The 461373-nt window shown below is 40.2% G+C and carries 371 protein-coding genes, 17 tRNA genes, 3 rRNA genes, 3 pseudogenes and 1 riboswitch (2 of these 395 running past the window's edge); of the genes and pseudogenes, 348 read left to right on the top strand and 46 right to left on the bottom strand.

What is annotated here, in order from left to right:
- Positions 1–645 carry the 3' portion of a hypothetical protein gene (locus tag BV60_RS0115365; RefSeq protein WP_029323135.1) on the top strand. It extends 507 nt beyond the left edge of the window, so the window shows 645 of its 1152 coding nt (coding positions 508–1152); its start codon lies off the left edge, out of view; its stop codon occupies positions 643–645.
- Here the strand turns inward: BV60_RS0115365 and BV60_RS0115360 are convergent.
- A complete protein-coding gene (locus tag BV60_RS0115360) occupies positions 626–2530 on the bottom strand; it encodes a hypothetical protein (RefSeq protein WP_029323134.1) in 1905 nt (634 codons plus the stop codon). The genes BV60_RS0115365 and BV60_RS0115360 overlap by 20 nt on opposite strands.
- Positions 2531–2677: 147 nt before the next feature.
- Here BV60_RS0115360 and BV60_RS0115355 point away from each other — a divergent pair, with 147 nt between their 5' ends.
- The 34 genes from BV60_RS0115355 (at position 2678) to BV60_RS0115190 (ending at position 43190) form a co-directional block, all read left to right on the top strand.
- A complete protein-coding gene (locus BV60_RS0115355) occupies positions 2678–3673 on the top strand; it encodes a radical SAM/SPASM domain-containing protein (protein ID WP_029323132.1) in 996 nt (331 codons plus the stop codon).
- A 65-nt stretch (positions 3674–3738) separates the two neighbouring features.
- Complete coding sequence (locus tag BV60_RS0115350; RefSeq protein ID WP_029323130.1) at positions 3739–5496, top strand: DUF6044 family protein; 1758 nt, start codon at positions 3739–3741, stop codon at positions 5494–5496.
- A 14-nt stretch (positions 5497–5510) separates the two neighbouring features.
- On the top strand, positions 5511–6455 hold the full coding sequence (locus BV60_RS0115345; protein WP_029323128.1) for a glycosyltransferase family 2 protein: 945 nt from the start codon (positions 5511–5513) through the stop codon (positions 6453–6455).
- Entirely contained in the window at positions 6455–7660 is a 1206-nt protein-coding gene (locus BV60_RS0115340; RefSeq protein WP_029323126.1) for an SGNH/GDSL hydrolase family protein, read from the top strand. The genes BV60_RS0115345 and BV60_RS0115340 overlap by 1 nt, the downstream gene beginning before the upstream one ends.
- Before the next feature lie 196 nt (positions 7661–7856).
- A complete protein-coding gene (locus tag BV60_RS0115335; RefSeq protein WP_197029577.1) occupies positions 7857–9161 on the top strand; it encodes an MBOAT family O-acyltransferase in 1305 nt (434 codons plus the stop codon).
- 12 nt (positions 9162–9173) lie between these two features.
- Positions 9174–10679: a hypothetical protein gene (locus tag BV60_RS0115330; protein WP_029323123.1), complete on the top strand. Its 1506-nt coding sequence runs from the start codon at positions 9174–9176 to the stop codon at positions 10677–10679.
- 26 nt (positions 10680–10705) lie between these two features.
- The gene (gene udk / locus BV60_RS0115325; protein ID WP_029323121.1) at positions 10706–11332 is read left to right on the top strand and encodes a uridine kinase; all 627 of its coding nucleotides are present in this window, start codon (positions 10706–10708) and stop codon (positions 11330–11332) included.
- A 2-nt stretch (positions 11333–11334) separates the two neighbouring features.
- Positions 11335–12516 (top strand): DUF6077 domain-containing protein, encoded by a 1182-nt coding sequence (locus BV60_RS0115320; protein WP_029323119.1) that lies wholly within the window; start codon positions 11335–11337, stop codon positions 12514–12516.
- 60 nt (positions 12517–12576) lie between these two features.
- On the top strand, positions 12577–13338 hold the full coding sequence (locus BV60_RS0115315; RefSeq protein WP_029323117.1) for a hypothetical protein: 762 nt from the start codon (positions 12577–12579) through the stop codon (positions 13336–13338).
- A gap of 138 nt (positions 13339–13476) precedes the next feature.
- Positions 13477–14799: an MBOAT family O-acyltransferase gene (locus tag BV60_RS0115310; protein ID WP_197029576.1), complete on the top strand. Its 1323-nt coding sequence runs from the start codon at positions 13477–13479 to the stop codon at positions 14797–14799.
- Between the two features lie 83 nt (positions 14800–14882).
- On the top strand, positions 14883–15962 hold the full coding sequence (locus BV60_RS0115305; protein ID WP_029323114.1) for a hypothetical protein: 1080 nt from the start codon (positions 14883–14885) through the stop codon (positions 15960–15962).
- A 27-nt stretch (positions 15963–15989) separates the two neighbouring features.
- Entirely contained in the window at positions 15990–16970 is a 981-nt protein-coding gene (locus tag BV60_RS0115300; RefSeq protein ID WP_029323112.1) for an SGNH/GDSL hydrolase family protein, read from the top strand.
- Positions 16971–16974: 4 nt separating this feature from the next.
- Positions 16975–17382 (top strand): transporter, encoded by a 408-nt coding sequence (locus BV60_RS0115295; protein WP_197029575.1) that lies wholly within the window; start codon positions 16975–16977, stop codon positions 17380–17382.
- Positions 17379–17717 carry a multidrug ABC transporter gene (locus BV60_RS0115290; RefSeq protein ID WP_029323109.1) on the top strand — a complete coding sequence of 113 codons (339 nt, stop codon included), beginning with the start codon at positions 17379–17381 and terminating at the stop codon, positions 17715–17717. Before BV60_RS0115295 ends, BV60_RS0115290 begins: the two co-directional genes overlap by 4 nt.
- A 103-nt stretch (positions 17718–17820) precedes the next feature.
- The gene (gene rfbB, locus BV60_RS0115285; protein ID WP_029323107.1) at positions 17821–18909 is read left to right on the top strand and encodes a dTDP-glucose 4,6-dehydratase; all 1089 of its coding nucleotides are present in this window, start codon (positions 17821–17823) and stop codon (positions 18907–18909) included.
- Between the two features lie 132 nt (positions 18910–19041).
- A complete protein-coding gene (locus tag BV60_RS0115280; RefSeq protein ID WP_029323105.1) occupies positions 19042–19968 on the top strand; it encodes a glycosyltransferase in 927 nt (308 codons plus the stop codon).
- 143 nt (positions 19969–20111) lie between these two features.
- Positions 20112–20981 (top strand): glucose-1-phosphate thymidylyltransferase RfbA, encoded by an 870-nt coding sequence (gene rfbA, locus BV60_RS0115275; RefSeq protein WP_029323103.1) that lies wholly within the window; start codon positions 20112–20114, stop codon positions 20979–20981.
- The gene (locus BV60_RS0115270; protein ID WP_029323101.1) at positions 20971–21411 is read left to right on the top strand and encodes a hypothetical protein; all 441 of its coding nucleotides are present in this window, start codon (positions 20971–20973) and stop codon (positions 21409–21411) included. Before rfbA (BV60_RS0115275) ends, BV60_RS0115270 begins: the two co-directional genes overlap by 11 nt.
- A gap of 21 nt (positions 21412–21432) precedes the next feature.
- A complete protein-coding gene (rfbC, locus tag BV60_RS0115265; protein ID WP_029323099.1) occupies positions 21433–21999 on the top strand; it encodes a dTDP-4-dehydrorhamnose 3,5-epimerase in 567 nt (188 codons plus the stop codon).
- The gene (locus BV60_RS0115260) at positions 22000–23022 is read left to right on the top strand and encodes an ABC transporter permease (protein ID WP_029323097.1); all 1023 of its coding nucleotides are present in this window, start codon (positions 22000–22002) and stop codon (positions 23020–23022) included.
- A gap of 20 nt (positions 23023–23042) precedes the next feature.
- The gene (locus tag BV60_RS0115255) at positions 23043–24392 is read left to right on the top strand and encodes an ABC transporter ATP-binding protein (RefSeq protein ID WP_029323095.1); all 1350 of its coding nucleotides are present in this window, start codon (positions 23043–23045) and stop codon (positions 24390–24392) included.
- Positions 24393–24395: 3 nt separating this feature from the next.
- On the top strand, positions 24396–26519 hold the full coding sequence (locus tag BV60_RS22820) for a class I SAM-dependent methyltransferase (protein ID WP_081846717.1): 2124 nt from the start codon (positions 24396–24398) through the stop codon (positions 26517–26519).
- Positions 26520–26530: 11 nt separating this feature from the next.
- On the top strand, positions 26531–28615 hold the full coding sequence (locus tag BV60_RS0115245) for a glycosyltransferase family 2 protein (RefSeq protein WP_029323091.1): 2085 nt from the start codon (positions 26531–26533) through the stop codon (positions 28613–28615).
- Positions 28615–30678: a glycosyltransferase family 2 protein gene (locus BV60_RS0115240; protein ID WP_029323089.1), complete on the top strand. Its 2064-nt coding sequence runs from the start codon at positions 28615–28617 to the stop codon at positions 30676–30678. Before BV60_RS0115245 ends, BV60_RS0115240 begins: the two co-directional genes overlap by 1 nt.
- 186 nt (positions 30679–30864) lie before the next feature.
- Positions 30865–32604 carry a phospho-sugar mutase gene (locus BV60_RS0115235; protein WP_035777284.1) on the top strand — a complete coding sequence of 580 codons (1740 nt, stop codon included), beginning with the start codon at positions 30865–30867 and terminating at the stop codon, positions 32602–32604.
- A gap of 57 nt (positions 32605–32661) precedes the next feature.
- Positions 32662–34047: a glycosyltransferase gene (locus BV60_RS22235; protein WP_051656783.1), complete on the top strand. Its 1386-nt coding sequence runs from the start codon at positions 32662–32664 to the stop codon at positions 34045–34047.
- 26 nt (positions 34048–34073) lie between these two features.
- Complete coding sequence (locus BV60_RS0115225) at positions 34074–35057, top strand: glycosyltransferase family 2 protein (protein WP_029323084.1); 984 nt, start codon at positions 34074–34076, stop codon at positions 35055–35057.
- A 27-nt stretch (positions 35058–35084) separates the two neighbouring features.
- A complete protein-coding gene (locus BV60_RS0115220; protein ID WP_029323082.1) occupies positions 35085–36488 on the top strand; it encodes an undecaprenyl-phosphate glucose phosphotransferase in 1404 nt (467 codons plus the stop codon).
- Between the two features lie 77 nt (positions 36489–36565).
- Positions 36566–37657 (top strand): LCP family protein, encoded by a 1092-nt coding sequence (locus tag BV60_RS0115215; protein WP_051656782.1) that lies wholly within the window; start codon positions 36566–36568, stop codon positions 37655–37657.
- Between the two features lie 57 nt (positions 37658–37714).
- Positions 37715–38644: a glycosyltransferase family 2 protein gene (locus BV60_RS0115210; protein WP_029323079.1), complete on the top strand. Its 930-nt coding sequence runs from the start codon at positions 37715–37717 to the stop codon at positions 38642–38644.
- A gap of 23 nt (positions 38645–38667) precedes the next feature.
- Positions 38668–39306 carry a GTP pyrophosphokinase gene (locus tag BV60_RS0115205; RefSeq protein ID WP_029323078.1) on the top strand — a complete coding sequence of 213 codons (639 nt, stop codon included), beginning with the start codon at positions 38668–38670 and terminating at the stop codon, positions 39304–39306.
- 321 nt (positions 39307–39627) lie between these two features.
- Positions 39628–40203: a hypothetical protein gene (locus tag BV60_RS21265; protein ID WP_035777283.1), complete on the top strand. Its 576-nt coding sequence runs from the start codon at positions 39628–39630 to the stop codon at positions 40201–40203.
- Positions 40204–40206: 3 nt separating this feature from the next.
- On the top strand, positions 40207–41784 hold the full coding sequence (locus tag BV60_RS0115195) for a M23 family metallopeptidase (RefSeq protein ID WP_029323076.1): 1578 nt from the start codon (positions 40207–40209) through the stop codon (positions 41782–41784).
- A 113-nt stretch (positions 41785–41897) separates the two neighbouring features.
- Positions 41898–43190, top strand: coding sequence for a UDP-N-acetylglucosamine 1-carboxyvinyltransferase (locus tag BV60_RS0115190; protein WP_029323074.1), 1293 nt, complete (start codon positions 41898–41900; stop codon positions 43188–43190).
- A gap of 85 nt (positions 43191–43275) precedes the next feature.
- Here the strand turns inward: BV60_RS0115190 and BV60_RS0115185 are convergent, their stop codons facing one another.
- Positions 43276–44355 (bottom strand): HD-GYP domain-containing protein, encoded by a 1080-nt coding sequence (locus BV60_RS0115185; protein ID WP_029323072.1) that lies wholly within the window; start codon positions 44353–44355, stop codon positions 43276–43278.
- 134 nt (positions 44356–44489) lie between these two features.
- Entirely contained in the window at positions 44490–45257 is a 768-nt protein-coding gene (locus BV60_RS0115180) for an ECF transporter S component (protein WP_029323070.1), read from the bottom strand.
- 114 nt (positions 45258–45371) lie between these two features.
- A riboswitch (FMN riboswitch) is annotated at positions 45372–45501 on the bottom strand.
- Between the two features lie 92 nt (positions 45502–45593).
- On the opposite strand from BV60_RS0115180, the gene tsaE reads away from it, so the two are divergent.
- From tsaE to BV60_RS0115065, 22 genes are all read left to right on the top strand, one after another.
- A complete protein-coding gene (gene tsaE / locus BV60_RS0115175) occupies positions 45594–46034 on the top strand; it encodes a tRNA (adenosine(37)-N6)-threonylcarbamoyltransferase complex ATPase subunit type 1 TsaE (protein WP_029323068.1) in 441 nt (146 codons plus the stop codon).
- Between the two features lie 3 nt (positions 46035–46037).
- Positions 46038–47282: a tRNA (adenosine(37)-N6)-threonylcarbamoyltransferase complex dimerization subunit type 1 TsaB gene (tsaB, locus tag BV60_RS22815; protein WP_029323067.1), complete on the top strand. Its 1245-nt coding sequence runs from the start codon at positions 46038–46040 to the stop codon at positions 47280–47282.
- Positions 47275–48204, top strand: coding sequence for a ribonuclease Z (locus BV60_RS0115165; RefSeq protein ID WP_029323065.1), 930 nt, complete (start codon positions 47275–47277; stop codon positions 48202–48204). The genes tsaB and BV60_RS0115165 overlap by 8 nt, the downstream gene beginning before the upstream one ends.
- Positions 48205–48257: 53 nt before the next feature.
- Positions 48258–48848, top strand: a complete 591-nt coding sequence (locus BV60_RS0115160; RefSeq protein WP_029323063.1) for a DUF6715 family protein — start codon at positions 48258–48260, stop codon at positions 48846–48848.
- 64 nt (positions 48849–48912) lie between these two features.
- Positions 48913–49995, top strand: a complete 1083-nt coding sequence (gene tsaD / locus BV60_RS0115155) for a tRNA (adenosine(37)-N6)-threonylcarbamoyltransferase complex transferase subunit TsaD (protein ID WP_029323061.1) — start codon at positions 48913–48915, stop codon at positions 49993–49995.
- The gene (gene ispD, locus BV60_RS0115150; RefSeq protein ID WP_242840988.1) at positions 49982–50707 is read left to right on the top strand and encodes a 2-C-methyl-D-erythritol 4-phosphate cytidylyltransferase; all 726 of its coding nucleotides are present in this window, start codon (positions 49982–49984) and stop codon (positions 50705–50707) included. The genes tsaD and ispD overlap by 14 nt, the downstream gene beginning before the upstream one ends.
- A gap of 107 nt (positions 50708–50814) precedes the next feature.
- A tRNA-Ser gene (locus BV60_RS0115145) sits at positions 50815–50900 on the top strand.
- Positions 50901–50938: 38 nt separating this feature from the next.
- Positions 50939–51027, top strand: a tRNA-Ser gene (locus BV60_RS0115140).
- A 183-nt stretch (positions 51028–51210) separates the two neighbouring features.
- Positions 51211–52755 (top strand): 16S ribosomal RNA (locus BV60_RS0115135).
- Positions 52756–52818: 63 nt separating this feature from the next.
- Positions 52819–52936 (top strand): 5S ribosomal RNA (gene rrf / locus BV60_RS0115130).
- Positions 52937–52950: 14 nt separating this feature from the next.
- Positions 52951–53024 (top strand) — tRNA-Ile (locus BV60_RS0115125).
- A 23-nt stretch (positions 53025–53047) separates the two neighbouring features.
- Positions 53048–53120, top strand: a tRNA-Ala gene (locus tag BV60_RS0115120).
- Between the two features lie 228 nt (positions 53121–53348).
- Positions 53349–56206, top strand: a 23S ribosomal RNA gene (locus BV60_RS0115115).
- Together the 16S, 23S and 5S rRNA genes with 8 tRNA genes alongside form the textbook arrangement of a ribosomal RNA operon.
- Positions 56207–56275: 69 nt before the next feature.
- Positions 56276–56348, top strand: a tRNA-Asn gene (locus tag BV60_RS0115110).
- Between the two features lie 53 nt (positions 56349–56401).
- A tRNA-Glu gene (locus BV60_RS0115105) sits at positions 56402–56473 on the top strand.
- A gap of 10 nt (positions 56474–56483) precedes the next feature.
- Positions 56484–56557, top strand: a tRNA-Ile gene (locus BV60_RS0115100).
- Between the two features lie 39 nt (positions 56558–56596).
- Positions 56597–56682 (top strand) — tRNA-Leu (locus tag BV60_RS0115095).
- A 166-nt stretch (positions 56683–56848) separates the two neighbouring features.
- Positions 56849–58621, top strand: a complete 1773-nt coding sequence (locus BV60_RS0115085) for an MATE family efflux transporter (RefSeq protein ID WP_029323058.1) — start codon at positions 56849–56851, stop codon at positions 58619–58621.
- A gap of 26 nt (positions 58622–58647) precedes the next feature.
- On the top strand, positions 58648–72036 hold the full coding sequence (locus tag BV60_RS0115080) for a non-ribosomal peptide synthetase (protein WP_029323055.1): 13389 nt from the start codon (positions 58648–58650) through the stop codon (positions 72034–72036).
- A gap of 75 nt (positions 72037–72111) precedes the next feature.
- Positions 72112–72402, top strand: coding sequence for an STAS domain-containing protein (locus tag BV60_RS0115075; RefSeq protein WP_029323053.1), 291 nt, complete (start codon positions 72112–72114; stop codon positions 72400–72402).
- Positions 72403–72486: 84 nt separating this feature from the next.
- Entirely contained in the window at positions 72487–72831 is a 345-nt protein-coding gene (locus tag BV60_RS0115070) for a hypothetical protein (protein WP_029323051.1), read from the top strand.
- Positions 72818–73183 (top strand): phospholipase D-like domain-containing protein, encoded by a 366-nt coding sequence (locus tag BV60_RS0115065; RefSeq protein ID WP_029323049.1) that lies wholly within the window; start codon positions 72818–72820, stop codon positions 73181–73183. Before BV60_RS0115070 ends, BV60_RS0115065 begins: the two co-directional genes overlap by 14 nt.
- Positions 73184–73537: 354 nt before the next feature.
- On the opposite strand, the gene BV60_RS0115060 is transcribed toward BV60_RS0115065, so the two are convergent.
- The 4 genes from BV60_RS0115060 to BV60_RS0115050 form a co-directional block, all read right to left on the bottom strand.
- Positions 73538–73963, bottom strand: a complete 426-nt coding sequence (locus BV60_RS0115060) for a tyrosine-type recombinase/integrase (RefSeq protein WP_197029574.1) — start codon at positions 73961–73963, stop codon at positions 73538–73540.
- Positions 73964–74191: 228 nt separating this feature from the next.
- Entirely contained in the window at positions 74192–74527 is a 336-nt protein-coding gene (locus BV60_RS24235; protein WP_330376345.1) for an MFS transporter, read from the bottom strand.
- A gap of 44 nt (positions 74528–74571) precedes the next feature.
- A complete protein-coding gene (locus BV60_RS24230; RefSeq protein WP_051656780.1) occupies positions 74572–74970 on the bottom strand; it encodes an MFS transporter in 399 nt (132 codons plus the stop codon).
- Positions 74971–75129: 159 nt separating this feature from the next.
- Positions 75130–76671: a DUF5597 domain-containing protein gene (locus BV60_RS0115050; protein ID WP_029323046.1), complete on the bottom strand. Its 1542-nt coding sequence runs from the start codon at positions 76669–76671 to the stop codon at positions 75130–75132.
- Between the two features lie 140 nt (positions 76672–76811).
- Here BV60_RS0115050 and BV60_RS0115045 point away from each other — a divergent pair, with 140 nt between their 5' ends.
- From BV60_RS0115045 to BV60_RS0114960, 18 genes and pseudogenes are all read left to right on the top strand, one after another.
- Entirely contained in the window at positions 76812–77660 is an 849-nt protein-coding gene (locus tag BV60_RS0115045; RefSeq protein WP_051656779.1) for an AraC family transcriptional regulator, read from the top strand.
- 279 nt (positions 77661–77939) lie between these two features.
- A pseudogene (locus BV60_RS0115040) lies at positions 77940–78464 on the top strand (transposase); the annotation flags it as partial.
- A gap of 214 nt (positions 78465–78678) precedes the next feature.
- Positions 78679–78804: a hypothetical protein gene (locus tag BV60_RS24050; protein ID WP_255358125.1), complete on the top strand. Its 126-nt coding sequence runs from the start codon at positions 78679–78681 to the stop codon at positions 78802–78804.
- 116 nt (positions 78805–78920) lie between these two features.
- Complete coding sequence (locus tag BV60_RS0115030; RefSeq protein ID WP_029323042.1) at positions 78921–79340, top strand: hypothetical protein; 420 nt, start codon at positions 78921–78923, stop codon at positions 79338–79340.
- Entirely contained in the window at positions 79330–79596 is a 267-nt protein-coding gene (locus BV60_RS0115025) for a hypothetical protein (protein WP_029323041.1), read from the top strand. The genes BV60_RS0115030 and BV60_RS0115025 overlap by 11 nt, the downstream gene beginning before the upstream one ends.
- A gap of 297 nt (positions 79597–79893) precedes the next feature.
- Positions 79894–80457, top strand: coding sequence for a hypothetical protein (locus BV60_RS0115015; RefSeq protein ID WP_242840987.1), 564 nt, complete (start codon positions 79894–79896; stop codon positions 80455–80457).
- 2 nt (positions 80458–80459) lie between these two features.
- Positions 80460–81005 (top strand): NUDIX hydrolase, encoded by a 546-nt coding sequence (locus tag BV60_RS0115010; protein WP_029323036.1) that lies wholly within the window; start codon positions 80460–80462, stop codon positions 81003–81005.
- A gap of 60 nt (positions 81006–81065) precedes the next feature.
- Positions 81066–81560, top strand: coding sequence for an HIT family protein (locus BV60_RS0115005; protein WP_029323035.1), 495 nt, complete (start codon positions 81066–81068; stop codon positions 81558–81560).
- A 155-nt stretch (positions 81561–81715) separates the two neighbouring features.
- Positions 81716–82012 carry a CDP-alcohol phosphatidyltransferase family protein gene (locus BV60_RS23875; protein ID WP_051656777.1) on the top strand — a complete coding sequence of 99 codons (297 nt, stop codon included), beginning with the start codon at positions 81716–81718 and terminating at the stop codon, positions 82010–82012.
- Positions 82009–82149, top strand: coding sequence for a CatA-like O-acetyltransferase (locus BV60_RS24535; RefSeq protein ID WP_442856308.1), 141 nt, complete (start codon positions 82009–82011; stop codon positions 82147–82149). The genes BV60_RS23875 and BV60_RS24535 overlap by 4 nt, the downstream gene beginning before the upstream one ends.
- A 118-nt stretch (positions 82150–82267) precedes the next feature.
- Positions 82268–82939, top strand: coding sequence for a helix-turn-helix domain-containing protein (locus tag BV60_RS0114995; RefSeq protein ID WP_081846715.1), 672 nt, complete (start codon positions 82268–82270; stop codon positions 82937–82939).
- Between the two features lie 113 nt (positions 82940–83052).
- On the top strand, positions 83053–83532 hold the full coding sequence (locus BV60_RS0114990; protein WP_029323033.1) for a DNA-deoxyinosine glycosylase: 480 nt from the start codon (positions 83053–83055) through the stop codon (positions 83530–83532).
- A gap of 322 nt (positions 83533–83854) precedes the next feature.
- Positions 83855–84496, top strand: a complete 642-nt coding sequence (locus BV60_RS0114985) for a bifunctional 4-hydroxy-2-oxoglutarate aldolase/2-dehydro-3-deoxy-phosphogluconate aldolase (RefSeq protein WP_029323031.1) — start codon at positions 83855–83857, stop codon at positions 84494–84496.
- A 339-nt stretch (positions 84497–84835) separates the two neighbouring features.
- A complete protein-coding gene (gene uxuA, locus BV60_RS0114980) occupies positions 84836–85903 on the top strand; it encodes a mannonate dehydratase (protein ID WP_029323029.1) in 1068 nt (355 codons plus the stop codon).
- Between the two features lie 129 nt (positions 85904–86032).
- Complete coding sequence (locus tag BV60_RS0114975; RefSeq protein ID WP_029323027.1) at positions 86033–87529, top strand: mannitol dehydrogenase family protein; 1497 nt, start codon at positions 86033–86035, stop codon at positions 87527–87529.
- On the top strand, positions 87526–88926 hold the full coding sequence (uxaC, locus tag BV60_RS0114970; protein ID WP_029323025.1) for a glucuronate isomerase: 1401 nt from the start codon (positions 87526–87528) through the stop codon (positions 88924–88926). Before BV60_RS0114975 ends, uxaC begins: the two co-directional genes overlap by 4 nt.
- 30 nt (positions 88927–88956) lie before the next feature.
- Positions 88957–90054 (top strand): sugar kinase, encoded by a 1098-nt coding sequence (locus BV60_RS0114965; protein WP_029323023.1) that lies wholly within the window; start codon positions 88957–88959, stop codon positions 90052–90054.
- Between the two features lie 324 nt (positions 90055–90378).
- Positions 90379–92148, top strand: coding sequence for a glycoside hydrolase family 13 protein (locus BV60_RS0114960; protein WP_029323021.1), 1770 nt, complete (start codon positions 90379–90381; stop codon positions 92146–92148).
- Between the two features lie 149 nt (positions 92149–92297).
- On the opposite strand, the gene BV60_RS0114955 is transcribed toward BV60_RS0114960, so the two are convergent.
- The gene (locus BV60_RS0114955; RefSeq protein ID WP_029323019.1) at positions 92298–93566 is read right to left on the bottom strand and encodes a carbohydrate-binding protein; all 1269 of its coding nucleotides are present in this window, start codon (positions 93564–93566) and stop codon (positions 92298–92300) included.
- Positions 93567–93970: 404 nt separating this feature from the next.
- Here BV60_RS0114955 and BV60_RS0114950 point away from each other — a divergent pair, with 404 nt between their 5' ends.
- From BV60_RS0114950 to BV60_RS22205, 30 genes are all read left to right on the top strand, one after another.
- The gene (locus BV60_RS0114950) at positions 93971–94894 is read left to right on the top strand and encodes an AAA family ATPase (RefSeq protein ID WP_029323017.1); all 924 of its coding nucleotides are present in this window, start codon (positions 93971–93973) and stop codon (positions 94892–94894) included.
- 145 nt (positions 94895–95039) lie between these two features.
- A complete protein-coding gene (locus tag BV60_RS0114945; RefSeq protein WP_081846714.1) occupies positions 95040–96107 on the top strand; it encodes a DUF58 domain-containing protein in 1068 nt (355 codons plus the stop codon).
- On the top strand, positions 96022–98340 hold the full coding sequence (locus BV60_RS0114940) for a transglutaminase-like domain-containing protein (protein ID WP_081846713.1): 2319 nt from the start codon (positions 96022–96024) through the stop codon (positions 98338–98340). Before BV60_RS0114945 ends, BV60_RS0114940 begins: the two co-directional genes overlap by 86 nt.
- Positions 98341–98349: 9 nt before the next feature.
- Positions 98350–99018, top strand: a complete 669-nt coding sequence (gene sdaAB / locus BV60_RS0114935) for an L-serine ammonia-lyase, iron-sulfur-dependent subunit beta (RefSeq protein WP_029323012.1) — start codon at positions 98350–98352, stop codon at positions 99016–99018.
- Positions 99019–99026: 8 nt separating this feature from the next.
- Positions 99027–99917 (top strand): L-serine ammonia-lyase, iron-sulfur-dependent, subunit alpha, encoded by an 891-nt coding sequence (sdaAA, locus tag BV60_RS0114930; protein WP_029323010.1) that lies wholly within the window; start codon positions 99027–99029, stop codon positions 99915–99917.
- Between the two features lie 58 nt (positions 99918–99975).
- The gene (locus BV60_RS0114925) at positions 99976–100896 is read left to right on the top strand and encodes a type II toxin-antitoxin system HipA family toxin (protein ID WP_051656776.1); all 921 of its coding nucleotides are present in this window, start codon (positions 99976–99978) and stop codon (positions 100894–100896) included.
- Positions 100897–101592: 696 nt separating this feature from the next.
- Entirely contained in the window at positions 101593–102795 is a 1203-nt protein-coding gene (locus tag BV60_RS0114920) for a glycosyltransferase family 4 protein (RefSeq protein ID WP_029323006.1), read from the top strand.
- A 4-nt stretch (positions 102796–102799) separates the two neighbouring features.
- Positions 102800–103822, top strand: coding sequence for an acyltransferase family protein (locus BV60_RS22795; protein ID WP_029323005.1), 1023 nt, complete (start codon positions 102800–102802; stop codon positions 103820–103822).
- A gap of 46 nt (positions 103823–103868) precedes the next feature.
- The gene (locus BV60_RS0114910; RefSeq protein ID WP_029323003.1) at positions 103869–105041 is read left to right on the top strand and encodes a radical SAM protein; all 1173 of its coding nucleotides are present in this window, start codon (positions 103869–103871) and stop codon (positions 105039–105041) included.
- Positions 105042–105058: 17 nt separating this feature from the next.
- Positions 105059–106156, top strand: a complete 1098-nt coding sequence (locus BV60_RS0114905; RefSeq protein ID WP_029323002.1) for a polysaccharide pyruvyl transferase family protein — start codon at positions 105059–105061, stop codon at positions 106154–106156.
- A gap of 22 nt (positions 106157–106178) precedes the next feature.
- On the top strand, positions 106179–107285 hold the full coding sequence (locus BV60_RS0114900; protein WP_029323001.1) for a Coenzyme F420 hydrogenase/dehydrogenase, beta subunit C-terminal domain: 1107 nt from the start codon (positions 106179–106181) through the stop codon (positions 107283–107285).
- A gap of 57 nt (positions 107286–107342) precedes the next feature.
- Entirely contained in the window at positions 107343–108365 is a 1023-nt protein-coding gene (locus tag BV60_RS0114895) for a glycosyltransferase (protein WP_029322999.1), read from the top strand.
- Between the two features lie 19 nt (positions 108366–108384).
- Positions 108385–109299, top strand: a complete 915-nt coding sequence (locus tag BV60_RS0114890) for a glycosyltransferase (RefSeq protein WP_051656775.1) — start codon at positions 108385–108387, stop codon at positions 109297–109299.
- A gap of 16 nt (positions 109300–109315) precedes the next feature.
- Complete coding sequence (locus tag BV60_RS0114885) at positions 109316–110659, top strand: O-antigen ligase family protein (RefSeq protein ID WP_029322995.1); 1344 nt, start codon at positions 109316–109318, stop codon at positions 110657–110659.
- 23 nt (positions 110660–110682) lie between these two features.
- Positions 110683–111876, top strand: a complete 1194-nt coding sequence (locus BV60_RS0114880; RefSeq protein WP_029322993.1) for a polysaccharide pyruvyl transferase family protein — start codon at positions 110683–110685, stop codon at positions 111874–111876.
- 25 nt (positions 111877–111901) lie between these two features.
- Positions 111902–113314: a lipopolysaccharide biosynthesis protein gene (locus BV60_RS0114875; RefSeq protein WP_029322991.1), complete on the top strand. Its 1413-nt coding sequence runs from the start codon at positions 111902–111904 to the stop codon at positions 113312–113314.
- A 74-nt stretch (positions 113315–113388) separates the two neighbouring features.
- Positions 113389–114372, top strand: coding sequence for a DUF6625 family protein (locus BV60_RS22210; RefSeq protein ID WP_051656774.1), 984 nt, complete (start codon positions 113389–113391; stop codon positions 114370–114372).
- Positions 114373–114473: 101 nt separating this feature from the next.
- A complete protein-coding gene (gene rfbB / locus BV60_RS0114865; RefSeq protein WP_029322987.1) occupies positions 114474–115562 on the top strand; it encodes a dTDP-glucose 4,6-dehydratase in 1089 nt (362 codons plus the stop codon).
- Between the two features lie 108 nt (positions 115563–115670).
- Entirely contained in the window at positions 115671–116540 is an 870-nt protein-coding gene (rfbA, locus tag BV60_RS0114860; RefSeq protein WP_029322986.1) for a glucose-1-phosphate thymidylyltransferase RfbA, read from the top strand.
- A gap of 29 nt (positions 116541–116569) precedes the next feature.
- Entirely contained in the window at positions 116570–117130 is a 561-nt protein-coding gene (gene rfbC, locus BV60_RS0114855; RefSeq protein ID WP_029322984.1) for a dTDP-4-dehydrorhamnose 3,5-epimerase, read from the top strand.
- Between the two features lie 263 nt (positions 117131–117393).
- On the top strand, positions 117394–118095 hold the full coding sequence (locus tag BV60_RS0114850) for a CpsB/CapC family capsule biosynthesis tyrosine phosphatase (protein ID WP_029322983.1): 702 nt from the start codon (positions 117394–117396) through the stop codon (positions 118093–118095).
- A complete protein-coding gene (locus BV60_RS0114845; protein WP_051656773.1) occupies positions 118088–119140 on the top strand; it encodes an LCP family protein in 1053 nt (350 codons plus the stop codon). Before BV60_RS0114850 ends, BV60_RS0114845 begins: the two co-directional genes overlap by 8 nt.
- Positions 119141–119167: 27 nt before the next feature.
- Entirely contained in the window at positions 119168–119986 is an 819-nt protein-coding gene (locus tag BV60_RS0114840) for a YveK family protein (protein ID WP_051656772.1), read from the top strand.
- A complete protein-coding gene (locus tag BV60_RS0114835) occupies positions 119983–120681 on the top strand; it encodes a CpsD/CapB family tyrosine-protein kinase (protein WP_029322977.1) in 699 nt (232 codons plus the stop codon). The genes BV60_RS0114840 and BV60_RS0114835 overlap by 4 nt, the downstream gene beginning before the upstream one ends.
- A gap of 113 nt (positions 120682–120794) precedes the next feature.
- Positions 120795–121385: a leucine-rich repeat protein gene (locus BV60_RS0114830; RefSeq protein WP_029322974.1), complete on the top strand. Its 591-nt coding sequence runs from the start codon at positions 120795–120797 to the stop codon at positions 121383–121385.
- Positions 121386–121477: 92 nt separating this feature from the next.
- Complete coding sequence (locus BV60_RS0114825; RefSeq protein ID WP_029322972.1) at positions 121478–122872, top strand: sugar transferase; 1395 nt, start codon at positions 121478–121480, stop codon at positions 122870–122872.
- A 14-nt stretch (positions 122873–122886) separates the two neighbouring features.
- A complete protein-coding gene (locus BV60_RS0114820) occupies positions 122887–124038 on the top strand; it encodes a glycosyltransferase family 4 protein (RefSeq protein ID WP_051656771.1) in 1152 nt (383 codons plus the stop codon).
- A gap of 220 nt (positions 124039–124258) precedes the next feature.
- Positions 124259–124762, top strand: coding sequence for a hypothetical protein (locus BV60_RS0114815; protein WP_029322969.1), 504 nt, complete (start codon positions 124259–124261; stop codon positions 124760–124762).
- Positions 124763–124788: 26 nt separating this feature from the next.
- Positions 124789–125646: a YitT family protein gene (locus tag BV60_RS0114810; RefSeq protein ID WP_029322967.1), complete on the top strand. Its 858-nt coding sequence runs from the start codon at positions 124789–124791 to the stop codon at positions 125644–125646.
- 216 nt (positions 125647–125862) lie between these two features.
- On the top strand, positions 125863–130086 hold the full coding sequence (locus BV60_RS22205) for an endo-1,4-beta-xylanase (protein ID WP_051656770.1): 4224 nt from the start codon (positions 125863–125865) through the stop codon (positions 130084–130086).
- Between the two features lie 109 nt (positions 130087–130195).
- Here the strand turns inward: BV60_RS22205 and BV60_RS22200 are convergent, their stop codons facing one another.
- Both BV60_RS22200 and BV60_RS0114790 read right to left on the bottom strand, forming a co-directional pair.
- Positions 130196–134821, bottom strand: coding sequence for an Ig-like domain-containing protein (locus tag BV60_RS22200; RefSeq protein WP_051656769.1), 4626 nt, complete (start codon positions 134819–134821; stop codon positions 130196–130198).
- A gap of 404 nt (positions 134822–135225) precedes the next feature.
- Positions 135226–135990 (bottom strand): hypothetical protein, encoded by a 765-nt coding sequence (locus BV60_RS0114790; protein ID WP_029322964.1) that lies wholly within the window; start codon positions 135988–135990, stop codon positions 135226–135228.
- A gap of 164 nt (positions 135991–136154) precedes the next feature.
- On the opposite strand from BV60_RS0114790, the gene BV60_RS0114785 reads away from it, so the two are divergent.
- The 3 genes from BV60_RS0114785 (at position 136155) to pap (ending at position 140762) form a co-directional block, all read left to right on the top strand.
- Positions 136155–137522 carry a sodium-dependent transporter gene (locus BV60_RS0114785; protein WP_029322962.1) on the top strand — a complete coding sequence of 456 codons (1368 nt, stop codon included), beginning with the start codon at positions 136155–136157 and terminating at the stop codon, positions 137520–137522.
- A 170-nt stretch (positions 137523–137692) separates the two neighbouring features.
- A complete protein-coding gene (locus tag BV60_RS0114780; protein ID WP_029322960.1) occupies positions 137693–139084 on the top strand; it encodes a uracil-xanthine permease family protein in 1392 nt (463 codons plus the stop codon).
- A gap of 202 nt (positions 139085–139286) precedes the next feature.
- Complete coding sequence (gene pap / locus BV60_RS0114775; RefSeq protein WP_029322959.1) at positions 139287–140762, top strand: polyphosphate:AMP phosphotransferase; 1476 nt, start codon at positions 139287–139289, stop codon at positions 140760–140762.
- Between the two features lie 61 nt (positions 140763–140823).
- Here the strand turns inward: pap and BV60_RS22195 are convergent, their stop codons facing one another.
- Positions 140824–142074 carry an AraC family transcriptional regulator gene (locus tag BV60_RS22195; protein WP_029322958.1) on the bottom strand — a complete coding sequence of 417 codons (1251 nt, stop codon included), beginning with the start codon at positions 142072–142074 and terminating at the stop codon, positions 140824–140826.
- 326 nt (positions 142075–142400) lie between these two features.
- On the opposite strand from BV60_RS22195, the gene BV60_RS0114765 reads away from it, so the two are divergent.
- The 9 genes from BV60_RS0114765 (at position 142401) to BV60_RS0114725 (ending at position 155494) form a co-directional block, all read left to right on the top strand.
- Positions 142401–144353 (top strand): ABC transporter substrate-binding protein, encoded by a 1953-nt coding sequence (locus BV60_RS0114765; RefSeq protein ID WP_029322956.1) that lies wholly within the window; start codon positions 142401–142403, stop codon positions 144351–144353.
- Between the two features lie 174 nt (positions 144354–144527).
- The gene (locus BV60_RS0114760; RefSeq protein ID WP_029322954.1) at positions 144528–145532 is read left to right on the top strand and encodes an ABC transporter permease; all 1005 of its coding nucleotides are present in this window, start codon (positions 144528–144530) and stop codon (positions 145530–145532) included.
- Positions 145533–145546: 14 nt separating this feature from the next.
- On the top strand, positions 145547–146791 hold the full coding sequence (locus tag BV60_RS0114755; protein ID WP_029322952.1) for an ABC transporter permease: 1245 nt from the start codon (positions 145547–145549) through the stop codon (positions 146789–146791).
- Positions 146792–146810: 19 nt separating this feature from the next.
- On the top strand, positions 146811–147854 hold the full coding sequence (locus BV60_RS0114750; protein ID WP_029322950.1) for an ABC transporter ATP-binding protein: 1044 nt from the start codon (positions 146811–146813) through the stop codon (positions 147852–147854).
- Positions 147811–148677, top strand: coding sequence for an ABC transporter ATP-binding protein (locus tag BV60_RS0114745; protein ID WP_081846709.1), 867 nt, complete (start codon positions 147811–147813; stop codon positions 148675–148677). Before BV60_RS0114750 ends, BV60_RS0114745 begins: the two co-directional genes overlap by 44 nt.
- A 218-nt stretch (positions 148678–148895) precedes the next feature.
- Complete coding sequence (locus BV60_RS0114740; protein ID WP_029322946.1) at positions 148896–151394, top strand: beta-mannosidase; 2499 nt, start codon at positions 148896–148898, stop codon at positions 151392–151394.
- Positions 151395–151575: 181 nt separating this feature from the next.
- Positions 151576–152562 carry a diaminopimelate dehydrogenase gene (locus BV60_RS0114735; protein ID WP_029322945.1) on the top strand — a complete coding sequence of 329 codons (987 nt, stop codon included), beginning with the start codon at positions 151576–151578 and terminating at the stop codon, positions 152560–152562.
- Between the two features lie 206 nt (positions 152563–152768).
- Positions 152769–153758 (top strand): helix-turn-helix transcriptional regulator, encoded by a 990-nt coding sequence (locus BV60_RS0114730; protein WP_029322943.1) that lies wholly within the window; start codon positions 152769–152771, stop codon positions 153756–153758.
- A 77-nt stretch (positions 153759–153835) separates the two neighbouring features.
- The gene (locus BV60_RS0114725) at positions 153836–155494 is read left to right on the top strand and encodes a SulP family inorganic anion transporter (protein ID WP_029322941.1); all 1659 of its coding nucleotides are present in this window, start codon (positions 153836–153838) and stop codon (positions 155492–155494) included.
- A gap of 61 nt (positions 155495–155555) precedes the next feature.
- Here BV60_RS0114725 and BV60_RS0114720 read toward each other — a convergent pair whose 3' ends face one another.
- Positions 155556–156416 carry a YitT family protein gene (locus BV60_RS0114720; RefSeq protein WP_029322938.1) on the bottom strand — a complete coding sequence of 287 codons (861 nt, stop codon included), beginning with the start codon at positions 156414–156416 and terminating at the stop codon, positions 155556–155558.
- A gap of 229 nt (positions 156417–156645) precedes the next feature.
- Between BV60_RS0114720 and BV60_RS0114715 the strand changes: the two genes are divergently transcribed.
- The 26 genes from BV60_RS0114715 to BV60_RS0114585 all read left to right on the top strand — a co-directional run bounded on the left by BV60_RS0114715 (position 156646) and on the right by BV60_RS0114585 (position 187191).
- Complete coding sequence (locus tag BV60_RS0114715) at positions 156646–157284, top strand: sugar transferase (RefSeq protein WP_304412896.1); 639 nt, start codon at positions 156646–156648, stop codon at positions 157282–157284.
- Between the two features lie 20 nt (positions 157285–157304).
- Positions 157305–158303, top strand: coding sequence for an ATP-grasp domain-containing protein (locus BV60_RS0114710; RefSeq protein WP_029322935.1), 999 nt, complete (start codon positions 157305–157307; stop codon positions 158301–158303).
- A complete protein-coding gene (locus tag BV60_RS0114705) occupies positions 158300–159403 on the top strand; it encodes a glycosyltransferase family 4 protein (RefSeq protein ID WP_029322933.1) in 1104 nt (367 codons plus the stop codon). The genes BV60_RS0114710 and BV60_RS0114705 overlap by 4 nt, the downstream gene beginning before the upstream one ends.
- A gap of 135 nt (positions 159404–159538) precedes the next feature.
- Positions 159539–160855, top strand: a complete 1317-nt coding sequence (locus BV60_RS0114700) for a nucleotide sugar dehydrogenase (RefSeq protein WP_029322931.1) — start codon at positions 159539–159541, stop codon at positions 160853–160855.
- A 100-nt stretch (positions 160856–160955) separates the two neighbouring features.
- The gene (locus BV60_RS0114695) at positions 160956–161756 is read left to right on the top strand and encodes a DUF2334 domain-containing protein (protein ID WP_029322929.1); all 801 of its coding nucleotides are present in this window, start codon (positions 160956–160958) and stop codon (positions 161754–161756) included.
- A 2-nt stretch (positions 161757–161758) separates the two neighbouring features.
- Positions 161759–163039 carry a glycosyltransferase gene (locus BV60_RS0114690; protein WP_029322927.1) on the top strand — a complete coding sequence of 427 codons (1281 nt, stop codon included), beginning with the start codon at positions 161759–161761 and terminating at the stop codon, positions 163037–163039.
- A complete protein-coding gene (locus BV60_RS0114685) occupies positions 163036–164268 on the top strand; it encodes a glycosyltransferase (protein ID WP_029322925.1) in 1233 nt (410 codons plus the stop codon). The genes BV60_RS0114690 and BV60_RS0114685 overlap by 4 nt, the downstream gene beginning before the upstream one ends.
- Before the next feature lie 34 nt (positions 164269–164302).
- Complete coding sequence (locus tag BV60_RS0114680; protein ID WP_029322924.1) at positions 164303–165406, top strand: glycosyltransferase; 1104 nt, start codon at positions 164303–164305, stop codon at positions 165404–165406.
- Positions 165407–165512: 106 nt separating this feature from the next.
- Complete coding sequence (gene asnB, locus BV60_RS0114670) at positions 165513–167453, top strand: asparagine synthase (glutamine-hydrolyzing) (RefSeq protein WP_029322923.1); 1941 nt, start codon at positions 165513–165515, stop codon at positions 167451–167453.
- Positions 167454–167468: 15 nt separating this feature from the next.
- Positions 167469–168722: a glycosyltransferase gene (locus BV60_RS21230; RefSeq protein WP_035777280.1), complete on the top strand. Its 1254-nt coding sequence runs from the start codon at positions 167469–167471 to the stop codon at positions 168720–168722.
- A gap of 10 nt (positions 168723–168732) precedes the next feature.
- Positions 168733–170265 carry an MBOAT family O-acyltransferase gene (locus BV60_RS0114660; RefSeq protein WP_029322919.1) on the top strand — a complete coding sequence of 511 codons (1533 nt, stop codon included), beginning with the start codon at positions 168733–168735 and terminating at the stop codon, positions 170263–170265.
- 65 nt (positions 170266–170330) lie between these two features.
- Complete coding sequence (locus BV60_RS0114655) at positions 170331–171440, top strand: hypothetical protein (protein ID WP_029322916.1); 1110 nt, start codon at positions 170331–170333, stop codon at positions 171438–171440.
- A gap of 124 nt (positions 171441–171564) precedes the next feature.
- Positions 171565–172608: a glycosyltransferase family 2 protein gene (locus BV60_RS22190; RefSeq protein ID WP_029322915.1), complete on the top strand. Its 1044-nt coding sequence runs from the start codon at positions 171565–171567 to the stop codon at positions 172606–172608.
- A gap of 15 nt (positions 172609–172623) precedes the next feature.
- The gene (locus BV60_RS0114645; protein WP_029322914.1) at positions 172624–173493 is read left to right on the top strand and encodes an alpha-1,2-fucosyltransferase; all 870 of its coding nucleotides are present in this window, start codon (positions 172624–172626) and stop codon (positions 173491–173493) included.
- A 19-nt stretch (positions 173494–173512) separates the two neighbouring features.
- Entirely contained in the window at positions 173513–175336 is a 1824-nt protein-coding gene (locus BV60_RS0114640) for an ABC transporter ATP-binding protein (protein ID WP_051656768.1), read from the top strand.
- The gene (locus BV60_RS0114635; protein WP_029322911.1) at positions 175305–176480 is read left to right on the top strand and encodes a hypothetical protein; all 1176 of its coding nucleotides are present in this window, start codon (positions 175305–175307) and stop codon (positions 176478–176480) included. Before BV60_RS0114640 ends, BV60_RS0114635 begins: the two co-directional genes overlap by 32 nt.
- Entirely contained in the window at positions 176452–177861 is a 1410-nt protein-coding gene (locus tag BV60_RS0114630; protein ID WP_029322910.1) for a sugar transferase, read from the top strand. Before BV60_RS0114635 ends, BV60_RS0114630 begins: the two co-directional genes overlap by 29 nt.
- A gap of 2 nt (positions 177862–177863) precedes the next feature.
- The gene (locus BV60_RS22185; protein ID WP_029322908.1) at positions 177864–178898 is read left to right on the top strand and encodes a glycosyltransferase family 2 protein; all 1035 of its coding nucleotides are present in this window, start codon (positions 177864–177866) and stop codon (positions 178896–178898) included.
- Positions 178898–179938, top strand: coding sequence for a glycosyltransferase family 2 protein (locus BV60_RS22180; protein ID WP_029322906.1), 1041 nt, complete (start codon positions 178898–178900; stop codon positions 179936–179938). The genes BV60_RS22185 and BV60_RS22180 overlap by 1 nt, the downstream gene beginning before the upstream one ends.
- Positions 179923–181320, top strand: coding sequence for a DUF3329 domain-containing protein (locus BV60_RS0114615; RefSeq protein WP_197029573.1), 1398 nt, complete (start codon positions 179923–179925; stop codon positions 181318–181320). Before BV60_RS22180 ends, BV60_RS0114615 begins: the two co-directional genes overlap by 16 nt.
- Positions 181321–181322: 2 nt before the next feature.
- Positions 181323–182534 (top strand): polysaccharide pyruvyl transferase family protein, encoded by a 1212-nt coding sequence (locus BV60_RS0114610; protein ID WP_029322902.1) that lies wholly within the window; start codon positions 181323–181325, stop codon positions 182532–182534.
- Positions 182534–183448: an alpha-1,2-fucosyltransferase gene (locus tag BV60_RS0114605; protein ID WP_029322900.1), complete on the top strand. Its 915-nt coding sequence runs from the start codon at positions 182534–182536 to the stop codon at positions 183446–183448. The genes BV60_RS0114610 and BV60_RS0114605 overlap by 1 nt, the downstream gene beginning before the upstream one ends.
- A gap of 46 nt (positions 183449–183494) precedes the next feature.
- Complete coding sequence (locus BV60_RS0114600; RefSeq protein WP_035777279.1) at positions 183495–184304, top strand: DUF4422 domain-containing protein; 810 nt, start codon at positions 183495–183497, stop codon at positions 184302–184304.
- Between the two features lie 38 nt (positions 184305–184342).
- Positions 184343–185266, top strand: a complete 924-nt coding sequence (locus tag BV60_RS0114595) for a LicD family protein (protein ID WP_051656767.1) — start codon at positions 184343–184345, stop codon at positions 185264–185266.
- Positions 185267–185308: 42 nt separating this feature from the next.
- Complete coding sequence (locus BV60_RS0114590) at positions 185309–186034, top strand: IspD/TarI family cytidylyltransferase (RefSeq protein ID WP_029322895.1); 726 nt, start codon at positions 185309–185311, stop codon at positions 186032–186034.
- Positions 186035–186111: 77 nt separating this feature from the next.
- A complete protein-coding gene (locus BV60_RS0114585) occupies positions 186112–187191 on the top strand; it encodes an NAD-dependent epimerase/dehydratase family protein (RefSeq protein ID WP_029322893.1) in 1080 nt (359 codons plus the stop codon).
- A 214-nt stretch (positions 187192–187405) separates the two neighbouring features.
- On the opposite strand, the gene BV60_RS0114580 is transcribed toward BV60_RS0114585, so the two are convergent.
- A complete protein-coding gene (locus tag BV60_RS0114580) occupies positions 187406–189184 on the bottom strand; it encodes a CgeB family protein (RefSeq protein ID WP_029322891.1) in 1779 nt (592 codons plus the stop codon).
- 200 nt (positions 189185–189384) lie between these two features.
- Between BV60_RS0114580 and BV60_RS0114575 the strand changes: the two genes are divergently transcribed.
- From BV60_RS0114575 to BV60_RS22175, 4 genes are read left to right on the top strand one after another with little or no spacing between them, the layout of a single operon-like run.
- A complete protein-coding gene (locus tag BV60_RS0114575) occupies positions 189385–190590 on the top strand; it encodes a CDP-glycerol glycerophosphotransferase family protein (protein WP_051656766.1) in 1206 nt (401 codons plus the stop codon).
- Positions 190591–190629: 39 nt separating this feature from the next.
- Entirely contained in the window at positions 190630–191421 is a 792-nt protein-coding gene (locus BV60_RS0114570; protein WP_029322883.1) for an ABC transporter permease, read from the top strand.
- 45 nt (positions 191422–191466) lie between these two features.
- Positions 191467–192426 (top strand): ABC transporter ATP-binding protein, encoded by a 960-nt coding sequence (locus tag BV60_RS0114565; protein WP_081846707.1) that lies wholly within the window; start codon positions 191467–191469, stop codon positions 192424–192426.
- Complete coding sequence (locus BV60_RS22175; protein ID WP_051656765.1) at positions 192423–194777, top strand: CDP-glycerol glycerophosphotransferase family protein; 2355 nt, start codon at positions 192423–192425, stop codon at positions 194775–194777. The genes BV60_RS0114565 and BV60_RS22175 overlap by 4 nt, the downstream gene beginning before the upstream one ends.
- A 146-nt stretch (positions 194778–194923) precedes the next feature.
- Here BV60_RS22175 and BV60_RS0114555 read toward each other — a convergent pair whose 3' ends face one another.
- Entirely contained in the window at positions 194924–196654 is a 1731-nt protein-coding gene (locus BV60_RS0114555) for a right-handed parallel beta-helix repeat-containing protein (RefSeq protein WP_029322877.1), read from the bottom strand.
- Positions 196655–196998: 344 nt separating this feature from the next.
- Here BV60_RS0114555 and BV60_RS0114550 point away from each other — a divergent pair, with 344 nt between their 5' ends.
- The 21 genes from BV60_RS0114550 (at position 196999) to BV60_RS0114450 (ending at position 224007) form a co-directional block, all read left to right on the top strand.
- Positions 196999–198108 (top strand): polysaccharide pyruvyl transferase family protein, encoded by a 1110-nt coding sequence (locus tag BV60_RS0114550; RefSeq protein ID WP_029322875.1) that lies wholly within the window; start codon positions 196999–197001, stop codon positions 198106–198108.
- Between the two features lie 155 nt (positions 198109–198263).
- Positions 198264–201368: an Ig-like domain-containing protein gene (locus BV60_RS0114545; protein ID WP_029322873.1), complete on the top strand. Its 3105-nt coding sequence runs from the start codon at positions 198264–198266 to the stop codon at positions 201366–201368.
- Between the two features lie 43 nt (positions 201369–201411).
- Positions 201412–203835 (top strand): YfhO family protein, encoded by a 2424-nt coding sequence (locus BV60_RS0114540; RefSeq protein ID WP_029322871.1) that lies wholly within the window; start codon positions 201412–201414, stop codon positions 203833–203835.
- Positions 203836–204268: 433 nt separating this feature from the next.
- Complete coding sequence (flgM, locus tag BV60_RS0114535; RefSeq protein WP_029322869.1) at positions 204269–204547, top strand: flagellar biosynthesis anti-sigma factor FlgM; 279 nt, start codon at positions 204269–204271, stop codon at positions 204545–204547.
- Positions 204548–204774: 227 nt separating this feature from the next.
- Positions 204775–205296: a flagellar protein FlgN gene (locus BV60_RS0114530; protein WP_029322867.1), complete on the top strand. Its 522-nt coding sequence runs from the start codon at positions 204775–204777 to the stop codon at positions 205294–205296.
- A 212-nt stretch (positions 205297–205508) separates the two neighbouring features.
- Positions 205509–207194 carry a flagellar hook-associated protein FlgK gene (gene flgK, locus BV60_RS0114525; RefSeq protein WP_029322865.1) on the top strand — a complete coding sequence of 562 codons (1686 nt, stop codon included), beginning with the start codon at positions 205509–205511 and terminating at the stop codon, positions 207192–207194.
- Between the two features lie 16 nt (positions 207195–207210).
- Complete coding sequence (flgK, locus tag BV60_RS22170; protein ID WP_051656764.1) at positions 207211–209067, top strand: flagellar hook-associated protein FlgK; 1857 nt, start codon at positions 207211–207213, stop codon at positions 209065–209067.
- 111 nt (positions 209068–209178) lie between these two features.
- Positions 209179–211434: a flagellin N-terminal helical domain-containing protein gene (locus BV60_RS22165; protein WP_051656763.1), complete on the top strand. Its 2256-nt coding sequence runs from the start codon at positions 209179–209181 to the stop codon at positions 211432–211434.
- Positions 211435–211542: 108 nt separating this feature from the next.
- Entirely contained in the window at positions 211543–212004 is a 462-nt protein-coding gene (gene fliW, locus BV60_RS0114510; protein WP_029322859.1) for a flagellar assembly protein FliW, read from the top strand.
- A gap of 59 nt (positions 212005–212063) precedes the next feature.
- On the top strand, positions 212064–212282 hold the full coding sequence (gene csrA / locus BV60_RS0114505) for a carbon storage regulator CsrA (RefSeq protein ID WP_029322857.1): 219 nt from the start codon (positions 212064–212066) through the stop codon (positions 212280–212282).
- Between the two features lie 382 nt (positions 212283–212664).
- Positions 212665–213132: a flagellar protein FlaG gene (locus BV60_RS22160; RefSeq protein WP_051656762.1), complete on the top strand. Its 468-nt coding sequence runs from the start codon at positions 212665–212667 to the stop codon at positions 213130–213132.
- A gap of 85 nt (positions 213133–213217) precedes the next feature.
- Positions 213218–214825 (top strand): flagellar filament capping protein FliD, encoded by a 1608-nt coding sequence (gene fliD / locus BV60_RS0114495; protein ID WP_029322853.1) that lies wholly within the window; start codon positions 213218–213220, stop codon positions 214823–214825.
- Positions 214826–214920: 95 nt separating this feature from the next.
- Positions 214921–215352 (top strand): flagellar export chaperone FliS, encoded by a 432-nt coding sequence (gene fliS, locus BV60_RS0114490; protein WP_242840986.1) that lies wholly within the window; start codon positions 214921–214923, stop codon positions 215350–215352.
- Positions 215353–215421: 69 nt separating this feature from the next.
- Positions 215422–215916: a flagellar protein FliT gene (locus BV60_RS0114485; protein ID WP_197029572.1), complete on the top strand. Its 495-nt coding sequence runs from the start codon at positions 215422–215424 to the stop codon at positions 215914–215916.
- Positions 215917–215924: 8 nt separating this feature from the next.
- Positions 215925–216923 (top strand): hypothetical protein, encoded by a 999-nt coding sequence (locus tag BV60_RS0114480; RefSeq protein WP_029322848.1) that lies wholly within the window; start codon positions 215925–215927, stop codon positions 216921–216923.
- Between the two features lie 12 nt (positions 216924–216935).
- Positions 216936–217391: a flagellar assembly protein FliW gene (fliW, locus tag BV60_RS0114475; protein ID WP_029322846.1), complete on the top strand. Its 456-nt coding sequence runs from the start codon at positions 216936–216938 to the stop codon at positions 217389–217391.
- A gap of 254 nt (positions 217392–217645) precedes the next feature.
- Positions 217646–219124, top strand: a complete 1479-nt coding sequence (locus BV60_RS0114470) for a flagellin N-terminal helical domain-containing protein (RefSeq protein WP_029322845.1) — start codon at positions 217646–217648, stop codon at positions 219122–219124.
- Positions 219125–219317: 193 nt separating this feature from the next.
- Positions 219318–219866, top strand: coding sequence for a Uma2 family endonuclease (locus BV60_RS0114465; protein ID WP_029322843.1), 549 nt, complete (start codon positions 219318–219320; stop codon positions 219864–219866).
- A 77-nt stretch (positions 219867–219943) separates the two neighbouring features.
- The gene (locus tag BV60_RS0114460) at positions 219944–220246 is read left to right on the top strand and encodes a hypothetical protein (RefSeq protein ID WP_029322841.1); all 303 of its coding nucleotides are present in this window, start codon (positions 219944–219946) and stop codon (positions 220244–220246) included.
- A gap of 116 nt (positions 220247–220362) precedes the next feature.
- Positions 220363–222201 carry a motility associated factor glycosyltransferase family protein gene (locus BV60_RS0114455; RefSeq protein WP_029322839.1) on the top strand — a complete coding sequence of 613 codons (1839 nt, stop codon included), beginning with the start codon at positions 220363–220365 and terminating at the stop codon, positions 222199–222201.
- Between the two features lie 339 nt (positions 222202–222540).
- Complete coding sequence (locus BV60_RS0114450; protein WP_029322837.1) at positions 222541–224007, top strand: flagellin N-terminal helical domain-containing protein; 1467 nt, start codon at positions 222541–222543, stop codon at positions 224005–224007.
- 114 nt (positions 224008–224121) lie between these two features.
- Here the strand turns inward: BV60_RS0114450 and BV60_RS0114445 are convergent, their stop codons facing one another.
- Together BV60_RS0114445 and BV60_RS24225 are read right to left on the bottom strand one after the other, a co-directional pair.
- Positions 224122–224505 carry a Uma2 family endonuclease gene (locus tag BV60_RS0114445; protein WP_330376301.1) on the bottom strand — a complete coding sequence of 128 codons (384 nt, stop codon included), beginning with the start codon at positions 224503–224505 and terminating at the stop codon, positions 224122–224124.
- Position 224506: 1 nt separating this feature from the next.
- Positions 224507–224668, bottom strand: coding sequence for a hypothetical protein (locus BV60_RS24225; RefSeq protein WP_330376299.1), 162 nt, complete (start codon positions 224666–224668; stop codon positions 224507–224509).
- 327 nt (positions 224669–224995) lie between these two features.
- Between BV60_RS24225 and BV60_RS0114435 the strand changes: the two genes are divergently transcribed.
- From BV60_RS0114435 to BV60_RS0114290, 31 genes and pseudogenes are all read left to right on the top strand, one after another.
- Entirely contained in the window at positions 224996–225562 is a 567-nt protein-coding gene (locus tag BV60_RS0114435; protein WP_029322834.1) for a Uma2 family endonuclease, read from the top strand.
- Positions 225555–225671: pseudogene (locus BV60_RS24385) on the top strand (helix-turn-helix domain-containing protein); the annotation flags it as partial. The gene BV60_RS0114435 and the pseudogene BV60_RS24385, both read left to right, overlap by 8 nt.
- Positions 225672–225677: 6 nt before the next feature.
- A complete protein-coding gene (locus BV60_RS23525) occupies positions 225678–226190 on the top strand; it encodes a hypothetical protein (protein WP_051656759.1) in 513 nt (170 codons plus the stop codon).
- 508 nt (positions 226191–226698) lie between these two features.
- Complete coding sequence (locus tag BV60_RS0114425) at positions 226699–227613, top strand: hypothetical protein (RefSeq protein ID WP_029322830.1); 915 nt, start codon at positions 226699–226701, stop codon at positions 227611–227613.
- A gap of 161 nt (positions 227614–227774) precedes the next feature.
- Positions 227775–228243: pseudogene (locus BV60_RS24530) on the top strand (flagellin N-terminal helical domain-containing protein); the annotation flags it as partial.
- 44 nt (positions 228244–228287) lie between these two features.
- The gene (locus BV60_RS24115; RefSeq protein WP_442856315.1) at positions 228288–229922 is read left to right on the top strand and encodes a flagellin; all 1635 of its coding nucleotides are present in this window, start codon (positions 228288–228290) and stop codon (positions 229920–229922) included.
- Positions 229923–230219: 297 nt separating this feature from the next.
- Positions 230220–231236: a hypothetical protein gene (locus tag BV60_RS0114410; RefSeq protein WP_051656757.1), complete on the top strand. Its 1017-nt coding sequence runs from the start codon at positions 230220–230222 to the stop codon at positions 231234–231236.
- A 733-nt stretch (positions 231237–231969) separates the two neighbouring features.
- Entirely contained in the window at positions 231970–232737 is a 768-nt protein-coding gene (locus BV60_RS0114405) for a transcription termination/antitermination NusG family protein (RefSeq protein WP_029322827.1), read from the top strand.
- A gap of 442 nt (positions 232738–233179) precedes the next feature.
- The gene (locus BV60_RS21195; RefSeq protein ID WP_156036113.1) at positions 233180–233698 is read left to right on the top strand and encodes a hypothetical protein; all 519 of its coding nucleotides are present in this window, start codon (positions 233180–233182) and stop codon (positions 233696–233698) included.
- Between the two features lie 84 nt (positions 233699–233782).
- Positions 233783–234898, top strand: coding sequence for a hypothetical protein (locus BV60_RS0114395; RefSeq protein ID WP_029322825.1), 1116 nt, complete (start codon positions 233783–233785; stop codon positions 234896–234898).
- Between the two features lie 110 nt (positions 234899–235008).
- Complete coding sequence (locus tag BV60_RS0114390) at positions 235009–236826, top strand: Coenzyme F420 hydrogenase/dehydrogenase, beta subunit C-terminal domain (protein WP_029322824.1); 1818 nt, start codon at positions 235009–235011, stop codon at positions 236824–236826.
- A complete protein-coding gene (locus tag BV60_RS0114385) occupies positions 236814–238043 on the top strand; it encodes an SDR family oxidoreductase (RefSeq protein WP_029322823.1) in 1230 nt (409 codons plus the stop codon). Before BV60_RS0114390 ends, BV60_RS0114385 begins: the two co-directional genes overlap by 13 nt.
- On the top strand, positions 238044–239084 hold the full coding sequence (locus BV60_RS0114380; protein WP_029322822.1) for a hypothetical protein: 1041 nt from the start codon (positions 238044–238046) through the stop codon (positions 239082–239084).
- 103 nt (positions 239085–239187) lie between these two features.
- The gene (locus BV60_RS23520) at positions 239188–239427 is read left to right on the top strand and encodes a hypothetical protein (RefSeq protein WP_051656756.1); all 240 of its coding nucleotides are present in this window, start codon (positions 239188–239190) and stop codon (positions 239425–239427) included.
- Positions 239428–239664: 237 nt separating this feature from the next.
- Positions 239665–240789: an FkbM family methyltransferase gene (locus BV60_RS22785; RefSeq protein ID WP_081846703.1), complete on the top strand. Its 1125-nt coding sequence runs from the start codon at positions 239665–239667 to the stop codon at positions 240787–240789.
- A gap of 12 nt (positions 240790–240801) precedes the next feature.
- The gene (locus tag BV60_RS0114365; RefSeq protein ID WP_029322820.1) at positions 240802–242463 is read left to right on the top strand and encodes a radical SAM protein; all 1662 of its coding nucleotides are present in this window, start codon (positions 240802–240804) and stop codon (positions 242461–242463) included.
- A 28-nt stretch (positions 242464–242491) separates the two neighbouring features.
- Positions 242492–243676, top strand: coding sequence for a hypothetical protein (locus BV60_RS0114360; RefSeq protein ID WP_197029571.1), 1185 nt, complete (start codon positions 242492–242494; stop codon positions 243674–243676).
- A gap of 47 nt (positions 243677–243723) precedes the next feature.
- Complete coding sequence (locus BV60_RS23215; protein WP_156036110.1) at positions 243724–243900, top strand: hypothetical protein; 177 nt, start codon at positions 243724–243726, stop codon at positions 243898–243900.
- A 3-nt stretch (positions 243901–243903) separates the two neighbouring features.
- Positions 243904–245436, top strand: a complete 1533-nt coding sequence (locus BV60_RS0114350) for an NTP transferase domain-containing protein (protein ID WP_029322818.1) — start codon at positions 243904–243906, stop codon at positions 245434–245436.
- A 17-nt stretch (positions 245437–245453) separates the two neighbouring features.
- Positions 245454–245813 carry a hypothetical protein gene (locus tag BV60_RS0114345; protein WP_197029570.1) on the top strand — a complete coding sequence of 120 codons (360 nt, stop codon included), beginning with the start codon at positions 245454–245456 and terminating at the stop codon, positions 245811–245813.
- Positions 245814–245838: 25 nt separating this feature from the next.
- Positions 245839–246348: a hypothetical protein gene (locus BV60_RS0114340; RefSeq protein WP_029322816.1), complete on the top strand. Its 510-nt coding sequence runs from the start codon at positions 245839–245841 to the stop codon at positions 246346–246348.
- 4 nt (positions 246349–246352) lie between these two features.
- Positions 246353–247690: a hypothetical protein gene (locus BV60_RS0114335; protein WP_029322815.1), complete on the top strand. Its 1338-nt coding sequence runs from the start codon at positions 246353–246355 to the stop codon at positions 247688–247690.
- A complete protein-coding gene (locus tag BV60_RS0114330) occupies positions 247690–248973 on the top strand; it encodes a nucleoside-diphosphate sugar epimerase/dehydratase (RefSeq protein WP_029322814.1) in 1284 nt (427 codons plus the stop codon). The genes BV60_RS0114335 and BV60_RS0114330 overlap by 1 nt, the downstream gene beginning before the upstream one ends.
- Positions 248974–248978: 5 nt before the next feature.
- On the top strand, positions 248979–250649 hold the full coding sequence (locus BV60_RS22145) for a glycosyltransferase family 2 protein (RefSeq protein WP_051656755.1): 1671 nt from the start codon (positions 248979–248981) through the stop codon (positions 250647–250649).
- A gap of 12 nt (positions 250650–250661) precedes the next feature.
- A complete protein-coding gene (locus BV60_RS22140) occupies positions 250662–251549 on the top strand; it encodes a type I phosphomannose isomerase catalytic subunit (RefSeq protein WP_051656754.1) in 888 nt (295 codons plus the stop codon).
- Positions 251550–251559: 10 nt separating this feature from the next.
- A complete protein-coding gene (locus tag BV60_RS0114315) occupies positions 251560–251976 on the top strand; it encodes a hypothetical protein (RefSeq protein ID WP_029322810.1) in 417 nt (138 codons plus the stop codon).
- 5 nt (positions 251977–251981) lie between these two features.
- Positions 251982–253106 (top strand): polysaccharide pyruvyl transferase family protein, encoded by a 1125-nt coding sequence (locus tag BV60_RS0114310; protein ID WP_029322808.1) that lies wholly within the window; start codon positions 251982–251984, stop codon positions 253104–253106.
- Between the two features lie 29 nt (positions 253107–253135).
- Complete coding sequence (locus tag BV60_RS0114305) at positions 253136–253804, top strand: ribulose-phosphate 3-epimerase (protein ID WP_156036104.1); 669 nt, start codon at positions 253136–253138, stop codon at positions 253802–253804.
- 72 nt (positions 253805–253876) lie between these two features.
- The gene (locus tag BV60_RS0114300; RefSeq protein ID WP_029322804.1) at positions 253877–254647 is read left to right on the top strand and encodes a LicD family protein; all 771 of its coding nucleotides are present in this window, start codon (positions 253877–253879) and stop codon (positions 254645–254647) included.
- A gap of 162 nt (positions 254648–254809) precedes the next feature.
- Positions 254810–255148, top strand: coding sequence for a helix-turn-helix domain-containing protein (locus tag BV60_RS0114295; RefSeq protein WP_029322802.1), 339 nt, complete (start codon positions 254810–254812; stop codon positions 255146–255148).
- On the top strand, positions 255149–255568 hold the full coding sequence (locus tag BV60_RS0114290; RefSeq protein WP_029322800.1) for a hypothetical protein: 420 nt from the start codon (positions 255149–255151) through the stop codon (positions 255566–255568).
- 43 nt (positions 255569–255611) lie between these two features.
- Here the strand turns inward: BV60_RS0114290 and BV60_RS0114285 are convergent, their stop codons facing one another.
- The 3 genes from BV60_RS0114285 to BV60_RS0114275 form a co-directional block, all read right to left on the bottom strand.
- Positions 255612–257156: a hypothetical protein gene (locus tag BV60_RS0114285; protein ID WP_029322798.1), complete on the bottom strand. Its 1545-nt coding sequence runs from the start codon at positions 257154–257156 to the stop codon at positions 255612–255614.
- A 74-nt stretch (positions 257157–257230) separates the two neighbouring features.
- Complete coding sequence (locus BV60_RS0114280) at positions 257231–258028, bottom strand: hypothetical protein (protein WP_029322796.1); 798 nt, start codon at positions 258026–258028, stop codon at positions 257231–257233.
- The gene (locus tag BV60_RS0114275) at positions 258015–258824 is read right to left on the bottom strand and encodes a hypothetical protein (protein WP_029322795.1); all 810 of its coding nucleotides are present in this window, start codon (positions 258822–258824) and stop codon (positions 258015–258017) included. Before BV60_RS0114275 ends, BV60_RS0114280 begins: the two co-directional genes overlap by 14 nt.
- 249 nt (positions 258825–259073) lie before the next feature.
- On the opposite strand from BV60_RS0114275, the gene BV60_RS0114270 reads away from it, so the two are divergent.
- From BV60_RS0114270 to BV60_RS0114260, 3 genes are all read left to right on the top strand, one after another.
- On the top strand, positions 259074–260351 hold the full coding sequence (locus BV60_RS0114270; protein WP_029322793.1) for an ATP-grasp domain-containing protein: 1278 nt from the start codon (positions 259074–259076) through the stop codon (positions 260349–260351).
- Positions 260352–260435: 84 nt separating this feature from the next.
- Positions 260436–261665, top strand: a complete 1230-nt coding sequence (locus BV60_RS0114265) for an acylneuraminate cytidylyltransferase (protein ID WP_029322792.1) — start codon at positions 260436–260438, stop codon at positions 261663–261665.
- A gap of 119 nt (positions 261666–261784) precedes the next feature.
- Positions 261785–262657 carry an N-acetylneuraminate synthase family protein gene (locus BV60_RS0114260; RefSeq protein ID WP_029322790.1) on the top strand — a complete coding sequence of 291 codons (873 nt, stop codon included), beginning with the start codon at positions 261785–261787 and terminating at the stop codon, positions 262655–262657.
- A 104-nt stretch (positions 262658–262761) separates the two neighbouring features.
- On the opposite strand, the gene BV60_RS0114255 is transcribed toward BV60_RS0114260, so the two are convergent.
- Positions 262762–263898, bottom strand: coding sequence for a DegT/DnrJ/EryC1/StrS family aminotransferase (locus tag BV60_RS0114255; RefSeq protein WP_029322789.1), 1137 nt, complete (start codon positions 263896–263898; stop codon positions 262762–262764).
- 206 nt (positions 263899–264104) lie between these two features.
- Here BV60_RS0114255 and BV60_RS0114250 point away from each other — a divergent pair, with 206 nt between their 5' ends.
- The 5 genes from BV60_RS0114250 (at position 264105) to BV60_RS0114225 (ending at position 272193) form a co-directional block, all read left to right on the top strand.
- Complete coding sequence (locus BV60_RS0114250) at positions 264105–266828, top strand: hypothetical protein (protein WP_029322788.1); 2724 nt, start codon at positions 264105–264107, stop codon at positions 266826–266828.
- A 367-nt stretch (positions 266829–267195) separates the two neighbouring features.
- The gene (locus BV60_RS0114240) at positions 267196–268062 is read left to right on the top strand and encodes a Uma2 family endonuclease (protein WP_029322787.1); all 867 of its coding nucleotides are present in this window, start codon (positions 267196–267198) and stop codon (positions 268060–268062) included.
- Between the two features lie 190 nt (positions 268063–268252).
- A complete protein-coding gene (locus BV60_RS0114235) occupies positions 268253–270052 on the top strand; it encodes a glycosyltransferase family 2 protein (RefSeq protein ID WP_029322786.1) in 1800 nt (599 codons plus the stop codon).
- Positions 270053–270409: 357 nt separating this feature from the next.
- Positions 270410–270745, top strand: coding sequence for a hypothetical protein (locus tag BV60_RS0114230; RefSeq protein WP_029322785.1), 336 nt, complete (start codon positions 270410–270412; stop codon positions 270743–270745).
- A gap of 179 nt (positions 270746–270924) precedes the next feature.
- Positions 270925–272193, top strand: coding sequence for a UDP-galactopyranose/dTDP-fucopyranose mutase family protein (locus BV60_RS0114225; RefSeq protein ID WP_029322784.1), 1269 nt, complete (start codon positions 270925–270927; stop codon positions 272191–272193).
- Positions 272194–272303: 110 nt separating this feature from the next.
- On the opposite strand, the gene fliD (BV60_RS0114220) is transcribed toward BV60_RS0114225, so the two are convergent.
- Positions 272304–273599 (bottom strand): flagellar filament capping protein FliD, encoded by a 1296-nt coding sequence (gene fliD / locus BV60_RS0114220; RefSeq protein WP_029322783.1) that lies wholly within the window; start codon positions 273597–273599, stop codon positions 272304–272306.
- 372 nt (positions 273600–273971) lie between these two features.
- Here fliD (BV60_RS0114220) and rpmG point away from each other — a divergent pair, with 372 nt between their 5' ends.
- From rpmG to BV60_RS0114135, 17 genes are all read left to right on the top strand, one after another.
- Complete coding sequence (gene rpmG / locus BV60_RS0114215) at positions 273972–274121, top strand: 50S ribosomal protein L33 (protein ID WP_022760828.1); 150 nt, start codon at positions 273972–273974, stop codon at positions 274119–274121.
- 51 nt (positions 274122–274172) lie between these two features.
- On the top strand, positions 274173–274391 hold the full coding sequence (secE, locus tag BV60_RS0114210) for a preprotein translocase subunit SecE (RefSeq protein WP_029322782.1): 219 nt from the start codon (positions 274173–274175) through the stop codon (positions 274389–274391).
- Between the two features lie 135 nt (positions 274392–274526).
- Entirely contained in the window at positions 274527–275072 is a 546-nt protein-coding gene (nusG, locus tag BV60_RS0114205; RefSeq protein ID WP_029322781.1) for a transcription termination/antitermination protein NusG, read from the top strand.
- A gap of 224 nt (positions 275073–275296) precedes the next feature.
- Positions 275297–275722, top strand: coding sequence for a 50S ribosomal protein L11 (gene rplK, locus BV60_RS0114200; RefSeq protein WP_026511780.1), 426 nt, complete (start codon positions 275297–275299; stop codon positions 275720–275722).
- A gap of 14 nt (positions 275723–275736) precedes the next feature.
- Positions 275737–276426: a 50S ribosomal protein L1 gene (gene rplA, locus BV60_RS0114195; RefSeq protein ID WP_029322780.1), complete on the top strand. Its 690-nt coding sequence runs from the start codon at positions 275737–275739 to the stop codon at positions 276424–276426.
- A gap of 123 nt (positions 276427–276549) precedes the next feature.
- Complete coding sequence (locus BV60_RS22135; RefSeq protein WP_051656753.1) at positions 276550–278142, top strand: CapA family protein; 1593 nt, start codon at positions 276550–276552, stop codon at positions 278140–278142.
- A 141-nt stretch (positions 278143–278283) separates the two neighbouring features.
- Complete coding sequence (locus tag BV60_RS0114185; protein ID WP_029322778.1) at positions 278284–279312, top strand: glycosyltransferase; 1029 nt, start codon at positions 278284–278286, stop codon at positions 279310–279312.
- A 110-nt stretch (positions 279313–279422) separates the two neighbouring features.
- Positions 279423–280634, top strand: a complete 1212-nt coding sequence (locus BV60_RS0114180) for a YncE family protein (RefSeq protein ID WP_051656752.1) — start codon at positions 279423–279425, stop codon at positions 280632–280634.
- 212 nt (positions 280635–280846) lie between these two features.
- Positions 280847–281908: a histidinol-phosphate transaminase gene (hisC, locus tag BV60_RS0114175; RefSeq protein ID WP_029322776.1), complete on the top strand. Its 1062-nt coding sequence runs from the start codon at positions 280847–280849 to the stop codon at positions 281906–281908.
- A gap of 169 nt (positions 281909–282077) precedes the next feature.
- The gene (locus BV60_RS0114170; RefSeq protein WP_035777275.1) at positions 282078–282596 is read left to right on the top strand and encodes a COG2426 family protein; all 519 of its coding nucleotides are present in this window, start codon (positions 282078–282080) and stop codon (positions 282594–282596) included.
- Positions 282597–282868: 272 nt separating this feature from the next.
- Positions 282869–283783 carry a class I SAM-dependent DNA methyltransferase gene (locus BV60_RS0114165; protein ID WP_029322773.1) on the top strand — a complete coding sequence of 305 codons (915 nt, stop codon included), beginning with the start codon at positions 282869–282871 and terminating at the stop codon, positions 283781–283783.
- A gap of 96 nt (positions 283784–283879) precedes the next feature.
- Positions 283880–285901, top strand: coding sequence for an NAD(+) synthase (locus BV60_RS0114160; protein WP_029322772.1), 2022 nt, complete (start codon positions 283880–283882; stop codon positions 285899–285901).
- A gap of 159 nt (positions 285902–286060) precedes the next feature.
- On the top strand, positions 286061–287281 hold the full coding sequence (locus tag BV60_RS0114155) for a hypothetical protein (RefSeq protein WP_029322770.1): 1221 nt from the start codon (positions 286061–286063) through the stop codon (positions 287279–287281).
- A gap of 176 nt (positions 287282–287457) precedes the next feature.
- Entirely contained in the window at positions 287458–288324 is an 867-nt protein-coding gene (gene dapF / locus BV60_RS0114150) for a diaminopimelate epimerase (protein ID WP_029322769.1), read from the top strand.
- 187 nt (positions 288325–288511) lie between these two features.
- Positions 288512–288964, top strand: coding sequence for an ACT domain-containing protein (locus tag BV60_RS0114145; RefSeq protein ID WP_029322767.1), 453 nt, complete (start codon positions 288512–288514; stop codon positions 288962–288964).
- Between the two features lie 85 nt (positions 288965–289049).
- Positions 289050–290255: a homoserine dehydrogenase gene (locus BV60_RS0114140; protein ID WP_029322766.1), complete on the top strand. Its 1206-nt coding sequence runs from the start codon at positions 289050–289052 to the stop codon at positions 290253–290255.
- 96 nt (positions 290256–290351) lie between these two features.
- Positions 290352–291671 carry an aspartate kinase gene (locus BV60_RS0114135; protein ID WP_029322764.1) on the top strand — a complete coding sequence of 440 codons (1320 nt, stop codon included), beginning with the start codon at positions 290352–290354 and terminating at the stop codon, positions 291669–291671.
- Positions 291672–291806: 135 nt separating this feature from the next.
- Here BV60_RS0114135 and BV60_RS0114130 read toward each other — a convergent pair whose 3' ends face one another.
- A complete protein-coding gene (locus BV60_RS0114130) occupies positions 291807–292637 on the bottom strand; it encodes a hypothetical protein (protein WP_029322763.1) in 831 nt (276 codons plus the stop codon).
- A gap of 167 nt (positions 292638–292804) precedes the next feature.
- On the opposite strand from BV60_RS0114130, the gene BV60_RS0114125 reads away from it, so the two are divergent.
- The 5 genes from BV60_RS0114125 to BV60_RS0114105 all read left to right on the top strand — a co-directional run bounded on the left by BV60_RS0114125 (position 292805) and on the right by BV60_RS0114105 (position 300326).
- Complete coding sequence (locus tag BV60_RS0114125) at positions 292805–293314, top strand: DUF6106 family protein (protein WP_242840985.1); 510 nt, start codon at positions 292805–292807, stop codon at positions 293312–293314.
- Between the two features lie 13 nt (positions 293315–293327).
- On the top strand, positions 293328–294782 hold the full coding sequence (gene guaB, locus BV60_RS0114120; RefSeq protein WP_029322760.1) for an IMP dehydrogenase: 1455 nt from the start codon (positions 293328–293330) through the stop codon (positions 294780–294782).
- A gap of 136 nt (positions 294783–294918) precedes the next feature.
- The gene (locus BV60_RS0114115; protein ID WP_051656751.1) at positions 294919–297585 is read left to right on the top strand and encodes an EAL domain-containing protein; all 2667 of its coding nucleotides are present in this window, start codon (positions 294919–294921) and stop codon (positions 297583–297585) included.
- Positions 297586–297698: 113 nt separating this feature from the next.
- On the top strand, positions 297699–299360 hold the full coding sequence (locus tag BV60_RS0114110) for a glutamine--tRNA ligase/YqeY domain fusion protein (protein ID WP_029322758.1): 1662 nt from the start codon (positions 297699–297701) through the stop codon (positions 299358–299360).
- 81 nt (positions 299361–299441) lie between these two features.
- Entirely contained in the window at positions 299442–300326 is an 885-nt protein-coding gene (locus BV60_RS0114105) for a DUF2225 domain-containing protein (RefSeq protein WP_051656750.1), read from the top strand.
- 62 nt (positions 300327–300388) lie between these two features.
- Here the strand turns inward: BV60_RS0114105 and BV60_RS0114100 are convergent, their stop codons facing one another.
- Positions 300389–300739, bottom strand: coding sequence for a hypothetical protein (locus BV60_RS0114100; RefSeq protein ID WP_029322754.1), 351 nt, complete (start codon positions 300737–300739; stop codon positions 300389–300391).
- Between the two features lie 169 nt (positions 300740–300908).
- Here BV60_RS0114100 and BV60_RS22130 point away from each other — a divergent pair, with 169 nt between their 5' ends.
- From BV60_RS22130 to BV60_RS0113825, 54 genes are all read left to right on the top strand, one after another.
- Complete coding sequence (locus BV60_RS22130; RefSeq protein ID WP_051656749.1) at positions 300909–301511, top strand: TetR/AcrR family transcriptional regulator; 603 nt, start codon at positions 300909–300911, stop codon at positions 301509–301511.
- A 37-nt stretch (positions 301512–301548) separates the two neighbouring features.
- The gene (locus BV60_RS0114090) at positions 301549–302475 is read left to right on the top strand and encodes a carbohydrate kinase family protein (protein ID WP_029322751.1); all 927 of its coding nucleotides are present in this window, start codon (positions 301549–301551) and stop codon (positions 302473–302475) included.
- Between the two features lie 71 nt (positions 302476–302546).
- A complete protein-coding gene (malQ, locus tag BV60_RS0114085; RefSeq protein WP_029322750.1) occupies positions 302547–304082 on the top strand; it encodes a 4-alpha-glucanotransferase in 1536 nt (511 codons plus the stop codon).
- Complete coding sequence (locus BV60_RS0114080; RefSeq protein WP_029322748.1) at positions 304075–305118, top strand: LacI family DNA-binding transcriptional regulator; 1044 nt, start codon at positions 304075–304077, stop codon at positions 305116–305118. The genes malQ and BV60_RS0114080 overlap by 8 nt, the downstream gene beginning before the upstream one ends.
- Positions 305119–305144: 26 nt before the next feature.
- The gene (locus BV60_RS0114075) at positions 305145–306725 is read left to right on the top strand and encodes an extracellular solute-binding protein (protein WP_029322747.1); all 1581 of its coding nucleotides are present in this window, start codon (positions 305145–305147) and stop codon (positions 306723–306725) included.
- A gap of 18 nt (positions 306726–306743) precedes the next feature.
- Positions 306744–307295 carry a DJ-1 family glyoxalase III gene (locus BV60_RS0114070; RefSeq protein WP_029322745.1) on the top strand — a complete coding sequence of 184 codons (552 nt, stop codon included), beginning with the start codon at positions 306744–306746 and terminating at the stop codon, positions 307293–307295.
- Positions 307296–307370: 75 nt separating this feature from the next.
- Positions 307371–307889, top strand: a complete 519-nt coding sequence (locus BV60_RS0114065) for a CYTH domain-containing protein (RefSeq protein ID WP_029322744.1) — start codon at positions 307371–307373, stop codon at positions 307887–307889.
- A 172-nt stretch (positions 307890–308061) separates the two neighbouring features.
- Positions 308062–309507 carry a trigger factor gene (gene tig, locus BV60_RS0114060; RefSeq protein ID WP_029322743.1) on the top strand — a complete coding sequence of 482 codons (1446 nt, stop codon included), beginning with the start codon at positions 308062–308064 and terminating at the stop codon, positions 309505–309507.
- Positions 309508–309679: 172 nt separating this feature from the next.
- Positions 309680–310285: an ATP-dependent Clp endopeptidase proteolytic subunit ClpP gene (gene clpP, locus BV60_RS0114055; protein WP_029322742.1), complete on the top strand. Its 606-nt coding sequence runs from the start codon at positions 309680–309682 to the stop codon at positions 310283–310285.
- Between the two features lie 57 nt (positions 310286–310342).
- Positions 310343–311617, top strand: a complete 1275-nt coding sequence (gene clpX, locus BV60_RS0114050; RefSeq protein WP_029322740.1) for an ATP-dependent Clp protease ATP-binding subunit ClpX — start codon at positions 310343–310345, stop codon at positions 311615–311617.
- A 91-nt stretch (positions 311618–311708) separates the two neighbouring features.
- Complete coding sequence (gene yihA, locus BV60_RS0114045) at positions 311709–312320, top strand: ribosome biogenesis GTP-binding protein YihA/YsxC (protein WP_035777274.1); 612 nt, start codon at positions 311709–311711, stop codon at positions 312318–312320.
- A 117-nt stretch (positions 312321–312437) separates the two neighbouring features.
- Positions 312438–313094, top strand: coding sequence for an HdeD family acid-resistance protein (locus tag BV60_RS0114040; protein ID WP_029322738.1), 657 nt, complete (start codon positions 312438–312440; stop codon positions 313092–313094).
- A gap of 189 nt (positions 313095–313283) precedes the next feature.
- A complete protein-coding gene (gene clpB / locus BV60_RS0114035; RefSeq protein WP_029322736.1) occupies positions 313284–315872 on the top strand; it encodes an ATP-dependent chaperone ClpB in 2589 nt (862 codons plus the stop codon).
- 25 nt (positions 315873–315897) lie between these two features.
- Positions 315898–316080, top strand: coding sequence for a DUF4250 domain-containing protein (locus BV60_RS0114030; RefSeq protein ID WP_029322734.1), 183 nt, complete (start codon positions 315898–315900; stop codon positions 316078–316080).
- 274 nt (positions 316081–316354) lie between these two features.
- Positions 316355–317083, top strand: a complete 729-nt coding sequence (locus tag BV60_RS0114025) for a CpsB/CapC family capsule biosynthesis tyrosine phosphatase (RefSeq protein WP_029322732.1) — start codon at positions 316355–316357, stop codon at positions 317081–317083.
- Between the two features lie 74 nt (positions 317084–317157).
- A complete protein-coding gene (locus BV60_RS0114020; protein WP_029322731.1) occupies positions 317158–317877 on the top strand; it encodes a YveK family protein in 720 nt (239 codons plus the stop codon).
- A 37-nt stretch (positions 317878–317914) separates the two neighbouring features.
- Positions 317915–318778, top strand: a complete 864-nt coding sequence (locus BV60_RS0114015; protein WP_029322729.1) for a polysaccharide biosynthesis tyrosine autokinase — start codon at positions 317915–317917, stop codon at positions 318776–318778.
- A gap of 10 nt (positions 318779–318788) precedes the next feature.
- Positions 318789–319346, top strand: a complete 558-nt coding sequence (locus tag BV60_RS0114010) for a hypothetical protein (protein WP_156036098.1) — start codon at positions 318789–318791, stop codon at positions 319344–319346.
- Between the two features lie 3 nt (positions 319347–319349).
- A complete protein-coding gene (locus BV60_RS0114005; protein ID WP_029322725.1) occupies positions 319350–320402 on the top strand; it encodes an LCP family protein in 1053 nt (350 codons plus the stop codon).
- A gap of 80 nt (positions 320403–320482) precedes the next feature.
- Positions 320483–321202 carry a class B sortase gene (locus BV60_RS22125; protein ID WP_197029569.1) on the top strand — a complete coding sequence of 240 codons (720 nt, stop codon included), beginning with the start codon at positions 320483–320485 and terminating at the stop codon, positions 321200–321202.
- Positions 321203–321378: 176 nt separating this feature from the next.
- Entirely contained in the window at positions 321379–322365 is a 987-nt protein-coding gene (locus BV60_RS0113995; RefSeq protein ID WP_029322722.1) for a hypothetical protein, read from the top strand.
- Positions 322366–322492: 127 nt separating this feature from the next.
- Entirely contained in the window at positions 322493–323875 is a 1383-nt protein-coding gene (locus tag BV60_RS0113990; RefSeq protein ID WP_051656747.1) for an exopolysaccharide biosynthesis polyprenyl glycosylphosphotransferase, read from the top strand.
- 302 nt (positions 323876–324177) lie between these two features.
- Entirely contained in the window at positions 324178–325101 is a 924-nt protein-coding gene (locus BV60_RS0113985) for a hypothetical protein (protein WP_029322718.1), read from the top strand.
- 149 nt (positions 325102–325250) lie between these two features.
- Positions 325251–326135, top strand: coding sequence for an Rpn family recombination-promoting nuclease/putative transposase (locus tag BV60_RS0113980; protein ID WP_051656746.1), 885 nt, complete (start codon positions 325251–325253; stop codon positions 326133–326135).
- 201 nt (positions 326136–326336) lie between these two features.
- Entirely contained in the window at positions 326337–326972 is a 636-nt protein-coding gene (locus BV60_RS22780) for a helix-turn-helix domain-containing protein (protein ID WP_081846697.1), read from the top strand.
- Positions 326973–327236: 264 nt separating this feature from the next.
- Positions 327237–328445, top strand: coding sequence for a glycosyltransferase family 4 protein (locus tag BV60_RS0113970; protein ID WP_029322713.1), 1209 nt, complete (start codon positions 327237–327239; stop codon positions 328443–328445).
- 109 nt (positions 328446–328554) lie between these two features.
- Positions 328555–330009: an alginate lyase family protein gene (locus tag BV60_RS0113965; RefSeq protein ID WP_197029568.1), complete on the top strand. Its 1455-nt coding sequence runs from the start codon at positions 328555–328557 to the stop codon at positions 330007–330009.
- 9 nt (positions 330010–330018) lie between these two features.
- Entirely contained in the window at positions 330019–331236 is a 1218-nt protein-coding gene (locus BV60_RS0113960) for a nucleotide sugar dehydrogenase (protein ID WP_029322710.1), read from the top strand.
- Positions 331233–333341: a bi-domain-containing oxidoreductase gene (locus BV60_RS0113955; protein WP_029322708.1), complete on the top strand. Its 2109-nt coding sequence runs from the start codon at positions 331233–331235 to the stop codon at positions 333339–333341. The genes BV60_RS0113960 and BV60_RS0113955 overlap by 4 nt, the downstream gene beginning before the upstream one ends.
- A gap of 31 nt (positions 333342–333372) precedes the next feature.
- Complete coding sequence (locus BV60_RS0113950) at positions 333373–334470, top strand: Gfo/Idh/MocA family protein (RefSeq protein ID WP_029322706.1); 1098 nt, start codon at positions 333373–333375, stop codon at positions 334468–334470.
- The gene (locus BV60_RS0113945; protein ID WP_029322704.1) at positions 334467–335690 is read left to right on the top strand and encodes a glycosyltransferase family 4 protein; all 1224 of its coding nucleotides are present in this window, start codon (positions 334467–334469) and stop codon (positions 335688–335690) included. Before BV60_RS0113950 ends, BV60_RS0113945 begins: the two co-directional genes overlap by 4 nt.
- Positions 335691–337007, top strand: a complete 1317-nt coding sequence (locus BV60_RS0113940; protein WP_029322702.1) for an oligosaccharide repeat unit polymerase — start codon at positions 335691–335693, stop codon at positions 337005–337007.
- Positions 337008–337016: 9 nt separating this feature from the next.
- Complete coding sequence (locus BV60_RS0113935; RefSeq protein ID WP_051656745.1) at positions 337017–337919, top strand: glycosyltransferase; 903 nt, start codon at positions 337017–337019, stop codon at positions 337917–337919.
- Positions 337920–337946: 27 nt separating this feature from the next.
- Positions 337947–339389 (top strand): oligosaccharide flippase family protein, encoded by a 1443-nt coding sequence (locus BV60_RS0113930; protein ID WP_081846696.1) that lies wholly within the window; start codon positions 337947–337949, stop codon positions 339387–339389.
- Between the two features lie 535 nt (positions 339390–339924).
- On the top strand, positions 339925–340701 hold the full coding sequence (locus BV60_RS0113920; RefSeq protein ID WP_197029567.1) for a hypothetical protein: 777 nt from the start codon (positions 339925–339927) through the stop codon (positions 340699–340701).
- Between the two features lie 142 nt (positions 340702–340843).
- Complete coding sequence (gene wecB, locus BV60_RS0113915) at positions 340844–341950, top strand: non-hydrolyzing UDP-N-acetylglucosamine 2-epimerase (RefSeq protein ID WP_029322693.1); 1107 nt, start codon at positions 340844–340846, stop codon at positions 341948–341950.
- 244 nt (positions 341951–342194) lie between these two features.
- A complete protein-coding gene (locus tag BV60_RS0113910; RefSeq protein WP_029322692.1) occupies positions 342195–342866 on the top strand; it encodes a hypothetical protein in 672 nt (223 codons plus the stop codon).
- A 40-nt stretch (positions 342867–342906) separates the two neighbouring features.
- Positions 342907–343794 (top strand): nucleoside hydrolase, encoded by an 888-nt coding sequence (locus BV60_RS0113905; RefSeq protein ID WP_242840984.1) that lies wholly within the window; start codon positions 342907–342909, stop codon positions 343792–343794.
- Between the two features lie 166 nt (positions 343795–343960).
- Entirely contained in the window at positions 343961–344302 is a 342-nt protein-coding gene (locus BV60_RS0113900) for a helix-turn-helix domain-containing protein (RefSeq protein WP_029322689.1), read from the top strand.
- A gap of 96 nt (positions 344303–344398) precedes the next feature.
- Positions 344399–345130 (top strand): hypothetical protein, encoded by a 732-nt coding sequence (locus BV60_RS0113895; protein WP_029322687.1) that lies wholly within the window; start codon positions 344399–344401, stop codon positions 345128–345130.
- 71 nt (positions 345131–345201) lie between these two features.
- Positions 345202–345750, top strand: coding sequence for a helix-turn-helix domain-containing protein (locus BV60_RS0113890; protein WP_029322685.1), 549 nt, complete (start codon positions 345202–345204; stop codon positions 345748–345750).
- Positions 345751–345754: 4 nt separating this feature from the next.
- On the top strand, positions 345755–346555 hold the full coding sequence (locus BV60_RS0113885) for a hypothetical protein (protein WP_029322684.1): 801 nt from the start codon (positions 345755–345757) through the stop codon (positions 346553–346555).
- 115 nt (positions 346556–346670) lie between these two features.
- On the top strand, positions 346671–350324 hold the full coding sequence (locus tag BV60_RS0113880; protein ID WP_051656743.1) for a DEAD/DEAH box helicase: 3654 nt from the start codon (positions 346671–346673) through the stop codon (positions 350322–350324).
- A gap of 178 nt (positions 350325–350502) precedes the next feature.
- Entirely contained in the window at positions 350503–351660 is a 1158-nt protein-coding gene (locus BV60_RS0113875; protein ID WP_029322680.1) for a FecR domain-containing protein, read from the top strand.
- Positions 351661–351763: 103 nt separating this feature from the next.
- Positions 351764–353197 carry an FxLYD domain-containing protein gene (locus BV60_RS0113870; RefSeq protein ID WP_029322678.1) on the top strand — a complete coding sequence of 478 codons (1434 nt, stop codon included), beginning with the start codon at positions 351764–351766 and terminating at the stop codon, positions 353195–353197.
- The gene (locus tag BV60_RS0113865; protein ID WP_051656742.1) at positions 353194–353808 is read left to right on the top strand and encodes a VanZ family protein; all 615 of its coding nucleotides are present in this window, start codon (positions 353194–353196) and stop codon (positions 353806–353808) included. Before BV60_RS0113870 ends, BV60_RS0113865 begins: the two co-directional genes overlap by 4 nt.
- 122 nt (positions 353809–353930) lie before the next feature.
- Positions 353931–354983 (top strand): SGNH/GDSL hydrolase family protein, encoded by a 1053-nt coding sequence (locus BV60_RS0113860; protein ID WP_029322674.1) that lies wholly within the window; start codon positions 353931–353933, stop codon positions 354981–354983.
- 97 nt (positions 354984–355080) lie between these two features.
- Complete coding sequence (locus BV60_RS0113855) at positions 355081–356070, top strand: LacI family DNA-binding transcriptional regulator (protein WP_029322672.1); 990 nt, start codon at positions 355081–355083, stop codon at positions 356068–356070.
- Positions 356071–356297: 227 nt separating this feature from the next.
- A complete protein-coding gene (locus BV60_RS0113850; RefSeq protein WP_197029565.1) occupies positions 356298–358604 on the top strand; it encodes a glycogen/starch/alpha-glucan phosphorylase in 2307 nt (768 codons plus the stop codon).
- A 246-nt stretch (positions 358605–358850) separates the two neighbouring features.
- Entirely contained in the window at positions 358851–359783 is a 933-nt protein-coding gene (locus BV60_RS0113845) for a hypothetical protein (protein WP_029322669.1), read from the top strand.
- 255 nt (positions 359784–360038) lie between these two features.
- Positions 360039–360368: a hypothetical protein gene (locus tag BV60_RS0113840; protein ID WP_029322668.1), complete on the top strand. Its 330-nt coding sequence runs from the start codon at positions 360039–360041 to the stop codon at positions 360366–360368.
- Positions 360369–360416: 48 nt separating this feature from the next.
- On the top strand, positions 360417–360830 hold the full coding sequence (locus tag BV60_RS0113835) for a fibronectin type III domain-containing protein (protein WP_029322666.1): 414 nt from the start codon (positions 360417–360419) through the stop codon (positions 360828–360830).
- 171 nt (positions 360831–361001) lie between these two features.
- Entirely contained in the window at positions 361002–362180 is a 1179-nt protein-coding gene (locus BV60_RS0113830; protein WP_029322664.1) for an acetyl-CoA C-acetyltransferase, read from the top strand.
- Positions 362181–362492: 312 nt separating this feature from the next.
- Complete coding sequence (locus BV60_RS0113825) at positions 362493–363167, top strand: hypothetical protein (protein WP_156036092.1); 675 nt, start codon at positions 362493–362495, stop codon at positions 363165–363167.
- Positions 363168–363431: 264 nt separating this feature from the next.
- Here BV60_RS0113825 and BV60_RS0113820 read toward each other — a convergent pair whose 3' ends face one another.
- Complete coding sequence (locus BV60_RS0113820) at positions 363432–364034, bottom strand: TetR/AcrR family transcriptional regulator (protein WP_029322661.1); 603 nt, start codon at positions 364032–364034, stop codon at positions 363432–363434.
- A gap of 251 nt (positions 364035–364285) precedes the next feature.
- Here BV60_RS0113820 and BV60_RS0113815 point away from each other — a divergent pair, with 251 nt between their 5' ends.
- Positions 364286–366409: an efflux RND transporter permease subunit gene (locus BV60_RS0113815; protein ID WP_029322659.1), complete on the top strand. Its 2124-nt coding sequence runs from the start codon at positions 364286–364288 to the stop codon at positions 366407–366409.
- 37 nt (positions 366410–366446) lie between these two features.
- Positions 366447–369962 carry a hypothetical protein gene (locus BV60_RS22120; protein WP_051656739.1) on the top strand — a complete coding sequence of 1172 codons (3516 nt, stop codon included), beginning with the start codon at positions 366447–366449 and terminating at the stop codon, positions 369960–369962.
- A 165-nt stretch (positions 369963–370127) separates the two neighbouring features.
- Here the strand turns inward: BV60_RS22120 and BV60_RS0113805 are convergent, their stop codons facing one another.
- Positions 370128–370994 (bottom strand): ROK family protein, encoded by an 867-nt coding sequence (locus BV60_RS0113805; RefSeq protein ID WP_029322656.1) that lies wholly within the window; start codon positions 370992–370994, stop codon positions 370128–370130.
- Between the two features lie 118 nt (positions 370995–371112).
- Here BV60_RS0113805 and BV60_RS0113800 point away from each other — a divergent pair, with 118 nt between their 5' ends.
- From BV60_RS0113800 to BV60_RS0113785, 4 genes are read left to right on the top strand one after another with little or no spacing between them, the layout of a single operon-like run.
- Positions 371113–372450, top strand: a complete 1338-nt coding sequence (locus BV60_RS0113800; RefSeq protein WP_029322654.1) for a replication-associated recombination protein A — start codon at positions 371113–371115, stop codon at positions 372448–372450.
- A 2-nt stretch (positions 372451–372452) separates the two neighbouring features.
- The gene (locus tag BV60_RS0113795; RefSeq protein WP_051656738.1) at positions 372453–374267 is read left to right on the top strand and encodes a DUF5722 domain-containing protein; all 1815 of its coding nucleotides are present in this window, start codon (positions 372453–372455) and stop codon (positions 374265–374267) included.
- Positions 374268–374296: 29 nt separating this feature from the next.
- Positions 374297–374812 carry a DUF4364 family protein gene (locus tag BV60_RS0113790; protein ID WP_029322651.1) on the top strand — a complete coding sequence of 172 codons (516 nt, stop codon included), beginning with the start codon at positions 374297–374299 and terminating at the stop codon, positions 374810–374812.
- Positions 374813–374853: 41 nt separating this feature from the next.
- On the top strand, positions 374854–376485 hold the full coding sequence (locus BV60_RS0113785) for an ABC transporter substrate binding protein (protein WP_081846694.1): 1632 nt from the start codon (positions 374854–374856) through the stop codon (positions 376483–376485).
- A 52-nt stretch (positions 376486–376537) separates the two neighbouring features.
- Here BV60_RS0113785 and BV60_RS0113780 read toward each other — a convergent pair whose 3' ends face one another.
- The gene (locus BV60_RS0113780) at positions 376538–377722 is read right to left on the bottom strand and encodes a substrate-binding domain-containing protein (RefSeq protein ID WP_051656737.1); all 1185 of its coding nucleotides are present in this window, start codon (positions 377720–377722) and stop codon (positions 376538–376540) included.
- Between the two features lie 264 nt (positions 377723–377986).
- On the opposite strand from BV60_RS0113780, the gene BV60_RS0113775 reads away from it, so the two are divergent.
- A tRNA-Thr gene (locus BV60_RS0113775) sits at positions 377987–378059 on the top strand.
- Between the two features lie 84 nt (positions 378060–378143).
- Here the strand turns inward: BV60_RS0113775 and BV60_RS0113770 are convergent.
- A complete protein-coding gene (locus BV60_RS0113770) occupies positions 378144–378767 on the bottom strand; it encodes a tyrosine-type recombinase/integrase (RefSeq protein WP_255358148.1) in 624 nt (207 codons plus the stop codon).
- Positions 378768–379305: 538 nt separating this feature from the next.
- On the opposite strand from BV60_RS0113770, the gene BV60_RS0113765 reads away from it, so the two are divergent.
- The 14 genes from BV60_RS0113765 (at position 379306) to lgt (ending at position 394116) form a co-directional block, all read left to right on the top strand.
- A complete protein-coding gene (locus tag BV60_RS0113765; protein ID WP_029322643.1) occupies positions 379306–380400 on the top strand; it encodes a hypothetical protein in 1095 nt (364 codons plus the stop codon).
- A gap of 182 nt (positions 380401–380582) precedes the next feature.
- A complete protein-coding gene (locus tag BV60_RS0113760) occupies positions 380583–381218 on the top strand; it encodes a hypothetical protein (protein ID WP_026510552.1) in 636 nt (211 codons plus the stop codon).
- Positions 381219–381222: 4 nt separating this feature from the next.
- A complete protein-coding gene (locus tag BV60_RS0113755) occupies positions 381223–381519 on the top strand; it encodes a hypothetical protein (RefSeq protein WP_022760917.1) in 297 nt (98 codons plus the stop codon).
- Between the two features lie 734 nt (positions 381520–382253).
- A complete protein-coding gene (locus BV60_RS0113750; RefSeq protein WP_029322641.1) occupies positions 382254–383687 on the top strand; it encodes an MBOAT family O-acyltransferase in 1434 nt (477 codons plus the stop codon).
- A 140-nt stretch (positions 383688–383827) separates the two neighbouring features.
- A complete protein-coding gene (locus tag BV60_RS0113745) occupies positions 383828–384895 on the top strand; it encodes a hypothetical protein (protein ID WP_029322640.1) in 1068 nt (355 codons plus the stop codon).
- 199 nt (positions 384896–385094) lie between these two features.
- Complete coding sequence (locus tag BV60_RS0113740) at positions 385095–387230, top strand: hypothetical protein (RefSeq protein ID WP_197029564.1); 2136 nt, start codon at positions 385095–385097, stop codon at positions 387228–387230.
- Positions 387227–387679 carry a hypothetical protein gene (locus BV60_RS0113735; RefSeq protein WP_029322636.1) on the top strand — a complete coding sequence of 151 codons (453 nt, stop codon included), beginning with the start codon at positions 387227–387229 and terminating at the stop codon, positions 387677–387679. The genes BV60_RS0113740 and BV60_RS0113735 overlap by 4 nt, the downstream gene beginning before the upstream one ends.
- A gap of 77 nt (positions 387680–387756) precedes the next feature.
- Positions 387757–388395, top strand: coding sequence for an endonuclease III domain-containing protein (locus BV60_RS0113730; RefSeq protein ID WP_029322635.1), 639 nt, complete (start codon positions 387757–387759; stop codon positions 388393–388395).
- A 69-nt stretch (positions 388396–388464) separates the two neighbouring features.
- Entirely contained in the window at positions 388465–389295 is an 831-nt protein-coding gene (locus tag BV60_RS21180) for a putative ABC transporter permease (RefSeq protein WP_051656736.1), read from the top strand.
- A gap of 87 nt (positions 389296–389382) precedes the next feature.
- Positions 389383–390675, top strand: a complete 1293-nt coding sequence (locus BV60_RS0113720; protein WP_029322633.1) for a M18 family aminopeptidase — start codon at positions 389383–389385, stop codon at positions 390673–390675.
- Positions 390676–390702: 27 nt separating this feature from the next.
- Positions 390703–391992 (top strand): SseB family protein, encoded by a 1290-nt coding sequence (locus BV60_RS0113715; protein WP_029322631.1) that lies wholly within the window; start codon positions 390703–390705, stop codon positions 391990–391992.
- Positions 391993–392070: 78 nt separating this feature from the next.
- Positions 392071–392958, top strand: a complete 888-nt coding sequence (locus tag BV60_RS0113710) for a chemotaxis protein CheX (RefSeq protein ID WP_029322630.1) — start codon at positions 392071–392073, stop codon at positions 392956–392958.
- Between the two features lie 12 nt (positions 392959–392970).
- Positions 392971–393333: a response regulator gene (locus BV60_RS0113705; RefSeq protein ID WP_029322628.1), complete on the top strand. Its 363-nt coding sequence runs from the start codon at positions 392971–392973 to the stop codon at positions 393331–393333.
- A 30-nt stretch (positions 393334–393363) separates the two neighbouring features.
- Positions 393364–394116 (top strand): prolipoprotein diacylglyceryl transferase, encoded by a 753-nt coding sequence (gene lgt, locus BV60_RS0113700; RefSeq protein ID WP_029322626.1) that lies wholly within the window; start codon positions 393364–393366, stop codon positions 394114–394116.
- Between the two features lie 29 nt (positions 394117–394145).
- Here lgt and ymfI read toward each other — a convergent pair whose 3' ends face one another.
- Positions 394146–394892 (bottom strand): elongation factor P 5-aminopentanone reductase, encoded by a 747-nt coding sequence (gene ymfI, locus BV60_RS0113695; RefSeq protein WP_029322624.1) that lies wholly within the window; start codon positions 394890–394892, stop codon positions 394146–394148.
- A gap of 272 nt (positions 394893–395164) precedes the next feature.
- Between ymfI and trxB the strand changes: the two genes are divergently transcribed.
- Together trxB and BV60_RS0113685 are read left to right on the top strand one after the other, a co-directional pair.
- The gene (gene trxB, locus BV60_RS0113690) at positions 395165–396100 is read left to right on the top strand and encodes a thioredoxin-disulfide reductase (RefSeq protein WP_029322622.1); all 936 of its coding nucleotides are present in this window, start codon (positions 395165–395167) and stop codon (positions 396098–396100) included.
- Between the two features lie 317 nt (positions 396101–396417).
- Positions 396418–397755: a C40 family peptidase gene (locus BV60_RS0113685; RefSeq protein WP_029322621.1), complete on the top strand. Its 1338-nt coding sequence runs from the start codon at positions 396418–396420 to the stop codon at positions 397753–397755.
- Between the two features lie 214 nt (positions 397756–397969).
- Here BV60_RS0113685 and hpf read toward each other — a convergent pair whose 3' ends face one another.
- Positions 397970–398497, bottom strand: coding sequence for a ribosome hibernation-promoting factor, HPF/YfiA family (hpf, locus tag BV60_RS0113680; RefSeq protein ID WP_029322619.1), 528 nt, complete (start codon positions 398495–398497; stop codon positions 397970–397972).
- Positions 398498–399037: 540 nt separating this feature from the next.
- Between hpf and BV60_RS0113675 the strand changes: the two genes are divergently transcribed.
- The 9 genes from BV60_RS0113675 (at position 399038) to BV60_RS0113635 (ending at position 410830) form a co-directional block, all read left to right on the top strand.
- Positions 399038–400216: an acetyl-CoA C-acetyltransferase gene (locus tag BV60_RS0113675; protein WP_029322618.1), complete on the top strand. Its 1179-nt coding sequence runs from the start codon at positions 399038–399040 to the stop codon at positions 400214–400216.
- Positions 400217–400386: 170 nt separating this feature from the next.
- Entirely contained in the window at positions 400387–401181 is a 795-nt protein-coding gene (locus BV60_RS0113670) for an enoyl-CoA hydratase-related protein (protein WP_029322616.1), read from the top strand.
- A gap of 113 nt (positions 401182–401294) precedes the next feature.
- The gene (locus BV60_RS0113665) at positions 401295–402170 is read left to right on the top strand and encodes a 3-hydroxyacyl-CoA dehydrogenase family protein (protein WP_029322614.1); all 876 of its coding nucleotides are present in this window, start codon (positions 401295–401297) and stop codon (positions 402168–402170) included.
- A gap of 163 nt (positions 402171–402333) precedes the next feature.
- Positions 402334–403494, top strand: coding sequence for an acyl-CoA dehydrogenase (locus tag BV60_RS0113660; protein ID WP_029322612.1), 1161 nt, complete (start codon positions 402334–402336; stop codon positions 403492–403494).
- A gap of 54 nt (positions 403495–403548) precedes the next feature.
- Positions 403549–404340 (top strand): electron transfer flavoprotein subunit beta/FixA family protein, encoded by a 792-nt coding sequence (locus tag BV60_RS0113655; protein WP_029322610.1) that lies wholly within the window; start codon positions 403549–403551, stop codon positions 404338–404340.
- A 175-nt stretch (positions 404341–404515) separates the two neighbouring features.
- The gene (locus BV60_RS0113650) at positions 404516–405562 is read left to right on the top strand and encodes an electron transfer flavoprotein subunit alpha/FixB family protein (RefSeq protein ID WP_029322609.1); all 1047 of its coding nucleotides are present in this window, start codon (positions 404516–404518) and stop codon (positions 405560–405562) included.
- A gap of 113 nt (positions 405563–405675) precedes the next feature.
- The gene (gene mtnA / locus BV60_RS0113645) at positions 405676–406857 is read left to right on the top strand and encodes an S-methyl-5-thioribose-1-phosphate isomerase (protein WP_029322607.1); all 1182 of its coding nucleotides are present in this window, start codon (positions 405676–405678) and stop codon (positions 406855–406857) included.
- A 303-nt stretch (positions 406858–407160) separates the two neighbouring features.
- Positions 407161–409683 (top strand): DUF342 domain-containing protein, encoded by a 2523-nt coding sequence (locus tag BV60_RS0113640; RefSeq protein ID WP_029322605.1) that lies wholly within the window; start codon positions 407161–407163, stop codon positions 409681–409683.
- A 4-nt stretch (positions 409684–409687) separates the two neighbouring features.
- Positions 409688–410830, top strand: coding sequence for an HD domain-containing phosphohydrolase (locus BV60_RS0113635; protein ID WP_051656735.1), 1143 nt, complete (start codon positions 409688–409690; stop codon positions 410828–410830).
- A 261-nt stretch (positions 410831–411091) separates the two neighbouring features.
- On the opposite strand, the gene BV60_RS0113630 is transcribed toward BV60_RS0113635, so the two are convergent.
- Both BV60_RS0113630 and BV60_RS0113625 read right to left on the bottom strand, forming a co-directional pair.
- Positions 411092–411165: transfer RNA gene (locus tag BV60_RS0113630), tRNA-Arg, on the bottom strand.
- 91 nt (positions 411166–411256) lie between these two features.
- Positions 411257–413011 (bottom strand): methyl-accepting chemotaxis protein, encoded by a 1755-nt coding sequence (locus BV60_RS0113625; protein WP_029322601.1) that lies wholly within the window; start codon positions 413009–413011, stop codon positions 411257–411259.
- A gap of 416 nt (positions 413012–413427) precedes the next feature.
- On the opposite strand from BV60_RS0113625, the gene BV60_RS0113615 reads away from it, so the two are divergent.
- The 12 genes from BV60_RS0113615 to BV60_RS0113555 all read left to right on the top strand — a co-directional run bounded on the left by BV60_RS0113615 (position 413428) and on the right by BV60_RS0113555 (position 421399).
- A complete protein-coding gene (locus tag BV60_RS0113615) occupies positions 413428–414585 on the top strand; it encodes a THUMP domain-containing class I SAM-dependent RNA methyltransferase (protein ID WP_029322599.1) in 1158 nt (385 codons plus the stop codon).
- Positions 414578–415612 carry an N-acetylmuramoyl-L-alanine amidase gene (locus BV60_RS0113610; RefSeq protein WP_029322597.1) on the top strand — a complete coding sequence of 345 codons (1035 nt, stop codon included), beginning with the start codon at positions 414578–414580 and terminating at the stop codon, positions 415610–415612. The genes BV60_RS0113615 and BV60_RS0113610 overlap by 8 nt, the downstream gene beginning before the upstream one ends.
- A 74-nt stretch (positions 415613–415686) precedes the next feature.
- Positions 415687–416301, top strand: a complete 615-nt coding sequence (gene rdgB, locus BV60_RS0113605; protein ID WP_029322596.1) for an RdgB/HAM1 family non-canonical purine NTP pyrophosphatase — start codon at positions 415687–415689, stop codon at positions 416299–416301.
- Entirely contained in the window at positions 416294–416785 is a 492-nt protein-coding gene (locus BV60_RS0113600) for a metallophosphoesterase (protein WP_029322594.1), read from the top strand. The genes rdgB and BV60_RS0113600 overlap by 8 nt, the downstream gene beginning before the upstream one ends.
- 90 nt (positions 416786–416875) lie before the next feature.
- Positions 416876–416949 (top strand) — tRNA-Arg (locus BV60_RS0113595).
- Between the two features lie 57 nt (positions 416950–417006).
- Positions 417007–417080: transfer RNA gene (locus tag BV60_RS0113590), tRNA-His, on the top strand.
- A gap of 78 nt (positions 417081–417158) precedes the next feature.
- Positions 417159–417230 (top strand) — tRNA-Gln (locus BV60_RS0113585).
- Positions 417231–417266: 36 nt separating this feature from the next.
- Positions 417267–417339 (top strand) — tRNA-Lys (locus BV60_RS0113580).
- Positions 417340–417457: 118 nt separating this feature from the next.
- On the top strand, positions 417458–418189 hold the full coding sequence (locus BV60_RS0113575) for a tyrosine-type recombinase/integrase (RefSeq protein ID WP_051656734.1): 732 nt from the start codon (positions 417458–417460) through the stop codon (positions 418187–418189).
- Between the two features lie 431 nt (positions 418190–418620).
- Positions 418621–419397 carry a peptidoglycan editing factor PgeF gene (pgeF, locus tag BV60_RS0113565; RefSeq protein WP_035777273.1) on the top strand — a complete coding sequence of 259 codons (777 nt, stop codon included), beginning with the start codon at positions 418621–418623 and terminating at the stop codon, positions 419395–419397.
- Positions 419398–419534: 137 nt separating this feature from the next.
- The gene (locus tag BV60_RS0113560) at positions 419535–419930 is read left to right on the top strand and encodes a response regulator (RefSeq protein ID WP_029322586.1); all 396 of its coding nucleotides are present in this window, start codon (positions 419535–419537) and stop codon (positions 419928–419930) included.
- Positions 419931–419944: 14 nt separating this feature from the next.
- The gene (locus BV60_RS0113555; protein ID WP_330376293.1) at positions 419945–421399 is read left to right on the top strand and encodes an NAD(P)H-dependent oxidoreductase; all 1455 of its coding nucleotides are present in this window, start codon (positions 419945–419947) and stop codon (positions 421397–421399) included.
- Between the two features lie 18 nt (positions 421400–421417).
- Here BV60_RS0113555 and BV60_RS0113550 read toward each other — a convergent pair whose 3' ends face one another.
- The 7 genes from BV60_RS0113550 to BV60_RS0113520 form a co-directional block, all read right to left on the bottom strand.
- Positions 421418–422428, bottom strand: a complete 1011-nt coding sequence (locus BV60_RS0113550) for an ABC transporter permease (RefSeq protein ID WP_029322583.1) — start codon at positions 422426–422428, stop codon at positions 421418–421420.
- A gap of 149 nt (positions 422429–422577) precedes the next feature.
- Positions 422578–423489 (bottom strand): ABC transporter permease, encoded by a 912-nt coding sequence (locus tag BV60_RS0113545; RefSeq protein ID WP_242840983.1) that lies wholly within the window; start codon positions 423487–423489, stop codon positions 422578–422580.
- A 37-nt stretch (positions 423490–423526) separates the two neighbouring features.
- Entirely contained in the window at positions 423527–425167 is a 1641-nt protein-coding gene (locus BV60_RS0113540; RefSeq protein ID WP_029322578.1) for a peptide ABC transporter substrate-binding protein, read from the bottom strand.
- 2 nt (positions 425168–425169) lie between these two features.
- Complete coding sequence (locus BV60_RS0113535; protein WP_029322576.1) at positions 425170–426084, bottom strand: ATP-binding cassette domain-containing protein; 915 nt, start codon at positions 426082–426084, stop codon at positions 425170–425172.
- Positions 426071–427147 (bottom strand): ABC transporter ATP-binding protein, encoded by a 1077-nt coding sequence (locus tag BV60_RS0113530; RefSeq protein ID WP_029322574.1) that lies wholly within the window; start codon positions 427145–427147, stop codon positions 426071–426073. The genes BV60_RS0113535 and BV60_RS0113530 overlap by 14 nt, the downstream gene beginning before the upstream one ends.
- Before the next feature lie 331 nt (positions 427148–427478).
- Positions 427479–427549 (bottom strand) — tRNA-Gly (locus BV60_RS0113525).
- Between the two features lie 22 nt (positions 427550–427571).
- Positions 427572–427645, bottom strand: a tRNA-Pro gene (locus tag BV60_RS0113520).
- A gap of 181 nt (positions 427646–427826) precedes the next feature.
- Between BV60_RS0113520 and BV60_RS22115 the strand changes: the two genes are divergently transcribed.
- The 6 genes from BV60_RS22115 (at position 427827) to BV60_RS0113485 (ending at position 434673) form a co-directional block, all read left to right on the top strand.
- Positions 427827–429116, top strand: a complete 1290-nt coding sequence (locus tag BV60_RS22115; RefSeq protein ID WP_051656733.1) for a sensor histidine kinase — start codon at positions 427827–427829, stop codon at positions 429114–429116.
- Between the two features lie 107 nt (positions 429117–429223).
- On the top strand, positions 429224–430036 hold the full coding sequence (locus tag BV60_RS0113510; protein WP_029322570.1) for a response regulator: 813 nt from the start codon (positions 429224–429226) through the stop codon (positions 430034–430036).
- Positions 430037–430439: 403 nt separating this feature from the next.
- On the top strand, positions 430440–431399 hold the full coding sequence (locus tag BV60_RS0113500; protein WP_051656732.1) for a transporter substrate-binding domain-containing protein: 960 nt from the start codon (positions 430440–430442) through the stop codon (positions 431397–431399).
- Between the two features lie 137 nt (positions 431400–431536).
- On the top strand, positions 431537–432325 hold the full coding sequence (locus BV60_RS0113495) for an amino acid ABC transporter permease (protein WP_029322568.1): 789 nt from the start codon (positions 431537–431539) through the stop codon (positions 432323–432325).
- Positions 432309–433085, top strand: coding sequence for an amino acid ABC transporter ATP-binding protein (locus BV60_RS0113490; protein ID WP_029322566.1), 777 nt, complete (start codon positions 432309–432311; stop codon positions 433083–433085). Before BV60_RS0113495 ends, BV60_RS0113490 begins: the two co-directional genes overlap by 17 nt.
- 133 nt (positions 433086–433218) lie before the next feature.
- Entirely contained in the window at positions 433219–434673 is a 1455-nt protein-coding gene (locus BV60_RS0113485; RefSeq protein ID WP_029322565.1) for a M20 family metallopeptidase, read from the top strand.
- A gap of 177 nt (positions 434674–434850) precedes the next feature.
- Here BV60_RS0113485 and BV60_RS0113480 read toward each other — a convergent pair.
- Together BV60_RS0113480 and BV60_RS0113475 are read right to left on the bottom strand one after the other, a co-directional pair.
- Positions 434851–434932: transfer RNA gene (locus BV60_RS0113480), tRNA-Leu, on the bottom strand.
- A 47-nt stretch (positions 434933–434979) separates the two neighbouring features.
- Complete coding sequence (locus tag BV60_RS0113475; protein ID WP_029322563.1) at positions 434980–435774, bottom strand: spermidine synthase; 795 nt, start codon at positions 435772–435774, stop codon at positions 434980–434982.
- A 198-nt stretch (positions 435775–435972) separates the two neighbouring features.
- Here BV60_RS0113475 and BV60_RS0113470 point away from each other — a divergent pair, with 198 nt between their 5' ends.
- From BV60_RS0113470 to thyA, 3 genes are all read left to right on the top strand, one after another.
- Complete coding sequence (locus BV60_RS0113470) at positions 435973–437574, top strand: MBL fold metallo-hydrolase RNA specificity domain-containing protein (RefSeq protein ID WP_029322561.1); 1602 nt, start codon at positions 435973–435975, stop codon at positions 437572–437574.
- 249 nt (positions 437575–437823) lie between these two features.
- A complete protein-coding gene (locus BV60_RS0113465) occupies positions 437824–439110 on the top strand; it encodes a leucine-rich repeat protein (protein ID WP_029322560.1) in 1287 nt (428 codons plus the stop codon).
- A gap of 45 nt (positions 439111–439155) precedes the next feature.
- Complete coding sequence (gene thyA / locus BV60_RS0113460) at positions 439156–440007, top strand: thymidylate synthase (protein ID WP_029322559.1); 852 nt, start codon at positions 439156–439158, stop codon at positions 440005–440007.
- A gap of 167 nt (positions 440008–440174) precedes the next feature.
- Here the strand turns inward: thyA and BV60_RS22110 are convergent, their stop codons facing one another.
- Positions 440175–440504 (bottom strand): hypothetical protein, encoded by a 330-nt coding sequence (locus tag BV60_RS22110; RefSeq protein ID WP_051656731.1) that lies wholly within the window; start codon positions 440502–440504, stop codon positions 440175–440177.
- Between the two features lie 410 nt (positions 440505–440914).
- Between BV60_RS22110 and BV60_RS0113450 the strand changes: the two genes are divergently transcribed.
- From BV60_RS0113450 to BV60_RS22105, 5 genes are all read left to right on the top strand, one after another.
- The gene (locus tag BV60_RS0113450; protein ID WP_029322554.1) at positions 440915–441409 is read left to right on the top strand and encodes a dihydrofolate reductase; all 495 of its coding nucleotides are present in this window, start codon (positions 440915–440917) and stop codon (positions 441407–441409) included.
- A 232-nt stretch (positions 441410–441641) separates the two neighbouring features.
- Entirely contained in the window at positions 441642–442334 is a 693-nt protein-coding gene (locus BV60_RS0113445) for an iron-sulfur cluster assembly scaffold protein (RefSeq protein WP_022763478.1), read from the top strand.
- Between the two features lie 22 nt (positions 442335–442356).
- A complete protein-coding gene (locus tag BV60_RS0113440) occupies positions 442357–443376 on the top strand; it encodes a GGGtGRT protein (RefSeq protein WP_026491969.1) in 1020 nt (339 codons plus the stop codon).
- A gap of 352 nt (positions 443377–443728) precedes the next feature.
- A complete protein-coding gene (locus BV60_RS0113435; RefSeq protein ID WP_029322553.1) occupies positions 443729–445210 on the top strand; it encodes a GH25 family lysozyme in 1482 nt (493 codons plus the stop codon).
- A 309-nt stretch (positions 445211–445519) separates the two neighbouring features.
- On the top strand, positions 445520–446947 hold the full coding sequence (locus BV60_RS22105; RefSeq protein WP_051656730.1) for an AAA family ATPase: 1428 nt from the start codon (positions 445520–445522) through the stop codon (positions 446945–446947).
- Positions 446948–447085: 138 nt separating this feature from the next.
- On the opposite strand, the gene BV60_RS0113425 is transcribed toward BV60_RS22105, so the two are convergent.
- A complete protein-coding gene (locus BV60_RS0113425) occupies positions 447086–447748 on the bottom strand; it encodes a YczE/YyaS/YitT family protein (RefSeq protein ID WP_051656729.1) in 663 nt (220 codons plus the stop codon).
- A 397-nt stretch (positions 447749–448145) separates the two neighbouring features.
- Between BV60_RS0113425 and BV60_RS0113420 the strand changes: the two genes are divergently transcribed.
- From BV60_RS0113420 to BV60_RS0113390, 6 genes are all read left to right on the top strand, one after another.
- Positions 448146–448340 carry a hypothetical protein gene (locus BV60_RS0113420; RefSeq protein WP_029322548.1) on the top strand — a complete coding sequence of 65 codons (195 nt, stop codon included), beginning with the start codon at positions 448146–448148 and terminating at the stop codon, positions 448338–448340.
- A gap of 65 nt (positions 448341–448405) precedes the next feature.
- A complete protein-coding gene (locus BV60_RS22100; RefSeq protein WP_051656728.1) occupies positions 448406–450766 on the top strand; it encodes an EAL domain-containing protein in 2361 nt (786 codons plus the stop codon).
- Positions 450767–450784: 18 nt separating this feature from the next.
- Positions 450785–453808 carry an ATP-binding protein gene (locus BV60_RS0113410; RefSeq protein ID WP_051656727.1) on the top strand — a complete coding sequence of 1008 codons (3024 nt, stop codon included), beginning with the start codon at positions 450785–450787 and terminating at the stop codon, positions 453806–453808.
- Positions 453809–453841: 33 nt separating this feature from the next.
- The gene (locus BV60_RS0113405; protein WP_029322543.1) at positions 453842–454618 is read left to right on the top strand and encodes a response regulator; all 777 of its coding nucleotides are present in this window, start codon (positions 453842–453844) and stop codon (positions 454616–454618) included.
- Positions 454619–454739: 121 nt separating this feature from the next.
- On the top strand, positions 454740–455660 hold the full coding sequence (gene pyrF, locus BV60_RS0113395) for an orotidine-5'-phosphate decarboxylase (RefSeq protein ID WP_029322542.1): 921 nt from the start codon (positions 454740–454742) through the stop codon (positions 455658–455660).
- 103 nt (positions 455661–455763) lie between these two features.
- Positions 455764–456498 carry a hypothetical protein gene (locus BV60_RS0113390; RefSeq protein WP_029322540.1) on the top strand — a complete coding sequence of 245 codons (735 nt, stop codon included), beginning with the start codon at positions 455764–455766 and terminating at the stop codon, positions 456496–456498.
- Positions 456499–456836: 338 nt separating this feature from the next.
- On the opposite strand, the gene panD is transcribed toward BV60_RS0113390, so the two are convergent.
- The 4 genes from panD to BV60_RS0113365 are packed head-to-tail and all read right to left on the bottom strand — an operon-like array spanning position 456837 to position 459873.
- Entirely contained in the window at positions 456837–457226 is a 390-nt protein-coding gene (gene panD, locus BV60_RS0113380) for an aspartate 1-decarboxylase (protein ID WP_029322536.1), read from the bottom strand.
- A 15-nt stretch (positions 457227–457241) separates the two neighbouring features.
- On the bottom strand, positions 457242–458087 hold the full coding sequence (gene panC, locus BV60_RS0113375) for a pantoate--beta-alanine ligase (protein ID WP_197029563.1): 846 nt from the start codon (positions 458085–458087) through the stop codon (positions 457242–457244).
- Positions 458088–458099: 12 nt separating this feature from the next.
- Positions 458100–458984: a 3-methyl-2-oxobutanoate hydroxymethyltransferase gene (gene panB / locus BV60_RS0113370; RefSeq protein WP_081846690.1), complete on the bottom strand. Its 885-nt coding sequence runs from the start codon at positions 458982–458984 to the stop codon at positions 458100–458102.
- Between the two features lie 37 nt (positions 458985–459021).
- Positions 459022–459873 (bottom strand): Rossmann-like and DUF2520 domain-containing protein, encoded by an 852-nt coding sequence (locus BV60_RS0113365; RefSeq protein WP_029322531.1) that lies wholly within the window; start codon positions 459871–459873, stop codon positions 459022–459024.
- Between the two features lie 300 nt (positions 459874–460173).
- Here BV60_RS0113365 and BV60_RS0113360 point away from each other — a divergent pair, with 300 nt between their 5' ends.
- Positions 460174–461373: the 5' portion of a GGDEF domain-containing protein gene (locus tag BV60_RS0113360; RefSeq protein WP_029322529.1), read on the top strand. It continues 15 nt past the right edge of the window; the window shows 1200 of its 1215 coding nt (coding positions 1–1200); its start codon is at positions 460174–460176; its stop codon lies beyond the right edge, outside the window.

The following is a 461373-nucleotide window of genomic DNA, read 5'->3' as shown; positions in this document are numbered from 1 at the left end:
GGCGATATTTCAAGAACAGATCAGCTTATGACATCACTTACAAAAACTACAGATGTTAAGGTCATCCCTCTGAAGAATACATTTATAGAGAATAAGCAAAATTACGAAGTTTATTCCAAGTATGGTGATCCGGTTCACTGGACTTGGCGGGGGGCATTTCTTGGATATCTTGATACAATGAATGCGCTTAATGAAGACAGAACTGTTCCGTTTAAAGTGCTTTCGGAGAGTGATTATGATATCACGATGACAGACCAGGGTATGAGCTTTTACGGCGGCGTTAAAAGAGAGAATGTATCTGAGAACTTTGAACTGAAGAAAACAGATGCGGTAATGAATGAAAATTATGATGAGGAACATGAAGCTTTTGATGGCTACAATACTTATCATTTCATCAATGACAAAGCAGGTAATGACTGTAAAACACTTATCATATGTAACAGCTTTATTGTAAACTACTTAAAGGAAGATTTTGCGGAGTCTTTCGGAGATACACTTGTTGTCTGGCATGATGTGGACAAAAGCTTTGTTAAATGGATTGAAGACTACAAGCCTGATATTGTGATTTACGAGATGGTTGAACGTTATGCTGCCTATGGAAATGTTCACAAGGCAGCAAAAGCAATCAGGAAATCGGGACAATAACAAGAAAATCACCAAAAGATTTTATATCAACTGCTTCGGGATTATATCCCGGAGCGTTTTTTATTGTGTCCATCTGTGATTCATGAAGAATAAAGATATTGCCTTCAGACAGATATGAAAGGGCATTATCTGTTATATCTTCAGGGAGCCCAAATCTGAAGTGAGTAAAGGAGTCAGCAATCCTAAACTCGGCATTTGGATCTTTATAATGAACCGTGTTTATAAAATCATATGGATTTGTTTTTGTGTAATAAAGCGCTATCATAAAGGGCGCTGATACATGCTCATAGGTTGAGTATATTATGGCATCACCCGAAGCCTTTTTGTCTGCATATGCGCAGGCTTCGCCATAACCGGGCATATAGGCATCACGGCTTAATTCGTTGAATTCGTTAAAATATGTTTTGCAAAAGAACAATGCGGAGGCCATGAAAAGAGCAGGCGCAATACTCTTTAGGAAAATGGCAAAAAAGCGGACAAGCTTTGATGCTGAGGTTTTTTCAATGGTGACAAAAGCATCAACAACAAAGATGTAGCCACGTGCCATGTAGTAGATCACGGGTATGAAGATCAGGACCATTCTGGTTATGTCTTCTTCAACAAACAGTCCGAAGACAAAAGCCGGGATAAAGAGGCTGAGGATAACCTGATCGAGGAGAGCTCCACGTTTTACCCTGATCATGCTTATGATTACCCCAAGTAAAGTAATAGGGAAAGTAAAAGCAAAAAGTGGAGGGAATCCGGGTATATAGTTAAGAATCTGCTCATCAGAGCATCCGATTGCCAGATTTTTAATGATGACCAGGAGATTTTGCAATGCGGACAAAAGCATCCCTTCACCTGTTGTAAATATAGAGCGTCTGGCAGTGAATTTTGTCACGGAAAAGAAAGGAGTGATTATCTGTGGCAAATCAAGCGTATTTATTGCGTAAAACAATAATAATGGTGAGGAAACTATTATAAATACAAGTATGCCGATAAGAATCTGAAAAGCAGTAATGCGACGTTTCCTATGAAAAATCACGCACAATAAAATCAAATGGACAGGAATGATAAAAGTAGCGCTACCGTAGCTGTAGAGTGTGAGTGCATAAACAAAAGCAGAAGCAGCAAACAAAAGAGTTGAGACGGAATCGGATGCGCTTAATGTGCGACTTTTTTTTCTGTCCTTGTTTTTAAAAAGAGTGCCGATACTTTCAAATGAAGTGGATTCCTTCTGCCTTCCCGCACCCATGATAAAAAGAAGCAGTGCCAAAATGACAAAGAAAGGCATGGTGTTACTGTCCAGACTCCATCTTGAGAGCATAACATGCCATGGGCAAAGAGCCATAATGCAAAGGCTTACTATGGGTAACCACAGATATTCGCCCAAAACATACTGCAGAGTAAGATTGCCTTTATTTTCGATAAAAGATTCCCGGCTTAAGCGTTTTATGAGAAAAAAGAAAACAATAAGTGTTATTACTCCCAAAATAGCAGGAAGTGACCTTAGTGTCAGTGAACTGCTGCCAAAAAGAAATGAGGTCACCGCATTCAGATAGATCATAAGCGGACTTCCACCGCCTGAGCCGTAAGTAATGGGATAAACGGGATATCTGTTGCCGTCTCTGTCTATACCAAATACAGAAAGAATATAAGCCTCATAACCTATGGAAGCCTCATCCTGATGAAGGCCGGCCGGAATCTGCGATAACTTATAAAAACGCAGAGCAGCACCTATCATCACAAGTACAACAGGCAATAAGACAGTATATATTTTGCTAAAGGTGACATCGGATAGATTGATCTGTGAAAAAGAATTACCTGAGTTTTTGCGGTAAAGATATAAAGCAAAAACAATTAGTCCCAAATAGATAATAAGCGATACCGTATTTACAGTTCCCATAACCTTCTCCCTGATTTTCGAAAGCCGGTAGATTTAGTTCTTTAATTATAGGGAACAGAAATCTGATAGTCAAACGCTAAGTTGAAAAAAAAACTACCTATGATATAATAAGCGCTGTTGTAGATAAAAAAATACGGAGGATACACGATGCCAATTAAGGTAAATAGTTTTATGGGCAAATTCGGATGGTTTGCTAGAAAGCATTTTCCAATGCTTGCCAGCGAAGCATACCTTAAACTTCAGTTTGCTACGAGACATAAACAGCAACAGGATTATATAGATTATTTCATGAACGCAAAAGAAGTCCCGATGCCGAACGTTGTAAATATCGAGACAATAAACAGATGTAACTCTACATGTGCTTTTTGTACAGCCAACGTTCACGCAGAGAAGAGACCACTTTGCAAGATAGACGATGATCTTTACAAGAGCATTATAGATCAGCTTGCAGACTGGGGATATAAAGGACACCTTACTCTTTATGGCAATAACGAGCCTTGGCTTGATACCAAAATTGTTGAGCGCCATAAATATGCAAGAGAGAAGCTTCCGGAGAGCTTTATTTTTATGAGCACGAACGGACTGATTCTTAGTATTGATAAGGTTAAGCAGATTCAGCCATATATCGATCAGCTTATAATCAATAACTATAGTATGGAATTTAAGCTTCATAAGAACATTCAGGAGATTTACGATTATGTAAAGGCTCATCCCGATGAATTCAAGGATATCGATATCGAAATTCAGATGAGATATCTTCAGGAGGTTCTTACTAACAGAGCGGGGTCAGCACCCAATAAGCAGGCAACGGAAAAAGTCATAAAGGAGACTTGTCTCCTTCCTTTTACTGATATGTGGATTATGCCTAACGGTAAGCTGGGACTTTGTTGCTGTGATAACTTTGAGGTTACAAATTATGCCGATCTTGCGACAACAAGTCTCAAGGACGGATGGGCTTCAGAGGAATTCATGGCTGTCAGAAGAAAGATCGCTGCGGGCAGACAGAATGAGTCGTTCTGTAAGCACTGTGACTTTATAGACGCAGGATTCCGTATGACAATCGTTAAAGCAATCCTTGAAGGAAGAGATCCTAATAAGCTCGGCGGACATGAGAGAATGGGATTGTTCAAGAAGGAAGACTGATCCGGTGATCGGAGCCTTTTTGATATTTAATGTTATTAGCAGGGCATTACTATAGAGGAGAGATCGTGAAAGGTTTAGCCGGAAAAATATTATCCAGATGGTATATCTGTCTTATAGGACTGTTTATGATATCTGTTTTTGCTATGTACATGATTGTTGGTGAAAACAGCTACATAGCAGTGCCGGATAATCTGGATCTTTTCGTAGCACAATATAAAATGATGAAGAATACAGGGACATTTTGGGCTCATGGCGCAGATGTCCCATTTCTTAATGGGATAAGCAGAGACAATCTTCCGGGTGAATTTTATCTGTACAGTGTTTTGTTCATGATAATGCCGGCATATCCTGCGTATGTTGTCGGCTATATTTTAAAGATTGTTATAGCTATTGCTTCATGTCTTCTTCTCTTTAAGGATTTTCTGCCTGATGAGAAACCCGGAGATATAGCGTGGATATGTTCCTTTGCATATGGAATATTAAACCTTTTTCCGGCGTTCGGAATTCCCTTTGCTTCAATACCGCTTGCTATATATCTTCTTAGGAAAATTTACAGGATAGGCTTTAAGAAAGAGGCTTTAAAGTACTTTGTACTTCTGTTTTTTTATCCGGTGGTTTCGTATTTCTCATATTTCGGAATGTTTATTTTGGGATATCTTGTCCTCGCCATCATCTGGAGATGGATAAGTGATAAGAAACTTTCTTTGCCCTTATGCGTAGGACTCGTAATATTGGCAGCAGGCTTTGTGATTTTTGAATACAGATTATTCGGAGCAATGCTGTTTTCCGATGAAGTGACCATAAGAAGCACAATGAAAGATGCTTCAATGGGATTATCCGGAATTCTTACGGAAAGCTTTGATGTATTCAAGAATGGGATGATGCATGCGGACGATGCTCATTCGTATTTGGTGTTTCCGCTGTGCATGCTTTATTTTGTGGTTCTTAATGCCGGTTATATTTTAAAGCGGGATTTTAAAGGAATCTTTCATGATATATATAATTTCTTTATGCTGCTTCTTGTCTTTAACAGCGCAGTTTACGGAATATATTACAGCGAAGGAATGAGAGATTTTGTGGCATTTGTTTTGCCCCCACTTACAGGCTGGCAGTTTAACAGAACTATTTTCTTTAGTCCTTTTTTGTGGTATGCACTATTGTTTATTCTTTGTAGGAGAATGGCATCTAAGGAGAATGTTTTTATCCGCATAGCTGCGAGACTTATACCTGTAGCTGCAGTGTTCGTAATTCTGCTTGGGTCGGGTCATTACAATGATCTCTATGATACTGTTTACGGAACGGCTTACAGGATAAAGACAGGACAAGAAGTGGACAGACTGAGCTATGGAGAGTTTTACTCGGAGGAGCTTTTTGATAAAATAAAAAGCGATATCGGCTACGACAAAAACGAGTGGGCTGTAGCCTACGGAATGCATCCCGCTGTTCTTGAATATAACGATATTGCCACTCTTGACGGATACCTTGGCTTTTATTCGCAGGAGTATAAGGAGAAATTCAGAAGGGTAATAGCTCCTGCACTTGAACGCAAGGAAAACACCAGGATTTATTTTGATGACTGGGGAGCAAGATGCTATCTCTATTCCGGAACAGATGATTCTATCGTAATGGCTACGAAGAGCATGACCGGGGTTACAGACACAGATATTTACATTGATGCGGAAGCACTCAGGGACCTTTCATGCGACTACATTTTTTCAAGAATTGAAATCAGTAATGCTGATGAAAAGGGCCTTTTTCTTAAGGGCGTTTATGAGGATACTTCATCGCCTTATACAGTATATGTATATACATTAAAATATTGAACGTGAGGTTTGAAATGGATAAGATAGCAGTACTCATACCCTGCTACAATGAAGAGCAGACAATTGAAAAGGTTATAAAGGATTCAAGGGCAGCTCTTCCGGAAGCTGTAATTTATGTATATGATAACAATTCTTCTGATCGCACTTCTGAAATTGCTGATGCTAACGGGGCGATTGTCCGCCACGAATATGTTCAGGGAAAAGGTAATGTAATCAGAAGAATGTTCCGCGAAATTGATGCGGAGTGTTATGTTATGGTAGACGGAGATGACACCTATCCTATGGAGTCTGCTCCCGGAATGTGCAGACTGGTTCTTGAGAAAAATGCGGATATGGTCGTCGGTGACAGACTTTCCTCAACATATTTTACCGAAAACAAGAGACCTTTCCACAATTTTGGTAACAGTCTGGTAAGAGGGAGCATAAATCGACTGTTTGACTGTGATATCAGAGATGTTATGACGGGATTTAGGGCATTTAGTTACGAATTTGCAAAGACTTTTCCAGTTTTGTCCACAGGTTTTGAAATTGAAACTGAGATGACAATACATGCTGTTAACAATCATATGCAGATTGAGAACTACATTATTGAATTCAGGGACAGGCCTGCAGGTTCGGAATCAAAGCTTAATACATATTCAGACGGGATGCGGGTGCTTATGACAATCGCAAGGCTGTATAGGGACTATAAACCGATGGGATTTTTTGCGATTATTTCACTTGTCCTTGCAATCGTGTCGGTGGCTTTCTTTATACCGATTTTCGCTGCTTATCTTGAAACAGGGCTTGTTGAAAGGTTTCCGACTCTTATCGTTTGCGGTTTTGTAATGATGGCAGCTCTTTTGTCCTTCTTTGCCGGAATGATACTTCACAATCTGACAATTAATCACAGAAGAGAGTTTGAGATGAGACTTATAAGTCTCCATGCGGATAAGAAGAGGATGATGGAGGAGAAATAATGAAAAAAAGAATAATGGCGGGGATTACAGCTATTTTACTAACAGTGGCATTGACCGGTTGTGGGGACCCTTCTAAGCTTACTTCCCGGAAAACGGAGGATAATGTCGTTGCTGAGGAAGAGATAAAGGGAGAAGTTTCCGGCGCTGAGGCATCTGATGCTTCATCAAACGACAGCGGGGAACAGAACGAATCCGGGGCTCAGGATTCCGTGGAAGAAGGAGCTGCAGAAGCACAGGCGACAGGCGATGATTCGTCAGCTGTTTCTTCAGGAAGCGCTTCTTTTGATCCTCAGGAAATAGTGGAACCGGAGCTTCCTGCTGAGGAAGTTCAGCAGCCTGCGGAAACGTCTGTAGAGGAGGTTGTTGAAGAGCCTGCAAAGGCAGAAGAGGATAAATATTACGATATAGTCTTTATAGGTGACAGCCAGTTTGACAATGCAAGAGGAACGGCATCTGACATTCCTTCTTATACATGCGCACTTCTTGGCAAGAAAGTTAAATTTTATAATTTTGCCATAGGAGGAACGGCAGCCTCTCTTCAGAGAGGGATGGGGATTGACCTTGATACGTTTAATGAATCCTGTTTTGTTGGTATTGCCTATGCATTTGTCGGAAAAATAGATTCGGGATTCCTGGATCAGTATCCCGCCGGTGCCGAGATGAAAAAAATCACGCCGGAGAAAGTTGATCTTTATGTTATTGAGTACGGTGCCAATGATTACATAAATGGTAAAGATCTGTTTAACCCCGATAATGAGTTTGATGTTCAAACCTATAACGGAGCATTGTCTGTGGGAATTTCTGAACTTAAAAAAGCAAGCCCAAATGCAAAGTTTATCATCTGCGGTCCCTCATACTGCATGTGGTACAATGCTGACGGTTATGCTATAGGTGACAGTTACACCGTAAGTAAGGGAATAGGACCTTTGTCTGAGTATTCCAATACCGCAAGCAACCTTGCAAATGCATGCGGATATGATTTTATGGACTCTATGTATGCTTCACAGTTTGACTTAAAGATAGAAACTGTGGATGATTATCTCTCAGACGGACTTCACTATAATGAGAAAGGACGTCAGGTGTATGCGGCCGTGCTTGCTCACAGGATTCAAAAGCTGAGAGGGCTTGATGATAGTGAGATGCCGTATGTGGAAATTAATAATTTTGATTTCTGGGAATATAAAGACAGCTTAAAGAAAAAATAATATTTTCAGGGAAGTGCCGGATGACCTCCGACACTTCTTTTTTATTGCTAAGTTTGCTATACTTAACCTTAATATTATCTATAAACGAGGGCGAACAATGCAGCTTATTTCTTTGCAGTTTTTAATTTTTTTACCGGCAATGGCCTTAATCTATTTTTTGATCCCGGCAAAGCTAAGGTACTTGTGGCTTTTTTTGATGAGCTGGGCATTTTATCTTTCTCTTGACCTGAGAGGTTTCCCGATGCTGCTTTTTACATCGGTATCGGCCTATGTCGGTGCAAGGATTATTGAAAAAATCGAAGGAAAAAAGAAAAAAGCGGTACTTGCCATAACCATAGGGGCGAATCTGCTTATTCTTGCTCTTTCAAAATATGCAGGTATTTCTTTGCTTTCGGCAGTTGGCATGTCGTTTTTTATGTTCATGGCCATAGGATATCTTGTGGATGTTTATCGTGGGGATCTTTATGCTGAGAAGAACTTCTTTTTGCTTTCATTGTTTATATCATTTTTTCCCCAGGTAACATCGGGACCTATCGAGCGTGCAGGGCATATGCTTAGACAGTTCAGAGAGCCCAAGAACTTCAGTTATGATAAGATGAGGGATGGCCTTCTGCAGATGATGTGGGGCTACTTCATGAAGATGATAATTGCAGACAGGTGTGCAATTCTTGTTTCCGCTATTTATTCAGATCCTGTGAAGTATGCCGGAACAGCTACTCTCATAGCATCTATCCTCTATACATTTGAAATTTACTGTGATTTTGGCGGCTACAGTAATATAGCTATCGGTTGTGCGAAGGTTTTGGGATTTGACCTTATGAAAAACTTCGATGCACCCTATCTGTCATCAAATGTACAGGAATTCTGGAGGCGTTGGCATATTTCGCTATCCTCCTGGTTCAAGGATTATCTTTATATTCCTCTTGGGGGAAACAGAAAGGGAACAACAAGAAAATACATCAATATTTTAATAGTATTTATTCTTAGCGGATTGTGGCATGGAGCCAATTATACCTTTGCGATATGGGGACTTTTACATGGTATGTATCAGGTGGCCGGACATGCACTTATGCCTGTAAGGGAACGCTTGTGTGAATCTTTTAAAGTGGAGAAGAACAGCTTTTCACACAGGTTTTTGAAGATAATAATCACGTTTTTACTGGTGAACCTTGCGTGGATCTTTTTCAGGGTTCAGGATTTTAAAACTGCAATATACATGGTGACGCATATCTTAAAGCCTGCTCCCTGGTTTATAAGTAAGGGCATGCTGTACGGGCTTGGACTGGACAGACAAAATGTACTTCTTCTTTTTGCGGCAATAGGTCTTCTTATAGGTGCTGATGTTGCAAATAAGCGCGGAATATGTATCGCTGACAAGATCAAAAATCAGGGAATATGGCTCAGATGGCTTATTTATATTGCTGCGATTACTTTTATAGTAACCTGTGGAATATGGGGACCCGGCTATGATGCTGCGGGATTTATATATCAGAACTTTTAAGGAATTACGATAATGAAGAGAAAACTGATTCTTGTACTTAAAACCTTTATATTTCTTGTGCTGCTTGCAGGAACGCTGTTTGCGGTAACTCTTATCACAGAGAGAAAGACCAGTTATATGAAAAACAGGGATTTCTTTGAGGAAGCAAAGAAAGATCATCTTGATGTGCTGTTTCTTGGCTCATCTCATGTGATAAACGGAATAAATCCCATTGACCTTTACAAGGATTACGGCATTACCTCCTACAATCTCGGTGGGCATGGAAGCCTTTTAAAGGAAAGCTACTGGCAGCTCATAAGGGCGCTTGATTATTGCAAACCGGATTATGTCGTGGTTGACTGTTTTATGATGGACAGAAACTATGAATACATTGATGAGATGTATGAGGAAACTCCTGAGGAGTTCAGACAGGCTGCGATCAGTCAGCTGCATCTGAATATGGATGCATATCCCTTAAGCAAACTAAAGATGGCAGCTGTTAAGGATCTTGTACATGATCCTGAGATACAAAAGCAGTATCTGTTTGATTTTATTGTTTACCACAACAGATGGAATGAACTTGAGCAGAAGGATTTTCAGAGACTTACCGGAACAGGCGAATACAATATGCTCATGGGCGCAGAGATGAAGCATGAGCTTGAGGGCAGTATAAAGGAAGAATATGAGTACGATGTAAATGCCCGTCTTCCCGAACATACCGTAAATGAAGAATACCTCATGAAAATAATAGATGAATGTCAGAGAGACCAAATAGGAGTGGTTGTGACTTTCCTTCCGTTTGCTGCTGAACCACAGGATATCCAGTCGGCAAATTCTGCAGGTGATATAGCTGCACAGTATGGAGTGCCTTACATTAATATGCTGCAGATGGAAGATATCATTGATATGGAAGCTGACTTAAGTGATCCCGGACATTTATCGTCAACAGGTGCAAGAAAGGTTACCTCTTATATCGGAAACTGGTTAAAGGAAAATGCAGAGCTTACAGATCACAGAGGTGATAACGAATATTCAAACTGGGATAAGCTTTGCGCATCATATAATAAGGAACTCCGTTCAAAGGAAGAAAACTACAGACTGCTTACTACGCAGATGAATCTGCTGACACTTGGAGATGTCAGCTTTGCTCTTTACCTGACCGAAGACTCTCCTGCTCTTCAGGACCCGTGGTTCAGACATCTTGTGACTAACCTGACAGGAACGGATAAAATAGATGAAGCAGGGAACAATCATCAGCAGTATTTTCTTCTTATGGACAGGGCATCGGGAAACAGCTACGAGGCTGTGGATTATGAGTCGATAGAAAAAATGAATACTTCAATGGGAGAAATGACTTATATACCTATTGAGAAAAGATTCCGTTTGTTGTATCTTACATCAGATGAAAATAACAATTTCCTGTATGATGATTCAAGACTGAGTGACGATATCCAGCTAATAATATATGATAACGAAAGCGGCGAGATGCTTTCTCATATATATTGTGAGTCATCACATACTTATGAAATTGATGAGTGACATGCAGATTTGAAAGAGAGGTTTTAATGAAAAAAATATGTATCGTAGGAATAGCCGGTGGCTCCGCATCAGGTAAAACAACTATTGTAAACAGGATAAGAGAACAGTTTGGCGATGACATTGTGGTTATCAGCCATGATTCATATTATAAAGCTCATAATGATCTTTCTTATGACGAGAGATCGAGACTTAATTACGATCATCCGTCTTCTTTTGATACAGAGCGCCTTATCAGTGATGTGGAAAAGCTTAAGAATGGAGAAGAGGTTGATATTCCGGTTTATGATTATGCAATACATAACAGATCCGATCAGACTATACATGTGGTGCCAAAGCCGGTAATCCTTCTTGAGGGTATTTTGATTCTTGAGAACAAACAACTTCGGGATCTGATGGACGTTAAGGTCTTTGTCGATACAGATGCGGACGAGCGACTTATGCGCAGAATAAGACGAGATACCATTGAAAGAGCAAGAAGCGTTTCGTCGGTACTGAATCAGTATGCGGAAACGGTTAAGCCCATGCATGAGCAGTTCGTGGAACCCAGTAAGAAATATGCAGATCTTATTATCCCGAGAGGTGGGGAAAACCTTACGGGAATCAATATCTTCACAGAGCATCTGAAAGCTATGCTTCGGGAGGAGGTTAACTGAGTATGGTGGTACTATCCGCTCTTTCTTTGATATTGTGGCTTTTTATAGTACCGATGGGGATGGGGTTTTTGATTCAGAGGATTCTTCCTCAGACGAAGAAGACAATAGGGATAACTTTTTTGTGCGGATATCTCGTATCGTTTGCGGTATTTGAGGTTATTGGGATATGGTGCATGATAAAAATTCCTTATGGTGCATTTCATAAGTGCAGCATAGTTTTTGCAAGCGTGCAGGGAGTGCTTGCAATTATCGGTTATGCCGGAAAAATATGGGATATACAAAGAGAATATATAAAGGATTCAAATATCTTTTATCTGATGTTTCCCGGAGATGAGAGGGCAAAACCGGAGGCAATTATAAGCCCGAGAACAGATGTTAGAGTAATGAAGTTTCAATATTCCCGTGAAAGCATGATCTATTGGGGATTGTTCGGAGCGATACTTGCTTTTCAGCTTGTTATGGCTGTTATAAAGGCTCCCTTCGACGGTGATGATTCTTACTATGTGGTTGAGTCACTTTTGGCACAACAGACAGACGTGATGAACACCATTCTTCCCTATACCGGAAGCTCGACATCACTTGATCTAAGGCATGCCATGGCGGTATTTCCGCTTTGGATAGCATTCATTGCAAGAATGAGCGGTATACATGCGACTATTGTTTCTCATACAATAATGCCTCTTCTTATTTTGCCGCTTATATATCTTATCTATCTTGAGATAGGAAGGATATTGTTTGGGGCAAGACAGGATATGCTGCCCATATATATGATATTCATTTCACTTATGACAATGTTCGGAAATACCTCCATATATACTCCGGAGACATTTCTGATGATGAGGACATGGCAGGGAAAAGCCATGGTTGCCAATTTTGTATTACCATTTGTCTTCTGGTTGTTTTTGTGGATGTTTGATGACTGCAGAAAGCCCGGATTTTTGTGGAAGGAAGAGACAAAGGGCGGCCTTAGATCCATAAGAAACAGCACATGGATACTCTTATTCCTTCTTAATATGGCGTCAGGGATTATGAGCTCTATGGGGATTATCTTTGGGACAGCACTTGCGGGACTTCTTTCGCTTTTGCTTCTGATATATACCAGAGACTTCAGGATTATCATTAAAGCAGTACTGGCTGTGATTCCGACGGGTGTATATCTTTTAATGTATAAATTCCTTGCATAGACAATAAAAGGGATTCGGGACAGGTATGAATAATAGTTTTTTGATGAGGTGAGTAGATTTATGTACGGAATTTTCATGGAGTGCTGGGTAATATTCAAGCTGTACGGCGGAAACGGGTATTTGCTTGCGCTCTTTGTCTTATCGCTTATATATCTGCTTTTTGCTGAAAAGGATAATAGAAAAAGACTGGTAATTGCTTTTGCTCCCTTTCTGGTTCTTGTAGGTTTCTTTATTCCTTATACAAGGATTGCGTATGTCGCGGTTTTAAGTGACGGAGGGGACACATACTACAGGCTTTTATGGCTTATGCCAATGTCTGTATGTATAGCTTATGCCGGTTGCAAGCTTTTTGTGAACCACAAACGTGTAGGCCTCGTTTTGTGCAGCGCAATTATTATTCTGTGTGGAAGCCTCGTTTATAAAAATGAGTATGTAAAGGATGCTGAAAATCCGTATCATATTCCGCAGGTGGTAATTGATGTATGCGATGAAATAAGTCCGGATGAGGATGAGCCAAGAGTAAGAGCGGTCTTCCCTTCCGAAATGCTTCATTTCGTAAGACAGTATGACACAAATATACTAATGCCTTACGGTCGTGATATAATTCACTGGAATTATTACAATGCTGTTCATGAGGCTTTTGAAAAGCCGGAGATAATAAATGCGAAAGAGCTTTTAGAAGCTACAAGGCAGACTCAGTGCAGATACATCGTTATGTATAAGGACAGGAAAATAGATGTGCCGCTTGATGAGATGGGCCTTAAACTTGTAAATAGCGTTGGAGGCTATAATATATTTGAGGATCCCGAGATTTCTCAGTGATCGGCTTTTGAAAGACCGGTAATTTGTGTAATGACTTTTAATTCATATTCTTTTATTTTTATATTCCTTCCCATATTTCTTTTTGGGGTGTGGGGACTACAGCATATAGGGCTTTTTACAGAAAAGAAGCAGATGCTGATGAAATTATGGCTGATAGCAATGTCAGCCTTTTTTTTCGTGGGATACGGAAAGCTTAGCTGCTTTGTTTTTCTTGGGAGTATTGCATTTAACCTTGCGTTTGCCATGCTTGCTGGAATGGGTAGAACAAAGCCGGACAGATTGCTTAAGGTCATAGCGATTATCTGTAATGTAATTCTTTTATGCTTTTTCAAATATATGAGTGACGGAGCAATGCCTGTTGCCATAAGCTTCTATACCTTTTCCCAGATTATGTTTATAGCGGAGCTTGGGAATGATGAAAAACAGTGCGGCATACTTGATTATTTATGCTATATCCTGTTTTTTCCGAAGGTTTTACAGGGACCCATTGCTGATTATAAGAATATAAATACAGGAATAGAAAAGCTTCATGAAGATGTTTTGGACTTTGAAAACATAGCTGAGGGTATGAGGCTGTTTACTTTGGGACTCGCAAAAAAGGTACTGCTTGCTGATGTGCTTGGAAAAGCGGCTGATTTTGGTTATGGCATATTAACAACGGCAACAGCTATGGATGCTCTGATAATTGCTGTGTCCTATTCTTTTCAGCTGTATTTTGATTTTAGCGGATACTGTGATATGGCAGAAGGCATCTGCAGGATGCTTGGTATGGATCTGCAAATTAATTTTGATGCGCCCTACAGAGCTGAAAATATCGCGCAGTTCTGGGACAGATGGCATATATCTCTGACAAAGTTTTTTACGAAATATATTTATATTCCGCTTGGAGGCAGCAGGAGAGGAAAACTTAGAACTTATATAAATATCATGGTTGTTTTTCTTATAAGCGGTATCTGGCATGGAAACGGCTGGGGATTTATTGTTTGGGGGATGATGCATGGCGTTCTCATGGTTATTACCAGATTTTACGGAAAGTATAAACGTAATAAGGAAACCGGGACAGTGGGAAGAACAGTAGGAACCATTCTTACATTTTTGTATGTCAATTGTGCATGGGTGTTTTTCAGAGCGCCTAAACTGTCTGACGCAAAGGTACTGCTGGGAAAACTTATAGATCCAAATGCCTGGAGTGGCCTTCATATAACGGTTAAACTCGCTGAATGCTTCATGGTTGATGAAATCTGGTATATTTTTAAGGTTACTCCGATTTCTGGATGGAATAAGAGTAACTACATCTGTATGTGGATAATAATGATAATTTCCGCATTTGTGATTTTTCGTGGAAAGACGGCCAGAAAGATTGCGGAGGAAAAGAAACATCCTTTTTTGTACGGAGTATTATTTGTGTGGGGAGTGGTAAGCCTTGGAGGTGTGAGCACTTTCCTGTATGTGAATTTTTAAGAGCCTGCATCGACAACTGATGGCAACAAAATAGATTTTAATAAGTGGTACCTCCTTAGGTCGAAGGGTTATGGTGATTTGTATTGAAAAATGTCAGTGGTAAAAAGTTCATAGCGTGTTTTGGAGTGACGGCTTTTATCATTCTGCTTCTTATATCGGTACTTGTTATATATGTGGATCCGTTTTTTCACTATCATGAGCCTGTTGCAGGGTTTCCTTATATAGTGGACAATCAGCTTTCGCAAAATCCTGGAATGGCAAAATATATGGATTATGACAGCTGTATAATCGGATCCTCTATGACTGTGAATTTTCATACCGACGATTTTTCGGAGCTGATGGGATTAAGTACTCTAAAACTCTCATACAGCGGCGCTTATCCAAGGGATGATTACAATATCCTTAGTATTGTTTTTGATAAGGATTCACCTGCCCGCAAAAAGAATGATGTTAAAGCGGTTTTTATAGGGGTGGATATACCGACGCTGACGGCGGATATAAATGAAATTAAGTACGAGCTTCCAATGTACCTTTATGACAATAATCCCGTAAATGATGTCAAATATCTTTGGAATAAAGATGTTCTGCTTGAATATATTTTAAAGCCTGTTATTCAGAAGAAGCCTTCGAATATGTCTGAAATCTATGCAAGCTGGTGGACTGAGGATTACTACAATATTCAGTATGTAATGCACGGATATGAAGCTCCGGAGCCTGTCAGTGAAGAGATGGAAAAAGATCTTTTGATTCCTCAGACAAAAGAGAATCTTGATAAAAATCTTCTTCCGTTTATTCGGGATAATCCGGATACTGTTTTTTATGTATTTTTCCCGCCTTACAGCATTCTTTACTGGAATAATGTGATAACGGAAAATCATCTTGAAGCGACTATGAATCAATATGCATTTGCGGCGAGTGAGTTTTTGAAGTATGATAATGTGCGTCTGTTTTATTTTCAGAACATGGAAGAAACAGTCACAAACCTCAATAATTATGCGGATTATACTCACTATAATCCCAGGGTTAACCGCTACATGACAGAGTGTTTCACCAGCGGAGAACACGAGGTAAAAAATGATATGGAATTTGAAGACGAACTTAACAAAATGCGCCATATAATAAACAGCTTTGATTTTGAGGAATTGTTTTCAAAGGAGTATTAGAGCTTTTGGTTGATGAGAGGATTTTTTATGGCAAATTACAGATCAGACGATAACCGCAGAAAAAAAAGAAGTGATGAGGGAATTCCCGGATGGGTTCATTTGGTGGTTTTAGGACTTATAGTAGTATTGTTTGCATACGGGGCTTTCAGGCTTATTAAATGGAACAAGGGTAAAACACTTGAAAAGGTAGAGATTGACCAATCCGAATATGAGGTTGAGCTTCTGGATCAGATTTTTCTTCTACCTTCGGAAAAAAAGGAAGGCCATGAGGATGATGGTAAGGAGACCGTCCTTGTGCTCGGAAATGATTCCGTAACTTACGACCTTACAGATGACAGCGTATGTTCTCTTATTGCAAAGAACACAGGTGCTGATGTTATAAATGCAGGCTTTGCCGGAAGTACCATTGCGCTTGGAAGTCCGGAAGGTGAGGGAGATGCAATGGACAGACTCAGCTTCTACAACATTGCAAAAGCAATCACGAATGATAACCGGAACGATGTACTCGATGCTACTTGGATACTCGGTGAGACAACCATGCAGCAGCATGCCCAGGCACTTGTTGATCTTGACATGAATACTGTGGATACATTGGTTATCTACTATGATGCATCAGATTATATAAAGCTCAGACCGGGTATGAACCCTAACGATAAGCTTGACCCCATGACTTATATGGGAGCTCTGGATGCGGGAATAAAGATGATCCAGGAAAAATATCCCTTCATTAGAATTGTCTGCATGTCATTTACATTTTGCTATGCGTATGATTCTGACGGTGTTTTGAAAAACGGTGATCGTGTTGACTTTGGAAACGGTAAGCTGACAACATATCTGCAGCATATGATCGATGTCTGTGGTGATACGGGAGTGTCATTTATTGATAATTACTACGGAACCATAGACGAAGGAAACAGCTCGGAGTATCTGCTGGACAACATACATGTGAATAAAGAAGCAGGCAGGCATATTGCGGAGCATTTTGCAAATGCGATTTATGGAGGATGACAGTGTGAAGAATAATAAATTGCTGAGTATAGTTTTTTTACAGGGAGCTGTGCTTATTTATTCTCTTACCACGGTTATAAGTAAGATAGTTTCCAATTATGCGTTTTTGTCGAAGGAGTTTATTCTGTTTTATTTCCTGGATTTTGCAGTTCTTGGAATTTATGCCGTATTATGGCAGCAGCTTTTGAAGAAGTTTGAACTGTCTATAGCATATGCAAATAAGGCAATGACGCTTCTTTGGTCTCTCCTTTGGAGTGTGGTTCTTTTTCATGAAGGTGTAACACCGGTTAAAATCATAGGTGTTATCCTCGTTATTGCAGGAACAATAATTCTGAACGCACCCGCAGCGGAGGATGGGGCAGAGAACGGCTCCGCCGCAGATGAGAGGAAAATGAAGGGAGGAAATCTATGATACCCTTTATATTCCTGATGCTTTTGGGACAGCTTATTGCTTCTTTTTCCCAGATAATGTTGAAAAAGAGTTCGCAAAAAGAATATCCCGGTTTTATCAGACAATACCTCAATGTTCTTGTTATAGGCGGATACGGTCTCTTGGTTGTGTCAATGCTCATTGCGATTATCTGCTATGGGCATATGCCTTACATGTATGTGGTCATAGTCGAGCCGCTTGGATATATTCTGGTAATGTTTTTGAGCCGTCTTGTATTTAAGGAAAAGATAACCAGAAACAAGATTTTTGGTATGATTTTAATACTGACCGGAATCCTTGTATTTTATCTCATGTAAATTGAGATACGAAAACTTTCTTGCGTGAAAAAAACATTGCGGTTATAATTTTATGAGCTTATTATTTAAGAGTATTTATATTTTATAAAAATAGGAGTGAAAAATGAGAACTTATCTTGTAACAGGTGGTGCCGGATTTATCGGTTCTAACTACATTCATTACATGTTTAAAAAGTATGACAATGAGATTCGCATCATCAATGTTGATGCTCTTACTTATGCAGGTAATCTTGAGAATCTCACAGATGTTGAGAACAGAGATAACTACACATTTGTAAAGGCTAACATTTGTGACAGAGAGGCTATAAATAAGATTTTTGAGGAGAACGACATCGACAGAGTAGTACATTTTGCTGCTGAGAGCCATGTTGACCGCTCTATCGTTAATCCTGAGATCTTCGTTGAGACAAACGTACTTGGTACTGCAACAATGCTCAATGCAGCTAAGAAGGCATGGGAGCTTCCCGATGGTTCCTTCAAGGAAGGCAAGAAATTCCTTCATGTAAGTACAGATGAAGTATACGGCTCACTTCCCGAGGATCCGAATGCATATTTCTATGAGACAACACCTTACGATCCGCACAGCCCTTACTCAGCTAGTAAGGCAAGCTCGGATATGCTTGTTAAGGCTTATATGGATACATATAAGTTCCCTGCAAATATTACAAACTGCTCCAATAACTACGGACCTTACCAGTTCCCGGAGAAGCTTATCCCTCTTATGATCCATAATGCGCTTGAGGGTAAGGCACTTCCCGTATACGGTGACGGTAAGAACGTTCGTGACTGGCTCTATGTTGAGGACCACGCTAAGGCAATCGACATGGTACAGGAAAAAGGAAAGCTTTTCGAGACCTATAACATCGGTGGCCACAACGAGAAGCAGAACATCGAGATCATCGAGACTATCATTGATGTTCTCCGTGAATCACTTGATGATTCAGATCCCAGAAAGGCTAAGATCACAACCGATCTTATCACATACGTTGAGGACAGAAAGGGGCATGACCGTCGTTATGCCATCGCTCCCGATAAGATCAAGGCTGAGATTGGCTGGGAACCTGAAACAATGTTCAAGGAAGGTATCCGCAAGACAATAAAGTGGTTCTTTGCTCATGAAGATTGGATGAAGAATGTTACAAGCGGAGACTATCAGAAATACTACGATAGCATGTACAGCGACAAGCTTTGATTTTCCGTTTTAATTAAGAATTGCGATAAAACAAGAGAGCTTTGGTAAGGCTTTTTACCGGGCTCTCTGTTGTTGCGTTTTAGGAACCATCTTTCGATTGAAGAATCTCGGATGATGCTATGGAGAAAAAAGATGAGTAAATTATCAATAGTTGTGCCGGTGTATTATAATTCAGACACACTGGAAATGCTTTACGATGACATGAAAGAAAAAATTCTGGGCAAACTTGGGGACTATGAAATAGTCTTTGTGGATGATGGCTCGGGTGATAATTCCTGGGAAATTATGAACAAGATTGCCGAGAGAGATAAAAATGTGGTATGCACAAGACTCTCAAGGAATTTCGGTGAACACTCTGCCATACTTGCAGGATTGTCGGTTTGCACCGGTGACTGTGCTGTTACAAAGCAGGCTGATCTTCAGGAGGATAGTACACTTATTCTGGAGCTCTACGAAAAATGGAAGGAAGGCAATAAGGTGGTTCTTGCTATCCGCGCAGAGAGGGATGAAGGTGCGGTTAAGAAGTTTTTTGCGGGGATGTATTATTGGCTTGTAAGAAAGACAATAAACAAGGATATGCCGCAGGGAGGCTGCGACTGCTATCTTTTGGACAGACAGGCTATTGAAGTTATTCAGCGCATGGACGAAAAGAACTCTTCTCTTACCCTGCAGGTAATGTGGATAGGCTTCAAGTCAGCAAAGGTATACTTCCACAGAAAGGACAGAACGGTTGGAAAATCCCGCTGGACCTTTGCCAAGAAGTATAAGCTTGTTGTTGATTCCATGATGAGCTTTTCGTATTTTCCCATCAGAGCTATAAGTCTAATAGGAGGACTTGTTGCACTCGCATCATTTATAGGAATAATAGGCGCTATCTATGAAAAACTGACGGTGGGTACGCCGATAGCAGGCTATGCTTCTCTTATGTGTGTGATCCTGTTTTCAACAGGGCTTATGATGATCACTTTGGGAATTCTGGGGGAATATTTGTGGCGTGCACTTGATGCGGCCAGATCAAGACCGCCGTTTATTATTGATGAAGTTCGTAAAAACGATTAATTGCTTGCGTAATAATAAACGAATGATAGATATAGCCATTTTATGTTATAGTATAAGGTGGTGTAGATTTAATTACACGAAACTTTTTGCTACATAGGCGCCATATTGCGCTGAGTACGTTTTTTATGATATGGAGGAAAACCATGAAAGGTATTATTTTAGCCGGAGGATCCGGAACAAGACTTTATCCACTTACAAGAGCAATATCAAAGCAGATCATGCCTGTTTATGATAAGCCTATGATCTATTATCCGCTTTCAACTCTTATGCTTGCAGGTATCAGAGATGTGCTTATTATTTCAACACCCAGAGACCTTCCGATTTTTGAGGATCTTTTCGGAACAGGTGAGCAGCTTGGAATGAATTTCTCATATGCTATACAGGAACAGCCAAGAGGCCTTGCTGATGCTTTTATCATCGGTGAGAAATTTATTGGTAACGATGGCGTTGCACTTGTTCTTGGCGATAATATCTTTTATGGTCAGAGCTTCAGTAAGCTTCTTAAGGAGGTTGCTGCCAGAGATAAAGGCGCTACAATCTTTGGATATTATGTTCGTGATCCCAGAGAATATGGCGTAGTTGAATTTGATGAAAACGGTAAGGCTATCTCAATAGAGGAAAAGCCTGAGCATCCAAAGAGCAATTATGCGGTTCCAGGCCTTTACTTCTATGACAATGATGTTATTGACATTGCTAAAAACGTAAAGCCTTCAGCAAGAGGTGAGATTGAAATCACAAGCGTTAACAACGAGTACTTAAGTCGCGGTGAGCTTCGTGTTGAGACTATGGGCCGAGGCTTTGCATGGCTTGATACAGGAAATCATGATTCTCTTCTTGATGCGGCTGATTTTGTATGCGCATTCCAGAAGAGACAGGGACTTTATGTTTCATGTATTGAAGAGATTGCTTATAAGAGAGGCTTTATTGATAAAGAGCAGTTATTGAAACTTGCTGAGCCTCTTATGAAGACTGATTACGGTAAATATCTTGTTGAGGTAGCAAATGGACTCTAAGACATTCAGGCTGTCTGTATTGGCAATATTTACGACAGTAGCTCTTATAGCAGTTGTTATTTATGCTGCTAACAGAGAGAAGATAAATTCAATGATAGGCAAAGAAACTGTTGCTGAGTCGGAAGAGAGTATACCCGAGGAAGAAAAGATCACCACTGAATATGGTGAGCAGATTGGTGACAATCTTAAAGGTTTTCTTACGGCGAATGACTTTTTTGACAAGAGCGAACAGAGACCGTCTGTCGTTGTTGTCGTAGATAACGTGCCAGTACCTGCGAATGCGGAAGACAGCATTGAACAGTCGTCAACTATAAATAATGATATACAGGATACTGAGGGCAGCTTACCCGTAGATATGGATAATCTTGTACCGGATGAGCATGGAATGCTTCATGAAGCTTCCGGAGTATCACAAGGAAATGCAAATTAGATTTTGGAGGATTTATAGATAATGGGACAGTTAACAGTTGAAACATGTGAAATAGAAGGTCTTAAGGTTATTACACCTCAGGTATTCGGTGATAGCAGAGGATACTTTATGGAGACTTATTCAAAGCGAGACTTTGAGAAGATTGGTATTCCGATGGATTTTGTTCAAGATAACCAGTCTGCATCCAAGAAAGGCGTCCTGAGAGGACTTCATTTCCAGAAAAACTATCCGCAGGATAAGCTTGTCCGTGTAGTAAACGGTGAAGTGTTTGATGTGGCTGTTGACTTAAGAGAGTGTTCAGCTACTTTTGGAAAGTGGTTTGGAGTTGTTCTTTCTGCTGAGAACAAAAAGCAGTTCTTTATCCCTAAGGGATTTGCTCATGGATTCCTTGTTCTCTCTGATTATGCTGAATTTGCATATAAGTGCACAGATTTCTATCATCCGGATGATGAAGGCGGACTTCTCTTCAAGGATCCGGAAATTGGAGTAGAATGGCCTTTTGAGGATGAGTCAGAGCTCACTCTCTCAGATAAGGATACAAAATGGGGAACACTGTCTGATTATAAAAAGGAACGCGGTATTAACTAAATGGCAAAAGAGAAGACAGATAAACTGCCATTTATAAGTGAGCTGCCAAAACAGGTGGGAATCGGGATATACTATGCGATTGCTGTCATACTGATGCTGATAATCGTTTTGCATAACAATCCACTTGCAGATCATCATACGGAAATGCTAAAGAAGATTTGCGCGTGTATTCTTATTGTTATGTCAATGATTCTTGTTACAGCTTGGTATGACAAGCTCATGGTCCTGCCTGTTGAGCTTTTTAATTCAAGAAAGCTTATATGGCGACTGGCGGTGAATGATTTTAAAAAAAGATATGCCGGCTCTTATATGGGCGTAGTGTGGGCACTGGTTCAACCGGTGGTCACTGTTTTGATGTATTGGTTTGTGTTTGACAGGATATTCCACACCAGATCGCAAATGGTTGCAGGAGGTATAGATGTTCCTTATGTGCTGTTTCTAACGACAGGACTGGTTCCCTGGTTTTTCTTTAATGAAGCACTGATGAATGGAACGACGTCTCTTCTTGAGTATAACTATCTGGTTAAAAAAGTGCTGTTTAAGATCAGCATTCTTCCGCTTATCAAAATTATTGCAGCACTGTTCATTCATGTTTTTTTTGCAGGTGTCATGCTTGTTGTGTCATGTATGTATGGCTATTATCCTACAATTTATACAACTCAGATTTTTTATTACGCTATTTGTGAGTTCATACTGGTACTTTCAATATGCTATACAACATGTGCGGTAGTAGTATTTTTCAGGGATCTGACACAGATACTTGCTATTGTTCTTCAAGTGGGACAGTGGGCTACACCGATATTGTGGGACATAAATATGCTTCCCGATAATCTGAAGTGGATAATAAAGCTTAATCCCATGACTTATATAGTTAATGGTTATAGAAGCTCGGTTTACGGAAATGAATGGTTCTTCGAGCATTTTTACTCAAGCACATATTTCTGGATCGTTGTTGTAGCTCTGTTTTGCATAGGGTCTCTTATATTTAAGCGTTCCAAGACACATTTTGCGGATGTGCTGTAAAAGTCAGGATAGATTATTTTATGGATAAAGATATGGCGATTCAGGTCACCGACCTGACGAAAATGTATAAACTGTATAGTAAGAATTCCGACAGATTAAAGGACGCACTGGGACTTCTTAAGGGAAATTCATATACTGAACACCTTGCCTTAAATCATGTTAATCTTAAGGTTAGAAAAGGTGAAACTATAGGCATAATCGGTACTAACGGTTCAGGTAAGTCTACAATACTTAAGATTATTACAGGTGTACTTTCTCCAACCTCCGGCACTGTGGAAGTGGATGGTCATATATCCGCGCTTTTGGAGCTCGGTGCTGGCTTTAATATGGAGTACAACGGTATTGATAACATTTTCTTAAACGGAATGATGATAGGTTTTTCCGAGGAAGAAATTAAAGCCAGGATGGATTCGATACTTGAGTTTGCTGATATCGGAGACTATGTATATCAGCCTGTGAAGACCTATTCAAGCGGTATGTTTGTAAGATTGGCTTTTGCAGTGGCAATCAATATCGACCCGGAGATTCTTATAGTTGATGAAGCGCTTTCTGTAGGAGATGTTTTCTTCCAGGCTAAGTGTTATCACAAATTTGAGGAATTCAAGAAGCAGGGGAAAACAATACTTTTTGTTTCCCATGACCTTTCCACGATAAGCAGATATTGTGACAGGGCTGTTCTGCTAAACCAGGGAGTTATTCTTGGTGAAGGTACTCCCAAGAAGATGATAGATATATATAAACAGGTGCTTGTAGGGCAGTATCCTCTTCCTGAAAACGATTTTAAGTCCCTGTTGGAGGATGATGAAATAAGAAAAGCTGCAGAGGAAAAGGCAAACGGCAAATCCAAAGCTGCAGAAAAAAGTGATAAAACTGACGCTGCTGCAGATAAGAAGGATAATTCCGAGCAGAACCCGGAACTTTTGGAGTACGGAAACAACTCTGCACAGATTGTTGAATTCTATGCAACTGATTCCAAAGGGCTAAGGACAAATTCGGTAATAAAAGGATCTGAGTTTACAATACACATGAGGGTCAGATTCCTAAGAGATATAAATGCACCTATTTTTGCTTTTACAATTAAGAATATAATGGGTATAGAAATAACAGGAACCAATTCTATGGTTGAAAAAGCTTTTCTGGAACCCGTTAAGGCAGGCGACGAGAAGGTAATAACCTTTAAGCAGAGGATGCTTTTACAAGGCGGAGACTATCTTGTATCTTTTGGCGTAACGGGATTTGAGCAGGATAATTTTGTTGTTTACCACAGACTCTATGATGCGCTTAATATTACTGTTGTGTCTGATAAAAATACGGTAGGCTACGTCGATATGGAATCGGCTGTATGCGTAACGGATGCTGAAAAGGAATAAAACATGCAGGAAGAAGTATTTATTGGGAATGTAAAACTGAATTTCAAGCATTATGCAGGGCTTGATCTGTATAGTGATGGTCCCGTTGAGCAGGAGATCTTCGATATTGTAAGAAAACATAAAAAAGAAGAGTATCCTGAGATTATTGAAAAGAAAGCAAGCTGGCCTGTTCTTTATCATCTTTCTGAACTCAGAAGCAATATTGTTGAGTGGATTCCCATGAAGGGAAAGGAGAAGGTTCTTGAGGTTGGTGCTGGTTGCGGTGCGATCACAGGCATGCTTTCGGAGAAGGCAGGTGAGGTTATTGCCTGCGACTTATCAAGACGCAGAAGTGAGATCAATGCCACCAGAAACTCTGAATGTGACAACGTTACAATTCATGTTGGTAACTTCAGGGATATAGAACCCGATCTTCCTACAGACTTTGATTTCATTTTCCTTATAGGTGTTTTTGAGTATGGGCAGGGATATATAGGGACAGAGAATCCTTATGAAAATTTTCTTTCAATGCTCAAAAAGCATCTCAAAAAGGATGGAAGAATAGTAATTGCCATCGAAAACAGAATTGGACTTAAATATTTTGCAGGTGCGGCTGAAGATCATTTGGGCGGCTACTTTGACGGCATAGAGGGCTATTCAAAGGACTCTGTAGCAAGAACTTTCACCAGAAACGGGCTTATCCGGATATTTAAGAAATGCGGAATGAATGATTATCATTTCTATTATCCCTACCCGGATTACAAATTGATGACATCACTTCATTCGGACAGATATCTTCCGGCATACGGCGAATTGCAGGATAATGTTCGGAATTTCGATAGAGACAGACTGCTGCTATTTAATGAAAAGCGTGCCTATGAATGTCTTATAAATGATGGGATGTATGCAGAATTTGCAAATTCCTTCGAGGTAATACTCGGACCTGGATTTGATACCGTATATTGTAAATATTCAAACGATCGTGCCGATGAATTTAAGATCAGAACAGATATAGTTGTTGATAAGCTTGGTAGAAAAATCATAAAGAAATATCCGCTTACCGAAGCTGCGGAAGAGCATATATTCGGAATGCAGGATGCTTACTATGCGCTTCGTGAGAGATACAGAGGCGGTGACCTTGAGGTTAATGACTGCCAGCTTGATGAAAAATCCAGATGTGCAATGTTTTCATATGTTAATGGTATACCGCTTACTGCGCTGTTTGATGCATGTCTTGAATCTGATGACATGGATTCCTTTAATGCATTGTTCAGAGAGTACATGAGGCGAGTGGGCTATAGGCCGGATTATCCTGTTACGGATTATGATCTTATTTTCTCAAATATACTTGTCAATGGACCTATATGGACTATCATTGATTATGAATGGACGTACGGTAAATGTATACCGCCGAAGAACATTGCCTTCAGGGCATTATACAGCTATATGCTTGAGGACAGGAGCCGTGACAAGCTGGATGTTAAGACATTATACGAACAGATAAATCTGACCGAGGAAGATATAAAGGCGCTCCTTAGCGAGGAAGCTGATTTTCAGAAATATGTTACAGGAAGAAGGAAATCATTTGTTGAACTATGGAAGATGATCGGTAAGACAGCAATTGTTCCGAAGGAACTTGCGGGATCCTCAGAAACAGCAAGAAGTGCGGAGGATATTCAGATTTATGTCGATGAGGGAGATGGCTATAGTGAAGATGATTCAATTTTCCCTGATGAGACTTACGATGATCATAATGTTGTTACGCTTGATATAGAGTGTAATGATAATGTTCAGAATATCCGAATTGATCCTGCTTTTTCATGTTGTATAGTCACAATTAAGCAGGTTATATGGAACGGTATTTCTGTGGAAGAAGGGGAAACCTATATTTCAATTCATCCGAACGGAACCTGGATTTCCGAAGACAGTATTGTGTTTGGAACAGATGATCCTAATATAGAATTTGGATTTATGAATGACAATATTGAGAAAATGCGTGAGAATCATCTGAAAATCACATTGATGACAACATTGATTCCCAAGGAGACAGCGATTACTCTTGAGGATTCACTGCGAGTTACTGTGGATGAAAATGTGGAGGAGAAGGGAGAGTTTCTGCAAAAAATCAAGAAACTTCTTCCAAAATAAAGCAATAACAGATGTTAAAAGAAGCCATAAAGAATATTCTTATTAACAACAGAAAACGGGGTTACCAGAAAAAAGTTAACGAATGTAAAAATGCTTATAATATCTGGGAACACAGGCAGGAGAAGCACCCTATATATGTTGCCGGTGGGGAGGCTTCTGAAGTCACGGGGAGACTTCAGCTTGTTACGGAGGTTGTATCCTATACAAAAGTATGGAGAGAATCAGAGCCTAATGCTACAGCTGAGAAGATCCTTATTTTCGTGAGCCCTAAAGGCAGGCTGGCCGGACACGCTGTTGAGAATATACGACGTTATTTCGAAGCACATCCTGAAATTAATGTCGTTTATGGTGATGAAGATGAGATTATCGGCAGGGGGAAATATGGCCATCCATATTTTAAACCTGACTGGTCTCCCGATACATATCTTAATGCATTTTATATAGGAAGTGTATTTGCCTGCAGAGCTAATACCTATGAGGCTGCAGCATCAGAATATGATAATGCACTTCGCATGCTCGGAGGGACAGCGGGCGTAAAGAAAAATTCTCCGGAGGCAGTTGGACGTGAGGCAAGCATGCTTTCTGCGGATGTTTTATTCTGTATGCTTGCCATAGAAGAAAGAGCTTTCGGGAAAAGATCCGGTATGGGATTTCCGATAGGACATATCGGAGAAATACTGTTTCACAGAAATTCCGATACGGATGTTTTTTACGGCAGAGGTTTTCATAATTCAAGGCATATGCTTATGAAGCCTGCCACTGTCAGTATAATAATACCGACCAAAGATCATCCCGAGATTCTTTTTCAGTGTCTTAAGTCAATTGTAAATACCACACATGAAAAGAATATAAAATATGAAATAGTGGTTGTTGATAATGGAAGCAGCGCTTATAACCGTGTAAGGTATGGTTCATATATAAGTCAGGTGGATAAGATAAATGGTTTAACGAATATATCTTATCTTTACAGAGTTGAAGATTTTAACTTCTCTCACATGTGTAACAGGGGTGCAGCCAGATCAGGTGGCGAATATCTTCTTTTCCTTAATGACGATATTGAAGCAACTCAGGACGGGTGGATGAGAGAGATGCTTTCTCAGGCCCAGCTTAGACACGTAGGTGTTGTTGGTGCAAAGCTTTTGTATCCTGACAGCGATCTTATCCAACATTGCGGAATCACCAATGTGAGACTTGGCCCTGTACACAAGTTACAGAAAATGCATGACCAGAAATCACATTATTTTGGTTTTAACAGAGGAATTCATAATCTGATTGGTGCAACCGGAGCTTGCCTTATGCTGAGCAGAGATAAATTTAAAGAGGTTGGAGGATTCCCAGAGGAGCTTCCCGTTGCTTTTAATGATGTTGATCTTTGTTACAGTGTTTTTCAAAAAGGATATTATAACGTTTGTTGCAATCATATAAGCCTGTATCATCATGAATCTCTGACAAGAGGACTTGATACATTGGATATTAAAAAGATGGAGCGTCTGGCATCAGAGTATGAAGTACTTATGAAAAGACATCCGGGCTTTTACAATAAGGATCCTTTCTATAGTGCATACCTTACGGATGACGAGACCATAAGCGCAATAATACCGTGTGAAGATTTTACTCCGGTACTTGATATTCCTTATCACAATATCAAGGTACATGATAATGGATATACCGATGCCAGGGAGGACGCATGTCTGAGGCTTGGTGTTGAGTATGCAGGAACCATGGAAAACTGGATGTATGGAATACGTGACGGTGAAGCTGTTGACGGATATTTCATAAAGGGATACAGTTTTGTAATTGGTTCAGACAATGCTTTTTTTGAAAGAAGACTGGTGCTCAGGCAGGTGGAACGATCGGATGAAGGCGCAAGACCGGCTTCTTCTGTTGTTTACAGCATGCCTGTTTACACATGGTACAGACCTGATATCAGATTAAGACTTCAGGATCAGATAGATGTGGATTTAACCGGTTACAAGGTGAGAATTGCATCAGGAAAGTTATCCCCGGGATACTATCAGGTTGGAATGGCTGCTATAGATCAGACAGGCAGTCTGAAACTGATAAACTGGGTACCAAATTTACTTAAGGTGAAATAATGACTGATAATACAGAATTTGATTATAAAACAGCATATGAGAAGGAAAAGCTCAAGAGCGCGGATCTTGCGCAGAAAATAGCTGATCTGGAAGATAAAAACCAGGAACTGGAATTCAAACTCAATCGTATAAAAAATAATCCAATATGGAAGGCCAGTACACCTGCACGAAATGTTATGCATTTTGTGATAAGACAGAAGGACCGTGTAAAAAATGCGGGATCTGTCGGTGGAGTGGTTGCAAAGCTAAAATACAAACAGATTGAAAGAAAAGCAAAGGTTCATTACGGGACAGAAAGCTTTCCCTCGGAAGAAACTATTACAGCTGAAAGAGAAACCGTGTTTGAATACATGCCTCTTGTAAGTATATTGGTGCCTCTTTATAATACACCGGAAAACTTTTTGAGGGATATGATTGAGTCTGTTCTTGATCAGACATACACCAACTGGCAGTTATGCCTTGCAGACGGTTCCGATACAGATCATGCATACGTGGAGCAGATTGTAAAAGAATATCAGAAGGACGAGCGCTCAAAAAAGGGTAGATCTGAGAATTCAGGAATCCTTTACCACAGGCTTGAGAAAAACACAGGTATATCCGGAAATACAAATGAATGTTTAAAGCTTGCTTCCGGTGAGTATATAGGCTTGCTTGATCATGATGATATTCTTCACCCTGAAGTCCTCTATTACTATGTGAAGGCTATAAACGAAGAAAAAGCAGATTATTTATATTGCGATGAAGCAACTTTCTCCGGAAAGAGCATTGATCATATGATAACAATGCATTTCAAACCTGATTATGCGCCGGACAATCTCCGTGCAAATAACTATATCTGCCATTTTAGTGTGTTTAAACGCTCGCTTCTTGATGGAACTGAGCTTTTCAGATCCAAGTTTGATGGAAGCCAGGATCATGACATGATCTTAAGACTTACGGATAATGCAGAGAAGATAGTGCATATTCCGAGACTTCTGTATTATTGGAGATCTCATGCCGGAAGTGTTGCATCCGACATAAGTGCAAAAAGCTATGCTATAGATGCGGCAAGAGGTGCGGTTGCGGATCACTTAAGAAGACATGGATATGAGCATTTTAAAATCTCGAGCACAAGAGCCTTTGAGACAATCTTTAAGATTGCTTATGAGGTAAAGGGTACACCTAAGATTTCAATCATAATTCCTACATGTGAGCATATGGAGGACTTAAAGAGATGTCTGACGTCAATATATGAAAAATCCACCTATGATAATTACGAGATTATTGTGGTTGAAAATGGCAGTAGCTCACAGGAGATAAAGAGTTATTATGATGAACTCAGAAACAGTGCCATGAGCTCGGTTATAAAGATTGTTGATTTTTATGAGGACAGAAATAATCTTAATCCGGATGGTTCAAAACCTTCGTTTAACTATTCGGCTGTAGTGAATTATGGCGTAAAGCAGTCTGACGGTGAATATGTTCTTTTGCTCAACAATGATACCCAGGTTATAACGGTTAACTGGATGGAAGAACTGCTTATGTATGCTCAGAGAAAGGATGTTGGAGCGGTTGGCGGAAAGCTTTATTTCCCAAATAGAAAGATTCAGCATGCCGGAATAGTTTTAAGACTCGGTGCACACAGAACAGCAGGGCATTCCCATTACGGACAGGAGGGTATGAACCTGGGATATATGGGAAGACTGTGTTATGCTCAGAATGTATCGGCTGTTACAGGTGCATGCCTTATGGTTTCCAGAGTAAAGTATGATGAAGTAGGCGGCTTTGATGAAGGATTTGAAGTATCTTTAAACGATGTTGACTTCTGTCTGAAACTAAGAGAAAAGGGATACCTTAATATATTTACACCCTTTGCTGAGATGTATCATTTTGAGTCTGCTTCAAGGGGGCTTGATCTTCAGGGTGAAAATGCAAAGAGATATGATAAGGAATCTGAGCATTTCCGTACAAAATGGAAGGAAGTGCTTGATAAAGGAGATCCATACTATAATCCTAATTTTTCACTCGACAGAAGTGATTTTTCATTAAATGTTGAAGGATATAGCAGTTTGCGCAATGCTTGATAAGCGAATTGGCATTGCATGACTTGATTTTTGCCTGCAGTAATGATTTACTAAGTATATTGAGGTTTAAACCTTATATATAATGATCCTTTTTGTTCGTCGTGTGTATTATTGGCGGTAGAACAAAAACGGACATCTGACAGAATTTAGTCAGACATAAATATGAGTTTATAGAGGAGGAAGATGATGAGTGAAGCAGCAAAGCAGCTTGAATATTGGTTAAACGATCCTTACTTTGATGAGGAAACCAAAAAGGAGCTGACAGCTATCCGTAACAACGAGGAAGAGGTTCAGGATAGATTTTATCAGGAGCTTGAATTTGGTACAGGTGGTCTCCGCGGTGTTATCGGGGCAGGTACAAACAGAATGAACAAGTATGTGGTACGTAAGGCTACGCAGGGTCTTGCTAACTACATTAAGAAGAATGGCGGCGCTGATGGGGCTAAGAGAGGTGTTGCTATTTCTTATGATTGTCGTAGATTTTCGCCTGAGTTTGCGGATGAGACAGCTAGATGTCTTGCAGCAAATGGAATTAAGGCATATGTATTTGATGAACTCAGACCCACACCTGAGCTTTCATTTGCGTTAAGAAAGCTTGGATGTATTGCAGGTGTAATGATTACTGCAAGCCACAATCCGCCGGAATACAACGGATATAAGGCATACTGGGAAGATGGCGCACAGGTTACACCGCCTCACGATACAGGTATTATTGCTGAAGTTAAGGCAATAACAGATTACAACGATGTTAAGACTATGTCTAAGGATGATGCCATGAAGGCAGATCTTTACGAAGTTATCGGTAAAGACATTGATGATGCGTACATGGTTGAGCTTAAAAAGCAGATCATTCACCTTGATGTTATCAAGGAGATGGCTGAGAAACTTACAGTTGTGTACACACCTTTCCACGGAACAGGTCTTGTTCCCGTTAAGAGAGTACTTCAGGAGCTTGGTTTCAAGAATGTATTCATTGTTCCCGAGCAGGAGCTTCCGGATCCTGAATTTACCACACTGGATTATCCTAACCCTGAGGATCCTAAGGCATTTAAGCTTGCGCTTGAGCTTGCAAAGGAAAAGGATGCAGATATTGTACTTGCTACAGATCCTGATGCCGATCGTCTCGGTGTTTATGCAAAGGACTCAAAGACAGGTGAGTATGTGGCATTTACAGGTAATATGTCAGGAATGCTTATCGGTGAGTATATTCTTCGCGAGAGAAAGGCAACAGGCACAATGCCTGAGAGACCTGCTTTTGTAACAACTATTGTTACTACAAACATGGCAAGAAGAGTAGCTGAAAAATATGGCCTTCACTATATTGAAGTACTTACAGGCTTTAAATATATCGGTGAGCAGATCAGACTTTTTGAAGAACATAATCAGGAATATAACTATGTATTCGGCCTTGAAGAAAGCTATGGTTGTCTTGCAGGAACTCATGCGCGTGATAAAGACGCCATTGTTGCAGTTATGATGCTTTGTGAAGTAGCAGCATATTGCAAAAAGAATGATATGACACTTTGGGATGCTATGGTTGATATGTATGAAGACTATGGCTATTATAAGGAAGGTCAGTACTCAATTACAATGAAGGGTATGGAAGGTGCTAAGGAAATAGCAGCTTTAATGGATAAACTCAGAAACAATCCGCCTAAGAACTTCGGCGCATGGACTGTTGAAGAGTTCCGTGATTACAAGACAGGCGAGACAGTTAACCCTCAGACAGGAGAAAAGGGCAAGACAGGTCTTCCTGAGTCTAATGTATTATACTTTGCACTTGATAATGATTCATGGTGTTGTGCACGTCCTTCAGGAACAGAGCCGAAGATTAAATTCTACATGGGTGTTAAAGGCACAAGTCTGGAAGATGCTGCTAAGAAGCAGGATGAATTGACAGCAGCTGTTAAGGCACTTATAGAGTAACAACAGGAATCCTTTTTATGGGCTGTCAGTTTTCCTGACAGCCCTATATTTTTAGATATGATTAATAATATAAAAAAGACAATTGCATATGCTATGAGAAACGGAGTCGGCAACACAATTACGGCTGCCAGAGAAAGACTTCGTGATCAGCGTGCCGAGAACTACACATTTATTCCTGTATCCGAGGATGAACTTGAGAAACAGCGCAAGTGGTACAGGGCATTACTTAATGATGCTAATAAGTCGAAAATGCTTCCGCTTATCAGCATACTTGTTCCCTGCTTCAATACTGACAGAAGATTTTTAAGTGAGATGATAGAGTCAGTAAAAAAACAGACCTATGGAAAATGGGAACTTATCCTTGCAGAAGCGCCTCTTGTTTCCAAAGGAAGACCGTATTATCCTCTTACTGAGGTCATTGCAGGATTTTCTGAGAGCGATGGAAGAATAAGACATCTTAAATTAAAAGCAAATACAGGAATATCCGGAAACACGAATGCTGCTCTTGATGCATCCAGAGGAGACTATATGGCGCTTTTGGATCATGATGATGTTCTTACGCCGAATGCACTGTGTGAAGTTGCCATAGCTGCAATAAAAAATTATCCAAGACTAATTTATTCTGATGAGGATAAATGTGATTCGGAATGCAAGCGCTTTTTTGACTATCATAGAAAAAAGAAATTTAATCCCGACCTGTTTTTGTCAAATAATTATATTTGCCATTTTACTACCATACGATCGGATGTAATACATACATGCAGATTCAGACCGGAGTATGATGGGGCACAGGACTACGATCTTTTCTTAAGAGCAGTTGGAAGAATAATGTGGAGTCCGGACTACGAGAGGCAGATAGTACATATTTCAAAAGTTCTGTATCACTGGAGAAGTCACGAAAACTCAACATCAGCAAATCCGCAGAGTAAAATGTATGCATATGATGCGGGTAAAAGAGCTGTACAGGACTTCTTAAATTCCAATGACATAAAAGCAAATGTAAGTCACCTGAAACATGTGGGCTTTTATCGAGTGGAATATAAAGGAGATATTTTTGATGCCAGAAAAGATATTGGCGTAGTCGGCGGTAAAATAATAGACAAGAACGGAACTATTATCGGTGGAAACTATAGAGCTGACGGTAAAATCAGATTTGATGGTCTTCCGAAAGGTTTTAGCGGCGGACTTCAGCATTTGGCGGTACTTGAGCAGGATACTGATGCGGTTGATTTAAGATGCATGAGAATACGGTCCGAGCTAAAGACGCTTTATGAAGAGATATTTGGAATTCCCTATACCGATACAACAAAAGGTGGAGAAATATCACTTGACAGTATTGGTGATGACAGGGAATTATTGGAAAAATGTATTCGGTTCGGACATGCTGTAAGGCAGCTTGGATATAAAGTTTTGTGGGATCCGGGTTATGAAACAACAGTTTGAATGGTTTCGGAGGATAATGACTATTGGTGAACAGTAAGGCTACTATTGTTATTCCAAATTATAACGGTGCCAAATACCTTGATGCGTGTCTTAGAAGCCTTAAGAAACAGACAGTAACAAGTAAGGTTATTATTGTTGACAATGGCTCTACCGACGGTGGGATCAAACTGCTAAGGGATAGCATAGTTAAACATCCTGACAGGTATCCTCAAGTGGAAATAAAAGAGCTTTCTGAAAACACAGGCTTTGCAAATGCGGTTAATGTCGGTATCAAACAGGCTGAAACAGAGTTTGTGATACTTTTAAACAATGATACCGTTTCGGAAACAAAAATGACTGAGGCTTTGCTTTGGACAATTATGGATGATGACAGAATCTTTTCTGTTCAGGCCAAAATGCTCCAGATGAAGGAACCTCATTGTATAGATGACAGTGGTGACCTGTACAGTGCACTTGGATGGGCTTTTTCACCGGGAAGAGATAAAGAAAAGACTGCTTATAACAAAAGAACACGTATAACATCTGCATGCGCCGGAGCGGCAATCTACAGAAAAGCGGTGTTTGAGGAAATCGGTTATTTTGACGAGGCACACTTTTGTTATCTTGAAGATGTGGACGTTGGCTATAGGGCAAGAATATATGGCTACAGAAATATTTACGAACCCACTGCGATAGTTTATCATGCAGGCAGCGGAACAAGCGGATCAAGATACAATGTTTTTAAGGAAGAGTTGACTGCCGGGAATAACCTGTATTTTCTTTACAAGAATATGCCGGCTGTACAGCTTATTATCAATCTTCCTCTTCTTATTTTGGGGATTGTAGTAAAACAAATATATTTTGCAAAAAAAAGGCTTGGTATGGCATATTTTAAAGGTCTTATCAGCGGAATAAATAAAATTATCCATAACACAGACAAGAAAGTGAAATTTCAAAAGCAGAACATAAAAAACTATGTTATGCTCGAGTGTGAGCTGATTTTTAACTGTGTTCGCAGACTTGTTGGATAAAATAAAATGTTATAGAATGAAATAGATATGATTAAAGATAATCAAAAAAACCTGAACATGCTGCACGTCGCTGGGGACGGCATTATTGTGGCCTGTTCCTATATGCTGGCTTTTTATCTGAAATTTGAATCACCTTTTTCAGAGCCGGAGGGAGGCTACCTTTCAATGGGGACATATTTTACTGCCCTCTATTTTCTGGTGCCTGCATATATGGTTCTCTACAATATGTTAAACCTATATACGCCTCGCCGTGCGACAAGAATGAGATATGAGCTTTATAATATCCTGAGGGCAAATGTTATCGGCCTTATAGGCTTTTTTGTTGCCCTGTTTATGATAAAACAGGTTGATTTCTCCCGTACCATGATAATCATGTTTGCGGTTATAAACGTGATTCTTATGAGTGTATCTAGACTTTTGCTTCGCAGATTCCTGCGCTACATCAGAAGAAAAGGATACAATCTTAAACATATTCTTCTTGTAGGCTATTCCAGAAGTGCAGAAGGCTATATCAGCAGGATCAATAATAATCCGCAGTGGGGATATGTGGTAAGCGGTATACTCGATGATACGGTTCCTCTTGGCACAACATACCACGGAGTAAAGGTTATTTCCAAAATAAAAAAGCTGAAGGAACTCCTCGAAGAGAATGAATACGATGAAATAACAATAACTCTTCCTTTGGACAGATACGACAGATTGGAAGAGCTTGTAGATACATGTGAAAAATCAGGTGTCCATACTAAATTTATACCGGATTATACAAGTCTTTTCCCGAGTAATCCATATACAGAGGATATTATGGGGCTTCCGGTTATCAGTATAAGATATGTACCGTTGACAAATGCTTTCAATGTTTTGATCAAGCGTATCGTTGATATTATCGGATCAATCATTGCTATTATTATTTTCTCACCGGTAATGCTTGCTGCTGCGATTGCGGTTAAGATGTCAAGTCCCGGACCTATAATATTTAAGCAGGAGAGAGTCGGACTCCATGGACAGAGCTTTATGATGTATAAGTTCAGGACCATGAAGATGCAATCTGAGAAGACTGAGAAGAAAGGCTGGACAACAAAGAATGATCCAAGAGTGACAGGAATAGGAAGGTTTTTGAGATCTCACAGCATTGATGAGCTTCCTCAGCTGTTCAATATTCTATTGGGAGATATGTCGCTTGTTGGACCAAGACCGGAGAGACCGCAGTTTGTTGAAAAGTTCAGACAGGAAATTCCAAGGTACATGGTAAAACACCAGGTAAGACCCGGACTGACCGGCTGGGCACAGATCAACGGTTACAGAGGCGATACTTCAATAAGAAAACGAATTGAATTTGATATATATTATATTGAAAACTGGTCATTTGAATTTGACATAAGAATTTTGATCGGTACTATTTTCCACGGCTTTATAAATAAGAATGCATACTGATTTAATTTGCTTGTATAATTGTCTGATTTGTGGCAAAATAGGGCAATGGAAAACAAAAGTTAAAGGAGAATTTTGATATGTCTGATCGCAGGAGTGGAAACTCAGGCAGAAGAGGCAGAAAGAAGAATACAAAGAGAGCACTTATTATTTTTGGAGTAGAAATTGTTGTTCTTCTGATACTTCTATTTATAGTTTGGACTTTGTTCGGAAGAATCAAGGTTGATAAAGTAGGCAAAGTTAATCTTGATGAGAAGGTTATCGCTGAAAGCGTAAACACCGGTGTTGAAGAAAATGAGCAGATGACAGGATATACTAATTTGGCTCTTTTTGGTGTAGACTCCCGTGAAGGTGATCTTGCTAAGAATACCAGAAGTGATACTATTATGATCGCTTCCATAAATAACGCTAACGGTGATATTAAGCTTGTATCTGTATATCGTGATACATATCTTAACCTTAGTAATGATACATATACCAAGTGCAACGCTGCATATATGGCAGGTGGTCCGGAGCAGGCTATTTCCATGCTTAATATGAATCTTGATATGGATATCACAGATTTTGTGACAATAGGATTCGGTGGACTTACAGATGTTATTGATGAGCTCGGTGGTGTTGAGATTAATATTGAGGAGAATGAGATTACACACCTCAATAACTATCAGTCCACCATGGCAGAGGAGCTTGGCAAGAAATATACACCTGTTACACAGACAGGTATGCAGACGTTAGATGGTCTTCAGGCTACTGCTTATTGCCGTATCAGATATACTGCCGGTGATGACTTTAGAAGAGCTGAGAGACAGAGAACAGTACTTATGGCTATCCTTGAGAAAGCTAAGACTGTAAATATTTCAGAACTTGAAAATGTTGCAAATAAAGTATTCGGAGAAACATATACTTCTCTTGGACTTGAGGATATAATTAAATTATTGGGAAATGTTACCAACTATAATGTTGTAGCAAATGATGGTTTCCCTGTGGCTGAAATGAGAGCGACAGGTACAATCGGTAAGAAGGGAAGTTGTGTAATCCCTGTAAATCTTGCTTCTAACGTTAAGTGGCTTCACGAGTTCCTCTTTGAGGATACAGACTATCAGGTATCTTCAAGTGTTGAAAATTATAGTCAGAAGATTGCTGCTGATACGGATGAGTATCTTGACAGATAGACAGTTTTGAAGCTTAGCCCCGGCATCAGCCGGGGCTTATTTTTTTGAAGGATTAATATGCAGACAGTAGATGTAATAATACCAACATACAGACCGGGACCGGAGCTTTCAATGCTCATTGATGAGCTTGAAAAGCAGGCGTACAGACCGGAGAAGATAATAATAATAAATACAGATAAGCAGCATCTTGTTGAAAGAAAAGATGCTATGGATACAATTGCCAAGTATGACAATATAATTGTCCATCATATTACCAAGAAAGAATTTGATCATGGAGAAACCAGAAACTTAGGTGTTAGCATGTCTGATGCCGACTGCTTTCTTATGATCACGCAGGATGCGGTTCCCAGAGATTATCTGCTTATTTCCAACCTAATTAAGGCACTGGAGGATCCGCAGGTTGCGGCGGCATATGGAAGACAGTATCCCAAAAGTGATTGTAATCTCGCAGAACGTTATTCCAGAAAGTTTAATTATCCTACAGAGGCAATGCGCAAAACTATCAAGGACCTTCCGAGGCTTGGCATAAAGACATTTTTCTGCTCTAATGTTTGCGCAATGTATAGAAGAGATGTGTTTAATAAAGTAGGTGGATTTTTGCACAAAGCTATTTTCAATGAAGACATGGTTTATGCCGGGAATGCAATGTATCAGGGGTATGCCATATGCTATGTACCTGATGCAGGGGTAATTCATTCACATAATTATTCATGTGCGCAGCAATTCCACAGGAACTTTGACCTTGGAGTATCTCAAACTGATCATCCGGAAATCTTTTCAGGTATAAAATCAGAATCCGAAGGCAAGAGAATGGTAAGAGATACAATCAGGCACTTCAGGCACATTGGTAAATTTTACCTTGTTCCGCATTATGTGATAATGTGCGGATTCAGATTTGTTGGTTACAGAATGGGAAGGCATTATAAAAAACTGCCCAAAGGTCTTGTCAGAGCATGTTCCATGAACAAGAGTTACTGGGATAAGTAAGAGTCGTTTAGGGGGGAGTATATATGGAATCCAGATTCTCGGATGGAGATATAAAAAGCTGGGAGGAAGTAAGTCTTTTGTATAATTCTGCACTTAAGCAGATAAATACAAAAATAGAGATTTTGAATGATGAGTTTCAGGAGGTACACAGATACAATCCTATTGAACATATAAAGTCCAGGATAAAGACTCCTGAGAGCATTGTTAAGAAGCTAAGACGTCATGGCTACGAGTCTACACTTGAGAACATGATGAAATATATTAACGATATAGCCGGGATAAGAATAATCTGTTCTTTTACTTCTGATATTTATCGTATAGCTGACATGATCAGTAATCAGCAGGACATTAAGGTGCTTACGATCAAGGATTACATTATGAATCCTAAGACAAGCGGATACAGAAGCTATCATATGATAGTTGCGGTTCCTGTTTATTTGTCTGACCATAAGGCAGAAGTAAAAGTAGAGGTTCAGATACGTACTGTTGCGATGGATTTTTGGGCAAGCCTTGAGCACAAGATACAATACAAATTTGAAACAAAAGCGCCTGCAAATATCAAGGCGCAGTTATTTGAGTGTGCAAAAATGGTTGCTGAGCTTGATGACAGGATGTTGTCTTTGAATGAAGAAATCCAGGCAATAACACTGCAGAATGAGTGATCTGCTGCATGTTTAAGCCATTAATGAGGAGTGCCCAGGCACCTCTCGGCACCCGGGCTATTATGAAAAAATTTATCTATCTTTCGGAGCTACTTTAGAGCTTCGCCAATGAACCTTGTTTTCCTTTGGTTCTGTATAATTATAACAATCAAATATTAACAAAATATGAACAAAATTTAAACTAGACGTTAATATAGACAAAAGAGCATTGGAAATTAAACCATTATTGTGCGAAATGCATAAATAATGTAATCTTAATAAAAGAGTTACATAGGAAAAGATAAAAATGAAGTATAAATATATGTATTGACGGGAGGGGATATGGATAATATAATGGGTAAACTTGCTGAAAAGATTAGTGCACAGGAAATAATAAAGGCCAATACGGCGGCTGAAGCAGCACACAGAGAACAGATTGAAAACCAGAACAGGCAATATGAGGAAGAAATTAATGTTCTTCGTCAAAATGCCCAAAAAATGGAAAGCCGCCTTGATGACATTGAAGATGTTTTGAAAGAATTAAAAACCGGCAAAACAGAAGCCGATGCCAATGTGCAGGAGCTTGACAATGCTATCAGGGAACTTAAGGACAATCTGAGTGATCGATTAAACAAGAGCGACGAAGCTACTCATGAAGTTGGTGTGCGTATTTACAGAAATGTTCAGGCTTCCGTGATAGACGAACAGAAAAAGCAACTCGATGAAATAAAAGAAGATTTAAGGAAGCAGATGGAATCTATAAGGGCTGAGTTTACTGTACTTGTAAGACAGCTGGATTCAATGCAGAGGGCAAACAGGGCAAAAAACAGGGGCATAATGCCTTTGACTGTAATTATACTTCTTGCAACCATAGCCAATCTGGCTCTGCTTATCCTGAGAATTATGGGCTTGGTTTAAAAAATGAGATTGTTACGTCATAAGAAAAATCGAATCGGAATATTGCAAGGTACTGCACTTGCTGCATGTACATGGATTGTTTTTATTTTACCGGTATTTTCACCTATAGAGAATTCGGGAGACAATATTTTTACAGTTTCATTGGATGGTGTTGAGGTAGGTACACTTTCTTCAAGGCAGGCTGCTGAGAAATGCCTTAGAGAGGCCAGAAGGCAACTCGCAACTGAAAATGATGAACTTGTACTTGCTAATGCGGATTTATCGTTGGAAGGCAAGGAAGTTCTTTTTGGTGAGGTTGACTCAAAAAAAGCAGTAAAAGCCAGAATGCTCGATGTGCTGAGGCAAAATATTTCATCAACACTTGAGAGATCCTATACTGTAAAAATCAATAAATATTCGGTTAATTTGGCAAGTAAAGATGACGTATTTACACTTCTTGGAGAGGCTCTAGGTAAATATGATACTGAAGGAGTATATAAAGTAGATCTTGTGACAGATCCCACAAGAGAAGTAAATGTACTCACTTCGCAGGTAGTATCGGTTGAGGAGGCCAGAAAGGAAGAGCAGGAGATAAAGCTCCCGGAGGCCGGTATTGATATGGCTATTTCCGAGGTGTTTAAAAAGATTAAACCGCTTATCGAAGAGAAAAGCTTTGATGATTATAAACTAGGACTGGAGTCGATAGATTTCGGCGATAAGGTGGAGGTTGTTGAAAGCTATCTGCCATCATCAGAGATTACAGATATTCAGACTGCAATAGATGAGGTTACAAAGGATCAGGAGACCAACCAGATTTATGAGATAAAAGCAGGCGATACTCTCGGAACTATTGCTGAGGATTTCGGTATTCCCATGAATGAGCTGATTGCCATTAATGAAACTATTGAAAATGAGAATTCCACGATCCGTACCGGTGATGAAATCATAGTAACGGTTCCTGAGCCGGAGCTTTCTGTTGTTTATACAAAGCAGCAGTATTATGAAGAGGACTACGAGGCAGATGTTATATACAGGGATAATGATTCCTGGTATACCACTCGAACGGAGGTTGTTCAGGAACCTTCGGACGGACACAGAAAAGTTGTAGCAAAGGTCTCCTATGTGAATAACAGTGAAGTAGGGCGAGACATTCAAAAAGAGGAAGTTACCTATGAGGCTGTTCCGAAAATTGTGGAAAGAGGAACAATAGTACCGCCTACATATATTAAGCCTATTTCAGGTGGCAGACTGTCTTCAGGATTTGGAAGACGAAGTGCACCGACGAAGGGCGCAAGCTCCTATCACAAGGGAATTGACTGGGCTACTCCTGTAGGTACTGCAGTTATGGCATCCAATGCCGGTGTAGTTACAAGAGCAGGCTGGGGTAGAGGATATGGATATGTTATTTATATAAGCCATTCTGACGGCAGAGAGACAAGATACGGACATTTGTCAAAGATACTTGTTAAGCCCGGACAATCGGTTTCACAGGGGCAAAAAATAGCACTTAGCGGAAATACGGGTGTAAGTACCGGAGCGCATATTCACTTTGAAATACTGATAAACGGATCTCAGGTAAATCCGCTTAACTACCTTGATTAAAGCTGTTCATTTTACAAACGTGTTAATTTGTGGTATAACATTACCCGTTAAAGTGTTTAGGGGAGAAAGTTAATCAACTAGAGATTCACGAAAGTGTGAATAAATAGGATATTATGGAAAAATATGTGATTAAAGGTGGTTCGCCACTTGTAGGAGAAGTCGAAATCGGAGGAGCTAAAAATGCTGCACTTGCAATTCTGGCAGCTGCTTCAATGACTGATGAGACTGTATATATTGATAATATGCCGGATGAAGCTGACACTAATGTTATGCTTCAGGCTATGGAGAGCATTGGCGTGCTGATCAACAGAACAGGACGTCACTCAGTTACAATTAATGCCTCTCAGGTTAAGTCATTTAAAATTGAAAATGAATTTATCAAGAAGATAAGAGCATCATACTATATGCTTGGTGCGTTCCTTGGAAAGTATAAAAATGCAGAGGTTGTGCTTCCCGGAGGATGTAACATAGGTCTTAGACCTATCGATCAGCATATAAAGGGATTCACTGCTCTAGGAGCTAATGTTATGATTGAGCATGGTATAATCAGTGCCCGTGCGGACAAGCTTATTGCCAATCATATTTACCTTGATATTGCAAGTGTTGGCGCTACGATCAATATTATGATGGCAGCTTCCATGGCTGAAGGTAAGACTATCGTTGAGAATGCGGCAAAGGAACCTCATGTAGTTGACGTTGCAAACTTCCTGAATAGTATGGGAGCTGATATCAAGGGCGCAGGAACTGATATTATCCGTATTAGAGGTGTGGAGAAACTTCACGGTACTGAGTACACCATAATTCCGGATCAGATTGAGGCCGGAACATTTATGATGGCTGCTGCAGCGACGAAAGGTGATGTCACGATCAAGAATGTTATTCCCAAGCATTTGGAGTCCATAAGTGCCAAGCTTATTGAGATGGGATGCCAGGTACTTGAATCCGATGATGCAGTCAGAGTTGTCGCTACAAAGCGTATGAAGAATGTACACGTTAAGACACTACCGTATCCCGGATATCCTACTGATATGCAGCCGCAGATAACAGTTGTTCTTGGCCTTGCTAGTGGAATAAGTCTTGTTACCGAATCATTGTTTGAGAATCGTTTCAAATATGTTGATGAACTTACCAGAATGGGAGCAAGTATCAAGGTTGAAGGCAGTACCGCCATTATTGAAGGTGTTGATCAGTATACCGGAGCTGAGGTTGCTGCACCGGACCTTCGTGCAGGAGCGGCTCTTGTCATAGCGGGACTTACTGCAGATGGTTTCACGACCGTAGAGGATATAAAATATATTGAACGTGGATATGAGGACTTCGATGTTAAACTTCGTGAACTCGGAGCTCAGATTGAGAAGATTGATTCAGACAGAGACTTACAGAAATTTAAACTTAAATTTGCCTGAAGTCATCATTGAATTATTATAGATTAGCAATTAATAGATATTAAAAACGTCGCATTCTGAATGCGACGTTTTTTGTTTAGATAAACTATAATATTTCCTCAATAAATAATTCAGGATGTTGAGTGAGGTCCAGATAATCATTGTCAATTTTAATTGTGGGTTTACTAAGATGCGCTCTGTTGATAAAAATTATCTCACCCTCGCGGCCGTCATTCAACCTTACTCTGTTTAGAAGATATGTGTTAACGATGTTTTGCAGAAAGGTCATAATGGCGTTGGTATCATATTTTTGAAGCCCTTCGGACTCGAATATTTCGATAGCTATAAAAGGACAAAGAGGATCTCTGTATACACGTGCAGAAGTCATCGCGTCATAAACATCTGCAATGGACACACATTTGGCGAAAAAATCAATCTGAGGTCCTTTTAAATGGCAGGGATAGCCTGAACCATCGCAGCGCTCATGATGCATAAGCGCTGCATTTTTTACGTGGTCACTAAGATCGAGGTCTGTAAGAATCAGATAACCTTGAGCAGGGTGTGTCTGTACTACAGAATATTCATCATTGGTAAGTATAGAAGGTTTTGTTATTATTTCATTTGGAATCAGAAGTTTGCCTATATCATGAAGTAATCCGGCCTCTGTAAGGGTTAGGATATCCTCTTCGCTCATTTTTAGCCATTGACCGAGGATATTGCAGATCATGGCAACACTAATACAATGTACATAAGTAGCATCATCATAGCTTCGAAGGCTATGAAGCATATCCAAAAGATTAGAGGAACTGCTTCCTTTACGTAAAAGACCATATATGGGCGAAATTATGGCATCAATGTCAAAGTGCTCTTTGTCATTGATAAGTTCTTCAATTCCGGCCTTGAATTTTGTTGCACAGTTTTCAAAATCTTTTTTGAATTCAATGAATTCTGCGGTTTGTCTCAGGCTTGCAGCATATGATCTGTTGTTGTTATCTTGCGGTGTAAGCAGGTCTTCGGATGGATCTTCCACAAGAACATTCAGAACAGAATAGAAAGACAGCTTAGTGATGGTCTGATTATCAAGAACACATCCTTTTGGTAATATCAGCTGGTTGTTATCATGAGCATACACGTTATCCGACAAAACCATGCCGGGAACCAATTTTTTTGTAATCAACCTTTTCATAAAGAAGGCGCCTCATTGACAGTTATTAGTGACCAAAGATATAGATTAATCTTAGAAGTCACATGTATAAAAGTCAATAAAGACGCCATTTTTATGCTATAAAAAAACGATAAAGAATATATAAATTGAAATGCTTATGCTTCAGATTCTGCTTCTCTTTTTCTGTCGGGAACCAAGGAGGTATTTTTTAAAACCGGACTGAGCTTTTTGTAAACGAGTACTGTTATTCCACTGAGAACACCACCTTTTAAAAGATTTATAGGAGCTACAGCAAAAAGCACAAATGTAAACATATTGTTGATTGCGGGATTTATAGCTGTTCCCATACCTATAAGAGCATCAAGTGGCATACCGTAAAGCTTTGCAAAGGCCGGAAGCAGATAGAAGGCATTCAGTGAACTTCCAACAATGGTGATTATCATAGTAGCTGCCAGACATGATATAAATGCAGTCTGACGATTTTTCCTGAAAATGTAAATGATGGAAGCCGGGAGAACATAGCTGCATCCCACTATGAAGTTTGCAAGTTCTCCGATAAAAGCTGTCTGAGTACCGTTTATAATTAGATTGAGCAGAATTTTTATGAATTCTATCATAACACCGGTCATGGGACCGAAAGCAAAGCCTCCGATTACTGCAGGAAGATCGGAAAGGTCAAGCTTGTAAAAACTTGGTGCAAAAGGCATCGGAATTTCAAAAAGCATAAGTATTGCGGATATAGCTGAGAAAATACCGATTATTACGATTTTTCTTGTGTTCATGCCGGGATTTTCAGTGCCTGACTTTTTTGCTACATAATTTTCAGCCAGCCTGGCTGCGATAAATGTTACTGCAATGAGTAAAACAAAAATCACAACAATAAGTGAGTTCTCTGCGATTGATGCTATTAAGTTGTTTTTCATGGTGTTTAATTCCTCCTGATTATTGTCGGGGAGGAGAATGATCAGACTACGAACGCTCTACCTTAGAAAACAAAAACGAATCAACAAGAATGCTGATTCGGGACAAAAATAAAACGTCATCTTCTATCATCCAGACTATACTGTCGGTTTTGGAATTTCACCAAATCGGCCGCAAGAGCGGTTCGCGGACTTCTGAAATACAGTCACCGCCGGTAGGGAATTACACCCTGCCCCGAAGATTATTTTTCTAGATTTATTATATAGCAGTAATAATCTTCGTCAATACCTTTTATAGAGCGACTTGCTTTTTTTTTACTGCTGGAATATTCTGATAATATGAATACAATATTAGAAACATACTCAGCGGAGGAAACCTTCGCATTTGGAAAACGAATAGGCGAAACAGCTGCGCCCGGATCGGTATATACACTGATCGGGGATCTTGGAGTTGGTAAGACTGTCCTGACTCAGGGAGTTGCAGCAGGATTGGGAATTGAAGGCCCTGTTAACAGTCCTACATTTACAATACTTCAGGTTTATGATGAGGGTAGAATCCCGTTCTATCATTTTGATGTCTACAGAATCGGAGATGTCAGTGAGATGGATGAGATAGGATACGAGGATTATTTTTACGGACAGGGATTGTGCTTCATAGAGTGGGCAAATCTTATTGAAGAAATATTACCTGAAAAATACATGGAAATACGTATTGAAAAGGACCTTAAGAAAGGAACAGACTATCGTCGAATTACCCTTAGCACGATAGATAAGAGATAAAATATGAAAATACTTGCGCTAGATACATCAGGGCTTGTGTGCAGCGTTGCAGTCATGGAGGATGACAGACTACTCTCTGAATTCTCAATTCAACATAAGATAACCCATTCAGAATTGCTTCTTCCTATGATGGAGGAAATAAAAAAAAGAATTTCACTTGATCTTAAAACAATAGATGCGGTGGCAGTTTCGGCAGGTCCCGGCTCATTTACGGGACTAAGAATAGGATCAGCTACTGCCAAGGGACTTTGTCTTGCTATGGACAAACCTCTTATTGCCGTGCCTACACTTGATGCAATGGCATATCAGTTTTACGGAAGTGAATACGTGATTTGTCCGATGATGGATGCCAGAAGAAATCAGGTATACACCGGAATTTATTCATTTGTTCCCGAAAAGGAAAATGAAAAGTACAAAGAAACTTATTTTTCAATGAAAATAATAAAAAGCCAGGAAGCTGTTTCTGTGCAGGAAATAGCTGCAGAGCTGAACATGCTCGGAAAGACCGTTATTCTTCTTGGGGATGGAATACCTGTGTACAGGGATCAGCTTGAAGAACTTCTGGAAGTGAACTACATTCTTGCACCTGCACACATGAACAGACAAAGAGCATCTGCCATATCTTCGCTGGCACAGGTTTACATGCGCGAAGGAAAGATTACTGATGCAGACAGCTTTGCACCGGAGTATTTGAGAGCATCACAGGCAGAGCGCGAGGCGACTGAGAAAAAAACAGAAGGTGGAAAAACCGATACAGCCAAGTCTGCAGACAGAAAAAAGAAGGGTGCCGGCGAATCTATTTATATAAGAGATTTAAAGGCAGAAGACATTACAGCGGCAGCAGAGCTTGAAAAGGATAATCTCGGTAAAGAGGCCTGGTCCGAAAAACAGTTACTTGAAGCAAGCACAAGAGATGATACAGTATATATTGTTGCCGAGAAGGCAGGGAATGTTGTAGGATTGTGCGGGGTTCGTAACATTTCCGGTGAGGGAGAGATAACGAATGTCTCAGTTTCAAAAGAGTGCAGAGGAAAAGGCATCGCCTTTTTAATGCTTGATAAGCTCCTGCTTCGTGGGAAGGCTATCGGATGTGAGGCATTTACACTCGAAGTCAGAGCCGAAAATGCTCCTGCAATAGGACTATATGAAAAACTGGGATTTGTAAATGAAGGGGTAAGACCCGGCTTTTACGATGAACCCAAGGATGATGCAATAATATACTGGAAGAGAAATAAAACGAATGATTGATATTTGTCTACTTGGAACAGGCGGAATGATGCCTCTGCCAAACAGATACCTTACTGCACTTATGGTGCGATATAACGGAAAAAGCATACTTGTTGATTGCGGTGAAGGAACACAGATAGCACTAAAAAAGAGCGGATGGAGTCCTAAACCGATAGATATGATATGCTTTACCCATTATCATGCCGATCACATCTCGGGATTGCCTGGGATGCTTCTTACAATGGGAAATGCGGAAAGAACGGAGCCCCTCCTGGTAGTTGGCCCCAAAGGTCTGGAGCGTGTAGTTAAGGCATTAAGGACCATTGCTCCGGAATTGCCGTTTAAGATTGAGTATCATGAAATTACCGAAGAGAGTGATGAACTGACACTTCCGGATATGCCGGAATTCAGAATCAATGCATTTAAGGTAAACCATAATATAACCTGTTACGGATATTCAATGCATTTAGACAGAACCGGCAAGTTTAACGTTGAAGCTGCCAGGGCTAACGGGATTGAGCAAAAGTACTGGAATCCTTTGCAAAAAGGAGAAACCATTCACACTGAGGATGGAAGAACATTTACTCCGGATATGGTTCTTGGGGAAGCACGAAAAGGTATTCATATTACATATGTCACGGATTCAAGACCTACAGAGAGCATAGTTCAATATGCCGAAAAGTCAGATCTTTTCATATGCGAAGGTATGTATGGAGAACCGGAAAAGCTTCAAAAGGCAAAAGAGAACAGACATATGACAATATATGAAGCAGCGGAACTGGCAAAAAGAGCAGATGTAAAAGAAATGTGGCTCACACATTACAGTCCGTCATTGGTTAATCCCAAAGAATACCTGCCAAAGGCGAAAGAAATATTTAATAAAACAATTGCAGCAAAGGACGGCAGAACTGTTACATTAAGATTCGAGGAAGACACAAAATAGGCCATCTGACATCATTTTGTCAGATATAAACAATTGTTTATACAGGAGGAACTATGGACGAGTCTACGAGAAATAGTGTTGTTAAAGCAATAGTGCTGATGATTTTGGCAGCAATTGTCGGCGTGGCGATTTTTGTGGTGATAACAAGAAACTCATCGAAAACAAATGATACGACCGAAGAAATTGAATTAACCGAGGTACAGAAGATCACCACTATAGATTTGTCCAAGAGCTATCCCAAGACTCCGCCTACTGTAGTTGATCTCTACGCGCGTATAATGAAAGTATTGTATAAACAGACATATACCGATGAAGAGTTTGATAAGATGGCTGCAGTCCTTGCGGGAATATTTGATGAGCAGTTTCTTGTTGCGCAGAGTAATTGGCCTTCAGGGCTTAAAAACGAAGTCGACCAGAAGAAAAAAGGCGATTATTCTATTACAAAATATGAGGTGCTTACCTCGGACCTTCAGGAAAAGAGAGATAATGGAGAGGAAATAGCAAATGTTCTGGCAAAGATCAATCTGCGACACGGAACATCAACCACTCCATACAACTATTTATTCGTCCTGCGCAAAGATTCAGAGGGACTCTGGAAAATTATGGGCTGGACAGTTTCGGAAATAACGGATGAAGAGCAGTAAAATTATGGATAATAACAATGTGGAAAAAATAGAGCGCCGTACCGAAGAGGACGGCGTAATATTTATGTCAATAAAAAATGAAGACAGTAATCATGAAAAAAATGAAAAAGATATAACCATTCTTGCCATTGAAAGCAGCTGTGATGAAACTGCAGCTGCAGTTGTAAGAAATGGAAGAGAGGTGCTTTCGAACGTAATATCATCGCAGATAGCCTTACATACTATCTATGGAGGAGTCGTTCCTGAGATAGCATCCAGAAAACATGTAGAAAAGATCAATGGTTGCGTAAGAGCTGCATTAAAAGATGCCAATATGAAGCTGGAGGACATAGATGCGATTGCGGTGACTTATGGTCCTGGATTGGTAGGAGCTCTTCTGGTAGGTGTTTCGGAAGCGAAAGCTCTTAGCTTTGTCACGGGAAAGCCTCTCGTAGGTGTTCACCATATTGAAGGCCATATATGTGCAAACTATATTGAAGATAAGGAATTACAGCCTCCTTTTATGTGCCTTGTGGCATCCGGAGGACATTCACACCTGGTTTATGTAAAAGATTACGGTGAATATGACATCATAGGCCAGACCAGAGATGATGCAGCAGGAGAAGCATTTGACAAAGTTGCAAGAGCAATCGGGCTTGGATATCCCGGAGGACCTAAGGTTGATGCAGCAGCGAAACTTGGAAATCCCGAAGCCATCAGCTTCCCCAGAGCGAAGACTACTGAAAAATCATATGACTTCAGCTTTAGTGGTTTAAAATCAGCCGTGTTGAATTATCTTAATCAGGCCGAAATGAAAGGCGAAGAAGTAAATAAAAATGATGTTGCGGCATCTTTTCAGAAAGCAGTTGTCGATGTACTCACAGAACATACGATGGAAGCCGCAAAAGAATATGGCTGCGACAAAATAGCCATAGCAGGTGGAGTTGCTTCCAACTCGGCACTGAGAGAGCGCCTTGAAAATGAATGTCAAAGCAGAGGATATACCTTTTTTAGACCGTCACCGGTCCTTTGCACGGATAATGCGGCAATGATCGGCTCAGCCGGGTACTACGAATATCTTAAAGGAGCCAGAAGCGGTATGGATTTAAATGCAGTACCCAATTTACCGCTTGGAAACAGAGAAAGAAGATATCATGGCAGATCTTAAAATGAAAACAACTGCAATTGTACTTGCTGCCGGAAGCGGCAGCAGAATGAAAAGCAATGTAAAAAAACAATACATGGAGCTTGAAGGAAAACCGCTCATTTTATATGCGCTTGAAGCATTTGAAAAAAGCTTTATAGATGAGATAATTCTTGTTTTACCGGAAAAAGATATTGAATACGTATCGCGGGAAATCATCGAGCCGCAGAGCTTCAAAAAAATCAAAGCTGTAGTAGCGGGAGGAAATACACGCTATCACAGTGTAAGACTCGGGCTTGAAGCATGTTCTTTAAATACGGAAGCGGTTTTTATTCATGACGGGGCACGTCCCTTCGTTGATAGTGACATACTTGAGCGTGCATTATCGGCTGTAAAAACATATGGTGCCTGTGTGGTCGGCATGCCCGTAAAGGATACGATTAAGCTTGCCGATAAGGATGGCTTTGCAGAGAAGACACCTGATCGGGATCTGACATGGCTTATACAGACGCCACAGGTTTTTTTATACCCTGAAATATTGGAATTGTATGAAGAGCTTGCAAAACGTGAAAATGAATTGCTGGCTGCAAATATTAATATAACTGATGACGCCATGGTTATGGAAACATTGGGAAACCGCAGAGTTAAGCTTGTTGAAGGCTCTTATGATAATATTAAAATCACCACTCCGGATGATATAAATCTGGCTGAATCTATCTTAAAAAGAAAAAAATAAAAAAATTTTAAAAATAATGTTGACAATACATATGCATATGTATATAATAAATTTCGCTGCTGAGGTGTGCGAAACACTTCGAGCGAAAAGCAAATAAATAAATAAATGGAGCGATATCGAAGCGGTCATAACGAGGCGGTCTTGAAAACCGTTTGGCGGCAACGCCACGAGGGTTCGAATCCCTCTCGCTCCGCTAAAATTTAAGAGTGAAGAGATAAGGTCAACACTTTTGCAGAAGTACTCAAGAGGTTGAAGAGACACCCCTGGAAAGGGTGCAGGTCGTTAATAGCGGCGCGAGGGTTCAAATCCCTCCTTCTGCGTTCCTCATCGGTTATACAGATGAGATGCACATTGACAATGAAATAGTAATGCAACCCTGAAAATTCCAAAAAGAATATTCAGAGAACAAAACAAACCTAACAAGGTAAAAACGGACAGAACAAAAGCCAAGCTTAAGTTCTGGTCAGACGAACGAGATCAGGAGAGATCCTGATAGAACATTTAAACGTGAGAGTTCGATCCTGGCTCAGGATGAACGCTGGCGGCGTGCCTAACACATGCAAGTCGAACGGAGAATATACGCTTCCGAGACTTCGGTCAAAGATTGTATATCCTTAGTGGCGGACGGGTGAGTAACGCGTGGGCAACCTGCCTCGTACCGGGGGATAACAGTTGGAAACGACTGTTAATACCGCATAAGCGCACGGTGTCGCATGACACAGTGTGAAAAACTCCGGTGGTACGAGATGGGCCCGCGTCAGATTAGCCAGTTGGTGGGGTAACGGCCTACCAAAGCAACGATCTGTAGCCGGACTGAGAGGTCGGACGGCCACATTGGGACTGAGACACGGCCCAAACTCCTACGGGAGGCAGCAGTGGGGGATATTGCACAATGGGCGAAAGCCTGATGCAGCGACGCCGCGTGAGTGAAGAAGTATTTCGGTATGTAAAGCTCTATCAGCAGGGAAGAAAGACCCTTCGGGGAGATGACGGTACCTGACTAAGAAGCCCCGGCTAACTACGTGCCAGCAGCCGCGGTAATACGTAGGGGGCAAGCGTTATCCGGATTTACTGGGTGTAAAGGGAGCGCAGACGGTGATGCAAGTCTGAAGTGAAACCCCACGGCTCAACCGTGGGCTTGCTTTGGAAACTGTATAACTAGAGTACTGGAGAGGTAAGCGGAATTCCTAGTGTAGCGGTGAAATGCGTAGATATTAGGAGGAACATCGGTGGCGAAGGCGGCTTACTGGACAGCAACTGACGTTGAGGCTCGAAGGCGTGGGGAGCAAACAGGATTAGATACCCTGGTAGTCCACGCGGTAAACGATGAATACTAGGTGTTGGGGGACGAAGTCCTTCAGTGCCGACGCAAACGCATTAAGTATTCCACCTGGGGAGTACGTTCGCAAGAATGAAACTCAAAGGAATTGACGGGGACCCGCACAAGCGGTGGAGCATGTGGTTTAATTCGAAGCAACGCGAAGAACCTTACCAGATCTTGAGATCCTGCTGAATACAGAGTAATGTCTGTAGGCCTTCGGGACAGTAGAGACAGGTGGTGCATGGTTGTCGTCAGCTCGTGTCGTGAGATGTTGGGTTAAGTCCCGCAACGAGCGCAACCCTTGTCCATAGTAGCCAGCAGTAAGATGGGAACTCTATGGAGACTGCCAGGGATAACCTGGAGGAAGGTGGGGATGACGTCAAATCATCATGCCCCTTATGATCTGGGCGACACACGTGCTACAATGTCGTAACAAAGAGAAGCGAACCCGCGAGGGGGAGCAAATCCCAAAAATAACGACCCAGTTCGGACTGTAGGCTGCAACCCGCCTGCACGAAGCTGGAATCGCTAGTAATCGCAGATCAGCATGCTGCGGTGAATACGTTCCCGGGTCTTGTACACACCGCCCGTCACACCATGGGAGTCGGAAATGCCCGAAGCCGGTGACCTAACCGCAAGGAAGGAGCCGTCGAAGGCAGGTCGGATGACTGGGGTGAAGTCGTAACAAGGTAGCCGTAGGAGAACCTGCGGCTGGATCACCTCCTTTCTAAGGAAGAGGAAGAAGTAGGGAGTTGCATTACTGTTTTGTTGCCGGTGGCAACAGAAAAATTCCGGTGGCGATGCGAAAAGGGGAAACACCCGTACCCATCCCGAACACGACGGTTAAGACCTTATCGGCCGAAAGTACTATGCTGGAGACGGCATGGGAGGATAGGTGGCTGCCGGATTTAAAAAAGAAAAAGGGCTTATAGCTCAGCCGGTTAGAGCGCACGCCTGATAAGCGTGAGGTCGGTGGTTCGAGTCCACTTAAGCCCATTACCTAATAAAATAGGTAGACTGGGGGTGTAGCTCAGTTGGGAGAGCACCTGCCTTGCAAGCAGGGGGTCATGAGTTCGAATCTCACCATCTCCACTCAGTCTGAAAAGACTGATAACCGTACCTTGAAAACCGAATACTGAAGAAAACATTTTAATCAGAGAATCCGATTAAAAGACATCGAACGGATCTGCGATCATATGATCAGGATCCGAGATCCAGAAAAAACAATGTAGCAATACATAAACGAGCATATATCGATAACGCTATATCAGATATATGCGGGAACGTGGTTATTAAATGGACCAAAAGTTCTATATAGCTGGTCAAGCTATGTAGGGCGCAGGGCGGATGCCTTGGCACTAAGAGCCGAAGAAAGACGTGATAAGCTGCGAAAAGCTGCGGGGAGTGGCAAATACACTGAGAGCCGCAGATATCTGAATGGGGCAACCCGGCAGGAAGAACTCCTGTCACTGCATGCTGAATACATAGGCATGTGGAGGGAACCCGGTGAACTGAAACATCTAAGTAGCCGGAGGAAGAGAAAACAACCGTGATTCCGTAAGTAGCGGCGAGCGAACGCGGAAGAGCCCAAACCGGGTGCTTGCACCCGGGGTTCGGACTGAATGATCGATGGAGGACGATAGCAGAAAGGTCCTGGAAAGACCTGCCAGAGAGGGTGAGAGCCCCGTAAGCGAAATTGTCCGAAGCGAGTCAGTATCCAGAGTAGGACGAGACACGTGGAACCTTGTCTGAAAGAGCGGGGACCACCCCGTAAGGCTAAATACTCCTTAGTGACCGATAGCGCATAGTACCGTGAGGGAAAGGTGAAAAGGACCCCGGGAGGGGAGTGAAAGAGAACCTGAAACCCTGTGCCTGCAAACTGCGAAAGCTCCTTATGAGAGTGATCGCGTACTTTTTGTAGAACGGTCCGGCGAGTTATGTTATGCGGCGAGGTTAAGGGCCATAGGTCCGGAGCCGGAGGGAAACCGAGTGTGAAGAGTGCGAGAGTCACATAACATAGACCCGAAACCGGGTGATCTATCCATGTGCAGGATGAAGCGGCCGTAAAAGGCTGTGGAGGTCCGAACTCACATCCGTTGAAAAGGGTGGAGATGACGTGTGGATAGGGGAGAAATTCCAATCGAACCCGGAGATAGCTGGTTCTCCCCGAAATAGCTTTAGGGCTAGCCCTGTAGCATGCCATTTGGAGGTAGAGCACTGAATATCCGCGGGGGCTTCACCGCTTACCAAAGATTATCAAACTCCGAATGCCAGTATGGCTGAGCGCAGGAGTCAGACTGTACGAGATAAGTTGGACAGTCAAAAGGGAAAGAGCCCAGATCCACGGCTAAGGTCCCAAAGTGCGTGTTAAGTGGAAAAGGATGTGGGATTTCACAGACAGCTAGGATGTTGGCTCAGAAGCAGCCACACATTCAAAGAGTGCGTAATAGCTCACTAGCCGAGAGGTCCTGCGCCGAAAATTACCGGGGCTGAAACACGACACCGAAGCCTGGGGATTGCAAGTATCTACGGGTACTTGTGATCGGTAGGGGAGCATTCACAGCAGCGTCGAAGTCGTACCGTAAGGAGCGATGGAGCGCTGTGAAGAGAGAATGCCGGAATGAGTAGCGAGATGGAGGTGAGAATCCTCCAGGCCGAATATCCAAGGATTCCAGGGTAAAGCTGATCTGCCCTGGGGAAGTCGGGACCTAAGGCGAGGCCAGACGGCGTAGTCGATGGACAGCAGGTTGATATTCCTGCACCTGATGATATCAGAACTGTGGGGACGCAGGACGAAAGTGTGAGCCGGGAAAGGAAAGACCGGTCCCGCAAGGGGGAACGAAGTAAGAGTAGTGAAGCACATGGACGTACTGCCAAGAAAAGCCACTATTGCGTATCATCAGCCCGTACCGTAAACCGACACAGGTGGATGAGGAGAGGATCCTAAGGCCGGCGGGAGAAGCATTGTTAAGGAACTCGGCAAAATGTCCCCGTAACTTCGGGATAAGGGGAGCCTGCGAGAGCAGGCCGCAGAGAAGAGGCTCAAGCAACTGTTTAGCAAAAACACAGGTCTATGCGAAACCGAAAGGTGAGGTATATGGGCTGACGCCTGCCCGGTGCTGGAAGGTTAAGAGGAGAGGTCAGGGCAACCGAAGCTTTGAATTTAAGCCCCAGTAAACGGCGGCCGTAACTATAACGGTCCTAAGGTAGCGAAATTCCTTGTCGGGTAAGTTCCGACCCGCACGAAAGGCGTAATGATTTGAGCACTGTCTCGGCAATGCACCCGGTGAAATTGAAGTACCAGTGAAGATGCTGGTTACCCGCGCCAGGACGGAAAGACCCCATGGAGCTTTACTCCAGGTTGATACTGGGATTCGGTACTGTATGTACAGGATAGGTGGGAGACTGTGAAGTGATGACGTCAGTTGTCATGGAGTCGCTGTTGGGATACCACCCTTATAGTACTGGGTTTCTAACCAAGGACCGTGAAACCGGTCCGGGGACAATGTCTGCCGGGGAGTTTGACTGGGGCGGTCGCCTCCGAAAGGGTATCGGAGGCGCTCAAAGGTTCCTTCAGAATGGACGGAAACCATTCGCAGAGTGCAAAGGCAGAAGGGAGCCTGACTGTGACACCGACGGGTGGAACAGATACGAAAGTAGGACTTAGTGATCCGGTGGCATGAAAGTGGGATTGCCATCGCTCAACGGATAAAAGCTACCCTGGGGATAACAGGCTTATCACTCCCAAGAGTTCACATCGACGGAGTGGTTTGGCACCTCGATGTCGGCTCATCGCATCCTGGGGCTGTAGCAGGTCCCAAGGGTTGGGCTGTTCGCCCATTAAAGCGGTACGCGAGCTGGGTTCAGAACGTCGTGAGACAGTTCGGTCCCTATCCGGCGCGGGCGTAGGATATCTGAGAGGAGCTGTCCTTAGTACGAGAGGACCGGGATGGACGGACCGCTGGTGTATCAGCTGCATCGCCAGATGCATAAGGCTGGGTAGCCAAGTCCGGAAGGGATAAACGCTGAAGGCATCTAAGCGTGAAGCCCCCCTCAAGATGAGATATCCCTGCATTTTGCAGTAAGACCCCTTAGAGACTATGAGGTAGATAGGCACAAGGTGTAAGCACGGTAACGTGTTCAGCTGATGTGTACTAATAGGTCGAGGGCTTGTCCTAAAAAGAATATAGAACAATAACGGATTGAAGATGAAGTATTCAGTGTTCGGTTTTGAAGGTACGGTATAATCCTCAATAGCTCAGTCGGTAGAGCATTCGGCTGTTAACCGAAGTGTCGTAGGTTCGAGTCCTACTTGGGGAGCTGGTTGTACGGAGACCTACAATCGAAATCCCTGCGAGGCAGGAAAAATACATGGCTCCGTGGTCAAGTGGTTAAGACATCGCCCTTTCACGGCGGTAACACGAGTTCGAGCCTCGTCGGAGTCACTAAATTTAAGGAGCTTTAGCTCAGTTGGTTAGAGCAACCGGCTCATAACCGGTCGGTCCTGGGTTCGAGTCCCCGAAGCTCCACTAAGAAGTCGCTTTAAAAGCGGCTTTTTGTCAATAATCGCCGGCGTGGCGGAACTGGCAGACGCCCGGGACTTAAAATCCCGTGGGTAGCGATACCCGTACCGGTTCGATCCCGGTCGCCGGCAGTAAGAGAGAAGCAGTGATGCTTCTCTTTTTTGTGCTCATTTTTGAAAAGAGTATCTGTCATCTGATTTTGGTTGAGAGTTGGATGGTGCAGGATTATAATGAAAATAAAGTTAAATTTTTGAAATGTTATTGTGAATTCAGATTAATAAAGGCAGGTATGAAGATATGGAGAGTCGGAACAGTTACCTGATCAACAGAAGTCTGAGAAAATTTCTTACCGCATCCATAGCTACAATGGCTGTCATGAATATTAATGGTGTGGTTGACAGTATCCTTATGGGACAACTGATTGGCCCGCAGGCTGTAGCTGCGATACAGAATGTAGTGCCGGTTTTGGGACTCATTTCCGCCATAACGTTTCTACTTTCTGCCGGGGCTGCGATCATAACGGCGAAAGCGCTGGGCAGCCAGGACTTCGATGAGGCGGGTAGCTCCATGACCGTTTCTATTTCCTCCTGCCTGGCTTTCGGTCTTATAATATCCCTTCTTTCCGGAGTGCTATCGCCTGGGATCAGTTCCCTGCTCTGCCAGGACATGACATTATACGATAATACTTACAAATATCTGTTTGCTATTATGGCAGGTTCTTTTTTGCTGTTTCTGTTTAACGGCATGTCAATACTAATTGAGACCATAGGTTATCCAAGACTTGTTTCTTTTGCCACTATTTCCACCGTAATCGGAAATTTAATCTGTGACATATTGTACGTAAAGGTTTTCTCACTGGATATTTCCGGAGCGGCTTTCGCAACTCTGACAGGTTCACTGATCGGAGTGGCAGTGCTGTTTGTTTTCCTTTTTCGGGAAAGAAAGGCTCTTGGAATAAGAGTGAATTTTGCGGGCTTTGCCGGCATGATGGGAAGAAATGTGGTGATGGGGATTCCTTCTTTTTTCGGAAATACTGCCCTCACATTGATGGTATTTATTTGTAATTATTTTGTTCAGTCTGTTCATGGGGCGGCTGGAGTTTTTGTCATGTCTATTGGCTATGCCATGATAACATTCGGACAGATGATATCAGGAGGAGTACAGGGAGCTTTTCTGGGGATAGGAGGCATGCTTGCAGCTCAAAGTGATTACGATGGTCTCCGGCGGCTGCTGAAAAGAGGCCTTGTCATATCCTGTGGATTTGCGACGCTGAGTGTCCTTGTCGTGTTATTCGTTTCAGGTGCTCTTGCTGCTCTTTTTGGGGCTACGGATCCCTCGGTGATCAGCCTGACTCGTCAGGGACTTCCTCTTATCGCCAGCCTTAATTTTTCATTGAGTGTAGTACTTCCCCTGATGATCATGTACCAGATAAATGACCATTCTGTTATCTCCACCCTGTCTGCATTATCCATGCTTTTTAGTCTTGGCATTGGCTTTCTTCTGGCAAAATACCTGATTGGTAATATCTGGGTGGCATTTCCAATCGGAAGCGGCCTTTCTATCGGATTTGTACTACTATGCTCCATACCCGCAAGGATAATGGCAGGAGGAAATGTGGGGCGGATTCATCTGATACCGAAGCCGCTTGATGACACCATGAGATTTGATGTTTCAGTACCCTGTGACAGGAAGTGGGTTGGGGAAGCAGTGAATAAGGCAGGTGATTTTCTTTCCGGCAAGACCGCATATGAAAAGGAAATGGACATTTCCCACTGTATAGAAGAACTTTTGCTCAATTATGTTGAGCATAGCGAAAGACCGGAAAACGCATATATGGATATCAGCCTGATTAGTGACCGTGATGGGATTACCCTCGTTGTTAAAGATGATGGTATACCCTTTGATCCGGTCCATGTGGCCAATGAGGACGCAAAGGCGGGCTTAAAGATCATGAAAGAGTTTATGAGTGATGCTTCTTACAGCTATTCATTCGGGCAGAATATGGTAATAATGAAATGGAAGGAGACGCAAAATAGCGCTTCTACGACTTCCGATGAGCCTGGCATCTGAAAGGTGCTTTCAAGGAGGAACAGTAAATGAGCGAGTTTTTCAAAAGGATTCAAAGTCAAGTCTTGAACACTCCTGAGAAGATAATTCTTTCATCAATGGGAGATGGAAAGAATATTACCTACCGTGAACTGGATCTGTTCTCAGGAAAAGTTTACCGTTATCTGAAGGACCATGGAATAGGACGGGAAGATTTCGTGAATATCATACTTCCCAGAGGAGTGGACCCTTTTATTGCCATGCTAGGCGTGTGGAAGGCAGGGGCCGCTTTTGTTCTGCTGGAGCAGGAATATCCGGCGGAGCGTATTGCATTTATCCGTAAGGACAGCGGGTGCAAACTGGTACTTGATAGCAGGGTCTGGGAGGAAATCCTTCAGTGTGAATCACTTCCGGGCTTTGCCGATGTGGATGATCATGATGCCGCCTTTGCCGTTTATACCTCCGGAACCACAGGTAATCCAAAAGGTGTACTCCATGAGTACGGGAACCTTGACATGATTGCACAGAGCATGTATGAAAACGGCGAGAGCCTGATGAAAATTGTTGATAACTTTGCGCTGATAGCACCTCTTTATTTCGTTGCTGTGGTCATTTGCTATATATGCTTAATGGATGTTGGCGGCAGACTCAGTGTCGTTCCCTTCAGCATTACCAAGAATCCGCCGGCTTTATTAAAGGCTTTCGTGGAAAATAGGGTTAATGCTCTTTTTTGTGCCCCGTCTATCTTACATCTCATGCGAAAAATACCAAAAGTCAAAAGGATTTTTGTGGGATCTGAACCGGCAAATGGTATTTGGTCCGATGATCCCGGATTAAGCATAATAAACGCTTATGCTATGAGTGAGACCGCGTTTTGTATCACTATGGGACATCTGGACAAGCCTAACGAGATCGCACCGGTAGGAAAACCTTTGACAAATCTGAAGATTACACTGCGTGATGAGGAAGGAAAGCCGGTGCCGGAAGGTAAAGCGGGAGAGCTCTGTGTCGAGAATCCGTTTGTTCGCGGATACATAAATCGGCCGGAGGATAGTGCCGTGGCCTTTGTGAATGGAGAATTCCATACCAGGGATATCGCCCGTATGCTGCCGGATGGCCAGTATGAGATCATCGGGCGCATAGATGACATGATTAAGATAAACGGCAACCGTGTGGAACCTGCGGAGGTCGAGGCAGCGGTAAAACGTGTGTCAGGCTTAGAGCGAGTGGTGGCAGCTGGCTTCGGAGAAGGCATTGATACCTTTATCTGCTGCTATTATGCAGATCCGGTGGAACTCGATACTGAAGAACTCAGGGAGAAGCTTGAAAGTGTCCTGCCCTACTACATGATACCGTCGCGCTTTGTACACCTGGATGATCTGCCTCGTACGGCAACCGGAAAGGTCAGCCGTCGTCTTCTACCTAAGCCTGTAGCTGAATCGGCAGAGTATGTCGCACCGGCAAATGACATGGAGCGTGCCATGTGTGATGCCATGGCTCGCGCGCTTGGAATAGAGCGCTTTGGATCCGAGGATGATTTCTATGATTTGGGAGGTAATTCCATTACTTCCATTGAGGTCGTGGGCACATGCGGCCTTCCCGGGCTTAGCATCAATCAGATTTTCCGTGGGAGAACTCCGAAGAAAACAGTGAAATACTATCTGGAGGAGCTGTCTTTGGAAAAAGAGGCGGAAGGGGATAGTAATAAACTGGCAGGTCCTTGTCCACTGACCCAGTCCCAGCTCGGAATTTTCCTTGAATGCGAAAGGAGGGAAGGGGAGGCTGTCTATAATAATCCATTGCTTTTCAGCCTGCCATGTGATACGGATCCGGAGCTTATGACAGCTGCGGTCGAAAAGATGGTGCGGGCTCATCCGGGGCTCTTTGCCGGGATCGTATCAGATGAGCATGGCATGCCAGCCATGCAGTATCAGAGCGCTTTTGCGGAGCAGGAGATATGCATCCGAGAACAGATGACCGGAGAGGAATTCGAGAAGATAAAGAAATCTCTGGTGCAGCCCTTTGATATAAAGAACGAGCGTCTGTTCCGCATCAGGCTGATTGGGACGGAAGAGGTGCAGTATCTCTTTATGGATTTTCATCACCTTGTCTTTGACGGAACCTCCATGCAGATTCTGGCCGCAGATCTGGAAAAAGCTCTGAACGGGGAAGACATCTCTCCGGAGAGCTGGACTGCCTATGATGCGGCCATGGCCGAACAGAGCGCCAGACAGAACATGGAAGCATGGAATAATGCAAAGGAGTGGAACTTAAAGCAGTTTGGTGATGCTGATCCCACATCGCTTCCTGAGGGCGATCGGAAGGGAATCGGGATGACATATGGGGACCAGTCATTTACATTGGATATTTCCTACGGAGAACTAAAGGCTTTCTGCGAGAAGCAGATGACGACTGAAAATGTGCTCACTACAGCAGCTTTCGGTTATCTCCTGTCATCATATACTCTTAAGAAGGATGTTCTGTTTACTACAGTCTATAATGGCCGACGTGATCCACGCTGCCACAGGACAGTATCGATGTTTGTTACGACCCTGCCAGTGCTTTGCCACAGGGCCGGAGATCTGTCTGTTGCGGAGTACCTCTCTGCTCTTAAGGAGCAGATGCTTGGCTCTATGGCCAACGACATCTATTCCTTCGCGGAACTCTCTGCAGATACAGGCATCACCAGCGATGTGCAGTTTGTCTGGCAGGCGGATATGCTTTCTCTTCCAAAGGGGAGCACTTTAAAGCTAAAGCGTGAAAAACTGCCCTTCATCGCAACGGGAGATGCGCTTTCCGTACAGCTTTTCCCGGAGGAGGATAAGCTTGTCTTTCATGTACAGTATCATGCGGACCGATACAGCGAAGAGTATATAGCACGGTTTGCCGGATGCATGAACCAGGTGCTGAAGGACATGATGGTAAAGAATAAGCTTTTGGATATCAGCCTTATTTCTGATGAGGAGCGCAAAGAGATTCTCACGCTTTCAAAGGGAGAAGAACTTCGTTATGATGCCGGGCAGACCTGGCTTGATCTCTTCTTTGCAAGTGTCAATAAATTATCGGAAAAGACGGCGGTATCGGACAGTAAAGGAAGTTATACCTACGATGAACTGAACAGGGCATCTGACCGGATTGCGGCTTTTCTCCATGAAAATGGAGTAGAGGAAAACAGCTGCGTAGCCGTAAGGATGGACCGTGTGAAGGAGTTTGCCGCAGCGGTGATAGGTATCCACAAAGCAGGGGCAGCCTATCTGCCCATAGATCTGGATTATCCGCAGGAGAGAGTAAACTATATGCTCTCAGATTCCGGGGCAAAGCTTTTACTTACAGAAGATACAGTTGCGGACATACTATCCCCTGAACAGGATAAGATGGCTGCGGCTGCAGGAGATGGACAGGAGCTGACATACAGGGTGGACATTAGCCCGGAGCATCTGGCCTATATGATCTATACCTCCGGATCTACCGGGAAACCAAAGGGCGTCATGATACAGCATAAGGCACTTCATAATTTTGTGCAGTTTATCCGCAACAGGTGGGGACTTAGTGAAAAGAGCCGCATCGCCCTTCACTCGAATTTTGCTTTCGATGCGGCTGTGGAGGACCTTTTCCCTCCGCTTAGTGTGGGAGGAACAGTATGCATCGTACCGGAGAGCGCAAGGCGGGATCCTGTGGAAATGCGGGCATTCATGAGAAAATTCAGCGTAAATGGAGGTTCCTGTTCCACCCAGTTCGGCCAGCTGCTTGCAGCAGATGAGCCTCTCGATATGGATTACTTCTGTGTTGGCGGAGAGGCGATGACCACTGTGCCGAAGGCGAGAGGACCGGTCTACAATGCTTATGGCCCTACGGAGTTTACGGTAGATGCCACCTATTACGAAATCGATAAGACAAGGGATTACAGGACGATACCCATTGGACGTCCTGTTCATAACTGTTTTGCATATATTATGGATCCAAACGGAGGGCTGCTTCCGAGGGGATTTACGGGTGAGCTGTGCCTTGCCGGCCCCCAGATGGCTCTTGGATACCGGAATCAGCCAAAGCTTACGCAGGAGAAGTTTACCCTGGTGGACTTTGGGGGAGAAAAAGTCAGAATCTATCATACGGGAGACTTGGCCAGATACAACGAGGAAGGAGACCTGGAATACCTGGGACGCATGGATACCCAGGTGAAACTCAGGGGCTTCAGGATTGAGCTCGGAGAGATTGAAAGTACTGCGGCCGGATTCGAAGGAATTGCGCTTGCGGCTGCAGAGGTGAAGAAGGACCAGCTGATACTTTATTATTCCTGTAAAGAGAGTGCCGGCAGTCAGGGTGTGGATGAGGATGCCTTGAGGGATTACCTTGCAGGCAGCCTCGCGGATTACATGTTGCCTTCTGTTTTCATGAGGCTTGATGAGATGCCGCTGACACTAAACGGTAAGATAGACAGAAAAGCCCTTCCCGAACCATCGGTTTTCCGGACGGGTGAGTATGTGGAACCTCAGGGAGAAACGGAGTGCTCGATTGCTGAGGCAATGAAGCAGGTGCTTGGAATGGACCAGGCTCCGGGGGCATTTGACAGTTTCTTTGATCTGGGAGGAGATTCCATCAGGGCGATACGCCTGATAAGTCTTCTTCGGGAAATGGGGTGCCAGGTTTCTGTGGCGGATATCATGAAGCAGAAAACGGTCAGAGGGATCGCCTGCTGCGTTGAAAGCGACGGTACTGCCGCAATCAGCCAGGAACCTTATGAAGGAACCGTTCCTGACAGTGCCATCGTGGCCTTTTTCAAAGATATGAAGCTGCCCTGTCCCGGTCATTACAACCAGACAAGGCTCCTTGAGATGTCCGATCGCGCCGGAAGAGACAATCTTCAGAAGGCGTGGGACGCGCTGGTTTACCAACATGACATGCTGAGGGCTGTGTTTAAGGATGAGACACTGTTCGTCCGAAGCGCAGATGCGACTATAGAGATAGAAGAATATACTGTCCAGTCTGATAACAGCAAGAGTTCCGCGGAAAATACAGAGGCTGTGACCGAAATCTGCAAAACGATACAGACGCAGATCAATATGGACAAGGCCCTTATGAGGATAGCCCTTATCCATGGAATTTCTCATGACTATCTGTATATCGCGATCCATCACCTCGTGATCGACGGCGTATCCTGGAGGATCATCCTTTCAGATTTGGAAACTGCTTACGGACAGGTACTGCAGGGGGAGGAGATACGCCTTCCTCACAAAACCAATACCTACAATGATTATGCAAAGGCACTTTTGCGCTTCCGTGACAGCTACATCCTGAGCCTGGAGATACCTTACTGGAAGGACGTGCAGAAGAAACTCACTGATCTTGGAACGGCTGACGGAAAGGATTATAAACGGAGCTTTGGACGGTTAGTCTTGACCTTAGACGCACAGAACACTTACAGCTTCCTTCATGCGGACTTTGGGAAGTTGAATACAGATATCAATGATGCCCTGCTCACGGCTGTCTGCAGGAGTTTTCATGATGTGACGGGAAATAACAGAATCTCAGTGCAGCTTGAAGGACACGGAAGAGAGGAAATTGGTGAAAGACTCTCTACAGACAGGACGGTAGGCTGGTTTACATCAGAATATCCGGTTATAGTGGAAGACTTAAATAAAGACCTTCGCCATGACTGTTTAACATCCAAAGAAGCTCTTCACAGAGTTCCGAACAAGGGTTTTGGTTATAATGTGCTGCGCTTCATAGATAGTGGAAAGTCTGACAATATCGGTTCATCCACCGATCAGAAGGAGGGGCTGGATAAGAACCTTACTGCCCAGATCGGCTTTAACTATCTTGGAGATATGGGCCTGGAAGAAACTGACGGAGCACGTTTCTTTACGGATACGGATATTCCTGTGGGAGATGATATCAGCCCGCTGAACGCATATGGCCCGGATATCGCCATAAACTGCTATGTTCAGGGTGGGTGCTTTAACCTGTTTATGGACTTCAATAAGGAATTATATGGAGAAGATGAGGCACGCAGGTTTGCAGAGGGAATATTGTCTCAGATCAAAGAAATCACGAAATACCTGTCTTCTGACATAGCTACGGTGGTGACGGCAACAGATCTTGGTGAAACACAATGGAGCGAAGATGAATTTGAAGCCGTGATGGTGGACTTTGACTCCCGTGGAGAAACATTGGAGAGAATCTATCCTCTGCTTCCCATGCAGGAGGGCATGCTGCTTAAGCATGTGTCCGAGCCTGAATCACATGCGTACCGGCTGGTGGATATTTTTGAAGTGAATGGGAACCTTTCGGAAGAGATGCTTAGAAGGGCTATTGACAGGCTTGGCAGGAAGCATGAAGTCCTGCGTACAGCCATTATTCACGATGGGGTCACAATACCCAGACAGGCCATTGTTGACAGAAAACTAGGACTTCGGATGATCAATCTTTCCACAGATGCCTATGCGGGAGAATCCGGCTCAAAAGAAGCTGATGAAATAGATGCTGTCATGAAGATAAGGGAAGATATATTGCAGAATGGCTTTGATCTCCAGAGAAAGCCTTTATTCAGCGTGACATGCGTGAAAGCGCATGAAGGTCGCTCCTATCTGATAACAGCGGTACATCACATTATAGTTGACGGTTGGTGTACAGGCCTTTATATGGGCAGCTTTGTACAGTATCTCAGGGAAGAACTGAAGAGTACCGAAAGCATTGAAACCGAAACACAGGAAGTTGGAAGATACGAAGCCGGAAGATACGAAGCCGCGGTACGCGAGATTCTGAAAAAGGATATGCATGCCGGTCTGGATTATTGGAGAGAGCTTCTGGACGGTTATGAAACCAGGGCCGCTGTTCCATCATACGGCAAAGTGCCGGAAGACAAGAGAAGCAAAGAGGATGATGCTTTTATCACCATAAGCCAGAAGGTGACGTCCGACTTTGAACAGGCCTGCCGCGAGGCGGGGGCAACCATCAATACCGGCGTGGAGCTGGCCTGGGGCATGGTACTTGGCACCTGCAGCCGGCAGAACGACGTTGTATTTGCCAAAGTTGTTTCGGGACGTGACAACAACAGGGTAAAGACTGAGGATGTGGTCGGACTCTTTATCAATTCCATACCCGTCAGAATCAGAATTGATCAGAATACCACCGCTGCAGCAGCCCTCAAGGAGCTGCAGGAGCAGGCCGCAAACAGCAATGCTTATGATTACTGCGCGCTTTCGGAAATACAGAAGCAGTCATATCTGGGAAATGACCTGCTCCAGACGGTTTTAGCTTTTGAGAATTACAATAGTGGCGCAAAGGAAACAGTTTCGGATAATCTTCTGAAGCCTGTATACATCCGGGAAGAGAATTTTTCCGAGATATCTCCTTTCGCATACCTGGAAGACGGAAAGCTGGTTCTGCACATAAAATTTGATACCAGCCTTTACAGGAAAAAGGAGATTGACAGGGTACTTGCTTTATTCAAAACCTACGTGGAAGAGATCTCCGCAAAGGCGGAGGAAGAGATCCGCACATTCCGGCATTTGGACAGAGATGAGCAGGAAAAGGTAATAAAGCTTTCCCGGGGCGAGACGCTGTCCTATGATGCAGGGAAGACCTGGCTTGACCATTTCCGTATGCGTGTCATGGAAAAACCGGATAAGAAAGCTGTCATAGACAACAGAGGAAGCTATACTTATTCAGAACTGGATAAAATCTCTGATGCTGTCGCTTCATATCTGATTGCGATGGGAGTGGAAGAGAACCATTTTGTTGCCGTGAAGATGGGTCATGTGAAGGAATTTGTCCCGGCCGTCATCGGTATACAGAAAGCCGGAGCAGCTTATGTACCAGTGGATCCGGAATATCCAAAGGACAGGATTGACTATATGCTGGAGGATTCTGAAGCAAAGGTTATCCTGACAGAAGAATCGCTAGAAGACATCATTGCAAAATATCAGGATGCGGAATCGATAAACCGTGCGACGCCTGCTCACAGGGCGTACATGATCTATACATCGGGATCTACGGGAAGACCCAAGGGCGTGGTGCAGAGTCACCGCTCACTTTGCGCATTTGCCACATGGAGTCAGCATGTGATTCATATCGGACAAGACAGCATCCATGCCCTGCATCCAAGCTTTTCCTTTGATGCCTCGCTGAATGATCTTATCTGTCCGCTCTTTGCCGGAGGAGAGGTGCATATTTTCTCCGATGAGCTGCGTAAGGACATGACAGGGATGGCGGAGTACATCCGTGAGAATCATATCAATGGCCTTTCCATGTCTACCCAGATCGGTATGGCCATGGTGAACCAGTATCCGGACCTGGCGCTTCGGTTCATAATGATGGGCGGGGAGAAGATGCTGCGCTGCGCAAAGACGGGAATCAGACTTGTTAACTGTTATGGACCGACGGAATTTACCGTATGCTCCTCACTTCATGTGGTGGATCAAAATAAGGATACGGATATTCCCATTGGCCGGCCAGTACCCAACACCTGGTCCTTCATCTGCGATGCATACGGAAAGCTGATGCCGCAGGGAATGGAGGGAGAACTGTGCCTTGCCGGACCTCAGGTGGCAGAGGGCTACTGGAAGAAAAAAGAGCTTACTGAAGAAAAATTCGTACCATGTACATTTGTTGATGGCGTGGAAATGAAAATGTACCGTACCGGTGATCTGGTAAGGTATAACGAGGAGGGAGATCTGGAATTCCTCGGACGAATCGATACCCAGGTGAAGCTGCGTGGCTTCCGCATCGAACCGGGTGAGATCGAAGCAGCAGCCAGTCATTATAAAGGAATCGCTCAGGTGGCAGCCCTGGTATGTGATGACCATCTGGTACTCTACTATACCGGTGACGGGCAGATCGATCAGGAGGCTCTGCGTGGCTTCCTTGCCGAAAGCCTGGCCGAATATATGGTTCCGGGTGCATATAAGCAGCTGGATGCGATGCCGATGACGCCAAATGGCAAAATAGATCGAAAGGCGCTGCAGAAAATCCCGGCTACTTCCGATGAACTTATAGTTCCTCCGGAAAATGAGACAGAGCAGATGGTCAGTGATCTGGTGAAGGAGGTTCTTGCAGGCAGAGAGATTGGGGTTACCGCGGAGTTTAGTAAAGAAGGTCTGACTTCCCTTGCGGCTATGCGACTCAGCGCTATGATAGCAACGAAATTTGAGAAAGACTTTAAGATTTCCTATATAAAAGAGTTTGGAACCATAAGAAAGATTGCGGAGTATCTAAACACTGACACAAAAGAGGAGCGCTTTGAGCAGCAGCAAAGCTATCCCATTACTACTGTTCAGCAGGGAATCTATGTGGAGTGCATGGCAAACTTCAATACTACGATATACAATACGCCTGTCTTACTAAAATTGGATGAGGAGGTAGATATATTCAGGTTAAAACAGGCCATTTCTGAAACTGTGGATGCCCATCCATACCTGAAGATGAGACTTTCCTTAGGTGATGAAGGCCGTATCGCTGCATGGAGGAGAGATGATGATAAACAGCAGGTATCCGAGGTGAATCTTGAAACTGTGGAGCATGGATTTGAAGGACTGGTAAGACCCTTTAATCTGACAGGTGACTGTCTGTTCCGGACTATGATCATACATGACGGGGAGGATCATTATCTTTTCCTCGATGGACAGCATATTGTGATAGATGGTGAATCCATGGATATCTTTATGAGGGACTTAAACCGTGCATATGCCGGGGAGACCCTTACGAAAGAGAGATTCACTGGCTTTGAAGCTGCCCTTGTGGAGGATAAGCTTCGCCACAGCTCTCATTATGATCATGCAAAGAAATATTATGAAGGGCTGCTGGAAGGAATCGATACGGACTGTCTGCCTATATATGACAGGGATCTGGGAAAGACTAAGACAGGGCAGCTTACCATCGTTTCACCCTTTGATTGGGACAGGCTGTCAGCCGTCGTAAAGGATGGGAGCGTGACGCTGAACGGGTTGTGGAATGCTGCCTTCGGCCTTGCACTTGCCAGGTTTTTATACAGGGAAGACTGTGTGTACACTACCGTATATAACGGAAGAAACGATACCCGCCTGAGTGACAGTGTTGGTATGTTTGTCCATACGCTTCCTGTGGTCTGTCATGTGGAGAAAAATGAGAACGGCATGGAATTTGCCAGACGAATGAGTCTGCAGCTGTCAGATAGTATGTCAAATGACATCTTCTCCTTTGCCGAGATTTCAAAAGCTTTTCAGCTGAAGGCCGGTATCATCTTTGTCTATCAGGGAAGAATCGGTTCCGAACCGATGATTGGAGGGAAGAAGGCTGAAAGTATCATGCTTGACTTGAATGCCCTGAAAGCACCTCTGACAATCAATGTTCTGGAAAAAGAGGATGGTTTTAAGATCTTCAGCGAGTATGATTCACGGTATTACGAGGAATGGAGCGTAAGGGCGCTTCTTGGATTAACTGTAAGGATATTGGAGCAGCTTCTGGCGGACAGAAAAATAAGCGAAATATCCCTTGTCACCCCGGAAGAAAAGCAAGAACTGGATGCCTTTAACAGCACGGAAAAAGCTGTGGAGACTACGGATATTGTGGCCCTGTTCAGGAGAGCAGCCAACAGATATCCGCACAGGCGAGCCGCGATTTTTAAGGAAAAGACCCTTAGTTACCGGAAGCTTGACGAATTGACCGACCGCGTGGCAGCGCATCTCATGGAAAGGGGTATAGGAGCAGGAGATATAGTCGCCATTCTTATTCCAAGAAGTGAATACATGGCCATTACTGCGCTTGGTGTATTGAAGACAGGAGCGGCGTATCAGCCTCTGGATCCTGCTTATCCCACAGAGCGTCTGAAAATCATGGTAGAGGACTCCAAAGCAAAAGCCCTGATAGAGGATGAGATGTTAAAGGACAGGCTCCCGGATTATAAAGGTGAAGTTCTGCTGATCCACGAGATTGGGGGACTTCCTGACAGAAAACCCGCGGAGATCCAGCCAGGGCCGGATGCTTTATTCATTCTTCTTTATACCTCCGGCACCACGGGCGTCCCGAAGGGTGTGATGCTGACACATGGAAATCTGGTGAACTTCTGCCAGTGGTACAGGGACTATTTCGAGCTTACCGAGGATTCTGCTGTTTCCGCATATGCGAGCTTTGGATTTGATGCGTGTATGATGGATATGTATCCCGCGCTGACAACGGGAGCTTCCGTCTGTATCGTCCCCGAGGATATGAGGCTGAATCTGCCAGAACTGGACGCCTATTTTGCTAAGAACCAGGTGACACACGCCTTTTTAACGACTCAAATGGCGAGGATGTTCGCGACAACCATGACGGAGACAAAAGTGAAGTACCTTATGGGTGGCGGCGAAAAGCTTGTTCCTTTTGCCCCGGAAGGAAGTTACAGATTCTACAACGGTTACGGTCCTACCGAATGCACCATATTTACTTCGATCTTTCCTGTGGAAGAAAATACTTTCCGTGTACCGATTGGGAAGCCTCTGTACAATTACAAGATCTATGTGGTTGGGAAGGACGGATACGAGCTTCCGGTCGGCGTTCCCGGTGAACTGTGGATAGCGGGATACGGGGTAGGAAAAGGTTACTTCAATAAAACTGAACTGACGGAAAAAGCGTTTATATCCAATCCCTTCTGTGATGCGCCGGGCTATGACCGTGTTTACCGCACAGGAGACATTGTGCGCAGGCTCCCGGATGGTTCGATAGATTTCATCGGGCGCAATGACGGGCAGGTGAAAATACGCGGATTCAGAATTGAGCTCAGTGAAGTGGAAAGCGTGATCCGGCTGTACGAGGGGATAAAGGATGCCACTGTACAGGCCTTTGACAGCCCTTCCGGCGGAAAATACATAGCTGCCTATTATGTGGCCGATCAGGAGATAGATGAGGACGATCTCTCGGAATTCATAAAAAACAGAAAACCGGAGTATATGGTTCCTTCAGCTTTTGTACAGATTGATGCGATACCTTTAACACAGAACCAGAAGGTAAATAAAAAGATGCTCCCTGTTCCTGAGATCCGGAATGAAGGAAAGGAGTATACGTTACCGGCAACTCCGCTTGAAAGAGAACTCTGTGAGGAGTTCGCAAAGATACTGGGCATCAGCAGAGTCGGAGCTGAGGATGATTTCTTTGAGTCAGGCGGAAGCTCCATATTGGCGGCCAATTTGCTCACCTACGCAATGGGAAAAGGTTATGATATCGTATACGATGATATCTTCAATCATCCGACCCCGAGAAAGCTGGCAGCCGTGATTGAGGGCACGAACATAAATAAAAAGACGGATGAAGTATCCGGATATGACTACAGCAGGATTAACAGTTTAATAGCTGCTAATGCTATGGGCTGTATCGATGATATTTCAAGAGAACCTTTAGGTGATGTAGTTCTTACGGGTGCCACGGGATTCCTCGGCATACATATACTGCAACAGTTTTTGGAGAAATTTGAAGGAAGGATTACCTGCCTGATGCGAAAAGTCAGCTGGGATACGTTGGAGAACCATCTGAAATCCCTGCTAATGTATTATTTCGGCAACACTTATGAAGAACTGTTTGGTAACCGGATCTTTTGTCTGGAAGGAGATATTACCGACACGAAATCTCTTTTGGCGATTGATTCGGTAAAGGCTGACGTGATCATAAACTGTGCCGCCAATGTTAAGCACTTTGTAACTGACGATGTACTGGATAGGATTAATTTCCATGGAGTTGAAAACCTGATAGAGGTTTGTCTGAAGAATCACATGAGGCTTGTCCAGGTATCTACCCTGTCAGTCGGTGGCAGCACAAGGGCCGGGCAGAAAAACAGGCTGTACGAGAGTGATCTCTATTTAGGGCAGCGTGTTGACAATGATTACATCCGTACCAAATTCCTGGCGGAGCGCACCATCCTTGAGGCCAGGGTGGAGAGGGGGCTTGATGCTGTCATTTTAAGAGCAGGAAACCTTATGGGAAGATACTCTGACGGTGAATTCCAGATCAACCTCTTAACAAATGCCTTTATGAGATCGCTTGCGGCTTTTAACCGCCTTGGCGCGTGCCCGGTTACTGCTCTTGCAGATACTGCTGAGTTTTCACCTATAGATGCAACGGCTTCTGCGATGCTGGCCCTTGCCGGTGTAAACAGTAAATTCAGCATTTTCAATGTCAACAACAATCATACGGTGACAAGAGGAGATATCATCTTCGCTTTGAACAGGCATGGTTTTAAAATTGACATCGTTACGGAGAAGGAGTTTGCAGAGATCGTACAGAAGGCTTTGGAAGATGATTCCTACAGCGAGTCGATAATGACACTGATGGCTTATGAAGAAAAGGAGGACAACATAGTCCCGGTAGAAAGCGACAATTATTTTACAATCAACGCGCTCTACCGTCTTGGCTTCAAGTGGCCGATAGTCGATGATACCTACCTGGAAAAAGTGATATCTGCTGTGGAATCGCTTGAATTCTTTAAAAACCTGTGATCCTATCAGCACTTGAATATTCCGCTATTATAGACAGAAAACAAAGTGAAATCATAGAGACGTGAGGAGAATTATATGGTCATTACAAAAAGCTTGAACGGAACTGAAGAGACCTTTAAGGTGGAAGGAAGGCTAGACACTCTGGCTGCCCCGGCTCTGCTTGATGAGCTGGAACAGATGGATGATCATGTCGACAGTCTGATATTTGATTTCTCCGAGCTTGAATATATCTCATCCATGGGTCTTCGTGCACTGGTCATTGCATCTAAAAAGGTGAATGGGGCGCTCGTCATAAAGAATGTATCCCCAAGAATCATGAGCATATTAAGTATAACCGGTCTTGACAATACAATCAGAATCGAATGAACAACCAAAAAAAGGGCTGTCGCTTTAGATGATTAAATCAATCTGAACCAGCGTGCCTGTGACAAGAAAAAGAAGAATCTGAAGATGGAAGAACGGGCAGAAAGAGGCATTGAAAGTGAAGAAGAAATGCCGCTTGAGCCGGAAGAAACCATTGATGAAGAGGCTTCTGAGGAAGAAATTAAAGAGCTGGAACAGGAAGAGTTTGAAGCCCTTATGGAAAAGCTGGATGAGACTTACGAGGACATGATGGAAGAGGCATCCGAAACAGCTGAGCTGGATGAGAATCTGGATGAGATGGCAGAAGCTCTTTCCGGATCCATGACACCGGAAGACCTGGAGCAGCTTAAGGTGAAACACAGATCGGATGAAGCAAGGGACATCTTAAAAGCTGACCTAAAATATCTAAAAGGATCTTTTGGAAGCAAATAAGGAAATTGTTATTTCAAGTCCAGGCTTAAATCATTCTAAAGTTGATTCTTTTATTAGGCTTGTAAAGAAAAAACAGGAAGATGGGATCAGAATAACTGTTGTCACCTTTAACCCAGAAGGATATCCGGAGGAAAGGATTAAAGATACCAAAGGAATTGTGCAGTTATTAAAGGACAACGGAGTAAACGTCAGAATACAGGATCACATGCATGAACACTATGCAATTATTGACAATGAGATTGTGTGGTATGGAAGTATGAATCTACTATCCAGAGCTAAGCCTGATGACAATCTGATTCGAGTTAAGAGTAAAGAAGCAGCGCTTGAACTATTGGAGCTTACTTTTGGATAATCAAAGATACAGATATGTTTTAAAGATTGATATCGCTGCTGTAAATATTGTTTGTTATTCAATAAATATGAATATCTTTTATCATACGAAAGTGGGTCAGAAATTGGACCAAAAAAGAAGGTGAGTCCGCAAGGCTCCTTTCCATGCGGGTTCCAAGACGTCACAAAAGTTCGATCCCGGTCGCCGGCAGTAATGTGTATGGCTGTAAACTTAGATTTTATCTGAGTTTGCAGCCTCTTTCTTTGTTTTATACATTTGGTACAAATCAGTACAATTTTGGTACAAGTCAGAAGATACCAGCATTTGAATGACTTAAATTGCATACAATGATATACATAAAACGTGTATATTTATTTAGCAGATGCTTAATGCATTCATGAGCTGATCTTCAATATTCTTAGGTTCTTCCACTGTTTCGTTGATATAATGCTCTGTCATAGCCCTATTTGAGTGTCCCAAAGTTTTCTGCAAATATGCAGTTTCTACACCGGCAGCCTTCAATGTTGATGCAACAGTGAAACGTAATTTGTGGCTGGACTTGTAAGGAACACCTGCATCATTACAGTATTTCCTAAGACGTTCATTAAAGGTATCATTGTTGATGGTTTTACCATGGCACATAAAGAGATATTCCCCATCAGGGTTAATCTCGTGAGCGTTCTTAATGATTTCTACAGCCTCAGGGACAAGATAGATATCTCTTACAGAGTAGTGAGCATTACCTTTGGGAAGTTTTTCATTAATATGCCTGGGAGTCTTCTTTACCTTCAGATGTGTCATATCAACAGAAAACAATGATTCTTCTACAAGCTGATACCTTCTACTGTCCTGATTTTTTCATCTGACTCTATCTTATATTTGGACATAAAAATACTCCCTCCTAAGTAGTACAAGATTTTTATTATTTCTCTTGTCTACCTAGAAGGGAGCATATCACTTTAGATGATTAAATCACTAAATTAGTGCGACAGCCCCCAAAGGCTTGTAAAACATTATTAAGAGTCTTTATTACTTATCCCACGTATGCTTTCCTTCTTCAAGATCTGCTCTGATCTCTGAAACACGTTTATCAGAAAGCTTGTACCATATCAGAGGGATACATGAAACCAGGGAAAGGATAGCAGGCAGTATGTTGACCATGAAGTTGATGCCAATCTGTGTGGACGGCGTCTGCTGCGCGTTGGGAACATAGCCTACTGCCTCCAGCAGCAGTACCACGGGAGCACATATTGCTGTGGCCAGCTTAACACCAAAGCTCAGCATAGATGTTGCAAGTCCTTCTTGACGTTTTCCAAGCTTCCAGTCGCCATACTCAAGAGAGTCGCCGACCATACCATAACAGATTGCGGGAGCACCAAATCCCAGTGAGCCTATGAAAGATGCACCTATCAGGTAAACAGGATTGCTGTTGCAAGGATCTGACGGACTCTGGAATCAATGGCAATAACGTTCAACAGAGCCTGATAAGCAATAGAGCAGGCTGTGTATGCCATTCCTGCGCCAATATAGCATACGGCGCATAGTATAATTTTCAGCATTCCCTGAACCGGGAACACAGTAAACGTCAGTATATTAAAGATTGCAAGTACCGGCGGCGCGAACATAAGATAAGGGCGGAATCTGCCCCAGCGGCTGTTGGTCCTGTCTGCGATCTGTCCCATCATAGTATCATTGACCGCATCCCAGATCCTGGCGATCAACACGATAGCAGAAATTGCGACACCTGACAGACCTACTACGTCAGTGTAGAAAATATTAAGATAATTGTTGATCATGTACCAGCTCATCTGGCAACCGATCTCTCCCAGTGCATATCCCCCAAGCAGTTGCGGACTCGCTTTTTCATGTTGGATTTATGCCGATGCATTTGTCTTTCCCATAAGAAGAAACCTCCTGTCTTAAAAAATTAAATGTTCATGTTCTTTTTGTCTGTCACTGAAATCGTTTTAGAATTGATACAGTGTAACCATCATTGCTTTTGGAATGTCCCCAAATCTCAGACTCATTTTCTCATCGCCGTTCATAACGCGCTCCTTCAGCCACTTACCATCCTGCACCGTTCCTTCTTCCAGCTTAAGTATATCCATCTGTTTTTTATTTCCGGGCTTAACACTGAACTTTATGGAACAGTCAAGTCCGATGACAAGGAAACGGTTATCATCCAGCTCCACAGCCAGGCAGGCGCCAAGAGGTTTGCCGGACTGCCTTGGTCCATAGGAAACGGACAGATCATAATCCTCAAAGCGAAGGAAAGCGCTGTAATCTGTCTCACCGTGACGTACACAGGCCTGAAGATGGCTGCTGCCTCGATTCTGGAGATAAATGGGCTCCAATTCTTTCAGCAGACCGTAGGTTGCAGAGAGGCAGTCCCGGCTTCCGGTGATATCGAAAGCAGAAGGATCAATGTTCAGGGCAATCATAACCTCCATGGGTGGTCTGTCAACCTGGTCGGGATCCAGATTCAGATCCTCAATACCGAAGGGTGAAAAGCAGATGGCATTCTTTGCCCCAAATGCATAAAGAGCATAAGATGATGCCACGGCATCCTTGCGGATCTCCGGAATGAAAAGAGGGTTATCAGGTGTTGCATATTCATCCATCACATCTGCACAGTACGGAACGTAAACATCAGGGCCTAAAGTGAACAGAGACGGAGCTGCAATACGCCAGATATGATGAACTTTAGTAACCGGTCCTCCTGAAGGATAAGAGCCTGGGAACCATGGGCTTTGTCTGAGCCATGCATTTGCATAGCAGGGCAGGTCATAAACCTTCTTGCCACTTGATGCGATTCTCTCTACAGCCGTTGCGAAATGCCACGCCATAAAGCACTCTCCCGCATCTTCACCAAAAACATCTTCCCAGTTGCCCTGCCGTCCCACAGCATCGGACAATACTGTCGGCACCGGTGAAAAGAATGCGGCATCTGCATCGGCGCTATAGTCGCGGTCTGTACCAAGCAGGCCAATTTCATTTTCCACCTGCATCACAATGACTGTATTCTCCGTCTCATCCAGCGTCCGAATACGTTCCATGACAGCTGTGAATGCCAGACGGTCGCGTTCCACTGCCGCATCACACAGGGGTGATATGGTTGTCATCCGCTCGCCGTTGCACTTTTCTGCCCGGAAATACTTTTCGGCGTCCTTCTTCATCCAGGCAGGTACATACATGGATTCAGCGTTTTTCCAAAGACCAAACCACAGAAAACACAGCTTCATATTTTCCTTACGGGCCTTTAGTATAAGACCGTCCACGGTGGAAAAATCAAAGCACCCGTCTTCCGGTTCGATCAGCTCCCAGTAAAGAGGTACTATTACGGAATTCATGTTCAGCCCTCGAAGAGCCGGCCAGATCTGCTTCTCCATAAATGAAAGTTCAGATGCGCTTGAGTTGTGGATTTCCCCGCTTCTCATGAAAAAGGGCCGATCATGAACATAAAGGGTCGGGATGCCTTTTTCATCTCGCTTAACAAAGGGAATGCTCATATGGAATACTCCTTTCTGTCAATAATAATTACCTTTCAGTTATTTTCATACTAATATTGTAACTTGACATATTTGGAAACTCCATATTAATATACTAATATCCATATAAAATTATTAATGTATGTCATGGAGATTGCAGGATGCACTACACTTTCAGGATAAATCAGCGTCAGTACCGGAAAACTCCGCTGATTCTCCGCAATCTGGGTACCGACTATAATCAGGATGATATCGACCGACCTAAAGGTTTTCCCATCTGGCAGATTTTGTACGGGGTTTCCGGAAGCGGTAAGTTTAGTTTTGGCAGTACCCGTGGAGTTTTGCAGCCCGGGCAGATTATCCTGCTGTATCCCGGGGAAGCCCACAGCTATCGCAGTATGGAAGGTGACTGGTATGTACACTTTCTTGGTTTCGACGGCAGCCTCTGCAAGGAACTGCTCTTTACGCTCGGAATGACCCGCTCCGGTATTTACAGCCTGTCATCACCGGATAAGTTTCTGCGCCACGTAAGCGCCCTGGAAGAACTCATGAGCCAGCGAAAACCGGGGTGCCTTACCGAATGTTCCAAAGAGCTGTACGCCCTCCTTCTGGACCTGGTAGAGAGCATGACCCTGCTGCCGGACTATCTCCTTACAGAGAGCACCAGCCTTGGGCGGGAGATGATACTCTATCTGGAAGACCACTTCGCCGAGGATATTTCGTTGGATGAACTGTCTAAACAGTTCGGGCGTACACCTGAGTACCTGAGCAGCTTTTTTAAGGAGAGCACCGGCGAAACGGTCATGAAATATCTTCGTCGTATCAGGATTCATCACGCTCAGGTTCTGCTGATGACATCTCCTGACACCGGGCTGAGTGATATTGCAAAAGCCTGTGGTTTTAACTCATCAAGCTATTTCTGCAAGGTTTTTCGTGAGACTCTGGGGATGACTCCTCAGTCCTTCAGAATGGGTATCACAGAAAGGGGTTGTCGCACTAATTTAGTGTGACAGCCTTTTTGACGCCCAGCCTCTCAGGCATCCGTACTGAAATGTTTGTTTTCGTCTGCGGTGTGATTTTCTAAAACTCATTAAGCATCAAATGCCTCATTTCGACCTTGCTCAGAGAAATCGGCATTTGATGCTTTCTTCGTTTTGAAAATCAACATCCTAGTCCGAGAACTGCACATTTCTGTACAGATATCTGAGGGGCTGGGCTGTCAGTAAATACCTTCACTTAACAATAAAACCAGACTTCGAAAAGCCTGGTTTCTGCGGTGAAATATATTTATGCTACTAAATAAAATCTTACAAGGAGATTATACCGTTTCTTCCTTGTATCATCAAATCAAACTTCCGCTCGACATAGAAATTTCTATCCCATCCGATGATCCGGTGCGCCTGGTAAGTGCATTTGTGGAGGAGATGGATCTTTCTGATCTGTATAAGACTTATGACAGAATCAGAAAGAATCAAGCCTCACTGCATCAGATGCTGAAGATTGTCATCTATGCGGCAATGAACAAAATCTATTCTAGTCGTGATATTGAGTCTTTCTGTAAGAGAGATATCAACTTCATGTATCTTCTGGACGGAGCTCCTGCTCCAGATCACTCCACCATAGCTAGATTTATATCCATTCATCTCTCACAGTGTGCTAAGCGTCTTATGGCACAGGTTGGAACTATACTGCTCGAACTGGGAGAAATATCAGGCGAAAACATCTTTATTGATGGAACTAAAATAGAGTCAGTAGCTAACAAGTATACATTTGTATGGAAAAGAGCTGTATCTAAAAATATGATAAACTTTTTACACACTATGTCTGAGCCGGCCACAATCGGTGCAAACATTGGAATAATTACTGTTAGTTTCTTTTATGGATTGGTGATTGTGGCGTTGATATTTGCACTCAGAGAACGCTTTTTGCCAGGAGTACGTTCCTATACTTTCTGCTGTTCCTTGATCTGGACTTCTTCAAGAGACGCCTCAGTGATGCACCTGATCTTATAGGCTTTTGAAGCTATTGATGGAATGTAAGACTATAAGTGAGACAGCTGCATTCTTTAACATGACGGAGAAGTTTATTGAGGAAATCGAGAGAGGGGCGCTTAAGACTCTTCGTGATGGGATGAATGATGGTAAAATTGTATAAGAACATTTATGATCTGTGGTGCCAAAATGGCACCGCCAATTTCATAATCAAAATAAAACTGAGGAATACAAGGGCTTTAATTAAAATAATATAGGATTATTACCAGGAAAAAAATTATGGATTGGGAGTTGAGTAGGCAGCATCTTCTTAGTGGTTATGTACCATATGTTTTAGTGTTATTAGTTGCATTTCTTATTTTGCATGTTATTGGAAAGAGACAACGTTGTGGGCACGCTGTTCTTTCTTTCATTTTTTCTTTTTATCTTAAAGAAATAGTCGAAAATCATATAGCTGAATGTGAAGATTGCAAGAAATACTATAGTCAGCTTAAAGATGGGGCTACACATACCGCTGAAAGATCCCGGCATGATCAGAGGATAATAAAATCTATAAGCAAGGAAATACGAAGAAAGCGTAATATAGCAGTTGGTGTTGCAGTCATAATAGTCACACTTATTGCTGTTGTGGCATTGTTCAGCACTGTTGACGCATATGGTTTCAGGAGAGTTTTCGGAGAAAAGTGGGGTGTCAGCTGAAGTTGTCGAATTGCATAATAAAGAGATGGAGTTGAAAAAGCAGATTAAGGCGCTGGATAATGATAATATTACCAATATACGGGTGGATATGGCTTGCAATGTTAATGATAATAGTATAAGCGAAGCATGCATCTATATTGTTAGTAAAGACGACATTGAAGATGCTGAGATGAAAAGCAGGATCAGAGAAATTACTGCACAATGCCTTGAAATAGAGACTACAAATATCGAAGTTATATATGGGGTAGCTGAGTAAATTATAGGCAATGTTTTATGTAAAGGGTACTGCGACATATGCTATTTGGCTATGTAAAATACATTTTTTATTCGGTAAATGGTAGTGCCCTTTACTACACGAAATTGGTACAAATTTGGTACAAAAAAGAGGCGTGGTCGGCGAAGCCCCTTTCTCTGCGGTTTCGCGAGACTACTAAAAGTTCGACCCCGGTCGCCGGCAGTAAGAGAGAAGCAGTGATGCTTCTCTTTTTTGTTGCCATCTTGTACTATAAAAGAGTGTGCATATATGTTGGATTGGGGAAGGGGAGGCTTAATTATGGTTATACATCCAATTGAAGGATCTGATATTCAGATTTTTTTCAGTAATCTTGAAAAAGATGAGGCGTGGGAAAAGATAAGAGAGAAGAAGTATTCAAAGATCATTGCGCATTATCTGTTATCTTATCTGCATGATGATGTTTACTTTATCCAAAATGTGGCACAGGTGCTGGCGCCAGGTGGTATGTTCTCTGTTAATCATTACGGAGAAGCAGTGAAGGAATACGATTTCTGGGAAAAATGTTTAACTGAAGCGGGGCTTGATATTTCTTTTGCCCTTAAAAAGAGACAAGAAAGAAGGCAGGCAGACGCAGAGTTTGAGGCGCTTTTATCAGAGAACTTCGATAGTGTAGAAAAGATAGCGCTTCCGGGGCCATTAGTATTCGATAGCACAGATGCTCTTTTTGACAGAGTGCAAATGAAATACCCCGAGGGCGGGAAATATCTTGAGGACAACAGGGATGCTATAGAAAAATATTTTGAAACTGTGTTGCTGAAAGATGGCTCTGTTACTGTAGATATGGATAGCACATTTTATCATTGTTATAAGAGAGAGGGTTAAGGATGGATAATAAGCTCTTTCCGGAGAGGCTTGATAGAAACAAAGTATATGAATGTGGAATATTTTCGTTATATACAGATAAAGTCAAGCTTCCAAGTGGGTATATCATTGAAAAATATCACCAGATTCATCACCATCATGAGGGTGTTTCAATAGTTGTCTTTAATGATAAAGATGAGATATTGATGATCAGAGAAATGCGATATACTGTGGGACATCTGGAGTGGGAAATTCCTGCGGGCGGAGTAGAAGATGGAGAGTCAATAGAAGAAGCTGCCAGAAGAGAGGTTATGGAAGAAACCGGATGCACAGTGAAAGACCTTAAGTTCTTGTGCTCTCAGAATCCGTCAAATGGTATGTCAGATCAGGTGATGCATGTTTTCGGTGCTAAGGTGGATTCTGAAGGACGGATCAATGATACTGATGAAGTAGCAGATAAAGTATGGATGCCAATTGCAGAGGTGAAAGAGCTTCTTAGAAACAACCAGACAAAGGATGGCATTGCTATTTTGGCAATCCTTTTTGCATTACAGTTTTATGAGTATTGACCTTGCCCTAAGGGAATACTTTATCCTTGTAGATGAAAACAAATATGCAAAGGGGAGGCTATGACCAGAAAAGATATATTAGGGAATGAAATTAAGTCTGAGTGCGTAGGATGCGCAATTGGGCGTGGCGAGGTGAATCTTCCCGGGGGAATTATTTATGATGGGGAGTCAATTATTCTTGCGGCAGATCCGGAGATTCCAATTCCCGGTTTTCTAATAATTACAAGTAAAAGACACATTCAGTCTTTTGCGGAATTAACTGCAGACGAGAGAACTGAGATAGGAAATACAATAGCAATTGCAGAAAGAGCTCTAAAGGAACTGAAAATTGCTGAAACTGTTACTTTGGTGCAGGAAGAACGCTCCAAGCACTTTCATATATGGATTTTTCCTAATCAGGAGTGGATGCTGGAAAAATTCGGATATGGTTTGCAGTATCTGCGTGATATCAATGCTTTTGCCAAAGATAATGCTTCTGATGCGGATATTGAAAACGTGATAAGTACTGCCGAAGAAATCAAGAAATACATAGAAAGCGAAGACAAATATGACTAAAATCATTCCAATAAAAGAGCTAAAAATATAAGAAACTGCAGCAAGAGAGCTTCCTAAGGATATTGAAGAAAGAGTACAAGTTTACTGGAATGAACTTACAGCAAAGTACCCGGGGATGTTTAATGGGGCGTTATATTCTGTAATCAATATCGGATATGGTCGATGGAATCATCGCGAGGAAAACAAATTCAGTCAGTGAATTTGGATCGAGATTCGATTCAATCGCTGATTTTGTATTTGTGGCCGTTTGTCTGGTAAAGATTCTTTCAGTAATAGATAATTCGGTATGGCTGTATGCATGGACGGCGGTTATCGCTTTAATAAAGATAATCAACATTCTTTCCGGGTATGCCATGCAGAAGAAATATGTTGCGGTGCATACGACGATGAACAAGGTGACGGGCGTGCTGCTTTTCATGTTTCCGCTGACATTATCAATAATCCCTTCATGATATGGGGAAGGTACAGAAAAAAGCTGTTTCGATATTATCTGCCGATATCATTTCAATTCCATCATACACAGATGGATGGTGCCCATGCAGGTAGGTTTCTTGCAAATCTACAAAATGAAATCAAGCAGTTACGATAGCAAATTTGTCGGGCTGATAATAAGCAAAACCGAAAGGTATTCCGTCCGACTCTACTCTCCGTAGGTACCATATTTTATGGTGCTGATTTACAATCTGTGCATGGAGGTAAGAACGAATATGAACCAATATGTTACAGGTGCAGTGATTAAGGAACTGCGGGAAAAGAACAGGATGACACAGCTTCAGCTGGCTGAAAAGTTGGGAGTGACTGATAAAAGCATCTCAAAATGGGAAACTTCGAGAGGGCTTCCAGATATTACCCTGCTGGAGCCTATAGCTGAGGTATTTAAGATTTCAGTTACGGAGCTGATATCCGGCAATACCATTCATAATGCGAATGTATCCGCAAATATGCTGCGGTCTAAATTTTATGTCTGCCCGGTCTGTGGGAATGTAATACACAGCATGGGCGAAGTGGCGATTCATTGTCATGGCATCCAGCTTATTCCTTTAGAGGCAGAGCATTCAGATGAGCATCACATGGTTTTCATCGAGCGCGTTGAGGATGAATACTATGTGCGGATTGACCACAGCATGACGAAGGAGCATTATATTTCGTTTGTGGCGGCGGCTTCATCCGGTGATATGCAGATAGTAAAGCTTTATCCGGAGGGAGGTGCTGAGGCACGGTTTAAGATCAAGGAAGTCAGAAGAATCTTCTTTTACTGTAACCGTGATGGCCTGTTTTCAATCGATCCGGTAAAGGGCATTGATGACAAGGAAAGCGGATATGATGATTCCAAGGAACGAAGGGAACTGGAAAAGGCAGCGGACATGCTGTTTGGATAGGAGACAGTCGGTTATGGACAATACAACTGAATTGCTTGGTTGCGGTGGAACTCAAGAGAAGAAAATTTAAGACATCGTATTTAGGGCAGCATGATCCCGGAGGATAACAAAGAATGATCATTCATCCTATTGAGCCTGTTTTTAATAATGAATCTGAAGTATTGATTTTGGGAAGCTTTCCGTCAGTTAAATCACGAGAGGCTATGTTTTTCTACGGGCATCCGCAAAACAGGTTCTGGAAGGTCATAGCGTCGTTATATGATGAGGAGATTCCGACCAATATAGAAGAAAAGAAAGCTCTCTTGCTTAAAAATCATTTAGCAGTTTGGGATGTAATAGCACAGTGTGATATTGAAGGTTCCTCTGATTCATCAATAAAAAATGTGGTGGCGAATGATCTTTCTGTCATACTTGATAATGCACAGATCAAGGCTATTTATGTTAATGGAAAAACAGCTGAGAAATATTATAAAAAATATATTGAGAAAACAATAGGAAGAAAAGCTATATGCCTTCCTTCCACGAGTCCGGCAAATGCAATGTGGAGCTTCGACAGACTCTTAGAAGAATGGCGTGTGATTTTGGATAATTGAGAACCGTGTTTTATGGCATTGGTGACAGAGGAACTAGGTCTGATTTTTAATCATTGATGGTTGTTGCAGGATATGCAGCAGCCATTTTTTTATAAAAAATTACTCTGTAATTACTATAAAAAAACTCCACTATGGATGCTGAAATTAGCACAACATAGCAATTTTTGCAATGCGAGTGGCAAACGTTACAATGGGATTTGAGGATATGGAAAGGTATTATGTAACAGTCAGGAATACCTCATCGGTCAGCGTATGCTGACTGATCCCCTTTTGGGGAAGTTTTTAGAGATGGGATGAGGATTTTGGTGGAAGGAGAATAGGCATGTTTGAGGAAATAAAAGAAAAATTTGAAAAGATCGGAATCATTCCGGTTGTGGTATTAGAGGATGCAAAGGATGCACACCCGCTTGGAGAGGCACTTATGAAGGGCGGTCTTCCTGCAGCAGAGGTTACATTCAGAACAGATGCGGCAGAAGAGGTCATAAAAATTCTTTCGAAGGATTTTCCCCAAATGCTTGTTGGAGCAGGCACAGTACTTACCTGCGAACAGGCAGACAGAGCAATGGCAGCAGGTGCAAAGTTTATAGTTGCACCCGGTTTTAATCCTACTGTAGTGAAGCATTGTCTGGAGAAGGGCTACCCTGTAACTCCCGGTGTTCAGACTCCCAGTGAGATGGAGCAGGCAATGGAACTCGGACTTGATTTTGTAAAGTTTTTCCCTGCTGAACCTGCAGGCGGACTTTCAATGATAAAGGCATGCGCAGCACCATATACAAAGCTTAAATTTATGCCTACAGGCGGAATAAATAAAGATAACGTAAGAGACTATCTTGGATTTAAAAAAATAGTTGCCTGCGGTGGAACCTGGATGGTAAAGGGAGATCTTATCAAGGCAGGAGATTTTGATACAGTTGAGAAACTTACCAGAGAAGCAGCAGATATTGTTAAAGAAATCAGAGGCTGAAGCTTTCTCATATACAGATGCCGGACATAGTTTCTTAAATGTAGTGCTGTTGTCATCAAATGCATCGTTTTTTTACGCAGAATAAATTGTCATTCTGCAAGACGGAAGAATGAGTCGTACCCCGGATTATTTTATATTAACTCGATTAAATGATTGAATAATAATTCCGGCAGCAGACCTGCATGAGTCATACAAAAACATGTATTTATAGAGGAGTAAGTCAGAAAAGAAATTTAGTTGTTTTTTAGAAATGATCAATAATTTATAGATTTTTGAACGCATTTTCATTTTGTGTTCAGGAAGTCATGGGAAAACAAAAATCGGAGGTTATACAGAATTATGGAAATGACACTTAGATGGTACGGAAAGGATTTTGACACCGTAACACTTGAGCAGATAAGACAGATTCCCGGAGTAAAGGGAGTTATTACAACACTTTATGATACAAAGCCGGGTGAAGTGTGGAGCCGTGAGAGAATAAAGGCAATGAAGGCAGAAGTTGAGGCAGCAGGACTCAAGGTAGCAGGCATTGAGAGCGTTAACGTTCATGAGGACATTAAGCTTGGAAAGCCCAGCCGTGACCAGCTTATAGATAACTATATCGAGACTCTTAAGAACCTCGGTGAAGAGGACATTCACATGGTATGTTACAACTTCATGCCTGTATTTGACTGGACACGTACCGAGCTTGCAAGAAAAAGACCTGATGGCTCAACAGTTCTTGCATATACTCAGGAAGCTGTTGATGCACTGGTTCCCGAGGAAATGTTTAATTCAATCGCAGGTGACACAAACGGCTCTGTTATGCCGGGATGGGAACCTGACAGACTTGCTCATGTAAAGGAGCTTTTCGAGGAGTACAAGGATATTACAGATGAGGATCTGTTTGAGAATTTGAAGTATTTCCTTGAGAAAATAATGCCTGTATGTGATAAGTACGACATAAACATGGCTATACATCCAGATGATCCCGCATGGCCGGTATTCGGACTTCCTAGAATCATCATCAATAAGGAAAACATCCATCGCATGATGAAGATGGTTGATAATCCGCATAACGGTGTTACCTTCTGCTCAGGCTCTTATGGAACAAACTTAGAGAATGACTTACCTGATATGATAAGAAGCCTCAAGGGAAGAATTCATTTTGCACATGTTCGTAATCTTAAGTTCAATTCTCCTACTGATTTTGAGGAAGCTGCGCATCTTTCAAGCGATGGAAGCTTTGATATGTATGAGATTGTTAAAGCACTATATGATATCGGATTTACAGGACCTATCCGTCCCGACCATGGACGTATGATCTGGGGAGAAAAGGCAATGCCCGGCTATGGTCTTTATGACAGAGCACTCGGAGCAGCATATATCAACGGACTCTGGGAAGCTATTGAAAAAAGTAGTAAATAAGAGGCTTATTTAGGTTCAATAGTAAAAAAAGTTATAAAGATAATTAAGGAGAGCAGTCTAAGGCAATAGCTAATGATGGCGTCAAATTGATTATAGATAAAACCGTAGATCGAAATAAGAGGAAGAGAGATGAAATTAACTAACGAAGGAATTAAGGATAGAGAAGCCTGGGAGAAAAAAGGCTATAGCCTTCCCGGTTATGATAGAGAAAAAATGGTTGAAAAGACCAGAAAGAACCCTACGTGGATTCATTTTGGTGCCGGAAATATTTTCAGGGCTTTTCAGGCAAATGTAGTAGAGAAGCTGTTAAATGAAGGAATAACAGATACAGGTCTTATTGTTGCAGAGGGTTATGATTACGAGATCATTGAAAAATATAACAGACCCTGCGATGACCTGAGTATACTTGCAACACTAAAGGCTGACGGAACAGTTGAAAAGAAGGTAGTAGGCTCTATAGCAGAGTCATGCATACTGGATGAGGAGAACAAAAAGGAAATCGGAAGACTTCGCGAGATTTTCCGCAGTTCCTCGCTTCAGATGGTCAGCTTCACAATCACAGAGAAGGGCTATAAAACCCGCGCATACATGGATAAGGTTGTGGGCCTTCTTTTGGAGAGATATAAAGCAGGAAAACTTCCGATTTCAGTTGTTTCAATGGATAACTGCTCACACAACGGAGACAAGCTTAAAGAAGCTGTAGTTGAAATCGCAAATGAGTGGGTTACAGTCGGAAAATGTGAAAGCGGATTTACAGACTATATTACAGACAAAGAGCTAGTGGCTTTCCCTCTTTCCATGATCGATAAAATAACACCCCGCCCGGATGATACGGTTAAGGAAATGCTTATTGCTGACGGAGTTGAAGGCGCAGAGCCTATTGTTACCACAAAGCATACTTACGTTGCAAATTTCGTTAATGCAGAGGAAACGGAATATCTGGTTGTTGAGGATCTTTTCCCCAACGGAAGACCTGAGCTGGAAAAGGGCGGAATCATTTTTACAGACAGAGAAACAGTTGATAAGACAGAGAAGATGAAGGTTTGCACATGTCTTAATCCCCTTCATACCTGCCTTGCGATTTTCGGCTGCCTCCTTGGATATACAACAATTCATGATGAAATGGACGATGCCGCTCTGAAAAAAATGGTGACAATCCTTGGTAAGGATGAGGGAATGAAGGTGGTTGTTGATCCTAAGGTTCTTTCACCCGATGAATTCCTGGATGCAGTGCTTACAAAGAGACTTCCCAACCCGTTCATGCCTGATACACCGCAGCGTATAGCCTGCGACACATCACAAAAGCTCCCAATCCGTTTTGGTGAGACAATTAAGGCATACAGAGCAAGTGACAAGCTTAGCACAGACAGCCTTAAGGTAGTTCCCATGGTTATCGCCGGATACTTAAGATATCTTGAGGGAATCGATGATGAGGGAAAAGAATTCGAGCAGAGCCCGGATCCGCTTCTTTCAGAGTTAAAAGCACTTTCTCCCGAAGAAGTATTAAAGAGAGAAGATGTTTTTGGTGTTGACCTCTATGCGGACAGCCTTGCGAACAGAGCACTTGAGCTTTATGAAAAAATGAAGGGCAATGGTAATGTAAGAAAGGAACTTGAAAGTCTATGATGAATTTTATGGATAAAGATTTCCTGCTTTCAAATAATACGGCTAAAGAGCTTTTTGAGGCAGTTAAGGATGAACCGATTATAGATTTTCATAATCATTTAAACCCAAAAGAAATCTACGAGGACAAGTGCTTCGACAACATGGCACAGGTCTGGCTCGGAGGCGATCATTATAAATGGCGTGCCATGAGAGCAAACGGGATTTCTGAGAAACTGATAACCGGTGACGGTGATGATTTTGAGAAGTTTATGGCATGGGCAGAAACGGTGCAGAACCTTATAGGTAATCCTTTATATCATTGGACACACCTTGAGCTTCAGAGATACTTTGGAGTAGATGAGCCTCTTAATCCGGATAATGCTAAAAAGATATGGGATAAATGCAACGAGATGCTGCATAAAAAGGAGTTTTCAGTAAGGAACCTTTTAAGAATGCAGAATGTAGCCGTGCTTTGCACGACCGATGACCCGGTAGACAGTCTTGAATGGCATAAGAAAATTAAAAAGGACGGCTTTGAGATCAAGGTACTTCCGAGTTTCAGACCTGAGAAGGCATTAGGGATCGAAAAAGAGGGCTTTGCCGATTATATTGGGACTCTTAGCAGAACCGTAGAATTCCATCTGGGTGATTCAGAGTCTATTTTAAAAGCACTTGAGCTCAGACTTTCTTTCTTCCTGGAAAATGGATGCAGAGTTTCAGATCATAGTCTTGAGGGACTTTTCTTTGTTCCGACAACGAGAAAAGAAGTTGATAAGATTATAAGCGATAAGCTTGAAGGAAAAGAACTTACCGAGGAACAGATTGGTAAATATAAAGGATACATGCTGACAGAGCTTGGAAAAATGTATGCTAAGCATGATATCGTTATGCAGCTTCATATCGGTGCTATCAGAAATAATTCAGAGAGATTTTTCAAAAAGCTTGGAGCCGATACCGGTTTTGATGCACTTAACGACTTTAACTATGCACCGCAGTTATCGGCACTTCTTTCCGCTATGGATTTAAATGACGAGCTTCCAAAGACAATATTGTATTGCCTTAATCCTAAGGATACGGAAATGCTTGTAGCTATGGCAGGAACCTTCTGCGGCAATGAAAAAGGAATAAAGAGCAAGGTTCAGCCCGGAGCAGCCTGGTGGTTCTGTGACCATAAAAACGGTATGGAGAGACAGATTGAGGCTATGTCTGATGGGGGACTTATCTCCACATCGATAGGTATGCTTACTGATTCGAGAAGCTTTTTGTCCTTCCCCCGCCACGAACTCTACCGCAGAATTTTGTGCAACAAGATCGGCACATGGGTAGAGAACGGAGAGTATCCAAAGGATGATGCTTATTTAAAAAATATGGTTAAGAACATCTGCGGAAAAAATGCAGCAGAGTATTTTGGATTTTGAAATATAAAACTTTAGACTGGGAGACAAGAAATGGATTTAAAACTTAGAGATAAAAAAGATTGTAAATATGATGCGGTTTCACTTGGCGAGGTAATGCTCAGATTTGATCCCGGCGAAGGACGAATTCGCACAGCAAGACAGTTCAAGGTATGGGAAGGAGGCGGAGAGTATAACGTTATCCGCGGTCTTAGACGCTGCTTTGGAATGGATACAGCTGTAATCACAGCTTTTGCTGATAACGAAGTAGGACACCTTGTTGAGGATTTCATTCTGCAGGGCGGCGTGGATACAAAGCTCATTCACTGGAAAAAAACTGACGGAATCGGACGTGAGTGCAGAAACGGAATCAACTTTGTAGAAAGAGGCTTTGGAATCAGAGGAGCACTTTCCTGCTCAGACAGAGCAAACACTGCAATTTCACAGGCTACAGATAAGGAATTTGACTTTGACTATATCTTTGGCGAGCTTGGAGTTAGATGGTTCCATACAGGCGGAATATATGCAGCTCTTTCAGAACAGTCAGCAGATACCGTTGTAAAGGCGATCAAAACTGCAAAGAAATATGGAACAGTGGTTTCCTACGACCTTAACTACAGAGCTTCCATGTGGTCAGCAATTGGTGGCCAGAAGAAGGCACAGGAGGTTAATAAGGAAATCGCAAAGTACGTAGACGTAATGATAGGAAACGAAGAAGACTTCACAGCATGCCTTGGTTTTGAGATTGAAGGAAACGATGAGAACCTTAAAGAGCTCAATCTTGATGGGTATAGAAAGATGATCGATGAAGCTGCTAAGGTATATCCGAACTTCAAGGTAGTTGCAACCACACTTCGTACTGTAAAAACAGCTACAGTAAACGATTGGTCAGCTCTTTGCTGGGCAGATGGACAAATCTTCAAGGCTAAGGACTATAAGGGACTTGAGATTCTCGACAGAGTAGGCGGAGGAGATTCCTTCGCATCAGGTCTTGTTTACGGACTTATGACAACAGGGGATGCTGCAAAGGCAGTTGAGTACGGTACAGCTCACGGTGCACTTGCCATGACAACACCAGGCGATACAACAATGGCAACCTGCGCAGAGGTTGAAGCTATTATGGGCGGCGCCGGTGCAAGAGTAAAGCGATAAGAACGTAGTGAACTTTATAATTTAAGACTTCTTGTGTGCAAAATCGGAAATGTGCTCAAGATGATATATAGTTGAGAAAAACACTAAAAGGAGAAACATGATGAGAGTTATGTTTCTCCTTTTTTTTATCGTATAGGATATGACGTTGTAATTCCTATACGATAAAAAACGCTCCGATATGGATGCACATTGGTGCGAGAGGATTTTGAAGAACAATTATCGAGAATTTTTTGTAAAGTTTGAATTTATATATTGATTTATTAGAAGTAATAGGTTATATTCTTAGCAACAGCGGAAAACGTTTTCCAACAAGAAGGAGAATTTATGAACTTAAGTGCTATATACCATAGAATGTCAGAACAGTATTGCTATCCACTTGATCAGGATCAGCTTATTATCAATATCAAAACCGGCTATGATGTAGACAGGATATATATCTACCACGGAGACCCCTATGATGCGGGGATCATGGGTGGAAGTGAGAAATGGAGCGGCAGGAAGGAAGAGATATATTTCAAAAAGAGGCTTAAGGATCACATCTGGTGGACGACAACTCTTCGCCCTGAGTACAAGAGATGTAAATACTATTTTGAGATTCATTCTGGTGATGAGTGCATCTACTATTTTGAGGATGGTTTTCTTACCGAGGAAGAGATGAATCAGGAGGGAAAGACCCTTTCTCATTTCATCATGCCGTGGATGAATGCTGCGGATGTATGCAAAACTCCGGGCTGGGTAAATGATACGGTGTGGTATCAGATTTTTCCCGAGAGATTTTGTAACGGTGATGAGAGCATAAATCCTGAAATTTGTATGGAATGGCAGAGCGGAAAAGTAGGAATGCATGACTACTACGGCGGTGACATTCGGGGTATAAGGGATAAAATTCCTTATCTGAAGGAACTTGGAATAACGGGCCTGTACTTAAACCCTGTGTTTGAAGCACACAGTAACCACAAGTACAACACCAGGGATTACAAGAAAGTGGATCCGTCTTTCGGAACAAATGAGGATCTTAAGATGCTGGTCAAAGAAGCGCATGAGGCTGGTATAAAAGTAATGCTTGATGCGGTTTTCAATCACACTGGCTCAGACCATCCCATGTGGGTGGATATTCTTGAAAAAGGTCAGGAATCAAGGTATGCAGACTGGTACATGATAAATAAATGGCCGGTTGAGCAGGGGCGCGACACCAGGGACGGAAGATATTATTCCTTTGCTTTTGCGGAATATATGCCAAAGCTCAATACCAATAACCCGGAGGTACAGGATTATCTATTGGATATCATTAGATTCTGGATTGATGAATTTGATATTGACGGCCTGCGGTTTGACGTGGGAAATGAGATTTCACACTCTTTTCTTAAAGCTGTGAGATATATGACCAAGCGTATGAAGGACGACTTTTATCTTCTCGGAGAAATCTGGCATGATTCAATGTCATGGCTCCACGGAGATGAGTATGACTCAGTTATGAACTATCCTCTTTCAACTGCAATTGCAGATTTCTGGGTATATAAAAACAGAGGAAGAGAGACCTTTGAGTATGATATAAACAGATGCTTTACCATGTATTACTCACAGGTAAATGATGTGCTGTTTAATCTACTTGACTCACATGACACAAACAGACTATTTGAAAAAGCTGAGAAAAACGAAGATATATTCTACCAGCAGCTTGCTGTGCTTTTCACAATGCCTGGAAGTCCCTGCATATATTACGGAACAGAGGTCATAATGGATGGGACATACGATCCTGACTGCCGCAGATGTATGCCATGGGATGAGATTGATGCAGGGAAAAAGGATGCAGAGATTTCCGAGATGAAGAAGCTGATCGGAATGAGGCAAAATCTTCAGGCATGTAAGAGCAGAAACTTTCATTTCCCTAACGATATAGAAAAGGACAGGGTAGTGGAATATCTTAAGATTGGTGAGAATGAGAGTCTTCAGGTTTATCTGAACTGCGAGAAGGAAGATGTAAAAATAAATTTAAAGGATAACGCGGAGGTGGTTTACAGCCGCAAGTGGAATCAAAATGATGACGGAAGCGGATTGCTTGGGGTAAACGGTATTTTGATTATAAAAGTATGATTTCATGAGCATGTTTACATTTTTTGTGCAAGAAGTCATAATATACTGAATAATAATATGAAAGCAGCCTGCATTTAATGCTTAAAATGCAGGCTGTTTTTTAGTAAGTTTTTTCAAGTGCTTTAGCAAGTCTTATATACGGTACCGAGTTATTTCTTTATAAAGGTTTTCTTGCTGTATTTGTAATCGTCTTTAATTTTTCCCTTGGAGCCATTTACAAATTTTCCGTTTAGTTTTTTGCCCTTCTTGTCATAGGATATCTTAACCGCTTTCTTAAGTGCAGGTTTTCCTTCGCCATAGCTTAAAACAACGGGTGAATACTTTCCGTATCCGTAAGCGGTAACCTTTGCCTTTTTATCAATCTTGAAGGTTTCTTTATGCCATCCGTCAAGGTATAAAACTGCTGTAGTGAGGCCGGGGCCTATGAAATAGGATTTGCTCTTGTTAAGAACGATTGAACCTTTGCCGGTAAAGTGTAAGTTTGTAGGCCAGTTTGCACCGGATACATGAAGAGCTTTAAGGTAATTCTTGCCAACAAGCTTGATATTAAAGGTTTTACCCATGTTTCTGATATCAAGGTAGCAGGTATCATCATTGTAATTCTTAAGCGTAAGAGTGTTGGTGTTATAATCGTAGCTTATACCATCCACGGTCTTTATATTTGAGTTGAAATCCTTGATTGCATAAGGGTCACCGAATATGGTCTTATTTGTTTTGTAATCATTTTCCTTACGAAGAACTACATAGGAAGTTCTAAGATAAATATTTGGCCAATAAAATGGTTTATTCTTATTTGACTTATTCTTATAAGCATCAATCCATTTGGCATTCTTCACATCTTCCGCATCAGAAGAGCCGTCATCGCTATATGAGAATGAGAACTCATACAAATCTATTGCTGAATAGATGGAAGTCGATTTATTGGAGCAGGAAAAGGTCAGATACAGATCATGTTTACCTGTTATATCCTTTTTGTTAAAACCGGCTTTGAAGGTTTCCTCAACAGCTTCTGACAGACTCTTTGTGCTCTTTGACATCTGCCATTCACCAAATTTTGTGCCGTTTTCACTATCTAAGGTTATTGATATTTTTACGGAATCTGTGCTTGGCTTTGAATACTTGAAAGTTATGCCTGTTACGGCTGTTCCTTCAGGACCAAATTCAACACCTTTAAATAAGGCCTTGTCGCCATCGGTTATTGTGGATAGCTTGGCTGTTCCGTCGGCATCGGAATTTAGGCCTACGCCATTTGTGACAGAATAATCTCCGTCCACATTTGCAGCCTTTACCACACGGGTGCCTGATTCGGCATTTACAACGGACACATAACCCGGAATGCCAAGAGGCGCTGTGCCTGTAAAGGTTAAAGCCATTGCTACTGCGATAGTTGATACTGTTTTTAATACTCTCCTCATCATAAGCTTTTTTTCCTCCGAGATAAATCGAAATCTAGCACATCGTTCAGACGGTAACCCTGCTCCTCTTTAAATAGTTGGGGATGAAGGTCTGATAAAACAAACGATGTACTATCGGTTTAATGTATAGAATAATTATATCATTTTGAACACTTTAATTTGGCAAGTTTATAAATTGTTTAGAAAACGAGTATGGTATTTGAATTTGCAGTTGTATGGTGAAAGGGGAAATACGGGAAAAATTAGAACAATTTATGGTATGCTTTTTTATATTATTACGTTTATTTTCTGGAATTATGATATTATAATATGGTAGCTCGATTTAGCTTTATTATAGTTCGGTAAGTCATAAAACAGAGATAAAAACAATTGTGTCAAATAAGTTTTGGGGGATATTTGGGGAGAAAATGGACAAAATAACAGCTTTATCTGACAACATGAAAAAGCGCCTCATCGGTAAGGACGATGTTATAAGGAAGGTTATAACGGTTCTTCTAGCAGGAGGTCACGTACTTTTGGAGGATGTGCCGGGAGTCGGGAAAACATCACTTGCAAGGGCACTTGCTGATTCACTTTCCTGCAGTTTTTCAAGGATACAGTGTACACCTGATACTATGCCTTCCGACATAACAGGACTTTCTGTTTATCATATGGATAAGGGAGAATTTGAAGTCCTTCCGGGCCCAATTGTAAATCAGATAGTTCTTGCGGATGAGATTAACCGCACATCACCAAAGACGCAGGCGTCGCTTCTTGAAGCCATGGAGGAGAGACAGGTTACCATAGACGGAAATACCATTCCGATCCCGGAACCATTTATTGTAATAGGAACCCAGAACCCCATGGAGATGACGGGAACCTACCCTTTGCCGGAGGCCCAGCTTGACAGATTCATGATGAAGCTCTCTGTGGGATACCCTTCAAAGGAAAGCTCTGTACAGATAGCCGATGATTTTTTGCAGGGTGTTCTTCATCAAAAAACTGAGGCTGTGCTTTCAGCGGAAGACATCATTTCGATGAGGGAAGAAGTATCGAAAGTGGAAATCCATAAGGACCTTGTTGATTATGCGGTCAGCGTTGTCGAGGAAACAAGAAAACATCACAGCGTAAAATGTGGTGCAAGTCCCAGGGCACTTCTTGATCTTCTAAGAGCATCTCAGGCAAGGGCATACATTGATGACAGGGACTACTGCGTACCGCTTGATATTTTAGAGACTGCGAAGGATGTGCTTCCACACAGACTGATATTATCGGCGGAGGCGAGGATGAACAAAATGACGCAGGAGACTGTGATGCTGCAGATATTGAATAATCATCCTGTTCCACAGTAATAAATTCAGACATTGAATTATCATCCTGCATCATAGTAAATAATTGAAATATAATAAGCGATATTTAGCAATATATTTAATGTTAAGCAGTGAACTATATATTGAAGAATATAACTTTTAAAGAACATATCTTTACGGTGCTGTAATGAAAATCAATTATAAAAGGTTGATTGTTTTTCTTTTAATCTTAATAGCAGCTATAGTATGGGCATCATATATGGGAGGTGCGCTTCCGTATATGTGCCTTTTCAGTATGCTTTTCTATCTGCCCATCTCGGCTGTTTACATTCTTGTAAGCAATCATTTTTTCCAGGTATATCAGGAACTCCCTTCAAGGCGTGTTATGAAAAATGAGGAACAACCGTATTCCCTTACTATTGAGGATGCAGGTTTTTTCAGAATAAATGATGCGGGACTATTAACAGAGGAAGTTCTTGCAACAACGCTTTTAAAAGCAGAAAAGGTCGTTAACCTCACGCCAAATGAGAGAGTTGTCATTAATGGAAACGTGTGCTGCAAGTATGCGGGAACCTACAATGTAGGACTGATAAGCGCATGTTTTCAGGACCCCTTCGGAATTTTTGGCGCTGTTTTTCAGGTTCCTGCTCCTTACAGAGTGACAGTTATGCCGATGATCACGGATATGGCGAACAAGGTTCTTGATTTTGAAAATCTAAAAAACAGCAGCAGGATAAGAAGTCTTGTGTTAAAAGAGCCAATCCCCGGCAATGAATTCAGGCCATACAGAGAGGGGGATCCTATAAAAAGCATTCACTGGAAAGCCAGCGCAGCTGCGGGAGAACTGATAAGCAGAACGCCGGATACACTGGAACTTCGGAAAATAGCACTGGTGCTCATAGCGGAGAACAAAGCTTCCGGAAACAGCGACCCTGAATTTATAAAAAGAAGAGATTACTTTTTGGAATTTGCAGTTTCTGCAGCTTACTACTACGCACAAAAAGGCGAGAGCATACAGATTCTGTACCCAAGAGGTGAACTGAAAAACATACAGGTTGCATCACTTGGCAGCTTTTCGGAATTCTATGAAGATATAGCAAAGGGCCCTTTTTATAACAGGGAAAGTGATATGGAAAAGCTTGCAAAAGAAAGCGAGAGCATGGCGGAAAATGAGCAGGACAGTATCATTATCACAGTCAGAGAAAGTGAATACGGAACAGAACATTTTCTGGAAATCAGAAACGGCAATAACTAGGATACTGCTTTTTGCCACAGCAGTTCTTTTGTGGAATCCTGCATTTGGTGGGATTCTGCTTGGCAGTTATTGTCTTTTTGAGGTAATGCTTCTTCTCGGAAGACTTAGCGTAGGGGACGGGTTCATCATAGGTGCCCAGATAGTAATAACCGGATTGCTTTTCATGTTTTTCCATGAGCTGCCGATGATGGATGCGGCTTACTATGAAGAGACCGGAAAGTCAATGCTCGGAGCGATAGGAACTATTGTGGCAGCAGCACTGGTAGCTTACCTTGTACTGCATGCACTTTCAAGGATCAAGATCCTCATTGCAGCTTTGATAATTGCAGAGGATGCGTTTATTGTATGGCAAAGCGTATACGGATATCAGGTCTTTAAGCTTGCTATCGCAATGGCACTGGTACTTACGCTTGTTATGCTGTGGAGATTTAGTCTGATCACACAGGGAAATAGCAGCATATTTATCAGATACAGGTGGCTTGTGTTCTTTATTCTTCTGGAAATACCTGTTTACTTCATCCCTGTCAGCGATAATCCGATAGATTGGAGCTTTGTATCAAGAATAGGATACAGAATTCAGGATGGCTTTGAGACCCTTGCGGAAAATACGGGATATTATCTGTCGGGACTTGGGGAGGGCTCTGTTTACCAGAGCGGCTACAGCGGACTTGGAGCGGCCCCCGGGAGCATTACGGGTAATGACAGAGAGGAGATTTACGTTTCCACAAAGGGGACTATGGACAGTCTCTACCTTACCGGTAAGATAATGACTGATAACCCCGAAGATATAGCAGAGGATATAAAGGGTAGGAAAATTCTGGATTTTTTATATGCACTATACTCACATGATGTTACAAGAGAGGAAGCAAAGTGCTACGGGAAAATTGAAAATTTATCCATAGAACTCGGATACTTACGGACCAGGGATGTGATAAGGCCGGAAAATACCCTGCGGATAGACTACGGAAAACAGGATGAATTGGACGATACCGGGACTACATTTAAGAGAACCCATAAAAAGGACGATATATATAATACGGCATATTTAAATGTGGACTACGGCAGCAGGTATCTTGAGAAAATAATGGAAAAACCTGTGAATATCAAGTGGCCTACATACTCCGAAATGGAAGACTACTGCAGCATTTTGTATGACTACCAGCTAAGCAGAAGCATTAGCGAAAGGGATTACAATAAATGGATTTCTGAAAAAAGAGATAACTCGGAATATCTGAAAATTGGAGATATGGTAACTCCAAGGATGAGAGAGCTTGCAGAAAAAATAACCGGGAATGCGGAAAGTGATTATGAAGCCTGCAGAGCTGTTGAGGCATATCTTAGACAGTACAAGTATTCAACAAATGTTGATAACAGCTACGATAATTATGTGGATGCATTCCTTTTTGAAACAGGAAAAGGCTACTGCGTACACTTTGCAAACGCCATGGTGCAGCTTCTTAGAATAAGTGGAATCCCCGCAAGATGTGTTGAGGGTTACTGCTATGCTTTTCCGAATACAAGGACCGGAACCTTTGCAATAACCGGTGACAGGGCACACGTGTGGGTTGAAGCCTACCTTGAAGGAATAGGATGGGTTCCTTTTGAACCGACAGCAGTCAGAAGGACATCAATCGATACCGGATGGAACATAACAATGCCTGAGGCTGAGAGTACAATAGAAGATAGTGAAGAGGCTGTAGAGAAAAAAGAAGATGAATTCTACATCCCCGAAATTCCCGAGGAGGCTGAGGAAGCTATTGATGACGAGGCAGCCGGTGCAGGTGAGGGTGAAATACATTTTATTGATGTGAGAGTAATTGCAAAAACCATGGGGACAATCTTGCTTGGTCTCATACTTTACGTGGTACTTATGGTGATTGCAGTTATATTAATAAGAAAGCTCAGATACAGAGCGGCTCCACTCTCAGGAAAACTTGAAAAGAATATGAAAGATATTTTGTGGCTTATGAACAGGGAATTTTTGGGGCCAGGCGAGATGGCAAATGTCCTTGAAGATTACCTACAATATTTACCTGAGGGTGAGATGGTTGAAGGAGACAGACTTGATATAAAGAATTTGAGGGAATTATCAGGTCACATTTTTAAGGTTTATTACAGACAGAGATTTGCAGGAAGAGACGCAACCGGCATAGAAGTAAGAGATGCCGAATATTTAAGGAAACATCTGATTGCAAGGTATATAAAAAATATGAGACCATGGAAGAAAATGTAAGGAGTTTAAATGAACGTTTTTGATATCATAGGGCCTATCATGATCGGCCCATCAAGTTCCCATACTGCAGGTGCGGTGAGACTTGGAAGAGTAGTAAACAAGCTTATAGATGAGAGGAAACTGAATAAAGTTGAGATCACTTTATCCGGTTCTTTTGCCCAGACTTACAAAGGGCACGGAACAGACAAGGCTCTTCTTGCCGGAATCATGGGCTATAAAAGTTACTCACCCGAAATAAGGGATGCCCTGGAAATAGCAAAGGAGCGAGGGATAGAGTACATATTTTTAAAGGAAAACATAAAGGGTGCTCATCCAAACACTGCCAAAATCCACTATTTTCTTGATGACGGAACGGAAGGTGTGATGCAGGGAGCAAGCATCGGAGGCGGAAATATACTGGTAAATCAGATAAACGGGATGGAGGTTAATTTCAACGGAGAAAACAATACCATACTCGTAATGCATGAGGATAAGCCCGGGGTAATCGCCAGCGTGACAAATATGATGCACTGGGAACATGAGGACCTTAATATATCAAACTTTCACTTATCCAGACAGGAAAAGGGCGGAGAAGCGATAATGACCATAGAGATAGACAATAAGCCTCCGGAGACACTTGTAAGTGAGATAAGACAGATAGAGCATGTTCTTAATGCCATACTGATTAAGAGAGTCTGAGGGAAAATATGATCAAATACGAAACCATAGATGAACTTGTAAAAGAAGCTGAAAAAAGGAACATCAAGATAAGCGAGCTTGCGCTGGAGGATCAGGCAAAGAGCATGGAAATGACAGAGCAGACTCTTTATGAAAAGATGGAGATAAGCTTTGAAGTTATGAAAAGCTCTGTAACGGAAGGCATGAAAAAAGACCAGCGCTCAACCTCAGGACTCACAGGCGGAGAAGGTTACCGTATGAACGAGTATGTGGAAAATAATGACGGAGGCCTGTGCGGAAGCTTTTTATCAAAGGCAATAGCAAGAGCGCTCTCTGTTGCGGGCTGCAATGCTTCCATGGGAAGGATTGTTGCGGCTCCGACTGCAGGAAGCTGCGGGATACTTCCTGGGTGCCTTGTGTCTTTGTATGAAGACAGAGGCTTTGATGAGAAGGACATTATCATGTCCATGTTTACAGCAGGTGCTGTGGGAATGGTCATAGCAAACAGGGCAAGTATCGCAGGAGCCGAGGGCGGATGCCAGGCTGAGTGCGGAAGTGCGGCGGCTATGGCAGCAGCTGCGCTCACAGAGCTTATGGGCGGAACACCTTCCCAGTGCGCAGATGCCTGTGCCATGGCAATCTCCAACCAGATGGGACTTGTATGCGATCCTGTTGCAGGACTTGTTGAGATACCATGCATAAAAAGAAACGTGTCGGGACTTATGATAGCTTTCTCCAGTGCTGATATGGCACTTGCCGGAATAAAGGCAAATATCCCTGTTGATGAATGCATCGATGCCATGAAGGAAGTCGGGGATGCGATGTCTGTTACACTTAAAGAAACTGCGGGAGGCGGCCTTGCAACAACACCTACCGGAAGGAAACTTAAGGAAAAGCTGCAATTTGGTACGGATGAGTGAAAAATTTCAATAACTACAAATTTATCAAAGCCATAGTGAGTCAAGTAGATGACCTGCTATGGGGCCGACGAACAACAGGGGGGACGTTGTTGATGTAGATGAGATGGTAAAATTTGCGTCGGAAGTATTAAACAAGAGAAAAAACATAGTGATTGATGAATGGAAAGAGCTTACATACTCTCAACTTTTACAGCTTGGAACTTCAGCGGGAGGTGCCAGAGCTAAGGCTATAATTGCCTGGAATGAACAGTCAAATGAAATCAGATCCGGTCAGATTGAGGCAGGAGATGGATTTGATTATTGGCTAATTAAATTTGATGGGGTTGGTAAAAATGGCGATCATAATCTTGAAGACAGCGTAGAATATACCCATTATCAAATGGCAATAGACGCAGGTATAGAAATGAGCGAATGTAGAATCCTGCCTGAAAACGGAAGAAATCATTTTATGACCAAGAGATTCGACAGAGTAGATGGTAAAAAGGTTCATATGCAGACACTCTCAGCAATAGGTCATATAGACTATAATATCCCAGGGCTTTGCAGCTATGAGCAGGCAGCAATGTATATGGATGAGATGCGCCTTGGCGTCAATGAAATAGAGAAACTTTTCAGAAGAATGGTTTTCAACGTTATAGCTGTTAATCAGGATGATCATGTGAAAAATATCTCTTTTCTCATGGATAGAAAGGGTACATGGCGACTGGCACCGGCATATGATCTGACCTTTGCCTATTCACCGGAAAATAAATGGCTAAAAGCTCATCAGATGAGAATCAATCAAAAGACAGAAAATATAACTAGAGAAGATATCATTACTTCCGGCATCAATATGGGAATTAAGAAAACGAGAATTAATGCAATAATAGATAAGGTTACTGACGCTATTGGAAAATGGCAACAGTTTGCGGAAAAATCCGGAATCCGGGAAGAAACCTATGAAATAATTAGTGATATTATGCATAGGAATAGTATATAAAAAATTGTAGGTATATTGTACCAAAGTTATAGTAGATGGAATACTTGATTCAGATATTGCCAGATTAAATGACATTGTTAAATCAGTATGTTAAAAATCTAAGGTCACAAGAAAATATATGAGAGAATTGGACAGACAAAGAATTCATGATAAAGAGCTGACAGAAAAGGTATCATATCATGGTAAATCGCTCAGTAGGCATTCTTTAGGGCAGAGAGCATCAGCTTTGATTCTTTTTATGCTAACACAACATGATAGTGATGTTATTATCATAGATTAATCTGAAGATGATTTGGATAACCAAGTTATTTATGAAGAACTAATTCAAACAATAAAAAAAGAAAAATATGCAATATATATTTGCTATTACCTTCCCTCTAAGGGGGAAGGTATTTTATGTTAATTGTTTATTAATAAATTAAAAAGTTAAGATTTATCTAAATATCAATACACATGTCCGCAAATTGCGGAATATCGAGCCTCGTGTCCGAGGCACAAAATCCATTTGTGAAATATGTCTTAAATAACATCTGATTGTGAAATTTATTTTTCATGATGTGACAATTGCCGAAATTATAAAATTATTATAAACTTTTAACTCGGATAAAAATGTAATTTAAGATTTAACAAAAGTGCGACATTGTTGATGCAATTTAATTTAGACTTGTAAAAAGTGCGTGTTTATGGGGATTTCGTATGAAAGTATTAATGGTTAATAAGTTTCTCTATCCCAATGGGGGATCGGAGACGTACATTTTTAAATTGGGCGAAGCTCTTGTGGCTAATGGTCATGAGGTGCAGTACTTCGGTATGGAGCATGAGGGCAGATGTGTAGGCAACAATGTGAATGCTTATACCTCTGACATGGACTTCCACAATGCGAGTAAGCTTGAGAAAATGACTTATCCATTAAAAACTATATATTCCAAGGATGCAAGAGTGAAAATCAGGCGTGTACTCGATGACTTCAAGCCTGATGTGGTACATCTCAACAATTTCAACTATCAGCTCACTCCATCAATAATCCTCGAAATAGTTAAGTGGAGAAAAGAGACCGGGCATAAGTGCAAGATAGTATTTACAGCACATGATTATCAGCTCGTTTGTCCTAACCATATGTGCAACAATCCGGGCACACATGAGAATTGTGAAAAATGCCTTGGGGGTAGCTTTATGAACTGTACTAAGGGTAAATGTATCCATGGAAGTACAGCTAAGAGCTTTATAGGTACACTCGAAGCCAGTTATTGGAAAAAGAGAGGTACATATAAATACATAGATTCATTCATTTGCTGCAGTAAGTTCATGAAAAGCAAGCTTGACAGTAATCCGCTTTTTGCGAAGAAGACAATAGCAATCCACAACTTCATAGAAGCTATTCCGTGGGTTGAGGCAGAAAAAGAGGACTACATCCTTTACTTTGGAAGATACTCTGAGGAAAAGGGAATTAGAACCCTGATCGAAGCTGCCAGGAGAATGCCTGAGGTGAATTTCATATTTGCCGGAAAAGGACCTCTTGAAAACGAGCTTGAAAACGTTGAAAACATACAGAATGTGGGATTTAAGAGTGGAGATGAACTCTCAAGCCTTATAAGAAAAGCGAAAGCTTCAGTATACCCTTCAGAGTGGTATGAAAATTGCCCATTCTCAGTAATGGAATCACAGCTTTACGGAACACCTGTAATAGGTGCAAACATCGGCGGAATTCCTGAACTTATAAAAGAGGGAAAAACAGGTCTTTTATATAACAGCGGTGATGTGGATGCACTTTGCGATGCTGTCCATGAGATATGGCAGGATGATAACAAGGCGAAAGTAATGCATGATGAGTGCAAGGAACTGAGCTTTGATACGATTGATGAGTACATGGATAAACTGATGGCTATTTATGAAGGATGAGAATATGAACTATGAGATGAAAAGAGATATATGGGTTGATAATGTCAAGGTTGTGGCTTGCGTTTTTGTTGTGCTGGGACATTTTTTTCAATCCATGGTAAAAGCAAATATCATAGAAGATAATTTTTTGTATGAATGGTTTAATACAACAATCTATTATTTTCATGTTCCTTTGTTTTTTATCTGTAGTGGATATTTGTATCAAAAGTATTCATGTGTGAGTAATCTTCAAGAGTGGAAAAATAACATTCTGAAAAAGTTTGTAGCACTAGGTGTCCCATATTTTGTATTTTCAATTTTGACATGGGGACTAAAAAAGGCTAATTCATCAGCTGTCAATACTCAAATTGGGGGGGTGGTGGATACGTTGTTTAGACATCCGGCATCTCCATATTGGTATTTGTACATCTTGTTTTTTATCTTTGTAATAACTTGTACAGCAAAAGAAAACAAACATATATATTTGTTGTTGAGTATGAGCGTTATATGCAAAGTTGTTAGTTTGATGGGCTTTTATTTGGATATCTATGCGGTAGATAAATTATTATCAGAATGGGTATGGTTTGTTCTGGGGATGGCTATAGCAAGGAGGATTATTTCAAGCGTACGCCTTATAACTAGTGTTGTTTTGATAGCTTCATTTGCAATTCTGAGTGTAATGATACAGATAGAAATGATATCTATTAAGGGAATAAAATTTCCTCTTGGAATTATGGCTTGTTTTGGGATAATTGGCATTATGCAGAATGCATTTAAGGAAGGAACTCAAAGTAAATATTGGGGATTTTTTGCAAAATATACAATGCCTATTTTTTTGATGCACACATTATTTGCAGCTCCATTAAGGTCTGTCTTGATCAAAATGGGAGTTCATAATAGCATAATTCATATTTTACTTGGAGTGATGGTGAGCTTTATTGGACCAGTTGTAGCAATGATTGTAATGGATAAGATAAAACCGCTTGATTTTCTTGTATATCCGACTCGATATACAAGATTTGAAAAGAAACTAAAAGAAGCAGCATAAAGCTAATACATGGATAGTTGAAGAAAAAGTATCTAAGGAGATAAAAATGGCAGAGAAAAAATTAAATGGAACTGTTATCGTAACTTATAGATGTAACGCTCGTTGCTCTATGTGCAATAGATACAAGGCGCCTAGTAAACCAGAAGAAGAAATTTCTATTGAAACAATTAAGAAACTTCCTAAGATGTATTTCACAAACATCACAGGTGGTGAGCCTTTTATCAGAACTGATATCAAGGATATTGTTCGTGAGCTTTATAAAAAGTCAGACCGTATTGTTATTTCTACCAATGGCTTTTTTACAGACAGAATAGTAGATCTATGCAAAGAGTTTCCTCAGATTGGTATTCGTATCTCTATCGAAGGCCTTGAGAATACAAACAATGAGATCAGAGGTCTTGAGAATGGATATCAGAGAGGTTATCAGACTCTGAAAAAGCTTCGTGAGATGGGTATGAAGGACGTTGGTTTCGGTATGACTGTTCAGGATAAGAATGCACCTGACCTTGTGCCGCTCTATAAGCTCTCTGACGAAATGGGCATGGAGTTTGCAACCGCATCGCTTCACAACAGTTTCTACTTCGTTGAAGCAAAGAACATAATCAAAGATCGTCCGATGGTTGCACAGAATTTTGAGAACCTTGTTAATGAGCTTCTTGCAAGCAAGAGCCCTAAGAAGTGGTTCAGAGCATACTTCAATCATGGACTTATCAACTACATTTATGGACAGAAGAGACTTCTTCCCTGTGATATGTCATTTGATACATTCTTTATTGATCCCTATGGAGACGTTATGCCTTGTAACGGAACTAAGGATAAAGAGGTTATGGGTAACCTTAACGAGCAGAGTTGGGATGAGCTTTGGAGCTCACCTGAGGCAGAGGCGGTTCGGAAGAAGGTTCGTTGCTGTGACAGAGATTGCTGGATGATTGGTTCAGTATCTCCTGCAATGCATAAATACATCTGGGTTCCTGCATGGTGGGTCATCACTCACAAGCTTAAGTTCTGGACCAAGAAGAAATACAGTATGTATGAGAACAAGATTGTTCGTGATCTTAGAGATGGAAAAGTAACTAAGGAAGAACTTGACAAGTGCAGTACATGTGACATGAACTGTGTAATTAACAATGGTCTGTCTGCTGCATCAATGGAGCAACTTAAGAATAAGACCGGTGAAGAGATAGTTGATGCTGATATTGCAGCACAGTTGGCGGAGTAATCTTTTGGAGTCTTTACATGAAAATTGGTGTTATTACAAGGCATGCAATAACAAATTATGGTTCTCTTTTACAAGCATTTGCAACGCAAACTGCGATAGAGGAATTGGGATATGATTGCGAAATAATAGATTATATTCGAATGGATGAAGCTTACAAGAATGTTGAAAAAACATTACTTAGAAAGAAAAATTCATGGAATAAGAATTTACTTAGTAGATTTATTTATTTGTTATTAAGACAGCCTGAAAGTGTTATTGCAGGGAGTAAATTCGAAAAGCAAAGAAAAAAATACTTGAAGCTAACAAGGAACTATAGCTCAAAAGCTGAACTAATAGCAGATTGTCCTAAAACAGATGTTTATATGACAGGAAGCGATCAGGTTTGGGGACCGGTTAGTGATGGGACGTATGATGATGTGTATTGCCTTTCTTTTGCTGAGAACAAAAAAAGAATAGCCTATGCAGCTAGTTTTGGACATACAGATATGACCGGTGAGCTTAAAGACTATTTTAGCAAGCATTTAAAAAAATATAATTCTATTTCAGTTAGAGAAGACAGTGCAGTCAATATTCTAAAAGATATTGGCCAGAAGGCTGAACAAGTTGTGGATCCAACTTTGCTTTTTGATAGTCATTTTTGGAGTAAATATGCTAAGGAAATAAATACTGAAAAGTATTTATTAGTATATCAATTACATAACGATAAGAATCTGGGGCGCTATGCTGAAACGATAGCTAAGAAGAAAGGGTTAAAACTGATTAGAGTATCTGCTTCTTTGCATCAAATTACAAGATCGGGGAAGTTTGTGTGGTGTCCATCAGTTGCTGAATTTCTTGGATATATTAAAAATGCTGAACTAATGGTAACAGATTCGTTTCATGGTACTGCATTTGCTATTACATTTAATACCCCTTTTATTGAGGTGTTGCCCAATAATAATACCGGTACACGCAATGTAAGTATTTTAAATATGACTAATTTATCTGAAAGAATATTAACTGATAATAGTAAGAATCTGGAAGACATTAGTATATCATTTGACTTCGCCAATAGGATACTAAGACAGAAAAGAGCAGAGTCTAAAGAAATTTTGAAGAAAATGATTTCAGAGTAAAAAAGGAAGGGATTATTTTTTCATGACTGTATGCGAATTAGATAAATGTGCTGGGTGTATGGCATGCGTAGATGCTTGCCCTAAAGAAGCAATTACGATACAAGATTCATTAGTCTCATATAATGCAATTATAGATGAGAAGAAATGTGTTAATTGCAATATGTGTCGCAAGGTTTGTCAATATAATAATCCATCAACGTTGAGAAAACCTATAGAATGGCATCAAGGATGGGCTGAAGATGGGCAGGTTCGAAAAAATAGTTCTTCAGGAGGAGCTGCTATTACAATTGCGGAATATTTTCTTGATTTAGGAGGAGTAGTTTTCGCATGTGTATTTCGTGATGGAAAATTTATTTTTGATGTTGCACGTAAAAAGGAAGAATTGATAAAGTTTGCGGGATCAAAATATGTAAAAAGTAATCCAATAGGTGCATACAAAGCAGTAAAAGACCTGCTTGTTATAGGTGAAAAAGTACTGTTTATAGGTCTTCCTTGTCAAGTGTCCAGTATGCTGAATTATGTTGGAGAAAAGCTTACTTCTGATTTATATACAATCGATTTAATATGTCATGGTAGTCCATCGCCACAAATTTTAGATATTTTCTTAAAACAATATAAAACGAAATTATCCACTTTTACGGATATCTCATTTAGGATAAAAGCTAAGTATATGGTCTATGGGAACAAAAAGGGGATTATTACAAATGGAGTAAGTGATAGATATTCAATAGCATTTATAAATTCACTAATTTGCACAGAGAATTGCTATAGTTGTAGATACGCTGGTATAGAGCGTGTGTCGGACATCACATTGGGAGATTCCTGGGGCAGTGAGTTGCCAATACAGGAGCAAAAGAAAGGTATATCATTAGTTCTATGTCAGACGGATAAAGGCAAAGAACTTCTTCATAATGCAAGGCTTTGTTTACATCCAGTTGATTTAAAAAAGGCTATAGATAATAATCATCAGCTAAGACATCCTTCAATTGAACATCATAGAAGAAAAGAATTCTTTAAAAGGCTTATGAATGAAAGCTTTAATGTCCTTGTGTTTAAAATGCTTCCTAAGCAATGCATGAGGCAAGATTTGAAACAACTACTATTAAGATTGCGAGTAATAAGTAATTGATAATGTATTATTATTTTTTGATATAGTTATAAAGAAAAGGAAGCTAAAGAGTTTCATATGAAAAAAAATGTGATTTTAACAGATACGATTGTTGATGATAAGTGGGAATTCGCTTCTGGGGTACAAATTGGTAGTAAATTAGAATGGTCCATAGTATGCTGGGATAATGCAGGAATAATAAAAAATAAATTATTCAATATGAGGAGAATTATCGGCTATTTTTGGCATGCTTTTTCTATTTTTATTAGAAGACAACGCTATGAAAAAATAATATCGTGGCAACAATTTTATGGACTGATTTTTGCATATTATTGTATCTTATTTCGAACAAAAAAAACTGTAGAACTAACGGTGATGACTTTTATATACAAAAAAAAAGAGGGATGTTTGGGAAATCTATACTTTAGATTTATAAAAAAAATCTTGCAATCAGGATATATTGATTACATTGTTGTGTTTTCAAAAAATGAAGTAAATTATTATAGTGAATTATTTGATGTCAATGCTGCATTATTTACATATATGCCACTTGGTATACCTGAGAAAAAAAAATTGGAAGCAACAACAATTCAATTGCCAGAGAAGTTTTTTTTATCTGTGGGAAGAAGTAATAGAGATTATGATTTTTTGTTCAGATGTGCTAATGAACTAAGCCAGTACAATATTGTTGTTATTACGGATACGCTAGATCATATAACTGATATTCCAAATAATGTATATATATTTAATACTATTCGAGGCGAGGAATATTTAAAGATTTTAGATAGGTGTGAAGCTGTCTTGATTCCTTTAAAAGAACAGAATATTTCATCAGGGCAATTAGTAATGTTGCAGGCTATGCAATACAAAAAACCCATTATAATTACAGAATCTAATTCTATTTGTGAATATGTAAAAAATGAAATAAATGCTCTAATTGTGCCTAAAATGATAAGTGAGTTCTGTAATGCTGTAAAGACGATAGCTAATGATAATTGTGTTTTGGAAAAATTAGCAAGTAATGGTTATGATATATTTCAAAAAAATTTTTCCCTTAAAGTATTAGGGAGTCGAGTTGGAGAATTATATCTAACTAAATAGTATAAAGGATAATTTGCAAATGTTAGTTGCTGTATTAATGTCAACCTATAATGGTAAAGAATTTTTAGGTAAACAGATAGAAAGTATAATATTACAAAAAGGGGTAGATATTAAATTATTAGTTAGAGATGATGGATCTAATGATAATACGCAATTTATATTGGAACAAAAAAAGAATGAAGGTGTTCTTTCATGGTTCACCGGAGAAAATCTTAAACCAGCATTAAGCTTTATGGAATTGATAAGAAAAGCACCGGAAGCAGATTATTATGCATTTTCTGACCAAGATGATATATGGGATGAAGACAAGTTGATTACAGCAGTCGATTTCTTAAAAAATTATGATAATATACCAGCGTATTATTATTGTAATGCAAGATTGATTGATCGATATGGCGAAAAATGTGGTGGTACAGTATATAAAGAAAATGATGACTTGAATGAACAGAATATATTTCATTATTTGTGTTGTGGCGGTTGTATGGGGTGCACTATGGTTCTTAATAAAAAATTGGTGGCAATTTTAAAAAGTGCAGCTAGACCTAAAAGCATAATTATGCATGATTTTTTTATTCAAGCGGTTTGTGCTTCAGTAGGGGGGAAGGCTATATATGATAATCAAGCCCATATGGGATATAGGCAGCATGAAAGTAATGTAGTTGGACGAGGGGTTGGTTATTGGAATGCTATTACATATAGAATTGGATTTTTGTTGTCAAGACGAGATATTTCAATTGCGGATCAATCCAATGATATTCTTAAGTTGTATTCTAAGTTTATTCCTGAAGTGAATAAAGCGTATTTAGAATGCATTGCAAATTATAAAAATAAGATAAAGAACAGACTTATGCTTACTTTCGAACCAAGGATAAAATATAAAAATAAGCTTAATGAATGCTTTATCAGGTTAAGTTTGCTGCTCGGGAAAAGATGATGAGTGGAGGAATTTCATGGCGTTAGGGGTACTTTTTCTTATTGTTTTTGTAGCAATTATACTCTTTGTGTTCAATAAAGAGTATCTATTGTATTACTTTGTTTTTTTATATCCAATATTACCAGAATATTTGGCGGTTAGTTTCAGTGAATCGCTCCCTCTTTTTACTGCATCTAGGATTTTACTAATAATTATGATTGGAGCATTGTTTAATAGAAGAATGGTCTTTAAAAACATTTTTAAAGATAAAATGTTTGGAAAAGCTTTTTTGGTTTATTTTTTGTGTGAAACAGCTGTGGCATTAGCACATGTTTCTGAATCTGCATCTATAAAAACATATATAAGTGTTATCTTGGAAAATATCATTTTTTTCTATGTTATGACTACTCAAATTTCTACAAAGAGAAGATTTGAGGGATGTATGAATGCGCTTATTTCTGCATCAGCAGTTGTTTTTGTTATGGGTGTATTAGAAACAGTGACAAAATTTAACGTCGTGTCAACGTTCCTCGACACTGGATCAAGAGAAAACATGTTAATTAGTAGTTATGAAAGATATGATAGTGTTCGTGCAGCTTTTTCATTTGGACATGCCATAGCATTAGGACTATATTGTATAGCTTTGCTACCATTAATTATGCATATGATTAATAAAGAACAGAGAAAACAACTGTATTTATTGTATATGCTAGGGGTGGCATGCTTAATTATGACGATGTCTCGCGGTGTTATTGCTGTTTTTGGAATAGTATTTTGTATTTCAATGTTTAAAATCGGAAAAAAGCAAAGACAAACGTATTTGAAGGTTATTGGTATAGGATTGTTTTTTGGATTGCTTTTGATATTGTTATCTCCGAATATGTTTTCAATATTTCGAGATACTGTTTTAGGAACACTGAATGCATTTGGTGGCAATTTTGCAATTTCGGATTCTGGTGGTAATGAAGATGCTGTTTTTTCCAGAATTAGTCAATTATCATTACTTCAACAAATTGCAAAGCACAATTATATTTTTGGTGGTGGAACAGGGTATATTTTTAACAATATTGTTTATGTAATTGCTGGGAATAGACAATTCAGAGCTAAGTCAATAGATATTGAATACTTAGCAGTGTTTATTAATCGTGGTATTGTTGGCCTTATAGGATGTTTAGGATTATATAGCTCTATTTTGCTGTTATCCTATAAAACATTTAGCAAATATAAAGATAGTTTTTGTATTGCATTTTTTTATTCGTTTCTGAGTATTTTTTTGGCATATTTTACTGTTGCAAAGCTCACGACGGAAAGAATATTATGGATGCTTATTGTGATGTTTATTTCATATAAAAGAATATATTTGGATTGCGAAGAGTCATAAATGGAATTTAAGGAGAAAGACTTGTGAAAATAGTAGTGTCAGGCGGATGGAGTTATGGGAATATAGGAGATGAGGCGATTGCAGCATCAACAATTTATTTATGCGAAAAATATTTGGGGCATGAAATAATTTATACATCGTTTGATCCACGGGATTTTGAGAGGCGTCATTCCAAGAATAACGTTATTCCTTCTGTTCATAAAATGTTTTCTGAAAATATTAATGAATTTTCTGATTATTCTGATATAAAACAGATAATGAAGAATGACATATTTAAGGAATACTGTGGATTATTTGATAAAGATACTATTTTTATAATGTCTGGAGGAGGATACTTTAATGAATCTTGGAACAATCAATTTTGGGCAAGAATTTTAGAAATCAATATTGCCTATAATATGGGGGCTAAAGTTGTAATTATAGGTCAAAGTATTGGCCCTGTTATTTCTGAAATTGGAAAATCAGCACTATCAGATGCATTGAAAAAATGTGATTTTATTTCTGTAAGAGATAGTTTAACGAAAGAATACTTGGAACAATTTGTGGAAGGCATAGATATTAATGTTTATCCGGATGTTGCAGTAATAATATCTGATGTTATTCATCATGGCATGCGTGATAATACTAAGACGATAGTTAATATTATGCCAGCAAATTATATCCGTTATTCAAATTTTGATACAAACAAAAAAGGATCCTATATAGTAAAGAGAATTCCTAATAGATTATCTTTGAAGAGATATAAATATATTATTGCGTATAGATCACTATTGAATTATCTTTTGAAGAATAAAAATGAAAATCTGATGTTCCAATTTGTATTAAGTACTAATTGGAAATGGGATAGGAAATTTGTTGATTTGATAAAAAGAGGATTACCTAAAGATAAGTTTATCATCTACGAAAATTTGAGCCATGAAAAAATGTGTAATCTTCTTTCTGAGGGAAGGATTACAATAAGTACGAAAATGCATCCGGTGATTATTTCGACCTCATATTCTGTTCCAGCAGTTGCAATTTCGTATAATTACAAAATAGATGGCTTTATGTCGCTTATAGATAAACAAGAGAATTGTGTAAACATAGATGATATTTCAAAAGAGAAACTAATTAGCATAGTGGATAGGGTTTGGAATGAAGAAAGTGAAAATACTGCAATTTGCTTAAAAGAACAAGTTTATAACATGTTTGAACAAATTGTTAAAGAGTGTATGTGACATAGTTTGGAAAAGTGAGTAGGAGATGGGAAAACAAGAGAGATTATTAAAGAATACAGTAATTTTATTTATTGGAGGTATTGGGACAAAGCTAATTAATTTTTTGATGCTTCCTCTTTTTACCGCGTGGCTTTCCGTAGAAGAATATGGAGATATTGATATATTTACAGTTATTATAGCAATGGCTGTTCCAATTCTGTCATTACAATTAGATCAAGGGGTATTTCGCTTTTTGATTGATGATGATAAGCAAACTGATAAAAAGGAAACTATTTCAAGTTGCATATTAATTATTTTCTCTATTTTGTTTACATCAAATATATTAGCTTTTTTGTTTTTACAATTGATGGCTAAGGAAGGATTAACTATTTGGTTAATAGCGTTAGATTTACAGATTTTTGATATAATGCTTCAGCAGATAGTTAGAGGAATGGGGAATAATAAAATTTATTCCTGGAATAGCATAATAATTACATTTACTAATGTTCTATTTTCAATTGTACTAATTCGCTTTTGTGGAATGGGGGTAATAGGATATATTTGTGCATTTTGTATTTCTCATGTAGTTTCAATCTTTTATATGATAATGCGGTCAAAGGTATACAAGTTATTTGGGGTGAAATCATTTAACGTGGGAAAGGCAAAAAGAATATTAGTTTATTCAATTCCTATGATTACTAATAATGTTTCGTGGTGGATTTTGAATGCATCGGATAAACTTATTTTGAATGTATGTTGTGGGAATGGCGCCAATGGTATATATGCAGCAGCAGGAAAAATACCAGGGCTAATAACGACAATGTATAGTCTTTTTCATATGGCATGGCAAGAATCAGCATCAAGAGAAAAAGAAGATATGGCAGACTTTTATAGTGACGTGTTTAGGAATTTATTTGCTATTATGTCATATATACTCATTATCCTATTATGTTTTGAGCCAGTTATTTTTAAGATTCTGATTAATGACAAATTTGCAGCAGCTTATTATCATATACCTCTTTTACTTGTGGGTATGTTTTTTTATAGTATTGCTCAGTATTATGGCGGTATATACATAGGATTGAAAAAAACAAAAGAGCTTGGAAAAACATCCATTATAGCTGCGGGAATAAACTTATTTGTGAATATACTATTAGTTGGAAAAATGCAAATTTTTGCAGCAAGTGTATCTACATTAATGGCATATTTTATATTGTTTATATTAAGAGCTAGAGCAATCAAGAAGATTTGCCAAATAAAGTATGATTATAGAACTATAAAGATTACTATTGGCATTATAATACTAGCTATGATGGGATCATATTCAAGAAATATTCTTATATTATTATTGATATTATTAGGATCAACATTTATTTATTATAAATTATATTATGATGTTATAAAGCAAGTGATTTTAAAAATAACATGCAGATTACATATTAGAGTTGAACTATCTTGATTGAGCAATAGATTTATAAATTGATTTAAACTATTATAGCCAAATTGATTTAGATTATTAGGAAGGAATTTAGGATGAAAAGCATTGTTGTAATAGTACCATATTTTGGAGAACTGCCACCTTTTTACCCTATGTGGGAAAAGTCTGTTTTGCATAATGAAAGTATAGACTTTGTCTTATTTACAGATGATAAAAATGTTTCATCTATAGGGAATCTTAGAGTTGAGCATATGTCATTTGAGGAATATAAATATAGGATTCAGAGTAGGTTTCCGTTTGATGTGTGCTTAGAGAAACCATATAAAATATGCGATTTCAGACCAGCTTTTGGATATTGCTTTTCAGACATAATCGAAGGATATGATTTTTGGGGATATTGCGATTTGGATTTGACATTTGGAGACATTAGGTCTTTTGTATCGGATAAAATCTTGAATGATTATGATAGAATATTTGTTACTGGCCATTTCTCTTTATATAGAAATACTGATAAAATTGTAAAATTATTTATGAACAACGGAGATTATCCTGAATATAATTATACAGAGGCATTTAAGAACAATGATTCATGTTATTTTGATGAGTTTCGTGGAATGGAGTTAAAATGTTTGCGAAATGGTATAAAAGTTTTTACTGGAAATGTGTTTGCAGATTATAAGCCCGAAGGAAATAGCTTTTATAATAGAAAAAAAGAAAATGTTATAGTGATATGGGACAGAGGGAAATTATATGAAGTAACTAAAAAGGGTGATTATAAGGAACTATTATATGCTCATTATCAAAAGAGAAAAATGATCCTTGAGAATATTAGCAGTAATAAAGTTTATATTGCTGCTGGGATAATATCAGATAAGCCTCGGGACCATACTGAGCTGTTTGAATTTAAGTCAGGCTCAAATTTGGGTTATAAATATTTGTTTAAGATTAAAAAGTTGAAAAAGGCAATCGCTAAGTATGGATTGTTAGGCTTATATAAAAAGTACAAGAGGTGTAAAGAAATCGAAAAACTGAAAAATATTCTAGTGTTGAATAATAATCAACAAGTTGATTTAGTGTAATTTTTGTATTACTAATATCATAGAATGGCTGAATAATAAGTAACAGAAGGACTTGTATAGCAATTTATTCGATGAAATAAGTAATAATAGATAGGAGAAAGATGAAAACATATTTAGTAACAGGTGGTGCCGGATTTATCGGTTCTAACTACATTCATTACATGTTTAAAAAGTATGACAATGAGATTCGCATCATCAATGTTGATGCTCTTACTTATGCAGGTAATCTTGAGAACCTCACAGATGTTGAGAACAGAGATAACTACACATTTGTAAAAGCTAACATTTGTGACAGAGAGGCTATAAATAAGATTTTTGAGGAGAACGACATCGACAGAGTAGTACATTTTGCTGCCGAGAGCCATGTTGACCGCTCAATCGTTAATCCTGAGATCTTCGTTGAGACAAACGTACTTGGTACTGCAACAATGCTTAATGCAGCTAAGAAAGCATGGGAGCTTCCCGATGGTTCCTTCAAGGAAGGTAAGAAATTCCTTCATGTAAGTACAGATGAAGTATACGGCTCACTTCCCGAGGATCCGAATGCTTATTTCTATGAGACAACACCTTACGATCCGCACAGCCCTTACTCAGCTAGTAAGGCAAGCTCGGATATGCTTGTTAAGGCTTATATGGATACTTATAAGTTCCCTGCAAATATTACAAACTGCTCCAATAACTACGGCCCTTACCAGTTCCCGGAGAAACTTATCCCTCTTATGATCCACAACGCACTTGAGGGCAAGGCACTTCCCGTATACGGTGACGGTAAGAATGTTCGTGACTGGCTCTATGTTGAGGACCACGCTAAGGCGATCGACATGGTACAGGAAAAAGGAAAGCTCTTCGAGACCTATAACATCGGTGGACATAACGAGAAGCAGAACATCGAGATCATTGAGACTATCATTGATGTTCTTCGTGAATCACTTGATGATTCAGATCCCAGAAAGGCTAAGATCACAACCGACCTTATCACATATGTTGAGGACAGAAAGGGACATGATCGTCGTTATGCCATTGCTCCCGATAAGATCAAGGCTGAGATTGGCTGGGAGCCTGAAACAATGTTCAAGGAAGGTATCCGCAAGACAATAAAATGGTTCTTTGCTCATGAGGATTGGATGGAGCATGTTACCAGCGGTAATTACCAGAAGTATTATGAGAGTATGTATGGTGGAAAGTTATAAGCTTTTGTGCTATATTAGCTGAATATTAATGGAAGCTCTGTTTGGCAAATGAGGTCAGACAGAGCTTCGTGATGTAGATGAATTGATAAAATATAGGGAGAATACAATATGAAGGGAATCATTTTGGCCGGAGGATCCGGAACAAGACTTTATCCACTTACAAGAGCGATATCAAAGCAGATCATGCCTGTTTATGATAAGCCTATGATCTATTATCCGCTTTCAACTCTTATGCTTGCGGGTATCAGAGAGGTGCTTATTATTTCAACACCCAGAGACCTTCCAATTTTTGAGGATCTTTTCGGAACAGGCGAGCAGCTTGGAATGAATTTCTCATATGCTATACAGGAACAGCCAAGAGGCCTTGCTGATGCTTTTATCATCGGTGAGAAATTTATTGGTAACGATGGCGTTGCACTTGTTCTTGGCGATAATATCTTTTATGGTCAGAGCTTCAGTAAGCTTCTTAAGGAGGTTGCCGCCAGAGATAAAGGCGCTACAATCTTTGGATATTATGTTCGTGATCCCAGAGAATATGGCGTAGTTGAATTTGATGAAAACGGTAAGGCTATCTCAATAGAGGAAAAGCCTGAGCATCCAAAGAGCAATTATGCGGTTCCAGGCCTTTACTTCTATGACAATGATGTTATTGACATTGCTAAAAACGTAAAGCCTTCAGCAAGAGGTGAGATTGAAATCACAAGCGTTAACAACGAGTACTTAAGTCGCGGTGAGCTTCGTGTTGAGACTATGGGCCGAGGCTTTGCATGGCTTGATACAGGAAATCATGATTCTCTTCTTGATGCGGCTGATTTTGTATGCGCATTCCAGAAGAGACAGGGACTTTATGTTTCATGTATTGAAGAGATTGCTTATAAGAGAGGCTTTATTGATAAAGAGCAGCTATTGAAACTTGCTGAGCCTCTTATGAAGACTGATTACGGTAAATACCTTGTTGAAGTAGCAGAAGGATTATAATCGTTTTTTAATATATATAGGAGTTTAAAATGGGACAATTACAGGTAGAGACATGTGAAATTGAAGGATTGAAGGTCATTACACCACAGGTTTTCGGAGATAGCAGAGGCTATTTCATGGAAACATACTCAAAGAGAGACTTTCAGAATATCGGAATAGATGTTGAATTTGTACAGGACAATCAGTCTGCATCAAAAAGAGGAGTGCTGAGGGGTCTTCATTTTCAGAAGAACTTTCCGCAGGACAAACTTGTCAGAGTTGTAAATGGTGAAGTTTTTGATGTGGCTGTAGATTTAAGAAAAGATTCCAAGACTTTCGGAAAGTGGTTTGGAGTTACATTGTCAGCAGAAAATAAGAAGCAGTTCTTTATTCCCAAGGGATTTGCGCATGGATTTTTAGTGCTTTCAGACTATGCTGAATTTGCATATAAGTGCACGGATTTTTATCACCCTGATGATGAGGGCGGATTATTGTGGAAGGACCCTGAGATTGGTGTTGAATGGCCATATCAGGAAGGTGTTGAGCTCATTATGTCTGATAAGGATCAGAAGTGGGGCGGAATAAAGGAATATGTAATTAGTGCAAAATAAATGAAATTACAAAAAGATTTGTTTTCAATATAATGAATAAAAGAAATTAATAATATACAACTAGTTATATAAAAAATGAACATATAAATTTGCACAAAAAAAATCTTAAAAAAAAATGAATTTTTTATTTGTAGTTTATAAAGTTTTAATATATACTATTCCTCAGTAAAAAGTTTAAGTACGACTAAGCAAATGTTGTGCTAGTTTGTTGATTGATTTTAAGTTATAAGAGTGTCTGATAAGGCGGCAGACGGGTATTAGAGATGATTGATTTTCATACGCATATATTGCCTGGGATTGATGATGGCAGCAGAGATATAAATATGACTATGAAGATGATCAATGCCGAAATTGAGCAGGGCGTAGATAGGATTGTTTTGACTCCACATTTTTATGCTCACAAGGATAGTCCGGATAACTTTTTTAGACGTAGGCAGCAGGCTTTTGATGAGATTAGGTTATACTTAACTGATATGAAAACGCCAGAGTTTAAACTCGGTGCTGAGGTTTTTTTCTTTCCCGGAATAGGAAAGTCAAAAAGATTATCAGAGTTTTGTTTTGAGGGAACAAATTTATTGCTTCTCGAACTTCCATTTGAGCAATGGACTGAAAGTACGTTCAGAGAAGTTATGAAGATAATAGAAGATGAGGGACTTCAGATTATCTTAGCGCATATTGAGCGCTTCTATCACTATCAAAAAGATATTACTATTTGGAACAAGATTTTAAATCTTCCAATTATTCCACAAATAAACGCCGAGTGCTTCTTGAAGTGGAGTTCACGTCGTTTTGCAAATAGATTCATCAAGGATGGACATGACATCATTCTTGGAACTGATGCGCATAATGATTCATCAAGACCTGTAAATATGGCTGATGCGCGCAGAATTATAGAAAAGAAGTTTGGTAATGAGTATTTATCCGGGATTGATGATTTCGGAAAGAGGCTGTGGGAAAATGATTGATCGTAAGAAAATTAAATTATTGCTATTCCTGACAGCTGTGGTTTTAGGCTTGATTTTTGCTTTCTTTGGAATTAGTGCGGTAGAAAGGCTCTTTGAAGAGAGGTCTGCTCTGGCTTATGAAGAAGGCGAAGATGATGAAGACGATGAAGAGGAAGAGATAGAATTATCAGAAGGTGAGCTTTTGATAAATGACAAAGTGTACAGATATAATGCTGCAGTCAGAAATTATCTGGTTATAGGAACTGATGTATCAGGTAATCATGAGGCAGAGAATCCTGATGAGTATCAGGGTAATATGGCGGATGTACTTCTTCTTGTTGTTTTAAATAGATCAGATAATAATTATTCAGTTCTTGAGATTGATCGCAATACGGTAATGAAGGTACCTATGATGAATGTAGACGGTACAGTTAATGCCAGGTCAATAATGCAGATATGTACTGCACATTGGTATGGCGGGAATCCACAGATGAGTAGTGAGAATACTGTTAATGCAGTATCAGAACTACTTGGAGGAATGCCAATAGATGGATATTATGAGCTGAATATGGACGCTATAGAACAGTTAAATCATGCAATTGGTGGTGTCACAGTTACTGTTGAAGATGATTTTAGTGAAGTTGACCCTACTCTTGTTAAAGGACAGGAAATAACTCTAAATGATTCCCAGGCATATAACTATGTTCATGAAAGAATGAATGTTGGTGATGGTTCTAATGAAGGCAGAATGGCCAGGCAGGAAACATATATCAAGGCCTTCCTAAACAGACTTATGGAGAGAACGGAGGAAAATCCTTCATTTCCAAATGAAATATATACCAAGATGAAGGAAGTTGCTGTGACAAATATGACCGGCAACGATTTTTCCAGAGTTCTTAACAGAGTTAACCGAGGTGAGAACCAGGGAACGATTACCTTTGAAGGCGAGCATAAGCTTGGACAACTAATTAATGATGATACTGATCATCAGGAGTTTTATATAGATGATACTTCCTATTACCAGGTAATGGATAAACTTTTTGATCTGGAATCTGTGGAAGAGTAGTGGTTGTTGTTTTACAGAGGAGTTGAAATGGAAAAGAAACATATTGATAAAAAAAACTTTGAAGGTTTGACTGTTGAAAAGCAGCAGGACGGAATAGAGATAGATGTATTTGAGCTTCTTGGCTATTTTAAGAGCAAATTAGTGATTATTATCGCAGCATTTGTTTTGGGATCGGTTTTGGCAGGCGCATATACATATTTTTTGGTAGAACCTTTATATACTGCTACAACCAAGATTTATGTGGTATCAGCATCTAGCGATACGATGGTGAATTTAACGGATCTTAACCTTGGAACAGGATTGTCATCAGATTATGAACAGGTTATTACTATCAGACCGATTTTTAATCAGGTGATTAAGGATCTTGACCTTGAGTATACATATGAACAGCTTCTTGGAATGGTCAGTATTGCTGTAATTAAAAATACCAGAATTATGACCATCAGTGTGACAAGTACAGATCCAAATGAGGCTGAGCAGATTGCAAATGATATTGCGAAGCAGGCTGAAATACAGATTCCAAAACTTATGGATACTCCTAAGCCTCATATCATTGAACCTGCAATTGTTCCTATGTATAAGAGTTCACCAAGTTTCTCTAAAAATATAATGATGGGTGCTCTTGGAGCTACAGTACTTGTACTTGGAATATTCACAGTAATATTTGTACTTCAGGATACAGTTAAATCTGCTGATGATATCGAGAGAATGTTTGGAAGCCTTCCTCTTGCTGTGATTCCTGAAGGAGACCTCGGAATACTTGCAGAAGGTTTGGAAACAGCATCAAAGAAAAAAGTAAAACCTATTAGGAATAATAATTCACGAAAGGAGACCAAGTGTTCATGAATAAGTTAATAATAAATAATAATCCAGAGCTACCCTATGCTATGGAAGAAGCGCTTAACTCTCTTCGTGTAAATATAGGATTTTTGGGTAAAGATATAAGAAAAATAATGGTTATATCTTCTACACCTAACGAGGGCAAGAGTTTTGTGGCTATGCAGCTGTTTCGGCAGTTTGCCCAGGCAGGTACCAAGACAGTGCTTATCGATGCCGATATGAGAAAGTCTACTATGATGGATAAATACGGCATGGAAGTAGCAGGCGGAGAGAAGATTAAGGGTACAAGCCATGTGCTTGCAGGAGATGGTGATTTTAATAATGCTATCTACAGTACCAATATTGAAAATGGCTTTATTTTGCCAAATGCAGATAATGTTGTTAATCCTTCAATGCTCTTGGAAAATAACAGATTTGAAGAGCTTTTGAATTATGCTGGTGAGAATTACAGATATACAATTGTTGATTCGGCACCATTAGATCTGGTATCAGATGGTGAGAGAATTGGTTCTCTCTGTGACGGTGCAATCCTTGTTGTAAGGAGCGGTGTCACATCTAAGTCAATGGTAAGACATTCAGCTATGCAGCTTGAGAGAGCGGGATGTCCACTTCTTGGAATTGTGCTTAACAGAGTGGGTAGTTCCAAGGGTAAGTACTACTACGGGAAAAAGGACAGCAGGTATTACGTGGCAAGTAAATAATAATCTGCAGAAAAGTTTTTGTTTTGGAGTTATCTATGACGAAAGTCGTAGTTACTCATATATTTTTTATATTCGAACCTGTGCTTAAGCATAGGCGAGGAAAGGAGGAGGCTATGGTAAGTAGTGTTATGAAAAAAGTTCTTGCAACTGTAATGGTAGCAGCTCTCTTTGTAGCAACACCGGCTCAGGTTTCTGCAGCTCCGTCACCTGTAACAGCAAATCAGACTCAGGAGAAAAAGGCGGTAACTGTTGATTCAACCAATAAGAAGGCAATGACTGTAAAGGGAACTGACGACTACACACCTGTCGTTGATACCAAGGCAGAAGGTACAGCTACATTCAACTCTGTTGAGGCAACTACTGCAACATCTATCAAGGTTCCCACAAAGGTTACTGTTGATGGTGTTGAGTATACAGTAGTTGAGATTAAGGAAAGCGCTTTTGCAAATGCTAAGAAGGTAAGAAAAATTACTATCCCTTCAAATGTACAGACTATTGATACAAAAGCATTTACAGGAGCAGAAAGCCTTAAGAAAATCAAGTTCAACGGCAAGAAGGCTGTTAAGGTTGCTAAGGGTGCTTTCAAGGGACTTGACACCAAGAAGATGACCATCAAGGTTACTAAGAAGATGTCAAAGAAGCAGTTTAAGAAGTTCAAGAAGCAGCTTAAAAAAGCTGGTTTCAAGGGCACAATTGCTCAGTAATTCCTTAAAGTACTTGTTGCAGTTTGCAAGGATCGGGGTTATGGGTGCGCATTTGCGCATCCATGATTACCGGTTGAGTGGAGAAGAGTGTTATGAATCGTTCAAATGTGTCAGCGTCTTTTGACGTAGTGCATGTAATACTTGATGTATTTTTCCAGGGAGCCGCACTCCTTGTTACATGCCTTATATGGGGAGATTTAGTTCAGACGGATCAGTGGAAAAGTATATTATCCATGTTCTTTGTTTTTGTGCTTATTTATATAGTTACAAACAGAGCAGCTAACATTTATAACAATACTCTATTTTTCTATACGGACAGAGTGGTCAAAAGGGAGAGCGTTTCGTTCTTCTTTGCTTTTCTTAGCGGCTTTCTGACCTATGAGTTTAATCTGCAGTCTTCTATTGACTACAGATTTTTTATCAGATTTTTGATGATCTCATACATGATCATAGCTCTGGAAACTTTGTTTTTCTTAAAGATAATCGACAGAATTATCAATAGAAAGCATATTCCGAGATGTATATATGTAGGTAGTAAGGATTCCTACAATAAATTCAGATATTTCCTTGGTAAGACACCACTTACTTTAAATGAAATCGGCTATGTGAGCTTTAAGGATGATGATGAGTCTCTTGAGTACATTGGTTGCATCAGGGATCTTGAACAGATAATCAGAAAGTACAATATTGATCAGGTTTTCATAATGCAGAAGCGTGAGATGGATATTGAGTTTATCCAGCAGTATATTGACCTTTGCATTAAGATGGGTGTTACCTGCAGAGTTATAGTTGATATCTACAGAAGAAGAAAGGCTTTTTCTTATAATAGCAGTATCGGAACATATCCTATCATGACATATCACACAGTATGCATGAATACATGGCAGGCAGCTCTTAAGAGAGTATTTGATATTGTATTTTCTATAGTAGGAATTGTCGTTACTTCACCTATTATGATTCTTACAGCTATTGCAATTAAGCTTGATTCTCCCGGACCTGTTATTTTTAAGCAGGTAAGAGTTGGCAAAAACGGAAGACATTTTAAGATTTGGAAATTCAGAAGCATGTATCGTGATGCTGAGGCAAGAAAGGCTGAACTTCAGGCACTTAATGAAGTTGGCGATGGTATGATGTTCAAGATAAAGGATGATCCCAGAATAACAAGAGTTGGTAAGTTTATCAGAAAGACAAGTATTGATGAGCTTCCTCAGTTCTTCAATGTTCTTTCGGGATCAATGAGTTTTGTAGGTACAAGACCTCCGACCTTGGATGAGGTTGAGAAGTATACTACAGAACAGTGGAGGAGAATTAGTATTAAACCCGGTATTACCGGTATGTGGCAGAGTAGTGGAAGAAGTACTATTACCGACTTTAAGCAGGTAGTGGGACTTGATGTGGATTACATAGATAATTGGACACCGTTTATGGATATTAAGATACTTTTCAGAACGGTATCGGAATTGTTTAAACTGAACGGTTCGTATTAGTTTTAGGAGCATTAATGAAAATCGCAATGATCGGGCACAAAAGAATACCGTCCAGAGAGGGAGGAGTTGAGATTGTCGTCGAGGAGCTTGCCTCACGTCTTGTTCAGATGGGACATCAGGTTACGGTATACAACCGCATGGGAAGAAATGTTGCGGATAAGAATGCTGACAGAGAGGCGCACAAACTCAAGAAGTACAAGGGGATACGTATAGTTCACGTTCCCACTCCGGATCTTAAGGCGTTAAATGCAGTTGTTTATTCTTTTATTGCCACGATCGGAGCACTACTGGGAAATTATGATGTAATTCATTATCATGCGGAAGGGCCATGCGCAATGCTGGTCATTCCGCATATGTTTGGGATAAGAACGGTAGCAACCATTCATGGTCTTGATTGGCAGAGAGCCAAGTGGGGCGGATTTGCTACAAGGTATTTGAAGTTCGGCGAATGGATTGCTGCAAGATATGCTGATGAAGTAATCGTTTTGTCACGTAATGTTCAGCAGTATTTCCTTGATAAGTACAACAGAGAGACTATATATATTCCAAATGGTGTTAACCAGACAGAGTTTAAGGCTCCTGATAGAATTGCCAAGAACTTTGGGCTCGAGAAAGATAAATACATTTTGTATCTTGGAAGAATCGTTCCTGAGAAGGGAATCACATATCTTTTGGAAGCTTTTTCCAAGGTTGATACGGATATGAAACTAGTTATTGCTGGTGGTGCAAGTCATTCAGGCGATTATATAGATCAGGTTAAGGAGATGGCTGCCAAGGATGACCGTGTTGTGATGACAGGTTTTGTTCAGGGAGATACACTGACTGAGCTTTTCAGTAACTGCTATCTATATGTGCTTCCAAGCGATATCGAAGGTATGCCGATAAGTCTGCTTGAAGCAATGAGCTTTGGAAGGAAATGCCTTGCAAGTGATATTCCCGAGAATAAGGAAGCATGTTGCGAATATGCTCAGTACTTTAAGAAATCCAATGTGGAGGACTTAAGGCGTATGCTTAAGGAGAGTATTGAGCATCCTGATATTTATCATTCTTATGGTGAGATTACGTTTTATTGCTATAAGAGATTTAACTGGAACAAGGTTACCGGTGCCAGTGCAAAATTGTATATTGATACGATTTTGAATGTAGAGAGAATTAATAACGTATAACTTAAAAATGCCTCAGAGTAAAGTGTTTTTACCCTATTGCTGATTAGCTGATAGCTATGGGGAAATGTTTACTCTGAGGCGTTTTCGCTAAATGTGAAAAAACACATTTGGTATTTGCTTTTGCCGAAAAGTGGTATAATTTGGCTGGAAAGTTCATATAGGGAATGGGATATAATTAAGAACCGGGATGTTGTTCAATAGAGGAAGGAATTAGTTAATCATGTCAAAATCTATATATGCACTTATTAATCAATTAAGATTTAATTCCAAAGCCGGAAGTGAACTGCAAAGAAGATTAAGCGGTAGAGTGGATACTGGTTTAAAGGGCTTTAATGGAGAGAAAATCCTATATTCACTCACTGATGAAATTAAAGAATACTTGGAATACATAAATAAAAACGCAGATTCTATAAAAAAAGCTGATATTATGGAAATTGTCATGAATGATTCTTATGCTTCTGCAACCATAGAAGGGGCAAAAACGACTATTGAGGAAGTGAGAAAAGCAAGTAATGCTCAAAATCCAAATAAGAGTGAGAAAATGGTTTTGAATACTGTTGCAGGAAATCAGTATGCTATAGAAAATGGCGTAAGCAAGGATAACATAAGAACTCTTTGGGAAATAATAGTAAAAGACGTTTGTGAGAATGAAAGCATTAAAGGAACTTTATATAGGGATGGAGAGGTATATGTAGGGCGTGAAGATGCCGTAATACATTTTTAATAGTAAATTGGCATGGAGGACATCTTGTGAGCAGGTTTAAAGACAGGCAGAGTCTTAGGGAAACGATTTTTTGTTATTTGATGGTTGGAATAGGTGCGACTATAGCAGCATTTGCGATCGAGGATTTTTTGGCGCCAAATAGGATTTTTGATGGTGGGATTGTCGGTGTCTCAATGATTGTGGCTAACTTTACCGGGTTTAAGCTGAGTATTCTGACATGGGGATTTAACATTCCCTTTCTGATATTTGGATGGGGGAAGAAGGGACCTCATTTTGTTATCCGTTCTATATATGCGATGACGATTTTTGCGGTGGCGGTGGCCTTTTTCGAAACTACGCCGGCTGTTACTAATGAGAGCCTTTTGGCCGTAACCTTTGGGGGACTGATACTAGGTGTCGGTGTTGGAATGATCCTCAGGTATGGCGGATGTCTTGATGGAACGGAGATTGTGGCTTCGATTTTGAGTCCCAGGATCCATATGTCTATAGGACGTCAGGTTCTCATGTTCAACATTGTTCTGTACATGTTTATCGGCTTTTTATATGGTTGGAATAATGGACTGTACTCTATTCTTACTTATGTCCTGGTTTCAGTTGTAATGACTCGTGTTGAGGAGGGATTCGATGCTCAGAGGGCATGCCTTATTTTTACGCATGACGATGTAAATGCGATAAAGGACAGAATCTACAAAGAGCTTGGAAGAACCTGTACTGAGTGGAATACGGAAGGGTATATTGGAGGACAGAACAAGGCTCTTTATGTTGTAGTCAGCCAATATGAACTTAAGCAGATAAGAGAAATTCTTGCTGATTTTAACTGCTTTGCGACTATCAGCGGCATTGATGAGATTATTGGTAAGAATGTTAAGAAGACATTATTATAAAAATATATAAATATGAATATTTAAACCACAGATAAATGGTCAGAATTTGTCTGTGGTTTTTGTTTTGACTAAAATCCATTGGCAAAATGTGATAATAGGTTAGCATTTTTTGGTAGGCGTTTAGACAAAATATACATAATAATTATGAAAGACACTATTGTGCATATGAGGGGGATTGCAGTAAAGCAGATAAACATAAGGAGGTTGAAAAAAGGTATGCACAAAAAAATGTTGGGGTTGTCTTCGCTGCTTATGGCAGGAATGCTGACAGTGTCATCTGTGGGGACAGGTGCATTGCAGGTTCAGGCTACAGATGGTACAGGCTATGAGCTGACGGAGGATTCTGCAGAGGGAGCTGCAGAAGAAAACACTGAGGCTGTTTCCGAAGAGAAGAAGGAAGAGGCCGCAGGGGAGTCGGAAGTTTCCAAGGAGGAAGTTAAGGAGGAGAATACTTCAGGAAGCTTTGAAGAAAAGGAAGAAAGTACAGAAAAAGAAGCATCAAAGGATGCAGAGGTGACTTCAGAAGAAGGTAAGAAGGCAGATTCTGAGGAAACTTCAGAAAAGTCAGAAGATGGTACTGAAAATAAGGGTGAAGATTCATCTGAAACATCTAAGGAGAAAACCGAAGGTGTGAATGAAGAGAAGTCCGGCGAAGTAGCTGAAGGGCAGAACGAAGAAAAGACAGAAGGTCAGGAAGGTGTAAAGACCGAGGATAAGAACGAAGAAACAGAGGAAGGCCAGACTACAAAGAAGACAGAAGAATCTGGAGAAGAAAAGACCGGAACCGATGCTAAAGAAGAGACTGAAATTGGGGTTGATAATGGTCTCGTATTCTTTGACAGATGGAATCAGAGTTCTACATTTAACAGCCACCTTAAGTTTGAGAAGCAGTATCAGGAATATGTATCAAACCTTGGCGAAGCTGTTAAAACCGAGAACTTAAACAGTATCACGGTTAAAGTTTCGGACCAGGAAAATAACGTTTGTATTAAGTTATATGATTCTACATTAACAGAAAAGATGGCAAATTATAGCTGTAATGGAAAATCAGAGTATACAATCGTTCCGAATTACGATGGCGATGTACAATACGTTGCTGTAATGTCAATGGCTGAGGGCGATGCTGCTTATCCTTATAGTATTAAGATCGATTCTATCGATGTTGATAAAAAGGAAGTAGCACCTGTAGAGAACGAGAAGACTCTTGTTTTCGAAGGTGATGACCTTAAGTTCACAGATCATTGGGAAGGAACAGAGGTAGATGGCGCAACACTTGTATTCGATAAGGAGTGGCGTGAATACGGAATATCACTTGGGGAAGATATTTCCGGAGATGCTCTTAAGTCTATCACTCTTAAGACAAAAGAGAAGACAGCAAGCCTTGGTGTTAAGCTGTACGGTGAAGATAAGCAGACAAACAGCTATGTAGATTATGGTAAGAGCGGAAGCGATAAATACGTTCTTTATCCTGCTACAACTGATGTAGTAAATGAATTTGCTATCATGGCTATGAACAACCAGGATTATCCTTTCAATGTTGATGTTGAAAGAATCGAGGTTGTAGTTGACACAACACCTGAGAGCGAGAAGCCTGAAAAGGGTGTTGAGACAGATATCGTTGATCTTCGTGATCCCATGACAGCAATCCTTGGTGATGATTTCATCGTAGGTACAGCTATCAGCTACATGGAGTTTGCTGATGAGATGGAGATGGAGCTTGTAACAAAGCACTTCAACGGTGTAACACTTGGTAACGAGCTTAAGCCTGATTCAATGCTGAAGAAGGATGCGAACATCATTGATTATGATCTGAACGGTGAGACAATTCAGGTTCCTGAGCTTAACTATGAGACACCTGAGAGATATCTTGATTTCTTTGTAAAGTGGAATGAAGAGCATCCCGACAAGCAGATCAAGATCAGAGGTCACGTTCTTGTATGGCACTCACAGACTCCTGAGTTCTTCTTCCATGAAGACTATGATACAGAAAAGCCTTATGTAACACCTGATGTTATGAATAAGCGTCTTGAGTATTACATCAAGAGTGTAGCTGAGCATTTCACATCTCCTGAGAGTAAATACCATGGAATGTTCTATGGCTGGGATGTTGTAAATGAAGCAGTAAGTGACAGCACAGGAACATACAGAAACGGAAATGAAAATTCATCATGGTGGAGAGTATACAATTCACCTGAATTTATCCAGAATGCATTCGTATTTGCAAACAGATACATGGATCCTGAAATCTCACTTTTCTACAACGATTACAATGAGACCATGAGCAACAAGATGAAGGGTATCTGCAAACTGCTTTCAGATGTAAAGGCAACACCCGGTGCCAGAATCGATGGTATGGGTATGCAGGCTCACTATCAAATAGCTGCGAACGATCCCAGTATCGAGGCATTCAAGACAGCAGCAAGATCTTATGGCGAAATTGTTGATCAGGTTCAGGTAACAGAGCTTGATTATAAGGGAAGTGCAAACTCCAAGGATACGAGACTTGCAGAGAGATATAAGGCGCTTTATGACGCTATCAGAAGACTTAAGGCTGAAGGCGTTAACATCACAGGCATGACAATCTGGGGTGTTGTTGATAAGCATTCATGGCTCCAGACAGCAAATAACAACGGTGGTGGTTCAAACGGAAGCGCCAGACAGTATCCTCTTCTTTTTGATGATTACTACAAGGCAAAGAATGCTTTCTATGCTCTTGCAGAAGCAGGTGATCTTGAGCCTGAGATCAAGAATGTAACTCTTATTCAGAATATCGGCGATGAGTTTTCAGCAGGTGAGTCCTACGGTTTTGCAGAGGGTGAGACAAAGGCAGTATTCGTTCCTATGTGGAATGAAGGTGAAGTAGACGTTAAGGTTACAGTTACTGACAGCACTGTTGACGAAGCAGACAGCTTCACAGTTTATGTTGATGATACTACAGAAATAAAGGCTGTTACAGTTAAGCGTTCTGAGGCAGATGCTACAGAAGATGGTTATGAAAAAGTAGTTAAGGTTGCAGTAGACAACGAAGCTCTTTCTTCAAACAAGGTTAAGCTGGATGTTCACTACACAAATGGCGATAAAACTTTTGCATATGGCGATACATCATTAAATGCTGAAAATGGTAGCAAGTATTTTGCAGAGACAGTTGTTAAGCCTCTTCTTTCAGTAAACAAGGGAACAGTTGTTGTTGACGGAAAAGCTGATGATGATGCATGGAAGACTGTTAAGGCAGTTCCGCTTGCAATAAATGTTGGTGCTCAGGTTTCAGCTGAAGCTAAGCTTCTTTGGGATGATGAAAAGCTCTATGTTCTTGCAGATGTTAAGGACAGCGTTTTGAACAAAGATGCAAGCCAGGCTCATGAGCAGGATTCACTTGAAGTATTTATCGACGAGAACAACAACAAGACAAGCTCATATCAGGAAGATGATAAGCAGTACAGAATAAACTACGAGAATGCACACAGCTTCAATGGTACAAAGTGCCTTGAGGAAAACATGGAATCAGCAGTAGAACTTACTGAGGATGGTTACAGAGTAGAAGCTGCATTTAAGTGGACAGATATCACACCTGCTGCAGGCAGCAAGGTAGGTCTTGAACTTCAGATCAACGATGCTAATGAAACAGGTAAGAGAATAGGTACACTTAGCTGGGCTGATAAGTCCGGTAACGGCTGGTCTTCAACAGAAGTATTCGGAACAATTCTTCTTAAAGGTGCTGAAGAGACTCCCAGTGTAGAAGAGCCCGGTACAGAAGAGCCTAAGGAAGATCCCAAGACCGACGAGCCTAAGAAGGAAGAACCTAAGCAGGATCAGCCTAAGACAGATGCTCCTAAGCAGGAAACACCTAAGACTGATGCTAATAAGACAAACAATGACAAGAAGCCTGCTACTGAGAGCAAGCCTGCAAAGGAAACTGAGAAAGTTGCAGCTCTGAAGACAGCTGAGACACCTGTAGGTAAGGATCTTACATACACAGGTAAGGAGCAGGTAGGTGTTGATGAGAAGGCCGGCTTTACAGTAACAGGTAACAAGCAGACAGATGCAGGTACTTATACAGCAACAGCAACTCTTAAGGATGGCTACAGCTGGAGTGATGGAAGCACAGCTCCAAAGAGCGTAAGCTTCACAATCAAGAAGGCTGATAACACACTTACCGTAAAGGCTAAGACTGCAAAGGTGAAGGCTTCAAAGCTTAAGAAAAAGAACCAGAAGGTTAAGGTTTCAAGCGGACTTAAGGTTAAAGATGCTCAGGGTGATGTAACTTACAAGAAGGTTAGCGGAAATAAGAATATCAAGATTGATTCCAAGACCGGTAAGATCACTGTAAAGAAAGGTCTTAAGAAGGGTCTTTACAAGATTAAGGTTACAATCACAGCTGCCGGAAACGACAACTATGACACAACCGAAGAGACAGTAACATTTAAGGTTAGAGTTAAATAAGTAAAAATTTTTAATTGGTAATCCCGGTACCATTTAATTATTTAAAAATAAGGTTCCCGCCCATGGTGATTTCACCTGAGCGGGAACCTTTATAATTTAAATAGAATGCTTATTTTACCGTGATCTTGCAGGTAGCAGTGTAAGAGCCGTCTTTGGTTTTTGCGGTGATGGTTGCGGTGCCTTTGCCGGTGGCAATGACATTTCCGTTTGCATCAACCTTTGCGATTTTTTTGTTACTTGTAGACCAGGTAACATCTTTTATTGTTGCGTTAGTGGGTTTAACTTTTGCTTTAAGTGTAAATGATTTTCCAAGTTTTAAGGTCTTTTTGGACTTGTTTAGCTTCACTTTGGTAACGCGTACAGGATCCTTGACGGTTATGCTGCATTTTGCTGTGAAATTACCGTCCTTGGATTTTGCAGTGATTGTGCATTTACCGTTCTTCTTTGCTTTAATAAGGCCTGTGCTTGTTACAGTGGCGATTTTTGTGTTACTGCTTGAAAATTCTACATCAGGTACAGTTGCATCGGATGGAAGGACAGTAGCTGTGAGCTGATATGAACCGCCTCGGCCGATCTTTATTTTGGATTTATTAAGCTTAATTCCGGTAACGGCGACAGGTGCGGAAGTCTCAACTTTGCTTGCGGGTGTTGTTTCTTTTGCCTTTGAATCCTCATTTTTCTCAGCTGAGGATTTTTCTGATTTCTCATCCTTCTTGGAAGTATCTTCGCTCACTTTAGGAGTATCTTCAGTTCCTTTGGGAGTGTCTGCATTTTCTTTAGGAGCATCTTCGTTTCCCTTAGGGGTATCTGTAGTTTCTTTAGGAGAATCCTCGTTTCCTTTAGGAGTGTCTTCATTTTGCTTAGGAGTATCTTCGCCTTCTTTGGGAGTGTCCTCTTTTTCATTGGGCTCTTGTGCCGGATCTTTTTCTTCTTCCTTAGTTCCTTCTTCAGCCTTGTCTTTGACTGACGTAAATTCAATGTGAGAAAGAGTACATATTTCCGTATTCCAGTAGGAGGTTGATGCAAGGCCTACTCCGAAGGTGAGCTTGTCAGCTTCTGAAATTGTCTTAAGTATTTTTTCATAGCTTGTTGTTGAGCCGTTGATGCTGCAATTAACAGGGTTGCCGCTTACGGTCATTTCTATCCCGTCGGTGCTTATGGTTACGACAACGTCGTATGGCTTTCCTGCTTCCATTTTTGTAATCATGTTATCAGCAGACTCACCGGGCTGGTTTATGTCCATCCATCCATCAGAGTTGTAGCACAGATAAGGATTGGTCTGCATGGATACCCTGCCTCCCGTGGAGGATTTGAAGAAGCTGAAAATGCCGTCCCATCCGTTTTTGGGTGATGTGGGATCAATGTTTATTGTATATTTCAGTATTACTTTTTTCAGATTCTTTCCGTGGAAAGGATTTTCTTCTTCTGCAAGGAAACTGTTGGAGGTTAATTCCACTTTGTCTTTTGTGTAAGTAACTTCATCTGCTTCGGAGTTTTTGGGTTCGTCTTCCTTGGGTGTGCCTGATTCTTTTTCTGAAAGGTCAACTTTAGGGTCGATGGGATTGACTGTAAGTACAACGTTACTTATCGTGTTGTTTGCTGCGTCACTCCACCATGAACCTGATCCGAAATATAGTGTATCTGCGCTGTTATACAGCCATTTAAGTACATCTGTGTGGTCAGTAAGTGTTCCTGCACCGTTTTCTGTTTCAATAATAGCTTTGTCATAGCAAAGCTGGTTGTCTACATATACTTCAAAGTTAGTTGCGGTAAGGATAATGTCCACGTGAGCGGATTTACCTATGTAATCTTTTACAAGTGTATAATTATTCAGATTTGCATCGTACCATGAACCGCCTGCGTTGTAGCCAAGGTATGAACCTGAGGTGAAATACATTCTTCCGTTATCACCGCCGTTGCCCATAAATGAAAGAATTGCGCTGAGAGTGTTAATATTGCCGGTGCTCTTAGTGTCAAAGGAGATTTTTACACCACCTGAGAGATTTAATCCTGCAGAGCTGTTTTTATTAAACGGATTAGGTACTGATATTTTATTTACCAGGGCCGAACTTAAATCAATTTCTTCATCTTTGAAGTATTCTCCTACGATAAGGGAGTCGGTCTCGTTCTGTGAAAGAGGCTTGACTGTAATGGTATAGTTCTTTGAATAGCTGTAATTACCTTTGGCAATTGTCTGGGTCATTACTACATCTGTTGGTGTTGTAACCGGTGTGACTGTTCCGTCATCAGCAATAATGTCTTTGTTTTTGGATGTCCATGTTATCTGTGTATCGTAAAGACCTGTTGAAGGAAGGCTTATTGAACCAAAGGTTGATGAAGGTGCTCCGAATGTGCCGCTTGCAGCTGTCATGGCAACAGCGCCTTCGTCTGATATTTTCCCTGAACCCCAGATTGAAAGTCCGTCCTTTGATACTGCTGTGAAGGTCATTACAGGGATGTTTGAACCTGTGAGGTTCTGCGTCACAAATACTCCTTTGTATTCGGTTCCTTCAATGGTGATGGTGCAGTTTGAGCTGTTATCCGCAATTTTCCAGGTACCTGTTACTGCGCCTGTTATTGTACCATCAGGATTAAGGACAATATCTTCTGGTGTATTATATGCAAGATCTCCGTAGTTCATCTGAAAATCATGAGTGATAAGACCGTATTCACCGGCTATTTCATTTGTGTCATAGCCTGTGGCAGAGATGGTTTCACCTGCGTATTCGTAGGGGGCTGCAACAAGCCAGCCATCTTCGTTTACAAACATCTGGTGGACTCTTACTTCATGAGAAGCTGTTCCGTCGTTGAATTTTGTGTGGTAGATGAGGTAAATCTTGCCATCGTTGGCAGCTATGGCTGAGTTATGTCCCTGAGCTATTTCTGCTTTGCTCATGGAAGGCCATTGATAGTTGCCTACAATTTTTTCGCCGCGGTTGTTATTCTTATCTGTAGGGCTGTAGTTAAGTATGTATTTGTCAAATATGGCACTTGTTCCATTTTCGTCAACATAGGGGCCGTTCGGTGTCTTGCTTCTGAAGACTCTCATGTTGTAGCCGCCCTCGGGAGAGTAAAATCCGTAAGAAATGAACAGGTAGTAATAGTCACCTATATGCTCGATGTAGGGGCCTTCGCCTGATACATAGTAGCCACCTGCGATCTTTGTTCCAAAATACGGATCTGACAAAATTGATTTTCCGTAATCTTTTACTGATTCGTCTTTTTCGTAGCTTAGAGGATAGTTAACGGTATAATCTCTAAGACCTGTGTTCTCATCAAGCTCAAGTACATATATTCCGCCTGACCATGAGCCATATACCATCCAGAGCTTGCCGTCTTCATCATAGAAAACAGCCGGGTCGATGGCATGGGGCAGGTAATCTCCCCAGCTCTTATCTCTTATATGGTCGTAACGGGCGGGAAGTTCTTCGAGCTCTCCTGTTACAAATTCAAGATCGGTATTCTTGAAGCTTTTTGAGGAATCTGCTGTGGAAAAACCTGAAAAGACAACAGGTCCAACATAGTCATAGGGACCTTCTATATTATCAGATGTAAGAAGGACTATGGCTGAATTCCAGGTAGGTCCGTTTAAACTAAGGTACATGCACCATTTTCCAAGGCTTTCGTTATAGATTACATCGGGTGCCCACATATTACCTTTTACGGAGTTGCCGGAAATCCATTTGGCGATGTCGTAATTGGCAAATTTGTATTCTATGCCGTTTTCAGCTGTTATAGGTGCAGCATCATTGTCCTCAGGGGAAGATACTGCTAAAACATCAGATGTTTCAGGAGCCTTCGAATTATTGTTGACATCGTTTTCGGGTGCGGAACCGGAATTGGTATAAGCATCTTCGGCTGTTGAATCTAAATTGCTGTCAGTCTTTTTGGATGCATTATCGTAATTACCATCATCAGCTTTGGCAGTTGATTCAGTGCTTTTTGCATCATCCATGGCTGAAGACTTATTATCATCGGTGTTGGTGCCATTTTCAGCTGCTTCATTTTCAGTTGCATCTTTGCCTTTTGTATCTGAGCTTTTAGGCTCACCGGACTTATTTATCTCTGAGTTTTCAGACTCGTCGGATTTATTTACCTCTGAGATTTCGTTCTCACCTGATTCATTGATTTCAGAGCTATCTGCACTGCTTCCGGGTATAACATTTTCAGTTGCATTCTTGTTGTTTTCAGTATCCTCAATAGCTTCATTCTCAGAAACATCAATGTCAGAAAATTCATTCCCGTTAATTTCACTCCGCAAAACTATGCTGCCTGATATACTTTCAGCATTCTCTGAATTATTCTTTTCAGGAATTATGGTTATCTGCTCTGTCTTTATAGAGTTTAAACCTGGTACGTATTCACCTTCATTGTTGTTATGTTTAAACTCTTCATTGTAACTTTCTACGAAAATGCCGGATGATGGGTCATCGGTATAGATGGATGTCCAGTTCATCAGATCTGTTGATTTTGAAACTGCGAGATGTGAGCCGAACACGTAATAGGTTCCGGTATCAGAGTCATAAACAATGGATGGGTCATGAACACTGGTACGGTTGTAGGATGCATCTGCTGTTAGCTTAGATACTTGCTCGTCTGAGATAACAGTGGGTGCGTTTTCTGCCATAACTCTTAGCCCTGAATCAGGCATAATACCGGCGCCGGAAGCTGTTAATGTAACAGACATCAGCACGGTAAGAGCTCTTTTTAGGCGTTTGCCGGTTGCTTTTTTCATATTTTTTATACCCTCCTTAAATCTTTGCCAGACAAACGGTAACCCCCTCTGTAATAATATCCGTCAATCTGTATATAAATTGTAATGAAACGATATCATATTTGTGAATAATTGTCATTAATAATTTAATAAAAAGATGAAATAGTTTATAAGATAATAAAATATATTGTGAATAACACGCATAATAAGGTGTATATATACAGAAAAAATAGTAAATATGCATTGAAATTTATAATAATCTATAGTTGTTTAAATATTGACAAAATAAAAGAGCCATCACTGTAATATTAGTGATATGCTCCATACATTTTGTATTCTTGAAATTATAGGTTCTTGTGGGAATTTTCCTTATTTTGATCACAAGAAGTCATTATTATTTGAATTCTCAGTTTTTTGAAATGTAGTTACAGACCTTTATATTTTCTGGATAAATAAAACGAGAATCCTGCGAGTCCTGCGGTTTCTGTGAAGTGATAGATAACAGAGGTCCAGACAATGCCTATTTCCTTTCCCATAAAGAGGATGGTCTGCATCTGGAAAAGAGCAAATGCAAGCAGGAATAGAACGACGATTGTAAGGGACATGAGCTTTAGGTAATTGTCCTTTAGAAAGATTCCCGTTGTTACAACGCCGAGAAGAATAGCAGTCAGAATTTCCAGATATTTAAATCCGTGTGTCATATTATAGAAAAGGATAAACAGATTATGAGAGCTGTCCGGTGTGATGGCAAGCATGGCAGACAGAGTTCTGATGAAGCGCTTGTACATAATGGATGCAAACATATAGAGCATCTCCGAACCGATGAAGATTACGGTCCAGAGCTGTAGAAGTTTACTTATTGACGAAGCGGTGAGATCAGGAAGGTTACTGCTGTTATATTCTATCTGAAGAAGGCGCATGGCTTCTCTGTCTTCCTTGGGGATTTTTGAGATATCGCGATTGAGGAGTGTCCATGCATGATAAAAAATAGCAGCTGTTCCGATTATATTTACTATGGAACCTGCTATCTGGATCATCCAGTAGGAACTATCCATCATATCGGGCGATATTGATGAGACCTCCCGCATGAAAAAGCGGAACAGGGAGATAAAAAAAGTCACAAGTATCTTGAGCATCGCTACAAGCAAAATTGATTTTGAAAGATAGTGGCGTGTTTTATTAAGATACATACATGATTTCCCCCATTTAAATTAATCATAGTCAGCAAAGTGGTGTTTATCAAGTAGAAAAATTATGTAAACAACAATATGATTTTTTGATATAATAAAGGGTCTGAATTGCGATTATTCAATTGCATTCGGAATTATTATTGAATTTGTGGGAGGTTTTTATTTTGGGACACGAACATCGCAGTTCATTTTCCGGAAAAATCGGATTTGTCCTTGCTGCTGCAGGAGCATCGGTAGGACTTGGTAACATTTGGAGATTTCCATATCTCTGTGCAAAGTATGGTGGAGGAATGTTCCTTCTGGTGTATATTCTTTTGGCTCTTACCTTTGGATATACGATGATCATTGCTGAGACAGCGATTGGTCGCACCACTAAGAAGAGCCCTGTGGGTGCTTTCAGAAATCTTGGTCAGACTAATGCCATGAGGCTTGGCGGATGGATTAATGCAATTATTCCCATGCTGATTGTTCCATATTATTCGGTTATCGGTGGATGGGTTTGTAAATATCTGTTTGAATATTTCAGAAGTGATGTAAATGAAATAGCAGATGCTTCATTCTTTACAGGATTTATAACAGATGGTTTTGCATCAGAAATCTGGTTTATCATTTTTACTGTTATGGTACTTGCTGTAATCTTTATGGGAGTACAAAACGGTATTGAGAAGGTTTCTAAATTCATGATGCCGATACTGGTTGTGCTGGCTATTATCATCTGCATTTATTCAGTAACACGCCCCGGTGCACTTGCCGGAGTTAAGTATATGCTTGTTCCTGATTTTAAGCACTTTTCATGGATGACAGTTGTTTCAGCAATGGGGCAGATGTTCTACTCATTATCAATTGCTATGGGTATTTTAATAACGTTTGGTTCTTATGTTAAAAGGGAAGTAAGCATTGAAAATTCAACAAAACAGGTGGAATTTTTTGATACAGCCATCGCTATACTTGCGAGTCTTATGATAATTCCTGCTGTCTTTGCTTTTTCAAACGGAGATCCAAAGACGCTTAACGCAGGTCCTTCACTTATGTTCATTACCATGCCTCAGATTTTTGCAAGCATGGGATTTGGAAGAGTGATCGGTATTTTGTTCTTCGCACTGGTTTTGTTCGCTGCACTTACAAGTGCAATTGCTCTTACTGAGAGTGCGGTTTCAACCTTTGCTGATGAGTTTAAGTGGAGCAGAAGGAGAGGAACGGTTATCATGGGAGTTATCATGATAATCCTTGGAAGTCTTTCATCTCTTGGAAACGGACCGCTTTCGAATGTGACTATATTCAAGATGCAGTTCCTTGATTTCTTCGATTTCCTTACCAATTCAGTAATGATGCCTATAGCAGCATTTGCTACATGCATCCTTGTTGTTTACCATATGGGAGTTGAGAAGATTGAAGAGGAAGTTATGCTTGATGGGCATCCTTTCGGAAGGAGAATTATTTTCGGATTTATGATCCGTTACCTTTGCCCGCTGTTTGTTATCATTATTCTGTTCAGCTCCGTGGCATCAGTTTTGGGACTTATCAGTTTCTGATATTAATAGTGGAATTTTAATCTTTTAATACAAATATAAGCATGCTATAATCATTAGGGCTTCAAGGGCATAACCCTTTGGAGCCATTTTTTTAGCAAAACCAATTAACGAGGAATTATCAGAGTTAATGGAGTTTGTTGATTATGTGCATTTAATAGGAGGAGAATGAAATGGGAGAAAAAGGTAAGGCGATTTATGATGCGTCCACGCTTGGCCCTCGTAAGATGGCGATTCTGGGACTGCAGCACATGTTTGCGATGTTTGGTGCAACAATTCTTGTGCCGATATTGGTAAACAGCTATTTTCACGGGGAGGGCCTTTCAGTTCAGGTAACTCTGTTCTTTGCAGGTATTGGTACGATTTTGTTCCATTTGTTTGCAAAGATGAAGGTTCCTGCATTTCTGGGTTCATCCTTTGCGTTCCTTGGCGGATTTGCAACAGTAGCAGAGCTTAAGGCCGGTAAGTTTGCTGACATGACTTATGGAGAAAAGCTTCCCTACGCTTGCGGAGGCATAGTGGTTGCGGGTCTTCTGTACCTGGTTCTTTCATTATTTATAAAACTGGTTGGTGTAAAGAAGGTAATGCACTTTTTGCCGCCTGTTGTAACAGGTCCTATCATTATCTGCATCGGGCTTTCACTTGCACCTTCAGCAGTCAGCAATGCATCTGTTAATCCGTTCCTTGCTATAATTGCCCTTGCTGTTGTAATCATTTTCAACATCTGGGGTAAGGGAATGTGGAAAATCATTCCTATTCTTATGGGTGTTGTGATCTCTTATGTGGTAGCGCTGGTTATGCATCTTGCAGGTTTTACAAATGTGGATGGAAGTGCGATCCTGAACTTTGAGCCTATTGCCCAAGCAAGCTGGGTAGGACTTCCGCCTTTTGTGATCGCAAAGTTTGATCTTACAGCTATTCTCGTAATGGCACCTATCGCACTTGCTACCATGATGGAGCATGTTGGTGACATTTCAGCAATTTCAGCAACTACCGGCAATAACTTCCTTGAAGATCCGGGCCTTCACAGAACTCTTTGGGGTGACGGCCTTGCAACAGCACTTGCGGGAATGTTCGGCGGACCTGCTAACACGACCTACGGAGAAAATACAGGTGTTCTTGAGTTATCAAAAGTATATGACCCCAAGGTGGTAAGACTTGCAGCGGTTTATGCTATTGTTATCAGCTTCATTCCCAAGATTACCGATGTTATCGGAACAATGCCGACAGCTATAATCGGTGGAATAAGCTTTGTGCTTTACGGAATGATCTCAGCAATCGGTGTAAGAAACGTAGTTGAGAACAAGGTTGATTTCACAAAGTCAAGAAATCTTATCGTTGCAGCAGTTATACTTGTAACAGGACTTGGCTTCTCAGACGGACTTACATTCACAGTGGGAGCTACTTCAATAACACTTACTTCTCTTGCACTTGCAGCTATTTTCGGTATAGCGCTCAATGCTATTCTTCCCGGAAATGATTACAATTTCGGTGAGAACTATAAAGGCGATATCAACCGCGGAGTAAGCTTCAATAACGTTGATGACGAAGAAAAGAGAGCTTAAAAACGGAATATTAAACTTTTATAAACAAGATTATGATGACACCGTGTATGCTATTATTAGCATATACGGTGTTTTTTTTAAGTAATCACTTAGCGAGGTTTTTCACGAGCTTAGTGTACTACTTAGTTCTGGCGAGCGAATGCGAGAGCAGAACTACCATATCGCTTAGCGAGAAAAACTACATTACAAAAAAGGAGGCCATATGCTTAAGGATTTTGTTGTAAGTGAGATACCGGATGAGGAAGAACTGAAAGCAAAGTTGAAGGAAGAGCGTGCCAGGCTTTTTAATTCTCAGATGAAGATTAAAGAAGCCGGTCTTCCGGTTATGGTTCTCTTCGAAGGCTGGAATGCTGCAGGAAAAGGCGCAGTTATCGGTAAAGTCATAAGGAATATTGACCCCAGATTTTTCAAGGTGGCAACACTTGATCAGGAGCCAAGCGACGAAGATAAGAGATATCCTTTCCTTTACAGATATATTAAGGAAATTCCGGAGGCGGGTAAGTTCAGGTTTTTTGATACCTGTTGGATGGAAGAGATAATGGATGGGGTTCTTCAGGGAAAAATTGATGAAGAAACCTATGTGAACAGGGTGAAGTCTATAAATGTAATTGAGAGGCAGCTTTGCGACAATGGGTACCTTGTGGTGAAGTTTTTCATGAATATATCCAAGAAGGAGCAGAAGGAGCGCCTTGAAAGCCTCCTTAGCAGCAAGGATACCAGCTGGCGCGTTACGGATGCTGATATTAAGCAGAATAAGAAGTATGATGATATTCGTGAAGTCTATGACAGATACTTAAATGACACCAACCAGTCAAGGGCACCCTGGTATATTATAGATGCGAGAGATAAAAAGTATGCAGAACTTCAGGTATTGCAGTACCTTAATCAGGGCATAGATACTGCTTTAAAGAACCATTCGCTAAATGTCCCTATTTTGCAGAATACTTTTCCTATGGAAAAATTGCCGAAGCTTTCGGATATTACGCTAAGCGACAAGTTCCTTACGGATGAGGAGTATAAGATTCAGCTTAAGGCTCTTCAGAAGGAACTCAGGGAGCTTGGTAAGAAGGTTTACAGAAAGAAGATTCCTGTTATTATCGCCTATGAGGGCTGGGATGCTGCAGGAAAGGGCGGAAACATAAAGAGGGTAACAGCGGCTCTTGATCCGAGAGATTACGTGGTTGAGCCTATCGCAAGCCCTGAGCCGCATGAGAAGGCAAGGCATTATCTTTGGAGATTCTGGACAAGGCTTCCTAAGACCGGTCATATTACTATTTTTGACAGAACCTGGTACGGTCGTGTAATGGTTGAGCGCCTTGAGGGGTTCTGTTCTGAAAATGACTGGCAGAGAGCCTACAATGAGATAAATGAATTCGAGAAGGAGCTTTCCGACTGGGGAGCAGTAATTATAAAGTTCTGGGTTCAGATTGATAAGGATACGCAGTTGTCACGTTTTACAGACAGGCAAAATACTCCGGAGAAGCAGTGGAAGATTAACGATGAAGACTGGAGAAACCGGGAGAAGTGGGATCAATATGAGGTCGCAATTGATGAAATGATTGCCAAGACCAGCACTACTTTTGCTCCATGGCATGTGCTTGAGTCTGTTGACAAGAAGTATGCCAGAATTAAAGCATTGCAGATTGTTATAGAAGAGATAAAGAAGGCATTAAAATAGCCCGTTACGGTCCGCAGCCTCTTAGAGGTTGCGGACCGTTTCAGGCTAATGGAAAGGCGTTTTAATTGCTTATTGCACTTTTTTGAAGTGCCTGCTCTCTATATTCCTTGGGAGTAACTCCCGTCTTTTTCTTGAAGATACAGTTAAAATAGCTCTGTGAGCTGAAGTTTAAGAGTGTACTTATTTCAAGATATGAAAGCTCAGTGTTTGATAACAGATGCTTAGCTTCACTTACTCTTAGATCCTGCATGAAATCAGTGATGGAAGAGCCTGTTTCCTTATTGAACAGTGCAGAAAGATATTTCGCTGAAATGTGAAGCTCCTTTGCAAGTTCGTCAAGGCTTATCTTATCGGGCAGACGCTCGATTATGCGCTGGATGCATTTGTTGGTCATGGGTGAATACGAATCACTTGTATATTTGTTCATATCATGTGTGTTGCGGGCGTATTCGATAGCACATCTTTCCACAATCCGTGATATGTTTTCATAGCTTTTTGCATTAATTAGCTTTGCTGAAAATTTCTGAAAGCGGCTGTAACAGGAGACGCTATCATTGCCGCTTTCATGGGATGCGATCCTTGCCAGGGTAAGGAGTTCTGCTGCTCTTACCTTGCAGGCCTGTACCGAGGCTTTGTTGGGAAACAATACTTCAGAGGCATGCTCGTCCTTGAACATGGAATACAACTGATATGTATTTCCATTGGAAACATATACCTGGAAAAGGTCCTCGAGTCTGCAGATTTCAGCAATATCGGAGATGTCGATCTTGTCTGCATCTACCGCATCGTTATCGAATTCATTGGTATCCTGTGAATATTTTTCGATGACAGCAGAAATGCTCTCTGTTTCAAAGGTAGGCGGAGCCACTTCTATTACCTGTTTTAGGAAATTGGTTATCTCCAGCTTAAAATCCTCAACATCCATCACGGGAAGAGCGCGAGATAATATACGTTTTTGCTCTGCAAACAGATTACCGCTGAAATTGAGCTCGGGCCATACTTTTTCCGTGGGATTGATCGTAAGAACCGGGCCGATAATCATTGTATATGCATTATGTTTGCCGGTTGCATATGAAAATTCGAAGTACATTACATAAGGATTGTCCAGATTCAGATGATAACCTTCTATAGAATGTGCAAGCAAAAAATTCCTCGCAAGAGGGCGCACACACTCAAAAAGGTTCAGAATTGCAGCAGTAGAAAAGTTGGTAAAAGCTACATCAAGATTCTGGTCGAAAAACCAGATGGGAATCTTCTTTTCCTGATAATAACTCTCCAACCTCCATTTCACCAAAGATGTGTTTGTCTGCATAAAAAATCTACCTTGTCCCCTCAAAACGTCCCAAACGCTCCCAAATCATTCATAAATTAGTAAGAAAAATACCAATAAAAGTTTACATTAATATGAAAGAAAAAACAAATTAATTGAGCAATTTTTGTGAACAACGCAAGTTTTCATTGTTAAAAGTGACACAATATATCTAGTTAAATTACGATTAAATGTGAAAAGTGAACAAAAGTGGATATTTTTTTATGGATGTGGAATTTTTGATATAAACAATTATGAACATTTTATTAAAATTCTATTATCAAATTATGAGTTACAACTCAAACGACAAAACGAAAGGGAGGTAAGTTATGAAAAAGAACTTACAGAAGGTAATGTCACTTCTGTGCGTATCCGCATTATCACTTTCCATGCTTGCAGGATGTGGCGACGGATCAAACAGTGGTACAACAACAGAGGCTCCGGCAGCAACAGAGGAAACTTCTACAACAGAAGAAGCTCCTGCAGCTGAGGAGAAAACAGAAGAAGCAGCTGAAGAAACTACAGAAGAGGCTGCTGAAGAAGAGACAACTGAGGAAGCAACTGAAGATACAGCTGCTGCAGACGGTGAATCAACACCCAGAAACGAGACTCTTTACGAGGCTGGTCAGCAGTGGGGAACAATCAATGACTGGAATCCTATGTCAGCAAACTCAAACAACGGTCTTGCACTTTCAGCTAATGAATCTGCCCGTGAACTTGTTTATGAGACACTTTTCATGTTCAACGCTCTTGACGGTAAGCTCTATCCCCTTCTTGGATCAGAGTACGAATGGAATGATGATCAGACAGAACTTACAGTAAAGCTTAATACTGACGCAAAGTGGAGCGATGGTTCTGCTTTTACAGCTGAAGATGTAGCGTACACATATGATACACATGTTAAGTATCAGTCTTCACAGGGTGCTGACTTCTCTACATACATCGATTCAGTAGAAGCTGTAGATGATGCAACAGTACTTATCAAGGCTAAGGTTGAAGGCGGCAAGGCTATTAACCCTCTTAAGGTTACATCAATGCTGAACACAATGTACATGATGCAGAAAGCTTATCTGCAGACTGTAGAAGAGAGAAACGGCGAGGATGCTGATAAGGTTAAGCAGGATACAATGGAAGATCTTGTACATACAGGTCCTTATGCTCCTTATATCTCTAACGATCAGAAGGCTGTTCTTCAGAGAGATGATAATTATTGGGGACAGGCATCTTCAATGTGGGGCAAACTTCCAGTTCCGAAGTATATCGCTCATACAATTTATAAGGACAATGCAGCCGGACAGGTTGCTCTTTCACAGGGCGAAGTTGACGTATGTCAGCAGTTCATCACAGATGTTCAGAACCTTTGGTTAGAGGATCAGCTTCCGATTTCCACATGGCTCGATGATGCACCTTATGGCGCATGCGAAGTAATGCCTTCAATGTTCTTCAACACAGAGAGAGAAGGACTTGACCAGAAAGAAGTTCGTCGTGCAATTGCTATGGCAGTTGACTATGAGCAGATCATTGCATCCGCTATGTCAGGCCAGTCACCTACATTTGACGAGTATCCGAGATCAGTTGTAGGACCTACAGACGGCGAGAGAAAATATGTAGATTTCGATGCTATTGCAGATCTTCAGTGGAAGAACGCAGACGTTGACGGCGCTAATGCACTTCTTGACGAAGCAGGTATCAAGGATACTGATGGAGATGGAATCCGTGAGTACAACGGCAAGAACCTTTCCTTCAAGGCTGAGTGCCCTACAGGATGGTCAGACTGGAACGCTTCAATGGAAATCGTTGCAGCAGCAGGTGAGAAGATTGGTATTGATATCCAGACATACTTCCCTGAAGCTTCTTCATTCTATGATGATATGACAACCTGCAACTTCGATATCTGCATGTGGTCAACACCCGGCGCAGGTGTTATGAACCCTTACTCAAAGGGAATGTTCTACTTCTCAGAAGAGTATGCAAAGCTTGCATCTAACTGGAGTGGTAACTTTGGTCACTACATGAACGATGACGCTGAGAAGATCCTCGAAGCTTTACCGGCTGAGACAGACGAAGCTAAGCTTAAAGAGTACTACACAGAGCTTTCAAGAATCCTTCTTGATGAGTGCCCTGCAGTTGCTCTTATGTATCGTCCTACACTGTTCTACGCAGTTAACGAGTCTGTATGGACAAACTATCCTGCAGCTGATGACGGAAGAAATATTCCTCCGACAGACTGCACAGATGGTTATGGTATTGCAGCTCTTTACGAGCTTGAGCTTGTTGAATAATAAGCAGATTTTTAATAAGTAATTTAAAGTGTTGGGGGCTGCCGTTATTGGCAAAATCGCCGATAAAGGCGAGCTGTCAGGAACGACAGCCCCTTTTGCGCTTTAAAATAGGGTGAAAACAACATAAAAGTAGTAGTTAACCGGCGCAAATTTGCAGAAGGGAGGTATTTCAAATTGAAAGGCTATAAAAAATATTACGGTCAGAAACTGTTCTGGTATTTTCTGACTCTGATCTTTGCCGTAATCCTCAACTTCATTCTGCCGCGTCTGATGCCAGGAAATCCTGTTTCCGCTATAGCATCAAAGGCAGTAAGTGGTATGACGGATTCAACGGCTATCCAGAAGGTTTTAAATGATTATGCTACAAAATTCGGTATCAATGAGCCGATGTACAAACAGTTCTTCATGTGGCTTGGAAACGCGCTTAAGGGTGACTTCGGTGTTTCCTTCAGCCAGTATCCCAGACCTGTTTCCGATATAATCGCAAATGCTGTATGGTGGACAGTTTGCTTACAGCTTCCCGCAATTATTGTTGGATGGATCCTCGGAAACATTCTCGGAGCGATTGCCGCTTATATCAAAGGTGCTTTTGATAAGGTAATCCTTCCTATCTTCCTCTTTATTGGAAATATCCCGGCATTCGGTATGGCAACAGTTCTTCTTTATCTGTTTGCAATTAAACTTAAGATTGCTCCTTCCTCAGGTGGTTACGGATATGATCTTATCCCGAATATGAGCTGGACATTTATGAAATCGATTATCGCGCACTACCAGCTTCCTTTCTGGTCAATCGTTCTTATCACGATCGGCGGTCAGGCGATCGGTATGCGATCAATGTCAATATATGAGTTAAATGCGGATTACGTAAAATACTCAAGATTCCTTGGTATCAAGGACAGTAAGATTGTAGGCTATGTGTTCAGAAACGCGATGCTTCCTCAGATCACAGGTCTTGCACTTTCACTCGGAACAATGATGGGTGGTGCTCTTGTTGCAGAGATGGTATTCTCCTATCCCGGACTTGGCATGACACTTCTTTCAGCTGTAAACGGTCAGGATTATCCGCTGCTTTCAGCTTGTACACTAATCATCACAATCATGGTACTTATCGCCAACCTTGCGGTCGAACTCCTCTACGGTGTTATCGATCCTCGAGTTAAGGCTAACCAGCAGGATTAAGGAGGGAATGAAAAATGAAAAATACAATAAAACAAGTTTTCCATTCCGGAAAATTCCTGTTAGGCTTCTTTATATTTATGTTCATACTGCTTACAGTTCTGATCTATCCAATATTTGTAACTGCTGATCCGCTGCAGATGATAGGTCAGGGTAACTTCTTTAAACCGGGTACCTACGTATCGGTTGAGGAGGCAGCACTTGAAAAAACCTATACATTGCAGGTACCAAAGCAGTTTTCAAAGCTTGAGATGGTACTCGATGTAGACACAAGAGCAAGTATTCAGGATTTCCTTATCAAGCAGGCAGGCGTTGCAGAGTCGGAAATTGATGTAACAAATGCTGAGTCACTTGTAGAACAGTGGAAAGCAAATTATGACCCGAATACAAAGTATAAGGGACTTACAACAGCTAAGAGAAAAGCACTCAGAAGATTAGACAGCCAGATTACAGCTGCAATGAAGGATTCGGGTGTCATCATAGCTGAAAAGGATGAAGAGGGTAATCTTCAGCAGAGCAAGGTTATTAAGGATACAGATTATATAAATATGAAGGATGTATCCACAAAGACCTTCCTGCTCGGAACAGATAACTTTGGTCGTGACGTTCTTACAGAGCTTGTTGCAGCTACAAAGTCTTCCTTAAAGATTGGTCTTCTCGCAGGACTTATCGCTACTGCAATTGGTCTTTTACTTGGACTTCTTGCAGGATATATGGGCGGACTTGCTGATAATATTATCATTTTCATCACAAACCTGTTTACGGTTATTCCTTCCTTCGTAATCCTGATCCTCATTTCCTATTCAGTAGGTGATAAGGCAAGAGGTATTGCAATGGTTGGTATAATCATCGGTATTACATCATGGCCCTGGACAACACGTTCAGTTCGTTCACAGGTAATATCACTTAGAAACCGCGATCACGTTAACCTGTCAAAGCTTTCAGGTCACAGCATGTTCAGGATCATCTTTACAGATATCCTTCCTTACATTGCATCCTATGTTGTTATGGCTATGATCCTTCAGATTTCCTCAGGAATTCTTGCAGAAGCACAGCTCTCAATGATAGGACTTGGACCTGCAACAACAAAGACAGCTACACTGGGACTTATGATGCAGTGGGCAATGCAGTACTCAGCACACTTAAACGGCTCATGGTGGGCATACTTCCCGGTAGTAATTTTGATAGCTCTGATTTCATTCTCACTTAACCTTATGAACACCGGAATGGATCAGGTATTCAACCCGCAGCTTCGTGATTGATGAAAGGAAAAGGTTAGTTATGGGAAAAGTAATGCTTGAGGTAAAAAACCTCAAAACTAAATATATAACCAGATTCCATGAGGATGTGTATGCGGTTGATGGTGTTTCTCTTAAGGTAGAAGAGGGTAAATCACTTGGTATTGCCGGAGAATCCGGATGTGGTAAATCAACACTTGCACTTTCTCTTATGGGATATTATTTCGCACCGCTTCATTATATAAGCGGAGATATAATCGTAGACGGTCAGACAATTTCTAATATGAAGCCGGATGATGTGCGTAGAAAGATTCTTGGTAACGAGATCGCATACATTCCTCAGGCTGCTATGAATGCTCTGAACCCTACACAGAAGATCATCCGTTTCATTGAGGATGTTATCCATGCTCACGGAATCAAGATGACCAAAAAGGAAATCTACGATATGGCAAGAGAGCGTTTCGCAGAGCTCGGTCTTCCGGAGGAAGTTCTTGAAAAGCATGCGGTTGAGCTTTCAGGTGGTATGAAACAGCGTACCGTTATTGCTATATCCACGATCCTTTCACCTAAGGTACTTATTGCGGATGAGCCTTCATCAGCTCTTGACGTTACATCTCAGAAGATGGTTATCAGAATGATGAGACAGCTTATGGAAAAGGGCTACATCAAGTCCATGATTTTCATCACACATGAGCTTCCTCTTCTGTACAACGTAACGGATGACATAGCAGTAATGTATGCAGGTCAGTTCGTAGAACTGGGAACAGCAAAGGAGATGGTATTCGACCCGATTCATCCTTATGCTAAGGGTCTTATGGGATCAATCATCGTTCCTGAGGAAGGTATGAAGGCACACAATCTTACAGCACTGCCCGGAACACCTCCGAACCTTAAGAATCCTCCGAAGGGATGCAGATTTGCACCCAGATGTAAATATGCGGTTCCTACATGTACCGCTATGGCACCGGATGAAAAGGAATTTGAAAACGGCAGATGCTATCGCTGCCTGATGTCAGTAAGAAAACTTAGGGAGGTATATTCAAATGGCAACGAATCAAAACCAGAGCCAGAAACAGAATTCGACTGATAACAAAAAGCCGGCTCCGAAGCCTTGCCTCTCTGGTAGGGGACTTACCAAGGTGTTTGGCGTAGGTAAAGTTCAGACAGTGGCAGTTGATCATGTTGATTTCGATTTCAACGAAGGCGAGATTATTTCAATCGTTGGTGAGTCAGGAAGCGGAAAGACAACTCTTTCTAAGATGCTTCTCGGTCTTATCAGTACAACCGAAGGAACAATCGAATATCAGGGAAAACCCCGTGATATAAGCACAAATGCCAAGAAAAAGGAATATTGGAAAAATATACAGCCTATTTTCCAGGATCCGTTCTCATCCTACAATATCTTCTATAAAATAGATGCGGTTTTGGATGACTGCTTAAACATGAGAGGTTTCAAAAATCTCCCTGAGGAGCAGAAGATACAGATGAAAACTGAGGCCTGCAGCTTCGTAAACTTAAAGTATGCAGAACTTACAAACAAGTATCCTTTCGAGCTTTCGGGCGGACAGATGCAGAGACTTATGATCGCGCGTATCTTCCTGTTGAAGCCGAAGATCCTTATGGCCGACGAGCCTACATCCATGATCGATGCCTGCTCAAGAGCTACAATCCTTGATATGCTCTTAAAGCTTCGTGATGAGATAAACATGACTATCATTTTCATCACACACGATATCGGACTTGCTTATTACATCTCAGATAAGGTTTATATCATGGAGCATGGTAAATTTGTTGAATCGGGTTCTGCTGAGGAGGTTATCATCAATCCTCAGGCTGATTATACAAAGAGACTTATCAGTGACGTACCTAAGATCTATGAGAAGTGGGATCTTGATACAGTTGTAAATTAAAGGAGTTAACACACAAAGGTTAACGAAGTGTTTGTTATCTTATAAAGCTTTCACCATATGGAAAATATCATTTGGTGGAAGCTTTTTTTATTAAATAAGGAAATTACTCTATATAAAAACAGTTATATAATATAAAGAGTATTTTTATTTTTTATATGGGGTAGCATTTAAATAATTCACACTGTAAAGAGAAAAACAAAAAAGAGAAGGAATTGAGCATGGAAAGAATATTACTTAATCAAAATTGGAAGCTCCACAAAATTGTTGATGACAAGTTCATAAATGCGGTTGTACCGGGGACGGTTTATACAGACCTTCTAAGAGAAGGGGAGATGGAAGATCCCTTTTGGAAGGACAATGAAGATAAGGCACTTAAGCTTATGGATGATGACTATGAGTATATATGCACCTTCAAAAAGCCGTCTGATGCTGATGACTATGATAATATTTTTCTTCATTTTGACGGACTTGATACGCTCACCGATATCTACCTGAACGGAAAGAAACTGGGCAGTACCTACAACATGCACAGAATCTGGGAATTCGATATCAAGGATGAGCTTGAGGATGAAAATGAACTGAGAGTGTATTTTAACTCTCCGACAAAATATATTAAGGATGCTTATGAGAAGGCTCCCACAAAGGGAAGTGAAGACGCCATGCAGGGCTTTGTGCATCTTAGAAAAGCTCACTGCATGTTTGGCTGGGACTGGGGCGCTCATCTTCCGGATGCGGGAATTTTCAGACCTGTTTCACTTCTTTGCTTCAACAAGGCGAGGTTTGACTCTGTTCTTATAAGACAGGACCATGAAAATGTGAAGATTGATAAGGATGGAAACGAGAGCGGAACAGTTGGGCTTGATTTCGAATTTGAGATTATCGATGTGGATGAGGAATACTCATGCTCTTGTGGTGATAATTCGGAATTTGAACTTAATGTAAAGATAAGGATCACCGATCCTGACGGAAAGGTATGTGAATATAATGAAGAAACTCTGGATGATATTAAAATAGAAAATCCGAAACTCTGGTGGCCAAATGGTTATGGAAAGCAGCCTTTATATGATGTGAAGGTTGTTCTCACAGATGAAAAGGGTAATGAGCTTGATGTGTGGGAGAGAAAAATCGGTCTTCGCACATGTACAGTAAGTACTGAAAAAGACGAGTGGGGGAATGAATTCTGCTTTGTTGTAAACGGTGTTAAGGTATTTGCTATGGGTGCTGATTACATTCCGGAAGATCATCTTCTGGGAAGAGTTAATCCCGAAGTGACAAGAAAGCTTCTTGATAAGGCTGTTTTTGCAAACTATAACTCAATAAGAGTATGGGGCGGCGGATACTATCCGGATGACTGGTTCTTTGACATCTGCGATGAGTACGGAATACTTGTATGGCAGGACTTCATGTTTGCCTGCGGTGTTTATGATCTTACACCTGATTTTGAGGATAATATTACAGCTGAGTTTGAGGATAATTTAAAGAGAATACGTCATCATGCTTCACTTGGACTTATGTGCGGAAACAATGAGATGGAGATGTTCGTGGATTACGGCGTCTGGGTATCCAAGAAATCAGAGAAACGCGACTATACCATCATGTATGAGTATATAATTCCAAACATGATGAAGGAGTATGCTCCTGATGTTTATTACTGGCCGGCATCACCTTCTTCAGGCGGATGTTTTGATGAGCCTAATGATGAAAACAGGGGAGACGTTCATTACTGGGAGGTATGGCACGGAAATCAGCCCTTCTCCGAGTACAGAAAGTTCTATTTCAGATTCCTTTCGGAATTCGGATTCCAGTCCTTCCCTGCAGAGAAGACTGTTGAGAGCTTCACCGATGACCCTGCCGATAAAAATGTATTCTCTTATATCATGGAGAGACATCAGAGAAACGGAGCTGCTAACGGAAAGATAATGAATTATATGCAGCAGACCTATCTGTATCCGAATGATTTTAGCACTGTTATCTACGCATCCCAGATGCTTCAGGCTGATGCTATAAGATATGGGGTGGAACACTTTAGAAGAAATCGTGGACGCTGCATGGGCGCTGTTGTATGGCAGTTTAACGACTGCTGGCCGGTAGCATCCTGGGCAAGTGTTGATTATTGCGGAAGGCTTAAGGCTTTGCATTATGCTGAAAAGAGATTCTTTGCACCAATCCTGGTATCCTGTCAGGAAGAGGGCGAGATGACCTGCGGAATTCCGCTTAACTGGCTGCCCAGAGAGGTTAAGCAGGAAGCGGTATTCAATGTGGCAAACGAGACCAGGAAGGATATTACTGCTATCGTTAGATGGGCGCTGCGAGATGCTTCGGGAAAGGTTATTCGTGAAGATAGCAGTACTTTAAATGTTCCTGCTCTTACAAGTACCTGGACTGAGAAGGTTGATTTTGCAGATGCTGACAGATTCAGCCAATATGTGAGCTATGAGGCAGAGGTGGACGGTAAGGTTGTTTCTTCCGGTACGGTTATCTTTACAATGCCCAAGTATTTTAAATATCAGGATCCTAAGCTTACTGCAACTGTTCATGATGGAAAAATCACTGTCAAGGCTGATGCTTATGCTCGCGGGGTTGAAATCCTAAACGAAAATGAGGATCTGATCTTGACAGACAACTATTTTGATATGAATGCCGGGGAGGCTACAGTGGATGTGATTTCCGGTGATACTTCAAAGCTGAGACTTAGAAGTGTTTATGACATAAGATGATATAAAATAGTTAAATACCCTCTTGCTTTAAATGATGAGCAGGAGGGTATTTTATTGAATTGGGAAGAAGATAATTAAAACTGTAGATTTTTATGGGTAAAAGAGCGTATAATGCGCTTTATAAGAGTTTAGAAACGGACTTGTCATCTACGGACGGGGATGGCAGAAAGAAGGAGGAATTATGAGTACTAGAATCGGAATACTGGGCTATGGAAATCTTGGAAAGGGAGTTGAGCTTGCAGTTAAAGCAGCACCGGATATGGAGCTTGTTGCCGTTTTCACAAGAAGAGCCCCCGCTTCATTATCTATAAAGACTGAGGGAGTTCCTGTAGTTTCCGTTAATGAAGTTGAGGACTGGAAGGACAAGATAGATGTTATGATCCTTTGCGGCGGAAGCGCAACAGATCTTCCGAAGCAGACACCCAAGTACGCAAAACTTTTCAATGTTGTTGACAGCTTTGATACTCACGCAAGAATCCCTGAGCACTTTGCAAATGTTGATGACAAGGCTAAGGCAGCAGGCAAAGTCGCTGTTATTTCCTGCGGCTGGGATCCCGGAATGTTCTCACTTGCGAGAGTTTATTCAAATGCTATTCTTCCTGACGGAAATGATTATACCTTCTGGGGAAAGGGTGTATCTCAGGGACATTCCGATGCTATCAGAAGAATTGAAGGCGTAAAAAATGCAAAGCAGTACACAATTCCTGTGGAAAGTGCACTTGAGGCAGTAAGAAGCGGTAAGAATCCTGAACTTACAACCAGAGAAAAGCACACAAGAGAATGCTTCGTTGTTCTTGAGGATGGCGCTGACGCAGCCAAGGTTGAAAAGGAAATCAAGGAGATGCCCAATTACTTTGCTGACTATGACACAACAGTTCACTTTATCAGCGAAGAGGAGCTTCTTAAGAACCACAGCGGCATGGCTCACGGCGGCTTTGTATTCAGAAGCGGCAAGACTGGAGCTGACAAGGAGCACAACCACATCATCGAGTACAGCTTAAAGCTTGATTCCAATCCGGAATTCACAACAAGCGTACTTGTTGCTGTAGCAAGGGCTGCTTTCCGTATGCAGAAGGAGGGACAGACAGGCTGCAAGACAATGCTGGACATTCCGCCTGCATACCTTTCAGATAAGAGCGGCGAAGAGCTTAGAGCACACCTTCTCTGATAAATATTAACCGCATGGCTCTTTCTTTGAAACAGAAGAAAAATATATGACTTTTGGAACCTCGAGGTCGGATAAAAATCTGACTTTGAGGTTCTGTTTATATATGAAAATAATGGTTGCAGGGTTATTTTACGTATTCAGTGAGTGTTGCTAAAAATCACACAAAAGTTTACTATAAAAAGAGAATAATTATGAGGAGGACTGCCATGCCAAAAGGAACAAATCAGAAGCTGAAATTATATTATCTTGCAAAAATATTATTGGAAGAAACTGATGATGAGCATGGGCTTACTATGCCCGATATTCTTGATTGTCTGGAGCAGTATGGTGTTACTGCCGACAGAAAGAGTATTTATACGGATATAGAGGCGCTTAATGAAATCGGTCTTGACGTTGTCGGTGAAAAGGCCGGTAAATATTTTGTTTATCACATTGGCAGCAGGCGTTTTGAACTTGCGGAATTAAAGCTTCTGGTTGATGCCATTCAGTCCTTCAAATTCATAACGGAGAAAAAATCAAATACTTTAATAAAGAAACTGACTACGCTTGCAAGCACCTATGAGGCAAGCCAGCTTGAAAGACAGCTTTCTGTTCAGGGTCGTGTAAAGACAATGAATGAGAGCATATATTACACTGTTGATGAAATTCATAATGCCATAGCTCAGAATAAGAAGATCAGCTTTAAATACATGACCTGGAATACTGAAAAGAAGCTGGTTCCAAAGAAAAATGAGACCTATATCATAAGCCCCTGGCGCCTTACCTGGAATGATGATAACTACTATCTTATAGCCTTTGATGCGGAGAGTGGTAAGATAAAGCACTATCGTGTGGATAAGATGGATAAGATTGCCATTCTTGATGAGAAGCGTGAAGGAAAAGAGCACTTTAAGGCATTTGACCTTGCGGCGTACACGAACAGAGTTTTTGGAATGTTTGGCGGTGAAGGAACAGTTGTGACACTCACCGTAAAAGACGAGGCGGTGGGTATCCTTTTGGACAGATTCGGAAAAGATATTTCAATAAAGCCATCAAAGAAGAAGGGATGGTCTGATGTGCGGACAGAGGTTGCAGTCAGTGAGCAATTCTTTGGCTGGCTGTTTGGACTTGGGACGATTGTAAAAATAACCGCACCCGCTTCTGTGGTAAAAGCGTACAAGGAAGAGCTCAATAAGCTTCAAGAATTCTACAAATGAATAATTTTGTCGGTAAAAAAATTGTGATATAATTTTTGTCGGTTTTTTTGTAAATATGATTTTATGGGAGATTTATTATGAAAAAGGACAAAATTAAGCCGATGCTTTTTTCCGTAATAAAAAAGTATACGGCAAAACAATTTACTACTGACGTTATTTCGGGTATTATTGTAGCGATCATTGCACTTCCGCTGTCAATTGCGCTTGCACTTGCGTCCGGGGTTGGACCGGAGGAAGGTCTTTACACAGCAATTGTTGCAGGATTTATCATTTCATTCCTGGGTGGAAGCAGAGTTCAGATAGCAGGTCCTACGGCAGCGTTTGCAACAATCGTGGCAGGTATCGTTGCAAAGGACGGAATGGAAGGACTTATGATGGCGACCATCATCGCCGGTGTTCTTCTTATTGTAATGGGACTTTTAAGACTCGGAACACTTATCAAGTTTATTCCTTATACAATTACAACAGGCTTTACGGCCGGCATTGCGGTTACAATACTTGTGGGACAGATAAAGGACTTCCTCGGACTGACATACCCCAAGGGAACCGTGACAATCGAAACTACCGAGAAGGTAGAAGCTATTATTCAGAATATTTCGACCATAAATTATCAGGCGGTTATTGTCGGTGTCGTTTGTCTGGCAGTACTCATTATCTGGCCTAAGTTTTTTGAGAAGATTCCTGCATCACTCATTGCCGTAATCGTGGGAATCATCATGGTAAAGGTAGTGGGACTTAAGGTAAACACCATTGGTGACCTTTATACAATAAACGGTGGTCTTCCCAAATTCCACGCTCCGGTATTTAGCTGGAAGCTTGTGAGAGGATCCTTCTCAAACGGCTTTACTATTGCAATTCTTGCAGCGATCGAATCACTTCTTTCAGCTGTTGTAGCTGACGGAATGATAGGTTCACACCACAGATCAAACATGGAGCTTATAGCTCAGGGATGCGGTAACATCGGCTCTGTTTTATTTGGTGGTATCCCCGCAACAGGTGCTATTGCGAGAACTGCCGCTAACATTAAAAACGGAGGAAGAACACCTATCGCAGGTATAGTTCATTCAATTGTTCTTTTGCTTGTGCTTGTGGTTCTTATGCCTTATGCAGCACTTATTCCTATGCCTACAATAGCAGCGATTCTGTTCCAGGTTGCTTATAATATGTGTCAGTGGAGACCTTTTACACATCTTTGCAAGACTGCTCCCAAGAGTGACATTATTGTTCTTGTTACTACTTTTGTACTCACTGTAGTATTTGACCTTGTTGTTGCAATCGAAGTTGGTATGGTTCTTGCATGTCTCCTTTTTATGAAGAGAATGAGCGAGGAGTCATCGGTTCGCAGCTGGACTTATGTTGACCCCGACGACGATGATCTGAACAAGCATGATCCTGACAGTATTGATCTTAAGATTGTACCCAAGCACGTTCGTGTATATGAGATAAACGGTCCCATGTTCTTTGGTGATGCAGATGCTCTTGCAAACATCACTACCAAGGAATTTACAAAGTGCCTTGTTATCAGAATGAGAAGTGTGCCTGCTCTTGATGCTACAGCCATGAGAGCACTTGAAATGCTTCATGAGGATTGCAAGAAGAAGGGTGTTCGCCTCATCTTCTCACATGTTAATGAGCAGCCTATGAGAACCATGAAAAAGGATGGATTTGTGGATAAGGTTGGACGTGAGAACTTTGCAGCTCACATTGATGAAGCACTTGAGCTTGCGTCAAAGTAAGAGTGTTCTCAGATAATGTGTTGATACACGATTTGTGAAGTGTTTAAAGTAAAAAAGAAGATCAGTCTCTGGGTTTGAAGTAGAAGTTACCCTGAACGCGGTCTGTACGAATGGAGTTGATGAAAGCATTTTCATCAACTTCTTTTATTGCGGGAATTAGTTTTCTGGTATCTGAAGCGCTTACAACCGAATAAACGACCATTTTGTTGTTGTGTTCAAAAGAGCCTTCACCATGCATAAGTGTCGCACCGTGATTACTTACTTTGAAAATAATATCGCACACTTCCGCAGGCTTATCGGTGATAATGAAAAGAGTCTGCTGCTGATAGGTCCTGTACATTATGTGGAGAACCTGTGTGGATACATACTGGAAAATAATAGAGTAAAGAGCTTTGTCCCAACCAAAGAGGAAGCCCGCAACCGTGAGGATTACGCAGTTTCCCGCAAGGATTATGGGAAAGGCATCTATACCTTTTCTCTGTGAAAGGAAGATTGAAATGAAATCAGTGCCACCGCTTGTGGCATCAACCTCAAGACAGATGGAAAGGGAAACACCTGCTAAAATTCCTCCGAAAACGGATATAAGAAGAGGATCATGGGTTATTACATGGGTTGGAATAAGGTCAACAAAAAAACCATTGGTAAGAACCATGATCATAGAATATAGCGTAAATTTTTTACCAATATAACGAAAACCGATGTAAATAGGAATAATATTGAGCGCAATGTTGATGGGAGTGTAGGGGATTTGAGTGTTGAAATATTTGAGCGCAATACGCTGGATAATGATAGTAATTCCCTGAGCTCCCCCGGGATATAATCCACCTGCGTTTACGAAGGTCTGGATATTAAGTGCCATCAAAAAAGCAGCAAATAGAACTACCACAAGTCTGATGCTGCCACGTTTAAAATCTAGCTTCATATGATTAAAAGACTCCCTGCAAAACGATTATTTGAAATAAAACTTCTATAGGTTATAATACATTATTGGAATGAAGCTTGGCAATTAAGAAATTACTAAATAATACGGTGGATTTAGCATATTTTAAATCGTGTATTAAGCTACCGGGATAATCTTAAATCTGTATGTAAATGTGCCACAGTTCCTGACTGATAATGAGTCAAAAAACAACAATTGGGATTAAAGAAAAATGAGAAATAAAAAGAAAAAACAGGGAATATATGCCCTGTGCATTAAAAGACTGATAGACATTGTACTGTCACTGATCGTACTTGTGTGTTTTAGCTGGTTGTACCTTATACTGGCGATACTTGTAAGGTTTAAGCTCGGAAGCCCGGTTATATTCAGACAGCCAAGACCCGGCAAGGATGAGAAGGTTTTCAACCTTTATAAATTCAGGACAATGACTGATAAAAAGGATGAAAACGGAAATCTTCTTCCGGATGAGGACAGACTGCCTGAGTTTGGTAAAAAGCTTCGTGCCACAAGTCTTGATGAGCTTCCGGAGTTTATAAACATCCTTAAGGGTGATATGAGCTTTGTGGGACCAAGACCACTTCTTGTTAAGTATCTTCCTCTTTATAATGCAGAGCAGAAGAGAAGACATGAAGTAAGACCGGGACTTACGGGATGGGCGCAGGTGAACGGACGAAACCTTCTTAGCTGGGAGGATAGATTTGAGAAAGACGTATACTATGTTGATCATTTGTCATTCCTTTTTGACCTCAAGATAGTATTTAAGACGGTAGCGGTTGTTTTTAAGCACGATGATGTTAACAGCAAAACTGATGCTACCATGGAGGCCTTCAAAGGCACTCCTGAAAAATAATAAAAAGAGGAGAAATAGCCATGAATATACTCTTTACCAGCGTTGGAAGACGCTGTGAATTATTAAAAGATTTCAGACAGACACTGGGAGATAAAATAAAGATTGTAGTTACGGATAACAGTCCGTATGCACCTGCACCTGCTTTTGCGGATGTGGTTTACAGAGTGCCTCTTATTTCGGATGTCAGATATATACCGACAATCCTTGAGATATGTAAAAATGAAAAGATAGATGCGATCACAACTCTTATCGATCCCGAGATTTCAATCCTCGCAGATTACAGGGCTGAATTTGCAGCGCTGGGAGTTGAGGTTCTTGCACCCTACAAGGAAACTGCCGATCTTTGCTTTGATAAATATGAGATGTTCAAGTATTTAACCGAAAAAGGGATTCCAACAGTTCTTACCTTTTGTACATTTTCTGATTTCAAGAAGAGCTATGATATGGGAAAGATTGATTTTCCTGTGTTTGTTAAGCCGAGAACAGGAAGCGGAAGTGTCGGAGCAAGAAAAGTAGAGAGTCTGGAACTCCTTGAAGAGCTGACGGCAAGAAGTCCCGAGCTCATAATACAGCAGTTTATGGATGGCAAGGACATGGATGCCGATGTTTACGTAGACACCTTTACACATGAGCCTGTTGCGATTTTTTCCAAAAAGAAGATTTCAACAACTATAGGTGGTGCGAACAAGACTATTTCCTTCAAGGACGATGCACTGTTTGAATTTGTGAAAAATGCGATGAAGGTCTTTAAATTCAATGGACCTCTCGATATGGACCTTTTCTATAAGGACGGGCAGTATTATCTTTCAGAGATAAATCCGCGTTTTGGCGGAGCATATCTGCATGCTTATGGTGCGGGAGTCGATTTCCCTTCATTAATATACAGAAATGTTGTTGAGAAGAAGGCTAATGAATCTATCATCGGACAGTACGAAGAGAATGTCTGCATGCTTATGTATGACAGCGTTGTTATCGAAAAGCTTGAAGACCTTGAAGGCAGGATGAAGGAAATACAATGAAAATACTGATACTGTCAAATTATGCCAATGGTCTTTGGCTTTTCAGAAAAGAGCTTTTAAAGTCATTTCTGGATGCGGGACATGAGGTTTTGATCTCTGTTCCTCCGGATGAGAACTGTGTAAAGCTAAGAGAATATTGTACTAGAATTATAGAAACACCTCTTTCGAGGCACGGAAGTAACCCGGTGCAGGACTATGGACTTTTTAAGGGTTACAGAAAAATGATAAGAAGAGAAAAGCCGCAGGTTGTTCTTACATATACTATAAAGCCCAATATATACGGGGGACTTGCCTGCAAGCTTACAAGAACACCCTACATTTGTAATATTACAGGACTTGGAGTAGCTATTGAAAACGGCGGAATGATGAGCAAGGTTCTGATAGGTTTATACAAAACCGCTACATCCCGCGCAAATAAGGTCTTTTTCCAGAACGAGAGAAACAGAAAGTTCATGCAGGACAGAGGCGTTGCGAGGAAAAACAGCGGCCTTTTGCCGGGGTCGGGTGTAAATTTAAATGACCATCCTTTTCATGAATATCCGGATGAGGCTGAGGGAATTCATTTTCTTGCGGTAATAAGGGTCATGAAGGATAAGGGAATCGCCGAGTACCTTGAAGCTGCAGACAGGATTTCCGGGGAGTATGAGAACGTGCACTTTGATCTTGTGGGAGAGTTCGAGGAGGACGAGAGAGCAGTTTATGAGCCACAGATAAAGGCTCTTGAGGAAAAAGGAAGGCTATCCTATCACGGACATTTGGATACTGTTGAGCCGGTTATGGCAAAGAGTCATGTGATCGTGCATCCTTCATATCATGAGGGAATGTCAAACGTTCTTCTGGAAGCAGCTGCCTGCGGAAGACCTCTTTTGTGTTCGAATATCCACGGCTGCATAGAGGCTCTTGATCCGGGAAAGAGCGGCTTTACATTTGATGCTAAGAGCGCGGATTCACTGGTTTCTTCAATTAAGAAGATGCTCTCGCTAACTGAAGATGAGCGTCGTCATATGGGAAGATGTGCACGTGATTATATAGAGAAATATTTTGACAGGCAGATAGTTATTGATGCGTACAAGAAAGAACTTAAGAAAATAAGTTCTTAAAGTGATAAGTATTATAAGTAATAAGTGTTTATTACGAAAAGTCCTTAAGTTGACATACATAGTATAATAGGTTGTGGAAGACATTTATATAGAATACTAAATACTGCTAAATAATAAAATAAAGAGGTTGGATAAATGAGTTTGTATAAAAAGCTCCTTGCAGGAGAAGAAAAACTTTCATTAGTAGGACTTGGATATGTAGGTATGCCGATTGCGGTTGCCTTTGCAAAGAAGATTAAAGTTGTAGGATATGACTTCAATGCTGAGAAGGTTGCGCTTTATAAAAACGGAATCGATCCTACAAGAGAAGTGGGAGATGACGCTATTAAGGAGACAGCGGTTGAATTCACGGCTGATCCTGAGAAGCTTAAGGAGTGCAGATTCCATATCGTGGCAGTTCCCACTCCGGTTAACAATGACCACACACCGGATCTTACTCCTGTTGAGAGTGCCAGCAGAACTCTGGGAAAATATCTTACAAAGGGTTCAATAGTTGTATATGAGTCTACTGTTTACCCGGGAGTTACAGAGGATATCTGTGTTCCGATTCTTGAGGCTGAATCAGGACTTAAGTGCGGCGTTGATTTCAAGGTTGGATATTCACCTGAGCGTATCAACCCCGGTGATAAGGTACACAGGCTTGAGACGATCGTAAAGATCGTATCCGGTATGGACAAGGAGACACTTGAGGAAGTTGCAAACGTATATAAGCTTGTTGCTCTTGCAGGTGTTCATGAAGCTGACAGCATTAAGGTCGCAGAGGCTGCAAAGGTTATCGAGAACAGCCAGAGAGATATCAACATTGCCTTCATGAACGAACTTTCAATGATCTTCCACAAGATGGGAATTGACACCAAGAGCGTGCTTGAAGCAGCAGGAACAAAGTGGAATTTCCTGAATTTCAGACCAGGTCTTGTAGGAGGACACTGCATAGGAGTTGATCCCTATTATCTTACATATAAGGCTGAGGAGCTTGGTTATCACAGCCAGATCATCCTTTCAGGCCGCCGTATAAACGATGATATGGGTAAATATATCGCAGAGTCATGTGTGAAGAACCTTATTGCACAGGACCTTAACGTAAAGAACGCGAAGGTTGCAATCCTTGGATTCACCTTCAAGGAGAACTGCCCGGATACACGTAATACTAAAGTTATTGATATATACAATGAACTTAAGGAATACGGAATCGATCCTGTGGTAGTGGATCCCGAGGCTGACAGCGCTGAAGCTAAGAGACTTTATGGCATTACCTTTGACAGTATGGATGCTGTAAAGAATATGGATGCTGTTATCATGGCGGTTGCACATGAGGAGTTCCTTGGAATTACAACAGATGAGATTAAAAAGTGGTATAATCCTGAACATAAGAAGAGAGTATTCCTTGACGTTAAGGGAATTTACGATAAGAACAGTTTCGACAGTTCAGAGTTCAGCTATTGGAGATTGTAATAAAAGTGGTATTTCTTATCGAAATGCTGAGCATTTAAAGATAAATTATAGCTATAAAACCAGGGGGATGCCGTCACCGTAAAAGTGGCGGCGTTGTTGTATGAAGATAGTAATCAGATTAGATGACATTTCTCCGGGAATGGATATGGGGAAGTTCAGACGATTCAAGAGGCTTTTGGATGAATATCATATAAGGCCTCTTATTGGTGTTGTTCCGGAAAACAGAGATCCAAAGCTGGAAGCACACGAGGATGAAGAAAAGGACAATATCACACAAAGGAACAAAGTTTTCGATGTGGATGATAAGATAAAAGAGAAGGATTATCCCTTCTGGCATCTTGTGAGAAATCTTCAGACAGAAGGCTGGATAATTGCCATGCATGGTCTTCATCATGTTTACACGACGAAGAAGGGAGGCCTTCTTCCGCTCAACAAGCAGTCTGAATTTGCGGGGATCGATCCGGGAAAACAGAGCAGAATGATAGCTGAGGGTAAAGAGATACTTGGAAGTCACGGCATAGCAACAGACTTTTTTATGGCACCAAGTCACAGCTATGACAAAAATACCTTGAAGGCCCTTGCGGAGAACGGCTTCAGGAGAGTGACGGACGGCTTTGGCAAACAGGCTTACAGAAGGTTTGATCTTACTTTTTATCCTATATCCTTCAGAAAAGATCAGGTGCTGAAGGATGAGAGTGAGGGTTATACGACTTTCGTTATTCATACGAACACATTAAATGGGGATGATTTTGCGTATTACGAGAAGGTATTCGAATCGGGCAAGGTAGTGAGCTGGGATGACTGGCTTATGAAGGAGCCTGTGGAAGCATCAGAGCTTCAGGGAATCAAAGAATATCTGATGGCACGCTTTAAATATATCGCCGTGCATAAAAGGTGGTAACAATGGCTAAACCGATTAGAATATTGCATGTTTTTGGAACACTTGGACTTGGAGGAGCTGAGAGCCGCATCATGGATCTGTACAGACATATTGACAGAGAACGTGTGCAGTTCGATTTTTTGGTGCATGCAAATCCGGAGGCTACAGGTAAAAAATGCCCTACATCCGATGAACTTATGGCGGTCAGGGAACCGGATTATTTTGATGCTACCGTAAAAAAACTTGGCGGAAATATTTATGCTATACCGAGATTTCACGGAACAAATGCCAGGGATTACAGAAATGCCATCCGCATGTTTTTTATGCAGCACAGAGGCGAGTGGAAGATGGTGCAGGGACATATGACAAGTACCGCTTCAATTTATCTTCCTATAGCCAAGACCTGCGGAATAGGAACGACTATTGCTCACGCAAGGAGCGCCGGAGTTGATCCCGGAATTAAGGGTGTTGTGACCAGAATAATCAGAAGTCCTTTGGCAAAGACAGAGACCTGCGATCTTAGGTTTGCATGTACTGAGAATGCTGCAAGATCTGTTTTCGGAGATACGATGACAGATGAAGGACAGGTCAGAATAATTCCCAATGCCATAGATCTTAGAAGATTTACATACAATCCGGAGATCAGAAACAGAATAAGGCAGGAGCTTGGATTATCAAACGCAATTGTCATAGGGCATGTGGGAAGATTTCATTATGCTAAAAATCATGAATATCTGCTTAAGGTTTTTGCGGAGTTTTTAAGAATTCTGAATCATGATGACTCAAATTCCTTCAATATGCTTCACGGGATGAGAATACGTCTTCTTATGCTGGGAGAGGGATCTCTTATGGATACGATGAAGCAGCTTGCGGTTGATCTTCATATTGAGAAGCACGTTATCTTTTGCGGCAATAAATCCAATGCAAATGAGTATTATCAGGCTATGGATTATTTCCTGTTTCCGTCAAGGTATGAAGGGCTTCCGGGAACTGTGGTTGAAGCGCAGTCTGCGGGACTTCAGTGCCTTATTTCAGACAGTATAACGCCGGAGGTTGATATCACACCTCTTGTCAGCAGGATGAGTATAGAGGAATTTCCTGCGGTATGGGCGAGAAAAATCCTCAATGATCTGATGCTCCGTGATTATGAAGAGAGCACTGCAGAGGATGAGGAGCTTCTTCCTATCGGTGACAGAGAGGCTTCCTCTGAGCGCATCAATGAGATGATAAAGGATGCAGGTTTTGATGTGCGTACTCAGGCACAGATTATGCAACAGTTTTATCTTACAGGGAAATTTGAATGAAGCGTCTTTTACTAATGGTACCTATGCTGCATCAGGGCGGGTTCGAGAGAGTCTGTGTTGCTACGGCAAGGTTAATGCAAAAATATTATAGGGTAACAATCCTGATCTTTTCAGATAAGGATATTAACTACGATGTCACAGGACTTGATGTTGTGAATATCAATGTGCCTGCAACCAGGAAATTCGGAAAAGCAGGTAAGGTGATAAATGTTCTTAGAAGAGTAAGGAAGGTCAGTAGTTATAAGAAAAGCCATAACATAGACATTTCCTACAGCTTTGGCTCAAGCGCAAACTATGTAAATGTTCTGTCGCAATATGGCAACAGGGCAAAGGTTCTGACGGGACTTAGATGCTCAACGGATATGGAGAATAAGAAAGAGGTCAGACTTTTTTGTAAGAAAGCGGATCAGGTGCTCTCCTGCTCGAAGGAAATCATGAGAGAGCTTCTTCGCGATTACAATTATGAAAAGAGCAGTTATATTTACAATCCTCTTGATGTTGCCATGATTCGTGAAAAAGCAAAGGAAAAGAAAAACTTTTTGGCTGCAGAGGATATCTTTGGTGGCGGAAAGGTTGCTGATAATTTAAGTGACGACGCGTTTACCATGATTTCGGTTGGCAGACAGGATTATATAAAGGGATTCTGGCATCTGATAAAAGCCTTTTCAATAGTTGCAAGGCAGTATCCTAAGGCCAGACTTATGATTGTCGGGACGGGTGATTTTAGCGGGCTTAAAAAGCTTGCTGATGACCTTGGAGTCGGGAAAAAGGTATTTTTCCCCGGACTACAGAAGAATCCTTTCCCGTTTGTTGATTCGGCAGACCTGTATGTTTTAAGCTCAAACCATGAAGGATTTCCGAATGCGATCCTTGAGGCTATGGCTCTGGGGAAACCCTGTGTGGCAGCAGACTGCAAGACGGGGCCCAGGGAAATTCTTCTAAATGAGAAGGAATATAAGGAGCTGATTGCAAAGAGACCTGACGGCTCATCCACCGGTAAGATAATAGAGGGAGAGTTTGGAATCATTGTTCCCGATATGGATGCACGCACGGATCTTAATGCCTCAAATATCACTGAAGGTGATAAGCTTCTTGCGGAGGGAATTTTAAGGATGATCTCTGATGAAGAAAAAATGAAGAGCTATGGCACAAAGGCCTATGAGAGAGCTTTGTCCTATGACCCCAAGAAATATGCGGAGGACCTGCACAGAATTCTTGATAAGGTTTGATAACAACCCGGTTGTGCGATAAAATGATATAACTATGAAGAAAATTGCATTTCATTTGAACAGCCTTGGACAGGGCGGAGCTGAGAGAGTTGTAAGTAACCTTGCAAATCAGTTTGCCAGGTCGGGGTATAAAGTATATATAGCAACAGAGTGGTTTGATGAAAATGAATTCACACTCGATGCCAGAATAAGAAGAATACATGTGGGGCTTAGAGAGGGCGATGAGAAAAAGGGACGAGTTCAGAAGTTCCTGTTAAGGGTAAAGTACCTCGAAGAATTCCTTGACGAGTTCAGACCCGATGTTCTCGTGGCCTTTGCCCACAGAGCCAATTACAGAGCTCTTATGGCAAGCAAAAAGACAAACACACCTACGGTGATATCCGTTCGCATAAATCCTGTGGGAAATTATGACGCATTTTCCGACAAGATACAGATAAAGTGGCTCTTCCCAAGGGCAGCAGGCTGTGTTTTCCAGACAGATGAGCAAAAAGCTTTCTTTAAGCCTTATTTGCAGGATAATTCAAGGGTAATACTTAACCCCATAAATGCAAAATACCACGGAGTAGCTCATCCTTTGACTCCGGATAAGGCAGTGGTCCATCATGCGAGGCTTGTGGATTTTAAAAACCAGCTGATGCTGTGTGATGCCTTTTTAAAGGTTCATGAGAGACATCCTGATTATGTGCTTAGAATCTACGGTGGCGGCTCAGAGGACGGAACTAAGGAGAAGCTTGAAAAGAAGATAGCGGATAATAATGCGGAGGAATTCATCTTTTTGATGGGCCCCTGCAGTCATATAGATGCGGAAATACCAAAGGGTGAGGTATATGCCTACAGCTCTGATTACGAGGGATTTCCCAACTCTCTGCTTGAAGCAATGGCTATGGGAATGCCTGTTGTTTCTACTGATTGTCCTCCCGGAGGACCAAGAACTGTTATCAGGGACGGCGAAAACGGATTTCTTGTGCCGGTGGGAGATGCAGATGCTCTTGCGGACAGAATCTGCCGTCTGATTGAAGATAAGGAAATGGCAAAACGCTTTGGCATTGAAGCAGCCAAGGTGTATGATATAGCAAACTCCGAGACTGTGTATGAGCAGTGGAAGGAATTCCTTGAGGAGGTCATTCCGATTCGATGATGGCAATGGTAAAACTAAATTTTGTCCATAACATCATACATTATCAAGAAGCCTTTCTCCTTCAAAATGACGCTTAATACAATACTAACCGGAAAAGGAGCAGCCTATGTGCGGAATTTGCGGATATATATCCAGAAACAGAATAACTGAGGATGAGCTTACAGCCATGAATGACACCATGATTCACAGGGGGCCTGATGATAATGGTGTTGAGCTTTATCCCGGTAAAGACGGATACGTGATAGGATTTGCACAGAGACGACTTTCAATCCTGGATCTTTCGCCCCTTGGGCATCAGCCCATGTCTACGGAAGATGGCAGGATTTCTGTCGTTTTTAACGGAGAGATATATAACTTTCTTGAACTTAAAGAAGAACTGAAAGGTTATCCCTTTAAATCTACCTGTGATACAGAGGTTATTCTTGCGGGATATCTTAAGTGGGGCGCCAAATTTGCAGACCACATTCACGGTATGTTTGCAATAGCCCTTTATGACAGAGAAACACAGGATGTTTATCTTGTTCGTGACAGAATAGGAAAAAAGCCGCTTTATTACTGGCTCGATAACGTCAATCTGGTGTTTGGATCTGAACTTAAACCAATAATGAAGTGTCCCGGCTTTAAGCCCGAAATCAGAAAGGCTATCATTCCGAGATATCTTTATCAGCAGTATATAAATGCTCCGGAGAGTATTTTTGAGAATGTATATCAGGTTGAACCGGGGCAAATGATTATTTTCAACAACGGAAATACCACAAAGTATAAGTACTGGGACATAAAGACCGCTTATAAGAAAAATGCCGCAAATCAGGTGGAGTCTTACGAGGAAGCAAAGTCCGGTCTTAAAAAGCGTCTTCAGAAATCCGTTGCAGACAGGATGATAGCGGATGTGCCTCTTGGTGCATTTTTATCCGGAGGCTATGATTCATCACTTATAACCGCTCTTGCACAGGAAAACAGCAAGGAACCGGTAAAGACCTTCAGCATCGGATTTAACGTTCCGGAGTATAATGAGGCGGAGTTTGCAAGGAAAGTAGCAGACCATCTGGGAACCGATCACACAGAGCTTTATATTGATGAATCGGAAATGCTTGATCTTGTTGAGAGCATTCCTGCTTATTATGATGAGCCTTTTGCGGATGAGTCAGAGATACCCACAATGCTTGTCTGCAAGCTTGCAAGGCAGAAGGTTACGGTTGCTCTGTCGGGAGACGGCGGAGATGAGTTTTTCTGCGGATATAATATTTATGAGAATGTAGCTCAGGCACAAAAACTTGATATCCCCGGGGCTATAGTAAACGGAGTGGGACAGTTTCACTTTGGAAGTGAAAAACTTCTTAAGAAGATGCCCTTCAGAGTTCAGGTGGTTGCTGATAACAGGAATCCTGAGACGAAAACCCAGTTTTCATCACCCAGCTATATTTTGTCTGCTCATGCGTTTATCACAGGCAAAGAGGAGATGGATGAGAGAATTTCAATAGACCGTTATTTGAATGGCGATTTTGGCAAAAGCGGACTTTACCCATGCAAATATCCGATTGAATCCTCTTACGGAGTTTCTGACTGGCAGATAAGGCGAATGCTTCTTGATATGGACACTTATCTTCCGGGGGATATTCTTGTTAAAATGGACAGGGCATCCATGAAGTATTCGCTTGAGTGCAGATGTCCTATCATGGATACAGAGGTTATGGAGTACAGCTTCTCCATACCGCATAAATACAAATTTATGAACGGCGATAAGAAGCATATCCTTAAGGATATTGCATATGATTACATACCAAGAGAGCTGCTTGACAGACCGAAGAAGGGCTTCGGTGTTCCCATGGACGCATGGCTTAGGGGGCCTCTTCGTGACAAACTGATTGACTACAGTGATGTGAACTTCCTTAAGAGACAGGAAGTTTTCAATGCGGAGTATACCTCACACTTTATAAGGAACTATCTTGAAAAGGGTGATGGAGGTCCCGCAACAGGAGCGAATTTCTCAAAACTGTCCTGGAGTTTCTTCAATTTCCAGCAATGGTATGAGAAATACATGAAGTAAACGTATGAGGTTTTTATGACTGACAAAGCGAGTCTTAAGAAAAAACATATAGCAATGTACATAGGCTCCCTTAATAAAGGCGGAGCTGAGCGTGTTATGTGTAACCTTGCTGAGTATTTTTTCAGCATAGGATATAAAGTCACGCTTGTTACGACCTATCTGTCGGATGATGAGTATCAGCTGCCGGACGCTACCTGGAAGGTGGTTAAAGGGCCTGAGGGCAAGGATGTTACTAAGGTGCTTAATCCCGATGAGCAGGAGCGCTTTGTAAACTTAAAAGCCGGAAAAGCAGTAGGAATAAACCGTGTTTTTTCAGCACTAATGCCATATGAAAAGGGTAACAGATTCCAGAATTTCGGAAGAAGAATAGATAAGCTCACAGGAATATGGGAGAGGATAAAGCCAGACCTTATTCTTTCATTCCTTGGAAAAAACAATGTGATGGCAATTCAGTCAGCATCAGGGCTTGATATACCTGTTGTGGTTTCCGTAAGGGCAACCCCCTCTGAGGAATATCCGACCTTTGGTCTTAAGACATCGATGAAGATTCTGTTTAGAAAGGCAGCAGGTGTTGTGGTCCAGACAAACGGTGCGATGGACTTTTTTAACGATGCAATAAGAGAAAAATGCCGGGTTTTGCCAAATGCGGTAAACGAAGAATTTATAGATCATGAGGTTGTGCCCTTTGGAGAGAGAAAAAAGGTAATAGTTTCTGTTGGAAGACTTGATGAGAACAAGAATCAGAAGATTCTTATAAATGCCTTTTCAGGTGTGATAAAAAAGCATCCGGAATACAGACTTATGATTTATGGAGAGGGACCTACAAAAAAGGCGCTGGTGAAGCTCTGCGGAAGTCTGGATATGCTTGATGAAACAGGACAAGGTGCCGATGGTAAGGTTACTTTCATGGGGAGTGTCGATAAGATAGCGGATAGGATAAGTGATGCCGAGATTTTTGTATTGACCTCCAGAACAGAGGGGATGCCAAATGCCCTTATTGAGGCTATGTCACTGGGACTTGCCTGCATTTCCACGGATTGCCCCTGTGGTGGTCCAAATGACCTTATAACCAATGATGAGAACGGAATTCTTATACCGATGGATTCAGATGTTACTATGGCTACAAGTATTGCCCATGCCCTTGAGAGGCTGATTGATGATCCCGGCTTTGCGAGAAAGCTTGGAGGATCAGCGCTTGATGTCAGGGAGAAATATAATCCCGACCATGTCAACGAGATGTGGCGCCAATTTTTTGAAGAACTGATTTAGGAGCCGGCGAATGCAATTTAATTCATATATTTTCATACTGTGCTTTTTGCCGCTTTCGCTTATTATGTACTTTATGTTTCATAAAGTTGGAAGGCAGAAGACGGCGCTCTTTTCGCTTCTTGCCATGTCATTATGGTTCTACGGGTACTTTAACCCCTATTACCTTTTGATAATCTGCAGCAGTATTGCGGTCAATTTCACCTTGTCAAAAGCAATGCAAAAGACAGGGGAGAACGCAGGAGATGGCAGGAAAAAAGCAATTTTAATACTTGGAATCATTTTTAACGTTGGACTGATTTTTTACTTTAAGTATTACGATTTTTTCATACAGAATGTTAACACCGTATTTAAGACGGATTTCAATTTAAAGCATATTGTTCTTCCTCTTGGAATAAGCTTTTTTACATTCCAGCAGATTTCCTTTGTGGTTGACGCATACAGAGGAGAAACGGGAGATTACTCATTCCTTGAATATGCGCTGTTTGTATCGTATTTTCCCCAGCTTGTGGCAGGCCCGATCGTACTTCACTCAGAGCTTATTCCTCAGTTTAGAGACAAGAAGAAACACAGCATAAACTTTGATAATTTAAGCCGCGGTATCATGATGTTTACCAGAGGTCTTGGAAAAAAGATGCTTATTGCGGATATGTTCGGAAAAGCTGTGGATTACGGTTATGCTCAGGCTGCGCTTATACCTGCGGGTGAAGGCGCACTGACAATTCCTGAGATTTTCATTGTTATGACATCCTATGCCTTCCAGCTCTATTTTGATTTCAGCGGTTACAGCGATATGGCAACTGGACTGGGTGCGATGTTTAATTTCGATATTCCGATGAATTTCAACTCGCCCTTTAAGGCTATATCAATAGCTGAATTCTGGAAGAGATGGCATCTTACACTGACAAGATTCCTTACGACCTATGTTTATATACCTTTGGGTGGCAACAGAAAAGGCAAGGTAAGGACCTACATAAACACTCTCATCGTATTCCTGGTGAGCGGAATATGGCACGGTGCAAACTGGACTTTTATTTTGTGGGGTATTTCTCACGGAATCGTGCAGTGCATCAACAAGCTGACTCACGGAGCATATGTAAAAACTGTCGAGGCAGCTGGAAAGCTTCCTCTGGGATTTGTTTTCAAAGGCATAATAAAAGCTGTCAGCTGGTTTGTGACCTTTGAGTTTTTGTGTGTGTCATGGATCATGTTCAGAGGCGAGAGCGTGACACAGTTTGTTCAGATAATAAAGAGATTTTTCGTGGTTAATCTGGATGTCAGATCAGACCTTATCGAGGGCTTCAGAATCCCTAAATTCAAGTATGTATTGGAGTTTTTGCACCTTCCAAGCTCTGATCATAATGTGCTTATGACAGGATGTGTACTGGCCCTTCTTGCAGCTTTTGTCGTATGCCTTTGCTGTGAGAATAATTATGAGAGAAAATATAAGACAAATGCGGCATCACTTTTGTTTACCTGGGTGATACTTGTCGCCTGCATTGTGTCAATGAGTTCGATTTCAACTTTCTTGTACTTTAATTTTTAATTGCGATAACCTATTGCAATGAAGCAGTTTGTTTTATCTTTTATTTATTGCGTTGAGGATTATTAATGACCGGAAAAAAGTGGTTTAAAGCTATTTTGATATTAACGATTGCCACACTGGCCCTAATAGCGGGGGTGGTGTATTTTGTGGACCCTTTTTTCCATTACAGAGCTCCGAACGGGAAGCTCTTTTACAAGTTGTATGACCAGAGATCACAAAATGACGGAATAACAAGGAATTTTGATTACGAAGCAATTATTACGGGTACCTCTATGTGCGAGAACTTTAAAGCAAGTCAGTTTGAAGAGGGACTATATTGCAAGACTGTAAAGGTAGTTTATTCCGGAGCGACTTACAAGGAAATCAACGATAATCTGAAGGTGTCCTATGAGAGCGGACATAATCCTGAATATATATTAAGACCGCTTGACTACACGCTTCTTGTAAGAGATAAGGATGAGCTTAGGGACGATATGGGAGAGTATCCCTACTGGCTAACAAATGACAACCCGATAGATGATGTGAAATATTTGCTTAATAAGGATGTTCTTTTAAGATATGCAATCCCTGCTCTTGTATCACCTCTGCAGGGAAAGACACCCGGCGTTACAAGCTTTGATGATTACAGCTATACCGATAATGATAATCAGTATGGTAAAGACTATGTCCTTTTGGGAAAAAAGAGATTTAAGGAGCCTGAAGCCATAGAATATCCGGGATCTGACACGGAGGCTATGAAAACACTTCATGACAACATTGAGCAGAATGTGGTTTCGCTTGCGAGAATGCATCCGGAGACAAAGTTTATATGCTTTTTTCCGCCATATTCCATGGTATACTGGGGAAATCTCTATGAAGAAGGGCAGCTTGATAATATACTTGCTTATAAGGAAGCGGCCATAAATCAGATGCTTGAATGTGATAATATACATATTTACAGCTTTACCACGCATACGGACATTACGGCTGATCTTTCAAGATACAGAGATCAGGCGCATTATGATGCGGGTGTAAACAGTTTTATCCTTGATACCATAATTATGTATGAAAACGGTTATGAGGAGACGGATATGTTTACAACGTCCGACAGAATAACTAAGGAAAATGCTATAGATTACTTGATGACAGAAAAACTGCTTCTCGGAAACTATGATTATAACAGTCTTGTAGACTGACCATAGTGCGCTGTCTCATTGATTAAAGATGAACGAGAAAACACACTTAGGTTAACAAATCCATAAATATGATTATGGAATTATACAGGTACAATTGTAATGTTTTTTGAAAAACGGAGTATATATGGGAGATCTTAGTCATTATTACTTTAACGGCATACCAAAGGAAAAACAGCCATTAATAACGGTAGCCATAACCTGTTATAACGTTGAAAGATATATATCCAGATGCATCGAATCTGTCATGGCACAGACCTACTCGAACCTGGATATTCTGATCATAGATGACGGTTCAAGGGATAAGACTGCGACTATCTGCGACTACTACCTGACTCAGGAAAAAAGGCTAAGAGTTGTGCACCAATCGAATCTTGGCCCCGGAACTGCCAGAAATCATGCGATCGATATGGCAAAGGGAGAGTATATAGCTTTTCTTGATGGCGATGATTATGTGGAGAGCTACGCATACGAGTATATGATGAGTGCCATTTTAGAGTCCAGCTGCAAGCTTGCCATATGCGATTATTATACAAATAATGATGTAGAGCCTGCACAGATTCATCCTCTTACCGAGGATATGCGGGCAGGCAATATATATTATGTAAAGAGTGATGATATGATAACTGCCTGCATTGAAGATAAGGAAGGTTTGCCCTTTAAAAATATGGTATGGAACAGGCTTTATCATAAAAGTCTTCTGAAAGAAAAAAGATTTCCTGCTGTCATGTTTTTTGAGGACAGGCTTTTTTCCCTTGAAATTATGAATGATGTGGGAAAAGCGGTGTTCGTTGACACCCCACTTTATCATTATATAATAGACAGAAAGGACAGCTTAAAGGCTCAGGAGGGATTTTTCTGCATTTTTTCAGAGTGGATTCCGACATGCAAAGCGGTCAGAAATTATCTTTCAAGGATAGAAAGGGATGACCTTGCATATACTGAGGACTATCTTATGTACACGAGGCTTCTTGACTATTATTCGGAGGCGAAGCTTGATAAGATGGGAGATAAGAGCAAATATCTTGAAGACATAACGGCAACTCTTGAGAAATGCCGGGATGATTTTGATAATATTTTTGGCTGCAGGATTGCTGATCCTAAGGTTAAAAAGCGTATGCAGAAGTTTTTGGAGCATCGTTTTATTTATGATCATTTTTATGTTAAGTAACAATCAGGGGGTTGTATGATAATAATCAGAATGATGGGCGGACTGGGTAACCAGATGTTTCAGTATGCCCTGTATCTTCAGCTGAAAGCGTTGGGGAAGGAAGTAAAAATCGATAATTTCTACGGCTTTCGTGATGATCCGCAGCGAGATCCGGTTTTGGAGGATATGTTCGGGATAACCTATGACATGGCTTCAGATGCCGAGGTTATTGATATCACGGATTCATATTTGGATATCTTCAGCAGAATCCGAAGGAAGATTTTTGGACGTAGAACTAAGGAATACGAGGAAAAGACAGGTATCTTTGATCCAAAGGTATTCGAGCTGGAGGATGCATATCTTAACGGATATTTCCAGAGTGATAAATATTTCAGTGATAAAAATGTAATAGCTCAGCTTCGCAAGGAGTTTGTGATAAACCCCGGAGAAGTCTTTACGAAAGAGGAGAGCTGGGAGCTTTACAGACAAATTTGGGAGACGGAATCAGTCAGCATTCATGTCAGAAGAGGTGATTATCTTCTTCCCGGTGCAATAGAGACCTATGGCGGCATCTGCGATACGGACTACTATAAGAGAGCTATTGACCTTATGGTGGCTGAGCATCCCGGTGCTATTTTCTATGTGTTTACCGCTGATAAGGAGTGGTGCGAGGAGAATGTTTCCGGAAAGAAATTCCGTATTGTAGATACGGGTGAGGAGAATGAGGACGCTGCAGACATGCTGCTGATGAGCCTTTGCAAGCATCATATTCTTGCAAATTCCAGCTACAGCTGGTGGAGTGCATGGATGAACGATTCGCCGGACAAGACTGTTATTGTGCCCAAAAAGTGGCTAAATAATAAGCCTATGGATGATATATATACTGAGCGCATGACGCGTATCTGATTAGATTAAAGGAAGATTTATGAGTTTGAGTAATCCCAAGGAGAATAAGGCTGAAGGCTTAAAGCTCCTTACTAAGATAAATTATATTTTTGACAAAAGACAGAAGAGACAGCTTGTCATTCTCGGTTTCATGATCATTCTCGGAGGACTTTTTGAGACTCTGGGTGTCGGAATGCTTATGCCGGTATTTGACGTAATTCTTGATCCCGAGGCATTGCAAAAGGGAATGGCAAAGTTTCCGCTTATCACAGGTATTGCAAATTCTATGGGGATAGATACTGATACCAAAAGAATTTGCGCTATCATGGGACTTCTGATTTTTGTATATGTTGTAAAGAACATATATCTTGTAGTTCTTGTTTATGTACAGAACAGATTTATATCGACAACGAGAAATGACATGATTTCCCGTGTTATGAGAGAGTTTTTGAACAGACCTTACGAAGACTATCTCGGAGCGGATATACCTACAGTATTTCGTATAACAGATGGCGATATACCGAAGATGTTTTCACTTATGCTGGCACTTTTGAATCTTTGCACAGAGCTTGTGGTTTCAACATTTTTGGGACTTTACCTCATATATACAAGCTGGAAGATGGCACTTCTTATAATTGTTGTTCTGGTGGTTATTACTATTCCGATAACCAAGATAATTAAGCCCAAGATGAACGAAGTTGGACGTAAAAATCAGAGCATCAGTTCAAGAATAGCGAAGTGGAGAATTCAGGCTATTTACGGTCTTAAAGAGGTTAAGGTACTTAACAGAGAAGACTTTTTCATAAGAAATTACTATGAATCAGGTAAGCTGGGTGCAGCTACTGATGTAAGGTATACCGTATTAAACAATACTCCGAGACCTATCATTGAGACTGTGTTTATGGCAGCAGTTTTCGGATTTATCATGATCTATGTTGCAGAGGGCGGAGATCCGAAGCTCCTTGTAACACAGCTTATGGCTTTTGGTGTGGCAGCAGTCAGACTTATGCCAAGTGCCTACAGAATTAATACTTACATCACCGAGATTGCTTACGAGGAGCCGAGCCTTAACTTTGTATATGACAATCTGACAGAATCAATGAAGTCAGATAAAAAGATGGCTGCTGAGAGAATGGCGATTGCGGGCCCTGCATTAAAGCTTGAGGATAAGATAGAGCTTAAGGGTATAACCTTTGCATATCCGGATGCTGAGAAGAACATTTTCACAGGTGCGGACATGGTTGTTCCCAAGGGTAAATCTGTCGGAATCATGGGATCTTCAGGTGCAGGTAAATCAACTGTAGTTGATATCCTGCTTGGACTTTTGCATGCTAAGAGCGGAGAAATCCTTTGCGACGGAGCCAATATTTTCAGTAATTATGAGTCATGGCTTGCTCAGATAGGATATATTCCGCAAAGTATTTATCTTATAGATGAGTCAATAAGAGATAACATTGCTTTTGGTATTGATGCAGATGAAATAGATGAAGAGAGAATATGGCAGGTATGTGAGGAAGCACAGCTTGCTGACTTCATAAGATCTCTTCCCGAGGGGCTTGATACCAGGATCGGTGACCGGGGAGTCAGACTTTCCGGTGGTCAGAGACAGAGAATTGGTATCGCAAGAGCTCTTTATCACAATCCTGAGATACTGGTATTTGATGAGGCTACCAGTGCTCTTGACAATGAGACTGAGGCAGCAGTCATGGAGGCAATAAACAGCTTCCACGGCAAGAAGACGATGATAATCATTGCTCATAGACTTAACACTATTGAGAAATGTGACATGATCTATGAAGTAAGGGATGAAAAAATCGTGGAGACTACACTTGATGGAAAAATCATTTATCACCAAGCTACGTAATATATTTCTATATGCAGCGCTTACGATAGAATTATTCCTGATGATATACGAGAGGAGTACTCTTCCGCTTTCAAGCCCCAAGCAGATTTTCAGGATCAGCTTTGCTTTTACCGTACTTGCTCTTTTGCTGACGCATTATTCCTTGAAACAGTGGATTGTTATTGCCATAGTGGGAATTGTGAGTGTCATAGGTTATAAGGTGACAGGGAATAACGATCTGCTTAGATTTTCGTTATTTGTCATCGCCTGCAAGGATGCTGATCTTTTGAAGATGCTTAAGTATATTTTTGCCGTCACTCTGGCGGGACTTGTGGTCATTGTGGCAGCTTCCGTGCTTGGGATTGCGGGAGATGTAAAGCTTGTTTATGACTACGGAAGAGAAGTGGGGGATGAGGTCAGATATACCTTTGGCTTCGGTCACCCTAACACACTGCAGAGCGTCATTTTTTCAGTAACAGTTCTGCTTATATATCTTATAAAAGATTTTGATAAATTAAGAAGAAATGTTATAATGTTAGCCGCACTTGTATTTAATGTGCTTATATATTTTCTGACATATTCAAGGACAGGTACGGCGCTTACGATTTTTACAATCGTTCTTGCTTATCTTGTCTATGAATTTGAGCCGCTGAAGAATACAAAGCTTCTCTATATTGCCGGAATTCTGACTTTGGGAGCATGTATTTCTTTTTCTGTATGGGCTGCGGCTATCAGCGAATATGCCAGAAATGATGATTACCCGTTTTATCACAAGCTTGACAGGCTCCTGACAGGACGGATTCAGTCACTTTATTACGATACAAAATCCCATAAGGGCTCATTGCAGACTTGGAGTCTGTGGGGGGATGAGTTTAGTGGGAATGCTTTTTTTGATATGGGATGGGTCAGGCTTTTTTACTGGTATGGAATAATACCTGCCATACTTATCCTTATGGTTATTATCTATCTGATATACAGGCTATATCAGAACAGAGATTACGGAGTTATGATCATGATAATCTCTGTAAGTTTATTTACTCTGGTTGAAGCAAGCTTCGTTTCATCCTTTATTGGAAGAAATTATCTGCTTCCCATCGCCGGGGTATATCTGTTGTCAGACAGATGGGAGGAATACAGTGCAAGGAAAAACAAAATATCTGGTTAATTATACGTTATGGATAGTGGACATTATATCCATAATTATTTCATTCGTGCTCGCGACGTATATCAGATTCTGGAACTTCAGGGATATGCAGGATAAATACATGCACTTTTATATCTGCGTTCTGATGATTCTGGTATGTACGATATATACATTCACAATCGATTCCAACAGAGGTTTTTTAAAGAGGACCATCTGGAAGGAGGGAACTGCTGTAGCAAGATTTGAACTGGTACTCATCCTTGGTACAATTGCTGTCGCTTATATACTTAAGCTGGCTGAGCAGTTCTCCCGTCTGGTTATGTTCTATTTTATAATTATCAATGCGATTTTGATGCTGACGTTTCATCAACTGGTAAAGGTTATTCTCAAAAACCACTGGCAAAACGGAGACGCTGCAATAAAACTCCTTGTCGTTTCGGAAAAAGAGATGATGATGCCTACCATAAGACATCTTCAGCACAGACTTGAGTTCAACTATTCAATTGAGGGTGCTGTATGCCTTGACGAGGATATGTCAGGCGAGGAGATAAGAGGTGTTAAGGTTATTGCCAACAGAGACAATATTATCGATACCGTGACCTCCTATCCTGTTGATGAGATATTTATTTATACTCCCAATATAAGTCAGAAGGCTTTAAATGAGACGATCGCAGCTTTTGGTGACATGGGTGTGACGGTTCATTACTGCGTTGAGCTCCCGAACATTGCGGGAAGCACTTCGGTTGGCAACCTTGCAACCTATTCTGTTATCTCTTATATTCACGGAACAGAGAGATACAGAGCACTTATGATCAAGAGGCTTATGGATATTATAGGTGCGGCTGTCGGACTCGTATTTACGGGAATAGTTACTCCCTTTGTGGCACTTGCTATCAAGCTTGATTCTCCCGGCCCTGTTTTCTTTTCACAGGTTCGTATCGGAAGAAACGGCAGAAGATTCAAGATTTATAAATTCCGAAGCATGAGAACTGATGCGGAGGAAGTAAAGCGTAAGCTTGAAGATCAGAATGAGATGAACGGTCTTATGTTCAAGATGAAGGATGATCCCAGAATCACCAAGGTGGGAGCATTTATCAGAAAGACGAGTATTGATGAGCTTCCGCAGTTCCTGAACATATTTAAGGGAGATATGAGTCTTGTAGGAACAAGACCACCGACGGAGGATGAGTTCGAGAAGTATAATCAGTATTACAGAAGAAGAATCAGTATGACACCTGGACTTACCGGAATGTGGCAGATTAGCGGCCGAAGCGACATTGATGACTTTGATGATGTTGTTAAGCTGGATCTTCAGTATATCGATAACTGGTCACTCGGACTTGACGTGAGAATACTTATTAAAACTGTAGGAGTTGTTCTTTTTGGCAGAGGAGCACGCTAAATATGGCAAACAGAGAGGTCAGCGTTATTATTACTGTCTATAATATCAGGGAATATCTGGTCGACTGCATTGAAAGCGTAATAAATCAAACATATAAGGATATAGAGATTATTCTTGTGGATGATGGTGCGAGCGATGGAAGTGAGAAGCTCTGCGATGAATATGCAGCAAAGGATGAGCGCATTCGTGTTATTCATAAGAAAAACGGTGGCCTGATGTCTGCATGGAGTGAGGGCATAAAGGCTGCAACAGGCCGTTATGCTCTTTTTGTTGACGGTGATGACTGGGTAGATACGGATATGGTTGAGAAACTATTGAAATATGTAAGTGGTGACCCGGGAATCAGAGAGATAATCAGTAGTAACTATATAATCGAAAAAAAGAACGAGAAAAGAAAAGTTGCACACCCAATCGCACCGGGAGTTTATGAAAAGGAAAAACTTTCCGAAATAAGGACAAGGCTTCTCGGGGAAGAAAACAGACCAATAATAATGTCCAGGTGCATGAAGCTTATCACCCGTGAGCTGATATTGGATAATCTTCAGTATCTGAATTTTGATATAAGGATGGGAGAGGACGTCAATATCATGCTTCCGTGCATTCTGGATGCAGACAGGGTTACTATTGTTAAGGGCGGTTACTTTTATCACTACAGGACGGTAGGCGATTCCATGGCTCACGGATATGATAAGAGGCTTCTTGAAAATATTAAGTTGGATTATCATGTTTTCCTTGATATCATGGAAAAGAAGGGTGTAGCGAATGCTAAGCAGCAAATGGACAGGGAATATGTAAGACTGCTTTTTGTTGTTATGAAGAATGTACTTCGGATAGATACTCCGAAGATTACCGGGATAGTAAGAAGCATATTCGCTGAGGGGGAAGTTGCGGACGTAATAAGAAGGACACCTGTTACGGTGTCTGAGAAGTCCAACAAACTGGTATATTTTGGTATGAAGCATCCGAATGCGCTTGTGATACTGATACTTCGGATGATCATAAAAAGTTTTGACAGAGTAACTGCGGGGGCACATTAATGAATACAATCATGGGAAAACCTATGGTCAGTGTTATAATACCGGCTTACCGGGCACAGGATTACATTGAGGACTGTGTTAAGTCAGTGTGTGCTCAGAAAATATCCGATTATGTAAAGGATATGGCAGCAGATTGCAGTGATATAATGGAAATAGTCATCGTTGATGACGGTTCCACCGACTCTACGGGAGAAATCTGCGACAGATTAAGTGATAATATCCAGTATTTAAGGGTTTTTCATGTAAAAAACGGCGGTGTATCAAAAGCAAGGAATATCGGAATAGAGAATTCCTGTGGACGATATATCGCTTTTGTTGATGCTGATGATCTTGTAGGTGATCATTATATTTCAGACCTTTTGGAGTCGGCACTAAGGAACGCTTCATCAATTGTTATAATGGATGGAAAAATAAGCTCAGCTGAGCCTGTTACCGGGCACAGATACATAGAGGACGGCATACTTTCCGAAGATACTCATGTATGGGGAAAGCTTTTCTTAAGAGAACTGCTTGATGATGGAAAGAAGATCAGATTTCCCGAGGGCTTAACTATCGGGGAGGACATGCTTTTTTTGCTGGATGCTCTGATAAAGGTATGTGACAGAAAATGTATAAGCCTGATAGAGGGCGATGGATATAAATATAATTATAATGACAGTGGTGCTATGCTTACGCAGTTTAAGCCCTCATATCTTGACCAGATAAAGTGTTGGGACATAGCAGAGGAGCGTATCTCTAAAATGAAACATGGGATTTCCTCTGAAGCAAACGTCAGGTTTGCTGTAATTAAGACCATGGCAGCTCTTCTTGTTGTATCAAAATTTGCTAAATCCTATTATATGAGCGAAAATAGGGACGGGGCTCTTTCCGGAGCCATGAAGGATAAGGTTGTTTTATTTGCAAAGGATGAGATAAAAAGGGCAATGGGTGTTGCCGGTGCCTACGGACGCCTTTCTTTTGGCTACAAGATAAAGGTGGCAATATTTTCATGCAGCCCGGGACTCTACATCAAATTATACGGACAATGGAAAAAGAGATGATAAAAGAAGAAAACACAAGAAAAAAACTGTTTCTGTTTTCGGTTTTAATATGCTTTATTACAATTTTTATATATGAGATGCTTACCCCCATGCTTATGGATGACTTGTCCTATGGTAAGGAGGTTCAGAGTGCGGGGAACTTTTTTGAACTGTTTTCCCAGGAGCATAACCAGTATATGACATGGACCGGTAGGTCTGTTGCTCATATAATGCTTAGAATATGCATGTTTATTGATATGCATACCTTTGGCGGAAGAGTGTTCTTTAATCTTATTTCGTCGGCGGTGTTTACGGTACTGACTCTGCTTATATATTTAAATGCGGATACAAATATTCATTATAACGTTAAAAATTACATTCTGTCCGTACTTCTTATATGGCTGACAGGGATATCCTTTGGGCAGACAGTTCTGTGGGAAACAGGAGCATGTAACTATCTTTTTACAACAACGATTGTAATGACAATGATCACGCTCTACAGAAGAGCATACAGAAGCAGTATCTCAGGAGTTATGGATGTGGGGAAAAATGCTGGTGTAAGATGCGTGGGATTTTTTCTTCTGGGAGTTGTATCCGGATGGTGCAATGAAAATACCAGCGGCGGACTTTTCCTTATGATGCTGATTCTTATTGCCTATTATAAAAAGGTGTTTACATGGACTATTTCTGCTGCCATAGGTACTGCGCTCGGACTTGGAATAATGGTACTTGCACCCGGAAATAAGATAAGAGTTCAGTATATGGAAGAATCCAATACGGGGATTTTGGCGCTTGCTGCAAGATTTTTAAAAATAACGCTGACGCTCAAGGAAGAGTTTATGGTCATGCTGATAGTTCTTACTGTTATCTTTATTTTCCTGAAGGTGCAGGGCAGAAACTTTGAAGCGCTTAAGGAAATGATACTGTTTACATTTATATTTTTTGCAACGGCATACAGCCTCATTTTGACGGTAACACCTCAGGTCAGGGCGTATTTCGGAGCAGGGATATTTTTAACGGTGGCGATAGTTCAGGGCTATGCATGTATTAATACGGGAAGCAGGGGAGAAGACAGTCATGTCATCCTAAAGACTTTAAAGCTGGGAACTGTAGCTGCGCTGCTTATTTACATGGCATTTTCTTACATAGAAAACGGGGCAAATCTCGCCAGAATATATCGTGATGAGACAAGACGCTTTGATTATCTTGAATCAAAAGCAGAGGAAGGCGCTGAGGATGTTGAGATTCCCATGCTTCACGAGCAATTTGATAACAGGTATTCGGCAGCCTTTGAATGCGACGTCACTGAGGATTGGCAAAATTGGAACAACCAGATGATAGCAAATTACTATGGCTTTAAGACAGTTTCGGGAATAGACCCTGATGCCTTTGATGAGGATTGATAATGGATCGACAACTTTTATTTTATATGCACGCAGGAAGCGGCAATCATGGATGTGAGGCAATAGCTGATGCCACCCTTGAGGCGCTGACTTCCATATGTGCAAACGAAAACTATATACCCCCTGTGATAATTTCCAACAGCCGGGAGCAGGATATGATGTACGGACTTGGAGAGAGGGTAAAAAAGAACGAGTGTGAGATTGTTCAGGAGAGAATAATCGCAAATGACCTTATTCCTCATATTTTGTATTATGTTTACAGAAAACTTACCGGTGATGCGGTATCTTTTTTGAGATATCAGTTTAAGGATGTGCTGAAAAAAGCAGGTTCATATAAAAGGCCGATTGCCGTATCTATAGGCGGAGACAATTACTGCTATCCCGAAATGGTAAATGACTTAAAGCTTGCGCATGAAGCTTTTTTGGAAAAGAGTATGTCCTCTGTTCTTATGGGATGCTCTGTTGAACCGGATACGGTTGCATCACTTAAAGACGATCTTATGAAGTTTGACCTTATAACAGTTAGAGAGTCTATATCCTACGAGGGAATGCTAAAGGGCGGAATACCTGCTGAGAAGGTAAAGCTCTGCCCGGACCCTGCTTTTGTACTTCCTGTTAAGAAAAGCGGACTTCCTCAAGGGTTTGTCAAAGACAATACTATAGGATTAAATGTAAGTCCCATGGTTCAGGGAAAAGAATCAAGACCCGGAATAACCATGAACAATTACAGAAATCTTATAAAGTATATTCTTGAAAATATTGAGGGAGCAAAGGTTGCTCTTATTCCGCATGTGGTCTGGAGGAGCAATGATGATAGAGAGCCGCTTCAGAAGCTTTATGAAGAATTCAAGGATACAGGCAGGGTTATTCTTGGGCGCGATGCTTCCGCTGAGGAATTAAAAGGCATAATAAGCGCCTGCAGAATTTTTATCGGCGCAAGGACTCATTCCACAATAGCAGCCTATTCAACCTGCGTACCTACCCTTGTTTTAGGGTATTCCGTTAAGTCACGGGGGATTGCAACGGATCTTTTCGGGACAGATGAGAAATATGTGGTTCCCGTTCAAAAGCTTGAGACGGATGATGACCTTGCAGAGGCCTTTCGCTTTATTCTTGAGAACGAGGATGATATAAGAAAGAGATTACAGGAGATAATGCCTGAATATAAAAAGCGTGCTGTAGAAAACGCGCGTCTTATAAAGGAGCTTGTTTAATGCTAATAATACAGATTGCCGGCGGACTGGGAAATCAGATGCAGCAGTACGCAATGTACAGGAAACTAAAAAAAGCCGGTGCTGATAAGAATGTAAAACTTGATACATCATGGTTCAATAAGACCACCCAGGACGGGGTTCTTGCAAAGAGGGATTTAGAACTTTCTTATTTCCCAAATCTGCCGCTTCCCGTTTGCACTGATGAAGAGAGGGCATATTTCCTTGATAGGGGCGTTGCAAGGAAGGTAATGGAAAAGCTGGTTCCTTCTGCGAGCAAAAGATTTTCTGAGAGCTGCATGTATCATCCCGAAATATTTGAGCTTAAGGATAAATATATAGAAGGATACTTTGCATGCCAGAAATATTATGATGATATCATGGAAGAACTTCAGGATTTGTTTGTTTTTCCTACACATCCCGACCCTGAGATAAATATAAAAAATATGAACCTTATGAATGAGATGGAGAATATTCCCAGTGTAAGCGTTCACATCAGAAGAGGGGATTATCTTGATCCTGAAAATGCGGCTCTTTTCGGTAATATTGCAACTGAGGAGTATTATGAGAGTGCAATGGAATATTTCAGGGCACTTGATCCCGATACGCACTTTTATATTTTTACAAACGATCCTGATTACGCAAGACAGAAGTATGCGGATCCCGGAAGATACACGATTGTTGAACACAACACAGGAAAGCACTCACTGCTGGATATCCAGTTGATGAGTCATTGCATGGGGAATATCTGTGCCAATTCAACATTTTCGTTTTGGGGAGCCAGACTTAACCGCAGAAAAGACAAGAAGCTTGTAAGGACACTTACGATGCGAAATAATCAGCCTGTAGACCCGAGTCTTATGCATGAATACTGGCCTTCATGGGTGCTCGTGGACAAAGATGGCAAAATGCGGTAAAATAGACATTTAGTTATTGATTATTGTATGAAGAAGGATGCGGCAGATGCCCGATATTAAGATCATTATAGCAACTACAAAAAAATACAGAATGCCAAGTGATCCGGTGTACATGCCTTTACAGGTGGGAGCGGCTATGAAGAAGGCTGCGAGCACACCTTATGAAAAGGACAATACGGGGGACAATATTTCACTGAAAAACAGCAGCTATTGTGAGCTTACAGGCCTCTACTGGGCTTGGAAGAATCTGAAGGCTGATTATATTGGTTTAGTTCACTACAGAAGATATTTTGCTTCACCTGAGACAAGGGGTGAAGAGGATCCGTTCAACAGAATTATAGGCGGAGAAGAAATCAAGCGTCTTCTGGCAAAGAATTGTATTATAGTACCTAAAAAGAGAAAATATTATATAGAGACCTTGCAGTCACATTATGCTCATACCCACTATGTGGAGCAGCTTGATGAGACAGGTAAGGTGATAAAGGACATGTATCCGGAGTATGTGGAATCATTTGAGAAGGTTATGACACAGACCTCAGGACATATGTTTAATATGATGATAATGCGCAAGGATATCCTTGATAAATACTGTGAGTGGCTTTTTAGCATACTTTCAGAGGTTGAATCCAGATGTCCTCAAAACAACCTGAATGCATATCAGGGGCGCTACATTGGAAGAATTGCAGAGCTCATTTTTAACGTGTGGCTTGATTATCAGATCACATCAGGAACCATTCCCAGATACCAGATTCAGGAACTGTCCTGTGTACACATTGAGACAGTCAACTGGTTAAAAAAGGGAGGAGCATTCCTTGCAGCGAAGCTCTTTCATAAAAAATATGATCACAGCTTCTGATCATACAGAATTAGTGGGAATTTAAAAAAGTGGGAAAAATGAAAGCCATAGGTTCGGGAGATAAGAGACATTTCTTTAAGACCGGTTTTCGCGGGGCACCCGGAACCTTTGAATTAAATGATGAGCAGTTAAAAAGACTTCAGCAGACTCTTCTGGAGATGCTGAAGGACTTTATAAAAGTTTTTGAAGAAGAAAATATATTCTATACATTAAGCGGCGGTTCTGTTCTCGGAGCCATCAGGCATCAGGGCTTTATTCCATGGGATGATGATATAGACATCAATATGCCCAGGCGTGACTTTGAACATTTGAAAAGAGTGTTTAATGAAAGGCTGGGAGATAAGTATGTTCTTTGCGGACCCGAGTTTGGCAGGGGATATGGAATGACCCATGTTCAGATAAAGAAAAAGGGTACTGTTTATAAAGCCTTTAATGAACTTACGATGAAGGACACAGGTATTTTTATTGATATATTCGTTCTTGAAAACACCTATGACAGTGGACTTAAACGAAAGCTTCACGGAGGATTGTGCCTGGCACTTGGATACATCCTTACCTGTAGGAAGACTGCAGAGGATTGGAAAGCGCTTCGGCCATATTTATCGGTTAATGAAGTGTTAAAGGCAGCCTTTGCAAAAAAGATGAAGATAGGCAGACTTTTCAAATGGAGAAGCCTGGATAGTATGGCAAAGAGAGTTATTTACTGGTATTCCTTTTGCAAACAGGAGAACTCGCAGCTTGTATGCATTCCAAGCGGCAGAAAGCATTATTTCGGAGAGATGTACAAACGGGAGGATATGTGTAAATCCCGAAAAGCTGTTTTTGAGGGTGTTGATGTGAGAATTCCCAAGGGAACGGAAAAGTACATGGAGATTCTTTACGGACCGAATTATATGCAGATTCCAAAAAAAGAGGACAGAGAGATTCATTCGGCTGTTGCCTTGAAATTTGGGAAGGATTGATGGCATCGGAAAAAGGAAGATAAGGAAAAAGGAGAACAAGATATGGCAAATATAGCGATTATCATTGCAGGTGGTTCAGGACATCGTATGCAGCAGGACATTCCAAAGCAGTTTATAAATGTCTATGATAAGCCCGTTCTTATCTATACTCTGGAGGGCTTTCAGAAGCATCCACAGATTGATGCTATTGAGCTTGTGTGCATAGATGGTTGGCAGGATATGGTCTGGGCTTATGCCAAGCAGTTTAATATAACAAAGCTTAAATGGATAGTTGCCGGAGGCGAGAGCGGACAGGAATCCATCAGAAACGGTGTATTCAACTTAGAGGGTAAGGCAAATGATGACGATATCATAATCATTCATGACGGTATCAGACCTCTCGTTGATGAGATGGTTCTGTCAGATGTAATCGTTGTCTGCAAAAAGCATGGCAATGCTGTTACGTCCCTTCCTTACAATGAGCAGATCTTTGTAGTCAACGAGGAGGAAGAAGGCACTACCAAGAAGTATATTCCAAGAGAAACATTAAGAAGAGTTTCAACACCTCAGGCATATAAATTCGGCAAGCTCGACTGGGCATATCATGAAGCTTTTGAGAAAGAAATCGGCATCAAGGGCAGTGCTTATACAAATACAATGATGGTTGACCTTGGAGAAAAGCTCTATTTTGCAGCAGGCTCCGATAAGAATATCAAGCTTACTACAAAGGATGACCTTGAGATGTTCAAGGCATACCTTAAGTCTGACAAGGATAACTGGCTTAAATAAAAAATAATAATCCCGCCTTTTCCTTAGAGGGGTAGGCGTCCGCGAAACTGACGGGTGAGGGGATATTGAGGATGCAAATGAATTTATTAGATAACGAACTTTACAAAGATGACATAAAGCAGGTGGCAACACTTGAGCTTCCCTGGGAGAAGCTTGACGGAAAAACAGTTATGCTCTCCGGAGCAACCGGACTTATAGGAAGCTTTTTGATAGATGCTCTACTTTACAGAAACAAGCATATTGGCAAGAATACGAAAGTTGTTGCTCTCGGAAGAAGTAAAGAGAGAATCTACAACAGATTTGGATTAGACGGTGATACGGAATACTTTGAGGCTTATGCACAGGATGTAAACGATGATATATCTGATGAGCTTAAGCAGGTGAGTGCAGACTATATACTTCATCTTGCAAGTAATACACATCCTCTTCAGTATTCTACAGACCCAATAGGAACAATTATCACTAACATTATCGGTCTTAAGAATATGCTTGATCTTGCTGACAGCAAAAAGGCTGAGCGTTTTGTTTTTGCATCCTCCGTTGAAGTTTACGGTGAGAATAAAGGCGACACGGAGCGCTTTTCAGAGGATTATCTGGGTTATATCGACTGCAATACCTTAAGGGCGGGTTATCCCGAGAGTAAGCGTGCAGGAGAGGCTCTGTGCCAGGCATATATCAAGCAGAAGGATATGGACATAGTAATTGCCAGACTTTCAAGAACCTATGGCCCTTCAATGCTTAAGTCTGACACCAAGGCGATTTCCCAGTTTATCAAAAAGGGTGTGGATAAAGAGGACATTGTCCTTAAGTCAAAGGGTAATCAGCTTTATTCCTACAGCTATGTAGCCGATGCTGTTTCAGCACTCTTATACTGTCTCCTTTTTGGAAAGAACGGAGAGGCCTACAATATCGCAGATCCGGCCTCTGACATAACTCTTAAGGATATGGCGGAGATAGTAGCTGAATATGCGGGCAAAAAGGTGGTGTTTGAGCTTCCGGATGAGACAGAGGCTGCCGGTTATTCCAAGGCAACAAAGGCTATGCTTGATTCCTTTAAGATAAAGACCCTCGGCTGGAAGGCTGAATATGATATTAAAAAGGGACTTACAAGGACAATTGATATACTGAGATGGGCTAGTGTACTGACACATCCATAATTAACCAAATTGCTTGTCTATGAATTTATATGCGTTGTCAAAAATCTTGCCAATGCCCGCATTGCCTGCGATTTTTATCCTAGCATATAAATCCATATACTTCACAATTTGATTAAAGATGGACATGTCAGTACACTAGTACAGAATCTTACGACCAATAGAGTTTTAGTACAAAACAGATATATTGCATATTAAGTAAGAAAAAAGTGATGAATCAGACTTTCGTCTGACTCATCACTTTTATTATTTCCGCAATACGTGCATCAAAGCTGTGCTTTTCTTTTACAAGTGATTGCGCCATGGAGGCAATGGCATTTCGCTCATCGGGATGTGAAAGATAGTAGTCGACTTTATTTTTCAGATCATCACGGTCATTATAGGTAACTACTGCATCCCCGAGGAGTTCATGAATGCCGGGAACATTATCACTTATTACAAATGCGCCTGCGCACAGTGCGTCGAAGATTCTGTTTGAGATTATTCCGTATTCCAGCATATCGTCCCAATGATCATTTAACAATATTGCCGCGTTGTGATAAGCGGACGAAACCTCGGAGTTGGCAATGTAGTCAGAAACCACATGCTTTTGAACCTCCGGGAAATCTTCCCAGTGACGTCCGTATATCTGAAGGTCGTGTTCTGTAGGAATGAGATCCTTAATTATTCTTCGATAGACATGTCGGCTGTTGCCTACAAAAAGAAGCTCGGGTGAGAGCGAGCAGCTTCCCGAACAGAACATTACATCCGGATCCGTGCATTGAGGAAGGACAGAAGAGGCTGTTTTAATCTTAGGCTCAAAGACTTCCTGCATTTTTTCGGAAGCAAAAAATACATGGTCCGCCTGGTTTAGCTCCTCCGGAGTAATATCAGCGGGGTGAGAGATGGCCCAGAACATCATGATCCTGCCGGTATCAATTGCTGATCTGTAGTAAGGTCTGGTGCCGCGAAGCACTATGGAATATTTGGAATTCGTATAGTCATACCAGTGTTCCCTTGAAAGTATATTTACCTTGAAACCCTGTTTTTCAAAGGACTTCTTCATGGCAAGGGCATAGTGGTAATCTCCCCAGAACTTGGCCGATTCATTTTCGGGCATCGGTCCGCAGATGTCTATGCTGTTTGCATCAAGGTTAGCAGAAGAAGCCTGTTTTTCTGAAGATATATATCTGTACCATCTGCTTCTGAATATCCTTCTGTTCAGTAGCCTCGCATCTTTCTTCTTTTCCGTTTTGAAAGAAACGGAAGCCGTGCAGGAGGCACTTAGATAGTTTTTTAATCCTTTTGCTTCACATAAAAAGCAAATATCGCTAAGAGCATAGGGAGAAAATTCCGTATCATACATCTCAAAAAATCCATGATGTTCTTCAAATTCTTTAAATGGCATCATCAAAAGATCGGTAGAAGGTATTCTTTCTTCAAGTATTGAGGCTTTTGATCTCCACAAAATTTTCCGGTTTCTGTTTTCTTTTAACAAAAGATAGGGTGTAATACCGTCTTTTTCGAAACGTTTTTGAGTGCATAGACCAAGCTGTTTTATAAGTCCTGAATTTGTCCTTCCGGATTTTTTGGAATAATAGCTTCGTGCGCCTACTGCACCTGCAGATCCATTTCCACTATAAACGGAGAACAGAATCTTATCAAAGGCCTTAGATATATCGTAAACGTTATTAAGAAAAATGATATAATCTGCCTTTGCCTCAAGAATGCGCTCATTTACAGTTTTAAAAGAAACCTTTTTTTCGGAAAAGGTTATGAAACTGTAATCAAAAAGCCCTGATAGGCGGGATTTTATCCGAAAAAGAGTATCTTCCGATATGTCTGAACCCGGAAGGAAAGTAAGCGCCATTAAAGGACGCTGTGTGTCCGGAAGTTCGATGTTTAACTTTTTTTCTCCTAAGTCAGTAATAGTATTTTGCACCGGTCTGATACAGCTTGCTATATGACTGTTTATGGCGCTTTTTATTTTTGCTGTTTTTTTACTTAAGTTTTGCATATGAATTAATTACCCGTAAATTCGCTTATTTTCAGGAATATATTATAATTGAAGTCCGGCTTTTTTGCACATAATTTCTGCTGACTTGTCTTATATAAGAAATATTGATAAAATAACTTGGCTGCAAATTGAAAAATAAAGCATTAATATAAGTAATCTTTCTAGTATTGCTGCTATGAAGATTTTGATTGAAGGCAAATATGAAGTTGATCTTAAAAAGGGCATTCAGATTTGTAACGAGGAAGATTGTGTTTCCCGTGTATTACAATCTGAATACGTTAAAGCCCATTAAGGAAGATAAGGTTGTATTTGTTGAGCTGAGGGTTTCGAAGCTGTCAAACAGTTTTACGGAATTGTATGAGTACCTTGATACGAACTATGATCTTGATATAAGGACACATTTTATCAGACACGGTTTTGTGGGTAATCGTGAGAAATATGCTTACATATTTTCTTTTTTAAAGGATGCTGCTACTGCTAAATACATTATATTTAACGAGGCGGCTGATATATTCGGCTCAATGAGAAAAAGAAAAAATGCACATATGCTCTGTACCTGGCATGGATGCGGTGCATTTAAAAAGTTTGGCTTAAGTACCCTTGATAAGGAATTCGGAGATTCAGGTATTGAGGCGAGATTGTACCCGGGGCATCCCGATTATGACATGGTCACAGTGAGCAGTCCCGAAGTTATCTGGGCATATGCCGAGGCTATGGGAAAAGAGAAGAATAAAGAGTGCATAAAGCCTATAGGTGTAAGCAGGACAGATGTATTTTTCAAGAGAGATTACATTGACAGGGCTTTTGAGAATCTGTACCGACTGGTTCCCATGGCGCGTGGAAAAAAGGTTATTTTGTATGCACCGACCTTCAGAGGGGAAACCAAAACAGCTCTTGCACCCGGGGAACTTGATATAGGCCTGCTTTACGAAAACCTGAAGGATGAGTATGTTTTGCTGGTAAAGAACCATCCTATCTGTCATAATAAAACGATAATTCCTGGAGAGTATCGGGACTTTGCAGTCGATATTACAGGGAAGATATCAACCGAAGACGTTATTTGTACTGCTGATATATGTATTTCCGATTATTCGTCTCTTGTGTATGAATACTCACTGTTTGAAAGGCCGATGCTGTTTTTTGCTTTTGACCTTGATGAGTACTTCGATAACAGGGGATTTTATTATGACTATGAGGAACTGGCACCGGGACCTATCTGTAAGACCAATGAGGAGCTGGTTCGGGAAATAATTCACTTGAGTAAATCCTTTGAGGATTCGGGATATAAAAAGAAAGTCTGTGATTTTAAAAACAGATTTATGAGTGCCTGCGATGGGCATGCTACATATCGTATTGTCAGAGAGTTCTTTGGCAGTGACATAGAGAAGTTTAGAAAGGAAAAGTAGCAGAATACCTTAGATAAAGGTATTTAAAAAGGCGAAGAAATGAAAAGTAATATATTAAAAAAATGGAGTAACAGAATAGACGAATATAAGTTTTTGTTTAGTCAGCTTGTAAAGAGAGACTTTTCCCAAAAGTACAAGAGAACAACACTTGGTATGGCGTGGAGCGTACTTTCACCCCTTCTTACATTGCTTGTAATGAAGATAGTATTCACATCTTTTTTTGGAAGAAATACGCCTCATTACACCACCTATCTTTTCAGCGGTAACCTGGTTATGGCATTTTATAAAGAGGCTACCAAGAACGGAATGGATTCTCTTTTGAAGAATGCCAAGATAATTGAGAAAATAAACCTTCCCAAGTATCTGTTCCTATTGTCCAAGAATGTGTCGGCTCTGGTTAATTTCTCGCTGACGCTTACTGTATATTTCTTCTTCTGTTTTTTGGATCATATTATTTTCAGTCCCAGAATGCTGATGCTGATATACCCGGTAATATGCCTGACAATTATGAATATCGGAATAGGAATGATTCTGTCGGCATTATATGTTTTCTTTAGAGATATAAAGTATCTGTATGATGTATTTTTGACACTGCTTACCTACTGTTCTGCGATATTCTACAGAGTAGACAGATATAGTCCTGCTACGCAGAATCTGTTTTTGTTTAACCCTGTGTATGTCATGATCAAGTATTTCAGAACGGTTGTAATCGATATGACGATTCCTTCACTTCAGTATCATATGTTGTGCCTGTTCTATGCACTTTTCTATCTTGCTATAGGCTCATGGGTTTATAAGAAGTACAACAATGAGTTCATTTACTACTTATAATAGTTGAGATCATTATCGATTGTTTGATTTAGTTGGAGATAAGATATGGCAGTTGTAAAGTGTGATAACGTAAGTGTTATTTATAAAACCGGGAATTTTAAGGCGATAGGTCTTAAGGAGTATGTGGTAAGACATCTCTCCGGAAAGTTTGAAGTTAAAGAATTCTATGCAGATAAGCATGTCACTTTTGAGCTTAATAAGGGTGATATGCTTGGAATTATCGGAACAAACGGTGCCGGTAAAAGTACAATACTAAAGGCTATTACAGGCATTATGAAGCCTGCTGAGGGAAAGGTTACGACCAAGGGCAGAATTGCCGCATTCCTTGAGCTTGCCAGTGGATTTGATCCGGAGATGACCATAAAGGAAAATACATATCTTCGCGGTGCGATGCTTGGATATTCCAGAAAGTTCATCGATGAAAAATATGATGATATTATAAAATTTGCAGAGCTTGAAAAATTTGAAAGCTATACCTTTAAACAGTTATCAAGCGGAATGAAGAGCCGACTTGCTTTTGCCATTGCAAGTCAGTGTCAGCCGGAGATTATTATTCTTGATGAAGTACTGAGTGTAGGTGATGGTGCTTTCAGAAAAAAGAGTAAGGAGAAGATGCTTGAGATCCTTGAATCGGATGTGACAGGAATCCTGGTTTCTCACTCTGTTAATCAGGTTCGTGAGCTGTGCAATAAGATTTTATGGCTCGATCACGGCAATCAGATTGCTTTTACTGATGAAAAGGATCTGTACCTTGATGCCTATGAAGAATTCCTTGAAACTAAGGTGCTTCCCAAGAATAAGCAGGATATAACAGATATGGCTTGTTCTTACAGAATAAAAATGCAGGCAAGACATGAAGCTGAAAGCAAGAAGGAAGCAGCAAGACTTCAGGAGGTTCTTGAGGGCGGTGAGAAGTCATCTGCTATTACCGCGGCTATCGGTATTTTACAGAAGAATTGTCCCGAGGCTCTCAATAAGAAATATCTAAAGGAAAACAGATCATGAAATTTTTTAATAAGATATATCGTGTCACTTTCAGATTCCTTACAAGAAAGGTAATTTTCAAATTCTATTATTGGCTGTGCTCCAGAAAGCCAATAAAAGAGGATAAGGTTACTTTCCTTGAACTTAGACTCCCGCAGCTGTCGAATAATTATCAGCTTCTTCATAAGGAGCTTACTACCAAGTATGATCTGGATGTAAATGTTCATTACATCAGACAGGGCTTTGCAAGAGGCACAGATAAATATAAGCGTATTTTTGCATTCCTTAAGGATGCGGCTACATCCAAATATCTGATTCTGAATGAAGGATCAGATATAAGCGGCGGACTTAAGAAAAGAGAAGGCCAGCATATCATGAATACCTGGCATGGATGCGGCGCTTTCAAGAAATTCGGAAGAAGTACAGCCGATAAGATTTTCGGAGATACAGCTAAGAACGCAGAGAGATATCCTGCGCATCCCGAGTATGACCTTGTTACTGTAAGTAGCCCTGAAGTTGCATGGGCTTACGTGGAGGCTATGGGTAAAGAAGCTAATCCTGATTGCATAAAGCCTCTTGGACTTAGCAGAACCGATGTCTTCTATGATCCTGAATTCATTGCAAATGCAAAGGAAAATGTATTAAAGACAGTTCCTGCAAGCAAAGGTAAAAAGATACTTTTGTACGCGCCTACCTTCAGAGGAAGAACAAAGGGAGCTTTCTCACCAAGCGAGCTGGATATTAAGAAGTTTTATGATAACTTCCATGATGACTATGTTCTTTTATTTAAGCATCATCCGATCACTCATGAAAGACCACAGATACCGGCTGAGTATTCCGATTTTGCTTTTGATGTAACGGATTCTCTTTCAATTGAAGATCTGATCTGTGCTTCAGATATATGTATTTCGGATTATTCATCACTTATTTTTGAGTATTCTCTTTTTGAGAAACCGATGATTTTCTTTGCATTTGACCTTGATGAGTACTTTGACTGGAGAGGCTTCTACTATGATTATGATGAGCTTACTCCGGGACCTGTTGTTTCCACAAATGAAGAGATGATCGATTACATCAAGCATGTGGACGAGCGTTTTGACAAAGAAAAGGTACATGAGTTTAAAAAGAAATTCATGGCATCATGTGACGGAAATGCTACCTATAAAGTAATAAGAGAGTTCTTTGGAACAGAGATATCAAAGTATCGCAAGAGCAGCGGCAAGGTAGAAGTCTCAGTTGTAGTTCCTTCATATAATACAGAGGAATTTATTGATACCTGCCTTTCATCTATTGCGAATCAGACCTTCAAAGATATAGAAGTAATTGTTGTCGATGACGGCTCAACTGATAATACAGTAAAAAAGATCAATAAATTTGTCAAAAAAGACAATAGATTCAGACTTATAGAGCAGGAACATTCCAATGCGGGTGAGGCAAGAAACAAGGGCCTTAGAGAAGCTAAGGGAAAATACATTGTATTTTGGGATTCCGATGATTTCTTTGAACCTCAGGCAATCGAGGATCTTTATGACAGAGCTGAAGCCAAAAAGGCGGATATTGTTATTTGCAGGCATTGCAAATATGATACCAAGTCCGGAATGAAGATGTATGTTCAGAGCAGTATAGCCTTTTTACCTGAAGAGGAAGTATTTAGCAGACATGAGATACCGGAGCGCATTATTAATGTGACTACAAACGTACCATGGAATAAATTCTTCAGGGTGGATTTTGTAAGAGAGAACGGTATAGAGTTTCAGAGCATTGAAAAAGCAAATGATGCCTTTTTCTCAATGTCATGTATGGCATTTGCCGAGAGAGTATGCTTCCTTGATGAATACCTTGTAAATTGGAGAACAGGACAGAGTATTTCAACTACAACGGATCCCAAGAGATCTCCTTTGTGTGTATTTAAAGCATTTGAAAAGACAAAGGACTTTTTGGTCAGCAGGGGAATATATGATGAGGTTAAGCGGAGCTTTATAAATAAAGCATTGGGCAGCTATCTGTATACTGTAAGTACGTTTGTCGGACAGCAGAATATAAATAACTTCAAGACAGCATTCAACTATTTTAAAGACGAAGCTTTTCAGAAACTCGAAGCTCCCGAAGATATGAAAGCCTGCATTTACAGAGAAGAAAAGTACGAACTGTATAAGTCTATCAAAGAAGGCGATATGGTACCGATTTTCATGAAAATGCTGACTGATTCACAGGCAAGGGCGGAGAAGATTAACAGCAAGCTTCTTACCCGTAAAGAAAATGTGGATAAGAAATATGACAGAATGAAGAATTCTTTTGCCTACAAAGTGGGAATGAAGGTAACATGGCTTCCCAGAACCATAAATGCTAAACTACACGGCACCAAGGAATAAAGAGGTCGCATCCGATTATGCGTTCTTTGCAACTCGGGATAAGATAAATAAAAATAAAGGCCCCAGTATATATTTGCTTTCATCCGATTATGCGTTTTTTGCAACGAGGATGAAATTAAATATATCCCGGGGCGATTTATTATAATTTATTTAACCGTAACCTTCACTTTTGCGTAGTATTTACCTTTCTTTGCGGTAATAATTGTTGTTCCTTTTCCGGTACCTTTGATTCTGCCTTCATTGTCAACGGTAGCAACTTTCTTATTATCTGTACTGAATTTAGCCTTACCATCTTTTCCGTAGAAGGAAATTTTTGATCCCTTACCTTTTTTCAGATTTACAACGCCTTGATCTGCAGCAACATAGGTTCCTTTGCCGCCGTAAGGACGGTGGCCGGCCTTTTTAACAGTGTTTGCATAAGTAATAGTTATCTTACTCTTTTTGTCTTCAAGGTTAATACCACAAGTCTTTGGCTTGGTAACTGTGTTTTCGGCTACAAGCTCGGCAACAGATTTTTTGTTTAAATTGATTCCGCTCTTTTTGGGTTTTACTATTGTGTTACCGACAATACTATCATTTTGGGAGGACTCGATAGCAATTCCATGGCCATTAGCATTATTTATAGTGTTTTCGGAAATGATATCATATTTTGAATCAATAATAGCGATACCATGGCTCTTGGTCTTATCAATCTTGCTCTTTTCCACAATAACAGCGTCACATTTTTCAACACGAATTGCATTGGTTGCTGCTCCGGAGGAAGTGATTCCGGAAATAGTACTGTCTGAAACGTATCCGGCGTAAACAGCGTAAGCATGAGGTCCGGTAACGGTGATATTTTCAACCTTAAATCCACTGAGCACTGTTGTGCCGTTTCCACTTATTCTTACACCACAGGTAGTTTTTGCGGAAGAGTTCATAAGTGCTATGGAGTTATTTGAAATTGTGTTGCCTGCCGCATATGCTCCGGGGTTACTGAGAATCTTGGATGATGAAGGTCTGCAGTCAATACCAAAGCCTACCTGTGACAGAGTGTTGTTGCTGATAGTAGAGTCCTTAAAGCCAACTGCTTCTATAGCTGTACCCGTAATGTTATTGAACTTGCAATCCTTAATGGTTATTTTTTCAAATAAGTGACCGGAAACAACTCTGTGACCACCGATTGCGCGACGTACATTGGAGAATGTACAGCCTGAAACGGTAACATTTTCACAAGCATTACTATCGAGAGGCTCCATAGAAAAATTACCCGGAGTCGCTACGTCAAGGGTGAAGGCTTCGTATTCACCTTTGTCATCAGCGCTTGAATAATGGCCGTCTTTGAAGGTACAGTTTGTTACTGTAACATTCTTGCAGGCAGCAAACTCAAGCATATGTCCGTTATTTGCATCAGTAAAGATCAGATTGTCGAGAGTTACATTACTTGAATGTCCGACGATCATAAGACCTGCAGTGTCTGAAGAACCTGCGGACCTCTTGATGGTGCCGTTCTTTACAGTGATATTTGAGTAGGCATCATAACCACCTGTACCGTTTGCTGATGTAAAAACTAATGTTCCGCCGTCTCTTTCCACTGTTGAGTTGCCAAGATCAAGTGTCAGTCCTGAATAGAGATTAATAGGTGCATTACCTAATTTGTAAGTTCCGTTCTTGAGCGTAATGTTAGCTACTTTATCCTGAATGGCTTTATAAAGTTCATCAACATTACTTACTGTTCTGGAATCGGAGGTAGCTGTTGCACTATCCGAAAGAGTCTGAGTCTCGATAGCAGGCACACTGTCATCCAATTCCTGTGCGTTACCTGTGATGGGTGTAGTATTAAAAATAGATCCTTCAATTAGCAATAGAGATAATAATAATGTTATTTTACGTTTCAATTTTTTTACCCCCTTCATAAAGAAAAAAATTGACATTGCCGTGTAATCATAATATTACTAAAATTTGAAAAAACTGTCTATTGGCATTTTTGTATAGACTATATGATTGGATTAGGTATAATTGTTTGATAAATGTTTGACAGGGACTAAATGGGTGGAAATTATGCCGTTTATCCGATATAATAAGTTAGTTGATAATTAGGTCCGGACCAGGTTTTTTATAGTTTATTAAGAAAACTTTTTTATAAAAAACACATTTAAGAAATTGATTTTTTAGTAATAAATTGTGCTTTTTTTATGTCAGTCCGGATAGCTTTTCTTTAAAAATCGGAGGAGAAAAAGTATTGAAATACGGAGTACTTTGGAGAAGGACAACCAAGAACATTGGTGATGACATGCAAAGCTATGCAGCTAGTTTGTTTTTACCAAGTGTTGATTATATGGTGGATATTGAGGAACTCGATAGCTTCGTGGCTGAAGATGATGAGCCTGTTGCTACCATCATGAGTGCATGGTATATGTGGCACAAGTGGAATTGGCCGCCGTCAAAATATGTTTATCCTATGTGGATAGGTTTCCACTATGATGACATTCAGAGAGGACGCAGACGAGGAATGCCATGCCACTTTGAGTATCTTGAGAGCGGCCCGGGTAAAGAGTACCTGAAAAAATATGAGCCTATCGGATGCCGCGATCCTTATACAATGGAAGAGCTCAGTAAGCGCGGGATAGAAAACTATTTTTCCGCATGTGTTACGCTGACACTTCCAAGGCGCGATATTCCCAAGCCTGAGAAAGAATACATTGTTTGTGTGGATATTGGAAGAAAGGCCCTGGCAGCTGTTCAAAAACAGGTAAAGGGACTGGGGATTGAACTGAAGGTTTTACCTGCTACCAGACCTGAACCCTCAACCGACATGCCTTGGGAAGAGAGAAAGAAGGAAGTAGAGAGTTATCTGGAGATATATCAGAACGCAAAGTGTGTGCTGACTAAGCGTCTTCACTGTGCGCTTCCCTGCCTTGCGCTTGGGACTCCGGTTCTTCTGGTTAGAAAATCATATGATTCACCCAGATTTTCACCATACAAGGATTGGATGAAGTCAACAACTACTGACAGAGTTATAGCAGGGGATTTTGTAGAATGGATGCGTAATCCGGAGCCTAATCCTACGGAACATCTGCAGTACAGGGAATCCCTTACTAAGGCTGTTAAGGAATTTGTTGAAAATGCTCAGAAGGAGACGAGAAAGGCATCAGAGCTTACTCGTACGACATTCACAGAATTAGAAGTCATGAAGTGGCAGAATGAGACTATGAAGAAGACTCTTCATAACTATTTCCTTGAATCACATGTAGACCTTAGGGAACTTATCTGGTATCACGGCTCAGGTGTTATTCAGAAATATATTAAGCTGCGTGAGAAGTTCGGAATGAAGCTTCCACCGAAGGATTGATTTTTAGTAAAGATGACGCTGCCAACATGAAGATGGTTGGCAGCATTTTTTATAGAGGAGCCTTTTTTGTTGTTGCGCTTACGTTACACAACATTAAAAAGGGGCATCCGACATTATTCAGTCAGATAAAAATGAGTTTAAAATGAGGAGGAAAAATGAAAAGAGCGGGGATAATTTTGCTTGAAATTGCTCTTGCTGCATCTTTTATGAGGCAGGATGTGAGAGCAGTTGATTATTCAGGAAGTGCTTCCTATACGGAAATAGCTGATCACGTTGATGCAGAAGAGAATACAAACAGTAATGTCCATGAGGATGGCACAGAGAATGAGAAAAAGAATGATAATCCGAATGATGCCGGGAATGAAAGTAATGAGCAGACAGTAACAGAACAGGTATCAGAGGTTATAAACGATGATACAGAGACTGCTGACAAACAGCAGAATTCAGAGGATGAATCAGAGAGTAAATCAGAGAGTAATTCAGAGAATGATAAAAATGTTTCGGAAGCCGAAGATCAGAACAACTCAGGGAATGAGAATCATAATGATGTCGTAAATACAGACATTGATGAAAAAGAAGCAGCTCAAAATACGGATGATTGCTCGGATAAAAATACACAGAATAAAAACAATGCGCATGGTGCTGAAAACGAGGCGCAGGATGGCGAAAATGGTCATGAAACTGAGAATACAGTAGATGACAATAAGACATTGAATGATAACGATGCAAAGGAAACCGATAATGAAGCTCAGGTTGAAAGCAGTGCTGAATCAGCAGTTTCCGATGGAAATGCAGGATTAGATAAAAATGCATCAGATGAACCTGAAGATTTCGTAAGTGATCCTTTTTCATATGAGACAGAGGCGGACGGATATTTATTTACAATAAGCGCTAAGGAAAACATTATCCCGAACGGTTCATCGGTAAAAGTTAAGGCTGTAGATGACACAAATATAAATGAAAAGATTGAAGAGAAGACAGGAAAAGATATACTTGCTTCCAGGATTTTTGATATTGAGATATTTGACGAAGACGGAGAAAAGGTAGAGCCTCAGAACGGGGATGTACATATAAATGTCAGACTATCTGAGGAAGGTATTATCGAGCAGGAGAATTATGAAGGCTTCACCGATATAAAAATGATCCATTTGCATGAGGATGAGATATCGGATCTTGAGGCAAAGGTTTGGAGAGAGGATTCAGCTATAGCACTTCCTGTTGACAGGGATGAGGAAACCATCGTGGCAGAGGACGACATTGATCCCAATACTTTAGGATTAAAGCCGGGCACTCTTACAACAAGGAAACTTATGGCAAGTCCGATGGACAAGGAATATTACCAGGATATCACTCTGGATTTTGATACAGACTCTTTTTCTGAATTTGCTATTGTGAATGTCCTTAAATATACGTATAAGGAATCGGTTTCCGGTAACCTTACTACCTATGATCTGACAGGAATGAAAAGCGAGCTGGATTCTGATTTCAGAAATGTGGTTCAGGGTGCATTGAACAAAGCCTGGGCTGTGACAAAGAAAGATACCTCAAAATACTATAAGGTAATAGTGCCGGCAGGAACATATCATAAAACAGGCGATACAAGCAGAGCACTGAGACTGGGAAGCAATACCACGCTGCAGCTCGATGGAGTGACGATAATCAATGACTATGACGGCATAATGGTAACAACCCAGAAGCTTGAAGACGGTAAAGGTGCCTACAGTGATTATCAGAACATTGTGATATCAGGCGGATGCTTTGACGGTGAAGGAAACAACCTCTCAACAAGTCTCATAAAGCTTGCTCATATGACAGGTCTTACAATTGAGAATGTTACCTTTGAAGACTCTGCATCACCGCATATGCTTGAGATTGCAGCCTGCAAGAATGTTAAGGTTAAAAATTGTACCTTCAAAGATCACAGACATACGGAGGGGGAACTTGAAGCTTTTCAGATTGATGTTCAGAAAGAAGGGGCAATGACCTATGTCATGGACCCGGTTGATGATGATTATCCGTGTGAAAATGTTGAGGTGAGCGGCTGTACTTTCAACAATCTGTACAGGGGATTTGGTAGTCACTGCGCCCTGACAGGAGACTTTTATTTCGAAAAGATAAAGGTTAACGGTTGTACTTTTAACGATATAAGAAATACTGCAATAATGTGTACGCTTTGGAAGGATTCGACAATAAGCAACAACGTATTTACAAATGTCGGAAGAGGCGTTGATACAACTACATATACCTGGTATACACATGCACCTACTAAGAAAAAGAACAAAAATGTAGACTGCCTTTCCTACAATGCCAACTTTTCAATAACAGGTAATCAGATTACACTTGGCGGAAATGACAGAGATGCTTCATCCAAGGTTGGACTGTTGCTTTCAGGTTATTACAGTGATTACAGCGGTGATGAATTCCCTCAGGGACTTTATACTGTAAGCGGTTTTGATGTCAGCGGAAATGTAATAAACGGTTACAGTGACTGGAGCAGCTTTTCAGAGGATAATGTCTATGCAGGCATTTATACCGTTTATTCTGCTGGCAACAGCTTAAGCGGGAACACTCTTAGACAGAGCAGATACGGAATCCTTGTAAGGGGAGGAAGTGAAGCTTCAAACATCAGCGGCAACACATTTTCAGGTGAAAGAGATGCGAGCATTGCCGTAAAGGATGGCGGAATAGTTTATGATATGTCAGGAAACAAGCTGACTATGGATTGCCCCTTTGGTATTTATGTGGATGATACCGCAAGCTGCAACGGAAATTGTGAAGTAGATGCTTATACCGTTGGTGTAGGTGAAGCAGTAAGTACCAGAACAAGCAAGTTCTCTATTTTTACAAATGACCTTAGCAACAGGGTCGCAGGAGAATATTCATCAGATAAAAAGAGTGTTGCCAAGACTACCAAAGCAGGAAAACTTAAAGGGGTCAAAAAGGGTAAGACCGGAATTACCGCATCCTGGGTAAGAGGCAACGGCACTGTAAATGTAACCTTTACTGCAAATGTCAAAAAAGCGCCGACAAAGGTAAAAATTCCTAAGAAAAAGACTTTGAAAAAAGGTGCGACCTACCAGCTTAACCCTAAGGTAAATAAGGGATCACACTGTGATAAGTATAAGTTTAAGAGCTTAAACAAGAAGATCGCAAAGGTATCATCTACAGGACTTGTTACCGCAAGAAAAAAAGGTATGGCAACAATAATGGTTACAAGTTATAATGGAGTATCGTCTACAATAACGATTAAAGTTAAGTAATAAAGAAGTAAAGCCCAGGGGTTTTTTGGAGTTATTTGGGGAAATGAAAAAAGCAGTACAGTTACATGCGGCAGCGTTCCTTGCTGCTGCATGTTTGTTTACGGCATTGTGTGTTTTTCTGCACATTGCACCATTTGGAGATAACACATTTTTATATGAGGATATGAAGCAGCAGTATGTGGACTTTTTTGCCTATTACCATAATGTATGGCATGGGGCAGATGGTTTTTTGTACTCTGAAAATTGCGGACTGGGATCTGATATGTTCGGTATTTGGGCATATTATCTTACAAGTCCGTTTCTTTTGATGTTCATATTTATTCCTGATAAATATTACGCGGTTGCGGTTACTTTCCTGATAATGCTCAAGATAGGAGCAATGTCAGCTACTATGTCAGTATTTCTTTCATATGTTGAAAGAATTCTTCCGGTAATAAATGAGAATAAGGTTTTGGGTTCTTCCGCAGAGAAGAGAGGCTCTGATTCAGGAAATGCCAGGGGAATATATGAAAATTGTAATGGCAATGGAATTTGGCTAAAGTATACACTATTTGGTTTAGAATTTATCAATATTGTAATAGCTGTAGCCTTCTCTTTCAGCGCATGGATGATAGCTAACATGACAAATATCATGTGGCTTGATGCGGTTATTGTGATGCCGGTTTTGCTTGTAGGGTACCTGAAAATGATGCGTTCTGAGAAACGGGGACGTCTTATTTATGTGATATCTGTAATGGCTATGGCAGTAGCAAATTATTATATTGCCGCTATGATACTTATGTTTCTTGGTGTTTTTGTGACTCTTTTGCTGCTTGGCAAATTAAAGTACAAAGAAGAAATAAGAGGGGATGTAAGAAAGTTTATTGAGTTTATTATTTCTACAATCTCGGGACTTGTACTGGATTTGTGGTTTCTTGTTCCTACTGTGATGTCACTTATGGGTAGTAATAAGGATCATTCCGGTGCAATGGCGAATGCTTTTTCTGATTTTCTTCCTTCTTCCGAGGCGATAGGAAGAAGCTTATCACCTTTTGTGATAATTCCCAAGCTGTTTTCAATGAGCTATGATTCACTGGAAATAATGAACGGACTTCCGAATATTTATTTTGGAACTGTTTTCGTTATTCCGTGTATTCTATTTTTCTTTAACAAAAAGATTGTAAGCTCTGTGAGAGCGACAATGGGAGCTTTTCTTGGAGTTATTACGCTGTTCTTCTGCATAAAACCTCTCAACACGCTGGCACACGGAGGAACGGAGGCCTACGGATATTTATACAGATATTCCTTTATTTTTTCTTTTGTCTGTCTTTTGATGGTGTATATGTGCCTCGTAAATTTTGACGGCGTTACTATAAAGACTGCTCTTATTTCAGGATTTGTGGCATTCTTGCTGCTTGCAGTGGCTTTTTATCAAAAGCTGGGATTTATGGGCAATAAAGCATGGCTTATAAACGGTGCATTATTAGTGTTCGCTGAGATGCTGATAGTTGGTGGGATATGTTATAAACATTCTGATGATCATAAAATAGTATCAATTGTAAGGATGGCAGCGATACCGGTTATACTGATGTTGGCTATGGCAGATTTTTCAATGAATTTCATCTGTATATATAGGAATTCATCCATGAATGCCGAGAGCGCATCAGGATATATGGCAAAGTGCGAAGCGACAGAGGCTGCAATTGAAAAGGTTAGAGAGCTTGAAAAAGACGAGACCGTGGCATTAGCTTCTGTGGGAGATGATAATAATACTGATAATGATTACCGTATAGAATGTCTCTCACCAAGAACGCCGAATGACAGTCTGCACTTTGACTACAACGGAACGACAACTTATAACAGTCTGCTTAAGGTTGAAAACCGCCTTTTTATGTATAAGCTTGGATTTAATGATAACGGTTTATACACGATGTATGATGCTGATAACACAATGTGTGCAGATGCAGTTTTGGGAATAAAGTACCTTATTGGAGCAGATGGTGAGATAACTGAGAATTCACAGGTGCTACCCGCAGAGTTGACATCCGGAGACAATGTTAAAAAACTGCTTGAAAAAATATCTGCGGAAAATGATCCGTTCAGGGTTCAGAAGATGCTTTGGGATGGCCTTACAGGGCAAAATGCCGAAATGTTTTATGAGGCAAAGATGGAGGCTTCCCAAAGTGATACTGAAGAAACGGAAAATGGCAATGTATTTAAGTTTTCTGTGACTCCTTCAAAGGATGGTGAACTGTATTTTTACATGAATCGCGACCATACGGTAGAGAGATCACTTGCCATTTATGTTAACGGCGAATTTGTAAGCGGTTACGGCAACGCTTCTTGCCAGAAGGTTTTGGACCTTGGATATTTCAAAGAGGGTGAGGTTGTGGAGCTTCTCATAGAAGACGGAGATCACATGGGAGTACTTCCCGCTGAGCCTGTTGTGGTTACAGAAGATACAGAAGTATTAAACCTGAAGAATTAAGAAATGTATTTATATAAAATATTCCATCCGATTAAAAATTGATATTTACCCTCTTTACTGTATAGGCAGTAAGGAGGGTGTTTTTGTTGTAAAAATATGTTTCGAACAGTTCAATATTGTTTTGTGAAGTGCCATGTGAAAATATAAAAAAAAAATAAATTTTTTTTTGAAATAGGGGTTAAGTTTTTCTAAGCACTGACCGATATTATTATCGGTGGGGAACAAATGACACAATACCTTGGGGTTTCATAAGTGAAGCTACAATATAGGGTATTTAGTGATGGTGGTCTACAAGATAAAGACATCAGGGGAAGAACTTAGAGGATAGCAAGAAAATAATTGATATTTTTTTACAAAACCTCTAAAGTAAAAAAAGAATACGCCGATAAATGTAGTAGAACTAAAGAAATTCTCCAAGGAAGGAGGAAACGATATGCGTATAGAAGCTTACAGCCAGATTCAGCAGATTTATGGCACTAACAAAGTGAATAAGACAGCAAAGACTCAGAAGACCGCAAGTGTTTCTGATTCACTGAATATTTCTTCTATCGGAAAAGATATTCAGATTGCTAAGCAGGCTGTGAAAGAGGCTCCGGATGTCAGGGAGGACGTTACGGCACCTATTAAGAGTGCAATTAAGAACGGAACGTACGACGTTAGCGGAGACGCTTTTGCAGATAAGCTCCTCGCTAAACTGAGTGAATCCCTTTAAGTAATATTGTGAATACTGATAGAAACTATTAGAGCCGGCTTAATCAAACGGTTTAAGCTCCGATGGACGTTAGGCAGGCTCTATAACTATGCTCTTTTTTATCTTATAAAAATTTATTCCGTAAGCTTAATAGATAAAAAACGCTCCGCTATGGATGAGCATCGGCGAGAACGGAATATATTACTTTCAGCAATCCGACAGAACTATCACAAAAGGAGGACAAAAACATGGCAAGCTTATTACAGAATCTTGTTGATGTTCTCGACAGAGAATGCGCTTTATATGAAAGACTTCTGGAACTGTCCGGGAAAAAGACTCCCGTTATTGTGGAGAGAGACCTGCGGACGCTGGCGAAGATAACAGAGGACGAGCAGGCGGTTGTATCCCTTATCTCAGCAGTCGATAAGGAACGTGAAGCTGTAATGGCGAGCATTGCTGATGTGATAGGTGAAAAGGGGAATGACCTTAAGCTGACGGATCTTGTAAGGATGCTTGATTCAAGACCGAATGAGCAGCGGAGCCTTGCAATACAGAGAGACAAATTAAAAGATGTATCAAAGAATGTACAGCGTGTAAACGATCAGAACCAGATTCTTCTACAGAGCTCACTTGAGATGGTGCAGTATGAGATGAATATTATTCAGTCTGCAAGGCGTGCACCGGAGACCGCAAATTATACGAGATATGCGGGAACAAGAGGGGACAGGCTTGGGGTTGTGGCCATGGGAAGATTTGATGCTAAGCAGTGATATGCAGATGCCTGCGAAAAGGTTTTTGATTAGAAAACTTATGCAGCGGATTATATAGGACAGATATGTTAAAAAGATTGATTGGGTAGGTCCGATCAATCTTTTTTAGCTTAATTTAGGAAATAACTCTGTAATTCCTATAAGATAAAAGCCATTTTTGCCGATAAAGTATATGAATGATATAGACAACAGCTCTTTTGAGAGGTAGATACATGGCATCTTTAATGGGTAGTTTATATATTGGAGCATCAGGACTTCAGACATCACAGAATGCGCTGAATACCACAGCTCACAATATGTCAAATATAGACACGGAAGGCTATACAAGACAACAGGTTTCACAGGGCACTCGCCCTTATATCACCACTGAAAAGGATTTCAGAATAATCTCATGGAAACAGACCGGACTCGGTGTTGTTTACAACAATTGTAAGCAGGTCAGAAGCCTTTTCCTGGATCAGAGTTATCGCCAGGAAGCAGGAAGAGAGGCCTTTTACGACGTGTCTGTAACAACTCTTGAAGAGATCGAGGATCAGCTTCAGGAAATGAATGGCGTCGAGTTTGCGGAATCCATGGAAAATCTCTGGGTCGCAGTTCAGGAGATGAGTAAGAATCCTACAAATGCAGTTAATCAGAGTACTCTGATCACAAGAGCAAACGAGTTTATAACAAGAGCCAAAAGTGTCTATGAAGGCTTTACAAACTACCAGGATAACATGAATACCAAGGTGGCAAACCTTGTGGATGAAATAAACAAGATAGGTGACAGAATAAAGGAACTTAACCTGAATATTGTTGAAATAGAGTCGGGACATCAGGAACATGCAAACGACCTCAGAGACGAGAGAAATCTTCTACTCGACAGACTCGGAGAACTTGGAAGAATAAGCTACTACGAAGACACATTCGGAAATGTGCTCGTTCAGTTTGAGGGTACTCAGTTCGTAACAACAGACCATGTAAATCATATGGGATGCGATAACGTTCTTCCTGCGGATAAAGGTGGAAGCCCTGTAGGATACAACACTCCGTACTGGGAATTTGCAGGAAAAAAGACCTATGATGATGTTTTGCAGGAATGGGTTATTACCGACATCAGAGGAGCAAAGGTATTTGATCTGCAGCAGACAGTTTCAACAGCAATGAACACCGATATCGGAGAGCTGAGATCAACGCTCCTTGCAAGAGGTGATCATCACGCTACCTATCATGATATAACAGATGACGCTACCGGAAATTACTACAACAAAAATATTGCACAGTCAGTCATCATGAACGTCGAAGCAGAGTTTGACCAGATGATAAAAAATATGTGCACCGCAATCAACAAGGTTTTTGAGGAGGCAGGAAGCAATCCAGTAACTCTTGGCGAGGTTTCAGGACTTACCTCCGATTATGATCTTTTTAAAGTACTCAATGAGGAAGATTGCCTCAATTATGACATAGATGATGAGCACAAGGCGGGACAAAACAGAAAAGGATACATTATCACAAATATCGGGATTAACCCAATGTATCTGGAAGAACCCACATCAATGAAGTTTTACCTTGCTGATGGAAGTGAAGATCAGGCTACCGTAGAAAAACTTAAAGCAGCATTTACCACAGCAGATTATGTTATAAATCCAAATGTAGCAACAAAAACCGACTTCGTAGGATATTACAACATGCTGGTTTCACAGGTTGCAAACTCCGGTGATGTTTACAAGGGAATTCAGTCAAATCAGGAGCTTACGGTTTCGGCAGTAGCAAATGCAAGAGAGCAGATTGTCGGTGTATCAAGCGATGAAGAGCTTGAATTTATGATAGAGTTCCAAAATGCTTTCAACGCATCGAGCAGATACATAAATGTGGTAAGCGAGATGCTGGAGCACATAGTTTCGGCACTTGGCCGATGAGAAAGGATAGAAACATATGCCTTCAACATTTTTTGGATTAAACATAGCGGCATCAGGACTCAGGGCAGCAAATGCGGCACTGAATACAACAGCCAACAACATAGCCAATGCCAATACTGACGACTACAGCCGCCAGAAAGTAAATCAGCAGGCTTCGGATGCTCTTAGACTTTTTACAAGCTATGGTTGTGCGGGCGCAGGTGTTGACACACTTTCAATAGAGAGAGTTCGTGACGATTTCTACGATGTAAAGTACAGAACAAATGAATCTCTCCTCGGAAGAGTTTCCCAGAGAAATTATTTTAACCAGCTTGCGCAGGAGTACTTTAAGGATGAGGGAACAACCGGATTCTCAAGTCTTTTTTCCAAAATGCAGTCAGCACTGCAGGATGTTTTGAAGGCATCAGGAACTACTGAATCCAAGGCGACTTTTGTATCATCACTTTCACAGCTGACAGATTATTTTAACCATATGTCAGAGTCACTTCAGCAGCTTCAGAACGATGTAAATCAGGAAATCAAAATGGACTGCGACAAGATAAATTCATATGCCCAGCAGATCTGTTCTTTAAATGAACAGATAAACGTAATTGAGATGCAGGGATCGAGAGCAAATGAACTTAGAGACCAGAGAGACGGACTACTTGATAAGCTCTCAAAGATAACCAATATAGAAGTGAAGGAAACAAAGGTTGTAGATGCAAGTAACCCGGATAGAGAAACCGGAGCTACAAGACTTGTTGTAAATATCGCCGGAAAACAGCAGCTTCTCGACAGCTACTCATACAGACAGCTGGTATGTGTTGCCAGAGAAGCAAACGAAAATGTAAACCAGAGTGATCTTGTAGGTCTCTACGATATTAAATGGGCACCTTCAGATTTTAAGGAAGGCGATGATACAAGCAGACTCGATGTATTTGATTTAAGCAGCAAGCTGATCGGCGGTGAGCTCCAGGGGCTCATTGATATGAGAGACGGAAATAACGGTTTTTACTTCAACGGAGAAGTGCAAAAGTCCGAAAAGGATCAGGTGACAGGACTTACAACCGTGACTATAAAAGTATATGACAAAGACCTTAAGGATATGACTAAATGCACACTTCCATCCACCGGAAAAATGGAGGTTGCAAGCAAGATATATTCCTACGAAGACTGGCAGTATGATGGCGGAGATACCTACACATTCACATTAACAGCTGAAAGTACAAGGTCAACAACCCCGCCCAGCTACAGAACAGCTTCGGTTGGCTGCAATTTTGAATATCAGGGTATTCCTTATTATATGCAGCAGATGAATGAATGGATAAGGAAGTTTTCCGGAAGAGTAAATGACATTATGGCAAAGGGTTTTACATCAGACTCACTTGAAGGACAGTACATTCTTTCCGGAACCAGCAATATGGATTCCAATGCGCAGTACTCTTATCCGCAGCTTACAACCCTTTCAAATAACAAGAACTATTACAACATAACAGCCGGGAATTTCACTGTTACCAGAGAACTGAGAAGCAATTCGGATCTTTTGGCAACAAAGATGGATGTAACGGAAGGCGAATCGGAATACAAAAACCTGGAAATACTAAGTGATTTTTTCACAAAGGAACATATCTTCAGAGGTGCGACAAGCGGAGAGTTCCTGGATAAGGTACTTGGTGATGTGGCACTTAATACCAGCAATTCCGAGACACTTGAAAAGACATATACAGCACTTGAAAAGACCATTGGAAATCAAAGGCTCTCAGTAATGGGCGTTGATGAAGATGAAGAAGCATCAGCACTTGTACAGTTTGAACACAGTTACACCCTGAATTCCAAGATGATAAACACACTGACAAAGGTCTACGACAGACTGATCCTGGAAACAGGAGTATAAATTATTAGTACATAGAAGTATGAAGGCAGAACTGACATGGATGGTCGTTGCCGGCGCACACGGGACATAAAGCTAAAAGGATTTAGGAATTGTCCGGCGAGAGGATTTACCATGAGAATTACCAATAAGATCATGAACAACAACTCACTCTATAACATCAACAACAATAAGGTTGCTGAGGATGAAGTGAACACTCAGATGGCTACCGGAAAAAAGATAGCAAGACCTTCCGATGATCCGGTCATTGCAATAAGAGCTTTGAGACTTCGTTCAACAGTATCACAGCTTGATCAGTACTATCAGAAAAATGCTAAAGATGCAAAGAGCTGGATGGATGTTACAGAGGATGCGCTTTCAACAGTAACAGACGTGCTTACGGATGCCATGATGCAAGCCAACAGAGGTGCCAACAAGGATCTGACCATGACAGATATAAACACCATAGTTACTCAGCTCGATGCTCTTTCTTCAGAGTACTATTCAACAGGAAATGTTGATTACGCAGGACGATATATTTTCACAGGATTCAGGACAGATACATCTCTTTCCTATGAGAAAACTACTACTGAGAATTTTACGGATATAAATGATGAGTTTAATGCAGCAGATATCAGCAGATCAAAGCGCGCAGTAAATTCACAATATCTCGATGCCGGAAATCTTTTGGATAACCCTGTATATGATGCATCCGGAAATATTACAGGTTATAAGTATGAAACAAAGGAAAATGATATAGAACAGATAGATGTGGGAAGGATAAGACTTTCCTACGACAACCTGGATTACACAGAAAGAGATGCAAAGAGCGTCGAGCTAAAGTACAGGGAAAATCTTTTCCAGGAAGCTACATCATCAATAACGGATACTAATCTTAAATATTTTGACCTCACATTTGTAAACGGTGACGGAGTTGAACAGAATGCATATGTTCCGCTTTCAGACAGCTATACTATAACTGTAGGAAACTACCAGTACAACGCAGAGGTAGCAAGCACAAAGAACCCCGACAAGGGTTACATTATCACAGCACTTGATCTTACAACCTATGAGGTATACCAGTTTGATATCAGTAAGGACGGCGTTCTTACTGACGGCGACGGAGACGGTGAATTCGATATCCCCACAGGCTTAAAGAGTGGAATGGTTTCCATGCATGAGACGAGTGTTAGTACAATTGATTTTTCAGACGGAACAAATACTCATGTAACAATGCCTCTTCTGGGACCTGTAGGGCAGCAATATAAGGTTGATATCGTTGATAAGTACGGCGGAGTGACAACTGATTATTCCGCAACAGTAAACGGCGACGGAACCTTTACAATAGAAAAAGAAACTGATGATAATGAGTACGGTAATCCTACAAAGACTGTTCTTCAGATCGCGACAAACGGCAGCGTTCATTCATCCTACAGAGAGACCACAATCAAGATTGATCCGGATCACATTCTTTATTCAACATCTACAGATGATGAAATAGATGATGCTTACAGAGACCTTACATATATAGAAGAGGAGCCAAAGAGAGAGGATTACAATACAGGTGATGATAGTGTTGATCAGGCTAATTATGAAAATGCTTTGCAACAATATATCGCCAGTAGGGAAGAATTCAATAAAGAGCGTGCAAATAAAGTTTATCTGAATGCTAAGACAGGTGAGGTTCTTCTTAATGACATTCTTGCAGATAAGCTTGCATCCCTCGCTTTTGTGGGAAACGCCAATACCATTGATGTTGTTTACGACAAGAAGGAATGGCAAAACGGGGATATCAGACCACAGAACCTGTTCTCGTGTGTGGATTCGGAAGGTATCATTTATAACGGCGGAAGCGCATCTCACGATATTCAGTATGATGTTGGTTATTCTCAGAAGATTACTGTCAATACAACAGCTACATCTGTTTTCACAACGACCGTAAAGAGAGATGTATATGATCTTCAGCAGATAGCAAATAAGATGAATGTTATCAACACCACAATGGATACTTTAAAGGATAAGCTCTCCGGACTGACAGATGCGCTGGAAATAAGAACCGTTCAGAATGAGATTGATGCCTGCAAAAAGGCCTATGATTACTTAAGACAGAACATGCAGGAAGAATTTGAACATAAGATTACAAGTATCCAGGCAGCCCTTGATAAAGCGAACGTGGCAGTTACCGATAACGGTGCAAGAAGTAAGAGACTGGAGCTTATAAATTCTAGACTTCAGGATCAGAATACAACCTTTAAGACACTTCAGTCCGATAACGAAGACGCAGATCTTGCAGAAACAGCAACAAATCTCGCAACAGCGCAGCTTACTTACCAGGCAGCCCTTATGGCAACAGGTAAGATCAGTAAAGATACACTTATGAATTATATCTGATTTCGACTTGCTAAATATCGTATATTTGAATACAATGAATTATAAGAGAAAGTTCGAGGATATGCTGAAAATCAGCATTAACATATTTTCATATGGAGGGGCACCAGAATGAAATTAATAACCAGAATTTTCGGAGAGATTGAGATTGAAGACAGCAAGATCATAGAGTTTCCGAAGGGCATAATTGGTTTTCCGGACATGACTAAGTTTGCACTGATGCATGATAAGGACAAAGATACCAACAATATCAGGTGGTTACAATCTCTTGATGATCCGGTGTTTGCAATGCCGGTTATGGACCCGCTTTACGTAAAGCCGGGGTTCAATCCTGTTGTTCAGGAAGAGAGCATCAAGGAAATCCTGCCTCTTGAGGATGAGGACCTTCTGATTCTTGTAACGGTTACTGTTCCACAGGACATTACCAAGATGACCGTTAACCTTAAGGGACCTATAATTATTAATTCGGGTAACTGCAAGGCATGCCAGATCATTATTGACGATGATGATTATCCTGTTAAGTACCCTATTTATGACTATCTTCAGCAACAGAAGGAAGCTGCTCAGAAATAATATCATAATCTACACTTCTGTGGGGAGCACGGTATAAAAAAGGAGAGGAAGGAAGAGCTATGTTAGCATTATCCAGAAAAAAGAACGAGTCTATTATCGTCAATAACAATATAGAAATTACAATTTTAGACATCAGGGGTGATCAGGTGAAAGTGGGAATCGCCGCACCCAAGGAAGTACCGATTTATCGTAAAGAGGTATATCTTCAGATCCAGGAAGAGAACAAGGCAGCAACGAATACGGATGGAATTTCCGCACTTACGGACCTGCTCAAATAAGAATATTGTATGTATTGTACCCTGTGCTTAGGCACAGGGCTTTTTTTATTCTAAATTTCCCACCTATTATTACCGATATTAATAATAGATATTAACTACAGATATCATAAATATATTTTTTCATAGGCATTACTGCCCACATGATAATCCGCTTTCTACGTACTTAACGGGAATGATTGGCACTACTGCAATCATTTATTTACTGTGTATAAACATTTTATTAAAAAACTATAAGAACCTAAATGTTTGATACACATATCCGATATAATGGATAAGAGAAACTATAAGTGTGCTTAGAAGTCCTATCCGGAAGTTCTATAAACACTTATAAAAAGTGCGGAAACGGATAGCCGCTGTAAACGAGCACAAGGAGGTGAGTGAGATGGCTATGGATGCAATCAGTAAAGTAGGAGCAATAACTACAAATCAGATCCCTGAAATGCAGAGAGCAGAACGTGTTGTGAACTTCTCTGAAGGTGGAGTGGGACAGAATCAGGAAAAACCTGATTTTGCGCTGGATACCGCAACTAGTTCAGCCCCGGCAACCACTGCTAAGGCTGAGCCCCAGGAGAACACAAGCAGTAATGTTCCGACTCGTCAGGAGAGAACAGAAGAACAGATTGAAGCTGAGAACAAGCGCATCAAGAGTGCTATAAGTGAGATGAACAAAAAGCTCATCAGTAACTCTGAAGCTGTCTTTGGTATTCACGAGGATACAAACCGTATCACGATCAAGATCGTGGATAAGACAACCAGAGAGACAATTAAAGAGCTGCCACCCGAGAAAACTCTTGATATGATCGCTAAAGCTTGGGAACTGGCCGGACTTATGGTCGACGAAAGAGGCTAATAATTAGTTCTTTTGAAAGTAGTTTTTTGTGTGCAAGGGGTATTTTGCGCTCTTTTGCAGAATATCGGGAAGGAAGGAGCACCATATGACCATGAGAATAACCGGACTTGCCTCCGGACTCGATACAGAAAGTATCATAACAGAGCTCACGAAGGTTCAGTCCAATAAAGTTGAAAAAGTAAAAAGCGATCAGAAAAAGCATGACATGAAGATGGATAAGTGGAAGGAACTCAACAAAAAGGTTGTGGACTTCTACAATAAGACACTGAGTAATCTTCGTTTTGATTCTAGTTATATTAAAAAGACCACAGAGGTTTCAAATTCCGATGCAGTTTCTGTTGTGACAAACGGAACTGCTATGAACAGCGTTCAGAAAATGTCTGTTGATAAGCTTGCAAGCAGTGCATACATGACAGGCAGTAAGGTGACCTCAAAAATTGGAGACGGTAAAGCTGCTCAGGGAACCACATTGGAAAATCTGGTTGGCTATGGCGCCAGCGCTGTAGAAGATAATGTAAAAAATAAGATCACGCTTAAGTTTGGCCCAAAGCCGGAAGTAATCGATGATGACCATCCGGATCCCAGAGAATCCATTACTATTGAAATAAAGGGAACGGAGACAATTTCTGACGCAATCTCGAGGCTTAAGGATGTTAAAACAAAGGACGGACATGGATTAAATGCCAGCTATGATGCGACTCAGGGGCGCGTATACATTGCTTCTAATGAATCAGGAGCTGATGCCGGTTTTGAGATTGACCTTGCAGCATCGGACATGAATGTTGTAAATGCACTTGGACTTGATGCTTCAAACGGTGCCAATTACATTGCAGGCGAAGATGCCAAGATTACACTTAATGGGGTAGAGTATACATCCAACAGTAACACCTTTGATATCAACGGCCTTTCAATCACGGCAAAGCAGCAGGCATCAGATATATCTCTTACGACAAAGGATGATACCAGCGGTATTTACGATATGGTAAAGAATTTCCTTAAGGAATATAACGACCTCGTCGGAGAGATGCATACGCTGTATAATGCCGATGATGCGAAGGATTATAACATCCTTACCAAGGAACAAAAGGATGAGATGACAGATGATGAGATAGAGGACTGGAACAAGAAGATTGATGAGGGTCTTCTCTCAAGAGATAAGACTATTTTCAAGGTCCTTAATGAAATGAAAAAAATCATGATGAATTCTTATGATTTTGGCGAAAAGGAGATAAATAAGGAAACCGGAGAAGAGGTTGAGGTTAAAACATCATTCTGGTCATTCCATATTGCAACAGCAGGATATTTTGAAGCTGAAGAAGCAGACAGAATAAAATGGCATATCTATGGCGATGAAGATGATGAACTTTCAAGCAGTAAGGAAGACAAGCTTAAGGCAAAAATCGAAAAGGATCCTGATCTTGTAAGACAATTCTTCAAGAGTATTTCTACAGAAATGTATGGAAAGCTCGGAGACCTTATGAAGTCAACGGAGTTTTCAAGTGCTTATACCTTATATGAAGATAAGCAGATGAAGACTCAGGTAGACAAATACAAGAAACAGCTTAAGACTGAGCAGGATAAACTGGGGCAGATGGAAGATAAATATTACGACAAATTTGCCCAGATGGAAAAAGCTATGACAAAGCTTAACGAGCAGACCAATTCCCTTGCAGGAATGCTTGGAACAGGTTGATGAAGCATGATATTTTATAACCTTCCCCTTCGGGGGAAGGTGTCAGGAAACTGACGGATGAAGGTTATCAACATATCAACACGGAGGTGGATTCTATGCCGGTAACGAGAAATCCTTACGCAAAGCAAATGAATCAGTATCAGAATAATAAGATTCAGCAGGCAAAGCCTGAGGAGCTTACTTTGATGCTTTATGACGGAGCCATAAAATTCTGCAATATTGCAATTATGGGTCTTGAAAATAATGATGAAAGAAAATTCACAACCTATCTATTAAAGGTTGAGAACATAATAGATTATCTGAACAACACACTGGATATGAAGTATCCGGTTGCGAAAGATTTTGAAAATGTATACAACTATCTTATGAAGAGACTTGTTGAAGCAGATCTTCACAGAGAAGATGCTCTGGAAATCATGAATGAAGTGAATAAACATATTCATACCATGCGCGATACCTGGGTAGATGCTATGAAGATTGCAAGAGGCCAGATGCCTGCACCAAACACTGTTCCTGCGGGAGCGTAAGCTACTAAAGGAAGGTGCCGGGGAGGCCAAAGGACGAGGATTAATGGGGAATTTCCAGTTTTGAAGAAAGTGGGGAATAAAAAAGTGACAGAGTCATATCTGGACATGATGGAAGAGAGCCTCAAGGAAAAAATAAGAGTACTTGAAGATATTATGAAGGAAAATGAGGCTCAAAAAGAAATACTTGAAAGTGACGTTTCGTTTGATGAAGCAGGATTTGATGAAGCAATTAGTCGCAAAGGCGAACTGATCAGGCGGGTTGAAAATCTAAATGACGGATTTGAAAGCTTGTATGAACGCGTAAGAGAAGAACTTCAGAATAACAAAGAAAAATACAAACAGAAAATAAATACATTTCAGGATCTGATCCGGCAGATAACGGATTTATCGAGTTCGATAGAAGCAGGCGAAAAGCGCAACAGAGCGCTCGCAAAGAGCTATTTTAGCTCATCAAAGGAACAGATAAATACACACCGGAGGTCCTCACAGGCAGCACTTGATTATTATCTTACGATGAACAAATCCAAGATTACACCGCCTCAGTTCTATGATACGAAGAACTAGGTGATAATGTGAACGAATTTCCGATTGTAAAGGAATATGAAAACAGAATAGTAGAGATACTTTCCTGTGAAGATATCACAGAATGTTTTGATGAGATGCTTCAGATAGGAGCCCGTATAATAAGCGGTGCGCTTTCTCCTGAAGGAAAGAAGGAGCTGGCTGAGCGCATCAGAAAAAGTATCTACTTCTTCCCCAGGGAAGAAACGCCGGATATGCTAAAGCACGTGGCATATCTTCATCTTATGGTGCGCCTTACTGACAGTAAGGAATTTTATACTGAATTTCTGTCCTATGTGGATGGAATGCGGATTGATGAGAAATACAGATTTTTCCTATTGATGCAGGCAAGGTATTTGTCATATCAGAAGCCTTATATCATTACGGTTGAATCAGACAGACTATTTCATAAGATTTACAAGAGGAGTAAACAATATTATTCGGACAAATTAGGGGGACTTGGACATTACCTTAAACTGTCGGACAGAAAGGCGGGACAGACTGTTATTCTGACTCAGCAGTATCTGACCGATACTCACAAAGAAACACATATAACAAATCTCATAGCACAGGAGATTATGATTAGTATGTGTCAGGATACTTTCATAATTAATACAAACGACCTTTTACCGGTAACAAATGTTGTGCCGCTCTTTGGCATAGAAGGGCATAATTCCATGGAGTACCTTGCTAATGCAAACAATGTATTTGTAAGAGGACTTGCTGTACCATATTTTCAATGTGATGATAAGATGCCATCCGAGGATGAGCTTAAAATTATATTAGGAACAATAAGAGAAGTAAGGCCGGAATATATAATCAGCTGCGGGGATCACTCAATAACAGCATCCCTTTCTGCCAAAATGGTTCCTGTAATACCGGGATTCCAGATAGCACCGGACGACGATCCGCAACATATAAGAGAGAACCTTCTTCATTACAGAAGAATGATAGAGGAAAGGCGATTCTGGCAGATTAAATTTAGGTTTAACGAAGAAAAGATAGGGTAGAAGGGAGACAGAATGAAAGCGAATACCAGATTATTCGGAGAAGTAGACATTGATGATTCAAAGATCATAACCATTCCGTTCGGACTTGTGGGATTTCCACAGCTGCAGAAATTTGCGCTTCTTCACGACAAGGACAGACCAGTGGGAGCCTTGTGGTATTTGCAATCAATGGACGATCCTGATTTTGCCCTTCCGGTTATAGATCCGCTTACCATTAAGCCGGAATACAATCCCCAGATAGTCGAGGATGATGTGGAGCTTCTGGAGCCCTTAACAGAAAAAAATCTCCTTATATTAGTAACAATTACTGTTCCTGAAGATATAAAGAATATGACCGCTAATCTAAATGCACCTATTCTTATCAATTCAGATACAAATAAAGGTGCCCAGATTGAGATAGTATGGGGAAAAGAAGAGTATGTGACTAAGTACCCGATTTATGATTATTTGAAAAGTAAGGAAAATTAGAGTTTATAAATAATTTAGAATTATTTTGTAAAAAGGGGTTAACTTTATGATAGTTAGTCCGATATAATGTGTGTAAGAACACAAAGTACATTAATTCTGTGGCACGGAACGCAGAAGGATGTACTTGTGATATAGTAGGATAGACAGTGAGAAGTAGCCTAGGAACCTGCTCAGATGTATATCCGAATCGAAAACAAATTCATAGTTAACTACCGCAAACGGATTTGCGGCGTACACAAACAAGGAGGTATATTATGGTAGTACAACACAACGTCACAGCGATGAACGCTAACAGAATGCTCGGAGTAACAACTGGTTCACAGTCAAAGTCAGCCGAGAAACTCTCTTCAGGTTATCAGATTAACCGTGCAGCAGATGATGCAGCAGGTCTTTCAATTTCCGAAAAGATGAGAAAGCAGATCAGAGGTCTGGATCGTGCTTCAACGAACGCTAATGATGGTGTTAGTTCTGTACAGACAGCAGAAGGTGCACTCACAGAAGTACACGATATGCTGCAGAGAATGAATGAACTTGCAGTTCAGGCAGCTAACGGAACAAACAGCGCAAACGATCGTACATCCATCCAGAACGAGATCGATCAGTTGACAACCGAGATAGACCGCGTTGCTGAGACAACCAAGTTCAACGAGACTTATCTGTTAAAAGGTCAGACTGGATTTAGACAGAAATTCATGGCAGCACATGATGCTGGTCTTGAAGGAACGCTTTCTGATAACTTAACAAAGGCAGGTTCTGATTTGTCAGGTGGAACTGCTACATTTACTGCTGAAGTTAAAACTGATACAGATAAGAAGATTGCAGGAAAAGAGTATCATATTTATGAGAAGAGCACAGATGATATCTCTGAGATGCAAAAGAATATTACTTCTGATACAGAAAGTGTAACCATTAATGGTGCTTCTTATGTTAAAGGAACTTCTAGTGCAGATGGTCAGAGCCCTGTTTTCAAGCTTGGTGATGAAGAATTCACAGTAGATGAGATTAAGGCAAAGGTTGTTGATGGCGCTAAGGTTGCTATTAAGGGCTTCAATGATGGCAAGACACGTACAGCTGTAGATACTAATCTTGATAAGAACATTTCTGTTGCAACAGCAGTTAATAAGATGGGAGCAGCTCTTCTTCAGGCAAACAAGATTGGTGTTGATGCTCAAAGTGATGACTCTAAAGCTGTTACACAGAATAAGGTTGCAGTAAGAGCATTTGACAAAGATGGTAAGAATAATGATACCGCTTCAGATACTGTTAAGATGACAGAAGGTAAATTTACTTTCTCGATTGACAAAGGTACTGCTCAGGTTGCTAAGGATCTTGGCCTACAGCTCCATGTTGGTGCTGATGCTGATATGACCAATAAGATTACTGTTAACGTAGAAGCAATGACAGCTAAGAACCTCGGCGTACAGAACTTGAACGTAGTAGATAACACAGGTATTGCTGCAACATATGCAATCGATGCTATTGAAGATGCTATCAAGACAGTTTCTGCTCAGAGATCCGCACTTGGTGCTGTTCAGAACCGCTTAGAGCACACAATCAAGAACGTTGATAACGTAGTTGAGAATACCACAGCTGCTGAGTCCCGTATCCGTGATACAGACATGGCTAATGAGATGGTTACATACAGCAAGAATAACATTCTTGCTCAGGCTGGTCAGTCAATGCTTGCACAGGCTAACCAGAGTAACCAGGGTGTTCTTTCACTCCTCGGCTAATTGTCTTAGCAAATTACTAGATAAAGACCTAAATAGGTACAACCATAAAGGAGCTCTCCCGAAAGGGAGAGCTCTTTTAAATGGGTTTAGACTAATCGCGGATAAATCGAAAAAACATTACAGAGAATAACAAACATGGTATAATTTTCAGTATATTATAATAGATGTGTGACGATTTGTTGGAGGAGATTACATGCCACTATCTAATGAACGAAAAGACTATTATACAGTTGAAGATTTTTATAACTCTGTTGAAGAGGAATTTGTGGAGCTTATAGATGGACATATATATAATATGACTGCTCCTAATAGAATTCATCAAAGGATATCTTTTAATTTATCAAGAAAGATAGCGGATTATATAGATTCAAATAAAGGTGATTGTGAGGTGTATCCTGCTCCCTTTGCCGTCCTTTTGGATGAGACGAAGGACACAATAGTAGAACCGGATATTAGTGTTATCTGCGATAAGAATAAGCTGACAGACAGGGGATGTACCGGTGCACCTGACTGGATTGTTGAGGTTGTTTCACCAAGTAACTTTTCACATGATTATATTGATAAGTTAAATCTATACCATCAGGCAGGGGTGCGTGAATACTGGATAGTAAACCCCATAGATGAAAAAACAACTGTATATCTGTTGCGTGAGGAAGTGAGCCCTAAAGTATATGATTTTAGAGAGATAATAAATGTTGGTATTTATGATGATTTATCGATATGCATAAAGGATTTACTGTGAAGATGAACTTATTGATCTTAAAACACAGATTAGCGAATTGCTTCAGAAATTTATCGGATTTATAAAGGGATAACATTATGGCAGGCATAAAGGACTTAGGACGACAGGTTATAAAGAATAATGAAAAGGCAGCTGATACCATATATCAGAGAAAACCCGGGGGCGTAGAGATGATAGCTCCGGTTATGAAACAACTTGTAATGTTTACGGAACTACTTGTTCAAAGCGGCAAAGCTGATGCCGATCATGCGCAGCAGCTTCAGAGATGGCAGAAGGATTTTGCCAGGTTGGCAGCAGCTAACGAAGAGGGTGATCTGATACTTGCAGCGGACATAATTCACCATGATTTAAATGCTGAAATTACAGAGTGGATTAAATGATTAAAATTTTGAATAAACAAAAAGAGGATTAAAGATATTTCGGAAAAACGGAAGATCATTTAGAGAGTAAGAAAGATTCTATAAGATGGTACTTGTGTGGGGGATTGGGGGATACAATGCTACAAAAAAACGAAAAAATAAGAGAGATGAATTTTTCTGCATTTAAAAAACGTTATGGCTTCAGACCGCAAATTGATGCGGATGAAGATAAAATATATAGGATGGATATTGCACAAAACGGTGAGCCTATCCTTTTTATTTTGGGAGCTGCTCCGGGTGGACGTGACCTTCGTATGAACAGTGAATACGATCCAATGTATGAGGCAGAGCGGTGGGCAGAGAAGTTTGAGTTTAAGAACAGAAGGACTACTGTTTTGCTCCTGGGATTTGGGGCAGGATATCATCTTGAGGCTCTTCAAAAAAAGATAAGACCGGATACGCATTTTTACATATATGAGCCGCAGGAAGATTTGTTTTCATTCATTTGTGCATATATAGATATTACATCATTGATTGATGATAGAAGAATTCATCTTTTTGTAAATGACGAGCAAAGAGGGCTATATGTAAATGAAGCCATGATGGATATTGTTACATATAATTCTGAGACAGAAGGTATTTCCACACCTTTTTATGCATCAAATGCAGGGTTTGATGAGAGCTGTGAAGCACTTGCCGGAATAATGTGCGGTCAAAAGAATTATCAGAAAAAAAGAGGCAGAATAAGTCTTAAGTGCAGGCTATATGCGTGGACTCATATGAGAAACGCTGCCATATTACCTGCAATGCGAGAGGCGCTGCCAAAGGATATCCCTGCGGTAATAGTATCAGCAGGTCCGTCACTAAATAAGAATGTGGATGATCTTAAGGAATTAAAGGGGCGGGCACTAATCATGTGTAGTGACCGTGCTTTAAACGTACTTAATGAACATGGAATCGAGCCTGATGTGGTATTATCAGCGGAACCCGGAAAGGATCCGGCTTTCCTTAACTATCCTGTTGCAAAGCACATACCGCTTCTTTGCTCTATGCAAGCTAACAGTGAAGCTCAGAAAATGTTTGAAGGAAGATGCATCTATTTCCATGCGCTTCATTATGAGGAGACCTTGTTTGGAAAGAAGATAGAGGCTGATCTTGGAGGTGTGGATTTAGGAGGAAACGTTTCGGGAGCATGTTTTGTTGCTTGTGAAAAGCTTGGAATAAAGACAATAATTCTGATAGGTCAGGACATGGCATATCTTGATGGAAAACACCATGCGGATAACTCTGATTCCGGAGGAGATGATGCAAGAAATCTTACAACAATAGAGCTTCCGGGTATTAATGGCGGTGTTGTGCAGTCCTGTGGGATGTGGAGAGAATTCAGGGACTTCTTTGAGAGAAGGATTAAGCTAAATCCTGAGCTAAGAGTGATAGATGCGACAGAAGGCGGGGCTCTTATAAGAGGCTCGGAAGTAATGACACTTAAGGCTGTTTCTGATGAGCTTGTTGCAAAAGGAAATACATACAATGATGCTGAGGAACTTGGAGAGTTTCTATGCAAGCTCCCCAGAGCACAATCAGAAGAGGAATATTCTGAGATGTGTGAAAAATTGAATTCCTGGTGTGATGATCTCGATATGATTGTAAGAAACTGTGAAGAAATCGTTACCATCTGTAATCAGCTGCTAAAAGTTAGCAAATATCAGGATATTAGGGACAATAAGAATAAAAAGAAGCTTATCAGATTGGATAAGCTCAGGGCAGAAATATATTCCACAACAGCTAATGCATTGCTGGAGGAATACTGGGTAGAAGATATTTACTCGATACCGGATTATACCTTTATGATAAGAAATAATGAAGAGGCAATCCCTGTTTTTGAAAATGCGATAAGTTATTATTCTCATCTGCCTGAGGATTGCGGAAGCCTTAAAGAGGCTATTTTGGAAGCTATTAGTGAAAATGACAGATGAGAAATATACTTTGAAGTTTTTTGTTTCAAATTTTTGAAATTTTTAATACACATCTTAAAGCTCGGAAATGCAGAGAATAACTGCTTTTTCGGGCTTTTTGTTTTGGCGTTTATTCGGCTTTGAAATAAAAAATCAAAAAAATTTCAAAAAAGGGGTTAAGTAATCGAAAATCCGAACGATATATAGAGTGTAAAACAAATACAAACATCGTCAAGGATGATCGATGTGGGAGCGCACTCAACTTAATAAGAAACTTTTAATTTCGAATTTTTTTATCAAGCAGGCAGTCTCTGACTATAAGGATCATAGGAGGAACTGCACCCACATGGAGGTATATATATGGTTATCCAGCACAATCTTACGGCGATGAATTCTAATAGAATGCTCGGTATTACAACAAGTACTCAGGGCAAATCTTCAGAGAAACTTTCCTCAGGTTATAAAATAAATAGAGCAGCAGATGATGCAGCAGGTCTTTCAATTTCTGAGAAGATGAGAAAGCAGATGAGAGGCTTAGACAGAGCATCAACAAACGCAGACGATGGTATCAGTTCCGTACAGACAGCAGAAGGTGCACTTACAGAAGTACACGATATGCTTCAGAGAATGAACGAGCTGGCAGTACAGGCAGCTAACGGAACAAATAGTGAGACAGACCGTACATCCATCCAGGATGAGATCAAGCAGCTCACAACTGAGATCGACCGCGTAGCACAGACAACGAAATTTAACGAAACCTATCTTCTTAAAGGAGATACAGGATTTCATGAAAAATATATGGTAGCACATGATGCAGGTCTTGAAGGAACACTTGCAGATGCCGGTATCAAAGCTACATTCACAATGGATATCAAAGATGATACCAATGTAAAGATTGCAGGAAAAGACTATCACATTTATACAGATGATGACCTTATTTCAAGTATCCAGGGGAAAATTCAGGATTTAGCTGATGGTACACCTGAAGGTGGCAAGGTTGTTATCGACGGAACAGAATATGTAACAGGACCTGATTCCTCTTCCGGAACAGAAACAGTATTCAAATTCGGTGAGCAGGAATTTACAGTAGATGAGATAAAATCAAAGGTTAAGGACGGCTCCTCAGTAAGCGTAGGAGATGGCGGTCCTCAGACAGCTGTAGATAAGACTCTTGATAAGAATATTCACGTAAGTACAGCAGTTGCAAAGGTTAAGGATGCTCTTGTTCAGGCTAACAGAATTGGTGTAGATGCTGCACATCTTAAGTCGGTTCAGGTTGCTGTAAAGCTTTCCGATGTTTCCGCTTCTAAGGTTCAGAGTGAAGAGAACATATCAAAACTTGAAGGGAAAAAGCAGGTAGCGGTTGGCGGAACCTTCGTATTCAGTATCTCCAAGAGCACAGCACAGGTTCCCAAGGATCTCGGCCTTAGCCTTCATGTAGGATCTGATGCAGACATGACCAACAAGATTAGCATCACAATACAGCCTATGACAGCAGCTAACCTCGGTATTCAGAATCTTACAGTATCAGACAGCACAGGAATGGCAGCAACATATGCAATCGACGCTATAGAAGATGCACTTAAGCAGGTATCAGCACAGAGATCTGAACTCGGTGCCGTACAGAACAGACTTGAGCACACAATCAAGAACCTCGATAACGTAGTTGAAAATACAACAGCAGCTGAGTCCAGAATCCGTGACACAGATATGGCAGACGAGATGGTTACCTACAGCAAGAACAACATCCTTGCACAGGCAGGACAGTCAATGCTGGCTCAGGCAAACCAGAGCACACAGGGTGTTATGTCACTCCTTCAGGGCTAATAAGATCACTAAAAAACAAATCATTCAAAATAAGAAAATTGTGCTGGGGGCGCTTTCCAGGATGGAAGGCGCCTCTTAAATTTGTGTATAGCACTTAGCAAGGTCTTGATGAGCTTAGTGGAGCTTATTGCTGAACAAAATAGCCTGCGTGAATTTATAGCAGAAAAGAAATCTCATCCAATATGGGGTGAAATCGACTATGCAATCACCCTCATATAAGCCCACAGGAACCACGTCATTGAAACGATAGACTGATAGATCGAAATCCTCACTAAAATTATAGACAAGGATTTTCTGCCTTTTGGTATCAACAATCCAATATTCTTTTAACCCCGCGTCTTTGTATTTTATAAGCTTGAGCATATTGTCTCTGTCTATTGATGATGGTGAGAGTACTTCAACAATGAAGTCAGGAGCACCGTATACTTTACGTTTGATTATTTTTTCCTTGTCGCAGACAATCATGAAGTCAGGTTGAACCATCGTTTTGTCATCCATGTCAAGCTGAACGTCGCAAGGGAAAATTATCATATCTGGGGGATTTTGTTATACCACCCAGAACCTTCTGAACAGTTCCTACAGGAACTCCGGATAATCTTGCAATCTGCTCATAGGTAAGACCTAATTCATTTTTTCGATCTATCATTTCCTGTAGTGTCATTTTTTATAACATCTCCTTTTAATTGGCTTTTTAATTGAAGTTCTATAGCATGATATTATTAGTGTATTTCCAAATATGGCACTTTTAAATGCTTGGTTATATCTATTATAGGATAGAGGTTTGAAATAGTTAATAAAACATGGATATCCATAAATGGATAAGCGAGACGATTTAAACTGATACGTTTAAAATGGAGATCGGTACTGGTAATGTATGATACATGCATCCGGTTTGATGAGAATCAATTTGTCTTTGATATAGTGATGTAAGGCGGCAAAGGATATAATATAATTATTATAGATTATCGATTCGATGGAGGATTAGATTATGCCATTACCCAAAGAGATAAAGGAATACTATACTGAAGAAGATTACTATGCCCTACCGGAAGGCGAAAGGGTTGAATTGATTAATGGAGTGTTCTATGATATGGCATCTCCCAGTCAGTTGCATCAGGAAATATCCGGACATCTTTTTAGAATTATAGGAAACTATATTGAAGAAAAAGGTGGGAAATGTAAAGTTTTTCATGCGCCTTTTGATGTAAAGCTTGATGAAAAGAGAGATACAATAGTTCAACCGGATATTAGCGTAATCTGTGACAGGGATAAGCTTGATGGGAAAAGATGCAACGGAGCTCCGGACTGGATAATTGAAATTGTGTCGCCGAGTAGTGCAACTCATGATTATGTTAGAAAATATAATTTATACAAAAACGCAAAAGTAAAGGAATATTGGCAGGTTAATCCGGATAGCAAAAGTGTAGTTGTCCATAGACTTGTGAATGGCGAATATGAATTTGAGGAATATTCAATAACAGATACCGTTAAGCCCGTAATATACGATGACTTGGAAATAGATTTCAAGGATATAATGGACAAGATTAATAGCTGAATTTGTAAAAACTGAACGAAAGAAAGCAGGTCTGACACAAGAGGAATTTGCCCTTAGAGCAGGACTTGGACTGAGATTTGTCAGGGAGCTTGAAAAAGGAAAAGAGACAGTACGTATGGACAAAGTTAACCAGGTGCTGTATGAGGAGGATATATTTGAAGGTGTGACTGTGTCTGTAAGCAAGCTTATGACCAGTAAATCAAAGAGTATTACCACCAGAGCTGCTTTTGATATCTATGCTGTAAATCATGATCTTAATTCCTTAGATTCTATAATAAAAATTGATGATTATGGATATTATATGATGAACATCCTGGATTATCTGATTGGAAATACTGACAGACACTGGGAAAATTGGGGAATACTCATAGACAATGAGACTGGGAAAGCGTTAAGACTTCATGATCTTATGGATTTTAATCAATCATTCAAAGCATATGATACTTTAGAAGGCGGACTTTGCCAGACTACACTTCCCAGGCATATATCTCAAAAAGATGCTGCGCTAGAAGCGGTTAGGGAAATAGGTCTAAATCAAATAAAAGAAGTGGACAAATCTTTATTTGAGGGCAGAGATAACGATTACGAAATGTTTGAGCGTAGATTGGAAGTACTGCAGGGCGTCTAAGGAACTAATATTTAAATATCTTAAACAAGAAGGATCAGTCAGGCATGATGCCAGGCTGGTCCTTTTTCTATTTTATTGATTTCGATATTACATGAAAATTATAAATTATAAAATGATATGCGATTAGCGACTAATATAAAAATCACATAATGATCAAATGATAAAAAATCAGATCAAATAATAAAAAATGATAAAAATATCAAACTAATGATAAAAATGGCAAGTGATAATTTACGAGGCAGATAGGACAAAGAGAATAGTCTTATTTACAATTACTCTCAGAATTGTAGTGAGTTCTCAATGAAAATATTGACAAGATTTAATATATGATTTATTATGAATCCCGGTCAGATGACCATACAAGGTATCCGGGATTTCTCCCACCTATTTCCACGAAAGATTTATTTGATTCAAATTATAATTGAAAGTAGTTAAAGAATTTTAGGTCTGATTATTCGTGCCTGTGTGGTTATATCTGATACAAAATGATATAAAGGAGGGCACAAAAGTGTCAGAAGAAAAACTGAATATTGAATTACCGGTAAAGAAAAAGAGAGAACTTAGTGAGCTAAATGTCATAGATGATTTTCTTATGACAAGTATTCTTACCTTTAAAGATGAAGGAAAAAGAGCTGTACAAATAATGCTTCAGGTTTTCCTGGGACAGGAAATTGATGTTGTTGATGTTATTTCTCAAAAAGTGATAAACGGGGCAGGTACAAGTAACCATGGAATACGATTGGATGCATATATAAAAGCGAATATCAGAGGTGAAAAAGCAGCCACATTATTTGATATTGAACCTGAGAATAGAATAGCTGATAAACGGATACTTCCAAGGAGAAACCGTTATTACTCATCAATGATAGATAAGCAAAATTTGATGACAAACGAAGATTATGATAATCTTCCGGATCTCGTTATTATCACGATACTATCATATGACCCATTTGATCAGAACGACATGTATTATGAAGCGAAAACATCCCTCGTTACTCATCCTGATTGTAAATATGAAGATGGGATACGAAGGATATTCTTGTACACAAAAGGAAAATGTAATATTACCGGCGATTATGGCAGGAAAATTTCAGAAATGCTAAAATATATACAGAACAGCAAAACTGAGAATGTATCAAATAAAGATATTAAGGCACTTGATGACATTGTGACAAGTGTAAAACAGAGTCAGGAGGTGAATTTAGCATATATGAAATCATGGGAATATGAAGCAGCTTTGAGAGAAGATATAAGGACAGAGGTTAAAGAAGAGGTTAAAGAAGAAGTTAAAGAAGAGGGGATGCTTATCTATATAAGCGGGCTTAGGGAATACAATGTTCCAGAAGAGGGTATACTTAAAGGTCTCATCACGAAGTGGAAAATCCCTGAAGCAAGAGCTAAAGAACTTATGGCGCAGAAATAAAAATTAATTATTTTATAAAGGAAACGATAAGGATCAGTCAGGCATAATGCCCGTCTGGTCCTTTTTATGTTGTTTTTATAATCTGTATCATAAACAGAATCACAATTTCATCCGATAAATGATATGAGTAACTATAGGCAATTTATGCAGAGGAATCATGGATGGTAATTCAGCATAATATCGCGGCGGCAAACGCTAACAGAATGTATGGTCAGGTGACTTCTGTACAGAGAAAATCTGCAGAGAAGCTTTCGTCGGGCTATAAAATAAATCGTGCCGCTGACGATGCTGCAGGTCTTTCCATCAGTGAAAAGATGCGCCGCCAGATAAGAGGCCTGGACAGGGCATCTACAAATGCTCAGGATGGAATATCCATGGTACAGACAGCAGAAGGTGCACTTACTGAAGTTCACGACATGCTCCACAGAATGAACGAACTTGCAGTTCAGGCTGCAAACGGAACCAATTCAATCACCGACAGAAAATCCATCCAGGATGAAATAAACCAGCTTCTTACAGAGGTTGACAGAGTATCTGAAACAACAAAATTTAACGAAACCTACCTATTAAAAGGTGGCAGTGGGTATCAGACAAAATATCTAAATATCCATGATGCAGGATTAGACGGAATTGTAAACAACTCTACAGATGGTCCGGGACACGGATCCTTTACTATGAACAGGCTTAAACATTCCGATAAGATAATGATAGCAGGTATTACCTACACCATAGGAACAGGAAAAGCCGATGTACAGAAAATGATAAAAGAGGATGGTGAGCCTGGGGATACTGTGGATGTTGGTAGTACTACCTACCATATTATTGGACAGAACGGGAATGCAGCTTTTAAACAGATAGGTGCGATAAATAATGAAGTAAATCCGAATACAAGTACAGTTTCAATAGGTACTGATAACTATGAACTAAAAAATGGGAATTATACAGCAGAATTTGCCTCTACAGTAGCAGGAAAGGTTAATTCCTCTACAAAATCGGTAACAATAACAGGGGCTAATGGGAATAGCACTACATATACACTTATAGACGGAAGCGGCAATGTCGCTGAACACAGCGCAAATATAAGATCAAGAATTGATTCGGGAATGGATAGCATCACCTATGGAGGAGTGACCTATAACAAGAATTCCTCAAATGCATATGTATCATCCACGGATTCTTCTGTTATCAAAACACTTAATGACATAAGAAGTGATATAGGGGATAACCTTAACGGACAGACTGTTACCATAAAAAGGGGAAGCAATACTTATGGCTATGTTGTAAGGAATTACAATTACAATGACATAAGAAGCTATGTCAGTGGGGCATCCGTAGGAGAAGGTACCAGCGCAACCACGCGTGTGACTATTGATGGGGACTCTTATTCGCTAAGAAAATATAACCTCAGTACTGTAAAAAATAGGCTTTCTAATTTTTCGTATGATGAGGGTACAACGGAAGGATCGCTTATTAAAGTAGATGGGAATTCCTATACTGCTGAAACAAATCTTTATAGGTCAGCAATATGTATAGCTTACGGCGAAGATAATGAGATGGATACCACAAAGCCCGGGGCTGGAAAAGATGATCCTATAAATGGGAATACAGTGACCTTCCATGGAGTTACATACACCCTTATGGTTGATCAGGATGGTGATGGTTACGATGATGATGACAGAAGTGTAATCACAGAAGGCAGGGCTTATAAACTCATTGCCAGAGAATTGGAAAAAGCCAGCAATATCGGTGCAACAGATACTTACGCGAAAGTAAGGGATAAAAATAATGAAGATATAGATGATGGTGTTACCATGGCAGCAGATTTTCTGGAGGATCCGGACAATGATGCGTCAAGAGTTATATTCGAGATTGATAGAGGTACTACCACTATATCCAAGGACTTAAATACGTCTATTCACGCAGGAGCTGATGCAGATATGAATAATAAGATAGGTGTCAGCATAGAAGCCATGAGTGCAAAGAATCTTGGCATATGGAACCTGAATGTGGTTGATGACAATGGCATTGGTGCCACCTATGCGCTTGATGCTATTGAAGATGCAATAAAAGAAGTCTCAAGACAGAGATCTGAACTTGGAGCAGTTCAGAACCGAATGGAACACACTATCAAGAATCTGGACAATGTAGTTGAAAACACAACAGCTTCTGAATCAAGACTTCGTGATACAGACATGGCAGATGAAATGGTGAAATACAGTATCAATAATATCCTGGCGCAGGCAGGCCAATCAATGCTTGTACAGGCTAATCAGAGTACTCAGGGCGTAATGACGCTGCTGCAGGGGTGATAAAAAACTACGACAAATAAATAATCTGATTTTTTGTGTAAAGGCAAATTTATATGAATTCAATCAAATTCAGTCATTAAAATTATACTTTACATTTTATGGAGGATGTGTTAATGTCTCAACGTATTTATTTCATGTAAAGCGATCAAGGCGATTCGCCAGATTATTCCCGTGATTGACTTGATTTTGAGCAATAATATTTATTCAAACTAGTTCTTATATATTCTTGGAAGTATTCTATTTTTCATATCCTTTGCATGTCTTGCAATACAAAAATATGCAAAAGGAAGGAAAAGTATGGAAGAAAAAGAGAATGTAAAGAAAAACAATCCGGTCTATTCTGAGATTGCGTATGATGATGCTTTTCGGACTATGGAAGGACGATGCGATGATTTAGTTATATCCTTCGTGAGTCATATGTTTGGAGAAAACTATGGAAAAGATGCGGTCATTAAAAGGCTGTGGAATGAGCATTTTGTTGAGCATATGGATGGCTCGGAAGAAAAACGGGTAACTGATTCAAGCTTCGAGATTATTTATCGTGAGATATCCAAAAGATATCACATTGAATGTGAAAGCTTAAAATATGATGGAACGATTCTGGTAAGGATATTCGAATACGGTTCTCAAATAGCTAAGAATTCTGCGGAAGAAACTATTAGTAGCCTAAAAGTTAGTTTCCCTAATTCAGGATTGCTTTTGCTTAGAGGTTCTGATAAAGCATCGGATAAAGCAAATATTGAAATAACAGTTCCCGGAGGGAAAACAGTATCTTATGATGTGCCTATAGTGAAAATGTCTGATTATACAGTGGAGGATATATTTAGAGAAAAGCTTTATATGCTGATTCCGTTTTATATTTTCAATTATGAGAATCAGCTTCCGGAAATAGATAAAAGTGAAGATGCGATAAATAAATTATTCGATGAATATAATTATATCTTCAACAGACTCAAAAAAGAGCTGGAAATGGGCAGCTTGTCAGCATTATCCTACAGTGCTATCATAAAATTAACACATAGTGTTGCTTACAAGCTCACAATGAAGCAGGATAATGTTCAGAAGAAGGTGGGTGATTTTATGGGTGGCAAAATAATAGATTTGCCTGAGTTTCAGATTTTTGATCAGGGAGTAGAAAAAGGAAAAGCTGAAAGCGAAGAGGAAGGAATCAGAATTTTTATAGAAGATAAGGTTGAAGATTCTTTTTCAGAAGAGGACATTATTGCGAAATTACAAAAACACTATAAACTTTCTAAGGAAAAGGCCAAAGAATATTATGATATGTATTCAGGGAAGTTGGCAGTGACAAAATAATGATTTACATTCTATAGACATTATATGACATATTTGCTTAAGCGCAGTGAAAGCTGCGCTTTTAAAATACTCAAATAATAATATTGGATAATCAAACCTTTTTAAGTTACCATTGGTTTTTTTTAGTTCGTTCATATACATAAGGTATATCACATCGAGCTATATCGTGCCATATATAATATTGACAAAAATACCACATACCACAAGGGATTGCGGATGGTTTATAATCTATTCAGCTTCTGAACTCAGGCGGTTTGGAATAATTACATACAAACTGATTAGCTTTATTTTATATAAATTTAATAAAATTCAGACGAATTGTGCGGTTGTTACAGTAATATAATTATGATATCATTACATTAATTACAAAATTTTGATAATTGTGCGAAAATTCTCAAAGTAATTCGTATAACAAAAAGCTATGGGATAAAGCAATAAGACGGGGGAGTTGTAGTATTCAATAGTGGAATAGCAGACTTTGAATAATGAGTAGCACTAATTAAGGTTCTTAGACCCCGATTGTAAAACATCGGGGTTTTTAAATATACTTAAACAATGCGTTTACACTCTAATCATGTAAGCAAATCTAACTTATTGATATCAGGAAATACCTGAATACCGGTGCTGCCATGCTGCCCGGGATTAGGGTATGGACATAAAAGCCAATGGCGATAAGAGTCGCAGAAAAGACAAAACTGCGACATGGCGAAGCACGGCCCAAGGGAGACGAAAGATGTGGTACGTAGTTCAGACAAAAAGCGACAACGAAGAGCTTGTTATGGAATACTTCAGGAATACAGCTGACCAATCCTGTTTTAACAACCTGTTTGTTCCTATGTTTGAAGACGTCAGAAAAAAGAAGGGTTACGCTACTATCCATCTTCGAAGATTGTTCCCTGGGTATTTTTTTGTGGATACCGATAATCCGAGGGCTGTTTTTACTGAACTTAAGGCTGTGCCGGAATTTAAGAAGATTCTTGGAGCAGTTGAGGATGATGGTACGAAAATGTTTCTTCCTATAGAAAAGGAGGATCAACTATTCCTTGATTCTCTTATGGAAAACGGCCTCATGAGAGTGAGCCTTGTTAAACGTGCATCTAATTGCAACCCCCAGAGAATAATCGGACCACTTGCCAAATATAGCAACCGAATAATAAAGTTCGACATCTCCAGAAGGCGTGCAATTGTCCAGGCAAATATATTTGGAAAAGAAAGAAAACTCAAATTTGGATTGTGGACCGAAAAAGATCCGCCACTTCCATGGATCACTGAAAGCCAAAATGCCCACAAAGCTACTGGGGAGGACAACCTTCTAAAAGGCGATACGGACATAGGCATTTACCCTGGGGATAAAGTTGTCGACGAGACAGGAGTGTATGAGGAACAGGTATTTACAGTAACTGACGTAGATCCTGCAAGAAGAATAGTGTATACCACTATTGAGATGTTTGGAACACAGGTAAAGGTTCAATTTCAGGCAGATGATGTAAGGAAAATATAAAAAAATATAGATTTAGTAGGCGTGTAAGGTAATACAAATATATAAGGGAATGCCATTATATGCGCTCATTGGAAAAAAAGTTTCAATTATCACCGATAATTATGAAATAAAACAAATAAAATGCTTCAATTTCTTTCTTTTTTAATGCCTATTTTATTTTTTTTTTATATCTTGATGCTATACTCAACACACTTAACACAGGTGGAATGAATCGCCATTCTGTAATTTTTCAACATGGTATAAAGTTCCTGACTCATATCTCCGATATAATAAATGAGAGGCATCAAATGTCGCAGGAATGACAGAAAGAAATCTTTCTTTTTGGAACAGTATTTCGTGTGACGATGTCGCTCAAAATATGACTAGGGGACTGTACTGAAGATCACCTAGTGGAAACGGAGAAGGCATGAGTGAATTGAACAATGGAGAGAATTCAACTCGGATGAGTGGGAAAGGAGGTAGCAAGCCAGTCGTTATTGGTGTCGTTGTTGTTATTGCGATTTTGGTTGCTACAATAGTGGTTCTGGTAGGTAAGTTAAACAAAAATACAAAAGAAGAACCCAAAGAAACGAAGGATGTAGTAACGGCTGAAAATGTAGAGGAAGTTATTGATGAGTGGGTAAATGAATCAAACGATAAACATGTTCCGCAGTATTATACAATAACCCAGAATACGGAATGGACATTTAATGATGGTTCATCACCTTCTAACGATGCATATGTTACCAACGATGCAACAAATGAGAGCCCTGTTTATTTTGATATTATCGATGATGATACGGGTGAAACAATTTATTCGTCTCCGGTGTTGGAACTTGGTGCAAAGATAGAAAAGTTCAAGTTGGATAAAAAATTAGATAAAGGCGATTATAATTGCACACTTATATATCATCTTGTGGATGATGAACAAAATGAACTTACAACAGTAAGAGTAGGAACAATAATTCATGTTCTAAATTAATAGGGCAGTGTGATATCACTATATTGGTAGTTTGGTCATCAAGGATGATGACCTAAAAAAGTATTAATTCAAGGAGGATACTTTATGAACACAAAAAGAATCTTATCATTTTCAATGGCAGCAGTAATGATGGTAGGAAGTAGCTTGACCGTATTTGCAACTGAACCGACCCCGGCAACAACTGATGTTACAACTGCTGTAGAATTAACAGGTACAGGAAGTAGTGCGTATGTTGACAAGAATGTCATGCAGGTAGTAGTTCCTACAGCAAACTTTAATTACAAAATTGATCCAGAAGGGGTTATGTCAGAAGTAAAGAGTTATGATGGCACAGCTGTTACTAGCGTTACAGATAATACAGGAGTAATTTTCCTTAATACTGGTGCTGACTCAAGTAAGACAGTAAGTAATTATAGTGATGCGTTTACTATCACAAATAAGAGTGCTGTTCCTGTAGATCTAGGTGTAACATATTATGTTGAGGATGGAGCATCTAATCCAATCGCTGTTGCTACTGCACTTTCTGCAAAGGCAGATTTATCTGATAATAAGGCTATTTACTTAGGGCTTATTCCTTATGGAGTTGATAAGGAGCTGGCATTTACAGCAACAAATACTACAAAAACTAACTTTATGTTATTGAGCGCCGAAGATGCATATAAGGTTACTGATACTTCTGGGACATATTCATATGCTATAGATACTAGTTATGCTGGTACATTCCCTACTATTAGCTTCTACTTGACTGGAGCAATTAATAAAGATATAGAAATGTCAACATGGTACTATGATGATAAAGGTACGAGAAAGCCTAAAACAGCGCCTAAGATTAATTTTAAATATACTTTGACTTCTGTTAAGGATTCTCTTCCTGCAATTGCTATCTTTAGTGATGATGACCTTTATGTTTCAAAGGGAACCGATAATTGGGCAACTGGTGGTGGATTTGCTGATCATAGTACTACTCCAGTAACTGCAATCACAGTCAATGGCAGAACAGTTACTCCTGCTGCAACTAATGTAGTTAAACTTGGAGATACGTTCACAACATATTGTGTCAAAGTTCCTATGTCACAACTTGCTCCTCTCTTTGGATATACAGGTGATTTGACTGAAGAAGACAAAGCAACTATCAAGAGTTATGTTAAAGCTGTGACTGTAGCACAAGGGCCTACTTATTATGGAGAAGTAGCACAGTAATCTTTAATTAAATGAAAAAATGTCGCATGCTTTTGGGCATGCGACATTTTTTGTTTTTGTAACTAATGCACAAAAATATATACATAAAAAAAATGTTGTATAATTGAGATATGGATGTGAGAACAATAAACGTAATATCAAAAGAATATTGTACAGGATGCAAAGCTTGTGGAGATTCCTGTCCACAAGATGCTATTAGCTTTTGCATTGATAATGAGGGATTTTGGTATCCTCAAATAAGTAGTGATAGTTGCGTTAATTGCGGAGCCTGTTTAGCATGCTGCCCAGTTACTAATAATACGTATGAAAATGCAGAACCAATAAGAGCGTATGCTTCATGGAATAAGGATGACAATGAGAGGAGAAATGCCACTTCAGGAGGAGTTTTTCCAGCGATAGCAGAGGAGATTATTTCCAGCGGAGGATTTGTTATTGGAAGTGCATATACAAATAATTTTAAAGGTGCATACCATATGGTTGCATCTAATGAAGAAGGAATTAGTAGACTTAAAGGCAGCAAGTATTTTCAAAGTGATACTGAAAAAATATACCAAAAGACGAAAAGTTGTATTGATACAGGAAGAGAAGTTCTATTTGTTGGTACACCATGTCAGGTAGCTGCATTGTATGGCTTTTTCGGTGAAAGACCTGCAAACCTACTCACATTAGATTTTATATGTAGAGGAGTACCTTCCCCATTATTACAAAAGAAAAAGATTGAATATTACGAAAGAATGGAGCAATCTCGGGTCATTTTTTATCGTGATAAATATAAAAAGTATGCGTGGATTGATTTTGGAGCAATGTTAAAGTATGAAAGCGGCAAAGAACAGTTTGTAAGTAGATGGAAAGATGAATTCCTGCATTTCTTTATTGCTAAAAATCTAAATTTGCGTCCTAGTTGCTATAATTGTCAGTTTAAGAAGGGAAATATGTACTCTGATATTACGATGGGTGATTTCTGGCAGATTGACAGAGTGACAGAGAGGGATCTACGCGATGGTGTTTCTGCATTAGTGATAAATACACCCAAAGGGCAGGCGTGTATCGATAGGTTGCAAAACTCTCTTTATTTAATAAAAAAACCAATAGAGCGAATTAGTAATGGTAATCCTTCTTATGTTTCATCTCCTGATAGACCGAAAGAACGAGGGCACTTTTTCTCAACAATTACAAAGGATGGGTGGGAAGGTGCTCTACAAGAGTTTAAGGAATTCAGAGCTGAAACAGATGAGCAAAAAAATGCGCATGAAAAACGCATGCGACAACGACCACTTCTCTTTCTGAAAGAGGAAAAAGAAAACATAGATTGGGATGCATTCGTTTACTACAACTATAGATGCAATTCAGTCATTAGAGAAAAGAATGCTTTTTTGATTCCGTATGAAGGATCAGTAATTGACATTCATCCTAATGCAAAATTGAACCTTAAAGGCAATATACTGATTAACTACTGTCCATCATATCCAAGAGGTAGCAAAGAGACAGTTGTAAGACTTAGAGATGGTGCAACGGTATATTTGGACAATAGGGTTGAACTTGCATATGGAACTACGTTTTCTGTGGCAGAGAACGCATATTTTAAGGCAGGATATTTTACGACAATGATTGATACCTGCATTATATGCAAGAAGAAAATGATATTTGGAAATAATGTGATGTTTGGTAGAAACATAACAGTATTTGATTCAGATTATCATCCTATATATGATTCTGATTTTAACCCTCATATTATGGATGAAGAAGTTGTAATTGGCGATAATGTCTGGATTGGAACAAATAGCATAATTTTAAAAGGTTCAGTGATAGGGAATGACACAATAATAGGAGCCGGAACCATGGTTCATGGAAAGGTTCCTAAAGAGTGTGTTTTTACTAATAAGAGAACCGAGGATGTTGTTGCTGAAGGGTATATTTGGGAGAGATAAAGGGCGTGAATGCTTTTGATGTTATTGAAGGATTGCTGAAATTACAGAGTGCCGATCTTGGTATTGGCGAGTTCTTTAAGGCTAATGAAGTAAGAAAAGTAGCTGTTTATGGTCTTGGACGAGTCGGAGCATTGACTTATGATATCATCAAAGACACGGGTGTTGAGATTATATTTGCTATCGACAAAAACTATGAAAACTTATCTGTTTCTGACGAAGAATTGATTATTATTCCGCCTAATGAGATTAAAGCACAAGATAGAGTCGACCTCATTGTGGTTACTCCTATGGAACATTACTATGATATAAAGGAAGAACTGGAGACCCTGACTGATGCAGATATTATTTCAATTGGTGAGATAGTAGAGTACTGTTTGGATGGCGAGTCTTTGCCTGGATTAAGTGTAATAAATAAAGTCCTAAATCAAGTAGAAAATGGGAGAATTGCAAGGAAAAACAGCATAGATAGAGAAAAACGAAGTCAAAAGATATTGGTGTTCGGTGGGGGGGGCGGAATAGGAAAAGCGATTGCGAAACGAATGCTAGATGAAGGCTCTGAAGTCATAATTGTTGGTAGAACTGCTGAAAGATTGGAGACTGTAAAGCTTGAGCTTGACAGTGAAAGATTACATTTTTTTTCGGGCGACATTTCACAAATTGATACACATGAGAGAATGTTTAAAAGAGCGGCAGATATGATGGACGGTCTTGATGCATTTGTCAATGCATCAGCTATTTCTCTAGAGACAAAAGCTAGAGGTTACGAACCTTGGGATATAACAGAGGAGGAATGGGATGAGGTTTCTGATATCAATTTCAAGGCAGCTTATTTTTTAATGAGAAATGAAGTTAGTTATTTTCTTGAGAATAACATTGCGGGGAATATTTTAAATTTTTCATCAAATGCAGCCTGTATGGATATTCAAGGCATATATGGAGCTGCAAAACTCGCAATCATGCGATGGACACGATCGTTCGGTAAAAAATTTGGTCATCACGGAATTATAATAAATGGTATAGCCCCAGGAGCAACTTTTACACCGATAATATCTTCATATGCCAAATCTTTGGATCAACAGTATTCTAGACATGCAATTGAACGTTTTATAGCACCTGAAGAAATAGCAGAACTGGCATTATTATGTCTTTCAAACAAAGGAGTGGCATTATGTGGGACTACTATTATTGCGGATGGTGGGGATGAAGAGGCTTATTAAGTGAAGAAACTGGAAGAAGAGTGGGCGGATTATATTAGGATTACTACAGAGAATACGCATGTAAACTACGTGGGACTTATGAAAGTTATGGTCCCTCGCAGAAAGGAAAGCCATGTGGGTGGCTGCTGTATGGGTAATAAAATTATTGGAGTACCCAATTCATCAAGAGGAGTAATCGAAATTGATGCAGCAAGCGCGAGATATAAAGAATATGGCAAAGCTAAAATTGGTACTTTTAAGTGGACGGGGGCTTGTGTATTCGAGGGACTAGTATACGGCTTGCCAAGGAAGGAAAATAGTATTCTTGTAGTTGATACTAGAAAGGAATCGATAAAAGAAATTAGTCTGAATACGCATTATTGCGGAGAACATCATTATGGCGGTGTTGCGACGCCAGATGGTATTGTTTACCAGCCACCGAGGAATTCAGATCACATACTGAGAATTGATTTAAACACTTTTGAAACGCGGCGAATATACATTCCAGATAATAAGCAGTACTATAGGTATTCATCCTCTGTTATTCTTCCAAATGGCGATATATATATGATACCTGAACAAGGACATAGAATGTTGGTGTTAAATACGGATACTGAGAGAGTTGAGCTATTTGGAAATCCTTCGGATCATTTGGTATTTGGAGCTGTAGTTGGAATAGATGGAAACATATATGGATATTCCAAAGAAGGAAACGGAATCTTAAAAGTAAATCCGCAAAAAAGAAAAATCGAATTTATTTGCAAGAAAATAGGGAATCCGGATTGTTATGGGACAGTTGTGGGTATAAACGGTAGAATGTATGGAGTTGTTGCAGGCGGGCAGACAATTTGGGAATTTGATGTTAATAGTCAAAAGGCAAAAGAATTGTTTCACATAGATAATCCGGTATATGCCCAATGTGCAGGCGGAGGACTTTGTGCTGATGGAACGATAGTGCTGATGCCATGTTTTGGAAATAATGTTTATTTGATTAAACCAAGTAAGTCCAATATAAAGCTTGGAAATATGTTGAATAATTGCTTTGTTAATACATCATACTAAAGGGAGATAGGATAAATGAATGTTTATAGTGTGTAAACGAAGTGGAGATGGGCTATTTTTAGAGTTTGGAGTAGCGGTGGGGGATCAATTAATTACATAGCAGATGTTAGGACAGACAATATACGGTTTTGATTCATTTGAGGGTTTACCAGAGGATTGGTTCACTGCTTCAACGGATTTCAATGAAGGAAGTTTGCGGCAAGGAAAAATACCTGAGGTACGAAAAAATGTGGAATTAGTAGTGGGGTTATTTGATGCAACATTGACAGATTTTTTAGAGGCTCATAAAGAAAATGTTGCATTTATGCATATTGATTGTGATTTGTATTCTTCAACTAAATAAGCTTTGGATACATTGATGAGTCAAGGTCGTATAGTAAGAGGTACGGAGATTAATTTTGATGAATTTATTAATTATCCAGGGTGGAATAAGGAAAGTGAATATACAGCATTTATAGAAACAGCAACTAAATATTGAATAAGTTATGAATATACTGGGTTTGCTGCTGATTCGTGCCAAGTTTCAATAAGGATACTATAATGTTCTATTAATATTTAGTAGGTTGTAAGGGAGGAATAAATGTTTGATGCTGAGTTGGTTGAAAAAACAAAAATAGTTGAAGCCATTTTGGAGGATGACTTGTCAAGAGATGTTTTTAGGTATAGGCTATTCGCTAATTTATCATCGGATGTTAGGTTTATTCATGCATTGTTGAAAAAATATGAACTGATGGATTTTGACAATGCATTTTATATGTGGAACAAAATTAGAGATCATTATGACATCTATTCTAAATATGATGTGATTACATTTTTGAAAACAAGAGAAATAAAGAAAGATGTAGTTCTTTTTGGTGCGGGGCATGATTGTCCGATGTATATTTCACTGTTAGATGCTGCCGCAATTCTACCAGTGGCAATAATTGATAACTATGCAAATGACAACAAACTCTGTGGAATTAAAATATATCGACCTAAAGATTATTATGGTTTGGAAGAAGCAACTGTGATTATTACCTCAAGAATAAACGCTAAGTCAATGTATGAGGAACTTAGATCTAGAGGAGTGCCTAAAGAACACATTTTCGTTCCTGACGTAAATGCGTTATATATATTTAATCAGAGGGAGTACTTTGATAGTGATATATGGACTGGAGGTGAAAATGAAGTATATGTAGATGCTGGGGCTTACAATTTATCTACAGTGAAAGATTTTGCAGAGTTTGCGCAAAGTTGTGATAGAGTTTTAGCGTTTGAGCCAGATAGACTAAATTATGAACTATGTTTAGATAAGCAGAGGGAGACAAATGTCAAGAATCTTGAAATAATAAATAAAGGACTTTGGGAATGTGATACAGTGCTTCATTTTAAAAGAGGTGGTGATAATGGCACTGGAACAGCGGTCTGTGAAGAGGATGATAGTGCGATAAGCAGTGTCCCGGTATGTTCTCTTGATAGTGTGCTTAATGGTGGTAGGTGCTCGTTTATTAAAATGGATATTGAGGGGTCTGAACTAATGGCACTAAAAGGTGCAAAGGAAACGATAAAGCGATATAATCCAAGACTTGCAATCTGTCTTTATCATAAGCCGGAGGATTTAATAGATATTCCACTATATATTCACGGTCTTGTTCCGAATTATAAGTTAAAAATCAGACATTATTCTACATGGTTTTATGATACAGTGTTGTACGCATATCTTTAAGAAGAAGGGCAAATGAGAAAAAATTATATAATTGGTGTTGGAAAGCGTCAAAAAGATTTTGAGTATGTGTTTAATGATATAGCTATAGATGGATATATAAATGAGGAAGAAGTTAGCTTAGATGGGTTAACTCCTGAAAATGCGTTTGTATATATCTGTTCTTCGGATATCCTAATGGCAAAAAAAGTTTTGCAGAGTAGCGGTTTTATAGAATACAAAGACTTTATAGAGGTTACAGAATTATTTAAAAGTTTAGATTTTGATTTAAAAAGAGTGTCTAGTAATAAAACAATAATTATATGGGGAAAGGGATTTGGATTTAGAGACTTGCTAAGTCATTGTCCTAATGTGCTTGATAGTGTTGGAGCTATAATTGATAATGCTGCAACTGATGGAGAAGTAATCAGTGGTATCCCTGTTTATAAAGCAAATGATTTTCCTTTTAATGATGGGTGTTTTTTTATTGTTACTGTGCGTGAACAATTTAGAGATGTTGAGAGAGAACTGTTGAAAAGGGGAATTAAGAGAGAAAATTTTGTTTTTTATGATAGATTAATTCTTAAGCCTTCTGAATTATTATTGAAAACCTATTTGGATAAACAATATCAAGAAGATGTACCAATATGCAGTGCTGCATTTGAATTTTTTCAGATACATGAGAATGGGAATATGGGTTTCTGTTGCCCGTCGTGGAATTCCTCTTATAGCGGAAATCTATATTGGGATCATTTTGATGAAGCTTATTATTCCATCTTCTCAAGAATCTTTTGGCTTTCTGTTATAAATAGAACATATACATTCTGTAATTGGGAACAGTGTCCTATGCTACAAAATTTCTCCAAAATTTGTAAATGTGATGAAAGAGATGTGAAGAATCCTGAATATTGTATTAAACCATCCATGCCAAAAGTGTTGGCTATAAATATTGATAAAAGATGTAATCTCTATTGCGCTTCGTGTAGGAATGCAATATATATTCCGTCGGATAGAGAAATCGATAATACAAAACAATTAGTCGAAATAGTAAAAAAAGAAGTGCTTATAAATGATATAAAAAAACTTTTATATGCTGGAAACGGAGAGGTGTTTTTATGTGATACATATAGAGAGCTGATTAAATCGGGTAAAAGCAAACAATCGTTGATGTTGCTGTCCAACGGAAATCTTTTTACACTTCAAAAATTTGAGGAATATACAAAAGGTTATGAAAAGGTTGGAATCAGTATTTCGATTGACGCGGCATCTAAATCAACATATGAAAAAGTTCGTAGAGGAGGAAATTGGGAAAGACTAATTAGAAATCTTGAAGAAATTGGTAAACTTAGAAAGCGTAACGTGATTGAGACGTTTCATATCAATTTTGTGATATCTGCTGTTAATGTTCATGAGGTAAAGGCAGTAATTGCATTAGCCAAGAAGTTAGGAGCTGATTGTGTGAATTTTACTAGATTGGTTAACTGGGGAACATATACGGATAAAGAATTCGATGATTATAGCATCGTAGATGAGAAAGGCTTGCTTAAAGATAAGTTTAAAGAATACTTGTCTGGTCCGGAAATAGGAGATTCCGTTGCAAACTTTTGTAATTTGGTATGCGTTACCAAGGAATTTGGTGGAGATGCAATTTTGGCAATTTCGGATTACAAGATTAAAGATTTGGGTATATGTGAATGAGATAGCTATATGATTTAAGACCGTTTTATTGGCATTGTTTGCAGTTAATAATTTTTTAGGGGAGCGAAAAATGTATCAAAAAATTTGCAGAGTAGCTGCTTATAATTTTGTGGAGTATGAGGGAATAAAGTTTTGCGGAGATACAAATCAAACTGCATTATACAGAATTGATAGTAGTGGAGAACCTAGAATATTAACAGATCATCAAGTGGCAAAATATCGATCATATGCTTACACTAAATGCGGGATAATAGGAAAAAAAGTTTTTTTTATGTCAGGGAAAAGCAATATTGTTAGTGTATTTGATATAAAAAAAAATGAGCTGAGGAAAATAGAGATTAATCTGAATGAGGATTATTTGAATGGTAATATACTTTTTTGGGAATCAGCAGTAAATGAAAAATACTTTTTTGCCGTGGGATATCAATGTCCTGTGATAGTTCGGATAGACGCGGAAACAAATGAAGTAAAAATGCTTGATTTTTGTATTGATGATTTTCGTAATGAAAGTAGAAAAGGAGACAGTCCAGATTACTTTTTCGTGGATGGATACGTTAATTATAAAGGAGGTTTTTTTATTCCGATATCTAGAGAATCTTCTCTCTTGTTCCTCGATAATGATATGAATGGTTATGAGATTATTTATACGGGTGGTTTTGTAAAAAAAATACTTAGTATATCTTCGCGTGATGAAGAAATATGGATGACAGATTTTAATTCTGATACGGGCTATGTTTCAATATGGAATATTAATACGAAAGAAGTGAAGAATGTAATTCTTCCTTCTCGTGGACTATGGTATGCTCCTAAGTTTTTTGATGGATATGCCTATTTCTTTCCTATGTCAAATGAAGGAAAAGTATATAGAGTAGATACAATGACGTTACATTGTGAATTATTTGAGAGATTGGATGAGTTATTTAGGGAAGAGGATAATAAAGAGCTAAATAATAGAAATTCCAATACAATGATGGTTCAGCAGGAAGGCAGCATAGTAACATTTATACGGCGTCCGGATTATACTTGGTTTACTTACGATTTTGAAACTGATGAACTTACCTCAGCGGTATATGAGATTACTGATGAAGCATATCTTAAGGCATTGGAAAAGGATTATTACGACCAGATATTTGACAAATGTGTGGGTAAAGCGGAGGTAGTCAACGAAGAAGAACTGCCGCTTTCTGAATACTTGGAAAGACTGAAGATTTGAGAAATGGTGAATTAGTCCGTTAAACTGCTTGGACAAGGACGGATATAATGGCAAAAACGCAAATGATTATACTTGCCGGTGGCAAATGGGAAAGATTTGGAGGCAATATCCCCAAGCAATTTGTAAAGATTTCCGGAAAAAAACTGATTGATGCTAATGCGACAATAAATGCAGTTTTAGCAGATTATACCGGACAGGCTATAGATGTAAGAAAGGACAGATAAATAATGGAGGCAGAATACATAGTTGTACAGGCAGGCGGACTTGGTACTAGGCTTGGAAAACTCACAAAGAACCGCCCGAAGGCACTGGTTCCTGTAAACAATCTACCGATAATATTTCATATCTTTAAAAAGTATAAAGACAAAAAGTTTATTGTCATAGGGGATTACAAATATGATGTCTTAAATACTTATTTAAGGACATTTGCAGATGTTGACTATTTATTTTTAAAAGCTAATGGGAAGGGAAATGGTGCCGGAATTAAAGATGCAATGAATTATATTCCTGATGACACACCTTTTATGCTTATTTGGTGTGACCTGATCTTGTCTGATGATTATGTGTTCCCTAAAGAATCTGCACCATGTTATGTTGGGATATCAGGCGATTTTAAATGCAGCTGGAGATTTGAAAACGGAATTCTTGAGAAAATCAGTTCTGTGGAACGTGGCGTCGCAGGATGCTTCATGTTTGATAAGAAGGAAAGGCTTATGAGTCTTCCGCAAGAAGGAAGCTTTACAGTATGGTTAAAGGACAGCGGCATTCCACTTAAAGATATGAATATGTATGGCTCTCATGAAACCGGTACAATAGAAGATTTAATAAAATTAGATCCCGGAGAAAATCGATGCAGACCATATAATCATATGGAATTTAAAGATGGAAAAGTCATTAAGACCGGACTTACTCCTGAGGGAAAAAAACTTATAGACAGAGAGTGCAGATGGTATGAAAAAGTAACAGAGTATGGATTTAGCGGAATTCCTGAGATATATAGCCTGGATCCGCTTACAATGAAACAGATAAAAGGAACCAATATATTTAGGGCAACTCTGGATGATGAGCAGAAGAAACGTACTATCGATAGACTTGTCGAAAAGATAAAAGAACTTCATTCATACGAGAAAGTATCTCCGGATTACATGGGACTCCAGGAGGACTACTTCACTAAAACTATAAAGAGAATAAATGGTATACGAGATGTTATTCCGTTTAATAATGATGAATATATAAATATCAACGGAAAAAGTTGTAAAAATGTCTTTATGTTTCAGGACGAACTGGAAAAGGATGTAAGGGATAATCTGTTTGATGCTGAGTTTGGACCGATACATGGCGATTGCACATTGACAAACACCATGATAGATGAAGATGGTGAAATTTTTTATATCGATGCAAGAGGGTACTTTGGCAAACGGAAAATATTCGGGGATCTTTATTATGACTGGGCAAAGCTATATTACTCAATAGAGGGCTGTTTTGATCAATTTAATATCAAGAATTTTGAATTTGAAATATCTGACAGTGCGGTTAACTATCAAATACATGAGAGCGGATGGGAACATTTAACAGGTTACTTCCTTGATACAGTTGGTGATTGTAATCTTGGAAAGATTAAATTGATTCATGCCATAGTGTGGTTGTCTTTGGCAAGTCATTGTTGGGAAGATTATGATTCAATGTGCCTTGCTTTTTATAATGGCTTATACTTATGGAACGATTGGATAGAAGAATATAGAAGTGGAAAGGTGAAATAATGCAGCAGACGCTTACTATGTCAACACTGAGTAAAACCTGGATCTTTGATTTTGACGGAACTTTGGTAGAGCATAATGGATATAAAACAGGCGAGGATCATTGGCTCCCAGGCGCGAAAGAGTTTTTGCAAAGTATACCTGAAGATGATTATATTCTTATACTCACTGCCAGAGAAGAAGGCGCCAGAGAAAAGACTGTTAAGTTCTTGAAGGATAGTGGCATACGTTTTAATGATATAAAATTCGAAATACCTATGGGAGAACGGATTTTACTTAATGACAGTAAGCCATCAGGACTAAGAATGAGCCATTGTGTTGAATGTAAAAGAAACGAAGGACTTGAAGGATTGAAGATAGTAATTGACGAGACACTATAATCCATGCTTGGGTGAGGATAAAAGGATGATCAATCTCGAAGAACACTTTAAAAGGGCAGAACAGGGGAAGATAATCTGGGAGAAACTGGATGCTTTCTATAATGCAGATCTTTATATTGTTTTCCCGCATATAAATGAAGAGTACAACTATTATGCATTGTTGTATCTTGATAAGCATATCGAAAAAAAGAAGGCTGACAGTGTCGTACTTGTAACTGCAGATAGTGGAGTGGAAAAATCTGTTAAGCTCTTTACCCAAAGAATGTGCAGCGTCGAGAAAATGCCAATTGAAGATATTCACCTTATGTTAAAGTACTATGCCCTTTATGAGTTTACTTCAAGGATGACGATTATTTCATTAAAGATTCCCTATGATACAAGAGGCGAAAATTTCTTGGGGGTAAAAGGTGTAACCAAAAAAGAACTTCTGTGCTTTGACATATACAGGTTTGGAGAAGTTCCGGAAGTATCAGAGCCAAGATATGATTTAGGCGATGAAGATGTGATATCTTTCTTAGGTCTTAGTGTCGGGTGACGGGATGAATAGAATAGAAAAAGGTGCTGCCGCTGAATTACATGAACTTATTGAGAATGGGGTGCTCAAAGGAAGAAAGATTTTCTTTATGGGCAATATTGTTAATGTGTATAAGTTTATGCAGGAGCTGGAAACAGAGTGCTATTCTGTCTGCGGAATGGTCGATAACGATACGAAAAAAGCCGGCAGATACGATATTGAAGGATATGAATTTGAGATTCATGATCCCATGGATTTTTTTGCATTTTCTAAGGAAGAGATTGCGCTGATTATTTATTCAGAACGTTTCTGGTGCGAAATGCGAGAACAGATGATTCGCGAAGGATATCAGGAAGGTATCAATCTCTTTATTCTTGAGGGGGTGTCGGAACAAAAGAAGATTGCTTATATAAAAAAAGCATGGGATATTCTGGAAGAATATAAGCAAAAGTATGGGGAAGATGTGTTTTGTTACCTTTTCTATGGACCAATAGGTGATAATTATCTGTTTGCTGGATATATTGAGGAATATAACAGAAAACATGGAATTACGAATTTTGTGTGTATAGGGACTGGTGCTACCAGAAAAATATGTGAAATATACGGTTTTGGGCAGATAGATACTCTTGATAGGGAATCAATTGTTGCCATTGAGTATCTGTATATGTTTCTTGGAGATTCACTAAAAAATGTGCACATCTTACCAATATGGGATTGGGCATTTCATTTTAATCGTGACTGCATGAGACTGAATCCAAGATTTTCATTCATGGATACTTATATATATTATACTTATGGACTGGATGATAAGTCTGTTTTAAATCCCCCTAAGTTTGACTATGATCTTGAGATGGTTGCATCTGTTTTTTCAGATAAACATCTAATTCCCAAGAAAACTGTAGTATTATCTCCCTTTGCTTACAGCATTCCTTTTCAGCCGCCGGAAAGCTTTTGGAAACGGCTGGGAAAGGGACTTTTGGACAATGGATATTCCTTGGCAATAAATGTAGACCCATCTCCGATGCATGAAAAAGATGAACAAAATTTCATTGAGGGTGCGCAGACGGTATCATTTTTGCTTAAGGAAGGTATGGATTTTCTTAAGATGGCAGGATACTTTATTGGAATGAGAAGCGGACTTTGTGATGTTCTTTGGAATGCAGAATGTAAAAAAATAATACTATATCCGGCTGTAAGAGAGATTGATTATGAAAGGCATAGGTGTGACATGCAGTTTGGTAGCCTTGAAATAATGTATGGCGCACGAGATGTACGTGAAATTGAGTTTGATATTAAAAGAAAAGAAGATACCTTATATTGGAATAACGTGGCGGATGACATCTTGAAAGGGGTTCTTGGTTAATGCGTGATTATTTAAAGAACGCAATCGAAAATCTGCACCGGTATAACTATAGCATAGGACATAGAATATATCTGATGGGACGCATTAATCATATTTTGTTGATTAAGGCAATACTTGAGGAAAAAGGATATGCTGTAGAAGGAATACTGGATAATGATTCCAAAAAGCAGGGATTGGAAGTTGAAGGAGTTAAGATATTTGCACCTGGTGATATTTCGAAACGGCATGACAACAAAATAGCAATAATTATCTATTCTCCGAAGTATAGTCAGAGCATGGTAAAACAGTGCGAGGAATATGGCTACATTGAAGGAGAGGATATCTTTGTGATAGATAAACCGACGCTCGAAAGAAACAAGCGTCTGGTCGAGATTGGTGTAGCAAAGTACGAAGAACTAAAGAATAAATATGGAAATGATGCAATATTTTTTTACGCAAATTGTCCGTTGGGTGATTATTACTTATTGTCGCTTTTCTTTAGAAAGTACTGTGAAAAGAACGAAATAAAGAACCCGGTAATCATTTGTAATGCTCATACAGATGATACTCTATCTAAGATACTTGACCTTAAACCCACAGAGAAATTATCGGTTCTGGAGTATGAGGCTATTGCGACGGCATGGATTTTTCTTGGCGAAAAAGAAATGGACATTATCCCAATGACTATTTGGCAAGGAAGTTTTAGATTTAATCCGTGTCTTATCAGACAAAGTGAAGACTTTACATTTATTGATACTTTCAAATACATGGTTTTTCACTTGAATGAAAGCGATGGGCCTGATTTTTATGATTTCTCAGATCAAGGTTTTGATGCTAATGGTTTTGCAGCCGAAAAAGGGCTTGTCCCTGGGAAGACGGTATTAATTAGTCCTTTTTCATATTCACTGCAGTCTCTCCCTCAGGAAAATTGGGTGAAAATAGCCCAATACATAATTAGTAAAGGATATAGCGTGGCTATAAATGTTGGACAATCGGGAGAAGAGAACTTTATTCCGGGTACCGTCTCAGTAAGCCTTGATTTTACTAAAATTGTGAAGTTAATGGAGCTTACCGCTGCGGTCATAGGCATTAGAAGCGGATTTTTTGATATAACTTGCCACGCTAAGTGCAAAAGAATAGTATTGTATCCGTTTTCAAACGGGGTGAGGAATGTTTGGAATTCTACGGATATTTCTTTCTGTAGCTTAAAGAACATGGGACTTACTACAGATGCTTTTGAATTGGAAGTAAGTGGGCTTGAAGATGTTTTAAAACTAATTGATGAGGTATTGCCAAATATTTGAGACAAATGATAAGTGTAATAATTCCGGCATATAATTCAGAAAACTACATAAGGAACTGTCTTAACAGTGTTCTGACTCAAAAAAACGCCGATTTTGAAGTGGTTGTTATCAATGATGGTTCAACTGATAAAACCGGTGATATCTGTTTGGCGTATAATTTGGATGCCCGATTTGTGTACCGTGAACAGGATAACAGAGGCCAAGGTAGTGCAAGGAATCTTGGTATCCGGATTGCAAAGGGAGATTGGCTTGTTTTTTTGGACTCGGATGATGAATTATGCGAGGGAGCATTAGAGGTTATTTCCAATGCTATTTCGGAGGATGAATCGCTAGAGCTTATCTGCTACTGCTATGAGCAGAATCTATTGGATGGGACATTAGACGTTAGTAATTATTCAGTGATTCCGGAAGATAATGAGAGACTAATAAAAAATGTTTCTACTTTTCTTTGGGATAAAGCGATAAAAAAGCAGCTTTGGCAAAGGCTTGAAATAGAATTGGACAACTTTTTTGGAGAGGATATTAAGGCAGCATACCTTTGTAGTGCCATGGCAGATGGATTTAAGATTATAAACAAGCCGTTGATTAAGCACTATCTTAGGGGATGCAATCTGTCATGTAATTCGGAAAAGGTTCGGCAAATTCCCATAAGTCTGAAAAACGTTCTTGGAACGTTTAGAGAAAAAGGACTGTTTCCAAGATTTACGGCAGGAATCATAAGATTACTTGCAAGTCAAATAATAAATATCCGTGAATCAGATGCGTTTATCCTTGCGGATGAAGTGCGAAAAGAAATCGAAGATGAGATATTAGACCTTTTCAAAGAAATATACGGATATGAAATTGTTATAATTGGCAGCAATGACTTTCTTTGGATGGAGGATATCCTTGACTCTATATTCTTCAATGAGAGAATTGTAAAGTCTGTATATGAGACGATAGATAAATTCATTATTGCTGATGAGGATAAGGGATGCGACCAGCAGATATATCTGTTGGATTTTGAAACGGAAGCTAGGTTATACAGAACAGGGACTAGGTCCGAAGCTTGGCTTGATGCAAGATTAAAACGTAAACTTGATGAATTAAAAGCTACGATAATCAAACGAGGGAAAGCTCAAAAGATCATTGTTTTGGGTAGTGATAGAGTAAAGCCAGATTTTTGTCTGCTTCAAAATCTGTGTGAATTGGAAATCCTTTTGGGAGAGCGCGAGGACTGCTCGATTTATCCCAAGGAGGAAAATAAGAAGGCTTTTGATGCAGATTCATATTTTGACAGCTCGTTTTGGAACAGAGGTGAGCAATACCGCTATATGACAAATGAAAACACGTTAGCAGCTTGGCTCAAAATAAAGCAGACAGGAAGGTCTTTGGAAGAATATTTTATAAAAAAAGGGTACAAGAAAATAGGCATATATGGAATAGGGTATATAGGGGAAATGCTTGACAAAGAGCTTTCTGAAGGCATGGTTGAAGTGACTTGCCTCATGGAACGATTTGCCAGAAGACTCGGAGATAGGGAAATTGTGCAGATAGGTGACAAGACGGTGTCATTTGATGTAATGGTTGTAACGACTGCAAATATTTTTTATGCAATCAAATATAATATTCGAAATTGCTATGGAGAAGATACAGAAGTGGTTTCTATTGAAGATGTAGTTTATGAACTGATTTGAAGAGGTAAAGAAGTGATAATATTAGACACTGTTGCACATGAGACTATATGGGGAGGTCAGAGGCTGATGCCTTTTGCAAAAGGAGAACATCCCAACATTGGTCATCTCTATTCTTTATGCTGCGAAAAGGGTTTGGAAAATCATATTTTAAACGGGAAGTTTAAAGGGAAGGTTTTTCAGGAATATTTTTTGAGCGTAAGAGATAAGTACGGATTATCAATGTATGATGAATTCCCGCTTATTATTGCTTTGGTGGAACCTAAGATGGACTTAAGTATCCAGGTTCATCCGGATGACCAAATGGCTGTGAATGAAGAACATGCTCAGTATGGGAAAAATGAATCATGGTATTTTTTAGATACACCTGAAAGCAGAGAGATATATAATGGCTGCTTAGCAGCAAGTAAAGAAGAATTCAGGGAAAAAATGGAGCAGAATGATGTTCTTTCGGTTGTGGACAGATTGCCTGTGAAAAAAGGCGACTATGTTTACGTGGAGGCAGGTACTATACATGCGTTATCATCGGGATGTTTGCTATACGAAATTGAAGAAAATAGTCCATGGACATATCGTATTTACGATTATAATCGAATTGACTCAGAGGGAAACAAGCGTGAACTACATGTGGAAAAAGCTTTAAGAGCATTGAAACCACAACTGAAATCTAAGGCTTATCCCATGGGCGACTCTCCAATTGAAGAAAGACGATATGTAGTACAGCGAATTATTTATGCAAACGAATATACTAATGTAAGTAAAACGTTAGAATGCATTACGATGATAGAAGGAAAATGTATAATAGAGAATATTAGTTTTACAACAGGTACGACAGTGGTATTGGAGCCTGGAGAAACATTAGTTGGAGATATCAGACATGCTGTAATGGCAAGACCGAAGTAAGGATGAAAAAATGGGTACAAGGATTAGACTTGATAGTACGGATTTTTATTTTTGGGGATTTCAACTTCAAAATAAATGGCTGCATATTAAAGCTATAGGTGGGAATCTTAGTCATTATTTTGAGGATAATCTACTGACAAATATAGCTATATATGGTGCGGGGGCATTGGGCAGAAGTCTTATGGAAGAATTATCTGGTAGTGATACAAATGTTGTGTATATGATTGATAGAAATGCCGCTGAAGTATCAAACACGTTTCCTGGGATTACGTGTCTTTCTTTTGATGCAGATTGGCCTATGGTAGATGCTATTGTTGTTACACCAATATATTTTTATGAGATTCGTGATGCTATACGGGAAAAAATAGGCTGTAACACGTCTGTTTTGGCAATTGATGATATTATCGATTATTGTTATGAGTGGTAGGGAATATGAGCAAAAAAGGAAAAGCAGCCATACTAACATGGTGTTATAACAATGGTAAAACTAATTATGGTCAGATTCTTCAATGCTATGCTATGCAGGAGATAGTAAAAAAATGTGGCTATGAACCAATTGTAATTCGATATAGGAAACCTACCCCTGATGAGAATGTGCTATTTAGAAATTCTTCTGAAAGACTACAATATGAACGTGATTACAGGATTCGTGTAATAGAAGGCGGTGAAAGCACACGAATTTCTCGGTTTATGGAATTTATCAGGAGTAATATCAAACTGTCAGATCAATGTTATACTACATCAGAAATTGCAGATGTAACTAAGAATTGTGAACTACTTGTCTGTGGGAGTGATCAGATATGGAATCCTTTATGGTTTGATGAGGTTTATTGTTTGAATTTTGCAAGGCTAGATCAGAGGAAAATTGCCTATGCACCTAGTGGTGTTTTTGATGAGACACGATCAGAATCTATTGATGTTTATAGGAGAATAGGTGCTCTTATTCGTGATTTTGATTTTGTGGCAGTTAGGGAGTCAAAAAGTGCCTCTATATTGCAAAGGTTTTCATCAAAAAAAATAGGCGTAGCGATAGATCCAACGATGTTATTAACTGCGGATGAATGGAATAATGTAGCAGGTAAACGCATTTGCGAAGAAAAGTATGTATTTTGCTATTCATTGGGAAGAATGCGTCCGCACAAATTATTGATGCATTACTTGATGAAGAAATACCATGCGGAAAAAATTTTATTTATTACATCGGGACATTACGATGAGGAGGATGAATTGGAAACAGAAGGTGTTTTCCATACTGTGGATGATGCTGGTCCAGGGGAATTCATTTCACTAATAAGGGGAGCAGAGGCAGTCTGTACAGATTCTTTTCATGGGATAGCTTTGTCTATTATTTATGAGAAACAGTTCTATATGATAAAACGAAAGGATCCGGACATAGAATTGTGGGGGAGTGCTGAACGTCAGCGTAATTTGCTTCAAAAGGTGGGAATTAACGATGATAGGACTATTAGGTCGATAAAGGAAATCGACGAAATGGCCGATATTAAATATGATGAAGTGGCTGCATATAGAAATGAGCCTTCCATACTGCTTATATAGGAAGGGATACTATCGTTATTAAGGAGAAAATAATGATTGAACTAATGGCATCTATGATGTGCGCAGACTATCGGAATCTTGAGAAGGAAGTCCGTGATCTTGATGAGGGAGGAATTGATTCTTTCCACATTGATATCATGGATGGTAGATATGTATGGAATTATGCAATGTCGCTAAATGATTTGAGATGTATCAGAGGACTGACTAATAAACCCTTGGATGTACACTTAATGGTAGAGCATCCGCTTAATACGATTGATTTATTTATTAATTCTTTAAGACCTGGTGATACGATATATATTCATCCTGAAGCAGAGTATCATCCTTCTACGACACTACAAAAAATAATTGATGCAGGGATTATTCCCGGTATAGCAATCAATCCGGGAACTAGTGTGGGAACGGTACAGATGTTGCTTCGGATTGTAAAAAAAGTTTTAGTAATGTCTGTAAATCCAGGGAATGCAGGCCAGATGTTCCTGCCTTATGTGAACGAAAAATATGAAAAATTGTTGCTCTTTAAGAAGGAGATGGATTTCGAAATTTATTGGGATGGTGCTTGTGGGATGGATAAAATAAGGGAATATGCGCCACTTGGAGTGAAGGGGTTTGTACTAGGCACTACGCTTTTATTTGGGAAAAATCGTCCATATAGAGAAATACTTAATGAGATTAGAATGGATGATGCACTGCAATAATCGTTTTAATAATACTAATCCCTTTAAAGATGCTATTAAAAGGGCAGTAAAAAGAGTCCAGGGTGCTAGCTTATGGGATATGAATTAAAGCATGTACAAAATCGTCTTGTGGAGATGGCAATTATAATTGAGGATATTTTTAATAGAAATAATGTTCCTCATAGTATTATAAATGGCACGCTTTTAGGTGCAGTTAGACATGGGGGATTTATTCCGTGGGATGATGATTTCGATTTTTGCGTTTTTAATGAGTACTATGATGTTGCGTTAACATGTCTTAGAAGGGAACTTCCGGATTGGTTATTTTTAGAGGATGAAAAATCGGAACCAAGGTATTTTCATGCATGGGCGCATGTGAAGGATTTAAAAACTATAGCGCGGTGTGATCATTATATTCAGGATAACTATTATTCTCACCATGGGTTATCAATAGATTTATATAGATTGGAGAAAGTTGTTTTAGGGGAGCAATACTGCAGGAAGGAAGATGAATTTTTTAAATACATAGTAAGGAGGCAGGCTTTAGGATTATTGGATTATAAGGAAATGCAAAAAAAATTGGAACAACTCAAATGGTGCACCCAAATGTTTTTTGAATTTGATTTAATGAAAGAAAGTCTTAGTTCAATAAACAGGGCGGTATATGCAGATTTATATATAACTAATAGATGTTTTGAGATAGATGATTTATTTCCGTTGAAGAAAATTAAGTTTGAAAATACTGAGTTTTTTGGACCTAATGATCCAGATGCAGTACTAACTAAAAGCTTTGGGGAATATATGACTTTGCCTCCGGAAGAGGAGAGGATACTTCATTATTCCAATGTTGAGTTTTTGGAGTGATTTTCTATTGACATAATTGTATTCAATAGTTTATAGCACGGAATTTACTGTTTTTGAAGTTGGGGATTTGTGTTAATATTGCGCCATGTTTTTTGTATGTTGTACCGACATTAAATATGGCGAACAGGTGATATAGTAATGATACATTGAGGAGATGTTTTTATGTCACGGGGTGAAGTGGGAAATAAAATCAAAGAATTACGGCAGAGTTACGGTTTTAAGCAATTGATAATTGCTGATTATTTAGAAGTTGATCAGAGCTTGATATCTCAAATTGAAAAGGGAGAGCGTGAACCCAGTTCTGGTATTATTAAGAAATTATCAGATTTATTTGACTGTAATGTAAGTACATTTATTGAAGGAAACAGTAAGAATAATCAGTTAAATGTAGTGTATAGATCAAAAGACATTACAAAGGAAGATTTGAAGGCTATTGCTGCAATTAATAGGATTGCGCTGAACTTGGAAAAGATGCAGCACTTGGAAAGTAATAAAACATAAATGGATAATGTTCGAAAACAAATCCAAAAACTGTCCATTTCTCATGATGGCAGTCATAAAAAAGTCCTCCTCTCAGTTCTTGGAACGGCAAGCCTTTTAAAAGATGGAGAGGAACTGGTTGATAAGCTCGAAAGGAATCTTGATGTTTATGAGGGAAATAAGGACAAGATTCTTTTGGTTTTCTGCGTCCAAAAAGGCATAGAAGAAAAGCTTAAGTTTATCAGGCAAGACCTTATAAAGCCATATCATGAGATTGTTCAGATGTATATGAATAGCGATAATTGCGTGGTTGTTAACTTCGATGATCTGGATGATATCTATGATATATGCGATGCGTATTATGGCGACTGGAGTATAGCTGCCTGGACGATGAATAAGCTTGAGAAACCGGTGATGATTTTGGATGCTAGTGTTGAATGAAGTTGCCAGCTAAATGGGAGTATTTTAAATAAATCGCAGAGAGTCATTGTCTCTCTGCGATTTCGTGTATTTTGTCCAGTACTTTTTGCATATCACTTTTAGTATCGGTTGAAAAAAGAGTCTGTCGTTTCGCAAATGCTTTTTCAGATTGCAAATTATAGAACTCTTTATCTGTTATGTATTTTAGTGTGGTGGCTATCATTTCGTCATAATCAGCACAGACGAAGTCTGGTCCTGTAAAGGATGCAACGTCGCAGTCAGGGAGTGTTATAACTGGAATTCTTTCGTTCATAGCTCTTGTAGCACCGCCTGATCCGCCTGCTCTTTTTGGATTCATGAAAAGGTCTAATATTTTTAGTATATTCAGAAAATCTTTCCTATAACCAAGTCTTAGTGAGCGACTTTCAATTATATCAGGTAGTTCCTTTTGGATATCTCCTATAAATACAAAAAACGCGCTGTCATTTTGCTCCGCAACAGATACCATTACACCTATGAACTCATCGTTAACCTCGCGTTCTATACGGTTCCCGATTATTCCTATGGTAAAGGCATCTTCCGGAATACCAAATCCTTTTTTTGAATAATCTATATCCTGTACCTCTTCTTCGGCACCAAATCCTGCGAAGTGGAAGAATAAAGTCTTTTGCCCCATTGCTTCAATATATTTTTCTGTTTCTGGAAGAATATCACCTGTCTGATATCTTGCAAGGAGGTGCGCGTCTGAAACTTCGTGGCCGTGAGTGACAGGCATGGCAACGTAGGTAGTCATGGATTTCCATATCTGATCCATTCTGGGGAGGCCATTTATTTGCCAGATGAATTCCGGGTGCATACTATAAAGCTCTCCGATAAAGCTAAGCATATCATCTCTGGAAGCACTATTTATATCAATTTGATAGCAATGAATCAGTTGACCGTGATAATCTATTGCATATGCGCCCCATCTGTCAGTGTAGTTCGGACACATGATGTCGCCGGTCCAGATTTTACTGAACTCTTCGGTATTTATGGGTTCGCCAATAACAACTAACAGAACTTTATAGCCAAAATGATTCTGCAGGTGATGACATGCAGATAATACGATGTTAGTAGGAGCGTGTCTGGAACCTAAGAGTTGATACGTCGTTACTACTGCAAATTTATGCTCCCTTTTTTCATAAGGAATCATCTCAATATTCACATCAAGTTCTTTCGTATATCTTTGCGAAATATATCTGTGAAGTGTTCTGCGAATAGCGTAGTCATCCAAAGCGCCGTTCAGGAAACGTTGATGATAGGTCTGGAAATGAAGTGCTGCAGACATATTCATATTTACAGCTCCGGTCATGATTATCTCTTCGACCTTATACATATATTTCATATCGGGAGCTGCCCAGTAAACAGCTGAGAGAATCATGAGATAGAGCTGTGGATCGGATGCGAAGCTTTTATCAAAAAGCGGCAAAAGCTCATCAGCATTCCAGCCATCGGTTTTAATTGTGGTTGAAAGCTTGGCAAGACGCGGCTCATAATTATCTGTTCTGTAGGGATAATCAGCTTCTATAACTGTTGAAATTAGATCGCATAAAGTCTCAAAGTTCTTCATGTTCCCCTCCGGATGTTTTAGAATTGCGAAAGTTGCTTGATTTTCTTTTGACCATTACATCATAACATATATATTTACCACATGTTCTTTATCACATCTCCTTTTGAAAATAGATTACCCTTCACATTGTTTTTTACAGGAGATAGTTGCTCTTGTTTTATCATGTAGGACAAATTTTGTCTTGTGCATTCAAGCAGTTCACAGCACTGAGTTGTGTCTAAGAGATTACTCCGGACAAATGCAAGAAAGTCCTTTGGTGAAAGAGGGATTTTGGTTCCGACTTTATAGAGCTCACTTGACGGGATGTCAATTGAATCGTTGAAAGTTATGGAGTAACCGCCTGTTCCTACTTTACAGGAATTAAACAGTGCATCGTTTGTAAGAATTTTGTTGATATCATGCGTGTGAGTTAATGATTCTATTTGTACCTTGCGGATTGTGTCGTCAGCAAAAAAGCATAAGATAGAATTGTTATCCAAGACTGTGCATTCAGTTAGATTGTGGCGTTGCCTTCTGATAATGTAGTCCGGTAAGATGTCAGTTTTTTTTATGAATAAATAGTCCTGAGAACATCTCCCATGAGACAGTTCTAAAAATGCCATTTCATCATATTCCTGTAGATGATGGTTTTTCAGAATGCTGCTAATATTCTGGCGTCCGCTTGGAATTATGCGTTCTTTTACCCATAGAAAGCTGATTTCTCGAGGAACTGTGAAAATGCCATTATTTACATAATTGGTGAAAAGAAGTGGCGCAGACCATTCATCAAGATTGTCTTGAAGTTCGATAATGAAGTTTTTTTCCTTCTCATAATAAAGAAGAATTCCTATGGCAATATTTTTTTCTTCATCGAAAATTTCATAGCTTTTCATATATCTGATACCTTTTGTTAATCATTTCCCAAATTTTTTCTATGTAAACATTGGATAATACCCCGTCCAATCCTTCAAATATGTAGGATTTGTCGGTTATGTCAAGCTTTCCGGAAAATAGATAATCCTGTTTTCGCAATAATTCCAAGTTTTCAAGGCAGGATTTCGAACCTATAAAATTTTGACATGGCTTATCAGCTAAAACATCAAATGCAATTGCGTCATTATCAGTCATACATGAATATATAAGTGACAGACCATGATCAAATAAGGGAGCAATTCTGAGAGTGTGTTTCCTTGAATTCCTCAGAATTTCTATGTTTGCACCATGCCTGTCTCTGTTAAGTATAATGAAATCGATGGCAATCATGCGGTCTATATACTCCTTGAAGCCTTGTCGGACGCAAAAATCGTAATGTGATTCGCCGGGATTTGCATTTACTGTATAATAGTTGTCTAAAGCTGTTTTGCTTTCGCCGCTTTTCTTAAAATCTTTAGAAGCACATAGGTGAGTTGTATATATCTTTCCCTCAATTTCAATATCAGCATATATGAGATCATAGCTTAAATGTTCTACACCAAGTATGGTTAATAATCTGTCTACGATTATTTCGTTTATGCATTCGTGTCCGATTACACCTTTTGCAGGATCAAAATTGGAGAGCTTATAATATGTTTTTCCTCCGCCTAGCGTGGATTCGGATTTCAAAAATGTGCCGGCAGTTCCGCTGGAGTTTCTTATGTGAGACCATTTTAAGAAAGTCAGGTCTTGCTTTTGAGATATTATTGATGCCATATTACATAATCCTTTTTGTCACAGTGTGCTTTGAAATGATACAAATAAAATATTTGACGCGCGTAAAATATTATTGCTAATTCAAGATTATCATTATATTTGTCGAACGTCAAATGTTATAGAGTGTAGCAAAGCAACTATTTTTTATGTTTTGTCAGTGATATAATAAATTGATGGATTTCAGAGATGAATGGTGTGTAAATTGAGCTCTTGGATTATTTTTATTAAAATTTTATCGAGGGGGACATTTTGCAGAAAAAGATACTGATATTCCCAGCAGGGACAGAGATAGCATTTGAAATTCAAAATTCTCTTAAATATTCTAAATTTGTAAAAATCTACGGAGGAACCAGTGCTTCGGATCACTCAGAATTTACTTATGAGAATCTGATAACAGGGTTTCCCTTTGTTGATGATGCAAATTTTCTTGATTTTCTCAATAACGTAATAGATGAAAATGAAATAGATTGCGTTTATCCGGCGCATGACAGTTCGTGTTTATTCTGCAGTGAACATGCAGATGAAATTCATGCGCAGGTGATAATTACTGATAAAACGACAACGGGGATTTGTAGATCAAAGAAAAAAACCTATGAGTTTTTTCAGAGTGAGGAATTTATTCCGGAAACTTATGCAACACCGGATGAAGTTATAAATTTTCCGGTTTTTATTAAACCGATAACAGGGCAGGGCTCAGTTGGTGCAAGGAAAATTATAAGCCGTTCAGAATTAGACATGAATTACAATTCGGATTATGTGATTTGTGAATATCTCCCCGGTGCAGAATATACGGTAGATTGTTTTACAGATGGTAATGGTGAGCTTCTGTTTTGCAGACAGCGCATGCGTGAGCGCATTAAGACGGGGATCAGTGTCAGGACAAGAAGTATGGACACGGATGATGCTGTAAGAAATATAGCTAACAGGCTTAATGGAAAGCTGAAATTTAAAGGAGCCTGGTTTTTTCAGGTAAAGAAGAATTTGAACGGTGAGTACAGACTTATGGAGGTTTCGCCCAGAATCCCTGGTACCGCCGGATTATACAGAAATACAGGGGTTAATTTCCCTATGCTCACATTGTTTGTTTTCTGGGGATATCCGGTTTCGATAATTGAGAATGATTATGACATAGTTTTGGACAGAGCATTTTACAGTGCTTTCAGAATTGGCATTGATTACGACTATGTCTACCTTGACTATGATGACATTCTGACGCTGGGGGATAAGGTGAATGCCGATGTGATGCGTTTTGTATATCAGGCAAGGAATAAAGGAAAGAGAATAATCCTTCTAAGTAAGCATTCAACTGATATCCATGCGGATCTGAAAAAGGCAGGAATTTCAGAAGAACTGTTTGAAGATATTCAGGTCCTCGAAAAAAGTGAAGAGAAAAGTGATTATATAAAAGAAACAGATGCAATTTTTATTGATGACTCTTTTGCTGAGCGTAAAAAGGTTAAGGAAAAATGCGGTATTCCGGTGTTTGATGTAGATATGATAGAGAGTCTTATTGATTGGAAGAGTTAAAACAGGTGTTATTTGATAAATAATACTTTTTGGACGGAAGAGGAAAATGCGTTCTGTAATGCATAGATTATTAGGAGCGGACATATGAATGTAGCATTTATACCGGTTCGTGGAGGGAGTAAATCAATACCTCTGAAAAATATAAAACCAATTTGCGGAAAGCCGCTTGTTTATTGGACAGTAAAGGCGGCATGTGAATGCAGTTATATCGATAAGGTCTATGTTGCCACTGACAGTGCTGAGATATGTGAAACGCTACAGAAGTGCTGCAACGAAGTCAGGAATGATAGGATTTTTGATGCCTTCAGTAAACTTGAGATAATCGGTCGTTCCGCGGAATCTGCCTCTGATACTGCACCAACTGAATTCGCAATGCTTGAATTTGCCGATAAATATGAGTTTGACAACATAGTACTGATTCAGGCGACTTCACCGCTTCTTACTGCTGATAATCTTGATAGAGGTTTTGAGACTTTTGAAAGCGATGATGTAAACAGCGTATTATCTGTAGTAAGGCAGAAGCGTTTTAACTGGAGCGTTGATGATGAAGGTTTTGCACATCCATCAAATTATGATGTGTTCCATAGACCAAGGCGTCAGGAGTTTGACGGATACCTTGTAGAAAACGGTGCTTTTTACATTACATCAAAAGAGCTTCTTATGGAGTCAAAGAATCGCGTTTCAGGGAATATAAAAGCAGTTGAGATGCCGGAAGAAACTTTCTTTGAAATAGATGAGCCATCGGATTGGGAAATTATTGAAGGACTCATGAGAAAGCGTCTTGGAGATAGAGCAAGCAAGCTTTCGAAAAATGACTCATGCTGTGACAATTTTGGAAGCAAACAGAAAATCCCTGAAATTAAGATGTTTCTGACAGATTGCGATGGGTGTCTTACGGATGCCGGAATGTATTATTCCCCTGATGGCGATTTTCTAAAAAAGTTCAATACAAAGGATGGCATGGGAATACGTCTTCTTCGAGAGAGAGGAATCCTTGTTGGTATAGTTACCGGAGAAAATGTCGATATAAATAAAAGGAGAGTTGAAAAGCTCAAGATAGATATTTATGAGCCGGGATGCAAGGATAAGAAGGGCGTAGTTGAGAGACTTTGTAAAGAAAACGGTATTATGCCGGAAAACGTGGTCTTTGTCGGCGATGATATAAATGATCTTGAGGCTATGGAATATGTGGGCTATCCATGTACTGTTGCTGACGGGCATAAGAGTGTTAAAGCGGTTGCAAAATATATCGCAAACGAACCCGGAGGGCATGGTGCAGTGAGAGAAATTATAGACCATATTCTTGGAGAGTAATATAAGTTTAGCTGCTTTATTTCATATCTACTGTATTCATTCTAAATCAGAATTATAAACAACTACACTGATATGAAATATTTACAGAATAAGAAAATAAAGAGATATGAGGGCAAGACATGGAATATAAAAAACCTATTGTTATCGCGGAGGCGGGATGTAACCACATGGGGCAGATGGATATCGCCCATGAACTAATTAATGTAGCGGCATATTTTTGCAAAGCGGATGCTATTAAATTCCAAAAGCGTTGTCCGAAGGAATTATTGACAGAGGAACAATATAATGCACCGCATCCAAATCCCTACAATTCATACGGAAAGACCTATGGTGAGCATAGGGAATTCCTTGAGTTTGATGCGGAACAGCATGCGCAGCTGAAAAAATGGTGTGAAGAGGTCGGGATAATATATTCCACTTCGGTGTGGGATATGACAAGCGCTAAAGAAATTACAGCTCTTGAACCCAGGTTTTTAAAAATACCATCTGCTTGTAATACACATTTTGAGATGCTTGACTGGCTGTGTGATAACTATGGCGGAGAAATCCAGCTTTCCTTCGGCATGACTAAGAGAGAGGAAGAAGAGCAGATAGTTTCTCTTTTTGAGAAGAAGGGCAGAGCAAAAGACCTGGTTCTTTATAATTGCACTTCCGGTTACCCGGTGCCTTTTAAGGATGTATGTCTTTTGGAGATAACCCGCATGCGAGAGCAATATGAGGGAAGAGTTAAAGCGATTGGCTTTTCCGGACATCATCTTGGAATAGCGGTTGATGTGGCTGCATATACCCTGGGTGCAAGTTATATCGAAAGACATTATACCCTTGACCGTACCTGGAAGGGAACCGATCACGCAGCATCGCTTGAACCTGATGGAATTCGTAAGCTTAAGAGAAATCTTGAGGCTGTACACGAAGCGCTGACATATAAGGACACTGAGATCCTGCCGATAGAAGAAGAACAGAGAAAGAAACTTAAATACAGGAAGCATTAGAAAAAGAACCTCGCTGCTGCGAGGTTCTTTAAAATTGATTACCAATCGCACGTTCATTATTGTATTCGGGAACTCATAAATAAGTGTATTCCCTTAGAAATGGGCTATTTATTTGGATTTATTACAATATCGATTATTCTGTCCTGGTCTTCCTCGCTTAAGTCCTCAAAAATCGGAAGCATAAGGACATGCTCTGACATATCACGTGCTATTTCTAAATCACATTTTTTATATTTGTTTTTAAAACATGCCTGATCAGAAGTGATAGGATAGAAATATTTTCTTGCAAAAATATTATGTTCTCGTAGTTTTATATAGAGTTCGTCTCGTGAACATTTATAGCCGTTACCTAATATTATTGGATAGTAGGCGTAATTACGAGTGGTATCTTCTCTGGGAGTAAGAAGTCTGATTCTTGGAACGCTAATGAGAGCAGAAGTATAGCGTTCACTGCAAATAGAGCGAGCTTTAATGGCTTGATCAATATGCTTTAAATTACAAAGTCCCATTACGGCACAAAACTCATTCATTTTTGCGTTTGCACCAACTTCAACAACTAACTCTTCTCCTCTTATTCCAAAGTTCTTTAAATTATACAGTTTGTCATATAATGTCGGGTCACTGAATACGGAGGCTCCGCCTTCAATAGTATTGAAAACTTTTGTGGCATGAAAACTGAAAACAGAGGCATGACCAAGATTACCTACGCCCTTGGATATACTATTGCCTTGAATATCTTTTGAAATTATTTTTTCGCCAAAAGCATGACATGCATCATAAATGACTTTGAGATTATATTTATACGCAATTTTAGAAATCACTTCATCGTTACATATGTTACCATAAACATGAACGGGCATAATAGCAACTGTTTTTTCGGTGATTAGATCCTCGATTTTACTCTCGTCAATTGTACCATCTTCAGGTTTGACATCACAAAATACAGGAACCAAGCCATTACGAACTATTGCGTGGGTGGTAGATATAAAAGTATAGGGAGTGGTTATTACCTCGGAACCTGTAGGAAAGCCAAAAGATTGCAGTGTTAACTCTAATGACATGTGTCCGTTTACCATTAAAGACACATTTGGAACATCCAAATACTCACGTAGTTTTTGCTCAAGTTCTCTATGGTATTTACCCATATTTGTTAGCCAATGAGAATCCCACAACGGTTTTATTGCTTCTGTATATTCTTCATAAGAAGGCATGGATGACCTTGTAACATGAATTATATCCATTGAAAATCTCCCCAATTTTGTTAATAAATAAACGGTTAAATACATTATATATGTTATCTGATGTATAAATTATTATAAAAGGATAAAAAGAAAATTAATTTATATAAAGTTAATGAATTTATAAGAGTTAGGTTAATCTTTTTGACATCATAACCGATATAATATATGTAAGTACCGGTATGACATGGATGTCGGAGGTGACCGTTATGAAGAGTAGATTTTTTAATACAATATTGGCAATTTCAATATCTTCGCTGCTGGTGGTAAGTCCATTGGCGGCTTTTTGTGCGTCTGAAGGAGAAGTTGAAAATGCAGCGGGTGATGAATATGCATACGATGAAACAACAAACAGTGCTGCAGGATCGGATGCTGTTATGGTTTCAGAAGATTCTACAGTCGTAGAGACTGCTCCGGATGAGACATCAGCTAAAGGCTATGAGGCTGCTGGCAATAATTCTTCAAATATTTCTGAAAGTGATAATAAAACAGATAGTTCAGTAGATGTATCGACATTGGAATCAGATGAGTATATAGACGGAATAGAAGATATTGATGAAGAGATTATTGCTGAACTTGAAGAAGAAGCAAGAGACAGCATTGATCTGGATGAACTTAAGGAAAGTATTGATCAGGAAGCTCTTTTGGAGCAGATTGATGAGGAAGAACTTCGTGCTACGATAGATATGACTGCTCTTGAAGCTGAGATTAATATTGATGAGCTCCTTGCGAAAATAGATGAAGCTGCATTGGAGCAGGAACTTGATGCCCTCGAAGCAGAGGAAAATGCAAAGAAGGACAATCAGGATGGTGCGGAATCTGCAAATGAAAATCCTGATGTAGAAAACTCTGATGATAAGGCTGCAGGTGATTTGGGAAATAAAGATGATGCTTCAGAATCAGATGAAAATTCTGAAGGCAATGCAGAAAATGATTCGGAAGAATACGATACGGAAAAACATCCCATGGATGTTACAAATATTTGTTATCCTACGGTAACAGGAGATTCACCATTTGACTATATCATAGATCCATTGCTTATTGTCTACGATTACGAAAATGGGCGAGACGATGGTGGAAATGTTGAACAGGGAGCAAATCTTCTTTTTAAAAACAAAAATGGTGCTTATGATTATTCTTCAACAAGTGATCAGGTTACTATAGAGAACAGAAGTAATATTCCTGTAAAAGTGAAGATTAATGTTAAGGCATCAAATATCGGAGAAATTGGTTTTTCAAATGAAGAGACGTTTTCTGATTCTACAAACTGTTCTATTTACATGGCCCTTGTAGATGACCGTGGCAATATCATCCCTATCGATTCCACAGGAAAAGCAGAACTTGACGTAGAACTCGAAGCTGCGCCTGAGGACGCTTATATCTATAAGAAAGACGAGACTACAGGCGGATATACTTATGAATTTAGTCAGATGCCGGATAAGATCAGATTTGATTCTATCTCATTTGGTCTTTTTGGTCGCTGCAATGAGGACGCTGTATGGTCCAAGGTTGACAGCTGTCCTGATATTAAAGTTACCTGGAAAGCAGATCCTATCCTTACCGATTGGGAAGCTGTAAATGCAAAGAAGGAAGCCGCACAGAAGCTTAAGGAAGAGGCTGAGAAGAAACAGCAGGAAGAAGAGCAGAAGAAGCAGGAAGAGAGAAAGACAAAGCTTGATAATCTCAGACAGGAAAAGCTTGCGGAGTTGAAGGATGCTGCGCTTGCAGAACTGGTGGACAAGAAACTCGCTGAGCTTAAGGAAGACAAGCTTTCTGAACTTGTTAATGAAGAACTTCAGAAACTTGCTCAGGATGAATATAAGAGAATCAGAGCTGAAAAGATAAATGATTATATAGAAAAATATAATGCTAAAAAGGCAGAAGAAGCTGAGAATAAGAAAGCTGCAGAAGGTAATGGCACAGCGTCTGAAGGAGATGGAGTGACAAATCCTGAAGGCAATGGCAAAACAGATTCTGATTACGAAGTTATTGATGAAAACGATTCTGATGAGAATGGCAAGACAGAGGGAGAAGGCTCCTCTGAGAACGGTTCAATAAGTGAAGAATCCGGAAATGAGAATGCTAATTCTGGGGAAAAACAGAATGCGAATGGTGCAGAGGAAGAAAACTTAAGCAGCGAAAATAGCGATGCTGTGACAGAAAATAAGGATGATTCAGGTAATGGTGAATCCAAAGAAGCAGGTGCTGAAAATGGCGAGTATACAGATGTAGGATCTGAGGAAGGAAGTACATCCGAAGCAGGTTCTGATGAAGGCGGTTACACAGAAGAAGCTACTGAAGAAGGTGGCTATATTGATGGCGGCCTTGGAGCAGAATCGCAAGCTGAAGGTGCTAATGAAGGTAATCCTGAAGATGCAAATCCTGAGGAGGCAAACGGAGAATACAGTAATGCAGCAAATGACGGAGCTGATGCCGAATCACAGGGCGAATACAGTGAAGAGCCTTCAGGAGAAGAATATGTAACAGAAGAAGGTGATTTGGATACACTGGATTCTTCTCACGGTGATGATGACTATTATATAGACGCCAGCGACGATCCGTTCTCTGATGAGGAAATAGGAAGCTCCGATGGTTATTCTGATGAGAACACATCTGATGACAGTGAGTCGGATGAAGATGGCGATTCAGACGATGACAACTATTCTGATGAAAACGGCTCTTTTGAGGGCGGCAATTATTCTGATGGAAACGGTTATTCAGATAGTAGCATCCCTTCTGACGGGAATGGTTACCACGATGGCGGAATCATCTCTGATGATAATGGTCAATCTGATGGCAGCTACGAAGATGGTGGTTCACATGAAAACCACTATCAGGACGGACCATCCTTTGATGATAATAACTATGAAAATAATGAACGTGCAGGTGAAGTAATCCCCGGGAATTTGAACATTCAGGGAGCATCTTACTAATGGGCTGTACTTTATCACGCTTATAATTTGCCAAATTGTTTGCCTATAAATATATATAGTTTTTTGATTTTCCTCAGAAAATCAAGAACCGGATATGGATCAATATTTTCTTTATTTTGCGTTTTCAAAATCCATGGCAATGCTATGCACTGCGCATAAAAGACTTGTGACATAGGATTATATATAAAAATGATTGAAGCTACTCCTAAAAAAATAGGGGTAGCTTTTTGCGGTATTATACAGGCAAATGGGTGGTAGAATCTTGTTTATAAAGTAATGACATCTTGAATATTTGATTCAATAAATGATAAAATATGATATCATATGCTATAACAAACTTTGAAATGATATCATAGGAGTCTTAGATATGACCATAGATGAGATGAAAAACATAAAGGAGTCAAGAGGGTACAGTTTTGCGGTTCTCTCTGAATATACGGGTGTCCCTGCGATTACTTTGCAGAGAATTTTTTCAGGTGACACCAAAAAGCCAAGGAAGGCAACTCTTGACGCTATTGAGAAGGTGCTTACAGGTGATGAATCTGTTTATTCCGGGAAGGCCTATTCGTATGAGAGAAACAGTGTTTCGTATGGACTTTATGAGCCTGAGCGCAGAAGCGAACTGAATGAGAAAACATTTTCATACGGAGCAGAGGGCAGGACGGATAGTAAGACTTCTCAGAGAGATAAATACACATTAAGGGATTACTATAATCTACCCAAAAGTCAGTGCATGGAATTGATTGACGGTGTTTTTTATGAAGTGGATATGCCCGGGGTTATTCATCAGATAATAATCAGCAGATTTTTAAAACGGATGGCGTGTTATCTGGATGGTATGAAAAGTGGTATTGCCATGTGCTTTCCTGCAAATGTCAGGCTGGACAATGATGATATGACTATGGTAAAACCGGACCTTTTTATTGTTCTTGATGAAAATAAGATTACGGATGACTTTGTAAACGGCGCTCCTGATTTTGTTCTGGAAGTGATATCACCTGCTAGCAGGAAAAAGGATATGTTTATTAAAAGCGTGAAATACTGTGAGGCGGGAGTAAAGAAATATTGGATGATCGATCCAAAAAAGAGAACGCTTATCTCATATGATTATATGGATGAGGATATTGCACCTTCCATTGTGCCACTTTCAGGAGAGAAATCCATGGATCTTTATGATGAAGAATTGAAGATTAATCTTGATGAAATAGCAGAGGTTATTGACAGATTTAAATGAATAGTTCGTATAGCCGGTATATCATTTTTCTGTTAGCAATATCTTTTTTGCTTACTACAGAATGTGCTATACTGCGCGGTCTTCATTTGTTTTTTGGAATTCGGTTTCAAATTGTTAATGATAATTGTGGGATAAACTGAGAAATTCATGGTAAGAGAGTTTCCTTTAGATTGAATTGTGGGGGATAGAAATGGCGGCTCATACGATTGAAAAAGAACGGGAATCAGCTGAATCATTCATTTTGCGTGCAGGAGAATTTGAGCAGCAGGGGAGCAGCATAGACGAATATGCGGTGCTTATTGAAGGCCTGAGAGCGCATTATGATAATTATGAACTCTATTTTATGTTAGGCCTGTATTACAGGTACAGGAATCCGGACCTGGCTTTTTTGTGCCTTGAAAATGCACTTCATTACTGCGATGAAACGGAAGATGAAAAGATAATACGTGAAGCACAAAATGGGCTCCGTGACAGGACGGGTGTACGCGGAACTTCGATTGTTATAGTTTCCTACAACGATCTTGAACTCTGCAAAGAGTGTCTTTATTCAATAAGAAGATATTGTGCTGACGAGGCTTATGAGATCATAGTAGTTGATAATGCATCTACTGACAGTGAGGTTATCCGTTTTCTTAGGGAACAGGCAGACCTTGATAGCCATATAAAACTTATTCAGAATGAGAAAAATGAAGGCTTTCCTGCCGGATGTAACAAGGGGCTTGCTGCAGCTAATCCTGAAAATGATATATTCTTTCTGAATAATGATGCTGTTCTTTTGCCTAATGCTTTATTCTGGCTCAAGATGGGGCTTTATTCTGATAGAAGAAACGGTGCGGCAGGTGCTGTTACCAATTCAGCACCGTCTCAGGAGGTGTCGACAGAGTCTATTGAGCCTTACCTTTCCAGGGTCAAGGTAGGAGGAGCACGACCGCTTACTGATATTTCAGCAAATGTTATTCCTGCTACCGGTAAACAGAAAATGCCTCATAACAAGATGTTTAACGGAACTTCCGGAGATAAAACAACTTCTGAGGGCGACCGGTTTTTTGAAACTGGTGATGCGAAGGGTATGATTTTTGAGCACCGTTGGTGGAGGACTATAAGTCTGGATGCTGCCCTTGAAACAGCAAAAAGCTATGCGAAGGATCACAATGTTCCTATGTGGAATCCTATTGAAGTAAGATGCAGGCTGACCGGCTTTGCTGTTCTTGTAAGGCGTGAAGCGATAAACGGACTTTTGATCCCTCATAACGATAAAGAGCTTCATTCTGCAGATTATATGTTGTTTGATGAGCGATTTACACCCGGTTATTTTGAGGATGATGATCTGGGAATTCGACTGTGCCTTGCCGGCTGGCGGCAGGTGCTTTGCCATAATGCTTTTATATACCATCATGGAGGAAGCGGATTCGGAGATAAAAATGATGCTATGGAGAGGTCCCGCGAAAAATTTATAGAGAAATGGGGCTTTGATATGTGGAATTACACGCTCCCGGAAGATGAGAAAATAACAGCATTGCTTGATGCTATTATACAAAAAGAAGAGACTAATAATGCTGACACCGGAAACACCTGCAACGATGCAGGTGTTTCCGAAAAAACCAGAAAGAAGAGTGATGAGGCAGATGACGGCACAATAAAAAATACGTCCGGGGAAAAACTGCATCAAAACACAGATCTTAAGTTATATGATAAGGTTCTTCGTATTCTGGATATTAGTGCCGGAATGGGAAATACACTTTCTGCAATTAAATACCAGATGCCGGGCAGCTTTACTGCGGGAATTACAAACGTTGATGTCTTTGCCGGTCTTTCCCAATATATGGCAGATGATATGATATCAGGGGATCCCGAACTGGTTACTTTTCCCTGGCCTGAGCACAGCTTCGATTATATACTGACAGGCGATGCGCTTATAAATGCAACGGATTCTGAGAAACTATTTAATAAGCTTGAATTTTATTTAGCTAAAAATGGATGTATTTTGTAAACTGGTGATAAAATGCTCACGAAAAAGCGGAAAAATATTTCAAAAAAATTTCAAAAATTTGTATGTAATTTCGTTTAATATTTTGAAATTTTGTAATTATTCTAAAATTTCAAATCAGAGATTGTCGGCTGAGTGAAAATTACAGAAACGAAAAAATGTGCATGAGTGCTGAGTGGAACATAGAAAATTCAGAATTCATGCACTTTTTGTCAATATGTCCAAAAATCGAAGATATATTTATTTAATTTTATTACAAAATTTAAGAAAAAAATAAGTGACGAAAAAACGTTCATACGTTATACTTGTTTATGCTACAAAAAGACGTAATATCATGTAGTAGAAATAGGAGGTAATGATATGACGAAGGCTGAAATACTTAAAAGAGAAATTTTAGCACAATACAAGAGTGTCAGACAGTTTGCGATAGACATGTCGATTCCATATAGTACATTGGTAACAGCACTGGATAGAGGTATAGAGGGTATGGCTTACGGAACGGTTATACGTATGTGCGATAAGCTTAATCTTAATCCTGTAGATTTCAGTACTCTTGAAAAAGGCACAGACCTTGGTAATAAGATTGTTGAGAACCGTGTTATGCAGCAGTATGTTAAACTCAACAAGGTTGGACGCAAGAAGGTACTTGATTACATGAGTGACCTTACCGCACTTGATAAGTACCAGGCACCGTAAAAACCTCACTCATCATATGCAGGTTATTTTTCCTCCGGAATATACTTTCCGGAGGTTTTTTTTTTAAATAACGTTACGATATTATTTTTAGGGAAAATATAATATAATACATATTGTGAATGAAATGATATCCAATGAATATAGTAGCTGGGTACATTTATAGACGAGGAGAAATGAATATGAAGTATGATTATTTGGTAGTTGGGGCAGGACTTTTTGGTTGCGTGTTTGCGCATGAGATGGCAAGAGCAGGCAAAAAGGTGCTTGTAATAGATAAAAGGGATCATATAGGCGGTAATATTTATACGGAAAACCGAATGGGTATAAATGTTCATAAGTATGGTGCTCACATTTTTCATACCTCTGATAAGAAGGTGTGGGAGTATATAAACCGCTTTACAGAGTTTAATCAGTACATCAATTCCCCTGTAGCGGTATTTCACGATGAGCTTTACAATCTTCCTTTTAATATGAACACTTTCAGTAAGCTTTGGGGAATCCGTACTCCGGATGAGGCTAAGGCTATTATCGATGAGCAGGCAAAAAAGGAAGTTAAACGTATTCTTAAAGAGCGTGCGGCAAATGGTGATGAGGAAGCAGCTGAGCAGCTTGAAGTAGCGGCTGCAAGCGGACAGGACATCAGAGAAGGCTTTGAGGCAGCAAACCTTGAAGAGCAGGGACTTTCACTTGCCGGAAGAGATGTATTTGAAAAACTTGTAAAAGGCTATACCGAAAAACAGTGGGGGAAAGACTGCAAAGAACTTCCTGCATTTATAATAAGAAGACTTCCGTTTAGATTTATTTATGATAACAACTATTTTAACGACAGATTTCAGGGAATTCCTATGGGAGGCTACACTTCTATAATAAAGAAGCTTCTTCTACAGGAGTCTGCAGATGCTGAATGTGAAAAGAACATAGCGGGAAGCATTGAGGTTATGACGAACACTGAATTCAAGCAGTTTATGAAAATGGATGGAAATGTTCCTGCAAAGCCTTTTGAATCACAGTCAGGTGACAGTTTTGAAAAAATCCTTTTCACAGGTATGATTGACGAATTCTTTGGATACAAGCTTGGCAATCTTGAATACAGATCCCTCAGATTTGAGACTAAAGATCTTCCCGATACTGACAACTACCAGGGAAATGCGGTTGTCAATTACACGGAACGTGACATTCCATATACCAGAATCATCGAGCATAAGCACTTTGAATTTGGAACAGGAAAAGGTACGATCATCACCAAAGAGTATCCTGCAGACTGGAAGCCGGGAGATGAACCTTATTACCCGATGAATGATGACAGAAACAATGCTCTGTTCGCGGAGTACAAAAAGCTCGCGGATGATTTTGGAGATGTGCTTTTTGGCGGACGCCTAGGACAGTATAAGTATTACAACATGGACCAGGTTATCGCTGCAGCCCTTGAGATGGTAGAAAGCATGTAATAAAAAAGTGCGATTAAATCCATTTTAGTTAATGTGATTTGATCGCACTTTATTGTTTAAGAAGAGTACTAAGCAAGGTAATTTCGAGCTTGTAATGTGCTTTAAATAGCTTAGCAATAGTTGTTAAACATCATTCCGCTGTATTCGGATGTTATGTAAGGTGATGGATTGTCGCCACCATGCGGATCCTTGTAATTGAAAACAGGTCTTTCCACATATTTCATGGGATCGATGGAAATCTCATCCGTCTTCTCCTGTAGTGCCTTTGCAAATTCCTGGAGAGGTTCAACTACTTCCTTTGGAGGCCCGGCTACTGATTTGTCACGCAGACGCTGTGGATTGTAATCAATCCGTCCTTCTTCCGAAAGAGAAATGCCATAATCATCTATATTTCTAATATGATGTTGTGCAATTGAAACTGTTTCGCCGACCAGTTTGGAACTCTTAAAACCTGTATTATGGACATTGCTTACACTATCGATAAAGCTGTTGTATCCGTCTATCAGAGAACGTACATTTTCAACCAGCGCATCGCTTTCGTTTTTAACACCGATAATGACAGGAGATCCCGGAGCTGTAGCTGCTCTTAAGGTAATATCAAATTCATTTCCGACCGTAAATCGGTTGGAAGAGGAGCTGTGTTCGGTTCCGTTTAGTGCAAAGCGGGCATTTGTGGGCTCCTGAGCTATAAGGTTAAGACCAAAATAGGAGACACTGTTTGGGTTTTCCGAATTTTTGGATTCTGTTATATCAAATCTCAGATTTTGTCCGGGTTTAACACCTGTATCGCTGGATCCGATAATTATGGTGCTTCGACCTGCAGCATCCTCCTGCATTCCTGCAATAAGTCCGACTCCGGCTTTATTTATAAGGCGTGATAACTTTGCCTGTATATCGTGATTGGTATCGCCATCCCTTATGCTGTACTGGAATTCAAATTCGTGACCGTTTATACCAACATTAAATGCGTAGCTTCCTTTTGGAAGTGAAACATCCTCGTCAGGTGGAAGAAAATGTCCGGCATTTATCTGATTGGTCGCAAGATGGAAAACATCTATATTAAATTCTTTAGTATTACTCTGACCTTTTCCTACATATTCAACAGTAACGTTATCCGGTTCTGAAGAAACCGCCGATTTTTTGCCAAGAGTTGAGTTTTCTTCACTGCTGATATTTTCAAGCTGGCTTTTCAGTACCCGGGCATGCTCTTTAAGACCCACGGCCTCAGCCTGGGCATTATCATCCTGTTTTAAAACATGAAGAGGGGATTTCTTATTGATTTTTGCGATAGATTTGTAGACACTCTGCAATTCGCTCTTTTTGTGCTTGTCTACATTCGCATTTTCTTTTGCAACGTATGTTGATGCAAAATGGTTATAAGCTTCATTAACATTAATGCCTGCCATGCTGCCCCTCCTTTCTTCCTTGATGTCGTGCGAGTGCTCCTGCCATTCCATTGGCAACCGACACGAGGGCATACAAAGACATGTTTTATTACCTTAACATTATCATCCGGCTTGCAATATCGTCAATTAAATAAGTATAAACTTCTTATAAAATAAAAAATATACTATAATATAGAAGAAACAGCTTGCCGATAAAATCAAATTGAAGAGGATGCATTACAGTGGATCCTTTAAAAGAACGGATGTAAAAAAATATATTGACGTTCGCATATACCTATGCTATATTATACAAGCGACAGAAAATTTAGGTCTTTTTTTTATGCCTTAAAATAGGTGTAAAATCTATAGAAACAACGCACGGAGGAATGAACAATGCGTACAAGAATCACACTTGCTTGCACAGAGTGCAAAAACCGTAACTACGACACAACTAAGGATAAGAAGACACATCCTGACAGAATGGAAATCAAGAAGTACTGTCCTTTCTGCAAGAAGCACACACCGCACAAGGAAACAAAGTAATTCCGGTAACTGTATGGGGAAAGTCCTTGATTTTAAGGGGGTTTAGTTGATATGAGCGAAAATAATGCTGCAAAAAATGCACAGGAAAGCAAGTTTTCTGCTTTCTGTAAGGGTGTCAAGGCTGAGTTTAACAAAATTATCTGGCCTTCAAGAGAAGATATTACCAAGCAGACAACTGCAGTAGTTATCATTTCTGTTATTGTTGGTGCTCTTATAGCTGTGTTTGATTATGCTTTTGGTTATTTGATTAACTTCATCACCAAGATTTGATAAAGGAGTATTATGGCAGAAGAGATGCAGAATGAAAATGAACTCGATCTGACTTTGGACTCTACTGAAGAGGAAAATACAGAGGCTGTTGAAGCTGCTTCTGAAGAAGTTGCTGCTGATACTGCTGAGGTTACTATGGAAGCTTCAGAGGCTCCTGCTCACCAAAACGCTCACTGGTATGTAGTTCATACATATTCAGGCTATGAGATGAAGGTTAAGGCAAACCTTGAGAAGACGATTGAGAATCGTCATCTGGAGAACCAGATATTTGAGGTTCGTGTACCGCTTCAGGATGTTGTTGAAATGAAGAATGGTGCGCGTAAAACTGTCAGCCGAAAGATGTTTCCCGGTTATGTTCTTGTAAATATGGACATGAATGATGAGACATGGTATGTAGTCCGCAACACCAGAGGTGTTACAGGCTTTGTAGGACCGGGAAGTAAGCCGGTTCCGCTGTCAGATGCTGAAATCAAGCCTCTTGGAATCAAGACAGAGAATATGTCTGTTGATTTTGGTGTGGGTGACGAGATTGCTGTTGTTGCCGGCGTTTGGAATGGTACAGTTGGTATTGTTCAGCGTATGGACTTTGGCAAGCAGAGTGCTACTATCAATGTTAATCTGTTTGGTAGAGAGACACCGGTTGAGATTGGTTTCACTGAAGTTCGTAAGGTGACAAGCTGATTATTTTCATATGGAAAATGATTAAGTGCGCAAGTAATAATATATTTTAATTGGTATATCGTAGAGTAATCTACTATATATAGATGAGTTGGAATTAAGTTATTTCAATTCATGGGAACTGGAGTGGGAGCATTTGTGTATAGCATTTGCCAAGCTACATTTGGCCAGTGCACTGAAATACACTCGGAATGCGCCTGACCACATTATTTCTAGGAGGTGCCATTATGGCAAAGAAAGTCGAAGGATACATTAAGTTACAGATCCAGGCTGGTAAAGCAACACCAGCACCGCCGGTTGGTCCGGCTCTTGGTCAGCACGGTGTTAACATCGTTGAATTCACAAAGCAGTTCAACGCTAAGACAGCTGACAAGGGTGATGTCATCATTCCTGTTGTCATCACAGTTTATGCAGACAGAAGTTTCACATTCATCACAAAGACTCCGCCTGCAGCAGTTCTTCTTAAGAAGGCTTGCAATCTTCAGAAGGCTTCCGGTGTTCCGAACAAGAACAAGGTTGCAACAATTTCTAAAGATAAGATCAGAGAGATCGCAGAGACAAAGATGCCTGACCTGAATGCAGTTGATATCGAAGGTGCTATGAGCATGATCGCTGGTACTGCACGCAGCATGGGTATTGTAGTAGAAGACTGACGGAGGGCTAAGAGATGAAACACGGAAAGAAGTATGTTGAAGCTGCTAAGCTCATTGATAGAGCACAGCAGTATGAAGCTGCAGAAGCAATCTCTTTAGTAAAGAAGTCTGCTACTGCAAAATTTGATGAGACTGTTGAAGTACACATTCGTACAGGTTGTGATGGTCGTCATGCGGATCAGCAGATCCGTGGTGCGGTTGTTCTTCCTCACGGAACAGGTAAAACAGTTAAGGTTCTTGTATTTGCAAAGGGAACAAAGCTTGATGAGGCACAGGCTGCTGGCGCTGACCATGTAGGTGGCGAGGAACTTATTCCTAAGATTCAGAACGAAGGTTGGCTTGACTTTGACGTTGTAGTTGCTACACCTGACATGATGGGTGTTGTAGGACGTCTTGGTAAGGTTCTCGGACCTAAGGGCCTTATGCCTAACCCGAAGGCTGGAACAGTAACAATGGATGTTACAAAGGCTATCAACGATATCAAGGCTGGTAAGATTGAGTACCGTCTTGACAAGGCTAACATCATCCACTGCCCTATCGGAAAGGCATCTTTCTCAGAAGAGCAGCTTGAGCAGAACTTTACAGCTCTTATGGATGCTATCGTAAAGGCTAAGCCTTCAACTGTTAAGGGTCAGTACCTTAAGACAATCTCACTTGCTACAACAATGGGCCCTGGTGTCAAGGTTGTATCAAACAGATATTAATTTTTAGTATCGATATTGAGAGTACAAAGCGCGAAATCATTAAATGGTTTCGCGCTTTTTCTATATATGCTATGCTATTTACTGGGAGATGAAACAGAGAGTGGTTAACTCTGTTGTGCTATTATGAAAAAAGATATGAAAAAAGATGAACGGAAAAAAAAGAGGGGGATACATACAGGAGTAAATGGTGCAATCATTGCATCAATAATTGCATTTCTGCTGACAATTACAATTGGTGGAACTGTTCTTTTATCTATTGGAAAAAAGAAGAACCTGGATATATTAAGTGATGATGGATATGATACGCAGTCAGTAGAGGAAACAAAGATTACAAGACTTCCCTTGTTAGGAAATATAGTTGGAGATTCGGCGGACAATGCTGAGATTTCCAGATCTGCTAATGAAACTACAGGTAATTCTTCAAGAGTTCCCGGGGCTACGAAAATTGATGCAGATGAGTTAGGTGGTAAATCAACCACAGATTTAGGATTATCACATAAAAATACTGCGGATGGGACTGACCTATCAAATGACGATGCTGATATAGCAAAAGCAGACAACAAGGATGGAGAATCCAAAGCTGATAGAAGTGACGGAGAGGTAAATGGCTCCGAATCTGAGGACTTAAACCAGGGTGATAATCAGGATCTGAATAATGACGGTTCTGATCAGAATGATGTTGCAGCTTCTGAGATTAATGAATCATCAGGAGAAACGGCTATTTCCGGAGGTAACTGGGAGTATTCGATTACTCCTGCAAATTCTGAATATGTTTCATTGGCATTTGCCGGAGATATATTATTTGATCCGGGTTATGCCATCATGAACAAGATAAGACAAAATGGAGGTGGAATAGACGGAGTTATTGGAGGCAGTCTTCTCTCGTATATGAGAAATGCTGATATCATGGTCGTAAATAATGAGTTTCCATACTCTTATGGCGGAACACCTACTGAAGGGAAAACATTTACCTTTAGGGCAGAACCTTCATCGGCAGTGTTGCTGAATCAGATGGGCGTAGATGTAGCCACTCTTGCAAACAACCATGCATATGATTACGGGCAGACAGCCCTTCTTGATACACTTACTACTCTTGATAATGTCGGAGTTGCCAGAATAGGGGCAGGTGCTAATCTGGATGAGGCTTCACGTCCGGTATACTATAATGCCGACAACGGCATTAAAATTGCAATAATTGCAGCTACCGAGATTGAAAGATTAGATAATCCTGATACAAAGGGAGCAACCGATTCCAGCCCCGGAGTATTCAGATGCCTGGATATTACGAAGCTTGTAAGCAGAATTAAAGAGGCAAAGAGTAAAGGAGCATACGTGATAGTTTGCATACATTGGGGGACTGAAAGTAAGGAAGAAATCGACTGGTGGCAACAAAAGCAGGCACCTGAGATTGCGGATGCGGGAGCAGATCTGATTGTGGGAGCGCATCCCCATATTTTGCAGAAGATAGGATATGTTAACGGAGTACCGGTGGTTTACAGCCTTGGCAATTTTCTTTTCAGTTCAAAGGAACTGGAGACAGGACTGCTCAGGGTAAATATATACAAAGATGGGAAAACAGGATTGCAATTCATTCCTGCTATGCAGAGTGGTTGTACTGTTTCTGAGGCTACAGGCGAGAAAAAAACAGCCATTCTGAATCATATGAGAGCAATGTCATCAGGGGTAAGTATTGATGATGATGGCAATGTTAATTGAATTGACACTCCTATATTTTTTGAGTAACATATAAGTGGATAATTGTCGATATTTCGAGAAGATAGTGCAGATTATGTGATAATTGTAATGTGTTTTTTCTAAATTCAGATGAAGCATGTGTTTGCAGATGAGGTGCATTCTATGATTACAGTAAGTTTATGCATGATCGTTAAAAATGAAGAAGACAAGTTGGCTACATGCCTGGATTGCTTAAAGGATCTTGTTGATGAGATGATAATTGTCGACACAGGATCCAGCGACAGGACTGTGGAAATAGCTAAGTCCTACGGAGCAAAGGTTTTTGATTTCAAATGGACGGGAAGCTTTTCGGATGCGAGAAATTATTCGTTTGATCAGGCAACCTGTGATTTTATATATACAGCGGATGCTGATGAAACGATTGACGCCGAAAACATTGAGAGATTCAAACAGCTGAAGCAGGATATTGACGAGCTTGATATAGATGTAGTTCAAATGTATTATTGCAATCAGCTTAGTCATAATACGGTTTATAATTATGATAGGGAGCTTAGGCCCAAACTTTTCAGAAGAGTAAGACATTACAAATGGCATGATCCGATTCATGAGATGATCAATCTCGATTCAACTGTTTGCAACAGTGAAATTGAGATTGTTCATAATCCTACGGAGGATCATGGTGAACGTGATCTTTCCGCTTTCAGGAGAGCTATCAGAGAGGGTGAGTATATCAGCAAACGCCTTCATAATATGTATGCCAGAGAGCTGTTTATGGTGGGCACTGATGAAGATTTTATGCTGGCCAAGGAATTTTTCGAGGAATCGATTATGGATACCGGAAGAGATCTTGATCAGATCAAGGAAGCAGCATGTGTACTTGCTCATATAGCTGTTATTGATGGGAAAGTGGAAGAGATTTTGAAGTATTCACTAAAAGATCTGACTACTATTCCTTCAAGTGAGATGTGCTATGAGCTTGGGAATTATTACAGAAATAAAGGGGATATGCCGGAGGCGATTATCTGGTATTACAACGCAGCATATGAGACTTCGCCAATCCTTGATATACATAGAGGCGGTGACATGGCAATGCATAAGATTGCGGAGTGTTATCGTGAGATGGGGAATCTTGAACAGGCTGAGGACTATGAACATGCTGCGAACAACTGGGAAATCCCGACACTTGAGTAATTGAAATAGTAATGAATAAAATGGCAGGCTTATACGATGACTTCGAAGGCTTGCCATTTCTATTTGAGGAGAGCACTTAGTGAGTTTTTTTCGATACTGGCAGAGATTGTTTGATTAAAGATGACGATGAAATGATAAAGATAATGAAATTACGCAAATTAGCAGTTGTATTTTTGACAATAAATATGATGCTGACGCCGATAACGGGATGCACAGGAAGTGTAGGCAATGCCCGGAAGCTTGTGAGCAATAAAGAAAGTGCAGGCGAAAGCAGTGAAGGCAAGGCTTGGTCAACTGATAGCGGATATATACGTGCTGCTGACGAGATTGATCATACGCAGACTGACGAAACTGTGGATAATGGGAGTATGAGTGCATCAGATGATGCTGACGAAGCTCAGGCAGATAATTATGAAGATGATAAAGAACAGACAGAAGTGATCAATACAGAGTTTTCACTTAGTGTTCCAACCTATGTGTACAAAGTAGATGAGACCTGGTTTATTGTGGATTGTTATCATGATCAGATTATATACAATGATAATCTTGATACACCTCTCGGAGAATGGAAGGTGCTTACAAAGGAAGCTAAGCAGCCGCACACAATGGCTTCTGACGGACAGGTATTTCTTGTTGATGATACGGAAAATAACAGGGTGCTCGTTTTTGAACGACAGGATGGGGCATTTGTAAATACACAGATTTTTACAGATATAGGGAAAAGACCGCATTACACTGTTTATGATGAAAGTGATAAGGCCTTTTATGTATGGAGCTCTATGACCGGAGAGGTATACATTTTCAGACATGAAGAGGATTCCTCCAAAATGTACCTTACTGAAGTCAGAAGAGTCGGAGGACAGGATGTAAGCCCTCTTGAGGGAACATATATCCGGTCATTTTATATAGACGGGAATGAGATTTATTTTGTTTCAGGAATAGGGGCTGACGGAAGACCCTCAGGAATACTTATATGTGACAAGTACACGCTGGATATAAAGGAAAAAATCGAAGTTTCGGACAGTATGGCTGGAATGGTGGCTCTGATTAAGGAGGGTGACTATTTTTATATAACAATCTCAACAGATATAGTGGGAGATCAGAATGCTGCAACCATAATAAGGACAAGGGACCTTCATGGACTTGAAAAAGGCGAATTTGAAGATATATACAGCGATTATTTTGTGGGAGGTGGAACGCCTTACAATATTACAAAGATAGATGATACTTTTTACCTGACAGAGCACAGAGTACCGGGACACTCTGTCTGGAGCTTTAGGATTTTGAATGATGAAATTACAGATGTCAGGGCCGTTTACTAAAATCAATTATGAGAAGATTATTCATCGGTAAATAGACTTGATGTGGAGTTATATCGAAGTATTTTGAAAATCGGGGTTGAAAAAGATTGCTTTAGTAGTGTATCATGGTAAAGTGCTAAAGAGAACGCTGTATTATTATATGGCATCAAGGCAAAAGGTGAAGCTGCGAGTAGCAAACAAAAACCATGCCATTATGGATGAGGAGAGAGAACATGAGCTGGGAAAAAGTTGTCAGAAGAGTAACCCCATATGTACCCGGGGAGCAACCTAAGGATAAAAACATAATAAAGCTAAATACAAATGAGTGCCCGTATCCGCCTGCACCCGGAGTGAGTAAGCTGATAGAGAATCTGCGATATGAGGATATGAGGCTTTATCCAGACCCCGAAGCTTCTGTGCTTGTTGATGCGCTTTCGGATTATTATAAGGTCCCGGCAGATCAGATTTTTGTGGGAGTCGGATCTGATGATGTTTTATCAATGGCATATCTGACATTTTTTAACTCAGATAAACCGATTCTGTTTCCGGATATAACTTATTCTTTTTATGATGTATGGGCCGAGCTATACAAGGTTCCGTACAAAAAGATTCCGCTTGATGCTGATTTTAAGATAAATTTTGAGGAATACTATGAGGAAAACACCCCTAACGGAGGTGTGATCATAGCTAACCCCAACGCACCGGTAGGCATATGTGAGCCTGTGTCCAAAATAGAGGAGGTTGTTCGGCATAATCCCAATTCGGTGTGCATAATAGATGAGGCATACATTGATTTTGGCGGTGAGAGTGCACTTCCTCTTATTGAAAAATATGATAATGTTCTGATAGTACAGACTTTTTCAAAGTCACGCGCAATGGCCGGAATGCGAATCGGCTATGCTTTCGGTTCAAAGAAGCTTATAGGCTATATGAAGGACGCAAAGTTCTCTTTTAATTCATATACAATGAACAGACCATCACTTGAGCTTGGAGTTGAATCAATCAGGGATGATGCATATTTTAAGGAAACCTGCGCAAAAATAATCGCAACCAGAGAACGTGTGAAAAAAGAACTGTCTGAGCTGGGCTTTACTTTCCCGGATTCGAAGGCGAACTTTATATTTGCAAAGCATGAGAGAGTGACAGGAGAGGAACTGTTTCTTACGCTTAAGGAGGCACGCATATTTGTTCGTCACTGGAATACTGACAGGATTTCTGATTACCTTCGTATAACCATCGGAACGGATGAGGAGATGGATAAGCTGATATCTTTTTTGGAGGACTATTTGGGATAAAAAGTTAACGATATTTAAAAGCTTGTAGGATTGGCAGCCTTTTGATAAAATTATGCACTGGAGTGTTTTAAATTTCGGTATCAGGAAAACCGATTCCCTTTTTGAAGGGATTTTGAGCAGGTTGTAATTACTGATACTGTGTGCATATTTTATGAGAGGCTGTTTTATTATGCTTAGTTTTTTTAGAAATTCACTAATTGGTCAGTACATTTTTGTTTTTTTCCTTTCTATGGTTCCGCTTGTAGAGCTTAGAGGTGCGGTTCCTTTTGCTTATGGCTTTTTGAATACCAGCACAGGCTTTAATATTGTATTGGGATACATTCTTATTGCGATTGGAAACATGATTCCTATGCCTTTTATCTTCTTTTTTGCAAGAAGACTTCTTGTGTGGGGAAAGGATAAGCCGGTAATCGGACGTTTCTTTACCTTCTGTCTTGAAAAGGGTGAAAAGGGTGGAATGAAGCTTCAGGAGAAGGCAGGAAGAGGTCTTTACCTTGCGCTTCTTCTCTTTGTCGGAATTCCTGTTCCCGGAACAGGCGCATGGACAGGAACTCTCGCAGCAAGTATCCTTGACATGGACTTCAAGAAGAGTGTGCTTGCCGTTATAGGTGGTATAGCTCTTGCAGGAACTATCATGGGAATTGTGAGTTTTGTTACAGCAAGTGCAATTGTCGGTATAGCAGGCTAAGCCTACAAGGTTATTTGATAAATGAAAACGAATAAATAGTCCGGTAACATCCGGGGATGCTAAGTATGACCGGTTAATGGAACCGTCAACATATCGGTATGAGCCGGATAAAAACATGTATTTATAGATTAGTGCGATCAAACCCAAATGAGAAATCATTAAGGGATGATCGCACTTTTTTGTATATTCCTGAACGCATTATCTTTGTTGGCATTCGAAATGCATTATTTGTGGTAAAATAATTTATGCTAACATTTATCGAGGAGATGAATATGGAAGCCTATACAGATTTTGCAAAAGTTTATGATGAGTTTATGGATGAGACCCCGTATCACGACTGGGCTTTGTATATATCAAAGCTTATACGAAGCTATGGGATATCTACTCCTTATAAAAAGAAGGATGAGAACGAGCTCCTTTTGGATGAGGAACAGGAACAGTGCGCGGAATCCGGCGAGGATGACACGGAAGAACTGCTTCTTCAGGAGCAGAACCTTGTTGTGGAGCTGGGGTGTGGCACGGGAAGCTTTACCGAGGAAATGGCTGAGCTTGGTTATGATATGATAGGCATCGATTTTTCAGGAGAAATGCTTGGGATAGCCCGTAACAAGATGGAAAAGTCAGGCCACGAAATCATGTATCTTGAACAGGATATGTGTGAGCTTGACCTATTCTGTACTGCAGGAACCATAGTCAGTGTGTGCGACAGCATAAACTATCTGATAGAGGATGAACAGATAAGAAAAGCATTTACGAAGGTAAACAACTATCTTTATCCCGGAGGCTTATTCATTTTTGATTTTAATACCCTGCATAAGTACAGGGATGTAATTGGAAATGTGACCATAGCTGAGAATAGAGAGGATTGCAGCTTTATCTGGGAAAATTTCTTTGACGTGGACACTAATATAAATGAATATGACCTGACACTGTTTGTAAAGCGAAGAAGCGGTGAAAATAGCGCTTCTGCGAATGATGAGGCTGAAGGCTATGTGGATTTGTTCGAAAGATCGATAGAGACACATCTGCAAAGGGGATACACCCTGGAAGAGATGAAGGCTTTTGTTGAGCAGGCGGGTATGAGTTTTATAACCGCAATTGATGCAGATACCCATGAACAGCCTACTGAGGACAGCGAGAGAATATACGTGCTTGCAAGAGAGCATGGTAAGGATGCTTTAGCGTGAAGATAAAGGTGCCATCCGGAAATGTGAAGTATGATCTTTTAACGAAAACACTGCAAAGATATACCTGTTAAAACATGGTAAGAAACGGAGTTTATTATGAAAGATGGTTTTATCAAAGTGGCAGCAGCTACACCTAAGATTAAAGTTGCGGATCCTTTTTACAACGCTGACAGAATTATGGAGCAGATGGATGAGGCGGTCAAAAACGGAGCGAAGATCGTGGTTTTTCCGGAGCTGTGTGTGACAGGGTATACCTGCCAGGATCTGTTTTTGCAGGAAACCTTGTTAAACGGTGCGTTTGCTGCTCTTAAGAAAATTGTTAAACACAGTGAAGGACTTGACGGTGTATTTTTTGTCGGAGTTCCTATTGAATACAATGGAAAGCTGTTTAACTGTGCTGCGGTGATCAATAATGGTGAAATATCTGCCATGATACCTAAGACCAATATCCCGAATCATGGAGAGTTTTATGAAAAGAGATATTTTGAGAGCGCAGATGTCTTGGGGGATGAGACAGAACTTGTTTCATATAAGGACCTTGGAGATGAGTTTATTCCCGCAGCATGTGATGAGGATGACGATGATGACTGGTGGTTTGAATTTGGAAAAGTTATTGTCGATTTATCGGATATAATGAAGGGGCTGAAAATTGGATGTGAGATATGCGAGGACCTGTGGGTTCCAAATACTCCGAGTACTGATTATGCCTTGCAGGGCGCGACTCTTATTGTCAATCTTTCTGCATCCAATGACCTTGTAGGAAAAGACAGTTATAGAAAAAATCTTGTTCAGGCAACAAGTGCAAGACTTATTGCCGGCTATGTTTATGCCTCTGCAGGTGAAGGTGAATCAACGCAGGACCTTGTTTTCGGAGGTCATAATATTATAGCGGAGAACGGAACGGTTCTTGCTGAAAAGAAGCTTTTTGAAAATGGCATAACCTATGCTGATATCGATATAAACAGAATTCTTCATGAGAGAAGAAAGACAACAACCTTTGGAAGGAAAGTCAGGAAAGAGGATATGTCTGAGGTTGATTGTGAGATAAAGTTCGAGGATACAAAGCTTACACGTAAATTCCCCGGAAAGCCCTTTGTTCCCGCTTCTGTGGAAGAGCGTGCAAGGAGATGCGAACAGATTCTTTCCATTCAGGCTATGGGACTTAAAAAACGATTGGAACACACCGGCTGCAAAACGGCTGTTATAGGTGTTTCGGGAGGCCTTGATTCGACACTTGCACTGCTTGTTATAGCAAGGGCTTTTGATGCCTTATCCCTTGACAGAAGCGGTATAATTGCCGTTACTATGCCATGCTTTGGGACTACGGACAGAACTTACCGGAACGCCTGTGATCTTGCAAAGGCACTGGGAGCCACTTTGAAAGAGGTCGATATAAAGGAAGCCGTTACTATCCATTTCAGGGATATCGGACAGGATAAGGATACTCATGACGTTACATATGAGAACTGTCAGGCAAGAGAGCGCACACAGGTGCTTATGGATATTGCAAACAAGATGAACGGAATGGTTGTGGGAACGGGAGATCTGTCCGAACTTGCACTAGGCTGGGCAACCTACAACGGCGATCATATGTCAATGTACGGAGTAAATGCGGGTGTTCCGAAAACCTTAGTAAGGCATCTTGTTAAGTATTATGCTGATTCCTGCTTTGCTATGGCAAAGGATAAGAAAGCTAGGGAGCTTGTAGGAAAGGTGCTTTTGGATGTGCTTGATACACCTGTAAGTCCTGAGCTTTTACCTCCCACGGACGGAAAGATTTCACAAAAGACAGAGTCTATTGTAGGCCCGTATGAGCTTCATGACTTTTTCCTGTACTATATGTTGCGCTGTGGCTTCCCTAAGGAAAAAATCCGTAGAATAGCGTATAAGACCTTCACTGAGGAGGGCGACAAGAAGGCTGATGGAAGCCCCTTGTCGGATAGCTACTACGATCATGAAACCATTGATAAATGGCTTGATATATTCTGCAGACGCTTCTTTACCCAGCAGTTTAAGAGGAGCTGCCTGCCGGATGGCCCAAAGGTGGGATCTGTTGCGGTATCACCCAGAGGAGATCTTAGAATGCCATCTGATGCCAGCTACGCTCTTTGGAATTAAAAATGAAATGTTTCTAAAAAAACTATGCGTGTTCCTTAAATGTCAATGACATTTTCCGTAACACGCATTTTTTTGTGTTTCCGGATGATATAATGACTCAAATGAAAAATATTGTCATATTGAGATTTAGTTTCCTGTAGTGAATATAAGGAGTTTTTTATGAAGAATAGATTTATTTCCGGAGTGATTTTTATAATAATGTCCTGTCTGCTATTTACGGGTGCCCTGAAGGCTCATGCGGCAGCAATTGCAGATGCAATTTACACGCAAGGTTTCGAGAGGGTGTCTGACTATGATGCGTATCTGTCGGGAAGCGATAGTCTTATAGACAATAAGGTTTGGATTGAAGGAAAAGCAAAGGAATACGATCCTTCCACCAATTCAATTATCGTAGAGACGTCTCTGGGCAATTGGGCGGCGTATTGCGGGGATGACGGTACGGAAAACTTTAAGGCCCTTGTTCTTGAGGCTATAGGCAAAAATATCAGGGTGTTTGGCAAATATGCGGGTGTATCTGAAGAGCTTGATTTACCTAAGGTAAATTTTATTCAAAACAATTTTATTGAAGCGGCATACAGACTTGAGTCCACTGACAATAATTTCAGACTGACATATTTTGATTATGCGATTGGAAAACCTGATTTTGATCAGGAAGAAACCTATAACGGAATGATATACAGTGGTTCCTCCTCTTTTATACAAAAAGGTGATGAAAATACCAGATATTATTATTTCGATAATCAGACACCTGCTTTTATTCTGATTCATGCAGATGACATCAGTGACGATGCATACAAATCTATTTCAGATGATTTTATCTTGGATACTTTTATTGATCGCTATACAAACTCTACGGAGTATGTGATCAGAAAAGAAAAAGCAAATATAGGAGGCATGAAAGGAGCCTTTTTGGAGACTACTTTCACTGATGGAGACATGCCTTGCAGTATGAGCTTATTTAGCTATCTTGGGATAGCAAACGGACACATTTACTACTTTGGATGTACGCAGCCCTATCTGGCATCCGAGACCTTCAAGAGGATTCTTCCGGCAATGCTTGAAAATGCAAGTTATCAGGATATGTCCGTATCCGATGAAAAGGTGATTCCGTCATTGGCGGAAATAGTAGGCCTTTATACCATGACTGTTGAGCTTTCGGACGGAAGTGGCAAGACAAAGACAGATACTGGTGAAAACTATTATTTTGGAGCTGATGATTTGAAGAGCTATGATGAAACAACAGGCATCTGCACGATAGAAGATGATGATTTTGCAATGACACTTACCTTTGAATTTGATAAAGACAGACGCGTAATGTGTCACGGAACTGTAGCATCGGGATCAGTGTCCGGATCTATTATCGGTTTAAAGACAAGCTAAGGCTCGAAAGAGCTTTTCTGAAATGAGGAATAATTTGGGCGGGTAAATCCTCGGGCAATTGTCCGGGGATTTACTTTGACATAAGCAAAAAAATGTGAGTATAATCGAAATGTATATGGTCAGAGAGCTTGTAAAAGTACTGACTGTCAGACTTTAAGGGATGGGAGACATAATATATGCACTTTACTAAAATGCACGGTTGCGGTAACGATTATATTTACATAGACGGTAGTAAAGAGAAGGTGAATAAGCAAGATAAACCGGATCTGGTGAAGCTTCTCAGCGACAGACACTTCGGGATTGGCGGAGACGGTGTTATTTTCATAAACACAATCGGAGATGATGAGGCTGATTTTGAAATGGAGATGTACAACGCTGACGGCTCGTATTCCGAAATGTGCGGAAACGGCATCAGATGTGTTGCCAAGTTTGTATATGACAAGGGACTTACTGATAAGAAAAAGCTTCGCATAGTAAGCGGAGGAAGAGTCAGAATCCTCGATCTTAAAACAGAAGATGGTATGGTAACAAGCGTAAAGGTTAATATGGGTGCGCCTATACTTACACCTGCCGGAATTCCTGTAAAGCTCCCCGATGAGAGAGCAATGGCTAAAAAGGAAGTTGTCAATTATCCTATAAAGGTTATGGACAAGGAGTACACTGTAACCTGCGTATCCATGGGTAATCCTCATGCGGTTGTCTTTCTGAACAGAGGAGAGGATATAGATGCCTTGAATCTTGAGAAGATAGGACCAAGATTCGAGCATCATGCATTTTTCCCAAAAGGAATTAATACGGAATTTGTATCTATTGATGACAGGGAAAATGTGCACATGCGTGTATGGGAGAGAGGAACCGGTGAAACGCTTGCCTGCGGAACAGGATGCTGTGCAACGGTAGTGGCATGCGTTCTTAACGACCACACTTCCGACAATATTACTGTCCATGTAAGGGGCGGAGAAATAAAATGTAAATGGGACAGGGAAGAAAACGTAGTTTATATGACCGGCCCTGCAACAACGGTATTTGAAGGAGATGTTTAATGCATCTCCTTTTTTTGGAACTAATTCTTTCTTTGAAAATTTAGGAATTTAATTCGCTAAAGTGCTTGCATTGAAAAATGTTATGTGATAATATCGTTCAAGGACGCACAAATGTCCGTGCTACAAAAACATAACAACGTAAATGTTCGCGAGACATATTACACATTGTTTCGAAGAGGAACTTATTATGAAAGAAGAAACAGCATATTATGTGCTGAAGAAGCAGGCTGTGCCTGATGTTTTGCTAAAGGTATTAGAGGCTAAGAAATTGATAGATACCGGTAAATGCAAGACAGTAAATGAAGCAGCTGAGCGGCTGGGCATAAGCAGGAGCTCCTTTTATAAATACAAGGACGATATATATGAATTTCATGACAGCCTGCAGGGAACCACTCTTACACTGAATTTACAGATGGATGACGAGCTTGGTGTGTTATCCGATGTGCTTAGGATTATTTCCGGATGCGGCGCCAATATTCTGACTGTTCATCAGGCAATACCTTATAACGGAGTGGCGGCTTTGTCAGTTGGTATACAGGTTTTACCCACGACAAGCGACATGGCGGATATGATCGGCAGATTGCAGTCCGCGCCCCGAGTACATAATGTTCAGATTATAGGCAGAAGTGCCGAAGTATAAAATGTGCAGATCACTTGATGTGTTTTTAGCTGATATATTTATTTTGCAAGAGGATGAAAAAATTATCTATTAGGAGGAAGTCAAAATGACAAAGATTGCAGTATTGGGTTACGGCACTGTCGGAAGCGGTGTTGCGGAGGTTCTGGATGTGAACGGTTCCTGTGTCGAGGATAGCGCCGGAGAAAAAATAGAGATTAAATATATACTGGATCTTCGTGATTTTCCCGGAGATAAGCATGAAAGCCAGGTTGTACACGATTTTGACGTAATCGTAAACGACCCCGAGGTAGAAGTTGTCTGTGAGACCATGGGAGGAATTGAGCCTGCTTTTACATTTGAAAAAAGAGCTCTTGAGAGCGGAAAAAGTGTATGCACTTCCAATAAAGAGCTCGTGGCTGCACACGGACCTGAGCTTGTTGAACTTGCAAAGAAGAACAACGTAAGCTACCTTTTTGAAGCAAGCGTAGGCGGCGGAATACCGGTGCTTCGTTCAATGAATGATTCAATAAGACATGAGAAGGTTGATTCCATAACAGGTATCCTGAACGGAACAACTAACTATATCCTGACCAAAATGGATCAGGAAGGAGCAGATTTTGACAGCGTCCTTAAGGTTGCGCAGGACAAGGGCTATGCTGAGAGAAATCCTGAGGCTGATATCGAGGGACATGATGCCTGCAGAAAAACAGCTATTCTTGCTTCCATAATGAGTGGTCAGTTCGTTAAGTATGAAGATATTTACACAGAAGGAATTACAAAGATTACAGGTGAGGACTTCGAATATGCCAGAGAGATGAAGATGGCAATCAAGCTTCTGGGAAGCTGTAAGAGAGAGGACGGGAAGTTCTTCGCTATGGTTGCTCCTTTCCTCATTCCTTTTGACAATTCCCTTTCAACAGTAAACGGTGTATTCAATGCCATTGATGTTCACGGTAACATGCTGGGCGATGTAATGTACTACGGTAAGGGAGCGGGTAAAAAAGCCACAGCTTCAGCAGTAGTGGCAGATGTTATCGATATTGTGAGAAACAAAGGTAAACATGTTGACTGGAACCTCAGAAATGTTCCCGCTGAAGTGGCTTCAATAAATGATGATGTCAGAAGCTTCTTCGTAAGATGCGATGCATCAGGCGAAGGAAGTGCAAAAGAACTTTTTGGTGATATAAAGGTTATCGAAACATCAAAGGTGTCCGGTGAGTTTGCATTTATTACTCCCGAAATGAAGGAGATTGATTTTAAAGATAAGTTCGAAAAACTCGAGGGAGCAAAGAGTTATTTAAGATTGCTGTGATATTTTTGATTAGAAAGAATGATCTTAAAGTACCGGCAACAGACCGGTATGAATCAGATAAAAACATGTGTTAAAGACGAGGAGAGAAGTGAAAAAATGAGCAAGGTAGTAAAATTCGGTGGTAGCTCATGCGCCGATGCAAAGCAGTTTCAGAAGGTTGCTGAAATCATAAAGGCTGATAAGGAGCGCAAATATGTAGTAGTATCCGCTCCCGGAAAAAGAACAAACCTTGACACCAAGGTTACGGATATGCTGTATCAGACTTATGAGCTTGCTGAAAAAGGCAAGAATTTCTCTAAGGAACTTGCCGCGATCGAAGCCAGATTTAATGAGATTATCAAGGGTCTCAAATTAAAGCTTTCTTTAAAGGAAGAGTTCGAGCTTATCGAGAAGAATTTCAAGGCCAAGGCAGGAAGCGATTATGCTGCTTCAAGAGGAGAGTATCTCAACGGTAAGATCATGGCTCAGTACCTTGGATTTGAGTATATAGATCCTGCAGAAGTTGTTCTTTTTGATGAAGACGGAAGCTTCGATGCCGAGATCACAAACCGCAGAGTGGCTAAGCGCCTTTTGGGAGTTGAAAATGCAGTTATCTCCGGTTTCTACGGAGCATATGAAGATGGAAGAATCAAGACCTTTTCAAGAGGCGGTTCCGATATAACAGGTTCAATTATTGCAAGAGCAATACATGCGGATGTTTATGAAAACTGGACAGATGTATCCGGCTTCCTTGTAGCTGATCCGAGAATTATCGACAGACCTGCTCCTATTGAGACAATCACATACACAGAGCTTCGAGAGCTTGCATATATGGGAGCGTCAGTTCTGCATGAGGATGCTATTTTCCCTGTAAGAAAAGAAGGAATTCCGATCAATATCAGAAATACAAACAGACCTGAAGACAGTGGTACCTGGATTGTTGAGTCAACAGCAAAGAAGTCCAAGTACACGATCACTGGTGTTGCAGGTAAAAAAGGATTTTGCTGCGTAAATATCCTTAAGGATATGATGAACTCAGAGGTTGGATTTGTAAGAAAGGTTCTTCAGGCATTCGAAGATCAGAACATTTCAATTGAGCATGTTCCTTCAGGAATCGACACAATGACAGTATTTGTAGCCCAGGACGATTTCATAGATAAGGAACAGGCAGTTGTTTCCGAAATCCACAGACTTGCGAAACCTGATCTTCTTGAGATTGAATCAGACCTTGCGCTTATCGCAGTCGTTGGACGAGGAATGAAGAGACAGCGCGGAACGGCAGCCAGAATCTTCTCAGCTCTTGCTCATGTGAATGTAAACTGCCGAATGATCGATCAGGGATCTTCAGAGCTTAACATCATCATCGGTGTTGAGAATAGGGATTTTGAAAAAGCAATCAAAGCAATATACGATATTTTCGTAATGACACAGCTGTAATAAATAATGCGCATCCATAGCGGAGCGTATTCATCTTTTAGAAATTATCTGGAAATTTCTCATAAAAAAGCCTTGGAGATCATTTGATTTCCAAGGCTTTCAATTATTATGTTTTCCTGATGGTGATCTTCTAAGTTACTTAAGAAGATACCTTATAAAATCAGCTGCGGTGTCACTTCTTTCACTTGCTGTGGCAAGCCCTATTATAGGCGTTTCTCCCGGATAGTAGGAGACAGCTGTAAGATGCGGGTTGTCTTTTAGAATGATTCCTACAGGGATAAGTCCTTTTTCTTCAGCTTCTGCAAGAGTCATGCCTGCTACAGGCTCAACTTTTTTCGTATTATTAAGTGAACCGGTTATGTCTGAAGCATCGTTAGATGTTTCTGCTAAAACAGAGCTGTCCGCGGCATCCTGATTTTCTAAAGAACTGTCAGGATAGGTTTCGTTCCTGTGGTACTCCTTTGGATCAACACAAAAAATGCTGTCCCCGAAAGCTGTCAGCTCTTCTTGAGAAAAGCTATCTCTTAGATCATTGAACATTTCATTTTTGGCATAATTATCAAAAATCCTTGAATCCGCCAGGATTATGTCGAGATCATGTGCAGCGATCATTGCATAAATTTTTTCGGAATTGGCAATCGTGTACTGATCGGGATTGTCCATATTTATTGAGGAAGAAGCATCTATGGAAACACTGTATTTTGAAGTGTCGATGCCCTCGTATTCCGCAAAACCTGCGACAATTGAGGCGGGTTCTTCCATGCTGGCGGTGTTAACAAAAGTGGCTGAAAGTGCTGCCGGTTTTTGAGATGCGATATCCCGGACAAGGGATACGACAGTTGCAAGAGCTATAATGCCAACAATTACGTGAACCTTATAGTAGTCCCAAAAATAATCCCAGTGAGCTTTGAAACCCATGCCTTTCAGGGCCTGCCACTGGTTACGTTTTTCTTCATTAATATTCATTTTTTCATTTCTCCTCATTACTGATATTTCACAAATTTTTTTCTTTTAGTACTCATACAGATATCGACTTTGAAAAAAATTCATCAACTTTTAATTCGATTCTTGACGAGAGTTTACAGTTAATATATCATAACGTTTAAAAAATATGGAAGGAAAAGTGTGAAAAAATGATGAACGACAATAGCTATGTAGAGCTTTTGGTTGCCAGAAAACCTCAACCACTTATGATTTTTCTAAAATATTTGTTGATTCTTCTGGCAGTGGTTTCTTTTCTTCTGGGATTTATGAGCGGCAATTTTATTCTGATGATTCTTTGCATTGCATGCGGAGTCGGTGCATATTTTGTATCACTCAATGCATCAATAGAATATGAGTATCAGTATTGCGAGCGCGAGATTACAGTCGATAAAATTCTTAACAAGAGTAAAAGAAAAAGGGTAGCGACCTTCGAGACAGAACGTATGGAAGCAATCGCACCATCTAGGTCCTATCATCTGGACGAATATCGTAATAAAGACAATTACAGGACGCTTGATTTTTCATCCGGAGAAGAAAAACAGCCGGATGTTACATATACTATGTATTATGACGGAAGGGAAAAAGTTATACTTGAACCCAACAAAGAACTGATCGAAGCGGTAAAAAACGTAGCACCACGTAAAGTTTTCATGGACTGAAAAGGAGATAAGAATGGGACAGATTATTGGCGAAGGAATTACATTTGATGACGTACTCTTAGTTCCGGCATATTCACAGGTAGTGCCGAACATGATCGATGTCAGTACACATCTCACAAAGAAGCTTAAGCTTAACATACCTATGATGAGTGCAGGCATGGATACTGTTACAGAGCATCGTATGGCTATTGCAATGGCTCGTCAGGGTGGAATCGGTATCATCCACAAGAATATGTCAATTGAGGCTCAGGCTGATGAAGTTGATAAGGTAAAGAGATCTGAAAACGGCGTTATCACAGATCCCTTCTCACTTTCTCCCGATCATACACTCGCTGATGCGGATGCTCTTATGGCTAAGTTCCGTATTTCAGGTGTTCCGATTACCGAGGGCAGAAAGCTTGTAGGCATTATCACAAACCGTGACCTTAAGTTTGAGCAGAACTTCGATCAGAAGATCCGTTCCGTTATGACAAGTGAGAACCTTGTTACTGCAAAGGCAGGAATCACACTTGAAGAGGCTAAACAGATTCTCGGAAAATCCAAGAAGGAAAAGCTTCCGCTTGTAGATGACGATTACAATCTTGTAGGACTCATTACTATTAAAGATATTGAAAAGACAATCAAGTATCCTCTTGCTGCAAAGGATGATCAGGGCAGACTTCTCTGTGGAGCAGGTGTTGGTATCAGCGCTAACGTTCTTGATCGTGTAGGTGCTCTTGTTGATGCTAAGGTTGACTGTGTTGTTCTTGACTCAGCACACGGACATTCAGAGAACGTACTTAAGTGCCTTAGAATGATCAAAGAGAAATTCCCGGATCTTCAGGTTATTGCAGGTAACGTTGCAACAGCAGCAGCTACAAAGGCTCTTATCGAATCAGGAGCAGATGCTGTTAAGGTTGGAATCGGACCCGGATCAATCTGTACAACACGTGTGGTTGCAGGTATCGGTGTTCCTCAGGTTACAGCAATCATGGATTGTTATTCAGTTGCTAAGGAATATGGTATTCCGATTATCGCTGACGGTGGTATCAAGTATTCAGGAGATATCACAAAGGCTATCGCAGCAGGCGGAAGTATCGTAATGATGGGTTCAATGTTTGCAGGCTGTGATGAGGCACCCGGCGAATTCGAACTCTTCCAGGGTAGAAAATACAAGGTATATCGTGGTATGGGTTCAATTTCCGCTATGGAAAACGGTTCCAAAGACCGCTACTTCCAGGAAGGCGCTAAAAAGCTCGTTCCCGAGGGCGTTGAAGGACGTGTTGCATATAAAGGAACAGTTGAAGATACAGTATTCCAGCTTATCGGTGGCTTAAGAGCAGGTATGGGATATTGCGGATGTGAGACTATTCCGGAACTTAACGAGAATGGCAGATTTATAAAGATGACAAGCGCTGCTTTGAAGGAGAGTCATCCTCATGATATTCATATCACAAAGGAAGCTCCTAACTACAGCGTTGATGAGTAATAGGAATATATTATTTTTTCATAGAGCCTTCCCTCTGAAAATGAGGGGAGGTTTTTTTATCCATTTTTCTAAATGGTGGTATAATAAACTTTAAAAGTATCTTAAATTTAAGGATGAGATGAGGAGAGTACATCGCTTGGAGGCAGTCAGCAATAAAAGTCCCGGCAATTACATAAAGATTAAAAGCAAAGAACTCCGCAGATGGCAGGACAGTTTTGCGGCTATGTCCGGAGTCTATTTGTGCTGCCTGGATGCAAAGTGTGAAAAAATAACGGATTTTTCGGGAGATCTTCTTGAAATACCCATGATAAAAAATGCGGTAGATGAAATACATATAAGGAATATTTTCCAGAGAGTTACGGAAGGTGATCTTGAAGATCAGGCAGTTGAGAGAACCAGGATTCCAAATCTCAAGGTTGCGGCAGTTGCAGCAAAGCTTGATGGAACGACACAGCTGGTGTGGATAGTCTGCGGAATTTTGAAGGATGCAGAGTATGAAGCTGATCTGTACACCGAGGAACCGATAACCGATTTTTCATATATGACAACAGAGAAGAGATTCTATAATTCTCTGGACTTTTTAAGAGTTACATCACTTGCTCTTGTCAGAGCACTGAAATCCGAGAATCAGGCAGCAGCTTCTACTGCCGAGAACTTTAAGCGTTCTGAGGATTTTAAGGTCTCTTTCCACAGAGCGGAGATCATGACCGAGATAGTTTCTCTTCTTGACAGCGATGACGAGATAGAAAATATCATGACGCAGATACTTATGAAAATCTGCGAATATCTTGATATCAGCAATGCTTTTATTTGCCACATGCATAGTGATGACAAGCTTATGGATGTCATCGTGCAATGGACCACGAATGATACGGAACGGATTTTTAAGGAAAGTCAGGATCTCGACAGATGCTGGTTCCTTGGGAGAAATCATATGGTTGCAGTATCTCCGAGTACGACTATGAACTCCGGGGAAAAAGAGCAGCTTGAGGATCTGGGGATAAAAGCGGTTGTATCAGTGCCGATTTCGCTCTCGGATCAGACACCTTTTTATGCCTGCTTTGCAGAAACAAGAGAGGACAAGAGGAGTAAGGACTGGCTTGTTGATGACATAAAATTCATCAATGACGCTATCAGAATCCTTCAGAATATCATAACCAAGAGGCTTCAGAAAAACTCAATTGCCAGTTCTTTTCAGTCACTTGAGGCAGTACTTGATAACGTGGGAAGTTCTATATATGTCCGCTGCATGAAAACGGATGAACTTTTATTTGCTAACAGAAGTCTTAGAAAGCATTTTGCAAAGGAACTTCAGAAAAATACTCTGAAGGAATTGTTTGAAGCCAATATTCCGCCAAGATCACACAGCGGAAATTATGAGATATATTATGAGGCCAAGGAGCGTTGGTTTGACCTGTACTACACCAGGATTAAGTGGGTGGACGGCAGACAGGTATCTCTTTGCGCTATCTATGAGATAACAGAAAAGAAAATTTACCAGAAACGTATTGAACAGCAGGCATATACCGACTTTTTGACAGGACTTTTCAACAGACTGTGCTGTGAGCGTGACCTGGTTACATATGTTGAACAGACTAAAAAGAATAACACCAAGGGCATGCTTATGTACCTTGACCTTGATGATTTCAAAAAAATTAACGACGGCCTCGGTCATCAGTATGGTGATGTACTTTTGCAGGATATTTCCTCAGCTATAAAAAATATAGACGGAGTACAAAACTCTTGCTACAGAATGGGCGGTGATGAGTTTGTAATAATTGTGCCACCCGAGAGCTTTAGGAAGCTGGATAATATTCTTGAGGAGATAAGGCGTGTTTTTGCGACTCCCTGGTATTTGAAGGACGGAGAGTACTACTGTACCATGAGTATGGGAATGGTTGAATTTCCCACTGCAGGTGATACGGTTGAGGAACTGATAAGGAAGTCTGACATTGCGATGTATGAAGCCAAGAAGTCAGGCAAGAACAGGATTTCACAGTACTCTGAAAGTATAGATGCCTCCACTATCAGACGACTTGATATGGAAAAGGCAATGTACAAGTCGGTTGAAGACAGCTGTAAAGAATTTACGGTACATTACCAGCCTGTCATGGATATAAGAGGGAAAAAGCCAAAGCTTGTGGCTGCAGAGGCGTTTGTCAGATGGAACAGTAAAATTCTGGGTAACGTAAGTCCCGGAGAATTTATTTCTCTTGCTGAGTATCTGGGGCTTATAAATCCCATTGGAGAGCATGTTTTTAGAGAGGCGGCAAAGAGCTGTGGCAAGTGGAGCAAAAAGCTTAATCGGAAGATCAACATTTATGTTAATATGTCCGTTGTGCAGCTTATGCAGCCGGATATTGCCGATAAGCTTAAGTCTGCGGTGGAGGATGCCGGTATAGATCCTGACCAGCTCATACTTGATGTAAGAGAAGCGCTCACTATGAATAACACAGAGCGAACAAAAGGCGCTATGGAGAAAATCTGTGAGAGCGGTGTGAGGCTTTGCCTGGATGATTTCGGTACAGGCTACAGTTCCATAAGCGGACTCAGAGCACTTCCGTTTGCTACGATTAAGGTTGACAGAACAATTGTCTGCGAACTTGGAAAAGAGGAATATGCAAAGTCGCTTATTGTTTCTCTTATGGATTTATCCGGGGCACTTGGAGCTTATGTCTGTGTTGAAGGTGTTGAGAATAAGGAACAGATTGACATTTTAAACGAATTGAACGTACCGCTTGCCCAGGGCAAGTATTTTGCGGAAACCATGTTAGCTGAGGAGTTTGAGAAAAAGTATATATAGTGGTATTATAATTACGAGATATTAAAGCCAAAAAGCGATTTTGATAAAAGGAATCGCTTTTTGGCACATTAGTCATAAGACAATAATTTATTAGGAAGTTGGTTTTTACAAACATGGCAGAAGAATCAAGAAATTTTATCGAACAGGAAATTGACAAAGACTTAAAGGAGGGAGTATACGATCACGTTGTGACACGTTTTCCTCCGGAGCCTAACGGCTTTTTACATATCGGACATGCTAAGAGCATCTTGCTTAACTACGGACTTGCAAAGGAATACAACGGCAAGTTCAACATGAGATTTGACGACACGAACCCAACCAAAGAGAAGTCAGAATTCATGGACGCAATTATCGAGGACGTGAAGTGGCTTGGGGCAGATTATGAAGACAGACTTTATCATGCATCCGATTATTTTGATGAGATGTATGAAAATGCCATTAAGCTTATAAAAAAGGGTAAGGCTTATGTTTCCGAACTTACAGCAGAAGAGATGCGTGAGTACAGAGGAACTCTTACTGAACCCGGCAAGAATGATCCCAACAGAGACAGAAGTGTTGAGGAGAACTTAAGGCTTTTTGAAGAAATGAAGAGCGGCAATGTTCCTGACGGAGCAATGACACTCAGAGCTAAGATTGACATGGCATCACCTAATATCAACATGCGCGATCCGATCATTTACAGAGTTGCACATATGACACATGCACGTACAGGCGATAAGTGGTGCATCTATCCTATGTACGATTTTGCACATCCTATCGAGGATGCTGTTGAAGGTATCACACATTCAATCTGCACACTTGAATTTGAAGACCACAGACCGCTTTATGACTGGGTTAAGAATGAGTGCGAGTATGAGAATCCTCCGCGTCAGATAGAGTTCGCAAAGCTCTACCTGCAGAACGTTGTAACAGGTAAGAGATATATCAAGAAGCTTGTTGAAGACGGAATAGTAGACGGATGGGATGATCCCAGACTTGTATCCATCGCAGCACTCAGACGCCGCGGCTTTACACCGGAATCAATCCAGAAATTTGTTGAGCTTTGCGGTGTAAGTAAGGCTAACTCAACGGCTGATTATGCAATGCTTGAGTACTGTATCCGTGAGGATTTGAAGCCTAAGGCTAAGAGAATGATGGCTATCCTTGATCCGGTTAAGCTCATTATCGATAACTATCCGGAGGGACAGATTGAGATGCTTCCAATTGAGAACAATAAGGAAGCACCGGAGCTTGGAAACAGAGAGATTCCTTTCGGAAGAGAGCTTTGGATTGAGCGTGAGGACTTTATGGAAGAGCCTCCGAAGAAATATTTCAGACTTTTCCCCGGCAACGAGGTTCGTCTGATGAATGCGTACTTTGTAACCTGCACAAGCTGTGTGAAGGATGAAAATGGTGTTGTTACTGAAATTCACTGCACCTACGATCCCGCAACAAAGGGCGGAGACAGCCCGGACGGCAGAAAGGTGAAGGGAACAATTCACTGGGTATCTGCAGATAAGTGCGGTGAGGCTAAGGTACGTCTCTATGAAAATATTATAGATGAGGAAAAGGGTGTATATAATGAGGACGGTTCACTGAACCTCAACCCCAATTCAATTACGGTTATTGAAAATGCAAAGCTTGAGCCTGAACTTATGAATGCTAAGGCTTATGATAAATTCCAGTTTGTGAGAAACGGATTTTTCTGCGTTGACAGTAAGGATTCTGTGGATGGAGCACCTGTGTTTAACAGAATAGTTTCTCTCAAGAGTTCTTTTGTATTACCTAAGGCATAACGGAACTGTTGACATGTAACAGGATGCTACCTTCTCTTACCGGGAAGGAGCAGCCTGGCTGATGTATGAGGGGTAAATGTCATGGGATTTTTGGACGGATTAAAAAAACTTGGTCTTGGTGCATTAGAGGATGAGGAGCTGTATGAAGATCCTAGTAAAAAGAAGGCAGAGGAAAAGAAGGAAGAGCCTCAAAAGCCTCCGGTTGAAATCGATGAGGCAAGTCTTCTTTTTGATAAGAAATATGTCTGCCCCGTCTGTGAATATGATTTCAAGGTAAGGACACTCAGAACCGGAAAAATCAGAATGGCCAGGCAGGATTTAGACCTTCGTCCTGTTTTCAAAGAGATTGATACTACTAAATATGAGGTAGTAACATGTCCTAACTGCGGTTATTCCGTATTGGCAAAATATTTCGGCAATCTGACAAAGTTCCAGATGGATGAAGTCAGGAGTAAAATATGTGCCAACTTTAAGAGACAGGATTTCAGTGAGGATGTTTACACATACGAAGAAGCCAGAATGAGATATGAACTTGCCATTGCAAGCGCTATGGTGAAAAAATCCAAGAATTCCGAAAAAGCATATATCTGTCTTAAGATGGCATGGCTCATAAGAGGAGAGACTGAGCATCTTGATATGTCGGCACCCGGGTATACCGAGAAAAAGGTAGCAAACGATGCTGAAGAAAAGGAAATGCTTCAGAAAGCTCTCGATGGTTTTGAACTAGCAAGAATGACCGAGACCCAGATTGCGGGAATGGATGAGGCAACCACTGATTACCTTATGGCAGCGCTTGCCCTGGAAGTTGAAAATTATAATCTTGCAATGAAAATGGTCGGGAATATAATCGGTTCAAGGGTGGCAAACTCCAGAATTAAGGATAAAGCTAATGAGCTGAAATCGCTGATACTCAAAAGAGCCAGAGAAGCCAGAGAAACAATTACAACTGAAAACAGTGAAAAATAGAGCCGTGTGCTCTGTAAAAAATAAAAAAGCCGCAGGCGCGTTTTGCCTGCGGTTTTGATTTTTTATACAGCACCATCAAGTTTCTTGAGGTCGTTAATATCATCATCTTCGTCATCATCAAAGAATTCTTCGGTCTTATCCGGAGTGGGTTCTTCGTCTGAAGAGTCATCAGAGGAATCATCAAGAGCTTCGTCGGTATTGCTATCTTCAGAGCTTGAAAGATTGACGTAGCGACGCTTGAACGGTCCGATTGCTTCATCGTCTTCAAAATCATCGAATTCATCAAAATCTTCAAAATCATCAAATTCGTCGGATATATCAGAATCCCTCTGAGTCAGATAATAATAGACACCTGCGGCAACAGCACCTGCAGCAGCTGCAAATAAAAACACTTTTCCTAAATGTTTAGCCATGTTTTCTCCCTTCATAATGAAAATAGTAAGAGAATTTCATACTGTAAGAATTATTTTATAACAATTCGTCAGATAAGAAAAGCATTTGTCGCTAAATCGTTGAAAAAATACACTTAAAATGCTATATTTAAATGGACTAATCCGGTCAATTTTTGGAGAGACGTTTTTCATGAACGAAAAATTTTTTGATCTTAAAAAAGAAAAACAGGATCGTATTATCAATGCTGCGCTCAGAGCATTCGCTCTAGGCGGATATTTACATGCCAGCACGGATGATATTGTCAAAATGGCAGGTATAAGCAAAGGACTTATTTTTCATTATTTTGAAACTAAGCTTGGATTGTATCAGTTTATTTATGATTACAGTATTCGTGTTATTAATTTGGAGATCACAACAGGCGTATCAAGGGATATCACCGATTTTTTCACAATTAGAGAGGAAATAGAGAGAGTATTGTCAATATGTATGGAACAGTATCCCTACATCCAGCTCTTTTTGTACAATGCAGAAGCAGAGGATACTCCCGAGGCTGCATCGGCCATATTGCAGACGAGGGAAGGATACGAGGCCATGATCCGCAGTATTCTCGACAGAGGAGATATCACAAGATTTAAACCTGAGGCGAACTATCAGATAATAGATGACATGATACAAATGGTAAATAAGGAAATCCTCGAGAGGATGTTCCGGGAGGGTGTTTTCCAGCCGGATGGCTATTATGAAGAGGTTATGAAATACATGAACATGCTTCGTGCGATCTCGTACGATTAACAAAACGGTTTGTAACCGGGTTTCAAAGGAGGCACACATGGGAAAATTCGTCGTAGCAGGTATCACGCAGGTCGAGACAATTGTCAGAGTTGCGAAGGTTCCGATTGAATATGCGCCACTTACTACAGAAGTCAATTCCATTTATACCGGACTTGGCGGTGATGCATACAATGAGTCTCTGGCCCTTAGGTGGCTGGGAGATGAGGTTGAATTCATGTCTATCATCGGTCATGACAAATCCGTTGAAGATCTGAATCCCCCGGGATGTAAGATAGAGCTTTCAACACAGTATGTTGTTCAGCAGATGGAGGAGACTCCTACGTGTGTTATTCTCTATGACAGGGAACGCAGACGACAGATATTTGAAGATATCAAGGATCTGCGCGATAAGGTTTATGATATGTCCATGTTTGCCCCTCTTGCAGGATGGGCTGATATGGTAGTCCTTGCTAACGCTAATTTCTGCAGACCTTTTGCGATTGCAGCTGCCGAAAACAATAAGAAACTTGCAGTAAATATACGTAATTTCTGCAGGGAAAAAGAAAAATACAACAGAGATTTCCTTGATGCGGCATCAATCCTTTACTTCTCAGATGACCAGCTTGAGGAAGACCCCTATGATTTTATAAGAGGTATAAGTAAGACCTACGGAACAGAGATTATTATTATGGGTCGAGGCTCCAAGGGTGTTATCCTCTTTGATAAAAAAGGCGGATTCATCGCTGACTATAAGACGGTTAAGACAAATGAGATCGTTAATACGGTCGGTGCAGGTAATGCGCTCTTTGCGTGCTTTTTGCACTATTACCAGGAAACTCAGGATTCAGTTAATTCTATTAAGAATGCCCTTCTATTCTCATCATATAAGATTGGCTACATGGGAACTTCAAACGGCTTTATGACAACCGAACAGATGGAGCAGTGGCGTAATCTTATCTGGGGAATTCGTGATAACGGGCTATGATAAGGATCCCGGTATTTGGATTATTTTGAGGAATTCATTTTTATTATTATTTATTATGAGGATTATTAACGATGGCAAAGACAGTTAAAAATAAAAGAGCATGCGGCGTTTTAATGCCGATTTTCAGCCTTCCGTCAAAGTACGGGATTGGCTCATTTTCCAAGGAAGCATATGACTTTGTGGATTTTCTTGAAAAGTCAGGTCAGAGCTACTGGCAGTTGTTGCCCCTTGGGCCTACAAGCTACGGAGATTCTCCCTATCAGTCTTTTTCAACATATGCAGGTAATCCCTACTTTGTTGATCTTGAGAAGCTGATCGATATGGGACTCCTTAAAAAGGAAGAAGTCGATAAGGTTAATTTTGGTGGAGATGAGAGCCACATCGATTATGCAAGACTCTTTAAAACACGCTATGAAGTTTTATATAAAGCCTATGTAAACAGTGGGCTTTCTCCCGTTAGCACTAAAGCGCCTGAGCCTGAACTTAAGAAGGAGTTTGATGCTTTTGTAAAAGATAATGAGGACTGGCTTCCTGATTTTGCTCTTTATATGTCATTAAAGAAGCGTTATGACGGACTTAGCTGGGTTGAGTGGCCTGAGGACTTAAGGCTTAGAAAAGAGGATGCGCTGAAGGCAGCAAGAGAAAAGCATGCAGACAGAATCGGCCTTCATGAGTTTATACAGTTCCTTTTCATGAAGCAGTGGTTTGAGCTTAAAGCCTATGCTAACAAGAAGGGCATAGATATTATCGGAGATATTCCGATTTATGTTGCTTTTGATTCTGCCGATACATGGGCAAATCCCAAGCTTTTCCAGCTTGATAAAAAGAATATGCCGATTGCGGTTGCAGGGTGCCCTCCGGATTCCTTCAGCAGAACCGGACAGCTTTGGGGTAATCCTCTCTATGATTGGGAATATCATGAAAAGACAGGCTTTAAGTGGTGGATGAACCGTATCAAGGGCTGCTACAAGCTTTATGATGTTGTCCGCATCGATCACTTCCGAGGCTTTGATGAATATTATTCAATTCCCTTTGGCGAGCCTACAGCTGAGAACGGTCACTGGGTAAAGGGACCCGGCTACAAGCTCTTTGAAGTTATGAAAAAGGAGCTTGGCGATTTAAGAGTTATAGCTGAGGACCTTGGATATCTCACACCTTCAGTAATAAAGCTTGTTAAGAGAACAGGGTTCCCTGGAATGAAGATACTGCAGTTTGCTTTTGATCCCAGGGAAGAGAGTGATTATCTGCCTCATAACTATATTCAGAACAGCATTGTTTATACAGGAACACATGACAATGAAACAACTCTTGGATGGCTTGATGCAATTCCGAGAGCAGACAAACGTTTTGCCAAGAAATATCTGAATATTAAGTCAAACAAGGGAATTGTGTGGGAGTTCATACGTGCATGTTTTTCATCAGTATCAGACACGGCTATAATCCCTATGCAGGATTATCTTGAGCTCGGAACAGAAGCCAGAATAAATACCCCTTCAACACTCGGTAACAACTGGGTATGGAGAATGAAGGGTGATGCATGCACAGATGAGCTTGCTGAGCGCATGCTTGATATGGCTAAGACATACGGAAGAAATGCAAATGTCTAAAATAACCATAGTTGATGTAGCAAAAAAATGCGGAGTCGGAGTGAGCACCGTATCGAGAGTGATAAACGGTCACCCGGATGTCAGTGCGAAGACCCGCGAAAGAATACAGGCAGTCATTAAGGAAACAGGATTTGTTCCCAATGACAGTGCAAGAAACTTAAAGCGCACCGATGCTAAATGCATCGGTGTACTTATAAAGGGAGTAACGAATCCCTTTTTCTCTCCGATGATAGATATCATAGAACAGGAGATTGACAGGCAAAAATATGCACTTGTCCTAAGGCATGTAGAGGCCGACCAGGAAGAGGCGGATATCGCCATGGAGCTCGAAACAGAGAAGAGACTAAGGGGGATTATTTTCCTCGGAGGCGGTTCCGAGCAGTCAAGAGCAAAACTCAGCGGACTGAAAATTCCGGTGGTGTTTTCCACCATCGGTGCTTCCTATCTTGAGGAGGAAGGTCGTGCGGAATTTTCAACAGTATCAGTTGATGACCGGCTTGAGGCTATGCATATGACGCAGTATCTGATGAATCTCGGGCACAAAAACATAGCTTTGATTACAGAGGCTATGGGACGAAGGTCAGTAGGACACCTGCGACTTGAAGGTTATAAGGATGCTTATATCGAGAGAGGAATGCAGGTTGATGAGAGGCTTATTTTCTATGTAAATCAAAATATGGAACACTTTTCTGTGGAAAACGGTTATAGGACCATGCAGAGAATGCTGTCCTCGGGACTGGAGTTTACAGCAGTGTTCTGCGCAACGGATCTGCTCGCCATAGGAGCAATGAGGGCGATAGCCGATGCGGGGCTTAAGGTTCCTGAGGATATAAGTGTTTGCGGTTTTGACGGAATGGAAATCGGGAGATACATAAATCCAAGGCTTACGACTATAAGGCAGCCGCTGGATCAGATTTCAAGGGAAACAGTAAAACTTCTTTTTGATATCATTGAGTCCAGGAGCAGCCATAGACATATAACTTTTCCAGCGGAGCTTTCGGTCGGAGAATCAACTTCAAAGTACTATGAGAAATAAGACGGAATGTCGGATGAGGGCGTGCCATGCGTAATTTATCCAAAGCATTAAGTGCGTTGATGACAGCAGTAATTCTTGTCACTGGAACCGGTTGCGGGAAAGTGGCTGAGGAAGACAGCGTCATTCATTCGCCTGCGACCAAAAGTGATAATACACTTACCTGCATGGTTTGGGACAGGGGGACCTTTCCCGAGGGATGCACGGCGGATGATAATACTCTTGCCAATTGGATTCGCAGCAAGATTAAGGATCAGTACGATATAGAACTTCACTTTGTAGGTGTAGACAGATTGAAATCCGATGACATTATTACCGGGATGGTGGACGAAGGGACGGCGCCGGATATAATCTTTACATATTCACCGTCAGTGTTTGGCTATATGTCCCAGCAGGGAAAGATAACGGATCTGTCCGAGCCTTTTAAAAATTATGGTGAGAACATCTCCAATTATATAGGAGATGTTCAATATATGGGACAATACAATGATGCTCAGGCCGCAATTATCAAACGCAGAGGCTTTAAATTGCCAAGGCACATGGCTTATATCAGAAAGGATTTCTGCGATGCACTTGGTATGAGTGTGCCGTCAACAAAGAAGGAACTTATCGATTATCTCTATGCCGTTAAGGAAAATAATCCCAGCGGCGACTCAGGCCTTATACCCTGGGCGATGGGTGGAGACATTCATTCTGAACGGTATTATCAGAGTTTTATTAATTCCTATGTTGGAAAGCTGTCAGAGAGAGATTCCTTTATCTACTCCGAGAGATATATGGTTGTGGCTGACGGGGCAATCGATGGTTTAAGAGAACTGAACAGACTTTATAATGATGGCATTATAACTCTTGATTTTACAGCAGATCATGATAATGAGTTATTTAAGGATACTGTAAAAAAGGGTAAAGCCGGTTTCTTTGTTGAGGATACAACGGCACCGTTTAAATACATACCGGTGCTTAAGGAAAGTAATCCTACCGCTGAATTTGTTCCGGTTTTGTGCTTTGAAGGATCAGACGGAAACTATTTAAATGTAACGGAACCGGATTTTGGAATGTATATTATGGTTCCTTCAGCCAGTAAAGATAAGGCGGAACTTGCTATGAAATACCTTAACTGGCTTGCGGATCCCGAAAATGCGGAGCTTGTCAGTTATACACCTGAGCATACAAATACAGACAAAAATGCACCGAAATCCTTGTTAAAGGATGAGCTTTTTGCAAGGGGATATCCCGGGAGCCCTGAGGATTACAGCATTGTTAATGAGCACTTTGAATTTGTGGAAGACAGGGAAGCCCAGATATCTGCCTGGTCTGTGGATAATGACTGGGAGAGCAATGAGTGGTTTGAAGGCTTTTATGATGCGGTTGTAAAGGATCAATACACCTTTCCTAAAACAAGTGTTGTACTTGAAGCGGAGGCGAAATATCAGACGGGGCTGGAGACGGCTCTTGTGGAATATGCATTTAATCTTATTTGCTGTCCTACAGATGAGTTTGACAGTATGCAGGAGAGTGAATACAGAAGGCTTCAAAGTCTGGGGCTGGATGAGATTTTAAAAGAACGTGCTGCATATTATGACAGTGGAGAAATAAAAGTAGGATACTAAAGAAGGGAGACTTAAGAAATGGCAAACATTGCAATTTTTTTGGCAGAAGGTTTTGAGGAGATTGAAGCACTTACGGTTGTTGATCTTTGCAGAAGAGCTCAGCTGAATATCGATATGGTTTCGGTTATGGGAACACTTTCCGTAAAGGGATCTCACGGCATAGAAGTTAAAGCCGATAAGCTGATCGACGATGTGAATTTTGACGAAATGGATATGCTGGTCCTTCCAGGAGGAATGCCCGGAACGACTAATCTTGATAAAACTGAAAAGCTCACAGATCAGATCCTTGCATTTAATGAGGCAGAAAAATACATAAGTGCAATCTGTGCTGCGCCGTGTGTATTCGGAAGACTGGGAATCCTTCAAGGCAAAAAGGCCTGCGTTTTCCCGGGACTTGAGGAAAATCTAACAGGTGCTGATGTTCAGATGACAGAGACAACTGTTGACGGGCACATTCTTACCAGCAGAGGAATGGGAACGGCGATTCCTTTCGGACTTGCGATAGTTGAGCGTTTTTGCGGAAAAGAAGCTGCAGACAAGCTTGGAAAAGGAATTGTTTTCAGAGTATAAGAATATGGAATTATCGCTGAGCGCTTAATTGTGTTTTGAATATAATCCTAGATGACATGTTGGACAGGAAATAAAATGGGTGTTGAAATAGAAAGAAAATTTACAGTGAAAGAGCTTCCGCACAATCTGGAGAGCTACCCCGTAAGAATAATAGAACAGGGATACCTGAATGTGGTACCTGCAATCAGAGTCAGACGTGAGGATGATCATTATTACATGACCTATAAAGTAAAGAAGGATTTTCTGAAAGTCAGTGATCATGAGAATGATGAGATAGGAAAGACAGAATATAACATGCCGCTTGATAAAGAATCCTATGAGCATCTGGTACTTAAAGCGGACGGGAATGTAATAAAGAAAAAGCGGTACATCCTTCCTTTAAATGAGGATGGTTTTCATGATAAAGCAATCGGGGAAAAACTGAAAATCGAACTGGATGTATTTGAGGGCGTCTTTGAGGGGAGGATTTTGGCAGAGGTTGAATTCCCGGATGAAGAAACTGCTTCTTTATATAAACCGGCGGACTGGTTTCTGGATGACGTGACCGGAGACGTGAATTACAGCAATGCCCATATGAGTGCCGAGAAGCTTTGAAACGGGATAAGTTTTAAATATATATGGAAAAATAAAAAGACCTGTGCTATAATCTTTAGGCGACTGTGCCGAGGTTAGATAGCACAGGTCGCTTTAATATAGATAAAACAGCACAAAAATCATTTGTGTAAACGATTTATTTCATATGTAGTATAGGAGGAATAATAATTCAATGAGCGTATCAGTAGAAAAGCTCGAGAAGAGCATGGCTAAGCTTACAATCGAAGTTGCACCTGAGAATTTTGACAAGGCAATCGACAAGGTTTACAACAAGCAGAAGGGTAAGATTCAGATCCCCGGTTTCCGTAAGGGTAAGGCTCCCCGTCATATGATCGAGCGTATGTACGGTAAGGAAGTATTCTTTGAGGATGCTGCTAACGATATCATCAACGAAGAATATCCCAAGGCTGTTGATGAATGTGGTGAGGATGTTGTTTCCAATCCTGATATCGAGGTTTCACAGATTGAGGCAGGTAAGCCTTTCATCTTTACAGCAACTGTAGCTCTTAAGCCTGAAGTTAAGCTTGGCAAATATAAGGGTGTTGAGGTTGAGAAGATGGACCTTGACGTAACTGACGAAGAAGTTGACGCTGAGATCGATCAGGAGCGCAGCAGAAATGCCAGAACTATCGAGGTTACAGATCGTAAGGTTGAGAACGACGATATCGTAACTCTTGATTTCGAGGGATTTGTTGATGGTGTTGCTTTCGAAGGCGGCAAGGGAACAGATTATCCTCTTACAATCGGTTCAGGTTCATTCATTCCCGGATTCGAAGAGCAGCTTATCGGCTTTGAGATCGGCAAAGAGGGTGAGGTTAACGTAACATTCCCTGAGGAGTATCATTCAGAGGATCTTGCAGGTAAGGCTGCAACATTCAAGTGCACAGTAAAGGCTATCAAGACAAGAGAGCTTCCTGAGCTTAACGATGAGTTCGCAAGCGATGTTTCTGAGTTTGAGACAGTTGCTGAGTACAAGGAAGATGTAAAGAAGAAGCTTGCAGAGCGTAAAGAGGCTCAGGCTAAGGCTGAGCGTGAGGATGCAGCTGTTAAGGCTGTTATCGATGATGCTGAGATGGAGCTTCCTGAGAAGATGGTTGAGACACAGCAGCGTCAGATCGTTAACGAGTTTGCTCAGAGACTTCAGTATCAGGGTATGAATATGCAGCAGTACATGCAGTACACAGGCAACACTGTTGACCAGCTCCTTGAGCAGGTTAAGCCTCAGGCTATTGATCGTATCCAGTCAAGACTCGTTCTTGAAGCAGTAGCTGCAGCTGAGAAGTTTGAGATCAGCGAAGACGAGATTCAGGAAGAGCTTGAGAAGATGGCTAAGCAGTACAACATGGAAGCTGATAAGGTTAAGGAGCTCATGGGAGACCGTGAGATTAAGACTCTCAAGGAAGATCTTCTTGTTCAGAAGGCAGCTAAGTTCCTTGTAGACAACGCTAAGGAAGTTGGTACTAAGAAGACACGTAAGACAGCAGCTAAGAAGTCTGATGATGCAGCTGAAGAGAAACCGAAGCGCACACGCAAGACAGCAGCTAAGAAGGACGACGATGCAGCTGAGGAGAAGCCGAAGCGCACACGTAAGACAGCAGCTAAGAAGGAAGAAGAATAATTTAATAGTGAACTTTTAAGTTTACAGAATATATGAAGCCTCTCCGGATGATTCCGGGGAGGTTTTTTGACTACTTTGGAACAAGGATTTTTGGCAAGGTTGCGTAAAATCTAATTCATGGGTTATAATAGATAAGTATATTTGTAAAAATTTATAGAGAGGAAGCGATTAGATGAGTTTAATACCTTATGTCATAGAACAGACGAGTCGCGGTGAGCGCTCATATGATATTTATTCAAGACTTTTGAAGGAGCGTATTGTTTTCCTTGGTGAAGAAGTTAACTCAGTTTCAGCAAGCGTTGTTGTAGCACAGCTCCTTTTCCTTGAAGCAGAAGATCCCAGTAAGGATATCCACATGTATATCAACAGCCCCGGCGGTGAGATTACTTCCGGTATGGCTATTTATGATACTATGCATTATATCAAGTGCGACGTTAGCACAATCTGTATCGGTATGGCTGCAAGTATGGGTGCATTCCTTCTTGCAGGCGGTGCTAAGGGTAAGAGAATGGCTCTTCCTAATGCAGAGATAATGATCCACCAGCCTCTTGGCGGAACTCAGGGTCAGGCTACAGAAATCGAGATTGCAGCTAAGCACATCATTCGTACAAAAGAAAAACTGAATACACTGTTAGCTGAAAATACAGGAAAGCCTTATGAGCAGATAGCTGCCGATACAGAGCGCGATAACTGGATGACAGCTCAGGAAGCTCTTGAATACGGACTTATTGATTCCGTAATCGAATCAAGACCTAAGGATGAGGAAAAGAATAAGTAATGCCGGTGCATAAGTGTACAGGTCGGATTATTAGAATTTTAGAAGGAAAAACAAATTATGGCAGGAAAAAACAGCGGCGAAATTCGTTGCTCATTTTGTAACAAGACACAGAATCAGGTTAAGAAGCTGATTGCAGGTCCTGCAGGTGTATATATCTGCGATGAGTGTGTGGACATTTGTGCGGATATTATCGAGGAGGAATTTGAGGACGAGCCTATAACACATGATGACAGGGATATCAATCTTCTTAAACCTGTTGAGATCAAGAATTTCCTTGATGATTATGTAATAGGCCAGGACGAAGCTAAGAAAGTGCTTGCTGTAGCTGTTTACAATCACTATAAGAGAGTAATGGCTCCCAAGGCGCACAATGCAGAGGACGAGGTTGAACTGCAGAAGAGTAACATAATAATGGTCGGACCTACGGGTTCAGGTAAGACTTACCTTGCACAGACTCTTGCAAAGATTATAAATGTTCCTTTTGCCATTGCTGATGCAACAACTCTTACAGAGGCAGGATATGTCGGAGAGGATGTTGAGAACATTCTTTTGAAACTTATTCAGGCTGCTGATTATGACGTAGAGAGAGCACAGTACGGTATCGTTTATATCGACGAGATTGATAAGATTACCAAAAAGAGTGAGAACGTATCAATTACACGTGACGTTTCCGGTGAAGGTGTTCAGCAGGCACTCCTTAAGATAATTGAGGGCACGGTAGCCAGCGTTCCGCCACAGGGTGGACGTAAGCATCCTCATCAGGAGCTAATTCAGATCGATACTTCAAACATATTGTTTATCTGCGGTGGTGCTTTTGATGGCCTTGATAAGATTGTTGAAGCCAGACTTGACCGTAATTCAATCGGTTTTAACGCAGAGATCGCAGACAAGAGTGAGCGTGAGATCGGAGAGGTACTTAAGGAAGTTACTCCTCAGGATCTTACAAAATTCGGTCTTATCCCTGAGTTTGTCGGACGTGTTCCGATCTGTGTAACTCTCGAGGGACTTAACAAAGAAGCACTTGTGCGCATACTTACTGAGCCTAAGAATGCACTTGTAAAGCAGTATCAGAAGCTGTTTGACTATGATGATGTTAAGCTATCCTTTGAGGAGGATGCGATTGAAAAGATTGCAGAGCTTGCACATGAGAGAAAGACAGGTGCGAGAGGACTCAGATCCATTATGGAAAAGGCTATGATGGATGTTATGTACGAGATTCCTTCAGATGATGACATATGCGAATGTGTAGTTACTGAAGAATCGGTTAAGGGTACTTCAAGTCCGCTTATCGTTTACAAGGACGAGGTTAAGAGACTTAAACCTGCAAAATAAAAAGAATGATTTTGAAGTGGGGATGAACCTGCTTAAACTACAGGCAGAGATGTAATGCATCCCTGCCTGTACTATTATTAGTGAGGATTATATGGTAATAAAGAAAGTAAACTTAGAAACAGTAATCGGCATAACAAGTAAACTCCCTCAGAACGATAAGCCTGAGTTTGCGTTTGCCGGAAAGAGTAATGTAGGAAAGTCTTCTCTGATCAACGGACTTATGAATCGTAAGCATTACGCCCGTGTGAGCCAGGAACCCGGAAAAACTCAGACCATAAATTATTACAACATAAACAATGAGTTTTACCTTGTGGATCTGCCTGGATACGGTTTCGCGAAAGTTCCTGATTCGGTTAAGAAACAGTGGGGCAAGATGATCGAGAATTATCTGAATAAGTCTGTGATGTTAAAACAGGTATTTCTTCTGATAGATATCCGTCACGAGCCTTCTGCAAATGACAAAATGATGTATGACTGGATAGTTGCATCAGGAGCTGAACCTATTATCATAGCCACAAAGTCGGATAAGATTAAAAACAGTCAGATAGAAAAACATCTGAATATGATAAAAGAAACCCTTGGAATGCCGGAGGATGGGATCCTGCTTCCTTTTTCTGCTCAGAGCAAGGCGGGAAGAGAAGAAATATACGAAGTGATGGATAAGCTTCTCGAGGAGTGCAGGCCACAGGAAGAAGAACAATAAACAGAATAATTTATGGACTCTTGAATTTAAAAACGTAAATGCGTTCATAAATCTGAGATTTATGGCAAAAGCGAAACGTAGACTATAATAATTGCTGATAGACTGGGGATGAGAAATATGGGATTTTTCGTAAAGCTAAAAAGGAATTTTTTCTTGGATGCAATAATTCTTATACTTGTTGGAGCGGTTCTTATTTTTCTTCCGGGAACTACGCTTAATATACTGACCAAAGCGATTGGAATCATGGTGCTTTCTGCAGGCGTGATTTCTGTTATAACCAGCATCGTGTCAAAAAATCAGAATGTTATAACAAGAAACAGCTCGTTGGGATTCGGGCTGGTGATAGCGGTTGTTGGTGCCTGGATTTTGCTTAATCCGACATTTTTTGAATCAATTATTCCTGTTATTGCAGGAGTTATCATGCTGTTTAGTGGCCTGATGAATCTTGGGGAGACATTAAGTCTTGGAAAAAGCAGCTATAAGAACTGGTGGGTAGCTCTTATACTTGCGTTTATAACAGTTGGCGTTGGCGCATATCTGCTGCTTAATCCTGTGGCATCAATGCAATACGTTGTGCAGATAATAGGAGCAGCTCTTGCTTATAACGGTGTTTCAAATCTGTGGATAGTATCAAGAATCCACAAGGTTGATAAGGAAGCCAGAAAAGAGATTGTAGACGGTGATGCCAGGGAAGTAGAGTGGGAAGACAGACCGGCAGCCGGTAAAGTAGATAAAAATGAAATAATTGATGTTGAAAGTAAAGATATCGACTAATAATGCATGAAGCCCCGGCTCTTTAGATGGAATAAAGAGTCGGGATTTTTGTTGCCGGCCCAAAATTATTAGCACTCTCTATTGACGAGTGCTAATAATCGTGTTATAACAGTTGTAGAACAGCATGTAATACGAATGACAATATATCAGTAAGAATAAGACTACTAACCGGCGAGTGAGGTGATAGTTATGAAGATAGATAGATTTACACAAAAATCAATTGAAGCTATCCAGAACATGGAGAAAGTCGCACTTGATTACGGCAATCAGGAGATTGAACAGGAACATCTGCTATACAGTCTGCTGACCATAGAGGATAGCATTGTTCCTAAGCTCATTGAGAAGATGGGAATAGACAATGATGTTTTCTTAAATAGAGTTGATGAAGCTCTGAAAAAGAGGACTAAGGTTCAGGGTGGAAAACCCTATGTGGGAGCCGACCTTAATAAGGTGCTTCTAAAGAGTGAGGATGAGATGAAGGCAATGGGCGACGAATATGTGTCTGTTGAGCATATTTTACTTGCTATGCTTCATTATCCAAATCGAGAGATCATAAATATTTTCCAGGCCTTTGGCATAGACAGGAACAGATTTTTGCAGGCCCTTTCAGAGGTCAGGGGAAATCAGAAGGTTACATCCGATAACCCCGAGGCAACCTACGACACACTGGAAAAATACGGAACAGAGCTTGTGGCAAAGGCAAAAGCACAAAAGCTTGAGCCTGTGATCGGAAGAGATGCGGAGATCAGAAACGTTATAAGGATTCTTTCGAGAAAGACAAAGAACAATCCTGTGCTTATCGGTGAACCCGGCGTTGGTAAAACTGCAGTTGTAGAAGCTTTGGCTCAGAGAATTGCTGAAGGGGATGTTCCGCAGGGACTTATTGATAAAAAGATTTTCTCACTCGATATGGGAGCTCTTGTTGCAGGAGCAAAGTACAGAGGCGAGTTTGAAGAAAGACTTAAAGCCGTGCTTCAGGATGTCAAGGAATCTGACGGCGAGATCATTCTTTTCATAGATGAGCTTCATACAATTGTGGGAGCAGGTAAAACTGACGGCGCACTTGATGCCGGAAATATGTTAAAACCCATGCTTGCTAGAGGTGAGCTTCATTGCATAGGTGCAACAACTCTTAATGAGTACAGACAATATATTGAGAAGGATGCGGCTCTTGAGAGACGTTTCCAGCCGGTAATGGTATCTGAGCCTACGGTTGAGGATACGATAAGCATCCTCAGAGGCTTGAAGGAACGCTACGAGGTTTATCACGGTGTCAAGATTATGGACTCGGCGCTGGTCAGTGCAGCGACCCTCAGTAACAGATATATTTCAGACAGATTCCTTCCCGACAAGGCAATTGACCTTGTGGATGAGGCATGTGCTCTTATTAAGACAGAAATGGATTCGATGCCTGCAGAACTTGATGAGCTTAACAGAAAAATTATGCAGATGCAGATTGAGGAAACAGCACTTAAGAAAGAAGATGACTCACTAAGCAGAGAAAGACTTGCAAATCTGCAAAAGGAACTTGCTGAGCTTAAATCTGATTTTGATAATCAGAAGGCACAGTGGACAAATGAGAAAGAGGCTGTGGACAGACTGGCAGTCATTCGTGAGCAGATAGAGGATGCCAATAATGAGCTTGCCATAGCACAGAGAAACGGTGATTTTGAAAAGGCGAGCGAACTGCAATACGGAAGAATTCCCGAGATGAAGAAACAGCTTGAGGAAGAGGAACAAAAGGTCGGATCAAAGGATTTGTCACTTGTCCATGAGAGAGTTTCCGATGAAGAGATTGCCAGAATCATATCAAGATGGACCGGAATACCTGTTGCCAAGCTTACAGAGAGCGAGAGAAATAAAACACTGCACCTTGAGGATGAACTTCATAAGAGAGTTATCGGACAGGATGAAGCGGTCACAAAGGTTTCTGAAGCTATCATGAGATCAAAAGCCGGAATCAAGGACCCCGGCAAACCTATCGGATCTTTTATGTTCCTCGGCCCTACAGGTGTCGGCAAAACAGAACTTGCGAAGAGCCTTGCGGCAGCACTTTTTGATGATGAGAATAATATCGTCAGAATCGATATGAGTGAATACATGGAGAAGTACAGTGTATCCAGACTTATCGGAGCACCGCCCGGATATGTAGGGTATGAAGAGGGTGGTCAGCTGACGGAGGCAGTCCGCAGAAAACCTTATGCGGTTGTTCTTTTTGATGAAGTGGAAAAAGCACATCCCGATGTTTTCAATGTTCTTCTTCAGATACTTGATGACGGCCGTGTAACGGATTCTCAGGGAAGAACTGTTGATTTTAAGAATACTATTCTCATAATGACTTCCAATATCGGAGCACCGTTCCTGCTTGACGGAATTCAGGCAGACGGAAGTATCAGCAAGGAAGCTGAGGATATGACAATGAATGAGCTTCATGCGCATTTCAGGCCCGAGTTCCTGAACAGACTTGACGAGATGATACTTTTTAAACCTCTTACAAGGGACAATATTGGCGGAATAGTTAAGCTGATAGTTGATGATCTGAACAGAAGACTTGCGGACAGAGAGATAAGTATTCGCCTTACACCCGCTGCTGAGCAGTTTGTTGCTGACAATGCTTATGATGCTAACTATGGTGCAAGACCTGTTAAGAGATTTGTCCAGAAGCATGTTGAGACACTTTCCGCAAAGCTTATTCTTGAAGATAAGGTCATGCCACATGATACAATAGAGATTGATGTGGATGGAGATAAGCTTACAGCACATGCTGTGAGGGGATAAAAATAAAGGAAAAGGAAATGCGAAAATGATACCAAAGAACCCTGTGATGCTTCTTAGTTATATAAATACACAGCTTAGAGATAATTACAAAAATCTCGATGAATTAAAGGATGGGCTGGATATTGGCAGTCAGGAATTTGATGAGATTGTAAAGAAACTTGAAGGCATAGGATATGCATATAATAAGGAGCAGAATAAGTTTATATAAAGCTTTATTTGTTGGTTTTGACTTCCTGAACTCAAAAATGAAAATGTGTTCAATCATCCTGCGTTCCTAAGGATGTGCTCCATAAAAGGAACTACTGTAGCTGCTTTAATGCTTCATTATAAGCCGATGTGATCGTAAGGTTACATCGGCTTTTTGTGCTCAATAGTGAGATTTTTTTCGAAAAAAGTATCTTTTTTGTGACTATTGCTAAGGAAATCCATATGTTGTAAAATATATTGTGTATAAGTACAAGTTGTAGTGGGGAGTTCTTTACGTGGTTCCATCAATTGATATTCATTGCCATATATTGCCGGGTGTAGATGACGGATCTCCGAATATTGAGACCAGCCTTAAGATGCTGCAGACAGCGCTGTCTGAGGGCACGAAGGGCATGATACTTACGCCGCATCATAAGCCGATGCATCACAATGTGAGTCATCAGCATCTGATTGACTACACGGCAGAGCTTATGGACAGGGCACATGAGAAGGGATTGAAGGTCCAGCTTTTTCCCGGAAATGAGATATACTACAGCGATTCAACTGTCAGGGAGCTTGAGAGCGGAAGGGCTTCAACACTGGCGGATTCAGGATATGTGCTTATTGAGTTTCATCCTACCGATATGTATAAGACCATACATAATGCCTTATATACTGTGCAGTCTGCGGGATACACACCAATCCTTGCGCATGTTGAGCGTTATGCAGATATGGCTAAGCATGTGAAGTACGTGGATGAGCTTTTGGATATGGGCATTTACATACAGGTGAATGCGAACAGTGTCATGGGAAAATACGGCCTTGGAATAAGGCATTTTACCAGAGAATTACTTAAGCGCCACATGGTGCACTTTGTAGCAACCGATGCGCATGATAACGGATCCCGGGCACCGCATCTTCTCGATTGCCGAGATTTTGTGGAGGGGAAGTTCGGAGAGGAATATGCGCTTGAGATTTTCCACGACAATGCTATGAAGGTTTTGCGGAATGAAATTATCCGCTGACATTATTCTTTACTGATCAAAAATGAACGTGCCGCGATTCATGAACGACTAAAAAAGCGGCGATTGAGGGGCGTATGGGAAAAGATGATGTTATTGAAATTAATCTCGGCGAATTATTCGCAGTTTTATTGGGGAGAGCATGGCTTATTTTAAGCTCGGGAGTGTTCTTTGCTCTTCTGTGTCTTTTTATCAGTAAATTTGTACTGACTCCTTTATATTCCTCAACTACCAAGATTTATATATTGAATAAAGAAGAGGGTGCGACTGTAACATATTCTGACGTGCAGATATCAACTCAGCTGACGCAGGATTACGCTCAGCTTATTAAGAGCCGCTATGTGCTGGAAGAGGTTATTCAGATACTAAGGCTCGACGTTGATTACGATGAATTTAATGAGCACGTTTCAATCAGCACCCCTGATGATACACGTATCGTTGCGATTACGGTCAGAGACTCCGATCCCATGATGGCGATGAAGGAGGCAAACTGCGTCCGCGAAGTTGCATCAAAGCACATTCAGAATGTTATGGATATTGATGCGATAAACGTGGCAGAGCTTGCAAATATGCCGACAGAAAAATACAGTCCCAGCGCAAAGAGATGGACAATGATCGGCGGAGTTGCAGCAGTTGTCGTTGTATCTGCAGTCATCATTCTTAACTATCTGATGGATGATACCATAAAGTCCAGTGATGATGTTGAGGCATATCTTGGACTCAGTACTCTTGCAATGATACCTTCAATAACGGACGAACAGACCAAAAATAAAAAGAAGAGAAATAAATCCAAGTAAAAACAATAAAAAGCAGGCGGATGAGGGGTAACAGCCTATGCAACAGACCACACTTCATTTTAGTGAATCGGAAAATAATTATCAGATAAAAGAGGCATATAAAACGCTTCGAAGTAACGTCGAGTTCAGCGGACAGGATGTCAGAGCAATATCCATCACAAGCTGCACCCCGGGCGAAGGAAAATCAAGCGTTTCCATGGCACTTGCGCGTGCCTTTGCGGAGGCGGGGAAAAAGACTGTGCTTGTGGATGCGGATATGAGAAAGTCGGTAATGGTCGGAAGATATAAGACCGGCTCTGTAAGGCTTGGACTTACCCATTGTCTTGTAGGACGTGAGAAGCTGTCCAACGTAATCTGCGAGACCGATACGCCCAACCTTTATGTTATTTTTTCGGGGCCTATCCCGCCAAACCCAAGTGAACTTTTGGGCGGACAGATTTTCAGTAAGATACTGGACAACATGAAAAATGTTTTTGACTATATCATAATCGATACGCCGCCTCTCGGAAGCGTTATCGATGCTGCGGTTATAGCCAAGCAGTGCGACGGAACCGTAATGGTAATTGAAGACAATGCCATAAGTTACAGATTTGCGCAGAGGGTTAAAAACCAGCTTGATAAGGCCGGAGCCAAGATTATAGGTGCCGTGCTGAACAAGGTTGATATGACCGGCGGAGTATACGGACACTATGGCAAATATTATGGGAAATATTACGGAAAGTATTACGGAAGATATTACGGGAAAGATGATGGTGGCGGAGAAGGCAGCATGACGGGTGGAAATCCCAAGAGGGCTGCGCAGGCTCAAAAAGGAAATGATAAACCTGCATCAAGACCTGCAAGTACAAGAGGTGATCTTGATGAACTAGATTATATAGACGGAGTTGTAAGAAAGGACTGAGGAGTTCTAAGTGAAAAGTAATATTTTAGCTTTCTTTTTCACAATCGGAAGTATAGTGATGGCTGTTTTCATTGTCTGGTTTTATAACATGTCTGACAAGACAGAACCGGAGATGAGATTTGCTGCCCTTGATATGGTATATGATGCAAATACCAAGGAAGAGGATCTGTTAAACGGCGTTATGGCTTATGATGCGGTTGACGGAGATATTACAGACCGTATTGTTGTGGAAAAGACCATACTCAATAAAGAACAGAATACAGCCGTTGTTTATTATGCAGTCAGCGACCATTCCGGTAATGTTACCAAGCAGTCAAGAGTTTTTAATGCTGATGTAAACAGTCTTGATGGCATTCAGAACGGTATTACTGCAAGCACAGACAGCCTTGATTCATATCCTGAAAATACTGTTACCGATGGCTTTGAACAGCAGGGATTTAATACAGAGGGCTTTACGCAGAACAGCATATTCTCAGATGGTGAGAGCGAAGAAAGTACAGATAACGCCGAGGGCGGCGACTCCGGAGAAGCCGGAAATACACAGGAGAGCGCACAGACAGGAAATTAAAGTATGAAGAATCGCGTAAATAAAATCCTGCTAATATGGTGCATAATTGTCACAGTTATTCTAATCGGCCTTGGAGCCTTCGAGGTTACAAGGGTGGTTGGTAAGTCCGGCCTTTTTGCGAAAAATGCCGTAAGTGCGCCTGTGGCAACAAGTACAGAAGTGCTTACGCAGGAAGAAACCGCGATGCAGTGGCAGGATGACTGGATTAAACATAACGGAAAGATATACGATTACAACGAGGATATAATGACATTTCTCGTCATGGGAATAGATAAGCTTGATGAAGAGGTCACACCTGTTTATGGTGAGATTAACGGCGGGCAGGCGGATGCGCTTTTTCTAGTTGTTTTCAATCCTCATGATAAGACAACGAAGGTCATTGCCATTAACAGAAATACAATGACTGATGTTGAACTGTACGATAAATACGGCAACTTTATAAACACAATAACTGCGCAGATTGCGGTTCAGCACGGCTTTGGAGATGGCATGGAGGAATCCTGCGAGTTGCAAAAGAGGGCTGTCAGCAATCTTTTTTATCAGCTTCCCATACATGGGTATGCGGCTATAAACATGAGTGCTATTACAACAATAAATGATGCGGTTGGCGGCGTTGACGTTACTCCGACTGCTGATTTTAAGAGTGGCGAATATGAATTCCATGTGGGAGAGACAACCCATCTTGAAGGAGATGCGGCATTTGCATATCTTCGAGGAAGAGATATGACACAGATAGGTTCTGCGGATAAGAGACTTGCCAGACAGAAGCAGTACCTCGAATCATTTATTTCGCAGGTAATTGAAAGGACAGAATCGGAACCTACACTTGCGGTAGATATTTATAAGGCAATCAGTAAGCAGATGGTAACAGATGTATCTGTGGATCAGTTATCTTACATAGCATCGACGGTTTCCGGATACGATTTCGGAAAAGACAGCCTGTATTTGCTTAAGGGTGAAACCAGACTTGGGGATGAGTTTGAGGAATTCTATCCTGACGAAGATGCAAAGTATGAGATGTTCCTTAATGTATTTTATGAAACAGTCGAGCAGTAAAGGAAGGGTGAAAATTTTTTTCTAAATACCCTAAAGGTTTTGAAATTATGTGCCGAAATAGAAAATGCAAAGCATCTAATATGCTTAAAAGAGGGGGAATAATTCTGATTGGTATGAGCATGGCGGCAGTTCTTGCGTCGTGCGCAAATCGGACGAGTGCTGAGGAAGATAAGAAAAAATCCTCAATGGAACTTATTGAGCAGAATCCTGATATTTTCGGATGGCTCATAGTTCCCGACACGAATATTGATTATCCAATCGCACAGAATATTGACGGTGACGATACATTTTATCAGACACATGATATCACCGGAACCAAGAGCAGCGATAAGGGTGGTATTTACATAGAGTCCTGCAACATGATGGATATGTGCGATTTTAATACGGTTATTCATGGCTCTACGAATAAAGACGGAGATATGTTTTCGGAGCTGTGGAATTTTTCGGACAGTGAATTTTTCAAAAATCATGAAGAATTCATGATCGCCATTCCGGGAAATACACTTACCTATGAAGTGTGGACAGCTTACGCAAGAGATAACAATGATGTCATGGAACAGTATGATTTTACTGAATCCACTGATTGTCAGCGATATCTCGATGATATGAAAAAAGACTGGAATTCAAAGACCAATATAAGGGACGGCTGGGAGAGTGGACTTACACCCGACAATTTCCTTGTAAGCCTGACTACGGTGGATCCTGATCACCCCGATAAACAGTGGGTGGTGGTTGGATGTCTTGTGGGAGACGAGGCAGGAACCATAAACCGTGAGGATATGGGCAGTTTTGAGGAATAATGAAAAGTCTCCGCAAGCCTGATGTTTTCGCTATTAATCGTTATTAAGTAAATAAAAAGCTAGTGTTTAAGCAGAGTTTATAATAATTTAATTAGTTTCTATGACGTATTTTTGATAAAATATAATCAAGGTTATTCTTATGAGAAAATGCGCTATGCGCAGAAAGGGGAACTGTTATGAAAAAAATATTTGCTTTGATGTTGGCGGGAGCAATATTTGTAGGTACTCCGGGGCTGGTTAATGCAGAAACTCAACTGATAAAATCACCTGACTCAAAGAGCTATGAGGAAGGCTATAACGAAGGTAAAAACGAAGGCTATAACCAGGGAAAGAGCGAAGGTTATAACGAAGGAAAATCCGAAGGTTATAACGAAGGTAAAAGCGAGGGTTATAACCAGGGAAAGAGCGAAGGCTATAATCAGGGAAAATCTGATGGAGCAAGTCAGGGAAAATCCGAAGGCTACAGCCAGGGAAAATTCGATGGCTATAATCAGGGCAGAAATGACGGTTATGCTCAGGGAAAAGATTACGGCGAAGTAAAGGGTAAGGTTGAAGTTTACGAGAGCACCGTAATACCTCAGATGAACCAGAGAGTAACAGATCTCCAGAATCAGGTTAACAGATTATACGATAAGATAATTGAGCTTTCACAGAAGGAGACAAAGGTTCAGATCACTGTTAAGACAAGTGGCGGAAGCAATAATAAGAAGCCTAAGGTAGTTGTTAAGACACTTGGTTCATCAAGCGGCAACAACTCACCGAGTGAGCCACCTTTCCTTCACACAGTGCTCAATGCTCCGGGACTTAACTGCACAACACCTGTAGGACAGGGCGGTAAGCTCGTCATCTGCGGAAAGCCAACAAGAGCTACTTTCACGATGAGAGAGACCACAAGTGGTAAGGTTTCATCAGCTCAGGTTCTTGCAGCAGGTATCGGCGGCAAGGTTAAGAACGTAGTTGAGACCTACGCACCCGGGGTTCGCTTTAGCAAGGCACAGGTAGACTTCAAGGTTTACGGATGCCAGAACGGCGACATTTACAAGGTTTACCAGATGGGCGGAAACGGAACATGGCAGGAAGTTCAGGTAGACGAAGTTCGTGAAGGACATGTTATCTGTACAGTTTATAAGACAGGAACTTTTGCATTTATTAAGATGAATTAAATGAGCTGCATCGGTCAGACCGATAAGCGACTTTAAGATAAGAGCCCGGACAGGGGGTCCGGTGATTCGCAAGGAAGAGCGAAGGCTCTGGTATAGGTTTTGTATTTTACTTACGAGGGGAAACAATTTGAAGAGCAAACGGGTAACGCATACTGCTAAGTTTTTCGTTATGCTCTGGAACATTGGATTATTTGCTTACATTTGGTGGGCATTCTATAATCGAAATGCTTTTCAGACGTACTATGTGCTTGGCGGTATAATCTCAGTAATTATATATGTGTTTATATATAATGGATTATGCAATCTCTATAATGCTTTTCGGATTGCGTCATCATCCATTTCGGAAATGGTTCTGTCACAGACAATATCATTTGGAATTGCTAATCTGATATTGTATGTTGAGTGTAATCTGATTCGAAACAGATACACAAGCTTTATTCCCGGAGCTATTGTAGCAGGCTTTCAGATTCTCGGAACCGCAATGATCATAATGTATGCGAAGCATTACTTTATGAATTGCGTAACTCCTCAGAAAACACTTCTTCTTTTGGGAAGCTGGGTTTCCAGAGATGAATCGGAACGCTTTGTAGAAAGAATTTTAAAAAAGTACAGTCATCTGTTTGATTTCAAGTATATTGAATATGAAACTATGAGCCCGGCAGCTTTTGATGAAAAATTAGCTGATTGTTGTACGGTAATCATGTATGGCTTATCTGTTGAACAGAGAAGAGTGTACATGCAGAAATGTATAGATGAACACAAAAACTTCTATTTTACGCCAAGAATAGAAGATATCATCCTGCAGGGATGCTCGACAAGACATCTGCTTGATACGCCTCTTATGAAATATGATTATGTATATGAGGATCATAAGAGACTTAATGCAAAGAGAATATTTGATGTTTGCTTCGGAATTCTCTTTACAATAGGATTTTCTCCGATAATGCTTTTGATTGCGATTGCGATAAAGCTTGAGGACGGAGGTCCGATAATCTTCAAACAGAAGAGATGTACAAAGGATGGAGAAGTATTCGAAATCTATAAGTTCAGAAGCATGATAGTTAATGCTGAGGCAAAAGGCTTGCAGCCAACCATCAATTTCGATCCCAGAATAACGAAGGTTGGAAATGTAATCCGTAAGTACAGACTTGATGAGCTTCCTCAGGTCTTTAACATTCTTGCGGGTGATATGAGTTTTGTAGGACCAAGACCTGAGAGAATAGAACATGTTGATATTTATTGTAAGGAGCTTCCTGAATTTAAATATCGTATGAAGGTTAAGGCGGGACTTACAGGCTATGCACAGATATTCGGAAAGTATAATTCTTCAGCTTTTGACAAATTGAGGCTTGATCTTCTCTATATTGAAAATCAATCACTTGGACTTGATATCAGACTTATAATGCTTACGGTCAAGGTAATGTTCCAGGGTGAGAGTACTGAGGGCTTCGAAAAAGAGATGGTAAGACTCATGAATAAGAGCGCTAAAAGAGCAAGAAGAGTCGGTTGATACTATAATAGAATAATTAGTGAAAGCAAGACCTCCTCTTAATTAAGGGGAGGTCTTTTTGCTATTATGGAAAAAATCTTGATCTGAAAATTGTATCCACTGATTTTGAATTTAGAAGGCTGAAATATCGGATTCTTAAGACTTTATTAATCCGCTTGCTTTATTATTCAAAAAATGATATTTTTGTTTTCATGTCATTTCTTGACATAGGTCTGCTGTTACTCAAACGGTAGATGATTTCCCCGGGAAATAAGATTTGTTTTAAAACAGAAAAACATGAAACAACAGGAGGATTTTTATTTTTGAATAACAAAACAATGATCAAAGGGCTTAGACGCCTGATGATATCTACAGCTCTTTCAGGAGCTTTATTTTTGTTGCTATCACTTACTACAACTACAATGGTGCATGCCGAAAACTGTACGCATGAGGAATATGCATGGGTCACGCTTGTTAATCCTACATGCAGTAAACCCGGTAAAAAAGCTAAAATATGCCAGCGTTGTGAAGCGGTCTTGGAAACAGAAAACATAGAAAAAACCGAACATCAGGGAAAGTGGGAGAAAACTAAAGAAGCCACATGTTCCGAAACAGGTGTTAAGTCATACGTCTGCAAGAATTGCAATACAACAATAAAAACAGAAGCAATACCTAAAAAGAATCATTCATTTGCCTGGACTACAACGAAGAATGCTACATGTAGGGAAAAGGGAACTAAAGTGCAGCAGTGTTCATACTGTGGCGCAATAGGAGAAACAAAATCCATACAGAAACAGAAGCATAAGTATAAATGGGAGAAAACAAAGAATGCCACTTGCTCAGGTGCCGGGATGTCTAAACAAAAATGTAAGGAATGCGGCTATGTAAATGCCACAAAAGCTGTAGCAGCCACAGGTAAACACAAATATGGAAAATGGTCCATTAGAAAAATTGCAGTTGATGGCAGAGCAATAAAAGTCACACAGATGCGCACGTGTAAAGACTGCAAAACTCATCAACAGATTGCGAGTGGTACAACAGCGGCATTTTCTCAAAAGCATGACAAATCAAAATATTACTACAAATACACTCAGAAAAGCGGAAGAATAGTGCTACTCTGTTCTGAATGCCACCAGTCGGTTACAGGAAAAATAACCGGTACGACAATTCAATTTACCAAGCCAAGGAAAGATAATTCAAAGTGTACATCTAAAACATGGAAGACAGTTTCTGATATTAATAACTGAAAATTCCGTGATAAATGTTAGCTTTTTTATAATAAGCAGATGTACGGGACAAAAGTGATTTTTGTCCCGTACTGATGATTTTTTCAGGATTAAAAATATAACCTTGAAATGCCGGTAATTACAAATTTATAATTAAAGGAGAATAATAGTTGAAGAACTATGAAGATTTATGTTTTACAGACGATTTCATGTTTTGTAAGATTTTACAAGAAAATGAGGATCTCTGTAAGGAACTTACGGAATTAATTCTGGGGCGTAAGATAAGAAGGATAGTCAAAACTGAAAAACAGAAGGCAATCCAGATAGCTCCGGATGGACATGGTGTCAGGTTTGATGTGTATTTCACAGATGATGAAATGAATGTCTATGATATTGAAATGCAGAAGTCTGATACTAAGGAACTTCCTCTAAGAAGCAGGTACTATCAAGGGATGATTGATCTTGATTTCCTTGCTGCAGGAAAAGAGTATAAGGAATTACCGCATAGCTATGTGATATTTCTCTGCAAATTCGATTTGTTTAAGCGTGGTTATCATAAGTACTCATTTGTTCCTAAATGCAAAGAAGTAGAAAATCTATTACTGGATGATAAGACTGATAGAGTATTTATTTGCTCCGGTGGTGATAAAAATGATGTTTCGGACGATATGAAAAATTTCATTGATTACCTCGCCGGAATTACGACAAACAGTGATCTTGCTTGCAGATTAGAGGAAAAGGTTAAAGAAGCGATTGAGAAGAGCAGATGGAGGAAAGAATATATGACACTCCAGGAAATGATGCAGGATGAATTTGAAGAAGGCAAGAAGCAGGGCATAGAACAAGGAATAGAACAAGGGACGGATAGGCATCTTATAAATCTAATTTGCAAAAAGTTGTGCAAGGGGAAGGATATCGAAACTATTGCAGATGAAGTTGAGGAAGACCTTGCTGTTGTTCGTGCTATCTGTGATATTGCCGGTGGCTATGCTCCAGATTATGATGTGGATGCTATCTATAATGCATTAAAAGCAAAAGAAAAGTTGCCTGTCTGAGATATTGTAAAACTGCCATAGACTTCTATTCACAGCAAGTATACTTGCAAAAATTATTAAAGGCCGATGAAACTTATTAAAAGCGACTAATTCAGTTGATGATGGAATTAGTCGCTTTTTGCTTACTTTCGTATATAGTTGAATAAAAATAATAATAGTAATACAATATCCGTAAATAACGATATTCATGTGGAGGAACTTATGACAATAGGGCAAAGAGTGTTTCATCTTCTGGAAGAAAAGAATATGACGCAAAGAGAGTTTTCAAAGAGAACCGGAATTGCAACCACAACAATCAGTGATTGGAGAAAGAAAAATACTAATCCGGGATCGGATAAGATTATGTGTATATGTGCTGCTTTGGAGGTTTCCCCGGAATATTTGCTTTCCGGAGTTACAGAGGATAGCGAGAGGGGAAGGAGCGTGGATTATATGGTTATTCCCAGCGGAACAAAAGAGAGAGAACTGATTGAGACTTTTAATGATATGGATTGGCTCGACAGGGAGCATTTGCTTGATTATGCTAAAAAGATACATGCAAGAACATTAAAGGATGAAAACTTTATGAAAGAAAAACGTGATTCTATGGAGAAAATCGCTGAGTTTTGCAATATAGAAATGTTCATGGATTCATCGTTCCAGGGAGAACCTACTCTTGCAGTGCATTATATTGATGATGATGTAACTGGGGATATAGATATTGAGAACGAAATAGTAAGAGGTGAGTTTTCAATGTATGTACTTCCTGTTATTAAGGAGTGGCTTAGTGATAATAAAAAGAGACTGCTGAAAATGTGGAAAAACAAAAGAATAGAATTGTTACCGGATTGGGAGTAGATGCTCCTAAATATAGATTATTTCAATGACAAAGCCCCATATTTGGCGTATAATATCCCTATAGAGTTACATGCTCTATGGGGATTTTCTTATGAGTTTATACTGAATGAAAAAAGTTGGTATCTGGGGGCATATTGTATTCTGATTTATTAGCGGCAGCGCGCCCGGATTATGGGCGATATGCCGCTTTTTTGATGGGCGATAGATGAGAGATTAGTTGTTATGGAGAGGAGATAAAAGACATTGTGTCTTTAAGGAAACAGCATGAGAGTAGTATTGCATATGGGGGATCCGTATACTTTGGAAAATCCTTGCTCTAAGCGAATGAACGTTATTGCTGCTGAGTTAAGGAAACGAAACCATGATGTGGTTATTTTAGCACCAGATACTCCTGGAGTAGATAGAGTTGAAGGGGTTATATATTGTAAGACGCCTCCTTTAAAAAGAAAAACAACAATAAATAGATTAACTAATCAAGTATGCTTGGCTTTAAGCTCGTTACATAATGGAAAAAGAATAAGGGATGTTGATGTTGTATTAACGACATGCCCCCCACCACTTATAAATATAGCAGGAGAAAGAATTGCTAAAATACATAGGGCAAAACTAATTTATGATGTTAGGGATATTTGGCCCGATGTTGCGCTTGAGATGGGGAGCTTTTCTAATAATAGTATATATGCTAAAGTGTTTGCTTTTATTAGAAATTATATGCTTGATCATGCTGACTTGATTACGGCCGTAAGTGATGGAAAAGTAGAAAAATTGAGAAAATATAATCAAGAGAAAAAAATAATAAATATTCCAAATGGATTTAATCTGTCTTTTTATAATTTGGAATTAAATCAAGATATTTATAAAAATATTAAGGCTAGAGGAAAAACCATTTGTACATATGTTGGGAATATTGGCTTGGCTCAAGGACTGGAACAACTTATCTATTTGGCTGAAAAGTGTTTGAATGAAATTAGTTCTATTCAATTTTTGATTTATGGCTCCGGAGCAGAAGAGGAAAAGCTTAGGGATTATGTATCAAAAAAAGGGTTAAAAAATATTTCCTTTGAAGGACGACTACCAAACAAGGATATGAGAACTGTTCTGGAAGCATCTGACATTATTTTTGTGTCATTGGTTAATGCGAATTTGAAAGATAGCGTACCTACAAAATTGTATGAAGCATTAGGAGTTGGATGCCCAGTGTTCCTTGTGGCTGAGGGAGATTCTGTTTCAATATTACGTGATGTGAATTTGGGAATAGATGCAATTCCAAATAATAAAGAGGATATTTGGCTTAAGTTTAAAAAAATGTTTTATACATTAGACAGTATTAAGGAAAACAAGATAAGTGCGATTAATAAGATACATAATGAGTATTCTCTCCAAAAATCAGCAAGAATAATGGTGGATGAAATGGAACAAATGGTAAGTGGAGATGAAGCTATCGAAATACTATTGGACAATAATAAAGCTTAAACCAATCCAAATTCTATACCAAGTACGCTATAGGATCTTTGGGTATAAAGGTGGTAATTATAAAAAAACATATAGCCTATCAGATAGTATTAATATTTCTATAAGCTCATTGGATGAAGATGAAGAGTATGTTCAGCGGTTTATGCCAGAGGAGCTTTTAAAGAATCGAATATGGCTTCTTAATGACATGGAAGTTTGGGAGCGAGGGAAATGGCAATACATATCTAAAACACATTTGTGGAATTTTAATCTCCATTATTTTGAGTTTGGTATTGCACTTGCAGTTAAGTACAAGCAAACTCTCGAATCAAAATATTATGAGAAACTAAAGGAAATGTATTGTGATTGGCACAATACATGTTTCAACTCTTTTCAAGGAGATGCATGGCACCCGTATACAATATCACTAAGATTAAAGAATGTATTGATTATTTATGAATTATTGGAAGATGAAAAGGATGATTGGTTTAATGAAGTTTATAAAGATATAACAGTACAATACGAATTTTTAAAATGTAATCTAGAAAAAAATTTGATGGGCAATCATTTCTTTGAGAATCTAGTTACTTTATGCATATGCGCAACCTTTTTAAATGATGAAAAATACAAAAATATATTCTTTAGAAATTTGCTTAAACAAATTGACGAACAGATTTTAGATGATGGTATGCATTTTGAAAGAAGTTTTATGTACCATAATCTAATTTTAGAAGATCTTATTAGGTTATATAAAATTAGTAGTATTGAAGTTAGAGAGGTATTAAAAAATAAAATCAAGCTTATGCTTGAATGTATCATGGAGTTTGAGAAAGAAAATAGGATACCGGCATTTAATGATTCAGCGTCAAATGTTTCGAAGAAAAAATCTCAATTAATTAGTGCTGCTAATTCGGTTGTAGATATAAGGATTTTGGGCAAGAACCAATTACCAAAAGGTGGATTTTACAAATTAGAGAAGTACTTAATGACTGTGTTTGTAGATGCAGGTGATTTCTCGCCGAGGTATATATCAGGGCATGGACACTGCGATATGTTGAGCTTTGAATTGTTCTATGATCAAGCCCCTATTTTTGTAAATGCAGGAACATATCAATATCAATCTGAGTATAGGCATTACTTTAGAAGTACCATGGCTCACAATACCTTGAAAGCAAAGGGCGTAGAACAATCAGAAATATGGGGAGAGCATAGAACGGGAAGAACAGCCAAAATAGTACGGAAAAAGATAGATGAAAACTCTATTAAAGCAGAAATGACTGATTATAAAGGAAACAAGTTAAAACGATTTATTTCTGTTAATAATAATGGAGTCGTTATAAAGGATAAAGCAACAGTACCTTTCGTAAGTTATTGGCATATCCATCCTGATAATGTGGTTAGCCAAAAATCAAAAAGTGAAATTGAAATAACATCAGTTCATGGACTGAAGATTTTGCTGATTGCGAATAGTGGAATATTTGTTGATGTTTCAAATGAAAATAAATATTCTGAGGAGTTTGGGATATGCTTGAATTTGCCAACGTTTGCTTCTGATTCTGAAGAGGTAAGCATACAAATAGTATAGGGGAGTAAGATGGTTAATGTAATTGGATTAGGATACATTGGATTACCAACAGCACTTATGTTAGCATCTCATGGAATTGAAGTTGTTGGAACTGATTATAACAATGATATAGTTGCATTATTGAGATCAGGAAAAACATCGTTCAAAGAAAAAGGATTGGATGAGTTATACAAAAAAGCTGTTGAAGCTAATATAAAGTTTACCAATGAATATCAGATTACAGATATCTACATAATTGCGGTTCCTACACCATATGATAAGTTCACTAAAAAGGTTGATCCATGCTATGTGATTACTGCAATAAAATCGGTTTTAGATGTTTGTCCTAAAGGTGCTACGATTGTTATAGAGTCAACGGTTTCACCAGGAACAATCGATAAATATGTACGACCTACAATAACAGAAGTGGGGTTTGAAATTGGAAAGGATATTCATTTGGTGCATGCACCTGAGAGAATCATTCCGGGGAATATGATTTATGAGCTTATTCATAATAATAGGACAGTAGGTGCAGATGATATTGTTGTTGGAGAGCAGATAAAGAATCTTTATTCATCATTTTGTCAGGGAGAGATAGTGGTAACAGATATTAGAACTGCCGAAATGACAAAAGTCGTGGAGAATACATATAGGGCTGTAAACATTGCTTTTGCAAACGAATTGGCAAAGATATGCAGATATGATGGATTGGATGTCTATGAAATTATAAAGATATGTAATATGCATCCTAGAGTAAATATACTTCAACCAGGACCGGGAGTTGGTGGGCACTGTATATCAGTTGACCCATGGTTTTTGGTTGGAGATTATCCACATTTAGCTAAAGTTATTGATGAATCTATGAAAACAAATGACGGTATGCCGGATTTTGTACTAAATCGTATATATGAAATCATGCAAGAAAACAACTTGACGGATTTTTCTAGAGTTGGTTTGTATGGATTGACGTATAAAGAGAATGTCGATGATATGCGAGAGAGTCCAACACTTCAATTACTTGAAAGTCAAAAAAGACATCTGTCGAAAGGGCTGAAAGTATATGATCCATTTGTTGTACAAGATGTAGTTGAAAACCAATACCATAATCTAGATGAGTTTTTAGATGGTATAGATTTAGTTGTAATTATGGTAGCTCATGATGAGATAAAAAATAGACTGGATATTTTAAAAGAAAAGATTGTTTTTGATACTAGACATATTTATAAGGGAGACTGCTATAGCTTATGAAGCAACTTTTTTTATCTGTAAAAGACGGTTCTGTGAATTTAATAGAGACTCCTCCTCCAACAGTAAAAGATAATACAGTAGTTATTGAATCAATGTATTCTGTTATATCTGCAGGAACAGAGCGAATGTTGGCATCTTTTGGTAACAAAAATTTAGTTCAAAAGGCACTTGAAAGACCTGATCAGGTTAAGAAAGTGACAGAAAAGATGTCTACAGATGGTGTGTTGACAACATTAGAAGCTGCATTTGGGAAATTGAAGGATCCCATGCCTATGGGGTATTCGGCTGTCGGAAAAGTGGTCGAGGTGGGTAGAGGTGTAACAGGAATATGTGTTGGAGATATTGTTGCAGCTGTAGGGCAGGCTTACCATAGTGAAATTAATAGAGTTGGTAAAAATATGATTGCCAAAGTACCTGATGAGATTACAGATATTAGGCAATGCGCTTTTGCGGCTCTTGGAGGAATTGCTCTTGAAGGTATACATCAAGCGGAGATTATGCCGGGGGAATCAGTAGCTGTTATAGGATTGGGGTTATTAGGGCATATTACTGCAAGAATATTATATGCATATGGTTGTGATGTTATTGGCTTTGATGTAGCAGATAAGACTTTGGAAGGTACCAGACTTAAAGCTTTTATAAGATCAGATGATGATAATGCAGCTGATAAAGTTAAAAATCTCACTTATGGTAGAGGAGTGGATAAAGTAATAATTACTGCGTCAACTGATTCAAATGGACCTATTGATTTGGCTGAAGCTATTACAAGGGACAGGGCAGTTATTACGATGATTGGCGTTACACGAATGGAACTAGATCGCCGATCATTTTATCAGAAAGAATTAAGCTTTAGAATTGCAAGATCATATGGTGCAGGAAGATATGATAGTTCATATGAAGAGGATGGGGTTGATTACCCTATAGGTTATGTGAGGTTTACCGAGGGGAGAAACGTAGAGGAATATTTAAGACTTCTTGCAACTGATAGATTGGATATTTCAGATATTATAACTCATGAGTTTTCATTTGATAATGCGACAAATGCGTATGAAATGATAACGAAGAATCAAAATAAAGAAAACTATATAGGGGTGTTGCTTAAATATGATTTTGATGCGACAAAGTATGAAAGCACTATAATTCGAAGTAAAAAAGTAAAAATAGGTAATGGAAAAATAAATGTTGGAATGATAGGAGCCGGATCATTCGCGAGAAGCGTTATTTTGCCAACAATGAAAGATAATGGGAAGTATAATTTTGTAGGACTTGCAACAACCGGTGGAACTTCAGCAGCGCAAGCAAGTGCGACATATTCATTTAATTATATTACAAGCGATTATAAAAAACTTCTAGATGATAAAAGTATTGATTTAATAGTTGTTTCCACTCAACATAATAGTCATGCTAAATTTATTATTGAAGCGCTTGAGGCGGGAAAAAATGTTTATTGTGAAAAACCGCTTTGTTTAATGAGACATGAATTAGATGAAATAGAGCAAGCATATCATAAGTCACAAAAGGAACTATTCTGCGGATTAAATAGGAGACATGCGCCACTTATTCAAGAAATTAGAAAAGAACTTAAAACTGATAAGATACCTGCAGTTTATGTGTATACTGTTAATGCTGGCTTTGTTCCTGCTGATCATTGGACTCAGAATGTAAAAAAAGGTGGGGGCAGAATAATTGGCGAGGCGGTTCACTTTATTGATACTATACAAAGCCTTGATGGAAGCAAGATAGATGGGATAAACATAGAATATGCTGATAATAGTGCATATCCAATGAATGATAATGCTATTATTACGCTGAAATTTCAGTCAGGAGCAGTTGGCAATGTAATATATACATCTATGGGGAGTAAAAGGTATCCTAAGGAAACATTGTGCGTCTTTAGTAGTGGAGGTGTATATGAATTAAGAAATTATACTTCATTAATAAAGTATACAAGCAATAAAAAAAGTACTATAAAACTAAAACAGGATAAAGGTATAAAAATGGAATATGAATATATTTATGATGTAATAAATAATCACCGTAATAATAATTCCATTATATCTATAATAAGTTTGCATAAAAGAATATTTGAGACAATAAAGAATTAAATATTGAATATGAGTTCTGAGAAAAAGGATTATGAACATAAATAAGAATATCGTCAAAGTAATGCGTTTTTCGCAGTTGTATGGAATTAGAAGAACAATAATTAAAGTTGCAGGAAGGACAAGAAATACAAAACTACATTTTTTTTTTCCAAGGAAAAAGGTGCCTAAAAATGTTTCATTAATTGGATGTGGCCAATATGGGTTCGCTACTATTTCGTACTTTTTATATAAATATAAAGGCTCGTGTTTTTTAGAATGCTATGATATAGATAGAGAAAATGCGTTATCAACTGCAGATTTTTGGGAATACACTATGGTTGATAATTGGCGTGATTTGCTAGAAAATCCGTTGTGTAAATATGTTTATATTGCGTCTAATCATTATACGCATACAGACTATGCTATTGAGGCCATTAAACAAGGAAAAGTTGTTTACTGTGAAAAGCCAATTGCTGTTAATCAAGAGCAACTTAATCGCTTAGTAAGTACAATTAATAAGTATGATGCAAAGATTTATTTTGGGTATAATAGACCTTTTTCAAAAGCTGTTGAGGATCTGGTACCATTTATAAAAAATACTCATATGCCAGTATCAATGAATGCATTTGTAGCAGCTCATAAATTAAATAAATGCCATTGGTATAATAATCCACAGGAAGGAACCAGAATTTGTGGCAATATGGGCCATTGGATTGATTTGGCTATGTATTTTTTTGAATGTAGAGGTTTTGTACCTAATCGTTACGAATTAAGTGTTACGTGTGCGGATATTAATGATCCGGATGATAATGTAACAGTTAGCTTTATGACAGAATATAAGGATTTGGTTACTATTACACTATCTTCAAGAGCAGAACCATTCGAAGGAATAAATGAGACTATAAATATTCAGGTAGGTGATTTGATATCTAAAATAGATGATTTTAGATATCAAACCATATGGTATCAGGATAAGATGAAAATAAAGCGATATAGACCAAAAGATGTTGGACATGCTAAATCTATATTGCAACCATATTTTATAAATTTGCGAGATAATGCAACCGTAGTTTATTCAACAAAATTAATGCTTGCTATTAAAGATATGGTTATAAATAGAGAAGATAAAAAAGTCTTTTATTTAAAATGATAAGAAGAGAATATGGGGGGAATAATAAGTTGCCAAACGTGAGAGTCTTGGTAATTTCTGATGGGCACATGCTACGCACGAAGGATGGTTTAGTATGGAGTCAAAGCGTATATGACTATGCGTTTTATGCAAGATATGCATATGTTTTTGATGAAGTTCTTGTCGCTGTTAGAATAGTAGATATTAATTCATTGGATCATGAGGGATATCCATTGCTATGCAGTGGGCCTAAAGTTTCTTTTTTAAAAATAGATGATTTTACTGGGGTAATAGGATATTTAAGAAATTTTTTTAAAATTAGAAACCATTTAACAAGTAATAAGGGGGCGTATGATTGTGCGATAGTGAGAATGCCAAGTATTATAAGTAATCAATATGCATGTTTTTTGATGAAAAATGGGATTCCAACTGCATTAGAAATTGTTAATGATCCATGGATATATTATGAAAATTTTCTTTTGAAATTATACTTGACATATACACAAAAGTATTTTTGCATGAGAGCGATTGGAGTATCATATGTATCTGAGTATGTGTTACAAAGTCGATATAAGTGTAGAGCGCTAAATACAAATAGTGATAATTGTTTTTTTACAGAATCTTATTCTTCTGTATATTTGACGGATGATTGCTATTTTTTTCCAAAGATATATGAAAAAAAAGAAAAATATCGATTTATACATGTTTCAAATTCAATTAATTCCTATAATAAAGGACATATGGAAACCATAGACATTATCGCGGGTCTGAATAAAAGAGGAATCAATAGTACAGTGAAATTTATTGGTGATGGGTGTTGGGTTGACAAATATGTTGAGTATGCGAAAAAAATGGGAGTGGCCAATAAGGTGGATTTTGTTGGTAGAGTTTCTGGTAAAGATAAAATTGCAAAATTACTACATGAAGCGGATGTTTTTTTACTACCAACGCATGGCGAGGGGTTACCTAGAGTTTTGTTAGAGGCAATGGCAGCTGGTACTGTATGTGTAGCAACTAAAATAGGCTCTATTATTGAGATACTGGATGACGATCAGATGGCAAAGAAAGGAGATACATCAGAATTTATAGCAAAAATCAGGGAATTGCTAAATAATCCGGATAGAATGAGTGTTTTGAGTGTAGAAGGTTATAAAAAATCAAAAAGATATCACAATAAAGTTTTACAAACACGGCGTAATAGATTTTATCAGAAGCTGAGAAATGAATTAGGAGAAAGCTGAATGATTGTTTTTTTTACATTTATTGCTATGTTGATTATTGCAATGTTAGCGTATTCATTATCTTCATATAAGTTTTTTTCACTTACATTTTTGTCATCAGCTATGTTTGTATGTGTTTTACTTTTGTACTTTGTATTCTTTGAGTATTTAGGAAAAGATATTACATGGAAAACATCGTTTGTGTTGATTGGGGCAGAGCTTTTTATAGCAATTGGAGAAATTTTAGCAAGACCTAGAGTGTATATTAGTGATGAAAGCTTGGAAAAAACTAGAGCCTCCATAGTAAAAAATAGAGAATTCTTCGGAAATCAATTGATTTATGTATCATCGATACAAATATTATTCACATCAATATTTGTATATATAGTTGCTGGGGTTAGATATATGCGACTTTATAGAATAACAAAAGAAAGTGGAGTAAATGTTAATTTTTTTTCTTTGATCTCAAAGGCAAGAATACTATATATTTCTGGTGAAATAGAATTTGGACCTATATTAGCGGCAGGGTACTATATTACCCAATTAATAGGATATATTTACGTATATTATTTTATGATAAATTTACTTATAACTAAGAAAATTAGGGTTGCGCTTCTATTTCCAGTAGTGGGATATTGTTTATGCATTGTTTCAACTACAGCGAGAACAGAGTATATTAAATTGGCATGTGCATTTGTTGTTTCATATTTGTCATATTGTATATATACAAGTATCAATAATATTAATATATTGAAAATTGGTAAATGGGCATTTGTTTTTGGTGCATTTTTCTTTGGATATGGTTTTGCTGTTCGTGGGGTAAGGATGGGGGCAGGGGTGGAGGCTGTAGGAAAGAACATTGTAGCGTACTCTTGTTCAGCTATTTATGGAATTGACTATTACCTGAATCATCCATGGAGAGAGAACCAATATTTTGGAAAATATACGCTTGATGCCATATATTCATTAGTTGGAAAGCATCCTTCTGTGGGATTTGAACCTTTTTTCTTTATGAAAAATGCTAAAAGTAATATATATACTGCTTTAGTGCGGCCTATACAAGATTATGGGATTTTGTTGATGTTATTTTCTAGAAGTCTTTTGGGATTTGTTTGTGCGAAGTTACAAGGAATCTATTTACATACAAATATTAATTCTAAATGGTATTTATTTTGGTATATAATCGAATGTCATGTGTTGTATATTTTTTTACTAATGCCTATCGGAGATAAAACCTCCATAATCCTTCTAAATCCTAAGTATTTAGTTGAAATTATAGTTGCATATATCATTATCATTTTTTTTGGAATGGATAACGGACAAATAGTGAATAAATGAGGTTTGTAAATGAGAGTATGTACTATTATTGTGACTTATAATAGAAAAGAGATGCTTTTAAGATGTATAAAAGCATGTCTTTCTCAGACGTTTTCTACAGATATATTAATATATGATAATCATTCGACTGATGGTACAGGAAAATATCTAAAACAGGCAGGTATAATAGATAAGAGGAATGTTATTTATTATTATGCAAAAGAAAATTTAGGTGGAGCGGGTGGTTTCTCTACTGGATTAAAGATGGCTTATGAAAGAGAATATGATTTTTTTTGGTTAATGGATGACGATGGATACCCAGCGAATGATAGATGTTTGGAAATGTGCTTTGATTCATATAATAGTTTAAAAAATGATGATGTTATATTGAATTCTGCAGTTGTATGCGATGATTATGAGACGCTTTCTTTTGGTACGGGGGGATTGAAAACGATTACAGATCTAATTGCTAATTCACAAAAAGGGGTTTATAGAGATTTTATATCACCATTTAACGGAACTTTGTTATCTAAAAATGTTGTAAGAAAGATAGGATTTCCTAGGGGAGATTTTTTTATAAAAGGAGATGAAACAGAATATATTCGACGAGCTCAAAGCAAGAATGTATGTTTGTTTACTTCAGTTAATTCATTGTTTGTTCATCCTAAACTTTGCTTAGAAAGGAAAAGGGTATTATTTTTTACGTATGAATATGCGGAAGAGTCTTTTTGGAAGGAGTATTATCATACGAGAAATTATGTGTACATATATAAAAAATATTATGGTAAACAAGTGTTGATGAAGCATTTTGTGAGAACTATGCTCAACTGTTTGACTTATAAAAACGATAGGAAAAAAAAACGAAGATATGCTCTTAAAGGATTGATTGATGGTATTAGAGGGAATTTTACTAATATAGATATAAAGACTTGATATTTTGAAAGCAGTTTTTGACAATAGATGAGAAATATACGAAAAAACTATATTTATAATTTAATATATGAAGTGTTTATGCTAATAGTTCCAGTAGCAGTTACGCCTTATGTTTCAAGGAGTTTGGGAGTATTTGCTACTGGTTTATATAGCTACAAATTTTCTATTGTAACATATTTTGTCATGTTTTCTTCTTTAGGATTTCCAAGATATGCGCAAAGAATTGTAGCAAAATATCAAGGTAATATATATATACAGTCAAGAATATTTTATGAAATTATTATAGCTAGAATAATTCCAGTAGTAATATCTTTATTTTTTTATACTGGATTTGTTTTTTGTTTTGGCGAAAAGAATAATAAACTCTTTTTGATATTGATGATTCATATTGTTGCGTCTGCATTTGATATAACCTTTTTTTTTCAAGGAAATGAGTTTTTTGGTACTGTAGTTGTAAGGAATATACTAATAAAATCTATTGGCTATTGTCTTATATTTGCAACAGTAAAAAATGAATATGACGTAAATAAATATGCAGCTATACAAGCACTAATCGTGTTAGCAAGCAATGTTTCGTTATGCTTTTGCTTAGCTGGTAAAATAAAGAAAGTTCCATTAATTCAAATACATCCACTTAGGCATATACATGGTTCATTTATATTGTTCCTTCCAACAATAGCTACATCTGTTTATACTTCCTTGGATAAAACATTACTAGGAATTATCACAAAAAGTAATTTTGAAAATGGAAATTATGAGTATGCTGAATATTTAGTGAAAATGTCTTTGACAGTTATTACTTCTCTTGGATCAGTGATGGCAGTCAGAAATGCATATGAATATGAGAAAGGCAATATCGATATAGTATTAAAAAATATAAATAATGCAATCCGTTTTACAATGATGGTTGGAATACCTTTTACTATGGGGATTCAAGTTATAGCAGATGGATTTGTTCCATGGTATTTAGGAGAAGGGTATAGTAAAGCTGCGGTTATTATGAAAATAATGGCGCCTTTAGTTATCATAATTGGAACTAGTAATGTAATTGGAATACAATACTTGATTCCAATAGGAAAAGATAAAGTATTTACCATAAGTATTGTTACTGGGGCATTAATCAATTTTATATTGAATATAATACTTATCCCAAAATTGATGAGCTATGGTGCCGCCATTGCTTCTGTAATCGCCGAAGCTACTATTACAGCAATCATGATTGTTTGCTCTAAATGTGTCATAAATGTATTGACTGTACTTCGTCAGTCATGGAAATATGCATTAGCAGCAGTGATTATGTATAATGCATGCGCATATTTAGAGCGAAGGATTACATATGGAGTATTAAGTACAATAGGTGTTATTATGATGGGCCTATTTATTTACTTAACATGTTTATTATTTTTTAGAGATGATTTTTTTAACTATAATTTATCCAAGATTCGAGAATCAATAAAAAAGCATTTTTAGAAAGAAGCTGTTTAAGATTTGTTTGAGAAATATTTTTGCATATTCAAAGGTTAATCAATTTTGGGGATACTGGTATTTTTATAAGTGGGTATTCCCTAGAAGTGCTGAGATAATCCTATGGGAGAATTATGCAATAAATAAGCTCGGGGAATGCCAAGATAGTGCTTGCGTATAAATGATTTTTATATAATTAGTTTTTTTGAAAGGTGCAGTTGGATTTCAGTATTATATTTGTGGTGTTTGATTGATGTTGTAGTAAAAGATGATGAAATGTAAAAAATGTTGAGGTTACAATGATGGAAAATAAAGTAAGTGCTATAGATTTTCTAAAACTATGGTTTGCTATTGGGATTATGGGATTACATACAAATGTACTGAATGTATTCAATAGTTCAGTACAATATTATGTGACGAGACTATGGTTTAGGGAGGGGTTCCTTTCTTTTTTATTGCTTCTGGGTATTTTTTTGAAAAAAAATTATTGAATTCAGATTATGTGGACAGATATAGTACTTTAGCATCATATTGTAGAAAAATGATTTTGCCAATAATTGTTTTTGGAGGGCAAGGACTTTTATGGCAAATAATAGTAGATGTATATAAAAAAGAGTACACGAAAATCATAATTGATATTCATGATTCTTTTTTTTTACAAAGAGGAGGAATGTGGTTTTTATCTTCTTGCATTATAGCAGCAATTTTTGTTGTCAAAATGCATAATAAGTTGCTTTTATTAGAGGTATTTAGTGCGTTTGGTTATGCTTTTGCGCTTTTATGTAATACATATTTTTTTATTATAGAGGGAGGAGAGTTTGAAAAAGGAATAAATATTTACCTGGATCGATTTGTTTCGGCAAGAAATGGTTTTTTTGTGGGTATTCCTATTTTTTTATTTGGCGTAATAATCGCAAAGCAAGAAAAGAGAATGAAGGAAATTCAATGGGGGAAACTTTGGGGACAATTATTATTACTAAATTTTTTATATATAATTGAAATATATAGACTAAAGGGATTGAATTACCAAGATGATTGTTCGTTATTTATATTATTGCCCCCATTGGCAGCTCTTGTTTTTTTTATTGGAAATAAGATAACAATGCCATATTCGATATCATTGTCAAAAAAAATGAGAATCTTTAGTAAATATATATTTTGCTACCATACTTTTTTTAATACTTATATTGGTGGTGTATTATATCATTTTACGAAAAATGGTATGATTCAGTTTTTGTATGTAAGTTTGTTGTGCATAGTTATTTTTATATTCTCAGAAAACAAAAAGATAAAAATTTTAAAATCTTTAATTCCATGAATGAAATAGGGAATAAAAGACAATTGGAAAATGAATTTAATTGTGTAAGTTCGTAAAAGGATAGTAAATGGATTATTACTACTTATAGAGATGTTATTTGTGGGGGTGCGTTTTGGGTAGAATAGTAGGTTGAAAAATATTTATGAGAAGAATAATAGTTATTTTTGGGACCAGACCAGAAGCAATAAAGTTGAGTCCACTTATAAAAGAATTGAAGGGAAGAAATAGTATAGAGGTAAATGTATGTGTTACTGGTCAACATCGTCAAATGCTTGATCAGGTTTTGAGGGCATTTGGTATAATTCCTGATTATGATTTATCTATAATGAAGGAAGGGCAGAATCTTTTTGATATTACAAGCAAGGTATTTGATGGTGTCAGAACCGTATTAGAATCTGCCAACCCTGATATTGTATTAGTCCATGGAGATACAACGACAACATTTGCTACAGCGTTAGCATGTTTTTACTTGAAAATCCCGGTTGGGCATGTAGAGGCAGGTTTACGTACATACAATATTTATTCGCCGTATCCGGAAGAATTTAACAGACAAGCAACAGGCATTATCGCAAAGTATAATTTTGCACCGACAGAAAAAGCAAAAGAAAATTTGTTACGTGAAGGTAAAAATCCGAATAGCATTTATGTTACAGGTAATACAGCTATAGATGCTTTGAGAACAACCATTCGTGAAGATTACCAAAATAAATATTTAGAGTGGGCATTAGACAGTAGATTGGTACTTATTACTGCACATCGCAGGGAAAATCTCGGAAAACCAATGCATAATATGTTTAAAGCTATACGACGTGTATTGGATGAACATCCGGATGTAAAAGCTATATATCCTATACATTTAAATCCGGTAGTTAGAAAAATAGCAGATGAAGAACTTGCAAATAATGACAGAATAAGACTTATTGAGCCCTTGGATGTAGTTGATTTTCATAATTTTATGGCTAGATCATATCTTATATTGACAGATTCAGGTGGAATTCAGGAAGAAGCACCTAGTTTAGGTAAGCCTGTATTGGTAATGAGAGATACGACTGAGCGACCTGAAGGTATAGCTGCAGGCACTCTGAAACTTGTTGGTACAGAAGAGAATTCTATTTATACAGAATTTACTAAGCTTTTGGATAACAAGGATATGTATGAAACAATGGCACATGCAAGTAATCCGTATGGGGATGGCCATGCATGTGAACGAATTGCGGATATATTGGAGTTTGGAGAGATAAGAAGCTAAACGAAATAATGGTTGCATGAAAAAGTGTAAGAAGGTTTTTTCGTTATGAATATTGTGTCTAAGAATATATATGCAATGTAAGTGTTGTTAACGAGTGATAATAGCCATATGTAATCAATTGTGAATGTTTCAAAATCAATTTACTTAGACTAAAAAAACATAAAAAACGTCTTTTTTTCTCACGATTCTGAGAACAATTAATTAAGGGATCTTTTTCCCTAAATAATGGTCAAGGAGAAAAATTATGAGAAAAAAAGAATATGTTAAGTCTGTTACTGATGTTTGTGCCGAGAATAATGATTTGGCGCATATCATTTCCCTGTTAAATGATAAAGTAAAAGATGCAGCAGACTATATCGAGAATTGCTATGACATTTACAATGAGAATGACGGAAGCATTTCGGATTTTGGTGAGCATGAATTGTTTTCGGATGTTGTAGTGTCGGGTTCGTTTGGAGTGCCTATAGATAATACTAATTATACGCCTTTGGATTCAATTCCTGAGCGCAGAGGAATATATCTTTTTCTTTTGAATGATACCGTAACTTTATCTAATGATAAAGTTATGGCATGGAATGGAGAAATCTACGAGAAAAAGAAAAAACGAGGGGCAGACATAAAGAAACAGTTTGTTGGTTCGAGTTTAAAAGTGGGACAGTGCTTTTACGTTGGCTCTGTTAGTTCCAAGTCATGCACGTTACGAAAACGTATGAAAGTGCATTATGCAGGAGATGATAAAAAGACAACATATAGCTTAAAGCTGAATAACGATGATAGGATATTTATTAGAGATAAATTGACAGTACTATTGTTTCCGCTGAAAGAGGAGTATGAGAAGCAAGGAGCTATTTTTCTACCGCTTGTTGAAAAAGAACTTCATTCTAGACTTAGGCCTGCAGCGGGAAAGAGCCGATAATTGTTGTAAGGGCTCATTTTTAAATAGGAGCGTGAATCAAGTGCATAAAAATAAACTGTTCGATATACCGGACTACAAGAAAATAAGAGTAATAGTTGATACTGATGCTGCTTGTGAGGCGGATGATCCGTTTGCGATAGCACATGCACTGCTTAGTCCTAAGCTTATAGTTAAAGGGATTATAGCTGAGCATTTTAAAGTGAAAGGTTCGATGCAGGAAAGCTATGATGAAATCATGACTATTCTTGCTGCGATGGAATTGGAAGTGCCGGTGCTTCATGGACAGGACGGACCTCTTAGTGAAGACGAAAAGGATTCAGAAGGTGCTGAGTTTATTGTTAAGGAAGCATTGAAAGAGGATGAGAAGTCGTTCTTTATCCTGTGTCAGGGAGCTATAACCAACGTTGCTAAGGCGATGAAAATCTGTCCCGAGATCAAGGATAGAATGACAGTTATCTGGATTGGGACTCATGGAGAAGCACCATGTAAGGCTCCTTTTACAGAATTCAATTCGGTTAATGATATTGAGGCTGCTAATTTTGTTTTGCAGAGTGGTGTGGATTTATGGCTTGTTCCATCTCATGTCTACATAACGATAAATGTCGGAATTGCAGAAATTCAGCGCAGGATAAAGCCCTGCGGAAAAATCGGTGAGCATTTGTTTAAAAATATGGTGGATTACAATATGTCAGAGGGAGCAGGATGGACGCAGGGTGAGAGCTGGTCACTTGGGGATTCACCTGCTATCGCGATTGCAATAAATCCCGGCTGCGGCCATTATCATTATGCAAAGGCACCGCTTGTGCTTGAGGACACTTCCTCTGAGGTAAAAGAGGATAACCCGGAGATCAGAATATACACGGACGTTGATTCAAGGTACATTCTTGAAGACTTCATAGCAAAGCTTGAACTATCATATAAGGTATAAAAGTAACAAAAAGGACAATATGGATTTTTTGCTGGCTTTTTAACCTAATCTCCCCTGAATTTATACCAAAGATTAGGTATAAATAGTGGAAGGATAAGAAAATAACATTTGTGGTAGATCCTCAGGCAGGTTGATTCTGTTTGAAGAAAGGATTCTGAAAAAGAATATGATTATCAGCGAAAGACTTTTTAAGATTATGGATGAAAAGGAAATTACTCAGATGGAGTTTTCACGAGCGACAGGTATAACCCAAAGTACGGTAGCGGATTGGAAAAGGAAGAAAACAAATCCGGCTGCTGATAAAATAATGCTGATTTGTGACGTGCTTAATATTTCACCATATGAGTTATTACAGGATTCTAAGCGGCTGAATGAACGAGAGATTGATTATTGTGTTATTAGTGAGGGCACGGATAAATATGAACTTCTCGTGGAATTTGACAGATTAGATAATAAGCAACGGGAAAGAGTAATGGGATTTATAAATGCGCTTAGTGGAGAGCACTAAAAAAGTATGGCACTAATAATTGACATTAGTGCTTTCTTTATTTATTATAAAACGTATATACGATATATGTAACGTAATAAATAAAGGAGGCGCAGAATGGGAGATATCAGTATTATTGCTAGAAAATTTGACGATGGGAAGCATGTTCAATATGGTTGGAGTGGAAATGGCGGATACTATAAAATGCTTGGATCTAAGCTTTTGGAGTGGTATACGGAACCTGAAAGTGTCGAGTATTTATTTGGATTAGGTCAGTTTTCCTTCTTGGGAGCTCCGGGGAGTGAGAATGGTGGCTATGGATGGCTGTTTACCACGGTTCCAACAGGGGAACCACATTGGGTTGGAACAACGGAGAGAGAAATCTTTAGTAGAATTGCGTTTATTGATTATGGTTATTTATATGATACGGATAATAAATGGTATTATGTCATTCCTGGACCTTTCAGAATTAAGGTTCCTTTGGAATATATAGACAAGCATTTGGATGAAAGAAGCTACGAATTTGATGAACGAAAGCATATAGAAAGAGAAGTTATAAAGCATATTTTTGAAGATTATTATATGAATAATGCGGAATTTAAAACTTTTATTGAAACTGAAATGGATGAGAGTGAATCGGATATATATATAAAATTGAAAGCAGAGGATTTTCCAATCCATGAGTTATTTGATCACTATAAGAAGGTGTTTTCATACTTCGATGACTGGGTTGTAATTGAAACGGATAAAGATAACTCTGAGATTAGCGAGATAATCATGCAAAAGCGCGCGGAAGAGCATGTTGAAACATGTTTATGGCGTAAGAGTTATAGCGGCAACGATTTATAGAAATTGCAAACCATCAAAATAATGGTAAAAATCGCTTTACAAACCATCATATTGATGGTTATATTAATAATATGAGAAAGAATAAATATGTCACACCAAATTCGATAAAGGCAAATGATGTTAAAGTATTAAGGGGCAAGCTCGGAATGACACAGGCGGAGTTTGCTCTTTTTTGTAATGTTTCAAAACCTACGATTGAAAGGTGGGAAACATCGGATAAAGAAATAACCGGGCCGGTGACATTGCTTGCGCAGATTGTTATGCTGCATCCTGATATTGCAGAGGAACTTGCTCTTCCGGAAAAAAAATATCCGATGAGGTTGTGGTATTACAATTGTGATACGGTATGCACAATAATTGATGTTGATACGATTAATCAGAAGGTACTAATTAAGAATTACACGAATAACCTGTTGTTTTGTGCATTTGGAAGAAATGAGCATCCATCCTTTAGCGATTATGAAGAATTTCTTAAATCACGTTGTTTTCCGGAAGAGCGTGATAAGATGAAACTGATACTTAAGGAATTGGATATACCTTTTTATGATCCACTTATGATTATTGAAAAGACAGATGGGAGAATGGCAGAAGATAATTTTTGGATAAAGATAGAGAGATAAGTGCATGATAGAACTGTATGATAAGGATAAAAGAAAGTCGTCAAAGGGGAATCAGCTAAAGGTTGAAAGGGATGGAATATGGTATAAGGCAGACTATACTGGTTACGAAGGCTTGACTGAGTATGTAGTCTCACATCTTTTGATGAAGAGTTCTTTAGATGCTTCGGAGTTTGTTACTTATGATCAGGAAGAAATAATCTATAAAAAGCAAGTGTACATGGGAGCATCAAGTAAAGATTTTTTGAAAGATGGTGAGCAGCTCATTACCTTGGAACGATTGTTTACAAACATATATGGTAGTGGCTTAAACAGTATGATTTATAAGACACATGAGCATGAGGACAGGCTTAGGATTATCGTAACTAAGACGGAGGAACTGACAGGGTTAAGGAACTTTGGTGTTTACATGTCTAAGATGATGGCTATAGATGCCTTCTTTTTAAACGAGGATAGACATACGCATAATATAGCAGTGATATTATGCTCTGATGGCAGCTATAGATATTGCCCTTTTTTTGATCAGGGTGCGGGACTTCTTGCAGATACCAAGATGGATTATCCTATTACCGGGGATGTGTACGAACTGATAGATTCAGTAGAATCGAAAACATTTTGCCAGGACTTTGATGAGCAACTTGATATTGCTGAGAAGATATATGGCTCACAGCTTAGGTTTACTTTTTCTAAAAAGGATGTTAACTCGATATTGGATAAGGCATATGGATATGAGCAAGCTGAGATAGAGCGCGTAAGGGATATTGTTTTTGAACAGATGAGGAAATATAGGTATATGTTTAAAGAGTAAGTCTTATAGGAACAAAATTGCATAAAGAATTTGATAAAAAATGATATTCATTAAACTATAGATTATCATACGCATTTTCGCGTACGAAGTCATGTGAAAAAATTAAGGATACATTATGGATTGGACTAATTATTTTGAACCTACAATTCTGCGAAGGGGCAGAGATTATTTTCATAAAGGAAAAGTGAAGGGCTTTGTACAGACTGAGGATGGCTGTATGGCGAGAGTTCTGGGGACCCATATTTATAATGTCCGGGTTACCGGACTGCGCTCAGGCTTTTTTCGCTTTTCATGTGACTGTGCATATGCACAGAAAGGTTACCGCTGCAAGCATATGGCAGCGGTAATGTGTTATTGGGAAAAGGAAAATACTGATCTTTCCATGGTAGGAGAGAGCTTTGAGTCCGACAAGGGGCGGACTTATTTTAATGTAAGGACGATTTTTGAAAATACTGATATCAGTTCAGAAACCATTGAAAAAGCTCATGAGCTTATAGATAGAGATGAGGTCGAGATAATCGATACGGATCTTTATTATTCAACCGGGTTTGAATCGTATTCAGGAGAGCTTGCCATAGATTTCAAGGGAAAGTGTATCAGCGAAGACGGGAAAGAGATTACTATCGAGGTATCCTTTAACAGATATCACATTACAGGTCATGGATGTAGTTATTTGCACAGGAACTTTAGCGACTATGGATATTATACGCCAAGATACGATACGCTTTGCGAGCACAGAGTGGCACTCCTTCTTCTTGCCGATAAATATATTGCAAAATATAATCCCGGAGATGATACGGATTTTGTTGGCAGCAGGATTCTCTCAGGTTATAAGAGGCTTACCGGTAACAGGAAAATAGAAGATAACGTAATTAAAAAGAAGATAATACGACTTTGCCCTAGGATCAGGTTATCCGGTATGGAGGAGAATAGGGAGCTGTCTGTATCTTTTAAAATCGGTATCGAAAAGCTCTATGTCTTAAAGCGTATTCCGGAGCTTATCTCTGCGAAAAAAAATCATGGCAGTATGAAGTTTGGAAAGAGCTATATTCTTTCTTTTATGGATAATGATTTTGATGAGAAGTCAGAAAAATACTATTCAATTATTGAAGCCGCTCAAAAAGAGATGGACTATTTAAGGGACAGATATGAAATGGGTCCCTACTATTATGATGATCCTTTTATGATAAAAGATCAGCTGACTCTTACAGGAGATCAGCTTGATATGTTCTATGATGCTTCCTTGGGTGAGACTTTGGAATTTGAAGGCTTTCTGCGTTCGGGAAACGGGAATGCAAAGAAACTCAAAATTGGAAGCAGCAAAGTTTCTGCGGATGTTTACATTAACAATATTTTGGACGATGATAAGGTATTTAGCGGCTTGTTTATAGAGGCGAAGATTCCGCTTATTTTCCGTGGTAAAGAGTATGACTACGCAATTGATGAGTCTAAGGGAATACTCACAAGGATAGAGTCTCTCTCACCAATGATGGAACTTTTATTGGACAATGCACACGACGGTGTTTCTGAATTTACGATTGGAAAAAAGCATGTTGCGGAGTTCTATTACAGGCTTCTTCCGCAGATGATGGAATGCTCTGATATAAACGTATTCGAGCCTGATGATGGTGATATTGACAAGTATTTGCCACCGGAGTGTAAGCTCACTTTTTATCTTGATGCAGATGAGGATCTTATAACAGGAAGAATTCTGGCAAGCTACGGCGAGGATGAAGTTTTTGTTCACAGGCTAAGAGATGAGGATTATCCTTTGCCGGAATCGAGAGATATACATTTTGAACAGAGCGCGCTTTTTACGCTAAGGGACTATCTGCAGGATGAGAGTGAGGATGGTGAGACCTTTAGCTGTGAAAAGAACGGAGAAAATACCTTTGGCCTTTTAAGCGAAGGACTGCGGGAACTAATGGCTCTTGGCGAAGTGAGAGCCAGCAAGGAATTCGAAAAGCTAAAGATCAGAAAGGCTCCTCAGGTAAGGCTTGGAGTATCCGTTGAAAGCGGAATACTTAATCTGGACGTCTCAACGGAGGACATGTCTGAGGGTGAGCTCCTTGATCTTCTTGAGAGCTACAGGAAAAAGAAGAAGTTTTTCAGGCTAAGGAATGGTGAATTCATAAGGCTTGAGCAGGATGATACCTTGGAGGAGCTTGTTGCAACCATGCAGGCAATGGGTATTTCTGCAAAGGAATTCACAAAAGGAAAGCTTCACCTTCCGATGTACCGTGCAATTTATGTAAACAAGCTCCTTGAGGAGCACGATGAGATTGCTTCGGACAGGGATAAGAATTTTAAGAATCTTATCAGGAATTTTAATACCATCAAGGATGCCGATATCGATGTGCCCAGGAAACTGGATAAGATTCTTAGGGGATATCAGAAGTACGGTTTTAAATGGCTTACGATGATATCCGAGCTTGGCTTTGGCGGAATTTTGGCAGATGACATGGGACTTGGGAAAACTTTGCAGGTTATTTCCATGCTGCTTTATAAAAAAGAAACTATGGATGACGGCGCACTTTCTGCACTGATAGTGTGTCCTGCATCCTTGGTCTACAACTGGGAGGAAGAGTTTAAGCGCTTTGCTCCTGAAATTGATGTGATAACAATTACAGGCACGCAGGCTGAGAGAAAAAGGCTGTTATCAAAGAAAACACTTCCTGAGGTTCTTGTGACTTCCTACGATCTTCTTAAGAGAGACATAGGGATGTATGAAAATCAGTCCTTTGATTATGAAATCATAGATGAGGCGCAGTACATAAAAAATGCGTCCGCAGCGGTATCAAAGTCAGTTAAGGTTATAAAAAGCAGGCACAGGTTTGCGCTCACCGGAACTCCTATTGAGAACAGGCTTAGCGAGCTCTGGAGCATTTTTGATTATCTGATGCCGGGATTTTTATATACCTATGAGCGTTTCAGGGATGATTTTGAAACATCCATCACAAAGTTTAAGGATGAGGAGGCGACCCGCAGGCTTAAGAATATGGTTGGCCCTTTTATTCTAAGGCGCTTGAAGGGTGATGTGTTAAAGGATCTTCCCGATAAGATTGAGGAAATAAGGTTTTCAAAATTTGATTCCAGGCAGAGAAAGCTCTATGATGCCCAGGTTACGCATATGAAGAAACTTCTTCAAAGTGAGGATTACAAATCAGGAAAAGATAAGTTAAAGGTCTTGGCAGAGCTTACAAAGATCAGGCAGATCTGCTGTGATCCTGAGCTTATAACTGCAGGTTATGAGGGCGAGTCTGCAAAGCGTGAGTCATGTCTTGAGCTTATACAAAGTGCAATGGACGGCGGGCACAAGATTCTGTTGTTTTCACAGTTTACATCTATGCTTGAGCTTCTTGAAAAGGACTTAAAGGAAAACCACATAGAGTATTACAAAATAACAGGGCAGACTCCTAAGGAGGAGAGGATAAAGCTGGTTCACAGCTTCAATGAAAACGAGGTTCCGCTTTTCCTAATATCACTTAAAGCAGGCGGTACCGGGCTTAATCTTGTGGGTGCAGACGTTGTTATTCACTACGATCCCTGGTGGAATCTTGCTGCACAGAATCAGGCTACGGACAGGGCGCACAGAATCGGACAGACTAAGATGGTATCGGTATTCAAACTGATAGTTAAGGATACTATAGAAGAAAAAATCGTGGAGATGCAGAATGCCAAAAAAGATTTGGCAGATGCTATCCTGAGCGGTGATAACGAATCTATAACAAATATGTCGAAGGAGCAGCTCATGGAGCTTTTGGGATAGCTCATGCCTTGATTTAAAAGTTCATGACTTCTTGACCGCCAAGAGGAAAATGTGTTCAAGAAGTCATGAAATTATAAGCCTGTGAGTTCATAAAAAGATTACAGTTATTTAATACCATTGCTTATCAAAATATCGTATTATTTAATATAGAGAAGAAGCGTTTGTGAAAGGTGGCGCTATGAGGGGAGTATACGATTATACGATATACAGGGCAACTCGCGTAGGTAGGAGAGTACTTGCGCTTCTTGTTGCGTTCATAATAGTGGTTTTGTTTTCCGGAGACAGGGTAGTAGCTGAGAATAAGAGCGAAGCCGAGAATGCCATGAGACTTGTTGGCGGAACCGGAAATATATGTGTTATAGATGTCAATGGTAAAAAGTCTAATGTGACAAGCAAAATGCGCCTTGCAAACGGAAGCGTTATCGCAACGGCGCAGGATAGCAGTGCTTATGTCAATCTTGACAGTACAAAGTGTGTGAAGCTCGATGCCCTTACGAAGGCTGAGGTGAGAAAACGCAGTGGCCGATATGAGGTGCTTTTAAATGCGGGCAATCTTTTTTTCAATGTAACATCCCCACTTGCAGCTAATGAGACTTTTTATGTGCGAACCTCGAATATGGCTATGTCAATTAAGGGTACCTGTGCGCAGGTTGAAGTAATAGATGTAAGACACACAAGGGTTAGTCTTCTTGAGGGTAGTCTTCATTGCAAGATTACGAGTCTTAAATCCGGAGAGAGCAAGACGGTTATTCTCCTTGCAGGGCAGTCTGCAGATTTTTATCTGACAGGGGATGCGGAAAATGATTGCAAAATAGTTACTGAGGACATAAAAAATAATGCCATAAGGGGCTTTGTTCTCCAGGAGCTTTACAGGGACAAGGGGCTTGCCGGCAAGGTCTTTCAGCAGAGTGGTCTGGATTTCAGAAATCTTACAGAGTCAGCAGTAAATCAGAAGCTTAAGAATGAAAAGAAAAAAGTAAATTCCACATCCTCGAAGGCTAAGGATAACGCAAAAAAGGCCATTCAGATGGATTTTTTGCAGGATCATTCCGAGGGAAAACTGTCTTACACTACGGAAGGAAACGTGATTATTGTTCCTGAGAATGTAAGCATAGAGCAAAGCCGCAGTGAAGGAACTTCAGGTGGTTCTGGAAATCAAAGCACCTCTGATAATAATGGGAATAATCATAATTCCGGAAGTAATCGGGGGAAGGATGAACCCTACAGAACCGGAAGTATGAAGGACTCTAACCCGAAGGGAATGAGTGTTGAAGTTCAGATTCCGAGTCCCCGGGCAGAAAAGGTTGTTATAAACTATTTTGATGAAAACGGCTAAAATCATATCCAATTTGTCACGAAAAGTTCACAATCCAAAATATTGAACGCATCCCGGATGTTTGCTACTCTATAATAGAAAATTGTTTATTGAGGGGATAAATATGAAGTATGCACTGACAACATTTGCACTGATAGTAACACTTTTGGGTGGCTTTATTTTCGGTGCTTATTATATGTATAGAAAAAAGAATCCGGCTACTGTTACTGCAGAGCAGGTAAATGAGGCCCCTTCGGCGGAGGATGTACTTGATAATTCGGACTATTATGACAGCGACGGAAACTGGATTTTCAAATATGGCGAGAACGAGAACTGGGATGGCAAAGATGGCTCCACAGTTGTAATGAGAGATGATGCAGCAGAGAACATTGATTACCGCATAACAGGAACAAATCTTGTATATGAGGATGACGGACTTTACTCAGGTTTTCATGCGGTAGTTACCGTGGAAAATGTTGGAACAAGTAATCTTTACCTTGGAAAGGAATCTGTTTTTAATATAGAAGACAGATATCTTAAGGTTGTTGATTCCTATGACTTTGTAAGAGCAGTGCCGGATATCATTGCGCCCGGAGAGAAAGGGTATTTTTACGTTCCTTACGGTCATATAAAAACAAGGGAAGACAGTGTCACCATCGATGAGGATGAATTAAAGGGTGATTCACCAAGACCCGGAGAAGCAAACAGCGCAGATACGCCTTCAAATGGGGAGGACGTCAATGCGATAGATATAGACGAGCTTGAAAAAGCACTCATTGAGGAAGGACTTACCACGTCTTCGCTTACTATTAAAAAGGATGCCGAACACCTTATGGCAGGGGCTGACACAACTACAGTGGAGTCTGCTGACAAGAATAGTGGAGGCACTGAGCTTTTGCCTTCAGACGAGAGCAGTGATGCCGATAATGCTATAGATGACAAGAACGCCAAGGATGCTGATAAGAAAACAGATGATGCCGGAGATAAATCGGAAGAGGCAGAAGCTGATACTAAGGAAAATGCTGATAAAAAATCAGATGAAGCTGCAGCAGAGGGCGGTGAAAACGCAGATAGCACCTCTTCAGAAGACGCTGCAGGTAAAGGTAATGGTGATGCGGTAACAGGTGAAGATACGGAGGCAGCAGGAGCTGTGTCTGACGGCAATGCAGAGCCCGAGAAGGTCGAGTATCCCGGACTTTCACTTTACAGGGTTAATGAGTATTTCATCATGCCTGATCTTGATGTTAAAAAATGTGTAGGTGAACCGCGCAAGGATTTCGATATTTCCAATATTATGTATGGAAGTAATGCAAGCGGATATTTCACCTTATCAGCGGATGTAACTAATTCTACCGACAAAAATATCGATTATGTTCCGGTTACGGTTATTGCGCTTGACCGCAGAGGTAATGCCATAGCAGCAGGTGCCGATTCGATTACGGATTTTTATAAAGGAGCGAAAAAGAGCTTTGGCGTAAGTTATATTCTTACCAGGGAGCAACGCTCTAATATTGTTCAGTGCGTAATATACGCAAGGGAAGTTGTTAACGCAAAATGATAATTCTGGATATATTAATAGAAAACACAGATCTGATACACAGAATCTTTACAGATATAGCACGAGTTACAAAATATACACATGTTGGAATAGCCATTGCCCTGATCTATGGGGTAATGTATTTATTATATGTAATAATTTGTAAAAAATTGAAACGTGAAAGGAAGCTGGGAGCAGGACATGCTACGGCTGTATTTGCGCTACTGATCTATCTGACAGCGGTACTGTTCATTGTTTTTATGAGCAGGGAGCCGGGCGTAAACACCGGAGTAAATCTGCATCTTTGGTCTTCCTGGGGTAATACTACATTAAGGAAAGCACTGTTTATTGAGAATATAATCATGTTTATTCCGATGGGAATACTGCTTCCCGGTGCTTTTAAAATTTTCAGGAATCCTATTGCCTGCATCCTTACGTGTGCGGTGCTTTCATGCTTTATAGAGAATACTCAGTATCTCTTTAAGCTTGGAATAGCAGAGATTGATGACGTTGTTACCAATACTCTGGGGGGAGCAATCGGTTGGATAATTTGGGGAATTCTCTGGGTTATTTACCTGATCATTTACAAGTGTTTCAAAAAAAATAATAAAATAAATGTTACAAAAACTTGACGTTGTTGTAAAATTGGAGTAATATCTCAAACTATGGGGAGCGAAGTGGCTCCCTTCTTTTAAATATACATTTGTAACCTTATTGACTTGTTTCTCCATTTTTGTCAAGGAGTATTTCTTATATGAAAAGAACAGGTAACAGGAACACAAAGACAAAGAGTGCAAAACCGCTGACGAGGATCATCTTCGCTGTATCACTTCTTTTGGTGGCGGTGCTCATAGCTGAGTTTGTTGCGGTTATTATGGATTCGCATTTATCAGCACTTGCAAAAACTGAAGAGGTTAAGGTAGTAGCTGAGAAGAAGGCTGTTGCTGCTAAAGAGATAGTAAAGACTTCCAAGGCTGTTAATACCATAAAGACTATCGTAGCTGAGGAAGCAGATAAGACTTCAGACGATAGTAAAAGCCTCAATCTTTTAAAAGACAATTCCACCCAGGCAGAATATAAGATAACTGTTTTTGAGGAAGAAAAGAACCTTTATTCAAATGACCGCGTTAATATTAGAAGCGGAGCAGGTACGGAATTTGATAAGGTCGGTGTGATCGGTAAAGACACCAAGGTAAAAGTTCTCGGACAGACAGACAATGGCTGGTATCAGGTAATGATCGGTGATGAGGTAGGCTATATTAGTTGTGACTACCTTCAGGAGGATGAACCCGGTATTGATTTTATATTTGCAGGCGATTCACGTACTGTTCAGATGAGTCAGGCAGTTAAGGAAGATGAGTATGAATGGATCGCCAAGGTCGGTGAGGGATACAACTTCTTTTCAAGCGAGGCTGTTCCCCAGATTGATGAGAGCGTAGGCGAGGGAAGCGTTATCATTATTAACTACGGTGTAAATGATCTTTATAACGTAGAGAAATACATTGCACTTGTTAATAAGAAGGCTGATTCCTGGATTCGCTCCGGAGCAAAGGTTTTCTATGCTGCTGTAACTCCGGTAAGTAATTACCCAACAATTACCAATGATGATATAGAGAACTTCAATAAGGAGCTTAAGAGCGGGCTTGACAGCAGGATCGGTTGGCTTGACGGATATTCATATCTTCAGAACAACGGCTTTTCAACAGGTGACGGACTTCATTACAACAACGCTACATATGAATCGCTCTACAAATATTATATGAATCAGATTGCTTCTGCTAAGGAAGCTTTCATCGAAGAAGTGTGATAGATTAAGGGACCCCGGAAACGAGGTCTCTTTAATTTTGCCTTAATATCTGATAAACTAGGCTTAGTAAAAAACTTTTTTATTGCGAGGCGTAGTAATGGTATCTATCAGAGACGTGGCAAAGGAAGCAGGGGTTGCCATATCAACAGTTTCCAAGGTTCTGAACAATTACCCGAATGTAAGTGAGGCTACAAAGAAAAAGGTTATGGAGGCGGTGGACCGTCTTAATTTTGTGCCTAATCAGGTTGCTGCTGCTTTGTCCTCAAAGCGTTCAGGGAGGATTGCACTTCTTTTGAAGTTAAACATGAAAACCCAGGCTATTGATGAGATAGATATGCAGTATATTTCCGGAGCTCTTGGAATGGCGCAGGAAAAGCAGCTGGACTGCATCACTGTTTTCTACTCCACAATTGAAAAAATGAATCTCGAGGAGATGATCAGATACTTCGCATCACAGAGCATAAGCGGAATAGTTGTTTTCGGAATGAACAATGATGATAAGGTTCTGCATCAGCTTATAGAATCACAGACCTTTAAAATAGCTGTAGTTGACGGACCTGACAGTAACGAGAGTACATCCGTTGTCGGAATCGATCATTATCAGGCTCAGATTGATGTTGCCTGGAAGACAATAAGTGAGAATACAGGGAACAAGGTTCTCTACATTGCCGGAATGAGAAACAGTTTCGTAACAGAAGAGAAAATCAGGGCGATGGAGGATCTTTCCAAAAAGAAGAAGCTTAAGCTTTTTGTAAGAAACGGAGATTTTTCCGAGCTTAAAGCCAGAAACATAGCTCTTAGGTATGCAAAGAATAAGGATATTGTTGTCTGTGGCTCTGATCTTATGGCAATAGGTGCCATGAAGGCTCTGATGGACATGGATATTTTCCGGCCTGTTTGTGGATTTGACGGAATCATCCTTATGGGATATGTGGGAAAACAGATGAATACCGTAAAACAGGATTTCGCAAATGTCGCAGCCGAGGCGGTATGTGAACTCAACAGACTTCTTAACGGCTCATCAGGAAGACGTGTGCGTCTTCCTCATAAACTTGTGCGCATGAAGTATGAGGATATTATCTGTTAACTTTTTGCTAAAATAAAGTCTTTATTGGCGAAAACATTATTCCTTCATATTAATAAGATAATAGCGAGATAATGAAAAATTTGAGAATTCTTATAGAATTCTTAAATTTTTTTTTGCCCTATTGCGGAAAACGTTTTCATGTGATATGATATTTCCAGTTCATGAGAAAACGTTTTCTGCAAAAATGCAGAATCAATTAGTCAATTAGTTTTGAAAGGAAGGATTAAATGAGTCAGCACACTAATTTACAGCAGGATGTACTGGTAACAAATATGGAGGAGGCCCTTCTTGAGATTTCCAAGGAGAAATTTGGCAAGGAAATTAAGGACCTTAGCAACCAGGAGACATACGTAGTTCTTCTTGAGTATGCAGGCCGCCTTATGAATGTAGCCAAGATCGAGGGTGGAGAGAAGAAGATCTACTACATTTCAATGGAGTTCCTTATCGGTAAGCTTCTTTCAAACAACCTTATAAACTTAAGAGTATATGACAAGGTTAGCGAGATTCTGGAGAAGAATGGCAAGCATCTCGCAGATATAGAGGAGTGCGAGCCCGAGCCTTCACTCGGTAACGGCGGTCTTGGAAGACTTGCAGCATGTTTCCTTGATTCCATCGCAACTCTTGGTCTTGCCGGAGAGGGTATCGGACTTAACTACCACTTCGGACTATTCCATCAGGTGTTCAAGGACAACCTACAGACAGCTGAGAAGGATGCATGGATTGAGAAGGAGTCATGGCTTGAAAAGACAGACACCACTTTCGAAGTAGCTTTCGGAAAGAAGAAGGTTGTTTCCAGACTTTACAACATGAATGTTGTAGGATATGACACAGGCGTTAACAAACTCAGACTTTTCGATATTGAGACAGTTGATGAGAGTCTTGTTAAGAAGGGAATCACTTTTGATAAAAAGGCGATTGAGAAGAACCTTACACTTTTCCTGTATCCCGATGATTCAGATGAGGCAGGTAATCTTCTTAGAATATACCAGGAGTATTTCCTTGTAAGCAACGCTGCACAGCTTATCTTAAGAGAGCAGAAGGAACGTCAGTATGACCTTAGAGAGCTCTATAAGCATGCTGTAATCCAGATCAATGATACACATCCTACAATGATCATCCCTGAACTTATCAGAATTCTTGTTGAGGATAAGGCTTTCACAATGGATGAGGCTATTGATGTTGTATCCAAGACATGCGCTTATACAAACCACACAATTCTTGCAGAGGCACTTGAGACATGGCCACTTAAGTACCTTGAGAAGGTTGTTCCTCAGCTTGTTCCTTATATCAAGGAGCTTGATAAGAGAATCCGCGCTAAGGTTAAGGATCCCGCAGTTCAGATCATTGATAAGGATAAGAAGGTACACATGGCGTTTATCGATATCCACTACGGATTTTCAGTAAACGGTGTTGCAGCTATCCACACAGATATTTTGAAGAACTCAGAGCTTAATGATTTTTACAAGCTCTATCCTGAAAAGTTCAACAATAAGACTAACGGTGTTACTTTCAGAAGATGGCTCATGTCCTGCAACCATCCGCTGACAGAATTCCTTTCAGAGACTATTGGTGATGGCTTTAAGAAGGATGCTAACAAGCTCGAGGATCTTTTGAAGTTTGCCGGTGACCAGGCTGTACTTGATAAGATTGCAGATATCAAGCATCAGAAGAAGGTTGAGCTTGCAGCTTACCTTAAGAAACATGAGGATGTTGAGGTTGATCCGGAGTCAATTTTTGATATTCAGGTTAAGAGACTTCATGAGTACAAGCGTCAGCAGATGAATGCCCTTTATATTATCCATAAATATCTGGAAATCAAGGGCGGCAAGAAGCCTGCTCGTCCGATCACATTTATCTTCGGCGCAAAGGCAGCACCTGCTTATGTTATTGCACAGGATATTATACATTTGATCCTTTGCCTGCAGGAGATCGTTAATAACGATCCCGATGTATCACCTTACATGAAGGTTATCATGGTTGAGAACTATAATGTCAGCTATGCTGAGAAGCTTATTCCCGCATGTGATGTTTCTGAGCAGATCTCACTTGCATCAAAGGAAGCATCAGGAACAAGTAACATGAAGTTCATGCTTAACGGTGCAGTTACTCTTGGCACAGATGATGGTGCAAACGTAGAGATCCATGATCTTGTTGGCGATGACAACATTTACATCTTTGGTATCAGCGCAGACGAAGTTATCGCTCATTACAAGAAGGCTGACTATGTTTCAAAGGATTACTATAAGAAGAGCAAGGTAGTAAAGCAGGCTGTAGACTTTATTACATCTAAGCAGTGCCTTGCAGTAGGCCACAAGGAAAACCTTAAGCGTCTCCAGGATGAGCTCCTTAATAAGGACTGGTTCATGACACTTATCGATCTCGAGGATTATATTCGTGAAAAGGATCTTATCTTTGCAGATTATGAGAATCGTGACAAGTGGAAGAAGATGATGCTTACAAACATTGCGAAGGCAGGTTTCTTCTCATCCGACAGAACAATTGAAGAGTATAACAGAGATATCTGGAAGCTTTAATTCTTTGACAGTATACCGCTGGACACTATATAAGTTATATTGAAAATCGTATTAAAATGAATTAATCTTTCATAATCCGGGAATCTTAAGATAATCTTAAAGATTTCCGGATTTCTTTTTGTTATTCTATTCTCAATCTGCGAAACTCAGCAGGTATTCAATCTATTACGCATGTCAGCGTATCAGGGCTTTTCGCCTATGAAATCACATTGGATCACAATAAACTATTTAAAAAAGGAGAATGATTTGAAACAGGACAATTTAATAACACCGAAATACAAGGATGCTACCTTCAGGATGTTGTTTAATGACAAGAAGGAGCTTCTCTCCTTGTACAATGCGCTTAATGGTACAGATTATGATAATCCTGATGACATGATTATCAATACCATAGGCGACAGCACATTTATGAAGGTAAAAAATGATGTATCCTTTATATTCAATTACGAACTTGGGATTTTTGAGCATCAGTCAACACCCTGTCCCAACATGCCATTAAGGGATTTATTCTATGTAGCAAAGCTTTTAAAAAGCATGACTCAGAAAGATGACCTTTATAGGTCGAAACTTATTAAAATTCCATCACCAAAGTTTTTTGTGTTTTACAATGGAACTGAGCCTATGGAAGATAAAAAGATTTACCGACTATCAGAACAGTTCGAAAAACATGAGGAATCTCCGGATCTTGAGCTTATAGTTACTCTTATTAATGTCAACGAAGGGCACAATCCCGAACTTATGGCAGCATGTGGAACTTTAAAAAATTATAGTATTTTCGTGGCTATCGTGAGAAAATATATTAAAGAGATTCCTGCGGAAATTGAAGACAGGGATGAGGCCGTAAGAGGAGCCATTGATAAAGCAATTGATGATTGTATAAGAAACGGCATTTTAAAGGACTTCTTTGAGAAACACAGAAAAGAGGTAGTGGAAATGGAAATGTGGGATTATGATGAAGAACTACATTATAAGACTATCGCTCAGGAAAAATATGAGGATGGTTATGATGATGGCTACGGGAATGGTTATGATGATGCTGAGAAAAATATTACAGATATGCTTAACTGGCTTCTTGAACAGGGGAGAGATGAGGATGCGAAGAAAGCTATTTTAGATAAAGAATTCCGGAAAAAAATGCTTAAGGTATATGATGAGTCTAAAAAGGTGTCGTTGCTTTGATGAGAACATAGCAAAAATGTAATAAGTGGTTTTAAATGCAGTTGTAGAGCGGTCTACAGCTGCCTTTTTCTACTTTTGTGCGCAAAAAGTCATGATGTGGGGATGTATTTTAATAACGATTTTTAGAAAAAAATATTACCAAATATCAGATTCTTTATGATATACTTGAGAAGTTGTATGGCTTTCTGAACCCGAAAATGAAAATGTGTTCGGAATGTCATTACATCTAAAAGAGGGAAAAGAGGGAATAAGAGGATGAAAAAAAGAAAAATACTAAGCAGATTTAGGGGATTGCTGCTTGCATTAACAATGGTAGTTAGTCCAATCGGTGGAATTAACAGGGGAACTATGATTGTTGCTGAGGCAGCAGGCGGGAGTACATTTGATACTGCAATAGAGGTACCCGCTAATATGGATTGGACGGACTGGAATGAAATAGGTGTTGCCAGTCAGGACTTCTATAAGGTTACATTGCCTGCAGATGGTACGTTTAAGATTGGTCTTATGGTAAAAAATACCAGCCATTTAGAGGTAGATGTTTTCAATAACTCTGACACGGAAAAAAGAGTCATGAATACAGGATAGCCAAATGTAGATGAGTCACCTTGGACAGGTACAGATACGAAAGAACTTTTGGCAGGCACATATTACATCAGAGTAAAGAGTGAAAGCCCCCGTGATAAGAGTAAAAAGCAGAGCTACAAATTAAAAACAGAGTTTAAGGGTTACGTCGTATCAGAGAGTGGAAAAATAACCAAGGTAAAGTCTCAAAATAAGAAAAAGGCAGAGGTTACCTTTGAGGAAGCAAAAGATGTTAACGGTTATCAGATTGAGTATTCAACCGATAAGAAATTTGGAAAGAATGTAAAATCAAAAACATTCGAAGCGGGACAGACGAAAAATGCAGGAAATAGTAAAAGGAAGGTTATAATAAGTAAGCTCAAGAGCCATAAGAAGTATTTCTTCAGAATCAGAGCATATGCTGAGCATAACAACGTCAAATACTATTCAGGCTGGTCAAATGTAAAGAGTACAAAGATAAAATAATCAATAAGAATCCGGGAATTTTTAGGTTCTCGGATTTTTTACTAATCATAGAGCATTTGATATAATATTAGTACTATTAGCAATGATTGGAGATTCTATCCGGGATTTTCATTACATATTCCGGAATAAACAATAAAAACTTTTTTTATAATAAGGAGGAAAAAAGAAAGCATGGCACGAAAAGTAGTTTTGGCAGGAGCTTGTAGAACAGCAATCGGTGTTATGGGAGGTGCATTAAAGGACATCTCAGCTCCGGATCTTGGAACAATTGTTATTAAGGAAGCATTAAAGCGCTCAGGTGTTAAGCCGGAGCAGGTTGATGAAGTATATATGGGCTGTGTAATACAGGCTGGTACAGGTCAGAACGTAGCACGTCAGGCAGCTGTTAATGCAGGAATTCCGGTAGAGGTACCTGCTACAACAATCAACGTTCTTTGCGGATCAGGCCTTCATTGTGTAAACCTTGCTGCAAAGCTTATTTCAATGGGTGATGCTGATATCATCGTTGCAGGCGGTACAGAGAATATGTCACGTGCACCATACGCACTTCAGAATGCCAGATTTGGTTACAGAATGAATAATGGTGAGCTCATTGATACCATGATAAAGGATGCTCTTACAGATGCATTCGGTGGATTCCACATGGGTATCACAGCTGAAAATATCTGTGAGCAGTGGGGACTTACAAGAGAAGAGTTGGATGAGTTTGCTGCAAACAGTCAGCAGAAGTGTGAGAAAGCCCAGGCCAACGGCGTATTTGATGAGGAAATTGTTCCTGTTGAGATTAAGACAAAGAAGGAAACAATAATTTTCAATAAAGACGAAGGCCCAAGACCCGGTGTTACAAAGGAAAATATCAGTAAGCTTCGTCCCGCCTTCAAGAAGGATGGTATGGTAACAGCTGCTAACTCTTCAGGTATCAACGACGGTGCTGCAGCTATCGTTGTTATGAGCGAAGAGAAGGCTAAGGAACTGGGTGTTAAGCCTATGGCTACATGGATTGCAGGTGAGCTTGCAGGTGTTGAGCCTCGTATCATGGGTATCGGTCCTGTTGCTGCAACCAAGAAGACTATGGCTAAGGCAGGCTACCAGATTTCAGATTTTGATCTTATCGAGGCAAATGAAGCTTTTGCAGCTCAGTCAGTAGCAGTTGGCAAGGATCTTGGATTTGACCTTAGTAAGCTCAATGTGAATGGTGGTGCTATTGCGCTTGGACATCCTGTAGGCTGCTCAGGCTGTCGTATCCTCGTAACACTTCTTTATGAGATGCAGAGACGTGATGCCAAGAAGGGCCTTGCTACACTTTGCGTTGGTGGCGGTATGGGTGCTGCTGCCATTGTAGAAAGGTAAAACACTTAGCGAGGTATTTTCGAGCTTAGTGTTTTACCTTGTTCGATCGAGCGAAGCGAGAGGCGAACTAACAAAAGGCACTTAGCGAGGTATTTTCGAGCTTAGTGTTTTACCTTGTTCGATCGAGCGAAGCGAGAGGCGAACTAACAAAAGGCACTTAGCGAGGTATTTTCGAGCTTAGTGTTTTACCTTGTTCGATCGAGCGAAGCGAGAGACGAACTAACAAAAGGCACTTAGCGAGGTATTTTCGAGCTATCAAAATAATAATGCCTTCCCCCCTTTGGGGCGCACGACATCCGGGGGATGTCGGCTTTGCGCGGACCGAAGCGGAGCGGAGACTGGTGTCAGCGTAAGCTGACGGATGAGGGTTTTATGAACGTTAACCTTGGAAGAGGCTTCGGCCCCCTTGATTTTGATGAAAATGGTAAAATGTTCTCCATTTTTCCTGAAGATCTTCCCTATGTGGATGATGATTTTGACGGTGACGGAGCTGATTTTACCGTATATGTGGATGCTGAACTTGTTGAAGCGGTCTGTAATGCCGGTCTTGATTTTGATGACTTTTTAAGAGCGGATGAGGACGGCAGGCGAAGCATGCTTGAGGATGCCGGAATTGACCCAAGCGATTTCGAATTGGACTTCGACAAAGATGTCAGAGAACGTCTGGAGGCAGAGGGATACTTCGATCAGGAATATGAATACGAAGATCTTGATGATGCGGAGGACGACGAATACGATTATGAAGAAGATGACTTAGATGAAGACGACTACGACGCAGATGAAGACGAGGACGACGGATTCGATGATGACTTTGATGAAGATGATTACGATGAAGACTCGGATGAGGATTATGATGATTCAGATGATGATGACTTCGACGAAGATGATTTTGATGAATTCGGAGATGACGATTTCGGAGGACCCGGGGGGAATAACGGTAACGGCGGATCGGGGGATGCGTTTTTTGGAAATCTGAATAAAAAATAAAAAGACGGTGCTCTTAGCTATTTGAGTTAAGAGTACCGTTTTTGATTATCCCGGTATAGTCTATGAGGGGTGAAGACTTTTAAAAGGTTACTGTTCATAAAGCCCTCATCCGTCAGCTAAAGCTGACACCTGTCTCCGCTCCGCTTCGGTCCGCGCAAAGCCGACATCCCCCGGATGTCGTGAGCCCCCAGAGGTGGAAGGCAGTAGTATAGGATTTGCCACACCATAGAAAGCAGTAGTATGTGATTTGACCAAGTAGAGCGCTTAGTGAATCTCATATTCTCTCATTATGCCGCGAACAGCGTATTCAAGCTCGGGAATGAGCTCGTCAAGTGGCTGCGGCTGCTTGTATATAATAGAGCTGTAGCCTGCGGAGCTGACCATTTCAACTATCAGAAACATCATAAGCTCGGGATTTCTGTATTTTACTTCCGATTCCTCAAACATTTGGGTAATGATGTGCAGAAAATCGGTTTCTCCCGCATCGATATTTGTGGACATTGCTTCTTTAAAGAGGGCCCAGCTGAGGTCTTTATAAATAAGAGACAAAAGCATCTGGTTGTTTGAAAGCTCAACCAGAATATGCTTCATCATAAAAATAATCTTATCCTCTATACTATGAAGGTCTTCCTTCAAAAGTTCCTCATAAGCTACTCCGAAAAGCTGATTTGATTTTCGCGCAATCAAACGATTCCTTATATCGTATTTGTCCTTGAAATACAGATAGAAGGTTCCCTTTGCAACACCGGCTTTTTTAACAATGTCGGATATTGATGTCTGATTGATCCCTTTTGAAGTAAACAGTTCGAATGAAGTATTCAAAAGAGAATCCATTTTCAATTTCTTATTAGAATCCCATGTTCCCATAACTTTATCCTATCACAACTATATTGTAGACAATATTAATTTTTTCTGTTTTTTAGAAAAACAATTTATTTCTGAACGTATTTTCATTTTTGAGTTCAGGAAGACTTGAAAAATTTTCTCTAAAAATAGAAAAAATAAAAAACTTGACCATTGGTCATTTTTAGAGTATAACATAAAGTATAAAAAATGACCAGCGGTCATTAAATAAAAATCCGCAGGCCATAAATAAAAATAATTGCGAGGATAATGTTATGAAATTTTTGTCAAAGGCAATTGTAAAAGCGAGGTACTTAATACTGATTGCCAGCATTGCACTTATGATTCCGTGCGTTGCGGGTATGGCAGCTACGAAAGTAAATTACGATATTCTTTCATACCTGCCCGGTGAGATCGAAACCATGAAGGGGCAGGACATCCTCATGGAACAGTTTGGAACCGGAGCGTATTCGCTTTTTGTTGTTGAAGGGATGGCTGATAAGGATATCTCAGCTTTGAAGTCAGACATTGAGAAAGTAAACCATGTTAAAAAGGTTATATGGTATGACACTTTCATGGATTACTCGATACCTAAGGAAATGCTTCCGGACAAGATTACAGAGGCACTGGGAACCGGCGATGCTCAGCTGATGTTCATAATATTTGATGATACGACTTCAGGCGATGGAACGATGCAGGCTATTACTGATATAAGGAAGATAGCCAATGAGAAATGCTTCCTGTCCGGAATGGCAGCGATAGTTCTTGATACCAAGAATCTGACTGAGAAGGAAACACCTATATATGTAGGAATGGCAGTACTTCTTGCCGTTATTATTCTTTCTCTTACAATGGATTCATATCTTATACCTTTTTTCTTCCTGATTAGCATAGGAATTGCTATAATGTTTAACATGGGAACGAATATTTTTCTGGGTGAGATTTCATTCCTTACGAAATCACTAAGTGCTGTCTTACAGCTTGGTGTAACCCTGGATTATTCGATTTTTCTATGGCATAGCTATCAGGAGGAGATTGAGAAGGGCATAGACGATAAAAAGGAAGCAATGGCAAACGCGATAAGTGCGACCTTCCAGTCAGTGCTCGGCTCATCAATCACAACCATTGCCGGTTTTGTGGCTCTTTGCTTTATGAGCTTTACAATCGGCCTGGATCTTGGAATCGTCATGGCGAAGGGCGTTATCTTTGGAGTAGTAGCATGTGTAACAGTTCTTCCCTCTATGATTCTTATATTTGATAAAGTAATTGAAAAAACAAAGCATAAGCCTGTTGTTCAGGAGTTTGTAAAGACTCCCAGATGGATTTCAAAACACGCTATTGTATTCGGGATTATTTTCCTGTGCCTTCTTCCGCCGGCAATCTGGGGATACAAGCACGCATCCGTTTACTATGATCTGTCTGAGACATTGCCTGTAAAGCTTTCCAGCAGACAGGCTATGATAGAGCTTGAAAAGAATTTTGAAACTAACACTACCTACATGATTCTTGCAGATTCAAATCTTGATACGGCAACCATGCAGGGAATGATTAAAGAGCTAAAAGATGTGGATGGAGTTGATGCTGTGCTCGGACTTGATGCATTACTTGGTCCCAGCCTTCCGAAGGATATGATTCCTTCCAAATTAAAAGATGAGCTTTCAAGTGATGAGTATCAGATGCTTATGATTACAAGTGAATACAAGACAGCATCTGATGAAGTTAATGCTCAGATAGATGCGATAAATGCGATAGTTAAGAAATACAGTCCCACAGCAATGGTTGTAGGTGAGGCACCTTGTACCAAGGATCTGATAACTATTACTGATAAGGATTTTAAAACCGTAAGCGTTGTATCAATCGGATGTGTATTCCTTATAATTGCACTTGTAATGAAGTCAATCTCATTGCCGTTTATACTTGTTGCGGTAATCGAGTTTGCAATATTTATAAATATGGGTATACCGGGATTTACCGGAACAGTTATTCCTTTCATATCTTCAGTTGTTATAGGAACGATTCAGCTGGGAGCAACCGTTGACTATGCTATTTTGATGACAACACGTTACTGCAAGGAGAGAAAGGATGGCCAGAGCAAAAAGCAGGCTACAAGAATAGCACTTTCAACCAGCATGAAGTCGGTAATCGTAAGTGCGCTGAGTTTCTTTGCAGCAACTTTCGGTGTTGGTCTTGTATCAAGCGTTGATATGATCGGTTCACTATGTTTCCTTATGGCAAGAGGAGCACTTATCAGTATGGCAGTAGTTATTCTGGTGCTTCCTTCCATGTATATGATTTTTGACGGACTGATCGTCAGAACCACATGGGGAATGCGTGATTGCCTGAAAATGGATAAAGAAAGAAAAAGCAATAAAATAGCAAATATTCAGAATATAGGTTGAGAGGCATAAAAAGTTTTTAAGGAAAAGAGGATTAGTTATGTATAAGAAGAATTTACTTAAAGCTACTTCGGTTTTAACAGCATTTGCACTTGCAAGCTCAGCAATGACAGGCTGTGGCCTTGGAAAAAATACAGAAACATCTAAAGCTTCAGATCAGGTTCAGGATATTAAAGAAGAGAATCCTGAGGCTGAGGAACTGGTAGATACAATGACCAAAACAGCATTTACAGGTAATAAGAAAAATGCTGATAGCGGTAAAGAAGAAACTGTATATGTTATGACAGATGCAGACGGAAAAGTAGATGAGGTTGTTGTAAGCAACTGGTTAAAGAATGCATCAGGTGATAAGGAACTTACAGACAAGACAAACCTTAAGGACATCGTGAATGTAAAGGGCGAGGAGTCCTTCAAGGATAACGGTGACGGAACCGTAACATGGGATGCGGAAGGTTCTGACATCTATTATCAGGGAACACCCACTGAGGAAGTTCCCGTTGGCGTTAAGGTTACTTATGAACTTGACGGAAAACAGATGAAGGCAGATGAAATTGCAGGAAAGAGCGGAAGCGTTAAGATTCGTTTTGACTACACAAACAGCCTTAAGAAGGAAGTTGAAATTGATGGTGAAAAGGAGAACATCGATGTACCTTTTACCATGATTTCCGGAACAATGCTTGATAGTGATAAATTTGCAAATGTAAAGGTATCAAACGGTAAGGTTATTTCAGATGCCAACAACTATGTTGTAGTCGGCGTTGCAATGCCCGGACTCAAGGAATCTCTTAAAATTGATGACGAGAAGCTTGAGGAAAAAGACATTTCTAAGGATGATGTTGATATTCCGAATTATGTGGAAATCACAGCAGATGTACAGGATTTCGAACTGCCTATGACAGTTTCAATGGCAAGTGCCAATGTTGTAGCAGATCTGGGACTTGATAAAATTTATAATTCAGATAAGATTACAGACTTAAATGATGATATGGACAAGCTTTCAGATGCATCAACAGAGCTTAGAGACGGCTCAGGTGAGCTTGCTGACGGAACACAGAAATTTGAGGATGGTACAGTAGAGCTCTACGACGGAACTGTAGAACTTAAGGATGGAACCAAATCTCTTAAGGATGGAACCGGCCAGCTTGTAAGCGGTGCTGCTGAATTAAAGGATGGAACAGGTGAACTGAAAAACGGAACAGGCGAGCTGAGAAACGGAGCAGGTGAGCTGAAGAACGGAACAAGCGAGCTTAAGAAGGGCACAGGTGATCTTAAGAAAGGCACAGGCGATCTCAAGAAAGGAACAGGCGACCTTAAGAAAGGCACAGGCGATCTTAAGAAAGGTACCGGTGATCTTAAAAAGGGCACAGGTGATCTTAAAAAGGGAGCAGGTGATCTTGCAACAGGTACAAATGATTTAAAGAAGGGTGCCACTGAGCTGGATAAAGGAATTGTGTCATACACTGATGGTGTTGGACAGATTTATACAGGTGCAAAGAGTCTTGATGATGGCGCAGGAAAGCTTGTTACAGGTGCGACAACACTTACCGGTGGCATTACTTCAGCAAAGACCGGCGCTGAGCAGTTATCTACAGGCGCAGCGCAGCTTAGCGCAGGTATCGATAAGGCTGCTGATTCCGTAAGAGATAATCTTGCAGGTGTCGATGCGGCACTTACAGCTTTTGCTAATCAGTTCGGACCTATCATGGCTGAATACAATCAGATCACAGCAGGAGCAAATTTAAATACACTTAATGTATCTGCAAACAGTGCAGATGATGTTCAGAATCTTATAAATGAGTTAACAGGAAAGATTGCAGATGCCTATGCTGATGACATTGCCAAGGAAACCAAGAGAGCAGATGAGGCTGAGGCCAAGGCAGAAGCAGAAACCAAGAGAGCAGATGATGCAACAAAAAGAGCTGAGGATGCGGAAAATGCCTTGAAGGAAGCCGGAAACGGTCAGAAGAGCAATCAGCAAAACAGCGAAAGCACATCTGAAAATGTGAATACAGATGAGAATGCAGAGCCCAAGTCCGAGGGAAACAAAGAGAGCAATGCTCCCGCTGAAAATAATGGTGAAGCAGGTGCTGAAACAAATAATGTAAATACAGATGAGGGCAATACAAACAGCGAAGCTACTGTAAACAACGAAAACAGTGCAAATGAGACAAGTCAGACAGAAGAAAATGTGCCCGAGGAAAATAACGAGAGCACATCTAACGATCAGATTGATGTAAATACTCAGGAAGAACAGACATCAAATGATGAGGCCATGCAGTCAGCTCCTGAAGAAAATACACAGAATAATGATTGCGCTACAGAAATCTATGATGAAAATGCGGAAGAGGTTGTATCTCTTGATGTTGTAAGCGGAACAACAGAGTATTCTGCAGAATCCGATTTTGCTACAATCTCAGCTGTAACAGGTCTTAACGTTCAGGATCTTATGAAGATGCAGGCTGTTGGCCAGCAGACAGTTGAAGCTATGAAAGTAAGCGGAGCAGAACAGGCAGCTTCATTCACAGCAGGCTGGGGGTCTGAGGTGAGCAACCTTATGAAGCAGGGAGATTTGCAGACAACAGCTCAGATGAAGGTTTACTACTATGGTCAGGCACTTGCTCTTATTGCAGAAAATGTTAAGACTCCCACACAGACAAGTACTGAAGGAATGACCAAGATTTTTGCAACTTATCAGTCACTTCAGACCTCAAAGAAGTCTCTTGAAATGCTTTATAACGGAACAGGTGAAGGCGGACTTAAAGATATTCAGGCCGGTGCAGCACAGCTTGCAGTTGGTGCGAATGACTTAAAGGAAGGTATGAAGAAGCTTGATCAGGGTGGTACTACTTTCTCAACCGGTCTTTCAGCACTTAAAGAAGGCGCAGGAAAACTTGCTTTGGGAGCAGAGACACTTAACTCTAACAGCACAGCACTTAAGAATGGCAGCAAGCAGTTAGCAGACGGAGCAGGAAAACTTGCTGACGGTACAAAGCAGTTAAAAGACGGAGCTGAGAAGCTTGATGACGGAGCAGGCAAGCTTAACGACGGTGTAGGCAAGCTCGATGACGGAGCAGGTAAGCTTCATGATGGCGTAGGTAAGCTTGATGATGGTGTAGGCAAGCTCGATGATGGAGCAGGAAAGCTTGATGACGGCGTAGGAAAACTTGCAGATGGTACTGTAAAGCTTGATGATGGTGTAGGACAGGTTGCAGATGGTGTAGGCAAACTCTACGACGGAACAGTCGAGCTTGATGACGGAGCAGGTAAGCTCGATGATGGAGCAGGAAAACTTAAGGATGGTGTTTCCAAATTGAAGGATGGTGCTGTGGAACTTAACGATGGTGCAAGAAAACTTGCCGATGGTATGGTTGAGTTTGATGAGGATGGTATTCAGAAGCTCACAAGTACTGTTGATGAGGATATCGTATCTATCAAAGACAGACTTAAAGCTGTAGATGAAGCTTCTCAGAGCTATACTTCATTTTCTGGTGCAAACGAAAATGAACCCAGTACAGTACAGTTCATCATACGTACAGCTCCTGTAAAGGCAGACTAATAAAAACTGAATTTCACCAAGCCCTTTGCTGACATCGAAATTCAGGCAAAAAATGAATCGCTCCCGGAACGATCAAAGTTCCGGGAGCGATTTTTGTAATTGAGTAGAGTATTTAGGATTTTTACCGTGCTTATTGTGTGCCCGAAAGAATTTTTTAGAGAGGTATCAGCATGCATCCATGGCGAGCTTGATCGCGCCCATGATACCCTGGTCATCGTTAAGGCTTGCCGGAACGATGTAGTCATCTAAGTGGTTCATTTCGTCGGTTACAATGTAGCCGTTTAAAAGCTCCTTGAATTTTTCTCTGATAAGCGGGAAAAGCTGCTCCTGATGCATAACGCCTCCGCCAAGAATGATCTTCTTGGGACTCAGGATGAGAGCATAACTCATAAGAGCGGTTGCGATATATTCACTTTCGATTTCCCATACTTCTTTTTTATCTGCAAGCTGTGAAGCATCAACGCCCCAACGAGCCTTGAGTGAAGGGCCCGCTGCAAGACCTTCCAAACAGTTGTCATGGAAAGGACATACACTCTTTCCAGGATCGTTTTTTACGAGAGGAAGACGGATGTGTCCAACCTCAGGGTGAAGCATGCCGTGCAGGAGCTTGCCGTTTGACATAACGCCACCACCGACACCTGTTCCGATTGTGAGGTAGATAGCATCTGAAAGACCTTTTGCGCAGCCCCATGTAATCTCACCAAGAAGAGAGCCGTTTACATCCGTATCAAATCCTATCGGAATGCCAAGTGCTTCTTTTGCTGCGTTTACAATGTTGTAGCCGGACCAGCCTTTTTTTGGAGTTGAAGTGATACTTCCATAGGTTGGTGATTCTTTTCTTAAGTCAATAGGACCAAAACAAGCAATGCCCAAAGATTTGATATCTTTTCCTTTAAAATATTCAAAAATCTGGGGCATGGTTGTATCGGGTGTTTCAGTAGGAAATTTAACCTGTTCGAGAATTTCTCCGTTTTCGTTACCAATGGCGCAGACCATCTTGGTTCCGCCAGCTTCAAGTGCTCCGTATAACATATCCTTCCTCCGTTCTTCTTATATACATAAAGCCATAATTGATTTTGATTATTCTCAATCAATTATGACCTTTTGTCCTCTTTCAACATTATAACAAATATAGTAGAATAAATGCACTATGGATTTATTTGAATACGCAAGAGAAAAAAGCATGAGTAAGGAGTCACCGCTTGCCGCAAGGATGCGCCCGAAGACCCTTGATGAGGTAGTGGGGCAGCAGCATATTATCGGAAAAGACAAGCTTCTTTATCGTGCCATAAAGGCTGATAAGATCAGTTCAATAATATTGTATGGACCACCCGGAACCGGAAAGACAACCCTTGCTAAGGTCATTGCCAATACTACCAAGGCGGATTTTACCCAGCTTAATGCGACGGTTGCAGGTAAAAAGGATATGGAAGAGGTTGTAGCCAAGGCTAAGCAGAATCTTGGCGGTTACGGCAGAAAAACAATACTTTTTATAGACGAGATACATCGCTTTAATAAGGGGCAGCAGGACTATCTGCTTCCGTTTGTTGAAGACGGAACCGTGATACTCATAGGTGCGACCACAGAGAATCCCTATTTTGAGGTTAACGGAGCTCTGATTTCAAGGTCTGTTATTTTTGAGCTGCAGCCACTTTCGGTTGATGATGTAAAAACTCTGATGAGAAGGGCGATTACCGATACAGTAAACGGTATGGGATCCTATGATGCGGTTCTTGAGCCGGAAGCAGAGGAGTTTCTGGCTGATATTGCGGGAGGCGATGCCAGACATGCGCTGAATGCCATTGAGCTTGGTGTTATGACCACTGAGAGGAGTGATGACGGTAAAATACACATCACAAAAGAAGTGGCAGAGGAGTGCATACAAAAGCGTGTTGCCAGATATGACAAGGATGGTGACAACCACTATGACACTATTTCCGCATTCATAAAAAGCATGAGAGGCTCTGACCCTGATGCGGCTGTCTATTATCTTGCAAGAATGCTTAATGCGGGAGAGGACCCCAAATTTATTGCCAGAAGGATGGTAATATGTGCTTCGGAGGATGTTGGGAATGCGGATCCTCAGGCACTGCAGGTGGCAGTAGCCGCTTTTCTTGCAACCGAGAGAATAGGAATGCCGGAGTGTCAGATCAATCTGTCACAGGCGGCTAGCTACATAGCAACAGCTCCTAAGAGCAATGCAGCAGTGGAGGCAATTTTCAGCGCTATGGAAACAGTAAAGAATACGGGAAATCTTCCCATACCGACACATTTACAGGATGCACACTATAAATCTGCCGCAAAGCTTGGGCATGGAATCGGCTATAAATATGCCCATGATTATCCCAATAATTATGTTGAGCAGCAGTATCTTCCATATGAATTGAACGGAAAAGAGTTTTACAGTCCTTCAGGGAATGGATATGAAGTAAAGATAAAGGAGCACATGAAATTCCTTAAGGAACAAGCTAAAAAGCAGAAGGAGTGAATTTGAGGAATCTCTTATCAAGAATAGTAAAGCAGTTTTTTGATGGAATAAAAAATATTTCCCCGAAACGAATGAGAGTTATAAGTATTGTTTTCAGTATAATAGCAGTGCTTTCTCTGGTAGTATCGATTGCCTGTGTTTCGGGTGTTTTTACACAAAAGAAAGAGACGGCCAAAATCGTCGAAGAAATCGGACCTGAAGTTACAGAGGCACCAAAGGAGAAGAGTTACTTAAACGAAGATGTACTTAAAGCTATCACAGGTTCGGGTGACCGGGTAAAGAGAGCGCTGGATGAGAGACCTGCTACCGTGGAGGTCCCGGATGAAGAGCTTTCCGATTACGTAAAGGTTGGAGGGTGCCTTATTGGAGATAGCGGATCTGTTGAGGTCATGGGAGATGCCGAGGCGATTCCGACATCAGATGATAAGTACTACTATCTTTTTGATGCTGCAACCTATGAGGAAAGCTTTGATTTTGAAGCTGAGCCCATATCTAAAACCTACAAGGATAGGGAAATCAAGTTGACTGCCGCACTGAATAAGGGTGAGTCAGGCTCACGACTTTTTAAAAAATTTGTTGTAGCAGTAAAAAAGGATAACGAATATAAGACTGTTTCACACGCAAGCTATATTACAAATCCTGAGGCTACAGCTGCCCATAATTACGGCGGAATGCAGCAAAGCTCCAAGAAGGGACTTTTGATAGATCCTTCAAGGCTTGGTGATGTAAGCGACCTTGGGGTAAATTATGCTACTTATAATATTCCGTTAAACAGGATTCTTTCACCCGGGGCTGAAGGCTCTGTATCCTATACATATAATGGTGTAACATATCATTTTAATCAGAGAATCTTAGACGAATATGATTATCTTTTTACCACTCTGAATAGCAAAGGTATAGATGTTGCTGCGATAGTTCTTAATGATGTTTCTCCTTCCAATTTCCCGGAGGTGACTCATCCAAGCGCAAGAGGAGGTTCAACAGCCCCTTATTATATGTTCAATGCATCTGATGAGAGCGGTGTAAATGCGCTGGGAGCAATAGCGTCATTCCTTGCAGGGAGATACTCAGGGGCAGGACATGGCAGCGTTTCCATGTGGATAATAGGTAACGAAGTCAATGCCAGAAAAGAATGGAATTACATGGCTCAGACGGATCTTGAATCTTATACTGCTGCCTATGCCAGAGCTTACAGAGTTTTTTACAATGCGATAAAAAGCACAAATGCCGGAGCAAAGGTTTATATATCTCTTGATCAGCAGTGGGACAGAAATATGAAAGGCAATCCTGATTATGACGGGAGGGATATGCTGGATACATTTGCTTCGTCCCTTAAAAACTATGGTGATATTAACTGGGGACTCGCTTTTCATCCTTATACGGTACCGCTTACGGATGTCGATTTCTGGAATGGTCACAAGCTGGTATCCGATTCGGCTGATTCGTCCTTCATTACTATGAAAAACATAGATGTGCTGACAAATTATATGAGCAGCGAATCCATGCTTTACAACGGAAATGTAAGGTCTATAATACTTAGCGAGGTGGGATATACCTCCACTAAAGGCGATACGCTTCAGGCGGCAGCTATAGCATATGCTTACAGTAAAGTTGCGGCGAATCCCAATCTTGAAGCCATTATGTTTTCAAGGCAGACGGATGCTGCGGAGGAGATTGCTAATGACGGGCTGGCTATGGGACTATGCACAGCCGGGGGCGGACACAAATTTTCATATGATGTATTCAAATATATGGACACTCCTCAGCGTGAGGAATATATCTCATTTGCGAGGGGAATTGTCGGTGTAAATTTTTAATTTGAGCAGAGCACTTAGCGAGGAATTCTATGAGTTCACAATACCTGACTTTATACAAGATGATAGTGCTTTATATGCTTAGAAGGTCAGAGGGGCGTCTTAGCAAAGCACAGATTTATGATTTTATTTTGGAAAAAGAATACACAAATTTCCTGACGCTTCAGGAGGTTTTCAGCGAACTTGCAGACTCGGATCTCATCACTGAAAAAAGTGAGGGAAACAGAACCTATCTGAAAATGACAGATGCAGGTGCTGAAACATTGGAGTTTTTCGGGAACAGAGTAAATCCCTCAATTAAAGACGAGATAGATGAGTTTTTCAAAGAAAACGGCATGAAGATGAGGGATGAAACAGCTATCGGAGCTTATTACAAAAAAACGGGAGAGAATGAGTATACGGTTTATCTGTCTGCAACGGAGGGCGGTAGCTCACTTATAGATATCTCCATTCCTGTCTGGACGGAAGAGGCTGCTATGGCTGTCTGTGAAAACTGGAAAAAGAAAAACTCTTCGGTTTATCGTTTTCTTTTGACAGAATTAATGTAACTTTTATATTTGATTGTGACTAAAAGCGTTACAATTTATATATGAAATATTTATGGCAGTGTTTACTAATTTCATACATTGTCTTTTGTCTTATATGTTCGTCTGCGCTTAAAGTGAGCGCAGATGATGGCTTAGAGCGGCAATTTCGCATTCTTTTTATTTCTTCTTACGGTTTTTCCAATGATGCGGTACCTCAGCAGCTTGAGGGGTTCGAAAAAGGGATTGATGGTGTCAACGTTGACATAAGCTATGAGTTTATGGATGCTGACAAGTATTATGGCGGCCTGGATATCGAAAATTTTGATAAATATATACGGTATAAGGTTTTTTCTATAAGATCGTATGATCTTGTTGTGGTGGCGGATGATCCGGCTTTGAGATATGCGATCAATAACAGAGATGCGTTGTTTCCCGGAGTGCCTCTTGTATTTATGGGTGTTAACAACATGACTGAGGCCATAACCGCATCTGCAATGCGAAATGCGACAGGTATATCCGAAAGTCCTGATCTTGAAGGAAACTATGAGCTGATGAGGCAGCTTTTTCCAAGCAGAGAGCATATAAATGTTATTGTGGATTCATCAGTTGCCGGGCAGGGTGATTATGTGGAATTCATGAAGTTCAAGGATAAACATCCTGAGATCAATTGTACTGTGATCAATACTTCTTATTATACTGCTTCGGGAATAAAGGATGTTCTTGGTTCTTTGGACAGTGACGATATTATTTTGTTTCTGGATTTTTCTGTAGATGGTGAAAAAAGGGCATATTCCCTGCAACATGCATCGGATTTTATTTTAAAGTATGCACCTGAAATCCCTGTAATAAGACTGACATCAACAAATGTTGGCCATGGAGTTTTTGGTGGAATTTCGTATTCATATTTTGAAGCCGGAAGAATAGCAGGAGAAATTTCAAAGCGGATTTTTGGCGGCGAAAACCCGGATAATATTCCTTTGATGTCTTCAAATGTTACTACTCCGTATTTTGAACAGAGTAGAATGGACAAGTTTGGAATAAAGTATTCTCAGCTTCCAACGGATTCGGTTGTAATAAATGAGCATGAAAATCTTGCGAAGTTTTATCGTGAAAATAAACTCCTTAGTAATATGATCATTGTGATTATCTTACTGATGATCGTTATTATTGCTCTGCTTTATGCGGCTAATACACGCAGAAAGAGAATGATCAGAACAGACTTTTTGACTCAGATGCCAAACAGAAAAAAGATTATAGAGGATATGAACCAGGCTATTGCTTTGTCCGTACCTTTTGGCCTTATTATGTTGGATGTTGATCATTTCAAGGATATAAACGACACGTATGGGCATAAGGTTGGCGATGAGATAATTGTGGGAGTTGCTGACAGATTAAAGGTGCTGACGGATAAGACTGTTCTGTTTGCAAGGCTTGGAGGAGATGAGTTTTGCGGATTGTTCACTTCTCCTACAACAGGTGTAGGAATCTGTGAGGAGATTATGGACATTACTAAAGAACCTTTTAAAACGTCTGAAGGAGAAATAAAGCTGACCGTGAGTATGGGGTGCGCAATGTATCCGAATGATACAGACAATCCCAACAATGTTATGGAGTGTGCCGACAATGCGCTGTATGTGACTAAGGAAAACGGCAGGAATGGCTATACAATGTATGGAGATGTTAAGAATAAATGAGCAGATGGCAATTTACCCTGCGTAAAAGTAGAGGTATTTGATGACAGCACCACTAGTCTGCAGCATATATCAGACCGGCTGAATTGCGTGAGTAGTAACCGGTGTCAAAAAGTTCTTTTTCAATATTTTCCGCAGTAATGGTTATGGGGTTTAGCAGATAGGAGGGAACTACTTTAGTGCCATTGTTATAATCTTTTATATTATAGGAGCATTCAAAATCCCACTTTGATTCATCGATGAGGTCACTGGTGGGATTTCTTCCTGACAAAATTGACATTCCAAGAGAAACCGTAACTATTGACTCTTCTTGAAGGGCTTTGTAGACGGTCATGCTCTGAATGCCGTTTATTATGTTGTAAATGTTGGCAATATCTCCGTCCTGTCCGGTAAGAATTACAGTGTTGGTTCCGAGGTAATTAGACTCCAGTGCCTTAGCAGCTCCGAGAGCAGTTGAGTCATTTGCGCAAAGAACAGCATCAAGCCTTGTTCCTTTGGGGTAGTATGAATTGAGAATTATCTGAAGCCGTTGCTGAGCAATATCCGTTGACCACTGTGCAGTTGACGTTTCATAAAAACCGGTTTGTGTGGAAGGTACAATTAATTTGCCATTATCAATGTAGGGCTTTAATGTGTCGTAGGCACCCTTATAGAAAAATCTGGCATTGTTATCCACAGGATCGCCGGTTACAAATTCTATATTCTCTGAATCCTGAGAACTGTCCAGATCCAGTGAATCAATTATGTATTCTGCCTGTAATACACCAACCATGTAATTGTCAAAAGACACATAGTAATCCACAGCATCCGTGTTCATGATAAGTCTGTCATAAGCGATGATTTTTACATTTGCTGCTCGTGCTTCCTCGAGGACGCTTGATAGTGCGGCACCATCAACTGCTGTTATTACAAGTATGTCTGCACCTTCCGCTATCATTTTACGGAGATCGCCTATCTGTGTATCGATGAGGTTATTTGCGAATTTGACAATTACGTCACAACCGTTTTTCTCGAATTGATCTTTGAGGTATGATCCATCACGGTTCCAGCGTTCAAGGAGTTCATCAGGCATGGAAATGCCGACAACTGTCCGGCCATCATTTGAATGATTGTCGACAATTGAAGATTCTGTCTCTTTTGGCTCATTTGCTTTAGGACTAGGCGTCTTAGAGCTACAACCCGACAGAAAGAGACTTATTATAATAATTGTAATAAGATATATTTTTAATCGATTTAACATAGTGACTATGTTGTATTGCAATTATGAAACACGTTGTCAGTTGCAGTGATCGAAAAATATGATTTCAAAAATAGTAGAGTCTTATATTAATATCATATATTTTGAAAGGATATAAAGCCATAGATTGCGGGTAAAGTTAATGAAAATATCATAATTAAAGATACGTTACCATGCATTTAAAAATACACATTATCAATAAAATTTATTGACAATGCATATTTCAATTGATACAATAACATTTGTGACTGACTTAGGTCACGGATTGCTGGCATAGCACAGTCGGTAGTGCGTCGCATTGGTAGTGCGGAGGTCACGGGTCCGATTCCCGTTGCCAGCTCGCCCTTAAATCCAGTATTTATCTGGGTTTAAGGGTATTTTTTTGTCTAAAAATAGTGGTCGTAAAGTGGTCGCAACCTATTTATCAACCAAAACATGACCTTATTTCGTCAAGTCTTGCATCCTGCTGAACGGCTCTGATGTAGTGTAGAGTAGTGTTTTTGTCTGCATGACCAGCTGCGCACATGACAGTTTGAAGATCACCTCCGGTTGCTCTGGCTAGTTCCGTTACGCTCCAGAATCTTATCTTGTGAGATGAGAGATAGGGGACACCTGCTTCCGTCGTGATAGCCTTCAGATGGTCGTTAAAATGCCCTGTATTGAGTGGATTGCCATGACTTGTAACAACAATGTGATCAGATAAGTCATCCGGCATTCCAAGACTTTTAAAGACGTCAATGGCTCTGTCAGATAGCGGAAGGATACGGGAACCTTTTTCACCGCCTTTTGTGTGTGCGAGCTCAACATGATGGTTAATGCCGTTCTCATCCTTTCTGAGCACAACCTCACGGGAAACGGATATTGTTTTATTTCTGAAATCAATATCGCTCCAACGAAGGGCTTTTAGTTCACCGATACGCACACAGAGACAGAACATAAGCTCAATTCCGTAGTCGTAGCCACTTTTATCCTTCTTTTCAGACAGGACTTTCAGGATCGCTTCATGGTCCTCATTTGTATAAACAGAAAAAGCAACCGGAAAGTAAATCCCGATTGCTTTTGCAAGTATAACAATATCATGTTAAAAAACAGATTGGAAGTCACATAGCATTACAAATCATTACAGATAAGCCACATAGCATTACAAATCATTACAGTCAACATCATCCTCTTTGGAATATGACTTAATAGTGTAATTCAATTTCATTTATCATAAAACAAAAAGCAACCAAAAACGAATCACGGTTGCTTCAGCAAGTATAATAATATCACCCTGAAAAAACGATGAAAAGTATTCAGGAGTGTAAACCTAGTGTAAAAAAGGAGTCTAACAGTGTAAACCAAGTGTAATATCAGATGTTATAAATCAATCCCGTATGCTCATGATAATAATATCATTATGAAAATGAAAAGAAAATTTACAAAAGGTATACAAATGGTATACAAAAGGTATACAACGAATAAAATTTTGAAGGGGTTAAGTTATTAGATTTTTGGCCGATAACCTTAATGGAACATTATCACTATCTTAGTCGAACATGGAGGTTGGCTATGATTATGTCTCGCTTACACGGAGGTATTGGGATATGAACATTAAAGCAACTAATCTTTCCATAAAAATGGATTCTAATATTAAGCAGCATATCGTAGGAATTCCTGATTCTAAATCCAAGTCACGTTCTCATAAGAAAAATGATTTGCCAATCATGGATGTAGAAAAGTCTGCTACTGTGGATATTTCAAAAGATGGTAGAGAACTTGCTAAAAAACTTCGTGAAGATAAGCGTAAGGAAATAAAGATCAATATTGAAGAGACCTGGAAGCAAATCGGAGAGGCCGACAGATTGTCAAACAAAATCGAAAGCGGTGAAGAGCTGACAGATGTTGATAAAGAGTTTATCAATGATAATCTTCAGAAGATTACATCTGAACGATACGTGTATAATAAAACACATATTATCACGAAAGATGAATTTGAAGCTATTCTCAAAGGTTTGAAGGAAAACTTCGAGGCACGTCTTAATATGTATGCCGATATGCAAAAAAAGTTGGATGCGCAGGGACTTGAGGATGAGCACAATAAAAATGCACAGTTTATAGCAAAGGCTAAGCAGGATGAAAATGAAAAACAGCGAATTATTGACATACTAAAAGAGACCCTTGATGTCGATGATGAAGATGAAGAAGAGGAGAGCAAAAAAACTGAATCTAATGAGAATCAGGATGATAATGCATTAGAATTTGATGAAACCGGTAAAACTGCAGACGAGCAACTGATTGACAGAGCTTTCGATTTAATTGATAAAAATAAGGAAGCTGTCGATGAGATGTCCTCTCGATATGTAGCGGCTGCTGAGAGTAAGAATGAATATGATAAGTTGATGGATGAAGAATTTCTTAGGATTTCCGATTTGCTGGCTAATGATGAACTATCTGAAGAAGAGAAATTGAAGGAGTTCAAAACATCAAATGATTATATGACAGAACTTAATGCGAATAAGATACGACAGGAAGTAATTAACAGATTTGATTTTTCATCCTGGCTCATAGGGAAGATTGAATTTAATAACCATAATAAACTGAAGGATGTTCTTAATCTTGATGGTGTGGATTCTGGTATGGGTGGAATAGATATGGTAAGAGATTTTCTTATCAATGACAATTCATCACTTAGGAAATAATAGGTACATTTAAACCGTATCTAAAGCAACCATTGACCCTTTTATTAAGCCGAAAGTGGTCTTTTATATAAAATTGGGCGTGTGATTATTGCATGCTCTAATTTTATTTGTGTTTATTGGAGAATTATGAGGGAGACATTATGGTATAATTATTATAAATAGAAATATGAAAGAGTTGGAACATGGAAATAAAAATAAATGAAATCATTATTCCAGATGACATTGATTCGTTACCGGACTTTGATTGCTTTGACTCAGATGAATGCAATGAATTAGTAAAAGGACTATGCGGTTATGTCTTATCTGAGTCTTCAAAAGAGATAAATAAGTATAGATATGGTGAAGTGGCCATTTCCTATAATACTGATAATGGAACACAAGCTACAATAAATGGTACATACCATCATATAGAACTTAATGAATTGTTGAATCCTTCGGCTAGATATTTTAACGACATCATAAGAAATTCTTCGTTCAACAGTGTGATTATTGTACATAATCATCCTAATAACCAGATTTTTTCATTTCAGGATGTAAGACTTTTTTATGGAAATGATTCGATTAGTGCCATTTTGGCCGTTGGGAACACTTCAGATATCTTCATTCTTGTAAATAATAATGTGGATGTGATGTCAAGGCGCAGGCTATACGCTCATATGGTTCGTATGAGGGCGGAAATTATTAAGAATAATTCAGGGATAAAAAGCTATCAGGTTGAGGATGCATTAAACCAGGAGGTTATGAGACTTCTTAGTAATCCAAAAGAATTATCTGATGAATTTGGATTTAAACTGATTCATAAAAATAGAAAGAGGTGATTTTATGTCATCAGAAAAGGAAAGATGGGAAATACTAGATAAATTGGATATGGGATATAGTTTGGATGAAGATAATTCAGGACAAGTGATAGAAGATATTATTGTTGATGACAAGACTTTCCTTGAAGCATCAAATGGTCTTTATAGTAGATCAGAATATATGCAGGCGAAAACAGATGTTGAATTGTCATATGCACTTATGCAGGATCCACCTGAAGGGTTGGTAGAAAAACTGCTTAAGGCAAAAAGGAATGTTGAGGATTATATTAATTCCAAGCGAATTTTTATTCCAGCTAAGTAATGAAGGCGAATTAAAAGTGGTCTTTAAAGTGGTCTCTTTTATAAAAGAGAGCACCGAAAACCTCCTTTCCATGCGGGTTTTCGTAACTGGCTATTATCCGATTCCCGTTGCCAGCTCGAATTAAAAAACCTCAAGGCTTTCGAACCTTGAGGTTTTTCTATTATACTCAAAAAATTTTTTTAATTCTGTTTATTAGTTATGGAATAAAAATGATGTCAGGCTTTTGGTGCTTAAATCCATGAATAGGTTTTTTCTTCAGCAAGAGTCTCTGGTGCTGCTACGATAGTCTTGGGAGCTTTGGCCTCTTCGATCCAGGAATAAGTCTTTTCTTCTTCAATATCTTCAGCGTTACTTCCTTTTCAAACTAATACAGGGTTTTGCGCTTCATGGGAGAAGATTAACATGGATAAAATCATAATTAAATATTTTAAATGCATAAAATGTACAACATATGATTGTATAATTTGGCTATAACTTTTTTATAATAAATCCACTTGAATTTCAAAAATCCTGTAAAAATCGCATTTGTGGCATTTGAACAAATGTAATATAGATGATCTTTTAATGGAAAATAGTGTAAAGTCGAAAAAAGTCTTTATAAACAAATGATTAACTATAGTATTTTTTATACAGTCGACTTTGATTTTGGCAACTATACTTTCCATAATGACGACTATCAAAGTAACCTTAATATATGATATAATTTTTTGACTATTAGCTTATGGAGATAAAACATGACCTTTGAATTTACTACGTTGTTATTCCTGACCGTTGCACTGCTCGCGTATTATTTTTCTGCACCGAAATACAGACCGTTTGTGCTGATGATGGTTAGCTTCGGATATATTGCGATCATGAGCAGACTTGCCTTTGCGTTTATGGTGGCAGTCTCTGTATTCACGTACGTCGCAGGATTTTTAATCCATAGATTTCATGATGGAAGACCGGTTCTTTCGAAAGTACTGACTGTTTTAAGTGTGGTTGCATGCGTGTCCTTGCTCAGTGTCCTTAAGATGGGAGCTGTCTTGAGAGCAAGGGATACACTACCATCTTTTATGGCGTGGGCAGTATTGCCTATCGGTTTTTCGTATTATATTTTCCAGTCTATCAGTTTTTTGGTTGATACGGAAAAAGGGAAAACAGAACATTTTCCGTCACCTGTGGATTTCCTTTTGTATCAGTCGTTTTTTGCAAAATTCATAAGTGGTCCTATCGAGAGAGCAGAGAACTTCTTTTCACAAAAAGAGGCTGCTGCTACAGCGAAGTTTTTTAACGAGGAAAATCTGAACAGAAGCTTTGCGTATCTTGTTTACGGCTTTAGCATGAAGCTGATTCTGGCAAACAGATTTGCTAAGTACACGGAGATACTTCTTAATAATCCTGATTTTCATTCAAGAATAGGACTTATTGCGGGCAGTCTGATGTATACACTTCAGATATATACTGATTTTGCAGGCTATTCATCAATAGCGATAGGAATTGCGCTTCTTTTTGGTATCAGGCTTACTCAGAATTTTAAGGCACCGTATACAGCAAAGAGTATGTCTGATTTTTGGCGTAGGTGGCATATCTCTTTAAGCAATTGGTTAAGGGATTACATTTATATTCCTCTTGGCGGAAACAGGAAAGGAGCATTTCGTAAGTACCTTAATACGGTGATAGTATTCTTTGTATGCGGCCTGTGGCATGGAAACGGCTTGAATTTCGTGGCATGGGGACTAATTCACGGATTTTTATCGGTAGTGGATAATTTCCTGGAATCCATGCATGTTTTTGAAGCAAAAGCTATGAAGATTGTAAGAAGAATTCTGGTATTTATCAGCGTGTCGACTGCATGGATTTTCTTTGGCTGCGAGAGCTTGTCGAGGGCACTTGTATATGTAAAGAACATGATTCTTGGAAGCGGTGTTACTATGAGCTGGGCTGAGGAAATGGAATTTCTGGAAATGAGTAACTATCAGTTCTGGATCATGATAATAGGCGTTGTAATCATGATAGTTATGGATGTTTTTTCAAGCATAAACGAAAAGGATTTTCCCGAACTTTTGATGGAAAAAGCTTTGTCTGTCAGACTTGCGGTTTTATTCGTACTTTTGGTGCTAATTCTTGTTTATGGAGTGTATGGACCGTCTGAGCAGGTTATCGGATTTATGTATATGGATTTCTGATATTTGGATAATATATTACTTTGAAACATTTAATAATCGACTGCTTAAGAGATTGATGTAATAACAAAAATATTTTAACGGTACAACAAAGACATTTGGTTGCTATAACAAATATCGAGCAAAGGTTTTTAAGGAGATAAATGAAAAAGATACTGACATATACAGCATTTATACTGGCGTTTGTAATAACAATGAGTAGTCTTGACAGATTGCTTTCCAAAAAATCAATTCACGGAATAAATCAGGCGAAGAGTTTTTATGCCCAGCCTAAGGATTCGATTGATGTTCTGATGCTAGGTTCAAGCCATATTCATTGTGATGTAAATACTGCTTTGCTCTGGGAAAAATACGGGATTGCAGCTTTTGATTTCAGTGCTGCTGAGCAGACTTTGTGGCAGACTTACTATTATTTTAAAGAAGCTTTAAAAACACAGCAGCCCAAAGTAGCGGTTTTGGATTTTTATGCACCCGCTAATTTCAAAAATGATTATCAGTATGACTTTTTGTATGAAAATCTGCAGGGACTAAAGCCATCCTTCAACAAACTCGCACTTTTTGCGAATAGCTGCGAGGTTATGAGATGGGATGATTATTTTCCTGATTTTTTCACTTATCACAATCGATATGAAGACCTGGGAGAAGAGGATTTTGATGCGCTTTTTGGGAGGGAAGACCTTATAACTTTCAAGGGCTATACACCATACTGTGCTGTGAAAGCTCAGCCTGTGCCGGATTTTAATGTGACCCTTGCTGCTGATCTTACACCCAAGTCGGAGAAATATCTTCAGAAGATAATTGATTTTGCCAATGATAACAACGTAAAGTTGTTCTTTATCGTAGCTCCTTATGCTGCGGAGAATAAGGAGATGCTTTCATATAACAGGGTTGCCGATATTGCAGCGAGCAACGGTATAGAATTCATAAACATGAATTATGAATATGATGCGATCGGACTTGACTTTGAAACAGATTTTAATGACCATTCTCATTTAAATTATGAAGGAAGCTGCAAATTTACAGATTATCTTGCGTCAGAACTGTTTGGAAGATTTGGGGGCGACATGATCGACAGGCGCGGAGATGAGAGATACAAATCCTGGGACGATAGTGTGGCACTTACTGAAAAAATGAGGCTTGAAGCAAAGGAAAAAGAGGAAGAAAAGCTTCTTAAAGAAAAAGAAGAAAAGAAGAATAAAAAGAAAAAGTAATAAAACGAAGAAGCAGCAAAAGGGCAATTTAAACCTATAGCTTCGAATAATAATCGAATATGTTGCGTAAAATATAAAAAACATATAAAATTAATATGATTTTTTTGTTTTAGTTTTTGGTTTAGTTATATATGAGGGTAACAATTTGAAGGGGAAAAATATTAGAAAAATAGGCAAGAATACAGTTGTTGCGTGTATTATGGCAGCGGCCTTAACGGTCAGCACAGCTGATTCATATAAAGTGTGTGCTGAGTTTTCGACTTCCGGAGAAGATGCTGCCACCGGGGAGATGCAGACAGACACTTCGGGTATGATCGGAGAAGTGGGAGAGGCTGATCCGGATAAGGCCACTGATATAGGAGATATTACAGAGACATTTGAAGTTTCCTTAACAGAAGGTGGGTTAAACGGTAACAGACAATCCGATGAGAGCAGTGCATCCGATACAGATAACCCTGCGGAAGAAACTAATGCAGATGGAACAGACAATGGTCTTGAAACTGGTAATGGTCTGGAATCAGAGTCTACTATTGATGCGGGGAATAATCTTCAGGCTGCAAATGGTTCAGATTTAAATAGCAGCCAGGATATGAGCGAAGTGCCTGAAAGTAGTGGAAATACTCCTGCAGCTGATGTATCAGAAACAGTTTCCGGTCCTGATGCTCCTCAAAATACAGACACTCCGGAAACTCAGGACAGTAATTCTTTGCAGGTGGGAACTACCACTTTAAATGAAGCCTCGGTTTCTGTAAGTAATCTTAGTGCAGCTGGTACTGCTGATGAGACACCTGTATATGATGGTAATAGCCATGAGGTCAAGGTGAGCCTGAATGCCCAGACAGTTACTATAGGAGGAACCGATGTAGCTGTGGTTACCGCTACGGATTCCTCAGGTGAGACTTTTTATATTTCGGGACTTGCTGACAACAAAGTGACTGTAACGGCGCAGAATGTTGCCGATACAACTTTTGATGTATCATTGTCGGGAACGATTGTATATAACAGTGAGCTTACACAGGTGACAGCGCCTGCTTCACTTAAAGTTTCTACAAGCGGTGTGGTTCAGAAGAGAACAGTTACCTTAAGGTCCATGAATCTTGTTAAGACTTATGACGGCAATCCGATAACAAATGGCAATACGCCTCTTGCGGAAGAAGACGGCTGGGTAGAGGGACAGGGTGCATATTACACCTTTACCGGATCAAGGACTGCAGTAGGAACCGATATTAATGCGTTCACCATCAGTTCCGTGAAGGAAGGAACCGATTTAAACAATTACCAGATAAATTACACTTATGGCGGAATATCTGTTGTTGAGAGAACGGATGCTCAAAAATATATCATCACTATTGAGGGTATTGACGGCATTGGTAAATATTCCGGAAAAGAGCAGACTATTTCAGGTTACACACTTGAGGGCAGGAGCGATTCCGAATATCAGATAAACGGAAACGGTGACCCTGCTCAGGTACTTACGGTTACGATTGGCGATTCAACATTTACAGTAACAGGCATATCTGCTACGGCCACAGGTAAAAATGCAGGAAATTATCCCGTTGCCATAACCGGTTCACCAGTAATCAGGGATTCCGAAGGTAATGACGTAACAAATCAGTTCAAATTTGAGTTTAAGCCCGGTGTTTTCACTATTGATAAGAGAAAAGTAATACTCACATCGGCCAGCCTTAAGAAGAAATATAATAATAAGGTGTTGGAAAAACATGAAGTAACCGTATCCGGGGATGGCTTCGTTGAAGGAGAAGGTGCTACCTACAAATTCACCGGAAAGCAGAAAAAGGTAGGAGAAAGTTATAACTACTTTACCTATGAGCTGAATGAAGGTACACTGGCAGAGAACTATGATATTGAAAAAGTTCCCGGTGTTTTATCAGTTACAAAAGCAGGTGATACTGCTGTAAACGAAGAGAAAAAGGATAAATCCGATACGGGTGCTGAGGCTCAGAAACCTTCAAATAATTCTGAAAATCAGGAAAACACATCGGATAATTCCGGTACATCAAGTGATTCAAATGCTTCAGGTAGTTCTGCTTCAAAGGCTGATACAACGGATCAGACAAAGGCCGATGCTTCAGTGACCGAGGCGCCGCAGGATGGCACCACATCCGCAGGAAATGAAAATGTTCTCGGGGCCAAGAGAGGCCAGGACGGAACTGTGAGCGTGGGTGCCGGAAAAAAAGGCGACAAAGTTCTTGGTGCGAGAAGATCTTCAACAGAAGACGATACTAATATGGAAGGACATCTTGGGATATTTGCAGCTGCTGTTCTTTTACTGGCTGCGATGACTATTAAAAGAGATAAGAGATATAAGAAATGACTGATTCAGAATCACGTATTTATGGAAAAAACTTAATCTGCATTTGTGTCGATGAGTTTTCGGACAGGGATTTTAACGGTGTCTTGTGGACCCCCTACGAGGAAGATGCACTTCCTTTCGGAAGTGGATATGAGATGGTAATGTTGATGGACAGACTGTATGATAACTGGGATTTTCCTCAGAGGACTACATCTTACAGGACTTTTGGACAAAAGGATAAATCCAGGGATTATCACAACCCCAACTCTATAAGGAAAAGAGAGCCTATCAGATCTTTGAAGACCTACAGGGGTGAAAAGGCTACATTTATTGTACAGGTTAAGTTCAGACAGAACAGCTCCTGGCAGGGACAGGTACTTTGGTCAGAAAAGAAAAAGAACGTTCATTTTAGAAGTGCACTTGAGCTATTGAAGCTTGTCAACAGTGCGCTGGAGCAAACAGAGAATTGACAATGAGTCCGGGAGGCTTTTGCTTTTCGGACTCGTTTTTTTTGGGAATATGCGATAAAATAGATGGGTGTGTTTTTATGACAAAAAAACAGTTAGCATTGGAAGTGATAAACAGGCTGAGAAAAGAGTATCCCGATGCGGATTGTACTCTTGATTACAGTGAGGCATGGCAACTCCTTGTGAGTGTAAGGCTTGCTGCTCAGTGCACTGATGCACGGGTTGATAAGACAACTCCGCTTTTGTATGAGAAATTTCCGACTGTGGAGGCTCTTGCAAATGCCGATCCTTCGGAGATTGAGGAGATCGTAAGACCATGTGGCCTAGGAAAATCCAAGGCGAGAGATATCAGTGCATGCATGAAAATGCTTCATGAAAAATATGATGACAAAGTCCCTGATAACATGGAGGAATTACTGGCACTTCCAGGTGTAGGACGAAAAAGTGCCAATCTTGTTATGGGAGATGTTTTTGGCAAGCCCGCAATAGTTACCGATACACATTGCATAAGGCTCAGTAACCTGATAGGACTTGTGGATGATGAGAAGGATCCCGCAAAGGTTGAGAAAGCTTTATGGAAAATAATCCCTCCTGAAGAAGGTAACAGCTTATGCCATAGATTTGTGTGGCATGGGAGGAAAGTCTGTGTTGCAAGAAGGCCTGATTGCAGTAATTGCTGTCTGAAGGATATCTGTAAGTATGGAAAGAAAAATGCTTAAGGCTTACCGTAAAGTATGGATAATGGCTTGCGACAAGCATAACTGTTTTACAGGGGAGCATATTAGTAAATGTTTATAAGTAAACTTTTTATAGAGTTTGTAATATATAGTTTTGTTGGCTGGGTATATGAATGTATTTACTGCACAGTCAAGGAAGGACATTGGAGAAACAGAGGCTTTTTATTTGGACCTATCTGTCCTATTTATGGTACAGGAGCTGTGCTATGCTCTATTGTGTTTGGGTATCTTCCGTGGTTTAGAGGAATACCATACAACATGATTCCAATTTGGAAGATTTTTCTTATTTGTGCAGTGGGCAGTATTATTCTTGAATACAGCACATCATATTTTCTTGAGAAAAGATTCCACGCGGTTTGGTGGGAATATAACGACATTCCGCTGAATATTAACGGACGTGTATGCGTCCCGGCAACAGTAGGATTTGGTGTTGCGGGTGTGCTTGTTACCAGATTTGTCCTTCCTTTTTCTGAGAAAGTTAAGGCAATGGTGAATCCGTATGTAGCAGAAGTTATTGCGCTTTTGCTTATGGCATATCTTGCAGCGGATCTTGTTCTTACGGTGTCAAGTCTTATTCATCTTCTTGATATGGTCGAGGGAGCGATGGCAGAATTTGATGAAAAGATGGAGGATGTGTATCAGACAGCTGCAGCTACACCGGTAAGGGCTAAGGAAGCAATTACCGCTGTTCCCGCAAGAGCAAGAGAGGCTATAGCATCAGCAGCGGAATCATTGGACTTCAGACAGAGATATCAGCTTAAGAATATAAAGAATTTCAGATTTAAACGCCCTGTCTTCAGAGGTGGCAGGAAGTTGAATACAGACAGAATGTCAGAGTTTTACAAAGGTCTTCAGGATAGAATAACCGGCAATGAGAGATAGTGTAAGTTTGTTTGAAAAATAAAAGAACTGCCCGAAGAAATCCTTTTCAAGAGATATTCAGAGGGCAAGAGAACAGAAGGTGAAGAAATGAAAGAAACAATAAAAGGATTAACGGATTTTATTAAGGAAAGTCCTACTGCATACCATGCAGTTTCAGTGATGTCAAAGAGACTTCTTGAGGAAGGGTTTACAGAACTTAAGGAAGATCGAAAATGGGAGCTTGAGAAGGGCGGCAATTATTTTGTTACAAGATCAGGCTCTTCCATTATTTCATTTAAGATTCCGGCGGATGATTACAATGGTTTTTATATGATAGCAAGTCACAGCGATTCTCCCAGTTTTAAGATAAAGGAGAATCCTGAAATTGAATCAGCTTCCGCTTACGTGATACTCAATGTGGAAAAGTACGGTGGGATGCTCTGTGCTCCATGGTTTGACAGACCGCTCTCCATTGCCGGAAGAGTGATGGTCAAGGCTAAGGAGGGTGATGCAATCGGTGTTTCATCCAGACTTGTAAATGTGGACAGAGATCTTGTTATGCTTCCTTCTCTTGCTATACATATGGACAGAGAAGCTAATGATGGACATAAGTACAATGCTCAGAAGGATATGCTTCCCATTTTTGGTGATGCAGACAGCAAGGATAAATTTATGAAGCTCATTGCAGAAGAGGCCGGAGTAGAGGAAGGTGATATAGTTTCACATGATCTTTTCCTTTACAACAGAGTGGAGCCTTCAGTATGGGGAGCCGATGAAGAGTATGTGTCATCGGGACGGTTAGATGATCTTGAGTGCTGCTACGGATCCTTTGAAGGTTTTATAAACGCTTCCAATAAAAAGAACGTGATAATGCATGTGGTATTTGACAATGAAGAGGTGGGAAGCACTACAAGACAGGGTGCGGCATCGACCTTCTTAAAGGATACTCTTCTGAGGATCAATGATTTCTTCGGAAAGAACAGAGAAGATTATCTTGTATCAATCGCCAACAGCTTTATGGTATCTGCCGATAATGCCCATGCAGTTCATCCCAATAATGTTGAAAAAGCAGATCCTGTTAACAGACCACAGATGAACAAAGGAATTGTTATCAAATACAATGCTAACCAGAAGTACACAACCGATGCTGTTTCCGGCGCTATTTGTAAGATGATCTGCGATAAAGCAAAGGTCCCTTATCAGACCTTTACGAATCGTTCGGATGTTGCAGGCGGATCAACACTTGGTAATATTTCGGGAACACAGGTTGCAGTTCGCACAGTTGATATAGGTATGGCACAGCTTGCAATGCATTCACCATATGAGACTGCAGGTGTTAAAGATGTTCAGTATCTGATTGATTTTTCAAAGACATTTTTCGAGGCTGATATAAAGGCTTAATTTTTTATAGAACGGAGATATTTTTTCATGGGACTTTTTGATTTTTTGGGTAATAAGAAGAATAGGGAAGAGGAAGAAGCTCTTCTTATGGAACAGGAAGCAGAGCAGAGAGAAAAAGCTCTTGAAGAGCTTAAGGAGAAGCATAAAGATTTGGGATGGCCGTCTCCCGGAAAGCTAAATCCCATAAGGATAGAGGGACAGGAGAATCTGGAATTTGAAGATCCCCTTTCAGATGAGAGAAAAGATGAAATCGGACAGCTTGTATATGAAGAGGATCTTAATCTTGATACTATCAAATTCTTTTCCATGCAGGAGCTTTTATTCCTTTTGACTGTTCAGGAGGGGTATCAGAGGATTGCACCCATTCCGGGATACGAAGCAAATCACAGAAAGGTTTACAATGAGATTCTTGGCAGGGTAAGAGATGCAAAGACACTTTATGTGCTCTTTGATTCTATGACAGGATATCCCTTTATTGATCACGGATATATAAATATATATTCAAGCGAGGAATATGCCCAGGCTGCTGTGAATGCTTTCTCCAAGCAGTTCAGAAAGCTTATAGTGCGTCCCTGCAAGGCCGATAATGATGCTGAGTCAGCAAGTGAGAGAAGAACATTCTTTGATTATCTTTACTACTTAGGTGCTGAAAATTTCATTGTTGATAATGGTTTTTACAGAGCGCACTTTAAGAGAAATGAGATTGTTGCTGCACCCGGAGACTGGGGTAATGGTGGGGATAAATCTCCCAAAAATCCTGAGCTTGTTTTTGCGATTCTTGACTTTCTTGGAGAAGCAAGATGGCCGGTTAAGTATGAGAAGAGAGATGCTGTTCTGGCAGCCAAGGAGATGCGCATGGCTCAGGCAGCCCAGGCTGCACATTATATTGTGCCTATGATGCATGAGGGACCTGTTGAGGTTCTGGATGATGGCAGATATAAATTTACTGCGGATACAAAGATTAGATTCCCTGAAATCAAGAGCTCGGATGAAAAACATTTTCTTCCGGTATTTACAGATGGAATAGAGTTTAGTAAGGCTTTCAGAAATACCGATTACAAGGGCGCGGTTTTTGGATTTGGAGATATTCTGAAATTTGTTGGAGATAAGAATGGTATCATAATTAATCCCAATGGTCAGAAGGTTATGATTCCAAGAGACAGAATGCTTGCTCTGCATATGGCAGCTCAGGCTGCATCTGCAGGTAAGAATGCCGGCACAAAGACACAAAAGAAAAAGCTTTCCGAAACTGAAGCGGCAGTTCAGTCAGCAATGAGCGGTAAGGGAATTGCAGCGAAAGCATCAGATGAAGAATAAATAGTGTACTACTACATTTTGTGATATTATTAATGATAGGTTAATTGTATTTTTCTTTGCTAAGCATGGAGGGGGATTATGTTCGACCGAATCATGGGAAAATACCTTTTAGACAGAGGAAAGCTTTCAAAAGCTCAGCTGTCTCTGGCTTACCAGGTGCAGGAGTCAAAAAGAGCTAAGCTTGGTGTCATAGCTGTCAACGAGAAGCTAATGACTGTTGCGCAGGCGGAGGAGATTAATGCACTCCAGGCTACAATGGATAAGCGCTTTGGTGATCTTGCCATAGAGAGAGGGTATCTTTCTGAAATACAGGTTGGTTATCTTTTATCGCTTCAGGGCAATGAGTTTCAGACATTTACATCTGCGCTTATTGCTAAGGAGATGATGAGTCTTGAGGAATTAGATGAGACTCTTAAGATGTATCAGCAGGAAAAGGGACTTAATGACGAGCAGATGACTGCTTTAAAAAGCGGAGACATCGAACTGATTGTTCCAATTTTTTCCGGAACTGATGATCCGGAATACAATGCGCTTTTCGATTATGGAATAAAGAATCTGTACAGACTTGTTGATACACATCTTTATCTGGGTAATGTATATACAGTTCATAACATTAAAGAAGAATGTATAGCATATCAATCTTTTGATGGAGATGTTAAGGCTACGGTAGCTCTTATCGGTAAAAATGAAAATCTTCAAAAGCTTGCAAAAAGCTATACCAAGGAAGAATTCATTGAAACTGAAGAAGATGCGCTTGATGCCATGTGTGAGCTTATTAACTGTATAAACGGTCTGTATGCTACAGATAGAAGTAAAAAGGGTAAGAAGATTGAACTTGAACCGCCTTACTTTATAACAAAGTTTGGTGAGATTGACGGAGAGGATATTCGTATTATGCCCGTATACTGTTGTGATACGGAGGTACTTCTTATTGTTTCTGCACACAGTAACACTACTGTAAAATGAGGAGAAGCGGCTATGGCAAAGATTCTTATTGTTGATGATTCAAGAACTTCCAGAAGAGTACTGAAGGACATGCTTGAGAGGCATGGCCACATTGTTGTTGATGAAGCTACCAATGGGCAGGAGGGCTTCGATGATTACGGAAAATACAATCCCGATATTGTAACTATGGATATTACTATGCCGGTTATGGATGGAATCCAGGGCTTGAAGCTCATTCATAAGGCTTATCCTGATGCCAGGGTTATTATGATAACGGCAGCAGGTCAGAATGAGAAAGTAAAGGAAGCCATTGAAAGTGGCGCAGCAGAATTCATAACCAAGCCGCTGGATGAGGATACGGTGATATCCGCGATAGATAAAGTAATGCAAAAGTAATGCAAAAGTAATGCTTGGAAATGAGGAATTATGTTTAATGATATAAAGATAGGACCTGTTACATTACACATGTACGGCCTTATGATTGCTGTCGGATTTCTGACAGCTCTCATGATTGTACTAAAAAGAGGAATAAAGAAGGGCCTATCGGAAGATACGATATATGGTATTTTCTATTGCGCAATAATCGGAGGCCTGCTTGGTTGCAGGCTTCTGTTTTATGTTGTAGAGCTGCCGAATATAATGAAAGATCCCTCTATCTTTTGGGACTTCGCAAACGGTTATGTTGTATATGGAGGAATCATAGGAGGGATCCTGGCAAGCTATATTTATGTTAAGAGAAAACATGAAGATTTTTTGAAATATTTTGATGTTGTTATGCCTGCAGTCGCGATTGCTCAGGGCTTTGGTCGTATAGGATGTTTTTGCGCAGGGTGCTGCTACGGTGCTGAAACGACGAGTCCTTTTCATGTTGTATTTACACATTCCGATTTTGCACCAAACGGTGTACAGCTTATTCCGACACAGCTTATGTCATCAGCAGGTGACTTTCTTATAGGTGCATTTCTGATATGGTTTTCAGGTAAAACAGAAACAAAAGGAAGAACAGCAGCAATGTATCTTGTTATGTACGGAATCGGAAGATTTATAATTGAGTTTTTCCGGGCTGATTACAGAGGAAGTATTGGGGTGCTTTCAACCTCACAGATAATCTCATTTGTGATTGTTTCTATTGGGGCGTTTCTCTTCTTGGCAGCTCCAAAGCTTGATATGAGATTTTAATTTACAGCGTATTGTTATAGTATACCGGCTTAAATCCATCCGCCATCTATAGTGATGATCTGACCAGTGAGATATGATGGTGAAGATGCAAGAGATACAGCGAATTCACCGACTTCCTCAGGAGTTCCGATTCTGTCAGCAGGTATCTCTGAAGCAAGTTCATTCAGATTTTCTTCTGACAGGTGTGATCTGTTCATCTCTGTATCGATCACACCGCAGGAGATAGCATTTACCTGAATTCCACTGGGAGCAAGTTCTTTTGCAAGAGCTTTTGTAAAGGAATTGACTCCACCCTTTGAGGCTGAGTATGCGACCTCGCAGGAAGCGCCTACATTGCCCCATACAGAAGATATATTTATGATTTTTCCATGCCCGTTTCTTACCATATAAGGAACGGCATTTTTACAAACATGGAAAACTGAATCCAGATTGGTACTCATAACCTTGTGCCATTCATCTGAGGTCATATCGGTCAGAAGACCATACCATGCTATTCCTGCGTTGTTTATGACTATTTCGGGGGATTGTCCGCATTTATCCATGATGGAGATAAAAAGGGATATTACGCTGTTTTCATCCGAAACATCGCATTGGAATGCATGAGATGTTATTTTGTACATTGTAGAAAGCTTCTCTGAAAATTCGTTTAGCGATTCAATACTGTTTTTACAGCAAAGATACAGATTATAACCGTTTTTGGCGAATACTTCTGCGATTGCTTTGCCTATGCCTCTTGATGCACCTGTTATCAGAACCGGACCTTTATTTGAATTCATTTTTTTGTTTTCTCCATGGTTTTATTATATTTATAAATGTAGATTTGCTTATATCTTAACATAAAAAGGTATTTACAAATCAGACTTTTGAGGGTATTATATACCCTATAAATAATAATTGTACACAATTGAATTAAGAACAAATTATAAAATGTTATTTTTCGAATGAAAACATTATCTTTGTAATTAGACTTAAGATAGTCAGACAAAACTTTATTTAAGAAATGATGTACCATTGCTATGCCTGAATGACAAAATGGAGGTTATTTAATATGAGAGATCTTGTAATAATAGGTTCCGGTCCTGCCGGACTTTCAGCTGCCGTTTATGCTAAGAGAGCAGGACTTAATACACTTGTGATCGAGAAGGATCCCGTTAGCGGCGGACAGATACTTATAACATATGAGGTGGATAATTATTTAGGACTTCCCGGAATAAATGGCTTTGATATGGGAATGAAGTTCCGTGAACATGCGGATAAGCTTGGGGCGGAATTTGCAGAAGGTTGTGTTTCTTCTATATTAATAGAAAAAGAAGGAAACGAAAAGGAGGCACCTGTTTTTAAGGTTGTAACAGACCAGGGAGAATACGAAACTAAAACTGTTTTACTTGCTACAGGCGCATCTCATAACAAACTTGGAATTAAAGGCGAGGAGGAATTTACAGGACGTGGAGTTTCATATTGTGCGACCTGTGACGGCGCTTTTTTCAGGGATAAGGTGGCAGTTGTAAATGGCGGTGGTGATGTTGCTGTTGAAGATGCTATTTTTCTTGCAAGGGGCTGTAAAAAGGTATATCTGGTTCATAGAAGAGATGAGCTTCGCGCTGCAAAAATACTTCAGGATGAATTATTGTCACTGCCAAATGTTGAAGTTATATGGGATAGCGTGATCGAAGAGGTCAAGGGTGACACCAAAGTTTCATCTGTTGCTGTTAAAAATGTTAAGACAGGTGAAACAAAGGATGTTGAAACAGATGCTCTTTTTGTTGCAATTGGTATCCATCCTCTTACTGAGTCTTTTGCAGGACTTGCAGACATGGATGGTACCGGATATATCATCGCTGACGAGAGTGGAGTAACCTCTACACCGGGCGTATTTGTTGCCGGAGATTCAAGAAAGAAGCGGCTCCGCCAGATTGTTACGGCAGTTGCGGATGGAGCAAATGCTGTTACATCTGTTCAGGATTTCCTGGTTGGAAAGAAGTAAATAATTTGTTGACCGATTGAGTACCGTATAGTCGAAATAATGTATATATGTTTTGATTAATGAAACACTTATTTAACCAAATAATGTATTTTATATTTTTTTTAATACAACATATTGAAAAGGGTCAGAAGCCGCATGGTTACTGGCTCTTTTACTGTTTGTAAATTGAGTTAATATATTGCTCAATTGAAAAAAAGGCTTATTTAAGCCTTTCAATTTTACGCGAAATTGATTAAGGAGAGTTGACAAATTGATGTTTACAGAGTATATTTTTAAAAGATGTAACAAATTCGTAACAAATATTTTGGAGGTTCGTTTTGCAAAAGACTAGATTACAGCTGTTGGCGATGGGGGTTGCTACTGCGGTAACAATTGGAGGAGTAGGTATAAATGCCAACGCATCAGCGTCTAAGGTAACGACAGTTTTACCGTCTGCAGGTATTAGTTATGCTCTTACAGGTGATTCGGTATCACTTTCAAACCTTGCAGGTGACAATGATACAGATGTTGCTGAGAACGAAATTGAAGATTCTGCAGTAACAATTACAGAGACAACACCTCTTGCATCTACATTGCAGGAGAACATTCTTAATGATATTCAGAAAGCAACAGGAGCTACAATTCCTCAGGAAGAACCCGGAACAGGTACTGAAGAGGAAGTTACTGAGGATAATGCCGAAGAGGAGCTTACAGCAGAGGAAAAGGAAGAAGAGAGATTCAGATCTCTTGTAATTGCTCAGGTTAATGATTATGTTAATGTCCGTGATAACCCGAGCGAGGAGGACGGTGAGATCATCGGTAAGCTTTACGATGATTCCGTAGGTACTTTCATAGAAGAGGCTGACGGATGGTACAAGATTAAGTCCGGTTCAGTTGAGGGTTATGTAAAGGCAGAGTATTGCGTAACAGGCGAAGATGCAGTTGAGCTTGCAAAACAGGTTGGTAAGCGTATTGCTACTGTTACAACTACAACACTTAAAGTAAGAAGCGGCCCCAGCACAGATGATGAAGTGCTCGGACTTGTACCGATTGAAGATGAACTTGTTGTAACCGAAGAGCTTGATGGCTGGGTTAAGGTCAGCATCGAAGAAGGTGAAGGTTACGTATCAATGGATTATGTAGAGCTTTCTACAGAGTTCGTTGAAGCAGAGTCCAAGGCAGAAGAGGAAGCTCGTCTTAAGAAAGAAGAAGAGGCTCGTCTCGCAGCACTTGCCCAGGCTAAGAAGGGAACAAAGAGTTCTTCATCAGAAGGCGGTTCTAAGGGCTCTAAGAACTATAATTCAGCAGGAAGCTATACAACACAGTCAAGTTCTATCGGATCTGCAGTTGCTTCCTTTGCTACTCAGTTTGTTGGTAATCCTTATGTATACGGAGGATCCAGTCTTACAAACGGAACAGACTGTTCAGGATTTGTAATGAGCGTATATGCTAACTTTGGTGTAAGTCTTCCTCACTCAAGTGGTGCGGACAGAAGCGTCGGAGCAGCAGTTGATGGACTTGCAAATGCACAGGCCGGTGACATTGTATGTTACTCAGGTCACGTAGGAATCTATATCGGTGGTGGACAGATTGTACATGCTTCCACAGCTAAGACAGGTATCAAGATTTCAGACGCAGGATACAGACAGGTATTGGCAGTTAGAAGAATCTTCTAATCTTCAGAGCCAAGCGAATTATAAAAAATAAGACCAGAAGGATGCTTGCATCCGAACTGGTCTTTATTTTTTATAATTCATTCGGCGAGAAGCCGAAACGAGTAAATGCATAGCATTTACGAGTCTCCGCTCTGAAGATAAAAAATACTAAGTGACTTGTAAAAAAAAACCAGATGGATGCTTGCATCCAATCTGGTTTTTTTAGTCATTAGAATTAGTCGGGTTCAATAAGGCCGTATGTATTTCCTTTTCTTTTGTAAACAACATTGGGCTGATCTGTCTCAGCATTGATGAATACGAAGAAGTTGTGGCCAAGGAGCTCCATCTGGATGGCAGCATCCTCTACATACATTGGCTTAAGATCAAATTTCTTTACTCTGACGATCTTGATTTCTTCATCATCAAAATCTTCGTTATCAATATATTCTTTCTTAAAGTTACTGATTTCGGTCTGGTGCTTGTTTACAAGTTTGCTCTTATATTTTTTCAGCTGACGTTCAATAATCTCCTCCACAAGATCAATTGATACGTACATATCGTTGCTGACCTGTTCGGATCTTATGATCTTACCTTTAACGGGTATGGTCACCTCAATCTTATGACGATCCTTGTCAGCGGTTAATGTTACGTTGACATTTGTTTCCGGAGTGAAGTACTTTTCGAGCTTTCCGATTTTTTCCTCCACTGCTGATCTCAGTCCGGGTGTTACATCGATGTTCTTACCAATAATAGTGAATTTCATGCAATCATCCCCTTTGCAGTTTAGTATATTATAGCTTATCCAGAGTATTACTTTAGAAATGAGAGTCACTTGTGAGTTGTTCTCTGAATATTCAGTTAAATTATATCATTTATCTATAAGAATACGCAATTTAATAAAAGCTAGTTTAGAAATCTTTTATTTTTTATTATTTTTGTGAAAGTCATACAAAAAATATGTTTGTTTTTAAGCGTGGAAAAATTTGGTTTTTGTGTGGATAAATGTGGATGATGTGGATAACTTCGTGTATAAGTCGAAAAATAGGCATTCCATATTTTAAAATTGTGGATAACTTTTAAAAACTTTCTAAAATTAAAATAAATTTTATATATTGACTTTTTTATTTATGTGCAAATATTACATCTTTACAAAAATTTAATAAAAAAAGGATATATTGACAGTGCTTTTCCTTGCACAGAAAAATGTCTGCATGCTATAATATATTCGTTGTGACAAAAAAATAACAAGCAACAAAATAATAAATAATTTGCGGACAAATGTCCCGAAACGGAGGTAGCATCTATGGCACAGAAAGTAGTATTGGCAGGCGCATGCAGAACTGCAATCGGTAAGATGGGCGGAGCGCTCTCTAACACACCGGCAGCAGATCTTGGCTCTATCGTTATCAAGGAAGCGTTAAACAGAGCAGGCGTTAAGCCGGAGCAGGTTGACGAGGTTCTTATGGGCTGCGTTATCCAGGCTGGTCTCGGACAGAACGTAGCACGTCAGGCATCAATTAAGGCAGGTCTTCCCGTAGAGGTTCCGGCAGTTACTGTCAATGTTGTTTGTGGTTCAGGTCTGAACTGCGTAAACATGGCTGCTGAGATGATTAGATCAGGTGATGCTGATATCGTAGTTGCAGGTGGTATGGAGAACATGTCTATGGCTCCTTTTGCACTTGACAAGGCTCGTTTCGGTTATCGTATGAATAACGGCGTATTAAAGGATTGCATGGTAAATGATGCTCTTTGGGATGCATTCAATGATTACCACATGATCCAGACTGCTGATAATGTAGCAGAGCAGTGGAAGCTTACAAGAGAAGAACTTGATGAGTTTGCTCTTAACAGTCAGCAGAAGACAGAGGCAGCTCAGAAGGCTGGTAAGTTCAAGGATGAGATCGTTCCTGTAGAAGTTAAGGTTAAGAAGGATACAGTTGTATTTGATACAGATGAAGGCCCTCGTCCGGGTTCTACAATGGAAGGTCTTGCAAAGCTTCGCCCTATCAATAAGGATGGTGTTACAACTGCAGGTAACGCTTCAGGTATCAATGATGGTGCTGCTGCTATTGTTGTTATGAGCGAAGAGAAGGCTAAGGAGCTTGGCGTTAAGCCTATGGCTACATGGGTAGCAGGTGCTCTTGGCGGTGTAGATCCTTCGATCATGGGTGTTGGTCCTGTTGCAGCTACAAAGAAGGTTCTTGATCGTACAGGTCTTACAATTGACGATATCGATATCTATGAGGCAAACGAGGCATTCGCAGCTCAGTCTGTAGCTGTTGGTAAGGACCTTGGCTTTGACCTTTCAAAACTTAACGTAAACGGTGGTGCTATTGCACTCGGACACCCTGTAGGAGCTTCAGGATGCCGTATTCTTGTTACTCTTCTTCATGAGATGCAGAGATCTGACAAGAAGCGTGGTCTTGCTACTCTTTGCATCGGTGGTGGTATGGGTTGTGCTACTATCGTTGAACGCGATTAATCAAAAAATAAAGAGCGCTGTAGGATATTCCTGCAGCGCTTAAGTAATGAAACATCATGACATTTTCGTGAAAATGAATTGATGGATTTTTAAAGGATATTTAAATCATTTAGTTTGGATTATGGTTCAAATGATAGATTTAATATAAAGAAAATAAGGAGGAAAAGAAAATGGGATTTGTTAATGTTGAAGTTAAGGACAAAATTGCTGTTCTTACAATCAACCGTCCTGAAGCACTCAATGCTCTTAACAGCCAGGTCCTTGATGACCTTAACGCTGCTCTTGACAGCATTGATGTTAACACAGTAAGAGCTCTTGTTCTTACAGGTGCAGGAGAAAAGTCATTTGTTGCAGGTGCTGACATCGGAGAGATGAGCACACTGACAAAGGCAGAGGGTGAAGCTTTTGGTAAGAAAGGTAATGACGTATTCAGAAAGCTTGAGACATTCCCTATTCCTACAATTGCAGCAGTTAACGGATTCGCTCTTGGCGGCGGCTGCGAGATTTCTATGAGCTGTGATATCCGTATCTGTTCTGATAATGCTATGTTTGGTCAGCCTGAGGTTGGTCTTGGAATTACTCCCGGATTTGGCGGAACACAGAGACTTGCACGTCTTATCGGTGCAGGCATGGCTAAGCAGCTTATTTACACAGCACGTAATATCAAAGCTGATGAGGCTAAGAGAATCGGTCTTGTAAATGAAGTATATACACTTGAAGAGCTCCTTCCTGCAGCTGAGAAGATGGCTAACACCATCGCAGCAAATGCACCTATCGCAGTTCGTGCATGCAAGAAGGCTATCAACGAAGGTCTTCAGCTTGACATCGATAAGGCTATCGAGCTTGAGGAAAAGATTTTCGGTGATTGCTTCGAGACAGAAGATCAGCGTGAAGGTATGGCTAACTTCCTTCGTAAAAAGGATGATCCCAAGAAGGTTAAAGTTGTAGATTTTAAAAATGCGTAAAAAATCACTTAGCGAGGTCTTGTCGAGCTTAGTGTACTACTTTGTTCTGGCGAGGGCATTTCCCTGAGAGCAGAACTTCCATATGTAAATAATTATTCCAGGAGGATATATAAATGAAAGTAGCAGTAATTGGCGCAGGTACAATGGGTGCAGGTATTGCACAGACTTTTGCACAGGCAGATACAGTAGAAAAAGTTTACCTTTGCGATATTAAGACAGAGTTCGCTGAAGGTGGCTTTGCAAAAATTAAGAAGAACCTTGACAAACAGGTTTCAAAGGGAAAGATTGATCAGGCTAAGGCTGACGCAATCACAGGCAAAATCCAGACAGGTCTTAACGACATCTGCACAGATGCTGATCTCGTTGTAGAAGCTGCTCTTGAAGTTATGGATATCAAGAAGAACCTTTTTAAGGAGCTTGAAGAGAATATCGTAAAGAATCCTGATTGCATTTTTGCATCAAACACATCATCTCTTTCAATCACAGAGATTGGTGCAGGTCTTCCTAAGCCGGTTATCGGTATGCACTTCTTCAATCCCGCTCCTGTTATGAAGCTGGTTGAGGTAATCCAGGGTGCAAACACACCTGAAGCCGATGTTGAGAAAATCAAGAAGATCTCTGAGGATCTTGGCAAGACTCCTGTTCAGGTTAACGAGGCAGCTGGTTTCGTAGTAAACCGTATCCTTGTTCCCATGATCAACGAAGGTATCTTCGTTTATTCTGAAGGTGTTTCAGATATCCAGGGTGTTGACACAGCTATGAAGCTTGGCTGCAACCATCCTATGGGACCCCTTGAACTCGGTGACTACATCGGTCTTGATATCGTTCTTGCAATCATGGATGTTCTTTACAAAGAGACAGGTGATTCCAAGTATCGTGCTTGCCCTCTTCTTCGTAAGATGGTTCGTGGTAAGAAGCTTGGCGTTAAGACCGGCATCGGCTTCTATGATTACAGCGATGGCGGCAAGGTGCCCACAGATAGAAAGTAATCACCAGGCGGCAGATGCCCGGTGTACTGCTTAGTTCGACCTGGCGAAGCGAGAATCGAACTTCATATAAAAAGAGAAAACACCAAATCAAAGCCTTCTTCCTTTGGGAGAAGGCAGCCCTAAGGGGCGGATGAGGGTTTTAAACATTTAGGAGGACTAATTCATGGATTTTCAGTTAGATCAGCAACATGAAATGGCTAGAGCTCTTTTCAAAGAGTTTGCAGAAAAAGAAGTAAAGCCACACGCTATAGATGTGGATGAGACAGAAAAATTCCCTATGGAGACCGTTAAAAAAATGCAGAAGTACGGTTTCATGGGCATCCCGATTCCGAAGGAATACGGCGGACAGGGATGTGATCCTCTTACATACGCTATGTGTGTAGAGGAACTTGCAAAGGTTTGTGGTACAACAGCAGTTATCGTATCTGCTCACACATCACTTTGCTGCGATCCTATCATGACTTATGGTACAGAAGAGCAGAAGCAGAAGTACCTTGTTCCACTTGCAAAGGGTGAGAAGCTTGGTGCTTTCGGTCTTACAGAGCCCATGGCAGGTACTGATGCACAGGGTGTTCAGACTAAGGCTGTTCTTTCAGAAGACGGTAAGGAGTGGATTCTTGATGGTTCTAAGTGCTTCATCACAAACGGTGAAGTTGCTGACGTTTATATCATCATCGCTTACACAGATATCGTTGAGGATAAGAGAGGCAGAAAGACAAAGAAGTTCTCAGCATTCATCGTTGAGAAGGGTACACCCGGATTTACATTCGGAACCAAGGAAAACAAGATGGGTATCCGTGGTTCATCCACATACGAACTCATTTTCCAGGATTGCCATATTCCTGCAGAGAACCTTCTTGGTGCAAGAGGAAAAGGCTTCCCAATCGCTATGCATACACTTGACGGTGGACGTATCGGTATCGCTGCACAGGCTCTTGGTATTGCTGAGGGCGCTCTTGACAGAACAATTGAGTATGTTAAGGAGAGAAAGCAGTTTGGTCGTTCAATCGGTCAGTTCCAGAATACACAGTTCCAGCTTGCTAACATGGCTACACAGTGTGAAGCAGCTAAGATGCTTGTTTACGCAGCAGCAGATGCTAAGAAGAACAAGGATCGCTACTCTGTAGAAGCTGCAAAGGCTAAGCTTTTCGCTGCAGAGGTAGCTATGGATGTTACAACCAAGGCTGTTCAGCTTCATGGTGGTTATGGTTACATCAGAGAGTACGAAGTAGAGAGAATGATGCGTGATGCTAAGATCACAGAGATCTACGAGGGTACATCCGAAGTTCAGAGAATGGTTATCAGCGGAGCATTACTTTCATAATATCCGCAACCATTTACAAAGGACTATTTACAATTTTTAATAAGGAGAAAACAAATGAAAGTTGTAGTTTGCATAAAGCAGGTGCCCGATACAAAGGGCGGGGTTAAGTTTAAACCCGATGGAACACTCGACAGAGGAGCAATGCTTGCAATCATGAACCCTGATGACAAAGCAGGTCTTGAGGCAGCTCTTCGTCTTAAGGATGAATATGGCGCTGAAGTTACTGTAGTAACCATGGGTCTTCCCAAGGCAGAGGCAGTTCTTCGTGAAGCAATGGCAATGGGTGCTGACAAGGCAATTCTTGTTACAGACCGCGTACTTGGTGGTGCTGACACATGGGCAACATCTTCAACAATCGCCGGTGCACTCAGAAACCTTGAGTATGATCTTGTAATCACAGGCCGTCAGGCTATTGATGGAGATACAGCTCAGGTTGGACCTCAGATTTCTGAGCATCTTGGACTTCCTGTAATTTCTTACGCTGAAGAAATCAAGGTTGACGAGAAGGCAAAGACTGTTGTTGTTAAGCGTCAGTTCGAGGATCGTTATCATATGGTAGAGGCTAAGATGCCTTGCCTTATCACAGCTCTTGCTGAACTTGGCGAGCCCAGATACATGACTCCCGGCGGAATCTTTGATGCTTTCGAGAAGGAAGTTACAGTATGGGGAAGAGCAGACCTTAAGGATGTTGAGGATTCTAACCTTGGTCTTAAGGGATCACCTACTCAGATCGCTAAGGCTTCAGATAAGGTTAAGAAGGGTGCCGGCGAGAAGATCGTTGCAGATTCAGCTGATGAAGCTGTAGATTATCTGTTCGGCAAGCTCGAAGAGAAGCACATCATCTGAGAACCTGCGAGCCGCGCAGTAATTCTTGAAAGACAAAATTCTATGCTTGCATAAGAATTTTGGATTTTAAGAATTAATATGTGGCTAACAGCCACAACGAGGAAATGAGCAGCATTTTCGAGTCTGCGCGCTCGGTAGAGCAAAAGATTTATATATATTAAAAGGAGAACAAAACATGTCTTTAGAAGAATATAAGGGTGTATTTATATTTGCTCAGCAGGTAGACAATGAGCTTTCAGGCATTGCATTAGAGCTTCTGGGCAAAGCAAAAGATCTTGCAAAGGATCTTGATGAGAAAAAAGTTACAGCAGTTTTGGTTGGTGATAAGGTAGGCAACCTCGTTGATACTCTTGCAGAGTATGGCGCTGATCGTGTAATCGTTGTTGACGATCCTGAACTTAAGGATTATCGTACAGAGCCTTACACACACGCACTTGCATCTGTGATCAAAGAGTTCAAGCCTGAAATCCTTCTTGTTGGTGCTACAGCAATCGGCCGTGACCTTGGTCCTCGTGTATCTTCACGTGTTCATACAGGTCTTACAGCTGACTGTACACAGCTTGATATAGGTGATTTCCCGCTTAATGCTATTGAGGGCCAGGAGCAGAAGCATCAGCAGCTCCTCATGACTCGTCCTGCATTCGGTGGTAACACAATCGCTACTATCGCTTGCCCTGACTTCCGTCCTCAGATGGCTACAGTACGTCCCGGCGTTATGCAGAAGATTGCTCCCATTAAGGGCGCAAAGGCAGAGGTTGTAGAGTTCAATCCCGGCTTCGAAGAGAATGCTTGCTATACAAAGATTCTTGAAATCGTTAAGGCTGTTTCAGAAGTTGAAGATATCCAGGAAGCTAAGATCCTTGTATCAGGCGGACGTGGAGTTGGAAGCCCTGAGAACTTCAAGATTCTTGAGGATCTTGCAAAGGTTCTTCACGGAACAGTATCATGCTCACGTGCAGTTGTAGATTCAGGCTGGAAGCCGAAGGATCTTCAGGTTGGTCAGACAGGTAAGACAGTTCGTCCTAAGGTTTATTTTGCAATCGGTATCAGCGGAGCTATCCAGCACGTTGCAGGTATGGAAGAGTCAGATCTCATCATCGCTATCAACAAGGATGAGAATGCTCCTATCTTTGACGTAGCAGACTATGGTGTAGTTGGTGATCTTAACAAGATCGTTCCTGCACTTACAAAGAAGCTTGAGGCTGCACTTGCTGCAAAATAATCTATTCAATAGAGATATTGATGGGGCTGCGTATTTACGCAGCCCTATTTTTGTCTTATAGTAAATCTTATAAGTAATATTTTGTGAGCAATAAAAAATTGAGGGTTATATGTATGAAAACAATTCTTGATTACGAAACTGTAGCTCTGCGAGATGATCTTGATGCTGTAGAAATAATCGACCAGACACTTCTTCCCGGTAAAATTGAAACTATACTGCTAAAAACAGGAGAAGAAATCTGGAATGCGATTTATCTGCTTCAGGTACGTGGCGCACCTGCTATTGGTGTGACTGCCGGCTTTGGGCTATATATTCTTATGAAACATACGCAGGCTGAAACCTATGCTGATTTCATGAGAGAACTTAAGGAAAAGAGTGATTATCTTAACTCATCCAGACCTACTGCTGTAAATCTTTCATGGGCGCTTGGCAGAATGAGAAATCATGTAAGAGAATGTGCTGAAGCAGTAGAAGTAGGATATGAAACCAATATAACAAAACCACTGGTTACTCAGCAGGTTATAGATATTGAGAATAGGATAAATGATGTTGAGGTAATTCCGAAAGCAGATTCGGGTAAAATGAAGACAATCAGAGATATACTGATTCTCAGCATGAAAAACGAATCAGAACGCATTAAAAGTGAAGATATAGATGTATGCAGACGTATTGGTGAAAATGGTCTTACACTCATAAAAAATGGTTATGGTCTGCTAACACACTGCAATGCAGGCCAGCTTGCTACATGCAAATATGGGACAGCTACCGCCCCTATGTACCTTGCTCATGAAAAGGGTTATAAAATAAAGGTATATTGTGATGAGACAAGACCGCTTTTACAGGGGGCAAGACTTACTGCGTTTGAACTTCATTCGGCGGGAATAGATACCACACTTTTATGTGATAATATGTCAGCATCACTTATGAAAAGCGGACTCATTGATGCAATTTTTGTCGGCTGTGACAGAGTTGCTGCTAACGGAGATGCTGCAAATAAGATCGGAACCAGTGTTGTAGCTACGGTTGCAAAACGATACAATATTCCGTTTTACGTCTGTGCACCAAAATCAACAATCGATATAAATACCGAGATTGGCGCTGAAATAAAAATCGAACAGAGAAAGCCGGAAGAGGTTACAGAAATGTGGTATAAGGAGCGCATGGCACCTGAAGGTGTTAAGGTATATAATCCCGCATTTGATGTTACTGATAATGAACTTATTACAGCTATCATTACCGAGCATGGTGTTTTGAGGCCGCCTTATAATGAAAGCATTGCAAAACTATTTAAATAAATATCTTGAAATACTACTAAATGTATTGTAGTAGACATAGTAAAAAAGAGTAGATATCTGGCATGTTCAGTATCTGCTCTTTTTTCAGCCAACTAAGAAATGATTCAGTAATTCTTATACGATAAAATCATAAACACTTATCCGTATAATGTTCATCTGAACAGTTAATAAAGATTATAAAATATCCATAAATTTGCGTAATTTCGTTGAGTGGGTATTTTTTAGGTGTTAGAATAATTTTGAGAAAGTATTCGCAATTGTGATATAAGTAAATGCGAAAACGATGATTGAGGGGCGCATAGGATGGCTGTAGTTACTGCCGGTGAGGACAAAAGTTTATATCAGCCTGATTTAATATCAAATGAGCTTCTACTGATAAAAAAGCAGGGTGGCAATGCTGAAGAGTACAGAGATAAGCATTACAATATCTACCAGCTTGCTGAAATCAGAAAGGGGCTATCCACCGGCGTGGATGTGAGCTTGTATGCAAAACCGGAAACACCGTGGAATGAGATGGAAGAAATCAGACTTGAGCTTCAGAGCGGAATAGATATGTCTGCTTATCGTGAAGCCGGTTTTGATATAATGCAGCTTGCGGAAATCAGAGAGGGACTTTCTGAAAAACTTGATGTTTCCGAATATGCAAGACCTGAATATTTCTCGGATCAGATGAAACAGATAAGACTTGGACTTAAGGCGGATGTACCTGTAATTTTTTATCAGGATCCAAGATTTAACTGGCTCCAGATGCAGGAAATTCGCCTGGGCTTACAGAACGGAACCGATATTTCCCAATATGCAAGTATAGATATGCCTTATATGAAGATGCGCGTTATTCGTGAGAGCCTTGAGGACGGACTTGAATTTGATGAGAGAACCATCAGGACCAAGGATGCATCCACGTTGGAACAAATACATATAGCATATAATGAAAAAATAGATATTTCAGAGTACGTAAAAAAGAATTTTGATGCAGAACAGCTTGAACAGATAAGAAAAGCAAAGCAGGAGGGAATAGAGGATATCAACCGGTATTTCCTTTTTGGCATGCGTGGTGAATGCATGCATGAAGTGAGAAAGGGACTGGAGCAGAATCTGGATGTATCAATATATGCTGATGAAGCTTATAGCTGGAAGCAGATGAGAGAGCTTAGGCTTGGACTTGAACATCAGATAGATGTGACACCTTACGCAAAACCGCTATACAGAGCTGATCAGATGCGTGAGATCAGAAAAGGCATTGAGGAAAACCTGGATGTCAATTTGTACAAGAGTATGGTTCATCCTGCCCAGGAGATGAGAGTCATGCGCAAATGGCTTTCTGAAGGAAAAACTCTTCCGAGTAATCTCAGCAAATTGTTTTCCGGACAGCTTCAGGAAGAGATGGATAAGCCTGCTGATGAAGAAGTTAAAGCCTGGCAGTTCCTTCAGACAGAGGAAGGCAGACTTATTGATATTTCGCAAGACAAGATGAAGTGCTATTTTACATTGCCACTAGGTGTCAAAGGTGCTTCTTATAATCTGGAAAAAGTTGTAAAGCTTTTGTATACAGCGAGAGTCAGACGCGGAGTAAGCAGAAAAGCCATCGAAGAGATGATTGAGAATAAGAAATTCGGAGTTAAAACTCTCGTTGCCCAGGGAAAAAATCCTATGGATGGCAAGGATGGCTATTATGAATACCTTCTCAAGCTAAGTGAAGAAATACTTCCGGATATGAGTAACGGTGAAAGTGCCGATTTTTCAAACGTAAAGGTATTTGACGAGGTAAAGCTTGGCGACAAGCTTGCTATATACCATCCTGCAACTACGGGTGAGGATGGATTTGATGTAACAGGAAAGATTATTAAAGCAAAAGCAGGAAAAGGAAAACCTATTCTAAAGGGACAGGGTTTCATGCTTTTGAGTGATAAACAGACCTACGTTTCGTCCCTTGCGGGAGTAGGAAGGATTCAAAACGGAGAGATAAGGATTGATAAGGCAAAGATTTATGACTCTCTTATCAATGTGAAAGAAAAAATAACCTATGACGGAACCATTTGGGTAAGAGGCGATGTTGATAACGCTTATATTCAGGCAAAGGGTGATGTTGTAGTCGACGGAAGCGTATCCTGTGCTGATATACATGCAAGTGGAAGAGTTGTCGTTAGAAAAAGCATTGTAGGAAATGTTAATGACAGATCATCCGTTTCTGCAGGAGGGCTCGTAGCTGCGGCACATTTGGATACCACCAATGTGAAATGTAAGGGGGATCTGGTGTCCAATGACTGTATGAACTGTAATGTTTCTGCTGAGGGGAAAGTGCTCATGCTCGGTGAAAAGGGGCTAATAAGCGGAGGTGTTGTAACTTCGCTTCGCGGTCTTGAAACAGCGGTTCTTGGAAGCAAAACCATCAAGGATACAGTCATAAGAACCGGTATTACTGAGGAACTGGATTACGAGTACCAGACACTTCTCAGGAATATCAGCCGTATTTATGCGGAGCTTAAAGTTTATGAGCAGCAAAGAGCTAAGCTTTCGGCTTTTAATGATAATACAAACAAACAGGCACTGCAGCTTAAGATAAAAGTAAATGCCGAATCGGCAATCAAAGAGGCAGAGCTTGAAAAGCTGAATATGAGAAAAAAGAACATCGAAAAGGAGATGGAATCGGTTAAAGATGCGAAGGTTATTGTATCAAGGCTTATATTTAGCGGTACCTGTGTAAAAATCGGAAACAGAGTGTTAAGAGTGCATGACACAATGGAGACTTCGAGAGGCATTACCTTTACCGGAAGGGATGGAAACCTGGTAATGCTTGATGGCGAGAAAACCATAGCAAGGAGCTAAAACGGTGGCTGAAAAGAGTATTCTGATTGTAGATGATACAGAAATAAATAGAGGCATTCTTAGCGAAATTTTCAAGGATGATTATAATATTTTGGAGGCTGAGAACGGAAGGAAGGCGCTTGAAATCATAGCGCATCAAAGAAGTGGGATATCCGCCATTCTCCTTGATATTGTTATGCCTGAAATGGATGGCTTCAGGCTTTTGGAAGAACTCTTCAAACACAAGATTCCCGATAAGATTCCGGTTCTGATGATAACCGCAGACAGTTCACCTGAAACCGAGAGAAAATGCTATGAAAACGGGGCAAGTGATGTAATCCACAAACCTTTTGATACTGTTATCGTAAAGCATAGGGTAAAACGAGCGATAGACCTGAATATGAGCAGGCAGGAGCTTGAGCAGAAGGTCAATGAGCAGACAAAGGTTTTGAAAAAGCAATACCTGGTTCTTAAGAAACAGGAAGAGAGACTTAGAGAAACAAATAGCAGAATAATTGATACTATCTGTACCATTGTTGAGTTCAGAAATCTGGAGTCCGGATATCACTTAAAGAGAATTAAGGGATTTGTTCAGATTCTGGCGAATGTGGCAATGAGAAACTATCCTGAATTCGGACTTACGCCACATAAGATAGAAGTTATAACCAATGCCAGTGCGATGCATGATATCGGTAAGATCACAGTTCCGGATGCAATTCTGTTAAAACCCGGAAGACTTACGGCAGATGAATTCGATATTATGAAATCACATACCACCAGAGGATGTGAGATTGTAAAAATGCTGGCAGACTTACAGGACAAGGAATACCTTGAAGTCAGTTATGATATTTGCAGACATCATCATGAAAAATATGATGGCAAAGGATATCCTGATGGACTCAAGGGTGAAGAAATATCCATAGCTGCACAGCTTACATCACTTGCGGATGTTTATGATGCACTTGTAAGTGACCGAGTATATAAATCAGCATTTGCGCCAAGTAAAGCTTATGAAATGATCAAGAACGGAGAGAGTGGAATATTCTCTACCAAGATGCTTGCATGCTTTGATATTGCGAGACCGGATATGGAAGCGATGGTTGCCCGTACAAAAGCAGAAGAAGAGGCAAACATAGCAGCCGGAGGCGGAGGCCTCTTAAGCCAGTAATAAAAAATACACTAAGCAACTACCGGAGCGAAGCGGAGATCGAACCCGTTCGAAGCCGATAGGCGTAGAACAAAAAAGAAGTCATAAATTTTGATTATATGAATTTGAAATATTCAACGTGTGTGAAAGGTTGCTAGAAATCCGGGGGATTTCTGTTTAGCAACGACCGGAGCGAAGCGGAGATCGAACCCGTTCGAAGCCGATAGGCGTAGAACAAAAAAGAAGTCATGACTTATTGTCATGACTTCTTTTTTTCATCAACGTGTGTGAAAGGATTCGAACCCTCGACCTTCTGGTCCGTAGCCAGACGCTCTATCCAGCTGAGCTACACACACATGTGCACGAACAACTTCGTGCAGCAGAATTCATTATAGCATCTAATAGATTAATGTCAATAGACTTTTTAAATTTTTTTTATTTGCATTTTCAGCTCTTGTTATTCGGAAGCTCAACCTTAAAGAATTTGACACTATCAGTAAGCTCTTCCGCAATTTTCTGAAGATCAACAGCCTGATCTACGATCGATTCCATTGTGCTGTCAAGCTGTGTCAAAGAAGCACTGGTTTCTTCAGTGGATGCAGCATTTTCTTCTGAAATACTTGAAAGTGACTCTACGGAGTTAAGGATATTTTCCTTATCCGAATTCATAGTCTCGACAAGTTCAACAATCTGCTTGTTTCCTTCCTCTGTCTCTTCCAATAGAGCAAGCATTTCGTCAAATGAGGCACTCATTTCTTCAAGAGCGGTGGCTTCGTTTGCTGTGGCTTGTTTAATGCTTTCCGTAAGCTCCTTGTTTTTATTGGAATAAGATGTAATGGTTGTGAGCATTCCGGTAATCTCACCTGCAAGATGGTTACTCTCTTCCGCAAGGTTCTTGATGTTGTCGGCAACAACCGCAAAGCCTTTTCCGGCTTCACCGGCTCTTGCTGCCTCGATGGAAGCGTTAAGTGCAAGGAGATTGGTCTGGCTTGAAATGGAAATAATACCCTCAGCTGCAGTAGTGATCTGCTGAACAACAGTTGCGGTTTCATTAACTGATTCAGCCACCTGACCAGCAATTTCGTCGGTTTTCTGGTCCTGGATTTTTATCTGCTCAAGCTGATCCTTAACTTTGTTGGACTCGTCATATACCTTTTTGCCTTTTTCAAGATTGCTGCTTGCTGAGTCGCGTACAAAGTCAACGGATGTACCCATATTGATGGTTATGGTCGAAGTATTTTGTACATCCTCGGCCATTGCGGTTGCACCCTGTGCAAGATCGTTAACAGCGGAGCTTATATCGGTAGTAGTTTTCTGAGAATTGGATATGTTGGATTTTGTAAGCTCAGCTTTGTCGTTAACCGTACCGGCGTGATCAATAACCTTTGCCAAAGCATTTCTGAGTTCATGACGCATGGATTCAACGGCATCAGAGATATGTGAAAACTCTGAAATAGGACTGCTGCTTTTTATCTTGGTTACAAAATCTCCTTCGGAAATTCTTTCCACATCAGTGGAAAGCTCACGGATACTTCTCATAATAATTTTTAGAATTATTACTGCAAAAATAATGAGTACAACAATGATAACTGCGAATATTATAGCGAGTAATATAATTTTGCGGGTTATTTCGGAAAGCTGGTGAGTGATCTGTACTTTTGCCCAATCTTCGGTTATTTCTGACATCTCACTCAAATACTCACGGGCGATTTCAAACTGCTTGTCAAATTGCTCTATATCGCCATCACCTGCAGAAAAATCATAAGTTCCTTCCCAGGATTTAAAAGCGTCTTCGAATTCCTGATACAGTGTTTGGAAATTTGCTCCATCAGAAGCTTTTGTCTCAGTCCAGATGGAACTGTCATTTTTTGTAATTGCGACTGCTGCATCTACTCGTTCAAGAGCCTGTTGTTTGTTTTCGTTTAAAGAGCTTCTGTAATCGCTAAGCGCATTTTCATCCAGGTATTCTTTATAGGCAATATAACGTGTGCCTGCAAGCATTGCCTGATACAGATCACGGTCTGCATTCAGAAGGTTTTCGGAAATTGTAAAAAGGTGATCATAGTAAAGCACTTCGTCGGAATTGGCAATGCTTAATAACTCTGAACTGAAGAATATAGTTGCAAAGATAAGAACGCCCATAAGAGGTACAATCAATGACATCAGGACAGCAGTCATACTGAATTTTTTTCCGTTTTTCATAATGGACCTCCTTGGTTTCATCAATCTACAAAAGAACAATGAAAAGTGTTGCAATAAAAAATAATTTCTAATTGTATTTTACGCCTTTATTTGCTGGCTAAATACTAAAAACCGAATATTTATAATCCTTTAATAATATATTTCTAAATGGTTTTAAATTGGAAAAAAATAAATATTCCCGTATTAATGGGAGGAGACCGGTATGGGTGGGGACGCCATACCGGTCATAAAGAAAAGGAGATTGTCCTTTTTGTTCTGCAATAAGTATATCGACAACAAGCTAAAAAACTTTATAGCAAAAATAAAAAAATTTTAGAATCGCCAAATAAAGAGTCGCAAGCTTCTCTTTGTTCTTAAATCAATATGTGATAATATATAACGGATTATGTAGATTTTTGTTATTTAAAAGGAATGCTATGCAGAGATTCGATTTGATTGCTCCATGCCATTTTGGCCTGGAGGCAGTACTGAAAAAAGAAATAATAAACCTTGGCTATGAGATAAGAGAAGTAGCGGACGGAAGGGTTATCTTTGTGGGAGACCCCGATGCTGTTGTCCGTGCTAATATCGGTCTTAGAACCGCTGAGAGAGTGCTTATAAAGATAGGTTCCTTTAAGGCGCTTACTTTTGAAGAACTGTATCAGGGAACGAAGGCTCTTCCCTGGGAACAGTATATTCCCAAGGATGGTAAATTCTGGGTAAAAAAGGCGAGCAGCGTAAAGAGCAAGCTTTTTAGTCCCTCTGATATCCAGTCCATTATGAAAAAAGCAATGGTTGACAGACTGGGAGACATTTACGGAATAAGGAGATTCGAGGAGACCGGAGAAAACTTTCCTGTAAGAGTTTTCCTTATGAAGGATGAAGTAACGGTTGCGCTTGATACAACAGGAGATTCGCTTCACAAAAGAGGATATAGAAAACTGGAAGCCAAGGCACCTATTGCTGAAAACCTGGCAGCAGCGCTTCTGATGCTTACTCCCTGGAGGGCTGACAGAATTCTGGTAGATCCCTTCTGCGGCAGCGGAACTTTTCCGATTGAAGCAGCCATGATTGCGGCAAATGTTGCGCCGGGAATGAACAGACATTTTACTGCGGAAAACTGGACACACATCATAACTCCAAAGAACTGGAAGGATGTTCGTGAAGAATGTGCGGAAGAAATAGATTATGGCGTAGAAACAGACATACAGGGTTATGATATCGATCCTGAGGTTATCGAGATTGCCAGAATCAATGCACAAAAAGCAGGTGTTGATAAAATGATACATTTTCAGGCAAGATCCGTTGCGGACCTCAGCCACAGAAAAAAGTACGGCTTTATCGTAACCAACCCTCCTTATGGCGAGAGAATTGGTGAACAGAAGGAACTTCCCGCTCTCTATAAGACCTTGGGTGAAAGATACAAAGCACTGGATTCATGGTCTATGTATCTTATCACTGCCTATGACAAGGCAGAGCGTGATATAGGTAAAAAGGCGGATAAGAATCGAAAGATTTATAACGGAATGATAAAGACATATTTTTATCAGTATATGGGACCTAAACCGCCTAGAAGGAATTTGAATAATGATTGAAGAAAGACTCAAAAAAACAGCGATCATGACCGTTGTTTTTGTGTTGCTGTCGCTGAGCGTTATGTTTTTCAGGGCGGCCACCAAGAATGTGCTTATCGCTGAAGCCGGAGATGCATATAAATCCGGTGCTGAGAATAACAGACAATATGAGCTTAAAATCATGGAACCAACGGATTCAAAGGGTAAAGGAAACCTTGTTATTCCTCTTGAGAGCGGAGTTACATCCGAGGACATTCAGTTTGTGGAAAAGCATGGAATACATCAGTTTGAATTATATATTCGAGGGGAAACTCCAGATTTTTACAGGAATAACAATGTTATTTCTGACCTGGAATGTATAGAGAGCGGAACATTTTCACCTCTTAATGATAAGGGAATGGTGTGCCTTGGTTTTAAGCTTGACGGATTATATGAAACCAGCACTTCGCTCGGAGACAGGGAAATAGTTGTTAACTTTAATCAGCCTGATTATGAAAATGAGAAGGTTGTGATAATAGATCCGATAGATGAAGTTGGGCTTGAACTGCTGCCATATCTTAAAAGCGCTTTTAGCAGCGAAGAAAATATAAAAATATTTTTTACAACACTGGACGATAAACAGGCAGGAGTTAATGAGACGTTTGCACTGATAAATGAGGCAAATGCGGATTTTTATATACAACTTGGAGTTGATGAAACCACAGAGAGCGATTCGGGAATCAGAACATACTACAATGACAGATTTTTTATAAGACAGTTCGGAAATGTTCAGCTGGCGGATATGCTCGAGAGATACACAGTTTCATCCGCCGGAAACAATGCTCTTGGACTTGCGGCTGCAGGGGAGGACAATGCTAAGCTTTCCGCATCTGTTATACCCTCTGCACTTGTTACACTTGGAAATATAAACAATAGAGTTGACCATGACAATCTTGAAAAAGACAGTTATTTAGAAAGCTGTGCGGTAGGTATTGCAAATGGAATAAGGGCATCCTTTGAGACTTTGGAACCTTCGGGGGATGAATCTGTGCCTGATATACAGCAGTAAAACGGATTCACAGGCAACAGACCGGTATGAGAAAGATAAAACTTGTGTTTACATATGAGGAGATTTAAAGCCAAATGAAGATTATTTTTGCTACAGGAAATAACAACAAAATGCGTGAAATCAGGGAAATCCTCGGAGGACTTACTTCAGAGATCAATTCAATGAAGGATGAGGGGATTGACATTGATATTGTTGAGGATGGCAGTACATTCGAAGAAAATTCTATGATTAAGGCAAGAGCGGTGGCGTCTTATTGCAGAGAAAAGGGCATGACCGATTTTTGCATCATGGCTGATGATTCGGGACTTGAAATTGATTATCTTGATAAAGCGCCCGGAATTTATTCTGCCAGATATTTGGGACATGACACACCTTATTCAGAAAAGAACACTCAGATCCTTAAAAAACTCGAAGGAGTGCCAGATGAAAAGCGTACAGCCAGATTCGTATGTGCAATCGGTGCCGTTTTATCTGACGGAAGTGAATATGTTGTGAAGGCAACTATGGAAGGAATTATCGGACATGAGATTGCCGGAGAAAATGGTTTTGGATATGATCCAATATTCTTTTTGCCCGAATATGGCAAGACTTCGGCAGAGATATCACCTGATGAAAAGAATGCCATAAGTCACAGAGGCAAGGCACTCAGAATGATGGAAGAAAAGTTGAGAGGTTCTTTCAATGCATAAGATATTAGTAGTCAGTGATACTCACAGAAAAGATGAAAATTTTTACAGAGTTCTTGAAAAGGAAAGCCCTGTAAGCCTTGTGATCCACTGCGGCGATACAGAAGGTAGCGAGACGCAGATGCAGCAGCTTGCCGGGGCTCCTATGCGCATTGTGAAGGGAAATAATGACTTCTTCAGCAGCCTTCCGGATGAGCAGGTATTTGAAGTTTGGCCGCATACCTTTTTCCTAACCCATGGACACAGATATCTGGTGAATATGGGTAGTGATGAGATCAGAAGGGAAGCGTTCTGCAGAGGAGCCGATGTGGTTATTTACGGGCATACTCACAAACCTGTAGCGGCGGAGATAGACGGTATGTATGTATTTAATCCCGGTAGCCTTTCTTATCCGAGGCAGGAGGGGAGAAAGCCCTCATACCTGATTCTGACTATAGATGATGAGGGTGAACTATACTATGAAATCAAGTACCTTGATCTGTTTTGATAAAAAAATAAAAAAAATTTATAAAATGTATTGACAACCAAGGTACACTACTTTATAATTCTTAAATGTCGCTGCAAGACAGTGATGCATGTGTCCGTAGCTCAGCTGGATAGAGCAACGGCCTTCTAAGCCGTGGGTCGGGGGTTCGAATCCCTTCGGGCACATTTCAGATTAAGAAGCAGCTTTCGATAATCAAGCATTAGTATTGATCTGAGTGTATGGTGGGTATGGCGCAGTTGGTTAGCGCGCCAGATTGTGGTTCTGGAGACCGTGGGTTCGAGTCCCACTATCCACCCTTTATTATAAAGGGCGTTAACTTGGACAAATTACTAATTCTGAGTTATCATTAAGTAAGCACATCTGCTGTGTATGATGGGCTATCGCCAAGCGGTAAGGCACAGCACTTTGACTGCTGCACTCGTGGGTTCGAATCCCGCTAGCCCAGTTTTGATATATCACTGCTTTTGCAGTTTATATATATGAGATACTAGCTCAGTTGGTAGAGCACTTGACTTTTAATCAAGTTGTCGTGGGTTCGATTCCCACGTGTCTCATTAGAAGCGCTTAACTAATAAGGTTGAGCGCTTTTTTCATGCATGATTATATCAAATTTGAATACTTGATTTTCCGTAGTTTTTGAGCTAATCAAGTGCTCAGATTTGGAGGTCAAGAATGGCAAAAATCAGCATGAAACCAAAGGAAAAAGTTACGCTTGGGGAGGCAAGGGAACTCTTTTTCCAAAAGTGCAAGATCAAGAATTTATCAGAAAAGACTATAGAGTCCTATAGTAATCATTTCCATTGGCTATTTGAATTCTTTGGTGAGGATAAGATGGTTGCAGATATCACAAGGGATGATATTGATGATTATATCCTCTTTCTAAGGGAGGAAAAGGAAATAACAGAAACATCCTGTAACTCTTATCTAAGAAGTGCTAGAGCGCTGTTTTATTACTGTATGGAGTGTGGGTATATGAGTCATTTTAAAATTCATACTATCAAGCAGGATCAGAGAGTTAAGGAAACATATTCAGATGATGAATTAGAGAGATTACTCAAGAAGCCTGATAGAAATACTGCGAGCTTTACGGAGTATAAGACATGGGTTTTCGAAAATTATCTGCTTGGGACAGGAAACAGATTGAGTACAGCTTTAAATATACAGATAGGAGATATAGACTTCGATAATGGCTATATAAGGCTCAGGAAGACAAAGAATAGAAAGGAACAACTATTTCCCTTGTCTAAAGCTTTATCAGAGGTATTGCAGGAATATTTGATGATACGGCGTGGTGATCCTGATGAGTATTTGTTCGGCTCTGATCTTCAGAATGATTACGATAAATTTAGTCCATTGGATAGTCTTGTGGGATCGCCAGATAGGAAGAAAAAATTGCATAGGTAATAGCATATAAAAAGAAACTTACATATCTGTTTGTGGGAAAACAGATATGTAAGTTTTTACAATCAATATGATTTATATATCTTTAATTATTGCTGCTAAATAATCTATATAGTCATAATTTATATTTACAGTTAAGTTATTTTCCTTGAACCATTCAGAATACTTATTTTTATCTATACAATCTAAAAAGTCTAAAAAATCATGAGGCGTAAAATTAGTATATCCGTATGTGTCATGAAATAACTTATCCTTTGCGGAAAGAACTAAAAAGAGATAGATATATCCCGTTTTTGTTTCTGCTCCAGAGGACAGTTTCAATGAGGTAATCAGGACAATCCTGGATTGGGTTAAAGTTTTAAGAAAGGGACTTCCTTTGCACTAATATTTTATTTCTGATATATTGATGATACTTACATGAAACGGGGAATAATATGGCAGAAATAAATACAATTAAGTCACAAATTATATCATATCCTCACGGTTTTTCTACCAGGACAGGTGGGGTGAGTGAAGGGATATTCGAATCACTTAATCTGGGAATGAACAGGGGCGATGAGCCGGGGAATGTTAAAGAAAATTATCGCAGGTTCCTGGATTCCTGCGGCATAGAAGCAGAGGAGTTCGTCTGCGGTCAGCAGGTGCATGGGAATAACGTGATGATAGTGGGGAAAGAGCATGCTAGAAAGCCCTACGGCTATGATGAGCTGTTTCAGGCTGATGGGTATGTAACTGAAGAGCCTGGCGTACCGCTGGTTATCTTTATTGCGGATTGCATTCCGCTTTTGATGGCGGATGAGGAGGCGGGTGTCGTTGCTGCGGTACACAGTGGATGGCGCAGTACTGTACAGGACATCGAGAGAGAAGCTGTAAATAAAATGGTAAGTCTTGGCGCGTCTAAGAAAAATATCAAGGCATGTATAGGCCCTGCTATAGGCAGATGCTGTTTCGAAGTGGGAGAGGAAGTTATTGAGGAAGTAAACAGATTGCTGGATGGAAAGGCTGCCGATTTATATAACCGAAAAGATAACGGGAAATTCATGCTTGACCTAAAAGGCGTAGTAAAAAGGAGTATGCTGGGGACCGGATTATCTGAAGGAAATATTGAAATCATCGAAGATTGTACTATGTGCATACCGCATAAATACTGGTCTCACAGATATACCGGCGGCAATCGCGGAAGTCAGGCTGCTATAATAATGAAAAGATAAACAGAAAACTTATACTGTTTTTTGTAGATTTTCTTCTAAAGATTCGATAAGATATATATATATATAGTCACCATGCAATTAGTGCTGAAAGATGTTTCGTAAACTATTGTCTTATTCTGAAAAATGGAGATGAAATTATGTTTGAGAAGTCTATACTGGTTGTTGATGATGATAGTACTGTCCTTATGGTGCTTGAAAGGATTCTATCCGATGAATTTAAGGTCTATACTGCCGACTCCGGTGAAAAGGGCATAGAGGTATATGAGCAGCATCGGCCGGATATAATTCTGGCAGATTATATGATGCCGAAGATGAATGGCTTTGAGATGATGGATAGGCTTCATGAGAAATTCGGTCGCGGAATTTTCACTATTTTTATGACTGCAAACGATCAGGAAGATACTGAGATGCAAGTGTATAAGCATGGGGCACTTGCGTTCCTTAGGAAGCCTGTAAAAGCGGAAGAACTTCTTAATACTATAAGATCAAGTATGAACAAGCTTGAGGAAATGAGGAAAAACACTTCTCATTAAAAATATTTTTAGTGATGAAGATCACCATCGTAAGTAGCGGGATGGTGATCTTTTTTGTCATATTTTCAGGCCGGATGGAGGCGGTTAATATATTGAATATTTTAATAATCAATGGATCTCCGAAAGGAGAAAACAGTATAACCTATCAGACCATAAAGTATTTGGAAACATGTTACCCCGAGCATACGTATCATGTCTGTCATGCAGGGAAAATGATTAAAAAGCTGGAAAAGGATTTTACAGAAGCTGCAAATGAGCTTGCCGGTGCAGAGCTGATTATTTTTGCATATCCTGTATATACTTTTCTTGTGCCAAGCCAGCTGCATAGATTTATAGAGCTTATTAAGGAACAGAGAATTGATCTTAAGGGGAAATATGCTACCCAGGTAACTACATCAAAGCATTTTTATGATATTACCGCTCACGCTTTTATAGAAGAAAACTGTACAGACCTTGGAATGCATGTTTTGAAAGGCCTGTCTGCCGATATGGAGGACTTGCTCTCAAAAGCTGGGCAAAAAGAGGCAAGAGCCTTTTTTCATCGTATTATTTTTGAAATTCGAAATGGCTGTTATGTTAGAACAGAAGCTTCAAAGCCGAAAAAAGAAGCTACATTATTAAAAGAATGCAGAATTGGAGAGAATAATATCAAGGCTATCCCTGATTCTCTTAAGGGAAAGCGCATAGTTGTAGTAACAGATGCCTCTGCGGATAACAATAGGCTCAATTCGATGATAAGATGCTTTGAGCAGACCATGCCCTGTGAAACAGATATCATTAATATCAGAGAATTTCCGTTTCTTGGAGGGTGTCTTGGCTGCTTTAACTGCGCAAGTGACGGAAAATGCATATATGCCGATGGTTTTGATAAATTTTTAAGGGAAAATATTCAAAACAGCGATGCTATAGTTTATGCCTTTTCTATTAAGGATCATTCCATGGGAGCCACCTTTAAAATGTATGATGACAGACAGTTCTGTAATGGCCACAGGACAGTTACTATGGGCAAACCAATAGGTTATTTGGTGGATGGATATTATCATGATGAGAAAAATCTGATGACACTTCTTGAAGCCAGAGCGCAGGTTGGTGGGAATCATTTATCTTATGTTGCGACAAATGAATCTGATGCTGAAGAAGAAATCAGGATCCTCTCATGCGAACTTTCATATGACATTTCGAATAATTATGTGGAACCGCAAAACTTCTATGGCGTTGGAGGTATGAAAATTTTCAGAGATCTCATTTACACAATGCAAGGACTCATGCGAGAGGACCACAGATTTTATAAAGAGAGGGGATTTTATGATTTTCCTCAAAAACACACAGGCAGAATTCTTGCTATGTATGCGGTTGGTCAGATGATGGCTTCTCCTTCTATTTCCAAAAAGCTCGGGGCAAAAATGACAGAGGGTATGCTTATGCCATACAAAAAAGTAATAGAGAAGGCAAAAAAACTTCATGGCTAAAAACATGCCGGTCATGTTTTACTCAAATGCATCCTTTAATCCCTCTGCTACAAGATTTGCCGATATCATCAAAAGTACAAGAAGTATCATGGGCGGAATAAGTGTATATGGATGAATCAGACAATTATCAAAGCCGTCAGCTATTAAGCGTCCAAGGGAGCAGGCTCCGACAGGGAGCCCAAGCCCTACAAAACTTAAGAAGGTTTCGAAGAAGATTGCTGTAGGAATGGACACCATAAGCTCGGTTACAAGGGCTTCAAAAATATTGGGAAGTATCTCCCTGAACAGAATAAAGAAATTACCTGCGCCAAGGGTTCTGGCTGCGAGAATATATTCTCTATCCTTCAGCCTGAAGACCTGTGCTCTTGCAATGATACTCATTTCCATCCATCCTGTAAGCATGATCGCGATGATAATTGAACTGATACCGGGTTTGAAGACCAGCATCAAAAGCGTTACGACTACCAGAGAGGGAATGCTGCTAAGCACATCCACTATTTGCTGCATGATCATATCTGTTTTTCCACCTATATAGCCTGATATCATTCCGTAGTTCATTCCGATGATAAGGGAGATAGCACCTGCTGCAAGCGCGATAAGGAGAGATACCTGCATGCCTTTGAAGCATCTTGAAAACAAATCTCTTCCCAGCTGATCTGTTCCAAAGAGATAAATAGTATCATCTATGGAAAGCTCTTCATATTTATTAACGATTCTTTCTCCGGTTGTAAAGGGGATTTTTTCTGAACCGCTTAAAATACCGGGGATTTTAGGGGCAACAAAGCTTCGGTCGGGATTCTGCTCATTTATTCCTCTTCCTGAAAGGAGAGGGATAATAATACTGGACAGAACAAGGAGTATTAGCGTAATAAGCCCAAACATTGCAGCTTTATTGCTTTTGTATCTTCTGATCGCAGCCTTAAATCTGCCTTCGCCTGAGAAGGTAGTATCTATTTCCATATCATTCGTTCGAACTGCTAATTCAAAATCTTCTGCGGTAAAACCGTCTTCATATTTTTCGGTACCCATAGTCTTGCCCTCAGTTTTCTTGAAAAATTGTCATAGATTCTTGAACTCATTTTTATCTTCTCGTTCAAGAGGCCATAGGTTTTTGATTTTCACCAGAAAATCAAGAAGTCTTAAGTTGTTGATTGATGTCGGAGATAACAGGTTCCGGCTTATTCACCGGTTCCTCCCGATACGCGTATTCTTGGGTCTATAAGGCCATAAACCAGATCCAGTACAAGCCTTGCTACTACATATATGACCGCATAAACAAAGCTCAGTGCTATTATCACATTGTAGTCATTAGCGGTTATGGCGGTAGTAAGAAGCGCACCTATCCCCGGGATGGAAAAGATTCTCTCGGTAACAAGAGACCCTGTAAGGAGTGAAACCAAAAGCATAGCCATTACTGTTATTACAGGGATCATTGAATTGCGAAGAACATACCCGAACAATATCTCTTTTTCCGGAATTCCCTGGCTTCTTGCAAAAAGCACATAATCAGACTTAAGGACTGAGGTTGCTTCATCCCGTGTGAACTTCATAACAACGCCCATAACTCCTATAGACAGTGCAATTACAGGTAGGATTGAGGTTTTTACCGGTGATCTGAAGTCATAGAGAAGTGGCAAAGCTTTCCATTTAAATCCGACAAAATAATTCAGCACTATCGCAAAAATATATGATGGAACAGAAACTCCGAGAATGCTGATTATCATGCATATTACGTCCGTGACCTTGCCCCTGTTAAAGGCTGCAAGAAAGCCAAGTGCAAGGCCGAAAATACTACCGATAATCATCGCTGCGCCGCCAACCTTCATGGAAACCGGGAGCCTTGTACTGATAAGTGACGCAACCGGAGTGTTGGCCGATATGCTGTAGCTGTCTCCAAAATCCCCATGCAGTATATTTTTTACATATATTCCAAATCTGTAAATGACCGGTTTATCCAGGCCATATGCCTCATATAATACCTGCTTCTGATCGTCGCTTAGCTTCTCGTCGTTAAAGGGAGAGCCCGGCATTAATTCCATCAGCATAAACAGGATAAAAATAATAAGGACCAGAGATATAATTGATATCAATAATTTTTTTATAGTATATTTAACCATTTTGCTACCTTTATCTGCTTTTGGAAGTCCATTTCGGATCTAAAGTCACACCTGTAAAATCAAACACTACATCGCTTATTTCGCTTGATACAAGCCATGCATCACCACTTGCATATATTGGAAAATACAGGCTTTCCTCCATTAGTATATCCTCTGCTTTGTGAAGCATATCGAACCTGCGCATGGGATCTGTTTCAATAACTGCATCATTTAAAAGCCTGTCATATTCTGCATTTTTCAGGTCCGCGTAATCATATTTTGATGTGGATGTGAACAGTGCCAGAAAAGTGTTGGGGTCTGAATAATCAGCTGACCACCCGCTAAAATATAGGTCGCTCTCTTTTTTATCAAGATCATTCCAAAACTGCTTGGAGGGAATGACAGTTGCAGTAACATGAAGGCCCGGAAGAGATCTTTCCCACTCGCTGATAATCATTTCTATTAAGGTCTCTTCAGATGGCCTCAATATTAGGGAAAGCTCAAGTGTTTTTGCATTTATTTCTTCAAGGCCCTTATTCCAGTATTCAAGAGCCTTTTTCGTGTCATAGCTGCAAATATCGAGATATTCATCCGGCTCTTTAACATAATCATTGCCCTTGGTATCATAGCTGAAGTTTTCGGGAATAAGCCTTTCAAGCGTTGCGGATCCTCTTTTAGTGATATTCTTTACAATGCTGTCCCGATTAATGGACATAGTGAGTGCACGTCTTATGTTTTTGTTTTTCAGCGCACTGTTATGAGAAGGAACAGTTCCTATATACCATATGCTGCCGGAGGCATTTTCGTAAACGTTCCTGTCACCCTCTGCCAGTTCCTGGATAGGGCCGGAAACAGATATGGCATCCAGGGCGCCGCTCTCGTAGCACATCATCGCCTGCTGCGGACTTTGTACGTATCTTATTGAAACTCCGGGAAGCTTTACTGATTTTTCGTCGTAGTAATAGGGATTCTTGCTGTAATGAACCTGGGTGTCAAACGGTTCATAACGATCAATGAAAAAAGGCCCGCTTCCCAAAGTATATTCAGCCTTTGTGGCATACAAATTTCCCCATTTTTCGATGAAAGACCTGCTGCATGGTGCGGAGCACGGAAGTGAGAGAGCACTAATAAAATACGGGCAGGGCTTTTCGAGTTCTATCACCAGAGTCCTGTCATCTTGTGCTGTAACACCAAGCTCGGATAAAGGTAGTTGCCCAGTGCTAACTGCCTCAATGTTTTTGACCTCACAAATATCATGAAAGACGAAAACAGCATTGCTACCGGATAACGGATCTGCTATTCTCTGAATGGCATAAACGAAGTCCTCTGCGGTAATTGGTGTTCCATCACTGTATCTTATTTCATCACGAAGCTTTATTGTGTAGATAAGGCCGTTTTCAGATACCTCGTAGCTCTCGGCCAAATCTGTCTTTAGCTCACCGCCCACATCTTTGAAAAGTGTTGCAACCATTGGCTTAAGATAAGCAAAGGAAGCCGAATCAAAAGCCATCTGGGCATCCAATGAAATAGGTAAAGCATCGTATCCGATATTGAGTTCTCTTTCTGAATCTATACCGACGGTTTCTCTTTGGCCTGAGCATGCTGTAGCACAAAGGAATAGGAGAGTGGCTGTCAGTGCTGCTATAAATCTTTTACTTATGTTCCTGCTCATATCTATAGCCCCCATTTCTCAAATTCGCTATCTGTGCACCATACCTTATGTTTTTCATTGCTCTTTACATCATGCCAGGAACCGTTTTCATACAGGATGCCGGAGGTCTCATAGTCGTAATGCTCATCCTTTTTGAACTGTACAATGGGATTTGGTATCGGATTGGCGGCCAGGAGATTTCTCGTATAAGGATGGGCCGGACTCTTGAAAATATCGTCCACATCTCCGGTTTCAAGGAGATAGCCGCGATGAAGCACACCTATCCTTTGGCACAAATACCTTACCATCGACAGGTCGTGTGAAATGAAAAGAAATGCAGTACCTGTTTCTCTGCATATCCGTGATATCATATTTACAATCTGAGCCTGAACAGACGCATCCAAAGCTGCTATACATTCATCTGCCACAATAAGCTTCGGGTTCATGATGAGGGCTCTTGCTATTCCGACTCTCTGCCTTTGCCCACCGGAAAACTGGCCCGGATATCGCTCTGCCTGTTCCCTTGACAGACCTACTGTTTCGAGAACTTTCATTATGCGGGCATCGCGTTCTTCTTTGGAGGAAAACATTTTGTGAATATCCGGTCCTGCACCAACAATATCCTTGATTTTTTTCTTGGGATTAAGGGAAGACATGGGATCCTGAAATATCATCTGTATGTCGGGGCATATTGATTTTAGTTCTTTGCCTTCAAAAATAATTTTCCCGGAAGATGACTTATTAAGTCCTATTACGCACTTGCCGATCGTGGATTTTCCGGAACCTGATTCGCCGACAAGTCCATATATTTCGCCTTTGTTTATTGTAAAACTCACTTTGTTTACAGCTGTAAAGGAATTTCTGCCTTTTCCAAACTTCATTATCAGATTTTCAACGTTAAGAAGTGGCTCACTTGTCCTTGTTTCACTCGTTGACATAAGCAGCTGCCTCCATCTTCATTCTAAGAATTCTCTCCTCAAGTTCCTTCGGACGACTTACAGGCTTTGCTCTTTCATCAAGAAGCCACGTCGCTGCATAATGACTATCTGAAATCTTAAATAGGGGAGCTTCCTTTTTGAAATCGATATTAAGCGCATAGGGATTTCTGGGAGCAAAGGCATCACCATCAGGATCCTTTGTGAGTACCGGTGGAGTTCCGGGAATTGAATATAATTCAGAGTGGCTCTCGCTGGTATCAGGTATTGCTGAGAGTAATCCCCAGGTATATGGATGCCTCGGATCGTAGAAGATATCAACTATGGTTCCGCATTCTATAATCCTTCCGGCATACATGACATTCACATAATCAGATGTCTTTGCTACAACTCCAAGGTCATGGGTTATATATATAACTGACAGTTCTCTTTTCTGCTGAAGACTTATTATCAGGTCGAGTATTTTATCCTGTATTGTTACATCCAGTGCTGTGGTGGGTTCATCGCAAATGAGTATTTCGGGATCGGACGACAATGCCATTGCAATGACTATTCTTTGTCGCATGCCACCTGAAAACTCATGCGGATATTGCTTAAGTCTTCTTTCGGGCTCTGTTATGCCAACCTCCCTTAGAAGAGTGACTGATTTGTCAAAAACTGCATCCTTTGACAGTTTTGCGTGGGCCAGGATAGCAGCTTTAAGCTGTCCTCCGATTGTCATTGTGGGATTAAGGGAGGTCATCGGATCCTGGAATATCATAGCAATCCTTTTTCCGACTATATTTTTCCTTAGATATGCCGGGGACTGTTTTAGAAGATCTATGTCATTCTCACCTTCCTTAAGAAGAATGCTTCCTTTATTGATGATCGAACCGGCCGGTAATATTCCCATAACTGCTTTCATGGTAATCGATTTGCCGGAACCTGATTCTCCCACAAGTGCAACAGTTTCTCCTTTTCGCAGGACGAGGTCCAGGCCTCTTATGGCATGTATCTTTTCTTTTCCCATGGATATGCTTATGTCAAGATTACTTATCTTTAAAACTTCCTGAGCTCTGTCAATCATATTATGTTCCTCATATAGTCCGTTTTTTCTGAGAAAAAATATTGCCCTGTAAAGTAGATTTTTTGAGGCGTTTTAATTATTCTGTCCGATATATGTGATTACTCATTAATTCTACTATGTTTTATCGCACATAAATATTAAATAAGCATAAATATGACTTCTTGAGTATAAAAATGAAAATGCATTAGGGAATCCTGCTATAGCTTTTGAACCATATACAAAAACTCCCGACATACATTTGTATGCCGGGAGCGGAGACCGAACCATGGGGGCGTGAACTCGCCTACTTAAAAAAATAAGACCTAGGTTAAACCTAAGTCTTATTTCTAAAAGCGGGTGATGGGAATCGAACCCACGTATCCAGCTTGGAAGGCTGGTGTTCTACCATTGAACTACACCCGCATGTATAATATTGAATTTTCAATCGGGGTGACAGGATTCGAACCTGCGACCTCCTGGTCCCAAACCAGGCGCTCTACCAAGCTAAGCCACACCCCGTTTGGAAGCGTTCTGTTCATTTACCTGACCCGCAACGCAAGTACAAGTATATATTCTAATACTTAGTATGTCAACACTTTTTTGAAAAAAATTTTGAATTTTTTTAAAAAAGTTGATATATTAAGTAAGAAAGTTTGGCAAATGCAGGAAATATCTGCATTTGAGGGAAGGTGGATTATTTATGGATCATACTATGGATTATGTAAATTTAGGAATTGCTTCATTTCTTTTGGCAATTATGTTTATAAAGCTGTTTGGAGATATCAGATTGAGGAAGGTTTCCAATAAGGAGCGTATGCAGTTTACCAAGATGCTTATAGCAGATGCCATCATGCTTGTGGCTGTCCTTATGGGAAAAAGCTTTGCAATTGCAATCACCAATGAAAAAATACGTGTTTTTCATTCGACAATGGCTTATGCAATATATTTTGTGGGATTTTACATGCTACTTGGCTTTTATTCGCTTTATACAACTTACTATATTTCAAGAATGAGCGGTAAAAATCTCAAAATCAGGGTTTTTGTAATTCCACTTATTGGAATTTATTGCATTACTCTTATTTTTTATATCTTCAGGGGAGGGGTTGTAGCCTTTGATGGCACGAATTTTGAGAAAGGACCATTGTACTTTATAGGGCAGGTCGGTGGTTACTCGCTTGTACTTTTGACCTTTGTGTACATGATTGTGTACAGGCAGTACCTGAAGCTGAACAATATTCTAAGGCTTCTTTCGATAGTTTTTTTTCCGTTGATCGGAGTTTTCATAAGATCTTTTGTGCCTGATCTGGAAGTGCTTCCGTATTGCTTTTGCTTATCGCTTATTTTTATGGATAATACCTTTCAATATGAACAGGAGAGACTCATTCTTGAACAGGAAGACAAAATATCCAGGGATAGGATAAAAATCCTTCTGAGTCAGATCAGACCGCATTTTTTATATAATGTGCTAAATTCCATATATGTGCTTTGTGAAAAAAATCCGGAAGAGGCACAGGAAGCCATTGGCCGCTTTTCTGACTACCTGAGAGGAAATCTGGACAGTCTTCAGAAGGCGGAATGCATAACACTCCAAAAAGAAATGGAGCATGTTACAAACTATCTTGGCCTTGAAAAAATGAGATTCAGGGAAAAGCTTAACATCAAATATGATATAAAGGACGAACGGTTTCTCCTGCCTGCTCTTTCCGTACAGCTTCTGGTCGAAAATGCTGTAAAACACGGAATACATAAAAAAGAGGAAGGCGGCTATGTTCATATTGCAAGTTTTTCAGATGAAGATTACTATTATATAGTTGTCGAGGATAATGGAGTCGGCTTTGATTCTGATGAGATGAAAAAGGGTGACGGGCTTCATATAGGAATCGATAATCTTCAGGAGCGGCTTCTGACAATGTGTAAGGGATTTCTTCTGATCGAAAGTACCAAGAATGTCGGAACGAAAGCGACGATCAAAATTCCGAAAAATGTTTAAAATGAATATTACATGAATAAAATGCATTATTTTTAAATATTTATGCATATATTCTTCCTTTTAGAAGTTTTTGCGGAGGTGTAAAATTTTTTTTATGAGGTGTGAAAATGAGGATTATTGCTGTTGATGATGAAGATCTGGCGCTTGAAGGCTGCATAAATGCCATAAAGAAGACGGAGCCGGATGCAACGGTTGAGGGGTTTACCAGTGGGAAAAAGGCCATTGAGAAGGCTGAGGATATAAAACCTCAGGTGGCTTTTCTTGATGTTGAAATGAGAACAGATAACGGGATAGATGTTGCGAAACAGCTTCAGGAGAAAAATCCCAAAATAAATATTATATTTGTGACCGGCTATTCCGATTATATGCAGGAAGCTTTTGCAATTTATGCAAGTGGATACATTATGAAGCCTGTTACTGCAGCTAAGGTTAAGGCAGAGCTTGAACATCTGAGGTTCCCTGTTGAAGAGGATGCTGAACAACATACAAATAAGCTTAAGGTTCACACCTTCGGAGAATTTGAAGTATTTACTCCTGACGGGGTTCCGCTTGATTTTGTTTACAGTAAGACCAGAGAACTCCTTGCGGTTCTGATAGATGCTAACGGGGCTATGCGTACCTTTAACCAGATTATGGAAAAAATCTGGCAGGACGAGGATGATGCCGGAAGCCACAGATCTTATATGAGAAATCTTTTTGCCGATATGACAAGGATATTTGCTGAGCATAACTGCTCTGAAGCACTAATCAGGAGAAGGGGAGAGGCCGCTATAAACAAGGCTTTCTTTGACTGTGATTATTTCGATTTCCTGGATGGAAAAAAGGCTGAGACGGGATTTGTGGGTGAATATATGAATCAATATAGCTGGGCAGAACCCACACTTGGAAAACTGGTTCAGCTTTCGGATGATATTTGGTAAATTATTAGACGATAAAATGTCGATAACGTTTAAGTAAAAGACGGAAGACGTTCATGAATACTGTATTTGGTGGCTGTGACACTTTTGTGACACTAAATATGAGACAATAAAGTCCCAAATGATTTCCTCTATTATATAGTTCCCTCTATAATAATTAAGGATGAGAGAAGCGCTTGTTATGCAGGCGCTTTTTTCATGCCTTTTTTTACTTTTATAGAAGAATGTTCATGGCTATCTGTTTAATGGATAAGGGGAGCGGACTTTATGTAATTGAAATTTTTTTGATGTTTTTTAATTTAAGGGGTTGATAAAATACATCAACTGTATTATTATGTATAAAACAACACGAGAAATGAATAAATATGCATTCAGTTGTGCATAATGAAGAGGAGGAATAGATATTATGAAGAAGAAAATTATTGCTGCTATGATGGCAGGTGTTATGGTGGTGGGAATGACAGCTTGCGGTAATACTTCTGATAATACAGGAGCTGCAACAGAGGCAGAGAGTACTGCTACAGAAGAGACTGCAGACAGCGCAGAGGCAACAGAGGCTGACAGTACAGAAGCTGAAGCGACAGAGGAGAACGCAGAGGCAACAGAGGCTGCTTCCGAGATCACAACAGTAACTCCCGGTAAGCTTACAGTAGCTACTTCACCTGATTTTGCACCTTATGAGTTTTATGCTGTTGATGAGTCTGGCACACCTAAGCTTGCAGGTTTTGACATCGCGCTTGCTCAGTATGTAGCTGATTATCTTGGACTTGAGCTTGAGGTAGTACCTGTTGACTTTGACGGCGTTCTTATGGAACTTCAGACCAAGGCAGTAGATCTTGGTGTAGCAGGTCTTTCACCCGATCCGAAGCGTGAATCAATTATGGACTTTTCAGATATCTACTATGAAGGCGGACAGTCGTTTGTTTGCACACAGGCTAACAAGGATAAGTTCACAAGTCTTGAAGATACCAACAACTCAGATATAGAGGTTGGTGCTCAGACAGGTTCAATCCAGGTTGACCTTGCACAGACAAACAGCCCTGATGCAGAGCTGATCCAGCTCACAAAGGTTACAGATATCATTGCTGAGCTTCTTGCAGGAAAGCTTGATGGTGCATATATCGAGACAGCTGTTGCTGAGAGCTATGCAAAGAATTATCCTGAGCTCTGTGTTGTACTTGATGTTCCTTATGATGGAGCTGAAGGTTCCGCAATCGGTGTATGCAAGGGTAACGATGCGCTTAAAGCAGGCGTTAACGAAGCTATCGCTAAGGCAATTTCAGAAGGAAAAATGGATGAGTTTGTTGCTACCGCAAATGAGCAGGCAAGCGGAGAGATTATCGAGGGACTTCTTGATCAGCAGTAATCTGCAAAGGGAAAACATTTCATAGAATGCAAATTCTTTTGGGACTCGGGAATGGAACTGTTTCCGAGTCTCAATTTTTCGCTTATTCATGTTATAATGTAAAAAAGTTACCAATAAAATGGAGATAAGGAAATATTATGGACAGTTTTGTACAAATTGAGAACTTCTCAAAAATAGCGCCGTATGCCAGCCTTTTCTGGCAGGGCATACTAGTAACCATCATGCTTTCTCTTTTTACTGTTGCCATTGGATTTGTATTGGCACTGATTCTTTCAAGCATGAGAATGTCAAGATTTTATCCTCTTGCATTTCTGGGAATGGATAAAGAAGGACATCAGAGAGAGAGAGGAATCGGCGTTGCTATAGGAAAATTTAATCCGCTTAGTTTTCTTGCAACTGCTTATGTAGAGATTTTGAGATCAACGCCGGTTATTGTTCAGGTTGCGATCATTTATTACGGAGTTTTCGGTGCGCTTATAGAACTGCCCAATTTTACCTTTATGGGATTTATCAAATTCGAGCGCTTTTTCCCCGGTGTTGTTGCACTTGGAATGAACTCCGGAGCATATTTGTGTGAGATCATGCGTTCGGGGATTCAGTCAATTGACGGAGGACAGACAGAGGCGGCAAGGTCACTTGGAATGAGCCAGTTACAGAACATGAAGTATATTATTCTTCCACAGGCGATAAAGAACATACTGCCTGCGATTGCCAACGAGTTTGTAGTTATTATCAAGGAGTCGGCTATCACCTACACAATCGGTGTGCAGGATATTATGTCTGCGGTTAATGCGGTACGCGGAGCTACATTTATTATTATTGAACCACTTTTAGTTGCAACGGCAATTTATTTCTGCCTGTGCTTCCCTACAAGTAAAGTGATTGCATATTTTGAGAGGAGGATGAGCCGTGGCGACAAGCGATAAACTGATACAGGTAATCGACCTGGAAAAACATTATAATTTCGGTGCTATCAAAGCTCTGGATCATGTGACAATAGATATTGATAAAGGAGACGTAATGGTTGTCATCGGACCTTCAGGTAGCGGAAAGTCAACCTTTTTGCGTTCACTTAATCTACTTGAGGAGCCTACAGGCGGAGCGATCATTTTTGATAATGTAGATATCACCAAGAAAAAGTACAAGGATGAAAACAACAAATGGGTAAAGGTTAATATGGATCTTCACAGACAGAAGATGGGAATGGTATTCCAGCATTTTAATCTTTTCCCACATAAGACAATAATGGAAAACATGATTCTCGCTCCCGTAAAGGTAAAGGGTGTGCCTGAAGAGGAAGCAAAGAAGAAGGCACGCGAGCTCCTTGCCAAGGTAGGCCTTGAGGACAGGGCAGATGCATATCCTATTCAGCTTTCAGGCGGACAGAAGCAGCGTATAGCCATCGTTCGTGCACTCATGATGGAACCTGAGGTAATGCTTTTTGATGAGCCCACTTCAGCGCTGGATCCCGAGATGGTCGGTGAGGTACTTGATGTTATGAAACAGCTTGCTGAGGACGGAATGACAATGGTCGTTGTTACCCATGAGATGGGCTTTGCAAGAGAAGTCGGAAACAGAGTCCTTTTCATGGCTGACGGAAAGCTTTTGGAGCATGGCACTCCCGATGAAATTTTCGATCATCCAAAGCATCCAAGACTTCAGGAATTTTTGAGTAAGGTACTGTAAAATAAAGTGTGGCAATAAAAAAAATTTCAGATTCTTTGCAAAGCTAAAGAATAGAAACCGAATGTAACGGATAAGCTGACGGATGAGACTCGTATTCATTTGTCAGCTTTTTAGTATTTAAAAAGGGTAAAACATGGATTACAAATCAAAATCAATAGCAGAAATAGACTATCATAAAAAAATCATTACTGATGTTGCTGACAGAATCTGGGAATATGCAGAGCTATCACTTCGGGAATACAAATCCTGTGAACTGTACTGCGACGTTTTGAAAAAAGAAGGATTTACCGTAGAAAAAGGAATCTGTAATATTCCCACAGCTTTTTCTGCATCCTATGGAAGCGGTAAGCCCGTGGTCGGAATTCTTGCCGAATATGATGCTTTGTCAGGATTATCCCAGGAGGCGGGCTGTCTTTCACAGGAGCCTGTTATTCAGGGAGGAAGCGGCCATGGTTGCGGACACAATCTTTTGGGAGCAGGTGCTTTTGCAGCTGTTATTGGTATAAAGAAATATCTTGAAATGGTGGGAGATAATAAGGGAACCGTAATACTTTACGGATGTCCGGGTGAGGAAGGCTGTGCTTCCAAAGCTTTTATGGCAAGGGACAAAGAGTGGCAAAAGCTTGATGCTGCTCTTACATGGCATCCTGCTGACTGCAATGAAGTTGTGACAGGCTCTTCCAATTCCTGCATACAGGTCAGATATACTTTTCATGGAATAGCATCCCATGCTTCAGGTGCTCCGGACAAAGGAAGAAGTGCTCTTGATGGTGTGGAACTTATGAACATCGGAGTTCAGTTCCTGAGAGAGCATATGAGCGATAAGGCAAGAGTTCATTACGCAATTACAGATGCAGGAGGAGTCAGTCCTAATGTTGTACAGCCGAAGGCTCAGGTACTTTACATGGTTCGGTCAAATCATGTGGCAGAGGCGGTGGAGCTTCAAAAGCGTGTGGATAAAATTGCAAAAGGCGCTGCTCTTATGACTGAGACAACTTTTGATAGAGAATTTGTCGACGGACTATCGGATACCGTGACAAACAGAACTCTTGAAAAGGTTCTGTATAAAAACTTTGAAGAGCTGGGAGTTCCCACTTATACAGATGAAGAGCTTGAATTTGCTAAAAGACTTTCTGAAACATATGAAGGATTCGGAGAAGCTCCGGGAATCGGTTCCGATTTTGATGCGGATTATGCTGAAAATGCTCAGAAACTAAGAGCAGAATTCATGGAGAAATGTTCAGGAAAGAGCGGTATGAACGGATTTCTTCTTCCCCATTTTGAGGGTGATGCGTTTGAACCATCCTCAACTGATGTGGGAGATGTCAGCTGGAACTGCCCGACAGCTCAGATACATGTGGCAGCATGGCCGAACGGATGCCCCGGGCACAGCTGGCAGAATGTTTCATCAGCTGGGACATCTATAGGACACAAGTCGGCTATCCATGCGGGAAAGGTGCTCTGCCTGGCCGCAATTGACCTCTATGAAAATCATGAAATATTACAGGAAGCAAAGAAGGAGTTTGACAAGCGAACCGCTTCAGGCTATGTATGCCCCATTCCTATGGATGCGGTTGCAAGTATATAGTTCCTAAAAGAGCATCTCTTGATGTTAAGTATGCTTATTTACCGGCACAGTAAATAAATTAAAGCAGGTTTCTCTCATAAGAGATTAACCTGCTTTTCTAATTGTTGTAAAACGCCCTTTTCAATATGGGGTAATATATGGGGTAAAAAACCCACAACGATAGATGTTGTGGGCTCATGCAGAAGATGGGACTTGAACCCACACGCCTTGCGGCACAGGAACCTAAATCCTGCATGTCTGCCAATTCCATCACTTCTGCTAACTGTTCTAATATACTGCTTGTTTAAGGGGTTAGTCAATGATTATTTAAAGCTTTCTGTCGGAAGCCAAAAGGATACAGTTTCCACCACCTTTGCAGGGGACGATCCTGGTGTGCTTGAAAATTGTTTTCAGAGTGGCATTTAACATGTGGGTTTGCATGGAGATGACATCCTGAGCTTCGTTTATCATATTAAGAGCGTATATACCATTCGGGTTGAGCATGTTGTATACGCTTTTTAATGCGTATTCGGAAAGGATGCCCTTTGAGGCGGTGCTTCCCGTGTATGCGTCATAAATTACAAAGTCGAATTTTTTATCCTCTTTTTTTGAAGCAGTGCTTTTTTCATAAATATCAAATCTGCTATTAGAAGAATAAATGTGATCAGAAGCTGATGAAAGAGTTTCGTTTGCATGCTCTTTAATGTATTCAAAACCATCACGGATTTCTACGGTAATTCTTTTATCATTTGGATTGAGGCCGAAAAATTTTTTGGCAAGCTCCACATAACCACCATCCATTTCTACAACTGTTATTCGCCGCTCCGGATGATTTTTCAGATATAACCTGGGAAAGACGAAGCCGCCTCCGCCTATGAGAAGACAGTTATTAAGGCCGGGATGGAGCTCCAATATGAGCTTTAATGTTTTCATATAATTAAAAAGCGGATCCCTATCGCCGTATTCATCCAGATACATTCCGGATTCTCTGACACCATCGTACAAAAGGACTCTCGCTGCACGACCGTTTTCAATGTGATCAATTATTTCAATGTGCCTGTCCGCAGATTTAAACCGTGTCTTTGGAAAAAGGTACAGCGAAAGCTGTTCGAGCAGATTCATAAAAACCTCTTTATATTTTCTTAATTTGCATGCATTAACTGTCGGATTTAAAATTAATATAGTAATTCCTGAACGTTTTTTTGCGTCCCGGAATTATTGTAGTTTCATACTATCACATATATACGATCTTGAAGCGGAAATTTAAGAATTAAGCATAAAGCGGGATATAAATATGCATTTACAGATGAGGAGGTGCCTATGAAACTGGGATTCATCGGTGCAGACCATGAAGTTACAGGAAGCTGCCATTATCTTGAAATTATGGACAAACACATCCTTGTGGACTATGGAATGGAGCAGGGAAGGATTTCTTTCGAGCATGTCGAACTACCTGTCAGTGCCGCGGAAATAGACTATGTTTTCCTTACACATGCGCATATAGATCACTCGGGAAATCTTCCACTTTTATATGCAAGAGGTTTTCGCGGGAAAATTTATATGACAAGGCCCACTGCAGATCTGTGCAGCATAATGCTGCGTGACTGTGCACATATTCAGATGCAGGAGGCTGAGTGGCGAAGCAGAAAAGGTAAGAGAAATAAAGATATAAAGCAAATTGAACCACTCTATACAATGGAGGATGCTGACAACACGCTCCGTCATATTGTTCCCTGCGATTACGGGACGAAAATTGATGTGTGTGAGGGTGTACAGATAAGGTTTACGGATATAGGACATCTGCTTGGATCCGCAAGTATCGAAGTCTGGCTGACTGAAAAAGGCGCCCAGAAGAAAATTGTATTTTCCGGAGATATAGGAAATAACGACCAGCCACTCATAAAGGATCCTGCTTATACATCAACAGCGGACTACGTGGTCATGGAATCCACCTACGGAGACAGATATCACGGCGAAGAAAAGCCTGATTATGTAGCTGAGCTCACTGAAATTCTGAACAGGACCTTTGCCCGTGGAGGCAATGTTGTCATACCTTCCTTTGCAGTTGGAAGAACTCAGGAAATGCTCTATTTTTTGAGAACTATAAAAAAAGATCATCTTGTTACGGCAGTTGATGATTTCCCGGTATATATTGATTCACCGATGGCTGTTGAAGCAACCGAGGTTTTCACGGATCATGCGATGGAGTGCTATGACGAGGAAGCAATGGAGCTTGTAAAAAAGCACATAAATCCCATTTCATTCCCGGGACTTAATCTCGCTATAACCACCGAGGAATCAAGAGCGATAAACGAAGAGGAAACTCCCAAGGTAATAATCTCAGCATCAGGTATGTGCGAAGCAGGTAGAATAAGGCATCACCTGAAACATAACCTGTGGAGACCGGAATCAACCATCCTATTTGTAGGATATCAGTCTATAGGAACAACGGGAAGAGCCATAATAGAAGGTGCTGATGAGGTAAAACTTTTTGGCGAAGTTATTGATGTGGAGGCTGAAATCTGCAAGCTTACGGGACTTTCGGGTCATGCGGACAAGGGTGGACTTATTAAATGGATTCAGGGCTTTACCGAGAGACCAAAGAAAGTATTCCTTGTACATGGTGAGGACGGTACCTGTACTTCTTTTGCGAACTGTTTAAGAGATGAGTACGGTTATGATACATATGCGCCTTACAGTGGAACTGAGTTCGACCTCATTTCCGGCAGGATAGTCAAAGAAGGTATTCCGAAGGTTGCAGCTAAGAAGACTACCAAGGTTGTTTCTGACGTATTTACAAGACTTAAGGCAGCAGGCGCAAGACTTACTGCGATTATTGCAAGAAGTGAAGGTATGACCAATAAGGATAAGGCCAAATTTGCGGATCAGATTCTTTCACTTTGCGATAAATGGGAAAACTAGATGTTTGCAAGAGAAATTCTTTTATAAAAGAGTCACACATAACAGGGGATTTGTGGTAGACTATATCTTGTGGAAAGTATGTCGAGCGGACACAATATTCGGTTTTATAAAAAGGTGGGATGATATTATTCTCACAGATTTATACCCTTCATAGACGGATAAAGTCCTTTGACATATCAGGTTTAGCTTTTATTTCACTATTATAGTGGGATAAAAAATCAGTTTTATTTTTTAAGTGAGGAAAATGGTATGAAAAAAAGATTAGTAACTGCACTTGCATGCATGATGCTTGCAGCTGCACTCCCTATGAGTGTTCATGCAGAAGAGGGGAAACGTATTCACGGCGATTCCATGCAGCAGAATGCTGCCGAGATGAAATACGATATTCATTATTATGAAGCTGCGGTAGATGACAAAGCTGCATATTATTACAAATTCCGCACAGACAAAACCGAGGGAATTTATCTTATAAGCCTTGCATCAATCGTTGGCAGTACATCCGCAAACGGCACAGTAACAGTACAGGTGAAGGACCAGTACGGAACAGTTGTTGAGCAGCAGACAGCAGGCGGAGCAGGAGCTGCTTACAGAAATACTCTTAACGGAAAAGCTATTGATGTAGTGCTTCCCGTGAGCGGTCTTGAAAAGGAAAAGAATTACTACATTTGCGTTGTTACAAACGATGGCGACAATTCAAAGCAGCTCGAAGTAACAAACAAGCTTTGCGTTGAATGTGTTCCTTTTGTTCCTGCATCTAATTTTACAATGAAGAACAATGCGAACGGCTCAATGGAATTTACCTGGAGCAATGTACAGAATGCCAACACTTACAGTCCCCTTTCAGCATATGACGGATTCCAGCTTGAGCTTAATGCCAACAATGTTTCCAAGACAAAGTACATCGGAAACGGTGGCGTAACATCATACACACTTGCAGGTAACGATGCCGATCTTATTGCTCTTGGATATCCTGCAACAAAGGTTCGTATTAAACTTGGCTCACTTCAGAACTACAGATCAGCCTTTGAAGATAAGGTTCAGGTTACAAAATGCGTTTACTCCACACAGGAATTCTTTACAACAGTTGTAACTAAAAAAGTAGAAGCAAAGTCAAACGGTTTTACATACAGAATCACTAAGGTTAAGGGTGACGGAACAGGTACAGTTTCAATACTTGGACTTTCAGATAAGAACAGTGCCGGCAAGACAATGAAGATTCCGGACAGAGTAACTATTAACGGAATTTCATACATGGTAACAGCAATCGAGAAAAATGCTTTCAAGAATAATGCAAAGGTAACTACACTTGAAATCGGTGAGAACGTAGAAAAGATTGATAAGTCAGCATTTTTCAATTGCCCTAAGTTAAAGACCATCAGATTTAAGTCAAGAGTTCTTAATACTATTGGCAAGGATGCATTTAACAAGATTCCTAAAAAGACCAAGGTATACTGCCCGGATAAGACATTTAAGAAGAAATATAAGAAGCTTCTTAAAAAGAAGATTTCAGCAGGTACTAAGTACTACACACTGTAAGGAACTGCAAAATCAGCAGTTCAAAGGCAGTATTCGGAGGATTCAATGAGTAAAGCTGATGAGATTTTTATAAACATGTGTAAGGACATCCTTGAAAACGGAACCAGTACAGAGGGTGAAAAAGTCCGCCCTCACTGGGAGGATGGAACACCTGCATATACCATAAAAAAATTCGGAGTTGTGAACAGATACAACCTTGCGGAGGAGTTTCCGATAATGACACTTCGCAAGACCGCACTCAAGAGTGCAACCGATGAGATGCTCTGGATCTGGCAGCAGAAGTCGAATAACATCAATGACCTTCACAGTCATGTATGGGATGAATGGGCTGATGAAAACGGATCCATTGGCAAAGCTTACGGATACCAGATGGGTGTGAAGCATCAGTATAAAGAGGGATGGTTTGATCAGGTTGACAGAGTTATCTACGATCTTAAAAACAATCCTTTCAGCAGACGGATTATGACAAACATATATGTCCACCAGGATCTGTCAGAGATGAATCTTTATCCCTGTGCCTACAGCATGACATTTAATGTGACACAGAAAAAGGGAGAGGATAAACTTACTCTTAACGCTATTCTGAACCAGAGATCGCAGGATGTACTTGCGGCTAATAATTGGAATGTGGTTCAGTATTCCGTTCTGGTACACATGCTTGCTCAGGTCTGCGACATGAATGTTGGTGAACTGGTTCATGTAATTGCTGATGCGCATATATATGACAGACATGTGGATATCATAAAGGAACTCATTAAGCGTGAGCCAAAGCCGGCACCGACTTTCCATCTGAATCCTGATGTACATGATTTTTACCAATTCACACGAAATGATGTCTCTCTTGAAAACTACGAAGTTGCAGGAGAACAGATAAAGGATATTCCGATAGCTATATAAATAAGTAAAAAAAATAACTGCCGTATCAGATTTTTCCGATACGGCAGATTTTTTATATTATTGACTAATCAGTCAAAAACAATATTCAGTTTTCAGATATTGATCCTTGAACGAACTCTCACTTCTCTTATTTGAGTCAAGGAAGTCATATAATTATCTAAGGTTAATCAATTCTTCACATGGCTTTCAAGTATTTCGCCATTAGCCTTGTCAATATGATAGCAGAAAGCTACAGGTCCAAGATAGAATTCTGCCTTGTAAACTGCTGTTCCATCAATTGTGTCTTCCCAAACCTTTGTATATTTAACTGCAGTCTGTGAATAACCTGCTTTTTCTATAGCGATATTAAGAGCATCGCCTTCTGTGATCTCAGCAGCAGCTTCTACTACTTCAGCATCCACATTTTCTACTTCTGCCTCAGCCTTTGTAACCATAGGTGATAAGCAGAATATCATAGCGATTGCCATTGTTGATATTGTTGCGATTATTCTCTTCATAGAAAAAAGCCTCATTCAAAAAAATTTGTAAGAAATATTGTAATTTGAATATATGCGCTTTAAAGCGGTGCGTCAATAAATATAATCATAACTTAACGTTTGTGAACAAGATTTGATATTCGTGCTATTTTTAGTTTATAATCTTTATAATTAACATTTGGAGAAAATGCAGATAAATACTGGAGAAAAGGACTGCTTTACGTAAATTTTAGGCCAGGTTGCCGTATACTTAAATGTTTAACAAACCGGAAAGTCAGATATTTAGGGCTTTTGGCGCTACTTAACACATCTTAAAAAAGCCTTTTTATGGAAAAACAGGCGTAGTTAATGTATTATGGATAGCGGTAAAACATGATAAGGGATTCACGCCAAGCGGTACCTCTTATTATGATCGATGACAGGAGGAAACAATGAAAATAATTCTATCAGCAGATGAACACTGGGGAATAGGAAATAAGGGGCAGCTTCTTATTAGAATTCCCAACGATATGAAGAACTTCAGAGCAGAAACTATGGGAAAAGTCCTTGTATATGGAAGAAAAACTCTTGAGACATTTCCCGGGCAGCAGCCGCTTGAAGGAAGAAAGAATATCATTCTTTCGACCAATCCTGATTATGAGGTGAAAAATGCAACAGTAGTCCACAACCTCGATGAACTTCAGGACGCAATAAAGGAATATGATACTGATATCGTGTACTGCATCGGTGGTGCAAAGGTTTACGAAGAACTACTGCCTATGTGCGATACCTGTATTGTTACCAAGATAGACAGGACCTTTGAAGCAGATTGCTTTTTTACAAATCTCGACGAGGATCCCGAGTGGGAACTTTATGAGGAGAGCGATGAACAGGCATATTTTGATACCACTTATACATTCAGAACCTATAAAAGAGTTTCAAAATAAAGATACACAAATATGAATTGGTTGATTTTATCAATATTTTATAAGGAAAAAGTCACATAAATCTTGATAAAGCAAGTCATTTTTGGTAGTATCACAATTGTAGTGTTTAGTAAGCAGGGAAGAGTGCGCCCTTTTTGGCAAATTCTACATGGAGCGTTTTCCTTCCTTCGCAGATAGATTTTAATAATCATCACTATAAAATCACTATATCTTAGATTCTAAGGAGGTACTTATGATTTACTCAACAGAGGTAAAAAATATGTGTCCCGTAACACAAGGGGTACATCATGGTGCTGCTCCCATTCCTGAAGAGGCAAAGTGGGTTCAGTCCAAAGAGATCAAGGACATTTCCGGTTATACACATGGTATCGGCTGGTGTGCTCCTCAGCAGGGTGGCTGCAAGCTTTCCCTTAATGTTAAGGAAGGTGTTATCCAGGAGGCACTTGTAGAGACTATCGGATGTTCAGGTATGACTCATTCTGCAGCTATGGCAGCTGAGATCCTTCCCGGACTTACAGTTCTTGAGGCACTCAATACTGACCTTGTGTGCGATGCTATCAACACAGCTATGAGAGAACTCTTCCTTCAGATTGTGTACGGCAGAACACAGTCCGCATTCTCAGAGGATGGTCTTCAGATCGGTGCAGGTCTTGAGGATCTTGGTAAGGGATCACGTTCAATGGTTGGTACAACCTACGGAACACTTGATAAGGGACCTCGTTATCTTGAGCTTACAGATGGTTATATCACAGACCTCGCTCTTGATGAGAACGACGAGATCATCGGTTACAAGTATGTTAACTTTGGCAAGATGATGGACTTCATCAAGGCCGGCGATGATGCTAATACAGCTATCGAAAAGGCTAAGGGTCAGTATGGACGTGTTGCAGATGCAGCTAGATTCATCGATCCCAGAAAACAGTGATAAAGGTAAGGAGGAAAAAATAATGGCTTTATTTGAATCATATGAAAGAAGAGAGCCCCAGATCCTGGCTTGCCTTAAGGAGTATGGGATTTCTTCTATAGAAGAATGTAAAGAAATTACAATGGCAGCAGGCATTGATGTTTACAGCCTCATCGAAGGCATTCAGCCTATCTGCTTTGAGAACGCTAAGTGGGCTTACACAGTAGGTGCTGCTATCGCTATAAAGAAGAACTGCCGTAAGGCTGCTGACGCTGCAGCTGCAATCGGTATCGGTCTTCAGGCTTTCTGCATCCCCGGTTCTGTTGCAGACCGTCGTAAGGTTGGTCTTGGACATGGTAACCTTGGTAAGATGCTTCTTGAAGAGGATACAGAGTGCTTCGCATTCCTCGCTGGTCACGAGTCATTCGCTGCTGCTGAGGGTGCTATCGGTATCGCTGAGAAGGCTAACAAGGTTCGTACAAAGCCTCTTCGTGTTATCCTTAACGGTCTTGGAAAAGACGCTGCACAGATTATTTCCCGTATCAACGGATTTACTTATGTTGAGACAAAGTACAACTACTTCACAGGTGAGGTAGAGGAAGTATTCAGAAAGTGCTACTCAAAGGATGCAAATTCACCTCGTGCAAAGGTTAACTGCTACGGCGCTAACGATGTACAGGAAGGTGTTGCTATCATGTGGAAGGAGAACGTTGACGTATCTATCACAGGTAACTCAACCAATCCTACAAGATTCCAGCATCCCGTTGCAGGTACTTACAAGAAGGAGCGTACTGAGGCTGGTAAGAAGTACTTCTCAGTTGCTTCAGGTGGTGGTACAGGCCGTACACTTCACCCTGATAACATGGCAGCAGGTCCTGCTTCCTACGGTATGACAGATACTATGGGTCGTATGCACTCAGACGCTCAGTTTGCAGGTTCTTCTTCAGTTCCCGCTCACGTTGAGATGATGGGTCTTATCGGCGCTGGTAACAACCCGATGGTTGGTATGACTGTTTCTACAGCCGTTTCCATCGAGGAAGCAGCTAAGGCTGGCAAGTTCTAATCCTTTTAGAATTTAATATTACAAATATGAGAGGTTGTCGCACTAGTGCGGCAGCCTTTCTTTATCTATACGCCGAACCGCGAAGATATCCATTCTGAAATACTTGTTTTTGTCTGCGGTGTGGTTTTCTAAAACTCAATAAACAGCAAATGCCTCATTTCGACGTCGCTCAGAGAAATCGGCATTTGCTGTTTACTTCGTTTTGAAAACCAACATCCTCGTCCGAGAACTGCGCATTTATGAATGGATGGCTTCACTGCGAGTAATAAGTAAAGACTAGTAACCCCCATCCCGCTGTGTTATACTTACACTGATAAAAAAGTTTTTTTGTTTTATTCGGGGGTATTTTTCCATGAAATTAAAAAATCAAATAGTTGCCGGTGTTATGGCTGCGGCTCTGATTATCACGTCCGTTCCGGCCGTGAACGTTAACGCTGCAAAGATTAAATATACAGGGACGTATACAAAGGATATTGAGATTGAGCGTGTCGAAACTACAACGAAGAAGGATTCTTCCAAAACAGCACTCAATTCAGATTTGAGTGTTAACACACTTGCTACCAACGATACTGCTACGATAGTAGACAATACCAACAACAGTCAGACTACAGGAGATGGTAAGACAACAAACGGTACTGACTCAGCAACCATCGATCCTTCAACACTTCCGGTGGTTGAGGCACAGGATGAGAATGTCAGAGTTATGGCCGGTATGAAGTTTATGATAAGTGCTACGAGATACGGTACACTTATTAAGACAAATAAGAACAAATCCCAGTTCAGATTTAAGTCATCTAATAAAAAGATTGCAAAGGTCACAAGCAAGGGCGTTGTGCAGACTATAAAGAATGGTAAGTGTGACATAACGATTACTGATAAAAAGGACGGTACAGTATACATTATGCATCTTACCGTCGCTAAGTCAGTAAAGGTCAAAGATATAAAATTAAATACTTATTCAAAGACCTATAAGAAGAAAGGCAAAGGTAAGTCTTTCCAGCTGACAGCAGAGGTAACACCTGACAAGTATGATAATATTCCGGTTTACTGGGGATCAACAGATAACAGCGTTGCTACCGTAGATTATAAGGGGCTTGTAACTGTAAAGGACTACGGAGAATGTGAGATATACTGTAAGGCAGGATCAAATAATAAGATTGCTAAGTGCACAGTCACAGCTAAGGATCCAAATGCAAATAGCGAAGAAGGCAACGGAACAGGCTATAGTAAGCTTACCTACAGAACAGGTAAACTGGTAGATATCTCAAGTCATAACACAGTTAGTAACTGGGAGCAGCTTAAGAAAAGCTGTGACGGCGTGATTATTCGCTGCGGATACCGCGGATATTCAGGCGGAACATTGAATGAAGACATTAAGTTCAGAAGTAATGTATTCAACTGCCAGCAGCACGGAATTCCTTTTTCAGTATATTTTTATACAACTGCACTGACTGAGGCAGAGGGTGTTGAGGAAGGTAACTATATAGCGAATCTGCTTGGCGGAATGAATATTTCAATGCCTGTATTTATAGATACAGAGAGCAGCGGAACCGGAAAAGGAAGATCCGACAATATGTCCAAGGCTGCAAGAACAGCTGCTGTAAGGGGAGCATGTTCACAGTTACAGGCAAGAGGAATTCCTGCAGGTGTTTATGCATCAACATACTGGCTCTACAACAATATAGATATGAGTCAGCTTCCATATTCCGTATGGGCTGCTGATTACAGAGGATATTGCGGATATTCGGGAAGTAAATTTGCATGGCAGTATACATCAAGTGCAACAGGCTACGGAGTTGCAAACAGATGTGATGTATCTAACTGGTACAACTAATATTACTTTGGTATCGACTATCCAAAGTCAAAAGATGTAAAAACTGCCCCAGGTGGCTCTGCCGCTTGAGGCAGTTTTCATGTGAGAGAAAATGACGAATTTCATAAGAAATACGGTATCCGTAATGAACCATGCTTTCGCAAAACGAAAGGCTTGTCTGCCAAAGGCAGATTTCTGAACGATTTTTCCTTGTTATCGTTCGAAAAGTCATAGATTATTGAACATAGTTTATTTTTGCGTTCAAAAGTCATATAGAGCAATACACCGACATAAGTCAGAAAAAATACTTTATAGATGAGGAGCTATATTATGTCAGACAATTTATTAGGAAACATGTACAACGATTTCTTTGGTCCGGGATCGGGCGGAGACGGAAAACCTCCGGTTTTTGATGATCCGAAACAGGAAGAGAAGATCAAAAACCGTGTGAGTGAAGATTTCGAAAGAGTAAGAAAAGGCAAGGATATCATTGGGGTAAAACAAAAGGCGGAGAAGGTACTCTCTGATATAAAAGGGGCAAATATAATCCCTGATATCAGAGGATCAAAAACAGGCTCTGATATCAAAGGTGTAACGGACAGATCTAAGCCCTCTCTTACAAGCGCGGATGAGGCATTAAACGAAGCCCGTGCACTTTTTAATAATGCAGATAAGCCTGTACCACCTCGTCCGACAGCAACAGCTACATCAGAGACGGTTCAGCAGGAGGCACCAAAGGAACCTGAGCCTGAGACTGATCCTATGGAGGATTTAAATAACCTTACCGGACTTTCCTCTATTAAGCATGATGTAAAAGAGCTTACCGACTTTGCTAAGGTTCAGAAGATGCGTAAGGATGAAGGAATGAAGTCCGTTCCTGTTTCACTTCACCTCGTATTTACAGGTAATCCCGGAACAGGTAAAACAACAGTTGCGAGAATTATTTCAAGAATCTACAAGCAGATAGGTGTCCTTTCAAAGGGACAGCTGGTTGAAGTAGACCGCTCAGGACTTGTCGCCGGTTATGTAGGACAGACAGCATTAAAGACACAGGAAAAAATCAACCAGGCTCTTGGCGGAGTGCTTTTCATTGATGAGGCATATGCACTTTCTCAGGAAAATGATGCTTTCGGGCAGGAAGCGATAGACACAATCCTCAAAGCTATGGAGGATCACAGAGATGACCTGGTTGTTATTGTTGCAGGCTACACAGCACCTATGGAGAAATTCATAAACTCTAATCCCGGTCTTAAGTCCCGTTTCAACAAGTATATTGAGTTCCCGGATTATTCTGTGGACGAGCTTGTGGAGATATTTAACAGGAATCTTGAGAAGTATGAATACGAGCTTGAGGAAGACGCCAAGAAGCATGTGAGGGAGATGATAAGCCAGAGAAAGCTTACAAGACTTGAGAACTTCGCAAATGCCAGAGAGGTAAGAAATCTCTTTGAGGAGATTGTAACTAATCAGGCAAGAAGAATCGCTAAGCTTGAAAATCCAACGGCTGAAACCATCAGGATGATCACATGTGAAGATTTGGTAGATAACACATTAGAAGAGAAAAAAACAGAAGATAAAACAGAGGATAAAACTGAATTATCCGAAAAAAAGGAAGATAGTGTATCATCAGAAGAGGTAACAGAAACCAAGGACGATAGCACCTCATCGGAAGAAGCAGCTGAAACTATGGACGATAGCACCTCATCGGAAGAAGTAACAGAAACCGAGGACGATAATACATCATCCGAAAATGAATAAGTAGTTTAAAAGAAAAAAGCAGCGGATATGCGTCTGTAAAGAGACGAGTCCGCTGCTTTTATATATTAACTCGATCATATGCTTGATAAAACTTAATCCACTGCATCCTCATCAGTTGTCGATGGACGCCTGATCTTGTTAGCTTTCAAACTTGAATACCTTCTGGTTCAGGAAATTTCCGACGAAGGTAATTGTGGGGCCGAGGAGGAAGACCATGAGGACGGTGCAGGGTTCCAGCATTCCTCCAAGGAAAAGGCCTATGAGTAAAGCTGTTGCATCAAAACAGATTCTTACGAATTTAAAGGGAACCTTCTTAAATACTCTCTGACTTAAAATGTTCGGAATGGCATCGTAGGGTGATACGCCCATGTCGGCATTCATGTAGAGAGATGCGGCAACGACAAAGCAAAGAAGACATATAATAAAGACAATACCTCTATAGGGCCATTCTCTGAAGAAATAATCAGGGATGGTCCTTTTCCATATCCATCGGCAAAAATCTGCGATGTATCCGATGAAGACCATGTTAGCGATAGTGCCGGGACCTATCTGATGGCGGTCAAAAAGAATGACAAAAATAAACAGTATAAAATTAATAAAAAGCTGCCAGTTTCCGAACATGATGCCAAGGCGGTCGGAAACGGTTACATTCATGAAGGTGCATGGGTCAGTTCCGAGATTGACCGAAATCAGAAATGAAAGAAAAAAGCCCATAAAAAATACTCCAAGTGCCATTATCCAAAACTTTTTGGCAAAACCGGGCTTTTGAAAATACTGTTTGATCTTTTCTGTAATGCTCATAAAAACAAATCTCCTCATATATAAACAATGACTATCGACTACGAAGAATCGCAATCCATCCTATTTTGATTGATTTTATTAAGTTTGTAAAGGAATACTTTAGATAGTCTTAAAAAAACATAAAAACGCTCATTTGATATTCTTTTCGTTGTATTATATTCGTGTAGGTGTACGGTAGGGTTACTGTATGATAACGCAATATTTTGACTTAAGAGCGTGTCATACAATGAGTCTTTAACACTACAAAATTTGTGGGGAGCAGGATATTATTGACAAGTAAAGAAGGCAGTCAGTATATCCGAAAGCAGGATATTTAGGCAATCCAAAAGGACAGTCAGTATATCCTTATCCGGCCGGGATGTACCGGATAGAAAATGATATTTAAAGAGGAGAAAAAATGAAAATTTATTTGTGCGGTCCGGATGAGACTTTAAGCCAGGCACTTTCAAATGTTATGAAAAATGATCCTGACGAGAGGACTTTTACTCTGGATGAGGAAAAGGACAGGTGTTATATAGGGGATGAAGTTTTTAGTACAGCGCCTGTTATCATCAATAAGAACAACCAATATTATGCTGTAAGAGAAGTATAAATTCTTGAACCCATTTTCATTTTTTGTGTTCAGGAAGTCATAACTTTTGTTTCTGCGAGGGATATATGCTTAGAAATGAGGAGATTGATCAGTTAACAGGTCTGCCAAATCTGTATTCGTTCAGAAAAGAAGCACAAAAACTGATGGAAAACCGCAGCAACAGGGATCGTGAGTTTGTCATCATTTATTTTGATGTGCAGAATTTCAAGAATTACAACGCCCGCTATGGTTTTGAAGCAGGGGATCGCTTTTTACAGAATATGGCAAAACATATAAACAAAATCTTTCCGGAGCTTATGGTTGCCAGGTTTTCGGATGATCATTTTGTTGCGCTTGCTTATTTTGACAGTATTGAATCCAGAATAGATGACCTCGGACGAAGGATTATGAGCTATAATCCGGATTCCGGGGTAGAATTGCATGCGGGCATTTATCAGATCGAACCGGATGATTATGATATCAGCAGCGCTTGTGATAAGGCGAGGATTGCATGCAATAGCATAAAGAAGAATTACGACAGTATTTTCAGATATTATGACAGAGAACTGGGAACGCAGTTAGACCTTGATCATTACATAATCCATCATATAGATGAAGCTGTTGCAAACGGATATATTCATGTCTATTATCAGCCTGTAGTCAGGGTTATAACGGGACGAGTATGCGGTTTTGAGGCTCTTGCCCGGTGGATTGACCCGGAACACGGCTTTCTTATGCCCGGAGCTTTCATTCCGATTCTTGAAGATGCCCATAAAATATATAAGCTGGATGCCTATATAGTCAGACAGGTGTGCCGCGATATAAGAGAATATATGGATCAGGGATTAAAGCCCCACCCTGTTTCAATAAATATCTCACGTACAGATTTTCATCAAAAGGATATGTATCGTGTGGTAAATGATGCTGTAGGCAAATGCAACATTCCAAAGAGCCTTATTCACATAGAGGTTACGGAGAGTGCTCTTGGTGACAGTCAGGATACTCTAAAGGGAACTATCGATAAATTCAGACGCGGTGGTTATCAGGTTTGGATGGATGACTTTGGAAGCGGTTATTCCTCGTTAAATCTTCTAAAGGACTACGAATTTGATGTCTTAAAATTCGATATGAAGTTTTTGCAGAACTTTGGCTCCAATCCTAAGGAGACAGCTATTTGGGAGAACGTAATAAACATGGCGGAGGAAATCGGCATCCAGACACTTGCAGAGGGCGTTGAAACCCTTGAGGCATGGGATTTCCTTAAGAGGGTCGGCTGCGAAAAAGCCCAGGGGTATTTTTTCGGAAGACCCATGACAAAGGAAGAGTGCATCGATTATCTTGATGAAGTCACAGAACGTAAGGATGATAGAAATCTTTTAGAAAAGGATGAAGAGGCATACGACCATAACAGAAAAATAATCGAACTTAAGAAGGAAGAGGAAGAAGAGGGCGAAGAGGAAAGAATCGGAAGCATAGATGATGAGCTTTTTATGGCTGAATCGCCTGTATATCTGACTCTTGCAGCAAGGGGGTTTGTATCCTTGCTGGAATACAATTCTTACTCACAGTTTCAGAAGCATTCATTTTTCATAGTGGCAAATCTGACAAAGGATAAGCTTATGCGGCTTCACCTTAGCAGTAAGAGAAAAATTCTGGATAAGTCCTATCATCAGGAAGAATCTTACCAGAAGATGATAGATGAGATTGTTGAGAATACGGTTATCAAGGATGAGCAGGAAAACGTAGCTGACTTTTTTGGAAAAGAAAGACTGATACTTGCTTATCACAGCGGGATAACTTCTGATGATCTTGAGTTTCACAGGATTGTGGATGTCAAGATGGCACCGAGATGGACACATACCATATATCAGATAATGGAGGATAACGGTGAGCTTATAGCTTACTTCCTCTCTTTTGATATAGATGAATATAAGCGTTCCAAGGATCTTGTAAGACAGATGGCGGAGAGAGACTCTCTGACAGGCCTTTACAATAGACATACTGCAGTACCGCTAATAAGAAACAGATTATACAGGCATCAGAACGGAAAATCCGCAATGATCATGGCTGATATAGATGATTTCAGAGTTATTAATGACAAATACGGCAATTTTGCGGGAGATGAGGTTTTAAGGAGAATATCCGCAAGGCTTGATGATATCTTTGGAAGAGATGGAATTGTCTGCCACCTTGATCAGGATGAATTTCTTGTTTTCGTGGAAAATGTGGAGCCTGATAATCTGAAGAAAAGGATAGATGTATTGTGCGAAAGCACCTACGAAGTAAGCTATCACTCAGAAAAGATTACTTTTACCATATCTGCAGGTTATGTGATACATCCCGATCAGGGAAGAGGCTACCATGATCTTTTCAGAAAAGCTGACCAGGCGATGAGCAGGGCAAAGCAGGCAGGAAAAGGACTTGGACTACAGTTTGAAGAGCAGTGATTTGATGAGGAAACTGCCATGTACCGAAAACACGACTATAACTTTTATCTGCGATACATAGTTCTGATCATATTATTCGCAGTTACAACGACACTGACTATTCATAACAATTTGCATATAGACAATAGTGAGAGCTTAAGTGCCTTTCAGTTTGCGGTTGTGTATTTTTTAAAGTTTTCACCGCTTATTATATTGTCTGCGTTTGAGGGCGTAATACCTTCAATTTTGTCATGCTTTCTTTTGTTTGCTGTTAAAGCATCGGTTAATAAAGAGCTCGCGTTTGTGGCCGGCATTTATATTTTGGGTGCTGCCATTACTCATTATTTTTCCATGAGCGGAATGTTTGGAAAAATTAAGAAGGCAGTTCTTGTTATGCTTTTTTACATGTTCTTTTACGGAAGTGTGTGGGGAGGCTTACTTGGAATACTGGCGGGCAGAGGCTTTATGGAATTTATTCCGACCAGATCCTTTTTCTATTTTATTAATGAGCTCCCGGAGGCGTTTCTTTCCGTGGCAGTTTTGTATCTGGTATTTGCCAAATCGCCGAATAAGATAAAGGCTTTGTTTTTCAGCGGCGTCTATTACAGAACCGATGTTGACGAGCTTACCATGAAAATGGCGGATCTTAGGAAGTCAAAGCTAAGCCGGACTATATCCATGATAATCGGAGTTCAGGCATGTGCTCTCGGATTTGTTGCCGCAGTTTACGCAAATACTCTGATACCGAGTATGAAGCAGGCTGCTGCGATTGAGATAAATGAAGAAGTTGATAAAATTACCACTGAGATTGACTGGTCGAAAATGACTAACATAATCGATCTTGAACAGAAGGTCAGTGCTATTGAGGCTGTGAGAAAATCCGGATATATAAGTCTTGGGCTTAATAATGAGACTCTGATTTTTGATACCAAGCTGATACTTCTGATATTGATAGTGGTAATCCCATTAAGCGTACTTGCAAACCAGTTTGCCCAGTACAGGATTACCAGACCTATAATGCGGCTTGCTGATGCTGTGCAGGCATTCTATGACCTTGGTGCCAGCGGTCTTGATGAAAATCTTGAAAAGCTCAGAAACCTCAATATCTACACGGATGATGAGATTGAGTATATGTACACCAACTCCGTAAAAACAGCGGAGACCATGGTCAGCTATATAAAAATGATACAGGCGCAAAGGAGTCTTGCTGATGAGCTAAGGTCACAGCAGATGGCAAACGAAGCCAAGAACAATTTTTTGTCCAGCATGTCACATGAAATAAGGACACCGATAAATGCCATGCTTGGTTTCAACGAGATGATTCTCAGAGAGAGCAAGGACCCGGAAATATTAAAGTATGCTTCGAACGTTAACAGCTCAGGAAAGCTTCTTCTTGGACTGGTTAATGATATCCTTGATTTTTCAAGGATTGAAGCGGGAAAAACGGAGATAATACCCGTTGAGTACGACCTTAGTTCACTTGTTAACGATCTGATAAACACCGCGCACATGAGAATGAAGGGAAAAGGGCTTGAGCTTAAGACCAATATTTCCACTGATATTCCATGTATACTTATGGGCGATGAGATACGTATAAAACAATGTGCTATGAACGTCATCACCAATGCTATCAAATATACCAACGAGGGAAGTGTTACTATTACTATTGATCACAAGGTGATAGATGATGATAATATTTCACTCAGATTCAATATTAAGGATACCGGAATAGGAATACGCAAAGAGGATATGGATAAGCTCTTTGCTCCCTTTGAGCGAATTGAGGAGAGCAGAAACCGCACGATCGAAGGCACCGGCCTTGGAATGAATATCGTTAAGCAGCTCCTTTCGCTTATGGATTCAAGACTTCTTGTCAGCAGTGAGTACGGAAAGGGCAGCGAGTTTTCATTTTCAATAAAGCAGAAGGTTCTGAACTGGAATCCTATCGGAGATTTTGCGGCGACCTATGAGGAGACACTGATGGGACAGGATACCTATCATGAGAGCTTCCACGCACCGGAGGCCAGAATCCTTGTGGTTGACGATACGCTTGCAAACCTTACGGTAATCCAGGGACTTTTGAAGCAGACTCAGATAAAGGTTGATACGGCTGAGAGTGGCTTTGAGGCTCTGGAAAAGGTCTGTGAAAATAAGTACAACATTATTTTCATGGATCACAGAATGCCGACCATGGACGGCATTGAAACCTTCCGTGCAATGAAGGATCTTGATGAAAACATAAATAAAGACACTCCTGTATATGCGCTTACCGCAAATGTAATAAGCGGTGCAAGGGAGATGTACTTTAAGGAAGGCTTTTCGGGGTATCTTCCAAAACCCGTGGATTCAGGGAGGCTTGAGGATACGATATTAAAAGAGCTTCCGACTGAGCTTATAATAAGACCGGAGGATGATGATTTTGTCCTGGAGTCAACACCGGAGGAAATAGGAGCAGAGAATCTTGAAGCAATAGGTATTATGACACACATAAACGGTATCGATTATGAGACAGGTGTAAAGAACTGTGGTGGCCCTTCCGCACTCAGGGAAGTTGCAACTAATTTTGCATATGCCATAGAGTCCAATGCAAAGTCAATAGAGGATGCCTGGAATTTCAAGGATTTCGAGAACTATACGACCTATGTGCACGGTTTAAAGAGCTCCGCAAGAGTTATAGGTGCTACGGAACTGGCGAACCTTGCAGCCTACCTTGAGCAATGTGGAAACAAGAAAGATATTCATGAGATAGAGAGAAGAACTCCCGAACTTCTTACAATGTACAAAGAGTATATAGACTATTTAGAGCCGCTTACGGAAGGCGGGGACTTAGAAAAAGAAGAGGATATGAACAAGCCCCTGATAGAACCTGAGGAGCTTAAGGGAGCACTTACGAGTCTTAGGGAATTTGTGGAAGGCTCATATTTTGACAGTGCTGACGACGTTGTTTCTATGATGGATGACTATCGTATGCCGGATGATTTTAAGGCAACCTATAAGGAAATAAAAAGGATGCTATCGGCAGTAGACAGAGACGGTCTCCTTAGAATATTGGAACAGATTTAAGGCAGGAACTTCAACAGGAAGGGAAGATGCATTATGGATAAAAGAGTTTTGCTTATCGGATCACAAAGAAGCTTCATGGTAAATGCTATAGCAAAAGGACTTTCAGGTGATGGATACGAAGTTGTGCAGTGTGATTTTTCAAAGGAATCTATAGAAGCTGTGGAGAATAAGCCTGAACTTTATGTGTTGTATCTGGGAGACATTGATATTACGGATCCTGAAAAGAGCGGAATAGAGCCACTTAAATATCTTGATGAGACTATAGACAAACAGCGTTTCTTTTTATATGAAGTGGGAAATACTGATGAGCTGGAGTTCGCATCAAAATTCCTGTCCAAAATAAAGGTTACAGAAAGATTCCTTAGGCCTCTTGATGTTAAAGAACTGGCGGATCAGCTGGACATGGTAGTACAGAGTAATGCCATGGGAGAGGATCAGAAAAAGAAAATTCTTGTAGTGGATGATGACGGGACAATGCTGCGTATGATAAAGACCTGGCTTTCCGTAAAATACAGGGTATATATGGCAAGTAGCGGCAAGATAGCTCTGAATTTTCTTCAGAGTAATGCGGTTGACCTGGTCCTTCTGGATTATATGATGCCGCAGATGGGTGGACCGGAGGTTCTGCTTGAAATCAGAAAGGATGAAAAGCTAAAGAATCTTCCCGTTATGTTTCTGACCTCCAAGAGTGACAAGGAGAGTGTAGTGTCGGTAGCTTCGCTAAAACCTGCGAAATATCTTCTAAAGACAATGCCAAAGGCAAAGCTTCTTGGGAGCATCGACGAGTTTTTCTTTGGACCTATAAGATGAAGATATTTAAGAACAAATATCAGCCAAATCCAAAGAGCGCAGATGGGGTTACCATAAACGTGAAAATCATGTATACTACCATGAGATACAACAGAATAGTTTATTTTACAAGGAGAATCCCATGATTAATAAGTTGATTGCCGGTATTAAAAAGACAGAAGCACCTATAGTTGTAGGTCTTGATCCTAAGACTGATTTCATCCCGAAGAGAATTCTGGACAAAGCTTTTGCTGAGCATGGTCAGAGTGCTGAAGCGGTTGCGGAGAGTTTTTTTGAGTTCAACAAAGAAATCGTTGATCACATCTGTGACCTTGTTCCCGCTGTAAAGCCTCAGGTTGCAATGTATGAGCAGTTCGGACTTCCTGGGCTTGTGGCTTATAAAAAGACTATTGATTACTGTCATGAAAAAGGTCTCCTTGTTATAGCCGATGTAAAAAGAGGCGATATAGGTTCAACCTCTGAGTCATACGCACTTGCACATCTTGGTGCATCTAAGGTTGGTGATACACTTGTAAAGGGCTTCGATGCGGATTTTGCAACGGTTAATCCTTATCTTGGCTCAGACGGAGTTAAGCCTTTCATAAATGTATGTAATGAATTCGACAAAGGTATCTTCGTACTTGTAAAAACTTCGAACCCCAGCAGCGGTGAGCTTCAGGATAAGATTGCAGATGGAAAGCCGCTCTATGAAACAGTAGGTGACCTTGTTGAGAAATGGGGTATGGAATCAATGGATGGTTCCTACAGTAATGTAGGTGCGGTAGTTGGAGCAACATATCCTGAAATGGGTAAGGTTCTCCGCGATGTTATGCCCCACGCATTCATCCTTGTTCCGGGCTACGGCGCTCAGGGCGGTAAGGGCGCAGACCTCGTTCATTTCTTCGATAAGGACGGACTTGGCGCAATCGTTAATTCTTCAAGAGGAATCATAGCTGCATGGAAAAATGAGAAATACGGCGATCCTTCAAAGGAACTCCTTGGAGAAGCAGCAAGGGCAGCAGTTCTCGATATGAAAGAGGATATAAAAAGCGCACTCGCATAAATAAAAAAAGTTGCACTAAATTATGTTGGACATTTGTTGGACAACAGAAATTATAATGATGACATAGATAAGAAATACAGTCTACTAATGAGGAGATAAGAGTATGAAGAATAAAATATCTATGTTACTTGTTGGGACAATGATAGTTCTCGCAGGTTGTGGTAATGCAAGTACTGCAGAGACAACAGAAGCAGTTGAACAGGTTACCGAAGCTGTAGAGGATGCTGCCGAAGAGGTCCAGGATGCAACAGAAACAATTACTGATGAAGCTACAGCAACAACCGATGATGCTACGACCACCGACGAAGCTACCGAAACCAGTGGAATTACAGATGTGGTAGCAGAGCCTGAGCACACACCGATGGATATTTCGGACTGCGCTACTTTTACAGATATAGTTAACAAGCTGCAGAAGGATCAGGGCTATGCCAATACTACAATAAGCGGTACAGATGTCCTTATCGTTACAGACTACACATATGAGTGCGGTGATAACGGAGAGGTCGGAACTATCGAAGGTTATATCTACAGATATAACGAAGATAAGATTGAATATCTCGGCTATGTAACCTCAGGCGGAACAGCAAATCCTCTGATGATAGACGATGGTAAGCTCTATACAGCAGGTCATCATTTCCTTAGATCCTATGTGATAGATGATGACGGACTTAAGACTGATGAAGAAATCTATGTAAACTACGATACAGAGGGAAATGCAACTGTATATAAGGTTGAGGACGGCAAAGACGTAGCTACCGACATGACAGAAGATGATTTCTATAATCTGTTTTCTTACATGGAGAACGGTGAGTATGTCATCTTTGACACAATAAAGTAAATAACCTACTCCTAAATAAAAAAGTGATGTGAAAAGGGGCGACGCTTCAGATGATCTATCATCTGAGCGAAGCCCCTTCTTCATGCTCTTTCATACATTTTGGATACCTTTTCATAGATAGTCCAGCCCCAAGGTGTCCGCTTGGAAATGTGCAGTTCTCGGACGAGGATGATGATTTTCAAGATGAAGAAATGAATAACACTCGACTGTTACGAACAACGTTGAGAGGAGAGCGCTATTCATTTATGAGTCTTAGAAATCACACCGCAGATGAAAACAAGCATTTCCGAATGGATATCTTGGGGCCAGGCGTAAGGAAAGGCTGACGCACTGACAACTTACATGTCTTCAAGTCGTCCGTGCTTTTCATAGTTGGTAATGCGCACGGCCTTGTTGTTTTCGTCAACGAATACAACCTTAGGCTTGTGAGTATCTGCCTCCTCCTCGGAGAGGCTGCAGTAGCACATGATGATCACATGGTCACCGACCTGTACGCATCTGGCAGCAGCGCCGTTTAAACATATCATGCCACTTCCACGCTTACCTGCGATGGTGTAGGTCTCAAAACGGTTTCCGTTTTCAACATCCACAATCTGAACCATTTCATATTCCCTGATGCCTGCCGCATCAAGAAGATCCTCATCGATAGTGATGCTTCCTACGTAATCCAGTGCCGCCTGTACTACGGTTGCTCTGTGAATTTTACCTTTTAGCATTGTTAAGTTCATAATTTTTTGTACCTCTTATTCAACCACGAAATTATCTATAAGTCTGACCTTTTCTCCGATATATACCGCAACAGCTGCAAGGATGGGGCCTTCAATTTTGTCTATTTTCTGAAGCTCATTCCAGTCGACGATTTCAACATAGTCAACACGTGCGATAGGCTCTGATTCAATGATGTCTCTGATGGTCTTTATAACCTTTTTGACGTCCTTTTCGCCTTCGCGGACAAGTTCCTCACCCTTAGTGAGAGCTTTGTGGAGGATGAGCGCCTTCTTTCTCTCATCGCTGTTTAAATAGATGTTACGGGAGCTCTTTGCAAGACCGTCATCTTCACGGATGATGGGACAGCCGACAATATCAATATTGTAATTAAGGTCTCGTACCATGCGTTTTACTATGGCAAGTTGTTGAGCATCTTTTTGTCCGAAATAAGCCTTGTCGGCTTCAGAGATATTGAAAAGCTTGCTGACTACGGTGCAGACACCGTTAAAATGAATGGGACGGCTTTTGCCGCAAAGCTCTGCGGATAAAGTGTCAACACCAACATATGAATGGAAACCGTCAAGATACATTTCCTCCGGTTCGGGGTGGAAGATGAGATCTGTTCCGAGACTTTCACATAGTTTGCAATCTGCCTCAAAATCTCTGGGGTAGGTAGCAAGGTCTTCCTTTGGTCCGAACTGGATCGGGTTTACAAAATCAGAGACAATGACTTTGTCGCACTCTTTTCTTGCACGCTCTATGAGGCTTGCGTGGCCCTCATGCAAATAGCCCATTGTGGGAACGAGGCCGATGGTCAGTCCCTGCCTTTTCCATTCTCTTACGTTTTCCTTAACTTCATTTATTGTGGTTGCTTTTATCATGATCATTCTCCCTTATGCTATTACTTTTTTCTGCTTTTCTGATATTTTTAAATCTGATTTGTGAACAGATGCCCTGACTTCATCCATAACTTCCTTATCAATTTTGAAATTGTGTTCTGCAGCCGGGAAAGCTTTGGACTTAACTTCAGCGTCATATTCAAAAAAGGCTCTCTTCATTTCTTCACCGATGTTTGCATAGTGTTTTACAAATTTGGGTTTAAATCCGGAGAACATACCGAGCATATCCTGGTAAACAAGCACCTGTCCGTCACATCCGGAGCCTGCTCCGATACCGATTGTGGGGATAGAGAGTTCTTCGGAAATAAGTGTTGCCAGTTCTTCGGGTACACATTCGAGAGTAACCATGAAGGCACCTGCTTCTTCAACAGCCTTGGCATCCTCGAGAATCTGGAGTGCTCTCTCTATGTTTTTTCCCTGCACTTTGAAACCACCGAAGGCATTTATTGACTGCGGTGTCAGACCTATGTGGGCTACAACCGGAATATCTGCATTTACGATAGCTCTTATCTGTTCGCAGACGGATGCTCCGCCTTCAAGCTTTACAGCCTGAGCATGACCTTCCTTTATAAGGCGGCCTGCGTTTTTTACAGCGTCGTAAACGGAGGTCTGATAAGACATGAAAGGCATGTCTGCCACAAGAAAAGTGTTTTTTAAGGCTCTTGATACACTTGCGCAGTGATGGATTATGTCATCAACTGTTACGGGAAGCGTGTCGCTGTAGCCCATCATTGTCATTCCGAGGGAGTCGCCAATAAGGATTGCGTTGATCCCTGCTTCCTCCATGAGACATGCGGTTGTGTAGTCATAGCATGTGAGCATGCTGATTTTTTCTCCTTCGTTTTTCATCTGCTGAAGTGTAGTAACTGTGTTTTTCATTTTTTCCATCCTTTTTCATTTACAAAAGAGTAATTTTTTATCCTGAGTAATCTGCAAGTAATTGTTCCAAAGCTTTATAGTCCTGCTCCGGATGCCTTGTGCATGCGATTTCCAGAGTTTTCTTAGAGAGTGTCCGGTAGATATCGCGGTCAAGTCCCGAAAATGTCTGAAGGTGTTTTTGTACAGTTCCGAAATCGTTTCGCTCGATAGGACCTGTAAGCGCAGCTTCTGCACCTGCCAGGATAACCTTTTTTGCGTTTCCCAAAAGAAGAGGTGCGATGGCGGAAGATAAGCTTTCTTCCGGAAAACCGCACATTCGAAGTTCATCCTGTGCTGCTTTTACAAGGGCAACAACCAGATTGGAACAAAGTACGGCTGCTCCGTGATACCTCGGCTTAACATCAGCATTTATGCGGACTGTCCGCAGGTTTACAGACGAAAGCAAACCTTCGATCTTGGAAAGGTATTTTTCGTTTCCTTCAATTGTAAATAAAGCATTTGGAAGCTCCCGGTAGGAAGTGTACCTGTCAGATACCGCCAGGAGTGGATGGACTGAGAAACCGTAAGCTCCGGTTTCTTCTATATCCTTAAAGATTTCCGAAGATAAAGAACCGCTGCAATGACATATCATTTTCCCTGAAATGGGCATATGTTTAATCTGTTCCCAGATGCCTGAAATAGCATCGTCTGGAACAGTGATGAACACTATATCACTGTTTTCTACTAATGTATCTAAATCTTGAAAATAAGTCGATTTGGTAAATTCAGCTGCACCTTGCGCAGATGATTTAGTGCGGCTGTAATAGCCGGACAGAATGTGCCGGGTCTCATTAAAATGCCTGCCCAAAGAGCAGCCAACCTTTCCGGCACCTGCAAATCCAACCTTCATTGGCAACACCTCCTTTATATACGTATGCTTAAGTATAATTGAGGTGATACAGTCTCGTTCATAATGATACGAGCATGCCACGGGTCCGTTATTTTTAAAATTTAGAAATAATAAGGGTATAGTTTCTTCCGAATACCATCCATGGGAAACTATAGCAAAGATGATGACTAATGTAAATCATCAAATTTATAATAATTTCATTGATTATAAAGCGTAGATTTATTTGTGTCTGATAAAATTTAATTGGTATGTATTGGGAGTAATCTGCCAAGATTGATAACAGCTTCGGAGAAAGTGTATATGGTACCGCAGAATTATCTGGAATTACAAATAAAGCCATTTATCTTTTTGATACTTCTGGTAAGCTTTTTGTCATTAAACATTATTTATGGAAAGACAAATGAAAACATAGGAAGTAAGAGAGAAGTGCGCTCTTTTAAGGGAATGCTGATTTCTTATATGGTGTACACAGCTGTGGATTTCAGACTCATAATAGGAGATGCATTTTATACTGCTTTTCCACGTTTGATAGTAATGTTTATTATTTCTGCCGGATTCGCAGCTATGTCGTTTTCCTGCTTTTTCTGGTTCTTACATGTAAGAGCATCTATGCATCTTAAATTCAGGATTAAGCAGAGAAATGTGGTTAATTTTTGGAACATATTGGTTCATACACCTCTTTTTTGTGTTCTGATAATTCTGTTTACTCCGTTACACGTTATTGTTTATGAATTAACTGAAACCACTGTGGTTTTTAAGCCTGCTCTTATGTTTATCCTATTAATGGACTATGTTTATTTGATAGCAGCGACCGGAATATCCATCTATAACAGGAAAAATGCAAAAACAAAATCAGAAAAAAAGAAGTACAACAGTCAGATTATCTTTATTCTCTTTTTTACCATAAGTGGTCTTTTGATTGCATTTCTTTTAAATCTGCCTGCAATAGAACTGTGTATCATACCCGTTGTATTAAAGTTATTACTTGAACAGCAGGATTCACAGATCTATACGGATGCGCTTACAAAGCTCTACAACAGGAGACGGATGACTGATTTTATAACGGAAGAAATTGAGACCTGCAGTGAAAAAAAGCCTCTTACGGTTATCCTTGTGGATCTTGATTACTTTAAGAGCATAAATGACATACTGGGACATGATGAGGGAGATAAGGCACTGGTTTCATTTTCGCAGTCACTGAAAAATATTGTTGCTCCAATAAATGCTTTTGCTGCCAGATGGGGCGGAGATGAGTTTGTGGTTGCGGGAAAAGATCAGGAGCTCCCTGAAAAATTCAGGGAATGGTTACGGGAATCCCTGGAGAACAACAATAAGTTGAATTATATTCCCGAGTTCAGTGTGGGAATCACAAAATGCACTTCTCAGGATATGACCTGTGAGCAGCTCATAATCAAGGCTGATACAGAGCTTTATAAAGATAAAAACGAAAGACATAAGACTTCCAATTCTTTTGTAAAGAGACTAAGGGAAGTGAAAAGT

It is taken from the genome of Butyrivibrio sp. AE3004 (assembly GCF_000703165.1).
Classification (GTDB): domain Bacteria; phylum Bacillota; class Clostridia; order Lachnospirales; family Lachnospiraceae; genus Butyrivibrio.
This window is presented reverse-complemented; position numbering and strand designations above follow the sequence as displayed.

What these genes read in the sequence shown, in the direction of transcription:
- BV60_RS0115360 (WP_029323134.1), bottom strand. Translation starts at nt 2,530, where the DNA reads ATGGGAACTGTAAATACGGTATCGCTTATTATCTATTTGGGACTAATT.
- BV60_RS0115355 (WP_029323132.1), top strand. Translation starts at nt 2,678, where the DNA reads ATGCCAATTAAGGTAAATAGTTTTATGGGCAAATTCGGATGGTTTGCT.
- BV60_RS0115345 (WP_029323128.1), top strand. Translation starts at nt 5,511, where the DNA reads ATGGATAAGATAGCAGTACTCATACCCTGCTACAATGAAGAGCAGACA.
- BV60_RS0115340 (WP_029323126.1), top strand. Translation starts at nt 6,455, where the DNA reads ATGAAAAAAAGAATAATGGCGGGGATTACAGCTATTTTACTAACAGTG.
- BV60_RS0115335 (WP_197029577.1), top strand. Translation starts at nt 7,857, where the DNA reads ATGAGCTGGGCATTTTATCTTTCTCTTGACCTGAGAGGTTTCCCGATG.
- BV60_RS0115330 (WP_029323123.1), top strand. Translation starts at nt 9,174, where the DNA reads ATGAAGAGAAAACTGATTCTTGTACTTAAAACCTTTATATTTCTTGTG.
- udk (WP_029323121.1), top strand. Translation starts at nt 10,706, where the DNA reads ATGAAAAAAATATGTATCGTAGGAATAGCCGGTGGCTCCGCATCAGGT.
- BV60_RS0115320 (WP_029323119.1), top strand. Translation starts at nt 11,335, where the DNA reads ATGGTGGTACTATCCGCTCTTTCTTTGATATTGTGGCTTTTTATAGTA.
- BV60_RS0115315 (WP_029323117.1), top strand. Translation starts at nt 12,577, where the DNA reads ATGTACGGAATTTTCATGGAGTGCTGGGTAATATTCAAGCTGTACGGC.
- BV60_RS0115310 (WP_197029576.1), top strand. Translation starts at nt 13,477, where the DNA reads ATGAAATTATGGCTGATAGCAATGTCAGCCTTTTTTTTCGTGGGATAC.
- BV60_RS0115300 (WP_029323112.1), top strand. Translation starts at nt 15,990, where the DNA reads ATGGCAAATTACAGATCAGACGATAACCGCAGAAAAAAAAGAAGTGAT.
- BV60_RS0115290 (WP_029323109.1), top strand. Translation starts at nt 17,379, where the DNA reads ATGATACCCTTTATATTCCTGATGCTTTTGGGACAGCTTATTGCTTCT.
- rfbB (WP_029323107.1), top strand. Translation starts at nt 17,821, where the DNA reads ATGAGAACTTATCTTGTAACAGGTGGTGCCGGATTTATCGGTTCTAAC.
- BV60_RS0115280 (WP_029323105.1), top strand. Translation starts at nt 19,042, where the DNA reads ATGAGTAAATTATCAATAGTTGTGCCGGTGTATTATAATTCAGACACA.
- rfbA (WP_029323103.1), top strand. Translation starts at nt 20,112, where the DNA reads ATGAAAGGTATTATTTTAGCCGGAGGATCCGGAACAAGACTTTATCCA.
- BV60_RS0115270 (WP_029323101.1), top strand. Translation starts at nt 20,971, where the DNA reads ATGGACTCTAAGACATTCAGGCTGTCTGTATTGGCAATATTTACGACA.
- rfbC (WP_029323099.1), top strand. Translation starts at nt 21,433, where the DNA reads ATGGGACAGTTAACAGTTGAAACATGTGAAATAGAAGGTCTTAAGGTT.
- BV60_RS0115260 (WP_029323097.1), top strand. Translation starts at nt 22,000, where the DNA reads ATGGCAAAAGAGAAGACAGATAAACTGCCATTTATAAGTGAGCTGCCA.
- BV60_RS0115255 (WP_029323095.1), top strand. Translation starts at nt 23,043, where the DNA reads ATGGATAAAGATATGGCGATTCAGGTCACCGACCTGACGAAAATGTAT.
- BV60_RS22820 (WP_081846717.1), top strand. Translation starts at nt 24,396, where the DNA reads ATGCAGGAAGAAGTATTTATTGGGAATGTAAAACTGAATTTCAAGCAT.
- BV60_RS0115245 (WP_029323091.1), top strand. Translation starts at nt 26,531, where the DNA reads ATGTTAAAAGAAGCCATAAAGAATATTCTTATTAACAACAGAAAACGG.
- BV60_RS0115240 (WP_029323089.1), top strand. Translation starts at nt 28,615, where the DNA reads ATGACTGATAATACAGAATTTGATTATAAAACAGCATATGAGAAGGAA.
- BV60_RS0115235 (WP_035777284.1), top strand. Translation starts at nt 30,865, where the DNA reads ATGAGTGAAGCAGCAAAGCAGCTTGAATATTGGTTAAACGATCCTTAC.
- BV60_RS22235 (WP_051656783.1), top strand. Translation starts at nt 32,662, where the DNA reads ATGATTAATAATATAAAAAAGACAATTGCATATGCTATGAGAAACGGA.
- BV60_RS0115220 (WP_029323082.1), top strand. Translation starts at nt 35,085, where the DNA reads ATGATTAAAGATAATCAAAAAAACCTGAACATGCTGCACGTCGCTGGG.
- BV60_RS0115215 (WP_051656782.1), top strand. Translation starts at nt 36,566, where the DNA reads ATGTCTGATCGCAGGAGTGGAAACTCAGGCAGAAGAGGCAGAAAGAAG.
- BV60_RS0115210 (WP_029323079.1), top strand. Translation starts at nt 37,715, where the DNA reads ATGCAGACAGTAGATGTAATAATACCAACATACAGACCGGGACCGGAG.
- BV60_RS0115205 (WP_029323078.1), top strand. Translation starts at nt 38,668, where the DNA reads ATGGAATCCAGATTCTCGGATGGAGATATAAAAAGCTGGGAGGAAGTA.
- BV60_RS21265 (WP_035777283.1), top strand. Translation starts at nt 39,628, where the DNA reads ATGGATAATATAATGGGTAAACTTGCTGAAAAGATTAGTGCACAGGAA.
- BV60_RS0115195 (WP_029323076.1), top strand. Translation starts at nt 40,207, where the DNA reads ATGAGATTGTTACGTCATAAGAAAAATCGAATCGGAATATTGCAAGGT.
- BV60_RS0115190 (WP_029323074.1), top strand. Translation starts at nt 41,898, where the DNA reads ATGGAAAAATATGTGATTAAAGGTGGTTCGCCACTTGTAGGAGAAGTC.
- BV60_RS0115185 (WP_029323072.1), bottom strand. Translation starts at nt 44,355, where the DNA reads ATGAAAAGGTTGATTACAAAAAAATTGGTTCCCGGCATGGTTTTGTCG.
- BV60_RS0115180 (WP_029323070.1), bottom strand. Translation starts at nt 45,257, where the DNA reads ATGAAAAACAACTTAATAGCATCAATCGCAGAGAACTCACTTATTGTT.
- tsaE (WP_029323068.1), top strand. Translation starts at nt 45,594, where the DNA reads ATGAATACAATATTAGAAACATACTCAGCGGAGGAAACCTTCGCATTT.
- tsaB (WP_029323067.1), top strand. Translation starts at nt 46,038, where the DNA reads ATGAAAATACTTGCGCTAGATACATCAGGGCTTGTGTGCAGCGTTGCA.
- BV60_RS0115165 (WP_029323065.1), top strand. Translation starts at nt 47,275, where the DNA reads ATGATTGATATTTGTCTACTTGGAACAGGCGGAATGATGCCTCTGCCA.
- BV60_RS0115160 (WP_029323063.1), top strand. Translation starts at nt 48,258, where the DNA reads ATGGACGAGTCTACGAGAAATAGTGTTGTTAAAGCAATAGTGCTGATG.
- tsaD (WP_029323061.1), top strand. Translation starts at nt 48,913, where the DNA reads ATGTCAATAAAAAATGAAGACAGTAATCATGAAAAAAATGAAAAAGAT.
- ispD (WP_242840988.1), top strand. Translation starts at nt 49,982, where the DNA reads ATGGCAGATCTTAAAATGAAAACAACTGCAATTGTACTTGCTGCCGGA.
- BV60_RS0115085 (WP_029323058.1), top strand. Translation starts at nt 56,849, where the DNA reads ATGGAGAGTCGGAACAGTTACCTGATCAACAGAAGTCTGAGAAAATTT.
- BV60_RS0115080 (WP_029323055.1), top strand. Translation starts at nt 58,648, where the DNA reads ATGAGCGAGTTTTTCAAAAGGATTCAAAGTCAAGTCTTGAACACTCCT.
- BV60_RS0115075 (WP_029323053.1), top strand. Translation starts at nt 72,112, where the DNA reads ATGGTCATTACAAAAAGCTTGAACGGAACTGAAGAGACCTTTAAGGTG.
- BV60_RS0115070 (WP_029323051.1), top strand. Translation starts at nt 72,487, where the DNA reads ATGGAAGAACGGGCAGAAAGAGGCATTGAAAGTGAAGAAGAAATGCCG.
- BV60_RS0115060 (WP_197029574.1), bottom strand. Translation starts at nt 73,963, where the DNA reads ATGACACATCTGAAGGTAAAGAAGACTCCCAGGCATATTAATGAAAAA.
- BV60_RS24230 (WP_051656780.1), bottom strand. Translation starts at nt 74,970, where the DNA reads ATGAGCTGGTACATGATCAACAATTATCTTAATATTTTCTACACTGAC.
- BV60_RS0115050 (WP_029323046.1), bottom strand. Translation starts at nt 76,671, where the DNA reads ATGAGCATTCCCTTTGTTAAGCGAGATGAAAAAGGCATCCCGACCCTT.
- BV60_RS0115045 (WP_051656779.1), top strand. Translation starts at nt 76,812, where the DNA reads ATGCACTACACTTTCAGGATAAATCAGCGTCAGTACCGGAAAACTCCG.
- BV60_RS24050 (WP_255358125.1), top strand. Translation starts at nt 78,679, where the DNA reads ATGGAATGTAAGACTATAAGTGAGACAGCTGCATTCTTTAACATGACG.
- BV60_RS0115030 (WP_029323042.1), top strand. Translation starts at nt 78,921, where the DNA reads ATGGATTGGGAGTTGAGTAGGCAGCATCTTCTTAGTGGTTATGTACCA.
- BV60_RS0115015 (WP_242840987.1), top strand. Translation starts at nt 79,894, where the DNA reads ATGGTTATACATCCAATTGAAGGATCTGATATTCAGATTTTTTTCAGT.
- BV60_RS0115010 (WP_029323036.1), top strand. Translation starts at nt 80,460, where the DNA reads ATGGATAATAAGCTCTTTCCGGAGAGGCTTGATAGAAACAAAGTATAT.
- BV60_RS0115005 (WP_029323035.1), top strand. Translation starts at nt 81,066, where the DNA reads ATGACCAGAAAAGATATATTAGGGAATGAAATTAAGTCTGAGTGCGTA.
- BV60_RS23875 (WP_051656777.1), top strand. Translation starts at nt 81,716, where the DNA reads ATGGTCGATGGAATCATCGCGAGGAAAACAAATTCAGTCAGTGAATTT.
- BV60_RS24535 (WP_442856308.1), top strand. Translation starts at nt 82,009, where the DNA reads ATGATATGGGGAAGGTACAGAAAAAAGCTGTTTCGATATTATCTGCCG.
- BV60_RS0114995 (WP_081846715.1), top strand. Translation starts at nt 82,268, where the DNA reads ATGAACCAATATGTTACAGGTGCAGTGATTAAGGAACTGCGGGAAAAG.
- BV60_RS0114990 (WP_029323033.1), top strand. Translation starts at nt 83,053, where the DNA reads ATGATCATTCATCCTATTGAGCCTGTTTTTAATAATGAATCTGAAGTA.
- BV60_RS0114985 (WP_029323031.1), top strand. Translation starts at nt 83,855, where the DNA reads ATGTTTGAGGAAATAAAAGAAAAATTTGAAAAGATCGGAATCATTCCG.
- uxuA (WP_029323029.1), top strand. Translation starts at nt 84,836, where the DNA reads ATGGAAATGACACTTAGATGGTACGGAAAGGATTTTGACACCGTAACA.
- BV60_RS0114975 (WP_029323027.1), top strand. Translation starts at nt 86,033, where the DNA reads ATGAAATTAACTAACGAAGGAATTAAGGATAGAGAAGCCTGGGAGAAA.
- uxaC (WP_029323025.1), top strand. Translation starts at nt 87,526, where the DNA reads ATGATGAATTTTATGGATAAAGATTTCCTGCTTTCAAATAATACGGCT.
- BV60_RS0114965 (WP_029323023.1), top strand. Translation starts at nt 88,957, where the DNA reads ATGGATTTAAAACTTAGAGATAAAAAAGATTGTAAATATGATGCGGTT.
- BV60_RS0114960 (WP_029323021.1), top strand. Translation starts at nt 90,379, where the DNA reads ATGAACTTAAGTGCTATATACCATAGAATGTCAGAACAGTATTGCTAT.
- BV60_RS0114955 (WP_029323019.1), bottom strand. Translation starts at nt 93,566, where the DNA reads ATGATGAGGAGAGTATTAAAAACAGTATCAACTATCGCAGTAGCAATG.
- BV60_RS0114950 (WP_029323017.1), top strand. Translation starts at nt 93,971, where the DNA reads ATGGACAAAATAACAGCTTTATCTGACAACATGAAAAAGCGCCTCATC.
- BV60_RS0114945 (WP_081846714.1), top strand. Translation starts at nt 95,040, where the DNA reads ATGAAAATCAATTATAAAAGGTTGATTGTTTTTCTTTTAATCTTAATA.
- BV60_RS0114940 (WP_081846713.1), top strand. Translation starts at nt 96,022, where the DNA reads ATGAGCAGGACAGTATCATTATCACAGTCAGAGAAAGTGAATACGGAA.
- sdaAB (WP_029323012.1), top strand. Translation starts at nt 98,350, where the DNA reads ATGAACGTTTTTGATATCATAGGGCCTATCATGATCGGCCCATCAAGT.
- sdaAA (WP_029323010.1), top strand. Translation starts at nt 99,027, where the DNA reads ATGATCAAATACGAAACCATAGATGAACTTGTAAAAGAAGCTGAAAAA.
- BV60_RS0114925 (WP_051656776.1), top strand. Translation starts at nt 99,976, where the DNA reads ATGGGGCCGACGAACAACAGGGGGGACGTTGTTGATGTAGATGAGATG.
- BV60_RS0114920 (WP_029323006.1), top strand. Translation starts at nt 101,593, where the DNA reads ATGAAAGTATTAATGGTTAATAAGTTTCTCTATCCCAATGGGGGATCG.
- BV60_RS22795 (WP_029323005.1), top strand. Translation starts at nt 102,800, where the DNA reads ATGAACTATGAGATGAAAAGAGATATATGGGTTGATAATGTCAAGGTT.
- BV60_RS0114910 (WP_029323003.1), top strand. Translation starts at nt 103,869, where the DNA reads ATGGCAGAGAAAAAATTAAATGGAACTGTTATCGTAACTTATAGATGT.
- BV60_RS0114905 (WP_029323002.1), top strand. Translation starts at nt 105,059, where the DNA reads ATGAAAATTGGTGTTATTACAAGGCATGCAATAACAAATTATGGTTCT.
- BV60_RS0114900 (WP_029323001.1), top strand. Translation starts at nt 106,179, where the DNA reads ATGACTGTATGCGAATTAGATAAATGTGCTGGGTGTATGGCATGCGTA.
- BV60_RS0114895 (WP_029322999.1), top strand. Translation starts at nt 107,343, where the DNA reads ATGAAAAAAAATGTGATTTTAACAGATACGATTGTTGATGATAAGTGG.
- BV60_RS0114890 (WP_051656775.1), top strand. Translation starts at nt 108,385, where the DNA reads ATGTTAGTTGCTGTATTAATGTCAACCTATAATGGTAAAGAATTTTTA.
- BV60_RS0114885 (WP_029322995.1), top strand. Translation starts at nt 109,316, where the DNA reads ATGGCGTTAGGGGTACTTTTTCTTATTGTTTTTGTAGCAATTATACTC.
- BV60_RS0114875 (WP_029322991.1), top strand. Translation starts at nt 111,902, where the DNA reads ATGGGAAAACAAGAGAGATTATTAAAGAATACAGTAATTTTATTTATT.
- BV60_RS22210 (WP_051656774.1), top strand. Translation starts at nt 113,389, where the DNA reads ATGAAAAGCATTGTTGTAATAGTACCATATTTTGGAGAACTGCCACCT.
- rfbB (WP_029322987.1), top strand. Translation starts at nt 114,474, where the DNA reads ATGAAAACATATTTAGTAACAGGTGGTGCCGGATTTATCGGTTCTAAC.
- rfbA (WP_029322986.1), top strand. Translation starts at nt 115,671, where the DNA reads ATGAAGGGAATCATTTTGGCCGGAGGATCCGGAACAAGACTTTATCCA.
- rfbC (WP_029322984.1), top strand. Translation starts at nt 116,570, where the DNA reads ATGGGACAATTACAGGTAGAGACATGTGAAATTGAAGGATTGAAGGTC.
- BV60_RS0114850 (WP_029322983.1), top strand. Translation starts at nt 117,394, where the DNA reads ATGATTGATTTTCATACGCATATATTGCCTGGGATTGATGATGGCAGC.
- BV60_RS0114845 (WP_051656773.1), top strand. Translation starts at nt 118,088, where the DNA reads ATGATTGATCGTAAGAAAATTAAATTATTGCTATTCCTGACAGCTGTG.
- BV60_RS0114840 (WP_051656772.1), top strand. Translation starts at nt 119,168, where the DNA reads ATGGAAAAGAAACATATTGATAAAAAAAACTTTGAAGGTTTGACTGTT.
- BV60_RS0114835 (WP_029322977.1), top strand. Translation starts at nt 119,983, where the DNA reads ATGAATAAGTTAATAATAAATAATAATCCAGAGCTACCCTATGCTATG.
- BV60_RS0114830 (WP_029322974.1), top strand. Translation starts at nt 120,795, where the DNA reads ATGGTAAGTAGTGTTATGAAAAAAGTTCTTGCAACTGTAATGGTAGCA.
- BV60_RS0114825 (WP_029322972.1), top strand. Translation starts at nt 121,478, where the DNA reads ATGAATCGTTCAAATGTGTCAGCGTCTTTTGACGTAGTGCATGTAATA.
- BV60_RS0114820 (WP_051656771.1), top strand. Translation starts at nt 122,887, where the DNA reads ATGAAAATCGCAATGATCGGGCACAAAAGAATACCGTCCAGAGAGGGA.
- BV60_RS0114815 (WP_029322969.1), top strand. Translation starts at nt 124,259, where the DNA reads ATGTCAAAATCTATATATGCACTTATTAATCAATTAAGATTTAATTCC.
- BV60_RS22205 (WP_051656770.1), top strand. Translation starts at nt 125,863, where the DNA reads ATGCACAAAAAAATGTTGGGGTTGTCTTCGCTGCTTATGGCAGGAATG.
- BV60_RS22200 (WP_051656769.1), bottom strand. Translation starts at nt 134,821, where the DNA reads ATGAAAAAAGCAACCGGCAAACGCCTAAAAAGAGCTCTTACCGTGCTG.
- BV60_RS0114790 (WP_029322964.1), bottom strand. Translation starts at nt 135,990, where the DNA reads ATGTATCTTAATAAAACACGCCACTATCTTTCAAAATCAATTTTGCTT.
- BV60_RS0114780 (WP_029322960.1), top strand. Translation starts at nt 137,693, where the DNA reads ATGGGAGAAAAAGGTAAGGCGATTTATGATGCGTCCACGCTTGGCCCT.
- pap (WP_029322959.1), top strand. Translation starts at nt 139,287, where the DNA reads ATGCTTAAGGATTTTGTTGTAAGTGAGATACCGGATGAGGAAGAACTG.
- BV60_RS22195 (WP_029322958.1), bottom strand. Translation starts at nt 142,074, where the DNA reads ATGCAGACAAACACATCTTTGGTGAAATGGAGGTTGGAGAGTTATTAT.
- BV60_RS0114765 (WP_029322956.1), top strand. Translation starts at nt 142,401, where the DNA reads ATGAAAAAGAACTTACAGAAGGTAATGTCACTTCTGTGCGTATCCGCA.
- BV60_RS0114755 (WP_029322952.1), top strand. Translation starts at nt 145,547, where the DNA reads ATGAAAAATACAATAAAACAAGTTTTCCATTCCGGAAAATTCCTGTTA.
- BV60_RS0114750 (WP_029322950.1), top strand. Translation starts at nt 146,811, where the DNA reads ATGGGAAAAGTAATGCTTGAGGTAAAAAACCTCAAAACTAAATATATA.
- BV60_RS0114745 (WP_081846709.1), top strand. Translation starts at nt 147,811, where the DNA reads ATGGCAACGAATCAAAACCAGAGCCAGAAACAGAATTCGACTGATAAC.
- BV60_RS0114740 (WP_029322946.1), top strand. Translation starts at nt 148,896, where the DNA reads ATGGAAAGAATATTACTTAATCAAAATTGGAAGCTCCACAAAATTGTT.
- BV60_RS0114735 (WP_029322945.1), top strand. Translation starts at nt 151,576, where the DNA reads ATGAGTACTAGAATCGGAATACTGGGCTATGGAAATCTTGGAAAGGGA.
- BV60_RS0114730 (WP_029322943.1), top strand. Translation starts at nt 152,769, where the DNA reads ATGCCAAAAGGAACAAATCAGAAGCTGAAATTATATTATCTTGCAAAA.
- BV60_RS0114725 (WP_029322941.1), top strand. Translation starts at nt 153,836, where the DNA reads ATGAAAAAGGACAAAATTAAGCCGATGCTTTTTTCCGTAATAAAAAAG.
- BV60_RS0114720 (WP_029322938.1), bottom strand. Translation starts at nt 156,416, where the DNA reads ATGAAGCTAGATTTTAAACGTGGCAGCATCAGACTTGTGGTAGTTCTA.
- BV60_RS0114715 (WP_304412896.1), top strand. Translation starts at nt 156,646, where the DNA reads ATGAGAAATAAAAAGAAAAAACAGGGAATATATGCCCTGTGCATTAAA.
- BV60_RS0114710 (WP_029322935.1), top strand. Translation starts at nt 157,305, where the DNA reads ATGAATATACTCTTTACCAGCGTTGGAAGACGCTGTGAATTATTAAAA.
- BV60_RS0114705 (WP_029322933.1), top strand. Translation starts at nt 158,300, where the DNA reads ATGAAAATACTGATACTGTCAAATTATGCCAATGGTCTTTGGCTTTTC.
- BV60_RS0114700 (WP_029322931.1), top strand. Translation starts at nt 159,539, where the DNA reads ATGAGTTTGTATAAAAAGCTCCTTGCAGGAGAAGAAAAACTTTCATTA.
- BV60_RS0114695 (WP_029322929.1), top strand. Translation starts at nt 160,956, where the DNA reads ATGAAGATAGTAATCAGATTAGATGACATTTCTCCGGGAATGGATATG.
- BV60_RS0114690 (WP_029322927.1), top strand. Translation starts at nt 161,759, where the DNA reads ATGGCTAAACCGATTAGAATATTGCATGTTTTTGGAACACTTGGACTT.
- BV60_RS0114685 (WP_029322925.1), top strand. Translation starts at nt 163,036, where the DNA reads ATGAAGCGTCTTTTACTAATGGTACCTATGCTGCATCAGGGCGGGTTC.
- BV60_RS0114680 (WP_029322924.1), top strand. Translation starts at nt 164,303, where the DNA reads ATGAAGAAAATTGCATTTCATTTGAACAGCCTTGGACAGGGCGGAGCT.
- asnB (WP_029322923.1), top strand. Translation starts at nt 165,513, where the DNA reads ATGTGCGGAATTTGCGGATATATATCCAGAAACAGAATAACTGAGGAT.
- BV60_RS21230 (WP_035777280.1), top strand. Translation starts at nt 167,469, where the DNA reads ATGACTGACAAAGCGAGTCTTAAGAAAAAACATATAGCAATGTACATA.
- BV60_RS0114660 (WP_029322919.1), top strand. Translation starts at nt 168,733, where the DNA reads ATGCAATTTAATTCATATATTTTCATACTGTGCTTTTTGCCGCTTTCG.
- BV60_RS0114655 (WP_029322916.1), top strand. Translation starts at nt 170,331, where the DNA reads ATGACCGGAAAAAAGTGGTTTAAAGCTATTTTGATATTAACGATTGCC.
- BV60_RS22190 (WP_029322915.1), top strand. Translation starts at nt 171,565, where the DNA reads ATGGGAGATCTTAGTCATTATTACTTTAACGGCATACCAAAGGAAAAA.
- BV60_RS0114645 (WP_029322914.1), top strand. Translation starts at nt 172,624, where the DNA reads ATGATAATAATCAGAATGATGGGCGGACTGGGTAACCAGATGTTTCAG.
- BV60_RS0114640 (WP_051656768.1), top strand. Translation starts at nt 173,513, where the DNA reads ATGAGTTTGAGTAATCCCAAGGAGAATAAGGCTGAAGGCTTAAAGCTC.
- BV60_RS0114635 (WP_029322911.1), top strand. Translation starts at nt 175,305, where the DNA reads ATGGAAAAATCATTTATCACCAAGCTACGTAATATATTTCTATATGCA.
- BV60_RS22185 (WP_029322908.1), top strand. Translation starts at nt 177,864, where the DNA reads ATGGCAAACAGAGAGGTCAGCGTTATTATTACTGTCTATAATATCAGG.
- BV60_RS22180 (WP_029322906.1), top strand. Translation starts at nt 178,898, where the DNA reads ATGAATACAATCATGGGAAAACCTATGGTCAGTGTTATAATACCGGCT.
- BV60_RS0114615 (WP_197029573.1), top strand. Translation starts at nt 179,923, where the DNA reads ATGGAAAAAGAGATGATAAAAGAAGAAAACACAAGAAAAAAACTGTTT.
- BV60_RS0114610 (WP_029322902.1), top strand. Translation starts at nt 181,323, where the DNA reads ATGGATCGACAACTTTTATTTTATATGCACGCAGGAAGCGGCAATCAT.
- BV60_RS0114605 (WP_029322900.1), top strand. Translation starts at nt 182,534, where the DNA reads ATGCTAATAATACAGATTGCCGGCGGACTGGGAAATCAGATGCAGCAG.
- BV60_RS0114600 (WP_035777279.1), top strand. Translation starts at nt 183,495, where the DNA reads ATGCCCGATATTAAGATCATTATAGCAACTACAAAAAAATACAGAATG.
- BV60_RS0114595 (WP_051656767.1), top strand. Translation starts at nt 184,343, where the DNA reads ATGAAAGCCATAGGTTCGGGAGATAAGAGACATTTCTTTAAGACCGGT.
- BV60_RS0114590 (WP_029322895.1), top strand. Translation starts at nt 185,309, where the DNA reads ATGGCAAATATAGCGATTATCATTGCAGGTGGTTCAGGACATCGTATG.
- BV60_RS0114585 (WP_029322893.1), top strand. Translation starts at nt 186,112, where the DNA reads ATGAATTTATTAGATAACGAACTTTACAAAGATGACATAAAGCAGGTG.
- BV60_RS0114580 (WP_029322891.1), bottom strand. Translation starts at nt 189,184, where the DNA reads ATGCAAAACTTAAGTAAAAAAACAGCAAAAATAAAAAGCGCCATAAAC.
- BV60_RS0114575 (WP_051656766.1), top strand. Translation starts at nt 189,385, where the DNA reads ATGAAGTTGATCTTAAAAAGGGCATTCAGATTTGTAACGAGGAAGATT.
- BV60_RS0114570 (WP_029322883.1), top strand. Translation starts at nt 190,630, where the DNA reads ATGAAAAGTAATATATTAAAAAAATGGAGTAACAGAATAGACGAATAT.
- BV60_RS0114565 (WP_081846707.1), top strand. Translation starts at nt 191,467, where the DNA reads ATGGCAGTTGTAAAGTGTGATAACGTAAGTGTTATTTATAAAACCGGG.
- BV60_RS22175 (WP_051656765.1), top strand. Translation starts at nt 192,423, where the DNA reads ATGAAATTTTTTAATAAGATATATCGTGTCACTTTCAGATTCCTTACA.
- BV60_RS0114545 (WP_029322873.1), top strand. Translation starts at nt 198,264, where the DNA reads ATGAAAAGAGCGGGGATAATTTTGCTTGAAATTGCTCTTGCTGCATCT.
- BV60_RS0114540 (WP_029322871.1), top strand. Translation starts at nt 201,412, where the DNA reads ATGAAAAAAGCAGTACAGTTACATGCGGCAGCGTTCCTTGCTGCTGCA.
- flgM (WP_029322869.1), top strand. Translation starts at nt 204,269, where the DNA reads ATGCGTATAGAAGCTTACAGCCAGATTCAGCAGATTTATGGCACTAAC.
- BV60_RS0114530 (WP_029322867.1), top strand. Translation starts at nt 204,775, where the DNA reads ATGGCAAGCTTATTACAGAATCTTGTTGATGTTCTCGACAGAGAATGC.
- flgK (WP_029322865.1), top strand. Translation starts at nt 205,509, where the DNA reads ATGGCATCTTTAATGGGTAGTTTATATATTGGAGCATCAGGACTTCAG.
- flgK (WP_051656764.1), top strand. Translation starts at nt 207,211, where the DNA reads ATGCCTTCAACATTTTTTGGATTAAACATAGCGGCATCAGGACTCAGG.
- BV60_RS22165 (WP_051656763.1), top strand. Translation starts at nt 209,179, where the DNA reads ATGAGAATTACCAATAAGATCATGAACAACAACTCACTCTATAACATC.
- fliW (WP_029322859.1), top strand. Translation starts at nt 211,543, where the DNA reads ATGAAATTAATAACCAGAATTTTCGGAGAGATTGAGATTGAAGACAGC.
- csrA (WP_029322857.1), top strand. Translation starts at nt 212,064, where the DNA reads ATGTTAGCATTATCCAGAAAAAAGAACGAGTCTATTATCGTCAATAAC.
- BV60_RS22160 (WP_051656762.1), top strand. Translation starts at nt 212,665, where the DNA reads ATGGCTATGGATGCAATCAGTAAAGTAGGAGCAATAACTACAAATCAG.
- fliD (WP_029322853.1), top strand. Translation starts at nt 213,218, where the DNA reads ATGACCATGAGAATAACCGGACTTGCCTCCGGACTCGATACAGAAAGT.
- fliS (WP_242840986.1), top strand. Translation starts at nt 214,921, where the DNA reads ATGCCGGTAACGAGAAATCCTTACGCAAAGCAAATGAATCAGTATCAG.
- fliW (WP_029322846.1), top strand. Translation starts at nt 216,936, where the DNA reads ATGAAAGCGAATACCAGATTATTCGGAGAAGTAGACATTGATGATTCA.
- BV60_RS0114470 (WP_029322845.1), top strand. Translation starts at nt 217,646, where the DNA reads ATGGTAGTACAACACAACGTCACAGCGATGAACGCTAACAGAATGCTC.
- BV60_RS0114465 (WP_029322843.1), top strand. Translation starts at nt 219,318, where the DNA reads ATGCCACTATCTAATGAACGAAAAGACTATTATACAGTTGAAGATTTT.
- BV60_RS0114460 (WP_029322841.1), top strand. Translation starts at nt 219,944, where the DNA reads ATGGCAGGCATAAAGGACTTAGGACGACAGGTTATAAAGAATAATGAA.
- BV60_RS0114455 (WP_029322839.1), top strand. Translation starts at nt 220,363, where the DNA reads ATGCTACAAAAAAACGAAAAAATAAGAGAGATGAATTTTTCTGCATTT.
- BV60_RS0114450 (WP_029322837.1), top strand. Translation starts at nt 222,541, where the DNA reads ATGGTTATCCAGCACAATCTTACGGCGATGAATTCTAATAGAATGCTC.
- BV60_RS0114445 (WP_330376301.1), bottom strand. Translation starts at nt 224,505, where the DNA reads ATGGATGACAAAACGATGGTTCAACCTGACTTCATGATTGTCTGCGAC.
- BV60_RS24225 (WP_330376299.1), bottom strand. Translation starts at nt 224,668, where the DNA reads ATGACACTACAGGAAATGATAGATCGAAAAAATGAATTAGGTCTTACC.
- BV60_RS0114435 (WP_029322834.1), top strand. Translation starts at nt 224,996, where the DNA reads ATGCCATTACCCAAAGAGATAAAGGAATACTATACTGAAGAAGATTAC.
- BV60_RS23525 (WP_051656759.1), top strand. Translation starts at nt 225,678, where the DNA reads ATGGACAAAGTTAACCAGGTGCTGTATGAGGAGGATATATTTGAAGGT.
- BV60_RS24115 (WP_442856315.1), top strand. Translation starts at nt 228,288, where the DNA reads ATGAACAGGCTTAAACATTCCGATAAGATAATGATAGCAGGTATTACC.
- BV60_RS0114410 (WP_051656757.1), top strand. Translation starts at nt 230,220, where the DNA reads ATGGAAGAAAAAGAGAATGTAAAGAAAAACAATCCGGTCTATTCTGAG.
- BV60_RS0114405 (WP_029322827.1), top strand. Translation starts at nt 231,970, where the DNA reads ATGTGGTACGTAGTTCAGACAAAAAGCGACAACGAAGAGCTTGTTATG.
- BV60_RS21195 (WP_156036113.1), top strand. Translation starts at nt 233,180, where the DNA reads ATGAGTGGGAAAGGAGGTAGCAAGCCAGTCGTTATTGGTGTCGTTGTT.
- BV60_RS0114395 (WP_029322825.1), top strand. Translation starts at nt 233,783, where the DNA reads ATGAACACAAAAAGAATCTTATCATTTTCAATGGCAGCAGTAATGATG.
- BV60_RS0114390 (WP_029322824.1), top strand. Translation starts at nt 235,009, where the DNA reads ATGGATGTGAGAACAATAAACGTAATATCAAAAGAATATTGTACAGGA.
- BV60_RS23520 (WP_051656756.1), top strand. Translation starts at nt 239,188, where the DNA reads ATGTTAGGACAGACAATATACGGTTTTGATTCATTTGAGGGTTTACCA.
- BV60_RS22785 (WP_081846703.1), top strand. Translation starts at nt 239,665, where the DNA reads ATGTTTGATGCTGAGTTGGTTGAAAAAACAAAAATAGTTGAAGCCATT.
- BV60_RS0114365 (WP_029322820.1), top strand. Translation starts at nt 240,802, where the DNA reads ATGAGAAAAAATTATATAATTGGTGTTGGAAAGCGTCAAAAAGATTTT.
- BV60_RS23215 (WP_156036110.1), top strand. Translation starts at nt 243,724, where the DNA reads ATGGCAAAAACGCAAATGATTATACTTGCCGGTGGCAAATGGGAAAGA.
- BV60_RS0114350 (WP_029322818.1), top strand. Translation starts at nt 243,904, where the DNA reads ATGGAGGCAGAATACATAGTTGTACAGGCAGGCGGACTTGGTACTAGG.
- BV60_RS0114345 (WP_197029570.1), top strand. Translation starts at nt 245,454, where the DNA reads ATGTCAACACTGAGTAAAACCTGGATCTTTGATTTTGACGGAACTTTG.
- BV60_RS0114340 (WP_029322816.1), top strand. Translation starts at nt 245,839, where the DNA reads ATGATCAATCTCGAAGAACACTTTAAAAGGGCAGAACAGGGGAAGATA.
- BV60_RS0114335 (WP_029322815.1), top strand. Translation starts at nt 246,353, where the DNA reads ATGAATAGAATAGAAAAAGGTGCTGCCGCTGAATTACATGAACTTATT.
- BV60_RS0114330 (WP_029322814.1), top strand. Translation starts at nt 247,690, where the DNA reads ATGCGTGATTATTTAAAGAACGCAATCGAAAATCTGCACCGGTATAAC.
- BV60_RS22145 (WP_051656755.1), top strand. Translation starts at nt 248,979, where the DNA reads ATGATAAGTGTAATAATTCCGGCATATAATTCAGAAAACTACATAAGG.
- BV60_RS0114315 (WP_029322810.1), top strand. Translation starts at nt 251,560, where the DNA reads ATGGGTACAAGGATTAGACTTGATAGTACGGATTTTTATTTTTGGGGA.
- BV60_RS0114310 (WP_029322808.1), top strand. Translation starts at nt 251,982, where the DNA reads ATGAGCAAAAAAGGAAAAGCAGCCATACTAACATGGTGTTATAACAAT.
- BV60_RS0114300 (WP_029322804.1), top strand. Translation starts at nt 253,877, where the DNA reads ATGGGATATGAATTAAAGCATGTACAAAATCGTCTTGTGGAGATGGCA.
- BV60_RS0114295 (WP_029322802.1), top strand. Translation starts at nt 254,810, where the DNA reads ATGTCACGGGGTGAAGTGGGAAATAAAATCAAAGAATTACGGCAGAGT.
- BV60_RS0114290 (WP_029322800.1), top strand. Translation starts at nt 255,149, where the DNA reads ATGGATAATGTTCGAAAACAAATCCAAAAACTGTCCATTTCTCATGAT.
- BV60_RS0114285 (WP_029322798.1), bottom strand. Translation starts at nt 257,156, where the DNA reads ATGAAGAACTTTGAGACTTTATGCGATCTAATTTCAACAGTTATAGAA.
- BV60_RS0114280 (WP_029322796.1), bottom strand. Translation starts at nt 258,028, where the DNA reads ATGAAAAGCTATGAAATTTTCGATGAAGAAAAAAATATTGCCATAGGA.
- BV60_RS0114275 (WP_029322795.1), bottom strand. Translation starts at nt 258,824, where the DNA reads ATGGCATCAATAATATCTCAAAAGCAAGACCTGACTTTCTTAAAATGG.
- BV60_RS0114265 (WP_029322792.1), top strand. Translation starts at nt 260,436, where the DNA reads ATGAATGTAGCATTTATACCGGTTCGTGGAGGGAGTAAATCAATACCT.
- BV60_RS0114260 (WP_029322790.1), top strand. Translation starts at nt 261,785, where the DNA reads ATGGAATATAAAAAACCTATTGTTATCGCGGAGGCGGGATGTAACCAC.
- BV60_RS0114255 (WP_029322789.1), bottom strand. Translation starts at nt 263,898, where the DNA reads ATGGATATAATTCATGTTACAAGGTCATCCATGCCTTCTTATGAAGAA.
- BV60_RS0114250 (WP_029322788.1), top strand. Translation starts at nt 264,105, where the DNA reads ATGAAGAGTAGATTTTTTAATACAATATTGGCAATTTCAATATCTTCG.
- BV60_RS0114240 (WP_029322787.1), top strand. Translation starts at nt 267,196, where the DNA reads ATGACCATAGATGAGATGAAAAACATAAAGGAGTCAAGAGGGTACAGT.
- BV60_RS0114235 (WP_029322786.1), top strand. Translation starts at nt 268,253, where the DNA reads ATGGCGGCTCATACGATTGAAAAAGAACGGGAATCAGCTGAATCATTC.
- BV60_RS0114230 (WP_029322785.1), top strand. Translation starts at nt 270,410, where the DNA reads ATGACGAAGGCTGAAATACTTAAAAGAGAAATTTTAGCACAATACAAG.
- BV60_RS0114225 (WP_029322784.1), top strand. Translation starts at nt 270,925, where the DNA reads ATGAAGTATGATTATTTGGTAGTTGGGGCAGGACTTTTTGGTTGCGTG.
- fliD (WP_029322783.1), bottom strand. Translation starts at nt 273,599, where the DNA reads ATGGCAGGCATTAATGTTAATGAAGCTTATAACCATTTTGCATCAACA.
- rpmG (WP_022760828.1), top strand. Translation starts at nt 273,972, where the DNA reads ATGCGTACAAGAATCACACTTGCTTGCACAGAGTGCAAAAACCGTAAC.
- secE (WP_029322782.1), top strand. Translation starts at nt 274,173, where the DNA reads ATGAGCGAAAATAATGCTGCAAAAAATGCACAGGAAAGCAAGTTTTCT.
- nusG (WP_029322781.1), top strand. Translation starts at nt 274,527, where the DNA reads ATGGAAGCTTCAGAGGCTCCTGCTCACCAAAACGCTCACTGGTATGTA.
- rplK (WP_026511780.1), top strand. Translation starts at nt 275,297, where the DNA reads ATGGCAAAGAAAGTCGAAGGATACATTAAGTTACAGATCCAGGCTGGT.
- rplA (WP_029322780.1), top strand. Translation starts at nt 275,737, where the DNA reads ATGAAACACGGAAAGAAGTATGTTGAAGCTGCTAAGCTCATTGATAGA.
- BV60_RS22135 (WP_051656753.1), top strand. Translation starts at nt 276,550, where the DNA reads ATGAAAAAAGATATGAAAAAAGATGAACGGAAAAAAAAGAGGGGGATA.
- BV60_RS0114185 (WP_029322778.1), top strand. Translation starts at nt 278,284, where the DNA reads ATGATTACAGTAAGTTTATGCATGATCGTTAAAAATGAAGAAGACAAG.
- hisC (WP_029322776.1), top strand. Translation starts at nt 280,847, where the DNA reads ATGAGCTGGGAAAAAGTTGTCAGAAGAGTAACCCCATATGTACCCGGG.
- BV60_RS0114170 (WP_035777275.1), top strand. Translation starts at nt 282,078, where the DNA reads ATGCTTAGTTTTTTTAGAAATTCACTAATTGGTCAGTACATTTTTGTT.
- BV60_RS0114165 (WP_029322773.1), top strand. Translation starts at nt 282,869, where the DNA reads ATGGAAGCCTATACAGATTTTGCAAAAGTTTATGATGAGTTTATGGAT.
- BV60_RS0114160 (WP_029322772.1), top strand. Translation starts at nt 283,880, where the DNA reads ATGAAAGATGGTTTTATCAAAGTGGCAGCAGCTACACCTAAGATTAAA.
- BV60_RS0114155 (WP_029322770.1), top strand. Translation starts at nt 286,061, where the DNA reads ATGAAGAATAGATTTATTTCCGGAGTGATTTTTATAATAATGTCCTGT.
- dapF (WP_029322769.1), top strand. Translation starts at nt 287,458, where the DNA reads ATGCACTTTACTAAAATGCACGGTTGCGGTAACGATTATATTTACATA.
- BV60_RS0114145 (WP_029322767.1), top strand. Translation starts at nt 288,512, where the DNA reads ATGAAAGAAGAAACAGCATATTATGTGCTGAAGAAGCAGGCTGTGCCT.
- BV60_RS0114140 (WP_029322766.1), top strand. Translation starts at nt 289,050, where the DNA reads ATGACAAAGATTGCAGTATTGGGTTACGGCACTGTCGGAAGCGGTGTT.
- BV60_RS0114135 (WP_029322764.1), top strand. Translation starts at nt 290,352, where the DNA reads ATGAGCAAGGTAGTAAAATTCGGTGGTAGCTCATGCGCCGATGCAAAG.
- BV60_RS0114130 (WP_029322763.1), bottom strand. Translation starts at nt 292,637, where the DNA reads ATGAATATTAATGAAGAAAAACGTAACCAGTGGCAGGCCCTGAAAGGC.
- BV60_RS0114125 (WP_242840985.1), top strand. Translation starts at nt 292,805, where the DNA reads ATGATGAACGACAATAGCTATGTAGAGCTTTTGGTTGCCAGAAAACCT.
- guaB (WP_029322760.1), top strand. Translation starts at nt 293,328, where the DNA reads ATGGGACAGATTATTGGCGAAGGAATTACATTTGATGACGTACTCTTA.
- BV60_RS0114110 (WP_029322758.1), top strand. Translation starts at nt 297,699, where the DNA reads ATGGCAGAAGAATCAAGAAATTTTATCGAACAGGAAATTGACAAAGAC.
- BV60_RS0114105 (WP_051656750.1), top strand. Translation starts at nt 299,442, where the DNA reads ATGGGATTTTTGGACGGATTAAAAAAACTTGGTCTTGGTGCATTAGAG.
- BV60_RS0114100 (WP_029322754.1), bottom strand. Translation starts at nt 300,739, where the DNA reads ATGGCTAAACATTTAGGAAAAGTGTTTTTATTTGCAGCTGCTGCAGGT.
- BV60_RS22130 (WP_051656749.1), top strand. Translation starts at nt 300,909, where the DNA reads ATGAACGAAAAATTTTTTGATCTTAAAAAAGAAAAACAGGATCGTATT.
- BV60_RS0114090 (WP_029322751.1), top strand. Translation starts at nt 301,549, where the DNA reads ATGGGAAAATTCGTCGTAGCAGGTATCACGCAGGTCGAGACAATTGTC.
- malQ (WP_029322750.1), top strand. Translation starts at nt 302,547, where the DNA reads ATGGCAAAGACAGTTAAAAATAAAAGAGCATGCGGCGTTTTAATGCCG.
- BV60_RS0114080 (WP_029322748.1), top strand. Translation starts at nt 304,075, where the DNA reads ATGTCTAAAATAACCATAGTTGATGTAGCAAAAAAATGCGGAGTCGGA.
- BV60_RS0114075 (WP_029322747.1), top strand. Translation starts at nt 305,145, where the DNA reads ATGCGTAATTTATCCAAAGCATTAAGTGCGTTGATGACAGCAGTAATT.
- BV60_RS0114070 (WP_029322745.1), top strand. Translation starts at nt 306,744, where the DNA reads ATGGCAAACATTGCAATTTTTTTGGCAGAAGGTTTTGAGGAGATTGAA.
- BV60_RS0114065 (WP_029322744.1), top strand. Translation starts at nt 307,371, where the DNA reads ATGGGTGTTGAAATAGAAAGAAAATTTACAGTGAAAGAGCTTCCGCAC.
- tig (WP_029322743.1), top strand. Translation starts at nt 308,062, where the DNA reads ATGAGCGTATCAGTAGAAAAGCTCGAGAAGAGCATGGCTAAGCTTACA.
- clpP (WP_029322742.1), top strand. Translation starts at nt 309,680, where the DNA reads ATGAGTTTAATACCTTATGTCATAGAACAGACGAGTCGCGGTGAGCGC.
- clpX (WP_029322740.1), top strand. Translation starts at nt 310,343, where the DNA reads ATGGCAGGAAAAAACAGCGGCGAAATTCGTTGCTCATTTTGTAACAAG.
- yihA (WP_035777274.1), top strand. Translation starts at nt 311,709, where the DNA reads ATGGTAATAAAGAAAGTAAACTTAGAAACAGTAATCGGCATAACAAGT.
- BV60_RS0114040 (WP_029322738.1), top strand. Translation starts at nt 312,438, where the DNA reads ATGGGATTTTTCGTAAAGCTAAAAAGGAATTTTTTCTTGGATGCAATA.
- clpB (WP_029322736.1), top strand. Translation starts at nt 313,284, where the DNA reads ATGAAGATAGATAGATTTACACAAAAATCAATTGAAGCTATCCAGAAC.
- BV60_RS0114030 (WP_029322734.1), top strand. Translation starts at nt 315,898, where the DNA reads ATGATACCAAAGAACCCTGTGATGCTTCTTAGTTATATAAATACACAG.
- BV60_RS0114020 (WP_029322731.1), top strand. Translation starts at nt 317,158, where the DNA reads ATGGGAAAAGATGATGTTATTGAAATTAATCTCGGCGAATTATTCGCA.
- BV60_RS0114015 (WP_029322729.1), top strand. Translation starts at nt 317,915, where the DNA reads ATGCAACAGACCACACTTCATTTTAGTGAATCGGAAAATAATTATCAG.
- BV60_RS0114005 (WP_029322725.1), top strand. Translation starts at nt 319,350, where the DNA reads ATGAAGAATCGCGTAAATAAAATCCTGCTAATATGGTGCATAATTGTC.
- BV60_RS22125 (WP_197029569.1), top strand. Translation starts at nt 320,483, where the DNA reads ATGCTTAAAAGAGGGGGAATAATTCTGATTGGTATGAGCATGGCGGCA.
- BV60_RS0113995 (WP_029322722.1), top strand. Translation starts at nt 321,379, where the DNA reads ATGAAAAAAATATTTGCTTTGATGTTGGCGGGAGCAATATTTGTAGGT.
- BV60_RS22780 (WP_081846697.1), top strand. Translation starts at nt 326,337, where the DNA reads ATGACAATAGGGCAAAGAGTGTTTCATCTTCTGGAAGAAAAGAATATG.
- BV60_RS0113970 (WP_029322713.1), top strand. Translation starts at nt 327,237, where the DNA reads ATGAGAGTAGTATTGCATATGGGGGATCCGTATACTTTGGAAAATCCT.
- BV60_RS0113960 (WP_029322710.1), top strand. Translation starts at nt 330,019, where the DNA reads ATGGTTAATGTAATTGGATTAGGATACATTGGATTACCAACAGCACTT.
- BV60_RS0113955 (WP_029322708.1), top strand. Translation starts at nt 331,233, where the DNA reads ATGAAGCAACTTTTTTTATCTGTAAAAGACGGTTCTGTGAATTTAATA.
- BV60_RS0113950 (WP_029322706.1), top strand. Translation starts at nt 333,373, where the DNA reads ATGAACATAAATAAGAATATCGTCAAAGTAATGCGTTTTTCGCAGTTG.
- BV60_RS0113945 (WP_029322704.1), top strand. Translation starts at nt 334,467, where the DNA reads ATGATAAGAAGAGAATATGGGGGGAATAATAAGTTGCCAAACGTGAGA.
- BV60_RS0113940 (WP_029322702.1), top strand. Translation starts at nt 335,691, where the DNA reads ATGATTGTTTTTTTTACATTTATTGCTATGTTGATTATTGCAATGTTA.
- BV60_RS0113935 (WP_051656745.1), top strand. Translation starts at nt 337,017, where the DNA reads ATGAGAGTATGTACTATTATTGTGACTTATAATAGAAAAGAGATGCTT.
- BV60_RS0113930 (WP_081846696.1), top strand. Translation starts at nt 337,947, where the DNA reads ATGAGAAATATACGAAAAAACTATATTTATAATTTAATATATGAAGTG.
- BV60_RS0113920 (WP_197029567.1), top strand. Translation starts at nt 339,925, where the DNA reads ATGATTTTGCCAATAATTGTTTTTGGAGGGCAAGGACTTTTATGGCAA.
- wecB (WP_029322693.1), top strand. Translation starts at nt 340,844, where the DNA reads ATGAGAAGAATAATAGTTATTTTTGGGACCAGACCAGAAGCAATAAAG.
- BV60_RS0113910 (WP_029322692.1), top strand. Translation starts at nt 342,195, where the DNA reads ATGAGAAAAAAAGAATATGTTAAGTCTGTTACTGATGTTTGTGCCGAG.
- BV60_RS0113900 (WP_029322689.1), top strand. Translation starts at nt 343,961, where the DNA reads ATGATTATCAGCGAAAGACTTTTTAAGATTATGGATGAAAAGGAAATT.
- BV60_RS0113895 (WP_029322687.1), top strand. Translation starts at nt 344,399, where the DNA reads ATGGGAGATATCAGTATTATTGCTAGAAAATTTGACGATGGGAAGCAT.
- BV60_RS0113890 (WP_029322685.1), top strand. Translation starts at nt 345,202, where the DNA reads ATGAGAAAGAATAAATATGTCACACCAAATTCGATAAAGGCAAATGAT.
- BV60_RS0113885 (WP_029322684.1), top strand. Translation starts at nt 345,755, where the DNA reads ATGATAGAACTGTATGATAAGGATAAAAGAAAGTCGTCAAAGGGGAAT.
- BV60_RS0113880 (WP_051656743.1), top strand. Translation starts at nt 346,671, where the DNA reads ATGGATTGGACTAATTATTTTGAACCTACAATTCTGCGAAGGGGCAGA.
- BV60_RS0113875 (WP_029322680.1), top strand. Translation starts at nt 350,503, where the DNA reads ATGAGGGGAGTATACGATTATACGATATACAGGGCAACTCGCGTAGGT.
- BV60_RS0113870 (WP_029322678.1), top strand. Translation starts at nt 351,764, where the DNA reads ATGAAGTATGCACTGACAACATTTGCACTGATAGTAACACTTTTGGGT.
- BV60_RS0113865 (WP_051656742.1), top strand. Translation starts at nt 353,194, where the DNA reads ATGATAATTCTGGATATATTAATAGAAAACACAGATCTGATACACAGA.
- BV60_RS0113860 (WP_029322674.1), top strand. Translation starts at nt 353,931, where the DNA reads ATGAAAAGAACAGGTAACAGGAACACAAAGACAAAGAGTGCAAAACCG.
- BV60_RS0113855 (WP_029322672.1), top strand. Translation starts at nt 355,081, where the DNA reads ATGGTATCTATCAGAGACGTGGCAAAGGAAGCAGGGGTTGCCATATCA.
- BV60_RS0113850 (WP_197029565.1), top strand. Translation starts at nt 356,298, where the DNA reads ATGAGTCAGCACACTAATTTACAGCAGGATGTACTGGTAACAAATATG.
- BV60_RS0113840 (WP_029322668.1), top strand. Translation starts at nt 360,039, where the DNA reads ATGAAAAAAAGAAAAATACTAAGCAGATTTAGGGGATTGCTGCTTGCA.
- BV60_RS0113830 (WP_029322664.1), top strand. Translation starts at nt 361,002, where the DNA reads ATGGCACGAAAAGTAGTTTTGGCAGGAGCTTGTAGAACAGCAATCGGT.
- BV60_RS0113820 (WP_029322661.1), bottom strand. Translation starts at nt 364,034, where the DNA reads ATGGGAACATGGGATTCTAATAAGAAATTGAAAATGGATTCTCTTTTG.
- BV60_RS0113815 (WP_029322659.1), top strand. Translation starts at nt 364,286, where the DNA reads ATGAAATTTTTGTCAAAGGCAATTGTAAAAGCGAGGTACTTAATACTG.
- BV60_RS22120 (WP_051656739.1), top strand. Translation starts at nt 366,447, where the DNA reads ATGTATAAGAAGAATTTACTTAAAGCTACTTCGGTTTTAACAGCATTT.
- BV60_RS0113805 (WP_029322656.1), bottom strand. Translation starts at nt 370,994, where the DNA reads ATGTTATACGGAGCACTTGAAGCTGGCGGAACCAAGATGGTCTGCGCC.
- BV60_RS0113800 (WP_029322654.1), top strand. Translation starts at nt 371,113, where the DNA reads ATGGATTTATTTGAATACGCAAGAGAAAAAAGCATGAGTAAGGAGTCA.
- BV60_RS0113790 (WP_029322651.1), top strand. Translation starts at nt 374,297, where the DNA reads ATGAGTTCACAATACCTGACTTTATACAAGATGATAGTGCTTTATATG.
- BV60_RS0113785 (WP_081846694.1), top strand. Translation starts at nt 374,854, where the DNA reads ATGAAATATTTATGGCAGTGTTTACTAATTTCATACATTGTCTTTTGT.
- BV60_RS0113780 (WP_051656737.1), bottom strand. Translation starts at nt 377,722, where the DNA reads ATGTTAAATCGATTAAAAATATATCTTATTACAATTATTATAATAAGT.
- BV60_RS0113765 (WP_029322643.1), top strand. Translation starts at nt 379,306, where the DNA reads ATGAACATTAAAGCAACTAATCTTTCCATAAAAATGGATTCTAATATT.
- BV60_RS0113760 (WP_026510552.1), top strand. Translation starts at nt 380,583, where the DNA reads ATGGAAATAAAAATAAATGAAATCATTATTCCAGATGACATTGATTCG.
- BV60_RS0113755 (WP_022760917.1), top strand. Translation starts at nt 381,223, where the DNA reads ATGTCATCAGAAAAGGAAAGATGGGAAATACTAGATAAATTGGATATG.
- BV60_RS0113750 (WP_029322641.1), top strand. Translation starts at nt 382,254, where the DNA reads ATGACCTTTGAATTTACTACGTTGTTATTCCTGACCGTTGCACTGCTC.
- BV60_RS0113745 (WP_029322640.1), top strand. Translation starts at nt 383,828, where the DNA reads ATGAAAAAGATACTGACATATACAGCATTTATACTGGCGTTTGTAATA.
- BV60_RS0113740 (WP_197029564.1), top strand. Translation starts at nt 385,095, where the DNA reads ATGGCAGCGGCCTTAACGGTCAGCACAGCTGATTCATATAAAGTGTGT.
- BV60_RS0113735 (WP_029322636.1), top strand. Translation starts at nt 387,227, where the DNA reads ATGACTGATTCAGAATCACGTATTTATGGAAAAAACTTAATCTGCATT.
- BV60_RS0113730 (WP_029322635.1), top strand. Translation starts at nt 387,757, where the DNA reads ATGACAAAAAAACAGTTAGCATTGGAAGTGATAAACAGGCTGAGAAAA.
- BV60_RS21180 (WP_051656736.1), top strand. Translation starts at nt 388,465, where the DNA reads ATGTTTATAAGTAAACTTTTTATAGAGTTTGTAATATATAGTTTTGTT.
- BV60_RS0113720 (WP_029322633.1), top strand. Translation starts at nt 389,383, where the DNA reads ATGAAAGAAACAATAAAAGGATTAACGGATTTTATTAAGGAAAGTCCT.
- BV60_RS0113715 (WP_029322631.1), top strand. Translation starts at nt 390,703, where the DNA reads ATGGGACTTTTTGATTTTTTGGGTAATAAGAAGAATAGGGAAGAGGAA.
- BV60_RS0113710 (WP_029322630.1), top strand. Translation starts at nt 392,071, where the DNA reads ATGTTCGACCGAATCATGGGAAAATACCTTTTAGACAGAGGAAAGCTT.
- BV60_RS0113705 (WP_029322628.1), top strand. Translation starts at nt 392,971, where the DNA reads ATGGCAAAGATTCTTATTGTTGATGATTCAAGAACTTCCAGAAGAGTA.
- lgt (WP_029322626.1), top strand. Translation starts at nt 393,364, where the DNA reads ATGTTTAATGATATAAAGATAGGACCTGTTACATTACACATGTACGGC.
- ymfI (WP_029322624.1), bottom strand. Translation starts at nt 394,892, where the DNA reads ATGAATTCAAATAAAGGTCCGGTTCTGATAACAGGTGCATCAAGAGGC.
- trxB (WP_029322622.1), top strand. Translation starts at nt 395,165, where the DNA reads ATGAGAGATCTTGTAATAATAGGTTCCGGTCCTGCCGGACTTTCAGCT.
- hpf (WP_029322619.1), bottom strand. Translation starts at nt 398,497, where the DNA reads ATGAAATTCACTATTATTGGTAAGAACATCGATGTAACACCCGGACTG.
- BV60_RS0113675 (WP_029322618.1), top strand. Translation starts at nt 399,038, where the DNA reads ATGGCACAGAAAGTAGTATTGGCAGGCGCATGCAGAACTGCAATCGGT.
- BV60_RS0113670 (WP_029322616.1), top strand. Translation starts at nt 400,387, where the DNA reads ATGGGATTTGTTAATGTTGAAGTTAAGGACAAAATTGCTGTTCTTACA.
- BV60_RS0113665 (WP_029322614.1), top strand. Translation starts at nt 401,295, where the DNA reads ATGAAAGTAGCAGTAATTGGCGCAGGTACAATGGGTGCAGGTATTGCA.
- BV60_RS0113660 (WP_029322612.1), top strand. Translation starts at nt 402,334, where the DNA reads ATGGATTTTCAGTTAGATCAGCAACATGAAATGGCTAGAGCTCTTTTC.
- BV60_RS0113655 (WP_029322610.1), top strand. Translation starts at nt 403,549, where the DNA reads ATGAAAGTTGTAGTTTGCATAAAGCAGGTGCCCGATACAAAGGGCGGG.
- BV60_RS0113650 (WP_029322609.1), top strand. Translation starts at nt 404,516, where the DNA reads ATGTCTTTAGAAGAATATAAGGGTGTATTTATATTTGCTCAGCAGGTA.
- mtnA (WP_029322607.1), top strand. Translation starts at nt 405,676, where the DNA reads ATGAAAACAATTCTTGATTACGAAACTGTAGCTCTGCGAGATGATCTT.
- BV60_RS0113640 (WP_029322605.1), top strand. Translation starts at nt 407,161, where the DNA reads ATGGCTGTAGTTACTGCCGGTGAGGACAAAAGTTTATATCAGCCTGAT.
- BV60_RS0113625 (WP_029322601.1), bottom strand. Translation starts at nt 413,011, where the DNA reads ATGAAAAACGGAAAAAAATTCAGTATGACTGCTGTCCTGATGTCATTG.
- BV60_RS0113615 (WP_029322599.1), top strand. Translation starts at nt 413,428, where the DNA reads ATGCAGAGATTCGATTTGATTGCTCCATGCCATTTTGGCCTGGAGGCA.
- BV60_RS0113610 (WP_029322597.1), top strand. Translation starts at nt 414,578, where the DNA reads ATGATTGAAGAAAGACTCAAAAAAACAGCGATCATGACCGTTGTTTTT.
- rdgB (WP_029322596.1), top strand. Translation starts at nt 415,687, where the DNA reads ATGAAGATTATTTTTGCTACAGGAAATAACAACAAAATGCGTGAAATC.
- BV60_RS0113600 (WP_029322594.1), top strand. Translation starts at nt 416,294, where the DNA reads ATGCATAAGATATTAGTAGTCAGTGATACTCACAGAAAAGATGAAAAT.
- BV60_RS0113575 (WP_051656734.1), top strand. Translation starts at nt 417,458, where the DNA reads ATGGCAAAAATCAGCATGAAACCAAAGGAAAAAGTTACGCTTGGGGAG.
- pgeF (WP_035777273.1), top strand. Translation starts at nt 418,621, where the DNA reads ATGGCAGAAATAAATACAATTAAGTCACAAATTATATCATATCCTCAC.
- BV60_RS0113560 (WP_029322586.1), top strand. Translation starts at nt 419,535, where the DNA reads ATGTTTGAGAAGTCTATACTGGTTGTTGATGATGATAGTACTGTCCTT.
- BV60_RS0113555 (WP_330376293.1), top strand. Translation starts at nt 419,945, where the DNA reads ATGAAGATCACCATCGTAAGTAGCGGGATGGTGATCTTTTTTGTCATA.
- BV60_RS0113550 (WP_029322583.1), bottom strand. Translation starts at nt 422,428, where the DNA reads ATGGGTACCGAAAAATATGAAGACGGTTTTACCGCAGAAGATTTTGAA.
- BV60_RS0113540 (WP_029322578.1), bottom strand. Translation starts at nt 425,167, where the DNA reads ATGAGCAGGAACATAAGTAAAAGATTTATAGCAGCACTGACAGCCACT.
- BV60_RS0113535 (WP_029322576.1), bottom strand. Translation starts at nt 426,084, where the DNA reads ATGTCAACGAGTGAAACAAGGACAAGTGAGCCACTTCTTAACGTTGAA.
- BV60_RS0113530 (WP_029322574.1), bottom strand. Translation starts at nt 427,147, where the DNA reads ATGATTGACAGAGCTCAGGAAGTTTTAAAGATAAGTAATCTTGACATA.
- BV60_RS22115 (WP_051656733.1), top strand. Translation starts at nt 427,827, where the DNA reads ATGGATCATACTATGGATTATGTAAATTTAGGAATTGCTTCATTTCTT.
- BV60_RS0113510 (WP_029322570.1), top strand. Translation starts at nt 429,224, where the DNA reads ATGAGGATTATTGCTGTTGATGATGAAGATCTGGCGCTTGAAGGCTGC.
- BV60_RS0113500 (WP_051656732.1), top strand. Translation starts at nt 430,440, where the DNA reads ATGAAGAAGAAAATTATTGCTGCTATGATGGCAGGTGTTATGGTGGTG.
- BV60_RS0113495 (WP_029322568.1), top strand. Translation starts at nt 431,537, where the DNA reads ATGGACAGTTTTGTACAAATTGAGAACTTCTCAAAAATAGCGCCGTAT.
- BV60_RS0113485 (WP_029322565.1), top strand. Translation starts at nt 433,219, where the DNA reads ATGGATTACAAATCAAAATCAATAGCAGAAATAGACTATCATAAAAAA.
- BV60_RS0113475 (WP_029322563.1), bottom strand. Translation starts at nt 435,774, where the DNA reads ATGAATCTGCTCGAACAGCTTTCGCTGTACCTTTTTCCAAAGACACGG.
- BV60_RS0113470 (WP_029322561.1), top strand. Translation starts at nt 435,973, where the DNA reads ATGAAACTGGGATTCATCGGTGCAGACCATGAAGTTACAGGAAGCTGC.
- BV60_RS0113465 (WP_029322560.1), top strand. Translation starts at nt 437,824, where the DNA reads ATGAAAAAAAGATTAGTAACTGCACTTGCATGCATGATGCTTGCAGCT.
- thyA (WP_029322559.1), top strand. Translation starts at nt 439,156, where the DNA reads ATGAGTAAAGCTGATGAGATTTTTATAAACATGTGTAAGGACATCCTT.
- BV60_RS22110 (WP_051656731.1), bottom strand. Translation starts at nt 440,504, where the DNA reads ATGAAGAGAATAATCGCAACAATATCAACAATGGCAATCGCTATGATA.
- BV60_RS0113450 (WP_029322554.1), top strand. Translation starts at nt 440,915, where the DNA reads ATGAAAATAATTCTATCAGCAGATGAACACTGGGGAATAGGAAATAAG.
- BV60_RS0113445 (WP_022763478.1), top strand. Translation starts at nt 441,642, where the DNA reads ATGATTTACTCAACAGAGGTAAAAAATATGTGTCCCGTAACACAAGGG.
- BV60_RS0113440 (WP_026491969.1), top strand. Translation starts at nt 442,357, where the DNA reads ATGGCTTTATTTGAATCATATGAAAGAAGAGAGCCCCAGATCCTGGCT.
- BV60_RS0113435 (WP_029322553.1), top strand. Translation starts at nt 443,729, where the DNA reads ATGAAATTAAAAAATCAAATAGTTGCCGGTGTTATGGCTGCGGCTCTG.
- BV60_RS22105 (WP_051656730.1), top strand. Translation starts at nt 445,520, where the DNA reads ATGTCAGACAATTTATTAGGAAACATGTACAACGATTTCTTTGGTCCG.
- BV60_RS0113425 (WP_051656729.1), bottom strand. Translation starts at nt 447,748, where the DNA reads ATGAGCATTACAGAAAAGATCAAACAGTATTTTCAAAAGCCCGGTTTT.
- BV60_RS0113420 (WP_029322548.1), top strand. Translation starts at nt 448,146, where the DNA reads ATGAAAATTTATTTGTGCGGTCCGGATGAGACTTTAAGCCAGGCACTT.
- BV60_RS22100 (WP_051656728.1), top strand. Translation starts at nt 448,406, where the DNA reads ATGCTTAGAAATGAGGAGATTGATCAGTTAACAGGTCTGCCAAATCTG.
- BV60_RS0113410 (WP_051656727.1), top strand. Translation starts at nt 450,785, where the DNA reads ATGTACCGAAAACACGACTATAACTTTTATCTGCGATACATAGTTCTG.
- BV60_RS0113405 (WP_029322543.1), top strand. Translation starts at nt 453,842, where the DNA reads ATGGATAAAAGAGTTTTGCTTATCGGATCACAAAGAAGCTTCATGGTA.
- pyrF (WP_029322542.1), top strand. Translation starts at nt 454,740, where the DNA reads ATGATTAATAAGTTGATTGCCGGTATTAAAAAGACAGAAGCACCTATA.
- BV60_RS0113390 (WP_029322540.1), top strand. Translation starts at nt 455,764, where the DNA reads ATGAAGAATAAAATATCTATGTTACTTGTTGGGACAATGATAGTTCTC.
- panD (WP_029322536.1), bottom strand. Translation starts at nt 457,226, where the DNA reads ATGAACTTAACAATGCTAAAAGGTAAAATTCACAGAGCAACCGTAGTA.
- panC (WP_197029563.1), bottom strand. Translation starts at nt 458,087, where the DNA reads ATGATAAAAGCAACCACAATAAATGAAGTTAAGGAAAACGTAAGAGAA.
- panB (WP_081846690.1), bottom strand. Translation starts at nt 458,984, where the DNA reads ATGAAAAACACAGTTACTACACTTCAGCAGATGAAAAACGAAGGAGAA.
- BV60_RS0113365 (WP_029322531.1), bottom strand. Translation starts at nt 459,873, where the DNA reads ATGAAGGTTGGATTTGCAGGTGCCGGAAAGGTTGGCTGCTCTTTGGGC.